This window comes from Aeromonas sp. 19NY04SH05-1 (genome assembly GCF_040581895.1).
Lineage (GTDB): Bacteria > Pseudomonadota > Gammaproteobacteria > Enterobacterales > Aeromonadaceae > Aeromonas > Aeromonas enteropelogenes.
Genome location: NZ_CP095328.1, coordinates 2,409,303 through 2,870,675 on the forward strand (window position 1 = coordinate 2,409,303; position 461,373 = coordinate 2,870,675).

Annotated in this window: 393 protein-coding genes, 18 tRNA genes, 1 other RNA gene, 10 pseudogenes and 1 riboswitch (2 of these 423 running past the window's edge); of the genes and pseudogenes, 217 read left to right on the forward strand and 205 right to left on the reverse strand. The window is 59.3% G+C overall.

Annotated features, from left to right (window positions below; genetic code table 11):
• Together ygfK and MRK42_RS11025 are read right to left on the reverse strand one after the other, a co-directional pair.
• Positions 1-1,215, reverse strand: partial view of a putative selenate reductase subunit YgfK gene (gene ygfK, locus MRK42_RS11020; RefSeq protein ID WP_338609851.1) — the start only. 1,908 nt of this gene lie to the left of the window's left edge; only the first 1,215 of its 3,123 coding nucleotides appear in the window; it begins with the start codon at positions 1,213-1,215; the stop codon falls past the left edge of the window.
• A gap of 411 nt (positions 1,216-1,626) precedes the next feature.
• Positions 1,627-2,166: an NTP transferase domain-containing protein gene (locus MRK42_RS11025; RefSeq protein ID WP_354689051.1), complete on the reverse strand. Its 540-nt coding sequence runs from the start codon at positions 2,164-2,166 to the stop codon at positions 1,627-1,629.
• A gap of 118 nt (positions 2,167-2,284) precedes the next feature.
• Between MRK42_RS11025 and yqeC the strand changes: the two genes are divergently transcribed.
• Both yqeC and yqeB read left to right on the forward strand, forming a co-directional pair.
• Entirely contained in the window at positions 2,285-3,118 is an 834-nt protein-coding gene (gene yqeC, locus MRK42_RS11030; RefSeq protein WP_338609855.1) for a selenium cofactor biosynthesis protein YqeC, read from the forward strand.
• A 42-nt stretch (positions 3,119-3,160) separates the two neighbouring features.
• On the forward strand, positions 3,161-4,753 hold the full coding sequence (yqeB, locus tag MRK42_RS11035) for a selenium-dependent molybdenum cofactor biosynthesis protein YqeB (protein WP_338609857.1): 1,593 nt from the start codon (positions 3,161-3,163) through the stop codon (positions 4,751-4,753).
• A gap of 86 nt (positions 4,754-4,839) precedes the next feature.
• Here the strand turns inward: yqeB and MRK42_RS11040 are convergent, their stop codons facing one another.
• From MRK42_RS11040 to MRK42_RS11075, 8 genes are all read right to left on the reverse strand, one after another.
• Entirely contained in the window at positions 4,840-5,829 is a 990-nt protein-coding gene (locus tag MRK42_RS11040; RefSeq protein WP_338609860.1) for a calcium/sodium antiporter, read from the reverse strand.
• A gap of 200 nt (positions 5,830-6,029) precedes the next feature.
• Positions 6,030-6,953 carry a DMT family transporter gene (locus MRK42_RS11045; protein ID WP_338609863.1) on the reverse strand — a complete coding sequence of 308 codons (924 nt, stop codon included), beginning with the start codon at positions 6,951-6,953 and terminating at the stop codon, positions 6,030-6,032.
• 186 nt (positions 6,954-7,139) lie between these two features.
• Entirely contained in the window at positions 7,140-8,072 is a 933-nt protein-coding gene (gene arcC, locus MRK42_RS11050) for a carbamate kinase (protein WP_201977802.1), read from the reverse strand.
• A 142-nt stretch (positions 8,073-8,214) separates the two neighbouring features.
• On the reverse strand, positions 8,215-9,627 hold the full coding sequence (hydA, locus tag MRK42_RS11055; RefSeq protein WP_338609867.1) for a dihydropyrimidinase: 1,413 nt from the start codon (positions 9,625-9,627) through the stop codon (positions 8,215-8,217).
• Positions 9,628-9,725: 98 nt separating this feature from the next.
• Entirely contained in the window at positions 9,726-10,943 is a 1,218-nt protein-coding gene (locus MRK42_RS11060; RefSeq protein WP_026458439.1) for a YgeY family selenium metabolism-linked hydrolase, read from the reverse strand.
• A gap of 145 nt (positions 10,944-11,088) precedes the next feature.
• Positions 11,089-12,288 carry a diaminopropionate ammonia-lyase gene (dpaL, locus tag MRK42_RS11065; protein ID WP_338609870.1) on the reverse strand — a complete coding sequence of 400 codons (1,200 nt, stop codon included), beginning with the start codon at positions 12,286-12,288 and terminating at the stop codon, positions 11,089-11,091.
• Positions 12,289-12,416: 128 nt separating this feature from the next.
• Entirely contained in the window at positions 12,417-13,604 is a 1,188-nt protein-coding gene (gene ygeW, locus MRK42_RS11070) for a knotted carbamoyltransferase YgeW (protein ID WP_338609872.1), read from the reverse strand.
• Positions 13,605-13,974: 370 nt separating this feature from the next.
• Positions 13,975-14,967 (reverse strand): Wadjet anti-phage system protein JetD domain-containing protein, encoded by a 993-nt coding sequence (locus tag MRK42_RS11075; RefSeq protein WP_338609874.1) that lies wholly within the window; start codon positions 14,965-14,967, stop codon positions 13,975-13,977.
• A 619-nt stretch (positions 14,968-15,586) separates the two neighbouring features.
• Here MRK42_RS11075 and MRK42_RS11080 point away from each other — a divergent pair.
• Positions 15,587-15,790, forward strand: a complete 204-nt coding sequence (locus tag MRK42_RS11080; RefSeq protein ID WP_026457241.1) for a hypothetical protein — start codon at positions 15,587-15,589, stop codon at positions 15,788-15,790.
• Positions 15,791-16,153: 363 nt separating this feature from the next.
• Here the strand turns inward: MRK42_RS11080 and MRK42_RS11085 are convergent, their stop codons facing one another.
• The 6 genes from MRK42_RS11085 to cmoM all read right to left on the reverse strand — a co-directional run bounded on the left by MRK42_RS11085 (position 16,154) and on the right by cmoM (position 24,773).
• Entirely contained in the window at positions 16,154-16,600 is a 447-nt protein-coding gene (locus MRK42_RS11085; RefSeq protein ID WP_338609877.1) for a GNAT family N-acetyltransferase, read from the reverse strand.
• Between the two features lie 199 nt (positions 16,601-16,799).
• Complete coding sequence (locus tag MRK42_RS11090) at positions 16,800-17,189, reverse strand: septal ring lytic transglycosylase RlpA family protein (RefSeq protein ID WP_042069249.1); 390 nt, start codon at positions 17,187-17,189, stop codon at positions 16,800-16,802.
• 156 nt (positions 17,190-17,345) lie between these two features.
• Positions 17,346-21,773 carry a chromosome partition protein MukB gene (mukB, locus tag MRK42_RS11095; protein ID WP_338609880.1) on the reverse strand — a complete coding sequence of 1,476 codons (4,428 nt, stop codon included), beginning with the start codon at positions 21,771-21,773 and terminating at the stop codon, positions 17,346-17,348.
• 3 nt (positions 21,774-21,776) lie between these two features.
• Positions 21,777-22,496, reverse strand: coding sequence for a chromosome partition protein MukE (mukE, locus tag MRK42_RS11100; protein ID WP_026457138.1), 720 nt, complete (start codon positions 22,494-22,496; stop codon positions 21,777-21,779).
• Positions 22,477-23,811: a chromosome partition protein MukF gene (gene mukF / locus MRK42_RS11105; RefSeq protein WP_201939674.1), complete on the reverse strand. Its 1,335-nt coding sequence runs from the start codon at positions 23,809-23,811 to the stop codon at positions 22,477-22,479. Before mukF ends, mukE begins: the two co-directional genes overlap by 20 nt.
• Before the next feature lie 185 nt (positions 23,812-23,996).
• Positions 23,997-24,773, reverse strand: coding sequence for a tRNA uridine 5-oxyacetic acid(34) methyltransferase CmoM (gene cmoM, locus MRK42_RS11110; RefSeq protein WP_338609883.1), 777 nt, complete (start codon positions 24,771-24,773; stop codon positions 23,997-23,999).
• 135 nt (positions 24,774-24,908) lie between these two features.
• Between cmoM and MRK42_RS11115 the strand changes: the two genes are divergently transcribed.
• From MRK42_RS11115 to MRK42_RS11130, 4 genes are all read left to right on the forward strand, one after another.
• Positions 24,909-25,643 carry an ElyC/SanA/YdcF family protein gene (locus tag MRK42_RS11115; RefSeq protein WP_235696155.1) on the forward strand — a complete coding sequence of 245 codons (735 nt, stop codon included), beginning with the start codon at positions 24,909-24,911 and terminating at the stop codon, positions 25,641-25,643.
• Positions 25,644-25,778: 135 nt separating this feature from the next.
• Complete coding sequence (gene tpiA, locus MRK42_RS11120) at positions 25,779-26,534, forward strand: triose-phosphate isomerase (protein ID WP_026457842.1); 756 nt, start codon at positions 25,779-25,781, stop codon at positions 26,532-26,534.
• Positions 26,535-26,681: 147 nt separating this feature from the next.
• On the forward strand, positions 26,682-27,653 hold the full coding sequence (pfkA, locus tag MRK42_RS11125; RefSeq protein ID WP_026457843.1) for a 6-phosphofructokinase: 972 nt from the start codon (positions 26,682-26,684) through the stop codon (positions 27,651-27,653).
• 712 nt (positions 27,654-28,365) lie between these two features.
• Positions 28,366-28,653, forward strand: coding sequence for a hypothetical protein (locus MRK42_RS11130; protein WP_338609890.1), 288 nt, complete (start codon positions 28,366-28,368; stop codon positions 28,651-28,653).
• Between the two features lie 430 nt (positions 28,654-29,083).
• Here MRK42_RS11130 and MRK42_RS11135 read toward each other — a convergent pair whose 3' ends face one another.
• The gene (locus MRK42_RS11135; protein ID WP_338609892.1) at positions 29,084-30,325 is read right to left on the reverse strand and encodes a dicarboxylate/amino acid:cation symporter; all 1,242 of its coding nucleotides are present in this window, start codon (positions 30,323-30,325) and stop codon (positions 29,084-29,086) included.
• A gap of 271 nt (positions 30,326-30,596) precedes the next feature.
• Between MRK42_RS11135 and MRK42_RS11140 the strand changes: the two genes are divergently transcribed.
• The 3 genes from MRK42_RS11140 (at position 30,597) to MRK42_RS11150 (ending at position 34,062) form a co-directional block, all read left to right on the forward strand.
• A complete protein-coding gene (locus MRK42_RS11140; RefSeq protein ID WP_338609894.1) occupies positions 30,597-30,881 on the forward strand; it encodes a pyrimidine/purine nucleoside phosphorylase in 285 nt (94 codons plus the stop codon).
• 150 nt (positions 30,882-31,031) lie between these two features.
• Entirely contained in the window at positions 31,032-32,417 is a 1,386-nt protein-coding gene (locus tag MRK42_RS11145) for an L-serine ammonia-lyase (RefSeq protein ID WP_061477496.1), read from the forward strand.
• Positions 32,418-32,691: 274 nt separating this feature from the next.
• On the forward strand, positions 32,692-34,062 hold the full coding sequence (locus MRK42_RS11150) for an L-serine ammonia-lyase (protein ID WP_042026072.1): 1,371 nt from the start codon (positions 32,692-32,694) through the stop codon (positions 34,060-34,062).
• 612 nt (positions 34,063-34,674) lie between these two features.
• On the opposite strand, the gene MRK42_RS11155 is transcribed toward MRK42_RS11150, so the two are convergent.
• The gene (locus MRK42_RS11155; protein ID WP_338609899.1) at positions 34,675-34,953 is read right to left on the reverse strand and encodes a YcgL domain-containing protein; all 279 of its coding nucleotides are present in this window, start codon (positions 34,951-34,953) and stop codon (positions 34,675-34,677) included.
• Between the two features lie 107 nt (positions 34,954-35,060).
• On the opposite strand from MRK42_RS11155, the gene minC reads away from it, so the two are divergent.
• The 5 genes from minC to mtgA all read left to right on the forward strand — a co-directional run bounded on the left by minC (position 35,061) and on the right by mtgA (position 38,131).
• Positions 35,061-35,750, forward strand: coding sequence for a septum site-determining protein MinC (gene minC / locus MRK42_RS11160; protein WP_338609901.1), 690 nt, complete (start codon positions 35,061-35,063; stop codon positions 35,748-35,750).
• An 18-nt stretch (positions 35,751-35,768) separates the two neighbouring features.
• Positions 35,769-36,581, forward strand: coding sequence for a septum site-determining protein MinD (gene minD / locus MRK42_RS11165; protein WP_042026066.1), 813 nt, complete (start codon positions 35,769-35,771; stop codon positions 36,579-36,581).
• A gap of 2 nt (positions 36,582-36,583) precedes the next feature.
• Positions 36,584-36,850 (forward strand): cell division topological specificity factor MinE, encoded by a 267-nt coding sequence (gene minE / locus MRK42_RS11170; protein WP_042012553.1) that lies wholly within the window; start codon positions 36,584-36,586, stop codon positions 36,848-36,850.
• Between the two features lie 193 nt (positions 36,851-37,043).
• On the forward strand, positions 37,044-37,370 hold the full coding sequence (locus tag MRK42_RS11175; RefSeq protein ID WP_042026064.1) for an HI1450 family dsDNA-mimic protein: 327 nt from the start codon (positions 37,044-37,046) through the stop codon (positions 37,368-37,370).
• Between the two features lie 53 nt (positions 37,371-37,423).
• Positions 37,424-38,131, forward strand: a complete 708-nt coding sequence (mtgA, locus tag MRK42_RS11180) for a monofunctional biosynthetic peptidoglycan transglycosylase (protein WP_338612473.1) — start codon at positions 37,424-37,426, stop codon at positions 38,129-38,131.
• A 3-nt stretch (positions 38,132-38,134) separates the two neighbouring features.
• Here the strand turns inward: mtgA and MRK42_RS11185 are convergent, their stop codons facing one another.
• Positions 38,135-38,263, reverse strand: a complete 129-nt coding sequence (locus MRK42_RS11185; RefSeq protein ID WP_267884078.1) for a hypothetical protein — start codon at positions 38,261-38,263, stop codon at positions 38,135-38,137.
• A 146-nt stretch (positions 38,264-38,409) separates the two neighbouring features.
• On the opposite strand from MRK42_RS11185, the gene MRK42_RS11190 reads away from it, so the two are divergent.
• Complete coding sequence (locus tag MRK42_RS11190; RefSeq protein ID WP_026457797.1) at positions 38,410-38,733, forward strand: HI1450 family dsDNA-mimic protein; 324 nt, start codon at positions 38,410-38,412, stop codon at positions 38,731-38,733.
• Between the two features lie 48 nt (positions 38,734-38,781).
• On the opposite strand, the gene MRK42_RS11195 is transcribed toward MRK42_RS11190, so the two are convergent.
• A complete protein-coding gene (locus MRK42_RS11195) occupies positions 38,782-39,093 on the reverse strand; it encodes a DUF1289 domain-containing protein (protein WP_042026060.1) in 312 nt (103 codons plus the stop codon).
• Positions 39,094-39,948, reverse strand: coding sequence for a S1-like domain-containing RNA-binding protein (locus MRK42_RS11200; RefSeq protein ID WP_338609909.1), 855 nt, complete (start codon positions 39,946-39,948; stop codon positions 39,094-39,096). It lies immediately after the preceding gene.
• 231 nt (positions 39,949-40,179) lie between these two features.
• Here MRK42_RS11200 and MRK42_RS11205 point away from each other — a divergent pair, with 231 nt between their 5' ends.
• The 4 genes from MRK42_RS11205 to MRK42_RS11220 all read left to right on the forward strand — a co-directional run bounded on the left by MRK42_RS11205 (position 40,180) and on the right by MRK42_RS11220 (position 42,563).
• Positions 40,180-41,394 (forward strand): UPF0149 family protein, encoded by a 1,215-nt coding sequence (locus MRK42_RS11205; protein WP_042026058.1) that lies wholly within the window; start codon positions 40,180-40,182, stop codon positions 41,392-41,394.
• Between the two features lie 170 nt (positions 41,395-41,564).
• Positions 41,565-42,029: a MarR family transcriptional regulator gene (locus MRK42_RS11210; RefSeq protein ID WP_026458376.1), complete on the forward strand. Its 465-nt coding sequence runs from the start codon at positions 41,565-41,567 to the stop codon at positions 42,027-42,029.
• A gap of 2 nt (positions 42,030-42,031) precedes the next feature.
• Entirely contained in the window at positions 42,032-42,220 is a 189-nt protein-coding gene (locus MRK42_RS11215; RefSeq protein WP_026458375.1) for a DUF4250 domain-containing protein, read from the forward strand.
• A gap of 169 nt (positions 42,221-42,389) precedes the next feature.
• Positions 42,390-42,563, forward strand: a complete 174-nt coding sequence (locus MRK42_RS11220; protein WP_167335313.1) for a hypothetical protein — start codon at positions 42,390-42,392, stop codon at positions 42,561-42,563.
• A 138-nt stretch (positions 42,564-42,701) separates the two neighbouring features.
• On the opposite strand, the gene MRK42_RS11225 is transcribed toward MRK42_RS11220, so the two are convergent.
• A complete protein-coding gene (locus tag MRK42_RS11225) occupies positions 42,702-43,289 on the reverse strand; it encodes an FMN-dependent NADH-azoreductase (protein WP_216992415.1) in 588 nt (195 codons plus the stop codon).
• 225 nt (positions 43,290-43,514) lie between these two features.
• On the opposite strand from MRK42_RS11225, the gene MRK42_RS11230 reads away from it, so the two are divergent.
• The 4 genes from MRK42_RS11230 to MRK42_RS11245 all read left to right on the forward strand — a co-directional run bounded on the left by MRK42_RS11230 (position 43,515) and on the right by MRK42_RS11245 (position 46,902).
• Positions 43,515-44,402 (forward strand): DMT family transporter, encoded by an 888-nt coding sequence (locus MRK42_RS11230; protein ID WP_223380458.1) that lies wholly within the window; start codon positions 43,515-43,517, stop codon positions 44,400-44,402.
• A gap of 88 nt (positions 44,403-44,490) precedes the next feature.
• On the forward strand, positions 44,491-45,669 hold the full coding sequence (gene purT, locus MRK42_RS11235; RefSeq protein ID WP_338609915.1) for a formate-dependent phosphoribosylglycinamide formyltransferase: 1,179 nt from the start codon (positions 44,491-44,493) through the stop codon (positions 45,667-45,669).
• 128 nt (positions 45,670-45,797) lie between these two features.
• Complete coding sequence (hxpB, locus tag MRK42_RS11240; protein ID WP_338609917.1) at positions 45,798-46,457, forward strand: hexitol phosphatase HxpB; 660 nt, start codon at positions 45,798-45,800, stop codon at positions 46,455-46,457.
• 241 nt (positions 46,458-46,698) lie between these two features.
• Positions 46,699-46,902 carry a CPXCG motif-containing cysteine-rich protein gene (locus MRK42_RS11245; RefSeq protein WP_026457488.1) on the forward strand — a complete coding sequence of 68 codons (204 nt, stop codon included), beginning with the start codon at positions 46,699-46,701 and terminating at the stop codon, positions 46,900-46,902.
• 155 nt (positions 46,903-47,057) lie between these two features.
• On the opposite strand, the gene MRK42_RS11250 is transcribed toward MRK42_RS11245, so the two are convergent.
• Positions 47,058-47,675, reverse strand: coding sequence for a riboflavin synthase subunit alpha (locus MRK42_RS11250; protein WP_338609920.1), 618 nt, complete (start codon positions 47,673-47,675; stop codon positions 47,058-47,060).
• A 132-nt stretch (positions 47,676-47,807) separates the two neighbouring features.
• Between MRK42_RS11250 and MRK42_RS11255 the strand changes: the two genes are divergently transcribed.
• From MRK42_RS11255 to MRK42_RS11285, 7 genes are all read left to right on the forward strand, one after another.
• Complete coding sequence (locus MRK42_RS11255) at positions 47,808-48,014, forward strand: YaeP family protein (protein ID WP_026457486.1); 207 nt, start codon at positions 47,808-47,810, stop codon at positions 48,012-48,014.
• Between the two features lie 154 nt (positions 48,015-48,168).
• The gene (locus tag MRK42_RS11260; RefSeq protein ID WP_124240204.1) at positions 48,169-49,548 is read left to right on the forward strand and encodes an MATE family efflux transporter; all 1,380 of its coding nucleotides are present in this window, start codon (positions 48,169-48,171) and stop codon (positions 49,546-49,548) included.
• 171 nt (positions 49,549-49,719) lie between these two features.
• A tRNA-Val gene (locus MRK42_RS11265) sits at positions 49,720-49,796 on the forward strand.
• Positions 49,797-49,807: 11 nt separating this feature from the next.
• Positions 49,808-49,884: transfer RNA gene (locus MRK42_RS11270), tRNA-Val, on the forward strand.
• Positions 49,885-49,901: 17 nt separating this feature from the next.
• Positions 49,902-49,978 (forward strand) — tRNA-Val (locus tag MRK42_RS11275).
• Between the two features lie 32 nt (positions 49,979-50,010).
• Positions 50,011-50,087, forward strand: a tRNA-Val gene (locus tag MRK42_RS11280).
• A gap of 32 nt (positions 50,088-50,119) precedes the next feature.
• Positions 50,120-50,196: transfer RNA gene (locus tag MRK42_RS11285), tRNA-Val, on the forward strand.
• Positions 50,197-50,326: 130 nt separating this feature from the next.
• Here MRK42_RS11285 and MRK42_RS11290 read toward each other — a convergent pair.
• From MRK42_RS11290 to fadR, 5 genes are all read right to left on the reverse strand, one after another.
• Entirely contained in the window at positions 50,327-52,150 is a 1,824-nt protein-coding gene (locus MRK42_RS11290; RefSeq protein ID WP_338609925.1) for a sigma 54-interacting transcriptional regulator, read from the reverse strand.
• A gap of 179 nt (positions 52,151-52,329) precedes the next feature.
• Positions 52,330-53,214 (reverse strand): AEC family transporter, encoded by an 885-nt coding sequence (locus tag MRK42_RS11295; protein WP_338609927.1) that lies wholly within the window; start codon positions 53,212-53,214, stop codon positions 52,330-52,332.
• Between the two features lie 12 nt (positions 53,215-53,226).
• Positions 53,227-53,784, reverse strand: a complete 558-nt coding sequence (locus MRK42_RS11300; protein ID WP_338609929.1) for a YaeQ family protein — start codon at positions 53,782-53,784, stop codon at positions 53,227-53,229.
• Between the two features lie 179 nt (positions 53,785-53,963).
• On the reverse strand, positions 53,964-54,104 hold the full coding sequence (locus tag MRK42_RS11305) for a TIGR02808 family protein (RefSeq protein ID WP_082037484.1): 141 nt from the start codon (positions 54,102-54,104) through the stop codon (positions 53,964-53,966).
• Between the two features lie 274 nt (positions 54,105-54,378).
• The gene (gene fadR / locus MRK42_RS11310; RefSeq protein ID WP_042026044.1) at positions 54,379-55,092 is read right to left on the reverse strand and encodes a fatty acid metabolism transcriptional regulator FadR; all 714 of its coding nucleotides are present in this window, start codon (positions 55,090-55,092) and stop codon (positions 54,379-54,381) included.
• A gap of 332 nt (positions 55,093-55,424) precedes the next feature.
• Here fadR and nhaB point away from each other — a divergent pair, with 332 nt between their 5' ends.
• The gene (gene nhaB, locus MRK42_RS11315; RefSeq protein ID WP_061477489.1) at positions 55,425-57,005 is read left to right on the forward strand and encodes a sodium/proton antiporter NhaB; all 1,581 of its coding nucleotides are present in this window, start codon (positions 55,425-55,427) and stop codon (positions 57,003-57,005) included.
• 99 nt (positions 57,006-57,104) lie between these two features.
• On the forward strand, positions 57,105-57,626 hold the full coding sequence (gene dsbB, locus MRK42_RS11320; protein WP_042026041.1) for a disulfide bond formation protein DsbB: 522 nt from the start codon (positions 57,105-57,107) through the stop codon (positions 57,624-57,626).
• A gap of 104 nt (positions 57,627-57,730) precedes the next feature.
• Here dsbB and MRK42_RS11325 read toward each other — a convergent pair whose 3' ends face one another.
• The 3 genes from MRK42_RS11325 to uvrB all read right to left on the reverse strand — a co-directional run bounded on the left by MRK42_RS11325 (position 57,731) and on the right by uvrB (position 60,800).
• On the reverse strand, positions 57,731-58,381 hold the full coding sequence (locus tag MRK42_RS11325) for a DedA family protein (protein ID WP_042069224.1): 651 nt from the start codon (positions 58,379-58,381) through the stop codon (positions 57,731-57,733).
• A 152-nt stretch (positions 58,382-58,533) separates the two neighbouring features.
• Positions 58,534-58,791, reverse strand: coding sequence for a DUF1232 domain-containing protein (locus MRK42_RS11330; RefSeq protein ID WP_042069223.1), 258 nt, complete (start codon positions 58,789-58,791; stop codon positions 58,534-58,536).
• Positions 58,788-60,800 carry an excinuclease ABC subunit UvrB gene (uvrB, locus tag MRK42_RS11335; protein WP_338609936.1) on the reverse strand — a complete coding sequence of 671 codons (2,013 nt, stop codon included), beginning with the start codon at positions 60,798-60,800 and terminating at the stop codon, positions 58,788-58,790. Before uvrB ends, MRK42_RS11330 begins: the two co-directional genes overlap by 4 nt.
• 133 nt (positions 60,801-60,933) lie before the next feature.
• Here uvrB and MRK42_RS11340 point away from each other — a divergent pair.
• Positions 60,934-61,009 (forward strand) — tRNA-Asn (locus MRK42_RS11340).
• Positions 61,010-61,063: 54 nt separating this feature from the next.
• Here the strand turns inward: MRK42_RS11340 and MRK42_RS11345 are convergent.
• Positions 61,064-61,246 (reverse strand): hypothetical protein, encoded by a 183-nt coding sequence (locus tag MRK42_RS11345; RefSeq protein ID WP_338609938.1) that lies wholly within the window; start codon positions 61,244-61,246, stop codon positions 61,064-61,066.
• Between the two features lie 536 nt (positions 61,247-61,782).
• On the opposite strand from MRK42_RS11345, the gene MRK42_RS11350 reads away from it, so the two are divergent.
• On the forward strand, positions 61,783-63,468 hold the full coding sequence (locus MRK42_RS11350) for an aspartate:alanine antiporter (RefSeq protein ID WP_042026458.1): 1,686 nt from the start codon (positions 61,783-61,785) through the stop codon (positions 63,466-63,468).
• Between the two features lie 111 nt (positions 63,469-63,579).
• Here MRK42_RS11350 and MRK42_RS11355 read toward each other — a convergent pair whose 3' ends face one another.
• Positions 63,580-63,765, reverse strand: coding sequence for a hypothetical protein (locus MRK42_RS11355; RefSeq protein ID WP_338609941.1), 186 nt, complete (start codon positions 63,763-63,765; stop codon positions 63,580-63,582).
• 53 nt (positions 63,766-63,818) lie between these two features.
• On the reverse strand, positions 63,819-65,030 hold the full coding sequence (gene fabB / locus MRK42_RS11360) for a beta-ketoacyl-ACP synthase I (RefSeq protein WP_224209732.1): 1,212 nt from the start codon (positions 65,028-65,030) through the stop codon (positions 63,819-63,821).
• Between the two features lie 90 nt (positions 65,031-65,120).
• Between fabB and mnmC the strand changes: the two genes are divergently transcribed.
• Positions 65,121-67,139: a bifunctional tRNA (5-methylaminomethyl-2-thiouridine)(34)-methyltransferase MnmD/FAD-dependent 5-carboxymethylaminomethyl-2-thiouridine(34) oxidoreductase MnmC gene (gene mnmC / locus MRK42_RS11365; protein WP_338609944.1), complete on the forward strand. Its 2,019-nt coding sequence runs from the start codon at positions 65,121-65,123 to the stop codon at positions 67,137-67,139.
• A gap of 84 nt (positions 67,140-67,223) precedes the next feature.
• On the opposite strand, the gene MRK42_RS11370 is transcribed toward mnmC, so the two are convergent.
• Positions 67,224-67,823 carry a DUF922 domain-containing protein gene (locus MRK42_RS11370; RefSeq protein WP_026456209.1) on the reverse strand — a complete coding sequence of 200 codons (600 nt, stop codon included), beginning with the start codon at positions 67,821-67,823 and terminating at the stop codon, positions 67,224-67,226.
• A gap of 181 nt (positions 67,824-68,004) precedes the next feature.
• Positions 68,005-68,388 (reverse strand): hypothetical protein, encoded by a 384-nt coding sequence (locus MRK42_RS11375; protein WP_338609947.1) that lies wholly within the window; start codon positions 68,386-68,388, stop codon positions 68,005-68,007.
• 277 nt (positions 68,389-68,665) lie between these two features.
• Between MRK42_RS11375 and dcuC the strand changes: the two genes are divergently transcribed.
• The 5 genes from dcuC to MRK42_RS11400 all read left to right on the forward strand — a co-directional run bounded on the left by dcuC (position 68,666) and on the right by MRK42_RS11400 (position 75,046).
• Positions 68,666-70,018 (forward strand): anaerobic C4-dicarboxylate transporter DcuC, encoded by a 1,353-nt coding sequence (gene dcuC / locus MRK42_RS11380; RefSeq protein ID WP_026456207.1) that lies wholly within the window; start codon positions 68,666-68,668, stop codon positions 70,016-70,018.
• Between the two features lie 87 nt (positions 70,019-70,105).
• The gene (locus MRK42_RS11385) at positions 70,106-71,761 is read left to right on the forward strand and encodes a bifunctional UDP-sugar hydrolase/5'-nucleotidase (RefSeq protein ID WP_338609950.1); all 1,656 of its coding nucleotides are present in this window, start codon (positions 70,106-70,108) and stop codon (positions 71,759-71,761) included.
• Between the two features lie 147 nt (positions 71,762-71,908).
• Entirely contained in the window at positions 71,909-73,552 is a 1,644-nt protein-coding gene (locus tag MRK42_RS11390) for a hypothetical protein (protein WP_338609952.1), read from the forward strand.
• Between the two features lie 131 nt (positions 73,553-73,683).
• A complete protein-coding gene (locus tag MRK42_RS11395; protein ID WP_338609954.1) occupies positions 73,684-74,187 on the forward strand; it encodes a M48 family metallopeptidase in 504 nt (167 codons plus the stop codon).
• 58 nt (positions 74,188-74,245) lie between these two features.
• Positions 74,246-75,046: a DUF2927 domain-containing protein gene (locus MRK42_RS11400; protein WP_338612474.1), complete on the forward strand. Its 801-nt coding sequence runs from the start codon at positions 74,246-74,248 to the stop codon at positions 75,044-75,046.
• A 218-nt stretch (positions 75,047-75,264) separates the two neighbouring features.
• Here MRK42_RS11400 and MRK42_RS11405 read toward each other — a convergent pair whose 3' ends face one another.
• Together MRK42_RS11405 and MRK42_RS11410 are read right to left on the reverse strand one after the other, a co-directional pair.
• Positions 75,265-75,516 carry a DinI family protein gene (locus tag MRK42_RS11405; RefSeq protein WP_026456204.1) on the reverse strand — a complete coding sequence of 84 codons (252 nt, stop codon included), beginning with the start codon at positions 75,514-75,516 and terminating at the stop codon, positions 75,265-75,267.
• Positions 75,517-75,603: 87 nt separating this feature from the next.
• A complete protein-coding gene (locus MRK42_RS11410; protein ID WP_338609956.1) occupies positions 75,604-78,033 on the reverse strand; it encodes a DNA polymerase II in 2,430 nt (809 codons plus the stop codon).
• Positions 78,034-78,230: 197 nt separating this feature from the next.
• Between MRK42_RS11410 and MRK42_RS11415 the strand changes: the two genes are divergently transcribed.
• Positions 78,231-78,722 (forward strand): prolyl-tRNA synthetase associated domain-containing protein, encoded by a 492-nt coding sequence (locus tag MRK42_RS11415; protein ID WP_042069209.1) that lies wholly within the window; start codon positions 78,231-78,233, stop codon positions 78,720-78,722.
• 98 nt (positions 78,723-78,820) lie between these two features.
• Here the strand turns inward: MRK42_RS11415 and MRK42_RS11420 are convergent, their stop codons facing one another.
• The 4 genes from MRK42_RS11420 to MRK42_RS11435 form a co-directional block, all read right to left on the reverse strand.
• Complete coding sequence (locus tag MRK42_RS11420) at positions 78,821-79,681, reverse strand: PA4780 family RIO1-like protein kinase (protein WP_338609959.1); 861 nt, start codon at positions 79,679-79,681, stop codon at positions 78,821-78,823.
• Between the two features lie 161 nt (positions 79,682-79,842).
• The gene (locus tag MRK42_RS11425) at positions 79,843-80,829 is read right to left on the reverse strand and encodes a lauroyl-Kdo(2)-lipid IV(A) myristoyltransferase (RefSeq protein WP_338609961.1); all 987 of its coding nucleotides are present in this window, start codon (positions 80,827-80,829) and stop codon (positions 79,843-79,845) included.
• Positions 80,830-80,982: 153 nt separating this feature from the next.
• Positions 80,983-81,975 (reverse strand): lauroyl-Kdo(2)-lipid IV(A) myristoyltransferase, encoded by a 993-nt coding sequence (lpxM, locus tag MRK42_RS11430; RefSeq protein WP_338609963.1) that lies wholly within the window; start codon positions 81,973-81,975, stop codon positions 80,983-80,985.
• 187 nt (positions 81,976-82,162) lie between these two features.
• Positions 82,163-83,143, reverse strand: a complete 981-nt coding sequence (locus tag MRK42_RS11435) for a TDT family transporter (RefSeq protein ID WP_338609965.1) — start codon at positions 83,141-83,143, stop codon at positions 82,163-82,165.
• 102 nt (positions 83,144-83,245) lie between these two features.
• Between MRK42_RS11435 and MRK42_RS11440 the strand changes: the two genes are divergently transcribed.
• Complete coding sequence (locus MRK42_RS11440) at positions 83,246-84,151, forward strand: LysR substrate-binding domain-containing protein (RefSeq protein WP_338609967.1); 906 nt, start codon at positions 83,246-83,248, stop codon at positions 84,149-84,151.
• 104 nt (positions 84,152-84,255) lie between these two features.
• Here MRK42_RS11440 and nfo read toward each other — a convergent pair whose 3' ends face one another.
• The 5 genes from nfo to MRK42_RS11465 all read right to left on the reverse strand — a co-directional run bounded on the left by nfo (position 84,256) and on the right by MRK42_RS11465 (position 89,680).
• Positions 84,256-85,098, reverse strand: coding sequence for a deoxyribonuclease IV (nfo, locus tag MRK42_RS11445; protein ID WP_338609969.1), 843 nt, complete (start codon positions 85,096-85,098; stop codon positions 84,256-84,258).
• Positions 85,099-85,426: 328 nt separating this feature from the next.
• Positions 85,427-85,756 carry a YbaB/EbfC family nucleoid-associated protein gene (locus MRK42_RS11450; protein ID WP_041210739.1) on the reverse strand — a complete coding sequence of 110 codons (330 nt, stop codon included), beginning with the start codon at positions 85,754-85,756 and terminating at the stop codon, positions 85,427-85,429.
• 114 nt (positions 85,757-85,870) lie between these two features.
• Entirely contained in the window at positions 85,871-88,453 is a 2,583-nt protein-coding gene (gene dnaX / locus MRK42_RS11455; RefSeq protein ID WP_338609972.1) for a DNA polymerase III subunit gamma/tau, read from the reverse strand.
• Positions 88,454-88,626: 173 nt separating this feature from the next.
• Complete coding sequence (gene apt / locus MRK42_RS11460) at positions 88,627-89,172, reverse strand: adenine phosphoribosyltransferase (protein WP_201939787.1); 546 nt, start codon at positions 89,170-89,172, stop codon at positions 88,627-88,629.
• Positions 89,173-89,302: 130 nt separating this feature from the next.
• Positions 89,303-89,680 (reverse strand): YbaN family protein, encoded by a 378-nt coding sequence (locus MRK42_RS11465; protein WP_124240061.1) that lies wholly within the window; start codon positions 89,678-89,680, stop codon positions 89,303-89,305.
• A gap of 176 nt (positions 89,681-89,856) precedes the next feature.
• Between MRK42_RS11465 and dusC the strand changes: the two genes are divergently transcribed.
• Positions 89,857-90,801, forward strand: coding sequence for a tRNA dihydrouridine(16) synthase DusC (dusC, locus tag MRK42_RS11470; protein ID WP_224209745.1), 945 nt, complete (start codon positions 89,857-89,859; stop codon positions 90,799-90,801).
• A gap of 97 nt (positions 90,802-90,898) precedes the next feature.
• The gene (locus MRK42_RS11475; protein WP_026457127.1) at positions 90,899-91,267 is read left to right on the forward strand and encodes a TraR/DksA C4-type zinc finger protein; all 369 of its coding nucleotides are present in this window, start codon (positions 90,899-90,901) and stop codon (positions 91,265-91,267) included.
• Positions 91,268-91,449: 182 nt separating this feature from the next.
• Here the strand turns inward: MRK42_RS11475 and yjjG are convergent, their stop codons facing one another.
• The 10 genes from yjjG to MRK42_RS11525 all read right to left on the reverse strand — a co-directional run bounded on the left by yjjG (position 91,450) and on the right by MRK42_RS11525 (position 95,036).
• Complete coding sequence (yjjG, locus tag MRK42_RS11480) at positions 91,450-92,127, reverse strand: pyrimidine 5'-nucleotidase (protein ID WP_201939791.1); 678 nt, start codon at positions 92,125-92,127, stop codon at positions 91,450-91,452.
• Between the two features lie 14 nt (positions 92,128-92,141).
• Positions 92,142-93,641, reverse strand: a complete 1,500-nt coding sequence (locus MRK42_RS11485) for a leucyl aminopeptidase family protein (RefSeq protein WP_338609979.1) — start codon at positions 93,639-93,641, stop codon at positions 92,142-92,144.
• A 169-nt stretch (positions 93,642-93,810) separates the two neighbouring features.
• Positions 93,811-93,887 (reverse strand) — tRNA-Met (locus MRK42_RS11490).
• An 88-nt stretch (positions 93,888-93,975) separates the two neighbouring features.
• Positions 93,976-94,052: transfer RNA gene (locus MRK42_RS11495), tRNA-Met, on the reverse strand.
• A gap of 86 nt (positions 94,053-94,138) precedes the next feature.
• Positions 94,139-94,215, reverse strand: a tRNA-Met gene (locus MRK42_RS11500).
• Positions 94,216-94,301: 86 nt separating this feature from the next.
• Positions 94,302-94,378 (reverse strand) — tRNA-Met (locus MRK42_RS11505).
• Positions 94,379-94,464: 86 nt separating this feature from the next.
• Positions 94,465-94,541 (reverse strand) — tRNA-Met (locus tag MRK42_RS11510).
• Between the two features lie 88 nt (positions 94,542-94,629).
• Positions 94,630-94,706: transfer RNA gene (locus MRK42_RS11515), tRNA-Met, on the reverse strand.
• Positions 94,707-94,794: 88 nt separating this feature from the next.
• A tRNA-Met gene (locus tag MRK42_RS11520) sits at positions 94,795-94,871 on the reverse strand.
• 88 nt (positions 94,872-94,959) lie between these two features.
• Positions 94,960-95,036, reverse strand: a tRNA-Met gene (locus MRK42_RS11525).
• 195 nt (positions 95,037-95,231) lie between these two features.
• Here MRK42_RS11525 and glgX point away from each other — a divergent pair.
• A complete protein-coding gene (glgX, locus tag MRK42_RS11530) occupies positions 95,232-97,295 on the forward strand; it encodes a glycogen debranching protein GlgX (protein ID WP_338609981.1) in 2,064 nt (687 codons plus the stop codon).
• A gap of 88 nt (positions 97,296-97,383) precedes the next feature.
• Here the strand turns inward: glgX and MRK42_RS11535 are convergent, their stop codons facing one another.
• The 4 genes from MRK42_RS11535 to MRK42_RS11550 form a co-directional block, all read right to left on the reverse strand.
• Positions 97,384-98,103 (reverse strand): hypothetical protein, encoded by a 720-nt coding sequence (locus MRK42_RS11535; protein ID WP_026458204.1) that lies wholly within the window; start codon positions 98,101-98,103, stop codon positions 97,384-97,386.
• Positions 98,104-98,238: 135 nt separating this feature from the next.
• Positions 98,239-99,879 carry an ATP-dependent endonuclease gene (locus tag MRK42_RS11540; protein ID WP_042028839.1) on the reverse strand — a complete coding sequence of 547 codons (1,641 nt, stop codon included), beginning with the start codon at positions 99,877-99,879 and terminating at the stop codon, positions 98,239-98,241.
• Positions 99,880-99,956: 77 nt separating this feature from the next.
• Positions 99,957-100,079 carry a hypothetical protein gene (locus MRK42_RS11545; RefSeq protein ID WP_268746130.1) on the reverse strand — a complete coding sequence of 41 codons (123 nt, stop codon included), beginning with the start codon at positions 100,077-100,079 and terminating at the stop codon, positions 99,957-99,959.
• A gap of 51 nt (positions 100,080-100,130) precedes the next feature.
• Complete coding sequence (locus MRK42_RS11550) at positions 100,131-101,015, reverse strand: AraC family transcriptional regulator (RefSeq protein WP_268854586.1); 885 nt, start codon at positions 101,013-101,015, stop codon at positions 100,131-100,133.
• 171 nt (positions 101,016-101,186) lie between these two features.
• Here MRK42_RS11550 and MRK42_RS11555 point away from each other — a divergent pair, with 171 nt between their 5' ends.
• On the forward strand, positions 101,187-102,098 hold the full coding sequence (locus MRK42_RS11555) for a DMT family transporter (protein ID WP_338609989.1): 912 nt from the start codon (positions 101,187-101,189) through the stop codon (positions 102,096-102,098).
• Positions 102,099-102,155: 57 nt separating this feature from the next.
• Entirely contained in the window at positions 102,156-103,037 is an 882-nt protein-coding gene (locus MRK42_RS11560) for a LysR family transcriptional regulator (RefSeq protein ID WP_338609991.1), read from the forward strand.
• Here the strand turns inward: MRK42_RS11560 and MRK42_RS11565 are convergent.
• The 4 genes from MRK42_RS11565 to MRK42_RS11580 form a co-directional block, all read right to left on the reverse strand.
• Positions 103,031-103,810, reverse strand: coding sequence for a TSUP family transporter (locus MRK42_RS11565; RefSeq protein WP_042028846.1), 780 nt, complete (start codon positions 103,808-103,810; stop codon positions 103,031-103,033). The genes MRK42_RS11560 and MRK42_RS11565 overlap by 7 nt on opposite strands.
• Before the next feature lie 195 nt (positions 103,811-104,005).
• Positions 104,006-104,752 (reverse strand): tRNA-uridine aminocarboxypropyltransferase, encoded by a 747-nt coding sequence (locus MRK42_RS11570; protein ID WP_338609994.1) that lies wholly within the window; start codon positions 104,750-104,752, stop codon positions 104,006-104,008.
• Positions 104,753-104,857: 105 nt separating this feature from the next.
• Positions 104,858-106,057: an ROK family transcriptional regulator gene (locus tag MRK42_RS11575; RefSeq protein ID WP_042071475.1), complete on the reverse strand. Its 1,200-nt coding sequence runs from the start codon at positions 106,055-106,057 to the stop codon at positions 104,858-104,860.
• A 127-nt stretch (positions 106,058-106,184) separates the two neighbouring features.
• A complete protein-coding gene (locus MRK42_RS11580; RefSeq protein WP_061477470.1) occupies positions 106,185-107,852 on the reverse strand; it encodes a methyl-accepting chemotaxis protein in 1,668 nt (555 codons plus the stop codon).
• Positions 107,853-107,995: 143 nt separating this feature from the next.
• Here MRK42_RS11580 and MRK42_RS11585 point away from each other — a divergent pair, with 143 nt between their 5' ends.
• From MRK42_RS11585 to glpC, 4 genes are all read left to right on the forward strand, one after another.
• On the forward strand, positions 107,996-108,451 hold the full coding sequence (locus MRK42_RS11585) for a YchJ family protein (protein WP_082037572.1): 456 nt from the start codon (positions 107,996-107,998) through the stop codon (positions 108,449-108,451).
• A gap of 233 nt (positions 108,452-108,684) precedes the next feature.
• Positions 108,685-110,358, forward strand: a complete 1,674-nt coding sequence (gene glpA, locus MRK42_RS11590; protein ID WP_338610000.1) for an anaerobic glycerol-3-phosphate dehydrogenase subunit A — start codon at positions 108,685-108,687, stop codon at positions 110,356-110,358.
• The gene (gene glpB, locus MRK42_RS11595) at positions 110,348-111,613 is read left to right on the forward strand and encodes a glycerol-3-phosphate dehydrogenase subunit GlpB (RefSeq protein ID WP_338610002.1); all 1,266 of its coding nucleotides are present in this window, start codon (positions 110,348-110,350) and stop codon (positions 111,611-111,613) included. The genes glpA and glpB overlap by 11 nt, the downstream gene beginning before the upstream one ends.
• A gap of 51 nt (positions 111,614-111,664) precedes the next feature.
• A complete protein-coding gene (gene glpC / locus MRK42_RS11600) occupies positions 111,665-112,867 on the forward strand; it encodes an anaerobic glycerol-3-phosphate dehydrogenase subunit GlpC (RefSeq protein ID WP_201939833.1) in 1,203 nt (400 codons plus the stop codon).
• Between the two features lie 111 nt (positions 112,868-112,978).
• Here the strand turns inward: glpC and MRK42_RS11605 are convergent, their stop codons facing one another.
• Positions 112,979-123,649, reverse strand: a complete 10,671-nt coding sequence (locus tag MRK42_RS11605) for a retention module-containing protein (RefSeq protein ID WP_354688264.1) — start codon at positions 123,647-123,649, stop codon at positions 112,979-112,981.
• 748 nt (positions 123,650-124,397) lie between these two features.
• On the opposite strand from MRK42_RS11605, the gene nrfA reads away from it, so the two are divergent.
• The 7 genes from nrfA to nrfF all read left to right on the forward strand — a co-directional run bounded on the left by nrfA (position 124,398) and on the right by nrfF (position 132,007).
• Positions 124,398-125,834, forward strand: coding sequence for an ammonia-forming nitrite reductase cytochrome c552 subunit (nrfA, locus tag MRK42_RS11610; protein ID WP_338610007.1), 1,437 nt, complete (start codon positions 124,398-124,400; stop codon positions 125,832-125,834).
• Between the two features lie 51 nt (positions 125,835-125,885).
• Entirely contained in the window at positions 125,886-126,497 is a 612-nt protein-coding gene (gene nrfB / locus MRK42_RS11615; RefSeq protein ID WP_042071483.1) for a cytochrome c nitrite reductase pentaheme subunit, read from the forward strand.
• Positions 126,494-127,174: a cytochrome c nitrite reductase Fe-S protein gene (gene nrfC, locus MRK42_RS11620; protein WP_201977909.1), complete on the forward strand. Its 681-nt coding sequence runs from the start codon at positions 126,494-126,496 to the stop codon at positions 127,172-127,174. Before nrfB ends, nrfC begins: the two co-directional genes overlap by 4 nt.
• Positions 127,171-128,127 carry a cytochrome c nitrite reductase subunit NrfD gene (nrfD, locus tag MRK42_RS11625; protein WP_026456712.1) on the forward strand — a complete coding sequence of 319 codons (957 nt, stop codon included), beginning with the start codon at positions 127,171-127,173 and terminating at the stop codon, positions 128,125-128,127. The genes nrfC and nrfD overlap by 4 nt, the downstream gene beginning before the upstream one ends.
• 174 nt (positions 128,128-128,301) lie before the next feature.
• Positions 128,302-130,257, forward strand: a complete 1,956-nt coding sequence (gene nrfE / locus MRK42_RS11630) for a heme lyase NrfEFG subunit NrfE (RefSeq protein ID WP_061477467.1) — start codon at positions 128,302-128,304, stop codon at positions 130,255-130,257.
• Positions 130,254-130,832 carry a DsbE family thiol:disulfide interchange protein gene (locus MRK42_RS11635; RefSeq protein WP_026457785.1) on the forward strand — a complete coding sequence of 193 codons (579 nt, stop codon included), beginning with the start codon at positions 130,254-130,256 and terminating at the stop codon, positions 130,830-130,832. Before nrfE ends, MRK42_RS11635 begins: the two co-directional genes overlap by 4 nt.
• A complete protein-coding gene (gene nrfF, locus MRK42_RS11640) occupies positions 130,829-132,007 on the forward strand; it encodes a heme lyase NrfEFG subunit NrfF (RefSeq protein ID WP_061477466.1) in 1,179 nt (392 codons plus the stop codon). Before MRK42_RS11635 ends, nrfF begins: the two co-directional genes overlap by 4 nt.
• Before the next feature lie 141 nt (positions 132,008-132,148).
• Here the strand turns inward: nrfF and phnX are convergent, their stop codons facing one another.
• The 3 genes from phnX to phnW are packed head-to-tail and all read right to left on the reverse strand — an operon-like array spanning position 132,149 to position 135,544.
• Positions 132,149-132,988, reverse strand: coding sequence for a phosphonoacetaldehyde hydrolase (gene phnX, locus MRK42_RS11645; RefSeq protein WP_354688265.1), 840 nt, complete (start codon positions 132,986-132,988; stop codon positions 132,149-132,151).
• Positions 132,981-134,405, reverse strand: coding sequence for an aspartate aminotransferase family protein (locus MRK42_RS11650; RefSeq protein ID WP_338610016.1), 1,425 nt, complete (start codon positions 134,403-134,405; stop codon positions 132,981-132,983). Before MRK42_RS11650 ends, phnX begins: the two co-directional genes overlap by 8 nt.
• Entirely contained in the window at positions 134,402-135,544 is a 1,143-nt protein-coding gene (phnW, locus tag MRK42_RS11655) for a 2-aminoethylphosphonate--pyruvate transaminase (protein ID WP_338610018.1), read from the reverse strand. Before phnW ends, MRK42_RS11650 begins: the two co-directional genes overlap by 4 nt.
• Before the next feature lie 241 nt (positions 135,545-135,785).
• On the opposite strand from phnW, the gene phnR reads away from it, so the two are divergent.
• The 6 genes from phnR (at position 135,786) to MRK42_RS11685 (ending at position 143,415) form a co-directional block, all read left to right on the forward strand.
• Positions 135,786-136,493 (forward strand): phosphonate utilization transcriptional regulator PhnR, encoded by a 708-nt coding sequence (phnR, locus tag MRK42_RS11660; protein ID WP_338610020.1) that lies wholly within the window; start codon positions 135,786-135,788, stop codon positions 136,491-136,493.
• 120 nt (positions 136,494-136,613) lie between these two features.
• Positions 136,614-137,633, forward strand: coding sequence for a putative 2-aminoethylphosphonate ABC transporter substrate-binding protein (locus MRK42_RS11665; RefSeq protein WP_338610022.1), 1,020 nt, complete (start codon positions 136,614-136,616; stop codon positions 137,631-137,633).
• 270 nt (positions 137,634-137,903) lie between these two features.
• Positions 137,904-138,998 carry a putative 2-aminoethylphosphonate ABC transporter ATP-binding protein gene (locus MRK42_RS11670; protein ID WP_338610024.1) on the forward strand — a complete coding sequence of 365 codons (1,095 nt, stop codon included), beginning with the start codon at positions 137,904-137,906 and terminating at the stop codon, positions 138,996-138,998.
• Complete coding sequence (locus MRK42_RS11675) at positions 138,995-140,743, forward strand: putative 2-aminoethylphosphonate ABC transporter permease subunit (RefSeq protein ID WP_338610026.1); 1,749 nt, start codon at positions 138,995-138,997, stop codon at positions 140,741-140,743. Before MRK42_RS11670 ends, MRK42_RS11675 begins: the two co-directional genes overlap by 4 nt.
• 18 nt (positions 140,744-140,761) lie before the next feature.
• A complete protein-coding gene (locus MRK42_RS11680; protein WP_338612475.1) occupies positions 140,762-142,168 on the forward strand; it encodes an FAD-dependent oxidoreductase in 1,407 nt (468 codons plus the stop codon).
• Between the two features lie 722 nt (positions 142,169-142,890).
• Complete coding sequence (locus MRK42_RS11685) at positions 142,891-143,415, forward strand: methyltransferase (RefSeq protein WP_167335327.1); 525 nt, start codon at positions 142,891-142,893, stop codon at positions 143,413-143,415.
• Positions 143,416-143,839: 424 nt separating this feature from the next.
• Here the strand turns inward: MRK42_RS11685 and MRK42_RS11690 are convergent, their stop codons facing one another.
• Positions 143,840-144,805: a transglutaminase domain-containing protein gene (locus MRK42_RS11690; RefSeq protein ID WP_338610029.1), complete on the reverse strand. Its 966-nt coding sequence runs from the start codon at positions 144,803-144,805 to the stop codon at positions 143,840-143,842.
• A 302-nt stretch (positions 144,806-145,107) separates the two neighbouring features.
• Here MRK42_RS11690 and MRK42_RS11695 point away from each other — a divergent pair, with 302 nt between their 5' ends.
• The 5 genes from MRK42_RS11695 to MRK42_RS11715 all read left to right on the forward strand — a co-directional run bounded on the left by MRK42_RS11695 (position 145,108) and on the right by MRK42_RS11715 (position 149,091).
• Positions 145,108-145,266, forward strand: a complete 159-nt coding sequence (locus tag MRK42_RS11695) for a hypothetical protein (protein WP_338610031.1) — start codon at positions 145,108-145,110, stop codon at positions 145,264-145,266.
• A 243-nt stretch (positions 145,267-145,509) separates the two neighbouring features.
• Complete coding sequence (locus MRK42_RS11700) at positions 145,510-146,535, forward strand: isoaspartyl peptidase/L-asparaginase (RefSeq protein WP_042071518.1); 1,026 nt, start codon at positions 145,510-145,512, stop codon at positions 146,533-146,535.
• A 466-nt stretch (positions 146,536-147,001) separates the two neighbouring features.
• A complete protein-coding gene (locus tag MRK42_RS11705) occupies positions 147,002-147,901 on the forward strand; it encodes a DMT family transporter (RefSeq protein ID WP_338610034.1) in 900 nt (299 codons plus the stop codon).
• A 378-nt stretch (positions 147,902-148,279) separates the two neighbouring features.
• The gene (locus MRK42_RS11710; RefSeq protein WP_338610036.1) at positions 148,280-148,819 is read left to right on the forward strand and encodes a hypothetical protein; all 540 of its coding nucleotides are present in this window, start codon (positions 148,280-148,282) and stop codon (positions 148,817-148,819) included.
• A gap of 2 nt (positions 148,820-148,821) precedes the next feature.
• Complete coding sequence (locus MRK42_RS11715; protein WP_338610038.1) at positions 148,822-149,091, forward strand: hypothetical protein; 270 nt, start codon at positions 148,822-148,824, stop codon at positions 149,089-149,091.
• A gap of 234 nt (positions 149,092-149,325) precedes the next feature.
• Here the strand turns inward: MRK42_RS11715 and sucD are convergent, their stop codons facing one another.
• The 8 genes from sucD to sdhC form a co-directional block, all read right to left on the reverse strand.
• Positions 149,326-150,198 carry a succinate--CoA ligase subunit alpha gene (gene sucD / locus MRK42_RS11720; protein WP_042028888.1) on the reverse strand — a complete coding sequence of 291 codons (873 nt, stop codon included), beginning with the start codon at positions 150,196-150,198 and terminating at the stop codon, positions 149,326-149,328.
• Positions 150,198-151,364, reverse strand: coding sequence for an ADP-forming succinate--CoA ligase subunit beta (gene sucC / locus MRK42_RS11725; RefSeq protein ID WP_042071523.1), 1,167 nt, complete (start codon positions 151,362-151,364; stop codon positions 150,198-150,200). Before sucC ends, sucD begins: the two co-directional genes overlap by 1 nt.
• 109 nt (positions 151,365-151,473) lie before the next feature.
• Positions 151,474-152,664, reverse strand: a complete 1,191-nt coding sequence (gene odhB / locus MRK42_RS11730) for a 2-oxoglutarate dehydrogenase complex dihydrolipoyllysine-residue succinyltransferase (RefSeq protein WP_224209771.1) — start codon at positions 152,662-152,664, stop codon at positions 151,474-151,476.
• A gap of 37 nt (positions 152,665-152,701) precedes the next feature.
• On the reverse strand, positions 152,702-155,509 hold the full coding sequence (gene sucA / locus MRK42_RS11735) for a 2-oxoglutarate dehydrogenase E1 component (RefSeq protein WP_338610042.1): 2,808 nt from the start codon (positions 155,507-155,509) through the stop codon (positions 152,702-152,704).
• Between the two features lie 116 nt (positions 155,510-155,625).
• A complete protein-coding gene (locus tag MRK42_RS11740; RefSeq protein ID WP_026456531.1) occupies positions 155,626-156,342 on the reverse strand; it encodes a succinate dehydrogenase iron-sulfur subunit in 717 nt (238 codons plus the stop codon).
• Positions 156,343-156,359: 17 nt separating this feature from the next.
• The gene (gene sdhA, locus MRK42_RS11745) at positions 156,360-158,126 is read right to left on the reverse strand and encodes a succinate dehydrogenase flavoprotein subunit (protein ID WP_224209773.1); all 1,767 of its coding nucleotides are present in this window, start codon (positions 158,124-158,126) and stop codon (positions 156,360-156,362) included.
• A gap of 1 nt (position 158,127) precedes the next feature.
• Positions 158,128-158,472, reverse strand: a complete 345-nt coding sequence (gene sdhD, locus MRK42_RS11750; RefSeq protein ID WP_026456529.1) for a succinate dehydrogenase, hydrophobic membrane anchor protein — start codon at positions 158,470-158,472, stop codon at positions 158,128-158,130.
• On the reverse strand, positions 158,466-158,843 hold the full coding sequence (gene sdhC / locus MRK42_RS11755; protein ID WP_197064530.1) for a succinate dehydrogenase cytochrome b556 subunit: 378 nt from the start codon (positions 158,841-158,843) through the stop codon (positions 158,466-158,468). Before sdhC ends, sdhD begins: the two co-directional genes overlap by 7 nt.
• 64 nt (positions 158,844-158,907) lie before the next feature.
• On the opposite strand from sdhC, the gene MRK42_RS11760 reads away from it, so the two are divergent.
• The 3 genes from MRK42_RS11760 to MRK42_RS11770 all read left to right on the forward strand — a co-directional run bounded on the left by MRK42_RS11760 (position 158,908) and on the right by MRK42_RS11770 (position 160,982).
• Positions 158,908-159,123, forward strand: coding sequence for a hypothetical protein (locus MRK42_RS11760; RefSeq protein ID WP_338610049.1), 216 nt, complete (start codon positions 158,908-158,910; stop codon positions 159,121-159,123).
• 153 nt (positions 159,124-159,276) lie between these two features.
• On the forward strand, positions 159,277-160,563 hold the full coding sequence (locus tag MRK42_RS11765) for a citrate synthase (RefSeq protein WP_026456527.1): 1,287 nt from the start codon (positions 159,277-159,279) through the stop codon (positions 160,561-160,563).
• Between the two features lie 92 nt (positions 160,564-160,655).
• Complete coding sequence (locus MRK42_RS11770) at positions 160,656-160,982, forward strand: DUF4377 domain-containing protein (RefSeq protein WP_338610051.1); 327 nt, start codon at positions 160,656-160,658, stop codon at positions 160,980-160,982.
• A gap of 94 nt (positions 160,983-161,076) precedes the next feature.
• Here the strand turns inward: MRK42_RS11770 and MRK42_RS11775 are convergent, their stop codons facing one another.
• Positions 161,077-161,550, reverse strand: a complete 474-nt coding sequence (locus tag MRK42_RS11775) for a GNAT family N-acetyltransferase (protein ID WP_042028898.1) — start codon at positions 161,548-161,550, stop codon at positions 161,077-161,079.
• A 99-nt stretch (positions 161,551-161,649) separates the two neighbouring features.
• Positions 161,650-162,495, reverse strand: a complete 846-nt coding sequence (locus MRK42_RS11780; RefSeq protein ID WP_338610054.1) for a DUF5718 family protein — start codon at positions 162,493-162,495, stop codon at positions 161,650-161,652.
• A gap of 351 nt (positions 162,496-162,846) precedes the next feature.
• Here MRK42_RS11780 and cyaB point away from each other — a divergent pair, with 351 nt between their 5' ends.
• The 3 genes from cyaB (at position 162,847) to MRK42_RS11795 (ending at position 164,474) form a co-directional block, all read left to right on the forward strand.
• Positions 162,847-163,419 (forward strand): class IV adenylate cyclase, encoded by a 573-nt coding sequence (cyaB, locus tag MRK42_RS11785; RefSeq protein ID WP_338612476.1) that lies wholly within the window; start codon positions 162,847-162,849, stop codon positions 163,417-163,419.
• Complete coding sequence (locus MRK42_RS11790) at positions 163,416-163,808, forward strand: NUDIX domain-containing protein (protein ID WP_061477311.1); 393 nt, start codon at positions 163,416-163,418, stop codon at positions 163,806-163,808. Before cyaB ends, MRK42_RS11790 begins: the two co-directional genes overlap by 4 nt.
• Positions 163,809-163,967: 159 nt before the next feature.
• Positions 163,968-164,474 carry a GNAT family N-acetyltransferase gene (locus MRK42_RS11795; RefSeq protein WP_042028902.1) on the forward strand — a complete coding sequence of 169 codons (507 nt, stop codon included), beginning with the start codon at positions 163,968-163,970 and terminating at the stop codon, positions 164,472-164,474.
• A 45-nt stretch (positions 164,475-164,519) separates the two neighbouring features.
• Here MRK42_RS11795 and pdxY read toward each other — a convergent pair whose 3' ends face one another.
• From pdxY to MRK42_RS11810, 3 genes are all read right to left on the reverse strand, one after another.
• On the reverse strand, positions 164,520-165,383 hold the full coding sequence (gene pdxY / locus MRK42_RS11800; protein ID WP_338610058.1) for a pyridoxal kinase PdxY: 864 nt from the start codon (positions 165,381-165,383) through the stop codon (positions 164,520-164,522).
• A 326-nt stretch (positions 165,384-165,709) separates the two neighbouring features.
• The gene (locus MRK42_RS11805; protein WP_338610060.1) at positions 165,710-166,474 is read right to left on the reverse strand and encodes a DUF429 domain-containing protein; all 765 of its coding nucleotides are present in this window, start codon (positions 166,472-166,474) and stop codon (positions 165,710-165,712) included.
• Between the two features lie 80 nt (positions 166,475-166,554).
• Positions 166,555-167,118 (reverse strand): phaC PHA synthase, encoded by a 564-nt coding sequence (locus MRK42_RS11810; protein WP_338610062.1) that lies wholly within the window; start codon positions 167,116-167,118, stop codon positions 166,555-166,557.
• A gap of 318 nt (positions 167,119-167,436) precedes the next feature.
• Here MRK42_RS11810 and MRK42_RS11815 point away from each other — a divergent pair, with 318 nt between their 5' ends.
• The 5 genes and pseudogenes from MRK42_RS11815 to MRK42_RS11835 all read left to right on the forward strand — a co-directional run.
• Positions 167,437-167,787 carry a phasin family protein gene (locus MRK42_RS11815; protein ID WP_005300428.1) on the forward strand — a complete coding sequence of 117 codons (351 nt, stop codon included), beginning with the start codon at positions 167,437-167,439 and terminating at the stop codon, positions 167,785-167,787.
• Between the two features lie 93 nt (positions 167,788-167,880).
• Positions 167,881-169,665: a class I poly(R)-hydroxyalkanoic acid synthase gene (locus tag MRK42_RS11820; protein ID WP_338610064.1), complete on the forward strand. Its 1,785-nt coding sequence runs from the start codon at positions 167,881-167,883 to the stop codon at positions 169,663-169,665.
• Positions 169,662-170,066 (forward strand): MaoC family dehydratase, encoded by a 405-nt coding sequence (locus tag MRK42_RS11825; protein ID WP_279973045.1) that lies wholly within the window; start codon positions 169,662-169,664, stop codon positions 170,064-170,066. Before MRK42_RS11820 ends, MRK42_RS11825 begins: the two co-directional genes overlap by 4 nt.
• A gap of 188 nt (positions 170,067-170,254) precedes the next feature.
• Positions 170,255-170,488 carry a ribosome-associated protein YbcJ gene (ybcJ, locus tag MRK42_RS11830; protein WP_005300419.1) on the forward strand — a complete coding sequence of 78 codons (234 nt, stop codon included), beginning with the start codon at positions 170,255-170,257 and terminating at the stop codon, positions 170,486-170,488.
• Between the two features lie 36 nt (positions 170,489-170,524).
• Positions 170,525-170,599 (forward strand): annotated as a pseudogene (locus MRK42_RS11835) (ribosome-associated protein); the annotation flags it as partial.
• A 45-nt stretch (positions 170,600-170,644) separates the two neighbouring features.
• Here MRK42_RS11835 and MRK42_RS11840 read toward each other — a convergent pair.
• Positions 170,645-171,118 carry a DUF4442 domain-containing protein gene (locus MRK42_RS11840; protein ID WP_338610070.1) on the reverse strand — a complete coding sequence of 158 codons (474 nt, stop codon included), beginning with the start codon at positions 171,116-171,118 and terminating at the stop codon, positions 170,645-170,647.
• An 81-nt stretch (positions 171,119-171,199) separates the two neighbouring features.
• The gene (locus MRK42_RS11845) at positions 171,200-172,126 is read right to left on the reverse strand and encodes a LysR family transcriptional regulator (RefSeq protein WP_338610072.1); all 927 of its coding nucleotides are present in this window, start codon (positions 172,124-172,126) and stop codon (positions 171,200-171,202) included.
• Positions 172,127-172,289: 163 nt separating this feature from the next.
• On the opposite strand from MRK42_RS11845, the gene MRK42_RS11850 reads away from it, so the two are divergent.
• The 3 genes from MRK42_RS11850 to MRK42_RS11860 are packed head-to-tail and all read left to right on the forward strand — an operon-like array spanning position 172,290 to position 177,938.
• Positions 172,290-173,384: an efflux RND transporter periplasmic adaptor subunit gene (locus MRK42_RS11850; RefSeq protein WP_338610074.1), complete on the forward strand. Its 1,095-nt coding sequence runs from the start codon at positions 172,290-172,292 to the stop codon at positions 173,382-173,384.
• On the forward strand, positions 173,381-176,467 hold the full coding sequence (locus MRK42_RS11855) for an efflux RND transporter permease subunit (protein WP_338610076.1): 3,087 nt from the start codon (positions 173,381-173,383) through the stop codon (positions 176,465-176,467). Before MRK42_RS11850 ends, MRK42_RS11855 begins: the two co-directional genes overlap by 4 nt.
• The gene (locus MRK42_RS11860) at positions 176,460-177,938 is read left to right on the forward strand and encodes a TolC family protein (RefSeq protein ID WP_338610078.1); all 1,479 of its coding nucleotides are present in this window, start codon (positions 176,460-176,462) and stop codon (positions 177,936-177,938) included. Before MRK42_RS11855 ends, MRK42_RS11860 begins: the two co-directional genes overlap by 8 nt.
• Positions 177,939-178,012: 74 nt before the next feature.
• Here the strand turns inward: MRK42_RS11860 and MRK42_RS11865 are convergent, their stop codons facing one another.
• The 3 genes from MRK42_RS11865 to MRK42_RS11875 form a co-directional block, all read right to left on the reverse strand.
• Positions 178,013-179,764, reverse strand: coding sequence for an ABC transporter transmembrane domain-containing protein (locus tag MRK42_RS11865; RefSeq protein ID WP_338610080.1), 1,752 nt, complete (start codon positions 179,762-179,764; stop codon positions 178,013-178,015).
• A gap of 76 nt (positions 179,765-179,840) precedes the next feature.
• The gene (locus MRK42_RS11870; RefSeq protein ID WP_338610082.1) at positions 179,841-181,577 is read right to left on the reverse strand and encodes an ABC transporter transmembrane domain-containing protein; all 1,737 of its coding nucleotides are present in this window, start codon (positions 181,575-181,577) and stop codon (positions 179,841-179,843) included.
• Positions 181,578-181,725: 148 nt separating this feature from the next.
• Positions 181,726-184,539, reverse strand: coding sequence for a response regulator (locus MRK42_RS11875; protein WP_338610084.1), 2,814 nt, complete (start codon positions 184,537-184,539; stop codon positions 181,726-181,728).
• A gap of 149 nt (positions 184,540-184,688) precedes the next feature.
• Between MRK42_RS11875 and trxC the strand changes: the two genes are divergently transcribed.
• Positions 184,689-185,123 carry a thioredoxin TrxC gene (gene trxC / locus MRK42_RS11880; protein ID WP_338610086.1) on the forward strand — a complete coding sequence of 145 codons (435 nt, stop codon included), beginning with the start codon at positions 184,689-184,691 and terminating at the stop codon, positions 185,121-185,123.
• Positions 185,124-185,283: 160 nt separating this feature from the next.
• The gene (locus tag MRK42_RS11885) at positions 185,284-186,669 is read left to right on the forward strand and encodes a DASS family sodium-coupled anion symporter (RefSeq protein ID WP_338610088.1); all 1,386 of its coding nucleotides are present in this window, start codon (positions 185,284-185,286) and stop codon (positions 186,667-186,669) included.
• 254 nt (positions 186,670-186,923) lie between these two features.
• Here the strand turns inward: MRK42_RS11885 and MRK42_RS11890 are convergent, their stop codons facing one another.
• Together MRK42_RS11890 and MRK42_RS11895 are read right to left on the reverse strand one after the other, a co-directional pair.
• A complete protein-coding gene (locus MRK42_RS11890) occupies positions 186,924-189,398 on the reverse strand; it encodes a glycogen/starch/alpha-glucan phosphorylase (protein WP_338610090.1) in 2,475 nt (824 codons plus the stop codon).
• A gap of 372 nt (positions 189,399-189,770) precedes the next feature.
• On the reverse strand, positions 189,771-189,968 hold the full coding sequence (locus tag MRK42_RS11895) for a DUF4250 domain-containing protein (RefSeq protein ID WP_026456128.1): 198 nt from the start codon (positions 189,966-189,968) through the stop codon (positions 189,771-189,773).
• Positions 189,969-190,198: 230 nt separating this feature from the next.
• Between MRK42_RS11895 and MRK42_RS11900 the strand changes: the two genes are divergently transcribed.
• Complete coding sequence (locus tag MRK42_RS11900; protein WP_338610093.1) at positions 190,199-190,684, forward strand: cell division inhibitor; 486 nt, start codon at positions 190,199-190,201, stop codon at positions 190,682-190,684.
• 322 nt (positions 190,685-191,006) lie between these two features.
• A complete protein-coding gene (locus MRK42_RS11905; RefSeq protein WP_042028924.1) occupies positions 191,007-191,441 on the forward strand; it encodes a YcgN family cysteine cluster protein in 435 nt (144 codons plus the stop codon).
• Between the two features lie 467 nt (positions 191,442-191,908).
• Here the strand turns inward: MRK42_RS11905 and pflB are convergent, their stop codons facing one another.
• The 4 genes from pflB to MRK42_RS11925 form a co-directional block, all read right to left on the reverse strand.
• The gene (gene pflB / locus MRK42_RS11910) at positions 191,909-194,191 is read right to left on the reverse strand and encodes a formate C-acetyltransferase (protein ID WP_042028926.1); all 2,283 of its coding nucleotides are present in this window, start codon (positions 194,189-194,191) and stop codon (positions 191,909-191,911) included.
• Positions 194,192-194,237: 46 nt separating this feature from the next.
• A complete protein-coding gene (gene focA / locus MRK42_RS11915) occupies positions 194,238-195,086 on the reverse strand; it encodes a formate transporter FocA (RefSeq protein ID WP_042028928.1) in 849 nt (282 codons plus the stop codon).
• 381 nt (positions 195,087-195,467) lie between these two features.
• Positions 195,468-197,228 (reverse strand): 30S ribosomal protein S12 methylthiotransferase accessory factor YcaO, encoded by a 1,761-nt coding sequence (ycaO, locus tag MRK42_RS11920; RefSeq protein ID WP_338610096.1) that lies wholly within the window; start codon positions 197,226-197,228, stop codon positions 195,468-195,470.
• Between the two features lie 198 nt (positions 197,229-197,426).
• The gene (locus tag MRK42_RS11925) at positions 197,427-198,860 is read right to left on the reverse strand and encodes a glycoside hydrolase family 1 protein (protein WP_338610099.1); all 1,434 of its coding nucleotides are present in this window, start codon (positions 198,858-198,860) and stop codon (positions 197,427-197,429) included.
• Positions 198,861-199,017: 157 nt separating this feature from the next.
• Here MRK42_RS11925 and MRK42_RS11930 point away from each other — a divergent pair, with 157 nt between their 5' ends.
• Positions 199,018-199,935, forward strand: coding sequence for a LysR substrate-binding domain-containing protein (locus MRK42_RS11930; RefSeq protein ID WP_338610101.1), 918 nt, complete (start codon positions 199,018-199,020; stop codon positions 199,933-199,935).
• Positions 199,936-200,057: 122 nt separating this feature from the next.
• Here MRK42_RS11930 and metE read toward each other — a convergent pair whose 3' ends face one another.
• Positions 200,058-202,337, reverse strand: coding sequence for a 5-methyltetrahydropteroyltriglutamate--homocysteine S-methyltransferase (gene metE / locus MRK42_RS11935; protein WP_338610103.1), 2,280 nt, complete (start codon positions 202,335-202,337; stop codon positions 200,058-200,060).
• A 184-nt stretch (positions 202,338-202,521) separates the two neighbouring features.
• Between metE and MRK42_RS11940 the strand changes: the two genes are divergently transcribed.
• Positions 202,522-203,436 (forward strand): LysR substrate-binding domain-containing protein, encoded by a 915-nt coding sequence (locus MRK42_RS11940; protein ID WP_338610105.1) that lies wholly within the window; start codon positions 202,522-202,524, stop codon positions 203,434-203,436.
• Between the two features lie 79 nt (positions 203,437-203,515).
• Here the strand turns inward: MRK42_RS11940 and MRK42_RS11945 are convergent, their stop codons facing one another.
• The 8 genes from MRK42_RS11945 to MRK42_RS11980 form a co-directional block, all read right to left on the reverse strand.
• Positions 203,516-204,307, reverse strand: a complete 792-nt coding sequence (locus MRK42_RS11945; RefSeq protein ID WP_338610107.1) for a siderophore ferric iron reductase — start codon at positions 204,305-204,307, stop codon at positions 203,516-203,518.
• Between the two features lie 104 nt (positions 204,308-204,411).
• A complete protein-coding gene (locus tag MRK42_RS11950) occupies positions 204,412-206,547 on the reverse strand; it encodes a TonB-dependent siderophore receptor (protein ID WP_338610109.1) in 2,136 nt (711 codons plus the stop codon).
• Between the two features lie 272 nt (positions 206,548-206,819).
• The gene (locus MRK42_RS11955) at positions 206,820-207,695 is read right to left on the reverse strand and encodes an AraC family transcriptional regulator (protein ID WP_338610111.1); all 876 of its coding nucleotides are present in this window, start codon (positions 207,693-207,695) and stop codon (positions 206,820-206,822) included.
• A gap of 196 nt (positions 207,696-207,891) precedes the next feature.
• Entirely contained in the window at positions 207,892-208,446 is a 555-nt protein-coding gene (locus MRK42_RS11960; RefSeq protein WP_338610113.1) for a VOC family protein, read from the reverse strand.
• Complete coding sequence (locus tag MRK42_RS11965; RefSeq protein ID WP_042028943.1) at positions 208,440-209,204, reverse strand: hypothetical protein; 765 nt, start codon at positions 209,202-209,204, stop codon at positions 208,440-208,442. The genes MRK42_RS11960 and MRK42_RS11965 overlap by 7 nt, the downstream gene beginning before the upstream one ends.
• A 178-nt stretch (positions 209,205-209,382) precedes the next feature.
• Positions 209,383-210,108, reverse strand: a complete 726-nt coding sequence (gene nfsA / locus MRK42_RS11970) for an oxygen-insensitive NADPH nitroreductase (RefSeq protein ID WP_338610116.1) — start codon at positions 210,106-210,108, stop codon at positions 209,383-209,385.
• Between the two features lie 72 nt (positions 210,109-210,180).
• Positions 210,181-211,746 (reverse strand): AbgT family transporter, encoded by a 1,566-nt coding sequence (locus tag MRK42_RS11975; protein WP_026457802.1) that lies wholly within the window; start codon positions 211,744-211,746, stop codon positions 210,181-210,183.
• Positions 211,747-211,886: 140 nt separating this feature from the next.
• Entirely contained in the window at positions 211,887-213,842 is a 1,956-nt protein-coding gene (locus MRK42_RS11980) for an EAL domain-containing protein (RefSeq protein WP_124239294.1), read from the reverse strand.
• An 840-nt stretch (positions 213,843-214,682) separates the two neighbouring features.
• Between MRK42_RS11980 and MRK42_RS11985 the strand changes: the two genes are divergently transcribed.
• From MRK42_RS11985 to MRK42_RS11995, 3 genes are read left to right on the forward strand one after another with little or no spacing between them, the layout of a single operon-like run.
• A complete protein-coding gene (locus tag MRK42_RS11985) occupies positions 214,683-215,621 on the forward strand; it encodes a LysR family transcriptional regulator (protein ID WP_042028948.1) in 939 nt (312 codons plus the stop codon).
• A 54-nt stretch (positions 215,622-215,675) separates the two neighbouring features.
• Positions 215,676-216,695, forward strand: a complete 1,020-nt coding sequence (locus tag MRK42_RS11990) for a response regulator (RefSeq protein ID WP_061477272.1) — start codon at positions 215,676-215,678, stop codon at positions 216,693-216,695.
• Positions 216,696-216,703: 8 nt separating this feature from the next.
• Entirely contained in the window at positions 216,704-217,135 is a 432-nt protein-coding gene (locus tag MRK42_RS11995; protein ID WP_042071613.1) for a PAS domain-containing protein, read from the forward strand.
• A gap of 66 nt (positions 217,136-217,201) precedes the next feature.
• Here MRK42_RS11995 and ltaE read toward each other — a convergent pair whose 3' ends face one another.
• The 3 genes from ltaE to MRK42_RS12010 form a co-directional block, all read right to left on the reverse strand.
• Positions 217,202-218,218 carry a low-specificity L-threonine aldolase gene (gene ltaE / locus MRK42_RS12000; protein WP_338610122.1) on the reverse strand — a complete coding sequence of 339 codons (1,017 nt, stop codon included), beginning with the start codon at positions 218,216-218,218 and terminating at the stop codon, positions 217,202-217,204.
• A gap of 100 nt (positions 218,219-218,318) precedes the next feature.
• On the reverse strand, positions 218,319-219,020 hold the full coding sequence (locus MRK42_RS12005) for an SDR family oxidoreductase (RefSeq protein WP_026456737.1): 702 nt from the start codon (positions 219,018-219,020) through the stop codon (positions 218,319-218,321).
• Between the two features lie 87 nt (positions 219,021-219,107).
• Positions 219,108-219,515 carry an XRE family transcriptional regulator gene (locus tag MRK42_RS12010; protein ID WP_338610124.1) on the reverse strand — a complete coding sequence of 136 codons (408 nt, stop codon included), beginning with the start codon at positions 219,513-219,515 and terminating at the stop codon, positions 219,108-219,110.
• Positions 219,516-219,641: 126 nt separating this feature from the next.
• Here MRK42_RS12010 and MRK42_RS12015 point away from each other — a divergent pair, with 126 nt between their 5' ends.
• Positions 219,642-220,541 (forward strand): aldo/keto reductase family oxidoreductase, encoded by a 900-nt coding sequence (locus MRK42_RS12015; protein ID WP_338610126.1) that lies wholly within the window; start codon positions 219,642-219,644, stop codon positions 220,539-220,541.
• Positions 220,542-220,620: 79 nt separating this feature from the next.
• On the opposite strand, the gene MRK42_RS12020 is transcribed toward MRK42_RS12015, so the two are convergent.
• Positions 220,621-220,866, reverse strand: a complete 246-nt coding sequence (locus tag MRK42_RS12020; RefSeq protein WP_231555618.1) for an RNA-binding protein — start codon at positions 220,864-220,866, stop codon at positions 220,621-220,623.
• 249 nt (positions 220,867-221,115) lie between these two features.
• Positions 221,116-221,658 (reverse strand): hypothetical protein, encoded by a 543-nt coding sequence (locus MRK42_RS12025; protein ID WP_026456733.1) that lies wholly within the window; start codon positions 221,656-221,658, stop codon positions 221,116-221,118.
• A gap of 97 nt (positions 221,659-221,755) precedes the next feature.
• Between MRK42_RS12025 and MRK42_RS12030 the strand changes: the two genes are divergently transcribed.
• The 15 genes from MRK42_RS12030 to MRK42_RS12100 all read left to right on the forward strand — a co-directional run bounded on the left by MRK42_RS12030 (position 221,756) and on the right by MRK42_RS12100 (position 235,791).
• Positions 221,756-222,535, forward strand: coding sequence for an amino acid ABC transporter ATP-binding protein (locus MRK42_RS12030; RefSeq protein WP_061477270.1), 780 nt, complete (start codon positions 221,756-221,758; stop codon positions 222,533-222,535).
• Positions 222,528-223,325, forward strand: coding sequence for an amino acid ABC transporter permease (locus MRK42_RS12035; RefSeq protein WP_268854225.1), 798 nt, complete (start codon positions 222,528-222,530; stop codon positions 223,323-223,325). Before MRK42_RS12030 ends, MRK42_RS12035 begins: the two co-directional genes overlap by 8 nt.
• Positions 223,326-223,327: 2 nt before the next feature.
• Positions 223,328-224,152: a transporter substrate-binding domain-containing protein gene (locus MRK42_RS12040; RefSeq protein ID WP_338610132.1), complete on the forward strand. Its 825-nt coding sequence runs from the start codon at positions 223,328-223,330 to the stop codon at positions 224,150-224,152.
• Complete coding sequence (locus MRK42_RS12045; RefSeq protein WP_354688266.1) at positions 224,125-225,033, forward strand: amino acid ABC transporter permease; 909 nt, start codon at positions 224,125-224,127, stop codon at positions 225,031-225,033. Before MRK42_RS12040 ends, MRK42_RS12045 begins: the two co-directional genes overlap by 28 nt.
• Positions 225,027-225,767 (forward strand): penicillin-insensitive murein endopeptidase, encoded by a 741-nt coding sequence (gene mepA / locus MRK42_RS12050; protein ID WP_042071635.1) that lies wholly within the window; start codon positions 225,027-225,029, stop codon positions 225,765-225,767. The genes MRK42_RS12045 and mepA overlap by 7 nt, the downstream gene beginning before the upstream one ends.
• Positions 225,768-225,845: 78 nt before the next feature.
• Entirely contained in the window at positions 225,846-226,451 is a 606-nt protein-coding gene (locus MRK42_RS12055) for a LemA family protein (protein WP_338612477.1), read from the forward strand.
• Positions 226,448-227,197, forward strand: coding sequence for a TPM domain-containing protein (locus tag MRK42_RS12060; RefSeq protein WP_338610136.1), 750 nt, complete (start codon positions 226,448-226,450; stop codon positions 227,195-227,197). The genes MRK42_RS12055 and MRK42_RS12060 overlap by 4 nt, the downstream gene beginning before the upstream one ends.
• A 21-nt stretch (positions 227,198-227,218) precedes the next feature.
• Positions 227,219-227,836, forward strand: a complete 618-nt coding sequence (locus tag MRK42_RS12065; protein WP_042071642.1) for a TPM domain-containing protein — start codon at positions 227,219-227,221, stop codon at positions 227,834-227,836.
• A gap of 177 nt (positions 227,837-228,013) precedes the next feature.
• Positions 228,014-228,101: transfer RNA gene (locus MRK42_RS12070), tRNA-Ser, on the forward strand.
• Positions 228,102-228,184: 83 nt separating this feature from the next.
• The gene (locus tag MRK42_RS12075; protein WP_223953347.1) at positions 228,185-229,492 is read left to right on the forward strand and encodes a site-specific integrase; all 1,308 of its coding nucleotides are present in this window, start codon (positions 228,185-228,187) and stop codon (positions 229,490-229,492) included.
• Positions 229,493-230,108: 616 nt separating this feature from the next.
• Positions 230,109-231,245 carry an ISAs1 family transposase gene (locus MRK42_RS12080; RefSeq protein WP_024943479.1) on the forward strand — a complete coding sequence of 379 codons (1,137 nt, stop codon included), beginning with the start codon at positions 230,109-230,111 and terminating at the stop codon, positions 231,243-231,245.
• Between the two features lie 224 nt (positions 231,246-231,469).
• Positions 231,470-232,666: a tyrosine-type recombinase/integrase gene (locus tag MRK42_RS12085; protein ID WP_234568594.1), complete on the forward strand. Its 1,197-nt coding sequence runs from the start codon at positions 231,470-231,472 to the stop codon at positions 232,664-232,666.
• A 137-nt stretch (positions 232,667-232,803) separates the two neighbouring features.
• Positions 232,804-233,766 carry a site-specific integrase gene (locus tag MRK42_RS12090; RefSeq protein WP_052816466.1) on the forward strand — a complete coding sequence of 321 codons (963 nt, stop codon included), beginning with the start codon at positions 232,804-232,806 and terminating at the stop codon, positions 233,764-233,766.
• A 536-nt stretch (positions 233,767-234,302) separates the two neighbouring features.
• Positions 234,303-234,560 (forward strand): hypothetical protein, encoded by a 258-nt coding sequence (locus MRK42_RS12095; protein WP_016351021.1) that lies wholly within the window; start codon positions 234,303-234,305, stop codon positions 234,558-234,560.
• A 220-nt stretch (positions 234,561-234,780) separates the two neighbouring features.
• Positions 234,781-235,791 (forward strand): AAA family ATPase, encoded by a 1,011-nt coding sequence (locus MRK42_RS12100; RefSeq protein WP_265784154.1) that lies wholly within the window; start codon positions 234,781-234,783, stop codon positions 235,789-235,791.
• A gap of 533 nt (positions 235,792-236,324) precedes the next feature.
• Here the strand turns inward: MRK42_RS12100 and istB are convergent.
• The 4 genes and pseudogenes from istB to MRK42_RS12120 all read right to left on the reverse strand — a co-directional run.
• Positions 236,325-236,663 (reverse strand): annotated as a pseudogene (gene istB / locus MRK42_RS12105) (IS21-like element ISAs29 family helper ATPase IstB); the annotation flags it as partial.
• A 235-nt stretch (positions 236,664-236,898) separates the two neighbouring features.
• Positions 236,899-237,585: a substrate-binding domain-containing protein gene (locus tag MRK42_RS12110; protein ID WP_354689052.1), complete on the reverse strand. Its 687-nt coding sequence runs from the start codon at positions 237,583-237,585 to the stop codon at positions 236,899-236,901.
• 24 nt (positions 237,586-237,609) lie between these two features.
• Positions 237,610-238,557: an IS30-like element ISAs2 family transposase gene (locus MRK42_RS12115; RefSeq protein WP_019706001.1), complete on the reverse strand. Its 948-nt coding sequence runs from the start codon at positions 238,555-238,557 to the stop codon at positions 237,610-237,612.
• 43 nt (positions 238,558-238,600) lie between these two features.
• Entirely contained in the window at positions 238,601-238,987 is a 387-nt protein-coding gene (locus MRK42_RS12120; RefSeq protein ID WP_354688267.1) for a hypothetical protein, read from the reverse strand.
• Positions 238,988-239,179: 192 nt separating this feature from the next.
• On the opposite strand from MRK42_RS12120, the gene MRK42_RS12125 reads away from it, so the two are divergent.
• Positions 239,180-239,407, forward strand: a complete 228-nt coding sequence (locus tag MRK42_RS12125; RefSeq protein WP_043133670.1) for a hypothetical protein — start codon at positions 239,180-239,182, stop codon at positions 239,405-239,407.
• Between the two features lie 37 nt (positions 239,408-239,444).
• On the forward strand, positions 239,445-241,409 hold the full coding sequence (locus tag MRK42_RS12130) for a GGDEF domain-containing protein (RefSeq protein ID WP_354688268.1): 1,965 nt from the start codon (positions 239,445-239,447) through the stop codon (positions 241,407-241,409).
• Positions 241,410-241,828: 419 nt separating this feature from the next.
• Here MRK42_RS12130 and MRK42_RS12135 read toward each other — a convergent pair.
• Positions 241,829-242,861: pseudogene (locus tag MRK42_RS12135) on the reverse strand (IS630-like element ISAhy2 family transposase).
• Between the two features lie 287 nt (positions 242,862-243,148).
• Between MRK42_RS12135 and MRK42_RS12140 the strand changes: the two are divergent.
• The 21 genes and pseudogenes from MRK42_RS12140 (at position 243,149) to MRK42_RS12240 (ending at position 267,051) form a co-directional block, all read left to right on the forward strand.
• A pseudogene (locus MRK42_RS12140) lies at positions 243,149-243,251 on the forward strand.
• 215 nt (positions 243,252-243,466) lie between these two features.
• A non-coding RNA gene (locus MRK42_RS12145) (RtT sRNA) lies at positions 243,467-243,595 on the forward strand.
• A gap of 741 nt (positions 243,596-244,336) precedes the next feature.
• Positions 244,337-245,557 carry a DUF1254 domain-containing protein gene (locus MRK42_RS12150; RefSeq protein ID WP_197460141.1) on the forward strand — a complete coding sequence of 407 codons (1,221 nt, stop codon included), beginning with the start codon at positions 244,337-244,339 and terminating at the stop codon, positions 245,555-245,557.
• 237 nt (positions 245,558-245,794) lie between these two features.
• Positions 245,795-246,553, forward strand: a complete 759-nt coding sequence (locus tag MRK42_RS12155) for a flagellar motor protein (protein ID WP_338610140.1) — start codon at positions 245,795-245,797, stop codon at positions 246,551-246,553.
• The gene (locus MRK42_RS12160) at positions 246,528-247,406 is read left to right on the forward strand and encodes a flagellar motor protein MotB (protein WP_338610142.1); all 879 of its coding nucleotides are present in this window, start codon (positions 246,528-246,530) and stop codon (positions 247,404-247,406) included. The genes MRK42_RS12155 and MRK42_RS12160 overlap by 26 nt, the downstream gene beginning before the upstream one ends.
• 318 nt (positions 247,407-247,724) lie before the next feature.
• The gene (locus MRK42_RS12165) at positions 247,725-248,129 is read left to right on the forward strand and encodes an NADH-quinone oxidoreductase subunit A (protein ID WP_338610144.1); all 405 of its coding nucleotides are present in this window, start codon (positions 247,725-247,727) and stop codon (positions 248,127-248,129) included.
• Positions 248,130-248,158: 29 nt separating this feature from the next.
• Complete coding sequence (locus MRK42_RS12170) at positions 248,159-248,833, forward strand: NADH-quinone oxidoreductase subunit B (protein ID WP_026457426.1); 675 nt, start codon at positions 248,159-248,161, stop codon at positions 248,831-248,833.
• A 38-nt stretch (positions 248,834-248,871) separates the two neighbouring features.
• Positions 248,872-250,641 carry an NADH-quinone oxidoreductase subunit C/D gene (gene nuoC, locus MRK42_RS12175; protein WP_338612478.1) on the forward strand — a complete coding sequence of 590 codons (1,770 nt, stop codon included), beginning with the start codon at positions 248,872-248,874 and terminating at the stop codon, positions 250,639-250,641.
• A gap of 75 nt (positions 250,642-250,716) precedes the next feature.
• Positions 250,717-251,259, forward strand: a complete 543-nt coding sequence (nuoE, locus tag MRK42_RS12180; protein ID WP_338610147.1) for an NADH-quinone oxidoreductase subunit NuoE — start codon at positions 250,717-250,719, stop codon at positions 251,257-251,259.
• Complete coding sequence (gene nuoF, locus MRK42_RS12185; RefSeq protein ID WP_338610149.1) at positions 251,256-252,641, forward strand: NADH-quinone oxidoreductase subunit NuoF; 1,386 nt, start codon at positions 251,256-251,258, stop codon at positions 252,639-252,641. The genes nuoE and nuoF overlap by 4 nt, the downstream gene beginning before the upstream one ends.
• A gap of 41 nt (positions 252,642-252,682) precedes the next feature.
• Complete coding sequence (gene nuoG / locus MRK42_RS12190; RefSeq protein WP_338610151.1) at positions 252,683-255,412, forward strand: NADH-quinone oxidoreductase subunit NuoG; 2,730 nt, start codon at positions 252,683-252,685, stop codon at positions 255,410-255,412.
• Positions 255,409-256,377 carry an NADH-quinone oxidoreductase subunit NuoH gene (nuoH, locus tag MRK42_RS12195; RefSeq protein ID WP_338610153.1) on the forward strand — a complete coding sequence of 323 codons (969 nt, stop codon included), beginning with the start codon at positions 255,409-255,411 and terminating at the stop codon, positions 256,375-256,377. Before nuoG ends, nuoH begins: the two co-directional genes overlap by 4 nt.
• Positions 256,378-256,386: 9 nt before the next feature.
• Positions 256,387-256,929: an NADH-quinone oxidoreductase subunit NuoI gene (gene nuoI, locus MRK42_RS12200; RefSeq protein ID WP_026458087.1), complete on the forward strand. Its 543-nt coding sequence runs from the start codon at positions 256,387-256,389 to the stop codon at positions 256,927-256,929.
• A gap of 10 nt (positions 256,930-256,939) precedes the next feature.
• Positions 256,940-257,482, forward strand: coding sequence for an NADH-quinone oxidoreductase subunit J (nuoJ, locus tag MRK42_RS12205; RefSeq protein ID WP_338610156.1), 543 nt, complete (start codon positions 256,940-256,942; stop codon positions 257,480-257,482).
• A complete protein-coding gene (nuoK, locus tag MRK42_RS12210; protein ID WP_026458085.1) occupies positions 257,479-257,787 on the forward strand; it encodes an NADH-quinone oxidoreductase subunit NuoK in 309 nt (102 codons plus the stop codon). The genes nuoJ and nuoK overlap by 4 nt, the downstream gene beginning before the upstream one ends.
• Positions 257,784-259,631: an NADH-quinone oxidoreductase subunit L gene (nuoL, locus tag MRK42_RS12215; protein WP_338610159.1), complete on the forward strand. Its 1,848-nt coding sequence runs from the start codon at positions 257,784-257,786 to the stop codon at positions 259,629-259,631. The genes nuoK and nuoL overlap by 4 nt, the downstream gene beginning before the upstream one ends.
• Before the next feature lie 97 nt (positions 259,632-259,728).
• Positions 259,729-261,267: an NADH-quinone oxidoreductase subunit M gene (nuoM, locus tag MRK42_RS12220; protein ID WP_338610161.1), complete on the forward strand. Its 1,539-nt coding sequence runs from the start codon at positions 259,729-259,731 to the stop codon at positions 261,265-261,267.
• Positions 261,264-262,727, forward strand: coding sequence for an NADH-quinone oxidoreductase subunit NuoN (gene nuoN, locus MRK42_RS12225; protein WP_216992524.1), 1,464 nt, complete (start codon positions 261,264-261,266; stop codon positions 262,725-262,727). The genes nuoM and nuoN overlap by 4 nt, the downstream gene beginning before the upstream one ends.
• A gap of 208 nt (positions 262,728-262,935) precedes the next feature.
• Entirely contained in the window at positions 262,936-264,069 is a 1,134-nt protein-coding gene (locus MRK42_RS12230; protein ID WP_338612479.1) for an FIST C-terminal domain-containing protein, read from the forward strand.
• Positions 264,066-265,508, forward strand: coding sequence for an HD domain-containing phosphohydrolase (locus MRK42_RS12235; protein WP_338610163.1), 1,443 nt, complete (start codon positions 264,066-264,068; stop codon positions 265,506-265,508). The genes MRK42_RS12230 and MRK42_RS12235 overlap by 4 nt, the downstream gene beginning before the upstream one ends.
• Before the next feature lies 1 nt (position 265,509).
• Positions 265,510-267,051, forward strand: a complete 1,542-nt coding sequence (locus MRK42_RS12240; protein WP_338610165.1) for an HD domain-containing phosphohydrolase — start codon at positions 265,510-265,512, stop codon at positions 267,049-267,051.
• 46 nt (positions 267,052-267,097) lie between these two features.
• Here the strand turns inward: MRK42_RS12240 and MRK42_RS12245 are convergent, their stop codons facing one another.
• The 4 genes from MRK42_RS12245 to MRK42_RS12260 form a co-directional block, all read right to left on the reverse strand.
• Entirely contained in the window at positions 267,098-268,990 is a 1,893-nt protein-coding gene (locus MRK42_RS12245; RefSeq protein WP_216992527.1) for a DEAD/DEAH box helicase, read from the reverse strand.
• A 180-nt stretch (positions 268,991-269,170) separates the two neighbouring features.
• Entirely contained in the window at positions 269,171-269,632 is a 462-nt protein-coding gene (locus MRK42_RS12250; RefSeq protein WP_338610168.1) for a hotdog fold thioesterase, read from the reverse strand.
• Between the two features lie 89 nt (positions 269,633-269,721).
• Positions 269,722-270,210, reverse strand: coding sequence for a hypothetical protein (locus tag MRK42_RS12255; protein WP_026457003.1), 489 nt, complete (start codon positions 270,208-270,210; stop codon positions 269,722-269,724).
• Complete coding sequence (locus tag MRK42_RS12260) at positions 270,210-273,281, reverse strand: FAD-binding and (Fe-S)-binding domain-containing protein (protein WP_338610171.1); 3,072 nt, start codon at positions 273,279-273,281, stop codon at positions 270,210-270,212. Before MRK42_RS12260 ends, MRK42_RS12255 begins: the two co-directional genes overlap by 1 nt.
• A 168-nt stretch (positions 273,282-273,449) precedes the next feature.
• Here MRK42_RS12260 and MRK42_RS12265 point away from each other — a divergent pair, with 168 nt between their 5' ends.
• The 3 genes from MRK42_RS12265 to MRK42_RS12275 all read left to right on the forward strand — a co-directional run bounded on the left by MRK42_RS12265 (position 273,450) and on the right by MRK42_RS12275 (position 277,481).
• Positions 273,450-274,376, forward strand: a complete 927-nt coding sequence (locus MRK42_RS12265; RefSeq protein WP_026456425.1) for a cation diffusion facilitator family transporter — start codon at positions 273,450-273,452, stop codon at positions 274,374-274,376.
• A 286-nt stretch (positions 274,377-274,662) separates the two neighbouring features.
• A complete protein-coding gene (locus tag MRK42_RS12270; protein ID WP_338610174.1) occupies positions 274,663-276,198 on the forward strand; it encodes a TerC family protein in 1,536 nt (511 codons plus the stop codon).
• Positions 276,199-276,365: 167 nt separating this feature from the next.
• Positions 276,366-277,481: an alkene reductase gene (locus tag MRK42_RS12275; RefSeq protein WP_338610176.1), complete on the forward strand. Its 1,116-nt coding sequence runs from the start codon at positions 276,366-276,368 to the stop codon at positions 277,479-277,481.
• Positions 277,482-277,592: 111 nt separating this feature from the next.
• On the opposite strand, the gene MRK42_RS12280 is transcribed toward MRK42_RS12275, so the two are convergent.
• On the reverse strand, positions 277,593-278,627 hold the full coding sequence (locus MRK42_RS12280) for an adenosine deaminase (RefSeq protein WP_338610178.1): 1,035 nt from the start codon (positions 278,625-278,627) through the stop codon (positions 277,593-277,595).
• 186 nt (positions 278,628-278,813) lie between these two features.
• Here MRK42_RS12280 and MRK42_RS12285 point away from each other — a divergent pair, with 186 nt between their 5' ends.
• From MRK42_RS12285 to asnB, 4 genes are all read left to right on the forward strand, one after another.
• Complete coding sequence (locus MRK42_RS12285; RefSeq protein ID WP_026456419.1) at positions 278,814-279,563, forward strand: HAD-IIA family hydrolase; 750 nt, start codon at positions 278,814-278,816, stop codon at positions 279,561-279,563.
• 55 nt (positions 279,564-279,618) lie between these two features.
• Positions 279,619-281,223 (forward strand): cation:proton antiporter family protein, encoded by a 1,605-nt coding sequence (locus MRK42_RS12290; protein WP_338610180.1) that lies wholly within the window; start codon positions 279,619-279,621, stop codon positions 281,221-281,223.
• Positions 281,224-281,309: 86 nt separating this feature from the next.
• Positions 281,310-281,675, forward strand: coding sequence for a cupin domain-containing protein (locus MRK42_RS12295; protein ID WP_225632020.1), 366 nt, complete (start codon positions 281,310-281,312; stop codon positions 281,673-281,675).
• A 206-nt stretch (positions 281,676-281,881) separates the two neighbouring features.
• A complete protein-coding gene (gene asnB, locus MRK42_RS12300) occupies positions 281,882-283,546 on the forward strand; it encodes an asparagine synthase B (RefSeq protein ID WP_338610183.1) in 1,665 nt (554 codons plus the stop codon).
• A gap of 204 nt (positions 283,547-283,750) precedes the next feature.
• Here asnB and MRK42_RS12305 read toward each other — a convergent pair.
• A pseudogene (locus tag MRK42_RS12305) lies at positions 283,751-284,153 on the reverse strand (DDE-type integrase/transposase/recombinase); the annotation flags it as partial.
• A gap of 124 nt (positions 284,154-284,277) precedes the next feature.
• Between MRK42_RS12305 and MRK42_RS12310 the strand changes: the two are divergent.
• From MRK42_RS12310 to MRK42_RS12345, 8 genes are all read left to right on the forward strand, one after another.
• Positions 284,278-284,727 carry a hypothetical protein gene (locus MRK42_RS12310; RefSeq protein WP_223377329.1) on the forward strand — a complete coding sequence of 150 codons (450 nt, stop codon included), beginning with the start codon at positions 284,278-284,280 and terminating at the stop codon, positions 284,725-284,727.
• Between the two features lie 4 nt (positions 284,728-284,731).
• The gene (locus MRK42_RS12315; protein ID WP_338610186.1) at positions 284,732-287,731 is read left to right on the forward strand and encodes a hypothetical protein; all 3,000 of its coding nucleotides are present in this window, start codon (positions 284,732-284,734) and stop codon (positions 287,729-287,731) included.
• Positions 287,731-288,576 (forward strand): FTR1 family protein, encoded by an 846-nt coding sequence (locus MRK42_RS12320; RefSeq protein WP_338610188.1) that lies wholly within the window; start codon positions 287,731-287,733, stop codon positions 288,574-288,576. The genes MRK42_RS12315 and MRK42_RS12320 overlap by 1 nt, the downstream gene beginning before the upstream one ends.
• Positions 288,577-288,672: 96 nt before the next feature.
• Positions 288,673-290,097, forward strand: coding sequence for an FAD-dependent oxidoreductase (locus MRK42_RS12325; protein WP_338610190.1), 1,425 nt, complete (start codon positions 288,673-288,675; stop codon positions 290,095-290,097).
• 129 nt (positions 290,098-290,226) lie between these two features.
• Entirely contained in the window at positions 290,227-290,799 is a 573-nt protein-coding gene (locus MRK42_RS12330; RefSeq protein WP_338610192.1) for a hypothetical protein, read from the forward strand.
• A gap of 179 nt (positions 290,800-290,978) precedes the next feature.
• Positions 290,979-292,247: a hypothetical protein gene (locus MRK42_RS12335; RefSeq protein WP_338612480.1), complete on the forward strand. Its 1,269-nt coding sequence runs from the start codon at positions 290,979-290,981 to the stop codon at positions 292,245-292,247.
• 75 nt (positions 292,248-292,322) lie between these two features.
• A complete protein-coding gene (locus MRK42_RS12340) occupies positions 292,323-294,032 on the forward strand; it encodes a 6-pyruvoyl-tetrahydropterin synthase-related protein (protein ID WP_338610194.1) in 1,710 nt (569 codons plus the stop codon).
• Between the two features lie 58 nt (positions 294,033-294,090).
• Positions 294,091-295,305, forward strand: a complete 1,215-nt coding sequence (locus MRK42_RS12345; RefSeq protein ID WP_338610195.1) for a Bcr/CflA family multidrug efflux MFS transporter — start codon at positions 294,091-294,093, stop codon at positions 295,303-295,305.
• Positions 295,306-295,393: 88 nt separating this feature from the next.
• Here MRK42_RS12345 and MRK42_RS12350 read toward each other — a convergent pair whose 3' ends face one another.
• The 3 genes from MRK42_RS12350 to MRK42_RS12360 all read right to left on the reverse strand — a co-directional run bounded on the left by MRK42_RS12350 (position 295,394) and on the right by MRK42_RS12360 (position 298,007).
• Positions 295,394-295,978, reverse strand: a complete 585-nt coding sequence (locus tag MRK42_RS12350; protein WP_338610196.1) for a pyridoxamine 5'-phosphate oxidase family protein — start codon at positions 295,976-295,978, stop codon at positions 295,394-295,396.
• A 27-nt stretch (positions 295,979-296,005) separates the two neighbouring features.
• Positions 296,006-297,430: a sodium:proton antiporter NhaD gene (gene nhaD, locus MRK42_RS12355; protein WP_338610197.1), complete on the reverse strand. Its 1,425-nt coding sequence runs from the start codon at positions 297,428-297,430 to the stop codon at positions 296,006-296,008.
• A 109-nt stretch (positions 297,431-297,539) separates the two neighbouring features.
• A complete protein-coding gene (locus MRK42_RS12360; protein ID WP_026457061.1) occupies positions 297,540-298,007 on the reverse strand; it encodes a DUF4357 domain-containing protein in 468 nt (155 codons plus the stop codon).
• Between the two features lie 152 nt (positions 298,008-298,159).
• Between MRK42_RS12360 and MRK42_RS12365 the strand changes: the two genes are divergently transcribed.
• The 7 genes from MRK42_RS12365 (at position 298,160) to MRK42_RS12395 (ending at position 305,269) form a co-directional block, all read left to right on the forward strand.
• A complete protein-coding gene (locus MRK42_RS12365; protein ID WP_338610200.1) occupies positions 298,160-298,855 on the forward strand; it encodes an ABC transporter ATP-binding protein in 696 nt (231 codons plus the stop codon).
• A 27-nt stretch (positions 298,856-298,882) separates the two neighbouring features.
• Positions 298,883-301,312 (forward strand): FtsX-like permease family protein, encoded by a 2,430-nt coding sequence (locus MRK42_RS12370; protein ID WP_354688269.1) that lies wholly within the window; start codon positions 298,883-298,885, stop codon positions 301,310-301,312.
• Positions 301,309-302,382, forward strand: a complete 1,074-nt coding sequence (locus MRK42_RS12375) for a lipocalin-like domain-containing protein (protein WP_338610204.1) — start codon at positions 301,309-301,311, stop codon at positions 302,380-302,382. Before MRK42_RS12370 ends, MRK42_RS12375 begins: the two co-directional genes overlap by 4 nt.
• A 380-nt stretch (positions 302,383-302,762) precedes the next feature.
• On the forward strand, positions 302,763-303,092 hold the full coding sequence (locus tag MRK42_RS12380; protein ID WP_338610206.1) for a hypothetical protein: 330 nt from the start codon (positions 302,763-302,765) through the stop codon (positions 303,090-303,092).
• Between the two features lie 97 nt (positions 303,093-303,189).
• Positions 303,190-304,107, forward strand: coding sequence for a zinc dependent phospholipase C family protein (locus MRK42_RS12385; RefSeq protein WP_338610208.1), 918 nt, complete (start codon positions 303,190-303,192; stop codon positions 304,105-304,107).
• A 2-nt stretch (positions 304,108-304,109) separates the two neighbouring features.
• Complete coding sequence (locus tag MRK42_RS12390; protein WP_338610210.1) at positions 304,110-304,508, forward strand: hypothetical protein; 399 nt, start codon at positions 304,110-304,112, stop codon at positions 304,506-304,508.
• 47 nt (positions 304,509-304,555) lie between these two features.
• On the forward strand, positions 304,556-305,269 hold the full coding sequence (locus MRK42_RS12395) for a hypothetical protein (protein WP_338610212.1): 714 nt from the start codon (positions 304,556-304,558) through the stop codon (positions 305,267-305,269).
• An 88-nt stretch (positions 305,270-305,357) separates the two neighbouring features.
• Here MRK42_RS12395 and MRK42_RS12400 read toward each other — a convergent pair whose 3' ends face one another.
• Genes MRK42_RS12400 through MRK42_RS12420 form a run of 5 tightly spaced genes read right to left on the reverse strand, consistent with a single transcriptional unit; the run spans position 305,358 to position 312,742 of the window.
• Positions 305,358-308,165, reverse strand: coding sequence for an FAD-binding and (Fe-S)-binding domain-containing protein (locus MRK42_RS12400; protein WP_338610214.1), 2,808 nt, complete (start codon positions 308,163-308,165; stop codon positions 305,358-305,360).
• Positions 308,165-308,809: an LUD domain-containing protein gene (locus MRK42_RS12405; RefSeq protein ID WP_338610216.1), complete on the reverse strand. Its 645-nt coding sequence runs from the start codon at positions 308,807-308,809 to the stop codon at positions 308,165-308,167. Before MRK42_RS12405 ends, MRK42_RS12400 begins: the two co-directional genes overlap by 1 nt.
• Before the next feature lies 1 nt (position 308,810).
• Positions 308,811-310,247, reverse strand: coding sequence for a LutB/LldF family L-lactate oxidation iron-sulfur protein (locus tag MRK42_RS12410; RefSeq protein ID WP_338610218.1), 1,437 nt, complete (start codon positions 310,245-310,247; stop codon positions 308,811-308,813).
• The gene (locus MRK42_RS12415) at positions 310,240-311,031 is read right to left on the reverse strand and encodes a (Fe-S)-binding protein (protein ID WP_338612481.1); all 792 of its coding nucleotides are present in this window, start codon (positions 311,029-311,031) and stop codon (positions 310,240-310,242) included. Before MRK42_RS12415 ends, MRK42_RS12410 begins: the two co-directional genes overlap by 8 nt.
• A gap of 13 nt (positions 311,032-311,044) precedes the next feature.
• Positions 311,045-312,742, reverse strand: a complete 1,698-nt coding sequence (locus MRK42_RS12420; RefSeq protein WP_338612482.1) for an L-lactate permease — start codon at positions 312,740-312,742, stop codon at positions 311,045-311,047.
• 63 nt (positions 312,743-312,805) lie between these two features.
• Between MRK42_RS12420 and MRK42_RS12425 the strand changes: the two genes are divergently transcribed.
• Both MRK42_RS12425 and MRK42_RS12430 read left to right on the forward strand, forming a co-directional pair.
• The gene (locus MRK42_RS12425; RefSeq protein ID WP_338610220.1) at positions 312,806-313,783 is read left to right on the forward strand and encodes a LysR family transcriptional regulator; all 978 of its coding nucleotides are present in this window, start codon (positions 312,806-312,808) and stop codon (positions 313,781-313,783) included.
• A gap of 76 nt (positions 313,784-313,859) precedes the next feature.
• On the forward strand, positions 313,860-314,144 hold the full coding sequence (locus MRK42_RS12430) for a ribbon-helix-helix domain-containing protein (protein ID WP_338610222.1): 285 nt from the start codon (positions 313,860-313,862) through the stop codon (positions 314,142-314,144).
• Positions 314,145-314,199: 55 nt separating this feature from the next.
• On the opposite strand, the gene MRK42_RS12435 is transcribed toward MRK42_RS12430, so the two are convergent.
• Both MRK42_RS12435 and MRK42_RS12440 read right to left on the reverse strand, forming a co-directional pair.
• Positions 314,200-314,595 (reverse strand): glyoxalase superfamily protein, encoded by a 396-nt coding sequence (locus MRK42_RS12435; protein ID WP_338610223.1) that lies wholly within the window; start codon positions 314,593-314,595, stop codon positions 314,200-314,202.
• A 99-nt stretch (positions 314,596-314,694) separates the two neighbouring features.
• Positions 314,695-315,477, reverse strand: coding sequence for an alpha/beta hydrolase (locus MRK42_RS12440; RefSeq protein WP_338610225.1), 783 nt, complete (start codon positions 315,475-315,477; stop codon positions 314,695-314,697).
• Between the two features lie 118 nt (positions 315,478-315,595).
• Between MRK42_RS12440 and MRK42_RS12445 the strand changes: the two genes are divergently transcribed.
• Genes MRK42_RS12445 through MRK42_RS12455 form a run of 3 tightly spaced genes read left to right on the forward strand, consistent with a single transcriptional unit; the run spans position 315,596 to position 316,824 of the window.
• On the forward strand, positions 315,596-315,958 hold the full coding sequence (locus MRK42_RS12445) for an MmcQ/YjbR family DNA-binding protein (protein WP_224209390.1): 363 nt from the start codon (positions 315,596-315,598) through the stop codon (positions 315,956-315,958).
• The gene (locus tag MRK42_RS12450; protein ID WP_338610229.1) at positions 315,955-316,431 is read left to right on the forward strand and encodes a GNAT family N-acetyltransferase; all 477 of its coding nucleotides are present in this window, start codon (positions 315,955-315,957) and stop codon (positions 316,429-316,431) included. The genes MRK42_RS12445 and MRK42_RS12450 overlap by 4 nt, the downstream gene beginning before the upstream one ends.
• Before the next feature lie 57 nt (positions 316,432-316,488).
• Complete coding sequence (locus MRK42_RS12455; RefSeq protein ID WP_201939978.1) at positions 316,489-316,824, forward strand: DUF3802 family protein; 336 nt, start codon at positions 316,489-316,491, stop codon at positions 316,822-316,824.
• A gap of 243 nt (positions 316,825-317,067) precedes the next feature.
• Here the strand turns inward: MRK42_RS12455 and msrA are convergent, their stop codons facing one another.
• Positions 317,068-317,700: a peptide-methionine (S)-S-oxide reductase MsrA gene (msrA, locus tag MRK42_RS12460; protein ID WP_338610233.1), complete on the reverse strand. Its 633-nt coding sequence runs from the start codon at positions 317,698-317,700 to the stop codon at positions 317,068-317,070.
• A 269-nt stretch (positions 317,701-317,969) separates the two neighbouring features.
• Between msrA and argA the strand changes: the two genes are divergently transcribed.
• Positions 317,970-319,298, forward strand: coding sequence for an amino-acid N-acetyltransferase (argA, locus tag MRK42_RS12465; RefSeq protein ID WP_042071699.1), 1,329 nt, complete (start codon positions 317,970-317,972; stop codon positions 319,296-319,298).
• Positions 319,299-319,405: 107 nt separating this feature from the next.
• Positions 319,406-319,629: riboswitch (Lysine riboswitch) on the forward strand.
• Between the two features lie 89 nt (positions 319,630-319,718).
• On the forward strand, positions 319,719-321,071 hold the full coding sequence (gene lysC / locus MRK42_RS12470) for a lysine-sensitive aspartokinase 3 (protein ID WP_338610235.1): 1,353 nt from the start codon (positions 319,719-319,721) through the stop codon (positions 321,069-321,071).
• A 65-nt stretch (positions 321,072-321,136) separates the two neighbouring features.
• Here lysC and MRK42_RS12475 read toward each other — a convergent pair whose 3' ends face one another.
• Positions 321,137-322,222, reverse strand: coding sequence for a hypothetical protein (locus MRK42_RS12475; RefSeq protein ID WP_338610237.1), 1,086 nt, complete (start codon positions 322,220-322,222; stop codon positions 321,137-321,139).
• A gap of 255 nt (positions 322,223-322,477) precedes the next feature.
• Here MRK42_RS12475 and MRK42_RS12480 point away from each other — a divergent pair, with 255 nt between their 5' ends.
• The gene (locus MRK42_RS12480) at positions 322,478-324,739 is read left to right on the forward strand and encodes a sulfatase-like hydrolase/transferase (protein WP_338610239.1); all 2,262 of its coding nucleotides are present in this window, start codon (positions 322,478-322,480) and stop codon (positions 324,737-324,739) included.
• Between the two features lie 94 nt (positions 324,740-324,833).
• On the opposite strand, the gene MRK42_RS12485 is transcribed toward MRK42_RS12480, so the two are convergent.
• From MRK42_RS12485 to MRK42_RS12520, 8 genes are all read right to left on the reverse strand, one after another.
• Positions 324,834-325,151, reverse strand: a complete 318-nt coding sequence (locus tag MRK42_RS12485; RefSeq protein ID WP_042025987.1) for a heavy metal-binding domain-containing protein — start codon at positions 325,149-325,151, stop codon at positions 324,834-324,836.
• Between the two features lie 133 nt (positions 325,152-325,284).
• Complete coding sequence (dedD, locus tag MRK42_RS12490; RefSeq protein WP_338610242.1) at positions 325,285-326,052, reverse strand: cell division protein DedD; 768 nt, start codon at positions 326,050-326,052, stop codon at positions 325,285-325,287.
• Positions 326,053-326,118: 66 nt separating this feature from the next.
• Positions 326,119-327,378 carry a bifunctional tetrahydrofolate synthase/dihydrofolate synthase gene (gene folC / locus MRK42_RS12495; RefSeq protein ID WP_338610244.1) on the reverse strand — a complete coding sequence of 420 codons (1,260 nt, stop codon included), beginning with the start codon at positions 327,376-327,378 and terminating at the stop codon, positions 326,119-326,121.
• A 2-nt stretch (positions 327,379-327,380) separates the two neighbouring features.
• Positions 327,381-328,244 (reverse strand): acetyl-CoA carboxylase, carboxyltransferase subunit beta, encoded by an 864-nt coding sequence (accD, locus tag MRK42_RS12500; RefSeq protein WP_026458562.1) that lies wholly within the window; start codon positions 328,242-328,244, stop codon positions 327,381-327,383.
• 119 nt (positions 328,245-328,363) lie between these two features.
• On the reverse strand, positions 328,364-329,173 hold the full coding sequence (truA, locus tag MRK42_RS12505; RefSeq protein ID WP_042025983.1) for a tRNA pseudouridine(38-40) synthase TruA: 810 nt from the start codon (positions 329,171-329,173) through the stop codon (positions 328,364-328,366).
• Between the two features lie 141 nt (positions 329,174-329,314).
• Entirely contained in the window at positions 329,315-331,519 is a 2,205-nt protein-coding gene (locus MRK42_RS12510; protein ID WP_338610248.1) for a FimV/HubP family polar landmark protein, read from the reverse strand.
• Between the two features lie 287 nt (positions 331,520-331,806).
• A complete protein-coding gene (locus tag MRK42_RS12515; RefSeq protein ID WP_042025981.1) occupies positions 331,807-332,823 on the reverse strand; it encodes an aspartate-semialdehyde dehydrogenase in 1,017 nt (338 codons plus the stop codon).
• Between the two features lie 155 nt (positions 332,824-332,978).
• Positions 332,979-334,100: a 4-phosphoerythronate dehydrogenase gene (locus MRK42_RS12520; protein WP_338610251.1), complete on the reverse strand. Its 1,122-nt coding sequence runs from the start codon at positions 334,098-334,100 to the stop codon at positions 332,979-332,981.
• Positions 334,101-334,351: 251 nt separating this feature from the next.
• Here MRK42_RS12520 and MRK42_RS12525 point away from each other — a divergent pair, with 251 nt between their 5' ends.
• The 3 genes from MRK42_RS12525 to MRK42_RS12535 all read left to right on the forward strand — a co-directional run bounded on the left by MRK42_RS12525 (position 334,352) and on the right by MRK42_RS12535 (position 337,409).
• The gene (locus tag MRK42_RS12525) at positions 334,352-335,080 is read left to right on the forward strand and encodes a phosphatase PAP2 family protein (RefSeq protein WP_338610253.1); all 729 of its coding nucleotides are present in this window, start codon (positions 334,352-334,354) and stop codon (positions 335,078-335,080) included.
• Between the two features lie 81 nt (positions 335,081-335,161).
• Positions 335,162-335,842 carry a ribonuclease T gene (gene rnt / locus MRK42_RS12530; RefSeq protein WP_201978577.1) on the forward strand — a complete coding sequence of 227 codons (681 nt, stop codon included), beginning with the start codon at positions 335,162-335,164 and terminating at the stop codon, positions 335,840-335,842.
• A gap of 244 nt (positions 335,843-336,086) precedes the next feature.
• Positions 336,087-337,409, forward strand: a complete 1,323-nt coding sequence (locus tag MRK42_RS12535) for a Na+/H+ antiporter family protein (protein ID WP_042025976.1) — start codon at positions 336,087-336,089, stop codon at positions 337,407-337,409.
• A gap of 393 nt (positions 337,410-337,802) precedes the next feature.
• Here the strand turns inward: MRK42_RS12535 and purL are convergent, their stop codons facing one another.
• Positions 337,803-341,720, reverse strand: a complete 3,918-nt coding sequence (gene purL, locus MRK42_RS12540; RefSeq protein WP_338610256.1) for a phosphoribosylformylglycinamidine synthase — start codon at positions 341,718-341,720, stop codon at positions 337,803-337,805.
• A 149-nt stretch (positions 341,721-341,869) separates the two neighbouring features.
• Here purL and mltF point away from each other — a divergent pair, with 149 nt between their 5' ends.
• Both mltF and MRK42_RS12550 read left to right on the forward strand, forming a co-directional pair.
• Positions 341,870-343,360: a membrane-bound lytic murein transglycosylase MltF gene (mltF, locus tag MRK42_RS12545; RefSeq protein ID WP_026456140.1), complete on the forward strand. Its 1,491-nt coding sequence runs from the start codon at positions 341,870-341,872 to the stop codon at positions 343,358-343,360.
• 174 nt (positions 343,361-343,534) lie between these two features.
• Entirely contained in the window at positions 343,535-343,681 is a 147-nt protein-coding gene (locus MRK42_RS12550; protein ID WP_167335329.1) for a hypothetical protein, read from the forward strand.
• A gap of 48 nt (positions 343,682-343,729) precedes the next feature.
• Here MRK42_RS12550 and MRK42_RS12555 read toward each other — a convergent pair whose 3' ends face one another.
• From MRK42_RS12555 to trmJ, 20 genes are all read right to left on the reverse strand, one after another.
• Positions 343,730-343,957, reverse strand: coding sequence for a zinc ribbon domain-containing protein (locus tag MRK42_RS12555; protein ID WP_338610257.1), 228 nt, complete (start codon positions 343,955-343,957; stop codon positions 343,730-343,732).
• Between the two features lie 115 nt (positions 343,958-344,072).
• Entirely contained in the window at positions 344,073-345,569 is a 1,497-nt protein-coding gene (gene der, locus MRK42_RS12560) for a ribosome biogenesis GTPase Der (RefSeq protein ID WP_225632770.1), read from the reverse strand.
• A gap of 74 nt (positions 345,570-345,643) precedes the next feature.
• Positions 345,644-346,828, reverse strand: coding sequence for an outer membrane protein assembly factor BamB (bamB, locus tag MRK42_RS12565; RefSeq protein ID WP_042071731.1), 1,185 nt, complete (start codon positions 346,826-346,828; stop codon positions 345,644-345,646).
• Positions 346,821-347,471, reverse strand: a complete 651-nt coding sequence (locus MRK42_RS12570) for a tetratricopeptide repeat protein (protein WP_026456142.1) — start codon at positions 347,469-347,471, stop codon at positions 346,821-346,823. The genes bamB and MRK42_RS12570 overlap by 8 nt, the downstream gene beginning before the upstream one ends.
• 3 nt (positions 347,472-347,474) lie before the next feature.
• Positions 347,475-348,752, reverse strand: coding sequence for a histidine--tRNA ligase (hisS, locus tag MRK42_RS12575; protein ID WP_338610261.1), 1,278 nt, complete (start codon positions 348,750-348,752; stop codon positions 347,475-347,477).
• Positions 348,753-348,890: 138 nt separating this feature from the next.
• Positions 348,891-350,006: a flavodoxin-dependent (E)-4-hydroxy-3-methylbut-2-enyl-diphosphate synthase gene (gene ispG / locus MRK42_RS12580; RefSeq protein WP_042025965.1), complete on the reverse strand. Its 1,116-nt coding sequence runs from the start codon at positions 350,004-350,006 to the stop codon at positions 348,891-348,893.
• Between the two features lie 10 nt (positions 350,007-350,016).
• Positions 350,017-350,970 carry a cytoskeleton protein RodZ gene (gene rodZ / locus MRK42_RS12585; protein ID WP_338610263.1) on the reverse strand — a complete coding sequence of 318 codons (954 nt, stop codon included), beginning with the start codon at positions 350,968-350,970 and terminating at the stop codon, positions 350,017-350,019.
• Positions 350,960-351,751, reverse strand: a complete 792-nt coding sequence (tapF, locus tag MRK42_RS12590) for a PilW family type IVa pilus biogenesis/stability lipoprotein TapF (protein ID WP_338610265.1) — start codon at positions 351,749-351,751, stop codon at positions 350,960-350,962. Before tapF ends, rodZ begins: the two co-directional genes overlap by 11 nt.
• Before the next feature lie 11 nt (positions 351,752-351,762).
• Positions 351,763-352,866 carry a bifunctional tRNA (adenosine(37)-C2)-methyltransferase TrmG/ribosomal RNA large subunit methyltransferase RlmN gene (locus MRK42_RS12595; RefSeq protein WP_042025961.1) on the reverse strand — a complete coding sequence of 368 codons (1,104 nt, stop codon included), beginning with the start codon at positions 352,864-352,866 and terminating at the stop codon, positions 351,763-351,765.
• Between the two features lie 169 nt (positions 352,867-353,035).
• A complete protein-coding gene (ndk, locus tag MRK42_RS12600; RefSeq protein ID WP_026457648.1) occupies positions 353,036-353,464 on the reverse strand; it encodes a nucleoside-diphosphate kinase in 429 nt (142 codons plus the stop codon).
• Positions 353,465-353,729: 265 nt separating this feature from the next.
• Positions 353,730-355,013, reverse strand: coding sequence for an aminopeptidase PepB (gene pepB / locus MRK42_RS12605; protein WP_338610268.1), 1,284 nt, complete (start codon positions 355,011-355,013; stop codon positions 353,730-353,732).
• Positions 355,010-356,314: an aminopeptidase PepB gene (gene pepB / locus MRK42_RS12610; RefSeq protein WP_338610270.1), complete on the reverse strand. Its 1,305-nt coding sequence runs from the start codon at positions 356,312-356,314 to the stop codon at positions 355,010-355,012. The genes pepB (MRK42_RS12605) and pepB (MRK42_RS12610) overlap by 4 nt, the downstream gene beginning before the upstream one ends.
• 159 nt (positions 356,315-356,473) lie before the next feature.
• Positions 356,474-356,812, reverse strand: coding sequence for an ISC system 2Fe-2S type ferredoxin (gene fdx, locus MRK42_RS12615; RefSeq protein ID WP_005333808.1), 339 nt, complete (start codon positions 356,810-356,812; stop codon positions 356,474-356,476).
• A gap of 1 nt (position 356,813) precedes the next feature.
• On the reverse strand, positions 356,814-358,661 hold the full coding sequence (gene hscA / locus MRK42_RS12620) for a Fe-S protein assembly chaperone HscA (protein ID WP_042025956.1): 1,848 nt from the start codon (positions 358,659-358,661) through the stop codon (positions 356,814-356,816).
• 28 nt (positions 358,662-358,689) lie between these two features.
• The gene (hscB, locus tag MRK42_RS12625; protein ID WP_042071746.1) at positions 358,690-359,208 is read right to left on the reverse strand and encodes a co-chaperone HscB; all 519 of its coding nucleotides are present in this window, start codon (positions 359,206-359,208) and stop codon (positions 358,690-358,692) included.
• Positions 359,209-359,217: 9 nt separating this feature from the next.
• The gene (iscA, locus tag MRK42_RS12630; RefSeq protein ID WP_026457929.1) at positions 359,218-359,541 is read right to left on the reverse strand and encodes an iron-sulfur cluster assembly protein IscA; all 324 of its coding nucleotides are present in this window, start codon (positions 359,539-359,541) and stop codon (positions 359,218-359,220) included.
• A gap of 15 nt (positions 359,542-359,556) precedes the next feature.
• Positions 359,557-359,940: a Fe-S cluster assembly scaffold IscU gene (gene iscU, locus MRK42_RS12635; protein ID WP_005299770.1), complete on the reverse strand. Its 384-nt coding sequence runs from the start codon at positions 359,938-359,940 to the stop codon at positions 359,557-359,559.
• 41 nt (positions 359,941-359,981) lie between these two features.
• On the reverse strand, positions 359,982-361,196 hold the full coding sequence (locus MRK42_RS12640; RefSeq protein ID WP_042025954.1) for an IscS subfamily cysteine desulfurase: 1,215 nt from the start codon (positions 361,194-361,196) through the stop codon (positions 359,982-359,984).
• A 53-nt stretch (positions 361,197-361,249) separates the two neighbouring features.
• Complete coding sequence (gene iscR, locus MRK42_RS12645) at positions 361,250-361,753, reverse strand: Fe-S cluster assembly transcriptional regulator IscR (protein WP_026457689.1); 504 nt, start codon at positions 361,751-361,753, stop codon at positions 361,250-361,252.
• A 91-nt stretch (positions 361,754-361,844) separates the two neighbouring features.
• Entirely contained in the window at positions 361,845-362,573 is a 729-nt protein-coding gene (trmJ, locus tag MRK42_RS12650; RefSeq protein ID WP_338610276.1) for a tRNA (cytosine(32)/uridine(32)-2'-O)-methyltransferase TrmJ, read from the reverse strand.
• A 186-nt stretch (positions 362,574-362,759) separates the two neighbouring features.
• Here trmJ and MRK42_RS12655 point away from each other — a divergent pair, with 186 nt between their 5' ends.
• Complete coding sequence (locus MRK42_RS12655) at positions 362,760-363,176, forward strand: hypothetical protein (protein WP_026457687.1); 417 nt, start codon at positions 362,760-362,762, stop codon at positions 363,174-363,176.
• On the opposite strand, the gene MRK42_RS12660 is transcribed toward MRK42_RS12655, so the two are convergent.
• A complete protein-coding gene (locus MRK42_RS12660) occupies positions 363,129-363,662 on the reverse strand; it encodes an SCP2 domain-containing protein (protein ID WP_042025951.1) in 534 nt (177 codons plus the stop codon). The two genes, MRK42_RS12655 and MRK42_RS12660, sit on opposite strands and share 48 nt — an antisense overlap.
• Before the next feature lie 189 nt (positions 363,663-363,851).
• Here MRK42_RS12660 and MRK42_RS12665 point away from each other — a divergent pair, with 189 nt between their 5' ends.
• The 6 genes and pseudogenes from MRK42_RS12665 to MRK42_RS12690 all read left to right on the forward strand — a co-directional run bounded on the left by MRK42_RS12665 (position 363,852) and on the right by MRK42_RS12690 (position 369,822).
• Positions 363,852-364,847, forward strand: a complete 996-nt coding sequence (locus MRK42_RS12665; protein ID WP_042071754.1) for a peptidase U32 family protein — start codon at positions 363,852-363,854, stop codon at positions 364,845-364,847.
• Positions 364,848-364,907: 60 nt separating this feature from the next.
• Positions 364,908-365,780: a U32 family peptidase gene (locus MRK42_RS12670; protein WP_338610280.1), complete on the forward strand. Its 873-nt coding sequence runs from the start codon at positions 364,908-364,910 to the stop codon at positions 365,778-365,780.
• Between the two features lie 910 nt (positions 365,781-366,690).
• Positions 366,691-367,608, forward strand: coding sequence for an IS5 family transposase (locus MRK42_RS12675; protein ID WP_338610283.1), 918 nt, complete (start codon positions 366,691-366,693; stop codon positions 367,606-367,608).
• Between the two features lie 56 nt (positions 367,609-367,664).
• Positions 367,665-367,883, forward strand: a pseudogene (locus MRK42_RS12680) (IS5/IS1182 family transposase); the annotation flags it as partial.
• 314 nt (positions 367,884-368,197) lie between these two features.
• Positions 368,198-369,340 carry a hypothetical protein gene (locus tag MRK42_RS12685; protein WP_354688270.1) on the forward strand — a complete coding sequence of 381 codons (1,143 nt, stop codon included), beginning with the start codon at positions 368,198-368,200 and terminating at the stop codon, positions 369,338-369,340.
• A gap of 14 nt (positions 369,341-369,354) precedes the next feature.
• The gene (locus tag MRK42_RS12690; RefSeq protein ID WP_354688271.1) at positions 369,355-369,822 is read left to right on the forward strand and encodes a hypothetical protein; all 468 of its coding nucleotides are present in this window, start codon (positions 369,355-369,357) and stop codon (positions 369,820-369,822) included.
• 411 nt (positions 369,823-370,233) lie between these two features.
• Here MRK42_RS12690 and MRK42_RS12695 read toward each other — a convergent pair whose 3' ends face one another.
• From MRK42_RS12695 to MRK42_RS12705, 3 genes and pseudogenes are all read right to left on the reverse strand, one after another.
• Complete coding sequence (locus tag MRK42_RS12695) at positions 370,234-371,151, reverse strand: IS5 family transposase (protein ID WP_354688272.1); 918 nt, start codon at positions 371,149-371,151, stop codon at positions 370,234-370,236.
• Between the two features lie 126 nt (positions 371,152-371,277).
• Positions 371,278-371,529, reverse strand: a complete 252-nt coding sequence (locus MRK42_RS12700; protein ID WP_042026513.1) for an ogr/Delta-like zinc finger family protein — start codon at positions 371,527-371,529, stop codon at positions 371,278-371,280.
• A gap of 58 nt (positions 371,530-371,587) precedes the next feature.
• Positions 371,588-372,252: pseudogene (locus MRK42_RS12705) on the reverse strand (phage portal protein); the annotation flags it as partial.
• An 88-nt stretch (positions 372,253-372,340) separates the two neighbouring features.
• On the opposite strand from MRK42_RS12705, the gene MRK42_RS12710 reads away from it, so the two are divergent.
• The 7 genes and pseudogenes from MRK42_RS12710 to MRK42_RS12740 all read left to right on the forward strand — a co-directional run bounded on the left by MRK42_RS12710 (position 372,341) and on the right by MRK42_RS12740 (position 378,267).
• The gene (locus tag MRK42_RS12710) at positions 372,341-373,258 is read left to right on the forward strand and encodes an IS5 family transposase (protein ID WP_354688273.1); all 918 of its coding nucleotides are present in this window, start codon (positions 372,341-372,343) and stop codon (positions 373,256-373,258) included.
• A gap of 253 nt (positions 373,259-373,511) precedes the next feature.
• Positions 373,512-374,066 (forward strand): acyltransferase, encoded by a 555-nt coding sequence (locus tag MRK42_RS12715; protein ID WP_338610295.1) that lies wholly within the window; start codon positions 373,512-373,514, stop codon positions 374,064-374,066.
• Positions 373,991-374,719, forward strand: a complete 729-nt coding sequence (locus MRK42_RS12720; protein WP_338610297.1) for an acyltransferase — start codon at positions 373,991-373,993, stop codon at positions 374,717-374,719. The genes MRK42_RS12715 and MRK42_RS12720 overlap by 76 nt, the downstream gene beginning before the upstream one ends.
• A 313-nt stretch (positions 374,720-375,032) precedes the next feature.
• Positions 375,033-375,224 carry a tail fiber assembly protein gene (locus tag MRK42_RS12725; RefSeq protein WP_224212363.1) on the forward strand — a complete coding sequence of 64 codons (192 nt, stop codon included), beginning with the start codon at positions 375,033-375,035 and terminating at the stop codon, positions 375,222-375,224.
• Positions 375,221-376,102 carry a hypothetical protein gene (locus MRK42_RS12730; RefSeq protein WP_338610300.1) on the forward strand — a complete coding sequence of 294 codons (882 nt, stop codon included), beginning with the start codon at positions 375,221-375,223 and terminating at the stop codon, positions 376,100-376,102. Before MRK42_RS12725 ends, MRK42_RS12730 begins: the two co-directional genes overlap by 4 nt.
• Positions 376,099-376,659: a hypothetical protein gene (locus tag MRK42_RS12735; protein WP_338610302.1), complete on the forward strand. Its 561-nt coding sequence runs from the start codon at positions 376,099-376,101 to the stop codon at positions 376,657-376,659. The genes MRK42_RS12730 and MRK42_RS12735 overlap by 4 nt, the downstream gene beginning before the upstream one ends.
• A pseudogene (locus MRK42_RS12740) lies at positions 376,656-378,267 on the forward strand (hypothetical protein). Before MRK42_RS12735 ends, MRK42_RS12740 begins: the two are co-directional and overlap by 4 nt.
• A gap of 639 nt (positions 378,268-378,906) precedes the next feature.
• Here MRK42_RS12740 and MRK42_RS12745 read toward each other — a convergent pair.
• From MRK42_RS12745 to MRK42_RS12755, 3 genes are all read right to left on the reverse strand, one after another.
• Positions 378,907-380,121 carry an IS256 family transposase gene (locus MRK42_RS12745; protein ID WP_042657696.1) on the reverse strand — a complete coding sequence of 405 codons (1,215 nt, stop codon included), beginning with the start codon at positions 380,119-380,121 and terminating at the stop codon, positions 378,907-378,909.
• A gap of 137 nt (positions 380,122-380,258) precedes the next feature.
• Positions 380,259-380,537, reverse strand: a complete 279-nt coding sequence (nadS, locus tag MRK42_RS12750; RefSeq protein WP_224212360.1) for a NadS family protein — start codon at positions 380,535-380,537, stop codon at positions 380,259-380,261.
• Between the two features lie 7 nt (positions 380,538-380,544).
• Positions 380,545-380,865, reverse strand: a complete 321-nt coding sequence (locus tag MRK42_RS12755) for a type II toxin-antitoxin system RelE/ParE family toxin (RefSeq protein WP_197064529.1) — start codon at positions 380,863-380,865, stop codon at positions 380,545-380,547.
• A 432-nt stretch (positions 380,866-381,297) separates the two neighbouring features.
• On the opposite strand from MRK42_RS12755, the gene MRK42_RS12760 reads away from it, so the two are divergent.
• From MRK42_RS12760 to MRK42_RS12775, 4 genes are all read left to right on the forward strand, one after another.
• Positions 381,298-382,305 carry a Fic family protein gene (locus MRK42_RS12760; RefSeq protein WP_354688274.1) on the forward strand — a complete coding sequence of 336 codons (1,008 nt, stop codon included), beginning with the start codon at positions 381,298-381,300 and terminating at the stop codon, positions 382,303-382,305.
• A 404-nt stretch (positions 382,306-382,709) separates the two neighbouring features.
• On the forward strand, positions 382,710-383,492 hold the full coding sequence (locus MRK42_RS12765) for a nuclease-related domain-containing protein (RefSeq protein WP_239053786.1): 783 nt from the start codon (positions 382,710-382,712) through the stop codon (positions 383,490-383,492).
• A 196-nt stretch (positions 383,493-383,688) separates the two neighbouring features.
• A complete protein-coding gene (locus tag MRK42_RS12770; protein WP_234915707.1) occupies positions 383,689-385,188 on the forward strand; it encodes a hypothetical protein in 1,500 nt (499 codons plus the stop codon).
• Between the two features lie 116 nt (positions 385,189-385,304).
• Entirely contained in the window at positions 385,305-385,880 is a 576-nt protein-coding gene (locus MRK42_RS12775) for a hypothetical protein (RefSeq protein ID WP_025201459.1), read from the forward strand.
• Between the two features lie 195 nt (positions 385,881-386,075).
• On the opposite strand, the gene MRK42_RS12780 is transcribed toward MRK42_RS12775, so the two are convergent.
• From MRK42_RS12780 to MRK42_RS12790, 3 genes are all read right to left on the reverse strand, one after another.
• A complete protein-coding gene (locus tag MRK42_RS12780) occupies positions 386,076-387,809 on the reverse strand; it encodes a hypothetical protein (RefSeq protein WP_354688275.1) in 1,734 nt (577 codons plus the stop codon).
• Positions 387,797-388,546 (reverse strand): hypothetical protein, encoded by a 750-nt coding sequence (locus MRK42_RS12785; protein WP_042014310.1) that lies wholly within the window; start codon positions 388,544-388,546, stop codon positions 387,797-387,799. The genes MRK42_RS12780 and MRK42_RS12785 overlap by 13 nt, the downstream gene beginning before the upstream one ends.
• A gap of 323 nt (positions 388,547-388,869) precedes the next feature.
• Positions 388,870-394,182, reverse strand: a complete 5,313-nt coding sequence (locus MRK42_RS12790) for a DUF4011 domain-containing protein (RefSeq protein WP_101617388.1) — start codon at positions 394,180-394,182, stop codon at positions 388,870-388,872.
• Positions 394,183-394,589: 407 nt separating this feature from the next.
• On the opposite strand from MRK42_RS12790, the gene MRK42_RS12795 reads away from it, so the two are divergent.
• From MRK42_RS12795 to MRK42_RS12815, 5 genes are all read left to right on the forward strand, one after another.
• Positions 394,590-395,483 carry a WYL domain-containing protein gene (locus tag MRK42_RS12795; protein ID WP_182859717.1) on the forward strand — a complete coding sequence of 298 codons (894 nt, stop codon included), beginning with the start codon at positions 394,590-394,592 and terminating at the stop codon, positions 395,481-395,483.
• Between the two features lie 126 nt (positions 395,484-395,609).
• Entirely contained in the window at positions 395,610-396,278 is a 669-nt protein-coding gene (locus MRK42_RS12800) for a TM2 domain-containing protein (RefSeq protein ID WP_270803027.1), read from the forward strand.
• Between the two features lie 12 nt (positions 396,279-396,290).
• Complete coding sequence (locus tag MRK42_RS12805; protein WP_270803029.1) at positions 396,291-396,980, forward strand: hypothetical protein; 690 nt, start codon at positions 396,291-396,293, stop codon at positions 396,978-396,980.
• Positions 396,981-397,141: 161 nt separating this feature from the next.
• On the forward strand, positions 397,142-398,584 hold the full coding sequence (locus MRK42_RS12810; protein ID WP_270803031.1) for a hypothetical protein: 1,443 nt from the start codon (positions 397,142-397,144) through the stop codon (positions 398,582-398,584).
• Between the two features lie 428 nt (positions 398,585-399,012).
• Complete coding sequence (locus MRK42_RS12815) at positions 399,013-399,609, forward strand: hypothetical protein (protein ID WP_270803033.1); 597 nt, start codon at positions 399,013-399,015, stop codon at positions 399,607-399,609.
• Between the two features lie 116 nt (positions 399,610-399,725).
• Here the strand turns inward: MRK42_RS12815 and MRK42_RS12820 are convergent.
• Positions 399,726-399,944, reverse strand: a pseudogene (locus MRK42_RS12820) (DUF6444 domain-containing protein); the annotation flags it as partial.
• Positions 399,945-400,203: 259 nt separating this feature from the next.
• Here MRK42_RS12820 and MRK42_RS12825 point away from each other — a divergent pair.
• The 4 genes from MRK42_RS12825 (at position 400,204) to MRK42_RS12840 (ending at position 406,340) form a co-directional block, all read left to right on the forward strand.
• On the forward strand, positions 400,204-401,331 hold the full coding sequence (locus MRK42_RS12825) for a hypothetical protein (protein ID WP_270800297.1): 1,128 nt from the start codon (positions 400,204-400,206) through the stop codon (positions 401,329-401,331).
• 87 nt (positions 401,332-401,418) lie between these two features.
• Complete coding sequence (locus tag MRK42_RS12830; RefSeq protein ID WP_270800295.1) at positions 401,419-402,582, forward strand: site-specific integrase; 1,164 nt, start codon at positions 401,419-401,421, stop codon at positions 402,580-402,582.
• 353 nt (positions 402,583-402,935) lie between these two features.
• Complete coding sequence (locus tag MRK42_RS12835; protein WP_255912383.1) at positions 402,936-403,391, forward strand: hypothetical protein; 456 nt, start codon at positions 402,936-402,938, stop codon at positions 403,389-403,391.
• 60 nt (positions 403,392-403,451) lie between these two features.
• Positions 403,452-406,340: a hypothetical protein gene (locus MRK42_RS12840; RefSeq protein ID WP_354688276.1), complete on the forward strand. Its 2,889-nt coding sequence runs from the start codon at positions 403,452-403,454 to the stop codon at positions 406,338-406,340.
• Positions 406,341-407,182: 842 nt separating this feature from the next.
• Here the strand turns inward: MRK42_RS12840 and MRK42_RS12845 are convergent.
• The 19 genes from MRK42_RS12845 to MRK42_RS12935 all read right to left on the reverse strand — a co-directional run bounded on the left by MRK42_RS12845 (position 407,183) and on the right by MRK42_RS12935 (position 424,843).
• On the reverse strand, positions 407,183-407,923 hold the full coding sequence (locus tag MRK42_RS12845) for a DUF3427 domain-containing protein (protein WP_354688277.1): 741 nt from the start codon (positions 407,921-407,923) through the stop codon (positions 407,183-407,185).
• Between the two features lie 546 nt (positions 407,924-408,469).
• Positions 408,470-409,204, reverse strand: coding sequence for a hypothetical protein (locus tag MRK42_RS12850; protein WP_354688278.1), 735 nt, complete (start codon positions 409,202-409,204; stop codon positions 408,470-408,472).
• A 95-nt stretch (positions 409,205-409,299) separates the two neighbouring features.
• Complete coding sequence (locus MRK42_RS12855; protein WP_263309398.1) at positions 409,300-410,259, reverse strand: hypothetical protein; 960 nt, start codon at positions 410,257-410,259, stop codon at positions 409,300-409,302.
• Between the two features lie 759 nt (positions 410,260-411,018).
• On the reverse strand, positions 411,019-411,438 hold the full coding sequence (locus MRK42_RS12860; protein ID WP_354688279.1) for a DUF2787 family protein: 420 nt from the start codon (positions 411,436-411,438) through the stop codon (positions 411,019-411,021).
• Between the two features lie 62 nt (positions 411,439-411,500).
• Entirely contained in the window at positions 411,501-412,106 is a 606-nt protein-coding gene (locus MRK42_RS12865) for a hypothetical protein (protein WP_354688280.1), read from the reverse strand.
• A gap of 122 nt (positions 412,107-412,228) precedes the next feature.
• The gene (locus MRK42_RS12870) at positions 412,229-412,531 is read right to left on the reverse strand and encodes a DUF1232 domain-containing protein (RefSeq protein ID WP_025201450.1); all 303 of its coding nucleotides are present in this window, start codon (positions 412,529-412,531) and stop codon (positions 412,229-412,231) included.
• Complete coding sequence (locus MRK42_RS12875; RefSeq protein ID WP_326510615.1) at positions 412,524-412,880, reverse strand: hypothetical protein; 357 nt, start codon at positions 412,878-412,880, stop codon at positions 412,524-412,526. The genes MRK42_RS12870 and MRK42_RS12875 overlap by 8 nt, the downstream gene beginning before the upstream one ends.
• 147 nt (positions 412,881-413,027) lie before the next feature.
• The gene (locus tag MRK42_RS12880) at positions 413,028-414,233 is read right to left on the reverse strand and encodes a site-specific integrase (RefSeq protein ID WP_103260397.1); all 1,206 of its coding nucleotides are present in this window, start codon (positions 414,231-414,233) and stop codon (positions 413,028-413,030) included.
• Between the two features lie 351 nt (positions 414,234-414,584).
• Positions 414,585-414,671: transfer RNA gene (locus MRK42_RS12885), tRNA-Leu, on the reverse strand.
• A gap of 41 nt (positions 414,672-414,712) precedes the next feature.
• A tRNA-Cys gene (locus tag MRK42_RS12890) sits at positions 414,713-414,786 on the reverse strand.
• Between the two features lie 34 nt (positions 414,787-414,820).
• Positions 414,821-414,896: transfer RNA gene (locus MRK42_RS12895), tRNA-Gly, on the reverse strand.
• Between the two features lie 180 nt (positions 414,897-415,076).
• Positions 415,077-415,631 (reverse strand): CDP-diacylglycerol--glycerol-3-phosphate 3-phosphatidyltransferase, encoded by a 555-nt coding sequence (pgsA, locus tag MRK42_RS12900; RefSeq protein WP_224209881.1) that lies wholly within the window; start codon positions 415,629-415,631, stop codon positions 415,077-415,079.
• Positions 415,632-415,853: 222 nt separating this feature from the next.
• Positions 415,854-417,707 carry an excinuclease ABC subunit UvrC gene (gene uvrC, locus MRK42_RS12905; protein ID WP_042069841.1) on the reverse strand — a complete coding sequence of 618 codons (1,854 nt, stop codon included), beginning with the start codon at positions 417,705-417,707 and terminating at the stop codon, positions 415,854-415,856.
• Between the two features lie 129 nt (positions 417,708-417,836).
• Complete coding sequence (gene uvrY, locus MRK42_RS12910; protein WP_026457117.1) at positions 417,837-418,481, reverse strand: UvrY/SirA/GacA family response regulator transcription factor; 645 nt, start codon at positions 418,479-418,481, stop codon at positions 417,837-417,839.
• Between the two features lie 211 nt (positions 418,482-418,692).
• On the reverse strand, positions 418,693-419,454 hold the full coding sequence (kdsB, locus tag MRK42_RS12915) for a 3-deoxy-manno-octulosonate cytidylyltransferase (RefSeq protein WP_338610309.1): 762 nt from the start codon (positions 419,452-419,454) through the stop codon (positions 418,693-418,695).
• Complete coding sequence (locus MRK42_RS12920; protein WP_026457119.1) at positions 419,451-419,639, reverse strand: Trm112 family protein; 189 nt, start codon at positions 419,637-419,639, stop codon at positions 419,451-419,453. The genes kdsB and MRK42_RS12920 overlap by 4 nt, the downstream gene beginning before the upstream one ends.
• A 128-nt stretch (positions 419,640-419,767) precedes the next feature.
• Positions 419,768-420,772, reverse strand: coding sequence for a tetraacyldisaccharide 4'-kinase (lpxK, locus tag MRK42_RS12925; protein WP_338610311.1), 1,005 nt, complete (start codon positions 420,770-420,772; stop codon positions 419,768-419,770).
• Positions 420,769-422,538 (reverse strand): lipid A ABC transporter ATP-binding protein/permease MsbA, encoded by a 1,770-nt coding sequence (gene msbA / locus MRK42_RS12930; RefSeq protein ID WP_042028667.1) that lies wholly within the window; start codon positions 422,536-422,538, stop codon positions 420,769-420,771. Before msbA ends, lpxK begins: the two co-directional genes overlap by 4 nt.
• 103 nt (positions 422,539-422,641) lie before the next feature.
• Complete coding sequence (locus tag MRK42_RS12935) at positions 422,642-424,843, reverse strand: DNA internalization-related competence protein ComEC/Rec2 (protein WP_338610314.1); 2,202 nt, start codon at positions 424,841-424,843, stop codon at positions 422,642-422,644.
• Between the two features lie 27 nt (positions 424,844-424,870).
• On the opposite strand from MRK42_RS12935, the gene MRK42_RS12940 reads away from it, so the two are divergent.
• From MRK42_RS12940 to MRK42_RS12950, 3 genes are all read left to right on the forward strand, one after another.
• A complete protein-coding gene (locus tag MRK42_RS12940) occupies positions 424,871-425,389 on the forward strand; it encodes a DUF2062 domain-containing protein (RefSeq protein ID WP_338610316.1) in 519 nt (172 codons plus the stop codon).
• Positions 425,383-425,877, forward strand: coding sequence for a DUF2062 domain-containing protein (locus tag MRK42_RS12945; RefSeq protein WP_338612483.1), 495 nt, complete (start codon positions 425,383-425,385; stop codon positions 425,875-425,877). The genes MRK42_RS12940 and MRK42_RS12945 overlap by 7 nt, the downstream gene beginning before the upstream one ends.
• Positions 425,878-426,003: 126 nt before the next feature.
• Positions 426,004-427,512: a helicase HerA-like domain-containing protein gene (locus tag MRK42_RS12950; RefSeq protein WP_338610318.1), complete on the forward strand. Its 1,509-nt coding sequence runs from the start codon at positions 426,004-426,006 to the stop codon at positions 427,510-427,512.
• An 86-nt stretch (positions 427,513-427,598) separates the two neighbouring features.
• On the opposite strand, the gene MRK42_RS12955 is transcribed toward MRK42_RS12950, so the two are convergent.
• The 9 genes from MRK42_RS12955 to glpT all read right to left on the reverse strand — a co-directional run bounded on the left by MRK42_RS12955 (position 427,599) and on the right by glpT (position 437,480).
• Entirely contained in the window at positions 427,599-428,789 is a 1,191-nt protein-coding gene (locus MRK42_RS12955) for an amino acid aminotransferase (protein WP_042028660.1), read from the reverse strand.
• A 144-nt stretch (positions 428,790-428,933) separates the two neighbouring features.
• A complete protein-coding gene (locus tag MRK42_RS12960) occupies positions 428,934-429,875 on the reverse strand; it encodes a hypothetical protein (protein ID WP_338610321.1) in 942 nt (313 codons plus the stop codon).
• A 221-nt stretch (positions 429,876-430,096) separates the two neighbouring features.
• A complete protein-coding gene (gene hdfR / locus MRK42_RS12965) occupies positions 430,097-430,969 on the reverse strand; it encodes an HTH-type transcriptional regulator HdfR (protein WP_338610323.1) in 873 nt (290 codons plus the stop codon).
• A complete protein-coding gene (locus MRK42_RS12970) occupies positions 430,969-431,334 on the reverse strand; it encodes a DUF413 domain-containing protein (RefSeq protein ID WP_042028657.1) in 366 nt (121 codons plus the stop codon). The genes hdfR and MRK42_RS12970 overlap by 1 nt, the downstream gene beginning before the upstream one ends.
• Before the next feature lie 297 nt (positions 431,335-431,631).
• Complete coding sequence (gene eco / locus MRK42_RS12975; protein WP_026457944.1) at positions 431,632-432,114, reverse strand: serine protease inhibitor ecotin; 483 nt, start codon at positions 432,112-432,114, stop codon at positions 431,632-431,634.
• 207 nt (positions 432,115-432,321) lie between these two features.
• Entirely contained in the window at positions 432,322-433,410 is a 1,089-nt protein-coding gene (gene glpQ, locus MRK42_RS12980) for a glycerophosphodiester phosphodiesterase (RefSeq protein ID WP_338610327.1), read from the reverse strand.
• 93 nt (positions 433,411-433,503) lie between these two features.
• Positions 433,504-434,991: a glycerol-3-phosphate dehydrogenase gene (glpD, locus tag MRK42_RS12985; RefSeq protein ID WP_338610329.1), complete on the reverse strand. Its 1,488-nt coding sequence runs from the start codon at positions 434,989-434,991 to the stop codon at positions 433,504-433,506.
• 272 nt (positions 434,992-435,263) lie between these two features.
• Positions 435,264-436,022 carry a DeoR/GlpR family transcriptional regulator gene (locus MRK42_RS12990; RefSeq protein ID WP_026456932.1) on the reverse strand — a complete coding sequence of 253 codons (759 nt, stop codon included), beginning with the start codon at positions 436,020-436,022 and terminating at the stop codon, positions 435,264-435,266.
• Positions 436,023-436,124: 102 nt separating this feature from the next.
• Positions 436,125-437,480, reverse strand: coding sequence for a glycerol-3-phosphate transporter (gene glpT, locus MRK42_RS12995; RefSeq protein WP_042028653.1), 1,356 nt, complete (start codon positions 437,478-437,480; stop codon positions 436,125-436,127).
• 510 nt (positions 437,481-437,990) lie between these two features.
• On the opposite strand from glpT, the gene MRK42_RS13000 reads away from it, so the two are divergent.
• A complete protein-coding gene (locus tag MRK42_RS13000; protein ID WP_042069858.1) occupies positions 437,991-438,845 on the forward strand; it encodes an MIP/aquaporin family protein in 855 nt (284 codons plus the stop codon).
• 29 nt (positions 438,846-438,874) lie between these two features.
• A complete protein-coding gene (gene glpK / locus MRK42_RS13005) occupies positions 438,875-440,377 on the forward strand; it encodes a glycerol kinase GlpK (RefSeq protein ID WP_042028651.1) in 1,503 nt (500 codons plus the stop codon).
• Between the two features lie 207 nt (positions 440,378-440,584).
• Here glpK and MRK42_RS13010 read toward each other — a convergent pair whose 3' ends face one another.
• Positions 440,585-441,487, reverse strand: coding sequence for a LysR family transcriptional regulator (locus tag MRK42_RS13010; protein ID WP_338610333.1), 903 nt, complete (start codon positions 441,485-441,487; stop codon positions 440,585-440,587).
• A gap of 195 nt (positions 441,488-441,682) precedes the next feature.
• Between MRK42_RS13010 and MRK42_RS13015 the strand changes: the two genes are divergently transcribed.
• The 6 genes from MRK42_RS13015 (at position 441,683) to dkgB (ending at position 444,733) form a co-directional block, all read left to right on the forward strand.
• A complete protein-coding gene (locus tag MRK42_RS13015; protein ID WP_338610335.1) occupies positions 441,683-442,063 on the forward strand; it encodes a DUF6404 family protein in 381 nt (126 codons plus the stop codon).
• 4 nt (positions 442,064-442,067) lie between these two features.
• On the forward strand, positions 442,068-442,304 hold the full coding sequence (locus MRK42_RS13020) for a hypothetical protein (RefSeq protein WP_338610337.1): 237 nt from the start codon (positions 442,068-442,070) through the stop codon (positions 442,302-442,304).
• An 82-nt stretch (positions 442,305-442,386) separates the two neighbouring features.
• On the forward strand, positions 442,387-442,743 hold the full coding sequence (locus tag MRK42_RS13025) for a VOC family protein (RefSeq protein WP_338610339.1): 357 nt from the start codon (positions 442,387-442,389) through the stop codon (positions 442,741-442,743).
• A gap of 41 nt (positions 442,744-442,784) precedes the next feature.
• Complete coding sequence (locus MRK42_RS13030; RefSeq protein ID WP_354688281.1) at positions 442,785-443,420, forward strand: hypothetical protein; 636 nt, start codon at positions 442,785-442,787, stop codon at positions 443,418-443,420.
• A gap of 120 nt (positions 443,421-443,540) precedes the next feature.
• Positions 443,541-443,837 (forward strand): putative quinol monooxygenase, encoded by a 297-nt coding sequence (locus MRK42_RS13035; RefSeq protein ID WP_338610343.1) that lies wholly within the window; start codon positions 443,541-443,543, stop codon positions 443,835-443,837.
• A gap of 89 nt (positions 443,838-443,926) precedes the next feature.
• Positions 443,927-444,733: a 2,5-didehydrogluconate reductase DkgB gene (gene dkgB / locus MRK42_RS13040; RefSeq protein WP_338610345.1), complete on the forward strand. Its 807-nt coding sequence runs from the start codon at positions 443,927-443,929 to the stop codon at positions 444,731-444,733.
• 120 nt (positions 444,734-444,853) lie between these two features.
• Here the strand turns inward: dkgB and MRK42_RS13045 are convergent, their stop codons facing one another.
• A complete protein-coding gene (locus MRK42_RS13045; RefSeq protein WP_338610347.1) occupies positions 444,854-445,861 on the reverse strand; it encodes an HAD family hydrolase in 1,008 nt (335 codons plus the stop codon).
• 304 nt (positions 445,862-446,165) lie between these two features.
• On the opposite strand from MRK42_RS13045, the gene MRK42_RS13050 reads away from it, so the two are divergent.
• A complete protein-coding gene (locus tag MRK42_RS13050; protein WP_338610349.1) occupies positions 446,166-447,338 on the forward strand; it encodes an MFS transporter in 1,173 nt (390 codons plus the stop codon).
• Between the two features lie 98 nt (positions 447,339-447,436).
• Positions 447,437-447,736: pseudogene (locus MRK42_RS13055) on the forward strand (PLP-dependent aminotransferase family protein); the annotation flags it as partial.
• A 36-nt stretch (positions 447,737-447,772) separates the two neighbouring features.
• Here MRK42_RS13055 and MRK42_RS13060 read toward each other — a convergent pair.
• The gene (locus tag MRK42_RS13060) at positions 447,773-448,423 is read right to left on the reverse strand and encodes a tellurite resistance TerB family protein (RefSeq protein WP_223378220.1); all 651 of its coding nucleotides are present in this window, start codon (positions 448,421-448,423) and stop codon (positions 447,773-447,775) included.
• Positions 448,424-448,485: 62 nt separating this feature from the next.
• On the opposite strand from MRK42_RS13060, the gene MRK42_RS13065 reads away from it, so the two are divergent.
• The 4 genes from MRK42_RS13065 to rsmS all read left to right on the forward strand — a co-directional run bounded on the left by MRK42_RS13065 (position 448,486) and on the right by rsmS (position 450,341).
• Positions 448,486-449,337 carry a DMT family transporter gene (locus MRK42_RS13065; protein ID WP_225631875.1) on the forward strand — a complete coding sequence of 284 codons (852 nt, stop codon included), beginning with the start codon at positions 448,486-448,488 and terminating at the stop codon, positions 449,335-449,337.
• Positions 449,334-449,633 (forward strand): hypothetical protein, encoded by a 300-nt coding sequence (locus MRK42_RS13070; protein ID WP_338610354.1) that lies wholly within the window; start codon positions 449,334-449,336, stop codon positions 449,631-449,633. The genes MRK42_RS13065 and MRK42_RS13070 overlap by 4 nt, the downstream gene beginning before the upstream one ends.
• Positions 449,634-449,653: 20 nt before the next feature.
• Positions 449,654-450,124, forward strand: coding sequence for an acyl-CoA thioesterase (locus MRK42_RS13075; RefSeq protein WP_201981498.1), 471 nt, complete (start codon positions 449,654-449,656; stop codon positions 450,122-450,124).
• 61 nt (positions 450,125-450,185) lie between these two features.
• On the forward strand, positions 450,186-450,341 hold the full coding sequence (gene rsmS / locus MRK42_RS13080) for a pleiotropic regulatory protein RsmS (protein WP_201941101.1): 156 nt from the start codon (positions 450,186-450,188) through the stop codon (positions 450,339-450,341).
• Between the two features lie 87 nt (positions 450,342-450,428).
• Here the strand turns inward: rsmS and rluF are convergent, their stop codons facing one another.
• Complete coding sequence (gene rluF / locus MRK42_RS13085) at positions 450,429-451,475, reverse strand: 23S rRNA pseudouridine(2604) synthase RluF (protein ID WP_338610359.1); 1,047 nt, start codon at positions 451,473-451,475, stop codon at positions 450,429-450,431.
• 566 nt (positions 451,476-452,041) lie between these two features.
• Between rluF and gdhA the strand changes: the two genes are divergently transcribed.
• Positions 452,042-453,388: an NADP-specific glutamate dehydrogenase gene (gdhA, locus tag MRK42_RS13090; RefSeq protein ID WP_338610361.1), complete on the forward strand. Its 1,347-nt coding sequence runs from the start codon at positions 452,042-452,044 to the stop codon at positions 453,386-453,388.
• Between the two features lie 177 nt (positions 453,389-453,565).
• On the forward strand, positions 453,566-453,778 hold the full coding sequence (locus tag MRK42_RS13095) for a DUF3955 domain-containing protein (RefSeq protein WP_338610363.1): 213 nt from the start codon (positions 453,566-453,568) through the stop codon (positions 453,776-453,778).
• A 17-nt stretch (positions 453,779-453,795) separates the two neighbouring features.
• On the opposite strand, the gene MRK42_RS13100 is transcribed toward MRK42_RS13095, so the two are convergent.
• The gene (locus tag MRK42_RS13100) at positions 453,796-454,164 is read right to left on the reverse strand and encodes a VOC family protein (protein ID WP_338610365.1); all 369 of its coding nucleotides are present in this window, start codon (positions 454,162-454,164) and stop codon (positions 453,796-453,798) included.
• A gap of 153 nt (positions 454,165-454,317) precedes the next feature.
• Positions 454,318-454,785: a hypothetical protein gene (locus tag MRK42_RS13105; protein WP_042028614.1), complete on the reverse strand. Its 468-nt coding sequence runs from the start codon at positions 454,783-454,785 to the stop codon at positions 454,318-454,320.
• Positions 454,786-454,940: 155 nt separating this feature from the next.
• On the opposite strand from MRK42_RS13105, the gene MRK42_RS13110 reads away from it, so the two are divergent.
• The 4 genes from MRK42_RS13110 to rsxC form a co-directional block, all read left to right on the forward strand.
• The gene (locus MRK42_RS13110) at positions 454,941-458,084 is read left to right on the forward strand and encodes a DUF3427 domain-containing protein (RefSeq protein ID WP_338612484.1); all 3,144 of its coding nucleotides are present in this window, start codon (positions 454,941-454,943) and stop codon (positions 458,082-458,084) included.
• 167 nt (positions 458,085-458,251) lie between these two features.
• Entirely contained in the window at positions 458,252-458,833 is a 582-nt protein-coding gene (gene rsxA, locus MRK42_RS13115) for an electron transport complex subunit RsxA (RefSeq protein ID WP_042028612.1), read from the forward strand.
• Positions 458,834-458,835: 2 nt separating this feature from the next.
• Positions 458,836-459,402: an electron transport complex subunit RsxB gene (gene rsxB / locus MRK42_RS13120; RefSeq protein ID WP_338610369.1), complete on the forward strand. Its 567-nt coding sequence runs from the start codon at positions 458,836-458,838 to the stop codon at positions 459,400-459,402.
• A gap of 2 nt (positions 459,403-459,404) precedes the next feature.
• Positions 459,405-461,373, forward strand: the 5' portion of a protein-coding gene (rsxC, locus tag MRK42_RS13125) for an electron transport complex subunit RsxC (protein WP_338610371.1). Its footprint extends 734 nt past the window's final position; the window shows 1,969 of its 2,703 coding nt (coding positions 1-1,969); its start codon is at positions 459,405-459,407; its stop codon lies off the right edge, out of view.

Sequence of the window (461,373 nt, forward strand, 5' to 3'; positions counted from 1 at the left end):
CTTGAGACACTCCAGCTGGCGCAGGTAGCCACCCGGTTTGAGCAGATCGGTGGCCATGGTGATGGGGCGGATGCCGGTTTCGAAGATCTCGCAGATATTGAACTTGCTGGCACCGCCCGAGTAGGAGATGGGCAACTTGCCATCGAAGGCGCGGGACAGCACGGCGGCCACATTGATGGAGAGCGGGAACAGCGCGCGGCCGGACATGTACATCTCATCCCCCGGCAGCGCCCCCTTGCGGTTGATGGTGCCGAGGGTGTTGGTGAGTTTCACCCCGAAGGTGAGCCCCTTCTCGGCCCCCAGCGCCATCAGACGGGTCAGCATCCCCTTGGCCTGATCCAGCTTGAGATCGTGATCAAACGACTCTTCGCTCAGACCAATGTAATCAAAGCCGCAGCCATCGAGGATCTCGCGCACCCGCGGGTAGCCCAGCAGGGTCGGGTTGAGTTTGACGAAGGTGTTGAGCCCCTTCTCTTCCAGCATGTAGCGGCAGATGGCCTCGATTTCGTTGGGTGGACAGCCGTGCATGGTGGAGAGGGTCACCCCATGGACCAGGGTGGCCGGAATGCAGTCCGCCAGCTGCTGCAGGCGATCCCGGCGCGCCTCCAGCCCCAGTGCGGCGATAAACTGCTCGTCGGCCACGAACTCGCGCAGCTGCTGCTGATACTCGGCAAATGCCGGGCGTTGGCTTGCATCCATCAGGCCGTGGATAAACTGCTGCATGGGGGGCTGTTTGATGCCATCAAGGTTGTAGCCCACGCTCATGTTGAAGATAAAGGACTTGGCTTCCCCGTCGAGGCGCGGATCGAAGATCTCCTCCAACAGATAGAGGGCGAACCAGGCCTTCAGGTACTCGTCAAATGCCTTGGTCAGGGTGAACTCGGTGGACCACTCGGTGTTGAAGCACTCGTCCTCGGCATCGATGCAGGGCTTTGCCAGTTCGAGACGGTCCAGGATCTGCACCGTCTTGAGCTCAATAAAGCGCCCGCCGGTCAGCCAGGAGGTGACGATGTTCTGGGCCAGTTGGGTATGGGGGCCGGCCGCCGGGCCGATGGGGGTCTCGCAGGTTTCACCGAATACCTTGATCTTGCGCTCGTCCTGCTTGCGATAGAATTGCGCGGCGGGAATGCCGAAGATGGACTGGCTCTCTTTATATTCCGCAAAAATTCGGGTCAGAAGGTTCTTGAAGGGAACGGGTCGCATAATATCGCCCATGATGATCTCCTTGCAGCGGCTCTGCTCATTTACATGGTGAATAACTGGGGTTTTCCTGCGGGATCGCCCCTTGTAAAGGAGAAGAGCAACTATCAGGCCAGCGCGGCTGCAAATGATTTTTTTGCGATAAAAGCGTGAGGCAGCTCCAATTAATGAAAGTGACAGGCAATTGGCCCGCCATATTAAATGAGAGTGGTTATCACTCACCCGAAAATATATTCAGGCATACCGTGATAAAAAATGAGGGCTATCAAATCAGGCAGGTGTCCATATCACTTTGATACGGCCAAAATTATCGCCTTTATCACGATAATGGCGCCCCTGTCGGCCGCCATATATAGATGCACGGATGCTGCCGGAATAAAGGAAAAGCAAGAGATGAGCTGCGGCTACTTTGTCAGGCAGGCTTGCTTAAAGAGTGGATGCGGGCATCTCGGCACCTGCTGTCGGCGCCTGCGCCAGCAGAGCCTGATAACGGTCCGGCGTATCCACATCGAACAGGATGGCGGGGCTGTCGACCGGCACCAGACGGTGGGGATGCTGCTGCAACCAGCGCCGCACCGAACCTTGCGCCGGAGCCGCCGCCAGCGCTCTGGCAAGGGATTTTGGCAACAATACCGGGTGACCTGCCTCCCCCTGCCAGGTCGGAAAAAGCGCATACTCTCCCCGCGCCTGCCAGAGCGTCTGGAACACGGAGGGAGGAATGCAGGGGAGATCCCCGTGGCTGATAAAGAGGTAGTCCGCCTCACTCGCCGCCAGGGCGCAGCGGATGGAACTGCCCAGCCCCTGTTCATAGTCGGGATTATTCACGATCTGAATATCGCGCCGGCTGCCATAACGGGCCACCAGCTCGTCGCCGCGATATCCCACCACCAGAATAGCCCGCTCACAACAAGCCAGGGCATTTTTGAGACTTGCATCAAGTATTGTCCCCGAACCGTAAGGTAGCATCATTTTCCAGCTACCCATTCGGGAGGACAATCCCGCCGCCGTCATTACGCAGTCGCACGATTCTTTTCGATTGGCAGACTGTTTCTCGCTTCCTTCTTTATTTAATTCGGACATCACCATGTCATTACCTGCTCCTGTATCAATCCCCTTTCCGGATATTTCCTCATTATTAGGCCAGCTCATAAAAAATAGTGATAGCCATACCACATTAATTAGTCTGTGCGGGGCAGGCGGTAAAACCAGCACCCTGTTCTGGCTGGCCGACTATTTCCATCAACAGGGCAAGAAGGTGCTGATCACCACCACCACCCGGATGTTTCTGCCCTCCCCATCCCACTATCGGGAGCTAATCATCGAAGCGGATCCGGTCCATCAGCTGACCCGTTGCCAGCAACTGCCCGATGGCCCGGCCCTGGTCGCCCTGTTCAGCCATATCGAGCAGGCCAGCGGCAAGGTAGCAGGCCCCACGCCCCAGCAGCTTGATCTCATCAAGGGGCAGCAGCGCTTCGACATCATCCTGGTCGAGGCGGACGGTGCCCATCACAAGTTATTGAAAGTGCCGGCTTTGCACGAACCTTGCATTCCAGGAAGCAGCGATTGGGTGATAGCCCTGATGGGTGGCGCCATGGTGGGGGCAAAGGCCGACCCGGCGCAGATCCACCGTTGGGCCGAGCTTCAGGCTTTATGCGGGATTGCGCCAGGTGAACCGCTGGATTGGCCGCTGTTCGATAGGCTGCTCTCCCACCCCGACGGGGTGTTCAAGGGCACCCCTGCAAGGGCGCGACGGATCTGGTTTATCAACGGTGATTATCAAAATGAGGCGTCATGGCAGCCGCCATTGATAAACCTGTTGGCCCGTCACCCCGAACTTCACGCCATCTGGCAGGGGGCGGTGCGCGAACCGCAAGCCATCCGCCACGCCATCGCGCTCATACCCGGGGAGCCGGTTTAGCCACCAGGTCCCGATTTGGTTAAGGATAACAAGAGGTACCTTATGAATCTGTTTGCACACGCCGCCCGGCTGGAACAAGCCAACACCCCCTTCGCCATGGCCAGGATCATCGAGAGCCGCGGCTCCACCCCGCGCCATCAGGCCCAGATGCTGATCGAGGGAGATGGCCGGATCCACGGCACCATCGGCGGTGGCATGATAGAGCGACGGGTGATCGAGGAGGCGATCGCCGCCATTGCCGAGCGCAAGCCGCGCATCTTCCACGGTCGGATGGCCCGCAACGGCGAACATGCGGTGGGCTCGGATTGCGGCGGCGCCATGTCGGTCTATATCGATGTCTACGGCCTGCGTCCCCGGCTGGTACTCATCGGCGGCGGTCACGTCAACCGGGCGCTGGCCCATGCCGCGGCCCCCTTGGGCTTTGATATCCATGTCGGCGACTGTTTTGAAGGGAGCCTCAATCCCGAACTCTTCCCCGCCGGCACTCATCTTCAGCAGGCCGACACCATCAGCGCCGTCATCGAGGCGCTGGCCATCGAGCCCGCCAACTTCGTCATCATCGCCACCAACCATCAGGACAAGGAGGCGCTGGATCGGCTCATCACCCGTCCCCTCGCCTACCTGGGCCTGCTCGCCAGCAAGCGCAAGGTGCAAACCTTCACCCAGGCCCTGCGCCAGCAAGGGGTGAGTCAGGAGCAGTTGCAGCAGCTGCACGCCCCCATCGGCTACAACATAGGGGCCGAGACCCCGGAGGAGATCGCCATCAGCATCCTCGCCGAACTGTTGCAGGTGAAAAACGGCAAGGCGGGCGGCCTGATGCAGGACGATGTGCGCCTCAAACAGGATCGGCTGGTGGTGATGCGCGGCTCAGGCGATATCGCCACCGGGGTGGCGCTACGCCTGCACAATGCAGGCTTCAAGGTGGTAATGCTGGATCTCGACAAGCCCACGGTGATCCGCCGCACCGTTGCCTTCGCCCAGGCGATGTTTGACGGCGAGACCTGCGTCGAGGCAGTGCGCGCCAAGCGGGCCGAGAGTGTCGAGCAGGCCTTTGCGCTGCTGGAACAGGGGATCATCCCCCTGCTGGTGGACCCCGATGGCGCCACCCTGCGCGATCTCAAGCCCCGCTACCTGGTGGATGCCATCCTCGCCAAGCAGAACCTCGGCACCCACAGGGAGATGGCCCCCATCACGGTGGCCCTTGGCCCGGGCTTTGAGGCGGGTCGCGACTGCGATGCGGTCATTGAGACCAACCGCGGTCATCATCTGGGCCGGGTCATCTATCAGGGCCCTGCCCAGCCCAATACCGGTATTCCCGGGCTGATCGAGGGGCACTCCGCCCGCCGGGTGGTGCGCGCCCCCGTCGCCGGGGTGATGAAGAGCCTGATCAAGCTCGGCGACCTGGTGCAGGAAGGGGACGTGATCGCCCACGTGGGGGACGCCCCCATAATCGCGCCGCTGTCAGGCATGGTGCGGGGGCTGCTCAGCGATGGCATCGAGGTGACCGTCGGCTTCAAGATCGGTGACATCGACCCCAGGGGCGAGCGGGCCGATCCCACGACCGTCTCTGACAAGGCGCGCGCTATTGGCGGCGCCGTGCTGGAAGCCATGATGCACCTGGCCCAGCGCCGATAACCCTCGGTTACCTGATGCCGATAGTTAGCACAAGGCCCCTGACGGGGCCTTGTTATTGATGCAGTCTAGCAAAGAGCGATGAGTCATCATGCTCCGGCGCGACCCGTCCGCCAGGCGCGAGCAGCCAGCACTGCCAGGGTCACGGCAGTCAGGGGCAGCACAAAACCGGTCATGGCCTCCATAAAGGAGCCCTGCATCGGGCTGGCTGTGGCGTGCAGCACCAGCCAGACGGTGTAGGCGATGTAGTAGGCCAGAAACAGGGCTCCCTCCCAGCGGGCGATGGTGTAACCGGTAAAGAAGATGGGCAGGCAGGCGAGCGCCACGGCGATCATCACGGGGATGTCAAACGTCAGCGCTGCGTCAGAAACCTCAAGCCCGCCGGGGGGCACGATGGAGGTGACCACCTCGGGCAAGGAGGTGCCGGCAGCCACTATGGTCAGGCCGATGATGAGATCGCTGACGCCGAAGTAGTGGGCAATTTCGACCGCACTGCCAACCAGCAAGCGGGATCCGAGAATGAGCAGGCCCAACCCCGCCGCGATAAAGAGCAGGTTGCGCAACCAGCTGCCCGCCGTGCCGGGCTCGCGGGTGCCAAACTCCTGTTCGTATTCCGCCTGCACCGCCTTGCTTTCGCGTCGGCTCTGGATAAAGAGAAACAGGGTGTAGGCGATGATACCGGCAAACAGCAGACCCCCTTCCAGCGCAGAGATGCGGCCATCCCAACCCAGGATCAGCACCAGCACGGAAATGGCGATCATCAGGGGCACATCGAGGCGCACCAGCTGCTGGGAGACCACCAGCGGCACGATCAGCGCAGAGATACCGAGGATAAACAGGACGTTGAAGATATTGCTGCCGACCACATTGCCCACCGCAATACCTGCCTGCCCCTCCAGCCCGGACTGGATGCTCACCGCCAGCTCGGGGGCACTGGTGCCGAAGGCCACTATGGTGAGCCCGACCACCAGAGGAGAGATCCCCATCATGGTGGCAAGGCGTGAGGCTCCCCGCACCAGGGACTCCGCCCCCACCACCAGACACACCAGGCCCACGGCCAGCCATATCAACGTCATCATAGCGATCCATCCTTGTCGGCAAAAAGCGAGATAATCATTATCTATCAGATACCTGCATTACCATGCAGGTGTAGCAGGCCCCATATTGCCACACTTTTCTCCGCCTTTGCTCCTTGTTTTACAGCCCCCTTTGAGCACAGCTTGAAACCGGTAACGGGGCACGCCCAAGGGCCATATTCCCATACAAGTGAGTGCCCGTCTCAGGAGTGCTTGACCCGGGTCTCCCCCGCCACCGACACCACGGAACGTTTGCCCTTGCGGCTGATGACGATGAGCGCCAGCACGATAAGGGCGATGCCGCTCCCCTCCACCGGCCCCGGGTTTTCCCCGAGCAGCCACCAGGAGAGCAGCACGCCGCTCACCGGCACCGCCAGGGTGCTGAGCCCGGCAATCCCCGCCGGCAGTTTTTTCAGCACAAACAGCCAGAGACTCCAAGCCAGCGCCGTGGCAAAAATAGCACTGTAGGCGAGCGCGCCAAACACATAGGGCTGCCAGTCGATGGGTCGCTCCGGCACCAAGGCTGCCACCAGCGCCATCACCAGGGTGGCGTAGATCATCTGCCAGGTGGTGAGGGACATGAGATCCACTGTGGGATGACGGGCATACATCCGTTTGGCGATGATGGCGCTGATCCCCCAGCAGATGCCGGAAGCGATCCCGAGCAGCGCGCTCTTCATGGAGTCGAGGTGCAGCTGCCAGGGCTCGATCACCAGCAGCAGGCCGCAGGCGGCCACCCCGACCGCCACGTAGTGGAGTCGGCGCATCCGCTCCCCCAAAAAGAGCGCCGCGAAGATCACCACCCAGAACGGCATGGTGTAGCTCAGGATCGCCACCTTGCCCGCCCCGCCGCTGATCAGCGCCCACTGGGCCAGCCCCACCATGCCACAGGTCTGGAACAACCCGATGGCCAGGGTGTAGCGAAACGGAGTGGGTTTAAGGTATTTGCGGCCACGCAGGCATTGCACCAGCAGCAACACCAAAGAGCCGCACAGGCAGCGCAGGGCGGTGAACTCGAAGGCCCCCGCGTAGAGCATCACCTGCTTCATCACGATCCAGCTGTAACTCCAGATGGCAGTGAGCAGAACCAATCCCCCCAGCGCCGCCATGTTGATCTTGCTACTCATTGCTTGTCTTGCTGCCTCTTCTATCGCTAATCAGACCTATTTTGGGGGAGCCATCTTACGCCTCTCCCATCACCCTGCCCATCGCGGATCACAACTTGTCGGCTTATTCTTCCCGTCTGCCAATCCCTTGCGCCAGCCAACAGAAAGGGGGCCGATGGCCCCCTGTTTGTGCTGACAAGATCGAGCCTACTGACTTATCAGGGTGCCGGTCTTGCCGGCAATCCCCTCGGCCGCCTTCTCCAACAGGGTGATGAGGGATTTGCGCCCCGGCATGGAGCTCGCAAACGAAAGCGCCGCCTCCACCTTGGGCAGCATGGAGCCCCTGGCAAACTGCCCCTGCTCGATAAAGCCCCGGGCATCCGCCACGCTCAGGGTGTCGAGCCACTGCACGTCGGGCTTGCCGAAGTTGATGGCGACTTTTTCCACCGCGGTGAGGATGATCAGCATGTCAGCATCAATCAGCTCCGCCAGCCTGGCACTGGCCCAATCCTTGTCGATCACCGCGCTGGCGCCGCGCAAGTGGTTCCCCTCGCGCAGTACCGGGATGCCGCCGCCACCGACCGTGATCACCACCTGCCCCGCCGCCAGCATGGCCGAGACCGTCTCCTTCTCGATGATGTCGACGGGTTTGGGGGACGCCACTACCCGGCGATAGCCGCGACCGGCATCCTCTTTGAGGCGCTCGCCTTTGGCCATCAGCGCCTCGGCCTCCTCCTTGCTGAAAAAGCCGCCGATGGGTTTGCTCGGGTCGAGGAAGGCGGGGTCGTTTTTATCCACCTCAACTTGTGTCACCAGGGTGGCAACCGGCTTATGGATACCGCGCTCGAGCAGCGCCTCGCGCAGGGCATTTTGCAGGTCATAACCGATATAACCCTGACTCAGGGCCACGCAGACCGACATGGGCAGATGGGGCGCCTTTTCGTCGTGGCGGGCCGCCACCTCGAACGCCTGCTGGATCATCCCGACTTGCGGGCCGTTTCCGTGGGTCACCACTACTTCATGCCCCTTCGCAATCAGGTCGGCGATGGTCCGCGCCGTGCCCTGCACCGCCTGCATCTGCTCAGGCAGGTTGTTGCCCAGCGCGTTGCCGCCAAGGGCCAGTACGATTCGCTGTTTCATCTTGTGCTCTCCAGTGATGGGAGAAGCCGGCGCGCGGTCGGCTCCCTTTGTGTTCATCTATCTCTTTATGAAAAAACTGTTCTGCCAACATGCGGGGCTCTCGCCCCACGGGCAGGCGCCCCTGGGCGGTGTTCTCAAAATGCTAGTGCGGCGCCGGATACAGGAGCGAATTGAGCTCGGGGGCAAAGGGGGCGCGGGCCAGAAAACGGCCATGGCCGCGCCGCCCCAGAAACTCGCCGTCGCGGGCCACTATCTCGCCGCGACTCAGGGTCAGCCTGATCCGGCCCTGGCAGCGCATCCCCTCGTAGGGGCTGTAGTCGCCGTTGTCATGTAGCTGTTGATGGGAAATCAGGGTTTCACCGCGGGGATCCATCACCACCAAATCGGCGTCGGCCCCCGGTTGCAGATTGCCCTTGCGCGGCCAGAGGCCAAACAGGCGCGCCGGGTTGGCGCTTGTTAAGGCCACGAAGCGGGACGGCGTGATGCGCCCGCCGAGCACCCCATGGGCAAACAGCAGCAGCATGCGGTTCTCGGCCCCGGGCAGGCCGTTGGGGCAGCGGCTGAAATCCCCCCCCGAGAGGGTCATGCGCTGGGCGTGGGAAAAGTTGCAGTGATCGGTGGCCACCGTATCGATATCCCCGGCCGCCAACCCGACCCACAGCTTGTCCTGCTCGCAACGCCCACGCAGCGGCGGGCTTAGCAGGTAGTCGACCCCGTTCTCCAGGTGGTAGCAGGAATCATCGAGCAGCAGATATTGCGGGCAGGTTTCCACCCAGACCGGCTGGCCCTGACGGCGCGCCAGCTTGAGGTACTCCAACCCCAGGCCATTGGAGAGGTGAACAATATAAAGGGGCGCATTGCCCGCCAGCGCCGCCAGATTGATCATCCGGCTGATGGCCTCCGCCTCGCAGGCAAGCGGCCGGCTCTGGGGGTGATACCAGGGCTCGTGGTGACCGGCGGCCAGCAGCGCCTCACGGCGTACCGCGATGGCGGCATCGTTCTCGGGGTGCACGGTGGCGAGCGCCCCCACCTCCTTGAGGCGGGCTAGGGCGCGCAGCACGTCGCTGTCTCCCAGCTTGTAGCGGTAGGTGAGATAGAGCTTGAAGCTGCTGATCCCCTCCTCCTGCACCATGGCGGCCATCTCGTGGAGAATGTCGTCATCCACATGCTGAATGACGCCGTGAAAACCGTAGTCGATCACCGCCTGATCGGCGGCGTAATCGTGATAGCGAGCCAGCTGGTGATGCAGGTTGCACCCCGCCGGGCCAAATCCCATGTGATCGATGATGGTGGTGGTGCCACCACAGGCGGCGGCACGGGTACCGCTGAAGAAGTCGTCGCAACTGCGAGCCATGCCCACATCGATGTTGAAGTGGGTGTGGACGTCGATCCCCCCCGGCATCACGTAGCAGCCGTCGGCCTCGATCACCTCGGTCTCGTCATCGGGCTGGATATGGGCGGCGCGGGCCCGGATCACCCCGTTATCGATCAGCAGATCCTGGCGATATTCCCCCTGCGCATCCACCAAGGTGCCGTTCTTGATGAGCCGTTTCATCCACTCCCCCTCAACTCCTGTTGCCCTTCACGCACCAAGCCCCGCCTGGGCGGGGCATATCGTTGGTAGCAGGGATGCCGGCATCCCTGCACCCTTGCTTACTTGTCCAGCTCCGCCAGATAGAGCATGGGGATCACCGCATACATGGCGGCGCACTTGACCAGATGCTCCTTCCAGGTCTTCTCGTTCGGGGCGTGGGCTTCCGGCTCTTTGCCCGGGCCAAAACCGATGACCGGGATGCCGTGACGACCCATGATGGAGACGCCATTGGTCGAGAAGGTCCACTTGTCGACCACCGGCTCCTTGCGGAACAACTCGCGGTAGGCCTTGGAGAGGGTCTTGACCGTGATGTGATCCTCTTCCACCTTCCAGGTCGGGAAGTAGCACTCGGTGGGATAGACCAGACCCGTATAGGCCGGACGGTCGTACTGGTACATGGAGACTTCGGCACCGGCGGCTTTCACGGCCGGCAATGCGCGGATCTCGTCGAGCGCCCCTTGCCAGGTCTCGCCCCAGGTGAGGCGGCGGTCGATGGAGACGGCGCAGCTGTCCGCCACCGCGCAGCGGCTCGGGGAGGTGAAGAAAATCTCGGAGACGGTCAATGTACCCTTGCCGAGGAAGTCGTCATGGCCAAGGTTGTGACTGAGCTCCTGCAACTCGCCAAGGATGGGGCCCATCTTGAAGATGGCGTTGTCACCGCGCTCGGGCGCCGAGCCGTGGCAGCTCACTCCCTGCACCTCGACGCGGATCTCCATACGCCCGCGCTGGCCGCGATAGATGTTGCAGTCGGTCGGTTCGGTACTGACCACGAATTCAGGGCGGATCTTGCTCTGCTCGATGATGTACTGCCAGCAGAGGCCATCGCAGTCCTCTTCCTGTACGGTACCGGTCACCAGCAGGGTGTATTCATCTTCCAGCCCCAGATCCTTGATGATCTTGCCGGCGTAGACCATGGAGGCCATGCCCCCTTCCTGATCCGAGGCGCCGCGCCCGCCGATGATCTCGTGATCCTCCATCCCCTCATAGGGGTCGAAGGTCCAGTTGGCCATGTTGCCGACGCCCACGGTGTCGATGTGGGCATCCATGGCAATCAGATGCGGGCCATGGCCAATATAGCCCAGCACGTTGCCCATGGGGTCAATCTCGACCTTGTCGAAGCCGACCTTTTCCATCTCCTGCTTGATGCGCAGCACCACCTTCTTCTCGTCGCAGCTTTCACTGGGAATGGCGATCATGTCGCGCAGGAACTGGCTCATCTCGGCCTTGTACTGGTAGGCCTTCTCCAACACCATTTCAAACGGAATTTGCTTGCTCATTGTGATCCTCCATAACAACCTGATGTGCGAGGTTTGGCCTGTTTGCCAGCCCCGCCCTGACCCTTCACCACGCCCCCGTTAACAGGGCGCGATCAGTTCTTCAATTCGTGTCTCTGCTCTTGCAGGAAGTGGCTCGCAGCCGGGGTTACTCGCAGGCGGGATGCTTGCCTTCCCACACCACTTCCCGGTAGTGGGCCACGTCGGTATCCCCTTCGGTGCTGATCAGCAGCACCACTGAATCCTGATTGAGCCCCAGCCGCGCCATCAGGGCATCCCGCTGCGGGTGGTGGCGCACCGCCGCCAGCAACCCGGTGCCGACCGAGCCGGATTCGCCCGAGATGATGCGGGGATCGTCGCCAAGGGGATTGCCGAGCACCCGCATGCCGAGCGCCGACACCTTGTCGTGACAGGAGATGAACTGGGTGGTGCAGTGCTTGAGCAGCGGCCAGCCGAGGGGATTGGGTTCACCGCAGGCGAGCCCGGCCATGATGGTGCGCATGTCGCCCCCCACGTTGACCATCTCGCCGGCCACGCCGGAGCGGTAGAGGCAGTCGGCCTGATCCGGCTCAACCACTATGCTGTGCAGGTTTCTTGCCCCGAAACAGTCCACCAGATAGCCGAGCACGCCGCCCGCCAGGGCCCCGACCCCGGCCTGCAGCAGTACATGGGTGGGCTGCTGGATGCCCATGGCCTGCATCTGCTCGACCGCTTCATCGGCCAGGGTGGAATAACCCTGCATGATCCAGGTCGGGATCCTGGTGTACCCCTCCCAGGCGGTGTCCTGCACTATGTGCCAGCCGCGCTCTTCGGCCATCTTCATGGTGAGGCGCACGGTATCGTCATAGTTCATGTCGGTGACGATGCACTCGGCGCCGAGGTTGAGGATGTGATCCACCCGCTCCCGGGCCGAGCCTTTGGGCATATAGACCACCGCATGCTGACCCACCTGTTTGGCGGCCCAGGCGACGCCACGGCCGTGGTTTCCATCCGTGGTGGTAGCGAAGGTCATCGGCTCCTTGATGGTGCGCTTGATGAGATCGAAGGTGAAATTCTCGATGGCCACTCCGTATTTTTCACAGAGCAGGTTGGCGATGGCATAGACGCCCCCCAGCATCTTGAAGGCGTTGAGACCAAAGCGTTTGGATTCGTCCTTGACCAATATATTTTTCACCCCGACATAATCCGCCAGTGCTTTCAAATCACAGAGCGGCGTCGGTTCATATCCGGCCAGTTTTTTATGAAATGCACGGGCCTTTTGTGCTTCGATACGGGAAAATAACGGGGATGTTTCTCCGGTAAAAAAGCGGTTATCCGCAATATCCATCTTCAGAGAAAATTGGGACATAGTGACCTCACAAAGAGCCATCTCGCCGGAGAGACCTTATTCAAGGGGCTATCCGGGGAGAAGACTCGCGATAATAAATGCGCTGTTGCAGTGGGCAGGGTGAAATAGCCACCCTGCCCGACTTGCCATTATTTGACGCGCTTTTGCGCTTCCTTGATAAGATTTTCCAGGGTTTCGGCAGGCGCCGAGAATTTGCGGGCCATGATCATGGCGGCGATGATATAGGGCTTCCAGCTCGCCTCTTTATAAGTGGCGATGCGATATTTCTCGAATACCCCTTCGGTCACCTCACCCTCCTTGCAGGAGACACCGGAAATATCCGCCGGCAAGCAGTGCATATAAAGTGCCTCGCCCCCCTTGGTGAGCTTCATCATCTCTTCGGTGCAGTGCCAATCCTTGTGCTTGGCGTTTTGCGCGAGGCAATGTTTCTCGAGGTCTTTGAGGCCGGCGTGGTCATTGGCCCGCAGCAACTCGGTGCGCTGTTCCATCACCTGGTAGGGCGCCCAGGACTTCGGATAGACGATGTCCGCATCCTTGAACGCCTCTTCCATGGAAGTGACCTGACGGAAGCTGCCGCCGGAGGCCTTGGCGTTCTCTTTGGCCACCTCGATCACGTCCGGGATCAGGTCATACCCCTCGGGATGGGCCAGGGTCACGTCCATGCCAAAACGGGTCATCAGCCCGATGATGCCTTGCGGCACAGAGAGCGGTTTGCCGTAGCTCGGGGAGTAGGCCCAGGTCATGGCAATCTTCTTGCCCTTGAGGTTGTCGAGGCTCCCGAAATGCTCCTGCAGCCAGGCGAGATCAGCCATGGACTGGGTCGGGTGATCAATGTCGCACTGCAGGTTGACCAGGGCCGGACGCTGGGGCAGCACCCCCTTCTCGAACCCTTCGTCGAGCGCCGCCCCCACTTCGCGCATATAGGCGTTGCCGGCCCCGAGATACATGTCGTCGCGAATGCCGATGGCGTCGGCGCAAAACGAGATCATGTTGGCTGTCTCGCGCACCGTCTCACCGTGAGCTATCTGGGATTTGCCCTCATCCAGATCCTGCTGGGCCAGGCCAAGGAGATTCAGGGCTGACGCGTAAGAGAAGCGGGTCCGGGTGGAGTTATCGCGGAAAACCGAGATACCGAGCCCGCTGTTAAACAGCTTGGTGGAAATATTTTCGGCGCGCAGGGTCTTGAGGGATTCGGCCAGTTTCAATACCAATTCCAATTCCTGCGGGGTTTGCTCCCAGGTCAGCAGAAAATCTTTTTCGTGCAGGTTGGAGTTGAGTGCCTTTATCTCTTTGATTAAATCGTTAACTGCTTTCATCGTTCGCCCCAATCATTGGATGATATATGGATAGCTCCCCTTTCACTCACGATGTCACCAGCGTCACGGTTGTGGGTGAGCTCATCGGTTAGCGTCGACAAGAGATAATCAATAAGCGTGCCAGATTAAAAAAAGGCGGTGGAATAATAAGAAAAGGAAAAAGTATGTGATGCAAGGCACAAAAATAACGATTATTTCAGAGAGTTATCCAATCACGTCGGCGGCTTCTGTCATTTGCCGTGAAGAGTGCATGAATCAAGATTGATAAAAATGCCCCTTGCCAGCCAGGAATTATCATCAGGGCCCCGCAATGGGGAACATAAATGATATGGGCGGGGCCGCCATTATCATTATGAGAATACAAGCCTCATCACTCCCCTCTCACAAGGAGCCAGGCTCGCCAGTGTGACGCCACGATCAATACCTCTTGCTCCAACCACTTATCTTGTTGCCGCAACTCGTTTAACCAACCTGTGCCAACCTTGTCCGCTTCGCTCGCAGCCACGGCGAAATCCGACGAACGCCAGTGAACCTTGTCATCCCCGGTTAACAGACCACATACCGGACGAGCGTAATGTTGCAGGAAAAGTGTTAACTGACAGGGCAACCACAGCATTACCGGGCGATTGAGATCCCGGGCCAACTCCACCGCAATATCAATGCCACGCTGATCCAGATCGCCAAAATGAGCCCACTGAACAGAGTCAGGTAATAAAGGGATACACCGTTTGGCCAGACTCGTATTACGGCCCGGCGCAAACAACAGCAACTGGCCCCTTTGTAACGGGTAATCGACAAAAGCCCCCTTGTTCTCCACCGTGATAACTTGCGTCCCCTGCCAATCAACGGCAGCCAGGGTTGCCAGCGCTCGCTCAGGCAAGGCCAGCTCACCCAATAGCCTCATGGATTCTGTCATGTCGTGGCGCAGGCCAACGAGATCCACAAAGACTATCTGATCCAACGTGCGCAGACGGAGTACCTCATCCTGTGTCAGTACCATGTTGATGGGCAATTGGCTGGCCGAGTTATCACTGCGGGGATATTTGCTATCGCCATGCCAAAGGGCATGGAAACTGGCCTGATTAAGACACGAAGGCAGTGTCACGCCAAGGGTCTGCAAATGCTCACGTTTATCAGGTGCCACAGAGACCACTTGGGCCAGTTGTCTAACGAGATAATCACGTCCTGCCTCTGTCAACACATGACGGGCACTGCGTCCAACCGGCCTGATCCCGTCAACTGCCTGCAGTCGGATCAGCAGTTCACGACCATGCTTGCTATCAAATGAACATCCCTTCTCGTTCTGGCTATCGAGCAACCTGGCACAGAGACCTTGTATATGCTTTTCCGCAAATAACGACATGGTGCAGCCCCCTCACATCAGCTTCATATGAAGAAGTAGATGTGATTTTCCAGGCCGTTACCGTGACTTGCCTCGCAGTGGTGGACCTGTTCCTTCGATGTCCTAAGCTGGTCACAACCGCAGCGCCCCCTGACAACCGGAAAAAGCACAGGTACGCGACAGTCAACATCCCTGACCCAATACCCCCACAACTGCGAAATAGACTACTTTTTCAACAAAAAGAAACGGCTATGGGTGGCCCGGGCAACCAGCTTGTGGCACTCTGGCCAATCTCAGGGAAAGATCCACCACGACACCGAGGTGTCATCACAGCAAAGGAGCGCCACCGATGGCCAAAGTCAGCAAGAAAGAGATCAAGAAGAAGATCGCCGCCCGCCTCGAGAAGATTGCCAAGCACGAGAGCAAGATCAAGAAGCTGAAGAAGGCCCTGAAGTAAGGGCTACGCGATAAGAAAAACCGCCAGCTGGCGGTTTTTTATTGCCGCATATCCTCAAATAACACCAGCCCCCGCGGGTTGCCCATAAATAAAGGGCAAGAGCGCCGAACGGGCGCCGCGCACGGCGTTATCACGAACTAGCCTTGATGATGTGTTTGATATGAGCCTGTTGTGGAGCGCCATATGTACTCTTACACCCTCACCTTCAAGGATGAAGCCGATCGCCTGACCGCCCCGGAGCAAGAGATCAGCCTGCAAAGCCCCGCCCTCGCCGGGGACTTTATCATTCTCTCCGACGGCAGCCGCCATCAGATCATGTTTATCACTCACCGCGCCCACTACAGCAGTCTCTATCTCGATAAAGGAGTCAGGGTGCCACAGGGCTGACGGACATGTGGGTCATATCAAACAGCTTGTCGAGCACACGCGCACACAAACCACGGAAATAGAAAAGCGGCCTGTTGGCCGCTTCAGGGATATGGCGAGAAACGCCGTCATGGCATTGAGATGGCTATTCGCTCTTTAACACCGGCTGGCGCACTATCTCGACACCTTTTTTATAGACCACCAGCATCCCGGGCGGGCTATCAGGCTCTCCTATCACGGTCACCTCACAATCATAGCGATAAGGGCCGCTGGTGAATTGATATCCCCGGCCATCGCCTCATCTCTGCTCCCCTGCTCTGTTTTCCTCCCCATTCACCTTGAGGAGAGGCTGCCCCGTATTTGGTTTTACACGCCTGCGAACGGCTATTTATCGAGCGCCAGGAAATAGTGATACCCATCTTCCTTCCTATACCCCAGGGACTCATACAATCTTTGCGCGGCCGAATTGTCTCTCGCGGTTTCCAGGGCCAGCCCCCTGGCGTTTGTCGCCATGGCAAACTCCTTTGCCGTATCCATCAATTTTTTGGCAACTCCCAAGCGCCTGGCCTGCGCCACGACATACAGGTCGTTCAGAACCCATATCCGTTTGGCGGCGACGGATGAAAATGAGGGGTAGAGCTGGGTAAAACCGATGCCGGCACCCTGCTTATCTCTGGCAAAAAAGATCACTGACTCCTGTTGTGACAGGCGCTCGGCCAGAAAATGACGAGCCAGGGTCATATCCTCTTGTTGGCCGTAAAAGATCCGGTATGCATTAAATAAGGGGCTGATGATATCCAGATCATCCATGCCGGCCCTGATAATTTCCATCAACTCTGCTCCATCCCAGAAACATCATCAAAATAGGTATCGGGTACTCCGTCCTCTTTATCAGTCAGAGAACGAGTCCATCAGGACGATACCCGAGAGCCATCGAAACTGACATAACCGGCGCCTGTAAACTCCACAGAAAAATGAGCAGGTTGGTCAAAGGCAGGGAGCGAAACCATTTTTGGGCTCACGCCACTCGCTACATCACCTCGATCTTTACCTTGATAAGGCCAGCGCGTGTATTGCCGATGGCGCTGAACGCGGCTCGGGAGAGATCGATGATTCGCCCGCGTTTAAAGGCGCCTCTGTCATTGACTTTGACCACCACGCTCCTGCCGTTGGCGAGATTGGTGACCCGCACCATGGAACCAAAAGGCAGCGTCATATGGGCGGCGGTGTTGAGATTGGTTTGATAGCGCTCGCCGCTGGCGGTGCGTTTGTTGTGGTAGCGGTCGGCGTAGTAGGAGGCGAGCCCCGTCTCGGTATAACCTTGCCAGTCGCCGCCACGACCGGCATCAGGCTGGCTGCTGCAGGCTGCCAGCAGCAGACTGAGTGATAACAGCAGCCCTTTTTGCACTCCCCTCTTCATCCTGTTTCCCCGATATTGATGGCGCCACCCGACCCGCAGGCTGGCGCTTCGTTGCCAAAATGCGGCTTTCGCGCACGAGTCGTCCACTTTCGCATATTTTCCATAGAAAACGGGAGGCCAAGCCTCCCGTTTTGTTTATTCACCCGTCAACCTTTGTCAGGCGATAAGCTTGTCATCGCTAAAGCCGAAGCCGCGCAGGCCCACCACATGCACATGCTCGTGCTTGCCCTGCACTTTACGGATGAGCTTGTAGGTGGTGCCCTTCTCGGGGCTGATGTTCTCCGGCGCCGCGATAAGCAGCTGCATGTCCTGCCGCTCGCACAGCTCGAACAGGGTGGCGATGGATTTGCCATCCAGACGGGCCGCTTCGTCGAGGAACAACAGACGACAGGGAGCGATATCCTTGCCGCGCAGACGGCGGGACTCCTCCTCCCAGCTGATCAGCACCATCAAGAGGATGGCCTGACCGGTACCGATCGCCTCGCCGGTAGAGAGCGCGCCGCTCTCGGCCCGCAGCCAGCCATCGGCCCCGCGCTGCACCTCGATCTCCAGCTCCAGGTAGTTGCGATAGTCGAGCAGCACGTCGCCCATCACCTGATAGCTGCGATCCCCCTGCTCCACTTGCGGGTTGAGGCGCTGGAACAGCTTGGCCATCGCCTCGGAGAAGCTGAGCTCCTTGTCGGCAAACAGATCGTTGTGCATGGCGGTCTGATCGGCGAGCGCCGTCAGCAGACGAGTGTGGGCCTCGCGGATATTGACGTTGAGGCGCACCCCGCGCACCAGACCGAAGGCGATGTTCTGCAAGCCCTGGTTGAGCACCCGGATGCGGTTCTGCTCGCGGCGGATGATGTTGGTGATCTTGGCCGCCACTTCGTGGGAGGAGAGCGACAGATGGGTTTCCCGCTGCTTGAGCTCGTCGGCCAGACGGGCCAGCTCGATCTCCATCTCTTCGATCGCCTCGACCGGATCATCGGAGCGGATGATGTCGTTGCGGATGCGATCTTTGAGGTAACGATAGACCTGCACGTAGAAGGCCACCTTCTGCTCGGTGCTGCGGTTGCCCTCGGAGAGACGCAGCGCATCGCGCAGGGCCTCGTCGTGGGCCACCGCCCCCCGCAGGGCGCCGAGGGCCTTGTCCGACATGGAGCGCAGTTCGTCGCTGTCGAGGTACGCCAGCTCGCGCTTGTTCAGGCGCTTCTCGACGTCGGTCTCCCGCGCCAGCCGCACCACCCGCGACCAGCTCGCCTTGTGACCCACCAGGGATTTGCGGGCACCGAAGTAATCCTTGCCTTCCAGCTTGAGACGACCGCCGAGGGATTCAATCTCGCGCTTGGTTACCTGCAACTGGGCCTCGGCGCTGGTGCGACGGGAGCGGGTGCGGATAAGCAGCTCTTCGATCTCCTTCTTGTGGGCACGCGCCTTCTCTTCCATGTCGTCAGAGAGGGTCAGCCCCATGGCCGCCAGCTCCTGCTCGAACTCGGTCAGGGTCTGGCGCTTGGCCTCGACGCTGGAGTTGAGGGCGGTGCGCAGCTGCAGCGCCTCGGTGTGACGCTGGGCAATCTGCTTGTGCTGCTCACCGGCGGTGCGGGCCGCCAGCTCGGCCGCCTTGAGCTTCTCTTTGAGTCGCTCGCTCATCTCGGAGGCTTTGCCCAGCAGGTCTTGTGCATCCTGATAGGCAAAGTGCGGCAGGCGGGCCACCAGCTGATCGAGGGCGTAGCAACGGCGCTTCTGCTCGGCCAGCAATTCGTTGGCTTCGTCAAACGTCGCCTGTAGGGCAGAGAGATCCTGCGGATCCTGGCGCAGCACCTGCACCATGGTTTCCAGTTTTTCCAGCGACTTGCCGTGTTTGGCGATAAAGGCTTCGGCCTGTTTCAACGCTTCCACGTCGGCGTTGGCCGCCTCGAGGCGGGCAGCCAGGTCTGTCTCGGCAAACAGGTGGGCAAAGGGCAACATCCCCTGCACCAGCTGGATATGGCGGGTCAGCTGGGCGGCAGCCGCTTTGGCCTCGGTCAGCTGCTTGTTGCACTCGGCGATGGTCTCTTGCAACTTGCGCTGCTCGGCCTGTTTGGCCTGCACTTCGGCTTCCGGGTCGGGGCGGAAGGCGATGTCCAGATGCTGGCCAATAAAGTCGCGGAAGTGGCCGTAGAGGCGGTGGTACTTCTGCTGCTCGAAGGCGGCCTTGGCGTAGCCCTCGATAAGCTCTTCGCGCTCAAGGTCGAGCTGTTCGATCCGTTTTTCCCGGGCGGCGCGGCCAAACAGCGGCAGCTCGGGGTAGCGGGAGAAGCGCACCTGACGCTTGCTGGTGCGCACCAACACGGCGTCACCCAGCTCGTCCGCTTCCACCAGATCCTCGTCAAAGGAGTCTGGGTTGCCCTGAATGAGGTAGATATCCTCCGGGCAATCTTCCAGCTTTTTCAGCCGCTCGATGGCGCCTTCCAGGTCGAGCACCACCAGGGCGCTGCGAGCCGGGCCGTAGAGGGCGGAGTAGTAAGGGGCATCGTCGATGGAGATGTCGTCATAGACATCGGAGAGCAGCACGCCCCCCACCTGCTCGGCGATGCGGGCAAGACGGGGATCCGCCTCACCGGCCCCCAGCTGCAGGTTGCGAATTTGCAGCTCCAGCGCCTGTTTCTGCGCCGCGATGCGGTTGCTCTCCTGCTCGAATTCGCGCTCCTTGTCGAGCACGCTCTGCATGCCGGAAGAAAGTTCTTCGGCGGTGGCGAGCGGCAGCCCACTCTGCTCGCGCAGCTGCTCGAGCTTCTCGAAGGATTTCAGCCAGCGCGGGGCCAGCTTGGTCAGCTCCGCGATATCGCGGCCGAGCTGGCTGCCCTGATGCTCGAGGCTGGCGCGGCGCTGATTGACTTCAGCCTGTTGCTCGGAGAGCTCCTCCTGACGGGTGCGCTGGGCTTCGAGGAAGATTTCCAGCTCGTCCTGGCTCGCGATCAGCTGGCCGGAGGCCTGCTGCAGCTCGTCACGCAAGCGCAGCAGCGCCTGCTGGCTCTCGCTCTCTTTCTCGAGGCGGGCCAGCGCAGCGCGCAGCCCCTGCCCCTGGGCGATGCGGGCCTTGTCTTCGATATGACGCTTGAGCAGCCCCTGGGCGGTGGGCCAGGCTGCCTCACGGGCGGTCTCGGGGGCAATGTTCAAAAGCAGCGCCAGCGCCGCTTCGTGCTCGGCCACCGCCGCCTTGGCCAGCGCCAGCTGCTGCTCGGCCCCCAGCACCCGGCTGGTGAGGCTCTGCTCGGCGGCGCGGAACTGGTGCAGGGTGTCGCTCGCTTGTTCGGCGGTCAGCCCCGGCAGCTCGCACTGCTCGCGGGCGTTTTCCAGGGCCTGCACCGCCTGACGGTACTGGATGGCACGGGTCTGCTGGATATCGAGCGCCTGCTGATAGTCGGCCAGCTGGGTCTTGAGGCTGTCCACCTCGGCCTGAGCCAGCTCCTTGCGCTCTTCCACCTCCAGCAACTGGCTGTGGATCTCCTCCACCACCGCTTGTTGCTGTTCGAGTTTGTCAGAGAGATCCGCCAGATCGGCGCGATACATCTCGATCTTCTTTTGCAGTGCCACGGCGGCCAGCACCTTGGCCAGGTGCTCGGCGGCGGACTCCAACTCGTCGGTCAGCAGTTTCTCGCGGTTGGTGAGCTGCTCCACCTCGTCGGCCAGATAGATGGCGCGCTGCTTCTCCTCGGCCAGCAGGCGGCGTTTGCCCGCAAGCTCGGCCCGGGCCTTGAGGGCCAGATCGGAGAGGCGGCTCTTCTCGGCGGCATTGCGCACATAATCCGCCGCCACATAGTGAGTGGTCTCGGTGATCAGGTTCTTGAACAGATCCCGCTGGCCCTGAGTCTCTTTAATAGCCTCAAGGGTGCGGCGGTTCTCGTAGATGGCCGCCTCCATGTCCTGGAACGCCTTGCGCACGCCGGAGTTCTCCGGCAGCAGGTATTCACGCAAGGACCGGCTGATGGAAGACGAAATACCGCCGTAGAGGGAGGCTTCGATCAGGCGATAGAACTTGCCGCGATCTTTTTGATCACGAAGCTTCTTCGGGGTGATGCCGAACTCGAACATGAAGTTGTGATAGTCGGTCACCGTATTGAACTTGGCGACTTTCAACGCCCCCAGCTCCGCCGCCGCCCCTTTCAGATCGGCAAACGCGCGCACCCGCCCCTTGCCGTCCTCGAGTTTTTCCAGCAGCAGATCGGTGGGCACCAGATTGTCCGGCACATCCACCAAGGCGAACGGGGTGATATTGACCTTGTTGTCACGGTTGGCCACCTGCTCCAGATGCACGCCGACCCAGATCCGCTGCTCGCGGCTGTTTATCACTTCCAGCACTGAGTAGCAGTGACCGCGCTGCAGCTTGCCGTAGAGCCCCTTGTCACGGGAGGCGCTGCTCGATCCCGCCTCCGTGGTGTTGCGAAAATGGAGCAGAGACTGATCGGGAATGAGGGCCGCGATAAAGGCCGCCATGGTGGTGGACTTGCCCGCGCCGTTGCCGCCGGAGAGGGTAGTGACCAGCTGGTCGAGATCGAAGGTCCGGGCGAAGAAGCCGTTCCAGTTGACCATGGTCAGGGATTTGAACTTGCCTCGCACCTTTTATACCTCCAGATCCAGTTGTTCTTCATCGAGGTCCGCCTCGATATCGTCAAACAGCGAGTCGCTGCTCGGCATTTCGTCGTCGTGGAAGATGGCCTCCCCTTCCTGGATCATCCGCAGTTGGACGGCGCGGGGATCCTCATCGGAACGCACATCGGCGGCGAAGCGGAACACGGACTCGTTGACCCGGAATTTGTCCCCGTTGCCAAGGGCGGTGATCATACCAAGGCGACGCAGCCGGCGCATGGAGGTGCGAATTTTTTCGAGCAGCTTCTTCTTGTCGAGATCGGTGCCGCCGGAGCGGCTGTTGACCATGCGCAGCAGCTGCTTCTCGTCGGCCAGGCTCAGCACCTCCTCCTGCAGCTCGCCCATGGCAAACACCCCTTCCGAGGCGAGGCGATCAGGGCTCAGATAGAGGTAGCAAAGCACCTTGCCCACCAGCATATCGAGCTCGGAGAGCACTGTGGTGCCGATGTCGGCACTGGGGCGCGGGCGCAGGTAGAAAAAGCCTTCCGGCGCCTTGATGAGTTCGACCTGATAGCGGCCGTAGAAGATCTCCAGCTCCTGGTGATACTCCACCAGTGCCGAGTGCTGTTCGAACTCGTCGGCACTGATGTGACGACCGGAGCGCAAGGCGGTATCGATGCGCGGAAACAAGGGGTTGGCAATGGCCTCTGCGAGCCGCAGCGGCAAGGGAAACTCAGTATTGATCAATGACATAGGCCTGAACCTTGGATCCAGCTTGGTTAATGGGTTTCCATGCAGGTTGGCGATGCAGTTCGCGCTCGCCGCTGGCATGGCCCAGGCGCACGGCCTGGTCAATCAGAAGACGCGCCACGTCGAAGTGGGCGTGGGCCGGGTAGTCCAGCAGGTATTCCCGCAGCACGTCGGCCAAATCCAGCTGCTGACCCTGCTCGGGATAGCGGGCCAGGTAGCGCTCGATACGCTCGGCCAGCTCCTGGTTGATGTCCACCATCTCCATGTATTCCATCTCGAGGGGCACCTCGCCGGTCACCTCCTCGTCGTGGATGGCGATGGTTTCGTCGCGCAGCTCCAGCAGACGGGGCTCTTCGGCCACCCGCAGTTGCCAGTTGTGCTGATCGAAGTTGCGGATGGATTCCCGCAGCCGCTGGCTGAAGGCGCGGTTCTTGTCCATGTCGATGGCGTTACGGATGAACTTGTGAACGTGCCTGTCGTAGCGGGCCCACAGCTCGATACACTGCTGGCCCCAGCTGGTGATCACATCGAGCCGTCCTTGCAAGGCGTGAGTCAGCTCCTCGACGTGGAACAGATCCTCGCGCCCCTGGGCAGCTTCCTGAATGTTGAGGAGCCCCGCCTGCAGGCGGTGGCCGGCGGCGTCCAGGGTATCCTGCAACTCGCGCAGGGTCTGGCCGGTCTCGTGCAGCAGTTTTTCGCAGCTGTGGATGGCATCGACCCAGTTCTGGGTCAGCAGGGCCGCGATCTCGTTTTTGACCTGATTTTGCTGCTCATCCATGGCGCGCTGGGTCAGATCGATGCGTCCCAGGGTCTCCTCCAGGGAGAAGGTGAGGCGCGGCAGCACCTCCGCATCCCACTGCTCGCGGGTATTGGTCTCGAGCGCCGCCTTGCGGGCGGTGTCGAGCTCGGCCGCCAGGTGTTCGAGCAAAATGGAGAGCTTGATGGAGTCGACCTGGCGCTGATCCAGGAAGAAATCGACGATGCTCATGCCAAGGCGCGACAGGCGATAGAGGCTCTCTCCCGCCACCATGTCGGTGTTGAAGCGCGACAGCAACTGCTGGCGAATGAGATCGTTGATGGCGTTGTTGGCGCGGCCGGTGAGGGTCTCGTCCATCTGACCAAAAGCACTGCTGACGTAGCCAAAGGCATCGTGCAGCGCCGCCTCCGACAGATCCGACTCATCTTCGGACAGGGTCTTGATTGCAATCAGAAAGGCCAGTCGATCGGTCGGCAGGCTCAGCGCCAACCCCTCCTGCCTGACCCACCCTACTATCTCCGGCAAAGAACGCTCGGGCAGGGTACGGGATGTACTCATCATGACGTTGTCATCTCGTTGTTATCCATTTGGATGGCCTTATCAGGAAAATCCGGCCATCTCGTTGTTATCCATTGGATGGCCTTATCAGAACAATCCGGCCATCTCGTCGTGCTATCAAGTGCAAGCGGTAACCCGTTTGCAGCTGCCTTGGGCAGCATCCCCACTGATAAAAACAGGAGCGTCTATCAGCTGGCGGGCTTTTGCGCCATCACGTGGATATAGCGCCCCAGGGCGACAAACGGTTCCTGGCGGCAATATTGTTGCTCCATGGCCAGCAGATCGTCGAATTTTTCCAGCTGATCCTGCTTGTGGCGCATGTAGTCGTGAATGACCCGCACCCCGGTCTTGCCGATTATCTTGAGCCCACCCCGCCCAATCCAGTCATAGACCTGCTCGGGCAGTTGGGGATTGGTGGGGGTCAGGGCAGTCTGACGCTTCTTGCGAAGACCCAGGCGCACATAGTCAAAGTTGCCCACCACCAGGCTCTGAAACAAAAGGCCATGGCGGTTGTAAAAAAGCAGCGACAGTATGCCCCCGGCATTGACGAAAGGAAACAGACCTAACAGGGTCTGGCGTGGCTCGGCAAGCCACTCCAGCACGGCGTGGCAGAGTACCAGATCAAAAGTACCGGTCACATGTTGCTTCAGATCCTGAATGGGGCAATGAATGAGACGAATATTGTCTTCCAGCCCCTTCTCGGCGATCTGGGTGCGGGCCAGGGCCAGCATCTCCGCCGAGAGATCGCACAGCTCCACCTGATGGCCCATGGCCGCCAGCTTCTGGGCGAAGTAGCCAAAGCCGCCCCCCGCATCCAGGATCCGCAGGGGCCGATTGCCCAGCCGCGCCAGGCAGGCCTCGATGTCGCTCCACACCACGGTCGTGCGGATGCGCCCCTTGGTGGAGTCATAAATATTGCGGGCGAACTTGTCGGCGCGACCGTCAAAACTCTGATCTTGCTTCAAGAGAAACTCAACTCTGGCCATACAAAAAAAGGAAGGTATTCTGTCACATCCCGAATTTGCTGAAAACTCAAGGACGATAGTGCCGTGTTTACGCTCAACTTTTTTGCCATCAAGAAGTGGCTTGGCCAGCTGCTGATGCCGCTCCCCTTTTCTCTCTCCTTGTTGCTGCTGGCCCTGCTGCTGCTCTGGTTCACCCGCTTTCAGAAAACCGGCAAGCTGCTGGCAACCCTCTCCCTGCTTATCGTCGCCCTGATGGGCACGCGCCCGGTAAGCTATGAGCTGGCCCGCCCATTGGAGCAGACCTTCCCCCCCTTCGAGGTGAGCCAGCATCCGGATATCCAGGCCATCGTGGTACTGGGTAACGGTCATGTCAGCGATCCGGCGATCCCCGAGCGCTCCTGGCAGAACAACATTGCCCTGGCCCGCACTCTGGAAGGAGTACGCCTGGCCCAGGCCTATCCCGATGCCGAGCTGATCTTCTCAGGCTATGTGTCGGGGGATCCCCTCTCCAACGCCGAGGTCAATGCCCGCATGGCACAGAGCCTCGGCATACCGCGTACACGGATCACGTTGTTTGAAAACAACAAAGATACTCATGATGAAGCAGTCAGTATCAGCCGCCATCTCAAGGGAAAACGGGTCGCACTGGTGAGTTCAGCCACCCATCTTCCCCGCGCCATGGCCCTCTATCAGGGACAGGGACTCAATGCCGTGCCGGCCCCCACCGATTACACCGCCAAGCAGAGCCAGGAGCCCCAGCCTCTCTATAGTTATCTGCCCAAGGGGCGTTATCTGATGTATTCCGAGGCTGCCATTCACGAATGGATTGGGGTATGGTGGGCACGCTTGCGGGGGCAGGTTAACGAATGAGCGATCAAGCGTTTCATTCCTGATTTGGATCAGGAAAGCGAAAAAAAATTACGTCATTTGCCGCCGGGTCAGCTATCTTGGGCTCGGTTCAATTCATATAATGTCGCGCAATCAAATGCCTAGGAGATATAGAAGATGAGACAGCACCTGGTAATGGGTAACTGGAAACTGAACGGCACCAAGGCTTCCGTCGAAGCACTGATCAAAGGACTGACCCCGGCGGCTGCCGCTCATCCTTCTGTTCAAGTCGCCGTCTGCCCCCCTGTTATCTTTTTGGGTATGGTTGAGCAGCTGACTGCCGGCACCAAGATCGCCTATGGCGCCCAGAACGCCGACGTGCACGAGTCTGGTGCCTTCACCGGCGAAAACGCCCCCTCCATGCTCAAAGCCTTCGGTTGCACCTACTCCCTGGTCGGCCATAGCGAGCGTCGCACCCTGCACGCAGAGACCGACGACGTGGTTGCTGCCAAGTACGAAGCCATCCAGAAAGGCGGTCTGGTACCGGTTCTGTGCATCGGTGAGACCCTGGCCCAGTTCGAGGCCGGCACCACCAACCAGGTGGTTGAGACCCAGCTGAAGGCTGTTATCGACCGCTGCGGTATCGCCTCCTTCGCCAACGCCGTCATCGCTTACGAGCCGGTATGGGCCATCGGCACCGGCAAGACTGCCACCCCGGAAATCGCCCAGGCCGTGCACGCTCACATCCGTCAGTACCTGGCCGGTTTTGACGCGGACGTGGCTGCCAAGGTACAGATCCTGTACGGTGGTTCCGTGACTGGCGCAACCGCTGCCGACCTGTTTGGTCAGCCGGACATCGACGGTGGCCTGGTGGGTGGTGCGTCCCTGAAAGTGGACGACTTCTCCCAGATCATTGCTGGCGCGGCCAAGTAATCGGCTGCCATGGAGGGGGCGCTTGCCCCCTCCTGCGTATCGCTTTTCCTATGGTGGCCCCCGCATCCCATACGAAAGCCGATATAGTAAAAATGGCTTGTCTATTTCCAAACATTCGTATTTGACAACTCAGATCCAGAGGCACTCATGACCAAACAAATCAAACGTATTGGTGTTCTGACCAGTGGTGGCGACGCGCCGGGTATGAACGCAGCCATCCGCGCCGTGGTGCGCGCCGGCCTGCATCATGGCCTGGAAGTGTACGGCATCTATGATGGCTATCTCGGTCTGCACCAGGATCGCATCGTCAAGCTGGAGCGCCACAGCGTTTCCGACGTGGTGAACCGTGGTGGTACTTTCCTGGGTTCTGCCCGTTTCCCTGCCTTCAAAGATCCGGCCGTTCGCGCCGAAGCGATCGAGAACCTGAAAAAGCACGGCATCGACGCCCTGGTGGTGATCGGCGGTGACGGCTCCTACATGGGCGCCAAGAAGCTGACCGAAGAGGGTTTCCCCTGCATCGGCCTGCCGGGCACCATCGACAACGATATCGCCGGCACCGACTTCACCATCGGTTTTGATACTGCCCTGAACGTGGTCGTAGACGCAATCGACCGTCTGCGCGACACCTGCAGCTCCCACCACCGCATCTCCGTGGTCGAGATCATGGGCCGTCACTGTGGCGATCTGGCCATGTCTGCCGCCGTTGCCGGTGGTGCCGAATACGTGATCGTGCCGGAAGTGGCTTTCGACAAAGAGAAGCTGCTGCAACAGATCAAGGAAGGTGAAGTCAAAGGCAAGAAGCACGCCATTATCACCATCTGTGAACACGTTACCGACGTGAATGCACTGGCCAAGGATATCGAAGCCATGACCGGCCGCGAAACCCGAGCCACTATCCTGGGCCACATCCAGCGTGGCGGTGCCCCGACGGCCCGTGACCGCATCATGTCCAGCCGTATGGGGGCCTACGCCGTCGAGCAGTTGCTGGCCGGCCATGGTGGCCGCTGCGTCGGTATCCAGCGCAACGAGCTGGTTCACCACGACATCATCGACTGTATCGAGAACATGAAGCGCCCCTTCGATCAGGAGCTCTACAACCTCTCCACCACCCTGTTCTAAGGCATATCAGTCCAAACAGGCCAGTCTGATAAAAACCCTCCACTCGGAGGGTTTTTTTATTTCGTCCTGATGGCCAACCCCATTGCGCCAGAGCTTATCCAGCACAACATGTGCCTGCCTCTGCTCAGGAGAAACACAAAGCGCCAGGCGCTTGTATCTGTCAGGCTCGCGGCTCAACATTCGCGACTCAACAAAGACGCGATCCCTATCACCACCATGCCTCCCCCTGCTCTCTTGCGTACCGCTGTGTACGACAGCCAAGACGCCCACCTTGCTTATACCGACCTCAAGCCGAGTAATGTAAGGCAAGCGCATTCCAGCCTGGCCTCCCGTGCCAATCCGTCACTACCAGCGACTTGCCCTGACACACTAGACAGGCTAAACGGTCTCACCACTATATTGGTGGCGATAAAATGCACACCTACGCCTCTGCAGCCTCTGTTATGCGGTCAACGCACCTGAAAACGGGCCCTTTTCTGCAAATTCGGATGCAGTTCACTGCGAATAGAAGCCTGATATGACAAGGCCTGACCGTGAAATGACGCATATTGATATCCAGTGGATGAGATATCCATGTCATATCCTGTCAAATCCAGTTCATACGCACTTTTAGTCAACCAAAAACACCCCTTTTCAGCCAGATAAGTGCCATCTAACGAATGGGAATCATATAAAACCCACAAAAAAGAAGGATGAATGAACGCATAACCGCATGAATTTAAAAGAATTAAATATCATCAAACAAGTCAAGTGTTCCCCAGCTATCACCATGCCCATTAAACGAGCTCCATGTTGTAAAAATACAGCCTTCATCGTCACAGGCGACAAAAGACATCATTTTCTCAAATTTAACCCTTGTTTTAAGGCTGGTGTATGGTATCTTGACATCATCAATCAACGACTTGGGGAGAAAAAAATGAAAGAATTTGTTGTGACTGCGGTATTCACCGTCTTTTTCACCCTGGTTGCTGTCTCTCTGCCCTCACTGTCACAGTTCTGAGCCGGATAGGGAGACATCAATCCGGACCGCTTGTGTCAGCCAAGCCTGATAAATCGCCACTAACAGGTATTTTTCAGCCTTGATGCCATCACAAGCCACTTAAATATGATTTCATCATCTTGGCGTCGTTTTTTTCACCGCCAGGGTGACAGGACAGCAGGACGAAGTGTCCAATCATATCCGGGGGAGCATGACTCCCCTTTTTGCTGCCCGTTATTTGCTCACGTCATCTTCAATCCTGAATGACCATGGGCGCTGCCATCCCCCCGCGGCCTGCCCCCCCAATCTGAATTTCCCTCCCCTGGCCTGACCATGCTCGCTCACCTCGTCTGAATGAACTTTTGCCTGCCAGCTGGGATCAAAAAAGCCCCCACCGCGAGGTGGGGGCTTTGTCTTTCAAGCTATGCCGTCAGGCTGGCAGATGGCGTCGTTACGCCTTGTTCCAGCGCTGCGAGTCATATTCCGGGCTGAAGCGGTCGACGATGACCGCACAGGCCGCATCACCCGTGATATTGAGAGCGGTACGGATCATGTCGAACAGACGATCCAGGGCAAACAGCAGCGGCAAGCCTTCGATGGGAATGCCGGCTGCCAGCAGCACGGCCACCACCAGGAAGCTCGGGCCCGGCACGCCGGCCTGGCCGATAGCCCCCAGGGTGGAGGTCACAATGATGGCCGCCCAGGCACCGGCGCTCAGATCGATGTTGTAGATCTGGGCGAAGAAGATGGCGACCAGACCGTAATAGATGGCGTTACCGCTCATATTGATGGTGGCCCCCAGCGGCAGCACGAACGAGGCAGTGGCGTTGCTCACCTTCAACTCCCGCTCGCAGGTTTCCATGTTGACCGGCAGGGTCGCCATGGAAGAGGCGGTGGAGAAGGCCACGATCTGCGGCTTCTTCATGGCGGAGAGATACTTCATCACCGGGGTGTTGGAGAAGATCGCCACCAGCAGCGGATAGACCACGAAACCGAAGATCAGGATGGCGCCGACATAGACCAGGAACAGCTTGAGCACCAAGGTCAGCACATCGAAACCATAGGTACCGATGGCGTCGGCCATCAGGCCGAAGACTCCCAGGGGCGCAATCAGCATCACCTTGTTGATCATCCAGACGAAAGCATCCACCAGGGTGTTGAGGCCATCGACCAGCGGCTTGGCCCGTTCACGGGGCTGCTTGGCCAGCGCGATGCCGAGGAACATGCAGAACACCAGGATCTGCAGTATGTTGGCCTCGTTCAAAGACTGGAACACGTTGGTCGGGATCATCCCGAGCACGGTAGCCACCGCATCGGGCAGTGCGCCCTTGTCGGAGTAGTCACCACTAAACAGGGTGGACATGGCACCGAAGTCGACACCGATGCCGGGCTTGAAGAGTTGTCCCATCACCAGCGCCAAGGAGACGGCCAGTGCAGAAGTCAGCAGGAAGAAGCCCAGGGTGGCGGCACCTATTTTGCCGGCCGCCGGGCTGGTCCCCAGGTTGGCGGCACCGGAGAGAATGGCCACCGCCACCAGAGGGATCACCAGCATCTTGATCAGCTGGATGAAGAGGCTACCGAGTGGAGCGAAGATGGCCGCCTGTTCACCCATGAACACCCCGGCCAGCACACCCAGTACCATGGCAACCATCACTTGGAAGCCGATATTTCTAATGAGTCCTTTAGTTAACACAATCTGTTCCTTTATGTAGCAAAATTCACACTTTTCCCAGTGCAATTAACCAAACAGGGGAATGAGCATCTGCTCATTCCCCTGTTTGGGCGCTTTATCTCATATTTAATTGCTGTTTTAAATCAGCAAATCGTTAACCGAAGCTATTAATAATTTTGCTAAAAAGTAAAGATTCAATACGGTCTTGTCTGTTTTTCCCGCATCTTGCCATGACAACGGGCGAAAGAGTGTGCTAGTTTGACCCTGTCAACGAATAAACAAGGATGTAAAGATGCTGAAAGTTAACGAATATTTCGACGGAAATGTAAAATCCATCGGTTTTGAGCATAATGACGAGAAATCCACGGTTGGCGTCATGAACGTGGGTGATTACCTGTTCAACACTGCCGCCCCCGAGCGCATGACGGTGATCAAGGGCGCCCTGACCATTCAACTGGCCGGTGAAGAGGAGTGGCACACCTACAGCCAGGGCCACTCTTTCGTGGTCGCGGGCCACTCCTCCTTCAAGCTGCAAGTGGCCACCCCCACCGCCTACCTCTGCGAGTTTCTCTCCTGATCCTGCCGGTTGAAGGGGGTTTCCCCTTCAACCCGGTTTGCCTACCGGCTCCCATATCGCTGTCCAAGTCACAGCGCAGCAGATCACCGCTTTTCATCCATGGGAAAAATCCTAGAATAAACAGACATAAACCATCACCGGAGTGATGTCATGATCAGCGTGTTTGATCTTTTTTCCATTGGTATCGGCCCCTCCTCTTCCCACACGGTGGGCCCCATGCGTGCAGCCTATGCCTTCGTTCAACAACTCAAGCTGCAGGGCCATTTACCCCACATCACCCGGGTCGAGGTGGAGTGCTACGGCTCTTTGGGCCAGACCGGCAAGGGGCACGGCACCGGCAAGGCTATCATTCTGGGACTCGCGGGATTCGAACCCGAATCCGTCGACATTGACGCCATCCCGGCCATGCTGGCCCGGGTCGACCAAGAACAAACCCTGCTGCTGGCAGGCGAGCAACCAAGCCGCTTCCCCCGCAGCGGCGCCATCATCTTCAACCGGCGTACCACCCTGCCCGCCCACACCAATGGCATGACCCTGCGCGCCTTTGCCGCCGACGATACCATGGTGTCGAGCCAGACCTACTACTCGGTCGGGGGCGGCTTCATCATAGAGGAGAGCCAGTTTGCCACCGCCAAGGAGGACGCGGCCCGTCTCGATGCCGAGCACCCCATCCCCTATCCCTTTGACAGCGGAGCCCAACTGCTCGCCCACTGCCAGGAGAGCGGCCTCTCCATCTCGGGCCTGCTGCTCGCCAATGAGCGGGTCTTTCGCAGCGACGAACAGATAAAGGCGGGACTTCGCAAGATCTGGCACACCATGCAAAGCTGCATCGAGCGGGGTTGCAAGAGCGAGGGGGTGCTGCCGGGCGGACTCAAGGTGCGTCGCCGCGCCCCCGGGCTGTTTCGCCAGCTCAGCTGCGAGACCAACTTCAACAAGGATCCCCTGATGGTGATGGAGTGGGTGGACCTGTTTGCCCTCGCCGTCAATGAAGAGAACGCGGCGGGCGGCCGGGTCGTCACCGCTCCCACCAACGGCGCCGCCGGCATCATCCCGGCTGTGCTGCACTACTATGATCGCTTCGTTCACAAGGTGGATGACGAGATCCTGGTGCGCTACTTCCTCACCGCCGCCGCCATCGGCATTCTTTATAAGAAGAACGCGTCGCTGTCGGGGGCCGAAGTGGGTTGTCAGGGGGAAGTGGGGGTCGCCTGCTCCATGGCCGCCGGTGCCCTCACCGAACTGCTCGGTGGCAGCCCCGCCATGGTGGAAAACGCCGCCGAGATCGGCATGGAGCACAATTTGGGGCTCACCTGCGATCCCATTGGCGGACTGGTACAGGTCCCCTGCATCGAACGCAACGCCATGGGGGCGGTCAAGGCGATCAACGCGGCGCGCCTGGCGCTGCGCGGTACCGGCGAGCACAAGGTGTCGCTGGACAAGGTGATCAAGACCATGTGGGAAACCGGCAACGACATGAAGACCAAGTACAAGGAGACGGCCCGTGGTGGCCTGGCTGTTAACATTACAGAATGTTAATAAGCCGAAGCGAGCTTCATTCAGCCCTCAACTACCCGGCCTGGCCGGGTATTTTTTTGCTTATCGGCTTAACAAAATGGATAAGTACCAAAATAAATTTTATACTCGCGCCTCAGATTCAACAAAAATAGATCTATTTCAACTTTTTTTAGGCTTTGAACCGTTACACTGCGGTTATCTGGTTCAATGAGCCGCGCAATCTGTGCGCACCATGGATCTCCCCAATTCAAGTGAGTGGGCATGCCGCCCCCTTCTACCCTGAGGTAATAGTGACATGATCAGCGTTTTTGATATCTTCAAAATCGGTGTAGGCCCCTCCTCTTCCCACACTGTTGGCCCGATGAAGGCTGCCAAACAGTTTGTTGACGAGCTTCGCGCAGGCGGCAAGATCCGCGATATCACCCGGATCAAGGTCGACGTCTACGGCTCTCTCTCCTGGACCGGCAAGGGCCACCACACCGACACCGCCATCATCATGGGCCTGGCCGGCAACCTGCCGGAGAACGTTGATATCGACGCTATCCCCGAGTTCATCTCCCGTGTCGAGCAGACCGAGCGTCTGCCCATCGGTCTGCACTGCCATACCGTCAGTTTCCCGCGCGATGCCATGGTGTTCCACGATGAAGCCCTGCCCCTGCACGAAAACGGCATGAAGCTGACCGCCTTCATCGAAGACGACGTCATCTACAGCAAGACTTATTACTCCATCGGCGGCGGCTTTATCGTCGACGAGGAGAACTTCGGCAAGGCCGACAGCGGCGACATGGCCGTGCGTTACCCGTTCAAGAGTGCCGCCGAACTGGTTGCCCACTGCAGCCAGACCGGTCTCTCCATCTCCTCCCTGATGATGGAGAACGAGAAGTGCTTCAACACCCCGGAAGAGATCTACAAGAAGTTCGGCAAGATCTGGAACACCATGCGTGAAGCCATCGATCGCGGCTGCCGCACCGAGGGCGTGCTCTCCGGTCCGCTGCGCGTGCCCCGTCGTGCCGCTCCCCTGTTCCGTCAGCTGAGCACCAACGAGAACCTCTCCAATGATCCCATGGGCATCGTCGACTGGGTCAACATGTTTGCCCTGGCGGTGAGCGAAGAGAACGCGGCCGGTGGTCGTGTGGTGACTGCACCGACCAACGGCGCCGCCGGTATCATCCCCGCCGTGCTGGCCTACTACGACAAGTTCATCCAGCCGGTTGGTCGCGACGACTACACCCGCTTCTTCCTGGCGGCCGGTGCCGTCGGCATCCTGTACAAGATGAACGCCTCTATCTCCGGCGCCGAAGTGGGCTGCCAGGGTGAAGTGGGCGTCTCCTGCTCCATGGCCGCAGCCGGTCTGACCGAGCTGATGGGGGGTAGCCCGGAGCACGTGTGTGAAGCCGCCGAGATCGCCATGGAACACAACCTGGGTCTGACTTGTGACCCGGTGGCCGGCCAGGTGCAGGTACCCTGCATCGAGCGCAACGCCATCGCAGCCATGAAGTCGGTCAACGCCTCCCGCATGGCCCTGCGCCGCACCTCCAAGCCGCGCGTCTCCCTGGACAAGGTCATCGAGACCATGTACATCACCGGCAAGGACATGGACTCCAAGTACCGCGAAACCTCTCGTGGTGGCCTGGCCATCAAGGTGATGCAGGTTGCTTGCGAATAAGCAGTCCAGAATATAAAAAAGGCGGGTTATCCCGCCTTTTTTATTGCCGTTTTTCGCCACGCCAGCGCCAAGCTTTTTGGATTACGCAAGCCAATAGCGCCGGCCAGTACCGCTATGCTCGTGCAGCTAACCCTTTTTAGACTTGCTTTAATACTCTCTTTCACAGCGCCCTTCCTTTTCTCCTGGCACTGCTCCAGACGTCCGTTATCGGCCCTCGCCAGCCACCCGCAGTATCACGGCATGAGGCAGTCCATCTCATTGCCTGCGCGAGTCTGCGTACGAGAGCACTTGCCCAGACAAGAGAAGTTCAGTCGCAACAGGGAGTTGCAAATATGGACAAGGGGCAAAAAGTCCGCGCTGAAATAAGTATCAGGGGTGGCCACTCACGCTATTTTGTGAGCGGTCGCAAAAGTTGATGATATTGTGTCCGGGCCGGATTGACTTTTAATTTGGATGTATTGGGCAATATTTCAACGCACTGATTAATTCGGCGTACCTATTATTGCCGGAATTATCTGCATCCTTGCCATGAGATGACGCGCCCCGAAATGGGGCGCTAAAAATACAAATAGCCGGTTCGCCATCCATTCTCGGCGATTGGGTACTGGATATTTAACCAGACTTTTTCAGCTGCGCCTTGTGCTGTTCCAGCAAATTTTCCGGAGGGGGTGGCACCTGCAGATAGAAGCCCTGGGTCGTCAGCGCCTCCATCACCTTGCTGACATTGGCCAGCCCCAGAGGCTTGGCGGGGTCCAGCTTGGTCATCAGCACCAGCTCGGGACGGCCGAAGGTGGTCATCAGCGCCTCGGGTACGCGGGAAAAATCCTCTCTTCTTTCAACAAAAAGATAGGTCTCGGCTTTTTTGCGACTTTTATAGACTGCACACAACATGGAAATTGATATAATCCGACGAGTTTATTGCCTCTGATGGGGGCAAACTATAACATCAGGAATTGAATAACAATAACGGATTAGCATCTCTGCCTCGGGGAAGATTCATGGTTGAGCGCGATAACGAATTGAAAGGGTCCACCTTCACTATTTCTGTGTTGCATATCAGCGATGGCGAGCCAGAGCGGATCCGTCAGTTGTTGGCCGAAAAGGTGGCCCAGGCCCCCTACTTTTTTAACTGTGCCCCCCTGGTGATCAATGTCTCCCGGCTGGAACATATCCCGGATTTTGAACAGCTCAAGGAGTTGGTGGAATCCGAGGAGTTCGTGCTGGTGGGCGTGACTGGGGCGCGCAATGAAGAGATGAAGACAGCGGCCAAGGCCGCAGGGCTGGCGGTAATGGCCTCCGGCAAGAGCCGCAAGAGTGAACCGGCCCCCGAGCCGGTCGCCCCCGAGCCAGCCCCCCTGATCCCGACCAGGGTACACGTGGGGCCGGTGCGATCCGGCCAGCAGATTTATGCCGCAGGCACCTCCTTGGTGGTGCTGGGCTCAGTCAGTCCGGGGGCCGAAGTGCTCGCCGATGACAGCATTCATATTTATGGCACCCTGCGTGGCAGGGCCATTGCCGGCGCCCGTGGCAACACCCGGGCCCGGATCTATTGTCAACAATTGCAGGCCGAGCTGCTCTCCATCGCGGGTACTTTCCAGTTGAGCGATGCCCTGCCGGCAGGCCTGATCCAGCAAGCGGTACATATCCGGCTGGACAATGAACAACTCCGAATAGACCGTATCAAATAGAGTTACAAGGAAGCGAGAATGGCGCGAATTATTGTCGTTACATCGGGTAAAGGTGGCGTTGGCAAGACCACAACCAGTGCGGCCCTGAGCACAGGTTTAGCCCAGCGTGGTCACAAGACAGTGGTCATCGATTTTGACATCGGTCTGAGAAATCTGGATCTCATCATGGGCTGCGAGCGCCGCGTGGTGTATGACTTCGTCAACGTCATCAATGGGGAAGCCAATCTCAACCAGGCCCTCATCAAAGACAAACGCTGCGAGAACCTGTTCATCCTGCCCGCCTCCCAGACCCGGGACAAGGACGCGCTGACCCGTGAAGGGGTCGAGAAGATCCTGGATCAGCTGGCCGAGATGAAGTTCGACTACATCGTCTGCGATTCCCCTGCCGGGATCGAAGCGGGTGCCCTGATGGCCCTTTACTTTGCCGACGAGGCCATCGTTACCACCAACCCGGAAGTCTCCTCCGTGCGTGACTCGGACCGGATCCTCGGCATCCTGGCCTCCAAGTCCCGCCGTGCCGAGCGCGGAGAAGACCCCATCAAGGAGCACCTGCTGCTGACCCGCTACTGCCCGACCCGCGTCAACCGCGGCGACATGCTGAGCGTGCAGGATGTGCAGGAGATCCTGGCCATCCCCCTGCTTGGGGTGATCCCGGAGTCCCAGGCGGTGCTGCGCGCCTCCAACTCCGGCGAGCCGGTGATTCTGGACAAAGAGTCCGATGCCGGTCAGGCCTATGAAGATGCGGTGTCCCGCCTGCTGGGCGACACCAAGGAATTTCGTTTTTTGGAAGCAGAGAAGAAGGGCTTCTTTAGCCGACTGTTCGGGAGTTAAGCATGTCATTATTGGATTATTTTCGTTCCAACAAGAAACAGAACACCGCACAACTGGCCAAAGAGCGGTTGCAGATCATCGTTGCACACGAGCGTTCATCCAGAGGGGGGCCGGATTACCTGCCCCAGCTCAAGCAGGATATCCTCGATGTGATCCGTAAATACGTCAACATCGATCCGGACAAGATCACCGTCCAGCTGGATCAGAAGAGTGATGAGCTGTCGGTCCTCGAGCTCAACATCACCTTCGCCGATGACAAGAAGGGATGAGCTGACGCCCTATGCGTGACCTTTTTCCCAAATAGAGACCGGATCCTTGGCGGGATCCGGTCTTTTATCATCACTATTTCCCCCTCACGACCCACCCCGTCTCGCCAACCGCTCCCACGATCGCTAGAATAGCCGCGACCATCGGGTTTGCCCCGTCCGGTCACTTGTCCCCCTTTTCTGGAATCGACCGTTTATGTCTTTGAATGCCGAAATGCACAGCGTCGAGGAACTGCTCGACACCGCCCTCGAACTCTTCATGGAGCTGGCGTCCGACAACCTGCCGGAGCAGGAGATCACCCTCTTCAACCAGGAGTTCAACAACCGGGGCCTGCTGGCGGAAACCGATCCGGCCGACGACTGGGAAGCGGACGTGGGATTTGAGGTCAGCGATGCCGACTATGCCGAGATCTGGGTCGGCCTTGGCAACGAGCAAGAAGAGTACGAACACCTGTTTGCCCGTATGCTGCTCTCCCGCCGTGTCGACGAGAAGTTCTGCCACATCGAATGGCTCCCCCAATAATTCCGGCTCCCGATGATCCGGCTCACTACGACTGGGGATCAGAGCCTGATCCCGTGCGGCCGACACTGGTGCAACGCCTGCTGAGGTGGGTGGGCAAGCTGCTGCTGGCCGCCCTGCTGTTGTCGGTCAGCTCGGTGGCACTGCTGCGTTTTATCGATCCGCCCATGTGGAGCTGGCGCATTGAGCGTGCGCTGTTTCCCCCTGCCAAGGTGGCTGAGGTCAAGCATGACTGGGTGCCGCTTGGGCAGATATCCCGCGAGCTGCAGCTGGCGGTGATCGCCGCCGAGGATCAGCATTTTGCCGAGCATCACGGTTTCGATCTCGATGCCATCAGCTCCGCCCTCAAGCACAATCAGCAGAGCAGCCGGGTGCGCGGTGCCAGCACCCTCAGCCAGCAGACGGCCAAGAATCTCTTCATGTGGAGCGATCGCAGCTTCCTGCGCAAGGGATTGGAGGCCTGGTTTACCCTGTTGATGGAGCTGGGCTGGGACAAGTCCCGCATCCTCGAGGTCTATCTCAATATTGTGGAGTTCGGACCGGGGATCTATGGCGCCGAAGCGGCGGCCAGACACTACTTCGGCAAACCGGCTGCAAGGCTGACTCGCTATGAGGCCTCCCTGCTGGCGGCGGCGCTGCCCAACCCCTGGCGCTACAAGGTCAATCCCCCTTCACCCTATGTGCAGCAGCGCTCGGCCTGGATCCGCCGCCAGATGAGTCAGCTCGGCCAGCTCACCCTGACCCGGGTCCAGCAGGCCGATTGATGATTAACCGGCGTCGGGAGGCGCCGGGGGACCGAGATGACCACCCACCGTCTCGCGGTGAAGCGGCAGATAGTGCCACCACCAGGTCTCCCGCCGTCGCTTGATCTGCCGTCGTCGTCCTCGCGGTTTCATCCTCTGACTCCCCTGCATGGCTGCGTGTTAACCATACCCTTACCGGGGCCAATTGGACAGACCCGCCCGTCTGCCGGCGCACTGGTCTGGCCGCCGGTGCCAATCCTTGCTACAGTAGCGAACCCCGACGAATCTGGAGTGATTTCATGGAACAGCGTACCCCGGATCAGCTGGTCGAATGGGCCTATGATCAGTTTCTCGAACAGGCAGCAGACATGCTGGCCCCTGAGCAAATTGTCGATATCACCCTGGAGTTTGAAAAGCGTGGCGCCGTCGAGGCGACGCTGCCCAATGCAGACTGGTCCACAGAGCTGGGCGAGCCGGTCGACATGGAACGCTGGGTAGAGGTGTGGGTCGGCTTGCTGGATCATCAGGATGAATTCGAGGTGATCTTCGCCACCTTCCTGTTGCCCCGGCTGATGCAGGAAAATGAAGTTCATATACGCTGGCATCGCCAGCAACAGGCATAAAAAAGGCGCCCTCGGCGCCTTTCTCGTTTTTACTGTCAACCCTCACATTCAGGGTTGGGCCGCGATGGCCTTGGCCAGACAGCGGCGACACCAGCAGGCGCCGGCCTCGCTCATGGGCAGGGCCGGCAGCTGGCTGCACCAACACTCATCTATGGTGGCGCCAGCGGAGACGGCGCAGTAGGCCGGCTCTCCGCAGCCCGGGCAGAGATGGGTGCTTTTCGAACCATCCAGCTCGGCCATCACCGCCAGCTGGGCCTCGCTCTCCATCGCCGACCAGTGACCTATCTCGGTGAGGGTACGACCACAGCCGAGACAGAGGCCATCTTTCGCCCGGCACGCACCGATGCAGGGGCTCGGCACTTACTCCTGCTCCCCACCCTGGGCGGCGTCAGTCAGGGTAATGCAGTTGTCTTCGATGACGATCTTGCCCTGCTTGTAGAGGCCGCCGATGGCCTTCTTGAAGGTGCCCTTGCTCATGGCAAACAGCTTGTAGATGAGCTCGGGCTCGCTCTTGTCACCCACCGCCAGGCTGCCGCCCTGCTTTTTCATTCGCGCCAGGATGCGCTCACCGGCGTCATCTACCTTGGCCATCCCCGGCTTTTGCAGGGTCAGATCCAGCTTGCCATCCTCGCGCACCTGCTTGACCCAGGCAGTCTGGGGACGCCCCGTCATCACCCGGCCGAAGATCTCGTTGCGAAACAGCATGCCCGGGTACTGGCCGTTGACGATCACCTTGATGCCCAAGGGAGAGTGTTCACCTGGCAGAGCGGTCACCTCATCACCCGCCTTGAAGGGCGGTTTGGCGGTGCTGAGAAAACGCTCCAGACGGCTGGTGCCCACCATGCGCCCCTCGTTATCGAGCATCAGGCGCACCAGATAGGTATGCCCCACCTGCATCGGCTTGTTCTGTTCGCGGCTTGGCACGAACAGATCCTTTTTCATGCCCCAGTCGAGGAAGGCGCCGATCTTGTTGGCGTTGACCACCTTGAGGCCGGCAAATTCGTCCACCATGGCAAACGGCTTGTCGGTGGTGATCACCGGCTCGCAGTCAGCATCCAGATAGAGGAACACCTGCACATCGTCCCCCTCCTTGACCCCTTCCGGCAGCTGGCGCCTGGGCAGCAGCAGTTCACCGTACTCCCCGGCCGCGAGCCAGGCGCCACGGTCTTCGAGTTCAACGACGTTGAGGGTGTTCATCTTGCCAATCTGTATCATGGTGCTCTCTTTTTCTTTACCGGATGGGCCAGCTGGATCAGGGCCCTGATGGCCGCGCATGTTACCTCAAAACCGGCGATCCGGCCTAGTCCCCATCGCAACGCAGGGCCTCGCCTTTGGTGCATTTCGCCACCAGATAGGCGATAAAATCGCCATGCAGGCGGGCTTTTACTGCAAATAACCCCACATTTAGGTAGACTTCGCGGCTGTTCAAATCCAGAGGAGCTGTCGATGAACCCATCCACTCGTACCCGCCATCTTAATCAATGGATCCAGCAACACAGCGCACAGGACATGACCTACCCTGCCCTGCACGGCTTTTTGTGCGCCCGCCTGGTGGGGCCGGAGCAGCCCGACTGGCAGCAGCCGCTGGCCGGTTTGCTGGAGCAGGATGCCGAGCTGGATGAGAAGTGCGCCGAAGCGCTGCACCATCTGATCGCGGAGCTGGAGAGCCTGGCCGATGAAGAGCAGCTGGCCCTGCCCAGCCAGTGTCGCCTGCCCAGTGACGATCCCGAGCAGGTGTTCGACAAACAGCACCCCCTCGGGCAGTGGTGTTACGGGTTCAGTCAGGGGTTTGCCACCTGGCCCAAGCCAAAGGATTTGAACGATCTCACCACCCAGCACAGATTCAGCCTCGCAGCCGAGCTCTGTCTGTTTCGTGACAAACCCATGGCGCAGATGCTCTACAGCGCCGCCGCCAGCGATCTGCCGTTTGCCGAATTCTGCAAGCGCCAGCGCCAGCACATGAAAAGCGCCCTCAACCAGTTGCTCAATCTGGAGCAGTACCAGGCCGCCCCCAGCGCCGAGGTGGCACTGGACAGCGAACAGGCCGAGCAGTGGCAAAAGTGGTTCGCCCTGGCCGATGCCAGCCGGGATCACAAGGTGCGCCTGGGCTGGTTCGACAAGATCATCGCCGACGCCAACCCGCTGTTTGACGATACCTTCTGGCAACAGACCGCCGGCCATGGCTGGAGTTCACACGAAGCCAGGCCGCTGCTGGCGGCCAGAGCCGGCCGCGCCGACTGCTTGCTGCAGTTGGGCCAGTTGGCTGAGGCCAGGGCCGAATACCTGGATCTGCTCACCCTCTGCCAGGCCGACGAGCCGGGTTGTCGCTATCACCTCTCCACTCTCTATGCCCGCCAGGGAGACTGGCAGGCGCTGGCCGGATTGCTGGTACGCTTTGACGAAGCCTCCAGCTGGCTGCTCTACAACAAGGCGCTGATGGTGTTTGCCACAAAAGGCGCCGAGGCAGCCAGGGAGCATTTGCTGGCCGCCATCAATGCCAACCCGCACATTCCAGCCTGCCTGCTCGGTCAGCGCAAGCTGCCAAAGCAGGAGCCCGGCAGCTGGCAGGCGGGCAGCCGTGACGAAGCGGCGCTCTACGCCCTCTATACCCGCGATGCCTGGCTAAAGCACCAGGCCCTGCTCTGGTTGCGCAAAGGCTGAACAAACCCGGATTAAAAACCCGCCTGACTGACCCGGCTTTTGCAGGATGTCGTGCGCCACCGCACATTTCATCGCTGCCGGGTCAGACAAATCCGCGTTAGTTTCGTATCATCAATGTCAAAGTATCAAAAGAAACTGCACCAGATGCAGCTGTCACAGCAGGGTGTAATATGTCAAAAATCATCGCTTTACTCGCCCACTACCCGCCCTATCAGTTGGTTCACGCCGCCGAGATGCTACGGGATACCTTCGAGCAGTTTTACGAACAGCGCTATCAACTGACCGTGCCCCAGTGGCGCCTGATGATGGTGCTCGGCCCCCACTACCCCATCAGCCAGAAAGAGCTGGTAGAGGCGAGTGGCATGGACAAGGTGCGCATCTCTCGCGAGATCCGCCGTCTGGCCGAGAAGGGGATCATCTTTACCGAGAGCAGCGAGCAGGACAAACGCATCAGCCTGGTCTCCCTCACCAATGCGGGCCTCTCCCTCTTCCAGCAGCTCAAGAGCGAGGCGGGAAGCTGGCAGCACACCCTGACCGACTACCTGCCCAGCGAATCTCGCGAAGCGATCCGCCAGCATCTACACACCGTCAGTGCCGCCATCGAGCAGCTGCAATCCCTGGACAAGGAGCAATAACCATGGATTTGAAAAAATTCGCCACCATGGACGTCAACATGCTGCTGAGCCTGATCAATATGCAGCTGCGCGATCGCTATGACGATCTGGATGATCTCTGCAAGGCGCAGGATCTCGATAAAGCGGCCCTCGAGGCCAGGCTCGCCAGCGGCGATTTCCACTACCAGCCTGATCAGAAGCAGTTCAGATAGGGATCAGGATCACAGAGCCGGCCGCGGCGCTGGTTCCATGGCCAAAACCTGATATGGTCGGAAGAGCCCCAACAGAGGGAAGCCCTAACGGTTTGATGGATGGATACATCAGGCTGTCACAAGAGGGCATTAGATTCGTTTCAGGCAAGCAAACCAAGGATGACCCAAGATGATGACCCGACAGAACCTGCTGATCAGCCTCGCCGCCTTGTTGATGATCAGCCTGTTTATTCCCTACTTGCCGCAAGATGGTGAACAGTGGCTGACCACCCTGCTCTGCGCCCTGCTGGTGGCCGTATTCCTGGTGCTGATCCGCGGCTGTCGCCGCTTTATCATGGATTGACGGCCCGACTCTCTTGCCTCTGGCGTTAAAGGGCTTCTCTTCTCTCCCAACCCTTGTGTAACCCGCCTCCTTTAAAAAACAAACGCAGCCAGATGGCTGCGTTTGTCATTATCCGAAAATCGCGACGGGCAGGTCGGCTTAGACGGCGAGGCTCTCCAGCTGCGCCTTGGCCGCTTCCATCCCCTTGCTCTGGGCTTCCGGCCCCATCCCCATCCCCTCGGCGTAGATGAAGTCCACCTCCTTGATGCCGATGAAACCCAGCACGGTACGCATGTAGGGGGTCACCAGATCGGTGGCGCTACCGACGTGCATGCCGCCACGGGGGCTGATCACCAGGGCCCGGGTGTTTTCCACCAGACCGACCGGGCCGGTCTCGGTGTAGCGGAAGGTCACGCCGGCACGAGCCACCAGGTCAATCCAGTTCTTCAGCTGGGTCGGGATGTTGAAGTTGTACATGGGGGCGGCAATCACCACCAGATCGCTTGCTTTCAATTCGGCGATCAGCTCATCGGACTGGGCCAGCACGGCCAGTTGACGCTCGTTCAGGTTCTCGCCACCACGCAGGCCGGAGGCCAGCTCGCCATCCAGCACCGGCAGGTTCAGAGCCGCCAGATCACGCACTGTGACGGTATCATCCTGATGATCGGCGAGGAAGCCGTCGATCAGGGCGTTGGATTGGGAGTATTGACCCAGGATGCTGGATTTGAGTACGAGGATGTTGGCCATGATGACGCTCCGTTTGCTTGTCAGTTGAACAGTGTGGCTGTCGATGGAGGTCACTCTAAACATTGGGCTTCTATACAGATAGCGAAAATAGATGCTCAACTTGTTCAAAATTTTTGATATTGGCCCACTTCCTCGCCAAAGAGCGCACTTCCCGGGCCGCACGCCTTGGCATAACAAACGATTGCCGTTATGATCCGCCGCACTTTTTTCAGTGACCCGGATCCCATGGCACCCTCACGGCACTCTCCCATTGCCGGTGCAGTCTGGATGATGGTGGCTGGCCTCTGTTTCGCCGCCGTCAACAGCCTGAGCCAGTATGTCAGCTTCAAACTCGGCCTTGCCTCCACCCAGGTCGCCTTTCACCAGTATCTGATCGCCCTGATCTGCCTGCTGCCCTGGCTGGTTCGCCACGGCTTGCGCCAGTCCCTGATGACCAACCAGTTCCGGCTGCATCTGTTGCGTGTCGCCCTGGCGGTGATCGGCATCCAGTTCTGGCTGTGGGCGCTGGCGGTCCCCGTCCCCATCTGGCAGGGCATAGCGCTGCTGATGACCTCTCCCCTGTTTGCCACCCTGGGGTCGGCCCTGCTGCTCAAGGAGCAGGTGAGCCGGGCCCGCATTCTGGCGACCCTGGCGGGGTTTGCCGGGGCCATGGTGATCCTGGCCCCCTGGACCGACGATTTCAGCTGGGCCTCCCTGCTGCCGGTGGCCGCCGCCCTGTTCTGGGCCGGTTACTCCCTGCTGGTGCGCTATCAGGCGGCGAGCGAGTCGTCCCATACCATAGTGGTCTACCTGCTTATCTTCAGCACCCCCTTCAATGCCATGCTGGCTCTGCCGGAGTGGCAATGGCCCACGGCCGCTCAATGGCAACTGGTCGCCCTGGCCGGAGTGCTGTCGGCGCTGGCCCAGATGTCCATCGCCCGCGCCTACAGCGTGGCGGAGGCCTCGTTCGTGCAGCCCTTCGACTTTGCCAAGCTGCCCATGAACGTGCTGGCAGGCTGGCTGGTATTTGGCTGGGCCCCTCCGGGCCGACTGTGGCTCGGCGCCGCCATCATCATTGGTGCCGTCACGCTGCTGACTCATCTGGAGCAGCGCGCCAGCAAATCCGTTTCCTGAGGTACGCCATGCGTGCCTCTTTTTTTGTCCGCTATTGGCCGCCAATAGTGACCGCAACAATGTGACCATCGACATCAGGAGAGATCGTATGTTTGGAACCGCAACCCGCCCCGGCGCCACCCGTGCCCTGCTGCTGGGCTCCGGCGAACTGGGCAAGGAAGTCGCCATCGAGTTGCAGCGGTTCGGGATCGAAGTGATCGCCGCCGACCGCTATGCCAATGCCCCCGCCATGCAGGTAGCCCACCATGCCCGCGTGCTGGACATGCTGGATGGCGCCGCCCTGCGCGACCTGGTCGCCGAGGTAAAGCCCGACCTCATCATCCCCGAGATCGAGGCCATCGCCACCGATACCCTGGCTTTGCTGGAGCAGGAAGGGGTCAAGGTGGTACCGAATGCCCGCGCCACCCAGCTCACCATGAACCGGGAGGGGATCCGCCGGCTCGCCGCCGAAGAGTTGGGTCTGCCCACCTCTCCCTACCGCTTTGCCCAGAGCCGGGAAGAGTTTGACGCCGCGGTGCACGCCATCGGTCTGCCCTGCGTGGTCAAGCCCGTGATGAGCTCGTCTGGCAAGGGCCAGAGCGTGCTGCGCGATCTCGCCAGGCTGGAGGAGAGCTGGACCTATGCCCAGGAAGGGGGCCGCGCCGGGCGGGGCAAGGTGATCGTCGAAGGTTTCGTGCCCTTCGAGTACGAGATCACCCTGCTCACGGTACGCGCCGTGGACGGGATTCACTTCTGCGATCCCATCGGCCATCGCCAGGAAGATGGCGACTACCGCGAATCCTGGCAGCCGCAAGCCATGAGCGAACTGGCTCTGGCCCGCTCCAAGGAGGTGGCAGCCAAGGTGGTCGAGGCGCTGGGCGGCTACGGCCTGTTCGGGGTCGAGCTCTTCATCAAGGGTGACGAGGTGTGGTTCAGCGAGGTCTCGCCGCGCCCCCACGACACCGGCATGGTGACCCTCATCTCCCAGGATCTCTCCGAGTTCGCCCTGCACGTGCGCGCCATTCTGGGGCTGCCCATCGGCACCATCACCCAGTACGGGCCGAGCGCCTCCGCCGTGGTGCTGCGCGAAGGTCACAGCCAGGACATCCGCTATCAGGGGATTGGCGAGGCGCTGGCTCTGGTGCCGGGTGCCCAGCTGCGTCTCTTTGGCAAACCGGAGATCGCCGGTCGCCGCCGGCTCGGCGTGGCGCTGGCGCGTGCCGAAGAGTGCGACCAAGCGGTAGAAAAAGCCAAAGCGGTCGCGGCCGGGGTAAAGGTGCTGTTCTAAGCCCACTTTTTGGCACACGAAATCAAACGTTTGCCGACATGATCCAGCGCAAGGGGCATGGCAATGCCCCTTTTTCATTTGCGAGTCCGCCTTATAATCCCCCCCTTCACCTTTGTCTGGAGTACAAGATGTTAGCTGCCGTGATCTTCGATATGGATGGTGTTCTAATCGACTCGGAACCCTTTTGGCAACGGGCCCAGATGGCCGTCTTCTCCGAGCTGGGCCATCCCCACTCGGTCGAGGATTGCGAATCGACCATAGGCGTGCGCATCGATCAGCTGGTGGCCCACTGGTATCGGTTGCGTCCCTGGAGCGGCCCCAGCCAGGAAGAGGTGGTACAGCGCATCCTGGACAGGGTCAACGCCCTGATCCTGAGCGAAGGCCAGGCCAAGGCCGGCGTGCTGGCAGCGCTCGATATTATCGAGGCGCAAGGACTTAAAGTGGGTCTTGCCACCTCCTCGCCCTTTGCCATGGTAGAGGCTGTGCTCGGCAAGCTCGGTATCCGCGATCGCTTCCTGGCGGTCCACTCCGCCGAGGTGGAGCGTTTTGGCAAGCCGCACCCGGATGTCTATATCCACGCCGCCGAGAAATTGGGGGTGGAGCCGGTGCACTGTCTCGCCATCGAAGACAGCTTCACCGGTCTGCTGGCGGCCAAGGCGGCCTCCATGAAGGCGCTGATCGTGCCGGATCCGGCTTTAGTGGGCGATCCGCGTCTGGCCATTGCCGACCATCAGTTGTGCTCTCTCACCGAGCTGGATGCCGACATGCTGGCCCGCTGGGTCAAATAAGTCACAAAGGGGCGCTGGCCAATTAAGTGGCATACGCTCGCAAAGCGCTTTTTCCCGCCCCTTCGCTTCCAAAGAAGGGGCCTTCACTGACCAGACTTCCCCTCTCTTTCGCCTCTGCTGAGCAGACCCCTCACCTGTGTTTGATCCCTGTCGTAAACGTGCGCTTGCTCGCGGTCAACGCCCTCCCGGAGGGCTAGAATCAACTCAAGAAGAGGCGGCCCACGGGCCCGAGGAGGTCATCATGATCGAGTACACCAGCAAGCGCATCGTCTGCCCCCACTGTGGTCATCACACCCGGGTCGAGCTGGATGCCAGCCAGGGGGATCAGGAGTTCTATGAAGATTGCATGGCCTGCTGCAACCCCATCCATCTGCGGCTGCACCGGGATGAGGCGCGCAACTGCCTGCAACTGTTTGTGGATGCCGACGACGAACAGCTGTTCTGATTGGCTGTGACGTCAAGGACGCTGCCGTTGTGTCAACCGACGGCGCGGCGCAGGCTCTGTCCGCCAAGATTTGTCAGAAATGAACACCAACAAGAAGGGCCTGCATCATGCAGGCCCTTCTTCATTGCAGTGCCATTGCTGTGGCAACACCCTCTTCACTGGCCTTCACGGGCCGCCAGCACCCGCTCCACCGTATCGACGATGGCCTGGGTCTGGGGATCGATCTCGATATTGGTGCGCCAGCCAGCCTTGACCCAGCCGAGGTTGGTGCGAGCCAGGGTCTCGGGGATGAGGTGGACGCAGAACTCGTTGCCCCTCACCTCGCCCACGGTCAGACTGATGCCGTCGATGCCGATATAGCCCTTGGTCAACACGTATTTCATAAGCGCGGGATCAAGGCGATACCACACCTGGCGGTTGTTGGGGGTGTCGATCACCGAGGTGACCTCCGCCATGCCCATGATGTGGCCGGACATGGCGTGACCGCCGATCTCGTCGCCGAAGCGGGCCGCCCGCTCCACGTTGACCTTGTCCCCTACCTGCAAGGCGCCAAGATTGGTCAGGCGCAGGGTCTCCTGCATCAGATCGAAGCTGACCAGTTCCCCCTCCACCCGGGTGACGGTCAGGCAGCAGCCGTTGTGGGCCACGGATGCCCCCAGCACCAGCCCTTCCCCCCAAGCCGGGTCCGGCATGCGGATCACATGGGTGCGAAAGTTGGGCTGGGCGTCGATGGCCACCAGTTCGGCGGTCCCCTGCACTATGCCGGTGAACATGTCTCGTCTCCTGCTACAACAAAAATGGCAGGGTAACCTCGCGCTGGTCGCCAGACAAGCGCAACCGCTGACAAGGCGGCCCGGGCTCGCTATAGTGGCGGCCATTCATCCCAGGCTCAACAAGGAAAATTTATGCAGGTATATCAATGCTGTGAGGCTATCCGCATCGCCTACAACCAGATAGGTTCCGGCGAACAGGGTTATGTGCCCAAGGCCATCGCCGCCGCCATCCGGGCCCTTGACGCCGTCGCCTCCGATGAGCGGGTGCCCGCCGAGCTGCGCGAGCAAGCCGCCTACGCCGCCGCCAATCTGTTGATCAGCGATCACGAAGACGCCTGATCTACCCGTCAAGCCGGAGCGCCAAACGTTTCTCCGATGCCCGATTTCAGGCTAGAATGACCCTCTTTCCCTCTGCATGCCGCGTCCTGGTATGCAGAGGCCCTTTCCGATACCCGTTCTTTCCCTTTTATTTCTGATCCACTCGGAGGTGTCAGTGCAACGTTATTGGTCCGAGGCGAAGCAACTCGTTCGTCTAGCCAGCCCCATTCTGGTCGCCCAGGTGGCCCAGATCGCCATGAACTTTGTCGATACCGTCATGGCGGGACAGGTCAGCGCCGTGGATCTCGCGGCCGTCTCGGTTGCCTCCAGCTTCTGGTTGCCGATCATCCTGCTGGTACAGGGGATCATCATGGCGCTCACCCCCATCGTCTCCCAGCTCAACGGGGCCCGCAAACGGGACGAGGTGCGCCCGGCGGTGCATCAGGGCTTCTGGCTGGCCCTGATGGTGACCCCCGTCGCCATGGTGGCGCTCTACTTCAGCCCGCTGGCGCTGCAGTTCATGGACGTGGATCCCGTGATGGCGGCCAAGACCACAGGTTACCTGCACGCCATCCTCTGGGGTCTGCCCGCCTTCGTGATGTTCCAGGTGCTGCGCAACTTCAGCGAGGGGCTCTCCCACACCATGCCGACCATGGTGATCGGCTTCGTCGGGCTGGCGGTCAATATTCCCGCCAACTACGTCTTCATTTACGGTCATCTGGGCATGCCGGCCCTCGGCGGCGTCGGCTGCGGCGTCGCCACCGCCATCGTGCTGTGGGCCATGCTGCTGGCGATGATCCTCTATGTGAAGCTCTCCCGTCACTTCGCCGAAATCCGCCTCTTCTCCCAGTTGTGCGCCCCCAATGGCAGCCGGATCTGGCGCCTGTTCCGGCTCGGGTTCCCCATCGCCATGGCCATCTTCTGCGAAGTGACCCTGTTCACCGTGGTGGCCCTGATGCTGGCACCCTTCGGGGCCGAGATAGTGGCAAGTCACCAGATCGCCCTGAATTTCTCCAGCCTGGTCTTCATGCTGCCGTTGTCGATTGGCGTGGGTGTCACCATCCGGGTCGGTCACAGCATAGGAGAAGGCCTGCCGGAACACGCCCGGGTCGCCGCCCGCACCGGTCTGATGCTGGGCATGAGCGTGGCCGCCGCCACCGCCGCCCTCACAGTGCTGCTGCGCGAACCCATTGCCGGCATCTACACCGAGGATCTGCAGGTGATCACCCTGGCGGCCACCCTGCTGTTCTTCGCCGCCATCTATCAGGTCTCCGATTCGGTACAGGTAGTGGCCGCCGCCGCGCTGCGCGGTTACAAGGACACCAAGGCCATCTTCTACGTCACCATCGTCGCCTACTGGGGACTTGGGCTGCCCACCGGCATGATCCTGGGGCTGACCGACTGGGTGGTGCCCAAGATGGGGCCGCAGGGTTTCTGGATTGGCTTTATCGTCGGCCTCACCAGCGCAGCCCTGATGCTGGGAACAAGGCTGCGTTACATCTACGGGCGCTTTGCCACCCCGGAGGCCTGCACCAGCCTGTCCCGAGCGCAATAAGGGAGGATAAGGCGAAACTCGCCTGCAAAATCAACAGGCTGCGCAAGAACTGGGCAAACAGTCTCCTTTGTGAGTGCGGCCTGTTGACAGCCTTGGGGGGCATGGGTAGTATGCCGACCACGCCAGCAGTGCTGGCGTAGTGAAACGGGTTCCTGACCCGGTTCGCAAAGTGGGTTTATAGCTCAGTTGGTTAGAGCACTACCTTGACATGGTAGGGGTCGTTGGTTCGAATCCAATTAAACCCACCACTTTTCATGATGCGTCCTTAGCTCAGCTGGTTAGAGCACCACCTTGACATGGTGGGGGTCGGTGGTTCGAATCCACTAGGACGCACCATCATGAAACACTGTTATGCGTCCTTAGCTCAGCTGGTTAGAGCATCACCTTGACATGGTGGGGGTCGGTGGTTCGAATCCACTAGGACGCACCATAACAGTTTGAAAAATTTGCAGACTCAGATGTGGGTTTATAGCTCAGTTGGTTAGAGCACTACCTTGACATGGTAGGGGTCGTTGGTTCGAATCCAATTAAACCCACCACTCCCCTGCAAAAAAGTCGCCTTGCGCACCCTGCGTCCTTAGCTCAGCTGGTTAGAGCACCACCTTGACATGGTGGGGGTCGGTGGTTCGAATCCACTAGGACGCACCATTTTCTGAAAAGCCCGCTCATCGAGCGGGCTTTTTGCATTCCCTGCCCTTCCATTGCGTCATTCGTGTACCCAAGAAAAAGCCCGCGCCATCCATATCATGACGCGGGCTCGTTGCACAGTGCCTAACCATCAGGCCTGCACGGTGATCTCGTACTTCTTTATCTTGCGATACAGGGTGGCAATCCCTATCCCCAGGGCCTGGGCGGCCAGCTTCTTGTTGCCAAGACGCATCAGGGTTTCCTCGATCATCTGCTTCTCCATATTTTCAAGACCATTCTCCGCAGGCTGCGGGGCAGCCACTGATGCAGCATCCACGCTCGCCGGCATCAGCAGGCTGGCGGACGGGCTCACCACGGTGACGGGGATATGCCCCTCTTCGGACCCCAGCTGGTTACGGATGATGTTGGGAGGGAGCAGGGTGGCATCGATCACCTCCCCCGGCTGGGTGACGTTGACCAGATACTCCATCAGGTTGCTCAATTCACGCACGTTGCCCGGCCAGCGATAGCCCTTGAGCAGGGCCATCACCTCGGGGGTCAAACCCGGGTAGACGATACCAATCCGGCTGGTGTGCAAGTTGAGAAAATAGTGGGTCAGCAGCTCCACATCCCCTTCCCGCTCCCGCAGTGGCGGCAGATTGAGCGGGATCACGTTGATCCGGTAGTAGAGATCCTCGCGAAATTTGCCTTCGGCGATGTATTGATCGAGATGCTGGTGGGTGGCGGCGATGATGCGGATATCCACCGGCACAGGGCGGCTGGCCCCGATGGGAGTCACCTCCCGTAGCTCCAGCACCCGCAGCAGCTTGGCCTGCATGGTGAGGGGCATGTCCCCTATCTCGTCGAGAAACAGGGTGCCCCGATGCGCGGCCTGGATCAGCCCCTGCTTGCCCCCGCTGGCGGCACCGGTAAAGGACCCCTTTACATAGCCAAACAATTCGCTCTCCAGCAGCTGTTCTGGGATGGCGGCACAGTTGATGGCGATAAAGGGCTTGCCATTGCGCGGACTGAGCCGATGCACGGCACGCGCCACCACCTCCTTGCCGGTCCCGCTCTCACCGCAGATCAGCACGCTGGAGGGACTCTGGGCGATCCGGTGCAGCAGCCGCTTGAGGGTGCGCATCGGCTTGCTCTCGCCGATCAGCTGCTCGATGCAGTGATCGGCATCCGGCTCGCGCACCTGGCCGGAGTGGGACTGGTGAAACGCCATCAGGAACAGCTGCTGCCCCTGCACATGGTGCAACTGACCGATGATCAGCTCCTGGCGATCCTCTAGGGTGATAATGTGCTGCAGATGGCCGTTTCGCCCGTGTTGGGCGAAGGTGAGCGGCCGGATGCCGAGCTCGCGCCCCAGCAACTGTTCCTGCTTGCAGCCAAGCTGCTTGAGCGCCACCTCGTTGGCATAGCGCACCTGACTCTTGTCATCGAGCAGCAGACAGCCCTGATCCATGTTGGCCATCAGATCGAGAAACACCTTGTTGACCCCGTCCGACAGGCCATGGGAGTCGAACAGCTTGGCCACGAAGATGGCGGAGATGTGGCGCACGTAGTCGCACACATCCTGCAGGTTGTTGCTGAGCCGCTCCTGCTGTTCGGGGTTGAAAGCCACCAGGCTGATCACCCCGATGCAGCGCTCCTCCACCATGATGGGGATGCCGAGGAATGCCCGCTCCCGGCAACTCTCCTTGCAACTGCAGCCATCACACACGGGGTCGTCGCTGGTATGGGTGACGATCTTTTCCCGCTGGTTCTCAATCACGTAGCGCAGCAGCCTTGAGTCACCCTCCAGCTGGCGGCCGAAGAATTTGCCATAAGGGCCGGTTCCGGCCACCCGCACCAGATTGTCGTCGACAATCTCGACTTCCAGTTGCAGCACGCTCGCCAGCATCTTGGCAAAGCGCAAAATGGTTGGCTGGATCTGCATCAGCAGACAGGGGGTATTCACGACGCGCATCCATTGCTCCCTTTTTAATTATCTCCCCCTAAAGGGAGTCATGCTGGCCAGATACTAAGGGATTTCAACGGACACAACTTGGGAGGGGATCACGAAAAGTAAAATGGAGGGGCCGAACTTGCGCCTAAAAAACAGCCATAAAATCGACAAAATGGTGAATTATCAGAATTGTATTCTGCTTATGATGGCAAGTGCAGCGCCAGCCAAACCGAGAGCGGAATCACCAGCAAGGAGAGCAGATTGCCCCCCAGCACGATACTGGCCACCTTCTCCGGCTGGCAGCGGTACTGCTCGCACAGCATGTAATTAAGCACCGCTGGGGGCAGGGAAACCGACAGCATCAGCAGCGGGATCCATTCAGCTTTGAGGGGCAACAGCCAGATGGCGAGCAAGAGCGACAGGCCACCGGCCAGCAGATAGAGCAGGTTGCAGCGCAGGGCCAGCCCCAGGTGATCCAGCTCCCCCTCCATCAGGCGGATCCCGAGGGCAAACAACATCAGCGGCACCGAGATCTGGCCGAGCATCGACACCGTCGTCACCAGATATTCAGGCAGCGGGATCTGCAGGTTGGCCACCAGCAAGCCAGCCAGGGCCGCCCAGAGCACGGGGCTGCGCAGCCAGAGCCAGCGGGAGGTATTGGCCGACAGGATAAACATACCGACCGAGAAGTGAAGCAGGTTGGAGAGCACAAAGAGGATGACGATGGCCCCCAACTGCTGTTCGCCAAAGGCCAGCACCATCAGGGGGATACCCAAATTCCCGGTGTTGCGAAACATGGCGGGCAAAATGAGGGCCGCCCGCTCGACGCCGTCCAGCCTGAGCATAGAGAGCAGCAGCCCGGGCAGCAGAATCACCAGGGCCCCTGCCCCGATCAGCGGCAGATTGTCCCCCAGCGCCAGCGGGTACTTGACCAGTGCCGAGAAGACCAGCGCCGGAGTAAACAACTCTATGTTGGCCAGGTTGACATAGCCAAGCGCCCCGCCCGGTCGCAGCCTGCCATAGAGGGCGCCGAGCCCGATCACACCGAACACGGGAATGACGATATTGAGCAGGGCGCTGAACACGGGCGAATTCCGTTACAGTTCGCGGGCCGGCTTGCCCATCAGCAGCAGCGGATCCAGGGTCACTTCCCGGGCGCCATTGCTGATCCAGAGCTGGCTGTCGGAGATGGTACAGGTGAGCTGCATGGTACGCTCGACCATGGCGGTGAGCGCCAGGGTCTGGCTCTCCGCAAGTTCGATGATGCTCAGGTTGTCATGCAGGCTCAGTTTGCCCTGGTTTTGCTTCCACCAGACGCTGGTGCCACGCCCGCCGTAGAGATAGAGCACGACCTGGCGCGAGCGGTTGCAGGCCTTCTTGAGGCGCTTCTCGTCGGGCTGTCCCAGTTCAATCCAGAGCTCAATCTCGTCCGAGTAATTCTTTTCCCAGAGTTCGGGTTCATCGTCGGCGCTCAGACCCTTGGTAAATTCCAGTCGCTCTGCGGCATGCCAGGCAAACGCCGCCAGCCGGATCATCATCCGCTCGTCCGTTTCGGAAGGGTGGCGCGCCAGGGTGAGGGAGAAGTCCTGATACAGATTGCGATCCATGTCAGACAAGCTGATCTGGGCCTTGAATACGGTTGCCTTGAGAGCCATAAAAAACCTTGAAAACCTGGGTAAGAGACACGTGAATGGAGATACGGGCGCCAGTGTAATCAAATTAGCGACAGGGTTCGACCACAGAAATCAAAGATTTGGCCACACCGGCTTCGAAAGAAGCTGAAAAAACAAATGCCAGTCCGAAGACTGGCATTTGGCGGCATTGCAGAAGCGACTCACTTCTCGGCGGACTCGACCCCGAAGGCGTTGAGCAGCACACAGCAGGTGACTGCCACGGCTACAAACCCACTCAGGAAGATAAAGGGCATGACCCCATATCCCAATACGGTCCAGATAGTGTGTTCAAGCAGACTCATAATGTGGTCCTTTCGTCCTGTGAAATGCGTGTTCCTTTTTCGGCGGATAGTATCTCCGCTCTTGATAAGTCTATTTGACCCTAACCCGTTGCTGAGTCCTATGCCACCAAAGTAATAAATGCGGGGTATATTTGCGCTAGATCAATTTTTAGGGTGTATTTCCTTTCAACTCAAGGGATTAGTTGCCATTGACAGCCCTGACAAGAAGACGGAAACCGGAAACGGGCATAAAAAACGCGCCAAAGGCGCGTTCTTGAGAGGATGACGAGGTGACTCAGTTGTCACACAGGTCGATCGGCATGTCCTGACGCAGGCGCGTCCAGAGCTTGCCGGATTCGATGCCGTACTGGCGCACCGTCATGAAGACTGCTTCGTGATCGTGGGTCTCGGCCAGGTTCAGCAAGGTCTTGTAATAGGTGTCCGCAGTTTCGCGCGCCTGCTTGTCGGAGAAGTAGTAACGCCCTACCCGGCTATACAGCCCCTTGAATCCGTTGAGGATCAGGGCATAGATGGGATTGCCGGAGGCAAACGACAGCTGGTGATGGAGACGATAGTCGAACTCGGCATAGGCCTCGGCCGTGTTCTCCACTTCGGCGGCGCCGCGCAGGATCTCGGCGGCTTGCTCCGGATTGTTACGGATGGCACCACGAATGAAGATGGTGCAGATGTTGGTGCGTGCCGACAGCAACTGGGCGACCAGATCCGGCACCTTGTCCTGATCCAGACGGGCCAGGGTCTCCAGAATATTGAGACCGGAGGTTTCCCAGAAGTTGTTTACCTTGGTCGGTTTGCCATGCTGTATGGTCAACCAGCCGTCACGGGCCAGACGCTGCAACACTTCCCGCAGGGTTGTGCGTGTCACCCCGATCAGCTCGGACAATTCACGCTCTGCAGGCAGAATGGATCCGGGAGGAAAGCGATTGTTCCAGATGGACTCGATGATGTATTCCTCGGCAAACCCTGCAGGGCTCTGCGCTTTTATGACCATGAAATGACTCTGTTGTAATACGTAAAAAGGCCCACGAATCATATCAAAGCAAGGAAGGCTGGCAAGCAGAAGGTCAGTCCTCTGCTCACATATGGCAAAGAAAATGTTATTAATTTGTGTTAAAAATCGATAGCGGTGCCAGTCAGCGCTGGTTATGTGGTGATAAAACCATCACTTCCAAGATCTTGGCCCAACCTTTGTATATAATCGTTCCGCTTTTTGATTAAAATCACGTGTAATTATATAGATACGGGCCAACATCCGGACGTACAGGTCAAGTACCCTTGACTGCATAGACGCAGATCCTAACAACAACGCTGAGACCCATCATCATGCCAATAAGCCTAGGGCAGGCATTTGCCAAGAACTTCTTGGGCAATGCGCCACAGTGGTATAAACAAGCCATCCTGCTGTTTCTGATCATCAACCCCATCGCCTTCCATTTCGACCCCTTCATTGCAGGCTGGTTGCTGGTTGTCGAGTTCATCTTCACCCTGGCCATGGCCCTCAAGTGTTATCCCCTGCAACCGGGCGGTCTGCTGGCCATCGAGGCCGTGCTGATCGGCATGACATCAGCTGACCAGGTCAAGCATGAGCTGGTCGCGAACATAGAGGTACTGCTGCTGCTGGTATTCATGGTAGCGGGCATCTACTTCATGAAACAGTTGCTGCTCTACGTGTTTACCAAGCTGCTGATCGGTGTGCGCTCCAAGATACTGCTCTCCCTCTCCTTCTGCCTGGTATCTGCCTTCCTCTCTGCTTTCCTCGACGCCCTGACGGTCATTGCCGTGGTGATCAGCGTGGCCACCGGTTTCTACGCCATCTACCACAAGGTCTCCTCCGGCAAGGAGTTTGGTCATCACCACGACCATACCGATGATCAGGAAGTGGCTGAACTCAACCGCCAGGATCTCGACGATTTTCGCGCCTTCCTGCGCAGCCTGATGATGCATGCCGCCGTCGGTACGGCACTGGGGGGCGTCTGCACCCTGGTGGGTGAGCCGCAGAACCTCATCATCGGCGAACAGGCCGGCTGGCACTTCGGCGAATTTGCCATCCGCATGGCGCCGGTCTCGCTGCCGGTCTTCATCTGTGGTCTGCTCACCTGCGTGCTGGTCGAGCACTTCCGCCTGTTTGGCTACGGCACCCGCCTGCCCGTCAACGTGCGCAAGATCATGGAGGAGTACAACCGTTATGAAGAGGCAAAACGCAGCCAACAGGACAGAGCCAAGCTCATCGCCCAGACGGTGATCGCCGTCTGGCTGATCGTCGGGCTGGCGCTCCACCTGGCGGCCGTGGGCCTTATCGGTCTCACCGTCATAGTTCTGGCCACTTCCCTGACCGGCATCACCGAAGAGCATGCCCTCGGCAAGGCGTTTGAAGAGGCGCTCCCCTTCACCGCCCTGCTCGCCGTCTTCTTCAGCATAGTGGCCGTGATCATCGATCAGGAGCTGTTCAAGCCGGTGATCCAGTGGGTGCTCTCGGCAGATCCGGATCACCAGCTGGCGCTCTTCTATATGGCCAACGGCCTGCTCTCCATGGTCAGTGACAACGTCTTCGTCGGCACCGTCTACATCAACGAAGTGAAAACGGCCCTGCTCAATGGAGCCATCAGCCGCGAACAGTTCGATCTGCTGGCGGTGGCCATCAACACGGGCACCAACCTGCCATCTGTGGCCACCCCGAACGGTCAGGCTGCTTTCCTGTTCATGCTGACTTCGGCGCTGGCCCCCCTGCTTCGCCTCTCCTATGGCCGCATGGTGTGGATGGCATTGCCCTACACCCTGGTGCTGGGTCTGGTCGGTTTCGCCGCAGTGGAAACCGTGTTGACGCCCCTGACCGAGTGGTTTTACCAGCAGGGCTGGCTGATTGTTCCGCAGGGGGCTGCCGTAGTCGCCCCGGCGCTACACTGATCCTGTCGTACTCCAATGACAAGGGCCCGCTAGGGCCCTTTTCTTTTGTCCCCTGCTCTGCTCTAATTCAGCAACTGTTTCTTCTGTGAGATCAATGAGATGATCGCGTTTCTCCGCCGCTTGGCCAGCAACCGCCTGGCCTGGGGACTGCTGGCGGCCTCCGCCCTGTTCCTCGAACTGTGTGCGCTTTTCTTCCAGCACATACTTGGACTGCATCCCTGCGTGATGTGTGTCTACGAACGGCTTGCGACACTGGGTGTCCTTTGCGCCGGCCTGCTCGGCATGATTGCCCCCGAGAAGTGGTACCTGCGCTGGAGCGCCATGCTGCTATGGGGTTACAGCGCCTTTCGCGGTCTCCAGCTGGCGCTGCAACATGTCGACTATCAGGTCAACCCCTCCCCGTTCAACGTCTGCAGCCCTTATGCCGACTTCCCGAGCTGGGCGCCGCTCGATCAATGGATCCCCTGGCTCTTCTTCCCGGATGGGGATTGCGGCGAGATCACCTGGCAGTTCTTGAGCTTCTCCATGCCCCAGTGGCTGGTGGCCATCTTCGCCGCCTACCTGCTGGTGTTTACCGTAGTGGCCATCGGCAATCTGGTGAAGGGTCGCTGCTGTAGTTGAGGCATCCGGCCTGCGCGCCAGAGCAAGTACCACAGAAATAGGGGAGCCTTTATGGCTCCCCTATTTTGTTTGTCTTGCTGGCCCAGGCACTATGATGAGGCGACTCAGCTCACCTGCACCGGACTCATTTTCGCGCGGATAACCCCGACCACCATGGGCAACAGGGAGATGCCTATGATGCCAAAAATCAGCAGGGTAAAGTTGTGACGCACCAGCGGCAGGTTGCCAAAGAGGTGGCCCGCATAGACAAACGACAACACCCACAGCAGTCCGCCCACCAGATTGAATGCCAGGAAGCGTGGATAAGTCATGGCCCCCATGCCTGCCACGAAGGGGGCAAAGGTGCGCACAATCGGCAGGAAACGGGTGATGATAATGGTCTTGCCGCCATGTTTGGCATAGAAGCCCCGGGTCTTCTCCAGATAGTCCCGCCTGAAGATTTTCGAATCCGGCTTGCGAAACAGCTGCTCGCCGAAGAAGTGACCAATGGTGTAGTTGACCACATTGCCGAGCACGGCGGCGAGAGTCAGCACACCGGCCAGGGTATGCACATCCAGCACGCTGTCAACGGTGAGGGCGCCAGCGGCAAACAGCAGGGAATCGCCGGGCAGAAACGGCGTCACTACCAGTCCGGTCTCGCAGAAGATGATCAGGAACAGGATGGCATATACCCAGATGCCATAGTTTTCAAACAGCTCTTTCAGATGAACGTCGACGTGCAGGATAAAGTCGATAGCAAACAGGATCAGATCCATTTTTTGATACTCGTGAAGTGAACGGCGTGGAGTCTACGCCAACCCATGCAGGGTCACAATCACGAGACAGGTCTCATTATTTCCCTTCCGCAAAAAAGCCAGACAAAACCGTTTTCGGCTCCCAAGCCGCGTTGATGCGGGTTACAAGCCCCTCAGGAGCCCTCCTCCAGACCATCACGTACCGAGGCCGGCAAGCAGCGTTCCCAGCCCCACAACAGGAGCAGCAGCAGGGTCGCATCGTCGAGCCAGCCAATCAGCGGTACCAGATCCGGCACCAGATCCACCGGACTCAAGCCATAGAGCAGGATGAGGATCACCAGCCCCCTGGCCCACCAGGGGGTGGCCGGGTGGCGAAAACCGAGGTAGAGGCGGCGCACGCGCCGCCAGATGAGCCAGTGTCGGGTACTCATGATTCTATCAACTCGCCGCGCAGTTGCTGGATCTGATCCCGCAGTGCCGCCGCCTGTTCGAACTCCAGATCCCGGGCATGCTGGAACATCTGCTCTTCCATCCGCTTGATCTCCTTGGCGATCTCGCTGGCGGAGCGGGCATGGTACTCCCCTTGCGGTTCGGCCGCCTTGCGACTTCCCTTGCCGCCCTTGCCAGCGCTGCGGCTGCCTCCCATGTCCATCACATCGCCGATGGCCTTGTTGAGCCCCTTGGGGGTGATGCCGTGCTCGAGGTTGTAGGCGTGCTGCAGGGCGCGGCGCCGCTCGGTCTCTTCGATGGCCACCTTCATGGAGTTGGTGATGGTATCCCCGTAGAGAATGACCTTGCCGTTGAGGTTGCGGGCCGCACGCCCTATGGTCTGGATCAGGGAGCGAGTGGAGCGCAGGAAACCCTCCTTGTCCGCGTCCAGGATGGCCACCAGGGACACCTCCGGCATGTCGAGGCCTTCGCGCAGCAGGTTGATCCCCACCAGCACATCAAAGGTACCCAGGCGCAGATCGCGAATGATCTCCACCCGCTCCACGGTGTCGATGTCCGAGTGTAGGTAACGTACCTTGACGCCGTGATCCGCCAGATATTCGGTCAGATCTTCGGCCATCCGTTTGGTGAGCGTCGTCACCAGCACCCGCTCCTCCACCGCTACCCGCTGGCGGATCTCGGAGAGCAGGTCGTCCACCTGGGTGGTCACCGGGCGTACTTCCACTTCGGGATCGAGCAGACCGGTAGGACGCACCACCTGCTGCACTACATCACCGCCGGATTTCTCCAGCTCGTAGGGACCGGGGGTTGCCGAGACAAACACCGTCTGCGGCATCAGCGCCTCGAATTCATCGAACTTGAGGGGGCGGTTGTCGAGCGCGGAAGGGAGCCGGAAACCGTACTCCACCAGGGTCTCCTTACGGGATCTGTCCCCTTTGAACATGGCGCCGATCTGCGGCACCGTGACGTGGGATTCGTCGATGATGAGCAGACCATCCCCCGGCAGGTAGTCAAACAGGGTGGGCGGTGGCTCCCCCGGCGCACGACCGGAGAGGTAGCGGCTGTAGTTCTCGATGCCGGAGCAGTAGCCCAGCTCCTGCATCATCTCCATGTCGAACTGGGTGCGCTGGCTGATCCGTTGCTCCTCCACCAGCTTGTTGAGCGACAACAGCTGCTCACGACGGCTTTTAAGCTCCTCCTTGATATGTTCAATGGCACCGAGGATGGTTTCGCGCGGAGTGGCGTAGTGGGTCTTGGGGTAGATGGTGTAGCGCACTACCGTCTGCTCGATGGCGCCGGTCAGCGGGTCGAACAGGGAGAGGCGCTCCACCTCCTCGTCAAACAGTTCCACTCGCAGGGCCAGCTTGTCCGATTCGGCGGGATAGATGTCGATCACCTCCCCCCGCACCCGGAAGGTGCCGCGCTGGAAGGCCATGTCGTTACGGGTGTATTGCAGCTCGGCAAGACGGCGCAGGATGTCCCGCTGGTTGATCACATCTCCCACTTTGAGGTGCAGCATCATGCTGAGGTAGGCCTGAGGATCTCCCAGACCATAGATGGCAGACACCGAGGCGACAATCACCACGTCACGCCGCTCCAGCAGGGCCTTGGTGGCCGACAGCCGCATCTGCTCGATGTGATCGTTGATGGAGGCATCCTTCTCGATGAAGGTGTCGGTGGTCGGCACATAGGCCTCGGGCTGGTAGTAGTCGTAGTAGGAGACGAAATACTCCACCGCATTGTCGGGGAAGAACTCCTTCATCTCGCCGTAGAGCTGGGCCGCCAGAGTCTTGTTGGGAGCCAGGATCATGGTCGGGCGGTTGAGAGTCGCGATGACATTGGCCATGGTGAAGGTCTTGCCCGAACCGGTCACCCCGAGCAAGGTCTGATGGGCAAGGCCGGACTCGATACCGTCGAGCAACTGGGCAATGGCCTTGGGTTGATCCCCGGCGGGTTGAAACTGGCTGGCTAATTTGAACAACTTGCTCATGGAGACTCCCGACACGAAACAGCAAGAGAGCAGTGTAACCGAGTGATCCGCACCGGTACACCCGCACCATGATGCCGTCGGTGGCTTGACCGGTGAAGACACCTTCTGTATGATACTCCTCCTTGCCTGATGTTCCCCCGTAGTTCAGTCGGTAGAACGGCGGACTGTTAATCCGTATGTCACTGGTTCGAGTCCAGTCGGGGGAGCCAATTCCTCACCATCTCGGTGCAAGTTATCCACTTTAGTGCTCTCTTCTGCCAATTTTAATGCACAAGATCCTTCTTGTTGCTGACGATCCCTTTTTTCACCGCGCACGGCTCTTCAGAGTTTTCTTCTGTTGCATCTAAGTATTTGATTTTAATGTAAACATTTTTCATGCGGTATTTTTTGTACAGCCCTTGCAGCCCAGTATTGGCGCGGCTTTCGGGCCGATGAACAGGATTCATAAACAGGGTTATCCACAGATTCTGTGGGTAACTGCAGCAAACCCTGTCCCGATGCGGGTTCACCCGTTATCACGGCTTTTCGGGCCATGCTCCGAGGGGCAACCTGATTTTATGCTGTTTTGTACATGCCCCCCTCCCCCCTGCCCAAACGACACTTTTGTTCCTTTTTGCAGATATCTTTTGTCTACCCCAGCAGTGCTGGGCGAGCAGCCAACATGATGGTCGTTTGCTTCCCATATCACCCTGTTTCGCTACCGGTTGAATCTGCTGAAACCGCTCCTTCCAAAGCGGGCCAACAGCAGAATCTAAAGTTATCCTCCTCACTGTCCAGCTCCCCCTTGCGTCAGCATTTTTCACTCATTGACACGGGTCTGAACAGCAAAAATCGCCACCTTTGCACCGATACGCTCCCGATCCCTCTCTGGCAAGCCGTCACAGCCCCTCGTAACTGTTGATTAATCGGTTCCTTGCGCTTCTTTATTGGTGACAGATCCGGCACAATGTCCGCCCCACTTTTTTCCTCGGTTTTTCCGGGCATGACCATAGATTTCGTGACACTGCTACATCAAAGCGACTCCCTGCTCCTGTTCGTGGTGCTGGCCTTCGGCCTGCTGCTGGGCAAGGTGCGCCTCGGCAACTTCCAGATTGGCAACACCATTGGGGTGCTCTTCACCGCCCTGCTGTTTGGCCAGATGGGCTTCCAGTTTTCCACCTCCACAGAGAACGTCGGCTTCATGCTGTTCATCTTCTGTGTAGGCATCGAGGCCGGACCCCACTTCTTCAGCGTCTTCCTGCGCGACGGCATCCACTACATCACCCTGACCCTGGTGATCCTGCTCTCGGCACTGCTGCTGACCGTGGGGCTGGCCAAGTTCTTCAACCTGGGGCCTGGCATGGCGGCAGGCATTCTCGCAGGCTCGCTCACCTCGACCCCGGCGCTGGTCGGTGCCCAGGATGCCCTGCGCAGCGGCCTGCTTAACCTCCCTCACCAGACCGATATGCAATCGGTGCTCGACAACATGGGCATCGGTTACGCCCTGACCTATCTGGTGGGGCTGGTGGGCCTGATGCTGGTGGTGCGCTACCTCCCCTCGCTGGCGCGACTCGATCTCAATACCGAGGCGCAGAAGATTGCCCGTGAACGGGGCCTCTCAGACAGCGATAATCGCAAGACCTATCTGCCCATCATCCGCGCCTATCGGGTCGGCCCCGAGCTCGCCGCCTGGATCGGCGGTCGCACCCTGCGCGAAACCGGCATCTATCCCCATACCGGTTGCTATGTGGAGCGGATCCGCCGCAACGGCATTCTGGCCAGTCCCGATGGTGACGCTGTCATCCAGGAAGGGGACGAGATCGCCCTGGTGGGCTACCCGGAGAGCCACGAGAAGCTCGACGTCAACTATCGCAACGGCAAGGAGGTGTTTGACCGCAACCTGCTTGATCTCCAAATCGTCACTGAAGAGATAGTGGTGAAGAACGACGCCGTGGTGGGTCGCCATCTGGTGGAGCTGAATCTCACCGAGAAGGGGTGCTTCCTCAACCGGGTGGTGCGCTCCCAGATCGAGATGCCGTTCGATCGCAACATCATGCTGCAAAAAGGCGACGTGCTGCAGATCAGCGGCGAGAAGCAGCGGGTCAAGCTCCTGGCCAACAAGATCGGCTTTATCAGCATCCACAGTCAGACCACGGATCTGGTGGCCTTTACCACCTTCTTCGTGCTGGGGCTGCTGATTGGCTCCGTCTCCCTGGTATTCGGCCAGATCGAGTTTGGCCTCGGCAACGCCGTCGGCCTGCTGCTGGCCGGGATCCTGATGGGGTATCTGCGGGCCAACCACCCCACGGTCGGCTATGTACCGCCGGGCGCCCTGCGTCTGGCCAAGGATCTCGGCCTCGCCGTCTTTATGGTGAGCACGGGTCTCAAGGCCGGTGGTGGCATTCTGGACCACCTGAGCGAAGTCGGTGGCGTGGTGCTCTTGTCCGGCATGCTGGTGACCACCCTGCCGGTGCTGGTGGGCTATCTGTTCGGGGTCTGGGTGCTGAAGATGAACCCGGCGCTGCTGCTCGGCGCCATCACGGGGGCCCGTACTTGCGCTCCGGCCATGGATGTGGTCAACGAAGCGGCCAACAGCTCCATTCCGGCGCTCGGCTACGCCGGCACCTATGCGGTGGCCAACGTGATGCTGACCCTGGCGGGCTCCTTTATCATCGGCTTCTGGTTCTAGCCGCCCTTATCTTGTCATTGCAACCAATTAGCGTATGAAGGGGAGCCAGTGGCTCCCCTTCTTGTCATCGTCCCCCCTACACTGGGGTGATGCCGCCCTGAGCAAGACCACTCACCGCATAACCCCCCCGCCCAGACCGGCATATGACAAGCTCTGCTTGCTCTGCTTGCTCTGCTTGCTCTGCTTGCTCTGCTTGCTCTGCTTGCTCTGCTTGCTCTGCTTGCTCTGCTTGCTCTGCTTGCTCTGCTTGCTCTGCTTGCTCTGCTTGCTCTGCTTGCTCTGCAAACAGCCAAACAAATCGCAGCCACAAAAAAAGCGCCCTGAGGCGCTTTTTTATATCAACCCGATGATCAGGCTTTGAACTTGCTGAACACCAGGGAAGCGTTGGTACCGCCAAAGCCGAAGCTGTTGGACATAACGGTGTCGAGGTCAGCCTCTTCGTACTCGCGCACGATGGGCAGCCCTTCGGCCTTCTCGTCCAGGTTCTCGATGTTGATGCTGGGGGCGATAAAGCCATGTTGCAGCATCAGCAGGGAGTAGACGGCCTCGTGCACACCAGCGGCGCCCAGCGCATGGCCGGTCATCGCCTTGGTGGCGGAGAGCTTGGGCGCGTTGCTGCCAAACAGGGTCTGGATGGCTTCCAGCTCCTTGGTGTCACCGACCGGGGTAGAGGTACCGTGGGTGTTGATGTAGTCCACCTTGCCGACACTCTGCATCGCCATCTTCATGCAACGCACGGCGCCTTCGCCGCTCGGGGCCACCATGTCGTAACCATCGGAGGTCGCACCGTAACCGGTGATCTCGGCATAGATGTGGGCACCACGGGCCAGGGCGTGTTCCAGCTCCTCGACCACCAGGATGCCGCCGCCACCGGAGATGACGAAACCGTCGCGATCCGCATCATAGGTACGGGACGCTTTTTCCGGGGAATCGTTGTATTTGGTAGACAGCGCGCCCATGGCGTCAAACTGGATGGTGGAGGACCAGTCCAGCTCCTCGCCGCCACCAGCGAAGACGATATCCTGTTTGCCAAGCTGGATCAGTTCCAGAGCGTGGCCGATGCAGTGGGCAGAGGTCGCGCAGGCGGAGCTGATGGTGTAGTTGACACCCTTGATCTTGAACGGCGTAGCCAGGCAAGCGGAGGTGGTGGAGGACATGGTGCGCGGCACCATGTAGGGACCCACGCGCTTGACCCCTTTCTCACGGGCGATGTCGCAAGACTCGGAGGTGTTCTTGCCGGAGGCGCCGCCGGAGCCGGTCACGATGCCGGTGCGCTCGTTGGAGACCTGATCTTCCGGCAGGCCGGCATCTTCGATGGCCTGCTGCATGGAGAGATAGGCATAGGCCGCAGCGTCACCCATGAAACGCATGACTTTACGGTCGATCAGTTCAGACGGATCGAGTTTGATGTTACCCCAGACACGGCTGCGCAGGTTGTGTTGCTCGAACTGCTCGGAATAGGTGATGCCGGATTTGCCTGCTTTCAGGGAGGCCAGCACTTCTTCCTTGTTGTTGCCGATACTGGAGATGACGCCGATACCGGTGATCACTGCTCTTCTCATTAATTCATCTCGTCTGGAAAAACTGGCGCCAAGTCTACCCGCTTTCGGCTGCCAAACTGGTCTGCTTTCACGTAGAATGCCCGCGATTTTGTGACGCGAGCCGAGGAAAACGTGAGTCAAACATCCTTACATCATGCCCGATTGGACTGGAACGAGGCGGGTACTCCAGTCTCCAGTGACTTCGGGGATGTGTACTTTTCCAATGATAACGGTCTAAGTGAAACCCGCTACGTCTTTTTGCAGCAAAATCAGCTGCCAGCGCGATTTTCGCACCATGATGGTGACACTTTCGTGATCGGTGAAACAGGTTTCGGTACAGGTCTTAACTTTCTGGCGACAATGAAAGCCTTCCTGGAACAGACGTCCCAATCCGGTAACGCCCTGCGTCTTCACTTCATCAGTTTCGAAAAATACCCCCTGACCCGGGACGATCTGCGCAAGGCCCTGGACGCCTGGCCCGAGCTGGCACACTTCAGCCAGGATCTCGTCAAACAATGGCCACTGCCGGTATCCGGTTGCCACCGCCTGCACTTTGCCAGCGGACGCATCCGCCTCGATCTCTGGTTCGGCGATATCAAGGACATGTTGCCGCAGGTGCCCCATCAGGCCGACGGACTGGTGGATGCCTGGTATCTCGATGGCTTCTCGCCGGCTAAAAACCCGGAAATGTGGACTCAGGCTCTGTTCGACGGCCTCGCCCGTCTCGCCCGCCCCAGCGCCACCCTCTCGACCTTTACCTGCGCCGGTTTCGTGCGCCGGGGACTCATCGCCGCCGGCTTTGCCATGAAGAAGGTGAAGGGGCACGGCAGCAAGCGGGAAATGCTGGCCGGCGAGCGGATAGACAAGCAGCCACAGCAGACCATAGCTCCCTGGTATGCCCGCCCGGCCGGGCGGGAGGGGGACGTGCTGATGATAGGCGGCGGCATCGCCTCGGCCATGACGGCGCTCTCCCTGGTGGAGCGGGGCCGCAAGGTGACGATCCTGTGCGAAGATGGCGAGCCGGCCTGCGGCGCCTCCGGCAACCGGCAAGGGGCCTTGTATCCGCTCCTTAACGGCGAGCACGACGCGTTGTCGCGCTTCTATTCGCTCGCCTTTGGCCATGCCAGAAACCGCCTGCTGGCCCTGGCCGAACGTCACCCCATCGCCTTTGATCTGTGCGGCGTGACTCAGCTCGGTTATGACGACAAATCCGCCGCCAAGCTGGCCAAGATGAGCCAGGGCCCCTTCCCGCCCGAGCTGATGCACCCATTATCTGCAACAGAAAGCGAAGCGGCTTGCGGTTTGCCCTCGGGCCATGCCGGGGTCAACTATCCGCTGGGAGGCTGGCTCTGCCCGGCCGATCTCACTCGCGCCGCCATCGAGGAAGCCCAGGCAAGCGGTCTGCTGCAAGTGGAATACGGCGCCCGAGTGGTCAGCATCGGCGAGCAAAGCGATGGCTGGCGAGTGATGAGCCATGACGGTCGCCACTGGCAGGCCCCCAATCTGGTGGTGGCCGCCGGCCACCAGTTGCCCGCCCTGCTCCCCTTTGCCGAACTGCCGCTCTATCCGGTGCGCGGTCAGGTAAGCCATATTCCGACCAGCCCAGCACTCGGTCAGCTCAAGACCGTGCTCTGCTACGACGGCTATCTCACACCGGCCCACAACGCGCATCACTGTATCGGGGCCAGCTATGGTCGCAACCAGACCAGCCTCGAATTTCGCGCCGATGAGCAGGTCCAGAACCGGACCAGATTGCAAGCTTGCTTGCCTGGCCAGCCCTGGCCCGATGAGGTAGACGTAAGTGGTAACGAGGCGCGGGTCGGGGTACGCTGCGCCAGCCGGGATCACCTGCCCGTGGTCGGCCCCGTGGCCAGATTGCAGGGATTGGCGGATCATTACGCCGGGCTGCATGGGGATCGACAAGATGCCGCGCCGCTGCCACTTTACCCGGGTCTCTATGTACTGGGCGCCCTCGGCTCCCGGGGCCTGTGCTCGGCACCGCTATGCGGCGAGTTGCTGGCCAGCGAGATCTGCGGCGATCCCCTCCCCCTGGCAGCCGATCTGCTGGAGGCGCTCCACCCGGCTCGTTACTGGGTGCGCAAGCTGCTCAAGGGCAAGTCGCTGGCCTGAATCCCGCACTGCCAGCCATAAACAACAAGGCCGCCCAATGGGCGGCCTTGTTGTCGTCGGTACCAATCCATTGATATCAATCCATTAATTGGGCCAGCGCACGCCAAAACGCTCGCCATAACCGGTCTGTTCCTGAAACGCATCGATGCGCTCCCGGATCTTCTCCATCTCCTTGCTGCCCGCCGCCCAGGCGGCATAGCGCAAGGCCTGGCAATCGCCGTGGCTCGGCAGGGCCGCGATGGCACCGCCCACCAGGCTGCTACCCCGCTGCACCATCTCCTTGAAGCGGGACTCATACTCGAACATGCTGGAGAGTACCCTGGCCCAGTCGTCGCGGGCAGATCCCGTGCTGTTGCGGCTCTGGCTCCAGCGGGGCAACAGCACGGTCGCCTGGGTCAGGACAGTGACCTGGGTAAGCTGGCAGCGCCCCGGCAGCTGCTCCGTCTCGAGCTGCCAATCCACCTGATAACTTGCCTTGCCCAGTACCACCTTGCCATTCACCCTGGGGGCACTCTGAACGATGGCGCTGGCCAGTTGGTCCGGGCTGGTTGCATTGACGTCATAAAAGCGCACATTGATGCGGGATTCGGGCACCACCTGCGGCCTGACTGTTTGCGCCTGGCTCGCCAGCGGCAGCAACAACAACCCGATCCCTACCACCATGTTATGAAACTTGCTGACCATGCCAGACTACCTTCCTTGATTGCACGGGCGAAACAGCAACCGCGCCGAAACGGGTGCCACATAGATAACGCTATAGCCTATGTGCGACCAGGATGCTGCGCAATACCATGATTGTTCAGAAATCTGAGCCCGCTCACAGGTTCCGTGAGTCACCTGGGCGCCAAGGGTGAAATTGACAATTTTATCGCCTGGATCCGGCTATTCTGCGCCAGCTAAGGTGATAATTTTTCACATTGATGTCATGACCATCTATCTGAATGAAATGATCATTTTCAATGCGGTTGGCAAAAAAGCGGCGATCTGCCCGATCTCTTAACCACAACTCGCAAAGTCCAAGCTTACCTCGCCGGGGATAAAATTGGGGGATGGTCAACAGCACCACCCCATCCACTCGCATGGCCTGCCGGGAGAGACAATCATCACTCGTCATGCCGGTGATCAGGGCCGCGAAACGGGGACCCTCTCCCACGGCGACCATCAGCACGCCGTAGGCGCGGGCTGCCGTCAGGTGTCGCATGGCGATCGCCTGACAAGGACCCGTCTGGTGAAAGCCGTCGTTGTTCATTGCCAGCACTCGATTTGGCATAAACATCAAACAAGCACAAATTAAACAGAGTTTAATTCTGTGAAATTGCAACTTCAAAATACATAAACCCTAAAAACCATACAATGGGAGTCAGATTAGGCAGTCATAACCACCAGGTAAAGTGCTTTTATCCTTTTAAAATGCTGTTTCCACTGGGAAATGTTGATGTGGAGCAAACTACTACCGGCTTGTTGTCGCGGGATTACCCCCATAGGAATAGACTTATGCCACTTTCACCTACCCAATAAGGCTATATATGCTGGAACTCGTTATCGGCACCCTGGTCACCCTGGTGGTGGGCCGTGCCATCTTCAAGGGATACTCCGCCACCGGCGTACTGCTCAGCGGTGGCCTGCTATTGCTGCTGGTCACCGCCCTGATGGGCAAACCCGTCCTGCCAAGCAAGGTCGCCAGCACCGGCTACCTGGCAACCGACATCTTCGAATACGTCCGCTTCCTGCTCAATGACCGTGGGGGTGGACTGGGGATGCTGATCATGGTGCTGTGCGGTTTTGCCGGCTACATGAGCCATATTGGCGCCAACACCATACTGGTCAAGCTGGCCAGCAAACCCCTCGGCTTCATCAAGTCACCCTATATCCTGCTGGTCGCCGCCTATCTGGTCGCCTGCGCCATGTCTCTGGCGGTCAGCTCGGCCACCGGTCTCGGGGTATTGCTGATGGCGACCCTGTTCCCGCTGATGGTCAACATGGGGATCTCCCGTGGTGCCGCGGCGGCCGTCTGCGCCTCCCCGGCCGCCATCATTCTGGCCCCTACCTCCGGTGACGTGGTGATGGCCGCCCAGGCCGCCAACATGCCGCTGCTGGACTTTGCCTTCAAGCTGACCCTGCCCATCTCGCTGGTGGCCATCGCCTGCATGGCGGTGACCCACTTCTTCTGGCAGCGCTACCTCGATCAGAAATCCGGCGAACACAACGAACCTGTGGCACCGGGTGACCTGATCACCTCGGCTCCCGCCTTCTACGCCATCCTCCCCTTCACTCCCATCATCGGGGTGCTGGTGTTTGACGGCAAATGGGGACCGCAGCTGGATATCGTCACCATCATCGTCATGTGCATGGTGCTGGCCAGCCTGCTGGAACTGATCCGCGTGCGCAACGGCAAAGAGCTGCTGGACGGCCTGCAGGTGTGCTGGCGCAACATGGCGGATGCCTTCGCCGGCGTGGTCATGCTGCTGGTGGGTGCCGGCGTCTTTGCCCAAGGCCTGATGACCATCGGCTTCATCGACACCCTGCTGACCCATGCCCAGGATCTGGGCTCGGGCGGCCTGATCATGATGCTCTCCCTGGTGGTGATCACCACCTTGGCGGCCTTCACCACCGGTTCGGGCAATGCCCCCTTCTACGCCTTTGTGGAGCTTATTCCCAACCTGGCCAGCAGCTTGGGCATCAACCCGGCGTATCTGGTGATCCCCATGCTGCAGGCATCCAACCTGGGCCGCACCATCTCACCGGTCTCCGGCGTGGTGGTCGCCTGTGCGGGGATGGGCAAGCTCTCCCCGTTCGAGGTGGTCAAACGCACCAGCATGCCGGTCGCCGTCGGCCTGCTGGTGGTTATCCTCGCCACCCAGATCATGGTCCCCGCCTGATCCCCCACCAGCCCGGCGCCTGCCGGGCTGGTATCTTGCCCCCCTGTTGCAGTAGACTCGGTGCCTCTTTCCCTAAGGAGGACCGAGATGAGTATTACGGTTCAACTTGCCCACTTCAGTGATTGCCACTCCCATTTCGACGGCGCACCGATCAGCTTCTCTCCCGTCGGTTACCCCCAGTGGCGCACCCAGTGCGGCGGTTATGCACGGATCCTGACCCGGCTCACCCAACTGCGTGCCAAGGCCGCCAGCCAAGGCCAGGCCAGCCTCTTCTTGCATGGTGGCGATACTTTTCAGGGCTCGCTCTATTTCAACCGCTTCAAAGGTCGCGCCAACGCCGACCTGCTCGCCATGTTGCAACCCGATGCCATGGTGATCGGCAACCACGAGTTCGATCTGGGCAATGGCCCCCTGGTGGAGTTTTTACGCCAACTCGATTTTCCCGTGCTGGCCGCCAACCTGGACAACAGCCAGGAGCCCGACGACACGCCCCTCGGGCTCTGGGATCTGCCCCACCTTTATGATGCGCACCAGCCCTGGCATCGCCGTGAACTGGGCGGCATGCCGTTTGCCCTGCTCGGCATCACCCTGCCCCAGATGGCTGCCATCGCCAACCCGGATCCCCACACCCGCTTCCATGCCGTGGCCGACACCCTCACCCGGGTGCTGCGCGAGATAAAGGAAGAGGGGATCCACCATATCGTGCTGTTGAGCCATCTCGGGCTGGAGCAGGACAAACTGCTGGCCGAGCGCTTCCCCGAGCTCAGCCTCATCATCGGCGGCCACACCCACAGCCTGCTGGGAGATCTGGCACCGCTGGGACTGCCAAGCGAAGGGGAGTATCCCCTGATGCAAAACGGGGTCGCCATCCTGCATGCGGGGCACAGTGCCCTCTGTCTCGGGGTGTGCGAACTGGCCTTCGACGAGGCGGGCCGCGTGGTGCAAAGCCGGGGGCAACTTGAGTGGCTGCCCTGGCAGCCCTGGCCGTTTGCGGGTGACGTCCCCGCCGGGCTGGTCTTTTGCGAGCCGGATGCCAGGGTGGAACAGCATCTGGCCAGACGCTACCGGCCGGAGATCGAGACCATGACCCAACGCATCGTCACCCACCTCGACACTCCTCTGCTGCATCAGCGCCTGCCGGATGCCCTGCTGCCAAACGGCAGCCAGGTGGCGCCACTGGTCGCCCGGGCCATGCTGGCAGCGGCACGCGAGCAGGTCGGTCAGGTGGATTTTGCCCTGCACAATGCAGGAGGCGTGCGCTGCTCGCTGGAGCAGGGCCCGCTGAGCGAGGCCGATATCGCCGGGCGTCTGCTCCCCTTCGCCATCCCCCTCACTCTCTATCGGGTCCATGGTCACGAACTGGCGGAGGCACTGGAGGGGGCAATTGACAACGCCACCAACAACGGCGTGGCCGGCAATGGCAGCGGCAGCTTCCCCTACACTGCCGGGGTGCGCTTCTGTTACCGGGCCGAGCGGCCCAAGGGGGCGCGCATCACCCGGCTGGAGTGGGAGCACTCCCCCGGCAACTGGCTGCCAGTCGAGGCCGATGAGGTCTATCGCGGAGTATCGAGCGCCTATACCGCCTCCGGCAAGGAGGGCTACACGGCGCTGGCCCGTACCCTGACCCAGCACAATCAGGAGCTGGGCATCACCCTGGCGGACGCCTTCATCCGCTGGGCCCGTCACCTGTCGACCCTCGCCATCCAGCCACCGCTGGTCGAATACCATACCGCTACCCCCTGACAACCGGGGAGCCATGGCCTGATCCGCCGTTGGATCAGGCCATTTACGAGAATATTTTCCCTGCACGGGCCTGCCCCATTGCATCGGACTCGCGGCCTCGGCAAGATAGGCCCGCTTTCAAGACCAGCTGCAGGAGCAGGCGACTTCATGACTCACTCCATTCGTTTCACTCCCCCTCGCGTCAACCCGGGCGTCAAACCCGTCGTGGTGCTCATGACCGCCCTGCTGGCGCTGCTCTTCAGTTTGCGCAACCCCCTGTTTTACGCCATGGCGCCAGGATTTGACGCCTCGCTGTTTGCCGTCATGGGCAAGATGTGGAGCGAGGGGGGCGTGCTCTACCGGGACATGATCGACATCAAGGGGCCGATGATCTTCGCCCTCGATGCACTGGGCTATCGCCTCGGCGGCTTCGTCGGGATCTGGGCGCTGGAGTGGGGGCTCTGCTGGCTTGGGCTATTGGCAAGCTGGCAGGCCTTTGCCCAGCTGGGGTTGTCGTTTCGAGCTCGCCTCGGCTCCATGCTGGCGGTGTTGGCGCTTTACGGCACCCGTTACTACTACGGCAACATGACCGAGGACTGGACCTTTCATCTGGCCCTCATCGCCCAGTGGGCCTTCATCACCCTGTTGCTGGACAAGCGCTTCGAGTGGTGGCCCGCTCTGGTGGCGGCGCTGACCTTCGCCATCGTCGCCTGGATGCGCACCAACAATGGCGCCTTCTGGGGTGGCTGGTATCTGGTGCTGTTCTGCCACTGGTGCCTGCACGAGAAGTGGCGCGACGCCCTCTTGCTGCTGCTCTCCAGCCTGCTGGGGCTGGCGCTCATCGGCGGCCCGCTCTACGCCTACTTCCAGCAGCACGATCTGCTGGCAGCATTCAAATACTACGCCTTCGATATCTTCTTCGAGGGGAGCTACGGTAACGGCGTCTCCCCCGCCGTCGGGGCCGTCGGGCTGTTTCGCACCGGCCTCATCATGTTGCTACCCCCCTTCATCCTGCTGATGCTGGGCCGCCGCCAGGAGTGGTACCTCCCCGTGCTGCTGGTCACCCTGTTTGGCGTGCTGTTCACCCTGATCGCCAACTCGGTCTCCGGCCATGTGTTCGATCACTACGATGTGCTCTACCTGCAGCTGGGTCTGCTGCCGCTGGCGGTGCTGCTGGATCGCAGCGAACAGCAGGCAGATGCCATGGGACTGCTGTGCATCTCGCTGGTGGTGCTCACCGCCAGCTGGCTGCTGGCCCAGCAGCTCGGCTATGGCTGGAGCACCAAGGAGTGGTCCCTTGCGCGGGTAAACGAAGTGCTCGGTAACAGCTTGCTGTGGGCGCTGCCTGTGCTGATCCTGGTGCCCCTGTGGCGTGCCTGGGATGTGCGCAGCACCACCCCCTGGCTCGCCACCCTGGCCATGTTGATGCTGATGATCAACAACGCCTGGGAAGGCACCCAGAAGGGGCGCCCCTTCAATCCACCGGCTCAGGTGCGGGTCGATCGGATCAAAGCCGAAACAACCCCGAGCGACAAGATCTGGGTCGACGGCATCCAGCCGCAATATTATCTCTGGACCGATCGCCAACCGGCGTCAGCCTACCTCTTCTTCTCCAACGTCAACCCGCCCTATGACGTGCGCGAGCGGGTGCTGGCCGATATCCAGCGCCAGCAACCCAAGTTCATCATCGCCAAGCCGGAACGGGTGAGCGAGGAGCTGAAAAAGCCCACTTCCCCCTCCCACCTCGCCTTCTATCAGTACCTGACAAGCCGGTATGAAGAGGTGGATCCGGGGCTCTATCGCAGACGCTGACGGCTCTCAGATACAACAAGGGCGGCCATGATGGCCGCCCTTTTCATTGCATTTTGCAGCCTGCCGGCGGTAGGCAAGCCGGCTCGCGATGACTACAATGGCGCTCTTTTTGGATGTAACGGGTGACACACATGGTGGAACTGACCTATCTGGGGGGCTATCCCGAGCCTCTCAAGGCCCAGGTGCAGCAGCTGATCGCGGCGGGCAAACTCGGGGAAATGTTGGCCAAGCGCTATCCGGACAGTCATCAGATCCAGAGCGACAAGGCGCTGCTGGCCTACACCATGGATCTGAAAAATCGCTACCTCAAGAGCTCGGCACCGCTGGCCAAGGTGGTGTTCGATGGCAAGATCAACGTCATCAAGGATGCCCTCGGCCTGCACACCTATGTCAGCCGGGTCCAGGGCAGCAAGCTCAAGGCCAAAAACGAGATCCGCATCGCCGCCCTGTTCAAGGAGGCGCATCCCGCCTTCCTGAAGATGATAGTGGTGCACGAGCTGGCTCATCTCAAAGAGAAAGATCACAACAAGGGCTTCTACCAGCTCTGCCAGCACATGGAGCCGGAGTATCATCAACTGGAGTTTGATTTGAGGCTCTGGCTCACCTGGCGGTATCTGGAGCGGGCCGGGCACTGATCAGCCAGGCAGAGGGCTGGGGGAGATCATGGCATTGATATGCATTGTAAAACGAGTGATGCCCCTTCCCTACGGAGGGTGGCGCAGGTTCGCCCTGCTGCCTGCCTTACTGCTTTCCTTGTCTTGGCCCCACGTGAGCGCCGCCGAGCGCTGGCAAAGCGACAGTTACCTTATCGAGAGCTTCATGACCATCGCCATGGAGCGGGAGTATGGCGAGGCAAAACAGACCCGCTTCGCCCGCTGGCAACAACCGGTGCGCCTCAAGCTTGTCAACGAATCGGGTGACAAGCCGCTGCAGGCGGAAGTGGTCAAGGTACAAGCCGCCCATCTGGCCCGCATCACGGGCCACCCCATCACCCTGGTCAGCGACAATCCCAACCTGACCCTGATCATGACTGATTACCAGCGGATGAGGAGCTGGGCAAACCGCACCATGGGCGGAGATCCGTCCGTCAACATGGCCCTCAAGGAGGGGCTCTGCCTGGCCAACTTCGCCACCAACAAGCAGCACGAGATCAGCCGTGCCACCATCATCATTCCGGTGGACTACAGCCGGGCCAAGGGCCGCTTTCTCGATTGCGTGGTGGAGGAGTTCACCCAGGTGATGGGGCTGCCCAACGACTCCGACAAGGTATTTCCCTCAATCTTCAACGACCACAGTGTCGACAGCTTCCTGACCGGCCTTGACTATGTGCTGCTCAAGCTTGCCTACCACCCGGCGCTCAAGGCGGGAATGAACCGCGAGGAAGTCAGAGCCGCCCTGCCCGTGGCCATCAAAGCGCTGCGCACCCAGGGGGAGATAAGCGAGGCCAACCGCCGGGTACAGCAGCAAAGCCTGAAAAGCTGGGCCGGACTCTGAGTCACCATCACCCCGTGTCCTGCCCCATCCGCTCAAAACAATAACGCAGCCCATGGCTGCGTTATTTTGTTTCAGGGATGTCGTCTCAGGGGCGCCCTCGAGTGCGAGAAATCCGTATGACAACACCGACCACCCCGCAGGCGTCTCCGTTCGTTGTGCTTTCCTCTGCTTATGCTTTGATCTCAGCTCCGTACAGCCCCAGCATCAGCCTTGCCAGCTCAGGAGGCAAGGCTCTCCTCCGGCATCCAGCTGTCGGCGTTCTCCCACACCTCCTGCACCATGGCTTCGGCCAGCTCTTTCTCTTCCTTGCTGGCGCGGCTGACGGTCAGGGACATGGTGCTGCCCGGGGCAACCCGTACATGCAGATCCGGGAACTTCTCCCCCAGCTGCTTGAGCAGCTCCTGGCGCAGCGCTTCCATGGTGGAGGTCGGGATCTGATGTTTCTTGTCGATGATGATTTCCAGACGCATAGGATACTTCTCCATGATGATTAACTGTATTTTTATACAGTATTTTGGGAAAGTAAAGAGCCTGGTAGAGAAAGGGGCAAATGCCCCTTAGAAAAGGTCCAGCTGCTGGCCGCAGATCCGCTCGAACGACTCGCCGATAAAGGGCAGGATGGCGTCGGCAATGGGCCTGAGCTGCTTGTCGATGTAGTGCTCGTAGTCGATGGCGCTGCGCCGGTATTCGAGCGGCTCGGGGCCGTTGAGGGTCATCAGGTAGGCGATGGTTCCCCTGTGCTGGTAGCGCTGGGACAGACCGCGGCGCAGGTTTTCTTCATCAGCAAGGCGCGCCGCCCGCACATGAGGTGGCACGTTTTTCTGGTATTCCTCGAGTTTTTGCCGCAGTCGCTTGCGATAGACCAGCAGATCGTCGTGCCGGCCAGCCCGGGTCTCGTCCACCATGGTTCGTACATAGCTGCCGGGATCCTCATCGTGAAACACCATCTCATAGAGGCGGGTCTGGAACTGCTTGGCAAGCGCCGTCCAGTCGGTGCGTACCGATTCGAGCCCCTTGAACACCAGACGTTCAGCCTCTTGACCTCCTGGCGCCGCCACCAGGCCGGCGTAGCGCTTCTTGCTGCCCTTCTCCAGCCCGCGAATGGTGGGCATCAGAAAACGGCGGTAGTGGGTCTCGTACTCGATCTCGAGATGGCTAGGCAAATCGAACTCGCGCCTGATCAGCGCCGTCCAGTTGTCGTTGATCATCCGGGCAAGGCTGCGGCCGATCTCGTCCGCCTGCTCGGCGCTGGTCTCGCGCCCCAGATGGACGAAGGTGGAGTCGGTGTCGCCATAGATCACCTCGAACCCCTGCCCCTCTATCCACTCCCGGGTCTGCTGCATGATGCTGTGACCGCGCAAGGTGATGGAAGAGGCAAGGCGCGGATCGTAGAAGCGACAGCCCCCCGACCCCAGTACCCCGTAGAAGGAGTTCATGATGATCTTGATGGCCTGGGAGAGCGCCTTGTTGCTGGCCGCCTTGGCCCGATCCCGCGCCGCCCACAGGGTGGCAATAAGATCCGGCAGGAAGTGCCGCTCGCGGGAGAACAGGGCGCCGCGAAAACCCGGAATGGCGTGGTCGGGATGCTGCAACCCCTCCACCAGTCCCATGGGATCGATGCAGAAAGTGCGGATGATGCTGGGATAGAGGCTCTTGAAATCGAGCACCAGCACGTGACGATAGAGGCCCGGTTTGGAGTCCATGACATAGCCGCCAGGGCTCGCGAGCCCCCCGTCGGCGGGCAGATTGGGGGCCACGTAGCCGCCGCGATGCAGTCGCGGCAGGTAGAGATTGGTAAACGCCGCCACCGAGCCTCCGACCCTGTCCAGCTCCAGGCCGGTGAGGGAGGCGCGCTCGATGGCGAAGGGGATGAGGTGGCAGAAATCGAAGATCTCCCACACCAGCTTGCAATCTTCCAGGTTGTAGCGAGCCAACGCCTCCTTGTCGGAGTGAAACAGCTCGGTGATCTTCTCCCCCCGGTTGGCCACATCCTCGATATCCTTGCCGCGCCCGAGCAGTTCGCTCGCCACCGCATCCAGGCTGTAGCTGGCAAACTGCCAGGTGGCGCTTTTCAGGGTATCGATGCCGTCCAGCACCATGCGCCCCGGGATGATGACGTTACCGGTCTGGGGATCGCTGCGGGAGGAGCGCCAGAAACAGAGCTCGCGCCCGCGCCCAAGCCTCAACCGCCGTTTGTTGAGCTCGGCCCGGCGCAGCAGCAGGCGAAAGTCGAAGTTGACCACGTTCCAGCCGATCACCAGATCCGGATCGTGGCGGCTAAACCACCCCTCCAGGGCGCTGAGCAAAGCATCCTCATCCGCCACCCATTCGATACGGGTCTCCCACTCCTCGGCACCGGCCTCGGGGGCCCCTATCATGATGACCCGTGCATCCTCGGGGCTGTAGAGCCCCACCGAGAACAGCGCCCCGTCCATGGCGCACTCCACATCCAGCGACACCCAGGAGAGGGCGGGCGTCACTGCTTGAGGGGCACAGCGCGCCTCCTGCACCTCCCAGTAACCCTGTTTACCCCCTTTTCTCACCGCCTTGCCGCCAAAGCGCACCCCGGCGGTGATAAAGCGCTCCATGAGAAAACGCTCAGGCAAGCGGATATCCGCCTCGAAGTGTTCCAGACCGCGAATGAGCAGCAGCTCGATGGCACGATGGAAGGCGCTCAGGGTGGCAAAGTAGCAGCCCACCACGGCGCGACCATCGAAGGTGTGCATCGGCAGGCGGCGAAACCGCCCGCTCACTCCGGCCCCCTTGAAGAGCTCGGCGGCCTCCGCCATATGGCTTTGCGGCAGAAAGAAGACCGGCTCCTGCCCCGGCACTACCAGTCGCACCGCCCCCTGCTCGCTCCAGAGCCACATCACGATTTCGGTGCGCTCCCCTTGCGCGCCGCGCCCACGCACATCCCGCCCGTGACGGGTCAGGATAAAACCTTCCTGGGGGGGCATCGCCGGGGGCGTGGGCTGGAACTCGGTCATAGAAGCTAACGGGGTCTGTCCTGGGATGGAAGTATTGTACGTTCATACAGTATCGGCCCGCAATCGCCAAAGCGGCGGCACGCGAAGGGGCGAGCTGGTAAGCTGGTCTTTCGCCTACGACGCCGGCACGGTTGCCTGCGGCGCCCTGCCCGGCTTTGGTACTCAGCTATCGGTACCCTCAACACAAGGAGATCATTGTGGCCCTCTATGCCCTGCTGGATCGGTTGGCCATCCCCTACCAGCGTTTCGACCATGCTCCCGTCTTCACCTGCGAGGAAGCGAGCGACCTGCTGCCCGACCTGCCCGCCGCCAAGACCAAAAATCTCTTCCTGCGCGACCCGAAAAGCGAGCGGCTGTTTCTGGTGGTGGCCCCGGAGGCGATCCGGGTCGATCTGAAGGCGTTGGCCGCCCGCCTCGGGGTCAAACGCCTGAGCTTTGGCTCCCCCGAGCGACTGGAGGCCGCCCTCGGCCTCACCCCGGGCTCGGTGACCCTGCTGGCCGTGGTGCGCGACACGGCACAAGCGGTGGAGCTGGTGGTGGACGAGACCATCTGGCAGGCCGAGCAGGTGCAGTGCCATCCGCTGGTCAACACCGCTACCCTGATCCTCAAGCTCGACGATGTGCGCCGCCTGCTGGCTCACCTGGGGCGTCAGGCGAATGTCATGGCACTGCCCGAGCGGGCTGACTGACACACTTCGCAATGTGATCTTGTCTAGACGTCTATTGCCCATGACACGCCCGACAAAAAGAGCGCCTGATGGCGCTCTTTTAGGTGACAAGGCAGGGGTCAGTAACTCCCCTCCTGCTCGGCTCGCATCCGCGCCTGGCGCGCCAGCGCCTCCTCTTCGGCGCTCTCGATTTCGTACAGCACGGCATCGAGATCGACCGCGGCCGTGCACTCCTCAAACAGGCCGGTCAGCTCGCTATCCGGAGTCAATTTTCCCTCTTCAAACAGTGCCCACATCTCGGCGGCGTACCGGGTCTTGAGAAGCTCGGGGGCATACATGCCGTAGTAGTTGCGCATGTTGTTGACGTCGCGCTCCAGCATGGCCCTGGCCTGGTTGTTGGCGGCAGCATCCACCACCTGGGGCAGATCGATGATGACGGGGCCCTGCTCGTCCACCAGTACGTTGAATTCGGAGAGGTCCCCGTGAATGAGGCCGGCGCAGAGCATGCGCACCACGTAGCGGATCACCTTGCCGTGATCGATGAGTGCCTGCTCGCGTGAGAGGGCCACATCGTTGAGGCGGGGGGCGACATTGCCGTCGGCGTCGGTCACCAGCTCCATCAGCAAGACGCCATCGAGACAGACATAAGGTCTGGGTACCCGCACACCCGCGGCCGCCAACTTGAACAGGGCATCCACCTCGGTGTTCTGCCACACCTCCTCGTGCTGTTTGCGACCGTATTTTGAGCCCTTCTCCATGGCCCGGGCATTGCGGCTGTTGCGCACCCGGCGCCCCTCCTGATAGACCACAGCCTGCTTGAAGCTGCGCTTGGACGCCTCTTTATAGACTTTGGCGCAACGGATCTCGTCGCCGCAACGCACCACATAAACATCGGCCTCTTTGCCGCTCATCAGCCGGCTGACGACCTCGTCCACCAGGCCATCATCCACCAGGGGCTGGATTCGATTCGGAATTTTCATGACCGCCCTTTCACCCTATTTGCGCGCCGAAAGAGATCATCTCGCCTCTTTCCCCGCTCCTTGTTTGTTCGTGGGCCACAGTTATCCCCTGTTTGACCCTTTGCTGTCCACTGCGGCGCACACCTTCGGCCACAAAAATGGCCCGCAACCGGGCCATGGGATCAAGAGTCGGGCGGCAAGCCTTCACGAATGCGCCGGATCCCCGCCTCATAGAGGCCATCGGGCCCCTCCTGGTGTTCCAGGGTTTCGAAGATCTTGAGAAACCACATGTACTGCTCGGGATGGCGCGCCACCTGTTGCTCGACCATCCGGTTCATGGTGTTGACGTCAGCTAGCAGATCGTCGCCGGGATAAGGGTCGAACGGCGGCTCAATTTCGAGCAGGTAGCAACCGGCATCCTCGTCATAGCTGGCAAAGATGGGCACGGCCTTGGCGCCGGCCAGTTTCACCAGCTTGGGCAGAGCCGGCAGGGTCGCCTTGGGGTGACCAAAGAAGGGAACGAACACGCTCGCCTCGCGACCATGATCCTGATCCGGCAGGTAGAAGAAGCTGGCCCCGCTGCGGAGCGCCTTGATGGCGGGCTTGATGCCGACGCTGCGCTCGTACACCTTGCCCCCCTTGGTCCGCTCGCGGTTGATGTACCAGTCAAATACCGCATCCTTGGGGCTCTTCATCATGGTGCACATCTCTATCCCCATCAGGGAAAAGTAGCGGCCAATCATGTCCACCGCCCAGGTATGGGGCACCACCAGGATCATTGGCCGGCCTGCCGCCTGCTCGGCTGCAACATGTTCCCAGCCGCTCACCTTGATGCGACGGGTCAACCTGGCACGGCTGCGCCAGGTCAGCTCGCCAAAGCCCATGAAGGTCTTGAGGCCGACCCGAATAGACTTGAGCAGCAGCGCCTGGCGCCCGGCCACGTCCAGCTCGGGAAAGCAGATCTTGAGGTTGGTATCGGCGATGTAGGCCTGTTTTTTCGAGACCCGCAGCAGGGTCGGTGCGACCAGATCGGCGAAGCGATCCCGCCATCTGGCAGGGATGAAGGCCAGCAGGGAGAGCAGTCCCAGGGCACACCAGCTGCCCCACCATTTGGGGTGCAGCAGGCGGGTTTGGAATGAGGTATCAAATACCGGATCGGATGCGGACATACCTGCCCTCGGTTCATAAAAACAAACGGTTATTGTAGTTATCCTGACATTTTTTTCTACTCCGGGGGCACCTCATCGCCGATGGCAAGGCACTGATCGGACTAGTAATAATTAAAAATGGCCCACATGGGGCCATTTTTGCAACGAAGTAAATCAGGGCTGGGGTGACAACCCCTTTCGGATCCGCTGGATCCCCGCCTCATAGAGGCCGTCCGGCCCTTCCTGGTGTTCGCGGGTATCGAAGATCTTGAGAAACCACATGTACTGGCCGGGATGGCGGGTGAGCTGCTGTTGCACCATGTCGTTCATCCGCCGGGTATCCGCTATCACATCCTCGGTGGGATAGTTGTCAAACGGTGCTTCTATTTCCAGACGGTAACAGTGAGCGGCTTCATCGTAGCCCGCCAGCAGCGGCACGGCCTTGGCACCACTCACCTGCACCAGTCGTGGCAGGGCGGGCAGGGTCGCCTTGGGATAGTTGAAGAAGGGAACGAAGATGCTCTTCTCGCGCCCGTGATCCTGATCCGGCAGGTAGAAGAAGCTATGCCCCCCCTTGATGGTTCTGATCACCGCCTTGATCCCGGCGCTGCGCTCGTAGACCCGGCAGCCATTCTTGGCCCTGGCCCGGTTGAGGTGCCAGTCAAACACCGGATTGCGGGCCCGTTTCATCATGGTGCACATGGGCACGCCACGCTGGGTGAAGCAGTAACCGGCCGCATCCACCGGCCAGGTATGGGGCACCACCAGGATCACCGGACGACCGGCCTGACGCTCAGCCTCGACATGTTCCCAGCCGCTGACCTGGATCCGCTTCATCAGGTACCGGGGGCTGCGCACGGTGAACTCGCCAAATCCCAGCAGACTCTTGAGGCCGACCCGGATGGAGGTCATCGCAATGGCATCCCGCTCGGCCGCACTCTTCTCGGGAAAACAGATAGCCAGGTTGGTTCTGGCGATATAGATCTGTTTTTTGGAAAAGCGGAACACCAGGGGCGTCAAAGCGTCGGCCAGGCGATCCCGCAGACGAACCGGCACAAAGGCCAGCACCATCAAGATCGCCAGCGCCAGCCAGCTCAACCAGTAACGGGGATGCAACAAACGGGGTTTGAAAGAGGCGTGAAATACGGGGTCTTCTTGGACGGTCATCGATTGGAGTCAAGCGAAAAGTGGTGAGGCATTGTAGTTGGCCTGACAGGTAATACCAGTGAATTCTCAGACAAACGAATAAAAGTGCCGTGAATTCATTAATCTGCGACAAAATAATGAAAAATGCCCCGCTTGGCGGGGCATGTTGACGATTGTTTCATCAGGGGCGGCAGAGCATCAAACGGGGTTAGCGATGCGCTATGCCTCCCTCGACTGCGGGCTCCCGCTGCGGCAGGAAGAACATCAGATAACGTAGAGCCACATAACCGACGATCACGGTCGCAATTCCCAGCTCGACGTGGGCAAGCAATCTGATCTGCTCCACATAGTGTGCTGCCTGCGGCCAGCCACTGACCAGGTTGGCCACCTTGAACAAGGCAGTGGCGCCGATCACCATCGGGAAGGTGAAGGCTGCATAGCCGGGGGAAAACGGCAGGCGCAGCAACTTGATGAAGGCCAGATAGATGATGCAGGTCATCAGGATGGCGATCCCCAGCAGCACGGCCACCAGCAGCAGGGAGGGATCCTGGCTGACGGTCAGGTAACCGGCCAGGGAGAGACTGGCAGGGGCCGCCAGAATGGCGATGGTCGGCTTGGCTGCGTCCGGTACTTCATGACTGAAGATGAGGCGATAGAGCATCAGCGGCAGCATCAGGCCGTAGCAGATGATGCCAAACCAGAGCAGAGCGTTGGCCAGCGCGGCAAACTGGCCGCCCGGGAAGGCGACGTCGGCCACGATAATGCCCACCGGCGGCACGAACCAGCTCGGCACCATATGGTGAATTTCGAACTCTTTGGCACGGTGCCAGATAAAGGTGGCCAGGAAGATCAGGTGAATGGCCACGGCAAACAGCCAGAGCGCCTCACCCGCCTGCGGCGCCATCATCCCCAGCGCTTTTGACACTACCATGGTCCCCATGGCGTAGGTAGGCACCACGCTGCCCACCACGGGGTGAGCCAGGTCTTGCCACAAGAGACGGGGATGAAGCAAAAACTTGAAGGTCAGGATCAGCAGCAGCACGGCGGCCACAGCGGCACCCAGCAGCTGCATGCGCCCATCGAACTGACCGGCATTTTCCCAACACCAACCGAGACTGGCGATGCCAAGCGCCAGACCCGCCATGGGGGTCGGTGCTTTGCCTAAGGATTTACGGGTTCTTGCGATCATGACGACACCTTTCTCTATCAGACGATGGCGATAGGATAATGGCCGTATGTCGTTTAGGATATCCAAATGAATTGAATCATATGTTCAGGAAGATCAAACACCATGAAGCTGACCCTGCAACAACTCAAGGTCTTCGCCACCATCGCCCGTTACGGCAACCTGGGACTCGCCGCCAACGAGCTCTGCCTGAGCAAGGGCGCCGTCTCCCAGTCGTTGCAGGAGCTGGAACGCCAGCTGGGTACCCCGCTCTTTGATCGCATCCATCCCGGATTGCAGCTCAACAACGAGGGACGTCTGCTGCAACCCGCCGCCGAAGAGCTGCTGACCCGGATGCAGGATATCGAAAACCTGTTCAGCCCGGATGCCAAACCGAGCGGCCAGTTGCGCCTCGGTGCCAGCCAGACCATTGGCAACTACCTGCTGCCGACCCTGCTGGCGAGCCGCAAGCAGGAGCTGGGGCTGCCGCCCAAGGTGACCATCACCAATACCCACAAACTCTGCCATGCGCTGGCCAACTTCGAGCTGGATCTGGCGCTGATCGAGGGGGAGAACCATCACTCGGATCTCATCGCCGAACCCTGGCTGCAGGACGAAATGCTGGTAGTGGCCCATCCGGATCACCCCCTCGCCAACCAGGGTACCCTCACCCTGCCCCGGCTGGCTGACGAAACCTGGGTGCTGCGGGAGCTGCAATCGGGCAGCCGCGAACAGTTTATCCAGCAGATCCAGCCAGCCCTGCCCCGCTGGCAGGCCGGGCTCGAACTCAACACCCTGGAGGCAGTGATGCTGGCGGTGGAAAAGGGGCTCGGGATCTCCTTCATCTCTCGCCTCGCGGTCTTGGACCGGTTGCAGGCGGGGCGTCTGGTGGTGCTGCCCCTCGAGCAGCGTTTCCCGCGCCAGCTCTCCCTCATCTGGCACAAGCAGAAATACCATTCCGCCTCCCTGCGCCACTTTATCCACTTCTGCCGGACTCAGGTGAACAATGCCGAGGTGATCCGAGCAGAGTAACGCCTGACCAGAGCTCTGGTGGCAAACCAACACGCTAATGGCGGAAACGCAAAAAGCAGAGAGGGCGCCACGGCTCCCTCTCTTTGATTCGCTCTCGCTGACTATCACTTCGCCAGACTGCGCAGCCAGCTGATCTCCTCACCCCAGATGGACTCGTCGATGGTCTCGAGGATCAGTGGAATACGATCGAAACGATCGTCATTCATGATGTGATGGAACACCGCCTCGCCGAGATTACCCTCACGCAGGCTGTGGTGACGATCGACCCGGCTGCCAAAGGTGCACTTGGCGCCATTGATATGCATCCCCTTGAGATACCGAAAGCCGACCGTCCGCTCAAACTCGGCAAAGACTTCGGCACAAGATTCTGGCGTGCGCAGATCGTAACCGGCAGCGAAAGCGTGGCAGGTATCGAAACAGACCCCGACCCGGCACCTGTCCTCCACCCCCTCGATGATGGTGGCAAGGTGCTCGAACGACCAACCGAGGTTGGTACCCTGCCCCGCAGTGTTCTCGATCACCGCCGTCACCCCTTGGCTGCGCTCCAGCGCCCAGTTGATGGATTCGCTCACGAGCCGCAGACTCACGGCCTCGGGGATCTGCTTGAGGTGGCTGCCGGGATGAAAGTTGAGGTAGCAAAGGCCCAACTGCTCGCAACGCTTCATCTCGTCGAGAAACGCATCACGGGACTTGGCCAGCGCATCGGGGTCGGGGTGACCCAGATTGATGAGGTAGCTGTCGTGGGGCAGGATCTGCTCGGGGAGAAAACCGCCCTTCTCGCACGCCGCCTTGAAGGCACGAATGCTCGCCTCGGACAGGGGGGCAGCCTGCCATTGGCGCTGGTTCTTGGTAAACAGGGCGAAGGCGTTGGCGCCGATGGCTTGGGCACGGGCAATGGTGTTCTCCACCCCGCCGCTGGCGCTGACATGGGCTCCGATATATTTCATGGGATCTCCTCTGGGGTGGCTGTCCATCCTCTCTTGCGCCTGCAAACAGGCATGGGGAGGATGGGGCCTCTCTGATAAGGCGCCATTATGCCGATCCCGTCCGCCCTCGCCAAACCGGGATATCCGATAGCCGGCATCGGCAATGCAGGTTGGACGGCGATGGTAGCGGCCAGATACGGTGAGCGGGCATAAAAAAACGCAGCCCTGTCGCTTGCGCGGCGGCGGCTGCGTTTCTCTCTTCTCGGCCATCTCCCCCTATGCTGTCAAGCCAGACAGTCAAACCTCGGCTTGTCACGACGGGGAGCGGGAATGCGTGGCGAGAAGCGCCTTAGAACGGCATCTTGAAGCCTGGCGGCAACTGCATGCCACCGGTCAGTTCGCCCATCTTGGTCTTGTTCTGCTCTTCTACACGACGCACGGCATCGTTGCAGGCAGCGGCGACCAGATCTTCCAGCAGCTCCTTGTCATCTTCCATCAGGGAGGGATCGATCTCGATGCGACGCACGCTGTGGCTGCCGGTCATGGTGACCTTGACCATGCCTGCACCGGCTTCGCCGGTCACTTCCATCTGGGCGAGCTGCTCCTGCATCTTCTGCATGCGCTCTTGCATCTGCTGGGCCTGTTTCATCAGGTTCCCCATTCCACCTTTACCAAACATATGTCGTCTCTCGTCTTGAAATCCGGCATCCAGCGCCGGGCTGTGGGCTTGTCTGTCCTAGATGGGGACAGCCAAGCGGCTTTTCAACCGGGAGCAGGCTCCCGGCCATGGAAGTTAGCGGTTGAGGGGCTCGATGCTCTCTCTGTGGAGCTCGGCACCAAACCGCTGGATCAGAAACTGGATATTGGGATCCTGCTCGAGATCCCGGGTCACCTGTTCGCGTACCCCCAGATAGAGGCGATGCTCGATCTCAAGGGGCGTCTCCTGCTCAGGCACCACGCCCAGGGTCACCTCTACCTGCACGGGCTGGCCGAGGGCGGGGCCGATGATCTCGGCCAGATCGGCGCGCGCCTTGTCACTGACCAGATGGCGCTGCTCGGGTTTCAGGGTCAGCAGCACCCTGTCCCCTTCCCGGGTCATCACCGAGTTGATGGCAAGCTGGCGTAGCCGTCCACCCACCTGGGTGTGGGCAATCAGCTCGGCCCAGGGGTCGCCGCAATTGCCCAGCAGGGAGGAAGGGATAAGGCGGCTCGCCTCCCCCTCTTGCGGAATATCGTCGCTCTCGAGCTCATCCCAGTCGATGGTCTCCATCACTGGCTGGGCCGGTTCGCTGTCGGCCAGCTGTGCCGGCGTGGCTGCCGCAGGCGGCGGCACCTCGGCGGCGGCAGGTGCGGCCTGCACACCCGGCTGATAGCTTGGCTGCCCCTCCAGATCCCAGGGGGGCAGATCGCTCGCCTGGGCCGACTGGCTGACCTGAGCGGCAGCGTTTCCACCGGCAGGTGCCGCGGAAGGCGCCGGCATGGGCGAAGCCATAAAGCTCTGGCTCAGATACTCTTCATAGTCCCCGTTATCGCCCCCCTCGTCATAGCCATCGGCATAGAGATCCACCGGCGGCAGCTCCCCATACTGACCCATGGCGGGCGCCCCCTGAACGGCCGACTGGCGGCTTTGGGGTTGAGGTGAGGGCTGCGACGGTGGGATGGCTGACGCGGCAGGCATCGCGGCGGCTGAGCGAGCCGGGGCCACTGGCACCGCTCGTGGCGCGGGCGTCGTCGCGACCGGATCCTGACCCCGCTGGCGACTGCGCAGCATGTTGCGCTTGCCAAGCAGGCTCTGCATGCTCGAAACCATCGACACGGGGGCCGGTTCGGCCTCAACCTGAGGAGCCGTCGAGGTCACAGGTGCAGCCATGGCTGGCGCCTGTCCGGCAGGGCCGCTTGCCAAAGGATCCATCCCTTCCCCCGGGTTATCCCCGTGAGCCGGAGCCTGAAGTTCGCCCGAAGAAACGGCGTCATCCGCCAGAGTTGCATCCGGCTGATACCCCATTCCGGCCGCTTCGCGCAATAACTCATCCTGCTGGCTGAAGAGCTCGGCGGCCTGCGCCTCCTCCTCGGAGCTCGCGACCTCGCTCGCATCGGTGGCACCAGCAGGCTCGACAACCGGAGCTGCAGCCGGCGGGTTGGGTGCAGCAACGCTCGCCGCTTCGCTGGTGGCTGGCAGCGCCCCATGCTCAGCGGCCGGAAGCTTTCCCGGCAGGGTTCCCATCTCTGCCACTGGTGCAGGCGCCATGGAGGGTGGCAAGGCGCTCAGGCTGGCAGGATGCAGCACCTCGCGCCGGGGCGAGAAGGCGAGCATCCGCAGGCAGGTCATCTCCAGCGCGGTGCGGCCATCGGGGGCCCAGGGCAAGTCCTTGCGCCCCCCCAGCACGATCTGGTAGCAGAGCTGCACCTCTTCCGGGCTCATGGCCTTGGCCAGTTGCAGCAGGGCATCGGCATCCGCTCCCTGCTCCTGCACGCTGGCAGGCAGCAGCTGGGCCATGGCGATGCGGTGCAGCAGCGCTTCCAGCTCGGCGTGGAGCTGATCAAAATCGGGGCCCAGGGTGGCGATTTCGGTGATCTTGGCCATGGTGGCCGGCGCATCCTGGCGCAGGATCGCCTCCAGCAACTGGTGCAGATGACGGTGATCCAGGGTCCCCAGCATGGCCAGTACGCTGTCCAGACGCACGCTGCCGTTGCCGTGGGCCAGCGCCTGATCGGTCAGGCTCAGGGCATCGCGCATGCTGCCGTCCGCCGCCTTGGCCAGGGCCAACAGGGCGCGCGGTTCGAAGGGCTGTCCCTCCTGATCCAGCACCCACTCAAGCTGCTTGGCGATCTGGGTCTGATCCAGACTCTTGAGATGAAACTGCAGGCAGCGCGAGAGGATGGTAATGGGCAGCTTCTGGGGATCCGTGGTCGCCAGCAGAAACTTCACATAGGGGGGCGGCTCTTCCAAAGTCTTCAGCAGGGCGTTGAAGCTGTGGCGCGACAACATGTGCACTTCGTCGATGAGATAGACCTTGAAGCGACCACGGGCCGGACGGTACTGCACGTTGTCCAGCAGTTCGCGGGTATCTTCCACCTTGGTGCGCGAGGCCGCGTCGATCTCCAGCAGGTCAACGAAGTTGCCCTGATCGATCTCGCGGCAGGTGTCGCACACGCCGCACGGGTGGCTGCTGATCCCCTGCTCGCAGTTGAGGCTCTTGGCCAGGATGCGGGCGATGGTAGTCTTGCCGACCCCGCGGGTACCGCTCAGCAGATAGGCGTGATGCAGTCGTCCCTGATCCAGGGCGTTGGTCAAGGCGGTCAGCACATGTTGCTGGCCTACCACTTGTTCAAACGTATGGGGGCGCCATTTACGCGCCAGAACCTGATAGCTCATAAATCCATCATGCTGGGAAGACAGGGCATTGAGGCCGGATGCTAACACAAATGCGGGGCCTGCTGTATCGGCTATCGGCCGAGGCGGGAAGGATCGCTTGATTTTCAAACCGATGCCACCAAGGCACCGGTTTGCAACCGGGCCCGAACCGGCAGGTCGGGCCCGAAGAGAGGTTACTCGCCGTCGAATTCGACCAGAGAGAGCACCTTGACGCCGGCGGCGGTCAGGCGGGCATCGCCACCCAGCGCAGGCAGGGAGATAACGAAGGCAGCATCGGTCACGTCACCGCCGGCGCGGCGGATCAGCTTGACGGCCGCATCGACGGTACCGCCGGTGGCCAGCAGATCGTCCACCACCAGCACCTTGTCACCGGCCACGATGGCATCGGTGTGCATCTGCAGGGTATCGGTGCCGTATTCGAGCTCGTAGGACTCTTCCATCACCTCGCGAGGCAGCTTGCCCGGCTTGCGGACCGGCACGAAACCGACGCCCAGCGCACAGGCAACCGGCGCGCCGAAGATGAAACCGCGCGCTTCGGTACCGACAACCTTGGTGAAACCTTGATCACGGTAGTGCTCGACCAGCAGATCGATGGTGGCCTTGAACGCCTCGGCGTTCTCTACCAGGCTGGTGATGTCGCGAAACATGATGCCCGGCTTCGGATAGTCGGGGATGGTCTTGATGCTCGCTTCGATAAATTTCAGAGTTTCCGGATTCATTTGTTAACCGCTTATTTTTTGACCCAGGAGTGGCCGTTTCTCAATTCCCGTCTGCGGGAAAATAAAAAGGCCCGTCATGCAAAAATGACGGGCCGACTCCAAGCATTATTGCCGCAATAGCTTAGGGACTTCACTTCGCCATTGCAACTGGCTCCAGCACCGGCAGGCGCATTAACCAGGTAAGCAGGACAGCCATGATGACCAGCAGGAGCCCCTTGACCCACAGCAGAGGCACCACGGCGAGGGAGACCGAAAAGGTGAGCAGGATGAACAGCACGGCCCGCCGCCGGGCGTGCCGGCGAATGGCGCGATACTGCTGCCAGTCGACGATAGGCGGGCCGAACCAGGGGTGAGTCAGCAACCAGTGATGAAAGCGCGGCGATGAGCGGGCAAACAGGGCCGCCGCCAGCAACATGAAGGGGGTGGTCGGCAGCAACGGCAAGACGATGCCGACGATACCGGTCACAAATGCCAGCCAGCCCAATGCCATCAGACACCAACGTTTCATGCAAACCCCTCATATCAATTGCCCGGTGCAAGCCTAACAGAGTTTGACTCACGGCTGGCACAATTGCCTGCGCCTCGCGATGCAGGTGCGGGTTTTCTCGCCGGCCAACGGCTGACAGCGCCCCCCATTCCCACTACAATCTGCGCTCTTTTTTATTCTTGCCTTCGGAATTGGTTATGCGCGTTATTTTGGCCCCCATGCAGGGGGTGCTGGATCACCTGATGCGGGAGGTGCTCACCTCCGTCAATGATTACGACCTGTGTGTCAGTGAATTTATCCGGGTCGTGGATCAGCTGCTGCCCGCCAAGGTGTTCTACCGCCTCTGTCCGGAGCTGTTGCAGGATGGCAAGACCCGCGCCGGCACCCCTGTGCGGGTGCAGCTGCTGGGACAGCACCCCGAATGGCTGGCCGAAAATGCGCTGCGCGCCATTGAGCTCGGCTCCCCCGGGGTGGATCTCAACTTCGGCTGCCCCGCCCCCACGGTCAACAAGAGCAAGGGGGGCGCCGTGCTGTTGAAAGAACCCGAGACCATCTATCGCATCGTCAAGGCGGTGCGAGAGGCGGTGCCCGCTCATCTGCCGGTCAGCGCCAAGATCCGCCTCGGTTACGATGACAAGGAACTCTACCTAGACAATGCCCGGGCGGTTCATCAGGCCGGCGCCGACGAGCTCGCGGTCCACGCCCGCACCAAGCGCGAAGGTTACAAGGCCCCCGCCCACTGGGAATATGTGGACGACATTCGCCGCGCCCTGCCCATCCCCGTCACTGCCAACGGCGAGATTTGGAACCATGATGATGCCCTGACCTGCGCCCGGGTCTCCGGCTGTGATGCCCTCATGGTGGGCCGCGGCGCCATCTCATTGCCCAACCTCGCCAACGTGATGAAGACGGGATGCGCCCACATGAGCTGGGGCGAAGTGTTGCAGCTGATGGTGAGCTACACCGAGCAGGATCTGGCCAGCGACAAGGCCGACTACTATCCCAGCCGCATCAAGCAGTGGTTCAGCTACCTCAAGCGAGAATACCCGCAGGCCGATCTGCTGTTTCGTGATATCCGGGTGCTGAAAGAGACCGCTCCCATTCGCGATGCCTTGCTGCAAGCGGCCAAAACCCACGGCTAACCACGTTTAACTTGACGCATGTCATCTTGATAGCTTTATCCGTTCCCTATACTGCCTCGCATCTGTGGTATGTCCTGTGGGGGATAATGTGTGTGAAATGACGCAAGCACAGTTGGCTGTCTGGCGTAATCGCCTGCTGTCCGACTGGGCTCAAGAACGTGAAACGCTGATCGCTCAGCTCAAAGCCTCGCGCCGTGACGACTGGGCAGAACGGGTCGATCACTGCGAACAGGATCAGCTGGTCGAACTCACCAGCCGGCTGGATCTGCCCAAGGTGGAACAGAGCGTGCTGCGCCTCAAGCGGATCGATGCGGCGCTTTGCCAGATGGATCTCGGCCTCTATGGTCTCTGCTCCGACTGCGAAGAACCTCTGGCCATCGAACAGCTGGAGCAGGATCCGACCCTGCAACGCTGTCCCCGCTGTGAAGCCCGCTATCGCAAGGGATTCCACGCCCACGAACTGTGAGGGATGCACCCCGGGTGCACCTTCACGACCGCCATCGCGATCCCATCCCCAATCCATTCCGCTCGCCTCGTCCTGCGTAGGAACACCCCTGCTGCCATCTCGCATGGCTGGCCGGGCTCGCTGACACCCGAAAAAAACGGGGAGACCCTCTGGCCTCCCCGCTTGCTGGTTGTCCGCCCGGGTTACCCCAGCACGATGCGGGAGAGATGGGAGAAATGGTGAATTTCGTGGGTTGCCTCGCACGGATGCGACGCTTTGGCCGGGTTGTACCAGCAGGTCGCCAGCCCCTGCGCCGCCGCTCCTGCAATATCTGTCTTGGGATTGTCGCCCACCATCAAGACCCGCGCCGGATCCGGCTGCCCCATCAGGGACAGGGTGTGCTGGAAGATGGCGGGAGCCGGCTTGGTCACCTGAATTTCATCTGAGATCACCAGCGGCTCGAACCACTGATCCCAGCCAAGTTTGTCCAGGCGACCGCGCTGGGGCACGCTGAAACCATTGGTGATGATCCCCATCCGGACCCGTTCCTTGAGTTGCAGCAGGGTCTCGACCACCCCGTCCAGGGGGTTGCTCAGAGCAATGATCCGGGTCAGGAAGGTGTTGTTCATCGCCATGGGGTCAACCGCCACCTGCCCGGCGAACAGGGAAAAACGGGTTTGCTGCAGGGTCGCGGCATCAATCTCGCCGCTGTTGTACTGCTGCCATAGGGCATGGTTCAGTTCGTGATAACGGGCCATATCGGCCGCATCGGGGGTAACGCCATAGTGCTGGAGAGTCTGCTCCAGCGCCTTGGCCACCGGGAAATCGAGCAGGGTTTCATCCAGATCGAACAGCACCCAGTCATAACTTGGTTGTTTCACGGGGATCCTTGTCATCATTCAGGTTGTGTGGCGGCGCGGGCCTGTGCCCTGCCGAGGGGGCTTGCCAGCAGATCCAGGGTCAGGCGCACGCCAAACCCGGTTACTTCGCTGGCGACCACGCCATTGCCCCCCTTGCTGCGAAAACCGCTCAGATCCAGGTGTACCCAGGGAGTCTGCTCGGGCACGAAATGGGCGAGGAAACGGGCCGCATCAATGTGATCCGGCGAACTGCCGGGGGCACACTGCAGCAGATCCGCCCACTCGCTCTCTATGTTGTCGTCATAGTCCTCATCCAGCGGGAAGGGCCAGACCCGCTCGCCACTGTGCTGTCCCAGGCCGATCAGCGGCGTCAGCCATTCGCTGCGGTTGGTGAAAACGCCGCTGTAACGGCTGCCGAGCGCCCGCTTGCAGGCGCCGGTCAGGGTGGCGTAGTCAATAAGCAGATCCGGGGTATCCTGCACCGCCATGGCCAAGGCATCCGCCAGCACCATGCGCCCCTCGGCATCGGTATCCACCACCTCGATGGTGAGGCCGTTGCTGGCCGTCACCACCTCTCCCGGCCGATAGGCATGAGGGCCGATGTGGTTCTCGGCGATGGCCAGCCAGCAGTGCACCTCGTAGGGCAGGCGGGCCCGGCTGATGGCGTAGAGCGCCCCCAGCGCCACCGCGCTGCCCCCCATGTCCAGATGCATGCCATACATGCTGCCGGAGACCTTGAGGTTGTAGCCGCCGGAGTCGTGGCAAATTCCCTTGCCCACCAGAGCCAGGCGCCGCACCGGTTGGGGCGGGCAATAGCTGAGTTTGACCAGGGCCCCCTGGTTGTCTTCCGAGCCGCGGGTCACGGCCAGAAATGCCCCCGCCCCCAGCTCGGCCAGCTGGGCCTGATCATAGTGATGGCACTGCCACCCCTCCTCCTGGGCCAGCTGGCTGACGAATTCACGATAACTGGCGGCGGTCAGCTCGGAGGCCGGCAGCACCGCCAGATGGCGCGCCAGCCCGTTGCCTCCTGCCTCGCTGTAAAGACGGGCCAGATCGAGCACCACCGCTGGGGATACCCGGATCTGCTGATAGGCCCAGCCCCCCTCGCTGCGGCTCTTGCTGGTGGGCAGCGGGACATTGGCGGCCAGCAGGGCCGAGAGCATCAGCTCGGCCAGCATGCTGCGCTCTGCGGGGGTAAACCCCTCCAGATGCAGGCCGACCCGCTCGACTTTAAGTCCGGACAAGGAGCTCGTCCACTCCCGGATCTGCTTGTACAGGCGATGATCCCGCGCCACATTGCCGGCCACGAAACAGATCTGCAGCAGGCTGCCGCCCTGCATCAGGGTAAAAGGGGCCTTCTTGCCAAGGGCCAGCTGGGTCGCGACACCGGCCAGTTCGGGGCGAGCCAGCAGCGACTCCTTGTGCTCCTCGGCGAGAAGCAGCAGCTGCAGCGGCCGGGGCTGTGCCAGCACTTCGCTCAGGCTGGCATCCAGGGTATCGATAGCGGGAGGAAGATAGGTAAAGGGAGTGATCACGGGAAGGCGCCTCATCCATAAGAGATGCCTGATGATACCGAACAAAGGGCGGCTGCGGCCAGTTTTGTCCTGACCATCGGCCGAAAACGACAATATTCGCCTGCACGACAGCGAGATCGTGGGCGTTGCGTCATCAGAGGGAATTGATAAAAGAAAATAAAGAAGGCGTTGGTTGCGGGGGCCGGATTTGAACCGACGACCTTCGGGTTATGAGCCCGACGAGCTACCGAGCTGCTCCACCCCGCGTCCGAATTGTCACCAGCAGACCGAGCAGATGTCTGTGGCGTTTTGTCTGCATCTCTGCCTAAAACAGGCGACACACCGACGAAAAAGTTGGTTGCGGGGGCCGGATTTGAACCGACGACCTTCGGGTTATGAGCCCGACGAGCTACCGAGCTGCTCCACCCCGCGTCCGAATTGTCACCAGCAGACCGAGCAGATGTCTGTGACGTTTGTCTGCATCTCTGCCTAAACAGGCGACATACCGACGAAAAAGTTGGTTGCGGGGGCCGGATTTGAACCGACGACCTTCGGGTTATGAGCCCGACGAGCTACCGAGCTGCTCCACCCCGCGTCCGAATTGTCACCAGCAGACCGAGCAGATGTCTGTGGCGTTTGTCTGCATCTCTGCCTGAACAGGCGACATACCGACGAAAAAGTTGGTTGCGGGGGCCGGATTTGAACCGACGACCTTCGGGTTATGAGCCCGACGAGCTACCGAGCTGCTCCACCCCGCGTCCGAATTGTCACCAGCAGACCGAGCAGATGTCTGTGGCGTTTGTCTGCATCTCTGCCTAAACAGGCGACACACCGACGAAAAAGTTGGTTGCGGGGGCCGGATTTGAACCGACGACCTTCGGGTTATGAGCCCGACGAGCTACCGAGCTGCTCCACCCCGCGTCCGAATTGTCACCAGCAGACCGAGCAGATGTCTGTGGTGTTTTGTCTGCATCTCTGCCTAAAACAGGCGACACACCGACGAAAAAGTTGGTTGCGGGGGCCGGATTTGAACCGACGACCTTCGGGTTATGAGCCCGACGAGCTACCGAGCTGCTCCACCCCGCGTCCGAATTGTCACCAGCAGACCGAGCAGATGTCTGTGGTGTTTTGTCTGCATCTCTGCCTAAAACAGGCGACACACCGACGAAAAAGTTGGTTGCGGGGGCCGGATTTGAACCGACGACCTTCGGGTTATGAGCCCGACGAGCTACCGAGCTGCTCCACCCCGCGTCCGAATTGTCACCAGCAGACCGAGCAGATGTCTGTGGCGTTTTGTCTGCATCTCTGCCTAAAACAGGCGACACACCGACGAAAAAGTTGGTTGCGGGGGCCGGATTTGAACCGACGACCTTCGGGTTATGAGCCCGACGAGCTACCGAGCTGCTCCACCCCGCGTCCGAGGTGGCCAATAATATGCGCCAACGCACAGATTGCAAGTAAATCTATCAAAAAAAGTTTATTAGGGGATTAATTGGACAAAAGGTGGGGGCTTTCACGGCATCTTGCTGTTTTTTCAGGCAAACGAGTCCGAACCAGAGGCAGGCACTACACTAAGCAGGGATCGGTTTTGCCACCTTGGGTAGGTATCTTATGCGTATTTCCGCCGGCCATTGCCGTCAATTGGGGGCCACCCCTGATCAGCACGGCGTCAATTTCGCCATCTGGGCCCGGCTGGCCAGCCGGGTTGAACTGCTGCTCTTTGCCAGCCCCGAAGACCGCACTCCGGAGGTGATCCCCCTCTCACCCCGACTCAACCGCACCGCCTACTACTGGCACATCCATATAGAGGGCATTGCGATCGGCCAGCGTTACGCCTACCGCATCCAGGGGCCCTGGCGTCCCTACTGCGGCACCCGCTTTGACAGCGAAAAAGTGTTGCTGGACCCTTACGGCCGCAGCATAGAGCTGGGGCCCCATTATGATCGCCGGGCCGCCACCCGCCCCGGCAGCAATCTGGCCTGCTGCGCCAAGAACCGGGTGGTGGATACCCGTGACTACGACTGGGAAGATGACAAGCTGCCGGCACACTCTCTCTCCCGTTCGGTCATCTACGAGTTGCACCTGGGAGGATTCACCAGATCGCCGCACTCCGGCGTCGACCCAGCCCTGCGCGGCACCTATCTGGGCTTGATTGAGAAGATCCCCTATCTGCAATCTCTCGGCGTCACCGCCGTCGAGCTGCTGCCAGTGTTCCAGTTCGATCCTCAGGATGCCCCCGAGGGACTCTCCAACTACTGGGGCTACAGCCCCATGTCGTTTTTTGCCCCCCACGCCCAATACGCCTGCGGCGATGATCCCCTCACCGAGTTTCGCGACATGGTCAAGGCGCTGCACAGGGCCAATATTGAGGTGATCCTGGATGTGGTCTACAACCACACCGCCGAGGGGGGCGAGGATGGCCCGACCTTCTCGTTTCGCGGCATCGACAACGAGGTCTACTACATCCTCGACAACCAGCACAGGGACACCAACTACTCCGGCTGCGGCAACACCTTCAATGGCGCCCACCCGGTGGTGCTCCGGATGATCATGGACAGCCTCCACTTCTGGCGCCAGGAAATGCATGTGGACGGCTTTCGCTTCGATCTGGCGGCCATTTTGTCCCGGGACGAATCTGGCCAGCCCCAGGCCAACGCCCCCACCCTGCGCACCATAGACACGGATCCCAACATCGCCGACATCAAACTCATCGCCGAGGCCTGGGATGCGGGGGGCCTCTATCAGGTAGGCTCTCTGGCAGGCGCCCGCTGGCGTGAGTGGAACGGCCAGTTTCGGGACGATGTACGCAGCTTTCTGCGCGGTGACGAGAACAGCGTCACTGCCTTTGTCGAGCGGCTGTGCGGCAGCCCGGACATCTACCACTACCACCATGCGGATCCCGAGAAGAGCATCAACTTCGTCACCTGCCACGACGGCTTCACCCTGTGGGACTGGACCAGCTACAACGGCAAGCACAACGAGGCCAACGGCGAGCAGAACCGCGACGGTTGTGACCATAACTTCAGCTGGAACCACGGCCACGAAGGGGCCACGGACGATCCCCAGATAAATACCCTGCGCGTGCGCCAGGCCAAGAACATGATGGTGGCGACCCTGCTCTCGGTCGGCTCCCCCATGATCCTGATGGGGGACGAGGTGCTGCGCAGCCAGCAGGGCAACAACAACGGCTACTGCCAGGACAACGACACCTGCTGGATGCCCTGGCAACCCACCACCAGCGGTCAGGAGATGTTCCGCTTCATGAAGGAGCTGATCCAGTATCGCAAACACCTGTTCCAGCGCCCGGAGCAGGAGAGCATGCCGCTCTCGCTCACCGAGATCCTGCGCCACAGCGAGATCTGCTGGCACGGGGTCAACGCCATGCAGCCGGATTTCGGCTCCCACTCCCACGCCATCGCCATGTCGGCCCTCTCAAGCGAAACCCGGCTGGCCCTCTATGTGCTGTTCAACGCCTACTGGGAGCCGCTCACCTTCAACCTGCCAAGCCCCCCCAAGGGGGTCGGTGGCTACTGGCGCCGGATCCTGGATACCGCCCTGCCCTCGCCCCAGGACATCTGCACCTTCGGCATGCCGCTGCAGGGACTGACCCGGGAATATCTGGCCCAGCCCCGCAGCAGTTGCCTCTTTATCTGCGGGGCCGATGACTTCTATTGATTGATGAGGACGGCCAGCAACGAAAAAGCCCCCCGAGCCAGGCTCGGGGGGCTTTTTTGGTCCTTGTCACGCCAGATCAGCGGTCGCGTCAGACCAGTTGATGCAGCACGCTGGTGGCGGCGATCTGGGCGATGATAAGCCCGCACAGTGAGGTCGACACGACGACGGGAGCCGTCTCCTTGCGCTGGTAGATAGGGCTGAACCAGAGCAGCAGGGAGGCCACCAGCAACACCGCCTGGGTCACCACCGCCGGGATGAGATCATCCAGGTTGGCGGCACTGCCCTGCCAGCCCACCAGCACCGCCAGCCAGATCAGGCTGATGAGGGCTCCCGCCAGCCCCGCCAGCGGCAGCAGGGTGTTGAACGCCTGCAGACGATGGCGGGCCCGCAGCAGCATCAGGTGGGCAAAGGCCGCCCCCAGCATGCACATCTGCATCAGGCCGCTGATCCAGCCCTGGATCTGCAGCAGCCCCACGCCATAGAGGGCCAGCGGCAGCGCCGGCAGCCAGAGCAGGGTGGACGGCACGGAGCGCTTGCCCTCCAGCCGTGACTGGGCCAGCGACAGGCAGATCCCCAGCACCAGGCTCGCGCCGCCACACCAGATGAGCCAGCTGGCCGCCTTGGCCTCGACGGCCAGCATCAGGGAGAGGCCGGTGATCACCCAGATGGAGAAGAGTTGCTGGCTGATCCTGGAGCGCTGGCCCGGACAGATATCACCGCGCCACAGCACGATGCCGAGGGCGATCAGCGCCCCCAGCGCCATCAGGCCGGTCAGGGGAAAGAGCCAAAAAGGGAGTTGGACGAACATGACGCCTCCAGCAGAGAGTTGCAACGGGCGCCCTCACGGCGCCAGAGAGGGGGCGAGTATACCCAAACCCGCCCCTATCCCCAATCTCTGTGCATGTTCCGGATCTGCGGCAACCGACTTGGGAGGTGTACGGCCTTAGCCCTGGCCGCGAGCCAGCGCCACCACCCGGGAAAACATCTGGCGCAGCACTGGCGGTATGTGATCGGCACCGAGCCGCTCTGCCTCCTCCACCACCGCCAGCGCCATACCCGGCTTGCTGCGCTTGTGGATCGCCTTGCTGATGATGTGGCTGGCACTCAGCATGGTACGCCCGCCCACCCCCGCTTCGCGACGAAACACCCCCTCAAAGCCGTTGTGATAGAGGTAGTGCTCTATATCCGCCGCCGGCAGCTGGGTCAGGCGATCCCGCTCCCGCTCCCCCTTGAGCAGCGAGCGGGCCGAGGTGGCATACTTGACCCCCGCCTCGTCGCCGTCGGTGAGCAGATGCCACTCGATGCCAAAGTCGCGGGCCACCTTGATGAGCGGTGACTGGCCGCACTGGGCAAACTCGATGATCCGCACTCCTTCCGCCCGCAGGCTGTAGCCACAGATCTGGGCCAGCTCCGAGAGCAGCCAGATCTCGGTCTCCCCCTCCACCAGCAGCCAGCAGCGGGCAAACAGCGACATGGGGCGGTTGATCCGCACGTGGAAGGCAATCTTGCGCAGATCATCGCTACTGTAGCGCTCGCCGCCAATCTGGTGGCAGACGATGTCCTGCTGCCGGCGCACCAGTCGCCGCACCTGGTTGAGCGGCAGAGAGGAGAGCAGATCCCCCGAGTTGGTGGTGAGCAGTTTCTGGCCCGGCAGCTGTTCCAGCAGGCCCCAGGCCAGCGCCAGCATGGTGGGGTGCAGGCGACTCTCGGGATCTTCCAGGATCATGATGGGGCGCGCGCCCTCCTCCAGCTCGCGGTTGCCACGCGCCTGCAGCAGGGTGGCCGCCATGCCCGCCATGGCCAGTTGCAGCGCCCGGTTGTCGGCGTGGCGCAGCAGGGTGTGCAAATTGCCCGGGTTGCGCAAGGTCATGGGGCGATTGATGATGTCCCGCTGACTGCGCGGCTTGTTCTTCTTGATGGGGGCCAGGGCGTTGAAGTAGTGATCCATCAACTGGCGCACCGCCTGCAGCGCCTCTTTGAGCTCGGGCTCGCCAATGCGCTGGGGCTCGTCGATCAACTTGTCGGCCAGATGACTCAGGCGGTTCTCCGACAGGTCCCCCCACTGCAGCGTCTCCACCCCGTGGCGGGCGCTGCGGGCATCACGCAGACGAAATACCGGGTTCATGGTGATGAGCAGGCAGATAAGCTCCCGACTGTTATCGATGGGCAAGCTCTTGCCGATACCATCGAGAAAATCGTGGGTGGTCACCACGGCGCCGTCATCCAGCAGCTCGGCGCTGGCACGATAGTGGATGCGGTTGAACTTGTCCTTGTGCAGCACCCAGGCGGGGCACAACCGTGCCAGGCGGCGCGAATGCAGACACATCTGGGGTCTGTGCTCACTGAAGGTGAGCACCAGTTGCAGATGACGGGCCGGTTCGAGCTCGGGATCTTCCGGCTGGTGAAAATCCTCGGCGGTGAATTGGTAGGGCTCGGCATCCTGCCCCAGCAGGCACCAGAGTGCCCGCAGCAGGCTCGATTTGCCCCAGGTGTTTTCTCCGATCAGTACCGTGGTGTGATCCAGCCCGAGCGAGAGCCGATTTATGCCACGAAACCCTTTGACTTCAATACGTTCCAGAAACATGCAGCCATGTCCACTTCATCCTGATGGGGCAATAGTGGCAAAGTTGCCGCAAAAAACCTATCGGCGAGTCGGGATTTTCAACGGGAACTGTGAGGCACTGCAGGTTCGGGCGGGGTGGGCGCGGCAATACGCCCCTCCGGGGCATTCCAGTGATTGAACCACAGATGACGGGTACGGATCTGGCGTTTGCGATGATTCATGGCGACTCCTGTCAACATGAAGAGGGAACGCCCCTCTCCTGGCCCCGAGTCTCACGCATGTCTGTGACAGGGAGATGACAACTGGGCCCTCCACTGACCGGGGGAGAGGCCAAAGGCCTCCCGAAAGCGGTTGCCAAAGTGGCCCTGGGAGGAGAAACCGCACTGGATGGCGATGCTGGCCAGGGGCTCGTTCCCTGCCAGCAGCTGCTTGGCCCGCTTGAGCCTAAGCTCCAGCAGATAGCGATGGGGAGGACAACCCAGGCTCTGGGCAAACATGCGGGCAAAATGGTATTCGCTGAGCCCCGCCTCTTGCGCCAGCTCAGCCAGGGTCACCGGCTCGGCCAGATGGGCCAGCAGATACTCCTGCACCCGCCGGATCACCGCCGGGGCCAACCCCCCGCGCAGGGGCGGCAGGCCCGGTGCCTCCAGGGTGTGGTGACGGTAGGCGTGCAGCATCAGCATCCAGGCGCCGTGGGAGAGCGCCATCTTGTCGATGCCATGTTGCCACTCCAGCTTCATCAGCTGGGTCTGGACCAGGGCCGCCGCCAGGGGATCGTCGATGAAGGTCTTGTCCACCAGCTGCAGATGGCGGCCCTCCTTGTCACATACCTCTTCGGCAATGCGGGTGAGGTGGGCCGGGGTGAAGTAGAGGTGGAAGAAGCGAAACTCCTCGCGCACCAGCCACTCGGATCTGTGGTGATCCGGCATGATGCACACCTTGCCGGTGCCGCCGTGGCCGCCCGGCCCGTCGAGCCGCTCGGTCTGCTCGCCCCCCTGCAGATAGACACTCACCGTGTGGTGCCCCGGCTTGTGGTAGCGGGTCTGATCGTAGCAGTTGCGCCAGCTGGCGACGCCAAAGCCGGGCTCCAGCCAGCAGGCATCCTCCAGCCGGGCGCCAGTGCTCACCAATGCATCGAATACCCCTGCCCTCTTCATCTCTTCCCGTTACCCTCGTTAGCCCACAGCGCCGGTGCGCATGCCATCCATCTTACCGACAGCGCCCCGGGATGACAGCCAGGGGCGATGAAAAACCGCAAGATGATGCAAGCCAGCCCCCTCGAGCGGCCGTCATGCTGATCTTCACTTCTTCTGACAGCGGGATCCCCCATGAATCTGATGCTCTACCTTGCCACCGTCCTTATCTGGGGCAGCACCTGGATCGCCATCGCCTGGCAGCTCGGCCCCATCCCCATCGAGGTGTCGGTGCTCTATCGCTTCATGCTGGCGGCGCTGGCCCTGTTTGCCCTGCTCACCGCCAGCGGCCGCTTTCCGCGCCTGCCCTGGCACGGCCAGCGTTACGCCGCCCTGCTCGGCGCTCTGCTGTTCTCCACCAACTTTCTCTGCTTCTACCACGCCACTCTCTACATCCCGAGCGGCCTGTCGGCAGTGATCTTCGCCAGCGCCAGCATCTTCAACGGGATCAATCTCTGGCTGTTCGAGGGCAAGCGGCCGGGGCTGCGCTGGCTGCAGGGGTCGCTGCTGGGTCTGCTTGGCACCTTGCTGCTGTTCTGGCCCGTGCTGGCGGATGCGCAACTGGGTACAAACGGTTGGAAGGGATTGCTGCTGGCCTCTGGCGGTACCCTCTGCTTTTCGCTGGGCAACCTGGTGTCGGCCCGAGGCCAGCGCCACGGCTATCACGTATTGCAGCTGGTGCCCTGGGGCATGGTGTACGGGGTGGTACTGCTGCTGGGCTGGGTCACCCTGCTCGGCCAGTCGCTGGTGATCCCGACCGATGGCCACTATCTGGCCGCCATGGTCTATCTCGCCCTGTTTGGCTCAGTCATCGCCTTCACTGCTTATCTCACCCTGGTGGGCAGAATTGGCGCCAGCAAGGCGGCCTACGCCACCGTGCTGTTTCCTCTGGTGGCCCTCACCCTCTCGACCTTCTACGAGGGCTTCGTCTGGCAGACGGTCTCAGTGGTAGGAGTAGTGATCAGCCTGCTAGGCAACCTGGTGATCTTCGCCCCGCCCCTGCGGGAATGGCGCCTGCGCCCAGCCAGGGCGGTGAAGGGTGCTTGATCCCGACCCCGCCTGCCCCTAAGGTAACGCCTTCCAACGGAGATGACGGGAGGCGATATGTTACTGGAAGGGCTGGAGACGCTCTGTCTGCTGGCAAGCGAGGGCACCATGGCCAAGGCGGCCAGCCGGCTCTACATCAGCCAGTCGGCGGTGAGCAAGCGGATCGCCCAGCTCGAGCAACGCCTTGGCAAGAAGCTCATCGAACCGGACGGGCGCCAGACTCGCCTTACCCCGCAGGCGCTGGAACTGCTCGCCCGGGTGGCGCCGAGTCTGGCGGAGATCAAGGGGGTGCTGGCGGACAACCAGCCCCTGACGGATCAAACCCCGCTGCCCATCGCCTGCTCCGAGACCCTGCTGGCGGGCTACCTGACCCGCTTCATGCACGAGTACCTGCGCCGCGATCCCCATCTCGCCCTCTCCACCCACCACACCCCGGTGATCCTGGCGCGGGTGCGCAGCGGCGATGCCCTGCTCGGCATCTGCGCAGGCCGGCTGCCTCCCGGCCACGGGCTGGGGGCCGAGCTGCTGCTGGAGGAGCCCTTCTATCTGGTGGGTGACGATCAGCAAGCGGCATCAACGCCGGATCAGGGGAAAGGGGAAGCGGGAGCCATGCGCAAGATCCTGACCATGGATCTGGAGAATCCCTCCAACAGCTATCTGCGCGAACCGCTGGCTGAACTCGGGCTGGAACCTGTCATGGAGCTCGACTCCTATCTGGCGCTGATCGAACTGGCCAAGGCGGGCATAGGCCCGGTGCTGCTGCCGGCGGGCCTGCTGACCCTGGTAGGCGAACAGGGTCACAAGGCACGTCCCCTGCCGGGGCTGGGACGCCCCCTGCACCTTATCTACCGGCCAAACAGCCTGAAGCGGGCACGGATCGCCCAGCTGGTGAGTGCGCTGCGCGCCCACTTTCAGCCCCTGTCAGGGGCCCGTCAATAGACCCAGGCGAACAGCTCGGGATACTGGCTCCAGACCAGTTTGGCGGACATCAGCAGGGAGACGGTGACCAGCAGGGGCTTGATCAGCTTCACCCCTTTTTGCAGCACCATCTTGGAGCCGAAACGGGCGCCGATGAACTGACCAAGGGCCATGGCAAAGCCGACGCTCCATACCACCTTGCCCCCTAGGGCAAAGAACAGCAGGGAGGCGATGTTGGAGGTGAAGTTGAGCAGCTTGGTGTGCGCCGTGGCCCGCGCCATGCCAAAACCGGCCAGCGCTACGAAGCCGATGGCAAAGAATGACCCGGTGCCGGGTCCGAAGAAGCCGTCATAGAAACCGACCCCGCCCCCCACCAGCAAGGCGAACACCATGGGAGTGAGCCTGCGGGTACTCTCCGCATCGCTCACTCTGGGGGAGAAGAGGAAGTAGCAGGCAAACGCCATCAGCAGGAAGGGCAGCAGCCGCTCCAACACAGCGGCATCTATGGTCTGCACCGCCAATGTGCCCGCCGCCGCCCCGATGAAGGTGCAGATCACCGCAGGCCAGATCATGGACCACTCCAGCAACCCCCGACGGGCGTAAAACCAGGTGGCTGAGAAGGAACCGAAACTGCTCTGCAGCTTGTTGGTGCCAAGCACCAGGGCTGGCGGCATGCCGGTGGCCAGCAGGGCGGGTACCGTCAGCAGACCGCCGCCTCCGGCGATGGCATCGATAAAGCCGGCGACAAGGGCAACGCCAAACAGGGCGACCAGGGTTAACAGTTCCAATTCCATCCTTAGACCTCGTGAGATGATGAGCGAGCGCCACGGCGCCGGATCAGGGGCGTTTGGCGTGGCGAACAGCCAGATACTGGGTACAGGACGCTATCCTAGCGAGGGTGAGTCCATGAATCTAACGAAACAGTGTCAGACAACCCATTCCTGATTTTCATCAATATATTCCCTGCCCCATTGCTGGCTGCGGTGGCCTTATGGCTCCTGCATCCTCTCCCTTATGGCCGACAGGGCCTGCAGCAGGGGGGCTTCATCCTCGCCGGGAGCGCGGCTCACCCGCCCCGCCATGTAACGACTGCTGAACAGGTTGAACCAGAGCTGCAGCGCCTGACCCACCGCGGGCTGGCTCGCCACCTCCAGCACGCAGGCCGCCACCTCGGCGGTGCAGAGGTGCTCGTCGCAATTGGCCACCCGCATGCCATAGGTGGAGAGCGCATCCGGCCTGATGGCAAGCACGGGGAAGCCGTCCAGATAGGGGCTCTTGTTGAACATCTTGCGCGCCTCGGGCCAGGTGCCGTCAAGCAGGATGAAGAGCGGCTTTTTGCCCGGTGCCAAAACCACCTCTCCGGTCACCCGCGCCGGATCTTTCTCGCAATCAGGGAACACCACATAGGGCTGCCAGGCGGGATCCGCCAGCAGGGCCAGCAGCTCTGGATGAGGCTGGGTGCGGGACCAGAGAAAGGCCCAGGTGGAGTCCGGCAGCACATCGGCAATCAGACGCCCCGTGTTGGAAGGCTTCATCGGCTCGCTGTCGTACATCAGCAGGCAGAAGCCGGCCTCGGCTTTGAACTCGGGGCGCCAGGCGCAGGCACACCAGTCATGGCGCAGCTGGCAGGCAGGACAGCGGGGCAAGGTGCCGCCACGGGCGAGAAACGGTCGGGTAGAGATACTCTTGCGCCAGGCCCGCAGGCGATTGACGGCATGATCGGGAACAGGGGTCATCTTGCTTCACTGAATGGAGTCACACACAGAGGGCCGCGCAGGCCCCCCGAAAAGCGCAGGATTGTACCCAGTTGTGCGGTCTCAGAACAGCACTCCCTGCCGTTTTCAGCCCCGCAACAGCTCCAGCAAGAGGCTGCCGTCGCGCAGCGCCTTGTGCACCTGCACCGAAGTGGGCTTGGTGGGGTCTTCGTAGAAGTGGGTGGACTCTATCTGCAGGCGCACCAGATAGTCGGTGGGGAGCTGGCTGGCCAGCGACTGGTGCAGCATGGGGAACAGCAGCCGATCGGCGCGGGTGATCTCCCCGCCCAGCAGCAGCTTGCCCGGATTGAGCAGGCAGATGAGGTTGGAGAGCACCCGGGAGAGGCGGCCCGCCGCCTTGTGCAGTATGTCCTGGCAGAGGCTGTTGCCCGCCAGCGCCAGCTCGCACAGCTCGCGAATGTTGACGCTCTCGGGCAGATCGTACTCCTGCATCCGCTCGCGCAGGTCCCGGTACTGCGCCTCCAGCGCCTGGTTGGTCACCAGGGTGCAGGCACAGCCAAAGCCGCCGCAGTAGCAGCGCTGGCCATAGGGTTCGAGCTGAAGATGGCTGAGATCCCCGAGCAGCGCATTCTCGCTCTCGATAAGCTGGCCGTTGACCACCATACCGACACCGATGTCGTTGTGGACGAACACCAGCACCGCATCGGAGCAGTTCTTGGCCGCCCCCCACTCCCGCTCGGCCTGGATCCAGGTACGCACGTCGCCACTGACCAGCACGGTCACCCCGAACGCCGCCTGCAGGGTGGGCCCCAGCGGCCAGTGGTGCAGATCGTAGTAAGGGAAGTGCTTGACCATGCCGGAGTGGCGTTCCACCTGCCCCGGCAGACAGAGGGCAATGCAGGCCAGGCTCAGGGCCTTTTTGGGCAGAAACGCCTTGATGGCATGCACCAGGCTGCCCAGCAGATCGCCGCGCTCCTCCTCGCTGAAGAGGTGGCGCTGGCGGGCCAGGGAGCGACCGGTGAAGTCGAACAGCGCCATGTCCACGTAGCCACGCCCGAGACGCATGGAGAGAAACTGGAAGCGGCGCTCGTTGATGCGCAGCAGGGTCTGGCGTCGACCCCGCCCCACCGAGCTCTCGCCACAGGGCACCACCAGACCGCCGTCGAGCAGCTCGCGGGTGATCTTGGTGATGCTGGCAGGAGAGAGGCCGGTCAGGCGGGAGAGATCGGTGCGCGACAGCTCCTTGTGCTCTTCCAGACTGGCATACACCAGGCCGTAGTTGAGCTGCCGGATCAAGTCGATACTGCCTTTCACGATCTCATTCATAGGATATGGGTCAAGCACGGAAACAAAGGCCCTGATTTTCACACATTATTGGCCAATTCCCAAATAAACTGCGGCCTGCACGGGAGCAGGCCGCCCTGAACTGACGCCGGTTTGGGGCCAGAGAGAGTCAGTAACGGAACTGGGAGACCAGTTTGCGCAACTTATCACCGGTATCGGCCAGTTCGCGAGTCGTGTTGTTCGACTCCTCCGCCCCGTTGGCCAGTTCGCCGACGATGTGCTGAATGGCCACCAGGTTCTTGTTGATCTCCTCGGAGACCGCATGCTGCTCCTCGGCCGCCGCGGCAATCTGGATATTCATGTCGTTGATGGTGCTGACCGCCGACACCATGCTGTCCAAAGAACTCGCGATATGGCTCGCCTCCTGCACTGTCTCCTGGCTGCGGTCCTCGCTCGCCTGCATCACCTCCACTGCCTGTTTGACGCCACTTTGCAGCCGCTGCAGCATCTCGTTGATCTCCTTGGTGCTCTGCTGGGTGCGGCCGGCAAGCGATCGCACCTCGTCCGCCACCACCGCAAAGCCGCGCCCCTGCTCTCCCGCCCGGGCCGCCTCGATGGCCGCGTTGAGGGCCAGCAGGTTGGTCTGCTCGGCAATGCCGCGGATCACTTCCACCACTGTGCCAATCTTGGCGGTCTCCTGAGCCAGCTGTTCGATGACATCAGAGGCGGTGTGCACCTCGTCGACCAGCCGGTTGATGCTGTTGATGGCCCCCCCCACCACACCACGGGCAGCATCGGATTCACGCGCCGCATCGCTGGTGGCATTGGCAGCATTGGAAGCACTGGACGCCACTTCCTGGGCAGTCGAGCTCATCTCGGTCACGGCGGTGACTACCTGATCCGTCTCCCGGCTGTGGCCCTGCATCTGGTGATCCACCTGCTCGCTCAGATGGTGCAGCTTGTCGACGGCCACGAAGAGATGGTTGCTGGTCTCCCCGACCTGGCTCACCACCGACTGGATCCTGGTCACGAAGCGGTTGAAGGCGGTGGCCAGCTGGCCGATTTCATCCTGACTCTGCACCTTGAGGCGCTGGGTCAGATCCCCCTCCCCGTCGGCGATGTCGTTGAGGGCCGAGACCGCATCCACCAGCGGCCGGGAGACCCGGTTGCCGATCACCACGGTCACCGCCAGGGTCACCCCCAGCACCAACAGGATCAGCAAGACGCTGTTTCGCACCGACTCGTGCATGCTCTCTTCGCGCTGGGTGCGCAGCGCCGCCAGTTCGGTGTCGATATCGTCGATATAGAAACCGGTGCCGATGATCCACTGGTATTTGTCGAGCACCACATTGTAGGAGAGCTTGGGCGCATCCCGTCCGATGGAGGGCTTGGCGGTCCAGTATTCGGAGAAGCCATCTCCCTCACGGGCCGCCTTGACGATCTCCTGGATCAGCAGCTTGCCCTTGGCATCCTTGTCCTGCCAGCGGTTCTTGCCCTCCATCTCGGGACGGGGGGGCAAGAGTAGCGCCGTGCCCTGAAAGTCGTAGACGAAGAAGTAGCCGTCGCTGTTATAACGCAGCGGGCGCAGTATGGACTTGACCTTCTCGCGATTCTCCGGGGTATCGGGCTGGGCGTAGACATCGGCGATGGCGGTTTTCGCCAGCATGATGTAGCTGTCGAGCAGGGCCTTGCGCTCATTCATCGCCCGTTCTCTGGCAACCACCAGGCTGCTCTCCAGATCGCTTTTTGACAGCAGGTAATTGCTCAGGTTGACCACCAGGGCCATCAACAGAACGGGCACGGCCCCTAACAGCAGTATTTTCTGTTTCAGCGTCATCTTTATCATCCTTGCGACATATTGTTGTAGTGATGTGTTCCCACCTTGAGAGTGTAGACAGGCCCCATTGGAAGTGGTTGGCGGGCGCCGGTTTTGGCAAAATGCCCCCATTGATGTGTTACCGGCCCCGGAGCCCCTTTTTCATGAACAATTGTCCTTGCGGTTCAACCCTCTCTCTCGATGTCTGCTGCGGTGCGCTCCACCATGGCGCCCCCGCCGACACCCCGGAGCAGCTGATGCGCTCGCGCTACAGCGCCTTCGTGCTGGGTCTGGGGGAATATCTGGTCCATAGCTGGCACCCTGATTATCTGAACGGGCTGACCGCGACCGAGCTCTCCCAAACCGACACCCGCTGGGATGGCCTCGAGATCCTCGCAAGCCAAGGAGGTCCGGATGATGAAACCGGGATGGTGGAGTTCAAGGCCTGGTTCCTGGAAGGAGATGAGCGCCACTGCCTGCACGAGCGATCCCGCTTCGTGCGCTACCAGGGGCGCTGGGTCTATACCGACGGGGAGCAGGATCCGGCGCAGCCAAGGGTCGGGCGTAACGATCCTTGCCCCTGTGGCAGCGGCAAGAAATTCAAGAAGTGCTGCGGCTGACAACGCAAACAGCATGAGCAAGCAGAACAAGGGGCAACAAGGCCCCTTTTTCATATCTGGCTGGCCGGATGGGATCACCACACGGGATACATTTGCAGCGTGACCATTGTCACATAATGCTCATAAATGGCCATCATCATGAGCGTTTGCGAACATTAACTTGGCCAACATCAAACATTTTCACTCAAAAGTGCGCCACACTGGCCTCATCTGGAAGAGATGAGACGGGCACAATGAAAAGAATAACCACACAAGTCGTCATCATAGGCGGCGGCGCCACCGGCACCGGCATCATGCGCGATTGTGCGCTGCGCGGCATCGACTGCATCCTGCTTGAACGGGATGATATCGCCGCCGGCACCACTGGCCGCAACCACGGTCTGCTCCACTCCGGCGCCCGCTACGCGGTGACCGATCAGGAGTCCGCCCGCGAGTGCATTCAGGAGAACCGCATCCTCAAGCGGATCGCCAGCCACTGCGTGGAAGACACCGGCGGCCTGTTCCTGACCCTGCCGGAAGATGACATCGGCTTTCAAAAGACCTTCATGGACGCCTGCGCCCTGGCCGGCATCGAGACCCGTCAGCTCGATCCCCGCGAGGCGCTGCAGCTCGAACCCAATGCCAACCCGGCCATAATAGGGGCGGTTCAGGTGCCGGACGGCACGGTCGACCCCTTCCGCCTCGCCGCCGCCAACGTGCTCGACGCCAAGGAGCACGGTGCCCGCATCTTCACCCACAGCAAGGTGCTGGGGCTGCTGCGTACCCAAGACAGAGTGCACGGCGTCAAGGCCATCAACACCCGCACCGGCGAGGCGTTCGAGGTGGAGTGTCAGGAAGTGATCAACGCCGCCGGCATCTGGGGCCAGCAGATCTGCGAGTACGCCGATCTCGGCATCCGCATGTTCCCGGCCAAGGGCTCCCTGCTCATCATGGATTACCGCATCAACCAGCTGGTGCTCAACCGCTGCCGCAAGCCGGCGGACGCCGACATCCTGGTGCCGGGCGATACCATCTCTCTCATCGGCACCACCTCAAGCCGCATCGATTACAACAAGATTGATCAGCTCACCGTGGAGCCGGAAGAGGTGGAAGTGCTGCTGCGCGAGGGGATAAAACTTGCCCCCATCATGGCGCGCACCCGCTTGCTGCGTGCCTACGCCGGGGTGCGCCCCCTGGTGGCGGTGGATGGCGACGAGTCGGGCCGCAACATCAGCCGCGGTATCGTGCTGCTCGATCACGCCGAGCGGGATGGTTTGCAGGGCTTCAACACCATCACCGGCGGCAAGCTGATGACCTATCGCTTGATGGCGGAGTGGGCCACCGATCTGCTGGCGAAAAAACTGGGCAACAGCAAACCGTGCCGCACCGCCGAGCTGAGCCTGCCAGGCTCGCGGGATCCGGAGAAGGTCTCCGCCCCCGGCCTCTCGGCACCGGCCGAAGGATCTGCCCAGTATCGCCATGGCGAGCGGGTCATCGCCTTCTTCCGTGACAATCCCAAGGCCAACGCCCTCATCTGCGAATGCGAGATGGTGACCGCCGGCGAAATCGAGTACGCCCTGCGCGAGCTCGACGTGGACAATCTGGTGGATCTGCGCCGTCGCACCCGTCTGGGCATGGGTCCCTGCCAGGGTGAGCTGTGCGCCTATCGCGCCGCCGGCCTGATGCAGGAGTACGGCAAGGCCGATGGCCGCCAGGCCTGCGTCATGCTGCGCCAGTTCCTGGAGGAGCGCTACAAGGGCACCCGTCCCGTGCTGTGGGGAGATGCCCTGCGCGAAGCGGAATTTACCTACTGGATCTATGAAGGCTTGTTTGGCCTGAGTGAATGGACGACGCCCCGTCTGGTGAGCGACGCCGCCCCCCAGAGCCATGCCACAGAGACAAACGAGGAGACGCCCCATGAAATTTGACACCATAGTGATTGGCGGCGGCATGGCGGGCCTCTCGGCGGCCCTGCGTCTGGCCGAGGCTGGCCAGAAGGCGCTGCTGATGGCTTCCGGCCAGAGTGCCCTGCATTTTTCCTCCGGCTCGGTGGATCTGCTGGAGAGCGAGGGGGATCCCCGCGCCGCCCTGCCCGCCTTCATGGCTGCCAACCCTCATCACCCCTATGGCAAGGTGGGGATGACCCATATCGCGGCGAGCCTCGCCGATCTGCAGCGCCACTGCGCAGAAGAGGGGTTGTCGCTGTTTCGCCAGGAGCAGAACCACCAGCGCCTGACCCCCATCGGCACCCTGAAATCCACCTGGCTCTCCCCCGAGACCTGCGCCTGCGTCACCGATGCCCCCGTGCCGGATACCCTGCTGCTGGCCACCCTGGAAGGTTTTCGCGACTTTCACCCGGCGCTGGCGGCGGCGAATCTCGCGACTCACCCCCGTTTCGCCCACTGCCGCATCCTGACCGGTGAAATTCGCATTCCCCAGCTTGCCGAGTTCAGCCGCAATCCCCACGAGTTTCGCTCCGCCGACATCGCCCGCCTGTGCGACAAGCACCATCTGCTGGCGGATCTGGCCCGCGAGATCAGCCGCATGGTGATGGAGTGCGGCGAACCCGGCTGCCGCCATATCGTGCTGCCCGCCTGCCTCTCCCTCGGACTGGTCGGCCCGCGCCTGAGCGATCTGGAAAAGCGCACCGGCTGCACCATCCGGGAGGTCGCCACTATGCCGCCGTCGCTTATCGGCATGCGGATGCAGGAGGCCCTCAAACGCCGCTTCATCGCCCTTGGCGGCACCTTCCTCACCAGCGAACGTGTGCTGGGCGCCCGCTACGAGGGCAACCGTGTTGTCGGCGTGCACACCCAGAACGGCGATGATCAGCTGTTCGAGGCGGACAACTTCGTGCTCGCCTCCGGCAGCTTCTTCAGCCGCGGGCTGGAGTCGCGCCTGCGCGGCATTCGCGAGCCCATCTTCGATGCCGACGTATTGAGCCTCGAAGAGCGCGACGCCTGGGCCGGTCGCCGACTGTTTGACCACCACCCCTTCATGGGCTTCGGGGTCAAAACCGACGAGATGTTGCGGGTGCTGCGCGGCGGCAAGCCGCTTGCCAACCTCTATGGGGCGGGCAGCGTACTGGCGCACTATGACCCCATCAAGGAGGGGTCAGGTTCAGGTGTCGCGGTTGCCACCGGCTGGCAGGCCGCCGGCCACATTTTGAGTTCAGCCCAATGATGATTTCGCCCCATATCCCGTGCCTTCAAACTCGACGGGAGGAGAACTGACATGCTACTGGATCACGCCAACCAAACTTTCGATCAGTGCATCAAATGCACCGTCTGCACCGCCTACTGTCCGGTGGCCAAGGCCAATCCCGCCTACCCGGGCCCCAAGCAGGCGGGCCCGGACGGGGAGCGGCTGCGGATCAAGAGCCCCGAGCTCTTTGACAACGCCCTCAAGTACTGCACCAACTGCAAACGCTGCGAGGTGGCCTGCCCGAGCGGGGTGCGCATCGGCGACATCATCGCCAAGGCCAAGCATCAATACAGCGGCTTCAAACCCGGGATCCGCGAATTCGTGCTCTCCCACACCGATCTGATGGGCAGCATGTCCACCCTGATGGCCCCAGTCGTCAACTTCACTACCGGCCTCAAGCCGATGAAGCTGGTGCTGGACAAGGCGCTCGGGGTCTCCTCCCACCGTTCCTTGCCCAAATACTCCCAGGGCACCTTCCGCGGCTGGTACAAGAAGCAGAAGGAGACCCAGGCCAGCTTTGCGCGCCAGGTCGCCTACTTCCACGGCTGCTACGTGAACTACAACCACCCTCAGCTCGGCAAGGAGCTGGTGCAGGTGCTCAACGCCATGAATATCGGTGTGCAACTGCTCGAGCGAGAGAAGTGCTGCGGCGTACCGCTGATTGCCAACGGCTTCATGGACAAGGCCAAACAGCAGGCGGCCTTCAACATCAAGCAGCTGGAAAACAGCCTGCTTGGCAACGAGATGCCGCTGCTCACCACCTCCTCCACCTGCGGCTTCACCCTGCGGGATGAATACCCCCACCTGCTGGAGCAGGACAACCACAAGGTGCGCGATCGCATCTCCCTGGTGACCCGCTTCCTGTGGAACGAGTTCTACAAGGGCAACAAGCCGGCCATGAAGCCGCTCGGGCTGCACATCGCCTACCACACCCCCTGCCACATGGAGAAAATGGGGGGCGTCATCTACACACTCGAATTGCTGCGTGCCATCCCGGGGGTCAAGGTGACCGTGCTGGAGTCCCAGTGCTGCGGCATCGCCGGCACCTACGGCTTCAAGTCGGAGAACTACGAAACCAGCCAGACCATCGGCGAGGGGCTGTTTGATCAGATAAACCGCCTGAGACCGGATCTGGTCATCACCGATTGCGAAACCTGCAAGTGGCAGATCGAGATGAGCACGGCGTTTCGCTGCGAGCATCCCATCCATCTGCTGGCTCAGGCGCTGGCTTAACTCTCTTCCGGGGGCCGGCCCTGATGCCGGCATTAATTAAAAAGTTCGATTGGTAGAACCAGATAAAAAAGAGCCGGCAATTGCCGGCTCTTTTTATGGCAGCTCCCCCGCTCAGGGGTGCTGGGTGATCAGGCTATGGTTATCCAGCATGTTCTGCAGGATGTCGTGGGACGTTGTCCCCGTCAGGCCCCAGTTACCGAGATCCACATCCTTCAAGGTGATCTGCTGGGTTACCTGGCCATCTCCGGCCGGCGAGACCGAGAGATTCACATCGCTGAGGCCATTGCTGCCGGCCGTCACCGAGGCCGAGAGGTGACCAAGCAGGCCATCGACGCTGTTGCTGCTGACTCCGCTCAGCATGTCCGCCAGATCGATCCTGTCCCCCTCCTCCGGATGGAAGTCGGTGATGGTGTCGATGGCGGGCAGGCTGGCGCTCCCCTCATACCCCTTCTGCCAGACGAAGAGATCACTGCCAGCCCCCCCGGTGAGGATGTCATTGCCCTGTCCACCCAGCAGGCGATCATCGCCGGAGGCACCGAACAACCAGTCCCCCTGAGCCGAGCCCAGCAGCTCATGGCCACTCTGGGTATGGATAGTGATGGTGTCGAGCTGGGTGCCAAGGGTGGAGCCACCCGCAGTGGACTCGGCGCTGACTCCCAGCACCTGATCCCCCGCCGTCAGGCCGCTCAGATAAAGCGGCACCGAGTGATCCCCGGGGATCAGCCAATCCCCCTGACCATCGACATGGCCTACTGTCTGGCCCTGTTCGTCCTGTACCTGGGCGCTGCCCAGGCCGCTGATGCGAATGGCGAGCTCGCCGTCGACCGGGTTCACCACGCTGGCGTTGAGGCCAAGGGGGATCACAGCCCCCTGCAGAGCGATGATCTCGTGAGCTCCCACGGTCAGGGTCGGCATATCCGGCTCGGCCGTCACCGTGATGGGGACCTGATCCGTGTCGCTCATGGCGCCGCCAAGCCCGATGTTGCCCTGATCCGTGGTGGTGATGGTGAGGTTGTCCTGGCCCCAGAAATCCGCCGCAGGTTCATAGTGCAGCTGGCTGTCGAGTAGCTGGTTGATGTCGCTCAAGGACCCCACCAGGAGGATCTCGTTGCTCCCCGCCCCCTGCACCGAGACGGCGCCAGCCGCCCCCAGCAGGGACAGTACACCGTGCTCCACCCGCAGCGTCATGGAGATGGGGGCGCTGCCCGCATCCACATCCTTCACGCTGATGCCGGAGAGGGAGAGAGCGCCATCCTCTTTGACCGACAAACTGGCCGGCACCTGGTTGACCGGGGCATCGTTGACCGCCTGCACCTCGATGGGCAAGACGCCGGTATCGCTCAGAGGCCCGCCACTGCCGGTGTTGCCAAGATCATCGGTGACCATGGTAAGCCGATCCTGGCCATTGAAGTCTTGGACGCCTTGATAGGTCACACCACCGCTGAGCAAGGCGTTGAGACTGGCCAGGGTGCCTGTCAGCACCAGGGCGCCGGTGCCATTGCCGACCACGGTCACCCCGCTGCCTGCCGGCAGGTTAAGGGTGCCGTGTTCGACCGAGAGGCGCACCTCGATGGGGTTGTTGCCCGCATCCACGTCCTTCACCTGCAGCCCCCGGATGACGAAGGGGGTATCTTCCTGCGCTACCTGGGGATCCGTCGGCAGTACATTGACCGGCGCATCGTTGACCGGGCTGATATCCAGATGGATGCTGCCGCCCACCTCGGGGCCGAGGGCACCGTTGTCCAGACTCTGGGCCGTCACCTTGAGATCCACAGCGCCATTGATGTCGTTGGTCACCAGCTCCACCGCATCGAGCTTGCCGCCATCCGTGGTGATCTGCCAGACGCCGCCCCCGAGATCCACCACAGTGCCGGCAACCCCGCTCGGCAGGCGAATTTCTGCACCGCCCGGTACCCCTTCAATGGTCACGCGTACCTGCTCCGGCCCGTTTTCGTGCACATTGCTGGCACTGCCACCGGTGGCCTGGGTATCCCGGGTCTCCAGCCCCAGGTTCAGGGTGATCACGTCCCCTTCCGTACCGCTCGCCTTGTCCTGAATATCGGCAACGATGGGATCCCCCACTGGGTTGACAGTGACGGTGAAGCTGCCACTGGTTTCAAGGGGCAGAATGAGCCCCTTATCCAGGGTAAAGGCGCTCAGGGTGAGATCCACGCTGCCGCTGAAATCCGCCGGCGGGATCAGGGTCAGTTTGGCGAAATCTGTGCCTACCGGCACCTGCCAGACGCCGCCACCATTGTTGACCGCGGGGGCCGAGAGGGTGAAACCATCGGGCACCCCTTTTATCTGCAGCGCCACTATCTGCTCGGAGCCGTCGCTGTCCACCAGGGCGGCATCGAAACCAGCGAGGCTGACGCTGCCATCCTCATCACCTGTCACGTCGTGCACGGTGAGCGCCGCCGGATCATTGACCGGCTTGACCTCGAAATTCACCTGGCCACTCCAGCTGCCGCGATCCGTGCCCGTGGTGGCGGTGTCGAGAATATCCACGGTCACGTCCAGCGGCACCTGGCCGCTGAAGTGCTCCCTGGGCACGAACACCAGATCCTTGAGGCCGTTGGCATCCACCACCAGCGACTGGACTGGGTTGCCGTTGCCATCGAGGAAGTGGCCGTACCCGGCATCGACGGTCACGGTCACCCGCTCCACCGTCTCCAGGCCGCCATCGGCCACCGAGGGGCTGATATCGGCGAGTTTCACCGAGAGATCGAGGTGGATCTCGGTGTCTTCCAGATTGTCCGGCTGGCCGTCGCCATTCACATCCTTCACATCCAGCTGCAGGCTCGGCATGCCATCACGACCACCGTTGACGTCCACCTCGGGGGTGATGGAGAGCGACACGTCTTTCTCCACCACCTTGGTGTCGCCACTCACCGTATCCGTGTTGACCAGCCGCACATTGAAATGCAGGCCATCACCGGCGTAGTCCTCTGGCAGGGTCAGGGTCAGGCTGTCAAGATCGCTCAGGCCATTAGGTAATTTGATCAGATACTCGCCGTTGACAAAGTCAAAGGTGAGCCCCTGCACGTTGACGCCGGCTGGCAAACCGGTAATGACGATGCTGAGCTCGTCATTGCCATTGTCCGTGCTGCCCAGGGTCACCAGTTGCCTGAGCTGGGCGCCAAAATCGACGCTGTGGTCTTCGACACCCGTGATGGGTTTGGTGTTGTCAAAATCGATAGTCGCGGCCACCTGACTGCCGTTGTTCGCGACATGGAACTCGGCGCTGGTGTTGAGCTCCCGGTACACAGGCACACTGATATCCCCCTCGCCGTTGTCGCCAAGATCAATCACCCTGGCGCTGACCTTGAAGGTGACGGTACCGGTAAAGCCATCCGGCGCATGCAGCGCATAGCTGCCAAGAGCACTGTTCGGCACTGTCCAGTTGCCCTTGCCATCGCTGATGCCCCCCACCACCACAAAGCCCGGCGGCAAGTCGCTGATGACCAGATAGTCGATGACCTCACTGCTGCTGGGATCGAGATCCTCGAAGGTGAACACGTCCTTGAGCGGAATATCATGCCCGTCCTGGCTATCCAGCTGGCCGGTTTGTACCAGCTGGCCATCGGGCTCCACCACAGCCCGAATATCCACGTGCAGGGTGCCATCGATCACCTTCTGGGCCGTGGCACTGGAGTCCACATCATGCTGGGTGATGGTGACATGGCTCTGGATGCGGGTGTCCCTGTCGCTGTCTTCGGGGGCTTTGACCAACAGCTGGCCGCCATTGAGCAGGTTCTGCAGGTCGGCGTCGCTCAAGTCCACGGCGCCACCGTTCACGGTTAACTGGGTATCCACTCCCCCGACCCGGATCCAGATTTCATAACCGGGTTCGATGCCGGAAAGGCTGAGGTGAGTGACATGCTCGGCGCTGTCGCTCAGGTCCGGATGCCAGTTCAGCACCACAAACTCATCTTCCAGACCATGGCTGGTCTTGGCATAGTCGCCGGCATCGATCTCGGGCTCCACCTTGATGGTGAGCGGCACATCGAAGCGCTTGTGATCCCCGTCATTCTCGGTCACTACCACATGACCGATAAGGTGTATATCGGCGGTGCTGTTGGGAGGCGGCTGGATCTGCAGATTGCCAAGGGATGACACATTCACCTGATAGAGGGGATTGCCCTGGCCATCGAGCCCGGCAAAGGTCAGGGTCAGCTCCTTGCCGCTGCCGTCAAACACCTTGGCCCCGGCCGGCAAGCCTTCCAGCACCAGGTTGAGGGTCTCCGAGGTGTCCAGCGGCGTGTCGACCTTCTCCCCTGACTCCAGCCGGAAGTCGAGCGGCGCCCGGCCATCTTCCTTGATGGTGATGGTGTAGCCGTCGCCCTCCTGGGTCCAGTCCGTGGTATTGAGATCAAAATGCGGTTTATCCACGACCCCGACCAGATCCACGTGCAGGCTCTGGCTACCGGTCTCCTTCTCGTTCACCACGGTATGGGTCTGGCCGTTGGCATCGGTCAGGGTGGCGGTGTCCTTCACCACCCCCTTGATGGTCAGATCAAAATCGACGTTGCTGTTTTTTGGCGGCAACAGCTTGAGGTCATTGATGCGATCGTAGGGCACCTCGTAGTAACCATTCGCATCCAGGGTCACCACTACCCCGCCCAGCAGCAGGGTGGCACCGGCGGGCAGGCCGCTGATACGCACAAACAGCTGCTCGGAGCCATCGGTTGTGTCCCCCAGATGGCCGAGCACTATCTTGCTACCAAGGTTGAGCTGGGTGTCTTCCTTGCCCTGGATCTCGCGCACGGTCAGCTTGGCGTCATCGGCGAGCGGATTGACGTTGATCACCACCTCCAGCGGATCGCCGAGGGCCGTCTCCTTGCCGGTCACCACCGGGGTCTTCTCCGTGCTCACCGGGGTCACCACCAGCTTGATGTCACCGCTGTAGTCCTTACCGGGCACTACGGTCACCTTGTTGATGTCGCCACCGGCCACCGTATAGAGGCCGTTCGCCCCCGGAGTGAGCACCTTACCGTTCAAGGTCAGAGCCCCCTGGCCGGAGGCCCACTCGATCTGGTAGCTCAGGGTCTCGGAGCCATCGATGTCGGTGAGGTTGGCATGCACGTTGAGGGCAACACCACTGCCATCCTCATTGATGCTGTAGTGCTTGTCGCTACTGCCATCCCATACCGGCTTGTCGGCAATGCCCTGTACCGTGATGTCCAGATTGCCGTTTAGCACCGAAGGCTTGCTCCCCTCAGTGACACCTACCTGCAACTTGACCGGGAAACTCAACGGACTGCCTCCGTTGTTGTAACTCGAATAGTCGTGGTTTGGCACGAAGGTGACACCGGTGAGCTGGAACTTGTCATCAGTGTTGGCCACCGCCACCATGGCCGCGGGCGGCACCTGATACCAGGTCTTGCCACCCAGGGTGATGGTGGTCAGTGCGACGCCGTTGAAATAGAAGGTGCCCTGGGCATTGGCAGGCGCCTGGATAAGCAACTGCTCCACATGCTCACCCCGATCGAAATCCCCCACATCCAGGTTCATGGTGATGGGGATACCCTGGCCCGGATCGCTCGCCCCAGCATCCTCCTGGCCGGTGACCGCGCTCACGGTGAGCTTGCCAGCCTCGTCCTTGATGGTCAGGGTCAATACCCCATCATCGGTGTCCCCATCCCCATCCACCAGATGGAACGCTATCTGCTGCACCAGGGTACTGTTGCTGTGATCGATGCCGGATTTCGCAGTGAAGCTGTAGTTACCCTCAGCCTTGATCACCAGGGTACCGATGATTTGCCCCGTACTGTCGGTAACCGCAATGGTGGTGTTACCGCTGGCGGCGATGGGGTGTTCGGTGCCATTGATGGTCACCGATCTCACCACCGCATCGTCTGCCCCCTCACTGGCGGGGGCCAGAAGATCGCCGGTCACTTTCGCACCTTCATACAGGGTCTTGCTCGCATCCACGGCCACGGGCACATCGTCCTGCACGCTCACATGGCCAATCACTTCGGCACTGAGGTCCCCGTCACTGTCCCGCGCCTGCAATGGCAGCTGGATATCCAGCAGATCCTTGCCCTGGATACTGTGATCCAGATTGCCGGTGAGCTCGAAGGTGTAGCGGCCGGACACATCCAGGGTCAGCTTGAAGATGAGCTTGCCTGCGCTGTCCTTGCCAAGGTAGACACCCGGCTGGCTGTCTGCCCCTATGGTGACCGCCTTGCCCCCCGACGTCAGGGTATTGAGGGTGTTGAAGCGGGCCACATCCAGTTGCAGGGAGGCAACCCTGTCACTCCCGGCGGCGATCGTCACCTGGCCGATGGCAACCTCTCCCGTGCCTGACGGGCTGGTGCCCCCATGCTGGCCACTGCCCCCGTTGAGATCCGACTCCTTGACGGTCACCCCCTCGATGGCGGTGATCACGGGGTCGGCGGCATCAGTGATCACGGCAGTGGTGCTGCCTGTGATCACGCTGCCATCGCTGTCGGTGACCTGTACCGGCAGAGTCAGATTGAGAGTGTCGCTCGTCTTGTGATCCAGGTTGGTATACACAGTCACCTGATACGCCATGGTCGCCTCGGTATGAGCCTCAATGCGCCCCGGCACGCTCGGCAGGGTCACGCTCAGCACCAGGGTGCCGTTGGCGGTCACTGCCTGGAAGCTGTGGCCGTTGCTGCCCGCCACCTCTTGCCAGGTGAGCGTCTGGCCGTTGTGGGTGACGGGATTGCCATCGGTATCCACCACTTGGCCGGAGAGGGTCAGACGCACATCCGTCACGGGATCGGAGTCCGCCTTGATGGTGATCTTGCCGGTATCCTGCTGATCATCCGCGCTCGAGTTGACGCCATCAAAGCGTCCTTCTTCCAGAGTCACACCGGTAAGAGTCAAGGTCGGCTTGTCCCCTTCCGAAATGCTGACATTGAGGGTGCCCGTGGTGCTGTCGTTGTTGCCAGATCCCTTGTCGCTGTCGATGACATTGACCTTGAATGGCAGCTCGGTGGCATTGCCAGCGCTCTGATGGACCCCTTCGAACAGGGTCACCTTGTAGTCAAAACCGTTGCTGGCGGCGTTGTCGAGCTTGCCGACAAGTTCCACCTGCAGCACCTCGATTCGCTGACCAGCCACCTCCACATAACCCTTGAGGAGCTGGCTGCCCGGTATAGCGGGATCCCCATCCACCAGTTCGTATTTCACCGGTTGACCCAGGGCGGTCAACGCCGGTTGTTCGGAAGGATCGGCAAACGACACCTCGCTCACCCGATCCGAACCGGCGCTGATCTGGAACTGGCCCGTGCCGGTGAGAGGATTGTGACCATCAAGGTTGCCCTCATCTAGGCTGACGCCGCTACCCGCAACAAAGGCGGGGGCACCGCCATCCTTGATGACCAGTGGCAACTGGGTAGAGACCCTGTCCCCATCTTTATCCGTGAGCGTCACGGCAAAGGGCAAATCGAGGGATTCATTGCCCTGATGATCCAGCTCGCCGCTCAAGGTGACTTTGCTGGTGACGCTCCAGTTGCCATTGCTCTCCACCAGATCGAGCTCGGCCCGCAGCACCTCGCGGCCATCGCTACTGGTGCCCACCAGATCGCCGTTGGCATCCAGGGTGAAGGTGACTGGACTGCCGTGGCTGCTGTACTTGCCATCCAGGCTGCTCTGGATGGCCGCGATATCGAACTTGAGGCTGCTTGGATCGAGTGCATCTGAGCCATGGCTTACGGTAAAACTCATGGTGCTGACGGCGGCGGCCTCCCCTTGCGCCATCTCTGTGATGGCGGTGCCGGTCACGGCGCTGATCACCGGGTTGTCCCCGTCGCCGATGGCGACGCTCAAGCTGGAGGAGACGGTATCACCGTCGCTATCGGTCAGGGTAAACGCGGCTTTAAGCAGGCTGTCTGCACTGCCCTGATCGAGCGGCTGATAAAGGGTGAAGCCATATTTGCCGTCGTTGCCGAGGGTGAGGGTGAACACCAGCTGACCATCTGGCGTGCGCCCTTCGATAAGGTGATCGGCCACCGTAACGGCCACACTCTGCTTGCCGGAGGTCAACCCCTGTAGCCCGGGCTGGCTGGCATCGAAGGTGATGCTGGCCAAGGGATCGCTGCCCGCGGTGATATTGAGCTCCCCCGAAAGGGTCTGGGCCGCGCTCCAGTCGCTGTCTTCCGTCAAAGTCAGGGAGACCGGATCGACCTGGGGCAAGGCGCCATCCGTAATATGGATATTGAGGGTGCCGAGGTTGCTCCTGTCCCCGTCAAAGTCGCTGCCCTGCACCTGCAATCCCAGGTTGACGCTGTTGGTACCCACCGGCTGATCCAGCACGCCATCGAGCTGGAGATGGTATTTGCCATCGAGATCCAGGGTAACAGTCAATATGCTCTTGCCCCCCGCATCGAAGAGGGTAATAACGTTGCCGCTCACCTGGTAACTGGTCGGCTTGCCGCCACTGGTGAGGCCGTCGAGCCCGGGTTGGCTTGCCTCGAAGTTAAGGGAGACCAGGCGATCGCTGCCCACATTGACCGGCAGCTGACCATCCAGGGTCTGGCCTGCCGACCCCTCTTGCAGCGTCACACCACTGTCGATGCCAAGACTCGGGTCGACACCGTCGTTGACGGTCACTACCAGATCGGCGCGGGTCTCGTCCCCATCTATCTCTTTGGCCGACACGGTGAGCCCCAATGAGAGCACATCGCTCCCCTGATGATCCAGCGGGCCGGTCAGGGAGACGGTCACAGTGCCATCGACATCGCTGCCGGACTGGCTGGCGCTCAGCTCGGCCTTGAGCACCTCGATCCGCTTGCCATTGCCATCCAGGTAGTAGCCGGTCAGCAGGCGATCCCCGGAAAATTCGAAGGTGAGTGCATGGCCGTCGCTGCTCATGCCGCTGCCATTGAGGCGCGTCAGGGTATCGCCCTGATTGGCGAAGATGACGGAGTCCGCCAGCAGGGGATCGGCCTGGTGACCAACCACAAAGTGGCTCTGCCCCACCACGGCCCCGACGTCGGTAAAGGCATCCTCGGTCAGGGTGATGGATGGCAGGGTAAAATCGGGGGGCGTGCTGTCCACCAGATTGACGTCGAGGGTGGCACGAACCAGATCCCCGTCGCTGTCGCGATACTCGAGGTTGAAAGGCAGGCTCAGGTTGTCCTGGCCGTGATCCAGGCTCTGGTTCCAGACGATGCGATAGCTGCCGTCATTGGCCAACGTCAGAGTAAAGACGGTGACCCCGGCGGCACTGGCCGTGAGGGTCTGGCCGCTGGTCTGATAGCTCAGGGGTGAGCCATGGCTGCTGAGGCCCAGTCCCTCAAGAGCGCTCTGATCGACGGCAAACCCGACCTGCAGGTTGCCATCCAGGCCGGCGCCGGTATGCAGGGAGCCGGTGGCGCTGACGGGTCCCTTCGCCAGATCCGCCTCGGAAAGAGTCAGGGTATCGCTCTGCCCGATAAGGGGAGCACCATCTATCACCCGGTTGCCCGCCAGATCGGTCACCTCGGCGCGCACCTCATAGGGTCCGGTAATGCCGGAGAGATCCAGACCCGCAAGTTGCCAGCGCCCGTCACTGCCCACCAGGGCGCTGCCGCTCAAAAGCCTCTCCCCATTCTGGCCGATGAGGGTGATGGTGACGCTTTGACCGGCTTCCACTTCCGTGGTCGTCCCGCTCAGGGTGACACCGCCCTGACCCAGAATAAGCCCCGTGTCGAGATCGTTGATATCGATACCGGCCCGGGTGTCGACGGTCACGGTCAGGGTATCGCTGGCGCGGTTACCGGCGATGTCCACCGCATTGACTTCAAAGGCATGATCGCCATCGGCCAGGGTATTGGGGATCTGGTACTGCCAGTTGCCCGCCGCATCCACCGTCAGCACGGTGAGCACATTGCCGCCAAGGGAGAGGGTCACGGTAGCGCCGGGCTCCCCCTTGCCTTGCAACAGTGGCGTATTGTCGCGGGTCAGATCGTCGGTCTGGCTGGCGCCCGTGTCACTCTCGTCCGCCAGATCCAAGGTAATAGTGGTGATGGTATCAAGCAGGGTCTGGCCGAGATCGCTGGCCCGGTTGCCCGATGCATCCTGAGTGTCCGCCTGTATGGTGAGCGGGCCATCCACCAGCTTGCCGGTCAGATCGCCAAAGTTGGCCTCCCAGACCAACCCGGGCAGTACAACCGTGGTCACCGTCAGCGAGTTGCCCGCCTGATCAGTCAGGGTCACGGTCACCGGCTGGCCGACCTCTACGTCGTCCACCGTACCGCGGATGATGACCCCGGTCGCCTCGGCGCCGTTGATGATGTTGTCGTCGGTCTGGGGTTCTGTGATGGTGATGGCCGCAAAGAAATCACGCGCCTCGGAAAAAAGCAGCTCATCGGTCGCAATACTGGCCCCATGATCCGTATCGAATCCGGCCTCGGCCAGGGTGGCATCATTGGTGCGATCGACGATGACGAAACCACCCTGGCTGGAGCCGGCAACCCCGCCGGCATTGCCAGCCCCTGCGGCGGCGTTGCCCGCGGCCGTCTCCTGAAACTGTTGCGTCGGGTCTATCCCCTGACGAATGGCCTCTTGCAACGAAGCGAGATCCGGATCCAGCGGCTGCTCGTTGCCGTTGACTGCGGCGGCGTCGGCACTGGCCTGTGCCTCAGGCTCTGCTGGCACTTCGGGGTCGGCCATCTCGACCTGCGCCCCTTGCGCCGTTTGCAGGCGATCACCGGGAACCAGCGCCATCCCGGCCTTGGCTGGTGTGACAGAACCATCTGCACTGATGACAAACGCGGGGCCCTCGACTCGAGCGATCACCGTGGATTTTTCAATTTGCAACTCTGCCATACCACCTCCGGCAAGAATGGAATCAAGCACACGGGTGTTAACAAGGTGCTCATCTGGAGAGCGATCATATAGCAATCGCTATCACGCTTCTTTTCACTATTTTCGACATAAACCCCTAAAAAATGGCCGTTACTTACTATGTTGTGCATATGAGGGACCTTGAACTGTCACATGAGCCTCAAATGGCATATTTAGCGCACCATTACTGACTGAACTGTTCATTGCCATGCGTTCAAACTTGTCGTCAGAGAGACCAGATTCCAGGCGTCCAATGCTTGAAGATAGTGCTGTTTCAACCCGTCTCCACCATGGTCAATTTGGGTCTCTCCTACCTAAAAATGAATAAATAAGCCATAAGCGGAGATTGGCGCTCCAACCAAGTATGATTGTCAAAGCCACATTGGAGTCGTGTGACTCAGAAAACGAGTGCCCCTGATCGGCCCTTGGGCCCTCACCACCAGAGCGGGTAACCCCCTGACAAGCCATGGTGTTTCCAGCAAAAATTTAACCGAGATCTCATTTCGACCGATTGCCTCCCGCGACGATTGATCTAGCGCAAACCCACTCCCGATAAATCATCATTGCCTATACCTATTTGGTAATGTATTCGGCGAGCAATCGCATAAAAAATCGGTTTATTCACCGTCAACAAGAGATTGGTCTGCCCACTCCCGCGCCCTGCGGGTGTTGATGTCCACGCAACAAGATGGAACGGGTCAGACCGCACCAAGACATTTATCTGGGAGTGATGATCGTGGGTTCACATAACAAACAAACCAGGCTGGGGCTCGCCGCCCTGCTACTGACCGGTCTGCTTGGCAGCAGCTGGGCTCAGGCCGAAGAGAGCACCAAGGGCAAGATAGAGGCACGCAACGAACTGTTTGCCAAGGATCACGCCGATCAGTTCAGCAGCTGGAAAGCCACCAGCGACAGCAAGGAGCGCAGCGACGCCCTGGCCGAGGATCCCAACATGGTGGTGCTCTGGGCAGGCTACGCCTTTGCCAAGGATTACAACAAGCCCCGCGGTCACTTCTATGCCCTGACCGACGTGCGCGAGACCCTGCGCACCGGCGCACCGAAAACCGCCGAAGATGGCCCCCTGCCCATGGCTTGCTGGAGCTGCAAGAGCCCGGACGTGGCCCGGGTGATCGACGAGCAAGGCGAGGATGGTTACTTCAAGGGAATGTGGGCCAAGGGCGGCCCGGAGATCGTCAACACCATCGGCTGCGCCGACTGCCATGACACCGCCTCGAAAGAGTTCAAGGAGGGTAAACCTGCCCTGCACCTCTCCCGCCCCTATGCCGATCGAGCCATGACCGCCATCGGCAAGCCGTTCAAGGAGCAGGGCCGCTTCGATCAGCAGTCCCAGGTGTGCGGTCAGTGCCACGTGGAGTACTACTTCACCGGCCCCACCAAGGCGGTGAAATTCCCCTGGGATGATGGTACCTCGGTCGAGCAGATGGAGGCCTACTACGACGAGCTGGGCTTCTCCGACTGGACCCACGCCGTATCCAGGACCCCCATGCTCAAGGCCCAGCACCCCGAGTACGAAACCTGGCGCGCCGGTATTCATGGCCAGAACAATGTGGCCTGCGTCGACTGCCACATGCCCAAGGTGCAAAACGAGCAGGGCAAGGTCTACACGGATCACAAGATTGGCAACCCGTTTGATCGCTTCGAACAGACCTGCCGCAACTGCCACACCCAGAGCAAGGAGATGCTGCAAGGCATCGTCAAGCAGCGCAAAGACGCCGTTGTCGAGACCAAGCTCAAGGTCGAGAAGCAGTTGGTGCGCGCCCACTTTGAAGCCAAGGCCGCCTGGGATGCCGGCGCGACCGACGCCGAGATGAAAGATATCCTGCAAGACATCCGTCACGCCCAGTGGCGCTGGGACTATGCCATCGCCTCCCACGGGGTGCAGATGCATGCCCCGGAAGTGGCCCTCAAGGTCCTGGGCAGTGCCCTCGACAAGGCTGCCGACGCCCGCACCAAGCTGGCACGCCTGCTGGCCGCCAAGGGGATCAGCCAGGAGATCGCCATTCCTGACATCTCCACCAAGGAGAAGGCCCAGACCGCCCTTGGCATGGACATGAAGCAGTTCAATAGCGACAAGGCCCAGTTCCTCAAGACCACTGTTCCCGCCTGGGATGCCGAGGCCAAAGCGGCCGGCCGGCTGGCACAGTAACCGATGCCTGCGGGCCCGCCGGTCGGGCCCGCAGCAGGATGGAGGCTTCATATGGGTGATTTGACGATGGATTTCTTACGACTGATGCTGATGGCGGCCATGCTGCTGACCAGCGTACAGGGCCAGGCCGCCGAGCAAACAACCGCTCCCGCTGCCGTGCCCCCCACCCACGAGGTGGAATTCTTGCGCAGCGCCGACAAGGCCTGTACCGACTGCCACAAGGATCAGGACGACGTCATGCACGGCAAGCATGGCAAGGCGACCAATCCCAACAACCTCAAACCGGTGACCTGCACCAACTGTCACGGCCAGCCCTCGCCCAAACACAGGGAAGGGGTCAAGGATGTGATGCGCTTTAGCAACAGCTTTAGCGACAAGAAGAGCACCGAGGCGTATCCCATCGTGGAGCAGAACAGCGTCTGCATGAGCTGCCACGAACCCAAGCCCCTGCGCGAGGCGCTTTGGGCCCACGACGTGCACGCCACCAAGCTCACCTGCACCAGCTGCCACGCTCTGCACCCGGCCAAGGAGCCCATGGTGGGGATCCCGGAAAAATCCCGCATCAAGCTCTGCGTCGACTGCCACAGCAAACAGCATGAGGCGGCCAAGGCCAAGGTCGAGGCAAACCAGGTCAAAGTGGCCCCGGGCAAGGAGGCATCATGAGCTGCTCTCGCCGTCAATTTATGGCGGGGATGAGCGCCGGAGCCCTCATCATGATGACGGGGCCGACCCGCTCGCTCGCCAGCTCTCTCGCCCACACCCAGACCATCGACGGGGTGCGCTACGGCATGCTGCATGACGAGCAGGCCTGCATCGGCTGCACCGCCTGCATGGACGCCTGCCGGGAAGTGAACCAGGTGCCGGAGGGGGTCTCGCGCCTCGAGATCATCCGCTCCGGCCCCGTTGGAGAGTATCCCGACGCCGAGTACCACTTCTTTCGCAAGTCCTGCCAGCACTGCGACAACGCCCCTTGCGTCCACGTCTGCCCGACTGGCGCCTCCCATATCCGTATGGAGGATGGCATCGTCGATGTGAACCCGGATCTGTGCGTCGGCTGCATGTATTGCCTGGCCGCCTGCCCCTATCAGGTGCGTTTCATCAACCCGGTCACCCGGGTCGCCGACAAGTGCGACTTTTGCCGCAAGACCAACCTGGCCCAGGGCAAGGAGCCGGCCTGCGTGGAATCCTGCCCCACCAAGGCGCTGGTGTTTGGCAACCTGGATGATCCCAACAGTCCGCTCTCCCAACGGCTGGTGAAGGAGACCACCTATCGCTACAAGCAGGCGCTCGGCACCTCGCCCAAGATGTACCGCGTGCCCAAAGGGGAGATAAAGTCATGACGATGCAAGAGGCATTTCACTTCCCTTCTCTCGTTTGGAACTGGCCGATCGCCATCTACCTGTTCCTGCTCGGCATCTCCGCCGGGGCCGCCACCCTGGCTGTGCTGCTGCGCCGCAAGGGGGCTGGCAGCGAGAGCGGTATCATCAAGGCGACCGCCATCCTGGCACCCGCGAGCGTGATCCTGGGCTTGTTGATCCTCATCTTCCACCTGGCTCGTCCCTGGACCTTCTGGAAGCTGATGTTCCACTACCAGTTCGACTCAGTGATGTCGATGGGGGTCATGCTGTTCCAGCTCTATATGGCAGTGCTGTTCGCCTGGCTGGCGGTGGTGTTCAGAAGCGAGATCGAGGGGCTGCGCGTCCGGTGGTTTCAGGATAAGTTCGCCTTTGTGGATAATCTCATCGCCTGGCTCGCCCGCATCGAGCGGCTGCTGGCCCCCGTTCTGCTGCTGCTGGCGGTGCTGCTCGGGGCCTATACCGGCTTCCTGCTCTCGGCGCTCAAGACCTATCCGCTCCTGAACAACCCGGTATTGCCAGTGCTGTTCCTGGTCTCGGGCATCAGCTCGGGCATCGCCTCCACCATCTTGCTGGCGGTGACCCTGTTCAAGGAGAACCACCACAGCCAGGGGGTCAGCTTCGTGCACCGCTTCGAGCGTCCCATGCTGGCGGTAGAGATCCTGCTGCTGGTCTGCTTCTTTACCGGCCTCTACTTCGGTGGCGGCCAGAAAGAGGTGGCCATGTGGGCCGCCATCGGCAGCGGTTTCTGGGCCCAGGTGTTCTGGGTAGGGGTGGTGGGTATCGGCATGGTGTTGCCCCAGCTGATCGCCTTCCTGACCCCGGCTCCCCTGCGAGAGAAGAGCGGCCATCTGGTGCTGGTGTGCAGCCTGACCCTGGTGGGGATCCTGCTGCTGCGCTACTTCGTGCTTTATGCCGGCCAGATGACGGTTGTTTAAAGGTATGATCACCAGCGCCAGCCGCCCCTCGGGCGACTGGCGCTGGTTTGTTGTTGGCCCAATGGATTTCTGGTGATGCCACACCCGCTGCCTGCCGAGCCCCCGCCAAACGGGAGACAACGCGGCGTGTGTGCCATGACATGAATGACATCGAAGAGTGAACCTGGAGGTTGTGTGCTGGCGGAGTTCGGCTATCTCTCACTGTTGCTGGCAACCCTGCTCTCCCTGATGCAGGGGTTACTGCCCTGGCTCGGGCTGCGGCTCGCCTCCCCCCCCTTGCTCGGCTGTGCCAGGCCATTGGCACTGCTCAATGCCGCCCTGCTTGGCGCTTCCCTGGTGCTGCTCGGGATCTGCTTTGCCCAGAATGATTTCACCCTGACCTATGTGGCCCAGCACGCCAACAGCGCCCTGCCCCTGGGCTACAAGATAGCGGCGGTGTGGGGCGGCCACGAGGGCTCCATGCTCTTCTTCGTCTTCGCGCTGGCCCTGTGGGGGGCGCTGGTGGCGCTTTGCTCCAGGCGGGTCGACCCGCTGATCCTGGTGCGGGTACTGGCCATTATGGGACTGATTGTGGGGGGCTTTGCCCTCTACACCCTGGTCTTCTCCAGCCCCTTCGATCGAATTTTCCCGGGGCCGCAGGAGGGGCGCGACCTCAACCCCATGCTGCAGGATATCGGCCTGATCCTGCACCCGCCGCTGCTCTATCTGGGTTACGTCGGTTTTGCGGTCAACTTCGCTTTTGCCATGGCGGCGCTGCACTCGGGCCGGCTCGACGGGGCCGTGGCCCACTGGAGCCGCCCCTGGGCGCTCGGCTCCTGGGTGTTTCTCACCGCCGGTATTGTGCTCGGCTCCTGGTGGGCCTACTACGAGCTTGGCTGGGGCGGCTGGTGGTTCTGGGATCCGGTGGAAAACGCCTCCCTGCTCCCCTGGCTGCTCGGCACCGCCCTGCTGCACGCTCTTGTGGTGTGCGAGAAGCGCGGCGCCTACGGCCACGCCGTGCTGCTGCTCTCCATCTTCACCTTCTCCCTGAGCCTGCTCGGCACCTTCGTGGTGCGCTCCGGCGTGCTCACCTCGGTACATGCCTTTGCGGTGGATCCGGATCGCGGCCTCACCCTGTTGCTGCTGCTCGGCCTGCTGCTCACAACAGCGTTGACCCTGTTTGCCCTGCGGGCCGACACCCGCGCCCCCTACGCCCGCTTCGGCTTCTGGTCCAAGGAGGGGCTGCTCGGCGCCGCCATCCTGCTGCTCTGCGTGGCCTGTGCCAGCGTGCTGCTCGGCACCTTCTACCCCATGGTGTTCAAGTCCCTCCATCTGGGATCCCTCTCGGTGGGCGCCCCCTACTTCAACACCATCTTCGTGCCGCTGGCCCTGCTGCTGATGGCCTTGATGACCCAGCTGCCGCGCCTGCGCTGGCAAGGCTTGAGTATTGACTCCCGCCTTACCCGCTGGCTGCCGCCACTCTTTGGCCTGCTGGGCGGGGGGCTCTTGACCCTCGCCTATCGGGAGTTCGGCCCCTTGCGCTGGATGGGACTGGTCGCCAACGTGCTGAGCCTCTGGCTGATTGCCAGCCTGCTGATGAACTTCTCGTTCAGACAGGGGAATCGGAGGGCCAGTCGGCTGGGTAGCCTGCTCGCCCACCTCGGGGTGGCGGTGTGCGCCCTCGGCATCGCTCAGGTGAGCCACTACAGCCAGGAGAGTGGCACCGTGCTTGAAGCAGGCAAGCCCTATCGGCTCGGTGCCTATGAGTTTCGCTATGAGGGGAGCGAGCCGCTGCTCGGCCCCAACTACACCGCCGAGCGCATCACCCTGAGCGTGCACAAGGGGGGCCAGGAGGTGGCCCGCCTGATGCCGGAGCGGCGCCACTACAGCGTGCGCACCATGAACATGAACGAGCCCGGCATCGCGTGGGGGCTGTTTGGCGATCTCTACGTGGTGCTTGGCGAGAAGATGGGGCCACACGCCTACGCCATGCGCCTGCACTACAAGCCGCTGGTGCGCTGGATCTGGCTGGGGGGCATGCTGATGATGGCGGGTGGCGCCCTGCGCCTGCTTGCCCGCCGTCCCTTGCTGGCCTCCCGCCCGGCGGCGGCCACCTCGCCTCGCCCCCGTCTCGAACAGGAGTCCCTATGAGATCCCGCCTGCGCCTCTTTCTGCCCCTGATCCTGACCCTGGGCCTCGGCGCCCTGCTCCTGCTCGGCCTTGGCAACAACCCCTACAGCCAGGATGAGGCTACCCTGGGCCGCACCCTGCCGGCCTGGCAGAGTGAGAACTTGCTGGGAGGAGCGGCCATTGACACCGCCAGCCTGAAAGGGGAACCCTTTGTGCTCAATGTCTGGGCCAGCTGGTGCCCCAACTGCCGCGCCGAGCATCCGTTGCTGGGCGAGCTGGCAAGCACAGTGCCACTCTACGGCCTCAACTATCGGGACAAGGGGGATGCGGCCCGCGCCTGGCTGATGGAGGCGGGCAACCCCTATCGCGCCGTGCTGGCCGACCCGGACGGCAAGCTGGCCCTGGAGCTCGGCGTCTATGGCACGCCGGAGACCTATCTGTTCGATGCAAATGGCACCCTGCTCACCCGCCACACGGGTCTGCTCACCCGGAAGATCTGGCAGCGCCAGTTTGTGCCCCTGCTCGACAAGGCTCGCGCCAACGCGCAAATAGAGGCTGCCAGTACAGTGCCATCGACTCGGGAGAGACAGTCATGACGCGCCGTCCTCTTGCCGCTGCCTTGCTGCTCCTCGGTATGTTCCTGAGTGCGAGCTCGTTTGCCAGCGGGGTCGATACCTATGAGTTTCGCCACCCCGAGCGGCAGGCCCGCGCCCAGGAGCTCGCCCGCGCCCTGCGCTGCCCCCAGTGCCAGAACCAGAACCTGGTGGAGTCCAACTCCCCCATCGCGCGGGATCTGCGCCTCGAGGTCTACCGCTGGGTCGACGAGGGGCAGAGCGATGAAGAGGTGATCGCCCGCATGACCAGTCGATTTGGCGACTTCGTGCGCTACGCTCCCCCCTTCAAGGCCAGCACCCTGCTGCTGTGGGGCGGTCCTGCCCTGCTGCTGGGGCTGGCGCTGCTGACGCTCGGCCGCCGCCTGAGGATCAAGGGGGCTCAAGCCATTGCCATTGAGGGCGACACAGGCCGCGCCGGTGTCGATCATCGCAGCGCGCTGAACCGCCGGATCATGGCCGAGCAGCAAGCCGGGCTCTCCCCCGACCTTCCCCTCTATCGGGAACTGACCGCAGCCAATCTGGCCAATGCCACCCCGGTCCCCGAGCAGGCGCTCAGGGCCCGGCTGGCCCTGGCCCCCAGAGCCCACCATGCCCGCTACGTCTGGCTGCTTGGCGCTCTGCTGCTGGCAGGGATCGCGAGCTTTTACGCCAGCACAGGCCGCTATCAGGCGTGGCAGGCGCATCTGTCTCGCCCCGATCCCCTGGCGGGCCTGAGCCCCCGGGATCTGCAGGACAAGGAGCTGGGGGCCCTGCATCAGAAGCTGCAGACCAATCCCGCCGATCTCGACAGCTGGGCGGCGCTCGGCCAGCTCTATCTCTATCGGGATGAATATGACAATGCCTGGCTTGCCTACCAGCGTTTGGCACTGCTCGAAGGAGGGGCCAGCGCCGCCACCCTGGCCGCCCAGGCCACGGTGCGTTACTACCAGGCGGGCCAGCAGCTCACGCCCGAGGCCCGTCGCCTGCTCGATGCTGCGCTTGAGCTCGACAAGGGGGAAGTGAGTGCCCTGATGCTGCTCGCCTCCGATCACTTCCTGCACGCCCGCTACCGCGAAGCCATCGCCCTGTGGCAACAGTTGCTGGATGAGGAGCGCCCTCGCATCAACCGCGCCGCCCTTATTCAGGCCATTCAGACCGCGAGGATGATGGGGGGATAACCGCCAGGTTGGGGAGCGACAAGAGGCAAACCGCCATCCTGTGGCCACCTATCGTCCCCTCCCCTTTACGCTGAACACACACACGCCCCCATACGGGGGCGTGTTGCTTTTCAATGCCAAGTTTTTTTTGCCAAGGCCCGCTTATGGCCGCTCGCCGGCCGCCAGACGGCGGTTGATATCGGCAAGCACAGGGGCGATGTCGGCTAGGGTATCAATCACATAGTGAGCCCCCGCCGCCCGCAGTTTGGCCTCCGTCGGTGCGCGCCGGGCGGCGATCTCCCCTTCGCTCATAGCAGCGAACTCTTCCCAGGTGGCGCCGAACTCGTTGCCGGAGACCGACAATCCCACGGTCCACATGCCGGCGTTCACCCCTTCGCTGATACCCGGCACGGCGTCATCCACCTTGATGCAGCGATGCACGGCGCTTATTCCCAGCTCAATCACGTTGGCCAGCGCCATCCATGGGCCGGGGCGACCGCCTGCCTTGAGATCGTCGGTGGCGACCCAGTGATCCGGGCGATAACCGTGATCGGCCGCCGCCGGCACCAGCGCTTCCATTACCGGACGGGGGTAACCCGAGCAGGATCCGATCCGCAACCCTTGAGCTCGCAGAGCCTCCAGCACCGGCAGCACACCCGGGATCGGGGCGGCGAAGCGGGTCACCGCGGCAATCTGCAGCGGCATAAAGGTGTGATAGAGGTGGTCCACCTCGGCGTGGCTCATGGGGTGGCCGAAGCGGGCCTGCCAGCGCGCATCCACCGAGGGCAGACGGCCGAGCGCCGCGATATGATCCCATTTGCCAAGGCCCATGGGCTGGCGCGCCTCATCCAGGGTCACAGCAAAGTCATAGGCGCGAGCAAAGGCCTCGACGAAGATGGAGGTGGGGGCAAAGGAGCCGAAATCGACGACGGTACCGGCCCAGTCGAGGATCAGCGCCTCTACATCTGTGGTCGGGTGGATGACAGTCTGCAAGTCAGTCATGGTGATCTTCCTGTTCCGGTGAAGAAGCGATCTCGCCGAGGGCGCGATCGAGAATGGTGATGGCGCGTACCAGATCGGCGCGGGCAATGTTGAGCGGGGGCGAGAGCTGGATGACGTTGCCCTGGGAGACCTTGAAGCTGAGCCCAAGCTCCAGACAGCGGTAGAGCAGCCGCTCGGCGGCCTGACTATTGCGGGTGCGACTCTGGTGATCGACCACCAGATCGAGCGCCCACAGAAGGCCGATACCGCGCACCTGGCCGATCAGCGGGTAACGCTCGGCAAGCGCCGCGAGCTCGCGCGCCATAAAGCGACCATCCTCTCGCGATTTTTCCAGCAACCTCTCTTCTCGGATGGTGGCGATGGTGGCAAGAGCCGCCGCGCAGCCGATGGGGCTCTTCTCGTGGGTATAGTGACCGAGCGAGATGGCCGCCGCCTGATTGAAACGATCCCGGGTGATGAGCGCGGCAAACGGCACCACCCCGCCCCCCAGCCCCTTGCCAAGGCAGATGATATCGGGCTCGATGCCGAACTCTTCGAAGCTGAACCAGTGGCCGGTGCGGCCCAGGGCGTTGGGGATCTCGTCGACGATCAGCAGCACCTTGTGGCGATCGCAGATCTCCCGCACCCGCTGCCAGTAGGCATTTGAGGGCACCTGCACATCCGTGTTACGGATCGGCTCGGCGATAAAGGCGCCAATTCCCCCCTCCTTCTCGATGACGTACTCCAGATAATCGGCGTAGTGCAGGTCATCCCCCTCCCCGCGATACCAGGCGCCGCGATAGCGGGTGGGGGGCGGGATGCGCTCCACTCCGGCCATCAGCGGGCCCATGCCGGCGCGAAAACAGGCCTCGCCACCGACCGAGATGGCATCGAGGGAGGCGCCGTGAAAGGCATCCCACAGGGACACCACCTTGCTGTTGCCGGTGATAAAGCGGGCGAGCTTCAGGGCAATTCCCACCACCTCGCTGCCACCGGGCGCAAACAGCACCCGGTTGAGATCGCTGGGAGCCAGTTCGGCCAGAGTGCGGGCGCAGTCGATGGCAACCCGATGGGTGTAGCGGCGCGGCGCAAACGGCAGATCGGCGAGTTGCTGCTGCACCGCGGCCACCACCTTGGGGTGACCGTGGCCCAGCTGATGAACGCTGTTGCCGTGAAAATCGAGATAGCGTTTGCCCGATACGCTGGTCAGCCAGCTCCCCTGCGCGCTCTCAAGCAGATCGAGACAGGGGGTGGAGAGCGCCTGATGGAGAAAGTAGCGGCTATCTTCCGCCAATCCGGCCTGTACATCTTCGCTCTGACCTGCCCACCAGCGCGCCCGACCCTCGCCAAGGTTGATATCCCCTTCGCTGTCGGCGCGGCCGCTGCCGTGCAGCTTATCGCCACGCAGATCGCGACCGTGAAGCGCTTGGCTCGTCATCGTGTTTCCCTCTGCCAGTAGCAGGCGCTGGCCATGGCGGCGAGCAGATCGCGCACCCGCTCTGGCGTCACGTCGCCGATATTGCCGATCCGGAAGCAATCGGCCTGGGAGACCTTGCCCGGATAGATGACAAAGCCCTGCCCCTTGAGCCGCTGGTAGAAGTCGGCGAAGCGGTAATCCGGGTGGGCCGGAGAGTAGAAGGCGGTGATGATGGGGGATTGCCATTTTTCTGGCAGCAGCGGCGCAAAGCCGAGGACGACCATCCCCGCTACCAGGGTGCGCTGGTTTTCGCGGTAGCGCCGATGGCGGGCGGCGATGCCCCCCTCTTCTTCCAGCTCGCGCAGGGCCTGGGCAAAGGCCAGCACGGTATGGGTGGGCGAGGTAAAGCGCCACTTGCCCCCCTGCTGCTCCATGGTCTGCCACTGGGCGTGCAGGTCGAGGGAGACCGAGCGGGCGCGACCTGCGCAGGCCATCAGCGCGGCGCGGCGGGCGATGACGAAGCCAAAACCCGGCACCCCCTGGATGCACTTGTTGGCGGAGCTGATGAGAAACTCGATGCCAAGGCGGCCCATGTCGATGGGGATACCGCCAAAGCTGCTCATGGCATCGACGATCAGACGAATGCCGCGGCGCTGGCAGAGCGCTGCCACCTCCTCAAGGGGGTTGAGCATGCCGGTGGTGGTCTCGCAGTGCACCATGGCCAGATGGGTGATCTCGGGGTGGCGCGCCAGCATCGCCTCGATGGCGGCGGGTTCCGGGCGGCTTGTCTCGCCGCAGTCGAGCTCATGGTGGCGCAGGCCAAGACAGCGGGCCATCTCCCCCATGCGGGCGCCGTAGGCACCGTTATTGATGATCAGCAGACACTCGTCGGCGCCTATCGCCGAGCCCAGCACGCTCTCCACCACATAGCTGCCACTCCCCTGCAGCAGCACGGCGCTGTAGTCGCTCTCATATTCAGGGCCGGTGGCGAGGCGCACCAGCTCGCGGCGGATGGGCTCGACCACACCGAGGTTGTAGTCCGCATCCCAGGTACAGCTGTCTTGCAGCATGGCGGTGCGCACCGTCGCGGTGGTCGAGAGGGGGCCCGGGGTCAGCAGCAGGTAATCGACGGCGGCAGGGGCCGCAGGAATGTGGGTCATGACTTCGCTCCTTTTGGTATATACCAGAATGAGCGCATTGTGGGTAACTGCCCCGCCAAGGTCAAAGGGGTGGCGCTACGTGCAACAAAAAATTCATTTTCAGCGCCGGGATCGCGATAATCTAGGAAGCCTGAACAACAGGGGCAACACTGGTCTTTACCAATGCACGTTGATGCCTACGCTTAGCGACCGGGCCGATAACCAGCCTTGTGCCCAACTCATTACACAACCAGGGATTTTCATGAGCAAACCCCAATACCTGCAGATCAAGGATGCCCTCACCAACCAGATCCTGGCGGGGGGCCTAGTCCCCAACGACAAGCTCCCCTCCGAGCGGCTGCTGGGGGAGCTCTACGGCACCACAAGGGTCACCATCCGCGAGGCGCTGGTGCAGCTGGAGGCGAACGGCCTTATCTATCGGGAGGATCGCCGCGGCTGGTTCGTCACCCCGCCGCGTTTCAGCCTCAACCCCAGACGCACCTCCAACTTTCACCAGATAGTGCTGGAGCAAGGGGGCGAGCCGCGCACCGAATTGCTGGAGAAGAGCCGCCAGGCGGTGCCCCCGGCGCTGATGGCGCGGCTGCAGCTCAAGCCGTTCGACAGCCTGTTTCTGCTCAAGCGGCTGCGCTACGCCAACGGGCGCGCCATCTGCTACTGCGAGAACCACTGCCTGCCAGCGCGGGTGCCCGGCCTGCTGGAGCTGGATCTCAACGGCAGTCTGACCGAGATCTACCAGGCCCATTACGATCTTCACTACGCCCGCATGCAGGTGCGCTTCTTCCCCACCGCCCTGCCGGACGAGGTGGCCAAGGTGCTGGGGGCCACCGCCGGTCTGCCCGCCCTGCGCCTCGAGCGACTCAACTTCGATCAGCACGGCCGGGTGCTCGACTTCGATCTGGAGTACTGGCGCCACGACAGTCTGGAGATCGAGGTGGATACCCAGGATTAGTCACGGACAAATCAGGAACGGCAAAACGTCACGGGGCCGTCACGATCACGTCATAAAGATCCCCTAGCCTCTCTCTCGACCAATCTGGTTTATACCAAGCCAACTTATATGGAGAAGAGGATGAAACAGGGAACCCATCTGCTGGCCGCCGCCGTGCTGGCTGCCACGACAGCGCCGGCACTGGCCGCCACCGATCTCACCGTCTACACCGCCTTCGAACCGGAGCAGCTCGGCGAGCTGAAAGCCGCGTTCGAGCGCCAGCATCCGGATATCAACATCAAGTGGGTGCGTGACTCCACCGGCGTGGTCACCGCCCGCTTGCTGGCGGAAAAAGCCCAGCCCAAAGCGGACGTGGTATGGGGACTGGCAGCTACCAGCCTGATGCAGCTCGATCAGCAGCAGATGCTCAATGCCTATGCGCCGAAAGGGCTGGATAAGCTCGACAGCCGCTTTCGCGACAGCAAGGCTGAGCCGCACTGGATCGGTCTGGACGCCTTCTTCAGCGCCATCTGCTTCAACAAGGTAGAGGCCGAAAAACAGGGGATCCCGGCCCCCACCAGCTGGGCCGATCTCACCAAGCCCGTCTACAAGGGCAAGGTGATCATGCCCAACCCCAGCTCCTCCGGCACCGGTTACCTGAGCGTCGCTGGCTGGCTGCAGACCATGGGCGAGCAGCAGGGCTGGCAATTTATGAACGGCCTGCACCAGAACATCGACCGTTACACCCACTCGGGCTCCGCCCCCTGCAAGCTGGCCGCCAGCGGCGAGACGGTGATCGGTATCTCCTTTGACTTCCCGGCTACCAGCCTCAAGGCCAAGGGGGCCCCCATCGAGGTGGTGTTCCCGAAAGAGGGTTCGGGCTGGGATATGGAAGCCGCCGCCATCATCAAGGGCACCCCCAAGCTGGATGCCGCCAAGCAGCTGCTCGACTTTGCCGCCACCGAACAGGCCAACGCCCTCTACAACAAGTCGTTCGCAGTGGTCGCCATCCCGGATGTAGCCAAGCCCAGAGCCGGTTATCCTGCCAACATCAAGGGCCAGATGATCGACAACGACTTTGGCTGGGCTGCCCGCGAGCGCAACGCCATCCTGGCCCAGTGGAGCGCCAGCTTCGACGGCAAGACCGAAGCCAAGCAGTAATCCTGCTGGGGACAGGTTTGTGCGATGGCAGCAAATCGCCGCCGACAGATCCATTGCCGAAGGCCAACCCAGGTTGGTCTTCGCTTTTTGGTTTTATACCCATGTTTGTGTCGCGCTCGATGGGCGGCACACCGCCCTTCCGCACGCAACCAAGCCACCCGCTGGCGACCCGTCGTTATCTGACTGTCATCAAGCCGTCATCCCGCTATCACCCAACCGTCATATTTCGCCCGCAAACTGGTATATACCAAATCAGTAGCGAGTCGCACCATGACCCAGCCCTATCTGGACATTCAACATCTCAACAAGCAGTTCGGTGCTTTTCAGGCCCTCAAGGGGATCTCTCTGACCATTGAGCCGGGGGAGTTTATCTGTTTTCTCGGTCCCTCCGGCTGCGGCAAGACCACCTTGCTCAGAGCCATCGCCGGGCTGGATCTACCGGACAGCGGCGAGATCTGGCAAGGGGGGCGCAATATTTCCCGCCTACCGCCTCAAGAGCGCGACTTTGGCATCGTATTCCAGTCCTACGCCCTCTTCCCCAACCTGACGGTGGCCCAGAACATCGCCTTCGGCCTTGAGAATCAGGGGCTGGCGCGGGATCTCATCAAGGAGCGGGTCGATCACTGGCTGGGGCTGGTGGATCTCACTACCCAGTCCCACAAATACCCGAGCCAGATCTCCGGCGGCCAGCAGCAGCGGGTGGCGCTGGCCCGGGCCTTGGCACTCTCCCCCGGCCTGCTGCTGCTGGACGAACCGCTCAGCGCCCTGGATGCGCTGGTGCGCACCCACCTTCGCAGCGAGATCCGCGCCCTGCAGCAGCGCCTTGGCATCACCACCATCATGGTGACCCACGATCAGGAAGAGGCGCTGACCATGGCCGATCGCATCGTGGTGATGGAGGGCGGCCGCATCGTGCAGGTGGGCACCCCGCAGGAGATCTACCACCAGCCTGCCAGCCGCTTCGTGGCAAGCTTTGTCGGCACCATGAACTTCCTCGACACCCTGGTGCTAAGCCCCAGCCAGGTACGCCTTAACGAGCAGCCGCTGACACTGGCCAACCGAGCCGCGGCCGGTAGCAAATTGCAGGTGGCGATCCGCCCCGAGGCGATCACCCTGGGTGCGCCGAGCGAGCCCTGTCTTGGGCAGCATGGCGTTGAAGCGCAGATTGATCAGGTGGAGTTTCTCGGCGCCGCCCAGCGCCTTATCTGCACCGCCGACACCTATCTGGGCCCGCAGCAAATTCTGGTGGAGCGCCCGACCCACGAGCTGCCCCGCTACGAGCAGGGGGGCTGGCGCAGCGGCATGCGCTGCTCGCTGCACTGGCCCGCCGGAGCGATGCAACTGTTTGAAGGAGAGCGCCCATGACAGCCCCCCTTGCGACCTCCTCCCTGCTGCCGCCAGCGACAGCCAGGCAAGACGCCCGCTGGCAGCGGCTCTGTCGCGGCTGGAGCCGGGATCAGCTGCTGCAACTGATTCTGCTGGTGCTCGGCATCGCCCTGCTCACCGGCGGTCTGCTGCTGCCGCTGCTCACCATGCTGCAAAAGAGCCTGCAGGATGAGAACGGCCTCTGGGTCGGCCTTGCCAACTTCAGCGCCTACTTCGACTCCCCTCATCTGGGGCGCACCATCGGCAACACCCTCTGGCTCGGGGTTTTAATCACCGCGCTGGTGGTGACCATAGCCTTTGGCTACGCCTATGCCCTCACCCGCACCTGCATGCCGGGCAAGCCCCTGTTTCGCCTCATCGGTTTGATCCCGCTCTTGATGCCCTCCCTGCTGCCCGCCATCAGTCTGGTCTACTGGTTTGGCAATCAGGGGATCGCCAAGGGGCTGCTCGGCGGCGAGAGCATTTACGGCCCCATCGGCATCGTCATTGGTCTGGGCTTCTGGTGTTTTCCCCACGCCCTGATGATCCTCATCACGGCGCTCGGTCAGAGCGATGCCCACCTCTATGAAGCTTCCCGGGTGCTGGGCAGCAGCGGCTGGCGCACCTTTGTCACCGTCACCCTGCCCACCGCCCGCTATGGTCTGCTCAGCGCTGCCATCGCCGTCTTCACCCTCACCATCTGCGACTTCGGGGTGGCCAAGGTGATTGGCGGCCAGTACAGCGTGCTGGCCACCGATATCTACCGCCAGGTGATCGGGATGCAGAACTTCTCGCTGGGCGCCGTTGCCAGCGTCACCCTGCTGCTGCCGGCACTCTTGAGCTTTGCGCTGGAGCACAGAGTACGCAGCAAGATGCAGGAGCAGAGCAGCACCAAGGCGGTGCCCTATCGCCCAAAACCCCATCGGCTGCGGGATCTGCTGGCCCTCGGCTGGTGCACGCTCTGGGCCCTGCTGTTTCTGGCGCTGGTGGGCATGGCAGTTTACGGCTCTCTGGTCCAGTTCTGGCCCTACAACCTCGGGCTGACGCTGGATCACTACGCCTTTGACAGCAACAGCGTCTATGGCTGGCAGCCCTTTACCAATACCTTGCAGCTGGGCCTCTTTACCGCCCTTGTGGGCACCGTGCTGGTCATGGTGCTGGCTTGGGCGCAGGAGAAGGGGCGCCACTTTGCATGGCTTCGCCAGTTGCTGCACCTCTTGGCCATGCTGTCGCTGGCGGTGCCCGGCATGGTACTGGGGCTGGGTTACATCTTCTTTTTCAACAGCAATCCGCTCTTTGGCGGCCTTTACGGCACTCTCTATGGCACTCTGCCGCTGATGGTGCTCTCCTGCGTCATCCACTACTACACGGTGGGTCATATGACGGCGCTGACCAGCCTCAAGCAATTGCCCAAGGAGCTGGAGCTGGTGGCCATCTCATTGCGAATCCCGCTCTGGAAGGCGTTCTGGCGCGTCACCCTGCCCGCCTCCCTGCCGGCACTGCTGGAGATCTTCATCTATCTGTTCGTCAACGCCATGACCACAACCTCGGCGGTGATCTTCCTCTATTCGAGCGACAGCGTGCTCGCCTCTATCGCCGTGCTCAATATGGAGGATTCCGGCGATACCGCCACGGCTGCCGCCATGGCCACCCTGATCCTGCTGGCTGCCGCCACCGTCAAGCTGCTCCAGCTCTTTTTGAGCCGCACCCTGCTGGATCGCACCCAGCGCTGGCGCCACCCATAACCTTATCGAGGAGTCATGATGTCCACTCTCCCCTTCTGGCTGGCCGAGGCGCTGGCCGCCGAACAGCCCGCGCCGCCCACGCCCCTAGTCGGCCACCACGAGGTCGATATCTGTGTCGTCGGTGGCGGCTTTACCGGGCTGTGGAGCGCCATCGCCCTTAAAACAGCCGAGCCACACTTGCGCATCACGGTGCTGGAGAAAGATCGCTGCGGCAGCGGCGCGTCGGGTCGCAACGGCGGCTGCCTGCTCACCTGGTCGGCCAAGTACCTGACCTTAAAGCGCCTGTTTGGTGAACAGCTGGCCGCCTGGCTGGTGCAACGCTCCGAGCAGGCGGTACACGAGATCGCCCGCTTCTGCGAAGCGCACCAGATAGAGGAGGAGCTGAGGGTCGAGGGTACCTGCTACACCGCCACCAGCGAGGCGCAGCGCGGCCTGATGGATCCGGTATTGCAGGCGCTGAAGCAGGCCGGTCTTAACCAGTGGCAGGCGATTGCGGAGGGTGAACTGGCGAGCCAAAGCGGCTCCCACGTTCATCTGGAGGGGCTCTACAGCCCTCACGCCGGCTCGGTGCAACCGGCCCTGCTGGTGCGCGGCCTGCTGCGGGCAGCGCGAGAACTGGGGGTCGAGGTCTATGAAGGCTCCCCCATGCAGCGCCTCGAAGGGGGCCAGCCTGCACGGGTACAAACACCACGGGGTGAGGTGCGTGCCCGCAAGGTGGTGCTGGCCCTCAACAGCGCCATGGTGCAGCACTTTCGCGAGTTTCGACGCAGTATCGTGCTGGTCTCCTCCGATATGGTGATCACCGACCCTGCGCCACAGGCGCTTGCCGCCCAGCAGCTTGAGCACGGCCGCTCCGTGGTGGATGGCCGCACTTTTGTCCACTACTACCGCTCCACTCCGCAAGGGCGGCTGATGCTGGGCAAGGGGGGCAACACCTTTGCCTTTGCCAACCGCCATCTGGCCGAGTTCGATGCGCCGAGCCGTTATCTTGCCCCCCTCACCCGCACCCTGCGCCGCTTCTTTCCGGCCCTTGCAGAGGTGCCCATTGCCGCCAGCTGGTGCGGCGCCTCCGACCGCTCGGTGGATGGCCTCCCCTTCTTCGGCCACTGGCGAGGGCAGCCCAACGTGGTCTATGGCCTCGGCTATTCCGGCAACGGGGTGGCCCAGAGCTGGATCGGCGGCCAGATCCTGGCGGCCCTGGTGAGAGATGAAGTACGGGAGGAGGACAAACCGTGGCGTGACTGCGCCCTGGTAAGCGGCCCGCGCGGCTATTTCCCACCGGAGCCGTTTCGCTGGCTGGGGGCCATGGCGGTGCGCAATGCCATCCGGCGCAAGGAGCGGGCGGAAGATGAAAACCGCCCGGTGGCCTGGTATGACAAACAACTGGCCAAACTTGCCGATGCGGCGGGCAAGGCGGATAAATAGGTCCCTCAATTCCCATTGCTCCAGTGGCCCATTTGTCACGCAGCCAATACGGCTCCTGGTGCAAATGGCAAAGCCCGTTCGAATGCGTCCCAGCCAAGAGAATCGTCAGCCACCCACCATGCCGACCCCAGGGTCGGCATATTGCGTTGAGGCCAATAGGCTGGCAAGGCGAGCCCACCACCAACGCCTCCTGAAACTGTCGTAGCCAGTACTGGATGACCGCCATCTCTCCTCGCCCCTGACAACTCTCCCTTGACATTGGATATAGCTCCAACGTTTAGCTTCTCTCACGCGCCCTAAGCCATACAGGGCCATATCCCACCCTATTCGAGATCTGGAGGAGCAATGAACAATGTGTGGAAAATAACCTTGGTCACGCTATGGAGTGGGCTCATTTGGGGGATTTACTGGCTGCTACAAGTTCTGCCTCAATGGGTGTCTGCCGCGCTGGACAAGGTGGCAAGTCTCGAGTCAGGGGAGCTGGCAAGTACTACGGCGACGTTTTGGCCTGAGGGAGGGTTACCTATCCCAACTCAGTGGGTCAGCTGGGCGATGGAGATTTACCCGATGCTGCTGCCATTTGCTTCTGCCCTGCTGTGGGTGGTTTGGGGGATAGGCGTGTTGTGCTTGTGGGGAGTGTTGCCACGCCTCGTATCCTGGAGGAAGGGGCCATGAGATCCATGAAGAAATACGTGAGGCACGCGCGCTCATCGCTGTCCTTTATGAAGCAGTTCGTTCGCTCACCCCGGGACGTAGGGGCTGTCTGGCCATCCTCCCAGTGGCTCTGCGACGGCATGATGGCAGGCATTGATCTGCAACGGGCCAGGTATGTGGCGGAGCTGGGTGCGGGGACCGGGGTGCTCACCCGTACGCTGTTACAGGCGCTGCCTGACAATGCCAGGCTCGATGCCTACGAGATCCACCCAGGCTTTATCTCTGTGCTGGAAACCATCCCGGATCCCAGGCTGGAGGTCTGCATGCAACCCGCCCAACAGCTGAACAAATCCTATGAGGTGATCTTCTCCGGCTTGCCCCTGCTGGCATTTACGCCCGCCCAGCGGCAGGCTGTGCTGGCCCGGGTCAAGGCATCCCTGCATCCAGGGGGGTACTTTATCCAGTTCCAGTACACCTCGCAGATAGAGCGCGAACTGTCCCATCACTTTGACTGGCAACGCCGCCGTGTCTGGCTCAATATGCCGCCAGCCTGGGTCTATCAATGCAGCTTCGGCTCCCCTGAAGGGAAATAGCCGGCTTGCAATCACACCTTGGACTTGATGCTGGTTCTGCCACTGCGAACGGCTCAGGTTGCTTATGCCAGTAGGCGACCGTGGCAACACCGGCATCAAGTCCAACCTGCGACATAAAGGGTTGCGGCTGCCAATATGCCACGTCCCTCCCGATAGAGGCCAAGCCTGACTAATATCCGCACTGATGCTTGATTGTCAGACGCTATCTCAGCTTCGATGTGGCCAAGGCCAAAGGTGGAATTTTTCCGTATTTCATAAATTCAGTGTCTGAAAATCTCTCGAACAAATTGAATATAACACCTCGCTAAGCCATGGGGGATTCATCATTCACCTGTCATATCTTCACGCGTGAACGAGTCAATTATTCTATGCAACAAGTACTGAGACTACGAAAAATATATGCGGCGCTAGATGAGCTTACCCCCTACTCTGTTTCAGTGATCTTGAATTTACTGTCAAGAGAGCCCAACCCGGATGACCAGTACCAATAGCCATATCGCTGGAATAAACCCATATTAAACCGCCCTTTATTCCCGACTACCAAAGAAAAATTGACATCTTTATTTAAAGCTATTCCGTTTGATTCTTTATCCATTTTGCCAAAATAATCCTTGTTAGGGTATATCTGTTTGAATGTGACATCTACAGGTATCCAGCCAATATTCTCAAGATAAAATTCAGACCACGCATGGAATGTATTGTCAGCCCGAATAGCCACAACATGTCTGGCGGGAATTTGCATTATCCTGAGTAACGTAATATATATACTCGACAAGTTTCCACAATCACCACCACCAGAATCCATAACTTCATTTAAGGGATGTAATCCCGTATTAGCATTTATATAGCTAAAATTAAGCGGAACATACTCGTACGCCATTCGAGCATAAGTCAAGATATCTGCCTGACTCTTTTCCCATAGTTTATTTGATATGGCTTGCAGTTTCTTATTTGACAGATTGATATATGGTAAATTATCCCTTGTGTAATTAATAAAATCAGCCCCCTTTTTATTGTATGGTTCTATCTTTTTTATCTTTAGTAGATCATAAAATTGATCATAGGTTGTCACCTGATAAGATACCGCAGACAATATATTCTCTCCGTTTTTCGGCGAGCTTTTTTCATCATAGACAAAGGATGCGTAACGCAACTCGCCATCATTAATTACTACCCCATTGTTTGTTTGGATATACTTGACATCCTGAACTCTATTTTGCAGTGGTAGCGGTATATTGACTATTAAATCCGATAAGGCAAGACCATTGTTTTTTGTATTTACACTCACTGTTACCGTGTAAGTTCTTGGATTGCTTTTGCTTAAATATGGTTCTTGCGCAAAAACAAAGCTGGAAAATATAAAAATACTAATGAATGTCATTTTTTTCATTCTTCCCTCTCCCCCAAAATATCGTCCTGCGCCTTGCCAAGAGGCTGACAACGCGCCCCCGTCAATTCAATCGCAACCACCTCTCTCCAAAGATGTCGCTATCACATACAAGGTAAAAAAGCAATCGGTATCCACTTGTCACAAGGGCTGGCGTCCCGCTGCCTACCCTGCTGCCACTCCCCTATTGGTTGCGCAGTCAATGTTGCTGTCATCCATCATCGATCTTGTTTTGGGCATGACAGACTGGGTGGTATGTGTTGCACACGATCCGAACTTCCAGAAATTGTCGCACAGAGCGTTGCATGACCGTCGTCAATTTCCGGGCGGGCCCCATTCGTTCTGTGCCGTATTTTGCCCGCCTGTTTGCTTTTATTTCGGCCTCCCAGCCATACAGGGTCATGTTCTTTCTCTTGGCGATCTTAAGTGGCGATACAGGATGGATTGGAGACATGGTTGATTAAACCAGGATATGGGTTCATAAGGGGTTGGCCCCTTCAAAATATGAGACTGCCTGATCATTATATTGGTCGTTGTATATCGATAGTGGCTGGCCAGAGTGGCCGTTTTTAGTTTTTATGGGTGAATAGAAGTATACGAGCCACATCTATGGGGAAATAAGGCATACGAGTTACATCATATATCTCGGGTGCACTGCTTTAATTCCATGTTTTCTTTCCAACCAATAAAACATACAAGGATGCGCAATGAAACTTTCGTTACTCACGTCTGCCTTGCTGGCAACCTCCTTATTTTCTGCAGCAACACTGGCTTCCGAGCCACCCATTCGCCTGGTGATCCACGGCGGCGCCGGCACGATTGCCAAAGCGACCATTACGCCGCAACAGGAGGCCGAATACAAAGCCAAATTGGATGAAGCATTGCAGGCGGGTTACAAAGTGCTGGAAAGCGGCGGTGCCAGTCTGGAGGCGGTGCAGCGGGCCATCAACGTGATGGAAGACTCGCCGCTGTTTAATGCCGGTAAAGGCGCTGTCTTTACCCATGATGGTCGTAACGAGCTGGATGCATCCATCATGGATGGTAAAACCTTGGCGGCAGGCGCGGTGGCTGGCGTGACCACCATTAAAAATCCGATCAATGCCGCTTATACCGTCATGACGCGCAGCCCCCATGTGTTGATGGTGTCCAAAGGCGCAGAGGTATTCCTGAAGCAAGAAGGGTTGGAGACGGTTGAACCCGCCTATTTCCGCACTGACTATCGCTGGCAGCAATTGCAAGAGGCCATTAAAAAAGAGCAGGTGGTGCTGGATCACGATGGCAAATCGGCTTACACCTACGATCCGCTGATGTATGACTACAAATTTGGAACCGTGGGGGCCGTCGCTCTGGATAAAGAGGGCAATCTGGCGGCGGGTACATCGACCGGCGGCATGACCAACAAGCGTTATGGCCGGGTTGGCGATTCTCCGCTGATTGGGGCAGGCACCTACGCGGACAACAATACGGTGGCCGTATCAGCCACAGGGAGTGGCGAGAAGTTTATCCGCACCGCAACGGCGTACAATATCGCCTCACAGGTGAAATACAACAAAGCCCCTCTGGCAACAGCGGCAGCCAATGCGCTCAATGAAGTGAAAGCCATTGATGGCAGTGGCGGAGTCATTGTGCTGGATGCCAAAGGCAACTACACCATGCTCTTTAATACGGTCGGCATGTATCGTGGTGCGATTGGCAACGATGGCAAAAAAGAGATTGCGCTGTTTGGGGAGTGATTTGGTTATCACACCTTGAGAGTGACTTGCGGACACAATGCAACCTCAAGCCAGGTGCCGCAGGTCATTCACCGTCAAAAAGTGAGAACCTCACGGTTTTCGATGCATGCTGACGATACAGGCTGATCCAAGACCCCCTGCCCCGCTATGCCGATAGACAGGCGTTTATCACAACCATAAAGCGTGCCGACCTGATGGTCGGCATTTGTCGCTCTGGTCTCATTATCAGGGATAATAATAAGTCAATGAACTCGTTTCGCATCACGTCACTATTGGTCGCCATCGACTATTTAATTATCTGCCATCTCTTCGTGCCCGGAAAATAGCGATGCCGGTTTCCGATCATTGTCACAGCTAACCACAGACTATCACAACTTGTCACAATATTGAGATTGACCTTGGAGTATAGCCAAAGGTTTAGCCTTCTCTCTGCATTTTAAAAATTCCTATAGAGGGCAGGCATTATATGAAGAAAACGTTATTTATTTCTGTCTGTTTGATCTGGGGCACCACCTGGCTTGCGATGGCCATTGCGGGACAATCTATCCCCTCGTTAACGGCTACCGCACTGCGTTTTATGGTGATGTCTCCCTTGTTGATACTTATCGCGTGCAAGGATAATGTGCCACTGCTGTTTCCTAGGGGGAAGCGGCATTATATGCCGATCGTTGCCCTCTTCTATTTTGCCATTCCGTTCTGGTTTATGCTGGAGGGAGAAAAATATATTTCATCGGGTCTTGCTGCCATTATTTTCAGCTATATGCCGATCGCCATCATGCTGCTCTCGTACTTCATCACAAAGCAGCATTTCAGCCTGCGCCAGATCCTGGCCCTGCTGGTAACCTTGTTGAGCCTCGTCAGTATTATCTCGATAGAGTCGGATATCTCGGGTAGCAACTATCTCATTGGCATTGTGCTGCTCACAAGCGCCGTGCTGCTGCATGCAATCATCTATATATTGAAGCAACACCGGCTTGGCCATATTCATGTGCTCACCTTTAGCGCCATCCCCAGCGGAATTGCCTCCCTCTTGTTGCTGATGGCCGGTTTGGTGACAGAACCCTTGGTATTCGCCGATATGCAGCTCTCCTCCCTGCTCGCCGTCCTTTATCTTGGCAGCATCGCTGGGGTCGGGGGGATAGTCGCGTATTTCAGGCTCAATGCCCTGGTCTCCCCGTTCAAGGCCTCGCTCTGCTTTCTGATTTTTCCGGTGATTGCCGTGGCGCTGGAAGCGGTGGTCACCGGGCGCAGCCTCTCCCCCTATTCCCTGCTTTTTATCCTGCCGCTGGCTGGCGGCATCTACCAGCTGATCAAACCCAAACGTGAAAACCCCAAGACCATTAGCGTAAAGCAAGGAGCAAACTGACTATCAGGCGGGGTATGATATTACTCACCTCGAGCGTCCGAATACGCTGCGCTATTCGAACCCCACGGCCCTTGGTCCACCATCAACAGTGCCGACCCGCGGGCCGGCATTTTGTGGCCTGAAACTATTTATTGATCGTTGACCCATTTTTGCTCACCTCCGGTTGTACGCCCCTTCCCCTGTTGGTTAACATCCCCCTACTAAAAATAAATGTATTAGTAGAAAAAATCGTGTTGGATTGCGACTTTCCTCACGAAAGTGAATTGGCTTGATAGGTCATTTTCAAAAATTATGAATATTCGATTATGCTTCGCTAATCGAACCTACTAACTATTTCTAATGAATATATCACTTCATACTTAACAGCAAGGGTAAAATATGGACGCAGAAAAAATACAATCTGACATTGATGCTTTGTTAACCTATATGAATGATGATATGGAGAGTTTGGGAGAGACTATAAAGACTGTCGAATTTGGATTCAACGAGAATGAAACCGATCGTATTGCTGTTGACAAACTCTTACATTGGTCAGGGGAGCACCTTTTCAAGATCATAAACATCTGCAACTCTCGTGGTCTTATGAGAAAGACTATGGGTAATTTCTCACATATTAGATTAACAGAGGAAGGTCAAAGTAGAGCTATATCTGTTAAACATGGTAAAGATCGCTCATATGAGTTAGGTGCGAACATGCAAATATCGACATTAAATGTTAATGCACCCTCTCAAATTGGAAATGGAAACACTCAAAATATAAACCAAGTCTTCAACCAATTAATTCAAGACATTGAGAATTCTCAAGCTTCAACTGAAGAAAAGAACGAAGCGAAAAAGCGGCTTGCTAAATTTCTCGAACACCCCCTTGTTAGCTCCATAGTTGGAGGGGTTGCTGGCTCACTAACTGGATTTATTTAATTATGGATGATCTACAAAAAACAATTAAGTTACGCTGTACTTTCTGTCACTCTGAACAGTTTGCCATACCTTATTCTAATTACACACCCCCCTGCCATAGTTTTGTTGTATGTGCTAATTGTGGTAGAGAAAATGATGTTACCTCCTTATTGATTACAGCAAAATCAAAAGGATTTTTGATGGCTCAAGATTATGCAGAAGAGTTAATAGATAAAATGAAAGCGGACATAGCCAAATCATTTAAGAACAGTAAGTTTATAAAAATAAAGTAATTTAACGTTCATTAAACACTGACAATACATGTAATGAAATGTAGATTATAATTGCGAAGCGTATTCGGACGTACGCAGCCATCTCATATGTTGGGCTTCACAAGCTCAGCACCAACCTACAACGCGGGAAATAATGTAGGTTGGCGCTAAACGAAGTGAAGCCCAACGTTTAAACGCCATAAAAAAAGCCGCCCTAAGGCGGCATTTTTATTAGAGATAACGGGCGATAAGGAATTACCAGCCGGTTACTTCACGCAGGGCTTTGCCGATATCGGCCAGGGAGCGCACGGTTTTGACACCAGCATCTTCCAGAGCGGCAAACTTCTCGGCGGCGGTACCCTTGCCACCGGAGATGATGGCGCCGGCGTGGCCCATGCGCTTGCCGGGAGGCGCGGTGACACCCGCGATATAGGAGACCACCGGCTTGGTGACGTGGGCCTTGATATAGGCGGCCGCGTCTTCCTCGGCGTTACCGCCGATCTCGCCGATCATCACGATAGCTTCGGTCTGCGGGTCATTCTGGAACATCTCCAGGATGTCGATAAAGTTGGAGCCCGGGATGGGGTCGCCACCGATACCGACGCAGGTGGACTGGCCAAAACCTTCGTCAGTGGTCTGCTTGACCGCTTCGTAGGTCAGGGTGCCGGAGCGCGACACGATGCCCACCTTGCCCGGCTTGTGGATGTGGCCAGGCATGATGCCGATCTTGCACTCGCCCGGGGTGATGACGCCGGGGCAGTTCGGGCCGATCATCCGCACGCCGGTTTCCTGCAGCTTCACTTTCACGTCCAGCATATCCAGGGTCGGGATGCCTTCGGTGATGGTGACGATCAGCTTGATGCCGGCGTCTATGGCTTCCAGGATGGCGTCCTTGCAGAACGGCGCCGGGACATAGATGACGGAGGCGGTGGCGCCGGTGGCTTCCACGGCGTCACGAACGGTGTTGAACACCGGCAGGCCCAGGTGGGTGGTGCCACCCTTGCCCGGGGAGACGCCGCCAACCATCTGGGTGCCGTAAGCGATGGCCTGTTCGGAGTGGAAGGTACCCTGACCGCCGGTAAAGCCCTGGCAGATCACCTTGGTATCTTTATTGATCAGAACGCTCATCAGTTGGCCTCCGCTGCTTTGACGACTTGCTGCGCGGCATCGGTCAGACTCTTGGCCGCAATGATGTTGAGGCCGCTCTCGGCCAGCTTGATACCACCCAGCTCGGCGTTGTTACCCTCCAGGCGCACTACCACGGGGACCTTGACCCCCACTTCCTTCACGGCGCCGATGATGCCTTCGGCGATCATGTCACAGCGCACGATGCCACCGAAGATGTTGACCAGTACGGCTTTGACGTTGCTGTCGGAGAGGATGATCTTGAACGCTTCGGTCACCCGCTCCTTGGTGGCGCCACCGCCCACGTCCAGGAAGTTGGCGGGAGAGCCGCCGTGCAGGTTGACGATGTCCATGGTACCCATGGCCAGACCCGCGCCATTGACCATGCAGCCGATGTTGCCATCGAGGGCCACATAGTTCAGCTCCCACTGGGCGGCGTGCGCTTCGCGGGGGTCATCCTGAGACGGATCGTGCATCTCGCGCAGCTTGGGCTGGCGATAGAGGGCGTTGGCGTCGATGTTGATCTTGCCGTCCAGGCAATGCAGGTTGCCCTTGTCGGTGATGACCAGGGGGTTGATTTCCAGCAATGCGAAGTCGCAATCCAGGAACATCTGGCCCAGGCCCATGAAAATTTTGGTGAACTGCTTGATCTGATCACCGACCAGACCGAGTTTGAAGGCCAGTTCGCGAGCCTGGTAGGGCTGCGGGCCCACCAGCGGATCCAGGGTGGCCTTGTGAATGAGTTCCGGGGTTTCGTGGGCGACTTTTTCAATCTCCACGCCACCTTCGGTAGAGGCCATGAAGACCACGCGGCGGCTACCACGATCGACCACGGCGCCGAGATACAGCTCCTTGGCGATGTCGGTGCAGGACTCCACCAGGATCTTGGTGACCGGCTGGCCGTTGGCATCGGTCTGGTAGGTCACCAGGTTCTTGCCAAGCCACTGCTGGGCGAAGGCACGGATCTCGTCCTTGCTCTTGGCGAGCTTGACGCCGCCCGCTTTGCCGCGACCACCGGCGTGGACCTGGCACTTGACGACCCAGGTGTTACCGCCAATCTTGTCGGCCGCTTCGGCCGCTTCCTGCGGGGTAGCACAGGCATAACCTTCGGAGACCGGCAGGCCATACTCGGCAAACAGCTGTTTTGCCTGATATTCATGCAGATTCATAGATGCTCTATCCGTGTTGTAGGTATTTCCGTCCGGGGCAGAGGTTTCTCAATCCCCTGTATGGGGGGCCTCAAGGGCCCCTTGTTATCTTTCTTACGCTCGGGTTGACTCAGACGTCCAGCAGCAGACGGGTCGGGTCTTCCAGCAGCTCCTTGACGGAGACCAGGAAGCCGACTGACTCGCGGCCGTCGATGAGACGGTGATCGTAGGAGAGCGCCAGGTACATCATCGGCAGGATCTCGACCTTGCCGTCGACGGCCATGGGACGGTCCTGGATCTTGTGCATGCCCAGAATGGCGCTCTGGGGCGGGTTGATGATCGGGGTGGACATCAGGGAGCCAAACACACCACCGTTGGTGATGGTGAAGTTGCCGCCAGTCAGCTCATCCACGGTCAGCTTGCCGTCGCGGCCCTTGCCGGCCAGATCCTTGATGGCCTTCTCGATGTCCGCCAGGCTCATGCTGTCGCAGTCGCGCAGCACCGGGGTCACCAGACCACGGGGGGTGGAGACGGCGATGCTCACATCGAAGTAGTTGTGGTAGACGATGTCGTCACCATCCAGCCCGGCGTTCACTTCCGGATAGCGCTTGAGGGACTCCACGACCGCCTTGACGTAGAAGGACATGAAGCCGAGCTTGATGCCGTGCTTCTTCTCGAAGATCTCGCCGTACTGCTTGCGCAGCTTCATGATGGGCGCCATGTTGATCTCGTTGAAGGTAGTCAGCATGGCGGTGGTGTTCTTGGCCTCCAGCAGACGCTCGGCGATGCGCTTGCGCAGACGGGTCATGGGCACGCGCTTCTCGCTGCGACCGGCCAGCGGGGCCACCGGCGCGGCCGGCGCCGCAGTGGCGACCGGGGCAGCGGCAGCCGCCTTGCTCAGCCCTTTGATGTAGGCTTCCACGTCTTCCTTGGTGATGCGACCACCCTTGCCGGTGCCGGACAGCTTGGCGACATCGATGTCGTGCTCGCCGATCAGGCGGCGCACGGAGGGGCTCAAGCCCTCTACGGCGTCATCGGCCACCACTTCCACCGGCTTCTCGGCAGTCTCTTCACCGGCCACGGGAGCCGGCTTGAGCATGGCGATCAGCTGGCGGGAGAGTACGGTCGCCCCTTCCGCTTCCAGAATATCCCCCAGCACACCGGCTTGCGGTGCCGGCACTTCCAGCACCACCTTGTCGGTTTCGATGTCAACCAGCACTTCATCACGGGCAACCAGATCACCGGGCTTCTTGTGCCAGGTGGCGATGGTGGCATCTGCCACTGATTCCGGCAGGTCCGGTACCTTGATCTCGATAGTCATCTAATCAGTTCCTTTTTACTTCTATGCCAGAGGCTTATTACAGGGTAAGGGCATCTTCCACCAAGGCTTTCTGCTGCTTGGCGTGGACGGACATGTAACCGACGGCGGGTGAGGCCGAGGCCGGACGACCGGCATAACGCAGACGGGCATGGCTTGGCAGCACGCTGTCGTAGTGATGACGGGTGCAGTACCAGGCACCCTGGTTCTGCGGCTCTTCCTGACACCAGACAAAATCGGTGACATGGCTGTAGTCGGCCAGGATGGCGCGCACTTCCTCTTCCGGGAAGGGGTAGAGCTGCTCAATGCGCACCAGGGCCACGTCCTGCTGCTCCGCCTTGCGACGGGCATCGAGCAGGTCGTAGTAAACCTTGCCGGAGCAGAACACCACGCGCTTGACCCCTTTCGGATCCAGCGCATCGATCTCGCCGATGGCGTTCCGGAAGGTGCCTTCGGCCAGCTCTTCGAGCTTGCTCACCGCCAGCGGGTGGCGCAGCAGGGATTTGGGCGTCATCACGATGAGCGGACGGCGCATCGGGCGCACCACCTGGCGGCGCAGCATGTGGAACACCTGAGCCGGGGTAGACGGCACGCACACCTGCATGTTGTGCTGGGCACACATCTGCAGATAGCGCTCGAGACGGGCGGAGGAGTGCTCCGGGCCCTGGCCCTCGTAACCGTGGGGCAGCAGCATGGTCAGACCGCACATCCGCCCCCACTTCTGCTCGCCGGAGGAGAGGAACTGGTCGACCACGACCTGGGCACAGTTGGCAAAATCGCCGAACTGGGCTTCCCAGATGGTGAGACCAGCCGGCTCGGCGCTGGCGTAGCCATATTCAAAGGCCAGCACCGCGTTTTCGGTCAGTACGGAGTCGTAAATCTCGAACGGCCCCTGCTCGTCGTGCAGGTTGCACAGCGGAGTGTAGGTGCTGGCATCGGTCTGGTTGTGCAGCACGGCGTGACGGTGGAAGAAGGTGCCACGGCCGGAGTCTTCACCGGTGAAGCGGATGCGGGAGCCCTTGTCCACCAGGGTGGCGTAAGCCAGGGTTTCGGCAAAGCCCCAGTCCAGCAGTTTCTCGCCGGCGGCCATCAGTCGACGGTCTTCGTAAATCTTCTCGACCTGGCGCTGCAGCACATGGGTCGCCGGATACTGGCTCACCCGCTCGCCGAGGGCCTTCAAGTGATCCATCGGCACTGTGCTGTCATAGGGCATATTCCAGTCGTGACCGAGGTAGGGCGTCCAGTCGACGGAGTGCAACTCCATCGGGCGCCACTCCTTGCTCACCCGCTCGCCCCGATCCAGAGTGTCGCGGTAGTCGTTGACCAGGGTAGTGGCCAGCTCCTGGGTGATGCTCCCTTCCGCCACCAGCTGATCGGCGTAGATCTTGCGCGGGGTCGGGTGCTGCTTGATCTTCTGGTACATCAAGGGCTGGGTCGCGCTCGGCTCGTCTGCCTCGTTGTGGCCGTGACGACGGTAGCAGACCAGCTCGATCACCACGTCGCGCTTGAAGGTGTTGCGATAATCCAGGGCAATCTGGGTCACCAGCACCACGGCTTCCGGATCATCCCCGTTGACGTGCAGTACGGGTGCCTGAACGGCCTTGGCGATGTCGGTGCAATATTCGGTGGAGCGCAGATCGCGGTGATAGGAGGTGGTGAAGCCTACCTGGTTGTTGATGACGATGCGCACTGTCCCGCCCACGCCATAGGCACGGGTCTGGGACATGTTGAAGGTCTCGGCCACCACGCCCTGACCGGCCATGGCGGAGTCACCGTGGATGGTGATGGGCAGCACGGTCGAGCCATCCTTGTCACCACGGCGATCCATACGAGCACGCACGGAGCCGATGACCACGGGGTTGACGATCTCGAGGTGAGACGGGTTGAAGGCGAGCGCCAGGTGGACGTTACCACCCGGAGTGGCGAAGTCGGACGAGAAGCCCATGTGGTACTTCACATCGCCGGTGCCCCAGGATTCACCGTGCTTGCCGGCAAACTCGTCGAACAGTTCCTGGGCACGTTTGCCCAGCACGTTGATGAGTACGTTCAGGCGACCACGGTGGGCCATGCCGATGACGGCCTCTTTGCAGCCCTGCTCACCGGCGCGGCGGATCAATTCTTTGAGCATGGGCACCATGGCATCGCCCCCCTCTAGGGAGAAACGCTTGGCACCGGGGAACTTGGCCCCCAGGTATTTTTCCAGCCCTTCGGCGGCGGTCAGGCTCTCGAGGAAGCGGGTCTTCTCTTCGAGGGTGTAGCTCCCCGTCCCTTCGATGGATTCGAGACGCTGTTGCAGCCAGCGTTTCTCTTCAGTCGAGGTGAGGTGCATGTAGTCGGCACCGATGGAGCCGCAGTAAGTCTTCTTCAGCGAGGCGTAGAGATCGGAGAGCACCATGGTCTCGGGACCGATGGCGTAGGAGCCCACGTTGAAGGTGGCCTCCATGTCTGCGCCCTGCAGGTTGTGGAAGGCCGGATCCAGTTCGGCAACGGGCTCGCGCTGCCACAGACCCAGGGGGTCGAGGTTGGCGTTCTGGTGACCGCGGAAACGGAAGGCGTTGATCAGTTGCAGCACCCGCACCTGCTTTGCATCCACCTGGGGATCGGAGACGGGGGCACTGAAACGGGAAGCGTCCTTGGCCAGACGACGGAAATAATCGCGGACCTGGGAGTGGGGTTGTTCAACCGCATGGCCATTGACTTGCGGCAGGTCCTGGAACAGGCTGCGCCACTCATCGGATACGGATTCGGGGTTTTCCAGGAAGGATTCGTACAAATCCTCAATATAGCTTGCATTCGCACCAGCCAGGTGAGATGACTCCAACCAGGCCTTCATCACGCCGTTATGCATTTCTATCCCTTGTACTTCTTGTTACTGCGCAGCAGCTTGTAGGGTTTAAATAGCCATCCCTTACACGGTCAGGATGGCTATCCAGAAGTCGGGCCAGTGCTTGGCTGGCCCGGATACTAAACAGCCCGATTGAGCAACATCGACTTGATCTGACCGATGGCCTTGGTCGGATTCAAGCCTTTGGGACAGACGTTCACGCAGTTCATGATGCCGTGGCAGCGGAACACGCTGAAGGCGTCGTCCAGATTACCCAGTCGCTCGGTGGTCGCGGTGTCGCGGCTGTCTGCCAGCCAGCGATAGGCGGCGAGCAACCCGGCCGGACCGATGAACTTGTCGGGATTCCACCAGAAGGAGGGGCAAGAGGTGGAGCAGCAGGCACAGAGTATGCACTCGTACAGGCCGTCCAGCTTGGCGCGCTCTTCGGGGGATTGCAGGTGCTCACGCACGGGCGGCAACTTGTCATCGTTGATGAGGAAGGGTTTGACCTTCTCCCACTGGGTGTAGAACTGGGTCATGTCGATCACCAGATCACGGATCACCGGCAGGCCGGGCAAGGGGCGGATGACCACCGTATTGCCCTTCTTCAGCAGATCGGAGAGCGGGGTGATGCAGGCAAGACCGTTCTTGCCATTCATGTTGATGCCATCAGATCCACAGACCCCTTCGCGGCAGGAGCGGCGGAAGGCGAGCGTGGGATCCAGCTCCTTGAGCTGGATCAGTGCATCGAGCACCATCATGTCGGAACCTTCAGGAATATCAAGACGATATTCCTTCATATGGGGGACGTTATCAACATCCGGATTGTATCTGTAGACAGAGAAAGTGACGTTCATCTTGTTTGGCTCCGCAATCAGTAAGTCCGCACCTTGGGTGGGAATGCCTCACGGGTTTTCGGAGACATGTTGACAGCGCGACGGGTCATGGACTCGGTGTCCGGATGATAGAGGCTGTGGCACAGCCAGTTCTCATCGTCGCGATCCGGGAAGTCGAAGCGGCAGTGGGCGCCACGGCTCTCGGTACGGAAGTTGGCCGCCACCGCAGTGGCAAACGCCGTCTCCATCAGGTTGTCCAGCTCCAGGCACTCGATGCGCTGGGTGTTGAACTCCCTGGAGGTGTCGTCCAGACGGGCTGACTTGAGGCGCTCGCGGATCACTTTCAGCTCGGCAAGGCCTTCGGCCATCGCCTCCCCTTCGCGGAACACGGAGAAGTTGTTCTGCATGCAGCGCTGCAGGTCTTTGCGGATCTGCACCGGATCTTCGCCGCTGCGGGTATTTTCCCAGCGGTTGAAGCGAGCCAGGGCGGCGTCAAGGTCAGACTCGGACGCCTCGCGACCGTGCTCCATCTCGCCCAGGGTGTTGACCAGGTGCATGCCGGCGGCGCGACCAAACACCACCAGATCCAGCAGGGAGTTGCCACCCAGACGGTTGGCGCCGTGTACGGAGACGCAGGCAATTTCGCCTACCGCAAACAGACCGACTACCGGCACATCGTTGCCGTTCTTGTCCTGAGTCAGGCACTGGCCGTTCACGTTGGTCGGCACGCCGCCCATCATGTAGTGGCAGGTCGGGATGATGGGGATCGGCTCCTTGACCGGATCCACGTGGGCGAAGGTGCGGGAGAGTTCGCAGATGCCCGGCAGACGGGATTCGAGTACGTCCTTGCCCAGGTGATCCAGCTTGAGCTTGATGTGCGGGCCCCAGGGACCGTCACAGCCACGGCCTTCACGGATCTCGATCATGATGGAACGGGCAACCACGTCGCGACCGGCCAGATCCTTGGCATTCGGCGCATAACGCTCCATGAAGCGCTCGCCGTCCTTGTTCAGCAGATAGCCGCCTTCACCACGGCACCCTTCGGTCACCAGTACCCCTGCCCCGGCGATGCCGGTGGGGTGGAACTGCCACATCTCCATGTCCTGCACGCCGACGCCGGCACGCAGGGCCATGCCGACGCCGTCACCGGTATTGATGTGGGCGTTGGTGGTGGACTGGTAGATGCGACCGGCGCCGCCGGTGGCCAGCACGGTGGCCTTGGCCTTGAAGTAGACGACCTCGCCGCTCTCCATATCGATGGCGGTACAACCCACCACGTGGCCGTCCTGGTTCTTCACCAGATCCAGCGCATACCACTCGGAGAAGACGGTAGTCTTGTTCTTGACGTTTTGCTGGTACAGGGTGTGCAGCAGGGCGTGGCCGGTACGGTCGGCAGCCGCCGCGGTACGGGCGGCCTGCTCGCCACCGAAATTCTTGGACTGACCACCAAACGGACGCTGGTAAACCCGGCCGTTGTCGAAGCGGGAGAAGGGCAGGCCCATGTTCTCCAGCTCATAGATGGCTTCCGGGCCGGTCTTGCACATGTATTCGATCGCTTCCTGGTCACCGATATAATCGGAACCCTTGACGGTGTCATACATGTGCCACTGCCAGTTGTCGTCATGGGCATTGCCCAAGGCAACCGTGATCCCGCCCTGGGCGGAAACGGTGTGGGAACGGGTCGGGAAAACCTTGGATAACAGAGCGCAGCTCTTGCCGGATTGGGCAATCGAGAGCGCGGCGCGCATGCCGGCACCACCGGCACCAATCACGACCGCATCAAATTCACGAGTTGGAATAGTCACCTTACACACCCCACAGCACGACGAAACCCGTCATCAGATAGACAAACAGCACCACCACCAGCACGAATTGCAGCGCACCGCGCAGCCCCACTGGCTTGATATAGTCAGTCAGCACCTGCCACAGACCGATCCAGGCATGGATCAGCACACACAGCAGGGTCAACAGGGTGAAAACCTTGGTGAAGGTGTTGGCGAAAAAGCCGGTCCACACCTCGTAGGTAATGTCATTGAAGGCGACAAAGCCCACCAGGTAGAGGACATAACAGGTCATGATGAGGGCGGTGGCGCGGATCAGGATGTAATCGTGAACGCCGCTGCGCCCGAAGGTTGCAGAATTGGTTACCATACCAGTACTCCCGCCAATAGTGCCAAAACCGCGGTGATCACGAAGGCCACACGGGCGCTCTGATTGCCGGATTCCAGCTCTTCCCAATAGCCCATATCCATGACCAAGTGACGCAGGCCGCCCACTATGTGGTATGCCAGCGCAGTCAGGATCCCCCACAGCACGAGCTTGACCAGGAAGTTGTCCGTAATGGCAACCACTGTTTCAAACCCTTCGGGAGAGGCGAGTGAAGTACCAAGCATCCACAGCAAGATGCCCAGTGCAACAAAGGTGATAACCCCTGATACACGGTGCAGGATGGATGCAATGGCAGTGACAGGAAAGCTGATCGTCTGTAGGTCGAGGTTGACCGGTCTCTGTTTATTTTTCACGCTTGCCCACTCAGCTCCATTGAGCACGTTAGTTATTGTTTTAAATCACTCCTGAGGGCACGGGATGGTGATTGTTGGTTATTTGTTACCAAAACACTCTGAAAAAGCCAAAAATCGTGTTTTCGGTTTCACATCAGGCTTTGCCAAAGCGTTTCAAACACCAGCAGCCATGACCCACGTGGCGCAGTATATCGATGGGCTTAACCGAAGACAATCAATTAGCTACAAAGAAAACCAAAAGCGCAAACCGGATCGCATATTTAATTTAACAATTCCGTAATGGCCATTCAGCTAAATTGACATTGATAGGGAACTCTGTTTCAAATAAGGCGCTCCAGCCGGCCTTGGTACGGGTGACAACCTTTGCCAGCGTCATGAAAGTCGTAATAGAGTAGGACTGGAACCAAATTATAAAGAGCAAAGGAGACGTGCTATGGCTGATAAGATAGCCACCCTACACCTGCCCGGAAAAGATCCGGTCGAATTGCCGATCCTCTCCGGCACAGTCGGTCCGGATGTGATTGATGTCAGAAAATTGGGTGCTCAAGGGTATTTCACCTTTGACCCCGGCTTTATGGCTACCGGTTCTTGCAAATCTGCCATAACCTACATTGACGGGGATCAGGGTGTCTTGCTGCACCGTGGTTTCCCCATTGCCCAGTTGGCCAAAGAGTCCAACTACCTCGAAGTCTGCTACATACTGCTGTACGGCGAAGCGCCCACCAAGGCCCAGTTCGCCGACTTCCAGCGTACCGTGACCCGCCATACCATGGTGCACGAGCAGATCGCCTTCTTCTTCCGCGGCTTCCGTCGTGACTCCCACCCCATGGCCATCATGTGCGGTGTGGTCGGTGCCCTCTCCTCCTTCTATCACGATGCCCTCGACATCAACAACGAGCAGCACCGCGAGATCTGTGCCTTCCGTCTGCTCTCCAAGATGCCGACTCTGGCCGCCATGTGCTACAAGTACTCCATCGGCCAGCCGTTCATGCAGCCGCGCAATGCCCTCTCCTACGCCGGCAACTTCCTGCACATGATGTTTGGTGTGCCGACCGAGGAGTACAAGGTCAACCCCGTGGTCGAGCGCGCCATGGATCGCATCTTCACCCTGCACGCTGATCACGAGCAGAACGCCTCTACCTCCACCGTCCGTCTGGCTGGCTCCTCCGGTGCCAACCCGTTTGCCTGTATCGCGGCCGGTATCGCCTCCCTGTGGGGTCCGGCCCACGGTGGCGCCAACGAGGCCTGCCTGCGCATGCTGGAAGAGATCGGAACTGTGGATCGCATCCCCGAGTTCATCGGCCGCGCCAAAGACAAGAACGATCCGTTCCGCCTGATGGGCTTCGGTCACCGGGTCTACAAGAACCACGACCCCCGTGCCACCGTGATGCGCGAAACCTGCCACGAGGTACTGACCGAGCTGCAGATCAAGGATCCGCTGCTGGACGTGGCCATGGAGCTGGAGCGCATCGCGCTGTCCGACCCCTACTTCATCGAGAAGAAGCTCTACCCGAACGTGGACTTCTACTCCGGCATCATCATGAAGGCGATCGGCATCCCGATGAGCATGTTCACCGTGATCTTCGCCATCTCCCGTACCATCGGCTGGATTGCCCACTGGAACGAGATGCACTCGGATGATGATCAGAAGATCGGTCGCCCGCGTCAGCTCTATACCGGTCATCCGCAGCGGGAATTCGTCCCCATCGACCAGCGTTAAGGCGCCCGTCGACACGGCTTGTTACAAAGGCGGTCATTGACCGCCTTTTTGTTTGCCGTTCTAATGCCCCTTTCGATTTGAAGGAGTCCGTCATGAAACCCCTGTTCCTTGGTGTCACTGCCGCCCTGTTGCTCTCTGCCTGCCAGAGCGCCCCTGCTCCCTCCCAGGGCGAGACACTCTACGTCAACAGCCAGCTGGTGCACTGTGTCGGGGTCGGCCCGATGAAGTGCATGCAGGTGCGCAGCGACGAGCAACAACCCTGGACCCTCTTCTATCAGCAAATTGAAGGCTTCCAGTTCGAGCCGGGCTATCGCTACCAGCTCACCGTCAGCAAGGAGCGGCTCACCAATGTGCCGGCCGATGCCCCATCCCTGCGCTATCAGCTGATCAAGGTGGTCAGCAAGGTAGCCAGCAAATAAGGATTGCCGGCAACGCTGGCGACCATCCGAGTAAAAAACGGGGAGGATATCGCTACCCTCCCCGTTTTTGTCCCCAAAAACCTGTCAGCAAGCCTCACCCGGGCAATGCGCCTTGTTTCTCCACATCCGCCTGTTTGATGACAAATCCCCGCTCGATCCCGGCCTTGAAGCCGAGCTTCTCATAGAGCCGGTGAGCGCCTTCTCGCCCCTCCCCCGACAGCAGCATCACCTTGTAGCAATCCTGCTCCCAGGCGATGGCCAGCGCCTGTTCCAGTACCCTCTGGCTCAGGCCACGGCGGCGAAAGCGGGCCGCCGTGATCACATGCTCTATGATGCCAAACGGTCTGGCCCCATTGGTCAGCGTCGGAACCATCCCCAGCTGGCAAGTGGCGGCCAGCTCCCCGTCCACCTCGGCCACGATGAGCCGCACCCGGGGATCTGCCAACAGCGCCTCCAGGGCCGTGCGCGCCCCTTCGCCACTCAGGGGAGGATCGTGGGGACGCAGCTCCCGATAGAGATCCAGCAAGCCTGCCAGATCGTCCGTGGTACAGCCTCTGATGTTCACCATGCTCCAGCTCCTTTCCGGTAAGCGACAGGTCATGTCAGACAGCGCCCGTCATGCCCGCGCAAGCGTAACAGGGGAGATCGCCTACAAGGCGCGCCCGGATCAGCGGCTCCTGACTGCCTGCAACAATACCGACATGTCGGGAGCAAACTGACGGGAGCGGATCGCGTCACGAATATCGGCCTCACCGTAACGGCTGCCCGGATAGACCAGTACGCAGGCGGTGTCGCCGGGCTGAAGGAAGTGGGTCTCGCCAAACGGCGTATAGCGGGTGGCCCCTATGCTGATGAGCGCATGGGACGGGCGGCCCGCCTGGGCCAGTAGCCCCAGGATATGCTCGGCCGGCCCCTCATCCTGCTGATGATTGAACTTGTCGATGGCCCACTCCAGCAACTGGCCGTGGAAATAGCTGTAATCCACCGCCGCGCTGTCGACGCCATAAGCGTGCAGCTCGCCGTCCCGCTCCAGATAGCAGGCGATGCGGTAGTCATCGAGCTCGCAGCCGGCCGCAAAACCGGAAAGGGGCAGCAGCCTGGCCGCCAGCCCCTTGCTTTCTGCTCCCCAGTTCTTCTTCTCGCTGATCTTTTTGGCGTTGGGGCGACGAATGGAGCAGTCGTTGTAGGCCCCAAAGGCACGGGGATGGATCGCCACCACCTGATCTCCGGCGTACTCCAGCTCGCACCAGAGCGCCACTTCGGGCTCGATCTGCACCTTCTCGTCACCGGTGATCGCCGCCTGTGGCAGAAAGATGGCATCGCCGCTCAAGGGGAAGACCCCCAGCTGACCCGGATGACCCGGCACATAGAAGGGAAACAGCGCCTTGGGTGCGCTGGTATCGCGCACCACCACGGCCACGAAATCCGAGGCCTCACCAGCCTGCTCCAGGTGACCGGCGAAGTTACCCGCCACCCCCAATCCGATAAAGTTGTTCTGTGTTGTTATCTGCATTCTTTCACCTGCATATGTCAACGCAACGTCGCCGTCACACTCGGGTCGGCTACCGCCAAAGTGGCAGGGATTAAACCACAGGGCTCCGCCTGCGCCCAGCCCGCAGGCCCCATCCTGTGCGCCAGCACGACTTTTTACGCCCGCATCAACTCCTTTGCCAAGAGACGCGCCTGCAGTGACTCTCCAGCGCGCCACCCCCTTTCATTCACAAAACTCCGGATACTCTCATCGAAACAGGCTCCGTCACCGGAAACAGAGTGTTTCTGCATTCCGTTCGCCAACCCCTTGGGCCGGTCGGCCAACTTTGCTAGGCTGCCTGTCATTCATGTTCAGATCGACAGGAACCCCTTGATTTCACAAGCACATTTTCAGGGCCGCTTCGAAGTCGAGTTCAAATACCGGCTGGCAGACAGCGACGCCTTTCGCGCGGCGCTGGCGGCCCTCACCCCGCTGGTGATGGTGGAAGATAACCGGGAGCGGGACCGCTATTTCGATACGCCAGAGCACACCCTGGCCGCACAGGGCAAGAGCCTGGTGATCCGTACCATGCAGCCCTCCGGCATCCGCCTCTGGATAGTGAAAGGGCCCGAGCCGGATCGCTGCGAGGCGGTCAACATCCCCGACACCGACAAGGCCGTCAGCATGTTGCATACCCTGGGTTACCGGCAGGTGTTGAACATTGAAAAACGGCGCAGCATCTATTTTGTCGGCCCCTTCCACGTCACCCTGGATCATCTGGAAGGGCTCGGCGACTTCGCCGAGCTGGCCATCATGACCGATGACGAGACCGCACTGCCCGAATATCGCCAGCAGCTGCAGGCGCTGGCGACACAACTCGGCCTCTCCCCTGCCCAGCTGGAGCACAGCTCCTATCGCACATTGTGCGAGCAAGTCACCACTCAACCGGAGAACACATTGCCATGATCGACAAACTCGCCTGGTTGACCTTCAAGGAGGGTCAGCTGCTTTGCGCCCGCTCCCACGGCAAATCCATCTACTACATCCCGGGCGGCAAGCGCGAACCGGGAGAGAGCGATGAAGCGGCGCTTGTTCGCGAAATTGAAGAGGAGCTGGCCGTCACCCTGCAGCCGGACACATTGCGCTTTGCCTGCGAGTTCAGTGCCCAGGCCGACGGCAAGCCGGCCGGGGTCGAAGTCAGGCTACGCTGCTACACGGGCGAGGCCAGGGGCACCCCCACGGCGTCGGCCGAAATCGCCGAGCTGCGCTGGCTCGACAGCCGCCACCTCGATGAGATCTCCCCCGTCTCCCGCCTGCTGTTTGCCTGGCTGGCCGAGCAACATTTGATCCGCTGACAGCGTTTTGCCGCGCCCCAACACCCGAGAATGGGCGACGCGACACAGACCCGGAAAATAGCACCAAGGCATGGCGCCGATGGCTGATACCAAACGGCGCCTGTCATGGATATGACCCGACGCGAGCCTGCAGGCTTCCCCTTTTGACAAGGACGTCACATGAATATCGTTGAACTGGACAGCACGACAGGATCTGCCCCAGCCCTCATCACTTTGCTGCAAGATTGCGTGGCCAGCGGCGCCTCGGTGGGATTCCTGCCTCCCCTGAGCGAGGCACAGGGAGACGCCTATTGGCAAGGGGTTGAGGAGGAGCTGGCGGCAGGCAAGCGCAAGTTGTGGGTTGCCCTCGAGGAAGGCCAGCCGGTCGGCGCCATCCAGCTGGCACTTTGCGGCAAGGCGAACGGCCGGCACAGGGCCGAGGTGGAAAAGCTGATGGTGCACACCCATGCCCGTGGCAAGGGCATCGGCCGCGCCCTGATGCACGCCATGGAACAAGGCGCTCGCGAGGCCAAGCGCAGTCTGCTGGTGCTCGATACCCGGGTCGGGGATGTGGCATCCCGCCTCTATCGCCAGCTGGGCTACCAGGAGGCGGGCCAGATCCCGGACTTTGCCCTCAGTGCCGACGGCAGCCTGGCGGCTACCCTCTTTTTCTACAAGTCGCTCTGACGACGCATTATCAGGTGCTGCCAACCCAATGGTTCCCCCCGCTCATCATGACAGACGTTCGGCACGGGCTTGGATAACCGGCTCGGCAAAGGCGCCTTGCGCCGCAATGAGTTGCAACTCATAGGCATCGGCCCGCCAGGTCTCCTGCAGCACTCGATCCACCGCCGCATTGGTACGTTCAAAGGCACTCACCGCATCAAACCCTGCCTGCAGATTGGCCAGCATCAGGGCACTGATAAGATCCCCGACCCCCACCGGCTGGCGGGCAAACTCATAGAGCGGACGGGCAATGAGGTAATCCCCCTCGGAAGTGGCCAGCAGCATCTCGAAGCGGCCGGGGTCTTGGGCTGCCCGTCCAAGATGCTTGACCAGCACCATGTTCACGCCCTGGGCCAGCAACCGATGGGCGGTGGCACGGGTCTGGGCCAGATCCGTCAGATGGGTGTCGCACAAGGTCTCCAGCTCCAGCAGATTGGGGGCCATGATGTCGGCGACCGGCAATGCCTGTTCGGTGAGAAAACGGGTAACACCGGGGGCGACAATACATCCCTTCTCCGGATGGCCCATCACGGGATCGCAGAAATAGATGGCATTTGGATTGGCGGCTTTGACGGCCCGAACCACAGTCAGGATCTCATCCCCCTGCTCGGCCGATCCCAGATAGCCGCTCAGCACGGCGTCGCAGCGGCTTAGCACCTCGATATTGCCAAGCCCCTCGATCAGGGCGCTGATATGGCCGGCAGGCATCGCCATCCCCTGCCACCCCTGGGCATATTGGGTGTGGTTGGAAAATTGCACCGTGTTGATGGGCCACACCTCCATGCCAAGACGACGCATGGGAAACACGGCGGCGCTGTTGCCGGCACAGCCGAACACCACATGGGACTGGATTGAGAGAATGCGTTTCATCGACACCACCACACAGAAGAGTCAGGAGAAAAAGCAATATATCGGATGAAGAGAGTGACGCACCACCACTCTCTGGCACGAACAACAAGAAAAATCGTCAACTGCAGACGAATTGACCAACTTGGCACTTGCCAAGCGACATTCTGTAACGCTGCCTCGTGTTAACAGGTATTGATATGAGGAATGTCATCTCTTGTTTGATGGCATATACGAGCAAAATATCGCCACTGAATTTCAACGGTCCGGTCAACGTTGTCTGCCAGCATGATGCCAGCTGGTGCGCACTTGCCCTCCCCACCAAAACGGGGCGGATCAGAGCCTGCCCGCTATGAGGCGCAGGATGTGTTGAAGTGATAGACCCAGCCTTCGTCGCGGGCCATCCCGGCGGGTGGCATCACCAGAGGTGGCAATTGGCTCACCCTGCCAGCGGCGGCATATTGCAGCGCCATCAGGGCGCACAGGGCGGCGTCGTAACGATCTGTGCCTGCTACCACCCCCTCTGGCAGCAAGGCGGCCAGTTCGGGGCGCGCTGCCGAGGCCTTTCCTCCCTGTTTGGCCAGAGCCGGATAGACCTCCAGCACGGCGCGCTCGGCCCGCTCCTGCACCTTGGGAACCAGTTGCAGATCCGCGAGGAGGGGGAGCATGGAGAGGGCCAGGGTCGCGTTGTTGCCCAGGCGGTCGAAGGTGGCCGAGAGGGGCTTCTTGCCATACTGCTGGTGCAGCCAGCGCTCGCAGTCGCGATAGGCGTAAGGGTTGTCTATTTCACGCTCCGGCACGGCGCAGGAGAGCGGCTTGCCGGCAAGCAGATCTCCCAGCGCACGCGGGAAGGCGAGCGGCGCATCGATGCCAAGGGCTAGGTGCGAACAGGCCTCCACCTGCATCAGGGTCAGCTCGTTTTGCAGGGCCGGACGCAGCAAGGAAGCAAGATCCGGCGCCCCCCGCGAGCTCAAACGAAACAGCGGCGAGACACCCAGCCAGTGCAGGGTGTCGCTTTGCGCCTGCCATCCCACCACGGCGACCGCCTGGGCACTGCCCTGCCAGCCGCGCACATCCCAGCCAATTCCGATTGCGTTCATCTGCCCTGCCGTCATCTGTTACCTCTTCACCTGTCGCGGGTTCAAGGGGCACAGGGTAATCAGCGCAGGCCCTTAACGCAAAACGGATTGTGCCGTCAGAAGGATTTCTGGAAATTCACCAGCGGCAGAATGGGGAATACGCCGTTCTCGGCATAGTTGGCTAACCCGATCTGCAACCCGTCCAGATGCTTGGTCGCATTGACAAAGCCAATCTGGAAGGTGGTACGTTCGGCATAGTTGATGAAGCCGACGTTGGCCAGCGCATTGCCCCGGGCTATGTTGACGCCCCCCCAGTTGAGCCCCTTCACATTGTTGGTCAGGTTGACGAACCCCAGGTTGACGCCGGTATCCTGCCCGTCATGCCAGTTGACCGCGTTGATGGCCACCCCGCCAAACTGGTGGCGTACCCGCCCGGCCCCGAGAAAGACCCCGAGCTGCAAACCGGTAAACTGATCCACGTCGGAGAGGGCGAAGATCGGCAGGTCGATCCCCTTCACCTGCCCGGTTCGGCCATAGAGAAAAGAGGCTCTCCCCCCTTCCACCTGATGGGACGCTGGCAGATTGACGCCAGGCAGGGAGAGCTGGACTGGGGTACTGGCATGGGCAAGGCCGCCAAGAGCAACAGATCCCAGAGCAAGCAGCAGGCAGGCAGGTTTCATCGGTACATTCCTCGAGGTTCAGAGAGTACATCAGCCTAACAACCCTGCGGCTCGGGGACGAGGCCGACGCGATATGGCTGCGACACCCCTCGTCTGAATCCGGCTGAATGGCCTCTTTAGTCCAAGGCCAACATTTCGCCAAAAATTAACATTCATATTATTTACATCAAGCCTCGTTTGATAACACAATGCCTAAACGTACGTTTGAACAGAGCAAACGATACGCAACGACTCAAGGATGTAGTCGTACAGTTGTCACCCAACAACCCGGGCCACAGGCCCATTTGTAATACCTTCTGCCAACCACGGAGACGCACGATGAATATGGATGTGATCAAGACCTTTACCGAGCAGATGCAAGGCTTTGCCGCCCCCCTCACCCGTTATAACCAGCTGCTGGCCAGCAACATCGAACAGTTGACCCGGCTGCAGCTGGCCTCCGCCAACGCCTATGCCGAGCTGGGGCTGAACCAGCTGCAGGCTGCCGGCAAGGTGCAGGATGCCCAGAGCCTGGCAGCCCTCGGCACCGTCCAGCTGGAGACCGCCAGCCAGCTCTCCCGCCAGATGCTGGACGACATCCAGAAGCTCAACGCCCTCGGCCAGCAGTTCAAGGACGATCTGGACGCCCTGACTGCCGACGGCATCAAAAAGAGCACGGGCAAGGCCTGATATCCCCCTGGCTGCCCGTTGCGGGCAGCCACATCTCCCCATGCTCCGTCACGACAGGCTCGCCCTGCGCCGGGGATGGGTGAAGGAGAGAACATGAGCCAATCATCTTACGGCCCGCTGTTCGAGGCCCTGGCCCACTACAACGACAAGCTGCTGGACATAGCCAAGGCGCAGACCGAGCGTACCGCCCAGGCCCTGCTGCAGACCAATCTCGATGATCTCGGCCAGGTGCTGGAACAGGGCAGCCAGCAGCCCTGGCAACTGATCAATGCCCAGATGAACTGGTGGCAGGATCAGCTCAAGCTGATGCAACACACCCTGCTCAAGAGTGCAGGCCAGCAGAGCGAGCCGGTCATTGCCCCGGAGCGCAGCGATCGCCGCTTCAAGGCCGACGCCTGGAGCGAGCAGCCCATTTATGACTACCTCAAGCAATCCTATCTGCTGACCGCCAGACACCTGCTGGACTCGGTGGATGCCCTCGAGGGGGTGCCCCAGAAGAGCCGGGAGCGGCTGCGTTTCTTTACCCGCCAGTACATCAACGCCATGGCCCCCAGCAACTTTCTGGCTACCAATCCGGAGCTGCTCAAGCTCACCCTGGAGTCAGACGGCCAGAATCTGGTGCGCGGGCTGACCCTGCTGGCCGAAGATCTCGAACGCAGCGCCGATCACCTCAACATCCGCCTGACCGACGAATCCGCCTTCGAGCTGGGCCGAGATCTCGCGCTGACCCCGGGCCGGGTGGTGCAACGCACCGAGCTCTATGAGCTCATCCAGTACAGCCCGACCACGGAGACGGTGGCCAGAACGCCGGTGCTGATCGTGCCGCCCTTCATCAACAAGTACTACATCATGGACATGCGGCCCCAGAACTCCCTGGTGGCCTGGCTGGTTGCCCAGGGCCAGACGGTGTTCATGATCTCCTGGCGCAACCCGGGTCCGGCCCAGGCCGACATCGATCTCGACGACTACGTGGTGGACGGCGTCATCGCCGCACTGGATGGCGTGGAGGCGGCCACCGGCGAACGGGAAGTGCACGGCATCGGCTACTGTATCGGCGGCACCGCATTGTCACTCGCCATGGGCTGGCTGGCCGCCCGGCGCCAGAAGCAGCGGGTTCGCTCCGCCACCCTGTTCACCACCCTGCTCGACTTCTCCCAGCCGGGGGAGCTTGGCATCTTCATCCACGAGCCCATCATTGCGGCGCTGGAGGCCCAGAACGAGGCCAAAGGCATCATGGACGGGCGCCAGCTGGCGGTCTCCTTCAGCCTGCTGCGGGAGAACAGCCTCTACTGGAATTACTACATCGACAGCTATCTCAAGGGGCAGAGCCCGGTGGCGTTCGATCTGCTGCACTGGAACAGCGACAGCACCAACGTGGCGGGCAAGACCCACAACAGCCTGCTGCGCCGGCTCTATCTGGAAAACCAGCTGGTGAAGGGGGAGCTCAAGATCCGCCACACCCGCATCGATCTCGCCAAGGTGAAGACCCCGGTGCTGCTGGTGTCGGCCATGGACGATCACATCGCCCTCTGGCAGGGCACCTGGCAGGGCATGAAGCTGTTCGGTGGCGAGCAGCGCTTCATCCTGGCCGAATCGGGCCACATCGCCGGCATCATCAATCCGCCGGATGCCAACAAGTACGGCTTCTGGCAGAACGACGCCGAAGCCGCCAGCCCCGAGGCGTGGCTCACCGGCGCGACCCACACCCCAGGTTCCTGGTGGCCGCAGATGGCAGCCTTCATCCAGAGCCGGGAAGAGGATCCCGCCCCCATCCCCGCCCGCATCCCGAGCGAAGGTCTGGAGGCGGCGCCCGGTGGCTACGTCAAGGTACGGCTCAACCCGGTCTTTGCGCCGACACCCGAGGAGGAGCCCGCATGAGCACGCTCCCCTTCGAGGTGGGCCAGCAGGCCAGTCTGACCAAGCGGTTCGGGGCGGCAGAGGTCGCGGCCTTTGCCGGGCTGTCGGAGGATTTCAATCCGCTGCATCTGGATCCCGCCTTCGCCGCCACCACGCCGTTCGAGCGCCCCATCGTGCACGGCATGCTGCTGGCCAGCCTCTTCTCGGGGCTGCTGGGTCAGCAACTGCCGGGCAAGGGCACCGTCTATCTCGGTCAGAGCCTCGCCTTCAAGCAGCCGGTGTTTGTGGGGGATGAGGTGACGGCAGAGGTGGAGATCATCGCCCTGCGCAGCGACAAGCCCATCATCACCCTGGCCACCCGTATCCTGACATCAACCGGCGCCATCGCCGTCAGCGGGGAAGCCGTGGTGAAGTTTGGCTAAAAGCGGTTTGCCCCATGATCTCAGTCAGCCCGGCCAGTGCCGGGCTGACTGCTATGGCGCGTTCCCCAAAAATGGTCTTGCAAGCCACTATTGCCCGCAGACAGCGCCCTTGCCCTTTCCTTGACGGCCCGAACTGCCTAGAATAATCGCCCTGCTGTTTCAGCCATTTATCCACGAGAGGATTTTCCATGGAGACGTTTCTGCTCGAAGGGCACCCCTTTATTGCCCTGTGTGACCTTATCAAACATCAGGGGTGGGCTGATTGTGGCGGCGCAGCCAAGGCGCTGATCGCCGACGGTCTGGTCGAGGTAAACGGTCAGGTGGAGACCCGCAAGCGCTGCAAAATAGTGGCCGGCCAGGTAGTCAACTTCAACGGCATGAAGGTGGTCGTGAAAGAGGGCGTCAGCCCCGAGATCCTCTGAGCCCAACGCTCTGCCACCCAAGCGCTACCTAGCACAGTGGCCGAGCCAGTGGTCAACTTCAACGGCATGAAGATGGTCGTGAAAGAAGGCGTCAGCCCCGAGATCCTCTGACCTCGCTTGAATCTTGAATAAGGGCGCCGACGCGCCCTTTGGCATTCAGCTGGCCTTGATCGACAGGGTCAGCACAAAGCGCGCCATCGCCTCATCTCCGTTCAGTGACGGACAGGTGGCCACCACCTGGATGGGGCGGTTGATGCGTTGACCGCTGGCCAGCGACTCGTCGATCATGGCGTCGATCTCCTCCCCGGCCGCACAGTCAAACTGCACATCCCCCTCGGGCCGCTTCAGAAATTCCCCCTGCACATCCTTGAAGGCGAAGTGCACCTTCTTGCGCCGCTGCCGTCCCTTCTCCATCACCAGCAGACCGCCCACCAGATCGGCGCCGGTGGCCAGCGCACCGAAATACATGCTGCCCAGGTGGTTGCGGGTGCGCCAGCCGAGCGGAATGCGGATGCGCAGCGCCTTGGCACTCATCTCTTCGATGACGGGGGCACAAAAACCGATAACGGGAATGTAGCGCCAGGCAAACAACCGCAGCGACAGGTTGGCTTTCAAACGTTGCAAGTCCATATGCAAACTGATCCGATGAGTTGATGTAAACAACATGTTGCCAGCATGGCTCGCCGGATTCAAGGCAGCAGCGGCCACCTGCTATTCGCGGGGCATTCTCACCGCTGCCTGCCGCGGCTTCTGCTCGGGCAGCAGGCTCGCCATCTCGGCCAGGATGTAGTCGATGAAGAGGCGCGCCGCGTAGGAGAGCCCCTTCTTGCTGGGGTAGACCAGCCAGATGTTGTCGAGGGTGGTTTCATATTCCGGCAGCAGATCGATAAGCTCGCCGCTCTCGACGAACGACTTGACGATAATCTCCGGCAAGATACCGATACCATCCCCCTGAAAGACCGCATGACGGATGTAATAGGAACTGTTCGAAATCACCCTGCTGTGGATCACCACCTCGCCCCGATTGAAGATCAGCCGGTTGTCCAGCTGGCCATCCGGCAGACGCAGGGTCAGCACATTGTGCTGGTGCAGATCCTCGAGGGACTTAGGTCTGCCGTGCCGCTCTATATAGTGGGGGGTTGCATAGAGCTTGCGGGTGAAGGGCATGATGGGCCTGGCGACGAAGCTGCCATCGTTCACCACACCGATATGAATGCTGGCATCCAGGCCGTAATTGAAGATATCCCGGTAGCCGACACTGCTCAGGTGCAGCTCGATGTTGATCTTGGGGTATTTCTCCAAAAAGCGCTTGAGCAGATCGTGGATGAAGATGTCGGATTCATTGAGCAGGCCAATCTTGATGTTGCCGGTAGGCTCGTGACTCTGGGTCCGGATCTGCTCATGAGTGTGATCCAGCATGGGAATGATGTTTTGCAGGCTGTTGTAATACTCCAGCCCCACCGAGGTCATGGTCAGCCGGCGGGTTGTTCGGGTCAGCAGCTTCACATTCAGCTCGTCCTCGAGATCCTTTATCCGCCGGCTCACGTTGGAGCGCGGAATATTCAGCGCATCGGCGGCACTGGTAAAGCCCCCCAGCTCCACCACTGACAAAAACAGTTTGAGATCGTCGATCTTCATCTCGGTCCCCGCCTCTTCATCCAACCCCGCAACACGTCGGCTGCACCCTTTCCCCCATCATTGTCACGAAAATTGAGACAGTGATGACAATTTCGCCCTGATTATCTCACCAATTGGATTCGATAACATATATCCATCACACCTGAATAACTGGATTTTCCCCATGCAATACCCCCTGTTTTCCCCTCCTTGCCTCTCGGTACTCATACTGGGAGGCCTGCTCGCCGGCTGCGGCAGCGACACAGCCACCGAAGTGGTCAAACCGCCGCGGCCGGTGAATGCCATGCAGCTCTCCGACAGCAAGAGCCTCTACAGCCTGAAGTTCAGCGGCGAGATCAAGTCGCACCAGAGTGCCAGCCTCGCGTTTCGTGTGCCGGGCACCCTGGAGCAGATCCTGGTCAAGGAGGGGGACAGGGTCAGCGAAGGACAGGTAATCGCACGCCTCGACCCCCATGATTTCCGGGTTCAGCGAGATGCCATTAAGGCCCAGCTTGGCGAGGCGAAAGCCGCCTACAAGCTGGCGGTCGTCGAACTGAGCCGCACCCGCCAGGCCGTGCAGGACAGGGCCATGGCCAGCATCAACCTGGAGCGCGCCACCAGCGCCCAGAATCAGGCCAATGCCCGGGTCCAGATGCTGCAGCAATCCCTCAAGCAAGCCGAAGACGCTCTCGCCTACAGCGAGTTGAAGGCGCCGTTTGACGGGATCATCGGCCAGCGCTTTATCGAGGAACACGAGCAAACCTCGCCGGGCCAGCCTGTCTTCTCCCTGCACCAGCCGACCGAGCTCGATGCCATGGTCGACGTGCCGGAACAGCAGATTGGCCAGATGAGAAGCGGGATGCAGGCCAATGTAACCTGGTATCGCCAGGAGGCCAGCGTCAAGGCAGTCAGCACCGAGATCGCCAGCCTGCCGGATCCCCTCAAGCGCACCTACAAGGTGACTTTCAAACTGCTGGATAACTCGCCCGAGCTGGTGCCCGGCAAATCCATCAACGTCGAGCTTGCCCTGCCCACGGGCGAGCGTATCTACTGCCTGCCCGCCACGGCCATCAAGAGCCTGGGTGGGCAACCCCAGGTGGTGGCCATCAAGGCCGCAGCAGCGAGCCACGTGCCCGTCACCATCGTCAGCCAGCGCCACGACACCCTTTGTGTGGAGGGTGAACTCAACGCAGGCGATCAGATCGTCACCGCCGGCAGCGCCCTGCTCAAAGAGGGTCAGGCCATCGCCGTCATCAACCAGGTGGATGGGCAGTCATGAATCTCTCATTGTTTGCCATCCGGCAAAAGACCTTCGTCATCTTCTTTGCCACCCTGTGCGCCATTGCGGGGGTCTACTCCTATTTCGATCTGGGCAAGCTGGAAGACCCCTCCTTCACGGTGAAGAGCGCCGTCGTCGTCACCCTCTATCCGGGCGCCACCGCCCAGGAGGTCGAACAGCTGGTCACCGACAAGATAGAGACCAAGATCCAGGAGATGGGGTCGCTGTGGAAACTCAGATCCCTCTCCCGTCCCGGCAGTTCGATGATCTTCGTCGATCTGCAGGAGAAATACGGCACCGACGAGCTGCCCCAGCAGTGGGACTTGCTGCGCCGCAAGATCCAGGACGTCAAGCTGGAGCTGCCCGTCCAGGCCCAGGTCAGCATAGTGCAGGACGAGTTCTCCGAGGTGTATGGCATGCTGTTCGCCGTCTATGGCGATGACATTCCCATGCATCAGCTGAAAGATCAGGCCCGCGAACTGCAGCGCAGGATCAAGGCAGTGCCCGGGGTCAAGAAGGTGCAACTGCACGGGGTCAACGAGCAGGTGGTCAACATCGATGTCTCCGATGAGCGCCTAGCCGAAAGCCACATCTCCCTCGCTGAGCTGGTCACCCAGCTCAACAGCCAGAACGTCCCGGTGCAGACCGGCGACTATCACCTCGGCATCGAGAACCTGCGCGTCGCCCAGAGCGGCCAGTACCGGAACGTGGAGGATATCCGCAACCTGATGCTCACCACGGGGCAGCCCGGGGCTGGCACAGGCACCTTGCGCCTGGGGGACGTGGCCGATGTCTATCTCTCCTACCAGAGCCCGGCCCTGACCGAGAGTCGCTACAACGGCCAGCAGGCCATCACCCTCGCCGTCAGCCCCCAGGACGGGATCAACGTGGTCAGCATCGGTGACGAACTGACCCGGGTATTGCAGCAATTCGAGGCCGAGCAGCCCCTTGGCACCGGGGTTGGCGTTATCGCCTACCAGCCCACCGAGGTGATGAAGTCCATCAACAACTTCGTGCTCAACCTGATCGAGAGTATCGTCATCGTGGTGGTGGTGCTGCTGGTCTTCATGGGCTGGCGCAGCGCCACCATCGTCGGGGCCAGCCTGCTGCTGACCATATTGTTCACCCTGGTCTACATGAACCTCACCGGGGTCGATCTGCAGCGCGTCTCTCTCGGCTCCTTCATCCTGGCGCTCGGCATGCTGGTCGACAATGCCATCGTCATCGTGGATCTGTTTGCCGCCAAGCTGCGCAAGGGAATAGAACGCACCACCGCCGTCAAGGAGTCGGTACAGGAGATGGCGTTGCCGCTCCTGGGGGCGACCGTGATCGCCTCCCTCGGCACCGCCCCCGTGCTGCTCTCCCAGACTGACTCGGCGGAGTTCTCCCTCTCCATCGTCCAGGTGTTGTGCAGCTCCCTGCTGCTCTCCTGGGTGGTCGCCATGGTGGTCACCCCGTTGATGTGCTGGGCCTTCATCAAGGCATCTGACCAGGATGAGAGCAGCGCGCCCAAGAGCAAGGCGGCCCGCCTGTATCACCAGGCTGTCAACTGGACGGTGGAGAACCCCAAGAGCGCCCTTGCCCTGGTGTTGCCCCTGTTGCTGCTCACCGTGCTGAGCGCGCCCCTGCTCAAGGTCAACTTCATGCCGAGCTCGGATCGCAGCATCGTCTTTCTCGACTACTGGCTGCCGAGCGGCGGTCGCATCGACAACGTCTCCCAGGACATGAAGGTGATCGAACAGTGGCTGTTGCAGCAACCCGAGGTGGCGAGCATCTCCAGCTACATGGGCGAGAGCGCCCCCCGTTTCTCGGTGACCATCGAGCCGGAGCCGCTGGATCAGAGCTACGGCCAGATCCTGATCAACACCAAACAGTTTGACGACATAGCACCGCTGGTCGCCCGGGGCGATGCCTGGCTCGCGAGCCGCTTCCCCTATGCCGAACCCAGATTCCGCCCGCTCAAGCTGGCCACCAAGGACAAGTTCAGCATCGAGACCCGCTTTGAAGGGCCGGATCCCAAGGTGCTCAAACAACTCTCGGCACAGGCGCAAGCCATCATGCAGGCCCATCCCGACACCAAGTACATCCGTGATGACTGGCGTCAGGAGAGCAAGGTGATGACCCCCATCATCAACCAGGCAGCCGCTCGCCAGGCGGGTGTTACCCGAACCGATATCGCCCTGGCTATCAGCCGCGCCACCGAAGGAGTACAGATAGGCACCCTGCGCCATCAGGACGACATGATCCCCATCAAACTGCGAAGCGCCAACGGTTCCCTGGAAAACCTGGAGAGCCTGCCGGTGCGATCCGTCCTCGGCCAGCACAGCGTACCGCTTGGCCAGGTCATCGACGGCATCGAGATCACCGGGGAAGAGAGCATGATCTGGCGCCGCAACCGGCTCCCGGCCATCACGGTGCAGGTCGACGTGAAGGGGGGAACCACAGCCTCCGAGGTGCGCAAGGAACTGGCCCCCCAGCTGGAGGCCATCAAACTGCCCGCTGGTTATGAGATGCACTGGGGCGGCGAGTACTACGACGAGAAGCGCTCCATCGACGATCTGATGGAGCAGAACCCCAAGGCGGCGGTGATGATGCTCATCATACTGGTGGCCCTGTTCAACGCCTATCGTCAGCCCATCATCATCTTTACCACGCTGCCGCTGGCATCGATTGGCATCATCTGGGCCTTGTTGCTCACTGACAAGCCATTCGGCTTCATGGCCATCGTCGGCATGATCTGCCTCTCGGGCATGATCATCAAAAACGGCATAGTGCTGCTCGATCAGATTGAGCTGGAACGGCGTAGTGGCCGCACCATCGCCGAGGCGGTCAAGGAGGCGACCCTCAACCGCACCATGGCGATCTCCATGGCGGCACTGACCACGGTACTCGGCATGGTGCCGCTGCTGACCGACAGCCTGTTCGATCAGATGGCGGCCACCATCATCGGCGGTCTGGTCGCGGCCTCCGCGCTCTCGCTGTTCATCATGCCTGCGCTCTACATGCTCTTCTTCCGGGCGGAGCAACAAGCTGAAGCCACAGCCCATAAACAGATTACCGAAGAGGAAAACCGCCATGAATAAGCGCAGCATAGGCGCGATTGCGACCCTGATCATGCTGGGGGGCTGCGCCATGGCCCCTGATTACCAGCCCCCCGAGAGCCGCCTCAACAGCGTCTATCTCAATCAGGGAGCCCAGGGCACCACGACTCGGGGTGAACCCGGCCACACCTGGTGGGCCCAGTTCCACGACCCCCAACTCAACGATCTGGTGGCGAGGGCGCAGCGCCAGAACATCACATTGAAGATCGCAAGCCAGCGCATTCAGGCGGCCCAGGCCTACCAGAGCGCCGTGGCGTCGTTCAAGGTTCCGACCCTGACCCTGGGAGCTGGCTATGCCGACATCCGCCTGAGCGAAAACGAAGCGCTGATGGGACAGGCGGTGAGTGGCATCGCTCTGCCCCCGGCGCTCGGGGGAGGCACGGCCAAGCTGGTCGACCGCGATCCCACCGAGACGTTTGTCGGCGTCAATGCCGCTTGGGAGCTGGATCTGTTCGGTCGCATCGACAGCCTGAGCCAGGCCGCCGCCATTCGCGCCGAGCAGGCCGAGATCATGCGCCAGGGGCTCAACACCGCCATGACGGCCGATGTGATCAGCAACTACCTGCAATATCGCGGCGCCGAGGAGCGCATCGCCATCGCCACCAAGAACATGCGCGAGCAAGAGGAGACGCTGGCCATGGTCGAGTCATTGCAGCGCACCGGTTACGGCTCGGAACTCGATGTGGCCAATGCCCGCGCTGGCCTTGCCGCCGCCAAGGCCAGCATTCCCATGCTGGAGACGGCCAGGAGCGTCCACCTGAGCCGGCTCGCCGTACTGCTGGGGGAGCCCGTCAGCCAGACCCGGGCCCGCTTCTCGCCCGCCCCCCTGCCGAGCATGAAAGCGCTGGTGCCGACCGGTTTGCCTGCGTCGCTCTTGACCCGTCGACCCGACATCGCCCTCGCCGAGCGGGCCATCGCCGCCAAGAATCAGGAAGTGGGCGCGGCCATCGCCGACCGCTATCCCAAGGTGTTCCTGACCGGAGCCCCCGGTCTGGTCTCCGGCGAGACAGGCTCCCTGTTCGAATCGGGCTCGACCACCTGGGCCCTTGGCGCCGGTGTGTCGTGGAACCTGTTCGACGGCGGCCGCGGCGAGGCCATGGTCAAAATTCAGGAGGCGGGTCTGAAAGAGGCGGCGCTGGCCTACCAGAACCAGGTCAACAGCGCCTTCAACGAGGTGGAAACCACCCTGGTCGCCTACGGCAACAGCTTGCAATACAGTCAGCATCTGGGCGAAGCGAACCAACAGGCGCAAACCGCCCTTACCAAGGCCAAGGCCCTCTACCGGGCCGGTCTGGTCAACCACCTTTCAGTGCTGGACGCCGAGCGCCAGCAAAACAGCGTGCAGGATGCCGAAATCGTGGCGCGGCTTAACAGCGCCACCAACGTGGTACTGTTGCACAAGGCCCTGGGAGGAGACTGGGAAGTTCCCCAACCTGCCCCGAGTCAAGGATAAAAGCACCTCACAAAAACGACATCACCGGCCCATGGCCGGTGATGTCGTTTTCACTCCTTGCAATTGCCCCGCACTCAGGCCCGCTTCTCCTCGAGCCAGGCCCCCTGACTCTGCATCTCGAACAGCTGGGCATAGTGCCCCCCAAGCGCCATCAGCTCGCCATGGGTGCCCCGTTCGCTCACCTGACCGCGAGAGAGCAGCAGGATCTCGTCCGCATCGACGATGGTGGAGAGGCGGTGGGCGATGGCGATGGTGGTGCGGCCACGGCGCGCCGCCGAGAGCGCCTGGGAAAGCGCCAGCTCGGTCTGGGAGTCCACGCTCGCGGTCGCCTCGTCCAGGATGAGGATGCGCGGATCCCCCACCAGAGCACGGGCAAACGAAAGCAGCTGGCGCTGACCGGCGGAGAGGTTCTTGCCCCCCTCTTCCATCAGGGTCTCGAGCCCTGCTGGCAGACGCTTAACAAAATCGGCGAGCTGTACCTCGCACAGCGCCTGCCAAAGCCGGGCATCATCGATGCCGTCGCGCCCGAGGCGCAGGTTTTCTGCCAGAGTCCCGACGAAGATAAAGGGATCCTGCTGCACCAGCCCTATGCTGCGGCGCACCGCCGAGAGCGACAGGCTCTCCATGGGGTGATCATCGAAGCGAATGGTGCCCTGATCCAGCGGATAGAAGCCCATCAGCAGGCTGATGATGGTGGACTTGCCGCTGCCGGTGTGACCCACCAGCGCCAGCATCTGGCCGGGATGAGCGGCAAAGCTCACCTCATGCAGCACCTGCTGCTCACCGTCGTAGGAGAAGCTCACTCGTTCGAAACTGACCCGTCCCTGCAGGGATGCGGCCTTGCCCTGGATGCTCTCACGGGTTTCGTCGAGCAGGGCAAAGACCCGCTCCCCGGCCACCATGGCCTGTTGCAATTGGTTGAGCTGGTTGGTCATCTCGATAAGGGGTTCGATCATCCGCCCCAGATAGCTGATAAAGGCGTAGAGCACCCCCACCTGGATGGCGCCCCCTGCACTCAGCCCCTCATGAGCAAACAGCGCCAACAGGCCGATCAGCACCATCATGTAGAAGAGATCGATGAGCGGGCGCAACAGGATGCCGTTGATCTTCAGGCTCTTGAGCCTGGCGGCCCAGTGCTCTTGGTTGACCCCGGCAAAGACATTGGCGAAGTGGCGCTCCTGCACCATGGCCTGAATGACCGGCATCCCTTGCAAGGATTCGTTGAGGCGGCTGTTGATATCGGAGAGCAGGCTGCGAGTCGCCCGCACCACGGGCACGCTCAAGCGTTGATAAAGCCACATCACCCCGGCCACCGCCGGCAGCAACATGGCGCACACCAGCATCAGGCGCAGATCCAGCAGCGCCATCGAGATGAGGATGCCGCACAGGAGCACCACCTTCTGCACCAAGAGACCAATCACCTGTACATAGAGGTTCATGATCGCCTCGGTGTCGTTGGTGATGCGGGAGATAAGCGAGCCGGAGCGATGCTTGTCAAAGTAGCTGGCAGGCAGACGGATGGCGGTGGCGAATACCTGCTCGCGCAGGCGCTGCACCACCGCCTGGGCGATGCGGTTGAAGCGCAGGGATTGCAGATAAAAACCAGCAGCCGACACCACCTGCAGGCCGAGATAACCCGCCGCAATGGCGGCGATCATGCCCCACTCCAGCCGGCGCGGCGCCAGATAGTCGTCGATGAAGAGCTTGATAAGCAGAGGGCCTGCCACCTCGGCACCGGTGGCCAGCAGCAGACAAATACCGGCCTGAGTCAGCCAGGCTGGATAACGGGCGCAATAAGCCAGCAGGCGTTTAATCGTTGGATTCACAAACACTCCCCACTGCGTGTTTCAGGGGCGCAAGACGGGCGCAACAAGTCATTCAGTCGCCGTTCAATAGCCGGGTTCACAGGCTCTCCTCCACGTCTTGTTCGAGGCGCTGGTAACGAACCATATCCGCATACCAGCCATTGTGAGCCATCAGGGCACCGTGGCGGCCCCGCTCGCTGACACGTCCCTGCTCCAGCACCAGGATTTCGTCGGCCTGCTCCACCGCCGTCATGCGATGGCTGACCAGGATCAGGGTGCGGCGATGAGCCTTTAGGGCGTGCAGGATCTGCTGTTCGGTATGGGCATCCACCGCAGACAAGGCATCATCCAGCACCAGAATGGGCGCCTCCAGCAAGAGGGCCCGGGCAATGGCGAGCCGCTGCTTCTGTCCGCCGGAGAGGGTCACCCCCTTCTCCCCCACCTCGGTTTCGTATCCCTTGGGGAAGCGGACGATGTCATCGTGAACGCAGGCGATACGGGCCACCCGCTCTATCTCCTCCTGGCTGGCATCCGGCCTGCCGAGGGCAATGTTGGCGGCGATGGTGGTGGAAAACAGGAATGGCTCCTGCGGCACGTAGGCAAACTGGTGGCGCAACTCGCCAAGGGCCAGCCGCTCGACGGGTACGCCACCCATGGTAAGTTCTCCCGCACTGGGGTTGGCCAGGCGCATCAAGAGCTTGAGTAGCGAGCTCTTGCCCGCGCCGGTGCGCCCCACCACGCCGAGCATACCGCCCCGCTGCAAGGTAAAATCGATATCTTGCAACAGGCCGCGCTGCTCCAGCCGGTAGCCCACTCCGCTTGCACAGAGCGGAAATGCACTGGTGAGCGCCTGCGGCTGCGCGGGATCCTCAATGTCGCTGCGCTCGGCAAGCAGACTCTCGATACGCGAATAGGCGGCGCTGCCCCGCTCTATGATGTTGAACAGCCAGGCGATGGCAAACATGGGCCAGATCAGCTGGCCAAGATACATGGTGAAGCTGGTGAGCTCCCCCAGGGTCAGTTCACCCTGCAGCACCAGGGCGCTGCCCCCCGCCACCGCGAGGAAGTAGGAGCAGCCGATACACAGATAGATGACGGGATCGAATTTGGCGTCGATGCGTGCCACCGCCATGTTACGCTCCCCCGCCTGACGGGTCAGCTCGGCAAACCCCTGATCCTCCAGGGATTCCACCGCATAGGATTTGAGCACCCGGACACCCGAGAGGGCCTCCTGGGTCTTGTTGTTGAGTCGGGAGAAGGCCCCCTGCGCCGCCTTGAACTCCTTGTAGATCTGCTTGCCAAAGCGGTTCATGAAAAACGCCATCACAGGCAATGGAAGCAGGGAGAGCAGGGTCAACTGCCAGGAGTACTGGCTGCACATGATAGAGAGCACCAGGATGCCGACGATCATGGAGTCCACCAGGGTCAGCACCCCCTCTCCGGCGGTCATCTCCACCGCCTGGATGTCGTTGGTGGCATGAGCCATCAGATCACCGGTACGGTGACGCTGGTAAAAATCGGGGCTCATGCGGGTGAAGTGGCCAAACAGGCGATTGCGCAGCACATAGGCCAGCCGGTAGGAGGCACCAAACAACATCACCCGCCACACGTAACGAAGCAGATAGATAAGCAGGCCAAGGCCAAACAGTCCGGCCAGGTAACGCAACAGGGTGTCATTGTCGAGATCCCCCTTGGCAATACCATCCACGACCCAACCCACCACCTTGGGGGGGATCACCGTCAGTATGGCGACCATCATCAGCAGGGTGATGGCGATCAGATACCGCCGCCACTGCTCCTTGAAAAACCAGCCCAATCGTAGAAATACGCTCACACCACCGACCTTTGGCGTCCACCAGCCCGCCGTCTGGGCAGCGATGGAGATGCCTTGAAATAGGAAGAAAGGAAACAGTCGCCTCCGGCTGGAGGCGACTCGAATGAAGGCTAATCATATCCCGAACCGGAAGGGTTGAGAATAATTACTATTTGATCCCCTGAGACATGCGATCATCTGCCAGGGTATAGGCACCATACGAATTTTCATGCTGTTCGCCCGTGAGCAGAAAGTGGGATACCTCTTCCCGCGTCTGGCTGAAAACAGCCTGCAACTGCTCCAGATCCACATCCTCCAGCACTTCGTTTTGCCGCAGCCGCCACTCCAGCTCTCCTGCCACCATCTGCAAGCGAGAGGCCGAAATATTGGCAGAGACCCCCTTGAGAGTGTGCAGCAACTTGCTGGCGATCTCGGGCTGCTGGCGACGCAGGGCGGAGCGGATCTCCCACAGGTCGTCCTTGTGTTCCGACATGAACAGCTTGAACAGGATCTGCAACGCCTCCTTGTCCTGATCCAGACGCTTGAGCGCGTCCTGCAGATCGAGGATCCCCATCATGTCCGGCGGTTTGACCTCGAGCAGGCCACTCTGCTCGCTCCCCTGGCGTTTCACCCATTGCAGCAGGTTGTTGTAAAGATCCAGCTTGCTCACCGGCTTGGTCACATAACCATTCATCCCGACCCCGAGACAACGCTCCTTGTCACCGGGCATGGCACTGGCGGTCAGGGCTATGATAGGGACGTCATGTTTGTCGACCATCTTGCGGATTTGGCGGGTCGCATCCAGCCCGTCCAGCACCGGCATCTGCAAGTCCATCAGGATGACGTCAAAGGGTTGCTCGGAGACCCGTTCCACCGCTTCCCGACCATTGTTGACCACGGTCACCACGGCCTCGACCCGGCGCAGATATTCGATGATGAGTTGCTGGTTGACCCTGTTGTCCTCGGCCAGCAAGACACGGGTCCCCTGCAGCAGGGATTTGAAGTACTGCTGTTCCCCCTGCGCCTCGGCCTGACGGATATGGTGGTCGTAGGCACTGCCGTTGAGCAGCTCATCCACCTTGGCCAGCAAGGCATTTTCAGTCATCGGCTTGGCCAGGAAGTGGGTCAGCCCCAGCCCTTCCATTCGGGCATGCAGTCCCTCCCTGGCCCAGGCACTGATCATCAGGATGGGGACCTGACGCCACTGGGGATGCTGGGACATCTCAAGCGCCAGATCCAGACCATCCTCCTGCCCCATGCGCCAGTCGAGGATGGCGAGTCGCAGACTCGGCCCCTCTTCGCGCAGCACCTGGCGGGCACGGGAAAGGGTGTTGACCGCCAGCACACGCATGCCGGCGCGGCTCAGAATATCCCTGGCCAGTTCCAGCACCAGCTCGTTGTCATCCATCACCATCACCAGCGGCTGGTTCTCGAAGAAGACTCTGTGGCCAGCGACACCGTACATGGCCTGGGCCATGGGGATCTCGAACTGGAACAGGGAACCCACGCCCGGTTTGCTCTGCACCGTGATCCGCCCCCCCATCAGCTCGACCAGTCGCTGGGAGATATTCAGACCCAGCCCCGAGCCACCATATTTGCGGGTATTGCCCGCCTCTAGCTGGGTAAAGGCCTGGAACAACTGGCTCTGTTTCTCTTCGGCGATGCCGATCCCGGTATCCCGTACACTGAAACGGATCCGCATCGGATGCAGGTTGGCCAGTTCGATGGAGACTTCAACTTCACCACGCTCGGTAAACTTGATGGCGTTGTTGACCAGATTGACCAGCACCTGGCCCAGACGCAGGGGATCGCCACGCAAGAAGAGCGGGACCTCGGGGGATTTGCGAATGATCACCTCGATATGCTTGCGTTCGGCCAGATCGGCAAACATGCCCGCCAGCGAGTCGAGCTGCTCGCTCAGGTCGAAATCGATCTCCTCCAGCGTCAGCTTGCCGGACTCTACCTTGGTCAGATCGAGGATGTCGTTGATAAGGAGCAACAGGGTATCGGAGGAGGATTTTATCTTGCCGAGGTAATCCCGCTGCTGCTGATCCAGCTCGGTCTGCAATGCCAGCGAACTGAAGCCGATGATGGCGTTCATGGGGGTGCGGATCTCATGGCTCATGTTGGCCAGAAAATCGCTCTTGGCCTGCGCCAGCAACCCGGTCTGGCGTGATAGCTCGCTCAGCTTCTGGTTGCGGCGCCACAAGGTTGCGGCCACCAGTCCGAAGCAGATGAGCGCCCCCAACAGCACCATCAAATAAAAGTGGCTCATCAGCGCAGAGGCCCTCTCCAGCTTGCCCTGCTTCCAGCGCACCAGGCTGTCGCTCACATGCATGTCGATCAACTGGTAACGCAGAGAGTGATAGCCCACCACCTGACGGGCCATCTCTTCACTGAGTTCGAGCAGGCTCATGACTTCGGGGCGGTTGTGATAGCGAGAGGCGAGCTGCTGCTGCAAAGCGAGCAGTTGTTGCTGCTCGTTCTGATCCCAGCTGTGTTGCAGATAACCGTTCAATTGCGCAAGCTCATGCACATCCCGCTGCAATAGGCTGTCGGTCGCACCGAGCTCACGCACTTTTTGCAACTGGCGTTCAAACGGCTGCGCCATGTACCTGATGGACATCTCCATGGCATGCAATCGGGCCAGTTGCATCAGATAGGAGTCCATATCCTGCAACAGCGCCTTGGCGAGGTGGGCGTGGGTCTTGTCCGGATCGCTGCGCACCTTGCGCGCGAACCCATCGAGGGTGAAAGAGAGCTGGCCAAGCCGCTGTTGGACACTTTCATCGTTGGCCTTTTCCCGCCCCAGCAGATAGACGGTATCCGAATTGATGCGGTTGAGTACCACCTCGGCCGCCGTATTCAGCTCCTGTGCCTGCTGCTGCCAGCTGAGCAACTGCCAGCAGTAGCCGGAAAAGGCGAGCAACAAGGCAACGATCAGCCCCAGCACAACACGGTTCTTCCGTGATCCTTTATTCATCCCGTCTCTCATTTCAAGGTCGCAGATACGGCCGTTGTCACTTTTATCCCGAAGTGAATGATCCACACCGGCCAGTCACCATGTTACCGTTATATGTCCCTGAACTGGTGACAATATTTCGCGCAGCATCGAGCACACCGGAGCTTATTATGTCATTTATCACTACCTATTGTAGTCACTGCTTTAAACGAAACCGCCTGCCCCAAGACCGGCTAAGCCTGTCTGCCAACTGTGGTCACTGCAAGTCTCCCCTGTTCAGCCAGACCCCCTGCATCGGACAAGAGGCGCAGTTTGATACCCTGATCCAGTCCGATATCCCGGTGGTTGTCGATTTTTGGGCTAGCTGGTGCGGCCCCTGCCAACAATTTGCCCCCGTCTTCCACGATGTGGCGCACGAATTTGAACCAGGTTTGCGGTTCGTCAAGGTGGATACCGAACAACAGGCTGCCCTGGCCGCACACTACGCCATTCGCAGCATTCCCACCCTGATGGTATTCAGGCAAGGAAAGGTCCTGGCCCAGATCAATGGCTCATTGCCAAAAAGCATGTTCAAACAGTGGCTGGAACAGTTTCAAGATGTTTAATTGATGTTGCGATATGGTTTTTTATTTGTTTTGAACTTTGTTTTCATGTCCGTAATTTGTGAATAGAGGCAGATTTCCAGCACACCCCACTGTTTCAAACAGGTGAATGAATGTAACCTCGGCAACACAACAACAACCATAAATTAACCGAGAGAATGCTATGCACACATCTGCTGTACCCTCAGTACCATCACGCTGGCTGGACATCAAATCAGGGATCGTGATCCTGGATGTCCTGCTACTTTGTGCCATGCTGGCCTGGCTCCCGTTTGACCCCATGGTCAACAAGGGCCTCGCCATCCTGATCTTCATCGCCATCCTCTGGCTGACCGAAGCGGTGAATATCACCATCACGGCCTTGTCCATTCCTGTACTCGCCACCCTGCTCGGGGTGTTTGACATGAGCAAGTCCCTGACGGACTTCGCCAACCCCGTCCTGTTCCTCTTCTTCGGGGGCTTTGCCCTGGCAGCCGCCCTCTCCAAACAGGGGCTGGACACCCAGATCGCCGCCAAGGTGATGCAGCTCGCCAAGGGGCATCTGGGCTGGGCATCCATGGTGCTCTTCACCATCACGGCGGCCCTCTCCATGTGGATTAGTAACACTGCCACCGCCGCCATGATGATGCCGCTGGCCCTCGGTATGCTAAAAGGCCTCGACATTCACAAGGATCGCCGCACCCTGGTCTTCGTCCTGCTGGGCGTCGCCTACAGCGCCAGTATCGGCGGGATCGGCACCCTGGTCGGCAGCCCCCCCAATGCCATCGCTGCAGCCCAGATGGGTCTTGGCTTCACCGACTGGATGAGATTCGGCATCCCGGTGGTCATCATCTTCATGCCGGTGGGCATCGGCCTGCTCTATCTGGTGACGCGCCCCAATCTCTCCCACCAAGTCAGCACCGAACGGGTGACCATCCAGTGGACCGGCCAGCGCAAGGTGACCCTGTGCATCTTCCTGACCACAGTCCTGCTGTGGATTGGCTCACAACCCATCGCCAAGGCGTTGGGAGGCATTCCCCAGTTCGACACCCTGATCGCCATGGGCGCCATCCTGGCTATTGCCATCAGCCGGGTGGCCAGCTGGGATGACATCAACCAGAACACCGACTGGGGTGTGCTGATGCTGTTCGGTGGTGGCCTGACCCTGAGCGCCATCCTGAAGCAGACCGGCGCCAACGCCTTCCTGGCGGAGCACCTCTCCAACGGTCTCGCCGCCATGCCAATCTTCGTCATCCTGTTGTGCCTGACCGCCTTCGTGGTGTTCCTGACCGAGCTGGTGTCCAACACTGCCACCGCCGCCCTGCTGGTGCCCCTGTTTGCCGGCGTTGCGGAAGCCTTGGGGGTGTCGCCTATCGTCGTCTCCGTGCTGATCGCTGTCGGTGCCTCTTGTGCCTTCATGCTGCCTGTCGCCACGCCGCCCAACGCCATCGTGTTTGCCAGCGGCCACATTCAGCAGCGTGAAATGATGCGCGCAGGCCTGGTGCTGAACCTGGTCTTCACTGTCATCCTGACTATGCTTGCCTACTTCATGGGCGACATACTCCATTGAGTTAACCCATGTATGCCAAGGCCCCTGACGGGGCCTTTTTTATTGCCTATCTTGCCTGCCGACGCTCCCGGAGTGCACACCTTTTTCTCCCGTTCTCAGCCCCGTTATCCGACGTCACTCGCACTCAAATACCAGAACCGCACGCTGGAGGTGACAGTTGGGCAGTTGGCCTTTCTCCCGCATTCGCACCAACCAAAGTCACCCACGCCCAATAAAAAACCCCCGCATGGCGGGGGTTTGGGTTTGCTTTCTTGTCAGCCGATGCTGCAGCTTGTCAGCTTCCAGATCCGGTCCACGTAGTCCTGGATGGAGCGATCGGAGTTGAACTTGCCCATGGTGGCCGAGTTGATGATGGCCTTCTTCGCCCACAGTGCCGGATCCCGATACCAGGTATCGATCAGCTTGTGCGCTTCCGAGTAGGAGGCAAAATCGGCCAGCGTCAGGTAGGGATCACCCCCTTCTAGCAAGGAGCGCTTGATGGAGGAGAGCTCACCCGGACGACCCGGCGTGAAGTAGTCGGTATCAAACCAGTCCAGTACGGCTTTGAGCTCGGAGTTGGCGTAGTAGAAGTCATAAGGGTTGTAACCACGCCCCTTCAGTGCCTTCACCTCGTCCACGTTCAGACCGAAGATGGCGCAGTTCTCGGCCCCCGCCTCTTCGGCGATCTCGATGTTGGCGCCGTCCAGGGTACCTATGGTGATGGCACCGTTCAGGGCCATCTTCATGTTGCCGGTACCGGAGGCTTCATAACCGGCAGTGGAGATCTGCTCGGAGACGTCGGCCGCCGGGATCAGCTTCTCGGCCAGGCTCACCCGGTAGTTCGGCATGAACACCACTTTCAGCTTGCCCTGAATGCGGGTGTCATTGTTGACCCGCTCCGCCAGCTTGTTGATGGCGTAGATGATGTCCTTGGCCAGCTTGTAACCGGGCGCCGCCTTGGAGCCAAAGATGAACACCCGCGGATGCATGTCATAGTCGGGGTTGGCCAGCAGACGACGATAGAGCGCCATGATGTGGATGAGGTTCAGTTGCTGGCGCTTGTACTCGTGCAGACGCTTTATCTGGACGTCGAAGATCGCCTCGGCACTGACCTCGATACCGGTTTCCGCCTTGATGACCTTGACAAGCTTCTCCTTGTTGTGGCGCTTGATGGTCATGAACTGCTTCTGGAAGGCCTTGTCGTCGGCAAACTTGGTGACGCTGCGCAGCTTGTCCAGTTGCAGCGGCCACTCCTTGCCCACCACTTCGTTGTAGAGCTCGGCCAGTTCCGGGTTGCAGGCCAGCAGCCAGCGACGCGGAGTCACGCCGTTGGTGACGTTGCACATTTTCTCTGGCCACAGCTCGGCATACTCGGGGAAGAGATCTTCCTTCACCAGCTTGGAGTGGATCTCGGCCACGCCGTTCACCTTGGAGGAGCCGATGACACACAGGTTGCCCATGCGCACCTTGCGCACAGCCCCCTCTTCAATGATGGAAAGCTTGGCTTTGATGGCATCGTTGCCCGGCCACTTTGGCTCAACCAGATCATTCAGGAAGCGGGCGTTGATTTCATAGATGATCTCCAGATGGCGCGGCAGCACCTTCTCAAACAGGCTGACAGACCACTTCTCCAGCGCCTCCGGCAGCAAAGTGTGGTTGGTGTAGGAGAACACCTGGTAGCTGATGGCCCAGGCCGCTTCCCAGGTCAGCCCCTCTTCATCCACCAGCACCCGCATCAGCTCGGGGATGGCCACGGTCGGGTGGGTATCGTTGAGCTGGATGGCGATCTGTGCCGCAAAGTTGCTGAAATCGGCACCGTGTACCCGCTTGTAGCGGCGCATGATGTCCTTGATGGAACAGGCGCAGAAGAAGTACTGCTGGATCAGACGCAGCTCCTTGCCTGCATCCGTATCATCGTTTGGATAGAGCACCTTGGAGATGGTCTCGGCCTGGGCTTTCTCGGCCTGAGAGTCGATGTAACCACCGGCGTTGAACACGTCCCAATCGAAGAACTCGGAAGCACGGGACTCCCACAAACGCAGGATGTTGACGGTGTGGCCGCCGAAGCCAACCACCGGGATATCCCAGGGCACCCCTTTGATCTTGCGACCGGCGTGCCACACCTTCTTCAGGCCGCCCTTGTCACCAAACACGGTTTCCACGTAGCCGTAGAGCGGGATCTCCTGCACCGATTCCGGGCGGCAGATCTCCCAGGGGTTGCCATATTCACGCCAGGAGTCCGGACGCTCAATCTGGCGACCATCCTGAATTTCCTGACGGAACAGGCCGTGCTCGTAGTGAATGCCGTAGCCAACGGCCGGATAGTTGAGGGTCGCCAGCGAATCGATGAAGCAGGCCGCCAGTCGACCCAGGCCGCCGTTGCCAAGGGCCATATCCGGCTCTTGCTCGCAGAGATCGGTCAGTTCAAGACCCAGCTCGCCAAGCGCTTCTTCGCAGATCTTGTACAGGGAGAGGTTATGCAGGTTGTTGGAGGTCAAACGCCCCATCAGGAATTCAGCAGAGAGATAGTGAATCGCACGAGTGTCTTTCTTGAAGTGAGTCTGCTGAGTGCGGGTCAGGCGCTCGTACACCTGTTCGTTGACGGCCGCAGCGGTGGCTTTCCACCACGCTTCGGGAGAGGCTTTCTGTTCGCCTGTACCCAAGGTAGAACGCAGGTGACGCACGATACTCGCCTTGAGCTGATCTTTATCCAGTTGGAGATCCTGGTCTGTCTTCTTCTTGGTAGCCATAAACCATATTCCTTCGTTACAAATAAAATTGTTATCCCGGTTAACGGGTCCGGCGCTGTTGTTATCTCAAATATTTACCGGCGTGAGAATACTAACGAAAGCAGCTGAATTAAAAGTTAACGCAAGTCACACTTTACCCCACGGGAAACGCAAGAAAAGTATGAAAACCCTTTCCTTAAAATTCTTTTAAAAACCAATCAAAACCATAAAAATCAATAAGTTAATGCAATCGTAAAAATAATGAAATATGAATAGGTTTTCAGAGGTTGCCAAGTCTTGAAAATCCTTGAAAATAAGCCATGAAATGGCGCATTGAAAGCGATTTCAATGCGCCAAAATGTAATATGAAGCCAACACGATATCCCCCGTTGTTCAGGGATGAGCCTTGAACTGGTTGGTCAAGGGATCATAGTGATACCCAATCTGGCCCAGCCTGTTCGCCAGCTGCTCCTCACTCATGTCGTAATAAGCCAGCAGCTCTTCCAGCCCGTCACACTCCAGTCTCAGCTTTTCATTGATGATGCCCAACAAGATGTTGGCATCCAGACGCTGCAAAGTACTGATATCCATGACGTCACCTCCCCTGCATTAACCTTGTATAACCATGGGCGGTTCCATTCCATTTGTCCATCGAATAAAAAACGACCACTGTTTTTAAAAAATATTTTCCTGATAAATCAGTATCTTTTTCTCCCCTCCTGCCAAGGGCATCACATTTTTTGGCAAAAATGCCTTGTCAGCGTCACAGGACAGAACTACTGTATAGGCATACAGCTTGAGTTTTTATACAGGATACGTAGATGAACCAGCCCCAGCACTCACCTCTCTATGGAATAACCCGTACCATGAGCAATCCCTGGCCAACCAGAACGGCTTGCAAAGCGGGACCGACTCACGCTCGCGCGTCTTTCTTGTCTGATGAACCGCTGCACAAAGAACTGGGTACGCAGTCAATTCCTACCAAGGGATGGATCCTGCTGATCGCCCCCCCAGGCCGCCCTGCTGCTCTCCATCTGCAGGAACAGGGACTTGATCCAGCCAGGGTCTTGATTGTGCACAGCACCAAGATCAAGAACTGGCAGCAGACACTGGAGCGCAGCCTCGGCCTGGGCCATTGTGCTGCCGTGTTCACCTGGTTACCCGAAACGATCGAACTTGATCACGCCAAATTGCAACGGCTGGAACAGCAATCTGGCGTATTCATCCGTTATTTGGGCGACGTGACGCCAAGAGCAGCCAAGCCACAGGTCGCCTATGCAGAACAGGATATCTACCTCAATCACTGACAAAAACCGGCTATGGCGAGACTCGGCCAAAGAGCACTAGGCAGTGAGCCAGCGGCATATTGCTGTAATCCGGGACAAAATGCAGTGAATCAACGCTGCTGGCTTCTCGCCAAGAGATAGGTCATCGCCATAAATGATGGAAGCGGTAAAGATGGAGATGGAGCCTGGCGATAACAACTTGCGGATCAGAGCAAGGCTCTTTTGAGCCAAGCCATTGCCCTTGGAAAGCACATGCCACTGGCAATGGGCCGTCATCCTTGAAATATGAGGTAACAAGGGGTATAACCACGCATTTTATCAGGTGTATTAAGTGAGCAGTATGATGCAAGCCCCTTTTTGGCAGACCAAGAGTCTGCAACAGATGACCGAGTCTGAATGGGAATCCCTCTGTGACGGCTGTGGCAAGTGCTGCCTCAACAAGCTTATCGATGAAGACACCGAAGAGCTGGTATTCACCAATGTCGCTTGCAACCTACTGAACACCAAGACCTGCCAGTGCTCTGACTACCTGAATCGATTCAAAAAAGAGCCTGACTGCCTGCAGATCACGCACGACAAAATCGCCGAGTATGACTGGCTGCCTTCGACCTGCGCCTATCGTCTGCTGGCAGAAGGCAATCCCCTGCCGGCCTGGCATCCCCTTATTACCGGCAGCCGCTCTGCCATGCACCAGGCCGGACAATCGGTACGGGGCAAAGTCATCCATGAGGTCGATGCCGGTGAGTGGGCCGACCATATCATCACCTGGGCAAGCTGAGCCCAAGCCATAGCGCCATACATCAAGCTAGACCAAGGGCTGCCCACGCAGCCCTTTTTGATCTCTCCCGCTTTTCGTCAACCATCCCCTCTGAATCGCCCCTTCTTTCCTGCCACTCTCACCCATCCCTTTATCAGCGCTTGAGATAGCGGTAAGAGGCAGAGACAGAGGCAGAGGCAGAGGCAGAGGCAGAGGCAGAGGCAGAGGCAGAGGCAGAGGCAGAGGCAGAGGCAGAGGCAGAGGCAGAGGCAGAGGCAGAGGCAGAGGCAGAGGCAGAGGCAGAGGCAGAGGCAGAGGCAGAGGCAGAGGCAGAGGCAGAGGCAGAGGCAGAGGCAGAGGCAGAGGCAGAGGCAGAGGCAGAGGCAGAGGCAGAGGCAGAGGCAGAGGCAGAAAATCACCCCGTCCTCTGAATGACAAGCATAAAAAAACCGGCGCCTTGGCGCCGGTTTTTAATCACGAGTTCTCGATTACAGAGAAGCGGTGAAGGTACGGGTGATGACGTCTTGCTGTTGCTCTTTAGTCAAAGAGTTGAAGCGAACGGCATAACCGGAAACACGGATGGTCAACTGCGGATATTTCTCCGGGTTTTCCATGGCGTCCAGCAGCATTTCACGGTTCATCACGTTCACGTTCAGGTGCTGACCACCTTCTACGTTGGCTTCGTGGTGGAAGTAACCGTCCATCAGACCAGCCAGGTTGGCCTTCTGGGCTTCCATGTCTTTACCCAGTGCGTTCGGCACGATGGAGAAGGTATAGGAGATACCATCTTTGGCGTAAGCGAACGGCAGCTTGGCAACGGAAGTCAGAGAGGCAACCGCACCCTTCTGGTCACGACCGTGCATCGGGTTGGCACCCGGGCCGAACGGCGCACCGGCGCGACGACCATCCGGGGTGTTACCGGTCTTCTTGCCGTACACCACGTTAGAGGTGATGGTCAGCACGGACTGGGTAGCCACGGCGCCACGGTAGGTGTTCAGCTTCTGAATCTTCTTCATGAAGCGCTCAACCAGGTCGCAGGCGATGTCATCGACGCGAGCGTCGTTGTTACCGAACTGCGGGTACTCGCCTTCGATTTCGAAGTCGATGGCCACGCCGTCTTCATCACGCACCGGCTTGACCTTGGCGTACTTGATGGCAGACAGGGAGTCGGCAGCAACGGACAGACCGGCGATACCGCAAGCCATGGTGCGATACACGTCACGATCGTGCAGCGCCATCAGAGAGGCTTCGTAGCTGTACTTGTCGTGCATGTAGTGGATGATGTTCAGGGCCGCTACGTACTGCTTGGCCAGCCAGTCCATGAAGTGATCCAGACGATCCATCACTTCGTCGTAGTTCAGGTACTCGGAGGTGATCATCTCGGTCTTCGGACCGACCTGCAGCTTCATCTTCTCGTCCATACCGCCATTGATGGCGTACAGCATAGTCTTGGCCAGGTTGGCACGAGCACCGAAGAACTGCATTTGCTTGCCCACGATCATCGGGGACACACAGCAAGCGATGGCGTAGTCATCGTTGTTGAAGTCCGGACGCATCAGATCGTCGTTCTCGTACTGAACGGAAGAGGTCTCGATGGATACCTTGGCACAGTACTTCTTGAAACCGACCGGCAGCTTCTCGGACCACAGGATGGTCAGGTTCGGCTCAGGGGACGGGCCCATGGTGTACAGGGTGTTCAGCATACGGAAGCTGTTCTTGGTGACCAGGGTACGGCCATCAACGCCCATACCGGCCAGAGTCTCGGTGGCCCACATCGGGTCGCCGGAGAACAGTGAGTCGTATTCCGGAGTACGCAGGAAGCGAACCATACGCAGCTTCATGACCATGTGGTCCATCAGCTCCTGGGCTTCCTGTTCGGTGATCAGACCCTTCTGCAGGTCACGTTCGATATAGATGTCCAGGAAGCTGGAGGTACGACCGAAGGACATGGCTGCACCGTTCTGGGACTTGACTGCCGCCAGGTAGGCGAAGTAGGTCCACTGTACGGCTTCTTTGGCGTTCTTGGCCGGTACGGAGATGTCGCAACCATACTTGGCAGCCATGACTTTCATCTGGGCCAGAGCACGGTGCTGCTCGGAGATCTCTTCGCGCAGACGGATGGTGGCTTCCAGGTTGACGCCGTTTTCCAGATCTTCCTGCAGGGACTTGAACTGGGCCAGTTTGTCGGCCATCAGGAAGTCGATACCGTACAGGGCAACACGACGGTAGTCACCGATGATACGGCCACGGCCGTAGGCATCCGGCAGACCGGTGATAACGCCGGACTTGCGGCAGTTCAGGATGTCTTTGGTGTAAACGTCAAACACGCCCTGGTTGTGAGTCTTGCGGTACTCGGTGAAGATCTTCTCGACCATGGGGTCCAGCTGACGACCGTACACTTCGCAAGAAGTCTTGACCATCTTGATACCGCCGTTGGCGATGATGGCGCGCTTCAGCGGCTTGTCAGTCTGCAGGCCAACGATCTGCTCCAGGCTCTGATCGATGTAACCGGCATCGTGTGCGGTAATGGTGGAGGGCAGGTCGGTATCAAAATCAACCGGCGCGTGAGTGCGGTTCTCGATCTTGATGCCTTCCATGACCTTGTCCCACAGCTTGGTGGTCGCTTCGGTCGCGCCAGCCAGGAAGGACTCGTCACCTTCATACGGGGTGTAGTTCTTCTGGATGAAGTCACGGGTGTTGACAGAAGTCTGCCATTCACCGGCCGCGAAGCCTTCCCATGCTTTTTGGAACTGTTCGTTAAGTTCTGCCATTTTTCATTACCTCACACGGTATTGATGTAGTATCCCGCAATCATCCTTAATGATGACGACGGAAGATAAACCAGTAAGTCAAACCAACCATGACGCCACCACCGATGATATTGCCAATGGTGACAGGGATGAGGTTGTGTAGGACAAAGTTGGATACGGTCAGATCGGCGAAGCTTGCCGGATCCTGTCCGATAGCCTGCCAGAATTCCGGGCTGGCCACGCTGTGAATCGCGATACCAACCGGAATCATAAACATGTTTGCGATGCTGTGCTCGAAGCCGGAGGCAACGAACATGGCAACCGGCAGCAACATCACCACGACCTTGTCAGTGGCACTGCGGGCACCAAATGCCATCCAGGCGGCAAGGCAGACCATCAGGTTGCACAGGATGCCAAGGGCAACCGCTTCAAAGAAAGTATGGTGGATCTTGTGCTGGGCCACTTTCAGGGCGTTGAGGCCCCACTGGCCATCTGCCGCAGTGTATTCCGCCGACATGATGATAAGCCCCACCATGAGCAGGCCACCAATCAGGTTGCCAAAGTAGACCAGGCCCCAGTTTTTGAACAGCTGTGCCCAGCTGATGCGGTTGGCTGCCTTGGCCACCAGGGTCAGGGTGGTGGAAGTGAACAGCTCGGCACCGAGCAGCACACAAAGAATAAGACCAAGGGAGAAGCAGAGACCGCCGACCAACTTCGCCATGCCCCATGACATGGAAGAGGAGCCTGTAGTCACCGTAATGTAGAAGATAAACGCGATGGCGATGAAAGCGCCTGCGGTAATGGCCAGTGGAATGACCTTGTATGCCGGCTTGGTGGCCTTGGCATAAGTGATGTCTTCAGCCAGTGCTGCGATGGCTTCGGGTTTGAGACAATCGAATGGAGATTCAGTTTTCAATTATTTTGTACCTGAACGTTTTGCCTGCCGAAATCATAACAAAGGGGCAAATGGCCAAAATTGACATTGATCAAATTTATCAGTGTGCGAATGTAATTTTACTACAAAGATTTTAAGGCTGCGGAGCCATAAGTTTACACCAGGTTTCAGCTGAAACAGAAGCGCATTTTTTTTAATGCAATGATTTAAAAGAATTTATTTATATCCACCTCAAAGTATTATCGGCAAGATATCTTTGCGGGACGACCCTGTACCCCCCTCCTCTTCGTCAACCCCCTTAGGGGTATTTTTTGTTTTTTATTTCATCTTTGAATAACGCATCACACTCTGTCTTTTGCATAAAAAAGGGGCCAAACGGCCCCTTTATAACACGTTATGGCCTTACGCCCACTGGTGGGTGCGTTTGGCTTTCTGCAACTTTTCGTAAGCCGCCAGCAGTTTCTGGTGCAACGGGAACTGCTCAAGCGACAGATCGGCCGCCTCCAGACCGTGGAAGCGCGCCTCGCCGCTGGCGTGGGCCCAAGCCTCGGCCAGGGTATCTTCGCCGAACATGCGGGCGAACACGGCGCGGTACTGCTCGGGGTCTCGCTCCTCGTCGAGGAAGAGCTCGACACAGGCGCGCAGGGCGCGGTAGTAGTTGGCCCGCTCGGCCGGGAACACCGATTGGTTGAATTCCATGGTCCAGTCGATGAGATCGAGCGCCGTTTCCAGCTCGCCTGCGGCCAGCGCCAGCATGGCCTTGAGCTCACCAACCCTCAGGGTATGCAGAGCGGTGCCCTTGGCGGCGGCGATGCCGAGCAGCTCTCGCACCCGGGTGCGTTCGTCGTGCCCCTCTTCATCCAGCTGGTCAAACAGCGCCATGTATTGCTCTGCATCCCACTCCAGCGCCGGCAGCGCCAGAATAGTTTCCCGCAGGTGAGCCCCCATGGTGTTGTTGGCCAGCAACAGATCCTCGGCCGGATAGATGTCGGACATGCCGGGCACCAGGATGCGGCAGGCATAGACGCCCAGGTGCTCGTAGTCGGCGATATAGACCGGCTGCTCCAGCTCGTGGAAGATGCCGATCAGGTGATCGAACTCCTCCTGCGACGTGCCGCGAAAATCCCAGTCGGCAAACTCGAAGTCCGCATCCTGCTTGAACAGATCCCAGCTGATGAGACCGGAGGAGTCGATGAAGTGGGTCTCCAGGTTGTGGTGATCCGCTACCTGCTCGTTGTCGAACGAGGGCGGAACGAACACATCCAGATCCTTGAGGCCACGCCCCTGCAGCAGCTCGGTGACGGTACGCTCGAAGGCCACTTCGAAGCGCGGGTGGGCACCGAAGGAGGCAAAGCAGGTACCGTTGTTGGGGTTGAGCAGCACCACGCAGATGACCGGATAACGGCCACCCAGGGAGGCATCGAAGCTGTAGATGGGGAAACCTTCGGCCTCAAGGGCGGCGATGGAGGCCTGGATCCCTGGGTAACGGGCTATCACCTCAGCCGGGATCTCCGGCAGGCTGATGGCCTCGGCGATGATCTTGTTCTTCACGTGACGCTCGAACACCTCGGAGAGCGCCTGGGTGCGGGCCTCGGTCTTGGTGTTGCCGGCACTCATGCCGTTGGAGACATAGAGGTTGCCGATGATGTTCATCGGGATGTAGACGGTCTGATGGTCGGACTGGCGCTCGAACGGCAGGGCGACGATACCGCGCTCCTCGTTGCCAGACTGCAGATCCACCAGCATGTCGGCGGTCACTTCCCCATCCGGGTTGTAGAACTTGCGGGTGAAAGAGTCGAGCAGACCGGCAGGCAGCTGATCCCCCTCGATGGGGAACCACTTCTCGTTCGGGTAGTGGACGAAATCACCGTTCGCTACCTGCTCGCCCAGATAAAAGTCGGCGAAGAAGTAGTTGGTGGAGAGACGCTCGAAGTACTCGCCGAGGGCCGAGGCCAGTGCGGCCTTCTTGCTGGCGCCCTTGCCGTTGGTAAAGCAGAGGGAGCACTCCTTGTCACGGATGTGCACGGACCAGACATTGGGCACGGGGTTGAGCCAGGAGGCCTCTTCGATATCAAACCCCAGGGCTTGCAGCTTGGTCTGGAAGCGTTCGATGGAGTCTTCCAGCGCCGCGTCCTTGCCGGGAATAAAAGTGTGGTCGGTCATCACAATGTCCTGATTTTATTGGCTCATGTTTGGCCGCAGATAATAGCAGGGGTCAACGGCTTTGGCAGGACAAAAATCAGCGCCGGACGCAAACAGAAGGGAGAAAGAGGAGAGAGGCGATGAGGGCGCCACATTGATCAGTAAACGGGACCGGGCTGCCGCCCGATCCCGCGCAAACAGGATCACCGCGATGGTGGGTTAGAGCTGCTTGCCCTGGCTCGCGATGACCGACTGATACCAGAAGAAGCTGTCCTTCTTGAGGCGGCGCAGGGAGCCCCCCTGCTCGTCCCGCTCCACATAAACGAAGCCGTAGCGCTTCTGGTAACCGTTGAGCCAGCTCAGGATGTCGGTGAACGACCAGGCGCAGTAACCCAAGAGCTCCACCCCGTCCTGCAGCGCCTCCTGGCACGCCTTGACGTGGCTGCGCAGATAGTCGATGCGGTAGTCGTCGTGCACCTTGTCTCCTGCCGCCAGCTTGTCGAACTCGCCGAGGCCGTTCTCGGTGATCATCAGCGGCAGACCATAGCGGGAGGAGAGCCGGCGCAGGGCGATGCGCATCCCGGTCGGATCGATGGCCCAGTCCCAGTTGCTGGTCTCCAGGTGCGGGTTGGGGGCCGTCTTGTAGAGGCCGGGAATGCCGCTCGGCGGCGTAGTGCCCTTCTTGCCCGTGGTGTTGATGCGCTGCATCGTCTGGCCGCCGAGGGGGTTGTCGGTATAGGTCAGGGTGTAGTAGTAGTTGACGCCGATGTAGTCGGGGGTCCCTTCACGCAGCAGCTCGAGATCGCCCGGCAGGATCTGGGGCGCCTCGCCGGTCTCCCGCAGGTAGGCGAGCGCCGCCTGGGGGTAGCGGCCGAAGCAGTAGGCATCCAGCCACCAGAGGTTGGTGAACTCCTCGGCATTCTCGTAAGCCAGCATGTCTTTGGGATCGCACGAGGCCGGATAGGCGGGAGAATAGGCAAAGCTTGGGCCGATCAGCCCCCCCGGCACGTGCTGGCGAAACGCCTTGATGACCCTGGCGTTGGCCAGAAACGCGATGTGGTTGGCGGCAAAGAAGCGCTTGCGGTCCTGCACTGCGGGCGGATGGGTGCCGAGCTGATAGGCGTTGGTCAGGTTGTAGTTCTGTTCGTTGAGCGACACCCAGTACTTCACCTTGCCGGCAAAGCGCTGATAGAGGGTCACGCAGTAGCGCTCGAAATCGGCGATGATCCGTCTGTCTTCCCAGCCGCCGTATTCGTCCTGCAGCGCCTGGGGCAGGTCCCAGTGATAGAGGGTGAGCACTGGCTCAATTTGGTGGGCCAACAGGGTATCGATGAGTTTTTCATAGAAGGCGAGCCCCGCCTCGTTCACCTCGCCACGGCCGGTCAGGTAGATGCGCGGCCAGCTCACCGAGAAGCGATAGGCCTTGAGCCCCATCTCGGCCATCAGCGCCACGTCCTCCTCCATGCGGTGATAGTGATCCACCGCCACGTCGCCGTTGCTCCCCTCAAAGGTCTTGCCCGGCAGCTTGGTGAACAGATCCCACACCGAGGGCCCCTTGCCATCGGCGTCCCAGCCCCCTTCCACCTGGTAGGCGGCGGAGGCGGCGCCCCACAGAAAATCGGTGGGGAAGTCGTTGAACTTGTGGTGATGCATCTGGGGTTGCTCCTTCTGCGGCGGTGGCGCTGGCCACCTTGATCGCACCGACTGGCGGTGCCCAATGGAATTGGCATTAGCATCGAACAGTTCTAAAATTCCGTCCAATGACAAATTTAACCATTCAACATTCCAAACAGGAATCACAGGAGCCGACATGGAGTTGCGGGATCTGAAGGCCTTCGTCACCCTGGGGGAGGTATTGCACTTCGGTCAGGCGGCGGTGCGCCAGCACGTCACCCAGTCGGCGCTGAGCAAGCAGATCCGCCGGCTGGAAGAGGAGCTGGGCGGCGAGCTGTTCGAGCGCAATGCAAGCAGCACCCGTCTCACCGTGCTGGGGCGCGCCCTTTATGAGGATGCCCGCGCCCTGGTGGCCGCCAGCGAGCAGCTAGCACGCAGCGCCCGCGACGTGCTGGCCGGCAACAGCGGCACCCTGCGCATCGGCTTCGGCGTTGCCACCAAGCTGCTGGTGCCCGCCGCCATCGCGCAATTTCGGGCCGAACGCCCCCAGGTGACCATAGAGCTCAACGATCTCTCCACCCACCATCAGTTGCTGGCCCTGAGCGAAGGCAAGCTGGATCTCGGCTTCTGCCGCCTGCCCGCCCCCAAGGGGTGGCCGTGCCTGCCGGTAGTGCGGGCCCATTTTGTCGCCGTGCTGCCGGCCAGCTACGCCGGCGTGAGCAAGTTGGCTGATCTGGTGGACAAGCCGTTGGCCATCCTGCGCCGGGACAAGGCCCCCTCGTTTTACGATCACCTGATGCACTACCTGGCCCAGAGCGGGCTGCGTTTTCGCGATATCCAGTACGTCAACGACTTCGCCGCCGGGGTCGCCACCGCCGCCGCCGACATCGCCTGGACCCTGGTGCCCTCCTCCACCACCATAGAGCACCCGGACGTGCTGACCCTGCCGCTGACCGAGGGGGAAGCCTGCTGGACCATAGGCCTTATTCGCCCACCCCACAGCAAGGGGCCCCTCATAGAGGCCTTCTGGCAGACGGTCAGCACCCTCACCACAGGAATCGGCGCCGCACAGTCAGCGTTGCCGGGGTCAGATCAGGGCTTGTCAGAATCCTGACTGCCCACAACAACCAAAATAGAGGGAAGGCCGTGGCCTTCCCTCTCTCTTGCGTCGCTATCAGTGCTGTCGATTCAGACCGATGGCCTGCGTGTGTTGTTTGGCCGGAAAAGTCCTGTAGCTCAGGCCAGCTCGGCCCGCAGCGCCCGGGTCGCCTCCACCATCACGCTGAGGGCGGCGGTGGTCTCTTCCCAACCGCGGGTCTTGAGGCCGCAGTCCGGGTTGACCCAGAGCCGCTCGGCCGGGATCTGCTTGGCGGCCTTGCGGATCAGATCCTCAATCCAGCCCTGGCTCGGCACGTTGGGCGAGTGGATGTCATAGACCCCCGGGCCAATTTCGTTGGGGTAGTTGAAGCGCTCGAACGCCCCCAACAGCTGCATCTGGCTGCGGCTGGTCTCGATGGTGATGACGTCTGCGTCCAGCGCCGCCACCGCCTCTATGATGAGGTTGAAGTCGCTGTAACACATGTGGGTATGGATCTGGGTGCTGTCCACCACCGGGCTCGCGCTCAGGCGGAAGGCACGCACCGCCCAGTCGAGGTAGGCCTGGTGATCCTGCTTGCGCAGGGGCAGACCCTCGCGGATGGCCGGCTCGTCGATCTGGATGATCTTGATGCCGGCGGCCTCCAGATCCGCCACCTCGTCGCGAATGGCCAGACCGATCTGCAGGGCGGACTGCTCGCGGCTCACGTCTTCCCGCGGGAAGGACCAGCAGAGGATGGTCACGGGACCGGTCAGCATCCCCTTCACCGGCTTGTCGGTCAGGCTCTGGGCAAACTTGGTCCACGCCAGGGTCATGGGGGTCGGCCGATCGATGTCACGGGTGATCACCGGCGGCTTGACGCAGCGGGAGCCATAGCTCTGCACCCAGCCGAAGCGGGTGATGGCAAAGCCGTCCAGCAGCTCCCCGAAATACTCCACCATGTCGTTGCGCTCGGCCTCACCGTGCACCAGCACGTCCAGCCCGATGGCCTCCTGGCGCAGGATGGCATCCTTGATCTGGGCCTGAATGCCCGCCTCGTAGGCGCCATCGTCGATGCGACCGGCCCGCCAATCCTGACGCAGCACGCGGATCTCCGGGGTCTGCGGGAAGGAGCCGATGGTGGTGGTGGGCAACAGCGGCAGCTTGAGCTCGGCGCGCTGAACCTCTGCCCGTACCGGATAGGGGTTGTGGCGATCAAAATCGCTGTTGGTGAGGCTGGCCAGGCGCGACTGCACCGCCTTCTTGTGCACCCGGCTGTCGGACTCCCGAGCGATGATGGGCTGGCTGTAGGCCGTGATCTTGTCCAGATCCCCGCCATCCGGCTCTTTGTTATCTAAATAAGCAGCCAGCAGGCCCAGCTCGTAGCACTTTTGCAGGGCGAAGGCGAACCAGCTGCGGGTCTGGGGATCCAGCTCCTGCTCCGAGGTGAGATCCACCGGGCTGTGCAAGAGGGAGCAGGATGATGCCACCCAGAGCTGCTCGCCATATTTCTCCTTGAGGGCCTTGAGGGTCGGGGCCAGCTTGAGCAGGTTGGCGCGCCAGACGTTGCGGCCATTGATGACGCCAGCCGAAATGACCCACTGGGCCGGCAGATAGGGCAGCAGAGTCTGCAGTTGCTCGGGGGCGGCCACCAGATCCAGGTGCAGGCCGTCGACCTTGAGGCTGGTGATGATGTCGCGCTGATGGGCCACAGAACCGAAGTAGGTAGTGAGCAATAGCTTGCAGGGGCCGGCGAGGCGCTCATACGCCTTGAGATAGGCCAGTCGCCACTCATCCGGCAGATCCAGCGCCAGCGCCGGCTCGTCGATCTGTACCCACTCCACGCCCTGGGACGCCAGCTTCGCCAGAATTTCCTGGTAGACGATGAGCAAGCGATCCAGCAACTCGAGGCGGGAGAAACCGCTCTCCTTCTCCTTGCCAAGCCACAGGTAGGAGACGGGGCCCAGCAGCACCGCCTTGACCGGCAACCCCAGGGCCTTGGCCTCCTCAACCTCGTCAAACAGCTGACTCCAGCCCAGCTTGAAGCGCTGGTCGCGGCTGAACTCGGGCACCAAATAGTGGTAGTTGGTGTTGAACCACTTGGTCATCTCGGCGGCAGCGGCGGCAGGGCCGGTCGGCGCACGGCCACGGGCGACCCGGAACAGGGTATCGAGATCGGTGTCGCCGTGACGGTGACGGGCCGGTACCGCATCCACCAGCAGGCTGGTGCCGAGCACCTGGTCGTACCAAGCAAAATCCCCGACCGGCAGCAGGTTGACCCCGGCGCTGCGCTGGGCCTGCCAGTGACGCTCACGCAGGCTCTTGCCCACGGCGATAAGCTCGGCCTGGCTGGTTTCGCCACGCCAGTAGGATTCGAGGGCAAATTTCAGCTCGCGCTTGGCGCCGATGCGGGGGAAACCCAGGGTATGTGCTCGGGTCATAGTTCCAATTCCTTATGCTCGTTCATCTGATGGGAAACTGGATGATTTGGCCATCCAGATGTTTACACATCCAAAATGACAAGATAAGGTGGCGTTGGCTATTGAATCCTTTTCAACTGCTTCTCAAGAAATCTTCAACTGACACGCAAGCGCATCGTCAGCCGATGCCACAAGGAGCCATGTCATGGCGGTGCCAAGTAATTCAAGCATCGAGATCAAACACTTGAAGACGGTGACGGCACTGGCCGAGCAAGGGTCGCTGGCAGGGGCGGCGCTCACCCTCAACCTCACCCAGTCGGCCCTCTCCCACCAGTTGAAGGAGTTGGAGACTCGCCTCAATCTGGAGCTGTTTTTGCGAAAGAGCCGACCCCTGGTGCTGACGGCGGCGGGCAACCAGCTGCTGACCCTGGCCCGTCAGGTGCTGCCCGCCCTGGCCCAGACAGAGAAGCAGCTACAGGCCCTGCACAACGGTGACGCCGGCCGCCTGCATCTGGCGCTCGATTGCCACAGCTGCATCCAGTGGCTGCTGCCGCTGTTGCCTGATTTTCGCCGCCAGTGGCCAGGGGTGGATCTGGAGGTGGAGTCGGTGCCGGGCTTCGATGCCCTGGCTGCCCTGCTCGGCGGCCAACTCGATCTGCTGCTCACCTCGGACGTGCAGGCCCGCGGCGATCTTCATTTCGAACCGCTGTTTGCCTTCGATCTCACCCTGGTGATGGCACCGGATCACCCGCTCTGTCGGCAAGCGCGCATCGCACCAGAAGATCTTCGCCAGGAGGTATTGCTGGTCTACCCGGTGGAGCGCACCCGGATGGATGTGTTCAGCCGCTTCCTGCAACCGGCCGGAGTGGAGCCCGCTCGCTGCAAGCCGGTGGACAACACCTCGGTCATGTTGCAGATGGCTGCCGCCGGGCTGGGTGTCGCCGCCCTGCCGCGCTGGGCCAGCGACGAGTTTATCCGCCAGGGGCTGCTCGAAACACGGCCACTCGGGGATGGCGTGCGCCGCCATATGTATGGCGCGGTGCGCGCCGCCGATCGGGATCAGGCCTGCCTGCAGAGCCTGTTTGCCCGCATTCGCAGCAAGATGGGCGATCAGAAATAGACATAACAAGGCCGCCATAATGGCGGCCTATATCGGAAACAGGTGTTTGCCAGAGGCAAGGCGAGCCAAGCATCGATGGCTATGGCTCGGCCGGCTCCCCTGTCTTCTTGCTCTCCTGGCGCCGCGGGCAGTTGCCGCAGAGCGCGCCATCGCGGCGCTTGTAATGCAGGCAGCAACGCTGACGCACATAGCCGGGGGACGCATCATTCTGCGGTAACGAGGCCGGACGCCACCCCGCCAGATGGCTATCCGGCAGGGCGCAGGCGGCGAGCCAGAGCGGTGCGTGGGCCGCCACCGTCTCGCGGCTCACCTCGGCAAAAAAGTCCGGCACCCGCACCAGTGCCGCCAGCAGATCATCGGCCAGGAGCGGGCGCACGAAACCGGGCCGCAACCGTTGAACCCCGCCAAGCAGCGCAAGCAGTGCCTGCCAGTGCACCTGCAACCGCGTGCCCGCAGCCTCGATCAGGGTCTCTGTCTCCCCCTTGATCATGGGCGCCACCGGCAGGGTCATGCCACTGACCAGTCCCTCCCGATAGCCCAGTTCCAGCTTATCCAGCGCAGGCACGGCCCCCTGGCGATAGACGGCCACCATGGCCAGATAGATGGACTGCCAGCTGAGCATGCTCCAGCTGCGGGTCAGCCAGTAGGCCGGACCCGCCTCCGGATGTGCCTGCTGCCAATAGGCATAAAGCCCGGCCGCGACCTGGGCAGGCGACATCGGCGAGGATGACGTCAGCAGAGCGCTCCCCTCCGCCTCCCGAATGCGTCCCGTCAGCGACGGGATAAGCTTGGCGGCGACCGCAAACAGAGCCCGATGCTCCGCCGCTATCTCATCCCGAGGCGCTCTCCGCAGTGCTTCCAGAGTAGGCATGGCGAGTACAGTGCGCCCCCCATCAGCCCCGGTCGGATGACGCGGGGCTGATGGAGCATAAGAGGGTGCGCTGGCAAGCCCCGGACGATCTCCGGGGCGCAGGGTCAGAATGCGTATTTGAGTCGCGCCTCCAGGTTGCGCTCGGCCCCGAACCAGCAGTTGTTCCGGTCGTAGCAGGAGTAGTAGGTCTTGTCGAACAGATTGCTGGCGACGAGAGAGGCTTCCACCCCCTTGAAACGCTGGCTGAGATGCGCCAGATCGTAAGAAGCACTCATGTCCATCAGCAGGTAATCGGGCACTGTGCCGCTGTTGTCGGCATCGAGCTGGGCCTTGCCCACATAACGCAAGCCGGCCCCCAGCCACAGACCCCGCTCGAAGCGATAGTTGCTCCACAAGGAGGCGGTCTGCTCGGGCACCCAGACCGGCGTTTTGCCCTGCAGGCTCGTGGTATCGCGGGTGATCTCCATATCGAGTCGGGTGTAATTGAGCACCAGATCAAGCTGGCTGGTTAGCTCGACCCTCCCCTCCAGCTCGACGCCGCGGGAGACCATCTCCCCGGTCTGCAGCATGGGGCCGTAGAGGTTGTCCGGATCCGTCACCAGCGCGTGCTGCTTGGTGATGTGGAACATCGAGACGGTCGCCGTCTTGCTCATGTCATCGGAGAGGTACTTGACGCCCCCCTCCCACTGCTGGCCGGTGGCCGGCTCAAACGCCTTGCCATGCTTGTCTGCCCCCGATACCGGCTCGAAACTCTCGGCATAGCTCGCATAGGGGGAGAAACCGCCGTCCAGCTCGTACAGGGTGCCGAGGCGCAAAGAGAGATTGTTCTGATCCACGGTGGCCAGGGTATGGCTCGCCGCCCCCTGATAGAGGGAGTGGCTGTCGGTGTCCATCCGGTAGCTGTCGTAGCGCGCACCGCCAATCACCACCAGTCGATCGAGGCGCAGTTGATCCTGCAGATAGAGACCGCTCTGGTGCTGGCGGATCACCTTCTTGTCCTGGTAGTTGAACGTTGGCTGCACCGAGGCCAGCTGGTTGTGGTTCGGGGCGAAGATGTCAATGGCGGGCGCCGAATAGTCCAGGGTATCCTGGTAAAGCACATGGGCATCCAGATACTGATAGTCGACCCCGAGCAGCAGGTTGTGCTGGGCGGCGCCGGTTTGTACCCTGCCCGCCAGCTGGTTGTCGATGACAAAGCCACGGGAGTCTTCATCCGTCAGATAGGCGTTGCGGGTCAGGGTACGGTGATCCACCTCCAGCGCCCCGTTGTAGGTGTTGCGCTGATCGGCCGAGGCATCCATATAGCGGGCATTTTGCAGCAGTTGCCAGCGATCGTTGAAGTCGTGGCTCAGCTTGTAGCCCAGCAGGGTCACCTCCCGACTGTAGTGGTTCCACTGCTCGTCCCCCAGGAAGGTGTCACTGCCAAGCTGGCCCAGGGGATTGGCCTCCACCGAGCCGCTGGCCGGTACCGTCGTGTAGATGCCCGCCGCCGGGTCCCGCTGGTAGTAGAGATTCAGGTTGAGCAGGGTGCGCTCGCCCAGCTGCCAGTCCAGCGATGGCGCAAAGACGTAGCGCTCCTCCTGTGAGGTAACCGCCTGCCCCTCTTTCTGGCGGGCCAGCCCTACCATGCGGTAGGCGAGGGTCTCGCTGATGGCCCCCGTGCTGTCGAGGCTCATCTCCTTGAGATTGCCCGTGCCTGTGGCGACGTTCACACTGTGGCTTGCCTCACGCTGGGGGCGCTTGGCGATAAGGTTGACCATGCCGCCGGGGGGCATACTGCCATAAAGCACCGAGGTTGGCCCCTTGAACACCTCCAGCTGCTCGATGGCCACCGGATCTATCTGGGGTTGCAGGTTCCACTCGTTGTACTGCAGCAGCAGGCCATCGTAAAAATTCTGGTAGTTGTCAAAACCGCGGATGTTGAATAGATCCAGCCGGTTGACGGCACCCCCGCGCAGCTCGGTGTTGACGCCGGGCACATAGCGCAGCGCCTCGCTCACCGAACTGACACCTCGCTGTTCCAGTGTCTCGCCGTCCACCACCGAGATGGCCTGGGGTGTCTCGATAGGGTCGAGCCGGGTCTTGGTCGCTGTGTTGCGATAAGTCTGACCGAGCACGGTCAGGGTCTCATCGGCCTGCGCCTCCTGCGAACGCTGGGCAGGGGCGGCCAGCACGGAACCGGTCAACAGGGTGGAAATGGTCGCGGCGACCACGGTCAATGTAGGGCGAACAAATTGCATCTGATCCTCGACTGCCTAATGCGCGTTAATAGTAACAAATCTCATTTGCATTTTATTGCGCTAATTGGTCCCGAAATTAACAATTTGGGGCATGTTGGCAGGCAAGGCGGTGAAAAACAGACAAAAAAGCCTCAACCGAAAACCCTTCGTGTCGAGTGAAAATGGCTTTGAATTCAAATGACTATCTAGTCAGGTAAGAGGCAATGGGTAGATGATCAGTGCCCACCAGGACGGCGGCTCGTTCCCAGACAGCCCCCTCGAGCACTTTGGGATCAGCGCGGTGAGATGGGCAACCAGTACTCCATGCTGGCATCCGGCTGCTGGCCGTCGAACCCGACGCCATAGCGCTCCAGCTCGAATCCGTCCAACCCGCGATAACTGGAAGATGGCAGCCAGTGCAGAATGAACCAGTTGAGACTCTCTCCCAGCTGGCTGATGGGGCCCACGTGGGTGAGTACCGCATAGGTCTGGGCTGGGATGGTCAAGGACGCAAGTCCCGGTGATGCCTCGTCACCTTCCTCTGCCACACAGGCCCAGTAGGGCAAAATGGCGCCCGCCGCCGAGACATCCACGACACCGATCAGCTCCCTTGCCCTCTCCAGCGCACCGGTATCACGCAAGGCCCGCCAGATGGCGGGCACCGTCTGCTGAAAATCGGGCGCCTCGGCAAACAGACCGCTGATCTGCCCCCTGACCCCATGCAGGGTGAAACCAGGCTTGCTCTCTATTCGCACCTGCACCAGCTTGGGGGGACTTGCAACCGCCATCGCTGCCCTCACCAGCGGAGTACGCAACCCCTGTCTCAGTCCCCGCTTTCGATAGGCCAGCGGTGAGCAGCCAAACTGCTGCTTGAAGGCACGGCTAAAACTCACCTCTGAGCCAAAACCGTAGCAGAGCGCCAGATCCAGCACTCGTTGCCGTCCCGACAGCAGCGCCTCCGCCGCCAGGCTCAACTTGAGCTCGCGCACATAGCTGGCCACCGTCAGCCCGGTTTCGTGCAAAAACATCCGCTGCAGTTGCCAGCGCGACCAGCAGCTCTGTTCCGCCAGCTGCTCCAGCGACAAGGGTTCATCCAGATGGGAGTGGATGTAGTCGAGCACCCGTTCAATTCGGGTGAAGTGGTACGGGACGGGGTGTGACGAGGACATGATGCTGGAAACTCACTCCGTGATGGCAGCATGAGGGTCATTTACGGGGGACTCCCGGCAGGGCGCCAGTGTGGCACAAGGTATGCCACAAGGCACCCACCCCATCGGGATAGATGGTATTCGCTTGCCAGCCGTAAAAAGCGCAGCGCTCTGCCCGGCTGGCAATCTTACTCACGATTCCACGGGGTAAGGCTAATTACGCCCGGGAGAAATAATCGGCGGGAACGAGCACCACGGCGCCGGTGGCCACCTCTTCGGCGATCACTTCGGCCAGGGAGCGCAGGTGGAATTTGATCTGCCCCGACGGCAGCATCAGGCCTATGTCCGGGTTGCGCTCATCCATCATATTGTCAGTCTTGAACGGCAACGTCGGGTACAGCTCCACCAGGGTGGCCAGCGAAGGCACCACCAGCTCGATATGTTCAAGCCCAGCCTGGTGGCTGCGCCCCGGTTTGGGGGCTGCCAGCTCGATGCAGGGGACTTCGACATCCCCTACCCTGACAGGCTGATTCAAGCGATAGGTCGCGATGGGGCGCCCACCAATCATCCCCTCCACCAGCAACTCCCCCGCCCCCGTCAGTACCTCGCACAGAGACTGGTATTCGGACAAATTGGCGGCACGGTAGCAGAGGTGATCGATATGGGGAGCTGTCATGTTGACGCCAAGGGCGGCCAGTTCGGTCAACAGCTGAGAAACAAATGGGGCCATTGGCCCCAGTGTGGAATCGAGTGGGTGAGACATGGTTACCATTTCTTCTTGGGTTGGAACAGGACATCGAGCTCGTCGGTCTCCCTGTCCTTGATGTTTTGCAGATCCTGGGCACTGTTTTGCTGCTGCAGCTCATCCAGAGCCATGAGCCCCTGACGCATATCCTCTTCCCGCGCCAGCAGATAAGGATCCTTGTCGCTCACCCCCGCCATCACGGACAGTCCCTTGGTATAGAGCTGGCGACAGGTACCGTACTGGCCCTGGATCTGGGCATCCATCGCCCGCTTGACCAGGTTGGAGATATTGATCTTGAGCTGCATCAGCTCAAGGCGGCGATCTTCCTGGGCAAATCCTTGCGGATCTATCTTGCCCTTGTTGTGTTCGACCCGCAGCAGGGCGCGCATCTTCTTGACCAGTTGCAGCATCTGGATCGCCTGGCGATCCGACTCCGGTGTCTTGAAGTGGCCTTCATCCTGACTGCTGTAATTCTCCTGCACGTTCTTGATCTGGGTCTGCACATCGGCAATCCGCTGCTTGACCTGGGTATTGGGCATCAACAGGGCAATGGCGCGGTAGGCGTCGAGAATGCGGTGTTGCAACAGCAGCACCATGTTTTTGGAGAAAGGCACCAGATTGACGTTGAGCAGGACCTCTTCGGTCTCGTCGGCCACCGTCTTGTGTCTGGCAACAGCGTGGCGCTTGTCGGCCTCCGCCTTCTGCTTATATTGCTGCACCACGTTATAGGCGATGACCAAAAACAGGAGCGCGCCAATAGACAGCAATACCAAAGTGATAATCATAGGATGTCCAAACCCCTGTCCCAATCCAATTGCGTGATCCTACAACAGCTTACCTACTTAAGGTAGCCTGCAGAGCCCCTGTGTCCACGATTTGTCATCAAGCTGTGTCCCCGGTCTCAGGGCAGGATCTGGGGGCTGGCCGAAATGGCCACCCCCTTAGTATCGCCCAGCGGGATGATTACTTGAGATTAAAGCCCCGGGATTGCAGGAACCCCAGCATGAAGGGACGGGACTCCTTGCCCAGAATGGCGCGGATCTGGCTGCTCCAGGTCTGCTGCTTGTTATTGCTGCTGCGCGCCTGGTAATAGGCCAGGATCTGCTCGTCGTATTGTGCCAGCAAATCGCGATCCAGCGTCTGTTGGTTGCGATCCTGATGCACCACCAGCGCCTTTGGCAAACGGGGCTTCTGCTCCGGCTGCTGGGCAGGATGGCCCAGACAGAGACCAAACAACGGGATCACCTGATGAGGTAACCCCAGGAGTTCGCTCACCTCGACCGGATGGTTGCGAATACCGCCGATATAGACACCGCCCAAGCCCAGGGACTGGGCAGCCAGCAGGGCATTTTGCGCCATCAGGGCACCGTCGATGGCACCGATGAGCAACTGCTCCGCGTAGCCGGTTCTGGCATCGGGCACGATCTGGGTATGGCGATAGTAGTCGGCGCAGAACACCAGAAACTCGGCGGCTTGGGCCACATAAGGCTGGTTGCCGGCAAGCTCAACCAACCGGGCACGCGCCTGCGGCTCTGTCACCCGGATGATGCTGGTCACCTGCAGAAAACTCGAGCTGGCGGCTGATTGCGCGGCGGCGAGGATGGCATCCAGCTGCTCGGGCACTATCGGCTCGGCGCTGAACTGGCGAATGGAACGATGGGACAGGATGAGATCGATGGTCGGATTCATGGCACCTCCAAAATGAGGTAACACCATAACCAAAAAAACGAGGGAGCCCAAGGCTCCCTCGCACTCACCCCATCAAGGGGCCGGATAGACATAGGGGGCCTGCAACCCGAGAGGGAAGCCCAGCGCCCAGTAGACCAGCAGGAAGATGGTCCAGCTCACCAGGAAGGCCAGGGAGTATGGCAGCATCATGGAGACCAGGGTCCCGATACCTGTGCTCTTCACATAGCGCTGGCAATAGACCACCACCAGCGGGAAGAAGACCATCAGGGGTGTGATGATGTTGGAGGCTGAATCCCCTACCCGGTACGCCGCCTGAGTCAGCTCGGGGGAGATCCCGACAGCCATCAGCATGGGCACCAGGATCGGGCTGATCAGCGCCCATTTGGCGGAAGCCGAGCCCACCACCAGGTTGACGGTGGCAGTAAGCAGGATCATCCCGACGATGGTCACTTCACCCGGCAGCGCCAGGGCGTGCAGCACTTCGGCACCGGAGAGGGCCAGCAGGGTGCCCAGGTTGGAATCACCAAACGCCTTGATGAAGAGCGCACAGAAGAAGGCCATCACCATGTAGGAGCCCATCTTGTTCATGGTGGCCGACATGGCATCGATCACATCCTTGCCGCTCTTGAAGGTACCGGCCACGAAGCCGTAAACGATACCGGGCAGGATGAAGAGCAGGAAGATGAGCGGCACGATGGACTTCATCACGGGGGCAGCGAAGGTGGTCAGCGAGCCGTCTGCGGCACGCAGGGGGGAATCCGCCGGCGAGAGCGCCAGGGCCAGCAGCGCGATGGCCGCCAGCATGGCAAATCCGGCCCAGTTGAAGGCGCGACTCTCTTGCGCGCTGTAGCGCCCCATCTCGTCGGCACTCTCCAGATCGTCGTTGAGGGGCACATGCTTGAGGCGCGGCTCCACGATCTTCTCGGTGACAAACCAGCCGACACAGATGATCAGCAGGGAGGAGGCCCCGGTAAAGATGATGTTGCACAGGGTGTTGACCATGTACTCGGGGTCAAGCAGCTGGGCGGCTGACTGGGTGAAGCCCTGCAGCAGGGCGTCACCACCGGAGGGCAGGAAGTTGGCGGCAAAGCCACCGGACACGCCGGCAAACGCCGCCGCAATCCCCGCCAGCGGATGACGACCCGCGGCGTGGAAAATGATGCCGCCGATGGGGATCACCAGCACATAACCCGCATCAGCAGCGGTATGGCTGACGATGGCCACCAGGATCAGCATGGGGGTCAGGAAACGGGCCGGCGTCACTTTCAGCAGTTTTTTCAGGCCGGTATTGATGAAGCCGGATTGCTCGGCAACCCCGACCCCCAGCATGGCGACCAGCACGATGCCAAGGGGGGCAAACCCGGTGAAGGTGGTGACCATGCTGGAGAGGAACTCGGCAAGGCCGGCACCGGTCAGCAGGTTGTTGACGACCACGGCTTCGCCGGTGCGGGGATTGACCAGATCAAACTGGAATTGCGACAGCACCCAGGAGCCGACCCAGACGATCAGCAGGGCATACAGAAACAGCATGGCGGGGTCGGGTAATTTGTTCCCGGCTTTCTCGACACCATTCAGGAAGCGGTTCAACCAGCCGTTGGATTGGTTGCCCGGACTGGCATGGACTTCGGCTTGACTCATTATTGCGGTACTCCTTTCCCATGAAATGAGGCCGCATGCTAGCAATCTCTGCTAAAAAGTCCTATGACGCACAGCAAAAAAGTGCACTAAATTGCGAAAAACTTAACATTATAAACTGCAAAAACACGATTCACAGCACATTAATTAATCAGCGAGGCAATTCCCACCAGTGGATAGCTTCCCATTTGACACTCAACCGTGAAGTCGCTCGCTTCCACTTCGGCCACCGTCTGGGGCTTGCTGAACAGATAGCCCTGGAAGGCATGACACCCCTGTGCCTTCAAGGCTGCCAGTTCGTGCGGCTCTTCCACCCCTTCGGCCATGATCCCCAGTCCCAGGCTGGTAGCCATGGCGGTGGTGGCCCGGATCACCGGCAAATTGAGGCCCACCACAAAGGAGCGATCCAGCTTGATGGTGTCGATGGGAAGCCGGTTCAGGTAGGCAAGGGACGAGTAGCCTGTGCCAAAGTCATCGATGGCGATCTTGATCCCCTGCTCGCTCAAGGCATCCAGGATGTCGAGGCACCCTTTCATGTCGAGCATCAGTACCGTCTCCGTCAGCTCCAGCGTCAATAGCGAAGGCTCGACCCCGTGCAGTGCGAGCTGTTGGGCCACCTGTTCCGGCAAGGCGGCGGAGAGCTGGAAACCCGAAAGATTGACCGAGACAGGCACCCGCTTGTGGAACTGTCGTTGCCAAGACGCCATCTGGGCCAGCGCCGTGGTGAGCACCCAGCTGCCAATCTCGCGGATCAGCCCCATCTCCTCGGCCAGGGGGATGAACTCAATGGGAGAGACATGGCCCAGTACCGGGCTGTGCCAGCGCAGCAGCGCCTCATAACCGGTCAGACGACCTTTCGCCACATCGACCTGGGGCTGGTAACTGAGGCTCAGCTCCTGGCGGCCAATGGCCTTGGCCAGAAACTGCTTGAGATTGAGCTTGCGTTGCAGGGTCTGCTGCATGCTGGGAGTAAAGCGCTGCCAGCGCAGCCGCCCCATCTGCTTGGCCTGATACATGGCCATGTCGGCCCGGGTGATGAGATTGTCGCCATCGTCGGCATCATCCGGATAGATGGCGATGCCGATGCTCCCCCCGATGGTCACCTCGGGCAAACCGTTGAGCTGCAGGGGCCTTGTCATCTGGGAGAGCATCAGATCGGCCACCTCCTGGGCCCGATCGGCCTGACCGCCCAGAGGCACCAGCGCGGTAAACTCGTCCCCGCCGAGACGGGCCAGCTCCACATCCCGCGGACAGATCTGCCTGAGCCTGCCCGCCACCCGTTCAAGCAGGCGATCGCCGGCCTTGTGGCCATAGTTGTCGTTGACCAGCTTGAAGTTGTCCAGATCCATGAACACCAGCGCGAAACGCTCTCCCAGCCCGCAGTAGGCCTCCAGGGACTTCATCAGACCATAGCGATTGAGCAGACCGGTCAGGGAGTCATGCCAGGCCAGGTGGCGATGTTCCAGCTCCTCAAGCTTGCGGTCGGTAATATCCCGCATGGTGAGCAGGATCCGCGCTCCCTGCTGGATATAGCGGAATTGAAACTGGAACCAGCGCATCCCCTTGAGGGTGCGGCACTCCCCTTCCGTGACCACTTCATCAAGGCGGGAGAGCTTCTGGTAAAAGCTGTCATCGTTGCCGGGAAAGATCTGGGCAAGCTGTTCGATGCTGCGGCCAAAGCACATCTCGAAGTGATAGTTGCCGCTCTCGAAGCTGCCCTGGCTGTCAAACAGGCAGGCCAGCGTATCCCCGGTCGCGAGGGAAGATTCCTGATAGAGGGAGTCGGAGTCCAGTACCGCCTCGGTCATCATCATCAGACGACCCGCCAGCCGGATACCGGAAAGACGCAGATAGATCTGCTTTTTGACCCCCTTGGGAGAGAGGGTCCACCACTCGTTGTAGCTGCGCCCCTGCTTGAAATCCCCCAGGTAGCGCTGCAACAGGAGATCGATGGCGGTAGCCATGTCGGCAGAAAAATCGCGAGCGCGAAGCTCATCGAGGGAAGTTGCTTCCCAGACCGGCAGCGCGGCGTTGTTGGCCCAGAAAATATGGTGATGCTCGATGTCATAGACCCAGATGGGGGTATGCAGAACATCCATCGTTTTCAGTAACCGTTCGTCAAGGGTATTCATCTGGTCAAGGTCATTCATACTGGATGATCACTGGTTAACCGAACAACAGACAACGCACACTGCCATCTGTCGAATGCCGGGTGCACATAATTTGTGCCCACATTTGATCAAGATGGCCTCGAGCAGAAAATACCATTTCAGATATCGGCAACGGATGGCGATATGCTGAAACGACAATAGGACTCAGCCAAGAACCTGGTTATTACAGGTTAATTGCAATATCAATTTTTATCTTTTTTTATCAGCAAAAACAACCACTAAGAGTGAGCCAGCTGACACTGTTTGAAACAATTTGGTACTTTTTTCAGGATATTTTCAATTGACAAAGTGTTGAATTCAAAAATTTCCTGTCAATTTATGCCGCCAACTTTCCATTAATTAACCAATTGGCTGGACAAAGCGGCAAAAAAAACGGCAATACGGTTAATATCCGTTCCTTAAGCAGTTTCTGATATACCACTCTGCTACTTTGCGACCAGTTACCAGCCAAACTTGAAATATATGATCACCATCACATATAGGGCGTTCATAAATCCATCACCTTAGAACAGATGCTCACGGTGTTGAGTGCCATCAAGATCCCGTGCAGGTGCGAATACCAGCGACGTTGAAACCAGACACCTCCTCGCTGTCCCGGTTAAACGAGTGGATAAAATTGTCTCGAACAAGTCCGCATGCGGGTGCAGCACTGTTATAAAAGAGGTTTCAGCAGAAATAGAACCCAGATCAATTAAACGCTGAATTGCGCTTGCCAAGGGCAAAGGCTCTTTCTATGGTGACCCCCTTGTTACACCCAGAACAGCGTTTATGAAACACATCGAAGAGTTCTACCTGTTCGTCAAGGTGGTGCAAGAAGGGGGATTTTCCCACGCGGCAGCCGCACTGGACATGCCAACAGGCACCATCAGTCGACGCATCTCCCAACTGGAAGAGCACCTTGGTTACCCCCTGCTCCATCGCTCTACCCGCAAGCTTCGCCTCACTGACGAAGGGCTCAGGTACTATGAACGCCTGTGCACTCCCCTCGCCCAGATCGAGCAGGCCACCAGCGAGATCCAGGGCAAGGAGGAGGAGATCACCGGCCAGATCCGGGTGGCGGCCCCCGTGGCCATCTCCAATACCATACTGGTCGACATGCTGGCCGAATTCGGGCTGCGTTACCCCGAGGTGCAGTTCGAGATCACCCAGACCAATGATCACCAGCACCTGTTCGACAACGATCGGGATCTGGTGTTCTTCAACGGCGAACTGCCCCAATCCTTGCCCAACGCCCTCTGCCTCGGTCATATCGAGTACGGCCTGTTTGCCTCCCCCCTCTATCTGGCCAAGAAGGGCACCCCCGCCCATCCCAACCAGCTGGAAGAGCACGATCTCATCTACTGCTGGCCCCACCAGCATTGGCAGTTGACCGACAAGGATGGCCAGCACGTTTGCATCAAGCGTCCGGCCAGGTTGACGGTCAACCAGACCCAGGCAGCCGTCAGGGCGGCCAGACGGCATCTTGGGATCGTCAATGCCCCGCTACACTACGTTGCCAGTTTTCTCCACGATGAGCAGTTGGTGCCGGTACTGCCCGACTGGCAAACCGGCAACCGGCCCCTCTACATGCTGCACTGCCAACATCAGTTCGCCCCGCTGCGTGTTAACATGTTTGCAGAATTTGTTGAAAAATACTCGGCACGCTATCGCAACCGGCAGTGGGACAATCAATTTTCACAGGCAAATGCCCTCCCCCATTGCATCTGAGCGTTAGCGGGCAACACTAATAGCAATACTTGCCAACAGAGCCTGCCACGCACCATGAATGTATTGATATGTGATGACTCGGGGTTTGCCCGCAAACAGCTGGCGCGGGCACTCCCCGCCGACTGGAACGTCAACCTGCACTACGCCGCTAACGGTCTTGAAGGGATAGAGCAGGTATTGATGGGACATGGAGATCTCATCTTCCTCGATCTCACCATGCCGGAGATGGATGGCTATGGCGTGCTGGAGACCCTTCAACGGGAGGGGCTTCGCAGCAAGGTGATCGTGGTCTCCGGTGATATCCAGCCCGAAGCCTACCAGAAGGTCATGGGTCTGGGTGCCCTCGATTTCATCAAAAAGCCCGCATCACCGGACACCCTGTGCGCCCTGCTCAAGCAACATGGCTTCTGGCATAGCGCCCCCAGCGGTCAGCCCGTCGCAACAACACAGCCCGAGAGCGAGCTGGCCGATGCCGGCGTCAAGATCACCCCGGAGATCCGCGACGTCTATCAGGAGCTCGCCAACGTCTCCATGGGCCAGGCCGCCGATCTGCTGGCCCGGCTGCTCAACGCCTTCGTGGTGCTGCCCATTCCCAACGTCAACGTGCTGGAAGTCTCCGAGCTGCACATGGCCCTGTCGGCCGCGGCCGATTCGGATACTCTCTCCGCCGTCTGCCAGGGCTTTATCGGGGCCGGGATCGCCGGTGAAGCCCTGCTCCTGTTCCACGACTCCAGCTTCAAGGATTTGGCGCGTCTGATGAATCACCAGGGTGCGCTGGATCGCACCGCCGAGCTGGAGCTGCTGATGGACACTGCCAACGTGCTGATCGGCGCCTTTTTACGCGGTTACGCCAGCCAGCTCGATACCCCCTTCAGCCAGGGCCACCCCGTGGTACTCGGCCAGCACAGGCCCATCAACGAGCTCATCAACACCAACAAGAGCCGCTGGCGCCGCACCCTGGCCATCGAGATCAACTACCGGATCCAGGACTACGCGGTGCAGTGTGATCTGCTGCTGCTGTTTACCGAAGATTCCATCGCCACCATGAACAACAAAATCATGCACATGCTCTAGGAGTGACTATGGAGATCCGTGAATTTCATTGGCTGATGAACATAGTCCAGAACCTGGACGTCGGCCTGGTAGTGCTCGACAAGGAGTACAAGGTACAGGTGTGGAACGGCTTTATGGAGAGCCACAGCGGCCGGTTGGCGGGCGAAGTGCGCGATGGCGTGTTGTTCGACCTCTTCCCCGATGTGGACAGAGCCTGGTTCGAGCGCAAGGCCAACATGGTGTTCAAGCTCAACAACCGGGCCTTCAGCACCTGGGAGCAGAAGCCCTATCTGCTGCGCTTCTCCAACTACCGCCCCATCACGGGCTCGGCCCCCCACATGTTCCAGAACCTGACCCTGGTACCGCTGGCGGATTTTGGCGGCCAGGTGACCCATATCGCCGTGATGATCTACGACGCCACCGACGAAGCCATGTTGATGACAGGGCAGCGCCAGGGCTGATGCCACCTCAATCGACATACAAAACAATCAGGGCGCCGCGGCGCCCTGATTGTTTATCCATGTTTCTCACGCCCCCAGATATTCGGTAAAGGCGTCGATCACCTCTTCGATATCGTCATCATTGATCTGCAGATGGGTCACCAACCGCAGCTCGCCATAGCCGGAGAAGAGGATCCCCCGCTCCTTCATAAAGGCAAGGAGCGTCTGGGACTCCCCGTTTTTGAGGCGCAGGAACACCATGTTGCTCTGCACCTGGGCAAGATCCAGTTCGATACCGGGCAAGACGGCCAGCCCTTCGGCCAGACGACGGGCACGGCGGTGATCGTCAGCCAGCCGGTGCACATGCTGCTCCAGGACGAACAGGCCGGCCTGAGCCAGGATCCCCGCCTGGCGCATGCCGCCCCCCAGCATCTTGCGCAGCCGTCTGGCGCGGGCGATAAACGCCTGCTCTCCGACCAGCAAGGAGCCCACCGGCGCCCCCAGCCCCTTGGAGAGGCAGATCGAAATGCTGTCAAACGGCGCGGCCAGCGTGTCGACCTGGGTTTCGCTGGCGATGGCGGCATTGAACAGGCGGGCTCCGTCCAGATGGAGCTTCAATCCCCGCTCGGCGCCGAAGGCGCCCACCTGCTGCAAATAGGAAAGCGGCAAGACCTTGCCATTGTGGGTATTTTCGAGACAGATGAGCCGGGTCTGGACAAAATGGGCATCGTCGGGTGCCAGCGCCCCCTCGATATCCGCCAGCGCCAGGGTACCATCCGGCTGCATAGGCAGAGGTTGCAACGCGACCGACCCCAGCACGGCGCTCCCCTGAGCCTCGTAACGATAGATATGGGCTGCGCTCCCCAAGATGGCCCCTTCGCCGCGCTGGCAGTGGCTCATCACCGCCAGCAGGTTGGACATGGTGCCAGAGGGCACAAACAGCGCCGCCTGCTTGCCCAGCAAACGGGCACCATAGGCCTCCAGTGCATTGACGCTCGGATCCTCACCATAGACATCATCGCCAACGTCGGCATGAAGCATGACCTGGCGCATGGCGTCGGTGGGCTGGGTAACCGTATCACTTCGTAAATCGATATAGCGCATGAGATCCCTCCTAGGCAGAGGGATGACGGTAGCCATGCCACCCCTCCTTGGCAAGGGTGACATGATCATATTGTGAAGCGCATGGAGGTCTGCCGCACCGCTACCAAGGCAGCGGCTGCCCATCGAGATCGATCAGCTGGCCGGACTGGCTCAACGCAAGTTTATCGATAAGATCCAGCAACTTGCCCGCCACCTCGGCAGGGGCTTGCAGCGATGTGTCTGGCAGCTCGTCCAGGAAGGGGTTGTTCATCGGGGAGTCCATCAGGCCGGGGGCCACGGCGATCACCCCGGCCTGCGGGAAGCGTCTTGCCCACTCCAGTGCCAGGTTCTTCACCCCCATGTCGAGGGCCGCCTTGCTCATCCGGTAGCTGTAGCGCGCCCCCTGTTCGTTGGCACCGATGGAGCCTGCGATATCGGAGATGGCGCAGAGCCACAATGGATGTTGCGGGTTCATGATACGGCTGAAATGGGCCGCCAGGGCCAGGGTCGGCCAGGCATTGGCCAGCAGGCTGTCACACAGCCATTTGGGATGAACCTGCTCCACCCGCTGCTCCGGCATGAAATCGAGACCATGCAGCAAGCCAATGGTGTTGATGACCACCCGGGGGAGCGGCTCGGTGTCATAGAGGGTAAAGAGGGCGTTGAACGAAAGCTCGTCCACTTCCAGCATGGGGAAGCAGGCCCCGGGGTCGATCCCGGCCGGGCAGCTGCGACCCGCCAGCAGAAAGGATTCCCCCCTGTTCATCAGCTCTCTTGCCAGCGCAGAGCCCAGCGCACCACTCCCGAGGATCAAGTAACTCATTGCCCGTTCCCTGGACCGTTCACTTGCTTAGAGCGTATCAGAATAATCAGACCGTGGTGACCCGACTAAATGGTAATACGCGCGCCGTCAGGCCTCCCCCAGATGGCGGCCAAACTCCCGCGCCAGCGCCAGATCGAGAAAACCGTCCGCCTTTTTATGGGTACGTAAAAACTGGTAGTAGGCGAGCAGGGTCACCAGCGCCTCCTCGTCGGGCAAGATGAGCCCGCTGCGCTGCTCCTGGAGCAGCAGCTGCGCCGCCCCCAAGGCTTCCCTGTCCACCACCTCCGCCTGACGGTAGAGGTATCCGCACCCGGTGGCCAGCCACTCCAGCGAACAGTTGGCCCCCATCGCTATCTGGTTGGCCCGCGCCAGCCCGGGTTCGGCCCCTTTCAGGTATTTGCGGATCAGCGCCTCGCTCAACCCTACCTTGCGGGCAAAGGCGCTCACGCTCATCTCCCCAATCAGACTCTGCAACCGTTCGGCAAACCCTTCCACCTGAGCTATCCCCCTGTCAGAACCAAAGTTCGAATCTTGCCCGGCGCCATTATTGCTTTGTCCCTCTCATCAGGCCAAGATGCCGGCAGCCCCTTTTTTACTTCCTGTTTTGCCAAGGAGTCATGCATGTCTGTATCCCGCGTTGCCCTGCATCCGCAAGGCCCCACTTTCTCACGCCTCATCATGGGTTACTGGCGCCTGATGGAGTGGCAGCTCTCCCCCACCGCCCTGCTCGATCTGATGAAATACCATCTGGATCTGGGGGTGAGCACCATAGATCACGCCGACATCTACGGCGGCTACCAGTGCGAGGCGGCCTTCGGCGAGGCCCTGCGCCTTGAGCCTTCCTTGCGCGATCGGATGGAAATCGTCAGCAAGTGCGGCATCGCCCTCACTGCCAACCCTGAGCACGCTCTCAATCATTACAACACCGGCAAGGGGCACATCATCGCCAGCGCCGAGGCCTCGCTGCAAAAGCTCGGCACCGACCATCTGGATCTGCTGCTGATCCACCGCCCTGATCCCCTGATGAACGCAGACGAAGTGGCGGATGCCTTTATCACCCTCAAACAGGCGGGCAAGATCAAGCATGCCGGGGTCTCCAACTTCACCGCCCGCCAGTTCGAACTGCTGCAATCCCGTCTGCCCTTCCCGCTGGTCACCAACCAGCTGGAGATCTCGCCGCTCCATCAGGAGGGAACGCTGGATGGCTCTCTGGATCAGTGCCAGCAGCTCGGGATCAAGCCGATGGCCTGGTCCTGCCTCGGTGGCGGCCGACTGTTCAGTGATCCGGCCTGCGAGGGTCTGCGGGGCGAGCTCGAGCAGATCCGCCAGGAGGTGGGCGCCCAGACCATCGAGCAGGTGGTCTACGCCTGGGTGATGATGCTGCCAAGCCAGCCGTTGCCGCTGATAGGCTCCGGCAAGCGGGAACGGATTGCCGCCGCCGTGGCCTCGGAGTCCATCACCCTCAACCGCCAGCAGTGGTTCCGCATTCGCAAGGCGGCGCTGGGCTACGACGTGCCCTGAGTGGGCAGACCGCCGCCAACTAGCGCAGAAACAAAAACGGCATGGGAGATCTCATGCCGTTTTGCGTTATTGAAACACCTTAGCGATGGCGTTGCTGCGGCCGACGAGGGGCATCTGTCTTCGGCTTGGCCTGGTTGACTGTGATGGTACGGCCAGCGACTTCGGTGCCGTGCAGGTCGGCGATGGCCTTCTCGGCCTCTCCGTTGACCGGCATTTCAATAAAGCCAAACCCCTTTGACTGGCCGGTATCGCGGTCGATGATGATATCAACCTTGTCGACCTGCCCAAACTGGCTGAACAGGGTCTTCAGTTCGTCGGCCGTCATCCGGTACGACAGATTACCTACGTAAATCTTCATGCCATCCACTCTCGATTCAAGGTGCCTTCTCTATGCAATTCCCGGCATAACGGTAAGGGCACAACCCCTATGCCGGACCTGCCAGGGCTTCATGCCATGGCCTTCCCCGCACAGTGGCCCAAGTGATTGATCTCTTGGGCGAACATGCAGACAAGATCAATTCGAGTCACTGGCAGTATCCGAGCTTTGTCCGGGATTGTCGAGAAAATAGTCGATTCAGCCCGGCTGCAGCGTCGCCAGTTGTCGGGCCAAAGCGCGCCGGCCGTGCCATGCGCGTTTGAACCCGAAACGGTAGACACCTGGGCTCACCAGATGGAGCGACTCCTGCCTGAGATCCAGCAGCGCCATGGCCTCGGCCAGCTCCTGCTCGCTCAACTGCAGATCCAGACTGAAGTCGAGCCACTGGCCATCATGGCCGACCCGCCGCTCCCGCTCGAAGGCCACCAGCCGATCGCGAGGCAGCGCCAGCGCCTTGTCCTTCGGGCCGTTGAGCAGATAGAGATGAGCGTCGTCCCAGCCCAGTTCCGCCATGCGCCAGGGCTGCCAGCTGCGGGGCAGCGACACCATGAGGCCCGTGATGCCGCCAAAGATCAGTCCCACCCAGTGGATCAGGGCCATGGCCTCCCGGCCATACCACACAGAGGCTGCCACCACGCCCCAGCTCACCAGCCACAGCAACAGGATAACGAGGCGATAACGGGCCACCGGCGGCATCAAGAGGTGTAGACCCGGCGAGGCCAGCAAGGATGTAATACGCATGAGAGACTCCTGCCATCGAAAAATGGCGCCATTGTGAACAGCCATCAGGGTGCTGACAAGGGGGTTTTCTTTGTCATGTCCCCACAAAATCAATACCATGGCATCAACGACTCTCAATGGAACCGATTCATTGACCAGCACGCCCCCTTGCGTCCGTTTTTGTGGCGTCAACAAACGCTATGGCGATTTTCAGGCCCTCCACCAGATCGATCTCACCATAGAACGGGGTGAGAAGTGGGTGATCTGCGGCCCGTCTGGCTCTGGAAAATCCACCCTGATCCGCACCATCAACGGCCTGGAGGGGATCGACGGCGGCCAGCTGTTCCTGTTTGGCGAGCCCGTTACCCCCGCCTATTTGCGCCGGCTGCAAGGACGGGTCGGCATGGTGTTCCAGCAGTTCAACCTCTTTCCCCACATGACGGTGCTGGAAAACCTGATGGTGGCGCCGGTGCACACCCTGGGGCTACGCCCGGCGGAGGCCAAGGCGCGGGCCCTGACGCTGCTGGAGCGGGTGCGCATCCAGGCCCAGGCCGACAAGTATCCCCAGCAGCTCTCGGGCGGCCAGCAGCAGCGGGTAGCCATTGCCCGCTCCCTCTGCATGCAGCCCGAGCTGATGCTGTTTGACGAACCCACTTCGGCCCTCGACCCCGAGATGATCCGCGAGGTGCTGGACGTGATCCGCGAGCTGGCGGACGAGGGGATGACGCTGGTTTGCGTCACCCACGAGATGGGCTTTGCCCGCCAGGTGGCGGATCGGGTGCTCTTCATGGACGAGGGCCGGATCATCGAATCCGCCCCGCCGGCGCAGCTCTTTGGCGCCCCCTCCCACCCGCGCACCCGGGCCTTTCTCGAACAGGTGCTGAGCTACCATGGCTAGCGCACGCCGCCTCTCCCCGCTCGGCTGGCTGCTCGGCACCCTGGCCCTGCTCCTGCTGCTTGGCTGGGCCCTCTACAGCGGTGCCCGCCAGATGGGGTATGAGTGGCAATGGCCGCGGGTGTTGCCATTTCTCGGGGAGTGGGATGAGGGAGAATTCTATGCCGGCCCGCTGCTAAATGGTCTGCTGGTCACCCTGCAGGTAGCCCTGCTCAGCCTGGTGGGTACCCTGGTCGTCGGTCTCTGCGTGGCGAGCCTGCGCCTGCTCCCCTCGCGCTTGGGCCCCTGGCTCGCCCTCGCCTATCTCGCGCTGGTGCGCACCACGCCGCAATTGGTGCAACTCTATATTCTCTACTTCCTGCTGGGCCCCATGCTGGGGCTGGCGCCACTGGCCTGCGCCGTGCTGAGCCTCTCTCTCTATCAGGGCGCCTTTACCGCCGAAGTGTTGCGAGCGGGCGTGCTGGCCATACCCAGGGGGCAATGGGAGGCCGCGCACGCCCTCGGCCTACCCAGAGCCGTGACCCTGCGCAAAGTGATCCTACCACAGCTCATGACCATCATATTGCCGCCGCTCACCAACGAGCTGGTGTCGCTCATCAAGCACTCGGCCCTGGTGAGCGTCATCGCCATCTTCGACCTTACCAACGAGGGACGCACCCTGGTGGCCGACACCTTTCTCACCTTCGAGGTGTGGTTTACTGTGGCCGCCCTCTACCTGCTGTTGACGCTGACCCTGTCAGCCTGTTCGCGGGCTCTGGCCCGCCATCTTGCTCCGGACCAACAAGGACGTTAACCATGACACCATTCATCAAAACCGCCCTGTCAGGCGCAGCCCTGCTGCTGACCACCACTCTGTTTGCCCCCGCCCTGGCCGACACCCAGCCCTCCGCCACCCAGGCCCAGATCGAGCAAAGCGGCACCCTGCGAGTCGGCATGTCCACCTTCGCCCCCTGGGCGATGCGGGACAAACAGGGAGCCCTGATCGGTTTCGAGATTGACGTGGCCCGTCGCCTCGCCACCGACCACGGCTGGCAGGTGGAGTTCGTCCCCACCGCCTGGGATGGCATCATCCCCTCCCTGCTGGCGAAAAAATATGACGTCATCATCGGCGGCCTCACCATCACCCCGGAGCGGGAGAAGAGCGTGCGCTTCACCCACCCTTACGCCCACTCCGGCGTTCAGCTGGCCGCCTCAACATCCATGGCAAGCGAAAAGAAAACCCTGGCCGACTTCAACCAGCGCGGGGTGATCCTGGCGGTGCGCCGTGGCGCCTCGCCAGTACAGGTGGCCAAGGTCAACTTTCCCAAGGCAACCCTGCGCCAGTTCGATGACGAGTCCCAGGTGTTTCAGGAGGTGCTGAACGGCCGCGCCCACGGCGCACTCTCCTCCTCCCCCAAACCGGAGCAGGAGGCACTGCGCCACCCCGATGCCCTCTTCATGCCCTTCGCCACCCCGCTGGCGCAGGGGAGCGAAGGCTTTGCCCTGCGTAAAGAGGACGAGGCCCTGGCCGAGCAGTTCAACGAGTGGATCGACGCCCGCCAGGCCGATGGCTGGCTCAACGCGCGCCACAACTACTGGTTCAAGTCGCTGGCATGGGAAGCGCAGGTCGCCAACCCCTGATGCTGACGAAGATAAGAGGGGCCATTCGCCACGTCGGCTGGCTGGATGGGGCGATTGTCGTGCTCTTGCTGCTGACGGCGGCCTGGCTCGCCAGCCGCGTCCATATCGGGGTAGCCTACCAGTGGCACTGGTATCAGGCCTTCGAGCTGCTGTTCACCCGCGGCCCGCACGGTGAGCTGCCCTATTTTTTCAGCGGCCTGCTCACCACCTTGCGCATCGCCCTGTTTGGCATGCTGCTGGCGCTGCTGCTCGGCACCGCTCTCGGCCTTGCCACCTTCAGCCGCCGCCCCTGGCTGGTGCTGCCGGCCACCCTGTTTGTCCAGCTTGTCCGCAACCTGCCGCCGCTGGTGTTTATCTTCATCTTCTACTTTTTCATCGCCAACCAGCTATTGCCGGCAAGCGGCCTCTCACGCTGGCCCGGCAGCGCGGCCATCGCACCCTGGCAGGAGGCGCTATTCGGCCCGCCGGCACGCTGGGAGAATCTCATCTCCGGTACCCTGTGCGTCGGGATGATCAGCGCCGCCTTCGTCGCCGAGATAGTACGGGCCGGCCTCGCTGCCGTGCCAACGGGGCAATGGGAGGCTGCCCAGAGCCTTGGCCTCTCCCCCTGGGTGCGGCTGCGCCGGGTGATCCTGCCCCAGGCCCTGCTGCTGATGCTGCCGCCCCTCACCGGCCAGCTCATCGCCCTGGTGAAGGATACCGCCATCGTCTCCCTCATCTCGGTGCAGGAACTCACCTTTGTCGGCACCGAGATGGCCAACTCGAGCGGACTGGTTTACGAGATCTGGCTGCTGGTAGCGGCGGCCTATTTATTGATATGTTTGAGTCTGTTCGCACTCCTCAGCCGACTCGAAGCAAGACAAGGAGCACACAGATGCTGACGTCCCTGTTACTGGCTACTGCCCTGCACGCCGAGGCAATCGGTGGTTATGCCGCTGGCTGCCTGAAAAACGGCATGGCCCTGCCGCTGGAGGGGCCTGGTTATCAGGTGATCCGTACCAAGCGACTGCGCTACTACGGCCACCCCGACCTTATCCATTACCTGCAGACGCTGGCCAACCAGAGCCGCATGGCCGGCCTGCCGGATCTCTATATCGCCGATCTGGCGATGGCCCATGGCGGCCCCTTCACCTCGGGCCATCGCAGCCACCAGACCGGCCTCGATGCCGATATCTGGTTTCGCATGGCCAACCGCCCCATCAGCAAGTGGGAGCAAGATGCCCCCAAGGAGTGGGCGCTCATCGACGAACCCAGCTACAAGATGCTGCCGGGTCGCTTTGGCCCGCAGCAGCTGACCCTGCTGCGCCTGGCCGCCAGCAAACCCGAGGTGGCGCGCATCTTCGTCAACCCGGTGATCAAGTCGGCCGTCTGCCAGCAGGCGGGCCATGAGCCCTGGGTGGCCAAACTGCGCCCCTGGGTGGGCCATTTCAGCCACTTCCATGTGCGCCTGCGCTGCCCTGCCGCCAGCCCGGATTGCCAGCCCCAGCCCCCTATTCCCCCCGGCAATGGCTGCGGGGAGGAGCTCGCCTCCTGGCTCAAGGACAAGCCGCAACTGCCCAGGGTATCCGGCATCAACAAGATGCCGGTCTTGCCCGCCCGCTGCAGTCGCGGATAGTCACCCCAGCGTGTCGTCGCGGATTGTCGCCACTGACCCCGAGCTGTTATGGTGAACCGATATTTGCCAGCCATTTCAATGGAGAACAACAAGATGAGCCTATCTCTCTGGCGCAGGGCCACCCGGTCCCTGCTGACCCTGACCCTGCTGCTGGGTCTGACCGGTTGCGGCATGAATACCATTCCGACTCTGGATGAGCAGGTCAAGGCGAGCTGGGGACAGGTGGAGAACCAGTACCAGCGCCGCGCCGATCTGGTCCCCAACCTGGTGGCTACCGTCAAGGGGTATGCCACCCACGAGCAGGAGACCCTCAAGGCGGTCACCGACGCCCGTGCCCGGGTTGGCAGCCTGCAGGTGAGCGATCCGGCCCAGCTCAAGGAGTTCGAGGCGGCACAAAACCAGCTCTCCAGCGCCCTCTCCCGCCTGATGGTGGTGGTCGAGCGTTATCCTGATCTCAAGGCGGATCAGCAGTTCCTCACCCTGCAGGCCCAACTGGAAGGCACCGAAAACCGCATCTCGGTGGCCCGCCGCGACTACATAGAGGCGGTGCGCCAGTTCAACACCGAGATCCGCACCTTCCCCGGGGTGATCTGGCACAAGCTGCTCTACTCGGATCTGGCAGCCAAACCCAGCTTCAGCGCCAAGCCCGGTGCCGATGAGGCGCCCAAGGTGAGCTTCCAATGACCATGATGCTGCGCATCCTGCTGCCCTGCCTGCTGCTCTGGACCACAGCGCTACAGGCGGCTCCCGACTTTCCGCCCCTGAGCGGGCGGGTGGTGGACGAGGCGAGCCTGATGTCCCGCAAGCAGGCCCACCAGCTGACCCAGCAACTGGCCGCGTTTGAAAAACGCAGCGGCGTACAGCTGGTGGTGGTCTCCATCGACAGTTTGCAAGGGGAGACCATCGAGGAGTACGGCTACCAGCTGGGACGCCACTGGGGCATCGGCCAGAAAGGCAAAGACAACGGTGTCCTGCTGCTTATCGCCCAGGATGAGCGCAAGGTGCGGATCGAGGTGGGTTACGGCCTGGAAGGGGCCCTGCCCGATGCCATCGCCGCCAACATCATCCAGACCCGGATCCTGCCCGCCTTCAAGCGGGGCGACATGGTAGCCGGCATCATGGCGGGCAGCCAGGGCATCATGCTGGCGCTGGCCGGTGACTATCAGCCAGTAGAGACCCAACAGCAAGATAGCGGCAAGGGGCCCGGGCTGTTCATTCTGATGGTGATTGCGATGATCGTGATCCATAACCTGCGCGGTGGGGGCGGCGGAGGTGGCTCGGGCCGCCGTCGCCGCTCGGCCTACCTAGCCGGGGGACTGGGGGCCGGCTCCTTTGGCGGTCGCTCCGGCGGAGGCTTTAGCGGCGGAGGCGGTGGCTTCAGCGGTGGCGGTGGTAGTTTTGGTGGCGGTGGCGCCTCCGGTGGTTGGTAACAGGGATTAAGAGACGACAAGATGATTTCCAAACAGTTTTATCACACGCTTCAGGCCAGGGTCAGACAGGCAGAGCAGGACACGGACGCCGAACTGGTGACCGTGCTGGCCCCGGCCAGCGATGGATATCGCTATATTCCCACCCTCTGGGCGGCCCTGCTGGCCATGCTCACCCCGCTGCTGGTGTTCCAGCTCGGCTTCTGGCTCGGCTGGTACGAGATCCTGCTGGTCCAGTGGTCGGTCTGGCTGCTGCTGAGCCTCCTGTTTCACTGGACCCCCATCAAGATGCGGCTGATCCCCAAACGAGTACGCCTGCACCGGGCCGCCCTGATGGCACGACTGCAGTTTGTCGAACAGGGACTGCATCGCACCCGCGACCGGCTTGGCGTGCTGATCTTCGTCTCGGCCGCCGAGCACTACGTGGAGATCCTGGTGGATGACGGCATCGCCCAGCACATCGACAACGCCCAGTGGCAGGAGATCATCGATGACTTCGTAACACGGGTGCGCAACAAGGAGATCGAGCAGGGCTTTCTGGAGTGCATCGAGCGCACCAGCGCCATCCTGAGCGATGCCTTCCCCGCCACCCGGGATCAGAACGAGCTACCTGACAGCCTGATCATCCTGGACAAGCCCTGAGCCGGTGTAAAAAAACGGCATTCTGCTCAATGGTTAGGCGCTCGATAAAGATTATGAAAAATAAGGGGAAAAGTGGTTGACCGAGACAGCCCTTTCCCCTACATTACGCCCCGTTCCAGCGTAACAGCGCAGCGAACACCGTGTTGGCTGAACACGTTAAACCACAGACCAAAATTTGGTGAGGTGTCCGAGTGGCTGAAGGAGCACGCCTGGAAAGTGTGTATACGGCAACGTATCGAGGGTTCGAATCCCTCCCTCACCGCCAAATATAACCCGTTGAATTTCAACGGGTTTTTTCATTTCTAGACTTACGTGATTTTTTTCCTGGATCAACTGGGTGGAACAATCATGTATCTGAGTAAAAATGCCTCCGGCACCTACTACACTCGTCTCCCGCTGCCTAAGTCATTACGTGACCGTGGCTTGCCCTTCGCTATCCGTACTTCCCTTTGCACCAAAGATCGTCAGCTCGCCGTAGACCGAAACCTGGCTGTGGCAGCTCGCACTCGCGCACTGATCGCGGCTACCCCTGCGGATACTGCTCCCCGCAGCTTCTATCGCTGGATCCGCGCCGATCTAGACGCGTTCAAAGCAGCGGGGTTCATCCCTCCTCAAACACCTTCCACACCTCGTGAACCTTCTGTTGATGCCCCAGCTTGCCCCAGCAGTGGGATCATGCTCACCCACGCATTGGCGAGATTCATCGAGACTAAAACCAGTGAGGGGATCCAGCATAGGTCGGTGGGCCAGCTCCAACTTCGGATCAACGCCTTCGTCACCTGGGCCAAAGGGGTTAAAGTCGATGAGGTGACGCCCGCTCTGGCGCAGGAGTACCGCAACAGCTTGCTGCGCAAGACCAACCTCAGTTTCAAAACCAAAGGAGATTACCTCGCCGCCCTGAAACAGTTCTTCCGTTGGTGCGTGGCGCTGGACTATTGCAGCCGTAACCCTTTTGATGGGTTGACGGCAGGCAAGAAGCCGCACAAACGGGCGGATGAGGAGCGAGTGCGCTGGCATCGCCCTCAACTGGCTCAGCTGTTTGCCAGCCTGCGCAGCAAACAATCCCAGAAAGGCAAAAAATTGAGAGTTCAAGACTGGTGGGTGCCCCTGCTGTGCCTGTATGCCGGGCTGCGACCCTCTGAGGCCTGTCAGCTCAAAACTCTGAACGTCAAACAGGTCGAGGGGATTTGGTGTCTGATGGTTGATGCGGGAGAGGTGGATCAGCAGCTCAAGAGTGCCAATGCGTACCGTACCGTGCCGCTACATAGTGCGTTGATCGGACATCAATTCCTGGACTATGTGGAGAGTCGTCGCGGTCAGGGGCAGGTATTTTTGTTCGACGACAAACCATCAGGCAAAGACGACGACTGGGCGCATAACATCACCTGTCGCTTCCAACGCCACCTCAATGAGGCTGGCATCGTAGGTCAGGGCCGTCCCACGCTTTACGGGCTGCGGCATACCTTCATCGATGAGTTACAGCAGGCGGATGTCGCTGAGCATGTTGTAGCCGAACTTGCGGGACACAGTAAAAACGGCCTGACGTTTGGCCGCTATGGCAAACGTGTGAACATTAGGCTGCTGAATGAGAAAATCCAATCCCTTCCTACCGACCTGATACCCCACCACCTGCTGTCAGGGGGAAAATCACCGTAAAGATGACGCATATTTTTTGGGTAACAGGGCTGTCTCCCCCCCATGAAAAAACCAATATGAGGCATTTCTCGGCGGTTTAATGGGGCGGGCATGGCCCTATCTTCATGATTTATAATGATTTTAAGCACATTGGAAAATATTTAAAAAACCTAATAAAAATATGTTGACATTTCTTTTTCTTTGTGGGTTATTTTCATTGACGAGTGGTCCTCAATCGTTGTAGTATGCTGATAAAGCTGCTAACAAGGACATAACAACGACAGTAAACACGAAGGATCGAAACGAAATGAATATGGCGTAGAACACACCGACACGTTTATCTCGTTCAAACAAGGGTTATCACCCCTTCAGATTTAAAAAATACCACCAATATCACAGCTATCTTCGATACGCTGAACGGGTTTTTATTACCCAAATTCGGGTGAAGTGAATAACACATGGTATTTGCTTGATGCAATGTTGAGTAAAAATCTGACGGGAACATTTGATTATATCGATTAAATGACATCAGCTATCGCTAACAGGGCAAGATCGCGAACGTTTTTTAAGCAGGGCACGAGGATTTGACCGACCGAACAGGGTGTGATCTTATACTCTCTTTTACGGGAGTTTCGTCATGAACCATCAAGCGGCATTTACCCAATTCTTCTCCGAACTTGAAGACCCTCGTCAGACAACCAAAATCGCGTACCCCTTCTTCGATGTGGTTTTTCTCACCGTCTGTGCTGCTATTGGTGGAGCTCAAGGTTGGGAAGATATCGAGCTTTTCGGCGAGGCACATCTGGAATGGTTTCAGCGTAATGGATTGTTTCATAACGGATTACCTGTTCACGACACCATAGCCAGGATCATCTCCCGTATTCAACCGGAGCAATTCCAGAACGCCTTCGTCCGCTGGATGCAAGCAACATCAGAACGTACCGATGGTGAGCTGATTGCCATTGACGGCAAGACCTTACGCAGCTCTTACGACCGAGACAGTCGTCAGTCTACCATTCATATGGTCAGTGCCTTTGCCGCTGAGAATCGTCTGGTGCTCGGGCAAGTCAAAACAGATGAGAAATCTAACGAAATCACCGCCATTCCTGAATTACTGGCACTCCTCGATATAAAAGGCTGCCTGGTATCCATCGATGCCATGGGCTGCCAGACTGGAATAGCCTCAACCATAGTCAAGGGCGGTGGCGACTACTTGCTGGCGGTAAAAGGTAACCAGCCCACACTGCATAATGCAGTACGCGCAGCTCTGGCCGAGTCGACCAAGAAGCCGCTGAGTGAAGAAACGCTCAGTGTCGAGAAAGAGCACGGTCGCATCGATGGCCGCGAGTACCATGTGTTACCAGCCGGAGCACTATCAGAGCAATTTCCAGAGTGGAAATCGCTGAAGACTGTCGGTGTCGCAATATCCTATCGAATTGAAAATATGGAAAAATTTTCGATGGAGTATCGCTACTACATCAGCTCGGCTGAACTGACACCAGAGCAGTTTGCTTCAGCGGTACGAGGGCACTGGGCAATTGAAAATAGCCTGCACTGGGTTCTGGATGTCGTGATGAATGAGGATGCCTGCCAGATATATCGAGGTGATGCCCCTCAAATATTGGCCTGTGCACGACACATGGCGCAAAACATGCTGCGAGCCGAAACCAGCCGTAAGGCAAGCTTGCGGAAGAAGCAGCAATTTGCGGGCATGAGCAGCCCATATCTGGAAAAGGTATTGGATTCAGGGCTGGCTGAATTGAAGTCAATTTAACAATATGTTCACGCTCTCGCCCTGCTATCGCTAATGTATACTTGGCATTTGACAAATTAACAGGATTTTGAGGTGAAACTTATCTGTTTATAGCGTCACAGAGTAATTTATATCGCTGTTTTTAGGTGCACTATTACCCTCTCGGTATCGATGCGTGAGCATCACGTTTTGCTATTGCTGTTTTTGTAATTGAAGGAGTATTTATAACTGTAATGAGGGTAATTATGAACAAACAAACCAATAAAAGGACCGTTCAAAAACAAAAAACTAAACACAACACTGTGCGTTCAGTCATTGTTGATGAGCATTCACTGGCGGCAGCCATTCGTCAGCACCTGGAAATCAAAAAATACCAGTATGCGCAGACAACCTATGACATTTCGAAGCGTAAAGCAGAACAGTTGATAAAATGGATTGGTGATAAACCGCTGACGTCATATCGTGCGAGTGACATTGAACTACTCGTAGTGAAATTTTGCAACAAAAAATATAAAGGAAATACCATTAACCAATATTTGGATATATTGAGACAAGTCTTTGCACGAGCTGTCAGCGATGGTGTTATTCATACCAGTCCAATGGATGGCATTAAAAAATGTAAATTTGAGGTGGACGAACCTGATCCATTTTATCAATACGAAATTAAGGCATTTCTCGCCCTGAAAAGCACCCATTTGCTGGAGGTGTCACTCATCCAACTCGGTATCTCTACGGGTCTGCGCATCAGTGAGTTAATGGCGGTCAGTGCGGAGGCGGTCAATCTCGACAAGCAGACCTTATTGGTTGACCTTGCGTTGGTTGATGGGCAGTACAAAACGCCCAAAACCAGGGGATCTATTCGCACGATAGAGCTGTCAGAACAGGCTGTTGGATCTCTCAAAACCTTGATGAGGCTAGCGGAGCATCGTAAGGCTAAGAAGATTACGGTCACGAGGTCGGACAATCGCACTCAGATGAGTGAACAACGCACCCTGCTGGCTTACTACAACGCCAAAAGGCGCAGTTATGCCTCGGTTGATGAGTTCCGTGAGCGGTTTTTCAGGCCGTTCTGTCAGGCTGCTGGGGTGCGTTATCGGGGGCCATCTCAATTTCGGCACACCTATGCAAGCCAACTGCTCTCGGCGGGGATCAGCATCGAGTGGATAGCCCGTCAGATGGGGCACACCGGTACAGAAATGGTGGTACGCCATTATGGCAAGTGGTTGATGGAGGACGCCCCTGATTATAGGGGTAGGGCTGACACGGTATTTAATGCCTGTATGGCTGGTCAGCAGGCTCAAGTTACTGTGCCGAGCTGTAATCAAAAAACTGAAGATAAAAACACAGAAAGCGAATTCGATGTCGACGCATTACTGGCAACTCCTGCTGTCATGCAGAGATTGATGAGTGTTTTAATGCAGCGAATTTCTGTGGCGCAGTAAATCACTGTCTACATCACGCATTCAGCATTAATTTAAAACTAAATCGCACCTTTAATAAAGGGATCCACGTCGTGGGTGGGGAAATCCTGCCCACTATCTAAAGAAGGCGTTATTCAAGCGCTCTGGGAGATGACCGAATGGCTACACAGGCAACGGAAAAGGAATATGAAAGACTGGCAAAAAATCATTATGAAATCCTAAAGGAAAAGGGCCTTAATATCACAGCAAAAAACATTGCGGATGAATTGTTGGCTCGCGCTTCAAAATGCAGTCCTGGCTATTGGCGAAAACTGCGCTGTGCACTGGTATATCATCAACAATTGTTGAATTTTCCCGACGCGGCCGAGCGAATTCAGGCCCTGAGTAGGCCAGATATACCGGTTAAGGCAAAACAAAAAAGAGTTAAAAAGGTCGATAATGATGATCTCGTTGCACTGATTCAGTATTTTAAGGCGCGTAATGACAGCGCTATGTTGGCGGCCATATTGTTGTTTATGCGCGCGGGGATAAGACCTGCTGAACTAGCCACCATAACTGCGCAGGGTAATCGGCTCACCGTTATCGGAGCCAAAAAAAGTCATGATGGCAAACGTGGTGCAGATAGGGTCTTACAGTTTGACACGATTTCGCCAGAGAAATTGCAACTCATGGTGACCGAGGCAAAGAAAGCAAAAATTGGCTCATTGCAGGACAAGCTGCGTGCGGCGGGCAAAAACCTCTGGCCGGCGCGAAAATCGCTGCCGACCTTTTACAGCTGGCGCCATCAGATGGGCTCTGAGCTCAAAGCGTCTGGGCTCGACCGGCAGCGCATTGCCTACATCATGGGTCATCAGGCAACGTCTTCTGTGGACAAATACGGCAATCGTAAATCCGCTAATGGTAACGTGTTACCCACTTGCCCAGCGGATGCTGACCTGAGCCATATCAGGACAACGCACGCCGAGCTTTCTGTGGATAACAAAACTCATCGCCAGGTAGCTACACCCACAACAGTGGCTGAGCCTTCGCCGAGCGCAGATTCAACTGCCCCAACAACGCCGAGAGGCATGGCGGCATTCATCAATCGGCATCGCGATGCCGATGACGACTTATCCCGATAAGGGAGCGGCTACAGGGGGACAGCCTTGCTGCTATCACTGCATGGCAAATCCCCCTGGGGCGCAACCGTAAGAACGCCTTCGTCGCAACCGTAAGAACGCAGAGCCAACACAGCGTAAGAACGCGGGGTAAAACATTCTTACGAACGTAAGAATGTGGGTGTGTCGAGGTTACGAGACCGGAACCCCCGTAGGTTGCGCAGCGACCGGAGTGGGGTGGAGAACCCATTTTTATGGAGGGTATGAAGCGATTAATATGGCATGACAAAGGAGCCGAATATAGGGGTCAAGGTGGAGTCTGACGAGGCACGAGGAGGAACTACCTTGATGCCTATATATCGGTGACGGTCATCCATATTGATGGCGAAATACCAGACATAAAAAATGTTTAGATGATTATTTGTTATTACACAAAACGCAGCCATAACATCGCTTGGTGCTGATCAATCGAGGGCGTTTACATCACAACCAGTATCTAACCAGCAGAATTTATGACAGCCGAAAAGGCACCATATTGTTTAACAACATAGAGGAAATAGATGAAAATTCTAAACGAAATTTTGGCAATCATTTCAGAACACCCGCGCACCGGATCTAGCAGGGTGCTGGCTGCTGCGTTGGCATCGGCATGTAACACTCAATACACAGTGTCATTGCTCGATGTGTCTGTGAGGCTCGATGAAAGTGGCAGGCGGCTGGTTGAGCGCCTTGCTCGGATCACTCTGGAAGCCGATTATTCGAACGATGCACAGGATCGGGCGCTCCAACGCCTTCGGGCGCTCGGGCTCATTTGCTGATCGAGGACAGACGACCAATGCCACCATTGTTGGTGGCATTTTTATACCTGATTATCCATGCCCTTCATACTGATAGCGCAATATCAGACATAAAAACACTGTATCTGCAACAACACGGGGTAGTTAATTATACATATACGCATGATTAGCTTATGCATATATGTAAACGATGAGACATATCAACATAGTACTAAGTCACCACAATAATATAGGTATGTTTATGAATAATGAAAAACATTATAATTTCAGTCCTGCTGCTGGATTAATTTCCAGCCAGCAACGCCCTAATTGGGTGGTGGATAATCTGATTGAAAAAGGCGAACAGTGGATTATTAATGGCTCGCCCAAAACGGGTAAATCGATGCTTGCAACGCAGTTGGGCTTGGCTGTAGCCAGCGGTAGTGTATTTTTAAATTGGGAAATTAAAAGGCCAGCGCTCGTATTGTATATGGATTTTGAGGTCAATGACAGATTGTTTTGGCAGCGGTACTACACCATGTCGGCACAGACCAACTTGGGAGATGCAAAAAACATTAAAACATTCTTGCGGTGCGGCGATTATAAATCGACTGATGTATTAGATCCTATGGCATCACAGGCAATAATAGATATTGTCAACGACATTCAACCGGATTTGATCATCTGGGATGTCCTCGCTCGGATGCATAATGCAGAGGAAAACAACAATGGCGAAATGGGTCAGGTGATGCGAGCCATTCGAAAAATCAGCGGCTCAGCTGCACACATCATCGTTCATCACGCCAGAAAGGCTTCGCCTAATGCAGGTGGGGTTAACGCTGGCGTAATGAGCATGCGGGGAGCTTCTTCGATTCATGGTGAGGCCGATGGTGTCATCTCACTGGGGACGCGAGAGGGTCAGGGCGCTCGCTACAACCTGACGTTCAGTGCGAGGGCGGTTGAAACACCTGACGAAATACTCCTTAATCGTATTGGGCTGACATTAGTCAGTGCCATCGGGGAGGAGCGCGACAGGCTGATGGATGGGCTGCTGGAGGCACTGGAAGGCCAGGAGGCGATTTCTGCCACCACATTGACCGAGAGGTTTTGCCAGTATTTCTCTGTAAAAGAACGGCAGGCAAAAAATTACATAAAAAAATGTGTCGATAATGGTTGGGTGACAAGGGTGGCGACATCTGAACGGACTGAATATGTATTAACAGATGGCATTGCTATCACACATTTAGCAGATTCATCCACATCCGCCAATTAATTGGATGCAATGGTGCAATGAACTACATATATATAAGTATTGCATGTGATATATTGCACCCCCTTAACAATCCCCCGGCTCGATGAGGATAAATCTACTCTTATCCTCATCGGTTGACATCTCGAAAATAAGTAGGTATGAAAGCATCAAGTATTAATTTTAAAAAAATCTAACCCCCCCGTTTGTTTTCAAATAAAAAAGGAATTTTTTCATGAAAACAAAAAAACGGTTTTATTATTTTACTGGCTGGGATTGAACTTCACGCTGCCTCTTTTTCAGTGCACTCTCCTCCTTATCGCCATTTGTAAAAATGCGTCTCATCGGAAGCCGTCTTTACTTTCATAAATTCCACATAGAACTGCGTTCTATGTGAATATATGATCCAGAGTTTAGCAATGCAGGCCGGTCAATAAGAACTCATCTCAGTGTATTAACGGTCAACTCTGAGTTCGTTGCGTATTCCGGCGAAGTTGAACAGCCATTCCGGCCAACGTGAACACCCTGATCCTTAACGCGCTCACGTCATCTCGTTTCTAACTCGACTGTTCAGATTGGGTCAACTCACTTCTCCTCTTCCTCATCGATTCTCCCTTCAGTGACAGCCGGTGAGCGTTGTGCATCAGCCGGTCCAGGATCGCATCTGCCAGGGTGTTGTCACCCAAGCTCGCGTACCACTCTTCAGTTGGCAGCTGACTGACCACTATCGTCGAGTATTTCCCATACCGATCATCCATGATCTCCAGCAGTGCGTTGCGCTGTTCGGCATTCACCGCCTCCAGTCCCCAGTCATCCAGGATCAGCAGCTCTATCCTTGCCAGTTGACCCAACAGTCTGGCGTAACTGCCATCTACCTTGGCCTGGCTCAGCTCAAGGGAAAGTGCGAACAAGTATCCCAAGAACAAAAAATGAAAATTTTAGTCATTTAATATCAATGGGTTACCAGTAAATGCTCTCGTGCCATATGACTTATTCGCACCTTCCCTAAATCGCTTTATTATCGAGTTCGGTGATCGCCTGAACGGTCACCTGTAATGGAGTGGGCAGTTACACAGAATCATTTACAGGCTCAAGATTAAACCTACAATCTACATAATGTAGATTGTAGGTTTAATCATCCCTCCCTGTTCTAATTATCAGAGTTGGGTAATTCAACTTTAACTCATCTGTTATAGACTTTGTTTTAATGTTGTATGTAGTTACCAATATATGCCCGGTATCCAAAAACTTCACATCACCTTTCTCAATGATGTTATTTATCGCTGTTGTTACACCTACATATCCTATTCTGTAGGGACGTTGTACTACTAGTGCAGTGAATATGTTTTTATTTAGTCCATCGATCAATCTTTGACTGACATCAAAACCTATATTAACCATACTCTTGTTCGGGGTTAGTTGCTCTAATGCCAATAGGAGGCTTGACGATGTAGTCTCATTGGGTGTGAATATCCCATCTATTTCACCGGAATATTTAGATAGTATGTCTTTAGTATTTTTTCGGCCTTCTGCAACATTATCTCCAATATAGGGGGCATCGATTATGGTAAGACCTAAGTTTGTTGCTGCATCAATAAATCCTTTTTCTCTAAAATCCGTCGAGGAGACACCTTTTCTTACTCTTAGAACTACTATACGGCCACTCCAGCCCAGCCTCTCTGCCATGAATAAACCAGCCTCATAACCAGCATTATAGTTATTAGTGGCTACTAAGCTTGTAAGTTTAGTATTACCTACACTGCGATCAATGAATACTACTGGGATGCCAAGTTTATGTAGACGAGCTACATCGCGAATTCAACTTCGAAGTGCGACACTCGCCTATGCCGCCTGACGGTACTCTTCGAATACCTTGACAGGCTGCCTGAATCCGAGACATTTCCGAGGTCGTAGGTTGAGCCACTGCTCCGCTCTCCTGACATCCTCGTCCGTGACCTCTCTCAGGTCTGTTCCCTTTGGGATAAACTGCCTCAACAGCCCATTGCTGTTCTCGTTCAGACCGCGCTCCCACGAAGAGTAAGGGTGCGCAAAGTAAGTCTCGGCACCCAGCGCTTCCTCTATCGCCTTGTGTTCGGCAAACTCGCCGCCGTTGTCAAAGGTGATGGTATGCACCTGCTCGATGTAGGGCGTTAACATCTCGATTATCGCATCCCGCACCACCCCAGCCTGTTTGCTCGCGACCCGCTTGACCAGATAGAGCCGGCTCTTGCGCTCCACCAGGGTGACCAGTGCACCTGTGCCTTGCTTGCCCAGCACCGTGTCCGCCTCCCAATCACCGAGCCGCTCCCGGCTATCGACGATAGCCGGCCGTTCATCAATAGAGCGGGCTTCCTTGATGGGAGAACGCAGGCTGCTCGCCCCCTTGCGGTAGCGCTTGTGGCCCTGGCGCAGATGGCGGTACAACTGGCCACCCCGGGCTTTGTCGGCGGCCACATGGCGGTATATCCACTCGTGACTCACCATGAGGCCTATCTGCTTGCCCACCGCGCTTATCTGCTCCGGGCTCCACCACCAGGCGAGTGTCAGCTCGACAAACTGGATGACATCGGCAGATAGCCGAGATTTGGCCGCACTGGCCCGTCGGTGGGTGGCGTGCTGATGCGCATTGTCTGGCTGGTAGCCCTGCGGCCCGGCGTTACGACGCAGCTCCCGGTAGAGGGTGGAGCGATGAACGCCAATGGCGCGTGCGGTGGCAAGGATGGACATCCCCTGTGCGCGAAGCACCGATAACTGGTATCGTTGCCCCTCGGTCAACTGCTGATAGCTCATGGTGATACTGCTTTTACTTTGGCGAGCAGAAGGGTACCACCAATCAGCAGTTGGCCACCTCTCGCCATTCATCCATGAGTGTCGCACTTATTATCTGAATTCCCGCATCTTTATCATAATTAGCACTTGGTGCTAATACGAGAGCTTTACATCCAATTTCATCTGTCATGTTGACTATTCGCTGTTGCTCTTTTCCATCACTTGATGTTTTTGCACCTCGAAAGTAAATTGAATAACCATAATCACGACCAGCATCCTCTGCTCCGCGTTTAACCTGCACCCAAAACAGTTCTACTGCTCCACCGGGCACAACCTGAACACATGGTTTTCCTATTAATGGTACCGATATGTTGGTTAGACCAAGAAGCATGACAAAAAATAAAGGCATAAGCTTCACCATGATAGTTAAATTATTTTTATTGCTTTGCATTAAAAATAAAAATTAAAATCCATTGTTCCTAATGAAGTATATCTGTAGTTCTCTGTCAGCCAAGAATTTCGTACAGATTATGTTGAAATATGAGTGGTATATCTCAAATTAATACACTTCCCCAGAGGAGTAGCGATCAAGCCCCAAATGTAAGATCGCGATCCCCACTTTGCACCACGAATGAGGTGCTGAATGAGTCACCAGCTCACCTTCGCGGATTACGAATTCAATGGTAAACGCCGCAAAACCCGCGAAGTGATTCTTGACTCGCATAGAGGCAGTGCTCCCATGCTGGGGGTCAGCTACGAAGGAATGAGCACGCCCGAGCGTGAAGCCAAGATCCAAGCTCGCAAGGAAGAAGAAGAAATCAGGAAAGAGTTTCGGAGAGTTGCTGTTGTTGCTGTTTATGGTAGCGTTTAATTTTAAGCTTTGGAAAATCAACAAGAAGGCATAGCGAATGATCCCCTCTGGCAAACCAAGCCGACTGTCGCCGAGGCTAATCCCTCTTGTGGTTTTTTTGATCGGCCTGTGCTCCACCGTAGTGCTTTACCAACTCATCGTCGAGTCCGTCGATCAACGACAACATCTCTACTTCGACTTCCGCGCCCGGGAGGCTGCTGAGCGCATCGAGAACCGCATGGCCACCTACCAGCAGGTCCTGCGGGGCACGGCCGGGTTCTTTGATGTGCATGATGATGTCGGACGTGAAGATTTCCGAAGGTATTTCGATCGCCAGGCTCTGGACCAGTACCTGCCTGGCATCCAAGGCGTGGGCTTCGCCAGGGCCATCCGGCCTGCCGATCTGCAAACCCACATCGATCAGGTCCGCGCCGAAGGCTTTCCCTCTTACACGGTGCAACCAGCAGGCCAACGAGACCTGTATTCCTCGATCGTGTATCTGGAGCCGTTTTCGGGACGCAACCTGCGTGCCTTCGGCTTCGACATGTATTCAGAACCCGTGCGGCGCGAGGCCATGCAGCGCTCGGTAGATACGGGTGCCATCGCGCTTTCGGGGCGTGTGCGTCTCCAGCAGGAAACGGGGGTTCAGGATCAGTCGGGGTTCCTGATCTACCAGGCGATCTACGCTACTGACCAGCCAGCGGCAACCGTAGCAGAGCGCCGGGAACAACTGCGCGGCTGGGTCTATGCACCGTTTCGCATGACAGACTTCCTGCAGGGTTTCCTCGGAGAGCAGGAGCGTGACCTGATCATCGACATCTTCGACGGCGAAGAGATGGTTGAAGCGACACAAACTCACTTTGGCAGTTCAGGGCGTACCGATATCCGTCCAGGGTTTGAATCGGTGCATCGGCTGCGCATGATGGGACAAACCTGGACCGTTCGCGTGCATGGCAGCACGAGCCTTCTGCAACGGGTGGACAGAGGGCTACCGATCGTGATCGCGGTAACCGGTGTCTTGCTCAGTGCCATGCTGGCTGGGCTGATGTTTTTGCTGGTGTCGGGTCGGTCCCGGGCAGAAGCGGCGGCCCGCGCGATGACAGAAGACCTGTCTCTGGAGAGGTCTCGATTGAGCGCCATTCTTGAAGGCTCCCGGGTCGGCACCTGGGAGTGGAATGTCCAGAGCGGTGAAACCGTCTTCAATGAGGAATGGGCGAGGATCGTTGGATACAAGCTCCAAGAGCTTGAGCCGATCTCCATCGTCACCTGGGTAAAGCTCACGCATCCGGAAGATCTGCAAAAGTCAGAACAGCTGCTCAAGCAGCACTTTGCGGGGGAGTTACCGTTCTACGAGTGTGAGGCCAGAATGCGCCACAAGGATGGGCACTGGATCTGGGTGCTGGACCGCGGGAAGGTGGGGAAATGGGATCGGGATGGCAAGCCTCTCATCATGTACGGTACCCATCAGGACATCAGCCGGTCCAGACAGGAGCTGGATACCTATCACCATCGAGCGCATCATGACGTATTGACCGATCTACCCAACCGGGTCTTACTCGGTGACCGCATACAGCAGGCGCTTGCATTGGCAGAGCGCGAGAACACGCATCTGGCTGTGCTGTTCATGGATCTGGATGGGTTCAAGTCGGTCAACGACACCCATGGCCACGAAGCGGGGGATGTAGTGCTAAAGACCGTGGCCCGCCGTCTCCTGTGTTGCATCCGTGCCTCCGACACGCTCGCCAGGGTGGGAGGCGATGAGTACGTGGCCTTGCTGCAACACGTCAGCGACGAACAGGAGGCGCTCAAAAAGGCCAGCCTGTTCATCTCGGAGGTCCGCCGACCAATCCCCTTGCCTGCGGGTGGCGAAGCACGAATTTCCATTAGTGTCGGTATCGCGCTCTACCCTCAGCATGGAACGACCATCGAGGTGCTCAGCGAGCATGCCGATCAGGCGATGTATCAGGTCAAGAAAGGCTCCAAGAATGGAGCCTTGGTGCATCAGGATAGCGGCTCGGTGTAGCTCTGCGTTCCCGTAGCGTTTAAACGCACCCTGTTCGACAACTCCAGATCTTGTGTTGCCGGCGACAGCGTCCACGCATGAAGTTGGTCCATCACGACCGATCAGGCATTGACCGCCGATTGCTTCGAGCAACTGGCCCCACAGATGACCGCCAAGGGCTGGAAAGGGAAGCCGCAGAATTCGGGAAGAATCGTACGCTAAGCCGACTTGGCTTAAGTGCGTTTCCTGTTCCACTGCTCCCTATTCGGGATTTGGGGAGCAATGGAACCAAAACCCAACGTAGGCCCGCCGCGAACGTCCAGTTGAAGTACGCCCTAACTAGGCGTCAGGCCGGAACCTTGGGCCGCGTCAGGATAGGGCCGATTCCAGCATTTTCTGACGCCTCGCCGGCAACCTCTAAATAACTGATCCCAATAGTGCTACACCTTCGCTGTGCCATAGCCATTCCCCGGGAAAGGAGACACGGTATCCATGAAGTGTTTCACTCGGGCCAGCAGGTTTGCCATCCCTCTGCATTGATGATTGCGCGTGATGGTTTCATGTAACTTGTGCCATAGCCGTTCTATGTGATTAACCCAAGGGCTGTAAACTGGCTGGAACACCAGGCAGAACTTGGGATTCTTCTTCAACCATCGCTCGGTCTGTTTGCTTTTGTGAATGATGTAGTTATCGAGGATCAACGTGATGGTTTTGGCTCGTCGGTAGTGGTGGCGCAGCTTTTCCAGCATGGCAATAAACAGCGATGAGTTTTTCTTGATCCCGCTGACGTAAAGTACCCTTCCGTTGCCTGCGTGGAGAACGCCTGCCAGATAATGCTTGGCATTCTGCCCCGGTGTGACAACCCGCTTTTGCTGCGCTCTGAACATCCAGTCGGCTCCTAATTTGGGATTGAGGTCTATATCGACTTCATCCTCATAAAACACCGGATTATCGGCATCACAGCGGGCCAGCGCGGCGTCGATATTCGCCATTTTTTCCTGATAGGCTGGGTCTTTTATCCGCAAGGTCGGCACGGTGCGTGCGCCAGACAATGCCCATACGAGGTAACCATCGGCGGAGCGTGGAGGCTGCCACATTGAGCCCTGTTAATCGATTGATTTTTATAGCCAATAGTTCAGTACACCAACGGCTGCGCTGATAACCAAAATCTTGCGGAGAAAACTGCATGAGCAGCACCAGTAAGGTGACAATCTTGGCGATAGGTAAGACTGGGGCACGGCCAGCCGGTAAGGCTTCTAGCGCATCTATGCCTTCATCTCGATACCACCGAAGCCAACGACCGATGGTCGAGCGCGCAGCGCCGGTAAGGTGATGAACATCGGTGATCGTGCGTCCTTCATGTAACAGCAAGATGGCCATCAAGCGACGAGCATGTCCTTTATCACGGGTGGCATGGATGATTTTGTGAATGCGGCGCCGTTGTGGTCGTGGCAGAGGTGGTAGGATAGGCATCAACTCAGTCCTTTGGGTGTGGCTTGTTTTGTTTAGCGACTAATCAGATCGCACAAACTGGACTGAGTTCCCTTCCTCCGGTGATCTACTATTCGGAACAGCTATTTAGAGCTTATCTGACCCCATACAAGACAGATTTTTGTGTTAAGCAGTTTCTCCAAGTGCCTTTGCATCGGTCAGATAGGAGCTACAACGCAGTCAATTGCCACAACCTATGTGGTTGACATTTAATTAATTTCCTATATAAAAGTACGATAAGTCTCATAGCAATTACCTGAGACAATTATGTAGCTTTTATTTCGGTAAAAAATGCGTAAGCTATTGAAATTGAAGGTTATATTTGTGCTGTGATGTACGAGAATGAGGGTTCGAATCCCTCCCTCACCGCCAAATAAAGCAAAAGGCCCCGTCGCAAGACGGGGCCTTTTGCTTTATCCGATGATGGGCGGCTTGGTTCGAACCCTGTTCGACAGGCGGGCAGGATAGCCCGCCTGGACGGTCAGAGGCCGCCCGCAGGGCGTGCGCCAGGGATGGCGTGAGTCAATCCCGACCCAGTGCCAAATTTGAAAGGGTCTACCTACGGGGGGCCCTTTTTCGTATCTCCCCCTAACTTTCGAGAGGGAAGGTGAGAACCCTCGTCGGGTTCGAGCAGAGCAGCGAGTTGCGATGAACGGCCGCAGGCCGCCCCGAAGGGGTGAGCCACGCAGTGGCGAATCATCACTCCCTCACCCCGGCAGCCATACTCCAGCCACAGCCTTGCCGTCCAAGGCTCCGGTGTCACACAACTCCGATGATCGCAAAACCCACCGATATATAAGTGTTATTGGCTCAAAAGAGGTTGATGATAATTAAACTGGGCGCAGAAATGTTGCAAACCATAAAATGGCCACAACAAGGCTATAAAAACAGGCTTTATTCAGGGTGTCGACTCGAATTTAAATAAAATAAACCGTCTTACTCCATAGCCTGACAACATTAATAAGCTCTATTAGATCGTCAGGAAATGCTTGGGTTTTATTGCCACCCAGAAAATAATTATCACCCTCCTCCCCATTTGATTGTATCTACATCCCACGCAGCAGTTGATCAGCCAGTCTGGTAAAGCATGCCTATGCCGGTGTTCCAGCGCGGCTGACTCCTCCAACCAGCAACTATGAGCATTTCAGGTGTTTGATTGTGTGCCCCGGCATGATAACGCCGAGCACCTTCTCGGGCGGCCTCCCCTGATGACAGGAACAGATGATGACTAATTTATCATTTGCCTGTGATGGTTGAATTTCACGCATGGACGCCCAAGCATAATCATGCAATGCTGTTTGCGTGAGATGGTTTGCTTCATGTCACATGGGATAAATCAGCATTCTTGATGGCTGAGTTTTTACAACACGGAGAGCATCATGATTAGAAAAACAGTTTTGGCTGTTTCGTTGTGTGCGATGACTGCATTGCCGGCCTACGCAAAAATAAGTGACGAGATGGCGAAGGATGCCTTTATTTATGCCTACTCAATGGACGAGGCATACAAGTTTTTTTATGAAACCGCAGTAAAAACCGATACTCCCCTCAATCGATTCCAGAATATTCGTCACATCGCAGACGACACCTATACCTCTCACCCGACTATCAACAACGACACCCTGCATCTGCAAGGGTGGCTGGATGTCAGTGCCGAGCCGGTGATCGTCAGCGTGCCCGACATGGACAAGGGCCGTTACTGGATCCTGCACACCATGGACATGGGCCACTACACCACTTCCATGATCGGCTCCCGTCTGCGCGGAGAGAAAGGCGGTCGCTTCATGTTTGCCTCCAACACTTGGCAGGGGGAAGTGCCCGCCAGCGTGACCGAGGTCATTCGCGTCAACTCCAACCTGATCAAACTGATGGGTCGCATCATGGCGACCGGCAAGGAAGACGAGAAGGTAGCGCTCGGCTACATGGATCAGTGGAACATCCGCACCCTCTCCCAATACCTGGGCGTGCCGGGCCCCAAACCCAAGGTGCATCAATGGCCTGATCCGGCCAAGACCGACTGGCTGCAGCGGGTCAACTTCGTCCTGTGCGAAGGGGACATGGGCATGGCCGACAAACAGTGGCTGGATCAGTACAAGGCCATAGGACTGGCTCCTTGCAAACAGGATTTCACCAAGGAGCAGACGGCGGCGGCCAAGACGGGTGAGCAACTCGGCATGGCTTACCTGGCCGAGCTGGCGCCCAAGATGACCAACGCCGGCGAGCTGCTGGGCACTCGCGCCGAGTTGCAAAATGGCAAGCGTGACCTGTTTGCCGAAGGCACCTATCTCGGCCAGTGGGGGCTGCCGCCGGAAGAGTCCGTCTACCTGCAATCGGTAAAAGGGTCGGACGGCCAGAACATCAATGGCGCCAACGGCAAAAAATACCGCATGCGTTTCAAGGCGCCGGACGTGAGCCAGTTCTGGTCCTTCACCGTCTACGCCACCGACAACAAGCTGATGGCGCACAATGCCATCAACCGTCACAGCCGTGGCGACCGGACCCTCAAACCCGATGCCGATGGCATGTACACCATAGAGTTGAGCGCCAAGGGGGATGCCAACAATCCCAACTGGCTGCCCATCCCGGAGAAAGACGCCTACATCATCATGAGGATGTACGGCCCGAGCAAGGACGTGCGTGAAGGGAAATACCCCTTCCCCGCACTGGAAGTGGTCAAGTAACCGGTGATCAGGATGGCCGCACAAGGGGCGCTCGCGCCTTGTGCGGCTTCTTTGTTTCTCCCCTTTTTCTCTCCTTGGCGTTGCGCCCCTTGTATCACATCCGGGCTCGTTTTTTTCCTCCCTTCATTGCCCCCGCCATCGTCGCCCATTTATTGTTCATCGATTGGATATCATTTTGAAAAACTGACACTTAAGTAGCTACACTAGCCACTATCACCATTCATGGACGGGTAACAGATGAGTTTGATCGGCTTGGTACTGGCATTGATCGCCATCCTTGGCGGCAACATGATCGAAGGAGGTCACCCCAGTGCGCTGCTCGACCTGCCAGCGTTTCTCATCGTCATCGGCGGTACCATTGGCGCCGCATTGACGCAATTCCCCTTCTCGGTCATTGGCAGCACGATGAAACGCTTCAAATGGCTGCTCTCTCCTCTCAAGCTCGATCTGCATGAGCAGGCCCAGTTGCTGGAGAACCTAGCCGGCAATGCCAGACGCAGCGGCATGCTGGCCCTCGAGGGGATGCTCGACGAGATCAAGGATCCCTTCCTGAAAAAAGGGGTACAGATGATGGTGGACGGTTATGAGAAGACCAAGATCCATGAGGTGCTGGAAAACGAGATCGAGTTCGAACAGGAAGATCTCGAACAGACCGTCAAATTTTATGAAGCCATGGGCGGCTATTGTCCGACCATGGGGATCGTCGGCGCGGTATTTGGCCTTATTCACGCCATGGGCCTGTTGGACGCCCCGGATAAGTTGGGAGGCGCCATCGCGGTGGCCTTTATCGCCACCATCTACGGGGTATCCGCCGCCAACCTGATTTTCCTGCCCTTCGGCAACCGCTACAAGGCGTTCGCCCATCAGATCCGCCACTACAAGGAGATGACCCTGACCGGCATCCTCTGCATCGTGGACGGCGAATCGCAAGCGCGTCTGCAAGTAACCCTCGAACCCTATCTGGGAGCACATGGTGGCGAAAAAGAAAAAGGCTGAAGCACCGGAGAACCACGAACGCTGGCTGGTCTCCTATGCCGACTTCATGACCCTGCTGTTTGCCCTGTTCGTGGTGCTCTACTCCTTCGCCATGGCCAAGCAGTCGGAAACCCGGGTGCTGATCCAGGGCTTTATCGAGTCATTGGGCAAGATAGGTCTCATCTCGCCGCCGGCCGGCTCCCCCGTGATGCAGGGAGGAACCGGGATCCTGGAGCCCGACGCGAAGACGGCCCCCGGCGAACCGCAAAAAGAGACGATCCTGGATAAAGAGACCCCTGCGGCAGCCGCCAACCCTATCAATGAGACCATTGGTGCCTCGGAACAACCGAGCCCTACCAACGACTGGCCCCACAAAGCCAGGGAGCAGGAGTGGGTTAAGGCAACCAAACAGAAACTGGAGCAGCAGCTCAAGTCACAGATCGAATCCAAGGATCTGGAAATTGAGCAGCTCGGCAGCCAGCTGGTGATCCGCATCGGCGAGAAGGCGCTGTTTCCCTCAGATTCTGCCTTCCTGCAGCCCCAGTTTATTCCTTTGGTCCACAAGATTGGCACCATCCTTACCGGTATCCCGGGGCGGGTGGTAGTAACGGGGCACACCGACAACTCCCAAGCGCCGGTGGAGCTCTATCGCAACAACTGGGAACTGTCGGTGCTGCGGGCAGCCGCCATCGTCCAGACCCTGATCGGCAACCCTAAACTGGACGCCAGACGCATCGTCGCCCAAGGAGTGGCGGACACCCAGCCACGCTATCCCAATGACACCCCTGCCCACCGCCAGGCGAACCGCAGGGTCGAGATCACCCTCTCCCAAGGTAAGGCAGCAGAAGAGTCCCTTCCTCTGCTAAAACCCTGATAAATACACAGGCATCAACCGCGTCACTTTCCTGAATGCCGCTCGAGCCTTCCAGTCCTCCATATCGCCCCTTGTTAACTTCAACAACAACTCCCTCACAATTTAAAACACTCATCGATGCTGGGTGGCGCACGCCCTGTCTCGCCATTTTCATTTGCTACCTTTTCATCAAAAAATTGAAGTTCGTAACAAATTTTAACATCCAACCAGTCGATTAATAATTAAGCGGCAAAAATGACATGTAAATCAGTATGGAAATGTCATACTACGTAACACCAATGTTAAGTAGCATGAATAGTTTGGTTAGGGAAAACCTCTATGTTTGCCGATATTGCTGTCCAACACTGGGCTTTTGCCATTTATGTCGTTGCTGCCATCTGCCTCTGTCTGGGAATGATCGGCCTTGCCGCCGTACTGGGGGGGCGCGCCTACGGCCGCACCAAGAACAAACCCTTCGAATCCGGTGTCGACTCGGTCGGCAGTGCCCGCCTGCGTTTTTCCGCCAAGTTCTATCTGGTCGCCATGTTCTTCGTCATCTTCGATGTCGAGGCGCTCTATCTGTTTGCCTGGTCGGTGTCGGTGCGCGAAACCGGCTGGGTCGGCTTCATCGAGGCCACCATTTTCATCGTTTTGCTGCTCATCGGCCTGGTCTACCTCTGGCGCATCGGTGCGCTGGACTGGTCGCCGCGCAAGGCGGCACTAAACGACAAGAAAACTGACTGAATCACAGATCCTTTCCTTGAGGTTGCACCATGAAGTACACCCTGACCCGGATAGATCCGGATGCGCCCATCGAGCGCTATCCCCAGGAGCAGCGCCAGACCGTCGATGACCCGCTGGCACAAGAGGCGACGCGCGGCATCATGATGGGGCGTCTCGAGGAGGTGCTGCAAGACACGGTCAACTGGGGCCGCAAGAACTCCCTGTGGCCCTACAACTTCGGCATCTCCTGCTGCTACGTGGAGATGTGTACTGCCTTCACCTCCCCCCACGACGTCGCCCGCTTCGGCGCCGAAGTGATCCGGGCCTCTCCCCGTCAGGCCGATTTCATGGTGATAGCCGGCACCCCCTTCATCAAGATGGCGCCGGTCATTCAGCGTCTCTACGAGCAGCTGCTCGAGCCCAAGTGGGTCATCTCCATGGGGGCCTGTGCCAACTCGGGTGGCATGTACGACATCTACTCCGTGGTGCAGGGGGTCGACAAATTCCTGCCGGTCGACGTCTACATTCCGGGCTGCCCACCCCGCCCCGAGGCCTTCCTGCAGGCCCTGATGCTGCTGCAGGAGTCCATCGGCAAGGAGCGCCGGCCGCTCTCCTGGGTAGTGGGCGATCAGGGGATCTACCGCCCCCAGATGCAGGCCGAAAAAGAGCGCAAGCGTGGCGAGCGGATCAATGTGACCAACCTGCGCACGCCGGATGAGATCTGACCATGAAATTGACCCGAGAGTTTCCAAGCAACTACACCATGGCCCAGTGGCAGCCAAGCGATCATCAGGATGCCAGGGTGATAAGCGAACTGTTCGCCCACTTTGGCGCTGACCATTTCACGCTGCAAACCACCCGCACCGGCGTGCCCGTGGTCTGGCTCGCCCGTGAGCTCTTGCTCGACGTGATGGGCTTCTTGCGCGCCCTTCCCTCCCCGTTCGTGATGCTGTTTGACTTGAGCGCTACCGACGAGCGGATGCGCAGCCACCGGGAAGGGCTGCCCCAGAGCGACTTCACCGTCTTCTATCACCTCATCTCCATCGAGCGAAACAGCGATCTGATGCTGAAGGTGGCGCTGCTGGAGAGCGATCTGACCCTGCCCACCATCACCGGCCAGTTCCCCAACGCCAACTGGTACGAGCGGGAGGTGTGGGATCTGCTGGGGATCACCTTCGACGGTCACCCCCACCTGACCCGGATCATGATGCCCAAGAGCTGGCAGGGACACCCCCTGCGCAAGGACTACCCGGCGCGGGCCACTGAATTTGATCCCTTCATGCTCGATGCCGCCAAGCAGGACATGGAGCAGGAAAACCTGCTGTTCAAGCCCGAGGAGTGGGGCCTGGCCCGTGGCAACGAGAACGAGGACTACATGTTCTTGAACCTCGGCCCGAACCACCCCTCCGCCCACGGCGCGTTTCGCCTGGTGTTGCAGCTCGATGGCGAGGAGATCCGCAACTGCGTGCCCGACATCGGCTATCACCACCGCGGCGCCGAGAAGATGGGGGAGCGCCAGTCCTGGCACAGCTACATCCCCTACACCGACCGGGTTGAGTACCTGGGGGGCGTGATGAACAACCTCCCCTACGTGCTGGCGGTCGAGAAGCTCGCCGGCATCAAGGTGCCGCAACGGGTCGACATGATCCGGGTGATGATGGCGGAGCTGTTTCGCATCCAGAGCCACCTGCTGTTCCTTGGCACCTATATCCAGGACGTGGGGGCCATGACCCCGGTCTTCTTCACCTTCACCGACCGCCAGCGCATCTACACCATCATCGAGGCCATCACGGGCGCGCGCATGCACCCGGCCTGGTTTCGCATCGGCGGCGTGGCTCACGATCTGCCCCAAGGGTGGCAGCGTCTCATTCAGGACAACCTGCTGAGCTGGCTGCCCAAGCGACTGATGGAGTATGAGAAGGCGGCGATGCGCAACAGCATACTGCGCGGGCGCACCATAGGGGTCGCCGCCTACACCACCGAACAGGCGCTCGCCTGGGGTACCACGGGAGCTGGCCTGCGGGCCACCGGCCTCAACTTTGACGTGCGCAAATGGCGCCCCTATTCCGGCTACGATCAGTTCGATTTCGAGGTGCCGGTGGGCAGCAATGGCGATGCCTACGACCGCGCCACCGTGCGCATCGAGGAGATCCGCCAGAGCATGTCGATCATCGAGCAGTGCATGAAGAACATGCCGGAAGGGCCCTTCAAGGCGGATCACCCGCTCACCACGCCGCCCCCCAAGGAACGCACCCTGCAGCACATCGAGACCCTGATCACCCACTTCCTGCAAGTGTCGTGGGGCCCTGTCATGCCGGCGGCCGAGTCGCTGCAGATGATCGAGGCGACCAAGGGGATCAACAGCTACTACCTGACCAGCGATGGCTCCACCATGAGCTACCGGACCCGGATCCGCACCCCGAGCTTTGCCCACCTGCAACAGATCCCCTCGGTGATCAAGGGCAGCATGGTATCGGATCTCATCGTCTACCTGGGCAGCATCGATTTCGTTATGTCGGATGTGGACCGTTGAGTCATGTCGCCCCCTTCGCGAAGGGGGCGGCAGACGAGACGCGCAGTAAAGGGACAAGCCACCAAAGGTCAAGTCATGAGCCAGCAATGTCAGTGTCATCATAATCAGACCCCACAGGGGCAAGGGGCATGCAACAGCAACCGGGACGATTTCGTCCTGAGCCAGGCTGAACGCGATGCCATCGAACACGAGAAGCACCACTACGAAGATCCCCGCGCCGCCAGCATAGAGGCACTCAAGATAGTGCAGCAGGCCCGCGGCTGGGTCCCCGACGGCGCCATTCACGCCATCGCCGCCGAGCTTGGCATTCCCGCCAGCGACGTGGAGGGGGTCGCCACCTTCTATAGCCAGATCTTCCGGCAGCCGGTGGGACGCCACATCATCCGGGTCTGCGACAGCATGGTCTGCTACATCAACGGGCACGAACAGTTGCTGGCCGGCCTCAAGGAGGTGATGAACCTCTCCCCCGGCCAGACCAGCGCCGATGGCCGCTTCACCCTGCTGCCGGTCTGCTGCCTTGGCAACTGCGACAAGGGGCCGGCGCTGATGATCGATGACGACACCTATGGCGGGCTCGATCCCGTCAGCCTGCTCAAGACCCTGGAGGCTTACCCATGAGCCTTGATCAGCGCAAGACCCTCGCCTCCTTCGGCACTGCCAACCGCACCCCTCGCGCTCCCGAGACCCACCCGCTCACCTGGCGCCTGCGCGACGATGGCCAGCCGGTGTGGCTGGACGAATACCAGGCCAAACAGGGCTATGAGGCCGCCCGCAAGGCTCTCGGCCAGATGAGCCCTGATGAAATCGTCAGCACCGTCAAGGAGGCCGGCCTCAAGGGGCGCGGCGGCGCAGGCTTTCCCACCGGGGTGAAGTGGGGCCTGATGCCCAAGGACGAGAGCATGAACATCCGTTACCTGCTCTGCAACGCCGACGAGATGGAACCCAACACCTGGAAAGACAGGCTGCTGATGGAGCAGCTGCCCCATCTGCTCATCGAGGGGATGATCATCTCGGCCCGGGCGCTCAAGGCCTACCGCGGCTACATCTTCCTGCGCGGCGAGTATGTGGATGCCGCCATCCATCTGCGCCGCGCCGTCGAGGAAGCCAGGGCCGCGGGGCTACTTGGCAAGAACATCTTGGGCTCGGGCTTTGATTTCGAGCTGTTTGTCCACACCGGCGCCGGCCGCTACATCTGCGGCGAGGAGACGGCCCTTATCAACTCCCTGGAAGGGCGGCGCGCCAACCCGCGCGCCAAACCCCCCTTCCCCGCCGTCTCCGGCGTCTGGGGCAAGCCCACCTGCGTCAACAACGTCGAGACCCTGTGCAACGTGCCGGCCATCATAGGCAACGGCGTGCCCTGGTATCAGGGGCTGGCCCTGCCGGGTTCGGAAGATCACGGCACCAAGCTGATGGGCTTCTCCGGCAAGGTGAACAACCCGGGGGTCTGGGAGCTGCCCTTCGGCATCACCGCCCGCGAGCTGTTCGAGGAGTACGCAGGCGGCATGCAGAGCGGCTATCGCCTCAAGGCCTGGCAGCCGGGCGGCGCCGGCACCGGCTTTCTGCTGCCCGAGCACCTGGATGCCCAGATGTACACCGCCGGCATCGGCAAGGTGGGTACCCGGATGGGCACCGGGCTCGCCATGGCGGTGGATGACAGCATCAACATGGTGAGTTTGCTGCGCAACATGGAGGAGTTTTTCGCCCGCGAATCCTGCGGCTGGTGCACTCCCTGCCGCGACGGCCTGCCCTGGAGCGTCAAGCTGTTGCGGGCACTGGAGCGCGGCGAAGGGCAATCCGGCGATCTGGCGACCCTGGAGCAGCTGTGCAACTTCCTCGGCCCCGGCAAGACCTTCTGTGCCCACGCCCCCGGCGCCGTCGAGCCGCTGGCCAGCGCCATCAAGTATTTCCGCCCCGAATTCGAGGCCGGGATCAAGGGCCACGGCGACAATCGCAAGCCGCTCAAAGGGATCCAGCCCAACCTCCTGGGCGAGCGCTGGTAAGCGCACCACAGATTTCACCAAACAGGTTTCAGGGAAGAGGTATGGCAACCATTCATGTTGACGGAAAAGAGTACGAGGTAGACGGGGCGGACAACCTGCTGCAAGCCTGCCTGTCGCTGGGTCTCGACGTCCCCTATTTTTGCTGGCACCCGGCGCTTGGCAGCGTCGGCGCCTGTCGCCAGTGTGCGGTCAAGCAGTACCAGAATAGCGATGACAAGCGCGGCCGCCTGGTCATGTCCTGCATGACCCCGGCGAGCGATGGCAGCTACATCGCCATTGAAGATGAAGAGGCAAAAGAGTTTCGCAAGAGCGTGGTGGAGTGGCTGATGACCAACCACCCCCACGACTGCCCGGTGTGCGAAGAGGGGGGCGCCTGTCACCTGCAGGACATGACGGTGATGACGGGCCACAACAGCCGGCGTTACCGCTTCACCAAGCGCACCCACCAGAACCAGGATCTGGGCCCCTTCGTGGCCCACGAGATGAACCGCTGCATCGCCTGCTACCGCTGCGTGCGCTACTACAAGGACTACGCCGGCGGCGAGGATCTCGGCGTCTACGGCGCCCACGACAACGTCTACTTCGGGCGGGTTGAGGATGGCACCCTGGAGAGCGAGTTTTCCGGCAACCTGGTGGAGGTGTGCCCCACCGGGGTGTTCACCGACAAGACCCACTCCGAGCGCTACAACCGCAAGTGGGACATGCAGTTTGCCCCGAGCGTCTGCCAGCAGTGTGCGGTCGGCTGCAACATCAGCCCGGGGGAGCGCTACGGCGAGCTGCGTCGCATCGAAAACCGTTTCCACGGCGCCCTCAACCACTACTTTCTCTGCGACCGTGGCCGCTTCGGCTATGGCTACGTCAATCTGAGCGATCGGCCGCGCCAACCCTTGCTGCAAGAGGGGAGCGACAAGCTCGCCATCACGGTGGATGGCGCCCTCAACCGCGCCGCCGATGCCCTGCGCACCGCAAGCGGCGTCATCGGCATCGGCTCCCCTCGCGCGTCGCTGGAGAGCAACTTCGCTCTGCGCGAACTAGTGGGGGCCGAGAATTTCTACAGTGGCGTCGAACAGGCGGAGTGGGCCTGCCAGCTGAAGATGCTGCACATATTGCAGCACGGCGGTATTCGCACCCCGAGCCTGCGTGACATGGAAGAGGCCGACGCCATCCTGGTGCTCGGCGAGGATGTCACCCAGACTGCCGCCCGCATCGCTCTGGCCCTGCGCCAAGCGGTCAAGGGCAAGGCCCGCGAACTGGCTCGCAAGATGAAAGTCGATCTGTGGCAGGTGGCCGCGGTGCAGACCCTGGGCCAGAACGAGCGCTATCCGCTGCTCATCACCAGTCTCGACACCACCCGTCTCGACGACGTGGCCGCAGAGACCTGGCACGGGGCGCCGGCCGATCAGGCGCGCCTCGGCTTTGCCATCGCCAACCTGCTTGACGGCTCGGCCCCCGCCCCCGCCGATCTCGCCCCCGAGCAACAGGTGCACGCGGCTCGCTGGGCCGAGCTGCTGGGCAGCGCCAAACGGCCGCTTGTTATCGCAGGCTCCGGCGCCCGCTCGCAAGCCTTGATTGAGGCGGCCAGCAATATCGCCCGCGCCCTCAAGGGTCGCGGTCAGGCGGTGGAGCTTGCCCTGGTGGCGCAGGAGGCCAACTCCCTCGGGCTCGCCATGATGGCCGATGCCGGCAAGCCGCTGGAAGCCGCCCTTGAGCGTATCGAGCGCGAAGATCAGCTGGCGCTGGTGACCCTGGAGAACGATCTCTATCGCCGTGCCCCCCGCAGCCGGGTCGACGGGGCGCTCAAGCGCCTCCAGCACTTGCTGGTGGTGGATCACCAGCTCACCCCGACTGCTCAGCAGGCGGATCTGGTGCTGCCCGCCGCCAGCTTTGCCGAGGCCGATGGCACTTTGGTGAACATGGAGGGGCGCGCCCAGCGCTTCTTCCAGGTCTATGCCCCCGCCTTCTACGACGCCGATATCCAGGTGCGCGAAGGGTGGCGCTGGCTGGCGGCCCTGCAAGGGGCGATCAAACGCCAGCCGCTGCGCTGGCAGACCCATGAGCAGATAAGCCAGGCCTGCGCCGCCGCCAATCCACTGCTGACCACCATGCTGGAAGCGGCCCCCAACGCCGGCCTGCGCATTCGCGGCATGCGTCTGGCCCGCGAGCCTCACCGCTACAGCGGTCGCACCTCCATGCTGGCGGATCAGAACGTGAGCGAGCCGCGGGTGGCGCAGGATCCCGACTCCCCCTTCAACTTCTCCATGGAAGGGTACGCAGGTGCGCGTCAACCCCTGCCCCAGGTGCCCTTCGCCTGGGCGCCGGGCTGGAACTCGCCGTCCGCCTGGAACAAGTTTCAGGACGAGGTGGGCGGCCATCTGCGCGCCGGGGATCCCGGCCGTCGCCTGCTCGAACCGGATGAAGAAACCCTGGGCTGGTTCGAGGCCATCCCGGCCCCGTTCGCGGCACAATCTGCCCTGCAGGTGGTCAACTATGCCCAGCTGTTTGGCGGCGAGGAGCTTTCGGCCAGAAGTCCGGTCATCCAGGCCCGCATGGGCGAGCCCGAGCTGGTGCTCAATCCGGCCGATGCGACGCGCCTGGCCCTGCGCGCGGGCAGTCAGGTGGCCCTCTCCTGGGGCGGCAGCCACTGGCAATTGCGCCTTCGCCTGAGCGATCGGCTTGCTGCCGGCCTGGTGGGCTTGCCCCTTGGGGTGAACGGCCTGCCGACTGCCCTCGCCCAGGCCAGGCTCGATAATCTGCAGGAGGTGATCGCATGAGTGATTCCCTGATGGATCTGCTGCTGGAGGTAGGCAAGGCGCTGATCGTGCTGGTGGGGATCGTGGGGGCCGGCGCCTTCATGAGCTTCATCGAGCGCCGCCTGCTCGCCCTGTGGCAGGACAGATACGGTCCCAACCGGGTTGGCCCCTTCGGCCTGCTGCAGCTGGTGGCGGACATGGTGAAGATGTTCTTCAAGGAGGACTGGATCCCGCCCTTCGCCGATCGGCGGATCTTCATCCTGGCCCCCATCATCGCTTTCACCTCCTTCATCCTGGCGTTTGCGGTAGTGCCTATTACCCCCACCTGGGGCGTGGCGGATCTCAACGTGGGTCTGCTCTATATCCTCGCCATCGCGGGGCTGGCGGTCTATGCGGTGCTGTTCGCCGGCTGGTCGAGCAACAACAAATACTCCTTGCTCGGCAGCCTGCGTGCCTCGGCCCAGACCCTCTCCTACGAGGTGTTCCTCGGCCTCTCCTTGATGGGGATAGTGATCCAGAGCGGCAGCTTCAACCTGCGGGAGATCGTCGAAGCCCAGGCGGGCCTGTGGAACGTGGTGCCCCAGTTCCTGGGCTTTGTCACCTTCCTGTTCGCCGGGGTCGCCGTCACCCACCGCCATCCGTTCGATCAGCCGGAAGCGGAGCAGGAGCTCGCCGACGGCTATCACATCGAGTACGCGGGCATGAAGTGGGGGCTGTTCTTCGTGGGTGAGTACATCGGCATAGTGCTGGTCTCCGCCCTCATCGTGACCCTCTTCTTCGGTGGCTGGCATGGACCCTGGTTGCCCCCCTTCATCTGGTTTGCCCTGAAGACCGCCTGCTTCATGGTGCTCTTCATCCTGCTGCGGGCCTCCCTGCCCCGCCCGCGCTTTGACCAGGTGATGGCTTTTGGCTGGAAGGTGTGCCTGCCGCTGACCCTGATCAACATGCTGGTCACCGCAGCCGTGGTGCTGATGAATGTGCAGTGAGACACAAGTATGAAAATCGTGAGCATTATCCAGGGTGTCGGCACCCAGTTACGCAGTCTGGCCATGGTCTTCTCCCATGCCTGGCGGCCCCGTGAAACCCTGAACTACCCGGAGCAGGCGGTCTACGCCCCACCCCGCTATCGCGGCCGCATCGTGCTGACCCGCGATCCGGACGGCGACGAGCGCTGCGTGGCGTGCAACCTGTGCGCCGTGGCCTGCCCGGTCGGCTGCATCTCGCTGCAAAAATCCGAGCGGGAAGATGGCCGCTGGTATCCGGAGTTCTTTCGCATCAACTTCTCCCGCTGCATCTTCTGCGGCCTGTGCGAGGAGGCCTGCCCCACCACCGCCATTCAGCTGACGCCGGATTTCGAGATGGGGGAGTATCGCCGCCAGGATCTGGTGTACGAGAAGGAAGATCTGCTGATCAGCGGCCCCGGCAAATACCCGGACTACAACTTCTATCGCATGAGCGGGATGGCTATCGACGGCAAGCCGAAAGGGGATGCCGAGAACGAGGCCAAACCCATCGACGTCAAGAGCCTGCTGCCCTGAGGAGTCAATCATGGAACTGGCATTCTATGCCTCGGCCCTGGTGGCCATTTACAGCACGCTGCGGGTGATCAGCACCAGCAATCCCATGCACGCGCTGCTCAATCTCATCATTTCCCTCATCGCCGTGGCCATGATCTTCTTCTGTCTGGGCGCCGCCTTCGCCGGTGCCCTGCAGGTGATCGTCTACGCCGGCGCCATCATGGTGCTGTTCGTGTTCGTAGTGATGATGCTGAACCTGGGGTCGGCCCAGGCCCAGGAGAAGAAGTGGCTCACCCCCATGACTTGGGGCGGCCCGGCGCTGCTCTCCCTCATCCTGCTCGGCTTTCTGGCCTACGGCATCCTCGGGGTGACCGGCGGCCAGCTGGGCATCGGCGAGGTCACCGCGAAAGAGGTGGGTGTAGCCCTGTTCGGCCCTTATGTCCTGGCGGTGGAGCTCGCCTCCATCCTGCTGCTGGCGGGTCTGGTAACCGCCTATCACCTTGGGCGCGAGGACAAGAGCAGTGAAGTGCTCTCGGTGCCCCGCACCCAATCCCAGGAAGGAGGTCAGCAATGAACACCATCCCCATGGAGCATGGCTTGCTGCTGGCGGCAGTGCTCTTTTGCATCGGCCTGTGCGGCCTGCTGATCCGCCGCAACCTGCTCTACATCCTGATGAGCATCGAGATCATGATGAATGCCTCGGCGCTGGCGTTCGTGGTAGCCGGTAGCCGCTGGGTCCAGGCCGATGGCCAGATCATGTACATACTGGTGATTTCTCTGGCGGCAGCGGAGGCCAGTATCGGCCTCGCCCTGTTACTGCTGCTCTATCGTCGTTACCACACCCTCAACGTGGACACTGTGAGCGAGATGCGCGGATGAGCCTCTTATACCTGACCTTTCTGTTTCCGCTGCTGGGGTGGCTGGTGCTGGCCTTCTCCCTCGGTCGTTTTGGCGAGCGCACCTCGGCCCTGATCGGGGTAGGTTCCATTGGCCTGTCGGCCCTCACCACCCTCTGGGTGGCCATGGATTTTCTGGCCAATCCGCCCGCGGGGGGCGTCTACCTCCAGACGCTATGGCAGTGGATGGCGGTGGGCAACTTCACGCCGACATTCCGCCTGGCCCTCGATGGCCTGTCGCTCACCATGCTGGGGGTGGTGACCGGGGTGGGCTTTTTCATCCACCTGTTCGCCTCCTGGTACATGCGCGGGGAAGAGGGGTATTCGCGCTTCTTCACCTACACCAACCTCTTTATCGCCAGCATGCTGTTCCTGGTGCTGGCCGATGATCTGCTGTTTGTCTATCTGGGCTGGGAAGGGGTGGGGCTGTGCAGCTATCTGCTGATCGGCTTCTACTACCAGGATCGCAACAACGGGGCCGCCGCTCTCAAGGCGTTCGTGGTGACCCGGGTCGGTGACGTCTTCCTCGCCATCGGCCTCTTCCTCCTCTATCGGGAGATGGGCACCCTCAACATCCACGAGCTGCTGGTGCGCGCCCCCCTGATGTTTGCCGAAGGCTCCCCTGCTCTGTCACTGGCCTGCCTGATGCTGCTCGGTGGCGCCGTCGGCAAATCCGCCCAGCTGCCGCTGCAAACCTGGCTGGCGGACGCCATGGCGGGCCCGACTCCGGTCTCGGCGCTGATCCACGCGGCCACCATGGTGACCGCCGGTGTCTACCTCATCGCCCGCACCCACGGCCTGTTTCTGCTGGCCCCGGAGATCCTCCACCTGGTGGGCGTGGTCGGCGCCATTACCCTGGTGCTGGCCGGGTTCGCCGCGCTGGTGCAGACCGACATCAAGCGGATCCTGGCCTACTCCACCATGAGCCAGATTGGCTACATGTTCCTCGCCCTCGGGGTCGGTGCCTGGGAGGGGGCCATCTTCCACCTGATGACCCACGCCTTCTTCAAGGCGCTGTTGTTCCTCTCCGCCGGGGCCGTCATCGTGGCGTGCCATCACCAGCAGAACATCTTCAAGATGGGGGGGCTGAGAAAGAGCCTGCCGCTGGTCTATGCCTGCTTCCTGGTGGGGGGCTCGGCGCTCGCCGCGCTGCCGCTGGTCACCGCCGGTTTCTACAGCAAAGACGCCATCCTGTGGCAGGTGCAGGCATCCGGCCAGAACGCCCTGCTGTGGGCCGGTCTCGCGGGGGCCTTCCTTACCTCTCTTTATACTTTCCGCCTCATCTTTATCGCCTTTCACGGCAAGGCGAAGACCGAGGCCCATCCCGGCCATGGTCTGGCCCACCATCTGCCGCTGCTGGTGCTGCTGGTGCTCTCCACCGGCATCGGGGCGCTGATCACCCCGCCGCTGGCCGGAGTGCTGCCGGCCGGGCCCGGCGATGGCATCGAAGAGGGGCGCCATGCCCTAGAGATCCTCTCCGCCATCATCGCCGTCGCGGGAATTGCACTGGCGGCCTTCCTGTTCCTCGGCGAGCGCCGCCTGGCCAGCAGCATAGCCAACAGCGCACCGGGCCGCCTGCTCAGCACGCTCTGGTTCAACGCCTGGGGCTTTGACTGGCTTTACGACCAGCTGTGGGTCAAACCCTACCTGCTGGCGACCTGGCTACTGGCCCGCGATCCTCTGGATCGCCTGATGAACCTGCCGGCCTGGCTGGCCCTGCGTGGCAACCGGCTGCTCGCCTGGAGCGTCAACGGCAAGCTGCGCTGGTATGCGGCCTCCATGGTGATCGGCGCCGCCCTGGTGCTGGCCCTGTTGCTGCTGGGGTGAATCATGACCAAACCGATGCCCGTACAGCCAGCCTGCTTGCCTTCCCCGATGAAACGGGGGACGCAACCTCATATGAACTTGAACGAGAGCTGATACCGTGACCTTACTCTGGATCTTGTTAATTCCCTTTATCGGCGGCGTGATCTGCTGGCAGATGGAGCGCCTCGGCGAGCAGTTCGTCCGCTGGGTGGCCTTGCTCTCCATGGGTGCCAGCCTGCTGCTCGCCTGCGCCATCTGGCTCGGAGGGGATTTCTCCCTCGCCACCACGGCGCTCGACAGCGGCACCACTCTCGCCCCCGCCTGGGCCGCCGAGTGGCGCCTGCCCTGGATCCCCCGCTTCGGCATCTCGCTGCACCTGGCGGTGGACGGCCTGTCGCTGCTGATGGTGATGCTCACCTGTTTTATCGGGGTGCTGGCCATCCTCTGCTCCTGGAAGGAGATAGTGCAGCGGGTCGGCTTCTTTCACCTCAACCTGCTCTGGATCCTGGGGGGGGTGCTCGGGGTCTTCATGGCGCTGGATCTGTTCCTCTTCTTCTTCTTCTGGGAGATGATGCTGGTCCCCATGTACTTCCTGATCGCGCTCTGGGGTCACTCGGTCACCGACGGCAAGTCGCGGATCAACGCCGCCACCAAGTTCTTCATCTACACCCAGGCGAGCGGCCTCATCATGCTGGTGGCCATCATAGGTCTGGTACTGACCCACCAGCACGCCACCGGCGTCTTCACCTTCAACTATCTGGAGTTGCTCAATACCCCGATGAGCAACAGCGTCCAGTGGCTGCTGATGCTGGGCTTTTTCATCGCCTTCGCGGTCAAGATGCCGCTGGTGCCGCTGCACGGCTGGTTGCCGGATGCCCACAGCCAGGCGCCGACCGCGGGTTCCGTGGATCTCGCGGGGATCCTGCTGAAAACTGCCGCCTACGGCCTGCTGCGCTTCGCCCTGCCCCTGTTCCCCGAGGCCTCGGTCGAGTTTGCCCCCTACGCCATGGTGCTGGGCCTTGTCGGCATCATTTACGGCGCCGTGGTGGCATTCGCCCAGACCGACATCAAGCGACTGGTGGCCTACACCAGCATCTCCCACATGGGCTTCGTGATGATCGCCATCTATTCAGGCAGCGAGTTGGCTCTGCAGGGAGCCGTGGTACAGATGATCGCCCACGGCCTCTCCGCCGCCGGCCTCTTCATTCTGTGCGGTCAGCTCTACGAGCGGCTGCACACTAGGGATCTGCGCCAGATGGGCGGTCTGTGGGGACGGCTGCGCTACCTGCCCGGCGTCATGCTGTTCTTCTCGGTGGCCTCGCTCGGCATGCCGGGCACCGGCAACTTCGTCGGCGAGTTCCTCATTCTTATCGGCAGCTTCCAGGTCGCCCCCGTCATCACTGCCGTGGCCACCTTCGGCCTGGTGCTGGCTTCGGTCTACTCCCTCATCATGCTGCAGCGCGCCTGCTTCGGCCCGGCCAGGAACGAGGGCGTGCTCAAGGGACTCGATAGCCGCGAGCTGACCATGATGCTCACCATCGCAGGCCTCCTGGTACTGCTTGGCCTCTATCCCCAACCCGTGCTCGATACCGCCAGCAGCAGCCTTATCAACGTGCTGCACTGGTATCTGCTGCCGACCGCAGGAGCCCTGCAATGACGTTCACCGCTTCCCAACTGCTGGCCCTGCTGCCCCTGCTGCTGACAACCGGGGCCATGGCGGCCCTGATGCTGGCCATCGCCTGGCGCCGCTGCATCACCACCGCTTATACGGTCACCATCGTCGGCCTCAACCTGGCGCTTTTTTCGCTACCCATCGTGATGGCGCAGGGCGATCAGGGGGTCACCCCGCTACTGCAGGTAGACAGCTACGCCGTCTTCTACATGGGGCTGGTGCTGGTCGGTGCCCTGGCCACCTGCACCTTCGGCCAATCCTGGCTGAAAGCCTATCCGGACAACCGGGAGGAGTTCTTCCTGCTGTTGCTCATCGCCACCGCCGGTGGCCTGGTGCTGGCCTGCTCCCGCCATCTGGCATCGCTCTTCATCGGGATCGAGATGCTGACCCTGCCAATGTTCGGGCTGGTGGGCTACGCCTATCGCGAGCGCCATTCGCTCGAGGCCAGCATCAAGTACATGGTGCTCTCCGCCGCCGCCACCGCCTTCCTGCTGTTTGGCATGGCGCTGCTCTACGCCCAGGCGGGTAGCCTGAGCTTTAGCGATCTCGGCCTGACCCTGGCCCAGAGCCCGGCGCACCATCCCCTGCTGATGGGCGGCCTTGGCCTGATGCTGGTGGGCTTTGCGTTCAAGCTCTCCCTGGCCCCCTTCCACCTCTGGACCCCGGATGTCTATGAAGGGGCACCGGCCCCGGTCGCCACCTTCCTGGCTACCGTGAGCAAGGTAGCGGTGTTTGCCGTACTGCTGCGTTTCTATCTGGCGGTGCCGGCAGCGGCCGACCCCATGATCCACTGGCTGCTGGCGGCCATGGCGGTCATCTCCATCCTCATCGGCAACCTGCTGGCGTTGGTGCAGACCAACCTGAAGCGGATGCTGGGTTACTCCTCCATCTCCCACTTCGGCTATCTGCTGGCGGTGATCGTCGCGAGCCGTTTCGGCCAGATGCCAGTGGAGGCCGCCGGCGTCTATCTGCTGATGTATCTGTTCACCAGCCTGGGGGCCTTCGGGGTGGTGAGCATGATGTCCAGTCCCTATCGCGGCAAGGATGCGGACTCCCTGCACAGCTATCGTGGCCTGTTCTGGCATCGCCCCTACCTGACCGCGGTGCTGACCGTGATGATGCTCTCTCTGGCAGGCATCCCCATGACCCTCGGCTTCATCGGCAAGTTCTACCTCATCGGCGTCACGGTGGAGGCCCGGCTCTGGTGGCTCTCCGGCGCCATAGTGCTCGGCAGCGCCCTGGGGCTTTTTTACTACCTCAAGGTGATGGTGACCCTCTATCTGCGCGAACCCGGTATGCAGCAACGCGATGCCAGCGCCGACTGGGCACTCTCCTCCGGCGGCGTGGTGGTCTTGCTCTCCGCCGTTCTGGTACTGCTGCTGGGGCTCTATCCCCAGCCGGTCATCAGCCTGGTGCAGGGCTTTCAGCAGGTGGTGTTGCAGTAATCCTTCCCCCTCAAACCGGCAGCCCGAGCTGCCGGTTTTCTCTTCCCGCAACGTGTTCCGCTTCGCACGACCTTGCCTGTTTATGCCAGGCAACTGCCCTGCCGCTTTCTTATTCCTGTCATTTTTTCTACTGATATTAATGAGATAGATATCACCTGCCGGTTCTGCTATTGATATGGTTATAAGTGTCTGGAATGGAGTTCAGATGATGAAGCAACAGTATGTTGATCAATTCAGCCCGACAGCACTGACCGCGCTACTGGCCTCCTATCAGGGCACGACGCTCACCCTCTTGCTGGCCGAACAGGATCGGGAGCAGGTCCCTCTCCTGCAGGCGCTATGCAATCGCTTCAGCATTACCCTGGATGGCGCCATCTTTCCCCAGCTGCTCGGCCGGCAGGGCTTGCTCTCCCGGGGCGCCTGGCTGCTGCCCCGTCCACAGCCTTATCACTGCGCTCTGGTTCCCCTTGCCCCCCGGGCCGATGCCGAACAGATAGCCCAAGGGATAACAGAAGCGGTGGAAGCCATGCTGGCCACCTGGTCCGCCGCCACGCCGCCAACCCTGTTTCTCACCTTCGATTGCATGATCCCCAACATCGCCTCGGCCCTGGAGGCGCTCTACCTGCGTCTCGCCAACCGGGTCAACTATGCGGGGGTCAATGCCGGCAGTGGCCAGTTTCAATCCATCCCCTGCCTGTTTGACAACCACAACCAGATCGCAGGCGGGGTCACCTGCGCCCTGCTGCCCTGTGACAGCTTTCCCTTTCTCGAGCATGGTTACCAGCTTTCGGCCCAGCCCATGCTGGCCACCAGCAGCGAAAACAACAAGGTGGCCTTCATCGACTGGCAACCTGCCTTTGGCAAGTACCAGAGCCTCATCGAACAGCATTTTCAGCACACCCTGCAGCCTGAAGAGCTCTATCAGTTTGCCGTGCACATGCCCCTTGGCCTGCTCAGGGCCAATGACGATGTGATCGTCAGGATCCCGGTGGGGGTAACGCAGGAGGGGGCACTGCTCTGCACCGGCGAGGTACCGGATCACAGCATACTGACCCTGCTAAGAGCGCCAGAGAGCACGAGCGAACATGCCACCGCACTGGCCACTCGCCTCGCCCGTCAGCAAAATCTGACACCGGTGCACCTGCTGGAGGTCTACTACTGCGCGGGAAGGCAGCTTCACTTCGGGGAGCAGAGCGCCGCTGAGCTGGCGACCCTGCTAAGCGCCTCGGGGGCTGGCGAGCTGGCCGGAGCCCTCTCCCTTGGCGAGATTGGCAACGTGCGCCGCGGGGATTATCCCCAGTTCCATAACGGCGCCATTCTGTGCAACGGGGTGCGGCTATGAACAAGGATCATGCCATGGCCATCGTCTGCGATCTGGCGCTCTGCATCGGTCGCGAAGTGACGCTGGATGCCCTGCTCACCAAGGTGCTGCAGCGCTTCATGTACCACTGTGGTACCCCGGTCGGCATGGTGCTGGAGCATGATGAGGCGGGTTACCGGCTGCTCAAGGTGATCGGCGATGATGCCCTTAACCGGCAGTGCGGCAGTTCCTTGCCGCTGCCCTCATGGCTAGACGAGGGAGACGAATGCATCCTGCCGCATCCGCTCCCGCTGCCTGGCCGGCGCGTTTACCATCATGTTTATCGCCTCAAGGTGGAGGGGGGATATCTCATCCTGCTGCTCTCGTTGCAGCAAGAACCCGCCCACGCCATGTGCCAGCTGTTCAACCCCGTGCTCGGCAACCTAGCGCGCGCCATCCGGCTGTGCAAGGACAGCGAACAGCTCGCCCTGCGCCAGCAGGCCGAGCTGCAGGATCTTCAGCACTTCAATCAATCCCTGCTCAAGGCGATCCCCATCCCGGTCTTCTATCAGGATGTCGAAGGGCACTTTCTTGGCTGCAACCCGGCCTTCAGCCAGCTGAGCGGCATCAGCAAGAGCGACCTGCTGGGTCAGCGGGCCGAGGATCTGCTGCCCAAAAACCTGACCAGAGCCTACCTCGCCAAGGATGCCGAGCTGCTGCGAAACCGCCAGCCCCAGCGCATCGAGCTGAAGTTGCCCAATGTTCACGGCCGCTACTATGAAATGATCTGCTTCAAGGATCTCTTCTATGACCATCAGGGGACGATCGCTGGCATGATAGGGGCCCTGGTGGACATAACCCTTCTCAAGGAGAGCGAACAGCACCAGCGCGACCTGCTGTTTCAGACCATTTCCGCCCTCTCCAGCGCCATCACCCACAAGGAGCGCAACAGTGCGGGGCACGAGCTCAGGGTGCACGACCTGGCGCTGGCCATCGGCCAGGCAATGCAGCTTTCACAGGACAGGCTCGACGGACTGGGACTCGCGGCCATGGTGCACAACATCGGCCTGCTGCAGATACCAAGCGAGCTTATCACCCGTCCCCGTGAACTCAGACCCGTGGAGTTCGCCCTCATCAAGCAGCATCCCCAGGCCGGGTACGAGATCCTCAAGCAAATCGACTTTCCCTGGCCGATCGCCACCATAGTGTTGCAGCATCACGAGAATCTGGACGGCAGCGGCTACCCCAACGGGCTCACGGAGAGCGCCATCTGCCTCGAGGCCAGGATCATCCGGGTAGCCGACTCCCTGATGGCCATGACAGCCCATCGCCCGTTTCGGCGCGCCATGCCACTGAGTGATGCCTTTGCCGAGCTCACCCGTTATGCCGGTATCCATTACGACGAGAGCGTGGTCAATGTCTGCCTCTCGCTCTGGCAATCCGGCTATGGCTTCACCCCACAGATGGACAAGGCAGGATAGTATGAGCGACATCCTGATCCCAACGCCGGCCCTGGCCGCACTGCAGGCCCCGGGTTCCGTCAAGCTGCTGATCCAGTTGATGGATCAGCTGCCATACCGGATCCTGCTCAAGGATATCCATTTCACCTATCTGGTCTGCAACCGCCTGCTGGCCAGTGATCTCGGCCTGCCGGTCGAGCAGATCACCGGCAAGCACGACGAGGACTTCTTCCCGCCGGAGCTGGTGCAGCGCTATCGGGAGAATGACATCCGGGTCATGACCCAGCAGGTCAATCATCACGCCGAAGAGCCCTACCTCAAGGGCGGCGAGTCCCGCTGGCTCAGTACCACCAAGTTTCCCCTCTATGATGACGAGGGAACCGTGGTCGGCGTCGGGGTTTTCTTTGAAGACATTACCGAGCAAAAAGAGCAGCAACTGAAGCTGCAGCAGCTCAGCTGGACCCAGCAGGCCATCAGCCGTGCCCACCACGCCCTGCTCAAGCCGGGAGATACGCATCTGTTGCTGCAGGATCTCTGCGACGCCATCACCTTCGATGGCCGCTTCCCGCTGGTGGCCGTGTTGCAAGCCGCGCCGACCCAGGGTCAGCCCCCTCTCGTGCTGGCCCGTGCCGGTTATGCCGAGACACTGGAACAATCGCTCTGGCTGCAGGATAAGCCTCTGGAGCTGGCAATCCGTGAGCAGCGGCACCTCAACCAGCGCCTGCCCGACAACGAGCCCGCCCTCCTGCGTGCTCGCCTGCTGGTACCGCTGCTCTTGCAGCAGGATTTGGCCGGCGCCCTGGTCATCCACAGTGATCAGGCCAGGCTTTTTAGCCGGGAAGAAGAGGAGCTCTTCATCCAGCTGACCGACTATCTCGCCTATGGTCTGCAGGCCCGCCATACCCAGCAGGCCTACCAGAGCTCCCAGCAGGAAAAGATATTGCACGCCCGCCAGCTGGAGCTGGCACTGGAAGATGCCCTGGGCGCCATCGCCGCCGTGCTGGAGCAGCGGGATCCCTACACCGCCGGCCACCAGAAACATGTGGCCAAGCTGGCCCACGCCATCGGCCGGGAGCTGAAGCTGGAAGAGAAGCAGCTGCGCGGCATCTATCTGGGGGCCATGGTGCACGACATCGGCAAGATCCAGGTCCCCGCCGAGATCCTCACCAAACCGGGCCGCCTCACCCAGCTTGAGTTCGAGCTGGTCAAGGAACACCCGGCGATCGGCTATCAGGTGCTCAAGGACATCGCCTTTCCCTGGCCCATCGCCCGGATGATCCACCAGCACCACGAGTACCTCGACGGTTCCGGCTACCCGCAGGGGCTCAAGGGCAACGAGATCCTGCTGGAGGCACGCATCCTCACGGTCGCCGACATAGTGGAGTCCATGTCCTCGGATCGCCCCTATCGTGCCTCTCTCGGCATCCCCCAGGCCAGAGAACAGATCATCCAGATGCGCGGCACCCAGCTCGATGCCGAGGTGGTCGATGCCTGTTTGCGGATCCTGGATCGCGGCGACTTCGTCCCCTTGCAACTGGGCAACCCCGCCATTGCAAACGGATAAAAAAAGGCCGCTCGATGAGCGGCCTTTTTGATGGTCAATTCAGGGATCAGCTGTCGCGGCGTTTGCCACCGAACTTGCGCTTGTCAAAGCCGCCTTCGCGACGGTCTTTGTTGAACGGGCGGTCACCCTGCGGGCGGCGATCCTTGTTGAAAGGACGGTCGCCACGGAACGGACGATCACCGCGCGGCGGACGGCCACCGGTGTTGCCGCCGGCAGGCACTTCGGTGTAGCGGGTAATCTGCAGCGGACGCTGGCAGACACGGGCCTTCTTGATCACTTCCAGCACCTCGGCGCTCATGCCCTTGGGCAGATCGACGGTGGAGAAGTCATCGGCGATATCGATGTTGCCGATGAAGCGGCTCTCGATGTTCGCTTCGTTGGCGATGGCACCAACGATCTGGCCCGGCTTGACGCCGTGGTGGGCACCCACGTCAACGCGATAGCGCTCCATCTCCACGTCCGGGTTGTCTTTGAGCGGACGCGGCTCGAGAGACGGCATACGACGGGCAGGACGATCACCACGGTCGTGGAAATCGCGGCCACCGAAGTCACGGCCACCGTCACGACGGTCGAAACCACCGCGATCGTTGTTGCTGAACAGCGGATCCGGCACGGATTCATCCAGCAGCAGCGGCTGATCACCCTGTACCAGCTTGGCCAGGGCCGCAGCCAGCTCCAGCGGATCGGCAGAATCTTCTTCGATCAGCTCGTTCACCAGGTTGTGGTAGATCTCGAGCTCTTCACCCATCATGGTTTCGCGGATGCGCTCCTTGAACTTGGCCAGACGGTGCTGGTTGATGTCCTCGGTGCTCGGCATCTTCATCGGCTCGATGGCCTGACGGGTAGCGTGCTCGATGGCGCGCAGCATGCGGCGCTCGCGCGGAGCCACGAACAGGATGGCTTCGCCTTTACGACCGGCACGACCGGTACGACCGATACGGTGTACGTAGGATTCGGTGTCGTACGGAATGTCGTAGTTCACCACGTGGGTGATGCGCTCGACGTCCAGACCGCGGGCGACCACGTCGGTGGCGATCAGGATGTCCAGCTGGCCCTGGCGCAGCTTGTCGACGGTACGCTCACGCAGCTTCTGCGGGATGTCGCCGTGCAGGGCTTCACAGGCGTGACCGCGGGCGGCCAGCTTGCTCGCCAGCTCTTCAGCGGCATTCTTGGTACGCACGAACACCAGCAGGGCTTCGTAGGATTCGACTTCCAGCAGACGGGTCATGGCGTCCAGCTTGTGCAGACCGGTCACCTGCCAGTAGCGCTGGCGAATGGTGGTCGCGGTGGCAGTCTTGGACGCGATCTTGATCTCTTTGGGCTGCTTCAGGTGCTTCTGAGCCACACGACGGATCTGCTCCGGCATGGTGGCGGAGAAGAGGGCAACCTGACGACCGGCCGGGCACTGATCCATGATCCAGTCCACGTCGTCGATAAAGCCCATGCGCAGCATTTCATCGGCTTCGTCCAGCACCAGAGCTTTCAGGCCGGAGAGATCCAGGTTCTTGCGACGGATCAGATCCATTACGCGGCCCGGGGTACCCACGACAACCTGGGCACCGCGACGCAGGGCGCGGGTCTGGGTTTCGTAAGAGGAACCACCGTAGATGGGCAGCACATGGAAGTCCGGCATGTGGTGAGCGTAGCGTTGGCACGCTTCGGCTACCTGCAGGGCCAGTTCACGAGTCGGCGCCAGCACCAGGATCTGGGTGTTGCGGTTACCGGCTTCCAGACGTGACAACAGAGGCAAGGCAAAAGCAGCGGTCTTCCCTGTACCGGTTTGTGCCTGCCCCAGCAGATCGTGCCCAGCCATCAGGTGGGGAATTGCTGCGGCCTGGATGGGAGACGGGCGCTCGTAGCCCACGTCCTGGAGCGCTTTCAATACAGGCGCGGCCAGTCCAAGCTCACTAAAAAGGGGCAGTTGTTCGGTATCAGACATAGATTCTTCCAGATTAAGGCAGGCGGCTAACACCGCGGAATAGCAAAAAGGCGGCGATTATAGCGCCACTTTGTTCTGCTGTCTTGAAAAATGTGATAAGCCTCTCAAGACGTTGGCAATTATAGAGGGATCTGACGAGTATGGCTTGCTTATTTTGCACTCATGGTGCGTTATTGCAGATCACGCTTCGCCGGAGTCCTTGCTCCGCTTGTGCTTGAGCACCGCCATGGTGAGCCGGCTGGTGCACAGCAAACGTCCCCGTTCATCCCGAATTTCAATCTGCCACACCTGGGTCGTCGCCCCCAGATGCAGCGGCGAGCAGCGCCCTGTCACCACCCCTTCCCGCTTGGCGCGCAGATGATTGGCGTTCACCTCCAGTCCCACGCAACAGCTGTCTGGCCCCACCGCCATATTGGCAGCCAGGGATCCCAGCGTCTCCGCCAACACCACGGAGGCGCCGCCGTGCAGCATGCCAAGGGGCTGATGGGTGCGGTGATCCACCGGCATGGTGGCCTCCAGCCAGTCGGGGCCAAAGTCCGTGTAGACGATATCGAGGTGGGCCATCAGGGTATTGCGGGAGGTGGCATTGAGCCCCTCAAGGCTCATGGATTTACGCCAGATGGGGGTCGTCTCTTGACTCATGAGAACAGGACTCCTTGTGATTCATTGCAGCGAAGAAAAACGCCCCGAACCAAATGATCCGGGGCAACAAAACAGAAAAAACGCCTCGCTCACCAGGGATAGGTGACGCCGGGCCACTCGGACCAGGGTATCTCCCGCCCCGGCAGGCGGGGATGCTGCCAGCGCCACACCTGCGCCAACCAGTCGCGTAGCTCGGCCTCCAGTTCGGCATCGCTCAGGGGCGCCTCGGCCACTTTCCAGAAAAAGAGCTCCACCTCCACCTCCGGCAGCACCGAGGGATAGAGGTAGACCCCGCCCCAGAACTCGGGCTCCCGGTCCGGGCTCCAGAGGCCATAGGCAAAGGAGCGCTTGGCCAGAAACTCCGACTGTTGCCACTCCAGGTCACCTTCGTGCTGGCTCAGGCTGAAGTTGGCCGAGGGCCAGGCATCATTTGGCCGAAACAGCTGATGGAGCTGCTCCCGCTCGCGCAAGATGGCGACGAACTCCACCGCCGCCTGACCCAGGGTCGCGGGCAGCAGCAGGAACCGGGGCGTCCGGTAGGCTTTGGGGACCCGAAACCGTTTGGGAAAACGCAGCATCAGAGCAGTTCCAGCAAAGCCTGCAGCGGATGCCTGAGCTTCTCGCCCTCCATCCGCTTGACCTGGCTGCGGCACGAATAACCGGTGGCAAGGCAGCGCCCTTGCGGCAGGCGAGCAAGCGGCTCGGCCCAGCTCAAGGCGTAGATGCCTTTCGAGTTCTCCACCTGTCTGGCGTCGTGGCCATAGGTGCCTGCCATGCCGCAACAGCCCACCGAGACCGGCTGCAGGGTAGCGCCAAAGCGCTTGAACAGGGTACTCCAGTCACCGTGGGTGGAGGGCTTGGCAGTCTTCTCGGTACAGTGGGCGAACAGATACCAGGGCTCGGCGTCACTCCCCTCACCCGCATTCCCCCCGCCAGCAGGCAGCTTGTCTGCCGGCAACGAGAGTAGCCACTCCTGGGGCAGCATCACCTGAAACTCGCCGCGTGCCGGCCCCAGGGCCTTGGCATACTCGTCGCGATAGCAGAGCACCATGGCCGGATCCACCCCCACCATGGGAATGCCGAGGGCCGCCACCTTGTTGAGGAACTGGGCGCTGCTGGCCGCGGTACGGGCAAAGCCGCGCAGGAACCCCTTGACGTGCTGGGGCTTGCCGTTGGGCTTGAAGGGCAGCAGATAGGGCTGGTAGCCGAGCTTGCCGGAGAGCTTGACCAGATCCCGCACCAGGGGGGCTTCGTAATAGCTGGTGAAGGGATCCTGCACGATCAGCACCACCTTCTGGCGCTGCTCGGCGCTCATGGCTTCTAGGCCGGGCAAGTCGAAATAACGGGCACGGTTGTCCCGCAGTTCGTCGGCCAAGGTCGGCACGCTCACCAGCGGCACATCCACCATGCCGATGCTCTTCTCGGTCGCCTTCTGGACCCACTCCTTTTCCAAGAAGAAGTTGACCAGCTTGGGCGCCCTGGCAAGCCAGGGGGTGTAGCTCTCGACCGTACCGATGACATAGTCCTTGGGACTGCGCAAATATCGTCCATGGTAAAGCTGCATAAAGCGCGAGCGGAAGGTGGGCACATCCACCTTGATGGGGCACTGGCTGGTGCACGCCTTGCACGCAAGGCACCCCTCCATCGCCTCCATCACCTCGTGGGAAAAGTCGTACTCCCCCCTGTGTTTGCCCCAGCTGTTGCGCACCTTGTCCACCAGCTGCTTGAAGCGCACGCCGCCCGATTGCAGTGCCACTTCTTCGGCCAGCGGATCGAACCCCTGCTCCGCCAGCTGGCGCAACCATTCGCGCATCAGGCCGGCACGCCCCTTGGGGGAGTGGCGCCGGTCGCGGCTGATCTTGACCGAGGGGCACATGGGGGAATCGGTCTCGAAGGTGAAGCAGAGGCCATTGCCGTTGCAATCGAGGGCCCGGGTGTAACTTTCCCGCACCGCCACCGGGATCTGGCGGTCGAACTTGCCACGCTTGGGCCCGTCCACCGACACCAGCTCGGCGCCGCTGCCATAAGGCATGCAGATCTTGCCCGGGTTGATGCGGTTCTGGGGATCGAAGGCCCCCTTGACCCGCTGCAGCTCCTTCCACAGCTCGCCAAAGAAGGCGGGGCTGTATTCGGAACGAAAACCCTTGCCATGCTCCCCCCACATCAGGCCGCCATATTTGGCGGTGAGCGCCACCACCTGATCTGAGATACGCCGCAGCAATACCTCCTGCTCCGGGTCGCACAAGTCCAGCGCCGGACGCACGTGCAAGACACCGGCATCCACGTGGCCGAACATGCCGTAGTCGAGGCCGTGGGCATCGAGCAGGGCGCGAAATTCCATGATGAAATCGGCCAGGGATTCCGGCGGCACGGCAGTGTCTTCGGTGAAGGCCACCGGCTTCTTGCGCCCCTCGGCGTTACCGAGCAGTCCCACCGATTTTTTGCGCATGGCATAGATGGTCTCGATGCTCGGCAGGTGATCGCACACCTGATAGCCGATGATCCCCGCCTCCCCTTGAGCCAGCAGGTCGTCGATGCGGCGACACAGCTCGGTCACCTTGGCCTGGTGCTCGGTCTCGTCGGTATCGGCGAACTCGACGATGTTGAGCCCCTGCAGATCCTTGCCGGGCACATCCTGAATCAGTTCCTTCACCGAATGCCAGATGATGTCGGCCCGGGCCAGCCCCAGCACCCGGGAGTCCACCGTCTCCACCGACAGGGCCTGCGCCTGCACCATAAAGGGGGCATTTCTGAGCGCAGAGGGGAAACTGTCGTACTTGACGTTGACGAGCGTCCGATAGCGCGGAATGGGGGTAATGTTGAGTTTGGCCTCGGTAATAAAGCCAAGAGAACCTTCAGAGCCGCACAGCACCCGGCTCACGTCCAGGGTGTCGCTCTCCGGCTGATAGAGGTGCTTGATATCGTAACCGGTCAAAAAGCGGTTGAGCTTGGGGAAGGTGGCCTCGATGTCGGCGCGCCGTTCGCGGCCGATACGATAGAGGGTGCGATAAATATCCCCCTCGCGATTCTCAAGGGCCAACTTGGCTTCAAGACGCGAGCCGCTCAGCGGCTCGGTGGCCATGATGTCGCCGTTTTCCAGCACGGCCTTGAGGCCCAACACGTGATCCGAAGTCTTGCCGTAGACGAGCGATCCCTGCCCCGAGGCATCGGTGTTGACCATGCCGCCCAGGGTGGCGCGGTTGGAGGTGGAGAGATCCGGCGAGAAGAAGTAGCCGTGGGGTTTCAGATAGGCGTTGAGCTGATCCTTTACCACCCCGGCCTGGGCCCGAACCCAACCCTCTTCCAGATTAATTTCCATGATCTGGTTCATATGGCGCGAGAGATCGACGATAATGCCGCCGCCCAATGACTGGCCATTGGTGCCGGTGCCGCCGCCGCGAGGGAAGAAACTCAGGGTGGCAAACTCCGGTGCACCGGCCAGCTTGAGCATCGCCGCTATGTCATCCGCACTGCGCGGATAGAGAACCGCTTGAGGTACGACCTGATAGACGCTGTTGTCCGTCGCCATCGCCAGCCGGCTTGCATAAGACTTTTCGATATCGCCACGGAATGCGCTGCGCCCCAATGAGTCAAGGAACTGCAGGGTTGTGGCTGACAAACTGTCCTGGTAATCGAGTCTCGGGATCATGAATCCTTGTTCCCTTTATTTGCTTGATGCCGGAACTCCGGCGACAACGACTGGCCCACTGCCTCTCTGGGCACTCCGGACCAGCCCGCTCACATGTGAGCGGGCAGTATATCAGCTCAAAAATCCCTTGCGCGGGCAAAATATTCACCATTTGAAAGGAGGATTGTTATGGCTCACCACAGCCATGTTATCAGTACGCTGGTCACTACAGAGAAACAGGCCCTGACCCTGTCGCTGTTCGGCTGCATCTCGTTTGCGCTGTTCGGCATCGGTTACGGCCTCTTCGTCGGCTCCAACGCCATCATGCTCGATGGCATCTTCACCCTGTTCAGTATGGGGATGACGGGCCTGGGACTCGTCACTGCCTATCTCGTTACCCGCCCCTCCGATGAGCGCTTCCAGTACGGCTATGCCCACTTCGAGCCCATCACCAACGTCATCAACGGCGTCATCATTCTGCTGCTTTGTCTCGGGGCCCTCTACAGCGGCATCACCACCCTGCTTGAGGGAGGACGGGAGATCGATCTCGGCCACGCCCTCATCTATGCCGCCGTCTCCACCTTCTTCTGCGCCATCATCTACCTCATCGAGGCCGACGTGGCCGAGCGGGTCGACTCCGAGCTGGTGCGGGTGGACTCCAAGGAGTGGCTGGTGGATACCCTGCTCAGCGCCACCCTGCTCATCGGCTTCGTGGTGGCCATCGGCCTCGATGCCATCGGCTACGGCCACTACAACCGCTACATAGACCCGGTACTGGTCTCTCTCTTGGCCCTGTGCGCCACCCTCATCCCCATCAAGGTGCTCGGTCGCAACCTGCGGGAAGTATTGAAAATCGCCCCAAGGGGGGATGTCTCGCAGCGCGTCGCCCGGGAGGTGGACGCTCTGCGCCAGCGCTATGGCGTCGAGTGCTACAGCCACCTGGCGAAAAGCGGTCGTCGTTTCGATCTCGAACTCAACATTCTGGTGGCGCCGGATCAGGAGTGGCCCGTCGAACGTCAGGATGCCCTGCGCCAGGAGCTCTGGTCCCGCCTCGGCGATACCCTGGGGGACGCCTGGCTGTCGGTCTGTTTCACCCGCGAGAAGCGCTGGTTGTAATCGCCGCTGGGGGGAGGCGGCCCGTCGCCTCCCCCGTGTCATCACATCTTCATGCACTCCCTCTTGCCAAAACGGCGCTAGCCGTTATCATCAGGGCTCACTTTTAACCCGAGGTTTTATTGCCCATCATGGACAATCCCCGAAGTCGTCCTTCGTTTACTCCCGTCAAACTCTCTCTTTACCTGCTTCATCCGCGCCTCTGAATAACGTCATTGCCTTGCTGTCACCACGGCCCCACTTGCCGTGTCCACCGTTCGTGCTGTCTGTTTTTTATTGAGGTCATAACATGGAATTTCTGCTGGATCCCCACATCTGGATCGGTCTCTTTACCCTGATCGTTCTGGAAATCGTGCTGGGGATCGACAACCTGGTCTTCATCGCCATCCTGGTGAAAAAACTGCCTCCCGCCCAGCGGGACAAGGCCCGCGTCATCGGTCTGTCGCTGGCGCTGATGATGCGTCTGGGACTCTTGAGCGTCATGTCCTGGCTGGTCACCCTGACCACTCCCATCCTGCATATCTGGGATCACCCCTTCTCCGGTCGGGATCTCATCCTGATGGGGGGCGGCCTGTTCTTGCTGTTCAAGGCTACCTCCGAGCTCCATGAACGGCTGGAGGCCAAGCCCCAGGAGGATGGCCCGGTCGGCGCCTACGCCAGCTTCGGCGTGGTGATCGCCCAGATCCTGGTACTGGATGCGGTCTTCTCCCTGGACTCCATCATCACCGCCGTCGGCATGGTGGATGAGCTGTGGGTGATGATGGCCGCCGTGACCATCGCCATGGTGGTGATGGTGCTCGCTTCCAAACCGCTGACCCGCTTCGTCAACGCTCACCCGACCGTGGTGGTGCTCTGCCTGAGCTTCCTCTTGATGATCGGCTTCAGCCTGGTGGCAGAAGGGTTCGGATTCCACATTCCGAAGGGCTACCTCTATGCAGCCATCGGCTTCTCTGTGCTGATCGAGTTCTTCAACCAGCTGGCCCAGCGCAGCGCCCGTCGCCACGAGGCCAAACTGCCCCTGCGCGAGCGCACTACCGCCGCCATCTTCAAGCTGATGGGCAGCAAGGCCTATCAGGAGACGCCGGATGACGACGAGGATGCCGCCCCCGCAGCGCCGGTGAGCTTTGGCGAGGAGGAGCGCTATATGGTGACCGGTGTGCTGTCGCTGGCCGAGCGCTCCATCCGCACCATCATGACCCCGCGCTCTGACGTGGCCTGGATCGACATCAACGACTCGGCGGACGATATCCGTGCCCAGCTGCAACAAGAGCCCCACAGCCTGTTCCCCCTCTGTGACGGGGATCTGGACGAGATGATCGGGGTGGTGAAGGCGCGCGACCTGCTGTTTGCCCTCAACGAAGGGCAGCCCCTGAGCGAGCTGGCCAAGCAGAACGACCCCATTATCGTGCCCCAGACCATCAACGTGATCCGGCTGCTGGCGGAGCTGCGCCAGGCGCGCGGCAGCCTCATCCTGGTGGCCGACGAGTTTGGCATCATCCAGGGGCTGGTCACTACCCACGATCTGCTGGAGGCCATCGTTGGCGAACTGCCGGACGAAGACGAAACCCCGGACATGGTGCGCGATGGCGAGGGCTGGCTCATCAACGGCAGCACCAACATCCACCATGTGGAGCAGGTGCTGGAACACGAGGGATTGGTGAGCGAGAGCGACGAATACGTGACCCTTGCGGGCATGTTGCTCTCCCACTTCGGCACCCTGCCGGCCCCGGGCCAGCAGATGCAGCTGCAGCAGCTCTGCTTCGAGGTGCTCGAGGTGAGCGAGCGTCGCATCGAGCGGGTACGGGTGACGCCTGCCGCGATCTGATCTTCACACTGTCAACAAGAGGGCCTGCGGGCCCTCTTTTTTTATGTCCGGGCGACAGAAAGCCCCGAATTGCTGCTCTGAGCGCAATTCAATGGTGCAATCCCCCCTCTTTTTCACAACAAACCGGCGCAGTAGAGTGGCCCCACTTCCACCATGAGGAACTCAAGATGAGCCAGGATCACCTGTTCTGCCCGCTGCGCCTCGGCCAGCTGTACCTTAACAACCGCATCGTCATGCCCCCCATGACCCGCTCGCGCGCCAGCCAGCCCGGCGACGTGGCCAACGCCATGATGGCCACCTACTATGCCCAGCGCGCCAGTGCCGGCCTCATCATCAGCGAGGGCACGCAAGTCGATCCCATGGGCAAGGGTTATGCCTGGACACCGGGGATCCACAGTGCCGAGCAGGTCGCCGGCTGGCGGCTGGTGACCGATGCCGTGCACGCCAAGGGGGGCACCATGTTCGCCCAGCTCTGGCACGTGGGCCGGGTTACTCATCCGGACAACATAGGCGGCGCCCAGCCCCTCTCTTCATCGGCCATCAAGGCTGAAGGGGTCAAGGTGTTCGTCGATAACGGCAGCGATGCCCCCGGTTTCGTCGAGACGGTCACCCCACGCGCCATGACTCGGGAAGACATAGCGACGGTGATCGAGCAGTTCCGCCAGGCGGCCCGCAACGCCATGCTGGCGGGCTTTGACGGCATAGAACTGCACGCCGCCAACGGCTACCTCATCAACCAGTTCCTCGACTCCGAGTCCAATGCCCGCACCGACCAGTACGGCGGCTCGCTGGAAAACCGGCTGCGTTTCCTCAAGGAGGTGACCGAGGCGGTCGGCCGCGAGATCGGCATGGCGCGGGTCGGGGTGCGCCTTGCGCCCCTCACCACCCTCAACGGCACTGTGGATGCCAACCCGCAGGAGACCTATCTGGCCGCAGCCCGGATGCTGGGTGAGCTCGGTATCGTCTACTTGCACATCGCCGAGGCGGACTGGGACGATGCCCCCTTGATGGCGGAGAGCTTCAAGCAGGGGTTGCGGAACACCTTCCCCAACACCCTCATCTACGCCGGCAAATACGATGGCGCGCGGGCGCGGGCCGCCCTTGAGGCGGGTTGGGCCGACATGATTGGCTTTGGTCGCCCCTTCGTGGCCAACCCCGACCTGCCCGAGCGGCTGCGCCGCGGCTATCCCCTTGCCCCCCACGATCCCGCCACCCTGTTTGGCGGCGGCGAACAGGGGCTGACCGACTATCCCGTCTATGGCAAGGAGGACGTCCCAGCCTGATCCCCAACAATGGTTCAGCCGCACTCCCCGCCAATAAACCGTTCACCCATAAAAAGACCCGCCAGCGATGGCGGGTCTTTGTCTTTCTCTTTAGGCACAACGTGGATGAGCTCAGCTCAGGCTCACCCCGTGACTGGCAGCATAAGTGCGAATATCCCGGGTCAGGCGCGCCTTGTCGGCCAGGCTCAGCCAGCTCGCCTCCACGGCATTTAGCGACAAGCGGCCAAGCTGGCTCGCCGTGGCCCCCAGCTCGTCTGCCAGCGCCTGGAAGTTGGCGTTCATGTAGCCGCCAAAATAGGCGGGATCGTCCGAGTTGATGGTGACGCAGAGCCCCTGCTCCAAAAGCCGCAGCACATTGTGGTGGGCCATCTGGTCAAACACCTTGAGCCGGGTGTTGGAGAGGGGGCAGACGGTCAGCGGCAACCGGGTATCGGCCAGATAGCGCAGCAGCTCGGGAGCGTCCGCCGCGCGTACCCCGTGATCGATGCGACACACCTCAAGCTCCCTGATGGCCTGCCAGATGTACTCCGCAGGCCCCTCTTCGCCTGCGTGGGCCACTACCGGCAGCCCCAGCTCGCGGCAGCGCGCATACACCCGGGCAAACTTGCCTGGCGGGTTGCCCTTCTCCCCCGAATCGAGCCCGATGCCGTGAATGCGTGAAAGGAAGGGCTCGGCCTCGCGCAAGGTGGCGAAGGCCTCCTCTTCGCTCAGGTGGCGCAAGAAGCTCATGATGAGCCGCCAGCTGATGCCAAACTCCTTCTCCCCTGCCTGCATCGCCCGCTCAATCCCCCCCTGCACGGTGGCAAAGGGGATGCCGCGAGCGGTGTGGGTTTGCGGGTCGAAGAAGATCTCCACGTGCCTCACCTTGTCGGTGGCACAGTGCTCGAGATAGGCCCAGGTGAGATCGAAGAAATCCTGCTCGGTCACCAGTACGCTGGCCCCCAGGTAGTAGAGGTCGAGGAAGGATTGCAGGCAGTCAAAATCATAGGCGGCACGCAGGCTCGCCACGTCTGGCCAGGGCAGTGGCACCCCGTTGCGCCCGGCCAGTTCAAACATCAGCTCGGGTTCGAGGGTGCCCTCGATGTGGAGGTGCAGCTCCAGTTTGGGCAGATCGGCAATAAAGTTGCTGGCAGCAAGGTTATCCATGTCGGTCACTCCATCAGCACGTTGAGTCCGGAGTCTGCCTCTCCACCAAGCTGACCCCCTGGTTGTTTTATTGTGCACCCAAGTTGCGCGACGGGGGAGACATGTCATCAAACAGACTTATAATGGCGTCACAAAAATCATAATTGATTGAACATATTAGGTTCTGCGCCCCGACAAGGAGTTTTCATGAAGAAGAACGTCATCTGTGACATCGACGGTGTCATCCTGCACAACAACGACCTCATCCCCGGCGCCGATCGCTTCGTTCATCGCCTGCTGGAGCAGGGCAGCAAGCTTCTGTTCCTCACCAACTACCCGGCCCAGACCCAGAAAGATCTGCAAAATCGCTTCCGCTCCGCCGGGATCGAGGTGCCGGAAGAGTGCTTCTACACCTCCGCCATGGGGACCGCCGACTTTCTCAAGCGCCAGGATGGCAAGAAGGCCTATGTGATCGGCGAAGGGGCCCTGACTCACGAACTCTACAAGGCCGGTTTCACCATCACCGACATCGACCCCGACTTCGTGGTGGTGGGCGAGACCCGCAACTACAACTGGACCATGATGCAGCAGGGTGCCAAGTTCGTGGATCAGGGAGCCCGCTTCATCGCCACCAACCCGGATACCCACGGTCCCCTGATGCACCCGGCCTGTGGCGCCCTGTGCGCCCCCATCGAGCGGATGACCGGCAAGAAGCCGTTTTACGTGGGCAAGCCGAGCGCCTGGATCATCCGGGCGGCGCTCAACCGGATGGAGGCCCACTCCGACAACACCCTCATCATCGGCGACAACCTGCGCACCGATATTCTGGCGGGCTTCCAGGCCGGCCTCGAGACCGTGCTGGTACTCTCCGGGGTGAGCAAGGTGGCGGATATCGACCGCATGCCGTTTCGGCCGAACCACATCTTCGACTCCGTGGTCGACATCGATATCGTCTAACCCCCAACCAAGGATATGAAGAGGGCAGGCCGGCCCTGCCCTCGCTGGAACTGACATGGAACCAATTCTTATCGCCGTGGCTTTTGGTTGCGGCATGCTGGTCAACCTCATCGGGTTGCCTCCCCTGCTCGGCTTTCTCGCCGCCGGCTTTATCCTCAACGGCATGGGCTATCAAAATACCCCGGCCCTCAGCGAAGTGGCCGATCTCGGGGTGACCCTGCTGCTCTTCACCATCGGCCTCAAGCTCAACGTCAAGACCCTGATGCGGCGCGACGTCTGGGGCACCACCAGCGTACACCTGCTGTTCTCCACCCTGCTCTTTACTGTGGTGCTGCTGGTCTGCAAGGGGCTGGGGCTGGAACTCGCCCTGTCGCTCAACTGGCAACTCGCGATCCTGCTCGGCTTCGCCCTCTCGTTTTCCAGCACCGTGTTTGCGGTCAAGGTGCTGGAGGAGCGCAGCGACATGAACGCCCTCTATGCCCGCCTCGCCATCGGGGTGCTGGTCATGCAGGATGTGTTCGCGGTGGCATTTCTGGCGTTTTCCAGCGGCAAGTGGCCCAGCATCTGGGCCCTCTGGGTGCTGGGGTTACCGCTGCTGCGCCCCCTGCTGTTCAAGCTGCTGGAGCGGGCCGGTCACGGCGAGCTGCAAGTCTTGTTCGGCGTCTTCCTGGCGCTGGTGGTAGGGGCCGCCGGCTTTGAGGTGGTGGGGCTCAAGCCTGACCTTGGGGCCCTCATCATCGGCATGATGCTGGCCTCCCACCCGGCGGCGGCGGGGCTGGCCAAGGCGCTGTTCAACCTCAAAGACCTCTTTCTCATCTGCTTCTTCCTGACCATCGGCCTCAACGGCCTGCCGACCCACGACACCATGCTGCTGGCCCTGGTGCTGGTGCTGGCCTTGCCCCTCAAGAGCGCCCTCTACTATCTGGTCTACAGCGGAGCCCACCTGAGGGTGCGCACCGTACTGCTCTCCACCCTGGCGCTTAGCAACTTCTCGGAGTTCGGTCTCATCGTCGCGGCCATCGCCGCCAAGGCGGGCTGGCTCTCCCACGAGTGGCTGGTGGCCGTCTCCCTGGCACTCGCCGCCAGCTTCATGATCTCCGCCCCTCTCAACAGCCAGAGCGAGCGGATCTATCACAAACTCGGCGGCTGGCTGAAGGGATTGCAGGCTAGCAACCTGCACCCCGAGGACAGACCCATCGAGCTGGGCGATGCCGAGGTGATCATCCTCGGCATGGGACGCATTGGTCAGGGGGCCTACTTCGAGCTGGAGAACAAGTATGGCAACGTCATCCTGGGGGTGGAGAACGACAGCGAGAAGCTGCCGACCCTGCGTGCCCAGGGGATGAACGTCATCGAGGGGGATGCCACCGATACCGACTTCTGGGACAAGGTGCTGCTCTCCAACCAGGTCAACCTGGTGCTGCTGGCCATGCCCCACCACTCGGGCAACCTCTACGCCATCGAGAAGCTGCGCAGCCACGGCTTTACCGGCAAGATTGCCGCCATCGTGCGCTTTGAAGATGACATCGCCTCCCTCACGGAACAGGGGGTGGATGCGGTATTCAACGTCTACAACGAAGCGGGCAGCGGCTTTGCCCGCCACGTGATCCATCGCCTGCAACCCCTGTCAGATCTTGGCAAGGATGCACGCTTCGTTTAACGTAAGCGCAACCCCGTTTAATAAAACAAACAACCGCGGGGCTTGGATGGCCCCGTTTTCAATTCCCCCACAGACAAGGATGCCCCATGAAGACCCTCAACGACTGGGTACTGCTCGATCGCAACGACCCCGCCCCCACCCCGCTGATGCCCGCCCCCGAGCGCATTAGCGCCGGCAACCCCAGCCAGACGGTGTGGAACCACTACTCCGATGCCAGCCAGCAGTTTCACGTGGGATTCTGGGCCTGTGAGCCCGGGCGCTGGGCCGTGCACTACACAGAACACGAGTATTGCCAGCTGCTGGAGGGCGAGGTGGTGATCCACGACAGTGAGGGGGGCCAGCTTGCCCTCAAGCCCGGCGATCAATTCGTCATCCCCGCCGGCTTTGTCGGGCAGTGGGAGACCCTCACCCCCTGTCGCAAGGTCTATGTGATCTTCGAACCCGCCGCCTGACGTTCACGTCAACCTCATCTCCTTTTCCCGGCGACCGGACGGGTCGCAACTCTCCCCCACCGGCTTGACGCTTACGGCATGATTTTCTGCGGTTTTCCCGCTTGCAAAAGGGTTTTCCGCTAGGCATTGTGATTGGCGAGGAATGTAAATGGAATTTCGAGCCCAAACGTGGGGGGCTCATATAAAAATCAAGAGGATTACCGCCAATGTGTTCTATTTTCGGCATTCTGGACATCAAATCCGATGCAGCAGCCCTGCGCAAATCGGCGCTGGAGATGTCCAAGCGACTTCGTCACCGCGGGCCTGACTGGTCCGGCGTCTACAGCTCCGACAAGGCCATTCTGGTGCATGAGCGCCTGGCCATCGTCGATCCGGGCAATGGCGCCCAGCCGCTCTACAACCCCGAACGCACCCATGTGCTGGCGGTCAACGGCGAGATCTACAACCACAAGGAGCTGGAGAAGAACCTCAAGGTCGACTTCCAGTTCCAGACCTACTCCGACTGCGAGGTACTGCTCGCCCTCTACAAGGAGAAGGGCCCGGCATTTTTGGACGATCTCAACGGCATCTTCGCCTTTATCCTCTATGACGTGGAGCAAGACGCGTATCTCATCGGCCGCGACCACATGGGGATCATCCCCCTCTACACCGGCCGTGACGAGCACGGCAACTTCTATGTCGCCTCCGAGATGAAGGCGCTGGTGCCGGTGTGCAAGAGCGTCGAAACCTTCCCGCCGGGACACTACCTGTGGAGCAAGGATGGCGAGCTTAAACAGTGGTACAAGCGCGACTGGATGGAGTACGGCGCGGTCGAGCACAACCAGAGCGACAAGGCGGAGCTCAAAGCCGCGCTGGAAGCGGCGGTCAAGCGCCAGCTGATGTGCGACGTGCCCTACGGCGTACTGCTTTCAGGCGGTCTGGACTCCTCCGTCATATCAGCCATCACCAAGCTCTACGCCGCCCGCCGGGTGGAAGACGATGGCAAGAGCGAGGCCTGGTGGCCCCAGCTGCACTCCTTCGCCGTCGGCCTGGAAGGCTCGCCGGATCTCGCCGCCGCCCGCAAGGTGGCCGATCACCTGGGCACCATCCACCACCAGATCCACTTCACCGTGCAGGAAGGCCTGGATGCCCTGCGCGACGTCATCTATCACCTCGAGACCTATGACGTCACCACCATCCGCGCCTCCACCCCCATGTACCTGATGGCGCGCTACATCAAGGCGATGGGCATCAAGATGGTGCTCTCCGGCGAAGGCTCCGACGAGCTGTTCGGCGGCTACCTCTACTTCCACAAGGCACCGAACGCCCGGGAGTTTCACGAGGAGACGGTGCGCAAACTCTCCGCTCTGCATCTGTATGACTGCCTGCGGGCCAACAAATCCATGGCCGCCTGGGGCGTGGAGGGCCGTGTGCCCTTCCTCGACAAGGAGTTCATGGATGTGGCGATGCGCCTCAACCCCGCGGACAAGATGTGCGGCAAGGGCAAGATCGAGAAGCACATCCTGCGCGAAGCCTTCGAGGATCTGCTGCCCCATGAAGTGGCATGGCGCCAGAAGGAGCAGTTCTCCGACGGCGTGGGTTATTCGTGGATCGACAGCCTCAAGGCCATGGTCGAGCAGGAAGTGACGGATCAGATGTTCGAGGCGGCGGCGTTCCGCTTCCCCATCAACACCCCGCTCACCAAGGAGGCGTACTACTACCGCGCCATCTTCGACGAGCACTTCCCGCTCGAATCTGCCGCCCGTACCGTGCCCTACGGCAAGTCGGTCGCCTGCTCCACGCCAACGGCCCTTGAGTGGGATGCCAAGTTCAAGGAGATGGCAGACCCGTCAGGTCGCGCCGTGATGGACGTCCACCAGCAGGGTTACTAACCCACTGACCAATGCAACCAAACAAGCGACCGGATAACGCCAAATAGCAAGAGCCCTTCACCATGGTGAAGGGCTCTTTATATAGGCTATGGAAGTATTGCATGGGATACCCCAGCTCCTCATGCAAGCAGACTTTGACATTCACCTCCTTCCCGTAGTGTGTAGTGGTCAACTAAATCTAGACTCTTGGTTAGTTGCTGGGCAGTGTTCCGTTACTGGGAGCCACTCTGACTTCAGGCTCCTGAACTCCCGCTCCATCGGGGCGTTATTCCAGGAGTTGCCACGCCGACTCATGTTTTGGGTCATGCGATAGCGCCACAGCCGTTGTCGAGATGCCCGGCGGCCATATTGATTGGCTGCCATGGTCGAAGTGAAACAACATACCTGAGGGACCACCCCGCTGCTAATACGCCATCTCTAGTGCTTTGATAGCCAGCTCAGCATCAGGCTTGTCAGACATCGTCAAACCCACCACTCGGCGGGTATAGAGGTCAAGCACGGCAGCCAGGTAATACCAACGACCACAGGTCCAAACGTAGGTGATATCGCCACACCTAATTGGGTTGCTGGACATCAAATTCAGCAGATTGGGAATATCAGGTCGTTCAAACTCTTGGACAGCCCACCCATTCAGCCTTTATTCATCATCAATAGAATTGATAACTCTTTTCATTGCCTTTTCTGCGTTATAGACTGCTTCACCCAAACCGACCATCGGTGCCGGAGCATTCATGACAAGCCTTTCCCTCTCAGCACGCCCCTTCTGGCAATGGTTGGCCTATCACCATCAGGCCGCCGAGGGCACCCTCTACCTGATGTTCTTCTCAGGTCTGCTGCTGTGGGAGCCTCTGACTCCGCTCTGGTCGCTGGCCCGCTGGAACCTGTTTCTCCATGTGGTGCTCTCCTTGACCCTGTTTCCGTTGCTGTTCGGCGCTTTCTGGCTCTCCCATCGCAGCTTGCTGAACAGAAGCCGCAAGCCCTTCTTGCGCACCACAGGGCGCATCATCGAGGGCTTACTGCTGGTGTGTCTGGCCAGCGGGCTGCTGCTGGTATTGCACGGCACCCCGGGCGATACCACTGGCAACCTCGCCAGCTGGGCCCACTGGCTGAGCGCTCTAGCATTGACTCCCCTGGTGCTGCGCCACGCCTGGCGCTGGACCATTCTCAGATGGCGTTCCTGATCCCATGTTGAAGTTGCTTCTCTCTTCGCTCTTTTCGGCCCTGCTCGCCACCATACTGTTGTCGGGGAACGCCTCGGCCCAGGAGATGGGGGCTGCCATGATTGCCTATAACGAGGAGAAAGCCCCTCGTCTGCTGGTAGCCAACCAGGGCGCAGGCTCCGTCACCCTGCTGGAACGAGAAAGTGGTAAGCATCTCAAGGAGGCCCGCTTTGGCGGCGATCTGCGCCAGCTGGCCCGCGCAGAGGGCGGCAATCTGCTGGTGACCGACTACAGCGGCGATCGCCTGCTGCTCCTGGACGAGGATCTCGACCTCGAGAAGGCGATCCCCACCGGCCATAAACCCTACGGCGTCATCTACGATCCCAAGCGCCGCTGGTTCTGGGTCACCCTGTTCGAGGCGGGCCGTCTGCAGGCCTATGACACAAATGGCAAGCTGCAGCTGGATATGGCCACCGCCGAAACCCCGCGCGGACTTGCCCTGACCGACGATGATCGCCTGTTGCTCACCCACGCCATGACCGGCCAGCTCGCCATCTATGATATCGCCAAGCTGGGGAGCGGGATCACGGGGGCCACCCTGCCCAAGCCGCGCCTGATCACCCTGGCCGAGACCCAGAGCGCCACCCCAAGCGACTCTCAAGGATTGCCGCGCCTGCTGGACGGCATCGCCCTCTCCCCCGATGGCAGCGAAGCCTGGCTGCCCCACGTGCTGTGGAGCTTCGATCACCCCTTCCAGTTTCAAAGCACCGTCTTCCCGGCGGTTTCCATCATTGACCTCGAGGAAGAGAAAGAAAGGGTCGATGAGCGCAAACAGCTCTTCTTGCAGATCAACTTGCCCAATGTCGGCAACCGCAGCCAGATCGTCTCCAATCCCTTCTCGGCGCGCTTCGCCGCCGACGGCAAGCGGGTCTACCTGACCCTGGCGGGCTCCGAAGATCTGCTGGTGTTCGACCTCTCGCGCAGCGGCAAGTCCAACAGCAATCGCCACAGACGCAAGAAGTTTCAGGGCGGCGCCAAGGCAACCCAGCTACTGCGCCACCTGCCGGGCCAGAATCCGCGCGATCTTTTGATCGACGGCGACCACATTCTGGTACACAACGTCATGGGGCAGGATCTTACCCGCCTCAACACCGGCGGCAGCGGCCCCTTCGCCCGGGTCACCGTCGATGTGCCCCACTTCGCCAAACTGGTGGAATCCGATCCCCGCCCCGAGCCCCTCAAACGTGGCGAGCGGCTGTTCAATCTCGGCAACACCGCGGCAAATAGCCGCTTCCCCATGGCGGGGGACAACTGGATGAGCTGCAACTCCTGCCATCTGGACGGGTTCAACTTCACCAACCGCTATCTGATGGCGGCCCATCGCCAGAAAAGCCGCGACAACGCCATCAACGGCCACGCCAACCTCGCCAACATGGTGGCGGGGGACTTTATCGGCGAATACCTGCGCATGACCCAGCAGACCCAGGGGGGCATGGGCCATGACGGTCGCGATGGGGCCGAGACAGTCGATCCCGCCAAACCCCAGCCCGAGGTGAAGGCGATGATGGAGGATCTGCACGCCTTCGTGACCGCCGATGGCAACCTCCCCTATCTCGCCAACTGGCTGCGGCTCGATGCCCCGACCACGGATCCCGCCAAAGCGCCGACCACCCACCCGAAAGAGTGGCTCAACTCCGCCTCCTGCCAGAACTGCCACCAACAGGCGTTCAAAGATTGGAGCGAGAGCAATCACCGACTGATGGGCAACTCCCACCCCTACTACAAGGTGGTACAGACGCTGGCACGGGAGACCGAAGGGGAAGCGTTCGGCCAGTGGTGCCAGGGCTGCCACATGCCCCAGCAGGTGCTGACTGGCCAGACGGAACTGCCCAAGGGTTCGAATATGTTAGAGCAGGGGGGCGCCTCGCTGATTGCCGCCCACCAGAAAGGCGAGCCAGTGGTGGAAGAAGGCACCGGCTGCGTGCTCTGCCATCGCATCACCAAGGTGGAAGATGCCGGTGGCAACAGCGCCTTCACCGTGAATTTGAAAGACCGTGAGAGCTATGTGTTCGAGGATGCCCCGGGGGGGAGCCTCCAGCACTGGCTGGCCGAGCGGCAGATCAATGCCCGCCCCGCCATGCACAAAGCCTCCTACCAGAAGGATTTCTATCGGGATGCGGCCCTGTGCAAGTCGTGCCACAACGAGTTCGCCCCGGGCACCGGCGCCAATATCGTCAACACCTGGGACGAGTGGCAGAACTCCAGCTTCGCCAAAGCAGAGGATCCCGCCAAGCGGCGCACCTGTATCGACTGCCATATGAACCCGGAGCCGGGCAACGGCGGCGCGCCGGTGGCCGGCCAGTCCACCGAAAACGGCACTCTGAAAGAACGCCTCTATCGCCACAACTTCACCGGTGCCCAGCACCAGCTGGTGGGGCTGCGCAATCCCGCACTCGAGCAGGAGAGCCTGGCGCTTTTGCGCTCCAGCGCCACCCTCTCTGCCCGTATCGAACAGGTGGCCGATTGCCGCCAACTGGTGGTACGGGTCGCCAATACCGGTGCGGGCCATGCCCTGCCCACCGGCGTGGCTGATTTTCGCGAGCTCTGGCTGGAACTGACCGTCACCGATGCTAGAGGCCTAATCGTGCTGCAAAGTGGCCAGCCGGTGGACGGCGCCGTGCCCGACGATGCGCGGCTATTCAGAAAAGTATTTGGCGATGCCGAAGGCAAGCCGGTGGGGCTCAAGTTCTGGCGCTACGCCAAGCTCCTCGAAGACACCCGCATCCCGGCCGATGGCTGGCGCGATGAAGCCTGGCCACTGCCGGCAGATGCCAAAGCCCCCTTCAAGGCCGATATCAGACTCAATTTCCGCACCTACCCCAAGTGGGTCAATGATGCGGTGCGCGCCGCCGAGCCGAGCTTGCCGGAGCCACCCATAGTGCTGCTCACTCGGCTACAACTCAATAGGCTGCAACTCACCTTGCAGCCCACCCCCAACATGTCCGTTACGGAGCCTCAAACCTGATGTTTGCAAGTTTTCTCATTACCCTGCGCGAGGGGCTGGAAGCCTTTCTGCTGGTGGGCATCTGCCTCTCCTACCTCGCCAAGCTGGGGGCGAGCCGCTACAACAAGTTCATCTATCTGGGGGTCGGGCTTGGGCTCGTCACCTCGCTGGTGGTGGCCTTTCTGTTCCAGGTGGTGGTGAGCCAGTTCGAGAGCGAGCGCTACAACCACCTCTTGATGGCGGGGATCCTGATCTTCGCCACCTTGGTGCTCACCTATATGGCGATCTGGATGCAAAAACAGGCCAAATCCCAGGTGGGGGCCATGACGGCGCGCATCGATGCAGCCATCGATGGCGGCAACCTGTTTGGTCTGGTGCTGCTCGCCTTTCTGGCGGTGATGCGCGAAGGGTTTGAAACCGTGCTGTTCTTCTCCGCCCTGCTCTACTCCGGCCAAGGGGTGGATCTGCAATCTGGCCTGATGGGCGCGCTGGCGGGGCTGCTGGTCTCCATCGCGCTGGTGTGGGGGCTGCTGCGCTCCACCCGCAAGGTGGCGCTGGCCCCTTTCTTCCGCTGGACCGGCCTGCTTATCATCATCATCGCCGCCGGATTGCTCTCATCCGCCGTCAACATGTTGCAAGCGGCAGACATCATCACCTTCTGGACCACGCCGGTGTTCGATATCAGCCACATTCTCGACGATCAGGGGATCTTCGGCACCTTTCTGCGCGCCCTGTTTGGCTACAATGCCTCGCCGGCCGGCCTACAGCTGCTGACCTGGGCCGTTTATCTGGTGGTCTTCGTTACTCTCTGGCAACGCAGCTACCGCCCCCAGCCACAGCCAGCGGGATCCGGCGCCAAGCCCTGATATGCTGAGGGCCCGATATGGCAAGGCGGCTCACCGGGGTGAGCCGCTTGTTCACCCGCCCCTTTTCTCTTTTGCCAGCCGTTTTGGAACACCGTCATGAGCGACAACAACAAACAACACATTGCGGTACTGGGCGCCGGCCCCGCCGGTCTGATGGCCGCTTGGCGCCTCTGCCAGGCCGGTTTTGCGGTCACCCTGTTCGAGCAGGAGAGCGTGGTGGGCGGCATGTGCGCCACCCAGACCTTCAAGGGGCGCGACGGTGAGTATCGCTTCGACTACGGCGGCCACCGCTTCATCACCAAGAACCCCGAGCTGCTCGCCTTTATCGACGAGCTGATGGGGGACGATCTGCTCCACGCGATGCGCAAGAGCGTGATCCGCTTCGGCGGGCGCACCTATGACTACCCCTTGAACCTGCCGAACCTGCTCAAGACGGCGCCGCTCGCCCTGATGGCCGGGGCGGTGAAGGATCTGCTGCTGTTGCCCTTTGCCAAGAAACCCACCGATTTTTCCAGGGCGAGCTTTGCCGAGTGGATCCAGAGCCACTTTGGCCGCACCCTCTATCGCCAGTTTTTCGAGGGCTACACCGCCAAGCTGTGGGGCATCAACCCGGACAAGCTCTCCGCCGACTGGGCCGGCCAGCGCATCAGCCTCATCGACCTTAAAGATGTGGCGCGCCGCCTGCTGCCAAGGCGTAACGGCAGCATTTCTGTGCGCACTTACGCCCGCAAGTACCGCTACCCCAAATATGGCTTCGGCCAGATCTTCACCACCCTGGGCGAGCGACTGGTGGCAGAGGGGGTCGAGCTCAAGACCGGCGCCACCATCACCCGCCTCGAGCAGGTCGATGGCCGCATTGAGCGGGTCTACTGGCGTCAGAATGGCGTTGAGCAAAGCGAACACTTTGATCAGGTGATCTCCACCCTGCCGCTGCCGCTCACCTGCCAGCATCTGGGCTTGCCGTGCGATCTGCACTACCGTTCGCTGCGCTTCGTCAATATGCCGCTCAAACAGGAGAACCTGTCGGACAACACCTGGCAGTACCTCTCCGACCCCCATATCCTGGCCACCCGTTTGCAGGAGCCGCGCCGGCGCAGCCCCTTTATGGCACCCCAGGGCCAGACCTCGGTGATGCTGGAGATCCCCTGCAATCCGGGGGATGCCACCTGGCAGGCACCGCTGGCCGATCTGCGCGGCCGGGTCACCGCTGATCTGGCCAGCCTCGGCGTCGATACCCAGAAGCTTGGCGATGAGACCTTCGAGGCCCGCAGCGAGTACGCCTATCCCCTGATGGATCTGGGTTATCAGACCCGCCGCAATGCCGCCATCCAGGCGCTGATGCCGATAACCAACCTCATCATGACCGGCCGTCAGGGGACGTTTCGCTACATCTTCACCGACACCGCCATGGAGATGGGGCTGATGGCCGCCGACATGGTCATCGACGGGGTGGACAGACGCCACGCCATCTTCAATCATCGCAACGAAAATACCGTGATTGAGACCCAGAGCGTGGCGTGATGACAATTGCAGCTATTTGACAAGGCGGACAGACGCCGCACCGCCTTCAATCATCACAACGAAAATACCGTGATCGAGACCCAGTGCGTTGCGTAACGTCCGCGCTATAAGCAAACCAAGGAGAACAGGATGACCATACGCCACGGTTTTATTGCCCTCGCCCTGTTGGCAGGCCCAGTGTTGACTGGCATGGGACAGGCGCAGGCTTACTCCTACGCCGCCGCCGGCAAGGAGCCGCTGATCGATGCCCGTGAGGCACTGCTCGGCGCCGCCACTGACGGTAAGGATGCCAGCACCACCTTGAGCGAGATCGCCGAGGAGCTGACCTATCTGGAGGAGCACCACAAGGTCGAGCTGCAGGCACCGCTGGCAGCAGCCATCAAGAGCAAGGATGCCGCCGCTACCGCCGCCCTGCTCAATCGCGCCTACCAGGCAGAGATCGAGCGTCGCCTCGATGGAGCAAAGCAAAACCTTGGCGACTACCAGACCGCCAAGGTGCTGGTGGTCAAGAGCAAGCGCTTTCTGGATGTGATCCTCCCCTCCCTGAGTGAAGGGGATCGCCAGGCCGCGGATCAGGCGCTGGCCAAGGTGCTCGACGCCATCGGCAACCCGGGGGTGTTCGGGGTGGGCGCCAAGCCCGCCGATGCCACCGCCTTCGCCGAGGCGGAAAAAGCGCTGATGGCCGTGCTGGCGCCGCTCTGATGACCTCCAGCCAATCATTGCGCCATCTCGCTGTGACAAACGGTGGGTTTCGCTTCGCTCTACCCACCCTACGCACGGCATACCGATAGATGCACCCGGACGCCGGTTTGCCCCCTTCTTCTCTTGTGGGAGAAGGGAGGGGTCACCACGGCCGATTACGCTTTGCTAATCGACCCTACCTGCTGATCCTGCTGCAGTTGGCCTGGCTTGGCTGGCTGCTGGCTTTCCCGGTAGTGCTCGATTCCGACGATGCCCTGAACTTTGCCCACGGGGTGACGCGCTTTAGCGTGCTGGAGTTTGCCCCCCACTTTCCGGGTTATCCCGCCTTTATCTGGCTGGCCCGCCTTGTCAATCTGGTGGTGGATAGTCCCGCCGCCGCGGTGCAGTATGCCAGCCTGCTGGGTACCGGCCTGCTGGCGCCGCTCGCAGCCTTGCTTGCAGTCAGGCTGTGGCAGCGCCCCAGCCTCCTGGTGCCCGTCTGGCTGCTGGTGCTGGCTCTGCCGCTCACCCCGACGCTCGCCCTCTCCGGCCTCTCGGACGGACCGGCGCTCGCCGCCTGGCTCGGAGCTCTCCTGGTTTTGCAACAGCGCAAAATCGCGCTGGCGGGTCTGCTGCTCGGCCTCATGCTGGCGCTGCGCCCCTCCTACTTCGTGCTGGCCCTGCTGCCCCTTTGGCTGGGGATGGCGCAAAAAGGCCAGCGACTTAACTTTCTGCTCCCCATCACGCTGGTGGGGCTAGCCTGCCTGCTGTTTGTCTGGCAGGCCGATGGCTGGGCCTATTTCAGCGAAGGGCGCCGCTTTACCGACGGCCACTTTACTTTGTGGGGCAACACGGCTGCGGCCCACGGGGATCGGCTGCTGAGCTGGGCCAAGACCCTGAATGCCCAACTCACGCCACTCTGGCCCCTGGCATTCGGGCTGCTGCTGATGCCGCTCTGGCGAAAAGAGAGAGGGGGCAGGCTTGTCTGGACGCTGGGTTGGCTCGCCCTGCTGCTCTGGACCCTGTTTGGCCAGAACCCGGACAATCCCCGTCATCTGGCGCCGCTTACCCTGCTAGGTCTGGTGCTGCTGGCAGGCAAGCTGCCGCGCCGGAGGGAGACGCTCGCCGTGCTGGCGGCGCTCCTGCTGCTTGGCTCCACCCTCACTTCACCCCGACCACCTGCCATGGTTCAGGCGGCCACCCTGGCAGAGCAGCGCTGTACTGCGCTGGTCACCCAATGGGGCGTCAGGCTGCTGCGCGAGACAACGCGGCTTCCGATCACCGATGGCTGGTATGGGGGGGATGCGCGTCTGGTCCTGACGCAAGGCGCCTGTCGTCTCAGTCGGCGCCCTATCGACGCGAGCAGCCTGCCCGCGCCCTACCGGCAGTGGTGGTTTGCTCCGCGCTTTCGCGCCGAGCCCGGCCTCTGGCTTGCCATTCCCGACAGGCAAGCGGATGCTGGGCCCTGACGGCAGGATCAGGACGCAGAGGGAGCCGGCAACTCGACCAGACTCTCCTTGCGGCCATAACCAGCGAGTCCCGACATGGTTGGATTGCGGACGCGCTACAGCATTCCTCTGGTATTGCTGATAGCCACAGCGATTATGTTGTTGCCCTTCTGGCTGCGCGGCGGCAGTCAGGGGCATGATCTTTTTCACCATCTACTCTCCAGCCACTTTTTTGCGGTGCAACTGTGGCAGGGGGAACTCTATCCCCGCTGGCTGATGGCTATGAATGGCTCCTTCGGCAGCCCGGTCTTTTTCTTCTATCCACCGCTCCCCTACTATGTCAACGCCCTCTTCGCCGGCCCCACGCCCCTCGCTCACGAGGCCATGACGCCCCTGCTCTGGAGCAACAGTCTGGCGCTCTGGCTCTCGGGTCTGTTTGCCTATCTCTGGCTGCATACCTTTGCCTCTCCCCGCCGGGCCCTGGGGGCCAGCCTGCTCTATATGGCGCTCCCCTATCATCTGGCTATCGACATCTATGCCCGCTTCGCCCAGGCAGAAAGCTGGGCCTTCGTCTGGGCACCACTGGCGCTGCTGGGGCAGGACAGGCTCAGCAGACAGGCCCCCTTCGGCCTGCTCCTGCTCGCGTTTGCCGTGGCTATGCTGGCCCTCTCCAACCTGCCGAGTCTGCTGCTCATCCTGGCATTGCTGACGGTACGCAGCCTGGTGCTGGCCTGGCGCAACCAGACAAGCGACGCCATCTGGCCCACCCTGCTGGCACAGGGATGGGGGTTGGCCATGGCGAGCCTGCTGCTGTTGCCCGCCCTGCTGGATCAGGGAGGGATCTCCATGGAGCAGATGCGCACCGGCATCTTCGAATTCCAGCGCAATTTTCTCGATCGCCTGCCCCAGAGCCTGGATGACTGGCGTTTTCGTGGTCACCTCACCTGGCTGACCATACTGACCCTCGCCCTGCTGCTGGTGGCCTGGGCCGCCACCCGCGAGCCCCATCATCCCGAACTGCGGCGCTGGGGGGTGATCGGTACCCTCTGTTTTCTCATGACCCTCTCCGTGAGCGAGCCGCTCTGGCAACTCCTCACGCCGCTGCAACTGGTGCAATTTCCCTGGCGCTTCAACCTGATCCTGGTCATCGCCACCGTGGCCGTGGTGGCCCTGGCGCCTCCCGTCCATCGGTTATGGCAGTGGCTCTGGTGGGGGCTGCTCGCCCTTATCATGGCCTCGCAGGCGCTCTATGTGCGTGAATCCCCCCTCACCCAGAGCCCTGACAAGGCAGCGATCGATACACTCTTTGACAGCAAGCGCAGCGCCCGGGAATACCGGCCAAGGCAGGTGCCCCGCGGCAACTTCTCGCCCACCCTGCTGGCCTGGAAGGATGAGTTCCAGCCCGAGATCACCACACAGCGGCCGGGCATCCAGTGGCAGATCCAGGGCTGGCGTCCCCGCAACATTGTGCTGACCGTGAACGCCAAGACCCCGGCCACCCTGGTGATGCACCAGTATTACTATCCGGGCTGGCAGGCCTGGCGCGACGATGGCACCGAGTTGCCCGTCAGCAGTACCCAGAACGGACTGCTGCAGGTTCAGGTGCCCGCCGGCGACTACCGACTGACCGTGACCCTGAGTGCCCGCTGGCCTGAGCGCCTCGGCTATGGCCTGTCGCTGGTGACCTGGCTTGCCTGGTGGCTGGCCCTGGCAGGCACCTTCATCAAGACCCGTTACCAATCGCCCGACACGGCCCGTCACCATGACAAACCGCTGGCACAGGAACGCCATGCCCGGCGTGGTTAAAGCTGGTAGACTCGTTATTTCCTCTTATTCGCAACCAAGGTCGACAACCGGACACCCTATGCCCCACGCCCCAGCTCCCCAAGCCGCCGCTCTCTCTCCCCGTTTTCTCTTTATCCTGCTCGGTGCCCTGGCGGGCCTGACGCCGCTCGCGGTGGACATGTACCTGCCCGCCATTCCGGCCATCGCCCGGGATCTGGCCACCAGCATCGACGGAGCCCAGCTCACCATCAGCGCCTTTCTCGGCGGCTTTGCCATCGGCCAGCTGTTCTACGGGCCGCTCGCCGACAGTTTTGGCCGCAAACCGGTGATCCTGGCGGGATTGATGATGTTCGCCATCGCCTCGGTGGGCTGCGCCATGGCGGATTCGCTGCCCGAGCTGCTGGCCTGGCGGATGCTGCAGGCCGCCGGCGGCGCGGCGGGCTCGGTGGTAGTCAACGCCTTGCTGCGGGATCTTTTCGAGAAGGATGCGTTTTCCCGCGCCATGTCCTTCGTCATCCTGGTGATGACGCTCGCTCCTCTGGTGGCCCCCGTGGTGGGTGGCTACATCAGCGCCCATAGCGACTGGCGAGTGATCTTCTGGCTGCTGGTGGTCATCAGCCTGCTTATCTGCGTGGTGATGCAGTGGAAAATTCAGGAGACCCTCAAGCCCGAGCACAAGCAGCCCCTGAAGATAGGCCAGGTGCTGCGCAACTACTGGGGGGTGCTCACCCATCGCGGCGCCATGGGCTATGTGCTGTGCGGGGCGCTCTCGAGCTCCGGCATGTTCGCCTTCTTAAGCGGCTCCCCTTACGTCTATATCGAGTATTTCAAGGTACCGGCCGAGCACTACGGCTGGCTGTTTGGCCTCAACATCCTGCTGATGATGGTGGTCACCTTCGTCAACAGCCGGCTGGTGAAGGGAGTGGGCGCCGAGCGGATGCTGCAATACGGCCTGCTGGTGCTGCCCTGCGCCGGGGCCCTGCTCATCTACAACGCCTGGAGCCAGACCGGGGGTCTGTGGGGCATCGTCATCCCCGTGGTGCTGTTCGTCGGCCATATCAGTCTGGTGGGGGCCAACGCCATGACTGGCCTGATGGGCCACTTCCCGCAATCTGCAGGCACCGCCTCGGCGCTGGCTGGCACCCTGCGTTTTGGCATCGGCGCCCTGGTGGGCATACTGGTGAACCTCAACCCGCCAGCATCACCGCTGCCCATGGCCATCGCCATCGCCAGCTGCGGGGCGGGATCGGCCCTGAGCTACTGGCTGCTGGCGGGCAAACGCAGCGCCTCCTGACGCCCCTGTCGCCATCACGCATGAGACATATGAAAAAGCCCTGCTTGTATCAGCAGGGCTTTTGGCATCTTGGGGCATAGTTCCCGCTTTAGGAGTCGCGCCTTCTCCAAGGTGTGGCCTCCAGCCCGCTGCGAGCCAGGATCTCGCTCTCCAGACCATCCAGGCTCAGCTGATTCTTCTTGCGCCAGTAGGCCTCGAGCCCTTCCCTGCCCTGACGCTCGGACCAGTTGGCAAGATCCTCCCTGTCTCCCCGATAGTCGAACAGGGGCACCGACATGCCGCAGGAGGCCTGCACCCGCTCGATATCCAGCAAGAAGATCTGGCGGGCCGCGATACTTGCAGGAAAACGCGCCAGCGCGGCCTCCCACCCCGTGTCGCCACGGTGCAGCACCCGTGCCTGGCCATAGACCCGCAGGATCAGCGGCGCCCCCTCGAAGGCACAGAACATCACCGTCATGCGCGGATTATGCAACACATGGGCCGCCGACTCGTTGCCGCTGCCGGTCAGATTGAGCCAGGCCAGGGTATGGGCATCGATGACCCTCAACGAATCGCCCCCCTTGGGGGAGAGGTTGACCGTCCCCTGATCCGCCGCCGTGGCGACGAAGTAGATCTTCTGTGCCTCGATAAAGGCCATATGTTGCGGCGAGAGCGCCTCGAACAGTTGTCCCATCTTTCCTTCCCTGGATGTTCATCGCCCTCAGAACTGGGCGCTATTGAGCCACAGATGTGCCCCTATGCTCACCAGATAGCCAAGCAAGATAGCGGGCAGCCACTTGAGGTGGCCGAAGAAGGTGTACATGCCGTGGGCCTGACCCATCAGCGCTACCCCGGCCGCCGACCCGATGGAGAGCAGACTGCCCCCTACCCCGGCCGTCAAAGTTACCAGTAGCCACTGACCGAGCGCCATGTCCGGATTCATCGAGAGCACCGCAAACATCACCGGGATGTTGTCGACGATGGCGGAGAGCAGGCCGATGGCGATGTTGGCCTGGGTGGCATTGCCCCCTTCATAGAGCCAGCCGGAGACCAGTTCCAGATAACCCATAAAGCCCAGCCCACCGACGCACATCACCACCCCGTAGAAGAACAGCAGGGTATCCCACTCCGCTTTCGCCACCTTGTTGAACACATCAAAGGGCACCACGGAGCCAAGTTGTCTGAGACGTGCCTGATCGCCGTTGCGCTCGTAGATGGCGCGCTTGCGGGCAAGTGATGTGGGCAGGGTCTTGCGCAGGTAGAAACCGAAAAACTGCAGATAGCCAAGCCCCATCATCATGCCGAGCACAGGGGGCAGATGGAGGAAGTTGTGACAGGCGACCGCCGTCAATATGGTCAGGATAAAGAGCACGACTATGCCAAAGGCGCCGCGTTTGAGATCCACCACCTCGTTGACCGCCTTGGGGGCATGCTTGGGCACCATGAAACTCATTAGCAGGGCCGGTACCAGAAAATTGAGCACAGAGGGGATAAAGAGTGCGAAAAACTGGCCAAACGCCACCTTGCCCGCCTGCCACACCATCAGGGTGGTGATGTCGCCAAAGGGGCTGAAGGCGCCGCCGGCGTTGGCCGCCACCACGATATTGATGCAGGCGAGGTTGACGAAACGCCGATCGCCGTTGGCCACCTTCAGCACCACGGCGCACATCAAAAGCGCCGTAGTGAGGTTGTCCGCCACCGGCGAGATGAAGAACGCCAGCACGCCGGTCAGCCAGAACAGGGTGCGCAGCTGAAAGCCGGAGCGAATGAGCCAGGCCCGCAGCGCATCGAACAGCATCCTGTCCTCCATGGCGTTGATGTAAGTCATCGCTACCAGCAGAAACAGCATCAGCTCGGCGTATTCGAGCAGGTTGTGGCGAAATGCCTGCTCTGCGGCCGAACTCATGCCACCCTGGGCATAGACGATGCCGATCAGGATCCAGATCACCCCGGCGGCCACCAGCACGGGTTTGGACTTGCGCAGTTGCAGATACTCCTCAGCCATCACCAAGGCATAGGCCAGGGTGAACAGGGCGACACAAAACAGGCCGACCGTGGAGAAGGTCATTGGGATGGGGCCACTGCTGGCCTCGGCGGGAAACACACAGAACAAAAACAGAGGGACAAAGCGGGATAACGTAGACATGGAGCCTCTTCCTTTGGGAACCGTCTGGCTTTCATGCTAGCACCTGGATGAAAAAATAATTTCATCCAGGTCAATCAATTATCAATTGATCGGCAACGAGAACTCACCGTTATTTCTTGCCAAACCCCGACTGCTTGAGGGTGTAACCGGCACTGTTCTGCCAGGCATCCAAACCGCTGCGGTTGTTGCCCGCCACCAGGCTGGCGGCCAGGCTCGGGCTGTTGAACAGCTGATCGGCCACAAACACGAAGCCCCCTTCGCTGCGGGGGGAGAGGATCCCCTTGCCAAGCAGCTCCTGGCGCAGTTCGATCACCGCCTCGCGCAGGGAGGCCGCATCCTCGCCGTTGGCGGTGGAGCCCGCCAGCACCATGAAGCCGGGGTTCTGTCGCTTGCCCACCGGATAACCGTGGGCTTCGGCTCCCTTGCCGTTGAAGTGGTAGAGCTCGCGCTCCCCCGGCTTGTTGTCGGAGAGCGCCTTTTGCAGGGTCATCAGCTCGTTGTAGATATCGATGGGGACCACGGCAGCCTGCTTGTTGCCCTTGCTGTCGACGATAAAACTGACTTGCTTGTGTAACATCCTTGCGCATCCTGTGACCCATGGAAGCCTCTATTCTAACCACCTCTTGCGAGCAGGATCCAGCCAGGATCCGCTTCGCTTTTGCAGCCGTGATCACTAACTGGCATAGTAGCGGGCATACTGAAAGCCATTGACCATCAACCGGTTATCCCATGCTGACCCTGCGCAACCTCTGCAAGAGCTTCGATAACGGCAGCGAACGGCTGCCGCTGTTCCAGCGCCTGGATCTTTCCCTGCCCCCCGGCGAAATCACCCTGCTGCTGGGGCAAAGCGGCTGCGGCAAATCGACCCTGCTGAGCCTCATCGCCGGCCTGCTTCCCCCCGATGAGGGGGAGATCTGGCTGGGGGAGACCCGTCTCGACACATTGCCGGCGGACGAGCGGGCCCGATTGCGCGGCCGCCATTTCGGCATCGTCTATCAGGACTTCAACCTGCTGCCGACCCTGACGGTGGAGGAGAACCTCTGCCTGCCGCTCGCCATCAACCAGCTCCCGCGCCAGCAGTCAGAGGTTGACACCCTGCTGGCACGGCTCGATCTCGTCCACAAGCGCCACGCCTGGCCGGAGCAGCTTTCCGGCGGCCAGCGCCAGCGGGTCGCCCTGGCCCGCGCCCTCATTCACAAGCCCCGGTGGCTGCTCGCCGACGAGCCCACCGGGAGTCTCGATGAACACAATGCCGAGCAGGTGATGGCCCTGATGATGGCGGCGGTGCGCGATACCGGCGCAGGCCTCTTGCTGGTGAGCCACAACCCCGCCTATGGCGCCCTGGCAGACAGGGTGCTGCGCCTCGAAGGGGGCCAGCTGGTCGAGCTAAAGCGTGCACCCAGCACCGGAGCTCCCCATGGGTGACGTCCGCCCCGTGAGCGAGGACTTGCCATGCTGCCGCTAAAGGCGCTGCTGCGCCTCTATCGCACTCACCCCTGGCTGCTGTTGATGAGCCTGACCGGGCTGGTGTTGGGGGTCTCCCTGGTGGTGGCCATCGAGCTTCTTAACCACAGCGCCCGCACCAACTTCGTCGCCGCCCGCAGCCAGCTGGCGGGGGAAGCGAACTACCGGCTGGCGCCGGACGGCGGGCTGGATGAGCAGCTCTACGTCAAGCTGGTGCGAAGCCAGCCGGACCTTGACGCCATGCCAGAGCTGCACGCCTGGCTCAAGGATGAGCAGGGACGCAGCTTCCAGCTGCTGGGGATGGATCTGTTTAACCCCGGCCCCTTGCGCCGCCTGTTTGGCGCAGAGCCGGACAAAGAGCCCACCTTCTCCCTCACCCGCGCCGACAGCGTCTGGCTGGCTGCCCCCGAGGCCAAGCGCCTTGGCTGGCAAACAGGCCTGAGCCGCAGCTTCGTGCTGGGTGGCGGTGAAGGGGCGCAACCCCGCCCACTGACCCTCACCCTGGCCGGCACCTTCGAGCCCGGCGCCGTGCCCATGGAGCGGCTGCTGGTGACCGACATCGGCCTCGCCCAGCCGCTGCTGGGCAAGGAAGGGCGGCTCGATCGCATCGTCTTCAAGTTAAACGAGACGCAAGCTCGTACCCTGCAAACCGCCCTGCAAGCCAATGCCCCTCAGCAGCCCCTCTGGCTCGAACCCATCAGCCCGGCCCTCGATGCCAGTCAGCTCGGCGATGCCCTGGCCCTCAACCTCACGGCCCTCTCCTTGCTCGCCATGGCGGTGGGGCTCTTTTTGGTGTTCAACGCCCAGCGCTTCGTGCAGAGCGTGCGCCGCCCCCAACTGGCCCAGCTCATTATCCTCGGGATGCCGCCGCGCCGGGTGCTTGGCTGGCTCATCCTGGAGCTCTTGCTCCTCGCCACCCTCGGCACCCTGCTCGGGCTGCTGCTGGGAAGCCTCTTGGCCCTGGCCCTGATGGGGCAGCTCACCCAGGCGCTGGCGGATCTTTATGGCCCCAACCCCATCGATCTGCTGCGTCTCTCCCCCACGAGCCTTGGCAAGGCGCTGGTCATCGGCCTTCTGGGGACGCTCGCCGCCAACCTGCCCGGCTGGTGGCAACTGCTGCGCCAATCCCCCCTTGAGCTGCGGGACGGCAACAGCCGCCCGCCAACCCACCCCTGGCGCCGGCGCCTCTTGGCCATCGCCATCCTGCTGCTGTGCGTGCTTTGTCTATGGCGGCCAGAAACCGGCCTCACCGGCGCCCTCTTCGTGGCCGGCGGCTGGCTGCTGGCCATGGCCCTCATGCTGCCCGATCTCCTTCGCGCTGTGCTGGGATGGCTGCGCTCGCGCCCCAGCGGTTCCCTCAACACACGGCTGGCGGTGGCCGAGACCCGCTACCATCTGGATCGCACCGCCATTGCAGTGATGGCGCTGCAACTGGCCATCGCCGCGGCCATCGGCATCGGAGTCATGGTGTCGAGTTTTCGTTCGAGCGTGGAGATCTGGCTCGGCCAGCGCCTGGCCGCCGATCTCTACGTCACCGCCCCCAAGGGGGTGGCCGGCAACAAGGGCGCCCTGAGCCAGGCAACCTTCAACACCATCCTCACCGCACCGGAAGTGAGCGCCGCTTCCCGCCGATCTGTACACCCCGCCCGCTGGCAGGGGCAACCCATCGAGTGGGCGCAGATGGACTTTATCACCGAGCTTAAAGCCGCCTACCCGCTGCTGGCCGGGCGTTGGCCCGCCACCCCTGACGAGGTGCTGGCGAGCGAACCCCTGACGGTGCGCCTCGGGGTCAGGGTGGGCCAGACACTCGAGGTGACGGGCGAGCAGGGGCCAAGGCAGCTTACCGTTACCGGCATCTATCAGGATTACGGCAGCGACAAGGGGCAGATACTGCACGCCTTCGAGGGGGGCAAGGTGCAATCCCTGGCCCTCTTCAGTCAGCACGTTGATCGCCTCGCCGATCGCCTGCGGGCGCAGTTTGGCGAGGGGGTGAACCTGTTGCCCGCCCCCGCCATCCACGCCGCAGCCCTTAAGGTATTCGACCAGACCTTTGTGGTGACCGAGCTATTGAAGTTGCTGATCCTGGGGATCGCCTTCGTCGGCATCGGCTCGGCCTTTATGGTGCTGGGGCTGGCCCGGCGCGGCGAGTTGCAGACCCTGCAGAGCCTTGGCTTGAGCCCTCGCCACTGCCGCCGGTTGCTGGTGTGGCAAGGGGCGGGCCTCGGGCTGCTCACCGCGCTCTTGGCCCTGCCGGTGGGTTATGGTCTTGCCTGGGTGCTGATTGAGGTGGTCAACCCCCGCGCCTTCGGTTGGCGGCTGGCCTTCGAGGCCGCCCCCCTGCACGCCGTCACGGCGCTCTTGCTCGCCCCCGTATGCGGCGCGCTCGCCTCCTTGTACGCCGCAAGGAGAGTGGTATGAAAAAAATCAACGCGTGGCCGCTGGCGCTGGGTGTGCTCTGCGCGCTGTATGGCGGGGCTGTCGGTGCCAGCGAGCTGGGGGCCATCCTTGGCGGTGGCAGCGATCACTTCAAAAAGGCTCTGCCGGGTCAGTCCATCCAGCTGCCCACTGATCACGGCGCCCACCCCGACTACCGCTCCGAGTGGTGGTATCTCACCGGCAACCTGAAAGACGAACAGGGGCGCGGCTACGGCATGCAGTGGACCCTGTTCAGGCAAGGTATCGAGCAGGAGATCAAGTCGGACAACCCCTGGCTTGCCCCCCAGCTCTGGCTGGCCCAGTTCGCCATCACGGATTTGAGCAAAGGCAGCCACCAGCAGGACGAGCGCACCAGCCGCCAGGGGCCTGGGCTGGCCGGTGCCAGCGGCGGTCAATATTGGCTGAAAGAGTGGGTGCTGGCCTCTCAAGGGAAATCGCTCTTTCCCGCCACCCTCAAGGTGCAGAGCAAGGCGGGGGATCTTGATTTGCAGGTGAGCGCCGCCAAGCCGGCGGTGCTGCAGGGCAAACAGGGTTACAGCGAGAAGAGCCTGGGCAACGCCTCCTTCTACTACTCCTACCCGCGCCTGACCATCAGCGGCACCCTGACCCTGGATGGCGAGACCCGCAACGTCAGCGGTGAGGGCTGGTTCGATCACGAGTGGAGCAGCTCGGTATTGGCGCAGTGGCAATCGGGCTGGGACTGGTTTTCGCTGCAATTTGAAGATGGCCGCGAGCTGATGCTGTTTCGCCTGCGCACCAAGGCAGGACGCACTGAGCCGGAGAACCGCTACGGCATCCTGATTGAGCGGGACGGCAGCAGCCGGGTTCTCGCCCCAGACAGTCTCCGCCTCACCCCCGGCAAGACCTGGCACGGCCCCAAGGGACAAGCCTACCCCGTCGAGTGGCAACTGGAAGCCGGCGATATGAGGCTCACCATTGAGGCGCGCCAGCCCGATCAGGCCATGACGGGACGCTTTGACTACTGGGAGGGTGCGGTTTCCGTCTCGGGAGATGCCAAAGGCGTCGGCTATCTGGAGATGACCGGCTACTAAGGTGGCCGGATTTCCACCTACTATTTTTTAGCACTTGTAACTCGATTTCTAGAGTTTCTCTTACCTTTTCCCCCGACACTTCTCGCCTGTATTCCTGATCCACGTCACTAATTGGAACAAAATCAGCACGATAAATTACTTTTCACTCAACACGATTGGTCAATGTTTGATACTTTACCCAAGTGAGCCTCATTGCAATAAAAACCACCGAGGTATGCCAATGATTCACTCCTTATTCAATTCGGTGACAAAGCAGCACACTGGGAGCTGAAACCCCGTGCGGTAGCCATCCAACTTGCTAGTCAACAAAGACTATTGGTAGCCCATGTAAAAAATTTTTTACTTCTAGCTTAACGACTTATCTGATAGCAGGATTATTTATGGACGATAAAATTCTTTTAGAAAAGGCAAAGGAGTTAATTGAATTAAAGTATGAGTTAGATACTTTAATGTCAAAAATGAACGACCTAAAACAAGATATTATACAAGACATCAAAAAATATGGTGCCATTAAACTTGATTCTGGTAAGGTTTATTATGGTGAGTCAAAAGGCGCTGAATCATTCAGTAGAAAAAACGTTCTCCAATATTTAAGAGATACTTACGGGGACTCTTTAGCTGATCAAGTTGATGAAGATTGTACAAAACATGGAAAACCAAGAGCTATTGTTTATGTAAAAATAAATAAAATCTTACCTGAGCAACTTTAATAAATTCGGATAACTATAATAATAAAACGATGTTACCATAATATTTGTTAACATCTCATTCGCACCCCCTCATCAAATAATTTAAATAAGGACTTTTATGCCTGGAGCATTTGCACATATCACTGCAGTGAACTTTGCCATGGCCAATTCAAAGCTAGCTGGCTTGGATATGCCCAAAAGAGCTAAATTCATACTCACTAAAAATCAGAAATTCGTAGAGCTTGGTTGTGTGAGCCCTGATTATCCCTACTTAAAAATAGGTGATTCTAATCAGAACTCATGGGCCGACAAAATGCATTACGAAAAAGTAGGCATTTTTATCAAAAAAGCTATGATACTCATCAGACAACTCTCCCCCCAAGATCAGGAAAAAGCATTTTCGTGGCTTTGTGGATTCGTTGCTCATGTGATCGCCGATATCACCATACACCCAGTAGTAGAGTTAAAAGTAGGGCCTTACAATGAAAATAAGAGCCAACATCGTATATGTGAAATGAATCAAGATGCTTATATATGGCAAAAGTTAAATCTTGGCGATATTGGTTACGCTGATAGAATCAGATTGAATATAGGATCCTGCGTTGAATCCAATTCCCACGACTCACTTGACAAAGTCATACACAACTTATGGGAAGCCTGTCTAAAGGAAACCCATCCTGACCACGCAGATTTAATCTCCCCAGAGATAGATAAATGGCACCAAGGTTTCTTACAAATTGTTGATCATGTGGAAGAAGGTCATAAGCTTTTTCCTTTTGCCAGACATGTAGCCGCAGAACTTGGACTCACTTATCCAGATATAAAGCATATCGATATCTCATATATTGATAGCTTAACAACTCCCTGTGGAATAGAGCATTATGACTCTATCTTTGAGAGAGCAGTTAGTAACATTCAAAAATATTGGTGCTACTTGGCTAAAGCCATTTATGAACATGGCGAAACAGATATGTTTTTAAACTGGAACTTAGATACTGGTCATTGTGAATCAAATGTATTAACAGCCTGGGTATAAATATGAAGAAATATATCTCTTTTTTATTATCACTGACTTTAATAGGGTGTTCATCGACAAATAGGTATGATGATGAACATATGTATGATCTGGCATCCCAATTCAAAGATTTGGCTCAATCAGTAGATGGCATGGTCAAGTTTGGCGATCTAACAACCAAAAATGGCGATCAAATATTGACACAGGTGTTTCAAGAATCACCAGAAAAAGCAAAACCATTCGAAATGTATACGATTAAGGTCGAACTACAGGGAGATAATGCGATTTTATTACTCTGTAATAAAGATGTGGCACTCATAGAGGATGCGGGGTGCAATGCAGAATTGGATAAAGTACATTGGAAGACCCCAACCCATCAAAGCTGCAGCTTTACGATAGACAGCATTCCTTTATGTAAATAAAATTAATAGGCTAGCGTCTGCAATAAGCTGACAAAGTCAAAGTAGTGGTGGAAAAATATAAACTGACCACTGTGATGGGGGAATTACAGATAAATGAAAAACATCCTAATAATAAAATCCAATTTTTACATGAGACCATTTACATGAATTTTATTAAAACTGATCAACTATTCGCAAGATTGCGCGACGTTGTAGATCACCCTGTACACGATGTTGATGCAAGAAAAAATCTTGCCTTAACATTAGCCATTAGCTCGATGCAATTTTCCGATGCTGTTAGATTATTATGCTCACAAGGCTTGATTCTGGGAATTGGCACAACACTACGATCTCAATACGAAGCACTAGTAAGGAGTGTTTGGGTTCTGTATTGTGCCACTGATCTACAAGTCGAAAAGCTAGATGCGGTTTTAAATACAGAGTCTCAACAAGCAAGCAAAAGCATTCCCACTGTCAATGCGATGCTTGGTGAACTGGATAAAATCCCTCAAATTAAAAACCTATTGATTTCATTTCATGAATTCAAAGACAGCTCTTGGCTCCCCTTAAACTCTTTCGTTCATTCTGGTATTCATGCTGTTTTTTGGACGAAACACAAGGCACCACCAGAGCTCATCGCACAGTTGTTTCGCATAAGCAATGGATTAAATGTTATCGCCTTTCAGGGAATGGGGATACTTACTGGTCGACCGACCATTCAACAGGAAATATTTTCAGTGATAGCGCATTATTCAGATTGTTTGCCTAAGGCTCGATTGTAAAACTAAAAAAATATGTACGCATGAAAACATCCCCACTTATCTACCCATCCTATAAACCCCGGCAGAATTTATTCTGCCGGGGTTTTATTTATTTCGCCGCCTGATCCACCAGATAGAGGATGCTGTGATAGGGAATGCCGGCGTGCTGGCTAAGCCCTATTTCGCAGGTGCGGCTATTGCTGAACCCCTGACGGCAATTGGCGGGTACCTGAGCGGGCAGGCTGGCGAGGGCGGCGGCGTTGAGCTCCGGGGTCATCAGCCCCTTGTCGCCGGCAAAGCCACAGCACTGGATATGCTCAGGCACGATCACCTCGCGGGCACAGGCGCGGGCCACCGCCAGTATCTTCTCCCCGAGCCCCATGCGCCGGCTGCTGCAGGTGATATGGAGCATGACTGTCTCATCAATGGGGGTCAGCTCAAGGTGGGGCAGCAGGTGTTCCAGCACAAAGGCGGAGGGCTCGAACACGCGAGGGCCCTTACCGAGCGCCCCCGAGAGCAACCGCTGCACGCAAGGGCTGGTGTCGAGCAGCACGGGCCAGCGCCCCTGCTCGCTTGCCTGCCACAGGGCCTCGGCCAGCTCAAGACGCTTGGCCTCCGCTACCTCGACCATCCCCTTGCTGTCATAGGGCATGCCGCAGCAGAGCCCCTCAATCCCTTGCGGCACGATGACCCGACAGCCCGCCTTCTTGAGCAGGGATAGCACCACGTCCGGCAGTGACGGGGCATCCTCCTGCTGGCCGAATACCCGGCTCGCGCACGACGGCAGATAGACCACGGTGAGATCCCCTCCAGTGTCCTCGCCTGATCCGCCATGGCTAGCCTCCCCTTGCGGCCACCGGTAGCGGCTCGGCCCCGGCAGGGTCGGCAGCCAGGCGGGGGTACGCTGGCCGCTGATGTTGCGTACTCCGTTCACCAGCCCTGCCAGCGCTTTCTCCCCCAACAGCTTGCCCGCAATGGCTTTGAGGCCGAGGGTCCCGCGGGCCGTGCGGGTGACCCCGGCGAAGTGATCGGCGCTCCAGCGGGCGATGGGCACGAAGCGCTGGTACTTGTCAGTGCGCAGCTTCTTGATGAGCGATCCGGTGTTGATGCCGACTGGGCAGCGATCGGCGCAGAGCCCGGTGGCTGCGCAGGTGTCGATGCCCTGATAGTCAAACAGCCGGGTCAGCTGGTTGGAGGGCTCATCGGCACGATTGCGGCGGGCCAGTTCGCGGTAGAGCACGATGCGCTGGCGCGGCGACAGCGACAGGGTGCGTGAGGGGCAGACCGCCTCGCAAAAGCCGCACTCGATGCACGCATCCACGATGGCATCGCTCGCCGGCATGGGCTTGAGATGGGCCAGGTGGGCGTTGGGGTCATCGTTGATGATGACGCCGGGATTGAGCAGGTTATCGGGGTCCAGCAGCGCCTTGATGCGCCGCATCAGCGCCATCCCCTCCGGCCCCCATTCCAGTTCCACATAGGGGGCCATGTTGCGGCCGGTGCCGTGCTCGGCCTTGAGCGACCCGCCAAAGCGCACCGCGACGAGTTCGGCCACCGCATCCATAAAGGCGCCGTAGCGGGCCACCTGCGCCGGATCGTCAAAGCCCTGGGTAAAGACGAAGTGCAGGTTCCCCTCCAGCGCGTGGCCGAAGATGATGGCCTCACCGTATTCGAAGCGATCGAACAGGGCTTGCAGCCCCGCCACCCCCTCCGCCAGACGCTCGATGGGAAAGGCGACATCCTCGATGATGACGGTGGTGCCTGTGGTGCGCACCGCCCCCACCGCCGGGAAGAGCCCCTTGCGAATGGCCCAGAGGCCGGCGCTGTCGCCGGTAAAAGGCACAGAGGCGACCTGGGCAAACTCGGCCGCCATGGCCGTCACCTGCTCGCTGCGATCCACCAGCTCCTCTTTCGATTCCCCATGCACCTCGACAAGCAAGGCACAGGCAGCCAGGTCCAGCGCCTTGATAAAATCCGGCAGGCCGGGCTTGCCCGCGACCGAGCGAAGGGAGCGTCCGTCCATCAGCTCCACCGCCGCCACCGGGGCACTTTTTAGGCGCGAGGTGGCCAGACACGCCTGCTCGGCGTCCCGAAACACCAGCAGGGCCGAGGCCTTGTGGGGGTATTCTGGCACGGTGTCGAGCACCACCTCGGCGATAAAGCCGAGAGTCCCCTCGGAGCCAATCATCAGGTGGGTGAGGATATCGACGGGGTCTGCATGATCGAGCAGGGCATTGATGGCGTAGCCCGTGGTGTTCTTGAGCCGGTACTTGTGGCGAATTTTGGCGGCAAGCTCGGCGTTCGCCAGCACCTCGGCGCGCAGGGCGGCGAGCCCCGAGAGCAGTTCCGGGCGTTTGGCCGCAAAGGCGGCGCGACTGTGGGGATCGCCACTCTCCAACACGGAGCCATCAGCCAGCAGCAGGGTCATGGCATGCAATGTGTGATAGCTGTTGTGGGCGGTGCCGCAGCACATGCCGCTCGCGTTGTTGGCGGCGATGCCGCCGAGCTTGCAGGCGTTGATGGAGGCCGGATCCGGCCCAATCTTGCGCCCCAGAGGCGCCAGATAGCGGTTGGCATCGGCGCCGATCACCCCGGGTTGGAGGGCGATGCGCGCCCCCTCGTCCAGAATGCGGTGGCCGCGCCAGCTGTCGGTCAGAGTAATGAGCACCGAATCGCTCAGGGCCTGGCCCGAGAGGCTGGTGCCGGCGGCGCGAAAGGTGCAAGGGAGGTGCAATTCGCGGCACACCCCGAGCACGAAGCGTACCTCATCGAGAGAGTCGAGGCGCACGATGCGCTCGGGCACCAGCCGGTAGAAGCTGGCGTCCGTGCCGTGGGCCAGCCGCAGATCCGGGTCGCTCACCAGGCGCTCCGGCGGAATGCGCGAAAGCACGGCGGCATCAAACTGGTTCCAAAGCATCAGCAATCCTCCACCAGCACCACCAGCAGGCGGCTCGGGCCGTGGGCTCCGTAGGCCAGGGTCTGCTGGATATCGGCAGTCTTGGAGGGGCCGGAGACCAGCAGCAGGTTGGTGGGCATGGCCTGCTGCCAGCGCCCGGCCTCTACCAGCCCCACCAGGTTGTCAGCGATGGTGGAGGCCGCCAGCAGGGCGATATGGCAGGGGGGCACCAGGGATAAGGTGCGCGGCTCGCCGCCATCGGGCAGCAACACCAGGGTGCCGGTATCGGCGATGGCGCCCGCGCAGTGGGTGATGCCCGCCTGACAGACGTCAAACAGATCGTCCTTCCAGCCGGCGAACTCCCCCGCCGGGGTCAGCACAGAGCGCCCGGCGCAGGCGGTCGCGACGTCGGCTTGCCAGCGGCCCCCCTGGCCACAGGCCAGATGCGTTATTGCTTCCCCATCCAGCCAGGCGCTCAGATCCCGGGCCAGTGTTTCCTCCTTGACGGTCAGGATCTCGGCGTGGCTGGCGGTGATCATGCCAAGGAAGCGCTCGCGCCGCGCGTTGTCATCTACTCCGCGCCAGGGCTGCCAGCCATGGGGGGCGTGGGCGATGGGGGTGGCGGCGCCGCGCAGGCGGCTTAATATGGCCTCTTTGCTCGACATCTCAGGACTCCTTCTTCTTCTGGCGCAGCAGGGCGTGCAGGCTCTGGGGGGCGGGTTTGGGGGCCTCGCGGCACTGGGTCCAGGGGCCCAAGTGTTTGGGCATCAGCCCCCGCAGCCGACCGGCCACACCGGTCGCGGCGTGGTAGAGGCGCGGGTGGGTGGCGGCAAAGGCAAAGCCCTGCATGGCGAGGGTCTCGAGCCGGCTCCTGGCCGCCCCCTGCCCCGCCAGCGGTTCGTGGCCGGGCTGTGCGTCGTGCTTGGCCTCCCGGCGCAAGCGCTGCAACAGGTCGGGAATGGGGATGCGCACCGGGCACACTTCGCCGCAGGCGCCGCACAGGCTCGAGGCGGTCACCAGATCGCTCGTGCTTTCCAGCCCCAGCAGGTGGGGGGAGATGATTTTGCCGATGGGACCCGGGTAGATGGTGCCGTAGGCGTGGCCGCCGATGCGGGTGTAGACCGGGCAGTGGTTCATGCAGGCGCCGCAGCGGATGCACTGCAGGGTCTTGCGCAGCTCTTCGTCCCGATAGGCCTGACTGCGGCCGTTGTCGAGCAGCACCAGGTGCACCTCGTCCGGACCATCCAGCTCCCCTGCCCGGCGCGGGCCGCTGATGACGTTGAAATAGGTGGTGATGGCCTGGCCGGTGGCCGAGCGGGTCAGGGCGCTGTAAAGGGGCGGCACGTCGGAGAGGAACTCCACCACCTTCTCGATGCCGGTGATGGCCACGTGCACTTTCGGCACAGTCGTGCACATGCGCCCGTTGCCCTCGTTCTCGACGAGACAGAGGCTGCCGGTCTCCGCCACCGCGAAGTTGACGCCGGAGAGCCCCATGCCGGCGCGGCGAAACTCTTCGCGCAGGGCCCGCCGCCCGGTCTGGATCAGTTCGTCCACGTCGGTGGTGGGGGTGAAATCCGCCAGATTGCCGGCGAAGGTGTCGCTCACCTCCTGCTTGTTCTTGTGGATGGCGGGCATGATGATGTGGGACGGGGTGTCGCCGTCGAGCTGGACGATAAACTCCCCCATGTCGCTCTCAAGGCAGCGGATGCCGTGGCGCGCCATCTCGTGGTTGAAACCCACCTCTTCACTCACCATGGACTTGCCCTTGACGATGCTGCTCACCCCGTGCTTTTGGGCGATGCCTAGAATGATGGCGTTGGCCTCGGCCGGCGTCTGGGCCCAGTGCACCCGGATGCCGTTACGCTCACAGTTGGCTTCGAGCTGCACTAGGAGTTCCGGCAGGCGCGAGAGGCAGCGCTGGCGAATTTGCTCCGCCGCATCGCGCACCGCAGCTTCTTCGGCGGGGTCAGCGAAAGCATCCCGCCGCTTGCCGCGCAGGTAATCCATGGCGCCGCGAAAATTCTGGCGCAGCACGGGGTCGGCCAGGGCCGCCTCGGCCTGGGGATGAAAGCGGCGCGGCGAATACTTGGCGTGATCACTCATGATGGGCCTCCTGTTTTTGCGCTTGTAAGCCCTGATCCACCGGCTCGCTATGGGCGAGCAGGAAGCTAGCCAGATGGGTGGCAGGGAGCGTCTTGCCCTGATAGGCCAGGGATCCCTTGATGTTCAAGAGGCACCCCCAGTCGGCGCTCACCAGGGTGTCGGCGCCGGTGGCAAGCAGATGGCGGGTCTTGTCTTCGACCATGGCCTGGCTGATGTGGGGATGGCGCACCGAGAAGGTGCCGCCAAAGCCGCAGCACTCGCTCTCGTAGGCCTGCTCGCTCAGGGTGACCCCTTCGAGTTGCCCCAACAGGCTGCGGGCCGTGGTGTGCACCTGCATCTCGCGCCGGGCCGAGCAGGAGGTGTGCATGACGATGCTTGCCCTCCCCACCCCCTGCCAGCGCACCCGGCAGATCCGGACCAGAAACTCGGTGAGCTCGAACACCCGCTCGCAAAACGCCGCCACCTCGCGGTTCTCGGGAAAGAGGCGGCGGTAGTGATGGTGCATCATGCCGCCGCAGGAGCCCGACAGCACCACCACAGGCCAGGGCTCGGGGAAGAGCGCCATCTGGCTTTGCGCCACCTTGCGCGCCTCCTCCTCGTGACCCGAGGTGTAGGCCGGCTGCCCGCAGCAGGTCTGTTTCTCGACAAAGTGCACCCTTATCCCCTCCCGCTCGATCAGGGCGATGGCATCGAGCCCCGCCACCGGGTCGAACAGGTCCACCAGACAGGTGGCGTAGAGATAGACATCGGCCGGCTTGGCCGGATAGACCCGCATTACCTTCATCACTTGCTCTCCTTTACTTCAACTGCAGCAGTGCGTCCGAGACATGGAAGCTGTACATGAGCGCCAACCCGATAAGGCCGGTGGCCAGCAGGTAGTAGAGGGTCGGCAGCGCCGTCTTGCGCAGCGTCGCCCCCTCACGACCGAGCAGCCCCACGGTGGCCGAGGCCGCCACCACGTTGTGGATGGCAATCATGTTGCCAGCCGCCGCGCCCACTGCCTGTAGCGCCAGCATGGCGGCGGTGGAGACGCCGAGGGTCTGGGCCACCTCGAACTGGAACTGGCTGAACATCATGTTCGACACCGTGTTGGAGCCGGCGATAAAGGCCCCCAGCGCGCCTATGGTGGCGCTGAGCGCCGGGAAGAACTCCCCCACCAGCCCTGCGGCAAAGTTCGCGGTGGTCACCGGCATGCTGGCGAGATCCGCCCCGTTGACGCCGGAGTTGATGAAGATACGCACCATGGGCACGGTGAAAATCAGCACGAAGCCGGCGCCGATCAGGGTGCGGCTCGACTCGCTCACGGCGCGGCCGAGGGGCGCCAGGGCGCGGGCCTGAATGAGGGTGGCGAGCAGGGCGCAGAGCACCAGCAGGCCCCCCGGCAGGTAGAGCGGCTCAATGGAGGCGCTGACCCCCTTCTCTCCCAGCAGATCGGTGAAGGCGAGGCTCACCGACAACAGGCTCGCCTTGAACTCCGGGCTCACCCGGCTCGCCACCAGCAGGAGCGCCAGCGCCACATAGGGGAGCCAGGCCAGCAGCAGGGACATGGGGCGGCCGGCGGCCTCTTTGAGATCGAGCTTGAGGGATCCCAGCCACTCGGCGGGCCACTCTTTTTCGGGAGCGAAATTCCAGGTGTTCTTGGGCACCAGAAAACCGTGGCGCGCCGCCGTCACCACTAGGGCCAGCCCCACCAGGCCGCCGATGAGGGACGGAAACTCGGGGCCAAGCAGCATGCCGGTGAGGGCATAGGGCACGGTGAAGGCGAGCCCCGCGAAAATCGCGAACGGCAGGATGGAGAGCCCTTCGGTCCAGCTGCGGTTGCGGCCGAAGAAGCGGGTCAGCATCATCACCATCAGCACCGGCATCAGGGTGCCGACGGTGGCGTGGATGAGGGCCACGTTGGTGGTCACCTGCTGCAGGTAGATGTCCCAGCTGCTGCCACCGGCGCTCAGGGTGTGGCCGATGGCCTGGTTATCCAGCCCCTTGTTGATGCCCACCAGGATGGGGGTGCCCACCGCACCGAACGACACCGGGGTGGACTGGATCATCATGCCAAGCAGCACGGCGGCGAGCGCCGGAAAGCCGATGGCCACCAGCAGGGGGGCGGCGATGGCGGCCGGGGTGCCAAAGCCCGAGGCCCCTTCGATAAAGGCGCCGAAGCACCAGGCGATGATGATGGCCTGGATGCGCCGGTCCGGCGAGATGTTGGTAAAGCCGCCGCGAATGGCACTGATGGCGCCGGTATGTTTCAGGGTGTTGAGCATCAGGATGGCGCCGAACACTATCCAGAGCACGGTCACCGTGATGATGAGCCCCTGCAGGCTGGAGGCGAGCACCCGGGTCGGGCTCATCTGCCAGCCCCAGAGGGCGATGAATACGGTCAGGATAAAGGCGATGGGCATGGCGCGCTTGGCGGGCCAGTTGAGGCCGACCAGCAGCACGGCGGCCACCACGATCGGCGAGAAGGCCACCAGGGCCAACAGGGTGTCTGTCATCATTGCATCCTTGTCCAGAGGTCGTGCGACGGGCGCACCTTGTTGTTGTTTTGTTAAGCGAACGTGACCTTACCCTGTTCCTTTTTCGCAATATATGGAAATAATGAACAACATTCATTCCAAAAATTGACAAATATGGCCAGTACCGACGACCTCATTCTCTTCGCCCAGGTGGTGGAGGCCGGCTCCTTCAGCAAGGTGGCCGAACAAAATTCCCTGACAAATTCAGTGGTTAGCAAGCGGATTGGGCGCCTGGAAGAGGAGCTCGGGGTGCAGCTGCTCTATCGCACCACGCGCCGGCTCACCCTGAGCGAGGCGGGCAAGGAGCTCTATCTGGGTGCCAAAAATGTGAAGGCCGCCGCACTAGACGCCTTCGATGCAGTGGCGGGATTTGGTGAAAAGGTGAGCGGTCATGTGCGCATGTCGGTGCCCACCATCTCGGGGGAGCTGCTGCTCGCCGACGCCGTGGCCGATTTTTGCCAGCAGCACCCCGGGCTCACGGTGGAGATGTCGCTCGACAACCGCTTCGTCAATCTGGTGGAAGAGGGGTTCGACCTGGTCATTCGCACCGGCTATCTGGATGACTCGAGCCTGATTGCCCGCCACATCCTCGACTCCCAGTGGGTGATCTGCGCCGCCCCCGCCTACGTGCGCCGCTTCGGGGCGCCGCGCGAGCCGTCAGACTTGCTCACCCACAACTGCCTGCGCTACGCCTACCAGAGCACGGGGGCCTCGGAGTGGGCCTTCAAGGGGGAACAGGGGGACTATCTGTTGTCGGTGTCGGGGAGCTTCTCCACCGACAACGCCAGCGCTTTGCGCAAGGCGGCGCTGGGGGGACGCGGCATCGTCTATGTGCCTCGCTGCCTGGTCTATCACGACCTGATGAACGGGGATCTGGTGGATCTCTTCCCCGACCGGGTGGGCAAGAAGCTCGGCATCTACGCCGTCTACCCCTTCACCCGCCAGCCGCCGAGAAAGATAAGGTTGCTCATCGAGCATATCCGCCAGCGCTACCTCGACATCGCCCACTACTTCGTGTGAGCGAACAGGTTGGCGACTTTGACCTGACGAGAGGCCTTGCTTACCATGGCCTCCCCGTTTACCCAGGAGGCGCCCCATGTGCACCGTTTTCTCCGGCCAGGATCCCTACAACTACACCAGCACCACCCGCTCGGTGCGGATCTGTGGCCATAGCACCAGCATTCGGCTGGAAAACAAGTTCTGGGATATTCTCGAGCAGCTCTGCCACGCCCAGGGGCGCTCCATGGGGCAGTTTCTCTCCGATCTCTATCAGGAGGCGCAGGGCAACGGCATGGAGATGGGCAACTTTGCCTCCCTGCTGCGCTGCTCCTGCCTCATCTATCTCGAATCCAACCCCGCAACCGCTCGGGACGCCGCCTGAAAAAACGGCCAGAGGATCTCCCTCTGGCCGTCAAGTACATGCTGCCAGTTCAGCGTCAGGCGAAGCGCCCGCTGCGCTCGATAAATTCAATCTTGTAGCCATCGGGATCGGTCACGAAGAAGAACCGGGCCAGCAGGTTGCCCTCGTGCTCCATCGCCTTGACCGGTGCCGGCGTGAGCCCAAGCGCCGTCAACCGTTGATGCGCCGCCTCGATATCCTCCACCGTCACCGCCAGATGACCGTAGCCGCTGCCGTGGTTGTAGGGCTCGGTCTGCCCGTGATTGTGGGTGAGCTCAAGCTCGAAGCCGCTCTTTGCATTGGCAAGATAGGTGAGGGAGAAGCCGTCGAACGGGAAGTGATCCCGCACCTCCAGCTCGAGGGCATCGCGGTAGAAACGGGTGGAGGCATCCAGATCGCGAACCCGGATCATGGTGTGGATGAGTTTGGTCATGTTGGCTCCTTATCAATGGGAGCCACAGGGTAGCGAAGCGCACGGCGGGCCGGGTAGTAGCGGAGTACCACAGCGGCCGGCAACCGCAAGGCGCCCGATTCAGGGGCGCTGGGCGGTGAGAAAAGCCAGAGTGGTGCGGTTGAACTGCTCGGGCTGCTCCACGTTGCAGACGTGACCGCACTGCTCGATCACCATCAGGGAGGCGCTGGCATCGCGGGCCACCTGTTCGCGCACCGGCGCCAGGAACATGTGATCCTCCTCCCCCATCACATAGAGGGTGGGAATGGGCAGGGCGCGCTCGCGGAAATAGCGCATCAGGGGATTGACCTCGGTAGCGAGGCGAAACCAGCGTTTGAACTCCTTCTGGCAGAGCTTGCGCGCCTCGCGCACGAAGAGATTGCGCGACTCCTGATGATGCTGGCGCGGCATGATGATGAAGGCGAACAAGCGGTAGAGCCACATGTAGGGCAGGATATGCTGGCCGAGGCGACCGAGCTGCACCAGCACCCGGGAGCGGATGTCGAGGCGCAGGATGGCGCCGCCCAGCACCATGCTCTTGACCCGCTCGGGGCAGAGCTCCGCCAGATGGCGAATAAGGATGGTACCGAGAGAGATGCCGACGAAGTGGGCGCGGCGGATATTCAGATGATCGAGCAGACGAACGATGTCCTCGGTCACGGCGCGAAAGCTGTAGTGGCCCAGGATCACCTGCTGCAGCTTGTGGGACTGACCGTGGCCGCGCAGATCCAGCAGCAGCACGTTGAAATGCTCGCGATAGGCGCGCAGCTGTCTGAACCAGATGGAAGAGCTGCCGCCCGCCCCGTGCACGAACACCACCCAATCCCGTTCGGGACCCAGCTCGAAGGTCTTGTGGTACAACATCCAATGGGCTCCTTCTGTGATGGGGGGTATACTCGGCAGCGCGCATAGTACCAGAAGCAAGCCCCTGATAGATATGCGCAAACCATGACCAGGATCACCCCTTACGCGAGAACCCACCATGGACCTGACTCACTTGCGCCAGTTTCTGCTCACCCTGCCGGGCGCCACCGAAGACACACCCTTTGGTCCGGAGATCCTGGTCTACCGTATCGCCGGCAAGATGTTTGCGCTGGTGGACTGGCAGGCGGAACCCCTCACCATCAACCTCAAGTGCGAGCCCGAGCTGGCTCTGCTGCTGCGAGAACTCCACCCCGAGGTCAAACCGGGTTGGCACATGAACAAACAGCACTGGAACACGGTCACCCTGAGCAACACCCTGGCCGAGGATCTCTGGCAGGGTTGGGTGCACCACTCCTATGAAAGGGTCGTCGCCGGCTTGCCCAAGGCAAAACGCCCGCAGGCTCCTCAGGCCAAGTCATGACGTCGCAACTTCATATCGTCCCGCTGGGTGAGCAACATATCCCCGCCCTCATTACCCTGTTCGAACAGACGGTGCGCCGCGCCGGCCCCGAGCACTACAGCCCGGAGCAGGTGGAGCAGTGGGCTTTGGGAGCCCATCATCCCGGCTTTGCCAATCAGCTTCGCGAGCACCACGGCTGGGTCGCCTGCTGGGGCTACACGCCCCTGGGTTTCGTCACCTTGAGCCAGGACGGACAGCTGAGCCTTCTTTATGTGAGCGCCGAGCATCAGCGCCAGGGACTTGGCAACCTGCTGCTGACCACGGCGTTGGCAAACGCCCCTCTGCTCGGGCTCAAAGCGGTGACCACCGAAGCCAGCGCCTTCAGTTATGGGCTATTTTTACGACATGGTTTTACCCTGACCGGGATGGAGTGTGTGGAGCGTGGCGGGGTCAGTTTTACCCGATATCGCCTGTTCTGCCGCTTGCCAAGCTAGGTCAAGCCACTAAAATACGCCTGATTTTCGTATTGTTACTGTATTGAGGCTGCACCCATGGTGGTAGAAAGTGATGGCTATATCTCGCTGATCGAGTATCTGGTAGAGCGTTTGGGACTGTTCGAGACCCAACAACAGAGTGAAGGGGGCGAGACCATCGAGGATCTGGTCAGCGGCCGTGTGGCCAGCAACCTGATGGCCATCTGCGAGCAGCATCCCGAGCTCGATCCCAAGGTGCGTTTCGTCATCATGCAGGAAGCGGATGCCGTGGTAGCGGATCTGGAAGAGGTACTCTCGGCCGTCTGGCTGCGCGCCCCGACCCCGGAACAGCAAGCCTTCCTCGAAGAGTTCATCGATCTCATCAAGAACCTGTTTGACAGCGCGATCGCCTGATCCGCGCCTGTTTCACTCTCCTTCGCCAGAAAATGAAAAGGGCCGCCTTGTCAGGCAGCCCTGCTTGCTATCATTTTCAACCCACCCGACCGTTCACTTATCGAGTGGTTCTCAAGGCATGAAATGTGTCTGGACTTTGCATCCGATCCCTGGACGCTAATCAGTTAGTCAGCGGTCGTCGCAGTAAGTTCCAGACTTTGATCTTATATTTTTACTTTTTTTAAAAACCAGCTACCGCTTGCCTCAACGGTTGAGCGACGGCGGCAGGCACACACCAATTCCCCCCAGACCACAGTAGCCATCCGGGTTCTTCTCCAGATACTGCTGGTGATAATCCTCGGCGTAATAGAAGGGAGCATAGGGCTGGATACGGGTAGTAATGGTGCGACTGTCGCCGCTGGCCACCATGGCCTGCTGGAACGCCGCCAGGCTCTGCTGGGCAATGGCCTGCTGGCTCTCGTCACCATGGAAGATAACCGACCGGTACTGGGTACCGATATCGCCCCCCTGGCGCATCCCCTGGGCCGGATCATGTTGCTCCCAAAAGAGCTTGAGCAGGTCGCCGTAGCTAATCACCTTGGGATCAAACACCACCTGCACCGTTTCGGCGTGGCCGGTCAGGCCGCTGCACACCTCTTTATAGGTGGGATTGGGGGTCAACCCGCCCTGATAGCCGGCGGCAGTAGAATAGACTCCCGGCTGCTGCCAGAACAGACGTTCGACACCCCAGAAGCACCCCATGCCAAACCAGGCGATCTCCATCCCTTCAGGCCAGGGGCCCTGAGTCGGGTGACCGTTCACCGCATGTTGCTGGCCAATCACCATCGCCTCGCGGCGGCCCGGCAGCGCATCTGCCGGCGAAATAATCTGTTCCATGAACCCTGTCCTTGTATAAAACCCTGTGTCATCGCACAGCTGACGAAAAGGAATATCGAAGATAACAGTTTATCGCCCCGGATCAACCAGAGCTCCCCCTGCATAATCCAGCGATGGCTCACCCCCTCCTCTTCACCAGCCGCCAAGGCAGCTGAACAAGGGAAACAACGGCGGGACCAGAAACCCCACAAATCAATATTTAATCTTGATTTGTGAATTTATTTTCATATATTGAGCGAATCGCTGTTTTTTTATGGAAGATCCCTCAAGTGCGTGAACGCGAACCCAGTCTGGTCAATGCTTTCCGGCAATCCACCCCCTATGTCAACGTGCATCGGGGTGCCACCTTTGTCTTGATGATCGGGGGCGAGGCCATCGCCCACCCCAACTTTGCCAATATCGTCAGCGATATCGCCCTGCTGCAGACCTTAGGGATACGCCTGGTGCTGGTGTTCGGTTCACGTCCGCAAAATGACGAGGCGCTGGCCCGCGCCGGCATCGACGCCCAGTACCACAAGCGCACCCGGGTTACCGATGACGAGAGCTTCGCCCTCATCAAACAGGTGTGCGGCGGCCTGCAATATGACATCACGGCCCAGCTCTCCATGGGGCTGGCCAACACCCCCATGCAGGGGGCACGCATCAGCGTGGTGAGCGGCAACTTCGTCACCGCCCAGCCGCTCGGGGTGGATGACGGCATCGATTTTTGCCACAGCGGCCGGGTACGCCGCATCGACGTGGAGGGGATCTCCCGCCAGCTGGATCAGAAAAGCCTGGTGCTTATCTCCCCCATCGGCTGCTCGGTCACCGGCGAGAGCTTTAACCTCAGCTCCGAGGAGGTGGCGCGCCGGGTGGCAGTGGATTTGAAAGCGGACAAGCTCATCTGTTTTAGCAGCACCCAGGGGGTGATGGACAGACACGGTGAGGCCATCTCGGAGCTCTTCCCCGAGCAGGCCGAAGAGCTATTGGTGGAGCTGGAACAGGCGGGGGCCGAGATGTCGGGTACCGCCCGTTATCTGCGCGCGGCGATTGCCTCCTGCCGTGGCGGCGTGCCCCGCTCCCACCTGGTGAGCTACAAGGAGGACGGCGCCATGTTGCAGGAGCTGTTCAGCCGCGACGGTCTCGGTACCCAGATAGTGCGCGAAAGCGCCGAGCAGGCCCGCGCCGCCACCATAGAGGATATCGGCGGCATTCTCGACCTCATCCGCCCGCTGGAGGAGGAAGGGATCCTGGTGCGCCGCTCCCGCGAGCAGCTGGAGATGGAGATCGACAAGTTCACCATCATAGATCGCGATGGTCTCATCATCGGCTGCGCCGCCCTCTACTGCTTCCACGAGGAGGCGATGGCCGAGATGGCCTGCGTCGCCATCCACCCCGACTACCGCAACTCCAATCGCGGGGATCAGCTGGTGGCCAAGGTGGCCGAGCGGGCCAAGCGGCTCGGGATCCGCAGCCTGTTCGTGCTCACCACCCGCTCCATCCACTGGTTCCGGGAACGGGGTTTCGAACCGCTGGAGGTGGAAGAGCTGCCGGTGGCGCGCCAGCGCCTCTACAACTGGCAGCGCCGCTCCAAGGTTTTGTCAAAGAGCATTGCGTAACTTGTTGATTCTGCGTTTGGTTGAAGACTAATTTGAACTTTTTCACAAACTCGATTGACAGTGTAATCCAACGCAGGTTATTTCTAATTGTACTCCACCGCCACGGTGGAGCCAGAAGAGGAGCGCTGCCCAGGCAGCCCGAGGGAGGACGCCAGAGTCCGGTGAACTTGGGTCAGGGGGAGCAGCGCCGAGATGGACGAGGTAACTGGATGCCTCGCTGTCGGCTGCGGGGGCTGAATCCCCCGGGTTGTCATCGGTAGTGGTCATCCCCCACCGCGCTCTCACAGGGCGGGTACGGGATGGGCTCTGCGGATGGAGTGCTTCTGGCCGGGATAGCTTCGATCATTCCTGCCATTTTCAGCCTCCTCCTCTCTTTTTGCCCGATGGAACCGGATTTTTATATTAAGACAGGAGTACGCAATGAGCCCGATCAATGTCGCCAAGTTTGGCGGAACCAGTGTCGCCAACGCCGCGGCCATGAACAACTGCGCCAATATCGTGCTGGCCAACCCCGCCACCCGGGTGGTGGTGCTGAGCGCCAGCGCCGGCGTCACCAATCTTTTGGTAGCGCTGGCCCAGGGCGAGCTGGATGAGACGGGCCAGGAGGCGCAACTGGGCAAGCTGGCGGAGATCCAGCACGCCATTTTGGCCGATCTGGGCCACCCGAACGACGTGAGCGAGTTCATCCGGGCCCAGCTTGGCGAGATCCGCACCATGGCGCGCCAGGCCAGCCAGCAGACCGACGCCGAGCTGGCCGATCGCCTCATCGCCTGTGGTGAGCTCATCTCCACCCGCCTCTTTACCGAGCTGTTGCACCAGCGCGGCGTCAAGGCCCACTGGCAGGATGTGCGCCAGCTGATGCGCACCGACAGTCGCTTTGGCAAGGCCACCGTGGATATCGCTGCCACCCGCACCCTCTGCCAGCAAGCCCTGGCCCCCATGCTCGGGGATACCCTCATCATCACCCAGGGCTTCATCGGCGCCGATGGCGACGGTCGCACCACCACCCTGGGCCGGGGCGGCTCCGATTACAGCGCAGCCCTGCTCGCCGAGGCGCTGGACGCTGGCAGCATAGAGATCTGGACCGACGTGCCCGGCATCTACACCACGGATCCGCGCCTCGTCACCCGCGCTCGTCCCATCCCGGAGATCAGCTTCGTCGAGGCGGCCGAGATGGCCACCTTCGGTGCCAAGGTGCTGCATCCAGCGACCCTGCAACCTGCGGTACGCCAGAACATTCCGGTGTTTGTCGGCTCCAGCAAGGATCCGGCGGCGGGGGGAACCTGGATCCGCTCCAGTACGGATTCGAGCCCGCTGTTTCGCGCCGTGGCCCTGCGCCGCAACCAGGTGCTGGTCACCCTGCACAGCCTCAACATGTTCCACGCCTATGGCTTTCTGGCCGAGGTGTTCGGCATCCTGGCCCGCCACCGCATCTCGGTGGATCTCATCACCACCTCGGAGGTGAGCGTGTCGCTCACCCTGGATCACACCGGCAGCCAGAGCAACGGCGAGCCCGTCTTGAGTGACAAGGTGCTGGCGGAGCTGGGGCAGCTGTGCAAGGTAGAAGTGGAGACGGGGCTTGCGCTGGTGGCCCTCATCGGCAACCGCATGAGCGAGGTGAACGGGGTCGGCAGCCAGGTCTTCTCGACCCTGCGGGATCACAACATCCGGATGATCTGTTACGGTGCCAGTGCCCACAACCTCTGCTTCCTGGTACAGGAGTCGGACGCCGGCAACATAGTCAACTGCCTCCATCAGGAGCTGCTGGATTAAGCAGCTTCCATAGCAGAGGGCACCCCGGGGTGCCCTCTTTTTTTGCCTTCACGGTTGACCCTGTTTCAGGCCGGCGTCGCCACCGGCAGCTGGCAGGCCATGGCCTCGCGACGCTGTCGCTGCAAGCGCACCAGCATGTCATCCTGGCTGGTGCTCTCCTCCTGCCCAGGCAGGTTATCCACCAGCAAGGGATAGTGATCGGTGACCGCCTGCTCCAGCCAGTCGAGACGGCGCAGGGTGAGCGGGCCGCAGCTCTGGCCGCTCAGATCGTCCGCTACATCGAGCTTGTGGCTGCGATACATGTCGCGCCACCAGTTGGCAGCAAGCGCCTCGTCACTGGCCAGCGCCGCGCTCCACTCCCCCTGCAGGGCATGCAGCCGCGCCAGCACGGGGGCGCTCGCCCCCTGGCGACCGAGATGGAGGATCTCCTGCTTCACCCAGGCAAGGCAGAGCTCGCGCCAGTAGCGAAACTGCGGCAAGGGATCGGGCTCATCGAGCCAGAGCCCTGAGAGGGTGCGAGTCTCCAGCCGCTCCGGCACATGAAACTGGGGGTCGACCAGCCCGTTGGAGTTGTATTCAAAGCGGGGATCGAAGGTCCACATGTAGCCAAAATCGAAGACGCTGATCTGCTCGCCGTCATCGAGCAGGTTGCCGGGGCTCGGATCCCAGTCAAACCAGCCCCAGCGGGCCAGCTCCCCCTCCACTTCCAGCATCTGGGCCAGATTGCGCTCGTTGAGGCTATGCACCGGCACGCCACGCAGCCAGGGAGAGACCAGGATGCCGGCCCGGGCCGAGCCATAGCTGGTGCAGACCACGTGGGAGAGGATGGTGGGATGGAGCTCGCGCAGCGCTTCTATTTCCCGGCGGCGCTCCAGCTCGGTCAGAAAGGCGGTCTTGCCATCGAGATTGGCGACCAGTGAATCCTGGCGGCGCCGCTTCAGGCACCAGTGATGGCCATCGACCTTGAGGTGGAACACCTCGGCCGTCAGGCCATGGCGATAGACCTTGAGCACGGCGGGATGCGTCTCCTTGAGATTGACCAGTTGCCCCACGGGCAGCGGGCAATCGCGCTCGCGCCCGATCCGTACCTCCTCCTTGCTCTCCAGCATGCGCAGCAATCTGGCCTGACGCGCCATCACTTTAGGATTCATATATGTACCTCCCGGCTCTATTGAGAGACTAAACAGCCCACTCTCCCCAAACCAGCGGCAAAACATCATGATGACGCTTTCATCACAGAATCCGTGCAGCCTCTCGATCAGGATCACAATTTGCAGGGATGTATCGTCACCCAATATTCATCAAGCCGTCATTAAATTGACAAGCAGGAACAAGGTCAGCACCATCGGGTCAAACAGTATGCGGATACACGCTTTCTTTCTCACTCGCTCAAAGGACGAGCTCATATGAACGTCTCCTCCTCAGGTCGCCCGACGGGCCGCATCCTGAGTCTGCCCACCCTGTTGCTCGCCCTGCTGTGCGCACTGCTGCTGTTTACCCTGGTGTTGCCCCTCATCAATCCGGGCAGCTGGCTCGGCCGTGCCCAACCGCTGGTGCTGGGGCCCGCCGATCAGCCCCTGGCCACCCTCACCCGCCACTCGCTGCTCTATAAAAGCGACAGCCGTGGCCTCTATCTGGTGGTGCGCAGCCAGTGGCAACTGCTCAAACCGCTGCAACCCGAGGACAGGGTGCGCGTCGAACTGCTCAATGACAAGGGGGAGCGGATCGACCAGCTGAGCCAGCGGGTCGACAAGCGTCAGCGTTGCCGACAGGCCCGCTGCACCCTTGACCTCAACAGTACCTTGCGGGCACCGGACGATGCCCTCGCCAGCCGCTATCAGCTGCGCATCGGCCTGCTGCTGGCAGACCGTCCCGAGAGCGCCGAGTTCAGCCAGATCCTGCAAACCCTGCCGGAACGGGGATTCAATCTCACCTATCTGTTCACCAGCCTGGTGCTGGTGCTGGCCTTAAGCGCCGTCATGCTCAGGGTACTGATGCCCAGACTCAGGCGCAACATGCGCTGGCGGATGCTCGGCAGCCTGCTGCTTGGCAACCTCACCTTCGTGCTGCTGCACGGCTTCGTGGTGTTCAAGCTGGGGGAATTTCTGCTCTGGTCGGGTTTTCGGCCGGAACACTACTATCTGGCCTGGGCCAGCATGGTGCTGGGTTGGGGCCTGTGCGCCCTGGCGGGGTTCAACCTCTATATGGGGCTGGTCTTCACCACCCTCTCCGGCATCGGCCTCTTGGCCAACTTCATGAAGATTGCCATCTATGGGGTACCCCTTGGCGGTGATGACCTTGGCAACCTGCTGGCCCTGGTGCGGATCCTGCTCGATCAGCACCCGGTGTTGCCGATATTGGCCACTTTGCTGGCGCTGTTTCTGTGCTGGCGCTTCGCCCTGTCGCGCTGGGTGCTGCGTACCGCCGCCGCCACCGCCGCATTTTTTGCCCTGTGCGTATTCGCCACCCAGACCGGCAACAAGCTGCTGGGAGCCAACATTCGCTACGTGGACAGGGCGGTCAACTATCACAGGGACATCATCCGCTCCGGCCCCGGCCTCTATCTGTTCAACCTGGTGGACGAGATGCTGCAAAGCGGCAGCGTGTTTCGCTATCCGCTGCAGATCAACGAGCTGACGCCGCAGTTGAGCCATCCTCCCCGGGGAATCGCGCCACGCTGGGATCTGGTGATCGTGCTGCAATATGAATCACTGATGCTCGACTGGCAGGGGCGGATCTGCGCCCCTGCCCCCACCTTGAGCCTGCCCGCTAGCGTGCAGCAGTGGCGCAAGACCATCCACTCCCCCACCACGGGGGGCATGACGGTGCTGGCGGAGTTCGAGATGAATACCGGGCTGCCGGTGGGCCTGCTCAAACAGGGGGTGGTGCCCTACTACTACCTCTCGGAGCAGGTGCCCGGGCTGGCTCAAAGCGCCAGGCAAAGCGGTTACAAGACCCTGTTCGCCCACCCCTATGTGGAGAAGTTCTGGGGCCGCGCCAAGGCCATTCCGGCCCTTGGCTACGAGGAGCGCTGGTTCGATACCCGCTTCACCACTCTGGAGCACAAGGGACTCTATATCTCGGATGATGCGCTGATCGACCATCTGCTCAAACGCAGTGAGCAGGACAGCCAACCCCTGTTTGCCTATGCGGTCACCATGCAGGGGCACGGCCCCTTCGATGGCCCCCGCTATCAGGGACAGGAACTCAATGGCGCCTGCCCGACCCAGAGCGAGTCGGACAAACAGCTGCTCAACACCTACTACACCGGGGTGGTGGATGCCATGGCATCCCTGGAGCGGCTGATCAAGACGCTGGATCAATCGGGCAAGCGCTACCTGGTGGTGGCCTTTGGCGATCACCAGCCCTTCCTGATGTCAGCGGGCAAGGGCATTCACGGCGACAAGCCGCCGCGCGATGCCAGCTACCAGATCCCCATGATGGCCTTTGCCCGGGCCGACGACCCCCTGTCGCTGGCCCAGCAGTTTGCTCCGGTGCGCCAGCTTTACCAGATGGGCCAGGCCACCCGCCAGCTGCTGGCAGGGGACACCACCCCCATCGCCGACCGGCCCCTGCTCCACCCGGTACTGGGAGAAGAGAAGGGGTTCGAGGTCTCCCCCCTAGTGCCCCAGATCCGTGCCAGCTTCCGGCCCGATGCCCTACCCTGAGTCTCCTTCAGCTGAATACACAAGAGGCCGCAGTTGCGGCCTCTTTCATAAAACGGTGGTCTATTGCTCCGGCATTGGCTGGAGCATCACTAGCTTACACCACCACAGCGGTACCGCTGATGCTCACCATCAGCATGCTGCCACTCTGGCCCACCACTTCGTAGTCGATATCGATCCCGACCACGGCGTTGGCGCCGAGTGCCGCGGCGCGCTCCTTGAGCTCATCGAAGGCGATCTCCCTGGCCCGGGCCAGCTCCTTTTCATAGGCACCGGAGCGGCCGCCGATGATGTCGCGGATCCCGGCGAACAGATCCTTGAAGACGTTGGCCCCGAGAATGGCTTCGCCAACCACGATGCCGCGGTATTCACGTATGCTCTTGCCTTCCAGGGTGGGGGTGGTGGAGAGGATCATCTTGTACTCCTGCAGGTAACGGAGGAGCCAGCCTACCCCAAGTGGCCGCAAATCCCAACCCGCACGCCAGCCGCACACTGGCGGATAAAAACACACCGCGCACGGGGCGCGGTGTGTTTGTCGTTGGCTGGCGTTACGGATTGTAGGAGACGACCGAGCCACTGAGGCCCGTCATCTGGGCGATCCGTCCCTGCATCCCCTGCAGCTTGGCCTTGGAGACATCCGGACCGATAAAGACCCGGTTGAGCTGGCCCTGCACCGGCGTGCGCGGCGAGGTGTGGGCCGAGTAGCCCGCCGCCCGCAGCTTGCTCACCAGCGCATTGACGCTGTCGACATTCTTGAAAGCCCCGAGCTGGAGGATCCAGCTGCCCTGTGCCGGCGCGGGGGCTGGCTGGGTCGGCGTGTTCATCTTGCTCTCGATCAGATCGTCGAGGGATTTGATCTGGCCAGCCTGTGGCTTGGGCGGCGTCTTGACCACTTCGGCCGGCTTGGCAGGCTCGGGCTTGACCACCGGCTTGGGTGGCTCGACCGGTTTCTTGGCGACCACCTCGGGCTTGGGTTGCGGTTTGGGTTGTTCGACTGGTGCAGGTGCCGTTGGCTGAGCGGCGCTGCTCTGCCCCTGGTTGGCCAGGGTCATGGGATCGGCGATCTCTTCCACCTGCCACTGCTGGGCCGCCGATGCCTGCTGCTGGCTGGCCTGATGCTCGGCAGGCAGAGTGCTGGCCGCAGAAACCTGCAGCTCGGGACGAGCGGGCTCCAGTTCAGGGCGCAGCGGGATCTTGGCGAATGCCTCCTCCTTTTGCGCCAGCTTCTGCCCATCCAGCAGATCCGGCAGGAAAATGACGACCAGGGCCACCAGGATGACGGTACCCACCAGACGGTTTTGAAACTTCGAGGCCAAGTTGACTCCTAGCTTTACTTAACTCGATACGCGGCAGGCCCCCGCAAGCGGGGGCAGGAGGCTGCCCTAGCGGGGGACCTGCGCTAAAATGTCGGCGACAGTGTAAAACGAACCAAACACAATGACCATATCATCCGGACTCGATGCAGCCAGGGCAGCCCGATAGGCGTCAACCACGGCATCGTGAGTCTGTGCCGGGCCCCTATCCTCCCCCAGCGCATCGCGCAGCTGGGTGGCGCTGGCCGCACGCGGCCCGGTGAGACTGGCCAGATGCCACTCGTCAATAAGGCCATCGAGTTCGGCGAGCGATCCCGCCATGTCCTTGTCTTTCAGCATGCCGACCACGGCCCGGCGCACGCCTTTGCAAGGGATCTGGCGCAGCTGGCTGGCCAGATAGGCCGCCGAATGGGGATTGTGGGCCACATCGACGATGACCAACGGCGCTGTTTGCAGCTGTTGCATCCGCCCAGCCAGGCGGGCATTCGCCAACCCTTCGCGGATGGCAGACTCCGGCAGCGGCAGACCCAGGGATTCCAGCGCAGCCAGCACAGTCACCGCGTTCATCAGCGGCAGGGCCGGTTTGGGCAGATCGCACCAGTGGTTGAGACCGTGATAATCCCAACCGCTGTCGTGCTCATCACCACGAAAGTCGATGCCGACCTGATGCAAATTGGCACCGATGCGCTGTGCTTCGCTGGCAATGGTGGCTGGCGGATTAGGCTCACCGCTGATGGCGGGTTTGCCGGCGCGATAGACGCCCGCTTTTTCCACGGCCACCGCCTCCCGGGTATCCCCCAGCCAGTCGCAGTGATCGAGCGCAATGGAGGTGATCAGGGCCACATCAGATTCCACCACATTGGTGGCATCGAGCCGGCCGCCCAGCCCCACTTCCAGCAGCAGTACGTCCGGCGCGGCACGGCGAAACAGCCAGAGCCCAGCCAGGGTGGCAAACTCGAAGAAGGTGAGGGCCGTCTCGCCACGGGCCGCTTCCACTTCGGCAAACGCGGCGCAGTGATCGTTATCGGCCAGCTCTTCACCGTTGATCCGCACCCGCTCGGTGAAACGCAGCAGATGAGGGGAAGAATAGACGCCGACCTTATAGCCCGCCGCCATCAGGATGCTGGCCGCCATGGCGCAGCTGGAGCCCTTGCCGTTGGTGCCCGCCACCGTGATCACCTTGAACGGCAGCTCGGTGAGCTCCATACGGCGGGCGACGAGACCGACCCGATCCAGCCCCATGTCGATATTGACCGGGTGGATCTGCTCCAAATAAGAAAGCCAGTCGACCAGCGACCGGCTTTGGGATTGTTGCATGTTTGAGCTCATCTTTACTCTTCGATGACGTGCGTATTCATCAGTTTGGCAAGCAGGCTGGCCAGACGATTGCGCATCTCGCGACGGTCGATGATGAGGTCGATGGCACCCTTCTCCAGCAGGAACTCGGAGCGCTGGAAGCCTTCCGGCAATTTCTCGCGCACTGTCTGCTCGATGACTCGCGGACCGGCAAAGCCGATCAACGCCTTGGGTTCGCCCACGTTGACGTCACCCAGCATGGCGAGACTGGCGGAAACGCCACCCATGGTGGGGTCGGTCAATACAGAGATATAGGGCAGGCCCGCCTTGGAGAGGCGATCCAGCGCCGCGCTGGTCTTGGCCATCTGCATCAGGGAGAACAGGGCCTCCTGCATGCGGGCACCGCCAGAGGCAGAGAAGCAGACCAGGCCGCGACCATCCTTCAGGCACTCCTCGACGGCGCGCACGAAACGGGCACCGACCACGGAGGACATGGAGCCGCCGATGAAGGAGAATTCGAATGAACAGGCAACGACCGGCACCCCTTTGAGGGTCCCTTTCATTACCACCAGCGCATCTTTCTCTCCCGTCTCTTTCTGAGCGGCAGACAAACGATCCTTGTAGCGCTTGGAATCCTTGAATTTCAGTACGTCATGGGGCTCCAGCTCGGCACCGACTTCGGTCCGATCCTGCTCGTCGAGGAAGCTCTCGAGACGGGCACGGGCGCTGATGCGCATATGATGATCACACTTGGGGCACACTTCGAGGTTGCGCTCCAGTTCTGCCCGGTAGAGCACCTGTTCACAAGCACTGCACTTGGTCCACACCCCTTCCGGAATGTTGTGACGACGAGGGGCAGTGATCTTGCTCTTGGGAAGAATCTTCTCAAGCCAGCTCATGGAATTCCTTAATGCTTTTGTGCCTGACAACACGCATCGAGCCTTGGTTGTTCAATGACTTAATAGCTCGATGGCAACAAATGACGGGTCATTAAACCACAATTTTTCGGGCGCAGTTACTAAAAACTGGTCGTACCCGGTGCCGAGTCCGGCAGCCACAGCGGACCGAGCGGCACCCGCGGCAGGGCAAGCTCTGCCGGGTAATCCACGTCCACCAGATAGAGACCACCGGCCTTGGCTGTCGGCCCTGCCAGGTTGCGATCTTTAGCTGCCAACACCTCGGCGATCCACTCCACAGGTTTGAGCCCCTGCCCCACCAGCAGCAGTGAACCTGTGATGTTGCGCACCATGTGGTGCAAGAAGGCGTTGGCGCGGATATCGAGCACCACATAGGGCCCCTGACGGCTGACGCACAGGTGGGTCACATTGCGCCACGGGGTCTTGGACTGGCAACCGATGGCCCGAAACGAGCTGAAATCCTGCTCACCAAGCAGATACTGACCGGCCTGGTGCATCAGCTCGGCATCGATGGTCTCGTGGTAGTGGCTGACGCCGCTACCGAGGATCGCCGGGCGATAGTTGTGGTTGTAGATGACATAACGGTAGCGGCGGGCGGTGGCGCTGAAGCGGGCGTGGAACTCCTCGTCCACCTCCTTGACCCAACGCACGGCGATATCCGGAGGCAGGTTGGAGTTGAGCCCCAGGGTCCAGGCGGACTCGCTGCGGATCGCGTGGGTATCGAAGTGGATCACCTGACCGGTAGCATGGACTCCGGCATCGGTTCGGCCCGCACACTGGATGGAGACCGGATGATTGGCGATGCGGCTGAGGGCTTTTTCCAGCTCTTCCTGCACGCTGATCACTTCGCGCTGACGCTGCCAGCCAAAATAACGGCTGCCGTCATATTCAATACCTAGGGCAATTCGCATGGATAAACTTGTCTTGTTGTAAAAGGACGGTGAAAGAAAACTGGCGGATTATACGCGCCTCGTCTCAAAAATCCCAAAAAGCCGAAAGAAAAGGGGCCGCCTGCCGGCTGCCCCTGTCGTCATTGTCTTGCAGGCGCTGGTCTAGCCAAGGCGCTTGAGCAGCTTCTCGGCTTCGGCGCGCTGGTGATCGCTCCCCTGCTCCACCGCCTCTTGCAGCAGCTCGCGGGCGCTATCCTTGTCGTCGATCTCGAGGTAGGCGCGGGCCAGATCCAGCTTGGCCCCCACGCCGCCATCGTCGGCGTCCACGTCAAACCCGGTGGACTCCGGCAACACTTCGGGGAAACCGTCCAGCCCCACGTCCAGGGAGAAGTTCTGGTAAGGCTCCTGCTCGGGCACACCGGCATCGGCTTCGGCCAGCAGCTTGTCAATCTCGACGTAGCCGTTCTCCTCAGCCTGCTCGCGCGGCTGCACATCGCTCGGATGAGACTCCACCTCGGTGAAGGCATCTTCGAAATCGGCCAGCGCCAGTTCGTTGGGATCCCACTCCAGTTCCGGTTTGGCATCCTGGGTACCGGTAGGCTCCAGACCAAGCTCGGCCAGCATCTCGTCGGCACTGCTGTCTGCGCTCAGTTCGATCGCCTCATCACCCTTCGCCTCTTCACTCTTCACCTCATCGGTGGGCGCGTCGAAGGCACTCTCGAAATCGCTGAGATCGAAGCTTGCCAGCTCATCATCCGCCTCTTTATCAGTGGCGTGCTGGTTCAGTTCGGGTTCGATATCCGCAGCAAGATCGGCATCCAGCTCGGCAAACAGGGCCGCTTGCAGCTCCTCTTCGCTCATGATCTCGTCGGCGGCATCCGGCTTAGGATTGAACTCGCCGGCCAGATCCATGGCGGGTTCACTGTCCAGCGCCACCGGTTCGTCATGCTCCAGATCGAGGTCGGGCACCAGATCCGGATCGCGGCTCGCACTCTGGGCCGGCATCCGCTCGGGCTCGAAGCCTTGCAGCTCCATCTCGCCCTCATCGCTGAACACCAGATCCACATCCGCTTTTTCCGGCTCGTCCGGTGCAAAGCCGTCCGGGGTGTTGAGATCCGGCACCACGGGGCGCACCGGTTCGTTGTCGGTCACATCGACGCTGAGCAGGTCGTCAAACTCGTTGCGATCCTGATCCATCATCATGGCGGTGGATTCGGAGAGGCTCTTCTCCTGCTCTTCCAGCTCGCGGCGGGCACGGGCACGCAACCACAGGGTCACCATCGCCAATACCAGCAACACCGGCAGCAGGATGATCATGGCGAGGTTGAGCGGCGAAGAGAGCAAGTCCATCAGCCAGTTCTGCTTGGGTTCTGGCTCGGCCGCCACCGGTGGTACCGGTTTGGCCTTGAGTTCGGCAATCTCTTTTTGCAGCGCGGTCTGATCCTGCAACTGGGCCTTGAGGGTTTCCACCTCCTCGGTCAGGGATTGCAGACGCAGCTTGAGCCTGTGGTTCATCTCGGTCATCTGGCCGAGCTGGGCATTGGCATCTTCCAGCGCCAGCGCCATCTCGGTCGCCGGTTGGCCCACCGGCTTGTCGAGATCGGACGGCAGCGGGGTCGGCGCCGTTTCGGCTGCCGCACTCGGGGCCGGGACCACCGCCTCTTTCGGGGCGGATTCGCTTACCTTGGCCACTTCCTGCGGTTGTGCCTTGGGTTCGACGACAGGTGCAGGAATGGGCGCCGGCTTGACGACCGGAGCGGGAGCCACAGGCGCTTTCACGGGTTCGGGTTTGACCGGCTCAGGCTTGGCAGGGGCCGCCTTGGCCACCACGGGCTTGGCGGTATGAGCCTGCTTGTCAGCCAGATATTTGGGGCTCAGCCCCTTCCAGCTGGCGTTGTCACTGCGGAACTTGGCGCGGGCCTCGGCATCCGTGATGACGCTCGCTTCTGCCGCCGTGGGCAGCAAGATGCGGGACCCCACCAAGATATGGTTGATGTTGCCATCGGCGAAGCTGCGGGGGTTTTTCTCGTAGATGGCGACCATGGTCTGGTAGACGCTGACCCGGCTGGAGGGGCGGTACTTGTTCGCCAGGCTCCACAGGGTATCGGTCGGACGGATCGGGCCATAGTTGCCCGCATTGGCGGTGGCGACCTGACGAACCACGGGCTGGGCGGTGGCACGCACCGGTTGTGCCACGGGTCTTGCTGCCGGCTCGGCCTGCTGCTGAGTATTGACGGCAGGTGCTTCAGGCTGATCAGGGCCTTTCAGCTCGACAAAAAAAGGCGCGCGCGCAGGATCTTCGGCCTGGGCCGGGCCCAGCAGGCCCAGTGCGAGTAGCGTTGCCAACGTTATGCGGGAATGTCCCATATTCGTTCCTTCGTATGACGGCCCTATCACATTGAAAAATCTGGATAGTTACCCCAAAACAATCGGTTCAATATAAATCAGGCTTGCATCGCAAGCCAGCAGTCCGACACATTTAGCACCCAACTTGTTCCTGAGTGTAGGAAAAAACTTAATCAGTTGATATCACAACAGAATCTGGATGCAACGTAGTGCGGCCCCGGTCACACCCGGATCAGGTGCACCAGTGCCGGTATCGGGTGCCCGGGTACGCGGCGCTCCCTGCCGCGTCCCCATACTGCCTTCAGCCCTTACAGATAGTCGCGCACCAGCAATTCGGCAATCTGTACGCTGTTGGTGGCGGCGCCCTTACGAACGTTATCGGCCACGATCCACATATTTACACCACAAGGGTGAGAAATATCCTGGCGAACTCGGCCCACCAGCACCTCATCCTTGCCTGTTGCGTCGCGCACCGGGGTCGGATAATCCTCTTCCTCGTCAAACAGGGTCACGCCGGGAGCATGGCGCAGCAGATCCTTGACCTGCTCGGCATCCAGCGGCTGGTGCAGCTCGACGTGGACCGCCTCGGCATGGCCGTAGAACACCGGCACCCGCACGCAGGTAGGGTTCACGGCGATGCTGGCATCCCCCAGGATCTTCTGGGTCTCCCATACCATCTTCATCTCTTCACGGGTGTAGCCATTGTCGGTGAAGCTGTCGATCTGCGGAATGAGGTTGAAGGCGATCTGCTGCGGATAGAGACTCGGTTCCACCGGACGGCCGTTGAGCAGCTGCGCGGTCTGGCCGGCCAGCTCGCTCACCCCCTCCTTGCCGGAACCGGAGACGGACTGGTAGGTCGCCACGTTGATGCGGGCGATGCCCACCTCGTCGTGCAGGGGCTTGAGCGCCACCAGCATCTGGATGGTGGAGCAGTTCGGGTTGGCGATGATGTTGCGGTTGCGAAAATCCGCCAGGGCGTCCGGGTTCACTTCCGGGATCACCAGCGGAATATCTTCGTCGTAACGGAAGCAGGAGGTATTGTCGATGACGATGCAGCCGTGCTCGGCGGCAACCGGCGCCCACTTGGCGGATGCCTCGGCACCGGCGGAGAAAAGGGCGATCTGCACCTGGCTCCAGTCAAACTCCTCGACATCCTGGATCTCGAGGTTCTTGCCATCAAAGCGCACGGTTTCCCCGGCGCTGCGGCTGGAGGCCAGCGGATAGAGGGTCGCCACCGGGAACTCGCGCTCCTCCAGGATCTCGATCATCGCCTGACCCACGGCGCCGCTTGCGCCCAATACCGCTACGTTAAACTGCTGGCTCATTCTGTTCTCCTCTGAAAATGGTGCGATGGCGCCGACAGGCGCCATGGTCGGCAGACTGATGTCTGCCTGAAACGTCCGAACCGGTGCAAGGAACTCGGCACCGGTTCGGTAATAACTTGGCAATCACGCGCGAATGGCCGCTTTGGGCCACCCGATCAGGGCCGGGAGATATCGAATCCCAAGGCCCCCAACGCCGCGCTGGCATGCTCCCCCCCGATCTGCAGGGAGGATAGTTCACGGCGCTCCGGGTAGTGCTTGCGCTGGGCATCGAAACTGCCGGGCAGCCCCAGCCGGTTACGAAAACGGGCATCATCGCGGCGCACGTCATAAATAAGGTGCACCAGCTGCTTGATCAACGCCTGATCCGGCGCCCGGCCAGGCTCGACCAGCCGCACATCGGGCGGCGGCAGGAGGCGGCGCAGATCCTGGCGCGGCTCGCGCCCCAGCTGGCGGCAGAGCGCCTCATAGAGCATCCAGGTGCCACGGGCCTTGCCCTCCAGGCTATAGCCCGCAATATGGGGCGTGGCGATCTCGGTATGAGGCACCAGCGCCTGCAACGGATCGGGCTCCCCTTCCCACACATCCATTACCAGCCGCAGTGGTTCAGGCCCCTGTTGGCGGGCAAGCAGCGCCCGGTTGTCCCACACCTCGCCGCGGGAGGCGTTGATAAGGATCTGGCCTGCGGGCCGCCTGGCAATCTCCTGCTCCCCCAGCAAATGGAAGGTGGCATCCGACCCCTCGCGGGTGATGGGCACGTGGAAGCTGATGATATCGGCGCCAAGGGCGCTCTGGTAATCCACATACTCCCCCGCCGCGCCACTGCGGGCCTTGGGCGGATCACAGCGCAGCACCTTCATGCCGAGCGCCTCGGCCTTGCCGGCCACGCACTCACCCGTGTTGCCGGCACCGATCACCGCCAGGGTCAGGTTGGCGAGCACCAGCTCGTAGCGCTCGGCCAGCACCAGCAAGGAGCTCAGCACATAGTCACCGACCGAATACTTGTTGCAGCCGGGGGCACTGAAAAAGGGGATGTGGCGACTCGCCAGGAGCGCCTTGTCCACATGATCCGTCCCTATGGTGGCGGTACCGACGAAGCGCAATTTGGGACAATCCGCCAGCAGGGCCGCATCGACCCGGGTGACGGAGCGCACCAGGAGGACATCGGCATCCTGCAGATCCTGCGCCTGCATCTGCCGCCCTGGCAGGGGGACGACCTCACCGAATTCGGCAAACAGCTCCACGGCGTGGGGCATATTCTCATCAACGACTATTTTCATCGGGCTCTCTTTGGTCAATACCGCCAGCGCGCGCCATTCTAGCCCAAAGCCAGTCAGGATTTCAGCCCGTTAGGCAATAACAGTGCCCGCGCGTCCCGATTTCAGTGCGGCGGTACACACAACAACCAGACGGAGGGCGCTATGTGGCCGATTGTGTAAGCAGAGGTAACAAGGAGGCGGCAGACTTTGCCCTCCCGGTTACCCGCTGGCACAATGACCCTCTTTTGCCATCGCCCTTGTCTCTTTTCTTTATGTCGCCACAGCTTCACGCCACCGCCCTCACTCGCCGTCAGGTAGCCGGTTTCAGCGCCCTGCTGATCCTTCCCCTGCTGCTGCTCGTCTGCCTGCCCTGGCAACCTTTTATTCCCGCGCTGCTGCATGAGGACTGGCTATGGTGGCTCTACGCCCTTACCCGTACGGTCGATCTCCCCGGTATCGCGGTAACAGGCGCTGTGTTGCTGCTGCTGACCCGCCACAAGCTCAAGTTGGATCACGCCGCCTTCGTGGCCCTCGCCGGCGCCCTGTTTGCCCTGCTGGCCTGTGACTGGCTCCTCAAGAGCCTCATCAAGCAGCTGACCGAGGAGCCCAGGCCCTATCTGCTCTGGCTCGAGAGCCAATCCCTCATCCCGGCGCTCAAGACCTTCTACACCAGCGCCACCGAGCTGCGCAGCGAACAGGTCCATGCCGCCAGTCAGTTGCTGGCCCTGCCCGACTGGCTGGGTCATCACTGGCAGGCAGAGGTGAACTACGCCTTCCCCTCCGGCCACAGCATCGCCGCCATCGCGCTGGCCCAGTTTTTCGGCCTGATCTGGCTGGCCCGTGCCCCCGGGGGAGTCTGGCTGCTCCCCCTGTGGGCACTGGGAATTGGTCTGTCGCGGATGCTGCTCGGCATGCACTGGCCCATTGACGTGCTGGCCAGCGCCCTGCTTGGCGCCTTCACCGCCCTCATTGCGGCGCGCTGGTGGCTGCGCCGCTACTAGGTCGCCCCCTTGGCCAGACGGGGGGACAAGCACCGGCTTTTTTGCCATAATGCCGCCCTGTTTTACGCCGACCGAGATCCCATGACCGACGCAGTTCATACCCTCAAGGGCCGTTTTCGTGGTTTTTACCCCGTCGTCATCGATGTTGAGACCGCAGGTTTCAATGCCAAAACCGATGCCCTGCTCGAAATCGCCGCTTATACCCTGAAAATGGATGAGCAGGGCTGGCTCGTGCCCGACCAAATCTTCCACTTTCATGTCGAGCCGTTCGAAGGGGCCAATCTGGAGAAGGCCGCGCTGGAGTTCACCGGCATCGACCCCTACAACCCGCTGCGCGGAGCCGTCTCAGAGAAAGAGGCGCTGACCGAGATCTTCAAGGGCATTCGCAAGGGGATGAAGGAGCAAGATTGCGGCCGCGCCATCATAGTGGCCCACAACGCCACCTTCGATCATGGCTTCGTCATGGCCGCCGCCGAGCGGGCCGGGCTCAAGCGCAATCCGTTCCACCCGTTTGCCACTTTCGATACCGCCGCCCTGTCCGGGCTGGCCCTCGGTCAGACAGTGCTGGCCAAGGCGTGTCAGGCGGCCCGCATCCCGTTTGACAACAAAGAGGCCCACTCCGCCCTCTATGACACGGAGCGCACCACGGATCTGTTCTGCCATATTGTCAACCGCTGGAAGAGCATGGGGGGCTGGCCTCCCGCCCAGGTGGACGAAGAGACCACCGATGCCCCTGCCAACGACGATGCGCAGGAGGCATAAACCAAAGGCTGCCATGGGCAGCCTTTTTGCTTTTTGGCCATGAGGCCGGGGCATCTTCCTGGCCCCATTCTGACCAGCACAGAGACGAACCGCGGAGATAAATCCCGAACAGGATCAACTTTGTGCCAGATGCCGCTACCGGATGGCCCTCTCTCCTGATTTTTTTCTCGACATTTGTCACATTTTTCGCAAACTAGCTCTCTTTCATATGACAGACAGCAATCACAAACCATAAGGAAATCAAATGAATCCTGTTGTTGTCGCAGTGGGGCTGATGCTGGTGCTCAGCCTGCTGCGGATCAATGTGGTGGTCTCCCTCGCCCTGGGCGCCATCGCCGGCGGCCTGGTCGGCGGGCTCTCGCTGACCGACACCCTCAGCACCTTCAGCGGTGGCCTGGGTGGCGGTGCCGAAATCGCCCTCTCCTACGCCATGCTGGGCGCCTTCGCCGTCGCCATCTCCCGCTCCGGGATCACCGACCTGCTGGCCCGCAAGGTGATCAGCCAACTGGGCAAGGATGCCAGCAGCTCCCGTATCCTCTGGGTCAAGGCTCTGCTGCTTTGCTCCATCCTGGCCGTCGCCATCTCTTCCCAGAACCTGATCCCGGTTCATATCGCCTTCATTCCGATCCTGATCCCGCCCCTGTTGCACGTCATGGCACAGATGCGGATCGACCGTCGCCAGGTGGCTTGCGTCATCACCTTCGGCCTGACCGCGACCTATATGCTGTTGCCGGTCGGCTTTGGCGGCATCTTCCTGAACAACATTCTGGCCAAGAACCTGATCGACAACGGCGTCGCCATCACCACCAGCCAGATCCCGATGGCCATGGCCATCCCGGTCGGCGGCATGGTGCTGGGTCTGCTGGTGGCCGTCTTTATTAGCTACCGCAAGCCCCGTCAGTATGATCTGGCCAAGATCCTGGATGCCGAGCCGGAAGCCGTCGAGCTCAACCTCACCCACATCTGGGTTGCCTTGCTTGCCATCGCCGTGGCCCTCGGCCTGCAGCTGATGACCAACAGCATCGTCCTGGGTGCCCTGGCCGGTTTCGTCATCTTCACCTGTGGTGGCGTCATCAAGTTCCGCGAGAGCCAGGATGCCTTCACCCAGGGGGTGCGCATGATGTCGCTGATTGGCTTCATCATGATCTCCGCCGCCGGTTTTGCCGCCGTGATGAAGGCCACCCACGGGGTCGAAAGCCTGGTGCAGGTCGTTGCCTCCAGCATTGGCCAGCACAAAGGGATTGCCGCCTTCCTGATGCTGCTGGTGGGTCTGCTTATCACCATGGGGATTGGCTCCTCCTTCTCCACCGTGCCCATCATCGCCACCATTTATGTGCCCCTCTGCCTGCAACTGGGCTTCTCCCCCATGGCGATCATCGCCCTGGTCGGCACCGCCGGCGCGCTGGGTGATGCTGGCTCCCCCGCCTCGGACTCCACCCTGGGCCCGACCTCGGGTCTCAATGCCGATGGCCAGCACGATCATATTTGGGACAGCGTGGTACCCACCTTTATCCACTACAATATCCCGCTCATCATCTTCGGCTGGATTGCCGCCATGGTGCTCTAAGCGCGAGATATCCGGCTGGATAAACAGATGCAAAAGGCGACCTCGGGGTCGCCTTTTTACTGCCTGCCGCCGACTACTAATGGAAGAGTGCATGCATACTCAGGCTTTGCCTCATGTCAGGGGACCAGACAAGCTGGCCCTCCGCATCTCTTTATGTTCCTCTTCTCTTGTTTCTCTTGTTTCTCTTGTTTCTCTTGTCACTCGCTCGTTGAGGTCACAAGCGCCCCTTCTCCTTATTCCCTTTCTTGCCATTGCCAGAGCGGCAACAACCACAGGGTAAATCCGTTGCCAACAAGGCACCCTCGATCCCGCACTACCAGCCTTACAGCAGGCTCACCCAACAAGATAAAAAAGGCCGCTCATTGAGCGGCCTTTTGATGGGCAGTGTCGGGATTAACCCAGACGAACCCGGGCATTGCGGAACATCCGCATCCAGGCACCATCCTCGCCCCAGTTGTCCGGGTGCCAGGAATTGGCCACGGTGCGGAACACCCGCTCCGGGTGCGGCATCATGATGGTTGCGCGACCATCCGTGGTGGTCACGGCGGTGATGCCGTTCGGCGAGCCATTCGGGTTGGCCGGGTACTGCTCGGTCACGTTACCGCGGTTATCCACAAAACGCAGCCCCACCAGACCGCTGGCTTGCAGCGCAGCCAGGTGAGCGGCATCGCGCACCTCCACGCGCCCTTCCCCGTGGGAGACGGCGATCGGCATCATGGAACCAGCCATGCCGGCGAAGAAGGCGGACGGGGAGTCCTGTACTTCCACCAGGCTGAAGCGGGCCTCGAAGCGCTCGGAACGGTTGCGCACGAAGCGCGGCCACAGATCGGCGCCGGGGATGAGCTCGCGCAGGTTTGACATCATCTGGCAGCCGTTGCAGACACCGAGCGACAGGGTATCGCCGCGCTCGAAGAAGCGCTGGAACTGCTCGCGGGCGCCATCGTTGAACAGGATGGACTTGGCCCAGCCTTCACCTGCCCCCAGCACGTCGCCATAGGAGAAGCCGCCACAGGCCACCAGGGTCTGGAACTGCTCCAGCTTGATACGACCGGAGAGGATATCGCTCATATGCACGTCGACCGCGGTGAAGCCGGCGCGGTCAAACGCCGCCGCCATCTCCACGTGGGAGTTGACCCCCTGCTCGCGCAGCACCGCCAGACGGGGAGATGCTCCCTTGGCGATATAGGGCGCCGCCACATCGTCGGCCGGGTTGTAGCTGAGCTTGGCCTGCAGACCCGGATCGGCTGCGTCCTGACGGGCGGCATGCTCCTGATCTGCGCACTCGGGGTTGTCGCGCAGTCGCTGCATCTGCCAGCTGGTCTCGCCCCAGATGGTGCGAAGGGCAGTGCGGCTGGCGCGATAGACCTCCTGACCGGCCCGCTGCAGGGTGATGAGATCCCCCTCGCGCACCGTGCCGAGCACGTGGGAGCAGGCGGCCAGACCGTGACCGGCCAGCAGGGTCATCACCGCTTCCTTGTCTTCACGGCGCACCTGGATGACGGCACCCAGCTCCTCGTTGAACAGGGCCGGCAGCAGGTCGCCACCGATGCGATCCAGTTGCAGGTCGAGGCCGCAGTGACCGGCGAAGGCCATCTCCACCAGAGTGACGAACAGGCCACCATCGGAGCGATCGTGGTAGGCGATCAGCTTGCGATCGGCCACCAGCGCCTGCATGGCGTTGAAGAAGCCTTTGAGCTGAACCGGGTTGTCCAGATCCGGCGCCTTGTCACCCAGCTGGCGATAGACCTGGGCCAGGGCGGAGGCGCCGAGGCGCTGCTTGCCGTTGCCAAGGTCGATGAGGATAAGGTCGGTCTCACCAAGATCGCTGCGCAGTTGCGGGGTGACGGTATTGCGCACGTCCTCGACCCGGGCAAAGGCGGAAATGAGCAAGGAGAGCGGCGAGGTGACGCTTTGCTCCTTGCCATCCTGCTGCCAGCGGGTCTTCATGGACATGGAGTCCTTGCCCACCGGAATGGTGATGCCAAGGGCCGGGCAGAGCTCCTCGCCCACCGCCTTGACCGCCTCGTAGAGGCCGGCATCTTCCCCCGGGTGACCGGCGGCGGCCATCCAGTTGGCGGAGAGCTTGACCCGCTTCAGCGATCCTATATGGGCCGGAGCCAGGTTGGTGAGCGCCTCGGCCACCGCCATACGGGCGGAAGCCGCATGAGACAGCAGCGCCACCGGGGTGCGCTCGCCCATGGACATGGCTTCGCCGTGGTAGCTGTCGTAGGTGGCAGCGGTGACGGCGCAATCGGCCACCGGGATCTGCCAGGGGCCGACCATCTGGTCGCGGTTGACCAGACCCGTCACGGTGCGATCGCCGATGGTGATGAGGAAGGATTTTTCCGCCACGGTCGGCAAACGCAATACCCGCTCGGCGGCCTCGCTCAGGGTAATGCCATCCAGCTGCAGCGGCTTGCCCTGGGCGGGCAGACTCTCTACCTCGCGGTGCATCTTGGGGGTCTTGCCGAGCAGCACATCGAGCGGCAGATCGATGGGGTGGTTGTCAAAGTGCTGATCGGAGAGAGTCAGGTGCTTCTCTTCAGTGGCGCTGCCGATGACGGCATAGGGAGCGCGCTCGCGCTCGCACAGGGCCTTGAACAGCGGCAGCTTGTCCTGGGCGACGGCCAGTACGTAACGCTCCTGGGATTCGTTGCACCAGATCTCGAGCGGGCTCATGCCCGGCTCGTCGTTCGGGATGGCACGCAAATCGAAGCGACCACCGCGATCGCCGTCGCTCACCAGCTCCGGCATGGCGTTGGAGAGGCCACCGGCGCCCACGTCGTGAATAAAGACGATGGGGTTGTCATCACCCAGTTGCCAGCAGCGGTCGATCACCTCCTGGCAACGGCGCTCCATCTCGGGGTTGTCGCGCTGCACCGAGGCAAAGTCCAGATCCTCGGCGGACTGGCCGGAGGCCATGCTTGATGCCGCGCCGCCGCCCAGGCCGATGTTCATGGCAGGCCCCCCCAGCACGATAAGGGCAGCCCCTACCGGGATCTCCCCTTTCTGGACGTGCTCGGTACGGATGTTGCCGATGCCGCCCGCCAGCATGATGGGTTTGTGGTAACCACGTACCTCGACGCCGTTGTGGCTCGGCACCTCCTCTTCGAAGGTACGGAAGTAGCCGAGAATGGCCGGACGACCGAACTCGTTGTTAAACGCCGCCCCGCCGAGCGGGCCCTCCTGCATGATGTCAAAGGCGCTGACGATGCGGCTCGGCTTGCCGAAGTCCTGCTCCCAGGGCTGCTCGAAGCCGGGGATACGCAGGTTGGAGACGGAGAAGCCGACCAGACCCGCCTTGGGCTTGGCGCCGCGGCCGGTGGCGCCCTCGTCGCGAATTTCGCCGCCTGAACCGGTGGCAGCGCCCGGGAACGGAGAGATGGCGGTCGGGTGGTTGTGGGTCTCCACCTTCATCAGGATGTCGACCTGCTCCTGGTGGTACTGGTACTCACCGTTGGCGGGGCTTGGGAAGAAGCGGCCGGCCTGGCTCCCTTCCATCACGGCGGCGTTGTCTTTATAGGCAGACAGGACATGATCCGGCGTCTGCTCAAAGGTGTTCTTGATCATCTTGAACAGCGACTTGGGCTGCTGCTCACCGTCTATGGTCCAGTCGGCGTTGAAGATCTTGTGGCGACAGTGCTCGGAGTTCGCCTGGGCAAACATGTAGAGCTCGATGTCGTTGGGGTTGCGACCCAGCCGGGTGAAGTTCTCCACCAGATAGTCGATTTCGTCATCGGCCAGCGCCAGACCCAGGGCCACATTGGCCTCCACCAGGGCGGCGCGGCCACCGGCCAGCACATCAACCTGGGTAAAGGGACGCGGCTCGTGATGGGCAAACAGGGCTGCAGCCTGCTCCATCTCGCCAAACACCACTTCCATCATGCGATCGTGCAGCACGGCCGCCACGTCGGCACGCTGGGCGGCGCTCAGTTCACCCTTGGCCTGCACGTAATAGGCGATGCCGCGCTCGAGTCGCTTGACCTGGGTCAGGCCGCAGTTGTGGGCGATGTCGGTTGCTTTGGAAGACCAGGGGGAGATAGTGCCGGGGCGGGGGGTAACGAGAAACAGCTGACCGCTGGGGGTGTGTTCGGGAATGGTCGGGCCGTAGCGCAGCAGCTGGCCCAAGGTCGCTCGCTCGGGGGGCGACAGCGGGCTGGTCAGCTCGGCAAAGTGCACATATTCGGCATAGATCCCTTCTATCTCTACTCCTCTCTCCGGTTCACTCTCTGCCGCTATCTGCGCGAAGCGTTGCAGCAGTTTTTGGACTCGAAACTCAGACAGTGCAGGGGCACCACGCAAGATATCCATATGACCTTTCTCACCAAGTTTTAAAGTGGGGGGGAATTGAGACGCGCGTATTATAGGGATCTGGCTCACAGCGGACAAACGTTTTTCTAATTTGATGCAGTGTGACTCGACGCACACTCTCTGGTATAAAGGTGCCTCTTTTTTGACAAATGCCGATTTTTTCAACAAAGGTACTCACCTACTTGCGCTGCATTTTTCGACTGTTTATCGGGTTGATGTTGACGCTGGCCCTGGGTGGCTGTGACTTCTATACCCCCTCCAGCCAGCTGGAGCAGATCCGCCAACGGGGCGAGATCCGGGTTGGCACCCTCTACGGCCCCACCTCCTATTACCAGCGGGACGACATCGCCCAGGGCTTCGATTACGAACTGGCCAAAAACTATGCCGACTGGCTGGGGGTCAAGCTCACCATAGTGCCGGTCAACACCGCCGACGAGCTGGTAGCCCTGCTGCAAAAAGACAAGCTGGATCTCGCCGCCGCCGCCATCATGGTCACCCCGGAGCGGCGCGCACTGCTGCGCTTTGGTCCCGGCTTTTATCAGGTCTCCCCCAAGCTGGTTTATCGCAACGGCAAGCCCAAGCCTGCTTCCCTGAACGACATCAAGGGCAAACTGGTGGTGGCCGCAGGCTCCAGCGGCGAAGATCTGCTCAAAGAGCTCAGCAAGGACTATCCCAACCTCAACTGGAGCACCCGCACCGATGCCGACGTGGAAGATCTGCTCAAACAGGTCGTAAAAGAAGAGATCGACTACACGATAGTGCAGGATACCGTGCTGGCTCGCACCCAGCGCTACTACCCCGAACTCACGGATGGCCTGACCCTGGCCCAGCAGCAAACCGTGGCCTGGGCCATGACCAAGCTGCCCGATGACAGCCTCTATGCCAGCGTCATCGACTTCTTCGGCCAGCGCTTCATGGATGGCGCCATCGCCAAACTGGACGAGAAATACTTCGGCCACGTGCAGAACTTCGACTTCGTCGATACCCGCACCTTCCTGAAGCGCGCCAAGAGCCTGTTGCCGAAATACCAGCCTCTGTTCCAGGCCTATGCTAAGAACATCGACTGGCGTCTGCTGGCCGCCATCAGCTACCAGGAATCCCACTGGGATCCCCAGGCCCGCTCCTATACCGGGGTGCGCGGCATGATGATGCTGACCGAACCCACCGCCAAGGCGATGGGGGTCAACGACCGGACCCATCCGGAGGAGAGCATCAAGGGGGGAGCCCTCTATCTGCAACACATGATGGAGAAGGTGCCCGACTCTGTGCCCGAGGATGAGAAGGTGTGGTTTGCCCTCACTGCCTACAACATCGGCTACGGCCACATGATGGATGCCCGTCGCCTGACCAAGGAACTCGGCAAGAACCCGGATGCCTGGGGCGACGTAAAAGAGGTGTTGCCGCTGCTGCAGCAGGCGCGCTGGCATCGCAAAGTGCGCTATGGCTATGCCCGTGGTGGCGAGGCGCGTAACTACGTCAACAACGTGCGCCAGTATTACCAGAGCCTGCTCTGGCTCGACAACGAACAGCAGAAGGATCAGCAGCGGGAAAGTCTCGATCGGGATGACGACAGTCCGTCAGAGCCTGTAGAGCGGCCGACCATTATCGCCGAGGTAGTGAGCCGGATCACCCAGAGTTAACCTGCTGATCCCGCTGTTTTCGGCCAAATTTCTCTGCTACCATCTGATCACATCGGAGCCTATCTGAAATCGCATTGTTTTTCATAGCGTTGAGATATGCACTAACAGCAATTTCCGATGGGCTCCGCCAATGACCCAAGGCCGGGATGGCCACCCAATTGGGAGGAGACCAAGATGCAAAAACGTAGAAAAATCAGTCTGGTCAGAAAAGCAAAGAGCAGCTGGAGCCCCAGACGCAAACTCAAGCTTAATGACATGAAGCGCAAGATATGGCGCAGAAACCGCTCATTTACCCTGCTCATCGCTGAGCACACAGCATAAACCCGGCATTTGCCGGGTTTTTTTATCGCTTCTTTCGCTGACCAACCATCATGGCAACAGGGTCGCCTGGAACTGCACCGAGCGTTTCGAGACCAGACTGTTGCAGTGGTTGCAGAAGTAATCCACCGCGCCGCACGCCTTCAGCCGCTCCAGCTCCTGCTGGCAGGCGGGGCATAGCGCCGTGATGCGCACGTTGGCCTGACACTGGCCGCAGGTCTGTTCCTTACTGCGGGTATCCAGTTCGCCCTGGCAGGATGGACAAAGCGGGGTTTCCATTTTCGACTCCTCGTAAAGTGAACCAGCCATGGGGTGGCCCATGGCTGGTTCCCCTTCCCTTCTGGATCCGGGAGAGCATAACAAAGCGGCTGCCGGTGAGGGCAGCCGCCAGGGCTTATTTCTTCTTCATCTTCAGCAGGCGTTTGCGCTGACGCTCCTGACTCAGGGTCAGGGTATTCTTCTTGCCCTCGAACGGGTTGACCGATTCCTGGAACTCGACCCGGATCGGGGTACCCATGATCTTGAGGGACTTGCGGAAGTAGTTGATGAGGTAGCGCTTGTACGAATCCGGCAAGTCGTTGAGCTGGTTGCCGTGGATCACGATTCGCGGCGGGTTGTAACCACCGGCGTGGGCGTACTTCAGCTTGACCCGGCGACCGTTCACCATGGGCGGCTGGTGATCTTCCTGGGCCATCTGCATGATGCGGGTCAGCATGGCGGTACTGGTACGACGGGTCGCCGACTGGTACGCCTCCTGAATGGATTCGAACAGGTGGCCGACACCGCTGCCGTGCAGGGCTGAGATGAAGTGCACGCGGGCGAAGTCGATGAAGCCCAGACGACGGTCGAGCTCGTTCTTGACGTCCTCTTTCACCTTCTGATCCAGACCGTCCCACTTGTTCACCACCAGTACCACGGAGCGGCCGGTGTTGAGCACGAAGCCAAGGATGCTGAGATCCTGATCGGTGATGGTCTCCTGGGCGTCGATCACCAGCAGGCAGACGTTGGCATCTTCAATGGCCTTCAGAGTCTTGATGACGGAGAACTTCTCCACCGTCTCGTGCACCTTGCCACGACGACGCACACCGGCGGTGTCGATGATGACGTACTTCTGATCGTCGCGCTCCATCGGGATATAGACGGAGTCGCGTGTGGTGCCCGGCATGTCATAGACGATGACGCGGTCTTCACCCAGCATGCGGTTGGTCAGAGTGGATTTGCCGACGTTGGGGCGACCGACGATGGCAAACTTGATGGGCAGGTCGGCAAACGGGGTCTCCTTGGTGTCTTCCTTGGTATCCAGATCACCGGCGGCCACCATGCGCAGCAGGGCTTCTTCGTCGAAGTCCTCCTCCTCTTCATCCTGCGCTTCTTCCTCGATTACCGCACCGACCAGCTCCTCCAAGTGGGGCGCCAGGGCCAGCTCCAGCAGGCTCAATACACCACGGCCGTGGGCCGCCGCCATCTGGTACACCTCGCCCAGTGCCAGACCGTAGAACTCGGACACTGCGGAATCACCGTCGATGCCGTCGGTCTTGTTGGCCACCAGAAACACCTTCTTGTGGGACTTGCGTAGGTGCTCGGCGATGGCCTGATCCGCGGCGGTCAGACCGGCGCGGGCATCCACCATGAACAGCACCACGTCCGCTTCATCGATGGCCAGCAGGGACTGCTCGGCCATCTTCAGCTCGATCCCCTCTTCGGTGCCATCGATACCGCCGGTATCGACCACGATAAATTCCAGCTCGCCCAACTTCGCCTGACCGTATTTGCGGTCCCGGGTCAGACCGGGGAAGTCGGCAACCAGGGCATCCCGAGTACGGGTCAAGCGGTTAAACAGGGTGGATTTCCCCACATTGGGGCGGCCCACCAGGGCTACTACAGGAGTCATAAAAGCCTCATTCTCAAGACGACAAAGGCTCCGGGTCCGAAGACCAGGAGCCGGATATTCACATTTTCGGACGATCAGGGACGCTTGATGGCGTACAACTTGCCGTCACGGCTCTGTACATACAGGGTGTCACCATCCACCAGGGGGGCGGAGTAGAGACCACTGCTGTCGAGCTGCTGCATCGCCTGGATGGTACCGTCGGTACGATCCAGCCAGTACAGGTATCCTTCCACATCACCCACCACCACATAGTCACCCAGGATGACAGGTGCGGTGACAGTACGATTCTCCAGCTGGGTATTGGACCACAGCTCCAGACCATTGCGACGGTCGATGGCAAACAGATGGCTGCGGCTGTCGGTCAGCACGATGGCATTGCCGGTCAGCGCCAGATCGCGGTAGCCGGAATACTTGCGCTTCCACACTTCGTCGCCGCTCATCAGCTTGCGGGCCATCAGCTGGCCGTTGTAGGCGATGGCATAAAGCTCGTCACCGGCGATGAGCGGGCTGGCGTCCACGTCCACCATGCGATCCAGCTCGGTGGCGCCGCGCGGGTCGGCCACCTTGGACTGGCGCACCGGCTGGCCGTTGCTCAGCAGCGCAATGCCCACCTTGCCATCGGCACGACCGTAAATGACGGCGCCGTTGGTGATGATGGGAGCGCCGGTGCTGCGCAGGGTCAGCGGCGGCTGCTCTTCGGAGAGCGACCACTGCAGCTTGCCTTCATCGGTATCAAGCGCCACCAGGCGACCGGAGGTGGTCAGCACCACCACACGGCCATCTTCCACCGCCGGGCTTGCCACCACTTCACCGGGCACCGAGGTCTGCCACAGCACCTCGCCGTTCTCCTCGTTCAGGGCGTAGACCACCCCGTTTTCGGAGCCGAGGAACAGTTTGCCGTAACGGGCAACCAGACCGCCGGAGAGACGGGCGCTGCGCTTGTCGGCATTGATCGGCAGATCAGCCAGATCGACGCTCCACAGCTCCTTGCCGCTGGCGCGATCGAAAGCAGTGACGTCACCGTCACGGGCGGCGGCATAGATACGGTCCTCTTCCACCACCGGCTTGAGCTGGGAGTAGAAGTTGCCGATCCCGTCACCCACGGTGGAGGACCAGACGGTATCCGCCGTGAAGGAAGAGGTCACCTGCGGCAGGGGCGCCATCGGGGTGAGATCCTCTTCCGAACTGAACAGGGAGCACCCCTGCAAAGCGAAGGAGACTGCCGCCCCCAACGCCATCATCTTGAATAGATTACGCATCCGCTGCCTCACCTGTGGTCGTGGCCGGCAAGGCCAGATCGTCCATCTTCAATTTGAGTTCCTGGCTGCCCTGCAGGCCGCCGGCATCCGCCGCTGCCTGATAGGCATCCCGCGCCTCTTCCAGCTTGCCCTGCCCCAGCAGGATATCGCCACGCACTTCCGCCACCTGGGCCTTGAAGGCGTCGTTGTTGATCTTGCCAAGCTGGGCCAGCGCCTCGTCGGCCTTGCCCTGACCGTTCAGCACCCGGGCCAGACGCAGGGAAGCAAACGGACGGATGCTCTCGTCACCTGAGGAGGCCACCAGCGCAAGCTGCTCGGCGGCCAGGTCCAGCTTGCCCGCCTTGACGGCGGCTGAGGCCAGTTGCAGTGCAGCCATATCGCCGTAGGCATCGCCCTTGTTGGCGGTGACAAACTGCTGCGCCTGCTCCAGGTCGGCGGCTTCGCCCTTGGCCAGCTGCTCCAGCACCTGGTTGTAAGAGCTGGAAGCAGCCTCCATGGTCTCTTGTTGATGCTGGTTGTAATAGCGCCAGCCGAACAGACCAACCAGACCGATCACGGTCCCGGCGATCACCGAGGTTCCGTTCTCTTTCCACCACTCCTTGATAACCTCAACCTGTTGTTCTTCGGTGGTATAGACTTCCACAGCTTACTCTCCTTTGGCTGCCAGCAGGGCAATGGCGGCATCGACCGTGATGGTCTGTTGCTCGGCCTGACCACGCAGATATTTGATGGTGATCTCCCCGTTTTGCACCTCGGTCTCACCGAGGATCAGGGCGATCGCCGCGCCGCTCTTGTCGGCACGCTTGAGTTGTTTCTTGAAGTTGCCACCACCGCAGTGGCTCATCAGGCGAAGATCCGGCAGCGCATCGCGCAGACGCTCGGCCAGCTGGAAGCCAGCCTGCTCGGTCCCCTCGCCCACCATGCAAAGGTAGACATCCACCGCCGGGCGGATATCGGCGTTGAGCTCGAGGGTTTCCAGCATCAACACCAGACGCTCCATGCCCATGGCGAAACCCACGGCCGGGGTCGGCTGGCCGCCCAGCTGCTCTACCAGACCGTCGTAACGGCCACCGGCACAGACGGTGCCCTGGGCCCCCAGACTGTTGGTCACCCACTCGAATACGGTGAGGTTGTAGTAGTCGAGACCACGTACCAGGCGCTCGTTCACTTCATACTGGATACCGGCAGACTCGAGCAGGCGCTTGAGCCCCTCGAAGTGAGCCAGGCTCTCCTCGCCCAGGTGATCGAACAGACGCGGGGCATTGACCAGGATGGCCTGGACTTTTTCATCCTTGGAGTCGAGCACCCGCAGCGGGTTGCTGTACATGCGACGCTGGCTGTCTTCGTCCAGCTGATCCTTGTACTGCTCCAGGTAGGCCACCAGGGCATCACGGTAAGCCGCACGCTCACTGCTCTGGCCCAGGGTATTGAGCTGCAGGGTGACGTGATCCTGGATGCCGAACAGACGCCACAGGCGGTGAGTCAACATGATGAGCTCGGCGTCGATATCCGGCCCGTTGATGCCAAACAGCTCGACACCAAACTGGTGGAACTGACGGTAACGGCCCTTCTGGGGGCGCTCGTGGCGGAACATGGGGCCCATGTACCACATGCGGCGTTCCTGGTTGTAGAGCAGGCCGTGTTCGATACCGGCACGCACACAGCTGGCGGTCCCTTCCGGACGCAGGCTCAAGCTGTCGCCGTTGCGATCTTCAAAGGTGTACATCTCTTTTTCGACCACGTCGGTCACTTCACCGATGGCGCGCTTGAACAAATGCGTCTGCTCGACGATGGGCATGCGCACTTCGCTGTAACCATAACTGGCAACGACCTGGCGCAGGATCTGTTCAACTTTCTGCCATACCGGGCTCTGCTCCGGCAGGCAATCATTCATACCGCGAATAGCTTGGATCTGTTTTGCCACGTTGATACTCGAGAAAAAGAGGTAAAATTTGGCCGCATTATAGGGATTTTCACCCCCGAGGTAAAATCAGGGAATCCGGATGCGGGATGTAAAATCAGTCACCTGGACACGGGGCCACCGAATGTGGCCCCGTTTCGCTCAATCCTTGTCCAGCAGGATCTGGTTGGCAGGATCCAGCATGGCCGCCCGGGCGCGAATGCGACGCTCCAGAGTCGGGATCAGATCCTTGTTGTCGAGCCGATCGACCCGTTGGCCCCCCTCGTAGAAGGCGCTCTTGTTGGCCGCCCCGGCCAGCCCCAGATCGGAAACCAGCGCCTCCCCCGGACCATTCACCACGCAGCCGATGATGGAGACATCCATCGGTGTGATGATGTCCTCGAGACGCTGCTCGAGCTCGTTGACCGTGCCAATGACGTCGAACTCCTGACGGGAGCAGGAGGGACAGGCGATAAAGTTGATGCCACGGGAGCGGATACGCAGGGACTTGAGGATATCGAAGCCCACCTTGATCTCTTCCACCGGATCGGCGGCCAGCGAGATGCGCAGGGTATCGCCAATGCCCTCGCTCAGCAGCATGCCAAGGCCGATGGCGGATTTGACCGCACCGGCACGGAAACCGCCCGCCTCAGTGATACCAAGGTGCAGCGGCTGCTCGATCTGCTTGGCCAGCAGACGATAGGCGCCGACCGCGAGGAACACATCGGAGGCCTTGACGCTCACCTTGAAGTTCTGGAAGTCGAGTCGGGTCAGATAATCCACATGACGCATGGCGGATTCCACCAGCGCCTCCGGGGTCGGTTCGCCGTACTTCTCCTGGATATCCTTCTCCAGCGACCCGCCATTGACCCCGATGCGGATCGGGATGTTGAGGTCGCGGGCGCAGTCGACCACGGCACGCACCCGCTGCTCGTTGCCGATGTTGCCCGGGTTGATGCGCAGGCAGTCGGCACCGTACTCGGCCACTTTCAGGGCGATGCGGTAGTCGAAGTGGATATCGGCGACGATGGGAATGCGGGTCTGCTGCTTGATGAGTTTGAAGGCTTCCGCCGCCTCCATGGTGGGCACGGAGACCCGGACGATGTCGGCACCGACCCGTTCGATCCGCTGGATCTGCTCGACGGTGGCGGCCACGTCCGTGGTTTTGGTGTTGGTCATGGTCTGCACCGTGATGGGGGCATCGCCCCCAACCGGCACATTGCCGACCATGATCTGCCGGGATTGACGACGAATAATGGGAGATTCGTGAGCGGACATGACTGAGAGATTACTCCTGCGGCAGTGAGAAGCGGGCAGTACGGCCGTTGTTGTAACGACTCATATCAAACGACTGGCCCTTGTATTCGAGCTTGACGGCCATGGGCGCGCCAACGATCAATTTCAGCGGCTCGGCGCCTTCCAGCACCAGTTCGTCGTTTGCCTTCTTCAGACCGCTATACAGGGTCTTGCCATTGGCATCCTTGACATCCAGCCAGCAATCGGCGGTAAAACTCATCTTGAGCTGGGGCGCGCTGGCCGGCTCGCTCGCAGCGCTCTCGTCGGTCGCGGCCACATCAGATGTGCTGCTCTCAGCCTGGGTGCTGACGGCGGCGCTGGGATTTTCCTCAGGCAGGACCGCCGCCTCCGGCGCCAGGGTACCGGTCGCATCGGAGACGGCAGCGGGCGCTGCAGCGTCGATGGCAGGCTCAGTTGCATCGGTCACCGGCGCCAGGCTCTCGGTTCCCGGCACAGTGTCTGTGGCAGCGACGGAGGTTGAGGCGCTCATCTCGGTGGCAGCGAGGGCTTCGTCACCTGCGGAGCGACGGGCCGTGCTCTGCCACCACCAGGCGACGGAGAGGCCGATCAGCACCAGGATCACCAGCCAGGTCACCACCTTGAGCCGACTGTCGTTGGCTTGCTGGCGGGAACGGCGGGAGAAGCTCTGCATGTCGATGTTGTCGGGAGGCGTCAGACCCAGCTTGTCGTAAGCGGCCAATATGGTCTCTTCGGGGATCCCGACCAGCTTGGCATAGGTACGCAGATAGCCACGGATAAAGGTATGGGACGTGTGCTTGTCGTAAGTATCCGATTCAATGGCGGCAATCAGGGTCAGACGAAGATGAATGCGGGACGCAACCTGCTCTCGTGTCCATCCGAGCTGTTCACGGGCGTTGCGCAGCAGCTGGCCTGGGCCCACTGCCTGGGAGTCGTCTTGGAAATCGTGTTGCTGTTCAATAGTCATTGGCTAAGTAACGCTTGGCTTGTTGCGAAGTGGGATATTGCCTTACCAGCTCAGTCCCGAATTGGTGAAGTAATGCCGGTTTGTCCATGGCCTGCGCCAGCCGCAATCTCAACCAGAGACTCGCTTCGTTTTCGTCCGATACATCGGCAAAACGGGCGAGGTAGGACTGCACGTCAGGTAGCTTGCCATCTTTCATGGAAAGTTCGGCCAAGTCCAGCAATAACCTTGGATCGCGGGGATTATACCCCAAGGCCAGAAGATAGTACTCGCCGGCTTTATCATTTCTGCGATTTTGCAGGGCACAAAGCGCCGCATTCTCGTACGTATCGGCTATTTTCACGTACCCGGGCTGGGTGACCGCCTGGTTGAACGCCTTGTCCGCCTCATCATAGCGCCCCCGGTTGCACAGGAAGGCGCCATAGTTGTTCATTGCGTCAGCATTGGACGGATCCATGGCCAGGGCATTCTTGTAACTGGTTTCAGCCGCCTTGAAATCCCCCACCTTCTGGTAGAAGTAGGCAAAGCCGATCTGAACCTGGGGATTGGAGGGGTCATACTGGAGGGCGCGGTCAAGGTTGAACTTGGCCTGTTCGGCATTGCCTTGACGCAGATATTGAATACCCAAATCCAGGCGAGTCTGGGCAGCCGCCTTGAGGTCGGGGCCCACTTCACGCTGGGTCGAATTCTGGCCAGCGTAAGTGGTCTCGGTCACACAGCCTGGCAGCGCACAGAGCGCTGCCACTACGATCAATGTACGTGTATCCATTCCCTGTCTATACAATGGCTTAGCAATTAAACCATTTTGACGGAAATCCCATCCTGTTGCATCCGATTTTTGATGGTGCGCTTGGTGCGGTCGATCACATCCCCCACCAGCTGACCACAGGCGGCATCGATGTCATCACCACGGGTCTTGCGGACGATCACGGTGAAACCGTACTCCATCAGCACCTTGGAGAAGCGATCGATACGGCTGTTGCTCGGCTTGCCGTAAGGGTTGCCCGGGAAGGGGTTGAACGGGATCAGGTTGATCTTGCTCGGGGTGTCTTTCAGCACCTTGGCCAGCTCGTGGGCGTGCTGCATATCGTCATTGATATGATCGAGCAGCACATACTCCACGGTCACCCGACCGCCGTTGGCGTTGGATTTGGCCAGATAACGGCGCACCCCGGCGAGGAAGTCTTCGATGTTGTACTTATCGTTGATCGGCATGATCTCGGAACGCAGCTTGTCATTGGGCGCATGCAGGGAGATGGCCAGGGCCACGTCGATCTGATCCCCCAGCATGTCCAGCGCCGGCACCACCCCGGAGGTGGAGATGGTCACCCGGCGCTTGGAGATGCCAAAGCCGTAGTCGTCCATCATCAGACGCATGGCGGGCACCACGTTGGCCAGGTTGAGCAGCGGCTCGCCCATCCCCATCATTACCACGTTGGTGATGGGGCGTTTGCCACCGACAACCCGGGCGGCACGCCACACCTGGCCGATGATCTCGGAGACTTTCAGGTTGCGGTTGAAGCCTTGCTGGGCGGTGGAGCAGAACTTGCATTCCAGCGCACAGCCGACCTGGGAGGAGACGCACAGGGTGGCGCGATCGTCTTCGGGAATGTAGACGGTCTCCACTTCCTGGTCCCCTACCTGCAGCGCCCACTTGATGGTGCCGTCAGAGGAGCGTTGCTCACGGCTGATCTCGGGGGCCTTGATCTCGGCGATGGCCTTGAGGCGCTCCTTGAGCACCTTGTTGACGTTGGTCATCTGATCGAAATCATCACAACCAAAGTGATAGATCCACTTCATGACCTGATCTGCCCGGAATGGCTTCTCGCCCAGTTCGACGAAAAAAGCGCGCATGGCATCCCGATCAAGATCCAGCAGGTTGATTTTTGTTTCGCTCATCAATGGCCTCGGTTCAAACACTTCATCAATTATTGGCTGACGATGTCAGGGGGCGGCATTGTACAAATTATGGGTCTGGCTTTCTACCTGGAGAATAGAGGGATATTGCGCCGGAGGCGAAAACAACAAAGGGAGCCGAGGCTCCCTTTGTCATATCACCCGGACCTTATCAGCCGCGCGGGCAGATCTCGTCATCGGAAAAGAAGTAGGCAATTTCACGGGCGGCAGAGGCCGGGGCATCGGAGCCGTGAACGGCGTTGCGATCGATGCTTTCGGCATAGCAGGCACGCAGGGTACCGGCCAGGGCCTCTTTCGGGTTGGTCGCGCCCATGATTTCACGGTGACGGCGGATGGCATCTTCGCCTTCCAGCACCTGCACCATGACAGGACCCGAGGTCATGAAGCTGACCAGGCCGTCATAGAAGGGCTTGCCCTGGTGCTCGGCATAAAAACCGGCGGCCTGTTCGCTGCTCATGTGCAGCATCTTGGCGGCAACCACTTTCAGGCCTGCGCTTTCGAAGCGGTTGTAGATGGCACCGATCAAGTTCTTGCTGACAGCATCCGGCTTGACGATAGAGAAAGTACGTTCGATGGCCATTGAGATCTTTCCTTAACTACAGAGGTTTATTGTTAGAATCCATGTTCGCTGGCGATTATACGTAAACAAAAACCCAAAAAACACACAGTTTGGCAACTTTTCATTAAAAATACCGTTCTTGCAGTCAACATCAGGGCCATATTGGCCGAGCCAGGCCAGAAAATATGTGCGCTTGTGCACGATAATCCTATGAAGCGCTTAAAAAGCCATCTTTTGCTCATTATTCCAGCACCATGAAAAAGGGCGCCCAAGGCGCCCTTTTCGTTTAGCAAGCCTCTGCCAGCAAGGTGTGCGCTATGGTGCGCATCCCCAGGGTATTGGCCCCCGGCGCCCAGAGGGCGTCGCCGTTGTCGCTGAAGCAGGCGGCCAGATCGATATGAAGCCAGCCAGTCCCCTCGTTGGCCACAAAACGGGAGAGGAAGCCCGCCGCGTTGGAGGCGCCACCCGGCCCGCCCCCCTTGACCGGACGACTGTTGGCCGTATCAGCGTAATGAGACGGACACTGCTGGCGATGCCAGGGCTCGAGCGGCAGCGGCCAGGCCGGTTCCTGTTCTGCCTCTGCATAGGCCATGGCCCGGCTCACCAGCGGCTTGTCCAGACCAAACAGGGCGTTATAACGCCCACCCAGCGCCATCACGGCGGCGCCGGTCAGGGTGGCCGCATCGATGATGAGCGGGGCTCCAGACTCGCTCGCGAGCTGCAGGCCGTCGGCCAGCACCAGCCGCCCTTCGGCATCGGTATTGACGATTTCCACCGTGGTACCGTTCTTGTAGGTGAGGATATCCCCCAGCTTGTAGGCATGCCCCGACACCAGGTTTTCGGCGCAGCAGAGGATAAGCTTCACCCGCTTGTCGAGCCCGCGCAGCATGGCCAGCGCCAGGGCACCGGTGACGATGGCCGCCCCGCCCATGTCGCACTTCATGGTGAGCATCCCCTCGGAGCTCTTCATGGAGTAGCCACCGGAGTCGAAGGTGATCCCCTTGCCCACCAGGGCCGCCGCCACCGGCGCCTTGGGATCCCGACCCGGGTTGAAGTCGAGTTCGAGCAACACGGGTTCGCGCTCGCTGCCACGCCCCACCTGATAGAGGCCGACCCAGCCCGCCTGCTGCAAGGCAGCCCCCTTGAGGATCCGGTGGCTCACCTTGTCTGGCGCCAGCTCGGTGATGAAGGCTGCTGCCTCCACCGCCAGTTCCAGTGGTCCCAGCTGCTCGGGGGTAGCATTGGTCATCTCGCGCACCCAGCGACCACACAACCAGCGTGCCTCCAGTTCCTCCCTGTCCTCTTCCGACGACATGGCCCACTGCAGTTGCACCTCGGCCTTGGGGGTCTGCAAGCCCTGGGCAAAGGCCCACTGCTGTTCACGTTCCCAGTGACCGGCCAGGGTCACTTTCTGGATCCCCTGCTGGCAGAGGCGGCGCGCCGCCTGCTGGATATCGATCTGGGGGCTTGTGCTCACCAAGTGGATCACCATGCCATCGGCGCGGTGGGAGAGCAGTGCCCCCTCCCCCCATTCGGCCGGGGCAAAGTCACGGCATAACCAGACGTTCATACACTCACCTCCTGCAACCAGCGGGCGATGGTGCGCAGACCATGCCCCTTGGCACCGGTTGCCCAGAGATCGTTGCCCGCTTTTTGATAGGAGGCGGCCAGATCCAGGTGCACCCAGCCCTTGCCTTCGTCACGCACGAAACGCGACAAAAACGCCGCCGCCGTGGTGGCGCCGGCCGTTCCTTCCGCCGAGGCGACATTGCCCAGATCGGCAAACGCCGAGGTAAGTTGGCCTGCATGCCAGGACTCCAGCGGCAATGGCCAGGCCTTCTCGTTTTCAGCTTTGGCGGCGGCCAGCGCACGCAGCTGCTCGGCCTCGTTCAGGGCAAACACGGCATTGTAATCGCGACCCAGCGCCATCTTGGCAGCGCCGGTCAGGGTTGCGGCATCGAGAATGTGAGCGGCGCCGCTCTCGCTGGCGACCAGCAGCCCGTCGGCAAGCACCAGGCGGCCTTCCGCATCTGTGTTCTGGATCTCGACCGAGACACCGTTGCGGTAAGTGAGGATGTCGCCGAGCTTGAAGGCGTAGCCGGAAACCAGGTTCTCGGCGCAGCAGAGGATGAGCTTGACCCGCTGGTTAAGGCCGCGGCTGATGGCCAGTGCCAACGCCCCTGTGACCATGGCGGCGCCGCCCATGTCGGATTTCATCGGCAACATGTTGTCGGAGGACTTCATGGAGTAGCCGCCGGAGTCAAAAGTGATCCCCTTGCCCACCAGGGCCGCCGCCACTGGGGCATCGTCACGGCCGGTCGGATTGTAGTCGAGCTCGAGCAACACGGGTTCCCGCTCGCTGCCACGGCCCACCGACCAGATCCCGATATGGCCCGACTCTTTCAATGCCTCGCCAGCGGTGAGACGCGCGGTCACCTTGTCTCCCGCCAGGCCGCGAATGAGCAGCAGCGCCGACTCCGCCAGACTCATGGGATAGATCTCCTCCGGGCAGCCATTGGTGACGTCACGCACCCAGCGGGTTGCCTTCTGCATGGCCTCCAGCTCGCGGGCTTCTTCTGCTGGTTGCTCACCAAAGTCGAGTTCCCGCTCCCCCTTGGCGGCGTAGAAACCCTGAGCAAACGCGTAACGACGCTCCAGATCCCAGCCACCGCCGGCCAGTGTGATGCGCTTGATCCCTGTCGATTCAAGGCGACGGGCGGCACGTTGAATGGCACGCAGCACCTCGTTTTCCTGGCACACAGGATCGAGATGGATCAACGCACCGTCACCGTTGAAACTGAGCAGGGCACCCTCGCCCCAGTGAGCGGCCGCAGCCTGGGTGGACAACCCTACCTTCATCATGTCAGCCATCTTTTCTTGCTTCCTTCTTCACTGGCACTGTTTATTGGCGCTTGTCATGGCCAAAGGGAAATCACGAATACAAAAAAGGCCGTGCCCTCACGGGTCACGGCCTTCACCATATCACTGATGCACCACAGGTTGCTGCATGTGCAATTCACTCATGTCCGATTAATGACGCTCGGAGGCGAGGTTCAGGGTGTACTTGGGCAGCTCCACCACCAGATCCTCGTCCGCCAGCTTGGCCTGGCAACTGAGACGGGATTCCGGCTCCAGTCCCCACGCCTTGTCCAGCATGTCGTCTTCCAGCTCGTCACTCGGCTCGAGGGAGTCAAAACCTTCCCGCACCACGCAGTGGCAAGTGGTGCAGGCACAGGATTTCTCGCAGGCGTGCTCGATCTCGATGCCGTTGCGCAGCGCCACATCCAGGATGGTCTCGCCGCTTTGCCCCTCAAGGGCAGCGCCATCCGGACAGAGCACGGGGTGAGGAAGAATGATCAGTTTTGGCATATTACACCTTGTTGACGTTTTGTCCGGTCAGCACCTTGCGGATGGAGGCATCCATCCGGCGGGCTGCAAATTCGCCACTGGCAGCATCTGCCGCCTCAATGGCCTCTTTGATTTGATTGGTGGAGCCCGACTGGCGCATGGCCAGCAGATGGGCGATTGCCCCGTCGATCTCGGCACGCTCGTCCGCGTTCAGCAACGCCTCACCATCGGCAGCCAGGGCAGCATTGAGGCTCTCGACCACACGATCTGCCTCAACCTGCTGCTCGGCCAGCATGCGGGCCTCCATGTCCTGCTGGGCGTTCTCGATGGAGGCGCTCAGCATGGAGAGAATGTCCTCTTCCGCCAGCCCGTAGGAGGGTTTGACCTGGATCTCGGCCTGCACACCGGAGGATTTCTCCATGGCGCTGACCGAAAGCAGGCCATCCGCATCCACCTGGAAGGTGACGCGAATGTGGGCGGCCCCCGCCGCCATCGGCGGAATGCCGGTCAGGGTGAAACGGGCCAGGGAACGGCAATCAGCAACCAGCTCGCGCTCCCCTTGCACCACGTGAATTGCCATCGCGGTCTGGCCATCCTTGAAAGTAGTGAACTCCTGGGCGCGGGCCACCGGAATGGTGGTATTGCGCGGGATCACCTTCTCGGCAAGGCCGCCCATGGTCTCAAGACCGAGAGAGAGCGGGATGACGTCCAGCAGCAGCATCTCGGCATCCGGCTTGTTGCCCACCAGAATATCGGCCTGGATGGCGGCACCGATGGCCACCACCTTGTCAGGATCGATGCTGGTCAGCGGGGTACGCTCGAAGAACTCGCCCACCAGTTCGCGCACCAGCGGAACCCGGGTGGAGCCCCCCACCATCACCACCTCCAACACTTCCACCTGCTCAAGCCCCGCATCGCGCAGCGCGCGGCGGCAGGCCAGCAGGGTCCGTTTGACCAGCGGGGTAATGAGCTCGTCAAACTGGCTGCGCGTCACCTCCCCCTGCCAGCCGGCAAAGGCGCAAGGCACGGCATCAGCATCGGTCAGACCGTGCTTGACGGCAGCGGCCACATCCAACAGCTCCCGCTGCAGACGGGCATCCAGCTCGCCGGACAAACCAGCCTGCCCCTTGATCCAGTCAGCCAGCAGGTGGTCGAAGTCATCGCCGCCGAGGGCGGAGTCACCACCGGTGGCCATCACTTCAAACACGCCGCGGTGCAAGCGCAGGATGGATATATCGAAAGTACCGCCCCCGAGATCGTACACGGCGATCACCCCTTCCTGACCGGAGTCGAGGCCATAGGCAATAGCAGCCGCAGTCGGTTCGTTGAGCAGGCGCAACACGTGCAGACCGGCCAGTCTGGCCGCATCCTTGGTGCCCTGGCGCTGGGCATCGTCGAAATAGGCGGGCACTGTGATCACCACACCATCCAGATCGCCGCCCAGGGTCTGGGCGCCGCGCTCGGCCAGTTTTTTCAGGATCTCGGCCGACACCTGCACCGGATTGACCAACCCCTGACGGGTCTGCAACTGGGGCATGCCGTTGTCGGCAGCCACAAATTCATAAGGCTGCTGGCGGGTGTCGATGTCGGCCAGCGCCTTACCCATCATCCGCTTGACCGAGACGATGGTGTTGTGGGGATCGAGGGCCGCTTCGCGCTTGGCGTCGAAGCCAACCCGGATCCCGTCGGCCTGATAGTGCACGACGGACGGGAGAAGATCGCGACCTTGCTCGTCACTGAGGGTATCGGCGTGGCCGCTGCGCACGGCGGCGACCAGCGAGTTGGTGGTTCCAAGGTCGATGCCGACGGCACGCTTGTGCTGATGAGGAACGGCGCTCTGGCCGGGCTCGGCGATTTGCAGTAATGCCATGGGTAATCAAACTTCCAGCGTTAAGGGATCAAGACTCGAGCAGCGAGTCTTCGAATCGTTCCAGCTCCTCAAGGAGCTTGTCGACAAACTTGAGTTTGCGAACGCAATCTGCGGCCCCGAGATCCTCGCCATCGGCGAGCATGCGGGTCAGCTGCTGCATCAGCAGCTGGTGATCATGCCTGATCTCGTGGCGAAAATCCTTGATGGCGCGCTCAGGGTCGGCCTCGCCTTTCAGATCGGCCAAGCGTTCGCGCCACTCCAGCTGTTGCATCAGGAAGGCCGTGTCTTGCAGGGTTTGCTGTTCGCCGCGAATATCGGTGCCACGCAGGGAGAGCAGATATTCTGCACGGCGCAGAGGCGCCTTGAGGGTCGTGAAGGCATCGTTGATCTGGGCGGCACGCTGCACCGCAGCCAGCTGCTCCCGCTCGGGAGCAGTGGCAAAACGATCGGGGTGAAACTGGGTTTGCAGCTGGCGATAGGTGTCGGCCAGCTGGCGGGTATCGAGCTCGAAGCCTTCAACCAGCCCAAACAGCTCGAAATGGTTCATGCCAACCTCTTAGACACTGAAGCTTTCGCCACAACCACACTCGCCCTTGACGTTGGGGTTGTTGAACTTGAAGCCTTCGTTGAGGCCTTCCTTGACGAAATCCAGCTCGGTGCCATCCAGATGGATCAAGCTCTTGGCATCGACAATAATCTTGACGCCATGCTGCTCGAATACCTGATCTTCATCAGCCAGTTCATCGACGAACTCGAGCACGTAGGCAAGGCCGGAGCAGCCGGTGGTCTTGACGCCGAGGCGCAGGCCAATTCCCTTGCCCCGGTTTGCCAAGAAAGAAGAAACCCGTGCCGCTGCGGCATCTGTCATGGTAATAGCCATACTGCTCTCCGGCGCTTAAAGACCTTTCTTCTGCTTGTAATCGGCGATGGCCGCCTTGATGGCATCCTCGGCCAGGATGGAGCAGTGGATCTTCACCGGCGGCAGGGCCAGCTCTTCCGCGATGTCGGTATTCTTGATGCCGGCCGCTTCGTCCAGAGTCTTGCCCTTGACCCATTCGGTCACCAGGGAGCTGGAAGCGATGGCGGAGCCACAACCGTAGGTCTTGAACTTGGCATCTTCGATGATGCCATCGTCACTGATCTTCAACTGCAGTTTCATCACGTCACCACAGGCCGGCGCACCGACCATGCCGGTAGCGATGCTGGGATCGTTCTTGTCGAAGCCACCTACGTTGCGGGGATTTTCGTAGTGGTCGATTACTTTTTCACTGTAAGCCATATCTCACTCCTGCTAATTCTGTTGTTCACCGATCATCGAGATCAGTGATGAGCCCATTCGACCGTGTTCAGATCGACGCCGTCCTTGTACATCTCCCACAGGGGAGACATCTCACGCAGGCGACCGATGGAGTCACGAATAAGCTTGACCGCGTAGTCGATCTCTTCTTCTGTGGTGAAGCGACCGATGCTGAAGCGGATAGAGCTGTGAGCCAGCTCGTCATTCAGACCCAGGGCACGCAGCACATAGGAGGGCTCCAGGCTGGCGGAAGTACAGGCAGAACCGGAAGAGACCGCCAGATCTTTCAACGCCATGATGAGGGATTCCCCTTCCACATAGGCAAAGCTGACGTTGAGGTTGCCGGAAACACGCTGCTCGAGGTCACCATTCAGGTAGACGGCTTCGATGTCCTTGAGGCCATCCCACAGGCGCTGACGCAGAGCCATCACACGCTGACCTTCGCTGGCCATCTCTTCCTTGGCGATACGGAAGGCTTCACCCATGCCGACGATCTGGTGAGTTGCCAGGGTGCCGGAACGCATGCCGCGCTCGTGACCACCACCGTGCATCTGGGCTTCGATACGCACACGCGGCTTGCGGCGCACGTACAGAGCACCGATCCCTTTCGGGCCATAGATCTTGTGAGCGGAGAGAGAAAGCAGATCGATCTTCATCGCTTCGACGTCGATCTCGACCTTGCCCACGCTCTGGGCGGCATCTACATGCAGCAGGATCTTGCGTGAACGGCACAGCTCACCCAGTCCCTTGATGTCCTGGATGACACCAATCTCGTTATTCACGTGCATCATGCTGACCAGAATGGTGTCGTCGCGCATGGCATTTTCGATCATCTCGAGGGTGAACAGACCGTTCGGCATCGGCTCGAGGTAGGTCACTTCGAACCCTTCGCGCTCCAGTTGGCGGCAGGTGTCCAGCACAGCCTTGTGTTCGGTCTTGGAGGTGATGATGTGCTTGCCCTTGCTGGCATAGAAGTGGGCGACGCCCTTGATGGCCAGGTTGTCAGACTCGGTCGCACCGGAAGTGAAGACGATTTCGCGCGGGTCGGCGCCGATCAGCTCTGCCACTTGATTACGGGCCAGATCCACCGCCTCTTCGGCCTGCCAGCCAAAACGGTGAGAACGGGAAGCCGGATTGCCAAACAGGCCATCCATGGTCAGACACTGCATCATTTTTTCTGCGACACGCGGGTCCACCGGACAGGTTGCCGAATAATCAAGGTAAATAGGCAATTTCATGTTTTTCTCCGTCACAGTTCGGGTCATACATCGCCCCGCTGTGGAAAGCACGTTTATAGTTGGACTTTCAAGCTCACATCGCCGCGTTCCGCCCGTTCAACCAGGGACAACGCAGTTTTCATCTGTTCATCTTGCTTGCCGGCAATCCGGCGCACATCGGCCTGGCAAACCAGTTCGGCCAGGGTGATATCCCCAAGGAAACTGGAGATCCGCTCGCTCAAGTCCCGCCACAGGGAGTGAGTCAGGCACTGGGTACCACCGTGGCAGCCACCCTTGCCCAGGCATTTGGTCGCGTCGACCGACTCGTCAACTGCGGTGATCACCTGGCCAACCGAGATCTCGTCTGGCGCCAGACCGAGGCGATAACCGCCACCCGGGCCACGCACGCTGCTCACCAGGCCATGCTTGCGCAGGCGGGCAAACAGTTGCTCGAGATAGGACAAGGAGATGCCCTGGCGCTCGGAAATATCGGCAAGGGGAACGGGCCCCTGCTCAGCATGCAGCGCCACGTCGAGCATGGCGGTTACAGCGTAACGTCCTTTTGAAGTCAGTCTCATGTGCCTTACCGTCTTGCGAAGCAATTAATGGGCACATGGTCACATACCCGACAAAATCAGTCAAGTATATGGTTGAGTAAATTAGTCGGGATTAATCGATGACGCCCGATTTCTGGACCGAGGTCAAAATTCCCCGCAGGATATTGAGTTCCACCGCTTCCGGTCGGGCCCGATTGAAGAGACGACGCAACTTGCTCATCACGTGCCCCGGGTGATCTTCAGTGATAAAACCGGTCTTGAGCAGGGTCTGCTCCAGATGCTGGTAAAAACCTTCGAGCTGGGCCGCACTCGGGTAATCTTGCACACCGTCAGTTTCAGCGGCTTGTTCCTGCGACTGCAGCCAGTGCATACGCACCTCATAGCAGAGGGTCTGCACCGCCATGGCCAGGTTGAGGGAGCTGTACTCAGGGTTGGCCGGGATCGCCACATGGTAGTGACACTTTTGCAACTCATCGTTGGTCAGGCCGGTGCGTTCACGGCCAAATACCAGCGCCACCGGATGCCTAACCCCTTCCGCCACGGTTTTTTCACCTGCCTCGCGAGGATCCAGCATGGGCCAACTCAGGGTGCGAGAACGGGCACTGGTACCGATGACCAGACCACAATCGGCGATGGCTTCATCCAGGGTAGAGACGACTCGGGCATTGGCGAGTATATCGCTGGCACCGGCCGCCAATGCATTGGCATTGCCATCCGGCAAGGCTTGCGGATCAACCAGCACCATCTGGGTCAAACCCATGGTCTTCATGGCGCGTGCCGCAGAGCCCATGTTGCCGGTATGAGAGGTGTTTACCAAAACAATACGAATCTGATCCAACATGCCCAGTCAATCTTCGGTGAAAAATGGCGCGCAATTATAACATAAGAGAGCGCTATTTTGGCACCGTTAAAGGAACGCCATTTCAGCACTAACGCGACAGTTTGTATAACAAACCAGCATGAGGCAAACGTGAGAGATGACTAAACTTGAAGGATAAGCGATTAACAGCGCAGGAGTGCCACAGCCATGCTTCCCCCGTATATCTATGAGAGACTGCCCAGCCTCTATTTGCTGATGGCCATTGTCATGATCACCTTGAGCGAGCAGCCTCTGCTGTGGTTTGCAGGTTGTCTGCTGTTTATCGTCGGGGCGATCACCTGGATGATGCGCTCCAGTTATCGCCGTACCGACCTCATCATCTTTCCAGACAAACGCTGGTTGCAACCGGAGTGGCTCTACGAGGCACAACCCTTTATCTGGCTTGCCTTGGGGCTGCTGATATCGCAGCAACCCGCCCCCTTTGCCTCGCTTGCATTGCTCCCCTGTCTGTGGGCATGCCGTTGTCTTTGGGCCCGGCACCGCTACCGTCATCACGTCTGCGGGGCGACAGCCCACTTAAGACGGGATCCCGCCCGGCGTCGCCTGCATCGCAGTCTGAACTGACCCGTTGCGGGCACGCTCGATAAAGGTCGCCAAGTCCATCAAGGGATACTTCATCAGGCTCGGCAGACCATCGAGATCCAGACTATCCATCAGGTTTTTCACTTCCAGACCCAATTCCGTATCACCTTCAATTTTCAGCTTGCGCTGGAAGAAGAGCGAATCCGGGTCTTCCTTGCGTCCGGCGATCAGGATGAGGTCATTGGTAGTGCCGCTGAAGCAGACATCCACTTTTTCGCAGTCGCGCGCCACAACCAGTTGACCCTTCTGCTCGCTGATGAACCAGCACAGCTCGAGATCGGATACTTCCACCTTAAGCCACTTGCCAGCCAGAAATTCGAAGTCGCCATCCTCAATGGCCTCCTTGAATACCCGTGCTAGCAGGCTCTCCATTACCTGCTTTTGCAGATTGAAGGGCACCAGTTTGAGGGGATGACGCAAGAAACGGGGGGCCTGCTCTACCAGACCAAGATGCAATTTTTGAAACACGATGGACTCCCTTTTTTGCGCATTCAACCATATGCCTCCCCATCAGATCCTGTGGGAAATCAAACTTCTGCCGAGTTACCTCTAGAAGGGTAAAGCCACCGAAAACTGCCTCAGGTCAAAAAGCAGCGCCATGCCGATGAATACAATCAGGGCCTATTTGCCCTTCATATGCACCCTCGGAGCGTACTAATGGAATTACTCTGTCCGGCAGGCAGCTTGCCGGCACTGAAAACCGCCGTAGATAACGGGGCTGATGCCGTTTATATCGGCTTCAAGGACGACACCAATGCCCGCCACTTTGCCGGTCTGAACTTCACCGACAGCAAACTTGAGAAGGCGGTTGATTATGTGCACCAGCATGGTCGGAAACTGCATATCGCCATCAATACCTTCGCCCACCCGGGGGCCGATGCCAGGTGGAAGCAGGCGGTGGATCGCGGCGTGGCGCTTGGCGCCGATGCCCTGATCATCGCCGATCTGGCTGTGCTTGATTATGCCAGCCGTCGCTACCCGGAGATGGAACTGCATGTCTCGGTACAGGCCAGCGCCACCAATGCCGCTGCCATCCGCTTCTATCAGCAACAGTTCAATGCCAAACGGGTCGTTCTGCCCCGGGTGCTCTCCATGCATCAGGTCAAGCAACTGGCCCGCGAGACCGATGTCGGCCTCGAAGTCTTTGCCTTCGGCAGTCTCTGCATCATGGCCGAAGGGCGTTGTTACCTCTCTTCCTACATGACGGGCGAGAGTCCCAACACGGTCGGCGCCTGCTCACCGGCCAAGTTTGTGCGTTGGGAAGAAACACCAAACGGCCTCGAATCGCGCCTCAACGAGGTGTTGATAGACCGCTACGGCCCGGGTGAAAACGCCGGCTATCCGACCCTGTGCAAGGGGCGCTTCGAGGTGGACGGCCAGACTTACCACGCCCTGGAGGAGCCGACCAGCCTCAACACCCTCGGCCTCTTGCCCGAGCTCTTCAAGACCGGGATCCAGTCGGTCAAGATTGAGGGACGCCAGCGCAGCCCTGCCTATGTAGAGCAGGTGACCCGGGTCTGGCGCGCCGCCATTGATGCCTACCAGGCCAATCCAGATGCCTACCAGGTCAAGAGCGAATGGGATACCCAGCTCGCCCGCGTCTCCGAGGGAAGCCAGACCACGCTCGGTGCCTATCACCGCCAGTGGCAATAAGGAGTCCCCTATGTCCTTCTCTTTCCTGCTTTTCTCTTGCGGCAACAAGGAGCTCAACTAATGCAATTCTCTTTAGGGCCCCTGCTCTTTTACTGGCCCAAGGCCGACACCGAAGCTTTTTATCAGGCTGCGGCCAGGAGCGACGCCGATATCATCTATCTGGGAGAAACCGTCTGCAGCAAGCGTCGCGAACTCAAGGTGGATGACTGGATCGCGCTTGCCCATCAGGTGGCTGATTCTGGCAAGCAGGTGGTGCTCTCTACCCTGGCGCTCATTTCGGCCCCTTCCGAGCTCAAAGAGGTCAAGCGGCTGGTCGACAATGGCGGCCTGATGGTCGAGGCCAACGATCTCGGCACTGTCCAGCTTGCCCGGGAAGCGGGTCTGCCGTTTGTATGCGGTCCGGCCATCAACGCCTACAACGCAGATGTGCTCGGCATGCTGCTCAAACAGGGGATGAAACGCTGGGTGATGCCGGTGGAGCTGTCGCGCGACTGGCTGGTGCAACTCAACCAGGATCTGGGCGCCATGCGCCAGCAGTTTGAGGTAGAGGTGTTTGCCTACGGCCATCTGCCACTGGCCTACTCGGCTCGCTGCTTCACCGCCCGCTCCCTCGACAAACCCAAGGACAACTGCGAGCTCGCCTGCATTCACTACCCTACCGGTCGTCTGGCCAACAGTCGCGAGGGGCAGCGGGTGTTCAACCTCAACGGGATCCAGACCCAGTCCGGCTACTGCTACAACCTGGGCAACGATCTGGCGAGCATGGCGGATCTGGTGGATGTGGTCAGGCTCTCTCCCCAGGGCATGGATACTCTGGACATGCTGGCCCGCTTCAAGGCCAATCAGCAGGGAGAGGCCCCCCTGCCCCTGCAGCAGGATCGTGACTGCAATGGGTACTGGCGCCAGATCCCCGGCATGAGTCTGGTGGTATAACGCCGGCTCTCGCCCAGCAAAAAGGCCTCATCACGAGGCCTTTTTTACAGCTGTGTGTCCCGTCCTGAATATGGTTTATACCTTTACCCCGAATATACGGAAACCCTGATGGGACAAGGAGTGAAACGAACACCATACGATTGCTTGCTGACGTTTAAACTGACCCTAGCCGAGCGGCGAGATGGCATACAAACAGGCACCAGTGCACTATGGCATTCAGGGCAAGGCGACCGATCTTAGCGCCAACTTCTACCAGCTGCGCCAGACCAGCTATCACCAGCTAACCGTCGGCAGCACGTTGATGCCAGCGCCACAGTCCCACCCCAGCCTGCGCCAAACGCTTCAAGGGCATTCAGATCGACCACATCGACCAGCAGAACGAAAGCGCTCCCGACTTCCTCACTCGGCTGGCAGGTCAATGTGGCGCCCTGATCACCATCAAGTTGGGCCGCCTGCTCTTTATCGGGCGGGGCAAGGAGCTCTCCCCTCCGTCACCATCCCACGCTAGAACGGCGACCAGCACCGCTTCGCCGTCGCTGACTGTGAGGCTTACACCAGCGTCGTGGCCAACTAGCACCACGACCAGAAGAAGACCACTACCGAGGGCTCTACCGTCAAGCGCAAACGCAAGAAGAAGCCAAAGTCGGAACAGGAATTGCCGAGTGGTACCACAGTCAGGGGATTCAAACCGCAGATCAACGAGGCCGCCAGGGTTGTGTACAACATCAACAACAGCGGCTACACCAACAACAATTAACCTCGAAGTGGCGCTCGAAGATCTGCCGGAAGTAAGCTAGAAAAACTCCGTGTGGACCAAATATGGGCGTTGTTGCCCAAATCGATGCAGCTTGAATGGAACTAACTGAGGACTTGGTGATCTGATCACCACCATCCTCTTCAAATCTGCATCATGGGCACGTCGCTTCACCCCATCACCAACTGGCCTAAATACAACAAGTCTTTGATTAATCGTGGTTCACTCACCTTCTGGGTTGATGCCGATGCCATGAGCAACTGGTTTCACCACGACCATCATGGACGGCGGGGCCGTAGCCAGCTCTACACCGACCAAACCATCGCCACTTTCCTGATGCTCAAGGGGATTTTCAACCTCACTTTGCGAGCAACCCAGGGACTACTCGACTCCCTGTTCGAGTTGATGAACGTACCGCTTTGTGCCCCCGATTACAGTTGTGTCTGCAAGCGTGCCCGCACGGTGATAGTGGCCTATCGGCAGCCCTCAAAGGGACGCATTACCGACTTGGTTATCGACTCAACCGGGCTGAAGGTGTTTGGTGAAGGCGAGTGGAAGGTCAGAAAACACGGCGCTGAGAAACGGCGAGTCTGGCGCAAGTTGCATCTGGCGGTGGACCCGGTGACCCACGATATCGTGGCGGCGGAAGTCTCGCTGGAAAATGTCCATGATGCCGAGGTGTTGCCCACCTTGCTCAACCCTCTGCGGCGTAAGCTGGGACATGTTTATGCGGATGGAGCTTATGACAGCAAAGCCAGCCATCAGCTTATCTCGCGCAAAGGGGCGACAGCCTGTATCCCGCCTCGCAAGAGCGCGGGGTTATGGAAAAAGGGACACCCAAGAAATGACGCTGTGCTGGTGATGCGCAAGGAAGGGCTGGCACACTGGAAGAAGATATCGGGGTATCACCGTCGCTCGCTGGCAGAGACGGCGATGTATCGCTTCAAGCAGTTGCTGGCGGGGAAAATCAGTCTGCGTAACTACAACAGCCAAGTGGGAGAAGTCATGGCGTATGTAAGCGCCATAAACAAACTCAATACCCTGGGTCTGCCTGTCAGAAAGTCCCGAGTGTAGCGGTTACCCAGGGCTGGGGAAGTCATGACTTGCTGGCTGATTTGGGCAACAACGCCCTGGTGATGCGCAAGGAAGGGCTGGCGCACTGGAAGAAGATATCGGGGTATCACCGTCGCTCGCTGGCAGAGACGGCGATGTATCGCTTCAAACAGTTGCTGGCGGGGAAAATCAGTCTGCGTAACTACAATGGCCAGGTGGGAGAAGTCATGGCGTATGTCAGCGCCATAAACAAACTGAATACCCTGGAACTACCTGTCAAACAGCCCCGAGTGTAGCGGTCACCTGGGGCTGGCGAAGTCATGACTTGCTGGCTGATTTGGGAAACAACGCCGGGCCATGCCGAACGCTGGTACACTGCCGGAAACAGAAATTTAGCGCTGTGACTGGTCCTGCTACCACGATTAACAAAAAGGTGGGTGTCCAGTTTTTCGTTTCCCGACCTAGCTAACCTAGGCACAGCCAAACGGCTCAATAAGCTCTATCAACCGACCAAATACCTGATATCAGCAGACCATCGAATGAATTTTCCGTGGCCTGCCTTCATCCATAATGTTAAAGTAACGCATTAAATGTCACTGAAGGTTTATTTATGTTCGGCCCTATATCACCAACAATATATAATGTGCTTGTATATATCGCAATTAGCATTAGTGCATCAGTTTTCATATCTCATATAATCTACCATTACAACAATGTTAGAGACAATATAGAAACTCCTTCTATAAATCACAAACAAGCCATTCATAAATACATATTGTTTTATATTGTGATGGCATGCTTAGTAGTTTGTTGGTCATGGATTGCATTTTCGCCAATTAGCATCGGGCATCTTGATGAAATATCATATTTAAATGAACCTATTAATCCACAGATATGGAATGGACGATTTTTCCCTCTCGGCCACTTAGAGTTCAATTACTTATATCCATCAATGTTTGGGGGAGAGCTATGGCCATTGTACATTCTTCCATTTTGTCAGTTGGTGGTTTTTATTTGGTGCGTGGATTATATAATAAAGCCAGCCAACATATATGTAAGAATGTTTGCCATCTGTTTAACCTATTGGCTTTCAGCTAGCATTCCAATGGTAAACTTGGTTATCCCTGAACGAAATGCTATATTTTTTCTGTTGATTGCTCTCTGTTTCTTAAAGAAATACTCAGCTCACGCCAATATAATAGCATTGTATGGCTCCGTGATTGCATTCGGGTTATCCTTATACTATAAGGAGCCTATGTTTTCCTTTGCTATTGCGTTTGCCGTTACACATTGGTTCTACAATGTCTTACGACACGAAAAATGTATTAATCTTAAATTAGGACACAATGTAGCTGCTGAGGCTGGAATTTTTCTATCAGGATTGTTTTTTTTACTAGGATATTACCTTTTCGTATTGGCAGGCCCAGCACAAAGTTCAACATATATGAATATATCGGTTAAACCGAACGTAGCCGAATATATTTCAAGAGTTTGGTTCTTCACATGGAAACGACCATTTTTATCCATCCTTGTAATAAATGCAATTATATCACATACCTACATCAATAAATCGTCCCAAGATAGAGCATTATCAATGGGTTTGATAGCAGGAGGCACTGCTTATCTTGCTGCTTTAGCCACTTTAAACATGCCAGTAAATGGCTATTATTATGCTATTCCACTCCTATCAATCTCTCTATCATTTTTTATTTGCGTAAAACATCTTTTAAAAAAAAATCATTCGCGGTTTTAGCTTTATCGTCTATTGTGTTTATTACCGTTGTTGTTTTACAGTCAAAAAACTTAAAAGAAGACATTTTTTTAAGAAAAAACACTCAAAACGAGTTTTTGTTTATAAGCAAAGCTATAGATGACAACCGCAATGTAAAAAACATTTACTTTGCAATAGATGATAAATCTGATCCATATCCAGACTACAGCACGACAATCCTTGAACTCTATCTGTATAAGTTTAAAGGCATGGGGGCATTTAACATCACAAGTAAAAGTGGCTGCTATCCATGGAATGAGTATAAAAACGACAATAAAATACACTGTATCAAAAAAGATTTTTCGATGACGGATAAATATGACCTTATCATCATTGAAAATGATGTCATTTCAGTGGAAAAAGAAAGCTCCATATACAGTGTATTTACGTCACCATTTTCTCTTAAAGAAAATGGGCATAAAAACAAACTGCATTTAATGTTAAACAAGACAGCAAAAAAATAACTGCTACGAACATGAAAAATTAAAAATGGGTATGCTTAGTTACTAGGCATGCCCATTATCATTTGTTCATGCCCAATATATAAATCTTTTCAATGATTACATACCTTAGTGCGAGAGTTTAAGTTCCGCAGAACTCGATTAAAACCAATCAATGTTACAGATGCCAACACTGTGGAACTAGCGAAACAGCGATGGCTACTCGAAGTGACCACGCCTATGTGTCTGCTCCCCTAAGGCCTGAAAGACTCTGACGGAAAATGAAAGTTCACAAAAAGGATCCAGACCCAGCTCGCGCCCAGTGCTGGCGCGGGGAGCAGATATCCTCCCTCAGTAGTTCACCGGCATGATTTTCAACGGCGTTGTTGCCCAAATCAGCCAGCAAGTCATGACTTCCCCAGCCCTGGGTAACCGCTACACTCGAGGCTTTCTGACAAGTAGGCCCAGGGTATTCAGCTTGTTTATGGCGCTTACATACGCCATGACTTCTCCCACTTGGCCGTTGTAGTTACGCAGACTGATTTTCCCCGCCAGCAACTGCTTGAACCGATACATCGCCGTCTCTGCCAGCGAGCGACGGTGATACCCCGATATCTTCTTCCAGTGCGCCAGCCCTTCCTTGCGCATCACCAGCACAGCGTCATTTCTTGGGTGTCCCTTTTTCCATAACCCCGCGCTCTTGCGAGGCGGGATACAAGCTGTCGCCCCTTTGCGCGAGATAAGCTGATGGCTGGCTTTGCTGTCATAGGCGCCATCTGCATAAACTCGTCCCAGCTTACGCCGCAGTGGATTGAGCAAGGTCGGCAACACCTCGGCATCATGGACATTTTCCAATGACACCTCCGCCGCCACGATATCGTGGGTTACCGGGTTTACTGCCAGATGCAACTTGCGCCAGACTCGTCGCTTCTCAGCGCCGTGTTTTCTGACCTTCCACTCGCCTTCACCAAACACCTTCAGCCCGGTTGAGTCGATAACCAAGTCGGTAATGCGTCCCCTTGGGGGCTGTCGATAGGCCACTGTCACCGTACGTGCTCGCTTGCTGACACAGCTATAGTCCGGTGCGCACAACGGCACATTCATCAACTCGAACAGGGAGTCGAGTAGTCCCTGAGTGGCCCGCAGAGTGAGGTTGAAAATCCCCTTGAGCATCAGGACGGTACAGATGGTCTGGTCAGTGTAAAGCTGGCAGCGGCCCCGCCGCCCATGATGGTCGTGGTGAAACCAGTTGCTCATGGCCTCGGCATCAACCCAGAAGGTGAGTGAACCACGGTTAATCAAAGACTTGTTGTATTTAGGCCAGTTGGTGATGGGGTGAAGCGACGTGCCCATGATGCAGACTTGAAGAGGATGGTGGTGATCAGATCACCAAGTCCTTAGTTAGTTCCATTCAGGCTGAATCGATTTGGGCAACAACGCCATTTTCAACACATAAAGCGCTCAGGCGAGGCGGGGGCGCTACTGTGCCGCCAGTCCTTTCAATACCAACTGCCGCCCCTCTGGCGTGAGCGAGCCCATCAGACTAAGCACCAGCTGGTTGGTGGTCTTGGCCGAGAGGCTCTGGGTATGCACGAACGACAAGGTGGCCACCCAGCTGTGGCCACATTCGGCATCGGTGCACTGGCAGTAGAGATCCGAGACATCATCGCTCAGTCGGTTGGTCTTGGTCATGCGGCCCCGCTGGCCACACACTTTGCAATAAACCCGCATTACGCCCCCTTTTCTATCCAAATCAACAGCCTATCTTGCCATATGGAATACTGTTTGTTTATACAGCTGGACCGATATTCTCCCGAAAATCGACCCAGAGGGAGCGAGGGAGTCCCGCGCTGTTGATGGCATCCTGGATAAGCTCGCACAGCGGCAACACCTCGTTGCGGGCATAGGTCGCATCGTACTTCTCGGGATCCCCGAGCCCTCCCCCGCCATTGGTCGGGATGATGCCAGCCAGCGCCGCCGGAAAACGGTGGCTGGTCAATACATCCTGGGCGGTGATCCCCTTGATGGCCGCGAACTCGTCTTTGGTGGCGATATCCCCCACCGGGATCAGCTTGATGCCATCGGGTTTGCCGTCCGGGATGTTCACGAACATGGGGCGAAAGTTCCCTACCCCCTTGCTGCTCGCAATCATCTCCTTCATCTCCTCTTCCGTGTCATCGTCCATGTTCGGATCGGTGGCGTAGAAGATGAAGCCCATGTGGGCGCCGTTGAGGAAGTATTTGCGCCGAAACAGAGTGGCATCCTGGTTGAGCAGTGCCGACTGCAGGCCGCCCAGGTAGTCAGGCATACCGTAGATCTGCTGCTCGGGGTCGTGCTGGGCCAGCCAGATGACATCCTCCGGCCGGTAAATCAGGTTCGGCTGCCCTGCTGCAGGTAGACAAAGCAGCCATCTTCGCGCCGGCGCAGCTAGACGCTGGAGAGCGGGTACAGCCCGGCGTTGTTGCCCAAATCGATTCAGCCTGAATGGAACTAACTAAGGACTTGGTGATCTGATCACCACCATCCTCTCCAAGTCTGCATTATGGGCACGTCGCTTCACCCCATCACCAACTGGCCTAAATACAACAAGTCGTTGATTAATCGTGGTTCACTCACCTTCTGGGTTGATGCCGAGGCCATGAGCAACTGGTTTCACCACGACCATCATGGGCGGCGGGGCCGCTGCCAGCTTTACACTGACCAGACCATCTGTACCGTCCTGATGCTCAAGGGGATTTTCAACCTCACTCTGCGGGCCACTCAGGGACTACTCGACTCCCTGTTCGAGTTGATGAATGTGCCGTTGTGCGCACCGGACTATAGCTGTGTCAGCAAGCGAGCACGTACGGTGACAGTGGCCTATCGACAGCCCCCAAAGGGACACATTACTGACTTAGTTATCGACTCAACCGGGCTGAAGGTGTTTGGTGAAGGCGAGTGGAAGGTCAGAAAACACGGCGCTGAGAAACGGCGAGTCTGGCGCAAGTTGCATCTGGCGGTAGACCCGGTGACCCACGATATCGTGGCGGCGGAAGTCTCGCTGGAAAATGTCCATGATGCCGAGGTGTTGCCCACCTTGCTCAACCCTCTGCGGCGTAAGCTGGGACATGTTTATGCGGATGGAGCTTATGACAGCAAAGCCAGCCATCAGCTTATCTCGCGCAAAGGGGCGACAGCCTGTATCCCGCCTCGCAAGAGCGCGGGGTTATGGAAAAAGGGACACCCAAGAAATGACGCTGTGCTGGTGATGCGCAAGGAAGGGCTGGCGCACTGGAAGAAGATATCGGGGTATCACCGTCGCTCGCTGGCAGAGACGGCGATGTATCGCTTCAAGCAGTTGCTGGCGGGGAAAATCAGTCTGCGCAACTACAACGGCCAAGTGGGAGAAGTCATGGCGTATGTCAGCGCCATAAACAAGCTGAATACCCTGGGCCTACCTGTCAGAAAGCCCCGAGTGTAGCGGTTACCCAGGGCTGGGGAAGTCATGACTTGCTGGCTGATTTGGGAAACAACGCCGTGCAACCCCACCACTTGGTTAAACCCGTTGCGCAGCTTGAGCAGCCTCGCAATCCCATGTTTTGCTCGTGGTTGTGTTCTTCTATCTGCTCGCTTTTTAGGTTAATGTACTCTCGCTCTGTTGCTAACTCGACAATGTTGTTTCTTTGCATGTGAATATAATACATACTTAAATAAAAGAACTATAGGATACATTATTGATAAATCTTAATATTAAAAACTGGATGTGTAATTTCCGCCATAATAATACATTAGTTCAAGACAGTTTTAATATAGGGGTATTAGCATTGAATAATAAAGAAGATGAAATTCTTTCTTTGACTGGGTTGCGATTTGTTGCAGCGCTATATGTTTTTATATTTCATATCCACATTCGTTGGCCGGTAACAACGAACAGTTTTGTTAGCAACATTATTGGACAAGGTGCAGTGGGAATGAGTCTGTTTTTTATTCTCTCGGGTTTTGTTCTTGCTTATCGGTATGCAGGGCAGACGTTCAGAGTAAGTGAATACTTAAAAAATAGATTTGCTAGAATATATCCTATCTACGTCGTTGCAGCATTACTAACACTACCGTGGCTTGGGTTTGACATTATTGGCACGTCGATGGTTGACACATTTAAAGCAATTTGCAAAGTTTTTTTAATTGTCACGTCGAATATATTTCTTGTTCAAGCATGGCTTCCTCAATTTTTTATTATTGGAATGATGGTGGTAGTTGGTCAATTTCTGTGGAGGCATTCTGTTATTTAATGCTACCTTTAATCCTTCCATATCTCTTGAGGGCATCAACGGAGAAACTGTTTTTAACGATAGCTATATTTTGGGTGTGGGCCACATTACCAGGAATTTCCGCCACTCTTTTTGATGCTCCGACTACCCCTGTTTTTTATTCTATGCCCGTTTTCCGTTTGCCAGAGTTTCTCGTCGGAGTGTGTTCTTTTTTGCTAATTCGTCGAGGCTTTATTTATCAGCATGGTGTATTGGCTCAGATTGTTGTTACCCTTTTCTTTTTATTTTACCTTGGTTTTGTTGGGTCAAGAATGTCTCATTATGTTGGTCATAATTGGATTGTAATTCCTGTAGTTGCCTTTATGATCTTCTCATTATCAAACAACAAAGGAATTATATCTTTAATTTTGTCTTCGCGTGTTTTTGTTTGGTTAGGAAAAATCAGCTACTGTTTTTATTCTTTCCAAGCATTTATTATCTTATTGATGATTACCTATCACGCCAAGTTGGTGGAGATAATCCCAGTCCTTTCCAATAACATTGTTTTAATGGTGGTATCGTTTTTTGTGTTAGTGGCGATATCTGCTGCAGCATATTATTTAATTGAAGAGCCAGCTCGCAAATTCATTAGACTGAAGGGTGGGCGTGTTGGAATGCCAATATCTCAGTCTTGACTGATATTACTAGATGAGTTCAGGTCGTTCATTTGACTGTTAATCTAAGTAAAGTAAAAGCCCAAACGGGCTTTTACTTTTTTGACTCACATGTTAGCAGTTATAATAGCCGACATGGGGAAACCGGGATAAAACCGCCATCTCTCTGATTGTGTGATTTGCTCACCTACCTGATTGCGAAGTGCCATTTTCGGCAACGCCAGATGACTCTGCAGAGCATGGTCGGGAACTTTATACCCGAGCCCTTTTTGGCGAATTTGGTCCCGTGGGCGAATTTACTGAATCCCCACCCACCGAAGATGAACAGCTTGCGGTGTTAGACAGCAAACTGAAGCACGCCGCGACAACCATGGCACCGCTGGAGGATGCCGACAAACTGGGCGTCATCAGCGAGCGCGAGAAGGTCCAGCTCACCGCCTGGCAACACTACCGGGTCGCCCTCTATCGCTTGCCACAAAGCGAAGGATGGCCCACCGATGTCACCTGGCCGGATGCCCCGCAATGAGTTGGACGCAAGGCACGCTGCGCTGGCCGGCCAGCGCCGAGGCGATACACTCGCGTGCCAGCGGGGTACTTGACCAACTGCCGGCAAGCCAATCTGGCGCCGTGGCCCGCTTGCAAGAGCTGGCGCCAAGGGCGCAATACCGCCCCATGCCGATCAGTCAGGCCGCCGACGGGTTGGCTGGACTGCGCGCCGAACTCGACCAATTGCTGGTCACCGGTCGCTGCCTGACGGTCACCCCCTATCAGCATGGCGTGGGCCAGCACCAGGGCAACCAATACAGCCTCGCCGCCCCCAATGCGGTGGCTACCCTTGCGGCCAAGCTGCAGGATGGTGCCGATCCCCTGCTGCCGGCTGGCCAGCTGCATGCCATCGCCTGGCTGGTCACCGGCAACAGCGAAACCGCGCTGGCCGACGCCTTGACCCCGCTTTGCGCCATGCTGCCACTGCCGGAGTGGTGCGCGGCCCTGCGCCGCCTCACCGCTCAGAACGATGCCATGAACCAACCGACCGCCGCCAAGGTACCGCGCTGGAAAGCCGATGAGCCGCTGACATGGGCCCCGCTGCGCCCTGCTCGTTCGCTGCTCGGGGCGGAGATCGCCCAGCTGGAGAGCCTGGCACAAGGCTCCGCCACTCCGATTGCAAAGCTGGCCAGCCTGGCCGAACGCCGCGCGGCCAGATTATCCGGGCTGGAGCAGGCGTTCGCGCAACTGGCCGCCGTCAGTGGCCAGCTCTGGCACTGGCAAGCCCAGGGAGACGCAGCCAGCCTCGCCGCCCAATTGGGCCAGAGCAGCCCGCCGGACCACAGCCACTGCATGACGGTCGGCGCCCTGCTGCTCTCCCCCTCCCCGCTCACCTTCTGGCAGGAGTTAACCCGATGAGCAAAACAGCCATGCTCACCCTGGACGGTGAGCCGATTGTGATGAAGTCGATGCGGATCACCGTATCGATGCAGTTTCAGGACAAGGACAGCAGCGGCCAGACCAGCTCGACCAGCAGCTCGGAGCAGGGCGCCAAGGCCAAGGAGCTCGATATCTCGGGCCTGGTCCCCTTCAATGATGAGCAGGCTCTGAGCCGTCTGTTTGAGCTGGCCGATGCCAAGGGGGATGGCGGCAAGCGCCATATCTACCGGGTAGGGTCGCTGTTGGCCAAGTCGGTGAAGGTACGCCAGGCCAAGTTCGCTGGGCGCATCACTGCCAGCGAACAGGAAGGGCTGCTGGCCTGGCAGGTGCAGTTCACCCTGCGCGAGCACAACTCGGTGCCCGAGAAGCGGGAACAGCGGATGCCCAAAACACCGGCCAAGGTGGGCCAGGGTACCGCCAACACCAAACCGGCCAAGCCATCAGAGGGGGCGCCCGCTTCCGAGCAGGAGCAGCTGAGCTCGTGGGAACAGGCCATCAAGGGGCTTGATAACAAACTGGGAGACCTGATGGCGTGAAACTCTCGACCAACCTGACCCTGGGCGGGCAACCGGCCAACCTCATCGACCACGATATCGTGCTGGATCTCTGCGCCGGCGGCCGCGCAGCACTCACTATCGAAGGGCGTGCCGAGAAGGGGCAAACCCTGACCGTGGATCTGGGATACAACGGCGAACTGCGGCGCTGGTTTACCGGATACGTGTATGACGTACAGCCCGCCAGCAATGGCGCCAGCAAGGTGCTGTGCCGTGAGCTGGCCGGGATCCTGGGGAGTTCGTTTCCTGTCAGCATTCAACACCCCACCCTGCGCAGCCTGCTGGCCTGGCTGAGCAACCAGACCAAACTCACCTTCCTGCTGCCGGATGGGGCCGACTATACCGATCGGCCAATCCCCAACTTCACCAGCGCCGGCACCGGCTATCAACTGCTTAACAACGCGGGCCGCGCCTTTGCGGTGCCGGATTTCATCTGGCATCAACAGCCGGATGGCGCCATCTTCGTGGGCAGTCACGCCCATAGTCGCTGGGCCGATCGGGCGGTGGAGCTGGATCCGGCCTTCTCCGGCCGACAGGCGGGCAACACCCTCACCACGGCACCGATCCCGGCCATGCGCCCGGGCGCCATCGTCAACGGCAAGCGAGTGGAGCGGGTCCGCCTCAAGGGCGACGAGATGACCCTGACCACGGCGACCCCAGGCAAACCGGTGAAGTCGCCGGAACGGCGCAAGATGGAGGGGGGAGTTCCCCGAGCTGGCTGACAAGATGCACCTGCCCAAGTTCGGGCGGGTCGAGGCCATCAGCGACAGCGCCACAGCTGGCCAGCTCAATGATCCGTTTCGCCCTCGCTATGCGGTGGATGTGCAGTTGTTGGGTGAAGATGGCCAGCCGGACAAGGCTGCCCCGCTCTATCGCGCCGTGCCGCTGCCGGTGATGTTCGGTGGACCCGAGCAGGGGCTGCTGCAGTTTCCCATCGAGGGGACGATAGTCGAGCTGGGGTTTGCCTTCGGTCGCGCCGACCGGCCGTTTATCCGCACCGTGCTGGGCTCGGGCTGGCCGCTGCCGGACATCACCCCGGGCGAGCAGCTCCAGCAGCAACGGGGCGAGGTGTTCAGCCGCACCGATACCGTGGGCAACCAGCGCCGCCACACCGACCGCACCCAGCATGACAAGGCACTGATGATGCACCGCGAGGCGGACGACTACCTGGGCGAGTTTGGCCTGCACCGACTCACCACCCTGCAGCACAGCGTAGAGCAGATCGGGGCGATGAAGCGCATTGAGGCACTCGGAGCCATCGAGTTGCTGGCCGGTGATGACTTGGTGACGGGGTGCCTGGGCAACATGAGCCAGACTACTGCCAGTGATCTGGTGGAGGTGATCGGGCAGCTGCGGCGTAGTGTGGCCGGCGAGCTCCAGCACTTCGAGGCGCCCCGGTCGTGGATGGGCAGCGAGAAGGTGAACATCTTTCGCCTGCTGCTACAACTGATGAACCTGGTGGAGCAGCTGGCCGCCGCCACCGCCAGTCATACCCACGGTGGCCCACAGCCAACCAATGCCGGAACATTCACCGGCCAAAGCCAGCAGGCTGGCCAACTGGCCGCCACCCTCTCCCCCATCATCGAGTAACCCACCAAGCAAAGGAGGCCCCACATCGTGGGGCCTCCTTCTATCCGCCTGACAGCACCAAAGCATGGCCAGGGAAAGGCGCCGCATGTAGGGCACCATCAGGCAGGCACACATCATACGCGACGCACAGAGCCAAACACAGCAGCCAGAGCGCCACAGAAAAGCCCACGGTGGCGTCTGCGCCACGGAATCCGCGCTCTTCCGCTCCCGCCTGCGGGCTTCACCAGGAAAATTTTTTGCAAAAGTGAATTACCGCAAAACCATATGCCCAGACCGCGCCAGATAAAGGATCCACAAGGCGTTGAGGATCTGAAATGAAGGATCTTTTTTGCAAGGATTTACAGTTTGAAGAGGGTCGGTATAACTATGGTAAAAATGTAAGTTGTTGAATGTATTGGGTAGGCCGTACATTCCGTGGGAATTTGAATGAACGGTGAGGATCTGCGTCGTTGCGTTGGATTGGCTGAAAAGCTTTTATTTCAGCTAGTTAGATATGAGGATGATGATCTGATAACTGAAATTTTGAAAAAGTATGAACCGTGTGTTTAACCGCGACCGTCATCGAAAACAGGCTTTTATGCCGTCATTCCCGCCATCAAAAAAGAGCCTGTAAATAATTCTGTGTAACTGCCCACTCCATTACAGGTGACCGTTCAGACGATCACCGAACTCGATAATAAAGCGATTCAGGGCAAGCTTCCAATTCTGGATTGGCATGGTCCATTTCTTTGAAGCCTGCTGTATCGCGAGGTACGCCACTTTTAGCGCCGAGTCGTCGGTCGGGAAGAGCTTCCTTTGCTTGGTCGCCTTGCGCAGCACGCTGTTCAGCGACTCGATAGCATTGGTGGTGTAGATCACCTTCCGGATGGCGGGGGGATACTCGAACAGTGTGATCAGATTATCCCAGTTGCCCTGCCAGGAGCGCGTTATCTGCGGGTACTGGCTATCCCAGCGCTCGCCGAAGGCCGCCAGCGCCTGCTGAGCCTCACGTTCCGTCGCAGACTGGTAGATCTGCTTCAGATCCGCCGTCACCGCCTTGTAGTCCTTCCAGGAGACATAGCGCAGCGAGTTGCGCACCATGTGGACGATACACAGTTGCACCTTGGTCTGGGGATACTCCACAGCAATCGCATCAGGGAAGCCCTTGAGACCGTCCACACACGCAATCAGGATGTCTTCCAAGCCGCGATTCTTCAGCTCGGTCAGGACCGACAGCCAGAACTTTGCCCCTTCGGTCTCGGCCAGCCACAGGCCCAGCAGCTCCTTGTGCCCCTCCATATTGATGCCCAGTGCCAGATAGAGCGACTTGTTGATCACCCTCTGGTTCGCGCGGATCTTCAGCACAATGCAGTCCAGATAAACGATGGGATAGAGCGGATCCAGCGGCCGGTTTTGCCATTCGTGGACCTGCTCGATGACACGTTCGGTCACCTTCGATACCAGCCCCGCCGAGATGTCGGCGTCATACATCTCTTTGAATGCGTCAACGATATCCCGCGTGCTCAAGCCCTTGGCGTAGAGGGCGAGGATCTGGTCGTCCATCTGGGTCAGGCGGGACTGGCCCTTGCGGACGAACTGAGGTTCGAAGGACGAGTTACGGTCACGAGGCGCCTGGATAGTGACCTCTCCGTGCTGCCCTTTTAGGCGTTTGGCGGAATAGCCATTGCGATTGTTGCCGGTCCCGCGGCCTTGTGGGGCGTGTTTCTCGTAGCCCAGATGTTCGTCCATCTCGGCATTGAGCGCGGTCTCGACGGTGAGCTTGATCAGCTGTTGGGTGAGGGTGCCGAGATCTTTTTCAGACTTGATGTCTTTGGCCAGCTCAGCGGCCAGTGCTTTGAGTTTGTCTTGGTCCATTTGCTTACCCACGAAGGTATCCTTTTGAAAAAGTTACTTATTCGTGGGCGGTTACACAATTGGATTTACAGGCTCTCAAAAAACAGAAGAGGCTCGCACCATGGAGCCTCTTCTCGATCTTTTTCGTCATTCCACCTTTAGTGTGCGGCCAGCTCACTGTAGAGATCGGGCTTTTCTTGCATAAGCGTCAATACCTTCGCGGCCAATCCAGTCGGATTGCGACGCCGGGTTTCCCAGCTTTTGACTGTATCAACGCTAGTTCCCAGCGCCTGGGCAAACTCCTGCTGCGATACCTTGAGGGCCAGACGAATAGCCTTGACGTCAGCCACCTCGTATTTTGTCCGTGCGGCAGGCTCTACGCGACCCTGCTTGATCTCGACAGCCTCTTCAAGAGAGGCTTTCAGTTCGTCAAACATGCTCATATCAAACCTCGCCTTTCAGTAACGTGGTCAATTTCTTCAACTCTGCTTTTTCTGCGGTGGTGAGGCTCTCTTTCTCACTCTTCGCATAAGCCAGAACCAGGTATATCGTCTCAACGGTCGCCAAAAAGTAGATCACCCTGGCACTGCCGCTTTTCCCTTGCTGGCCTGTTGCCATGCGAACCTTTCTCAGGCCGCCAGTACCTTGGATTAAATCGCCTTTTTCTGGCTGGGCAATCAGCTCTGCCTGTAATGCTCTGAGCTCATCGTCTGTCGCCAGGGCCTTTATCTGCCTAGTGAAGATCGACGTCTCTATAAATTCAATCGCGTGACTCACGCATCACTCACTCTGAACACCCTACATCATGGTGTACATAGTACACGGCGCAAAATCAAGAAACAACACAGCTTTTTTGCTGTCGCCACTTTGTCGCCATTTTGCCAAAAACAAAAAGGCCACTATCGCTAGTGGCCTTCGTAAGTCTTTGATTTTAATGGTGCCCGAGGCCGGAATCGAACCGGCACGACGCGAACGTCGAGGGATTTTAAATCAAAGGGCCTCGTTTGCATCTTATTGCATAAAATAGCAAGTAGATGGAGCGAGTGACACTGCTAATTCGCAACGAATGGCACCATGTCATAGGTCATCGCATACCGCTTATCACAGAATTCGCAAAGATACGCCGCCGTGTTGGTCTTGCCCCCTATCTGATAATCTGAGCCTTCGCATTTGCAATCGTTTCAGTCGGAGTCCCCCATGGCAGCCTATTCCCCTCCCTTCACCCTGACCCACGCCATGTTGAGCCGGGTGGCGGAGATCGCCGAATTGGTGGGGCAATGGCGCTCGACGCAGAGCTCGCAAGTGCCCATGCTGCGCCGGGAAAACCGGATCCGCACCATCCAGGCCTCCCTGGCCATCGAGCACAACACCCTGAGCCTGGAGCAGGTCACGGCGGTGATCGACGGCAAACCTGTGTTGGGATTGCCCCGTGAGATCCAGGAGGTGCGCAATGCGTTTGCCGCTTATGAAGCAATGTCGGCTTGGGCCCCTACCTCTTCTGCGGATTTGCTCAGGGCCCATGGACGTTTGATGCACGGGTTATGCGATGACGCAGGGCAATGGCGTAGCAGTGGGGTCGGCATCTATCGGGGTGAGCAATTAGTGCATATGGCTCCCCCCGCGACTCAGGTTCCGCGTCTGATGGAACAACTGGTGCAATGGTTGGCAGAAACAGAGGCCCATCCCTTGATCGCCTCTTGTGCCTTGCACTACGAGTTGGAGTTTATCCACCCCTTTTCCGATGGAAATGGTCGTATGGGACGCTTGTGGCAAACGGTGATCTTGAGCCGTTGGCAACCAGTGATGGCCTTCCTGCCGGTGGAAGCGATCATCAAAGAGCGCCAAGAGCACTACTACCACCAATTAAGTCAGGCCGACAGGCTGAGTGACTGCACCGATTTTATTCTGTTTCTGCTAGAGGCGCTGCGAGATGCGTTGGCCGAAGCGATTGCCGCACAGCCGACATCTCAGCCCACCCCGCCAGAAAAAGTGAGGGTAGAAACGCCGGTAGAAATGCGGGTAAAAACGCCGGATGCGGTGTTGGCTATCTTGGTGGCTGAGCCGACCTTGACCCTTAAACAAGTAGCCGAGCGGATAGGCAGATCGACCAGCACGGTGGAGCGAGCGGCGGCGGCGTTGGTTAAGGCGGGACGATTACGCTTTGTTGGTCCACGCAAGGGTGGGCATTGGGAAGTGTTGTCATAGGACTGCTTGCTAAGGCCACCGAGTGAGTTGCTACAGCCGCCCAGCTTCCGGGTCGCATCAGTAAACATACAACCAGCCAAGTAAACCCAAGCGCAACGAACCCCATTTGCGCACAAAGGGGGGCGCAGTAACTCTCTGTTTTATCTCACTAACACCACAAGGTGTAAGATCTCCATTGGGGATAATCAGATACTGTGATACTTGCCCCACATCCCAATGGATAGACTCCTATAGGTCAGCTAACCTGACCTCACCACATCCCACAAAAGACGCACGAAATGGAATTCTCGTCGCTCGCGGTATCTGTTCTGGCAACTACTGGCTTGTTCTTGTGCCCAATATTCTTATCTGTCGGAATCATCTTGTTAATAAGAAAAAGGCTTCGCTCACATAGGGTCAGCCCGTTGACCGCCGACCTGCTCAGGCCAGCGGGTCACACCCTGCAACAGCAAATCCAGGACCTGCAAATAGATCTCTTTTCCCAAATGCTATTCACGCCATTGACCATGATGATGATCGGGTTCTACCTCTTGTTACAGAGCTACATCGATAAGAGGGCTATGAGCACGACAGTGATGCTGATTTCCGGGGTCGTTATGCTGGGCCTCTTTATCTATGGCACAACCAAAACTTACAAAATGGCCAACAAGGTTCAGCACCTCAAGCTGGGTTACTCCTGTGAACTGGCAGTGGGTCAGGAGTTGGACCAAATAGTTAGGCCCCAACAGCACCCCTATCGGGTTTACCACGATATCCCGTTTGATGGCTTCAATATCGACCATTTGATCATTTGCCCTAACGGGGTCTTTGTCATCGAAACTAAAGGCCGCTCCAAACCCATCAACAATGGAGAAAAACAGTTCAAGGTGCGGGTTGAAAACGATGCGCTTCACTTCCCAAATCATGTTGAAAAAGCACCGCTCGAACAGGTCCGCCGTAACGTCACCACGGTGCGTAACTGGCTCAACAGTGCAACTGGGACCGAAGTCCCGGTAGGTGGCGTTCTGGTTCTGCCTGGCTGGTTTGTGGATTTACGCCAGAAGATCACCTTCCCCTACATCGTCAGTGCCGCTGCACTCCCCAAGCAACTCCCCCAATTTAAGGCTGGCTCACTTGAACTGGCCCAGATCCAGGCCATCGCGCACCAGGTAGAGCAAAAAGTACGGGACGTTGCCAAGGCTGGCTAAGAGATCTTTATTGCCAACTGATACTCCATCAGTCAGCAAGTCTATCCGCCATCCTTGAATGCCCCTCAGTTTGAGGCTCTTGGGTATAGAGGAAACAGGGAGGAGTTCGCAGCGATGAAATTGAAGTAACCCATTGCGGGAAAAAAGCCAGCGGCGCTATTGTACTAATTCTTTTTTTGCACAAGGAGTGTGCTCGATGTCTATCTCGCCTATGGATCTCGCAACTTATTACGGTGTCGATGACATTCCTGCTGCCCTATCGATAGGCGATAACCTCCATAGTTTGCTCGTAGCCATATTCAGAAATGAGCCTCTGACTTCGCCCCGCTATGACATTCTAGCCAGCTACGATCTCAACGCCTTGAGGGGTTTTATCAACGGCGATATGACTCTCCCTGAGTTCAGACGCCAATCTGCGGTAGAACAAGAGCTGCGCCGTTCTAAATCTCTTTACTATAAGGGCCGAAAGATTGTGCATCGCTACCAACCTTCAATCACGAAGCCCTTGGCTGCTCAGCAAGACGACAAACCTAATATAGAGAAGACTAGTCAAAATCCCACTTGGGATTACCTGCAGAAATTCCGGATCAAAAATGGTCTGGCCGATGGCCAGAATTCTGTGTCCCTCCCCCCGCATGAACTGGCCAAACAATTCTGGGTGGATGATATCACCAGTGCGATCACGGGCGGTGCCAGGTTGCACAGCCTCCTTGTCGCTGCCGGACAAGGCGCGACGATATCAGCAGCAAACAGACAATTTCTCTTGAACAGGGGGTTGAATGCCTTGCTGCGCTTCTTGACCGGTGAGCTATCCCAAGAGCAGTTCGACAAAAACGGGAAAGCGGAACAGGAGCAACGAAACAAGCTTGCACAACAGAAACAACGCGAGATCGCCGTTCAGAAGGCTGTAGATGAAGAACGTTATAAAGCCGAGCAGAAAGCCCGAAGTGTGCGACTTGAGGCTGAGCGGATTCAGCGTGAGAGTGACCCCAAGTACATCGCACGGATGAAGAACCAAGCACTCAGGGAGAAGTATGGTGTAACTGGATATGTCGAATCACATCACCTCAAACAGCTCATGGCAATCCTTCTCAAGCTGGATGCAGGTACACGGCTACTGGAGACTGAAACCATCTGGCTCAAGAGCAATGGCCGTGAGTTCGAGACAAAAGAGATTCTGCATACCTACAACCGACTCGAAGCGGATCACTGGCTAGCGGAGTACCGCAACAGCAAGAACCCATGGAGTGCAGTCAATGCCAGCGGACACTTGCGTAAATGCGCAGCATCGAATGAGGCGATTGCGCTGCTGAGTGCCATCCCAGCCAAGAGGCAGGGTCAGCCAAAGCTGAAATCTGCCATTCTCACCACGCATGGTGGTGCGATGCGTGACCGTGGCGAACATACTGCAGCATTGAACATGGGCGCTGAAGCTCACCGCCTTCAACCCAACAACTTTCGCCCCTGCACACTACTTGGTGCAGTCTGTATCGAGCTTGGCAACATTAGTGAGGGACATGAGTGGTATTGCAAGGCGGAAGCCAGAGGCGCTGGCCGTGACAGCATTATGTCGGATGTCAGGTCGCTTCTTACCCGGATGACAGCCGATAAGCGTGAAGCAGTTATCGCAGAACTGTTGCGCATTCATCCCGAACAGTATCGATGGCTAACTAAGTGGCGTCAGGCCAAGGCGTAACTGACATTATTGCTAGCAAACCGAGAGTGAATCGCAACCCGTTACAGCTGGGAAGTGTCTACATCACTGGTGGCGATTCACCCCACATCAACCAACTCTCTACATGAGGAGTCACCATGCCACATAAAACCCCGCTGCTCTCTGCTTTGACCTGTGCCGTCAGTCTCATTGCCTCACCCGCCATTGCCGCAAATACGGGCTTTAAAACCCTGACTGTCGGCCTACCCATCACCACGCTCCAAGCGGTCAACGATGGTCTGATACGCTACGACTGGCGCAGTGACATTGATGAAGAATTTCGCGGCAAACCCAAGGCAGGCGAGGGATTCTTAGGACGACCAACTACGGGTGAGTATTACTATGCAGTCTACCAACATAAAGTGTTCTCCTTCGGCGGTACCCAGGCATCGTACCAAGACGACTCCGTTGCTTCTGTCAGACAGGCTAAGGCAGACTTTGAGGAATTAGTCAGTCAGGCGACCAATACCTTGAAAGTCAAGCCAGTGATCATCCGCACAGTGAAGGATAAATCGGTACCGTTTTTTGAATGTGTAACCGACAGCATGTGTGGTAATTACAGCGCAACCTACACCATTGGTGCCAACGAGGTCTCGATCAAATTGATGCAAGACCGTGATGCAGAGAACGGTGGCCGCCAGCTCAACGCGGGAATGCGCGAGATCCTTAAGTAAAATGCTGCTTCTGAATCGCCCCGGCTTCGCTAGACACTTTTGAGCCGTTCGGAATATTGCTTCTCACACTCTTCTGGCGGATCCACACCAACACAATGATGGGATACCGCCAGCAGAAGCCGAAAAGCGGCTTAACTATGTGTCCGGATTTAGTTGACCACTACAAAATGACTTTGAAAGTTATCATTGCGATACCTAGGCTGCATTTCGTTTTCGTTGAGATTCATTGCTTAACGCCGCCTGTAATTGTTTCTGAAGCGCGGCCACGTTGACCTGAACCTCTCGCATTGTGCGCTTTGGCTCGGCGCAATGATACAGACATAACAGCGCCAGGGAGCCAACCAGGGGGATAATCACATAACAATGCTGGAGCAGAACGGCGTTAACCGGGTAGACGAACTCCTGTAACCGGATGATGAACTCCAACCCCAGCGAAAATGCTCTGCCGCTATTGAGGGTAGTTGCCGCGGAGAAGGTCTGATATGCCTTGGCTTCGACCAGGGGATTAGCTGCATAATACAGAGCCGACACCCCCGTTGAGACCAGGGCTATAGCTGCGGTCATGGCTTTCAAGGTGCGAGCCTTGCTCTGCTCATCGAGCAAACTGCGGGAGATCAAGGTGGTGAGCTTCATCATGTGGCCAACCCCCCCGAGCAGCGACAACAGCAGGGCCAGCGGAACAACTACCAGGGTCTTGACCGCGGAATCGGCCTTCTCAGCCAGCGGTCCCGGCCCCACGAATCGAGCGGTGGACGAATCCACCTGCGCTTGTAGCCTGGCGATGATGCTGTTTGCTATTGGGCGGTACACCTGGCGCTCGATGTCAGCAAACTCCGTCACAAGCGGGATCCGCCTAATTCCGTCTACTCCCAGCTGCTCGCGCACCGCGGCCTGTACCGGTTTGAGCAGCATGAACGATTCGATTGTCACGTAGCGACTGGGATTGCTGATCCCCATCGAGTCGCCCAGAGCCTTCCAGGTGTCACGATAGGCTTTCTGCCGCACCACAGCCTCGAAAGTCTTGCGATCGGTAGGGCGCCAGTTATTCGGCACTGGCACCCCAGCCTCGCGCACCTTTTGACGTACCTGGGCAAATTTAGAGGACGGGACCTGGTAAGGGCGGGCGTGTTTGGTGAACAGGTTAGTAAACCCCGCACGTTTTAGCTGGAACAGATAGTCATCCCAAGCGTCTGTGGCTGCTTGCTTCAATGCCTCCGGGCTAGTCCTTACAACGGCCTTGTTATAGGCGCGGGTATATTCCATATAGCGTTCTTCCACCCCCCGAACGATCTGGGGCCAAGTGTCATTGTTGAACTGGGCTGGAGACCCCAGGCATTTGGTCCGATCATCGAGGGCGTCGCAGGGCTTGGTCACGCTGATGGAGATCGCCTTTTTCAGCAGCAGGGTCATCTCGTCCTGGACATTGGGGTAGTTGAACGCCAATGCCGGGAAGATGGCAACGAATGCCATTACGGATGACTTGTGCTCCAGCACCTCCGGGGTATGGATGCTGCGTAAGTTCAGGGTGCCATTCGAGAGGCTACGGCCCGCCAGGGTCAGCAAAAAGGCGCCTTTTCTCGCTTCAGCGGTACCAAACTCGGTCTGAATCCGATGGTCGATGAACGCGTCCTGCGCTTTATGGTTCAGACCCGTGAACAAGAGTACCAGCCCGAACGACCAAAGGATCCGACGGGAGGGTCGTATGTGCTGTTTGTCGATGAACATCCCGATGAACAGCAGCGAGATGGCCACCCCCGTCAGCAGCCGCCCGACGTTTTCGAGCTGGTTGATCTCATCCAGGGTTGCCTCCCGGCTGCATAGCTCCAGCAGGCTTGCACTGAACGCCAATTCGCACAACAGATAGAGCAGGGTGAGCCAAAACAGTTTTGTGCCAAGCAGCGCCTTAAAGCGCGATGTTATTGCTCCCATGTCACCACTTCCTGGGTGGTCTGGCTGGAGACCTTCTTAATCTCAATGGTGCCAGGCTGATAGGTTGCCTGGCGAATGACCGCAGGGGTGCTGGTGGCCGGTCTGGTCTTGGCTGCCGGGGTGCGTTTGCGTGATGCCGTTGCCGTCTGCTTGGGACGCGCTGGCGAGCTCTGGCGAGCTGTCTTTGTTTCGGTAGGGGTTGCCACTGGCCGCTGGTATCGGTATTCAGCAAATTTGGCCTGGCGCACGTCGAATGCGTAAAGCGAGTCGCTTTTCCCTGCAGGGTCTTCAAACATGATGTATTGCCCATTACGGGTTACGGTGTTCTTGGTGTACGGCTGGCATCCTGGGAACGGGTGGATTACGGTTTGGCGGTCGTCGTACCACACAGCCCATTGCGCTGTGGGGCAGTTGGCGCTGGTCCCGCGCACGACGACAAGCCCCGTCCGTGCAGATGTGTCGATAAAGTTTTCGAGCGAGCTGAATCCGGTCATCCCCCGGATGAGATCGCCGATGGTCATGTACGCCGTGGTGATGTCATAGGTGCCATCTAATCTGTTGCGACGAACCTTCCCGAGGTAGGGGCGATCCCCACTGAGAGCGAACGACCCTACGGACTCATAACTCGCGAAACTGGCCAGCGGCCCAACGATAGGTATTACGGCGTTGCCTTGTGTCGAGCACCCGGTCATTAAGAGACCGGTGACGACGATGGCGGGTAACGTTGCTTTCTTCACTACTCACTCCCTTCAGTGCTGCTCCAGGAGCAACAACAACCTATCCAAGCCCACCAAGAAAAAATGGCTGAATCACCCCAAGTTCACTAAACACTTTTCAGCCTTACCATGAAGCGATGACTGGAGGGTTATGGCCCTGATTCACTCCTGAGTGAACTTCAATTACCCAAGGCGAGAAATGCACTATCCGACGCAAACCATGAGCAATGTGCATTTCTTATGGTGCGTAACCATTTGATTTATATGCAAATCATCGATAGGTGTAACAACGCTATTGGGGATATACACATAACCCTGTATATACCCCCACCAGAGAATTTCATTTAACCCGGTTGTACTTCAAGACGCGCCTGCTCTTCCAATACGTCTAGCCGTGCTAGAAGCGCTTTCAGGGGGATCTCTCGGTTAAACCACCAGTCAGTCGACCAAATACGGTGAATATTCCAGCCTAAACCTTCAAGCACCATTTGGCGCAAGCGATCTCGATCACGAGCACTCGGTGCGGAATGATAAGTAGCGCCATCGCACTCTACTCCCAGCAAAAATTTTCCTGGAGCATGAGGATTGACTACAGCCAGATCGATTCGATAACCGGATACACCAACTTGTGGCACAACACGCCACCCACGGTTACGCAAAGCGTCAATGACCTGATATTCAAAAGGACTGTCAGGTTCCCGCCCAGTTGGTATGGCTTGTTCAGTCAAAACACGGGCGCCATGCAAAGCGAAGTCCAGATAGGCTTTTAGATCTGCCACCCCCCTGGCATTAGTGCGCGATAGATCAATGTCCTCTGGCCGTAGGCTTGAGAATATCTTGACTTTGTGTCGAGCACGGGTAACAGCCACGTTAAGGCGGCGATGGCCCCCTTCCTTGTTCATTGGACCGAAATTCATACTCAACTTTCCACTTGCATCCTTAGCAAAGGTAATTGAGAACAAGATGATGTCACGCTCATCACCCTGAACATTCTCCAAATTCTTGATGAAGAGTTCTTCTGAGCCAGCCTGTGCAATAGCCTCATCCAGTTGCCGATTCGCAAGGCGCCGCTGATCCATTAGTTTCTCTATCAGAGCCTGTTGAGTAGAGTTAAAGGTAATGACTCCAATGGAGAACTTCTTACCAGCACCTGAGAGATAGTGCTGCTCGATCTCATCAACGATCTTGGCAGCTTCAATTTTGTTTGTGCGCGACTTGCCGGGCTCATATATCCCTTTCGAATCAACAAACTCCACAGAGTTATCCGTTTCCACGGGACTTGGGAAAGTAACTAAATCCGACCCGTAATACTGGTGGTTACTGAATGTAATCAACCCTTCGTTACGTGAACGATAGTGCCAAGCCAACCGAGACAACGGCATGCCACAGGACAAACATTCATCCAGAATAGATTCCATCTCGATGAGACTTTCATCATCAAAGTTTCCAGAGGCATCCGAAGCACTAAAGAAGTTGGTCGGAGGTAGCTGTTTAGGATCACCAACACAAATCAATTGCTTACCGCGTGATATTGCACCAACAGCGTCCCACGTCGGTATCTGCGAGGCTTCATCAAATATAACTACATCGAACATCTGAGTGCTCGTGTCTAGATACTGTGCAACGGACTGAGGTGACATCAGTAAACAGGGTTTTAAGCGTGGCAGCACTGCGGAGGATTTTTTAAGTACCTCTCTTATCGGACGATGCATCTTCTGCTTCTGCGCTTCATGGCGCAAAAACCCTATTTCCCCTTTCAAGTCACCCGTCAATTCTGACCCAGTTGGAATCTTGCCGCGCAACTTGGCCTGTACATACTGGACGGTGAGTTTCTGGAAACGCTCATCAGCCTTTTGGAACTCTGCAATTTTATGGGCTTGTGATGCACCAGAAAAGTTCGCGAGCAACGGCTCTCTATCCAAAATGCACTTTAGCCACCAGCTAGCATAAGACACCACAAAATGTTCTTTAAGATCAGCAAGATCTACTGCACCTTGCTCGACCTGCTCAATCAAGCCCTGCAATCCAAGTAACAAAGCCTTCGCACGGGAGTCATTCCAGACACACCATGGTTGGATTTCCTGTTTATGTGACTGCCACTGAGCATTCATTGAACGTATGCAACCCAGTAAGCCCACTTTGGCCGAGCCCCCCAAAAATTCGCTATTACCAGTGAGCTCCCTAAGGCTGGTAAACAGCGCTATGAACTCCGAATATGAATTCCTGTAAGCCTGGGCCACGTTATAGAGCCGCCCACCTGGTCTAAAGGACTCATTTTGATCAGAAAGCAGCACTCGAAGCGAACTTCGAGCGGCGTCTAACTGCTCTATCTGTGCGTCAAAGGCTTTTTGCACAGATAAAGCCAGATCATCCATCCAGCGAAGGTAGGCTGCCGCCTCACTCCAGTCGGTATTCTCGGCCTTAAAAACGGCTCCTAAGCAACTTAACCCGATTGCAGCATTTTCGTGAAGGTACTGATCCTCTACATTTAATTTGGCCAGATTATCAAGGAACGCGTCCATCTCCTCATCAGCAACGCGCGACTTATCAAGGCTAAAAAGTCTAATCTGATTAGAAACCTTCCGCTTAGTAAACCATTTCTTGGGCCACCAATCTTGGGATGCCGCTCTCCATTGAAGTTTTAACGGCGCGGCTTTTAGAGTTTTTAGTTCCGCGTCGTAATTCTTGAAAAATGACCATAGGGCGGTACGCTGCTCGCCATGCCGGATAAGTTCGCCCAATTTCTTACGTTCTTGCGTGCTGAACGCTTGACTAGCTGACTCCATTGGCACCTGTGAAACATTAAGTAAAGCAGCGGCAAGTTCATCAATGGACTGCAACTGATCCAAGCTCGCTTGATTAGCCTCGATTTTTACGAGCGCGGAGAAATCCTGCAAGCTGGCCTCGATATCGCTCACTTGCTCAACGGATTGCTTAGCCGTTTGCAATAGGCTGTCCTGCCAAGTAGGAGTCCAAGTTGTCTTCTTTACTTCATTGAGCGGGTGAGTCGATATTTTGGAAAGGCGTGTAGCCAACGCTGCCAAATCACCCACAAAATCTTCCAGACTGCATTTTTCCTTGTAGTCATGTGTCTCTGGGTCAGTCCAATCAAAGCGAGCTGGTTCTTTGCCGCTCACTAACGTCCAGCCCATAGCTTCGTACACTGTCAAACCGTTTCTATGTGTCTGATGTAACACCCTAACCAAGGCATTCAGTTCGTTTCTCAGCGCAGCCAACCGCTCTGCCTCGTACTCCCAATCAGCAACGAGTTTGTTGTCCGCGCATTCGAGCACCTGCACAAACTGCTTGGAAATCTCTGATTTCTTCGCTTTAGTCGAATGCAGCTCTAGGCAGAACTCAGCCAACCCAATGTCTGTTAATCGGTTGTGTACTACCTCCAACGCAGCCATTTTCTCAGCTACAAAGAGCACAGTCTTACCATTGGCCAGGAAATGAGATATAAGGTTGGTAATAGTCTGAGACTTGCCCGTTCCTGGCGGTCCCTCAACGACCATGTTTCGACCCTTTTCGGCTGTGCAGATGACAGCCAATTGAGACGAGTCAGCCAACAATGGTGTGTACAAAGATTGAGGTGAGAAGTCGCGATCCAAATCCTCAGGCCTGATCGCTTTTGTGTCATCCTGAAAATTTTCACCGTGATGGTTAACCAAATGGTCTACCACCTTATTTTTGAGTAAATCCTGAGAGTTTTTGGATAAATCTCTCCACATGAGGTACTTAGCAAAAGAATACAATCCAAGATAAGAGTCCTCGATGACTTCAAAACCTTTCAGGTCCTCAACTTTCTTCCTTAATGTCGCAAAAATCTTGTCTACGTCTACACCGGAATCATCATTGGGAAGTTGCCCGTCGAGATACGGTAAAGAGATGTCAAATGTTATTGCCAGCTTTTGTAAGAGTGTGGGGTTAAAAATTGTTTCCTCATCCAAACGTTCTAATCGGATGCCGGAGCCTACCGCACCGCGCTTCAATTTCACTGGAACTAGGAGAATTGGCGCCTTCAATACAGTCTCGGCTTCTGGGGTTTCTTTCCAGCATAAAGTACCCAACGCAATATATAGGCTGTTGGACCCGGTCTCATCTAAGGAATTTTTAGCCTCACGGAATATAACAGTGGCGTAGTCCTGCAGTTTTTCTTTTTCTACATCAAAACAGATTTCTTTTTTTGGTAGGGCCGATTTAGCATATTGCTCAGCCGAGGTCATGCCGTATTCGGCTTTAAATTCTTCCTCACTTCGGGGGTCGCCCATGTCAGCCATTGAACGTTTGGCTACGAGCTTGAATTCACCACCTGCTGCCAATGCGTCTTCAAGATCCCCCGCATCATGAGTCACTACTTTTAGGAATTTTTTGCTGGGTTTGAAATTCAGTAGACGATTTCGTAAAGTCAGATCTAGTAGTTTGGACTTCCAGTTTGCCATACGACCTTCCGGAGTGTTGTCAGTCACTACGTTTTCGGTGGTTATGACTCCTGGATCTAATGGCGGCAATTCTGGGACATCTTCAATAATTGGTCCCGCTGGTGAAAAATTCTCACCATAGTCGACAGTGCCTTTGCCTAGCGCAGCAATAGCACGCATCGGGCGAATGTGATTCTGGCGAGCCCGCTTGATGTCAATCGCGTATTCAAAAGTGTGCTCCTGGGCTTCTTCCAGATAATTTGCTGCATCGGCAATAGCCTTTTTCATAGAAGCAGCCTGAGGAATCACAGTGGTCTCAAGCGTGAGAAATTCTCCGGAAGCAATTCTCTTTCTCACATCTTGAGCACAGTCTTCTACCGGGTTGGAAAAATACGAATCAACTAACCAGACCCCAACCCAAGCATGGCCTTCCTTGACCAAAATTACCGGGTTCAAACCCGCTTGTTCCAGACAAGCCGCCAAAAGTACGCTGGAATCCAGACAGGTCATCATTTTACCATCGAGGATCTGGGCAGTAGTCCGAATTTTCTGTCCTGTTCGTTCGAAAGAGGCAGGTGGCGGTGCGTAATGGAACCCCATGTTTGCTAGAGTTTGGTAAATTGCATTTACCTGTTTCCAGACATGCTCACGGTTTTTACTCTGATATCCATTCATGCTCAAGCCTGTGGATGACTTAAGCAAAGAAGATGCGGCTGACAGTATGCGATCAACTTCTATAGGCGTGGGTTGAACATGTGCAGCCAATAGCTCTGGTAAACCCAGTGTTGCTCCCCACTCGTTACGAGCTAATACACGGATCGGTTCGTTGTGAACCAAAGCTTCTTCGCCTTCTTTAGACACGGTAATTATGATATTACCGGACTCAGCCTCATCCAAATCGAATAGATAGTCGTGGTTTAGCGAGAGTTTTAGTTGAACTGAGTTGAAGGTTCGAGACTCTTCAGCACCGAAGATATCAAAGGTGAAACGCTTGGGTTCAAAAAATGCCGGATTGACACTTATCTGAAAATCCACCTGTCTGAACGACTGTTCGCTTTTGTTGCGGATAATTAAACGCTGAATTAGTGGGATATTATTTTGAGCTGCGGCGTAATTTACTATCTTTGCCGCTTCAATTGAAATCTCAAATGAATTACTAAATAAAGTGTCTGAGGACTGCACCTCCGTATTAACCACAACACCTTCATTTGGTAGATTCTCGGATGTATCACTCATTCACTATTTCCTTATATCGCAATCAGAGACAAACCATATCACTCGAAACCGTGTTACCAAACAAACACAAAAACCCTCCATAAAGAAAGGGAATGGTTGTGGGGTCTACCATAACGGACAACCCGTTGTATAGACAATCTAAATTAACACATCTTTCTTATTGTGCGCTGTGGCTCACCGGGTGGTTAAAAAACATACATAGTGGATTTAGTTCCTCCTGAACACAAACGACCATCGTTGCCCGCTCAACCGCTTCTCGCCGGTTGATAACAAAACCCCTCACCTGATGACAAAAGCCCATCGCCGATGATGGGTTTTGCGAAAAACTGCCTGCCAGCCAATTCGTCACGCCGTGTCGCGGTCTGTTTGGATAATCCGCGACACGGTTATTCCCCTTGCTTGATGGTATGCACGAACACGACAAGATTGCTCAACGCCTCGGTATGCTCCTCACCCGCCTGTACAGCGGTGAGAAGCTGCACCTGAGTGATCTGGCCACCGAGTACAACGTCACCGTGCGCACCCTGCAGCGGGATTTCAATCAACGCCTCAGTTATCTACCGATAGAACACCGCAGCCAGCAATACTGGCTGGATCCTGGATTCCTCAATCACAAGAATGACAGAAAACTGCGAAAGCTGGCCGAGCAGTTGGGTATCACCGACTTGTTCCCCCGCGCCAGTGAACATCGTCTGGGTCAGCTACTGGAGAGAGGCACCCCAAGCCTCTTCGCCATCAAGGGGTTCGATGGTCAATCAGCCGACTCACTCATTCACCAGATACCGGTATTAGAAAGGGCACTGACCCAGCATCTGCAATGCTGGCTCATCACCAAAGACCAGCGCAAGCAACTGTTTAGCCCCTATCAGCTCGTCAACTACAAGGGCACCTGGTACTTGGCCGGCGTCAGCGAGGGAAGGTTGCAAGCCTATCCGTTGAGCTCCATCGCGCTGGTTGAGCTATCACAACAGACTTTTACCCGTGATGCGCTCATTCAACGACAGATCGATACCGACCCGACGCTCTGGCGCTCCGGCATGATTGAGGTGCTGCTCAAGGCCAATGCCTCCATCGCCATCAACTTTCAGCATCGCCCGTTGCTGCCCGAGCAGGAGATTGTCAAAACCCTGGATGACGGTGCGCTGTTATTGAGCAGTCGCGTGCTCGATGCCAATCAAATTCTGCCCGTCATCAAGTCCTGGATGCCGGGGCTCACTGTGATCTCGCCCGGATTTATCCATGAGCAGATCGTCCGTGATTTACGCCATTTATTGACCCTGATGAGTCAGGCTCCGCCCTGACCCATTTGTGACAAAGATCCCAGTTTATACATCTGGCGACAGCGCCTGACATGCCGCGACACCACCTGTCGCCGCTGTTTCACATTGTCGTCAACCATCCCGCAGTCGATATCCAAGGAGTAATGCATGAACGCCATTAGTCTGCAAAAAGTGTCCGACAACACTCTTTGCACCAACAGTCCCTATGAGCAACTCTTCGATCATGTCGCCGCCCATTTGCAAGCCCAGGGCGGCACGTTAAAAACCATCGAGCGCACCCAAGGCAGGCTCGAAGCCGCATGGAAATATGGCTTTAACCCATTCGGTATGCGTATCACCGTGAATTTCGCTTCCCAAGGCGATGAGACCATCCAGCTCACCCTCAATGGCTCATTTGTCGATGCCATCGATACCTTCGGTGCCGCAAAGAAGAAAGCCAGGGCAATCACGGATGAAATGCTGAAGCCTATCGATATCGCGGCATGGCCGATTAAAGAGGGGGAGGCATCGTCTCAGCAACCCTCTGCCGCGACCACTCCCCCGCAGGCACCGCTAAACGGCGCAAACGCCGTTGCGCACCGTGGCAAGCGCAAGGGGCTCACCGCTGTGTTCGCATTCTTGGGCGGCGGCATTGGTCTGCATAAGTTCTACACCGGGAACTGGGGCTGGGGGCTTATCTACCTAGCGCTCTGCACCACCGGCCTTCCCCTGATCTTGTCCGTGATCGAGTTCATCCGTGTTTTGTGCCTGACACAGGAGGAGTTTGATCGTCGCTATAACTACCGCCCCATATCCGCGTTTTCATGGGTGTGGTGAGGAGCGCCTTGTATGAACATAAAAACTGCAGTCGGTTTACTGATGCTCTGCTCGACGGGTGCTCAGGCCGGTTTGCTCAGCCTGCTGGATGTGGCAACCCTCAAGGAAAGCGAGCTGGAGATGTGCCCGAACATCTCCGTCGAGAAGATGGTCAACAGCTTCTTCGAAGATCCCGAGTGGACCGGCGGGAAAGCTGCTGATGGTCGGAAGTTGGTGAATGTCAGCGGCACCATCACCTATGCCAGTCAGCCCGCACGGGCCATGGTGCAGGTCTGGATGCAAGACGATGGTTTTTCTGTGGAGGCGCTGGAGATTAACGGGCGACCACAGCCGGAGGGAATGCTGGTTCTGCTGCTAGAGAAAATGTGCCAGAGCGCCAGAGGCTCTGACCATACCGGGGATCCACAGCAGCAAGCAGCAGACCTACCGTTCACGGGAACCCGCTATTTCAACTTCGGGGGTGAAAATGGGACTCAACAATCCATCACTATCGCCCCCAACGGGCGCGTCACATTGAGATCCCATGGTGCGACCTCTGTCTCTGTCGATTATCAGGGCATGTATGAAAACCCACTGCTGACACCGGCGGGTAACTACCGCGTTCATGCCGACAAGATATATATCACCGATGAAGGCGGAGACTTCCCCGATCCATCAGAGTGCGAAGTCATCGTGTGCGAGACAGAACTGTCTGCACCTTGATGCACTGAAGCCAAAATAAAACGAAAAGTTCGGTGAATAGAAACTCATAAATCAGAGGCTAATCAACATTTTATAGCCGTACACCGAGATAAAATTATCACGATGATAACGGACCATGCTCTGGGCGTTATCGCATACCAATAATAAACGGGAAACTAACAATGAAGAAAACCCCCTTGGCCATGATGTTGATGGCTACTTTGTCAGGCTGTGGCGGTGGTGGTAGCGACGGTGGAAACACGGATAGTCCAACCCCACCGAGTGCCTCCTTGGCGATGTCAGGAAAGGCGATTGATGGATACATTCAAGGCGCGACCGTCTATCTCGATCTCAATTTCAACCGTCAGTGGGATGATGGTGAACCCAAGACAACCACCAATGATGCCGGTGATTATCGGTTAGAGCTGCCGGTAGACCTGCAAACCTGCGCTCAATACGCCCCCTTGGTGGTCGATGTACCGGTGGATGCCGTGGACCTGGATCTTGGCCCGGTGACAGAAGCCTATCAAATGGTCCTTCCCCCCACCTTTGCCCCTATCACCAAAGATGATGCCTACCATGTGACACCGTTGACCACGGTGCTCTGGAGCAGTGTGGAAAGTGAGCTGGCAGCCCAATCGCAGACAACTTGCCAGACCGTCATGGCGAACCGGCAAAAGCAGGAACAGTTGATCGCCTCGATGAAACAGGCCGTCAGCCGTGTTGTCAGTCACTACAACATCTCTGAGCAGACGCTGTATGCGGACTTCATCGCCAGCGGTGATAGCGAGACAGCCACGCTGGCCCAGGAGATCGTGCGCGGCTTGCAGCAGTCTTTTACCGAGACAGAAACCTTGAAACGGGAGAACCCGGACGCCAAGTTTGTCTATGTCGATTACCACAAGGGGGATAGTCGCGATCACAACAATGCCTATCCGGACGCTTGGTATCGTGAAATCCAGTTGCAAGGGGCAGCCCAGAGCAGCACCGAGCTGGTGAAGGTGAGCGATGATTTCGCGCAAATTATCAAGACCATCATCTACGGTGAAGAGCGCCAAGTGACAGGCAATAACTACACCTACACAACCCGCTACGACTTTGAGTCGCGCCATGGGGACAACACCCCCTATAGCTGTGACATCAAGGAAACCCTCTCGGCCCGCTCAAACGCCAAGACGTACACACTGGTGAATCTGGCCGAAGCATCGGCAGAGAGCTTCAACGACTGTGCTCCTGACGATATGGCGGCAGCGATCACCCACCGTTACGCCACTATCAGCTATGACGCCAATGATCTGAGTTACGTCACCCAGTTCATCTATAACCGGCAGGCGGGCGCATTCAGCTTCCTGAACGACTGGGTAGGTCTGGAAGGGCAGCTATCCACCCTGAGTATGGGTGAGCTCTCTGCTGCTCTTGAAGCCCTCCCCTATCCGTATGACGAACCATCCCAAGATCCTGATGCGGCTAGCTGGGTCAAAAGCATGACGGCCAGTGAAAATGGCAATACCATCAGAACCAGTTACGACAGCGACGGCCTCTACAAGAAGCAGACAACCTATGCGGACGGCACTCATAGCCTGGAATGTGGCACGGATGGCATAACCTGGGGAGCCTGTCAGTAATCCGGCACCATAGAGCAGAAAACACAGAGGTCAGGGCCGGTCGGCTCTGGCCTCTTTTTCGCACCGCTTAGCTAAAACGGAACGATCCTGACTAATGGCCGAGCCGCATCTCCTGATCCAGCTTCAATCGCCCATATGAAAATCCATAATCCTGCGCAACACGCGTGAAATGCGTATTGCCAATTGTACGTAACCATCTGATTTATTGACGAAGAAGTAATAGGTGTAACAGCGCCATTGGGGATACATAGTGTACTGATCCAGGGCACTGAGGGATGATTTAGGAAACAACGTCATGGCAACCCACCGCAGTTGCTTGCTCTTCAATGCAGCCCATTCCACACGATGACATACCAAACACTTGTTCTCTTTATGGTTTTTACTACATAGTATGGTGAGTGTGGGCTTTTGATAGAGATGGAAAAGCTATGGTCGAAATACCGCTCGTGATGATATTTGTTGATATGGCAGAAAATGCCCTCAGCAAAATAGCGGATAATCCTGAGTATCGAGAGGAGTTGTTAACAGCCACTCAGTCTATCGATGACTGGGTTCAAGAGAAGCTAGGGAAAACCAGCAAACGAACCTTGCAAGAAAGCATCCAATTAGCGATGGATACCTCTATCGTGCGGGACAAGGAGACCATTTGCGCAATTATTGCCGTTGTCTCTACGCTGTACGCGACATCAAGCAGCCTGCGCGGAGCTGTTGTCGGCGGAACACTGCTGGCGCGTTTTGGTGAAGGTGTTTTTCCTCATATTAACAAACAAGAAATTCGGTTTGCTAAGCCAGTTAACGAAAAGCTTTATTCATATTTTTTCAAGCATAACAATGCATCGTATAAAACAGCGTTAAAAGATTTTGATTTTAAAAAACATGCTGATTTTTCGAATATAGGTGTTGGTCAGAGTTCTTGGGGTGCTATCTCGTTGTTCAACGCGCGAGGAGTTATGGAAATATTACTTAATTATGGGCCGACGATTTTAAAAGCAATAAAACGTTTCCTAATCTTCAATCCCACGTAAACTCGATTTGCTATCCCTCTGGTTGGAGAGACCAACGAAGAAGCCCACCGTACTGGTGGGCCTAGATAATCAAGCGCTTGAAGATTCGGTCCATCGTGGAATTTGAGTCAAAAGAGGCCGGGTTGGGCTCCGCGCTTCTTGCCGGAAGCAGGCCGCTTGCGAACAGGCGGAACAACCTCAGGACCATCGCTTGAAGGCGGCTTGGAAGAGTTGCCACTGTTCTGTTTGAGGCGATCCTCCAGTTCGGCAACACTATCGAGGAGCTTGCCAATCAGTTCGTTGGCCTGCTCCTGGGTGGATGGTACGCCTGATGGAGGTATGGTGATTTTGCTCATAGATGCAGCGTGCCTGACGGACGGGATCAAGCAAGCAGGTAAGTGGGATCAAGAGACGATCGTCCCACTTTTTGTTGTGTCAACGCGGTCTCGGTGAACGCTTACGAACTAGGTGGATGTCCTGAGGGATGATTTAGGAAGCAACGTCATGGTAGCTGCTTACCCTTCAATGCTATACCAGCTCTTGCAGCGATTTGAGGATCATGGATAATCAGGAAAAATACTATTAGAAGCTGTTATTCTCACCTTAGGATTTTTTATGCAGCACAAATATCTAATTGATGATAACGACCCAGATATCGCATATGTTCTTGAAAATCACCCTGATTATTCACCTGATCTCGTATTTGACGTCACTGGCGATAACGTTACGTTAAAAAAGCAGTCCATATATATTTACTCTAAAAGTAAAACTTCTCGTCTAGAACAATACTACAACTTAGAGCTACTTAGTAAATACCTGCACTACCTTCATGCCGAAAGTGTTAAAAAGACTAATGTGCAGGCAAAAACTCTCGAAAATTTAATTTCTTTTTGCTTAAGCCTTTTTGGAAAAACTGACGTAAGAGAAAGTTTAACTGGAGAAACTAAACGCTTGTACGTTGCACTATTAGATGAGTTTGAAAAGTGCGACCAAGTTTATAAATCAACAACGGATGCCTATTATTATCCTGAGCATAATGAACTCACCGAATACGCAACAAACCTTTCCACCCTGCTGATATCACTCTTAGATAGAGTAGACATTCCCTCATATATTAAAATTAAAAGTGATCAAACAAAGAGAATGAAAATAAAAGCGCACTTTGCTCGAGGACTGTTTATTGAGCATGCGATTCGTGTGCTAGCTAAGATAGATGTAAACACTTCCACTGCCTACGCAATTGATAAAGCCGGGTTTATAGGAACGGTTTTTAGCATCGCAGCTTTCCAGGTTCTGACAAAAATCGCCGATGTTGGGAAACTTCAAGACCACAGGTCGCGGATTAAATCCCCTGATGCATATGCAATTTCAAACATGAGGAACGAGCGATTCCATGGAACAAAAATACCCAACAGTGCCGTTCGAACCATCACAAGAAACCTATACATCAAGTTAGTCATATATTATTTGGAAAGAAATTGGGATCACGTCTCCGCACTATACAGTACGCCGGGGAAGCCCTTTACATACACTATAAACAACCTATTACTTGTTTTGATAAGCATTTGTGATGATGTTTTTACTTGTCATGGTGCCCCACTAATCGACCCATCTACTAGACCGAAACTAGAAAGCCTTGCAACCAAGCATGAAAAAAGAGTGATGCTACGCACCCTTAATAAGATTATCGGAAAAGATGGACCGCTCCTGTCTGAGCCGACAAATAATGAGAATGCTACTTAACAAAAATAGCATTTCCTGAATGCATGTGATGTCAATGATGTAACCACCCCAATGACCTAGCATCCTCCTTTTTCTGAAGGAGGACCTATGTCCATTACTAATCTGAAACTGACAAAACGAGCACTTGAGACCCTACCACCGCCAGCCAATGGCAAGCAGCAGGTATATCGTGATGCTGACGTAAGGCAGCTATACGTGTACCGGTACGCTCTATCTACGTCTTTCGTCTTCGACACAACCCATCGTTACAAACGGGTCTTCGAGACCATTGGCCCCTATCCGCAGATCTCCATACAAGAGGCCAGGGATGAGGTACATGCGAGGCTCCATAAACTTGCCCGCAATACGTATCCCCTGGGGCAAAACAAAACCCTCCAAGAGATCTTTGAAACCGCCTACCTCGACGATCTGCAGCTGCATAAGCGCAATACGCAGTCAGAGCTGTCCAAGGTCAGAAAACACATTCTGCCAGAGTTTGGAAGCCGTCGTCTAAAAACACTGGATCGCCAAACCATTGTGGCCTTCCAAAGGCGACTTGCTGAACACCTCAAGCCTGCCACTGTGAACAAGATCTTGTCTGCCCTGTCGAGGATGCTGACCTTGGCCGTGGAGCACGGATACCTCTCTGTCTCACCGATGAATGGGTTACGGCAACTCAAGGAAAATAATGAACGCAAGCGGATCCTGAGCCTTGATGAACGGTCACGTTTTATCGATGCATGTTATGCCCAAAACTCGGAAGCAAGTCGGTCGCTATTACTGTCTCTCTACACAGGGATGCGAATTGGGGAGGTGTGCTCCATAGAACAAGCCCACTTGCACCTCGATGAGGCTTACCTGATCCTGCCTACGACCAAGAATGGATTACCTCACCAAGTGGCCCTGACGTCTCATGCCATCAGGCTCATCGAAACACAGCAATTACTGGTCAACAAACAGAGGTTTCTTTTCCCCTCCTCCCAATCCTCTTCAGGGTACATGAGCTACCCACGGCATGCCTTTCAGCGGATTTGTGCTACAGCAGGGATCAGTGACCTTTGCATTCATGATCTCCGCCGAACCTTTGCCACGGAACTGATGCTACAGACGGGTGACATTGCCATGGTTGCACAGGCCCTGAACCACTCATCACTACAGATGGCGATGCGATATCAGCAACGCACCACGACCCACTTACTCCCTCATATCAATGCCACTCAACAGCAATGGCTCTCTGAAGACATACCACTGCCCACAGCGTGTTGCAGTTGAGTTGCGCGGAACATCATTAAGACCCATTAGAAACCAAAACACACAAAATTCCGCAATGCATGTGTTGTCAATGCTTTGGGGGGTCAACTTCTGAATACTGCAATCCAGTCGCACGAACAGGCAAACGAGAGGTAGTGATGGACGGTGTACATATGTTGACACGAAGCGAGTTAGCGCTGCGGTGGCGCATCTCAAAAAGCTGGCTGGACAAGCAAATGATCATCGCACCCGAGACACTACCCGCATTTGTCACCATCGGGCGGCAAACCCGGTTCCCACTCAGTGAAGTGGAGAAGTGGGAACGTAAACAACTGCAAAACCAAAATTAACAACCCTAACTACAGGAGGCTCTCATGAGCACAAATAACACTCAACACACCGCTGCCTATCAAATCGTAGGTGCATTCATCAAAGTGAACGATGGTTTGACGAACCTCGGCACGATCAGTCGCGTTGCACACATGCAGCTCAATGATCCCGACCAGCCACATGCGCTGATGGCATGGTCCGACAGCAACTCATACCCGGCCATTATGTACAGGAGCAGTGACCGTCAAGAAATCGAGGAGCGCTTCAAAGAGGTCTCTAGTCTCGTGCTCAAGCAAAAGAAGCGCAAGTTCATCCGAACCAAGAAGTTACTGGTCGCAACAGACCTGATTGCCGGTTGCACCCCGATCGTAAAAGACGCCAATGTCTGGATAAGTATTTCCCTTCTGTTGCCAGACACCAAGCCCCTGTGGGTTGCATGCGACTCTAAAGAAGAACTTGATGCGGACATGGAGGCTATCGAACGCCAGCTAAGCGCCTAACCGTATTCCTTTTCAATAAAGGGTCTCCAAGGAGGCCCTTTTTTTTACGAGCCAACACGCATGAAAAGACAAGAACAACCTACACATAATGCTGGAGACACGGCGGTGAACTTTTCCTACGCAGATACCGACCTGCTGCCGGAGCTTAATAACAGCCCCCTTCCCGATGACTACGGCATGCTCAACGACGAGCAACACCAGAGTGCATTGGCGCTCGCGATTGAAAGCGCACTCGACCCCTGCCAGTACATGAATGCTCCCTCACGCCTTCCTGACTGGATGATAGATGGCCTGAGTTCTGATGTGATTGCGGGAGACCCCGACATACCTGATTACCTGCTACCCGTGCAGGAGAATTCTACCAACAAGGCACTGCGGTTACGCACTCAGCATTATCTCAAACCGGGAGAGACAGTAACCCCGGCCAAAGGGGCTAGGCTCCATATCGGCATAGACAGCGAGTACGTTTACAATCCCGCGACAAAGCGTAACGACATTCTCTCCTACCAGTTCTTTGCTATGACAGAGAAAGGAGAACATTCAGACATCATTTACCCCGCATCCAATCGGATATCTGATCGCCTGAGTTTCGATAAATTCCTCGGCCACATCGTAGTGGTATGTAAGGAAAAAGGGTTACTCACGGAGTGGCCGAAACATGTCTTTGTGTATGCCCATTTCCTGCGGGCAGACCTTGCCTCGTTTGGCGACTTCTGGCAGTTCAAAACTCAGGTTAATGGCATTCGCCGAACAGTGGCGTCAGTAAACAATGCCTATGGCATCGATCTTGAGAACGTCTTGCACCGTCAAGCCAAACCTGCCCCGCTGATTTTGCGAGACAAGCAGCGTAAAGCACAAAGAACCTTGATCACCTTTGTCGATACTATGTTACACACCCCTGGTGGTGCGGGCCTTGCAGCCGTTGGTGAACTCATTGGCTTACCCAAATTGTCTCTCCCTGCGGGTCACTCTATTGATCGCATGGATGAACTACTTGCCAGCAACAAGGCAGCCTTTGAAGCTTATGCCCTGCGCGATGCCGAAATTGCAGTCAAATATGGCCTACAACTCCATGCATTCGCTAAGACACTGGGGCTTTCATCCCTGCCAAAGACGATTGGAGGCTGCGCCACATCGGTGTTCCTGAAACATCTGCGCGAAACGGGCCAAGACCGGGATCAGCTATTTGGAACTCATGAGGTGGTGCAAACTGGATGGAACAAGAATGCATCCAGACCTGTGACCAAGAAGGCCCGGGAAATGGCCCCTGAAGCAAAGCTATTCGAGAGTCTTGCCATCGATTGCTACCACGGTGGACGGAATGAATGCTTTTGGGGTGGCCCGACCCCACTATCGCTCTTCAACGATTTTGACCTCAGCGGAGCCTATACCACAGGGCTCGTTGACCTTTTACCCCTTGATTATGAGCGAGGGCGAATGACCACGAACACAGCCGACTTCTGTGGTCATGTCTTTGGTCTTGCTCGCGTTAAATTAAGATTTCCAGACGGGACTCGTTATCCCAGTCTACCGGTGCGTACTGAAATTGGCCTGCTGTTTCCCCTCACTGGTGAATCTTTCTGTACCGCACCAGAGATCGAGGTCGCACTCCGCATGGGTTGCCAAATTGAGATACATCAAGGTTTTATCATCCCTTGGGCAGATACGACACAGCGCCTGTTTGAGCCCTTTGTCTCGCAGGTTCGGGAAAAACGTCAATCGTATGCGAAGAAGTCATTCGAAGAGCTGCTTTGGAAAGAAATCGGTAACTCTCTCTATGGCAAGCTGGCGCAAGGTCTGAGGGGCAAGTCAGCCTTCGATACATCTAGTGGGTTGAGCAAGCCCATTGAGCGCTCCGTCATCACCAACGCATTCTTTGCCGCGCATACAACCGGTCTGATCCGTGCCGTACTCGGGGAAGTCTTGGCCTCCATCCCCGCTCACCGAACCGTGGTGAGCGTCACGACGGATGGCTTCCTCACCGATGCAACCTATGACGAACTTGTGCTGACGGGCCCGATATGCCGCCGCTTTCAGGAACTGGGCGAGCGACTGGATGGCCCTGGTTTTCGGATGCTGGAGCAAAAACATCAGGTTAAACAGGTCATCGCGATGAAGACTCGTGGTCAACTTACCCCCGAAGGCGTTGAGGGTCAGCCCCAGATCCTGGCCAAGGCTGGGGTTAAGCCCCCCTGCTCTAAGGAGCTGCATCAGGCGTACATGCTTGACCTGTATCTGAATCGAACCCCCGGCCAAAAAGTCGAGAGCGATCATTTAATCTCTACTGCTGAAATGTGGATCAATGAACACGATCTCGTCTCAGTGAGCAGGTCAAAGACCCTGAATCTTGAGTTCGACTTCAAGCGGCAACCCATGCTGCCATCAATGCAGAGCGTGCTAGGCACCGAACACATCTGCTTTGATACACGCCCCTGGCCGACGGTAGCAGCCGCTATGGAGCAACGGGTGGTATTCGATAACTGGCGGCGAACGAACTGCCTGAAGACCCTCAATGACTGGGAGAGCTGGGAGGATTACTTCGTCTGCAAGACGTCGATAAAAGGATTGCCAATGCGTGTGACGGATGAAGGTTCGCTTGGCATCCTAAAGCGGGTTTTCCTGCGTGCTTATACCCAGTCCGCTTTCGGTATGACGAAAACAATGGGCTACAGCGAGCTGGCCGAATGGCTGACCATCAATGGCTGCCCAACCAGCGTGGATGACTGCAAGTCCGCCAAACGCGCCAAACTGGTCGGGCAGTGTGTGCCGGTGACGACGCGCACCGTCCGCCTGGTGCGGGTGATCCTGCAAGAGTGTCCAGGGATAGATCTGGGGGCGCTGTTCAAGCCCGAGGACATGCAACAGCTCCAAGGCCGGTTGAACAACCCCAAGACCGAGATGGCGCAAATAACACAGGATGCGCCGAGTCATGAAGTGATAACCGACTGATTGCTATAGCAATATCTGGTTGGTGTAATAAGGCGATTGGGGAAGCAACATAATAGTTGCTTCCCCTTCTCTTTTTACAGGCTCTGTGGTGATGACATACGCTCCTGAATAGTCACCTCCAGAGCCGTTTTAGACGCCCAATAGCCTGTCAGTGTGACCCATGGGCATGAATGGCAGCAACACAGGGTAAAACGCTTGGATGGATGTTTAAAATCGCTTCTCGTGGCTATAGCCTAACGTCTGAGAACAGCGGCACACCCCTGTTTGCCACGGCGTTAGCATGAATCGGATTGAATGAATTCACTAGCTCCGGGTGTGTCGACTATCTTGAATCTCATATGAGCCAGCAAAGTGGGATTTCATGCATAGCAAATGGAGATGGCCAGCCCTGAAGGTTGCCAGATGGGGGGTGCAGCATGGTGAGTTCTTCGATCTTTACGATGTTGCCTATCAGCTTGGGATACCGATACACGAGGCGGGTAAAGTTATGATCTATCTGAGGTCGTTACGCCATGTGGAAAAGCAGGCCGAAACACGGTGTTGCAAGCCTGAAGCAGGGCGAATGGCCGCTCGACGGATCTTTATCAAGGTACTGGCCATTCATTCAGAACCGGTAAAAGTAGAGTCTCTGGTTCAGGAGCCCCTGACCTAACTCAGTGTCATGCCAGCGGGCGCGATAGTCGAGCAGTTCCCGGCCTGGAAAGGCTTGTCCACATTGGGGGGGTAGCCAACGGCTATCGGTGTGACGGTAAGGGGCAAGAATCGCTCGGATCGTTTGACGCGGCGACCGTTTTTGCGGCAGCCAAAATGGGCGACGGGTCAAACGTCCTTGCGGTGATTTGTTAGGCTAATTTTCGCAGATCATCAATGGTCAACGGCGGATTGCGACGATGGAGCATGGCGTGGCAGTTTGGGCAAACTGGGATGAGATCCTTGATTGGATCGACCACATATTCTTCTCCGATCTCGCTTAGTGGCACCATATGGTGGACGTGGATGAAGCCCTTCCCGAGCTCACCGTATTTTTCGCCAAAGTCGATTGCGCAAACTGCGCAGGCAGTGCCGTGATGCCTGATACATTCATCGCGAGCATGACGATCCCGTTCGTACCGGTTTACAAGAACCTCCGTTCTCTGGCCTTCAGTGTATTTGGCTCCAGGCACATACTCATCGGTGTAAATTGGAGTCTCTTCGATCTCCTCAGAGCCAAATGCCCAATCAATTCTTGCGGGACGTTCGATCGCGCTGTGGGGTATCGGATGTCCGACACCGGCGAATGAGAAAGAAGCTCGGTCTTCGCTCCGATAGAACACGAAAACTCGATAGCTACCGGATATGAGGTTTTTAATTGTCTGCTGCCCAAAGTGGGATTTAGTTTTCCCATACCAGATTAGCTTCTCGCCTTCCCAATGATTATCGTAGTCATGGCCGGTACGACCGGGAACTCCGACATTGCAGAAGATATAGTAATCCTCCCCATGCCGGTGATACCCGTTCAGCCAGTCACCGCCACGCTCATCCTCAGGGAGGCTGAGAATCTCGTAGATATCGTTCCGTGTGTACGTTGAACCTATCGTAAACATTGCACAATTCGCCTCACGCCGGAATTAAGCCGCGCCGCGAAGCGGCGTCGGCTTGAATGAATTGTTAGGCATCATCACTGGTGGATGTCAGCCAAGCGATAGCGCCAGAGACTACCAAGACTGGGCCTGCAACATACGTAACATAGACGCCAACATAAGAGACTGTTAGCCATATGAGTACGTATATAACAAGCGTGATCCAGAAAATCACGGATGCCTTTTTATGAATCCACTGTCTCATGTTTCGGTAAATCCATTCCCGTCTGGGGATCTCTTGAAGGACTTCCCAGGGTTGCTCTTTGCCCAGTTTGAAGCTTCCTGAAAGGTGCTGAATATTTTCTTTCGGGATGCGCGGGCTTCTCGCTCCCCACGCCTCTGCTCCGCGAAGTAGTCCCTGTTGATGCTGTCAATGACAGACTCTGCGCTGACATCACAACCGAACATTCGATCCCAGTCACCCATCATTACTCTCCTTGCCTAACGATTAAGCTAAGGGGCTGGCTTTAGCCAGTCCCAGCGAACTAAGTGAGCGATTTGAGCGCCTTGTTAAGCGACAATAGTGCGCAGTTTCTTTGCAAGCTCCGTTTCTAGTGCCTGCAAGCCTTCCCCATTTTTTAAGTAGATCAATGCTCTGTGGTGAACCATGTCTGAGGGAATGTCCTGCACTACTTGAGCTAATGGCACCACTACTTTTCCTAAGGTGTGAGCAATTCCAGTTTCATACATAACATTTGGGTTCTTGCCTGAGAAATCCACTATGATAATTTTTGCTCGATATATTAAGCTGAAAATATCTTGAATTATTGAAGAATTGTCCCAGATGTCATCTGCGCGCAAACATCTAAGCCCTGAATTGTTACAGGCATTTTTAATTGATTGATAAACTCCATCAAAACCTGCAAATGGCATCATTACGGCTACCAAATCATCTTCTACACCGCCATCTGGGATGGAGAAAACGCTTGGTGAAAATGTAATTTTTCTTTCTGCTGGTTTTGCCGAAATATAGGTAATATTCTGGTCTGGATACCATCGGTCTAGGAATTCTTTTACAACTGCCAATGCATCTGGATTGAAGTCAGACATTGCGCGCAAGACGTTAATTATGTTGCCACCGTAGTCTTCATCACCAAAGCTTAGGCTTCTAAGAAGTCTAGGATGGCCAGATATGATATGAGAACAGTCGGTAATAAGCCCAACTTCCTCCCAGTTACTAGATGTAAAGTCTTCTTCAATTCTTCTTTTTAATTCAAGAATCAACTGGGAGTTGTAGTTCATCATATTTCCTCGACTTATGGTTTTGGCGCTTAACGCCGTGCTTTGCGGCTGGTTTGGAACGCAGCGGAAAACCAGTCCGACAACAGCGCTTTGTTAGCTCATTCTGCCATGATTTTTTCCCATTTATACTGGCAGTAACTGCATTTTCCTTCATTGTATTGATCTTCTAGACCTAATGGTTCTTCGCACATTTCACAGTTGGTGTATTCCATCTCATAGTCACATGCCACACAACAACCCTCTTCATGAATGAAAGTGCTTTTCCCGCACTCATGGCAGGTATCATAAGGAGAATCACCGCCATCCATTGCATTTCTAATTGCTTCTCCAGCCAACGAATCATCTATACATTGCTCAAGAACATCATCAAAACAGAAATCGTTTCCACATGACTTGCAATGTAGATTAATCGTCGGATAGTTGTCATCAGAATACGGTGCTTGTATCAATGAAGAATGGCATTGGTTGCATCGAAGATTCTTTAGCGCCACTTCAACTGAATGATATTTCCAGTCGATTGCATCAATCGTCGCTTTACAGGCTATCTCTTCTGCCGAATAAACATCACTCACTTCAAGTAAAGTTGACCAGCAATCTTGACCCAAAGCTTCTTGAGGATCTTGATCTAAGTGCTCTGATAGAAAATCCCTAATTAATAGAAACGACTTGGCTACGATTTCACGCACAGCATCAGGAGATTCAGATGTATAGTAGTGCTCCAAATCGTTTCTTAATTTGTTAATTTCATCGAATCGATTCCAGTCTACTGCGACTTTCAAGCTACTGAACCTTTCCTTTATAGATTGAACATCAACCGTCTTGTGGCCTTTGCCCTCAAAAACTATTTCGCCTTCTTCATTTTTTACAGGTCTAATGTTTTGCTTAATTAGCAATTCTTTATTGTCATCTGGGGACAATTGGCAGAGTTTTTCTTTGTAAAGCAATAAAATACCAGCTGCTATGTTTCTTACAGCAGAAACGCTGCGCCTATCATCATCACTTTCAAAATCTTCAACCCCAATTTGGATTGAATCGATCGCATTTTGAATAATGCTCATTTCCTCTCCTGAGAGTTAACAATTTATTATACGGAATGTTTCCGCATAGAAACATGTGGCTGTTCCACATACCCTGACTATTTCCTTGTATCACATCAATATTATTATCATTTTTCAATACGTTACCGCAAAGTTTCCCGCATTGACTGTAGGATAAATGGTAGCGTTTCCTCTATATCTAACCGGGCGAACACAGCGCCTTTCCGACCTATCCAGCACGAGCTCTACTCGGGACAGAGACGCTACCGCCCCTGGCTGTCGCTACCAGATTGCTCAAACCCGATGCTCGTGGTCAGTCGCTTGATGATGCATAAGAGCCCTACCATACCAGCGGATTGAAACATTTAACATTTGCCATCATCACAAAATGAGCGATTACTCGACGGCGGCAGTTCTGTGCTGCGCAAATTGAGCCTGTTGCGTACAAGCGCGTATCAAAAAACCCAGAGCGCCAGCCGGTTTCAGGCTTGGTGGAATAACGCCATTGGGGATACACAAATATCTGTCTTTCTCCCTCCTCGCTGATAACAAAAAACAAGCCTCCCAGCCACAGACCGGGGGATACTTGTTTTGTTGTTCTGGTGAGGTAGATGAACCCCCGTAACAACCGAAGGATGGACTAACCTACTGAGCCGCTGACCGGTTTCGTGTTGGGTTAGTCCATGGCTCTTTGCCCCGCATGGAAAGGTAAACACAGCAGCACCGCTGCCAGAACCAAACCGCCGCTGATTCCTGTTCCTCTCCTGTCCGGTGCGACGGTTACGCAGCCACTGAGACGGTAAACACGCCCATCTGGTAGTAACTGACGAAGTTCGACTCCCACATCGTATAGAGCTCCCTGGCCGACGCGGGTCCCATCTGGCCGTAACGGAGCAGGTAGTATTCTTCGCTCAAAAAGTTGAAGTCGATCTCTTTGACCAGCTCCGCCATATCCTCCGGCCCCTGATAGCTAAAGTCCGTCACGTAATCGAACTGCCACTGGTCTTTACGCTTTAGCAGCCGTATTTCTACCGGATGAAACCCGCCACGAACCGGGCCGTAATCCGGGTCTCGGAAGTTGAAGACCAGGCTGGATTTTCCCTTCAGCACTATTCCAGATCTAACCAGTTCCTGATCCAGAATACTCATCAATGCCTGACTGACAGGCAGGGCAAAATCGCCCGCAAATGGGATCGTCATAATCACCTCAGATTGGTTGTTTGGGGGGGCTCACCCTTGGGCAGGTGAGCACTATGCAGGGGTTATTCGATGGTAGAAGTTACGGTACAGAGCTCATTGGTTAGCGAACCCAAGCGCTCAAGGTAATCAGGCACCAGTTCATGCAGCATCGGATTGCCGTCAGCCTTCTGGATCAACTTCAGTCCGTCCGAGCGCAGAATGGCTGATAAGAATCCGGCATTGTTGGCACTGCCACCTTTAAACAGTCGCTTCATGACGCTGGATTTAAAGGGCTTGTCTGCGGGCAAGGAGCGCAACACCTCGTCAATGGCCGACAGCGCAATCCACTCCTTGCTATGCAGACCCCCACCCTGATTGCCGGTGATTTTCAGGAACAACTCGCCACTCTCTTCATGACGCCCGATGGCATAGAAAATCAAGCCTTCTGATCGAGCACTGAGTTTCTCGGCGGTATGGTTGAGCAAGGTGAGTATGGGGGCTGGGCCGCCGGGCACGGAGTCTGCGGTATCGCCGGGTCCAGGCCTGGCCTTGTCGGCGTCAGCCGCAAGGGCTGGCGAGAGGGGGTCGGCGCAGCCGCTTGCTCCAGATGTGAGAGGGCTCTCGTCGGCTGGCGTGGTGCTGGCGGGTTTAGGGGTCTCTTCAACGCGGTGTTTACGGGGTCTTGCCATGATAGTTTCCTTACAACGTCGTTAGATAACCGGAGATTGCGATCTCCAGTTCATCGGTAGATGGGTCATAGATAAAGGGTCATAGAAAACGCGATAGCGTGGCAGGACCGACTCCATCACTGTCACAGTGATCTCATTCGGTCCTTGGCGGATTGACGGTGGTGCGACTTAACCGGCAGTGCAGCTAATGCCGAGGTGATGACCGATAAGTCATCCAGATAACCGGCAAATGGAATGGGATCTGGTACCACGTCGAACGGGTTTACCAGATAAGCCAGCGCACCGATGATGAGCGCATAGCACCAGACCGGCAGATCGCCATCCGTGAGCAGGACATACAAGAGCACAGCCTTCTCCAACAGCTCCTTAATCCCCTTGATCTCTTTTAACTTGCGCATGATGTCGCTATGGCTGGGGTTACTCATGGTGCATCGCCTCCAGGGTGGGAAGCAGCGGTGCATCTGAGTGGATCAGCAGGTATATCCCCGCCCCCTCATCGTTGAGGATGGCCAACAACAGACGCCAATCTTCGGATATGGCGAGCTCTTGCTCCGGGTAACGCAAACCGAACATCACCTGATTCTGGGTATGCTGTGGCATGGCCTGGAACTCACTCACCGAGTCCGTCATCTCGATAATGACCAGACTACAACCGGTCGCGTCCCAGAATGCCCTCGCCTCCTCTACTGATGAAAAGGGCTCGATAATTTGCTCCATGACCGAGACATGGAGTGCCGGGTAGGCCGCGAGCAATGTATCCTCCGGCCATTCCATACAAGTTTTCATCGTTTTTCTCTCCAACAAAAAGGCCCTTAAGCTCAGATGAACTTAAGGGCCTGGGAACTGTGAAATGTGGACCAACAGCCGATGTGACAGCGCTGTCTGGTTATTAATATCTGTTTATAAACAATACCTTTTCGGTCACTCCGCCTGGATCATAGACGAGAGACCTTCGCTGATATTGCGACTACGCTCAGAGGTCAGCTTGGCATACCGCTGGGAGGATTGAATGCTGGCGTGGGCCAGCTGTGCCTTGACGTCATACAGGCTGTATTGACCGGAAGAGACCAAGGCACTGGCGACAGAATGGCGAGCCGTATGGAAGCAGACCTCATCAAGGTTTTCGATACCCGCTTTCTGCAACACCCTCTCATAGGCGCACCTTGGTTCACCGATGGGCTTGCCCTGACAGCGAATGTGCTGACTCGCGAACACATAGGGATTACCGGCTATTCTGGGGAGCTTCTCCAGAATATCGATAGCCAATGTGCTCAGGTAAATGATCCGGCTCTTGCCATTCTTGGTCAGGGGTACGAACAGCGTCTTATCCTCCCAGTTCACATGCTCCCATTTAGCGAGTAACACCTCTGATTTTCTTGCCCCCGTCAGATAGAGCATCGCGATGAAACTGCCTGCGGCTTGATTGCGGTCCTGCAATGCCACCTCAATGACCCGTTTCATCTCTTCAATTGATAGGAAACGCGTCCTGGCATTGTCCTCCTTCAACAGCTTGATCTTGGCCGCCTCATTAGTGTCCAGAATGCCCCAGCGCACCGCATAGCTGCCCATGGTCTTTAACTGGGCCAACACCCGGTTGGCGGTACTCGGTGCGTAGGCGGTCTGCTGAGGATTGTTGGGGTGAACCATCTCCGATTGCAACTGCAGGACATCCATCGCCTTGAGTTGCCGGTAACGCATGGCCCCAAAGCGTGGTTCTATGTTGTGTTTAAACCGCTGAATGTCGCTGTTGATCGAGCGTTTACCGATGGTCTTGAGGTGTGGCAAAAAGGTCTGCCAGAAGAACTCCGAAAGGGTGGGCTCAGTTTTGTAGCTATCCCGCTCTGCTACCGGGTCGATGCCTTCTGCCAGCATCGCCTTGTACTTGCGGGCAATGGTCCTGGCCTGGCTCACGTCGATATCGCCGAATCGTCCCAAAGCAATGCTGCGCTTCTTACCTTGGAGGGTATAGCGCAGTAGGAAACGCTTACTGCCTTGGCTTTTTCCTGACAAGAGCTTTAAGCCGATGACCTCTGTATCGGAGAACTCCAGTTCAGTAGCGCCAGCCTCTCGTTGTTGTGCGGGCAAAGCCTTGATGGCTGCATTGGTAAAGCGAAATTTGGTCTGCATAGATACCTCCGATGATGGGTTAGATCATGGGATTAATATCTGTTTCAAAAGGGATTCAATGCGGGTTTAGGAGGGGGGGAAGAGGAAGGGGTAACGGTGAGCGGCACTTGCTTCAGCACCAGAAACAGACCCCGGAAAAGTCCGGAGCAGTAGCCTACCAAACGTCCTTGGCTATGTTGGAAGACTGAGCAGGTTGTTCGCAACGAATTGCAGGAAGTAGTAAGTCGCTTAGACAAGAAATGGACAAGAAAGGAAAAATTGGAGAGAAATCTTGGAGAGGGGTAAAAACAAAAACGACGCAATGAAGCGTCGTATCTGTTTAATCTGAAAGGCTTTTTTCTTTAATCTTAATGGTGCCCGAGGCCGGAATCGAACCGGCACGACGCGAACGTCGAGGGATTTTAAATCCCTTGTGTCTACCGATTTCACCACTCGGGCACCGCAATCGGTATCAAGTCCGCGTCGCGGGCTTGTCAATATGGAGGCACGTTCCGGAGTCGAACCGGACTAAACGGATTTGCAATCCGCTGCATAACCGCTTTGCTAACGCGCCATGCAAAAGAGAGAAACTCTCTATCGTCTTAATTTGGAGCGGGAAACGAGACTCGAACTCGCGACCCCGACCTTGGCAAGGTCGTGCTCTACCAACTGAGCTATTCCCGCAATGGTCTGGCTGACTGCCTGACTACGAAGACGCATTCTAGCGATGTTCCTCGCTCAGTCAACCAGAAATATTTAATTAACTGATCGTTCGGGCATTTTTTGCCCTTTTTGAGCAGTTTTAGCGCCTTTGCCAATTTCTTCCATCAAATTGCCAGAAAGCGCACATTCCATCTCACCGACTCAAAATTTGGAGTGATGGGTCAGATCACCCCAGGCGGCCTTCATGTACTGGAACATGGACCAGAAGGTAAGCACGGTGGCGACATATAGCAGCACATAGGCGAGCCACACCATCCAGACGTTGTACTGCCAGATAAGACCGGTGAGCGACACCATCTGGATCATGGTCTTCCACTTGCCAATCCAGCTGACCGCGACGGCAGAACGTTTGCCCAGCTCCGCCATCCATTCACGCAGGGCGGAGATGATGATCTCCCGACCAATCATGGTCATGGCGGGGATGGTCACCCAGATAGTGTTGTAATGCTCGACAATCACCACCAGAGCAGCGGCAACCATGATCTTGTCGGCGACCGGATCAAGAAAAGCACCAAAGGCAGTGGACTGATTGAGCTTGCGGGCGAGGTAACCATCAAACCAGTCGGTGGCGGCCGCCAGGATGAAGACGATGGCCGCAGCCAGATAGGACCACTGGTAGGGAAGATAGAACATGATGACGAAGACGGGGATGAGCAAAATCCGGAAAAACGTCAACAGGTTAGGTATGTTTGTCATTATTTTCAGCCACTTCTTGTACGTCGCTACATAGTGCGCCAAAGCCGATTTGCGATGCAACCGCGGCGGCGCCCGTCCTGGTCTTGTTAACCCAGCAATCTTCACGAAATGCGGGGTCATTATGGCATTTACGCCCCCTCTTCGTCACGGCTCTTGTGCATCAAGGAGTTAGCGATTTTCCCCGGCTGTCGGCCCCGTCGAATAAGCGGCTTCATTCAAGGCTCAGGCTGAGTGCAAGCCATCATGAATGGTCTGGGCCAGCTCCTGGCTGATGCCGGGCACCTTGGCCAGCTCATCAACGCTCGCCCGTTTCACCTCCTGCAATCCCCCCAGGTATTTGAGCAGCGCCTGACGGCGCTTGGGCCCGACGCCGGGAATATCCTCCAGGCTGCTGCTGGTGCGGGCCTTGGCGCGGCGAGCGCGGTGCCCGGTGATGGCAAAACGGTGGGATTCATCGCGAATATGCTGGATGAGATGCAGAGCAGGCATATCCGCCGGCAGGTGCAGCTCTTCGTGGCTCTCCCCCATGATCAGGGTCTCCAGCCCTGCCTTGCGGGTCACCCCCTTGGCGATACCCACCAGCAAGGGGTATTTGCCACCGAGAAACTCCAGCTGGCGAGCCAGGATCTCCTCGGCGCGGCGCAACTGGCCGAGGCCGCCGTCGATAAAGAGGATGTCGGGCACCTTGTCCGGCTCCTGAGGCTTGCCAAAGCGGCGCTCCAGCGCCTGCTCCATGGCGGCATAGTCATCCCCACCCGTGATGCCGTCGATATTGAAGCGGCGATATTCAGAAGAGAGGGGCCCCTCCCGGTTGAATACCACACAAGAAGCGACGGTGCGCTCCCCCATGGTGTGAGAGATATCGAAGCACTCCATGCGGGCTATGGGGGCCTCCAGCTCCAGCAGTTCCTCCAGCTGGCTGAAGCGGGCAGTGATGGTGCTCTTGTGGGCCAGGCGCGAGCGCAGGGCCGTCTCGGCATTAATGGCGGCCAGCTTGATGAAGCGGGCCCGCTCGGCGCGGGTACGGCTCACCACCCGCACCTTGTAGCCAGCAGTCTGGCTTAAGGTCTCGGCGATCAGCGCCTCGTCCTCAAGGGCCACATCCAGCAATACCTCGCTCGGGATCTGCCGTCCCCCCTGCCCCGACAGATAAAACTGCAGCAAGAAGGCCTGCACCACTTCCTCTTGCGGCGTATCCCCCGGCACCTTGGGGAAATAACTGCGCGAGCCCAGCACCTTGCCCTGACGGATGAAGAGCACGTGGATACAGGCCGACCCCTGCTCGAAGGCGACCCCCACCACATCGAGCTCGTCCAGCACGTTGCCGCTCACAGATTGCTGCTCGGTGACCCGGCGCAGCGCCTGGATCTGATCCCGGTAGCGGGCGGCCTCCTCGAAGCGCAGATCGCCGCTGGCGGACTCCATCTTGCCTACCAGCTCGCCTATCACCTGCTGGTTCTTGCCCGCCAAAAACAACTTGGCCAGCTCCACCTGTTGGGCATATTCGGCCTCACTCACCAGTCCGGGCACACAGGGTCCGGCGCAGCGTTTGAGCTGGTAGAGCAGGCAGGGACGGGTGCGGTTGGCATAGACGGCATCTTCGCACTGGCGTACCGGGAAGATCTTCTGCATCAGGTGCAGGCTCTCGCGCACCGCCCCGCCGGAGGGGTAAGGACCGAAATAGTCCCCCTTCACCTTGCGAGCACCACGATGAACCCCGATGCGCGGGTGCTGATGGGCAGTGATGATGATCCAGGGATAGGATTTGTCATCGCGCAGCAGCACGTTGTAGCGCGGCTGGTACTGCTTGATGAGGTTGTGCTCGAGGATCAGTGCCTCGGTCTCGGTGTGGGTCACCGTCACCTGAATATCGGCGATCTGGCGCACCAGGGTGCGGGTCTTGATGCTGTCGACGTTGGCCCGAAAGTAGGAGGCAAGCCGCTTTTTCAGATCCTTGGCCTTGCCCACATAGATGACGGTGCCACCGCTGTCATACATGCGATAGACGCCGCTCTGGTGGGTCACTGCGCGCAAGAAGGCCTTGCTGTCAAAGAGGGGCTCGGAAGATAGGGACATCGGCGACTCGACTCAATACAAAGGGGCGAAAACAGGTGCAGTGAACATCAACGGGGAGAGCATACTGCGCCAGGGCGGCAAAAAGCAAAAAGGCGGCACACGCCGCCTTTGTGACCACACATGACCCGGTTACAGGGTATCGGCATCCAGCATACCGTAGCGAATGGCCAGATGGGTCAGCTCCACATCGCCATTGATGCCCAGCTTGCTGAACAGTCGGTAGCGGTAGCTGTTGACCGTCTTCGGGCTCAGATTCAGCTGTTCTGAGATATCGGTCACCTTCTGCCCCTTGGTGATCATCATCATGATCTGCAGCTCCCGCTCGGAGAGGGACTTGAAGGGGTTCTCGTCCGCCGAGGCAAACTGGCTGAGGGCCATCTGCTGGGCGATCTCCGGGGAGATGTAGCGCTGGCCCGAGTGCACCAGCCGGATCGCTTGGATCATCTCGTCAGGTGCGGCCCCCTTGGTCAGATAACCGGCGGCCCCCGCCTGCATCACCTTGGTGGGGAACGGATTTTCTGAATGAATGGTCAGCACTATGATGCGCACATCGGGGCGGATCCGCAGGATCTTGCGGGTCGCCTCCAGGCCGCCAATACCCGGCATGTTCATGTCCATCAGGATCACATCCGGATGGTGCTGACGACAAAATGCCACCGCGGTTTCCCCGCTCTGTGCCTCGCCCACCACCTTGATCCCGCGTACATCTTCCAGAATGCGTCTTATCCCTGTACGCACCAGCTCATGATCATCGACCAGGAATACATTTATCACCCAAACACCCCGTTCTTATCTCGTTATTGCCGCCCGGTTAGGGTTAACAGGGCGTCTTGCATCATAACCAAACTCGTCGCTTTGGCAAACTACGCAGACCAAAAGTTTGAGAATGTGCATTAATGACGTTTTAAATCAAATAATTATATAAATAATCAAAACAAAAAACGGTGTCTCGCGACACCGTTTTTCCATTTTGCTGGCAATGCATTCAGCTGGCCAGGAAAGCACGCACCTTCTCCAGATCCGCCGGGGTATCCACCCCGACCGGCGGCGCCTCGAGGGCCTGGGCGACGTGGATCTTCTCGCCGTACCAGAGCACCCGCAGCTGCTCCAGCGCTTCTACCTGCTCCAGTGCACTCGGCACCCAGTCCACATAACGCTGGATGAAACCGGCACGATAGGCGTAGATGCCGATGTGGCGCTGATAGTGCGGGCCAATCTGCTCGTGGCTTTGGGCAAAACGGTCCCGATCCCAGGGAATGCTGGCCCGGCTGAAGTAGAGGGCGTAGCCATCCTTGTCGGTGACCACCTTGACCGCATTGGGGTTGAATGCCTCCTCCGCATCCTTGATGGGCACAGAGAGAGTCGCCATCGGCGCCGTCGCGGCGGCCAGGTTATCAGCCACCTGACGGATGATGGCGGGCGGGATGAGGGGCTCATCCCCCTGTACGTTGACGATGATGGTATCGGCAGCAAAACCGTAGTGGCGGCACACCTCGGCGAGACGCTCGGTACCGGACTGATGATCCGGTGAGGTCATGCACACTTCGGCGCCCATGCCTGCCGCGACAGGTGCCAGCGCCTGTGCCACCCGCTCGTCATCGGTGGCGACGATCACCCGCTCGGCGCCGGATTGCAGCGCCTTCTCCACCACATGTTGCACCATGGGCTTGCCATGGATATCCGCCAGCGGCTTGCCCGGCAAGCGGGTCGAGGCGTAGCGGGCAGGGATCACGACCACGAAGCTCATGATGGCAGCTCGTCGCTGTTGAGGGGACGGGCGCGGTTTTCCAGCAGCACGGGGATCCCCTCCTCCAGCGGATAAGCCAGCTTGTCAAAGCGACAGACCAGCTCATGGACAGCCTTGTTGTATTGCAGTTTCCCCTTGCAGACAGGGCAAGCGATGATGTCGAGCAATTTGATATCCAATGCCAAAACGATACTCCTTCAACAATGTCGAGCAGATAGGCCCGGCAAACAATGTGTCGAGCAAGCGCCTTGCCCGGCAAGGGAAGATGCCGGACAAGGTGATAATCCCTTCAGGGGCAGAGCAAGCCTGCCGTTTATTCTCTGGCGCCGGCAGCAGCGACAGTGGCCGACTTGGCCTGAGCCAGCTTTTGCAACAAGGTGTCCAGCAAGGAGGCGGGCAGTTGGGCGCTCACCGGCAGATACCACCAGTTGTCCCGGGCAAACGGGCGGCACTTGACCGCATCTTTTTCCGTCATCAACAGGGGGCGTTGGCCAAAACGGGCGACAAGTTCATCGCGATCAAACGGATGGTGATCCGCATAGCCGACGCTCTGCGCCAACTCATAGCCAAGCTCGGTCAGGGTCGCAAAGAAGCGGGGGGGATGGCCGATACCCGCCAGGGCATCCACGGTGCGCGGCAGGGGCTCGGCAAGCGGGGCATCGTCGCGCACCCGCCTCGGCCCATCGGCGATCAGGCTCATGGGATACTCCCCTTTGGCCGGCTCGCCACCATTGCAGATGATGGCATCCACACGCTTCAAGCGAGTCACCGGTTCGCGCAGCGGCCCCATCGGCAGCAGACAGCGATTACCAAATCGGCGCGCGCCATCCACTACCACCAGCTCGATGTCACGGGCCAGCGCATAGTGCTGCAGGCCATCGTCGGTGATGATGATGTCCACCTCGCCGCTTTGCTCGAGCAGCCTGACCGCATCGGCCCGCTTGGGGGCCACCACCACGGGGCAGCCACAGCGCCGGGCAATCAGGACAGGCTCATCGCCAGCCTGCGCCGTGGTGCTGGCAGCATCAAGCCGGTAGGGGTAATGGGGCGCCTTGCCGCCATAACCGCGACTCACCACCCCTGGCTTGTAACCGCGCGCCTGCAACTGTTCCACCAGCCAGATCACCACCGGGGTCTTGCCGTTGCCCCCCACCGAGATATTGCCCACCACGATGACGGGAATGCCGGCCCGATAGGCCTTGCGCCAGCCCCGTCGGTAGGCGTAGCGGCGGGCACCGCTGATGATGGCAAACAGCAGGGCAAAAGGAGCCAGCCACCAGCGCCAACCGCTTTTGCCATACCAGAGTTGCTCCATCACTCCTTGTGACCCGCAGCTTGGTTGCCAAACTGGATGGCGCGCAGCTGGGCATAGGTGCCTTGCTGGGCCATCAGGGCATCGTGGTTGCCGCGCTCGACGATATGACCCTCGTCGATCACCAGGATCTCGTCCGCCTTCTCGATGGTGGAGAGGCGGTGGGCGATCACCAGGGAAGTGCGCGCCTTGCACAGCTCGTCGATGGCGGCCTGGATGTGGCGCTCGGATTCGGTGTCCAGCGCCGAGGTCGCTTCGTCCAGCAGCAATACCGGAGCATCGCGCAACAGGGCGCGGGCGATGGCGATACGCTGGCGCTGGCCGCCGGAGAGGGACGCGCCGTTCTCACCGACCACAGTGTCATACCCTTGCGGCATCTTGCTGACAAACTCGTCGGCGTGGGCAATGCGGGCCGCCTGGCGGATCTCGTCGCTGCTGTAGCGGTCCTCCGCCGCGTAGGCGATGTTGTTGGCCACCGAGTCGTTGAACAGGTGCACATGCTGGGAGACCAGGGCGTACTGCTTGCGCAGCTCGCTCAGTTGGTACTCGCGGATGTTGATGCCGTCCAGCAGGATCTCCCCCTGCTCGATGTCATAGAAGCGGGTCAGCAGGCTGGCAATGGTGCTCTTGCCGGAGCCGGAGCGCCCCACCAGGGCCACGGATTTACCCGCCTCCACCTTGAAGCTGACGTTGTGCAGCGCCGGAGTGTCCTTGGTCGGATAGGTAAAGGTGACGTTGCGAAACTCGATTTCGCCGCGGGCACGCTCCAGAGTACGGGTGCCGGTATCCTGCTCCGGCTCGGTATCGAGCAGGCCAAACAGGCTGTGGCAGGCGGTGATGGCGCGCTGGAACTGGTTGTTGACGTCGGTCAGGCTTTTCAGCGGCTTGAGCAGCATCATCATGGAGGTGATCATGACGGTAAAGGTACCGGCAGTCAGCTCGCTGCGCACGCTGTCGATGGTGGCCACATAGAGGAAGGCGGCCAGGGCGATGGAAGCAACCATCTGGACGATGGGGCTGCCGATGGCATCCGCCGCCACCATCTTCATGGTCTGCTGGCGCATGTTGTTGCTGACCTGGAAGAAGCGTTTCTCCTCCACCTTCTGGCCACCGAACATCAGCACCTCTTTATGCCCCTTGAGCATCTGCTCGGTGGAGGTGGTGATGTCTCCGACCGCCTGCTGGATGTGGCGGCTGATCTTGCGAAAACGACGGCTGATGAGGCCGATGATGATGCCCACCAGCGGCCCCACTACCAGGAAGATCACCGACAGCTGCCAGGAGTGATAGAACATCAGGCCGAGCAGACCGATGACGGTCGCCCCTTCCCGCACCAACGTCACCAGCGTGGTGCTAGCCGCAGATGAGACCTGGCTCGCATCATAGGTCACCTTGGAGAGCAGGTGACCGGTGTTCTGCCGGTCGAAGAAGCTCATCGGCATCGCCACCATGTGGTTGAATACCTGCTGCTGCAGGCGCATCACCACGTGGTTGCCGACCCAGGCCATGCAGTAGTTGGAGAGAAAGTTGGCGAGACCGCGCAGGGCGACGATGCCGAGCACGAAGAAGGGCATCCATTTCAGCACGGTGGCATCGTTGCCATTGATCCCCTGATCGATAAGCGGCTTGATGGAGTAGACGAAGGTGGTATCGACTGCGGCATAACCCAGCATGCCGATGATGCCGCCAATGAGGCCCAGCTTGCGATCTCGAACATAGCCGAGCAGGCGTTTGAATACAGGCCAGCTCTCTTGTGAGGTTTCTTGTTGCATGAATAGCCGTTAGTAATGGAAATGACGGGCTATTCTAGCCAAAGCTTGGGCTTCCACCAAGCATCCCCATCTCGATAAAGGGCCTGGCACGATAAAAAGCGGATCAGGGCGCAGGCCAGAGCCCGGGTCGCCACCAGGCGCCATCACGCCGATACCAAGGGCCCCGGCTGCGCTCGGCACTGACCATCAAGCCTCCTCCCTCCGGCTGGATCAGGATGGCCCCATGCAGCCCCGTGACCCACTGGCGGGCGGCCCGATAGCGCGCCACCACCTCGGGGCGGGGAAACCCCCACTGGTTCATGAAACCTGCGCTGTGCACGACGTAGCGAGGGGCGACCACCGCGACAAAGGGCGGCGTGGAAGAGGTGCGGCTGCCATGGTGCGGACTCACCAGCAGGGTGCTGGCAAGCCCCTCCCCTTCCAGCGCTACCAGCCGCTGCTCCGCCTGGCGTTCGATGTCCGCGCTCAGCAGCACGCTGGATTGGCCGTCGCTGATACGCACCACGCAGCCATCATTGTTGCGCCCGCCCCCGGGATGTTCTGGCCAGAGCACAGAGAAATCGAGCCCCTGCCAGCGCCACTGCTGACCCCGCTGGCAAAGCGACGTTCGTTCGTCGAACCGATGGGAAGAGAGCTCGCCGCGCACTATCAGGGTGGTGAGCAATCGTTGGCGGTTACCGGCATGATCCCTGTCCTTGTGGCTGAGGATGAGGCGATCGATGACCCGGATCCCGAGCCGGCTCAGCTGGGGCAGGATCACCGCATCCGCCATGTTGTAACCGCCCGGGTAGCGATCGCCCGTGTCATAGAGGATGGCCCGCTCCCCCTTGCTGATCAGCACCGCCAGCCCCTGTCCCACGTCCAGCACCCGCAGCTGCCAGCGCGCCTCGGTGGGCCAGAGCGCGAGCACCATGGCCAGTACACCGGGCAACCAGAGCCAGCGGGCCGGCAGCCATCGCCAACCCGCCCAGAGCAAGAGCAGCAGAGAGCACAGGGGCAACCACCAGTGGGGCAGCGGCCACCATAGCTGCAACCGGGCCGCCAGCCAGGCCAGCAGACTCAGCACCCACTCGAGCCCAAGATCCGCCAGCCAGAACAGCCCGTAAGCCAATGGGGCAGCAGGCGGCGCAAGCAACACCCCGATCAGGGCCAGCGGTATGATGGCGATGCAAAAGAGCGGCACCGCCAGCAGGTTGATCACCATGGCGAGCGGCGCTATGCCTTCGAACAGTGCCAACTGCAGGGGCAGCAGACCGAGCAGCAACCAAAGCTGGATCTGCCAAAGGCCGGGGCGGGCATGGCAATAGCCCACCAGCAGCAAGATGGCCACCGCCAGAAACGAGAGCCAGAACCCCGCCGAGTAGAGGGCAAAGGGATCCCACAACACCAGCACCACGAAGGCCCACAACCAGATGCGATAGGCGGGCCACTCCCGCCGACACCAGCGCAGCAGGCTCCACACCAGCACCATGATGAGTGCCCGCTCGGTCGCCACCGCAAAGCCCGCCAGCCAGCTGTAAATCGCCGCAAACAGCAATGACGTGAGGATGGCACCGCGCAGCCCGAACAGGCGGCCAAGCCACCAGCCCAGCACGGCCACCAGGGCGATGTGCTGACCCGAGATGGCGATGATGTGGGTGATGCCGCTGCCGCGAAACAGGGTCCACTGCTCATCCGTAATCCCGCCTTGCTCGCCAAAGGTGAGCGCCGCCAGCAGGGGGCCATGGGTGAGCGGGCGCCAACTTGCCTCGGCCGCCGCCAGCCAGCGTTCGCGCCAACCCGGTGGCATCGGCTGAATGTCGATGATCCGTCGCAAGTTGCCGGTGGCGGTGATCCCCTTGCCCAGCAGCAGGCGACGACCGTCCATCCCCGCCTCGTTGGCAAGCCCATGTGCCGGTTTGAGGGAGCTGACCAGGGTCAGCCGGCTGCCTGTTGTCAACGCAGGCAGCGCCTGGTAGGCATTGACTCTCACCAGAGGCGCGGGCCAGAGCGGTTGGCCGTCGAGTTGTTCCACCTGCAGCTGCAGGCGCACAAATTTATCGCCCTCGGGCTCTGCACTTTTCAGCTGTGCGGTTATGATGTGGCTCGCCTGATCTCCCAGCAGGTTCAGCCAGGCCAGTCGATACGACAGATTGGCCTGCATCCAGAGGATGCCGAACAGGAGAAACAGCAGCCGCCAGGCTCGATAATATGCAAGGGGAAGCAGCAGGGACAGCAAGAGTCCCCCCCATGCGAGTGAAGGTAACCATGGCCAGAGCAGTGAGGAGCTTGCCCCCAGGGCAAACGACAACAGACGCAGATCCATGGAGCAAGTATTTAGCAAGGTTACGATATGCCCAAACGACTCATACAGCGCTGGATGCCCGATCAGCAAAGCCTGAAAGAACACAAGCACTTGCGCCTGTTTGGCAAGCTGCTGCTCGATGCCAACCTCTGGCATCTCAATCGGCGCTCCGCCGCGGGGGCCTTTGCGGTGGGCCTCTTCATGGCCTGGGTGCCCCTCCCCTGCCAGATGCTGCTGGCCGCCGGGGGCGCCATCCTGTTTCGGGTCAACCTGCCCCTCTCGGTGGCGCTGGTCTGGCTCTCCAATCCCATTACCATGCCGCCACTGTTTTATGGCGCCTACCTGACGGGCTGCCAACTGCTGGGCCAGCACGCCCAACCCATCGACATCGAATTCACCTGGGCCTGGCTGGTCTCGGTCTTTGAAACCGTGGCCCCGCCGCTGCTGCTGGGCTCCCTGGTGCTGGCACTGCTGAGCTCCCTGATTGGTTACGCCCTCATTCGCACCTTCTGGCGGATCAGCACGGTGCGCCAGTGGCAAAAACGCAAGATGGCGCGGGCATGCTGAACGGCTGGTTTGAGCGCTTCAAGATAAACCCGGACACCCTGCGCCAGCAGAAGTGGTTTGCCCTGTTTGGTGAGCGCCTGCTCAACCCGGCGCTCTGGCAGACCCAGCCCCGGGCCCTAGCCGGCGCCGTGGCCGCAGGCATCTTTGCCTGCTGGTTTCCCATCCCCATGCATTCGCTGATCGCCGTCGCGCTGGCACTGGCCTTTCGCCTCAATCTGCCGCTGGCCTTGCTGGCAGTCTGGTTCAACAATCCGTTGACCCTGCCCTTCATGTATCTTTACGCCTATCGCACCGGCTGTCTGGTGCTAAGCCAGCCGCCGGAGCCCTTCCACCTCACCTGGACGCTCCACTGGCTGGAGCAGGAGGCGGCCACTCTGGTCCCTCCCTTCCTGCTCGGCAGCCTGCTACTGGCCATCATCACCGCCCTGCTCGGGGGCCTGCTGACCCTGCTGGCACTGCAACTGAAACAAAAGTTGGCTCAGCGCTAGCACCAGCCGCCGTCATTCCGTGCCGAAGACGGGCCGCCATGGCCCGTCTTGCCTTCATCTGACTCTCCCGCCACACTCCTTGTAAGCCGTTGTTTCCTGCACACAATCCGAAACAAGGAGGCCACCATGGCCGACCCGCTGATCCTGGCCTATGCCGATGGCAAGCCCCTTACCCTGCTGCCCGCCATGGCCAATCGCCACGGCCTCATCACGGGGGCGACCGGCACCGGCAAGACGGTCACCCTGCAAGTGCTGGCGGAGGGCTTCTCCCGCCTCGGGGTACCGGTGTTTCTCGCCGATGTGAAGGGGGATTTGAGTGGCCTTGGTGCCGCCGGTGCTGGCTCGGCCAAGCTGGATGCCAGGCTGGCACAGCTCGGCATTCCAGCCCCCAACTTTGCCGCGAGCCCGACCCTGTTCTGGGATCTCTTTGCCCTGCAGGGGCACCCGGTGCGGGCCACCGTCTCCGACATGGGGCCTTTGCTGCTCTCCCGCCTGCTCGGTCTCAACGATACCCAGAGCGGGGTGCTGGAGCTGGTGTTCAAGGTGGCGGACGACGAGGGGCTGTTGCTGCTGGATCTCAAGGACTTGCGAGCCATGGTTCAGTTTGCCGGGGATAATGCCAAATCCCTCACTACTCGTTACGGCAACGTCTCCACCGCCTCCGTCGGGGCCATTTTGCGCAACTTGCTGACCCTGGAGAGCGCCGGTGGCGATCACTTCTTCGGCGAACCCATGCTGGACATTCAGGATCTGCTGCAGACCGACGAGGCGGGTCACGGTCATATCAATGTGTTGGCGGCGGGCAAGCTGACCCACTCCAGCCGCCTCTATGCTTGCTTCCTGCTCTGGCTGCTCTCGGAGCTGTTCGAGCAGTTGCCGGAAGTGGGCGATCCGGACAAGCCAGTGCTGGTCTTTTTCTTCGATGAGGCTCACCTCTTGTTCAACGATGCCCCCAAGGCGCTGCTGGAGAAGATCGAGTTGGTGGTGCGGCTCATCCGCTCCAAAGGGGTGGGCGTCTACTTCGTCACCCAGAGTCCGGCCGACATTCCCGACAGCGTGCTGGGGCAACTTGGCAACCGGGTGCAGCACGCCCTGCGCGCCTTTACCCCGAGCGATCAGAAGGCGGTGCGGATCGCCGCCAATACCCTGCGCGCCAACTCGGCCTTCGATGCGGCCGGTGTCATCACCGAACTCGGGGTCGGCGAGGCACTCATCTCCCTGCTCGACGAGAAGGGCCGCCCCGGCGTGGTGGAGCGTGCCTTTATTGCCCCGCCGGCCAGCCGGATCGGGCCCCTGAGCGAGGCAGAGCGACAGAACCTGATCCAGGGCTCATTGCTGCATGGCCGCTACGAGACGCCGGAGGATCGCGAATCCGCCTTCGAGCGTCTCAACGGGGACAAGGTGACAACCACAAGCGAACAAGGTAGCGAGCCGTCATCCAGCGGGGAAGGCGGGCTGCTCGATGCCCTGAACGAGATGTTGTTTGGCCGCACCGGTCCCCGTGGTGGCCAGCATGACGGCGTGGTACAGACCGCCGCCAAGAGCGTGGCCCGCACCATAGGCAACGAAGTGGGACGCCAGCTGGTACGCGGGGTGCTCGGCTCTCTCTTGGGGGGCAGCAAACGGCGACGCTGACGCCACCAAAAGCGACGGATACAAAAAAGCCCGCCGGGTCTCCCCGGCGGGCTTTTGTCTGGCCTGGCGCCATCACGACTAATTTGTCACAGCACCTTGGCGATGGCATCGCACAGGGGATCGATGTTGGCACGGGTGATCCCGGCCACGCTGATCCGGCCGGAGCCAACGATGTAGATGGCGAACTCGCTCTTGAGGCGCTCAACCTGATCCTTGCTGAGGCCGGAGAAGGAGAACATGCCATTCTGCTCACGAATGAAACCGAAATCCTGGTTTACGCCACGGGCAGCCAGTTTTTCCACCAGCAGCTCGCGCATCTCGCGAATGCGCACCCGCATGGCGGCCACTTCTTCCACCCACTCGGCATAGAGGGCCGGATCGCTCACCACGGCGGTGACCACGGCCGCACCGTGTGACGGCGGGTTGGAGTAGTTGGCACGAATGACAGTCTTGACCTGGGTGAAGGCCACCTCGGCGATCTCCTTGGTCGCGCTGACCAGGGTGAAAGCGCCAACCCGCTCGTTGTAGAGGCCGAAGTTCTTGGAGAAGGAGCTCGCCACCAGCAGCTCGTCGTGGCACTCGGCGAAGATGCGCAGACCTTCGGCATCCTCTTCGATACCGCGGGCAAAGCCCTGATAGGCAAAGTCAAACAGCGGCAGCCAGCCGGCAGCGGCACTCTGTTTGGCCAGGGCGCGCCACTGATCTGCGGTCGGGTCGATACCGGTCGGGTTGTGGCAACAGCCGTGCAGCAACACCAGATCGCCGGCTTGCGCCTCGGCCAGCGACGCCTGCATGGCGGCAAAATCCAGTCCCTTGGTCGCTGCATCGTAGTACTTGTACCACTTGACGGTCAGGCCGGCGGCCTGGAACACGCTGACGTGGTTGGCCCAGGTGGGATCGGAGATCCAGACGGTCTTGGCGAGATTGTTGCGCACCACAAACTCGGCGGCGATGCGCAGGGCACCGGTACCACCCGGCGCTTGGGCAGTCTTGGCGCGGCCACTGTTGACCAGTGGGGAGTCCTGCCCGAACAGCAGTTGCTGCACGATGCGACCGTACTCGATATTGCCTTCAATACCGAGGTAATTCTTGGTCTTCTCGTCGGTCAAGAGCTTCTGTTCGGCTCGCTTGACGCAATGAAGGATAGGGGTGGCACCGGTCTCATCCTTGTAGATCCCTACGCCCAGATTGATCTTGTGGCTGCGAGTGTCAGCGCGGAAGGCTTCGGTCAGGCCCAGGATCGGATCCGCTGGGGCGGCAACAACCTTTTCAAACATGGTATTCCCTGTATTCCGTTGATGGCTTGGATGGCAAAGCATGGTGGCAAACAAAAGCGCCCATCCTGCGAGCGCTTCGTCAGCTCTTTATATCACTGCGTTCAAGGAGGGAAAACCGCTTTTTAGCCCATCCGTGCGGCGATTTCAGCCGACGGCATGCCAGCTGGAGGCCAGCGCGCACACTTCGGCAGACAAACCACCATTGGATTCAACCAAAGCGCTACAAACTGCCAACAAAGATTTGGGCAGACGGCTCGTCTCCCAGGGCCGGCTCTCCGTCAGCGGCTGGCCATAGGCGGCCATGATGGGAGAGAGGGAAACGGGCAACCACCAGCTGGCCGGACGCCCGAGACGCTGGGCCAGCGCCTGGACCCGATCCACCCCGGCGGGGTCGAGGGCGGTGAGATGGCTCCACTGCACATTGGGCGGCAGGGCCGCCACGATTTGTTGCAGGGCCGAATGTGCCATGGCCGGCGCCCACACCAGCAGAGTGCCATCTGCGAGGGGAAGTTCGGCAAAAGCGCCGATGCAATCCGTGCTGATCACCCGCAAGAGCTCCCCCTCCCCCCACAGGATCTTGCCAAGCCCGGCCAGGGTGCGTTCCGGCAAGGCCACCTCCCCCAGGGTCTGCAACCAGGGCGCCGCATCGAGCAGGGTACCGCCACTGAAAAACAGGCTGAAGGGGGCAGAGGCGCGCAGGCGAAGCAGCTGATCGCTGCAGAGCCGGATCCCCTTGTCCTCGAAGTCGATCTGCTCGACCGGACTGAACCCCGTCCCAGACTTGCGATATAGCGCTGCCAGCACCTGCTCGTTGACCAGCTCCCCCAGCTGCCACCCCTGGGCGTGCAACCACTCCTCGGGGGCCGGTGGCGCCGTGGCGATCTCCGCCAGCATCAGCTCACGGGTCAGATAGCGTCGTCCCGCCGGCGTCAGCTCATAGTGGTGATTGCCGAGGGCCAGCAACAGCTGGTTGTCCCTGAGCAGGCCCACCAACGGCTGCCATTGTCGGCCCCGGATCGCCAAGGGCGAGTGTTCCAGCAGTTGCCGGGCCAGCTCCCGCCATTCGGGGTGACGAAAATCGATCACTTGCACTCCATCCCTGTGTCGCAACGAGAGCCGGAAATTAACTGATCTTGTGAGCCCCGGCCAAGCCCGGTCGGGGCAATCCGTGACTCAGCGCATGAACAAAGGAAGGCTGGCAGCAAGAATGGGCCCGGCGTCACCCTCCCCATCCTTGTGCAAGCAACCCCTGATCTAAACAAAAACCCCGCCTGCAGGCGGGGTTTTTTATGAGTTCGACGGGCTTATTAAGGTTCGTTCAGTCGCAGATCGGCTTCATGCCAGCCAAACGGCAGCGCCAGCAGCTGATCGATCAGTTCCCGCCGCTCGGATTTTTCCAGATAGGCGAGATAGAGGGGGCGACTCAGGGGCTGCGCCTCTTCCACCAGATGCAGGGCCCCCTTCTCCAGATAGGGGCTCACCATCCGCCGCGGCAGATAGGCAGCACCGCCATTGGCCAGCACGAACTGCAGCGCCATGCTGGCGGAGCTCGAATGCAACACAGGCGTCTTTTGCAGACTCTGCAGCCGGCTCGGCTGCGGCTCGAAACTGGTGCCCCAATCCAGATGAATATGGGGCATCTGGATCAGGTTGTCGGCATTGGCCGCCGGCTCCCGGCTCACCAGCTCGAACACCAGCTCGCCGATGGGATGCAGGGCGATCTCGTCGATCTTGGTGGGCTCGGAGAGCAGCGCCAGATCGAGGGAGCGCTCCAGCAGCTGCCGGCAGAGGTGCTCGCGCGAAGCCGTTTCCAGACGCACTGCGAGCCCGGGGGCCAGAGCATAGATGTGGTTGAGCCAGTCGTTGAAGTCGAGCTCCCAGAACACCGCCGGCGCCCCTATAGCCAGCTGCTGGCTGAATCCGGGGGAGAGGGCCACATCCTGCTTGGCACGACCCAGGGTATGCAAGATGGCGTCTGCATAAGGCAGCAGACGCTCACCGGAAGCGGTCAGACGAATATTGTTGCGATGGCGGGCAAACAGGCTGACACCCAGTTGCTGTTCGAGTTGGCGGATCCTGAAACTCACCGCCGACTGGGTCAGGTAAAGATTTTCGGCAGCCCGGCCAAAGTGCCGGGTCTTGCTTACCTCAATGAAGGTCCGAAGCAGCTCGGTATCCATTAATCGATGGACTCGTCACTGCCACCGCCGCCGCCCACGTCAAAGCTGCCACCACCGCTGCTCTCTTCGCTGGCACCACCCACAACAGTGCAGAGACGATGAACACGCTTGGGACCGATCACCTTGAGGTACTTGAACCACACCTTGGCATGGGGGTTGGCACCGGCAGCGCCGGATTTGACCTGCTCGATGAAGGCAGACTCAACCTCGTCACGAGGGGCCAGGTTGCCCTGATAGAGTGCCAGCATGGCGGTACCGTACTTTTCCAGACTGTCCGCTTCGGCCACAGTGAATTCACCACTGCGACGCAGGCCACGGGGAAAATGTTTGAAGTCGTTGAAACGCTTGTCTGATTCGAAGCTCATAGTGCTCTTTTTTCTGGTTAGTTTGACCTTTGCGGGCAAGTATCATCAGGCCATCGCCGAGTGCAAAATCAATTTTTTCACTATGTTAATAAAAAACTTTTATTGATGTCGATTTATCCCGACCCTATTGATGATTTCGTCTCAAAACAAGAAAAAATCATTGATAAATAACGGGCTTATGCCAAAACGATGTCATCCTGACAGGCCGATTTGTCACCGCGACAGATAAAAACAAAGCGCCATATGGCGCTTTGTTTTTATCGCGAGTCAACTCGTGTCGCAGGGCTGCAGAGCGAGTTACTCGATCATGGCCGGTTGAGCCAGGTTGTCGGCACGCCACAGACGATAGCGCACTTCATATTCCTGGGGCACATAGATGACGAATGGCAGCTTGGAGTTGTAGTTCACAAAGAAGCCCTGGCCATATACCTGAACGAAAGACTCCTTCTTCTGTCCATCCGGGCAGGCCATCAGGGTGCTGATGGGGTCGGATACCTTGCCCAGCACCAAGTAGTTGTAACCCCAGCCCTTGACGCTGTGCTGTTCCAGATTGCCGGCAAAACGTGGCACGTTGCAATCCACCATCATCTTCTTGCCAACCTGCAGCTCGACCATCATGTCGGCTTCTTTTTCGACTTCGGGCAGGCGGATCACCACACGTTCCTGATTCACGTCAGCGGCTGGGAACATGCTGATATCAAATTTTTTCGGCTCGGCAGCGACGGCATGGCCGCCCAGCAACAAGGCGCCCAGCAGGCTAAAACGCAGTACGGTTTTCATCTGTACCTCTTGGGGTTGGTTCAACGCCGCTAGACTAACCGCTCTGCCGATTTCATGCCAGCGCTCTGCGCCGCAAATCTCGCAGGAACCGGCACACAATGACGCTATCTGGTTATTTTCTGACATGGTGCACACGCCCGTTGCGGGAATGTCATGAAAAAGGCGAGGCCAACTGACCTCGCCATGCACCAACTTACTCTTTTTTCACTATTTTTTAGCCGTCTCATGGGCCTGGATGACGGCCACCGCCTTGTCCGGGAAGTCGCTGAACACCCCGTCCACATCCGCCTGATAAAGGAAGATGTTCAGGAGATCGGTGAAGTCCTTGGCATAGGCGGGGATCTGTCCCTCATCCTGACGGAAGGTATAAGGATGCACCTTGAGACCGGCGGCATGGGCCTCTTTCACCATGTTGGTGAAGTCCGGCTTGCCAGGAGTACCCGGCTCGGTCACCACCATCGGCTTCCAGGGACCAATCCCTTCGGCATAGGAGGCGATGGTCTTCATGGCGCCCGGTTTGAACATCCAGTCGTAGTCATAGGGGGTAGCCTTGCCCTTGGCGTCATAGACCATGGTCTCGTTCCAGTCGGTCTCGGCCATCAGCTGCACCAGCTTGAGATCCATCCCCATGGCAGGCATCAGCTCGCTGTTGATGCGCTTGAGCTCGTTGGCATCGAAGCATTGCAGATAGACCTTGTCATCCTTGGTGGTGTAGCCGTACTCCTTGAGCACCTTCAGCACTGCCTTGGAGATGTCCTTGCCTTCGTGGCGAAACAGCCAGGGGGCCTTGATCTCCGGATAGATGCCGACGTTCTTGCCGGTGCTCTTGTTCATGCCCTGGATCATCTCGATCTCTTCCTGGAAGGTGTGGATCTTGAAGTTGGACTTCCAGAGCGGGAAGCGGGCGGGATAAACGGGGACCTGCTTGCCATCCACCAGCTGGAACGGCTCGGTCATGCGCAGGGAGCGCACCTCGTCCAGGGTGAAGTCCACTACATAGTAGCGGCCATCCGGGCGGGCCCGGCCGGGGAAGCGCTCGGCCACGTCAGTAATGCCGTCGAGGAAGTGATCGTGCATCACCACCAGCTGGTCATCCTTGGTCATCACCAGGTCTTGCTCGAGGTAGTCCACTCCCATGGCGTAGGCCATGGCCTTGGACTCCAGGGTGTGTTCGGGCAGGTAACCGGAGGCGCCGCGGTGAGCGATCACCACCTTGCCTTCATCGACGGCCAGCGCAGGCAATGACAGGGAGGCCCCAAGGCCCAACGCAATGAGGGAAATAGCGAATTTTTTCATATGTGATGCTCTTTATTATTGTGTAGGTAGTTGTTCTATCAGAGGTTTATTGCAGTTTTAGGGCGGGCTGCCTGGCAGCAGCCCGCTTTTTCATCAGCTTGCCTTGGGCAAGGCGTGATGATGTTGCGCCAACCAGGCTTGCAGTTGCTGCTGTTCGGCGTCGGAGAGGCGCAGCCCCAGCTTGCTGCGGCGCCACAGGATATCTTCCAGGGTAAAGGCCCACTCGCGCTCGATGAGATAGCGCACCTCGGATTCATACAATCCGGCACCGAAGTGCTGGCCACGCTCCTCTTTCAGCCAGAGGCGGGCATGGCTGCCATAGGCTTCAGCGATGCGCAGGGCACTGCGATCATCGAGCCAGTCGAATTCGAGCGCATAGGCGCGCGCCAGTTCGCGTACCGTGCAATCGAACTCGCCGCCGGGCAGGCGGCTGCTGGCGGTCCAGTCGTCGCCCATCTGGCTGAACCAGGGCTTGAGCTTGTTGCAGGCAGCCTGGGCCAGCTTGCGATAGGTGGTGAGCTTGCCACCAAACACCGAGAGCAGCGGCGCGCCGTCGGACTCGCCGGAGAGTTCCAGCGTGTAGTCGCGGGTCACCGCCTGGGGCGAGTCGGATTCGTCATCGCACAGCGGGCGCACCCCGGCATAGGTCCAGATCACATCTTTCGGGGCGATCTGGCGGGTGAAGTGGGCGTTGACCACCTTGCACAGGTAGTTGACTTCGGCGTCGCTGATCCTGGCCTCGCGCGGGCTGCCGTGGTGCTCCACGTCCGTGGTGCCGATCAGGGAGTAATCCTGCTGGTAGGGAATGACGAAGACGATGCGGTTGTCCTCGTTTTGCAGGATGTAGGCCTCTTCGCGCTCATGGATGCGCGGCACCACGATATGGCTGCCTTTGATGAGGCGAATACCGCGCGGGGATGCCTCGTGCAGGCTCTCGTCATAGAAGGTTTTGACCCAGGGGCCGGCCGCATTGACCAGACCGCGGCAGGAGACGGTGAACTGCTCGCCCCCTTCCCGCTCCAGGGTCAGGATCCAGTGTTTGGATCCGCGCACCGCCTTGACGCAGCGGGTACGGGTCTGCACGTCGGCGCCCTTGTCCCGGGCCATCATGGCGTTGAGCACCACCAGGCGGGCGTCATCGACCCAGGCGTCGGAATATTCAAACCCCTTGCTGATGCCGGCGGTCAAACCATCTTGCGGCAGGAAGCGCACGCCGCTGCTGCCCTTGAGCTTGTCGCGCTTGGCCAGATTGTCATAGAGGAAGAGGCCGGCACGGATCATCCAGGCCGGGCGCAGGTGCGGACGATGGGGCAAGCGAAAACGCATGGGGCGCGCGATATGGGGCGCCATGCCGAGCAGCACCTCCCGCTCCGCCAGCGCCTCTTTCACCAGCCGGAATTCATAATGTTCGAGATAGCGCAGGCCGCCGTGGATCAGCTTGCTGGAGTTGGACGAGGTGGCCGAGGCGAGATCCTGCGCTTCAAACAGCGCCACCTTCAGCCCACGCCCCGCCGCATCGGCCGCAATGCCGACGCCGTTGATGCCGCCGCCGACGACGACCAGATCATAATGTTCGCTCATGTTCACCTACTTTCATTTTTATGATTGCTATGGCAGCAATGTTTGATTTCGCTCATTTTAGAACATAAAAAACCAACAAACGAACATTTTATGGCGAAAGTGTGATCGCACCATCCCACGGTAAGCGGCAAATATGGCATGGCACGCTCACCAGCGATGCGCTGCCGGACAGGGGGTAGCGCAGCTCAGGTGAAAACTAACCATTAAGGGATATAAAAATAGAAAAGCCGCCCGGATGAGCGGCTAATGATGAGGATATCAGCCTGCGACGATCAGCAGATATGGCAGGCGATCTGGTGCTGCGCCATCAGCCGCACCAGCTTCTCCGGCGGCTCCTGATCGGTGAAGAGGGCGTGGACCTGGCTGAGGTTGCCGAGGTTGACCATGGCATTGCGACCGAACTTGGTGTGGTCGGCGGCCAGGAACACCTGACGGGAGTGGGCGATGATGGCCTGGGCAATCTTCACCTCGTGATAGTCGAAATCGAGCAGGGAGCCGTCGCTGTCGATGCCCGAGATGCCGATGACGCCATAATCCATGCGAAACTGGCCGATGAAGTCGCGGGTCGCCTCCCCCACTATGCCGCCATCCCGGTTGCGGATCTCGCCCCCGGCGATGATGACGGTGAAGTCATCCTTGGCGGTCAGTATGCTGGCCACGTTGAGGTTGTTGGTGACGATGCGCAGCTCACGGTGATCGAGCAGAGCGCGGGCGATGGCCTCGGTGGTCGTGCCGATGTCGATAAAGAGGGAGGAACCGTCGGGAATATTGGCCGCCACTTCCCGGGCGATACGCTCTTTCTCCTTGAGCTGCATCACCTTGCGGGCGCTGTAGGCAGTATTGACCGTGCTCGAATGCAAAGAGGCACCACCGTGATGGCGCCGGATCTTGTTCTGTTCGGCGAGATCGTTCAGATCCCGGCGAATGGTCTGGGGACTGACGTCAAAATGGCTCACCAGATCGTCGGTCGAGACAAATCCCTGCCGCGTCAGGACCTCCAGGATCTCCAGATGTCGTTGGGTTTGTTTCACGCTTTCACTCCGATGATGAAACGAAAAAAGGCCCCGGCAGATGCGGGGCCTTCTGGCAGTTTACCTGATCCCCTTTGGGATCAATAAGCTGGGGATCACGTTTTATGCCTTATTGGCCGCCGCCTTGGCTGCAACGGCGATGTTCTCGTGCTTGAGGGTCATCGCCAGCAGGATGATGGAGAGCACGCAGGATGCGGTCAGCACCACGAAGCCGCCATCCCAGCCAAAGTGGTCAACGGTGTAGCCCAGCATGGCGTTGGCCGCAACCGCACCACCCAGGTAACCGAACAGACCGGTGAAGCCTGCCGCGGTACCGGCCGCTTTCTTCGGTGCCAGCTCCAGGGCATAGAGACCGATCAGCATGACGGGGCCGTAGATGAGGAAGCCGATGGCCACCAGCGCCAGCATGTCGACGGTGGGGTTGCCCGCCGGGTTGAGCCAGTAGACCAGCACGAACAGGGTCACCAGCACCATGAACAGGATGCCGGCCGGGGCGCGGCGGCCCTGGAACATCTTGTCGGAGATCCAGCCACACAGCAGGGTGCCCGGGATACCCGCCCACTCATAGAGGAAGTAAGCCCAGGAGGATTTGTCGACGGAGAAGTCCTTGGCCTCTTTCAGATAGGTCGGGGCCCAGTCCAGCACGCCGTAACGAATGAGGTAAACGAAGGCGTTGGCGATGGCGATGTACCACAAGAGCTTGTTGTGCAGCACGTACTTGACGAAGATCTCCTTGGCGGAAAACTCCTGCTCGTGGCTCTCGTTGTAATCCTTCGGATAGTCGTTCTTGTACTCCTCGATGGGGGGCAGACCAACCGATTGCGGGGTATCACGCATCACGAAGAAGGCGATGACCGCGATGGCAGCGGCGGCCGCAGCCGGCACATAGAAGGCACTGCGCCAGTCATTGAACCAGCCCATCCCCAGAATGAACAGCGGACCTATCATGCCACCACCCACGTTGTGAGCCACGTTCCAGACCGAAACGATCTCGCCCCGCTCCTTCTGTGACCACCAGTGCACCATGGTGCGACCGCAGGGGGGCCAGCCCATGCCCTGCACCCAGCCGTTCAGGAACAGGAGCACGAACATGATGGCGATGCTGGAGGTGGCCCAGTGCATTGTCCCCATCATGAACATGATGCCGGCCGACAGCAGCAGACCGGCAGAGAGGAAGTAACGGGCGTTGGAGCGATCCGACACGTTGCCCATCAAAAACTTGGAAAGGCCATAGGCGATGGAGACCCCGGACAGGGCAAAGCCGAGATCCCCGCGGGAGAAGCCCTGCTCCACCAGATAGGGCATGGCCAGACTGAAGTTTTTCCGAACCAGGTAGTAACCTGCGTAACCGAAAAAGATCCCGATGAAGACTTGCCAACGCATGCGTTTATAGAAGGGGTCGACCTTGTCAGCCGGAAGCCTGTCGATGTGCGGTGCAGGCCTGAAGAGACTAAGCATGTTCTGCTTCCTTATTGTTGTTATGGGCGGTTGAGGATGCCCTGACCAAGCTGACGAATCGAGTGAGTCCTCAAATTCGAAAGCGAGCCAATTGTGCGCATAAACGCTCACAAGTTCTGTGACACATGCTCAAATATTGCAGATTTATTACAAACAAAAAGCCTCAAATGAGAAATCAATCATCAAGCGCAACCCCTTGTACGGCAAGGGATAGAGACTACCACCTTGGGGGTAATTGGCCGTTATCAGGTTGCTTTACGTCACATTTTCTTAGCAATGAGTGGGATCTTGCCCACATTTCCCATGGCGGGGGGATGGTGAATTCGGCGGGACGGGTTATTTTCTCACACGTCCGATAACGAACAAAAACGAGCATAACGTTTGCGTAAGGTGAGAAAAAACAGGGAAACGTTTCCGGACGCAACAGATAGATAGAAAAACGATAAAACGGAACATCGACAATAACAGAACATCAAACCTCTACTACGGGTGGATACGAGGAATACAGATATGAGCATACAAAGACCCAATACCCTGCTTGGTGAGTGCATCGCCGAGTTTATCGGCACCGGCCTGCTGATCTTCTTCGGCGTAGGATGTGTGGCCGCCCTGGTGCTGGCAGGCGCCAATTTTGGTCAGTGGGAAATTTCCATTACCTGGGGCCTTGGCGTGGCCATTGCCATCTATGTGACCGGCGGTATTTCAGGTGCCCACCTGAACCCGGCCGTCACTCTGGCGCTGATGACCTTCGCCGGCTTTGACAAACGCAAGGTGGTGCCCTTCATCATCGCCCAGATGGCAGGCGCCTTCTGCTTCGCCGCCCTTGTCTACTTCCTGTATGGTAACCTTTTCACCCAGTGGGAGGTGACCCATAACGTGGCACGCGGCAGCATCGAGAGCCTCGGCACTGCCGGCATCTTCTCTACCTACCCCAATGCCCTGATCTCCAACCTGCAGGCCTTCGCGGTCGAGCTGGTGATCACCGCCGTGCTGATGCTGGGCATTCTGGCACTGTGCGACAACAATAACGGTGCCCCCAAAGGTTTCGCCGCCGCCCTGCTGATCGGTATCCTGATCGCGGTGATCGGCGCCTCCCTTGGCCCGTTAACCGGTTTTGCCATGAACCCGGCCCGTGACTTCGGTCCCAAGCTGTTTGCCTTCTTCGCTGGCTGGGGTGATGTGGCCCTGACCGGTGGTCGTGACAACCCCTACTTCTGGGTCCCCATCCTCGGCCCCATCGTCGGTGCCCAGATTGGTGCCGCCCTCTATGTGAAAGTATTGGCCCCCTGTGTGCCGGGCAACCGTGTTGCCACCACCGAGCAAGCCACCCAAACCGCCAAAGCCAAAGAAGAGGCCGCCGCGTAAGAGCGGCCCCATAAAACGTGGAGAACATCATGTCTGCTGAAAAGAAATATGTCGTCGCTCTGGACCAGGGTACCACCTCCTCCCGCGCCATCGTCTTCGATCAGGATGCCAACATCGTCGGCACCTCCCAGCGCGAATTCACCCAGCACTACCCGAAAGCGGGCTGGGTAGAGCACGACCCGATGGAGATCTGGGCGACCCAATCCTCCGTCTTTACCGAAGTACTGGCCAAGACTGGCCTGCGCAGCGAAGAGATCGCCGCCATCGGCATCACCAACCAGCGTGAAACCACAGTGGTATGGGAAAAGGCCACCGGCAAACCCATCTACAACGCCATCGTCTGGCAATGCCGCCGCACCGCCGCCATCTGTGAAGAGCTCAAAGCCCGGGGCCTCGAAGAGTACGTGCGCGAAAACACCGGCCTGGTGCTGGACGCCTACTTCTCCGGCACCAAGGTGAAGTGGATCCTCGACAACGTCGAAGGGGCCCGCGAGAAGGCGATGAACGGCGAGCTCTTGTTCGGCACCATCGACACCTGGCTGGTGTGGAAGATGACCAACGGTGAAGTGCATGTCACCGACCCGACCAACGCCTCGCGCACCATGCTCTACAACATCCGTGATCTGAAGTGGGATCAGCGCATGCTGGACGAGCTGGGCATCCCCATGTCCATGCTGCCGGAAGTGAAACCCTCCTCCGAGGTCTATGGCTACACCACCCGTGGCGGCGGCTCCCGCATCCCCATCGCCGGTATCGCCGGTGACCAGCAGTCCGCCCTGTTCGGCCAGCTCTGCTTCGAAAAAGGGATGGCCAAGAACACCTACGGCACCGGCTGCTTCATGCTGATGAACACAGGCACCGAGCCGGTTCGCTCCAATAACGGCCTGCTGACCACGGTCGCCATCGGCCCGAAAGGGGAAGTGAACTACGCGCTGGAAGGGGCCGTGTTCATGGGCGGTGCCACCATTCAGTGGCTGCGTGACGAGCTCAAAATCATCCACGATGCCCGCGACACCGACTACTTCGCGAGCAAGGTGGGCGACACCAACGGCGTCTACCTGGTGCCGGCCTTCGTCGGTCTGGGTGCCCCCTACTGGGATCCGTATGCTCGCGGCACCATGGTCGGCCTGACCCGCGGCGCCAACCGCAACCACATCATCCGTGCGGCGCTCGAATCCATCGCCTACCAGAGCCGCGACGTGCTGGATGCGATGCAGCAGGACTCCGGCATCAAGCTGGCAGCCCTGAAGGTGGACGGTGGCGCAGTCGCCAACGACTTCCTGATGCAGTTCCAGTCCGACATGATGCACACCCCGGTAGTTCGTCCGACCCGCATCGAGACCACCGCCATGGGCGCTGCCTTCCTGGCAGGCCTCGCCGTCGGCTTCTGGAAGAGCTCGGACGAGCTGGAAGACAAGTTCAGCGTGGACAGAGAGTTTATCCCGCAGATGGACCGTGACGAGCGCGCCAAGCGCTACAACGGCTGGAAGAAAGCCGTCGAGCGTTCCCGCCGTTGGGCCGAAGAGGATTGATCGGCTAGCCGACTCCTTTTTGGACGCAAACATGCCAAGAGGCCGACAGCGATGTCGGCCTCTTTTTTATCTCGCGCTCTGTGCGTGTTCTGCCTTGATGACCACCTGCGTCATTAAACCATCAAGCCAGCCATCCATGCTCACCTCTACCCGGCCAGAGGCAGGGAATGGGTTGGCACCTGTATCCCGTCCAGCTCTGTTCAGCCCTTACAGGGTGTGGCTGCCTAATTGCTCCTTCAAAAAATCGAGCCAGACCCGCAGCCGGATATCCCGCTGGGCATCAGAGTAGAAGACCGCATTGATGGGGCGCGAAGCGCCGCTGTTGCTGCGAGCCAGCACCTCCACCAGGGCGCCACTCGCCCGATCCGGCCCGGTCATAAAGTCCGACAAACAGACGATCCCCTGCCCCGCCAGCGCCAGCTGGCGCAAGGTCTCGCCACTGCTGGCACGCAGGGTCGGGTGAATGGGAAAGCGATCCCCCTGCTCTTCACTCAGTAGCGGCCAGTGATTGAGGTGATCGGGATGCAAAAAGCCGAGCAGCTCGTGGCCCGTCAGCAGATCCGCCGGCTGGCGCGGGGTGCCGCGCGCCTTCAGATAGTCGGGAGAGGCCAGCAGCCGCAATCTGGATCGTCCGAGCGGCAGGGCGCGCAGGGAGGAGTCGCTCAGCTCGCCGATACGAATGGCCATGTCCACCCGCCGCTCCATCAGGTTGATAAAGCCTTCGGAGCTGTGCAGTTGCAGCTCTATCCCCGGATAACGGCGGCGAAACTCGCCGATGATGGGCACCAGTCGATGCAGGATAAAGGGGGTGGCGGCATCGACCCGCAAGATCCCCTCCGGCTGTTCGCGGCGCATCAACAGCAGCCCCTCCGCCTCGCTCATCTCGGTCAGGATCTTCACCGCCCGCTGATAGAACCAGCTCCCCTCCTCGGTCAGGCTGACCCGCCTCGTGGTGCGATTGAGCAGCACGGTGGCGAGCTTCTCTTCGAGCCGCTTGATGCCGCGGCTCACCACCGAGTTGTCCATACCGAGGTTCTCTGCCGCCTGGCGAAAACTGCCCGCCTCCACCACGGCCACAAACAGGGTCAGTTCATCAGAATGGGTCTTCATTGCTGTTATTCCGGCAAGAGTAATGGGCCTTTATAGGCGCATTGGCCATGCACTGGCAAGGCCAGCGGGACGCCACCAGCCGCAAAATCCTCGCCAATAACGTGATGGCCAACCCATCTATCCATCGGGCTTATGGGTAGAATGCCCGCCATCAGGCATCGTATGGCGCCACACATACTCACCAAGAGAGACCCCATGACATTCAAAGAGCGACTGGCCGCCGCCCATCAGGAGCTTGCCTGCAAGGGCGTATGGCAATCCCATTACGCTCCTCTCCTGTTCAGACTGCTGCGCAGGCTCGGTTATCCGGTCAAGCCACCCCACTACCAGAGCTGGCTTGCCAACCTGCTGGGATTTGGCATCAGCGCCGGGCTGATCTGGGGTCTGTTAATGTGGCTGTTCAGCTGGCATGGCACTGAAATAGAACCCGTTGACGCCCTGCGCCAGACAGCCCTGTTTGCTGCCCTCTTCGGTCTGCTGATGGCAAGCAGCATAGGAATAAGGCGCAAACAGCTGAAATTGACCCCGTGGGAACAGCTGACCCCCACGACAACGACCCCCACCATTCATGAGTGACCCCATGTTCAACCAATTTTGTCCCCACTGCGGGATTGAGACCGATCACCGCGAGCGGATCCTGCCCAAGGTTCAGCACCACGAAGAGTCTCCCCGCGGGGTCCTCAAGGCCTTTCTCAGCGGCCTTTTTTCCGGCTCAAGCATGAGCGGTATCGCCGCCATGGATCAGGTCGACCGCTATCTGGTCTGCACCAGATGCGGGCTCGATACCCTGGCCAATCAGGGCGAGGAGTTTCAATAGGCAAGGTTTATTCTGCCATCATCAACTCATCGACACCGCGCGGATAAGCCGGCGAACCATCGACCAGCAGGGAGCAACCCAGATGAAAGCCCATGAAAAACTGAACTATGTGGAGTTTGCCGCCAGGGATCTCGCCGCCACCAAGGCCTTCTTTCAGGCCGCCTTTGGCTGGCAGTTTGCCGATTACGGCCCTGACTACTGTGCCTTTGCCGGGGAAGGGCTCGACGGCGGTTTCTATCGCGCCGATCTCTGCAGCCAGAGTGCGCAAGGCGGCGCCCTGCTGGTGTTCTACAGCGCCGATATTGTCGCAACCCAGACCAAGGTGACCAACGCAGGGGGCACCATAGTCAGGCCCCTGTTCGACTTTCCCGGTGGCCGCCGCTTTCACTTTACCGAGCCCAGCGGTAATGAATTTGCGGTCTGGGCTGAAAAACACTGATAGTAGATAAATTTATTTAAAGAAACTAAATGGACGTAATTATGTTTGGATTAGAAGCAGACCGAAGTAAATTTAAAAGTGACCCTTTAAGCTATAGTGCTCAAGGATTTCTTCAATGGCGTATGATTGAGTCTATGGTTACAAACTCGGACTTCGATCCATATGTACCACCCACTAACGAAATATTGAAAAACCCAATTTTATGGATATCACAAGCAGAAGCATTGACTCAAGCCGCAGTTACCATAATAAAATCAGAGCCTAAGTTTGAGAACATGCCTATCCATTTTAGAGGAATATGTGATAGCCAATTTTGTGCCATAGGCCTAATGCTAATCGGGTATAGCTTAGAGGTAACACTTAAAGCCATGATGGTTATCAACCATGGAATTGATGGTTATAAAGCGATTGAAAAGAAAAATAGACATCATCGCTTACATGTCTTGGCTGACGTTGTACCAGGCTTAACGGATAAAGATAAGGCTATCTTACAAGGAATAACTCACTTCGTGTATTGGGCTGGCCGCTACCCTGATCCTGGTTCAGGTAGAGAAGATGATGCTTCAGAAATATTCTCAATTGCCGAAGAAAACGAAATTACAGCTAAAGATGTTTTTTATGTGGCTTCAAAAATAATGGCTTACACCATCAATGTCGTTGATGAAAAGCACTTTTAAAAAAATGACTCTGTTCATATATCATTGCTGCTCGCCTCTCAATTCACTATTGCAATAGTGTCCCTTTTTCCCTGCCAGCCTCATATTCATACTGAACCTTCATTTTGCAAGGAGGTTCAGATGTCATCGCCCGTGATAGTGATTGCCCAGCTTGAGGCCAAACCCGAATTTGCCACCCGGTTTCGCGCCGCCTTGGGCCCCTTGATCGCGGCCACCTTGCAGGAGTCGGGCTGCCTGCGCTATCAACTGCATCAGGATCTGGACCATCCCCACAGCTGGATGCTCTACGAGGTGTGGGAGAGTGAAGCCGCCCTCACCACTCACCAGAGCCAACCCCACTTTATCGAGTTTCTCGCCAAAACCGGGCCCTGGTTTGCCGGCAGCACCATTCGTCGTTATCAGCCGCTGGGTACCTGAATGGCTTGTATCCCTGACGACGACACAAAGCACCAGCACCACCCTGCCCTTTGATCTGTAAAGAGGGGCCAACCAATTTGAGGAATAGCATGATGAAGATGCCCAACCTGGGTATTGGAACCTTCCGCCTGTCCGGGCAACCCCTGCGTGACTCCCTGCTGCAGGGGCTTGAGCTTGGCTATCGCCATATCGACACCGCCCAGATCTACGCCAACGAGGCCGAAGTGGGCCAACTGATGGCCGAGAGCGGCGTGCCCCGCCAGGATATCTACCTGACCACCAAGGTGTGGACCAGCGAGTTTGGCCAGGGCAAGGTGATCCCGAGCCTGGAGATGAGCCTGGAAAAACTGGGCTCCGACTATCTGGATCTGGCGCTCATTCACTGGCCCTCCCCCAGGGATGAAGTGCCGATGGCGGTCTATCTGACACAGCTGGCCGAGGCCAAAGCCCGGGGCCTGACCCGCGAGATCGGGGTCTCCAACTTCACCGTGGCCCAGCTTAAAGAGGCCATCGACATTCTGGGGCCAGGCTCCATCGCCCACCAGCAGGTGGAGGTTCACCCCCTGCTGCAAAACCGCAAGGTGGTGGAGTTCTGCCAGGCACAGGGCATCGCCGTCACCGCCTATATGCCGCTCGCCTATGGCAAGGTGCTGAGCGAGCCGCTGCTGATGGAGATCGGCCAGCACCACGGCGTCTCTGCGGCCCAAGTGTCGCTCGCCTGGCTGCTGGCGCAGGGCATGGCGGTGATCCCGAGCTCCACAAGGCGGGAGAACCTGATCGCCAATCTGGCCGCCCTCAAGGTGACGCTCAGTAGCGATGAGATGGCTGTCATCGCCACCCTGGATCGAGGCGAGCGCTGCGCCAACCCGGACTTTGCCCCCGCCTGGGATAACTAAGCCGGGATGTAACGCCCCTGGCAGCCAAAAACAAGCCGGGCGAAGGCGCTCCCGCCTTCGCCCGGATTTGCGGGATAGATCCCGCTTGCTGCTTTATCACGCCCCGTCAATCGCCTCCCCTTAGGGTGCATTTGGGCAGAGCGCAGGATCAAACACTTGGTTCCAGTCCGACTTCATGTCGACCACCACCCAGCCCCGCGCCTTCGCCTGAGCCAACCCATCGACCAGCTTGCCGCTGGCCGGAGGGTGACTGTCATAGGCATATTCCCGCTTGGCGTCCGTGTGGTGGACCAGCAGACCAAAGGTACGGTAGTCGGGGTTGGTCGAGGTGTACTGCAGCATGGGCACATCGCCATCGCTGTTGCCAAAGGCCGCCACCGGGCGCTGTCCCATAAAGAGGTGGATGGCCGCCGGTTTGGCCTTGCCATCGTCATAGTAGGCCCCCGTCATGGTCTTGCGGATCGCTGACCCATCCTCCGTCAGGGTAAACTCCCCTTGCGCAAACGACCCCACCACCTGCTGCGGCGGTATGCCATACATAGGCTCCGCCAGCTCCCGGATAAAGTCGGCGCCACCACCGGAGACAATCCAGGTCTTGAAGCCGTTTTCCCGCAGATAGGTGAGCAGCTGCTTCATCGGCAGATAGCCAAGCTGGTTGTAGTGGCAGCCATAGCGGGGATCTTTTTTGCTGCTCACCCAGTTGTTCACCCGCTTGGCAAATTCCGTGGTGGTCATGCCGCTGTGCGTCAGGACCACCAGTTGCACAAGCCCCTTCTCCCCCATCCTGGTCAGAGCCTTGAGATCATCGTTTAGCACAGCGGCGGCGACGGGCTCTTTTTTCCACTCAGGGTGGTCTGGCGCCATACGCTTGATCTCGTCTATCGCAAACTGCAGCTGAAACGTCAGGGGCGCCTCAGGCCACAGGGTGCCGTCATTATCAAACACTACAAAGCGCTTCTCTTCCGGGATAAAGGTGGCTTTTTGCTGATCCGTGGCATCGGCCACCCATTTGATGATCGCCTGCTTGGCGGTTGTGTCATTCCAGGCGAAGAGGGGATCTTGCGGGGCGGCCTGGGCGGCAAAGGCACCGCACAGCAAAAGAAGGGAGGATAGTCTGGTCAGTTTCATCTTGTGTCCTGTTTTGCAAGGGAAAAGCCATGACTGGCAGCCCTGAGCGACATCCCCCGTTATCTATCCGGGCCACCCCTGTACCAGCGCCTAAACCATCTACCGGAGCTTACCCCAACGCCCAACGAGTGCAATATGACACCACTGCCAATAGCCACAACAAGCCAGGGGGAGAAGGCGATTAACGGCCAGATTGATGCGAATTGATCAAAAGTCATTTGAATATGCCGTCATTTTTGCCAACAAACTGCCTCGGCATACTGGCGCCATTCTCCCGTCGGGAGTCCCTATCCAAGGAGTTGTTATGCCACTGGCGTTATTTGCCCTTACCTTAAGTGCCTTTGCGATCGGCACCACCGAATTCGTGATCGTGGGGCTTATCCCCACCATCGCCGAGCAACTCAATGTCTCGCTCCCCTCGGCGGGCCTGCTGGTCAGCCTCTATGCCCTTGGGGTGGCCATCGGCGCCCCCGTGCTCACGGCACTCACCGGCAAGGTGCCGCGCAAGTGGCTGCTGGTGGGGCTAATGGCGCTCTTCACTGCCGGCAACCTGCTGGCCTGGCAGGCGCCCGGTTACGAGAGCCTGATTGTGGCCCGCATCCTCACAGGGCTGGCCCACGGGGTCTTCTTCTCTGTGGGCAGCACCATCGCCACAGGCCTCGTGGTCAAAGAGAAAGCAGCGAGTGCCATCGCCATCATGTTCAGCGGCCTCACCATAGCGCTGGTGACCGGCGTACCGCTCGGCACCTGGATTGGTCAGGTGTTCAGCTGGCGCGAAACCTTTCTGGTGGTAAGCCTGCTGGGGTTGGTGGCCATGGTGGGCAGCCTGCTGCTGATCCCCAATAACCTGCCCAAGGGAGCCGCCTCGACTATCCGCGATCAGCTCTCCGTGCTCACCAAAAAGCCCTTGCTGCTGGTCTATGCCAAGACGGCGCTGGGCTATGGCGGCGCCTTCACGGCGTTCACCTTCCTCGCCCCCATACTGCAGCAGGTGAGCGGTTTTAGCGCCGGAGCGGTGAGCCTCATTCTGCTGGTATACGGGGTCTCGGTCGCCGTCGGCAATATCTGGGGCGGCAAGCTGGCCGACAAGATGGGCCCCCTGCCCGCCCTCAAGCTGCTGTTTGCGGGTCTGGCGCTGGTGCTGCTGGTGCTCACCTTCACCGCCCCCCACCCGGTACTGGCAGTGCTGACCGTGCTGGTGTGGGGCGCCTTTGCCTTTGGCAACGTGCCCGGGCTGCAGGTGCTGGTGGTGAAGCAGGCCGAGCAGCACACTCCAAGGGCGGTGGATGTGGCCTCCGGCCTCAATATCGCCGCCTTCAATGTCGGCATTGCGCTGGGCTCCGTGGTCGGCGGCCTGGTGGTGGAGCACCTCGGCCTGATGCACACCCCCTGGATTGGCGCCCTCATCGTGCTCTTGGCCTATGGTCTCACCCATATCAGCGAGAAGCGTGAAGCCAGACTGGCGCTGGCAATCTAGTCCGCCACGCAACAGAACGAGAAGGCCGACATCCTGTGTCGGCCTTTTTCATTGGCAAGATGGCAATGACTCAAGACTCCTTGGAATCCTCATCGGTGGCCCTGCTGCGCCTGCTGCCGGGGGAAGTAAGCATCTCCTCCCCCGATGGCGGCTATTTTCTCTGGCTCGAGTTTGACCCGCGCCTCGACAGCCGCGCCCTGCACGCCCGGGCGCTGGCCAGCGGTTTCTCACTGGCGCCAGGCGCCCTCTTCTCCAGCAAGGGGCTGCACAACCACTGCCTGCGGCTCAACAGCTCCCATCCCTGGAGCGAGCAGTTGGAAGCGGCCCTCACCCGGCTGGCCAAGCTTATCCACCAGCAGCTGGACGCCATTCCCCCAAAAAACAACAAGGCCCCATAACGGGGCCTTATCGACAATCCATGTACTAATCGGGGATCAGGCGGGGGCATCCAGCTGGGCCACCTGGCGCTCTATGCTGCTTTTGAGGTTGTCATCGAGCTTGAGCGCGCGCGCCAGCTCGTCGAGATAACCGCGCTCCATAAAGTGATCCACGTCGATGGCAAGCAGGGAGGCAAGATAGACCTCGGTGGCCAGCTCCATGTCGGTCACTTCCCGCGCCAGGGCATGGGGATCGAGCGGGCGGGCCAGTTCATCATCAATCCAGCGGGCCGCATCGCTCTGGCCCTGTTCGGTCAGATACTGCTGGATCTTCTGGCGCTCGTCGTTATCGATATGGCCATCGGCCCGGGCCGCCGCCACCATGGCCCGCACCAGGAGAGCGGCTCTGGCATCCAGCGCGTTGCCCTGCAAGGTGCCAATGGGCTGGGTCGGCTGCGCCGGGCTGCCCTGCTGTGCCTGCCAATCCTGATAGAGCTTGTAGGCCAGACCGCCGAGGGCCGCCGCCCCACCGACCGCCGCCACCTTGCCACCATATTTGCGCATCTTCTTGTTGCCAAGCAGCAGGGCCATGGCACCGGCCGCCAGGCCACCCTGAGCCATCCCCTTCATCTGCGCCTTGCGGCTATCGCCGCCTTCGTTGAGCCAGCCCTTGCCAGCTCCCATCAATTGCTCCAGCATTTGTTTCATGGGACCTCCTCGTTGGATGGTGAACCATGCTGAACCTCCCCCACTGAACTCAAGGTGAATGGATGCCACTGCCCCGCCTGCTGTTACTGACCCTGCTGACCCTGATGGCGTTCGCCGCCAACTCGGTGCTCTGTCGGCTGGCTCTGTTTGAAGAGCGGATGGATCCCGCCCTCTTCACCTTGCTGCGCCTGACCAGCGGCGCCCTGGTACTGGTGCTGCTGTGCGGCGCGCGCAAAAAATCGCCCCGCCAGGGGGATTGGGGCGGTGCCCTGGCTCTTGTCATTTATGGCGCGGCGTTTTCATTTTCCTACCTCACCCTGACCACGGGCACCGGCGCCCTGCTGCTATTTGCCGCCGTGCAGATCAGCATGCTGGCACCGCCCCTGCTGCGCGGGGAGTCTCTGCCCCGGCGCCAGTGGCTCGGCCTGCTGCTCGCCATGGCGGGTCTGGTGGTCTTGTTGCTGCCCGGCCTCAGCGCGCCGGATCCGCTGGGAGCAGCCCTGATGATAGTGGCCGGCATCGCCTGGGCCGGTTATACCCTGCGGGCCTCGCGCTTTGCCGATCCCATCGCCGCCAATGCCGGCCACTTTCTGCGCGCAAGTCTGCCGGCCGCCCTGCTTTATCTGTTGCTCGGGCAGTTGCAGACCAGCCCCGCCGCCATCGGCTATGCCCTGGCCTCGGGGGCGCTGGCCTCCGGCCTTGGTTATGCACTCTGGTATCTGGTGCTGCCCCATCTTGGCCGCACCCTGGCCGCCAGCGTCCAGCTGCTGGTGCCTCTGCTCGCCGCCCTGGCCGGGCTCATCTGGTTGGATGAGTCCTGGTCGCTGCGCTTGGTATTGTCGACTCTGGGCATCTTGGGGGGGATTGCCCTGGTGATTGCCGGACGCCCCCCGTCAGGAGAAAAATCATCATGAAGATGCTCGTATTGCTGCTCGGTTGCGCCCTCTCGAGCCCCCTGCTGGCCGCAGTGGAGGACAGAGATGCCAAACAGGCCAAACTGGACGCCGCCTGCCAGCAAGCCCAGCAGCAATTGATTGAACAGGGCAAGCAGCAGCGGATCGACGCCTGCATCAAGGAAGGCGGCAAGGCCGCCAAGTGCCGGCAGGAGTTCGCCAGCTTCGGCCAGCGGGAGGGCAACAAGCGCCCCGCCCTTGGCGACCTGCCCCCCTGCCAGCAGGCAGAAACCTACCGCAAGAGTTACCGGCAATGAACCCGGATCAAGGAGAGCACATGACCCCACCCCGCGAGTTGACCCTGCAATTTCTGGCCGAACCTGCCGACGTGAATTTCGGCGGCAAGGTGCATGGCGGCATGGTGATGAAGTGGATCGATCAGGCGGGTTACGCTTGCGCCGCCGGCTGGTGCAGCGGCTATGCGGTCACCGTCTATGTGGGGGGGATCCGCTTTTTGCGCCCCATCCAGATAGGCCAGCTGGTAGAGGTACACGCCCAGGTGATCCACACCGGCACCACCAGCATGCATCTGGCGGTAGATGTCTACAGCCGCCACCCCACTGAGGCCCAGCGTCACAAGACCACCCACTGCATCATCATCTTCGTTGCCATGGACGAGCAAGGCAAACCGACCCAGGTACCCCAGTGGCAGCCGGTCTCGGCCGCTGATCTGCAGTTGCAGCTCTATGCCAAAAAATTGATGGCCCTGCGCGAGGAGATAGACAAGGAGATGCGCCAGCACCTCTAACCCCAGTCAGTCGGGACGGCGCCCCGTGTATAATGGCGCTTTCCCCTTACCGGAGCCCCCCATGTCACTGGAAAATGCCCCCCCCGAGATCCAGCTCGCGGTGGATCTTATCGAACTGCTGGAGACCAACCGGATCGATCCGGCCCTGGCCCTCGCGGCGCTAGCCATCGTCCAGCAGGATTACCAGCGCAAGCTGGAAGAGGGACGGGATCACTGACCCCAGCCTCTTTCCCAAAGCAATACACCGGCCTGATGGCCGGTGTATATGCGAGTCGATGACAACAGCGCGAGCAGACAAGGCGCCCTAGCGCCCCTTCTTCTGCCGCCCACCCTGACCGGCGCGCGGCTTGCCCGCGGCGGGTTTGCCCCCCTTGTTCGGGGCTCCTTTGCCAGCACCGCCTTTTCCTGCGCCGCCTTTGCCTGCACCTTTACCGGCACCGCCCTTGACGACCGGGGTTTTCTTCTCGAATGCTTCCGGGCCCGGCACATTGGGGCGTCCACCAATTTCGTGCTCATCATCCCGGCGCGGTTTTTTGCCCTGTCCAGGTTTGCCCCCTTGCCCCAGGTTGCCAGCCCCCTTGTTGCCCTGCGGGGCCGAGCCCTGCTTGCCCTTGGCCGGTTTCACCTCGGAGGAGGAGTCCTCAATCAGCTTGAACAGCTCAATGAGCTCGTCACCGTCAAGATCGCGCCACTCGCCCACCGGCAACCCCTTGAGGCTGACGTTCATGATGCGAATGCGCTCAAGCTTGGTTACCTCGAAGCCAAAGTGCTCGCACATGCGGCGGATCTGGCGGTTCAGCCCCTGCACCAGGGTGATGCGAAACACGAACGGCGCCTCTTTCTTCACCTTGCACTTCTTGGTGACGGTGCCGAGGATCGGCACTCCGGCCGCCATCCCCTTGATAAAGTCGTCGGTCACCGGCTTGTCGACGGTCACCAGATACTCTTTCTCGTGATCGTTGCCAGCCCGCAGGATCTTGTTGACCAGATCGCCATGATTGGTGAGGAAGATAAGGCCCTGGGAGTCCTTGTCGAGCCGGCCGATGGGAAAGATGCGGGTGCTGTGGTTGACGAAGTCGACGATGTTGTCCTTCTCACCCGCCTCCGTGGTGCTGACAATGCCCACCGGCTTGTTCAGCGCGATAAACACCAGGCTGTCAGCCTCGCGCGGTTCGATCACCTGACCGTTGACCTTGACCAGATCCCCGGCAAACACCTGATCCCCCACCCCGGCCCGCTTGCCGTTGATAAAGACGTGGCCCTGCTCGATAAAGCGGTCGGCCTCGCGGCGTGAACAGATGCCGCTCTCACTGATGTACTTGTTCAGGCGCATGGATTCATCGGCCAGCATGGGTCACCTGCCTGCGGGCAGAAGCCTCGCCTCGTTGAACTCTGGTATTGTTTGCCAGCGCAGGCTCGGCCAGCGGCATCAACCGCGTCACCGCATCAAGTTTTTGCATAGTTTTCCATCTTAAAAAGGACAAAGGCCAGCTTATCCGTCAAAAATGGCGACACAGTAGCATATTGCCAGCTTTAACACGCCGGATACTTGCTCGCGGCTCCTCTCTGCCGGCCAAAATGCGCCAGGGGTCACGCCTCTCCCTCCCGTTACACCTGTTCATCGTTATTTGTTTGTTATGCACAGGCGCCGTCTCTGCGCCATACGGAGCTAATAATTTCTTGCTATTTATTAATCAAAAATGCATAAAAAGATTTTCCTCAACACGAATTATCTTGTGCCCGTCGCCACGACTCTCGGTAGTTTTCGACGATTGGCACAATAATCGGCGGCAAGCCCGTCATTAAGTCGGATCTTTGTCTGCGTCCAGGCGACTTATAACCTCAAAAATTTGGATGCAGGGCATGTGCTTTTCTCTGGCAAGAGGCCAATTTCACCCTTCACTACAGGAGTTACAGATGAGTCATTCCCTATCCCGGGCGGACTTCCTGGCGCAAGTCGCCAGCCGCAATCCCCACCAGCCGGAGTTTATTCAGGCGGTCAGCGAGGTGCTTGCCTCCATCTGGCCCTATGTCGAGCGCCATCCCCGCTATCTGCAACATGGCCTGCTGGAGCGACTGGTAGAGCCGGAGCGGCTGATCCAGTTTCGCATCAGCTGGGTGGACGATCAGGGCCAGGTGCAGGTGAACCGCGGCTACCGCGTCCAGCACAGCTCCGCCATTGGCCCCTTCAAGGGGGGGATGCGTTTTCACCCCTCGGTGGATCTCTCTGTGCTCAAGTTCCTCGCCTTCGAACAGACCTTCAAGAATGCCCTCACCACATTGCCCATGGGCGGTGGCAAGGGAGGCAGCGATTTCGATCCCAAGGGCAAGAGCGAGGGAGAGGTGATGCGCTTCTGCCAGGCGCTGATGCTGGAGCTCCATCGCCATCTGGGGGCCAACACCGACGTGCCGGCCGGTGATATCGGCGTCGGTGGGCGCGAGGTGAGCTACATGACCGGCATGATGAAGAAGCTCACCAACAGCGCCGAGTGCGTCTTTACCGGCAAGGGGCTCTCCTTTGGCGGCAGCCTCATTCGCCCTGAAGCCACCGGCTATGGCCTGCTCTATTTCGCCCAGGCCATGCTGGCCCATCGCGGCCAGTCGCTGGCGGGCATGACGGTGTCGGTGTCTGGCTCGGGCAACGTGGCCCAGTACGCCATCGAGAAAGCGATGGAGTTGGGGGCCCGCGTCATCACCGCCTCCGACTCCGGTGGTACCGTGTACGATCCCGGCGGCTTCACCCCCGAGAAGCTGGCCCGGTTGATGGAACTCAAGAACGAGCAGCGCAAGCGCATCGCCGATTACGCCTATGAACTGGGGCTCGAGTATTACAGCGGCCGCACTCCCTGGCATATCGCCACCCAGGTCGCCCTGCCCTGCGCCACCCAGAACGAACTGCTGGAGGAGGATGCCCGCGAGCTTATCGCCCATGGGGTGCAACTGGTCGCCGAGGGCGCCAATATGCCGAGCAGCGCCGAGGCTATCGCGCTGTTTCACGAGGCCAAAGTGCTGTTTGCCCCGGGCAAGGCGGCCAATGCCGGCGGGGTGGCCACCTCGGGCCTTGAGATGAGCCAGAATGCCCAACGCCTTAGCTGGAGCCGGGAAGAGGTGGATGCCCGCCTCAAGGGGATCATGACCAGCATCCACGCCACCTGCGTACGTTACGGCCAGGATGAGGAGAGTCATGTGAACTACGAAAGCGGCGCCAATATCGCCGGTTTCGTCAAGGTGGCCGATGCCATGCTGGCGCAGGGGGTCTGCTAACTCCGCTCGTCCCATCTCGAGGGGGTGGCCTGAACGAGCGCCCTCTCCCGCCAATAACAACGGCAGCCCATGGCTGCCATTGTTGTCTCTTTGCTCCACTTCACCGTTACTTCACCCAAGCATGGCAGGCTGCGCACTCCCCCTTTCTCACCGCATGTCGCGAACAAGGAGCACCCCATGACAAGACTCGGCATTCTGCTCATTCTGGCAGGGCTCGGCTGTTTTCTGGCCTTTCATCAGATAGGCGCCACTCTGGATACTCAAGGAGTCCTCCATGAGCCGTTCGCCCTGATCCCTCTGGGCTATCTATTGCTCTTCGCAGGCGCGGTGTTAGCCCTGCTTGTTCCGCTGCACTCGGTACTGCGCAGACGCGCCGCCAAGGGAAAATGAGGCAAGGCGCCAAGAGGTCAGCGATAACGGCTTATTTCGATGAGGTTCCGATCCGGGTCGAGGAGATAAACCGACTCGATGGGCCCGCAGGCACCGCTCTTTATCACTGGCCCCTCCACTATCTCGACCCCCTGGCTCGCCAGCTGGGCCAGCACCTGATCCAGAGGCCAGCGGGTAATGAGGCAGAGATCCCCCGAGCCTACCTGCGCCCGGTTGCGCGGCTCCTGCCCAAGCAGCTGCAAATTGATCTTCTGGTTACCAAAGCGCAGGGCGCGGCGCCCCTCGCCAAAGGTAACGGCCTCCATATTGAGCACTGTGCTGTAAAACCCCACCGAGCGTTCGATATCGCTGACTGTCAGTACCAGATGGTCGATATGGCTGATCATGCATCCTCCCTGTGATTATCGCTGTCATGGCTATCAAGATGATGGCGGCTCCCGCTGTATACTGACCCTACTCACCTGGCGTGAACAGCGAGTAAGCAAAACGGCTCAAACGTGTGGCAAACAGCCTCTTTTTGAGAATATCGGTAACCAGCCTCACTGCACCTTGGCACACGCCTTGTCACGCTGGGCCTGCAGGGCTTCATCCTCGCTATCCATGGCCGCCAGAATGGCCTGATTGCAGGCCCGTTCTGCCAATTGGGCCGGGTTCTGTCTGGCCTCCCCTATCTCGGCGATCATGGGGCGGTAGCTGACCGCCGCCTGGCAATACATGGCGCGAAACCTGGGCTGCTGCAAACTGCTGTCGTCTTGGCGATTCAGATCGTCGCAGAGCCGGTGAAACAGCGCCGATGCCTTGACCGTACACTGGCTAAAGCGCCGAACATCCTGCTCGTAAGGTCGGCAAACACTCTGTGGCTGGATCCGCCACAGCTGAAACGAGTAGGGCACCTGCTCCCCCTCATACTGCACCACCAGCGTCTTAAGCTCGGTGCCATAGATATCCGATACCTGCTGCTGCACCAGGTTGAGATAGGCCGAGAAAAGATAGGAAACCGGATCCATCACCACCTCCTTGTGGTTGCTATTGCCGAGCTGTATTACGGAAAACCGTGAGCGATTTTCAAACGAGTAACAGACGACAGCAGCTTACTGATTTGGTTGGAAAAAATGATACTATTCTTGCCACCCTCATGTACAACGTTCAAGGCCAGTATGCGATGCAACAATGCGGTATTTATGAACAGCTCATTACTCAACTGCTGACATCTAGACTCGACCGCGAGCGCTTTTACGTAGGGGAACGCCAACTTGAGCCTGCTGAAGCGGCTGTCTGGTTATCGCGATTTCTGAGCCGGGTTTTGGAATATGCGGTGGGCTCGGTCACTGGAGAGGATCAGTTGCAACGGCAGATTGAGCTGGCTAACCAGTTATTGCTTTGGCTAAAGGATCGCACGCAAGACCCAGACTTTATTGGCGAGAACCTCATCGATAGTCAGGGAAAAATCCTGACAGCTCTGTACCAGTTGGATAACCCCATCTCCGCCAATCTGAAACAATATGCAGAGGATATTTTCCCCCTGACTGGTCTCACTCAAAGTGAACTGTTTTGTGGCAGCAATGCAGGTTTGTCGATGGAGTCGGAGATTAAACGGGAAATATTATCGGCAGATAGCATCTGCTGGCTGGTATCATTTATCAAATGGGCAGGTATCCGTATTTTCCGTCATGAGTTAGAGGAGTTCACCCGCAGCGGCCGCCAATTAAAAGTGATTACAACCTCTTATATGGGGGCAACCGATGCCAAAGCGGTCGAATTTTTAGCCAGCCTGCCCAACACAGAAGTCAAACTCAGCTACAACACCCAGCGTGAGCGGTTGCATGCCAAGAGTTATCTCTTTTGCCGAAATACCGGCTTTCATACCGGCTATATAGGTTCATCGAACCTCTCTCATTCGGCCCTCACCAGTGGCTTGGAGTGGAACCTAAAAATCACCTCGCAAGAGATCCCTCATATTATCGAGAAATCCCTGAGTACCTTTGAAACCTATTGGGAATCCGATGACTTTGAGCTGTTCGATGGCAAGCTCGAAAGCCATACAAAATTGCAGCATGCGCTGCAAGAGGCCCGTGGATATGGTGACAGAAATAGCCCCAACTATTTCTTTGATATCACGCCATTTCCCCATCAACAGGAGATCCTTGAGCAATTGGCGATGGAGCGTGCTTTACACCAGCGCTTCCGTAACTTGGTGGTGGCAGCCACCGGTACAGGGAAAACCCTGATCTCCGCCTTTGATTTTGCGCGTTTTCTGAAAACCAAACCTGACGCCAAGTTCCTGTTTGTCGCCCACAAAGAGGAGATCTTGCGCCAAGCATTGGCCTCGTACCGCGGAGTGCTCAAGCAATCCAATTTTGGCGAACTCTTGGTCGGTGGTGCCGTGCCTACCCACTACCGTCAGCTATTTGCCTCGGTGCAATCTTTGAATAACCAGCGGGCTAATTTGCGTCTTAGCCCAAATTATTTCGATTACATCGTCATCGATGAGGTTCACCATATTGCAGCGGCCAGTTATCGTAGTTTGCTCGCCGCCTTTGAACCTCACATTTTGCTGGGATTAACCGCAACGCCAGAGCGCCATGATGGCGGTGATATTCTCGCTGACTTTTGTGGTGTGATCGCGGCAGAGATCCGCTTGCCAGAGGCCATCAATCGTCGCCATCTCTGTCCGTTCCAATATTTTGGTATCGATGATGATACTGACTTGCGCCAAGTTGCTTGGAAAAATGGCCGTTATGACATTAGTGAGCTCACCAATCTCTATACTCACAATCAGCAGCGGGTACAGAAGATAGTCCAAAGCCTCAATGAGATCGTCACCGATATTACCAAGATCAAAGCGCTGGCATTTTGTGTGAGCCGTGAACATGCCGATTTTATGTGCAAGGCATTTTTATTGAAGGGCATCAAGGCTGACATCCTCACTAGCGATAATCGAGACGAGCGCCATAGCAAACAACAGGGGTTGCGTACTGGGGTTATCAATATTCTTTGCGTAGTAGACATCTTCAACGAAGGTGTCGATATCCCGGAAGTCGATACGTTGCTGTTTTTACGACCAACGGAAAGCCTCACCATCTTCTTGCAGCAATTAGGGCGGGGCCTGCGGCTGGCGAGCGATAAAGAGTGCTGTACCGTGTTGGATTTTGTTGGCAATGCTCGCGCGGAGTATGACTTTGCCCAGAAATTCCGGGCTCTGGTGGGTAAAACCAATAAGGCGATCAGCCACGAAATCAAACAGGGCTTCCCTCACGCCCCATTGGGTTGCCGCATAGAGCTCTCAAAACAGACTCAAGAGTTAATTCTTAGCAATATCAAGAAGGCGACCCTCAATACCTCGCGCCTCATGGGCTTGATCCGCCGTTTCTCACAGGATTGTGATTTACCGCTGACACTGGCGAACTTTTTGAAGTTTTACCCTCATATCAGCCTTGAGGAGATCTACAAGCGCGGCAATTGGAGCACCTTGGTCAAACAGGCCCGCAACCATACCATTTCTGAAATGAGCGATGAGAAGCTATCCACCCTCTACACCCGGGCTATCAGAACCCGGCTATTGGGCTGCGATGCGCTTAATTACTTGAACTTCTTACAAACCTTGGTGGAAAGCGCCTTTACCTTAACGGCCGAGCATGATGAACGGATGGCCTTGATGTGCCACTACGACTTCTGGCAACAGAGTGGCCCCAACGCAGGCTTTAGCTCCTTGGCGCACAGCCTGAAACAACTCAATCAACCAGAGTTAAGAGCCGAGCTGGCAGATCTGCTGCCCATGCTGATCAACCGGGTGCAACATGAGCAACGGGCCATGCCTCACCTTCCCGGCAATCCACTGCAACTGCATGCCCGTTATGCCAGAGAGCAGGTGCTGGTTGGCTTTGGCGCAACCACCTTCGGGCAACAACCCACGGCTCGAGAAGGGGTCTATGTCATCGCGGAGCAAAATATCGAGTTGCTGTTTGTGACTCTGAATAAAACTGAGCAGCACTTCTCCCCCACCACCCGTTATCACGACTACGCCATCAACGAGTCGCTGTTTCATTGGCAGAGCCAAAACAGCGCTCGCCCTGAGCGGGGTAAGGGTCTGAGTTACATACACCACAGAGCAGAAGGTAAGCGCTTGTTTCTGTTCGTCCGCGAGCAGAGCAAAGATGAATTTGGCCGCACCCTTGGCTTCGTGAACTTTGGCGAGGTGGAGTACGTATCTCATAGCGGCAGCCAACCGATGAACATCAAATGGCGCCTAATGACCCCAATGCCGCCATTTATGTGGAAAGAAGCCGCCAAACTGGCGGTTGGTTAGTGAACATCTTCGTCCTGAAGGAATATGGAGCAAAACCTGCCGCCATCTTGAGCAAAACCGCGGGCAAATTATCCGGTTGCATAATAACCCTGCCCCCTTGCGGTTGTTTAACGTGCCCTAAAATCAGATAATACCGCCCGCCTTCAAACCGGATAACCCGACATTCGATGACTGAGTACCTGCTTTTATTGATCGGCACCGTGCTGGTTAACAACTTCGTGCTGGTGAAATTCCTCGGCCTGTGCCCCTTCATGGGGGTCTCCGGCAAGCTGGAAACCGCCATCGGCATGGGGCTCGCCACCACCTTCGTGATGACCCTCGCCAGTGCCAGCTCCTATCTGGTGGAGCACTATATCCTGCTGCCGCTGGATATCGTCTACCTGCGCACCCTCGCCTTTATCCTGGTGATCGCCGTAGTGGTGCAATTTACCGAGATGGTGGTGCGCAAGAGCAGCCCTACCCTCTATCGTCTGCTGGGGATCTTCCTACCCCTCATCACCACCAACTGCGCCGTACTCGGGGTGGCGCTGCTGAGCATCAATGAGCGTCACAATTTTATCCAGAGCGTGATTTACGGCTTTGGCGCGGCGCTTGGCTTCTCGCTGGTGCTGATCCTGTTTGCCGCCATGCGCGAGCGACTGGTGGCCGCCGATGTGCCCGCCCCCTTTCGCGGGGTCTCGATTGCCATGATCACTGCCGGCCTGATGTCGCTGGCCTTTATGGGCTTTACCGGCCTAATCAAGATATAACCATGATCCATATTCTCTTTGCCATTCTGGTGCTCACCCTGCTGGCGCTGGCGTTCGGGATTATCCTGGGCTTTGCCGCCGTCAAGTTTCATGTGGAGGAGGATCCCGTCGTCGATCAGCTCGACGCCCTGCTTCCCCAGACCCAGTGCGGCCAGTGCGGCTACCCGGGCTGCAAGCCCTACGCCGAGGCAGTTGCAGGTGGCGACGCCATCAACAAGTGCGTGCCCGGTGGCGACGCTACCATGCACAAGATTGCCGATCTAATGGGGGTCGAACCCCAGCCGCTCGGCGGGGGTGACGAGGCCGCCGTGCCGGTCAAGAAGGTCGCCTTCATCCACGAAGATCAGTGCATCGGTTGCACCAAGTGCATCCAGGCCTGCCCGGTAGACGCCATCGTCGGTGCCACCAAGGCGATGCACACGGTGATCGCCAGCGAATGTACCGGCTGCGATCTCTGTGTCGACCCCTGCCCCACCGATTGCATCGAGATGATCCCGGTGCCGACCACGGTCGATAACTGGAAGTGGGATCTCAACAACGTCATCATCCCGGTCAAGGTAGTGGAGTAACCATGCAGTCCTTACTCGAACGTATCAAAGCCGGCACCTTGTGGGATTTTCACGGCGGCATTCATCCGGCCGACAACAAACGTCAATCGAGCCAGACCCCGGTAGTAGACGCAGGTCTGCCGCCGCAACTCATCATTCCGGTGCGCCAGCACGCAGGCCTGGCAGGCGATCTGCTGGTGCAGGTGGGTGATCGGGTCAAGAAGGGCCAGCCCCTGACCCGTTACGCCAAGGGGCGGATCGTGCCGGTCCATGCCCCCACCTCGGGCACCATCACCGAGATTGGCAACCACACGGTTGCCCATCCCTCCGGTCTCGACGATCTTTGCATCACCCTCACCCCGGATGGCGAGGATGCCTGGGGCGAGCGCAATGGCAAACCCGACTACTGGAATCTGGAACGGGGCGAGCTGCTCGAGCGCATCCAGCAGGCGGGCATCGCAGGCCTCGGGGGCGCCGTCTTCCCCACCCACAGCAAGCTTGACGGTCGCGGCCAGCTCACCGAGATCCTGATCGTCAACGGGCTGGAGTGCGAGCCCTACATCACCACCGACGATCGGCTGATGCAGCAATATGCCGACGAAATCATGGATGGTATCCGGGTACTCAAGCACCTGCTCAAACCCAAGCTCACCCTGATCGGGGTGGAAGACAACAAGCCGGAGGCCATCGACCAGCTGATTCGCCACGCCACCGATGAGGACGTGCTGGTCAAGACGGTGCCCACCAAGTACCCCTCGGGCGGTGCCAAGCAGACCATTGAACTGCTCACCGGTCGTCAGGTGCCCAAGGGGGGCCGGGCGGTCGATATCGGCATCATGGTGCTCAACGTCGCCACCGTGTTTGCCATCAAGCGCGCCATCATCGACGGCGAGCCTCTGATCGAGCGGATCGTCACCCTCACCGGCGACAGCTTCAAACAGCCCGGCAATGCCTGGGTGCGCCTGGGCACGCCGGTGCGCTGGCTGCTGCAACGCTTCGAGCTGCAACCCGAGGCGGATCAGCGGGTCATCATGGGGGGCCCCATGATGGGCTTTACCCTACCCCACGCCATGGTGCCCGTGGTCAAGGCGACCAACTGCCTGCTGGCACCCACCCGTGCCGAACTGCCCTTCCCCGGTCCAGAGCAGGCCTGCATCCGTTGCAGTGCCTGCGCCGATGCCTGTCCGGCCACCCTGCTGCCCCAGGAGCTCTACTGGTACAGCCGGGCCAGGGAATACGACAAGGCCGAGCAGCTCAACCTGTTCGACTGCATCGAGTGCGGCGCCTGCGCCTGGGTTTGCCCGAGCGAAATCCCGCTGGTGCAGTACTACAAGATTGCCAAGGACGATATTCGCGAGGCGCGTGCCGAGGCTGAAAAAGCCGAGCGTGCCAAGCAGCGCTTCGAGGCCAAGCAGGCCCGTTTCGAGCGGGAAAAAGCGGCCCGCGAGGCTCGCCACGCCGAAGCCGCCGCCCAGCGCCGTCAGGCCATGACGGCCGCCGGGGGTGAAGACCCGGTGGCTGCGGCCCTTGCCCGCATCAAGGCCAAGCAGGAGGCCCCTGTCACAGCCGTTGCCGCCACCGCACAAGGCTTGCCCGACAACAGCGCGGTGATCGCCGCCCGCGAGGCTCGCAAACGGGAGGCAGAAGCGCGCCGAGCCGCCAAGGCGGCCGAAGCGTCGATTGCCGCAGCGAGTGACACCACAGCCACGGCCGAGGCGGATCCGAAAAAAGCGGCCATCGCCGCTGCACTGGCGCGGGCCAAGGCCAGGAAAGCCGCCCAGAGTGGTGATGCCGAGGCAGCACAGGCCGCTACATCAGATGCGGCTGTGAACGCCGAGGTCGATAGCGATCCGAAAAAAGCCGCCATCACGGCAGCCATTGCCCGTGCCAAGGCCAAGAAAGCCCAGGCTGGCGATGAGGCTGATGCCACCGAGCCAACCGCTGACAACAAAGTGGCTCAGGCTGAACCGGCAAGCTCCGAGGTCGATCCCA

Bases quoted from the DNA above. Each gene is read 5' to 3' on its own strand.
- MRK42_RS11025 (WP_354689051.1), bottom strand. From the start codon at position 2,166: ATGCTACCTTACGGTTCGGGGACAATACTTGATGCAAGTCTCAAAAAT.
- yqeC (WP_338609855.1), top strand. From the start codon at position 2,285: ATGTCATTACCTGCTCCTGTATCAATCCCCTTTCCGGATATTTCCTCA.
- yqeB (WP_338609857.1), top strand. From the start codon at position 3,161: ATGAATCTGTTTGCACACGCCGCCCGGCTGGAACAAGCCAACACCCCC.
- MRK42_RS11040 (WP_338609860.1), bottom strand. From the start codon at position 5,829: ATGATGACGTTGATATGGCTGGCCGTGGGCCTGGTGTGTCTGGTGGTG.
- MRK42_RS11045 (WP_338609863.1), bottom strand. From the start codon at position 6,953: ATGAGTAGCAAGATCAACATGGCGGCGCTGGGGGGATTGGTTCTGCTC.
- arcC (WP_201977802.1), bottom strand. From the start codon at position 8,072: ATGAAACAGCGAATCGTACTGGCCCTTGGCGGCAACGCGCTGGGCAAC.
- hydA (WP_338609867.1), bottom strand. From the start codon at position 9,627: ATGAAACGGCTCATCAAGAACGGCACCTTGGTGGATGCGCAGGGGGAA.
- MRK42_RS11060 (WP_026458439.1), bottom strand. From the start codon at position 10,943: ATGAGCAAGCAAATTCCGTTTGAAATGGTGTTGGAGAAGGCCTACCAG.
- dpaL (WP_338609870.1), bottom strand. From the start codon at position 12,288: ATGTCCCAATTTTCTCTGAAGATGGATATTGCGGATAACCGCTTTTTT.
- ygeW (WP_338609872.1), bottom strand. From the start codon at position 13,604: ATGAAAGCAGTTAACGATTTAATCAAAGAGATAAAGGCACTCAACTCC.
- MRK42_RS11075 (WP_338609874.1), bottom strand. From the start codon at position 14,967: ATGTCGTTATTTGCGGAAAAGCATATACAAGGTCTCTGTGCCAGGTTG.
- MRK42_RS11080 (WP_026457241.1), top strand. From the start codon at position 15,587: ATGTACTCTTACACCCTCACCTTCAAGGATGAAGCCGATCGCCTGACC.
- MRK42_RS11085 (WP_338609877.1), bottom strand. From the start codon at position 16,600: ATGGAAATTATCAGGGCCGGCATGGATGATCTGGATATCATCAGCCCC.
- MRK42_RS11090 (WP_042069249.1), bottom strand. From the start codon at position 17,189: ATGAAGAGGGGAGTGCAAAAAGGGCTGCTGTTATCACTCAGTCTGCTG.
- mukE (WP_026457138.1), bottom strand. From the start codon at position 22,496: ATGTCATTGATCAATACTGAGTTTCCCTTGCCGCTGCGGCTCGCAGAG.
- mukF (WP_201939674.1), bottom strand. From the start codon at position 23,811: ATGATGAGTACATCCCGTACCCTGCCCGAGCGTTCTTTGCCGGAGATA.
- MRK42_RS11115 (WP_235696155.1), top strand. From the start codon at position 24,909: ATGCCGCTCCCCTTTTCTCTCTCCTTGTTGCTGCTGGCCCTGCTGCTG.
- tpiA (WP_026457842.1), top strand. From the start codon at position 25,779: ATGAGACAGCACCTGGTAATGGGTAACTGGAAACTGAACGGCACCAAG.
- pfkA (WP_026457843.1), top strand. From the start codon at position 26,682: ATGACCAAACAAATCAAACGTATTGGTGTTCTGACCAGTGGTGGCGAC.
- MRK42_RS11130 (WP_338609890.1), top strand. From the start codon at position 28,366: ATGAATTTAAAAGAATTAAATATCATCAAACAAGTCAAGTGTTCCCCA.
- MRK42_RS11140 (WP_338609894.1), top strand. From the start codon at position 30,597: ATGCTGAAAGTTAACGAATATTTCGACGGAAATGTAAAATCCATCGGT.
- MRK42_RS11145 (WP_061477496.1), top strand. From the start codon at position 31,032: ATGATCAGCGTGTTTGATCTTTTTTCCATTGGTATCGGCCCCTCCTCT.
- MRK42_RS11150 (WP_042026072.1), top strand. From the start codon at position 32,692: ATGATCAGCGTTTTTGATATCTTCAAAATCGGTGTAGGCCCCTCCTCT.
- MRK42_RS11155 (WP_338609899.1), bottom strand. From the start codon at position 34,953: ATGTTGTGTGCAGTCTATAAAAGTCGCAAAAAAGCCGAGACCTATCTT.
- minC (WP_338609901.1), top strand. From the start codon at position 35,061: ATGGTTGAGCGCGATAACGAATTGAAAGGGTCCACCTTCACTATTTCT.
- minD (WP_042026066.1), top strand. From the start codon at position 35,769: ATGGCGCGAATTATTGTCGTTACATCGGGTAAAGGTGGCGTTGGCAAG.
- minE (WP_042012553.1), top strand. From the start codon at position 36,584: ATGTCATTATTGGATTATTTTCGTTCCAACAAGAAACAGAACACCGCA.
- MRK42_RS11175 (WP_042026064.1), top strand. From the start codon at position 37,044: ATGTCTTTGAATGCCGAAATGCACAGCGTCGAGGAACTGCTCGACACC.
- MRK42_RS11185 (WP_267884078.1), bottom strand. From the start codon at position 38,263: ATGAAACCGCGAGGACGACGACGGCAGATCAAGCGACGGCGGGAGACC.
- MRK42_RS11190 (WP_026457797.1), top strand. From the start codon at position 38,410: ATGGAACAGCGTACCCCGGATCAGCTGGTCGAATGGGCCTATGATCAG.
- MRK42_RS11200 (WP_338609909.1), bottom strand. From the start codon at position 39,948: ATGATACAGATTGGCAAGATGAACACCCTCAACGTCGTTGAACTCGAA.
- MRK42_RS11205 (WP_042026058.1), top strand. From the start codon at position 40,180: ATGAACCCATCCACTCGTACCCGCCATCTTAATCAATGGATCCAGCAA.
- MRK42_RS11210 (WP_026458376.1), top strand. From the start codon at position 41,565: ATGTCAAAAATCATCGCTTTACTCGCCCACTACCCGCCCTATCAGTTG.
- MRK42_RS11215 (WP_026458375.1), top strand. From the start codon at position 42,032: ATGGATTTGAAAAAATTCGCCACCATGGACGTCAACATGCTGCTGAGC.
- MRK42_RS11220 (WP_167335313.1), top strand. From the start codon at position 42,390: ATGATGACCCGACAGAACCTGCTGATCAGCCTCGCCGCCTTGTTGATG.
- MRK42_RS11225 (WP_216992415.1), bottom strand. From the start codon at position 43,289: ATGGCCAACATCCTCGTACTCAAATCCAGCATCCTGGGTCAATACTCC.
- MRK42_RS11230 (WP_223380458.1), top strand. From the start codon at position 43,515: ATGGCACCCTCACGGCACTCTCCCATTGCCGGTGCAGTCTGGATGATG.
- purT (WP_338609915.1), top strand. From the start codon at position 44,491: ATGTTTGGAACCGCAACCCGCCCCGGCGCCACCCGTGCCCTGCTGCTG.
- hxpB (WP_338609917.1), top strand. From the start codon at position 45,798: ATGTTAGCTGCCGTGATCTTCGATATGGATGGTGTTCTAATCGACTCG.
- MRK42_RS11245 (WP_026457488.1), top strand. From the start codon at position 46,699: ATGATCGAGTACACCAGCAAGCGCATCGTCTGCCCCCACTGTGGTCAT.
- MRK42_RS11250 (WP_338609920.1), bottom strand. From the start codon at position 47,675: ATGTTCACCGGCATAGTGCAGGGGACCGCCGAACTGGTGGCCATCGAC.
- MRK42_RS11255 (WP_026457486.1), top strand. From the start codon at position 47,808: ATGCAGGTATATCAATGCTGTGAGGCTATCCGCATCGCCTACAACCAG.
- MRK42_RS11290 (WP_338609925.1), bottom strand. From the start codon at position 52,150: ATGCGCGTCGTGAATACCCCCTGTCTGCTGATGCAGATCCAGCCAACC.
- MRK42_RS11300 (WP_338609929.1), bottom strand. From the start codon at position 53,784: ATGGCTCTCAAGGCAACCGTATTCAAGGCCCAGATCAGCTTGTCTGAC.
- MRK42_RS11305 (WP_082037484.1), bottom strand. From the start codon at position 54,104: ATGAGTCTGCTTGAACACACTATCTGGACCGTATTGGGATATGGGGTC.
- fadR (WP_042026044.1), bottom strand. From the start codon at position 55,092: ATGGTCATAAAAGCGCAGAGCCCTGCAGGGTTTGCCGAGGAATACATC.
- nhaB (WP_061477489.1), top strand. From the start codon at position 55,425: ATGCCAATAAGCCTAGGGCAGGCATTTGCCAAGAACTTCTTGGGCAAT.
- dsbB (WP_042026041.1), top strand. From the start codon at position 57,105: ATGATCGCGTTTCTCCGCCGCTTGGCCAGCAACCGCCTGGCCTGGGGA.
- MRK42_RS11325 (WP_042069224.1), bottom strand. From the start codon at position 58,381: ATGGATCTGATCCTGTTTGCTATCGACTTTATCCTGCACGTCGACGTT.
- MRK42_RS11330 (WP_042069223.1), bottom strand. From the start codon at position 58,791: ATGAGTACCCGACACTGGCTCATCTGGCGGCGCGTGCGCCGCCTCTAC.
- uvrB (WP_338609936.1), bottom strand. From the start codon at position 60,800: ATGAGCAAGTTGTTCAAATTAGCCAGCCAGTTTCAACCCGCCGGGGAT.
- MRK42_RS11345 (WP_338609938.1), bottom strand. From the start codon at position 61,246: ATGAATCCTGTTCATCGGCCCGAAAGCCGCGCCAATACTGGGCTGCAA.
- MRK42_RS11350 (WP_042026458.1), top strand. From the start codon at position 61,783: ATGACCATAGATTTCGTGACACTGCTACATCAAAGCGACTCCCTGCTC.
- fabB (WP_224209732.1), bottom strand. From the start codon at position 65,030: ATGAGAAGAGCAGTGATCACCGGTATCGGCGTCATCTCCAGTATCGGC.
- MRK42_RS11370 (WP_026456209.1), bottom strand. From the start codon at position 67,823: ATGGTCAGCAAGTTTCATAACATGGTGGTAGGGATCGGGTTGTTGTTG.
- MRK42_RS11375 (WP_338609947.1), bottom strand. From the start codon at position 68,388: ATGAACAACGACGGCTTTCACCAGACGGGTCCTTGTCAGGCGATCGCC.
- dcuC (WP_026456207.1), top strand. From the start codon at position 68,666: ATGCTGGAACTCGTTATCGGCACCCTGGTCACCCTGGTGGTGGGCCGT.
- MRK42_RS11385 (WP_338609950.1), top strand. From the start codon at position 70,106: ATGAGTATTACGGTTCAACTTGCCCACTTCAGTGATTGCCACTCCCAT.
- MRK42_RS11390 (WP_338609952.1), top strand. From the start codon at position 71,909: ATGACTCACTCCATTCGTTTCACTCCCCCTCGCGTCAACCCGGGCGTC.
- MRK42_RS11395 (WP_338609954.1), top strand. From the start codon at position 73,684: ATGGTGGAACTGACCTATCTGGGGGGCTATCCCGAGCCTCTCAAGGCC.
- MRK42_RS11400 (WP_338612474.1), top strand. From the start codon at position 74,246: ATGCCCCTTCCCTACGGAGGGTGGCGCAGGTTCGCCCTGCTGCCTGCC.
- MRK42_RS11405 (WP_026456204.1), bottom strand. From the start codon at position 75,516: ATGCGTCTGGAAATCATCATCGACAAGAAACATCAGATCCCGACCTCC.
- MRK42_RS11410 (WP_338609956.1), bottom strand. From the start codon at position 78,033: ATGACCGAGTTCCAGCCCACGCCCCCGGCGATGCCCCCCCAGGAAGGT.
- MRK42_RS11420 (WP_338609959.1), bottom strand. From the start codon at position 79,681: ATGAAAATTCCGAATCGAATCCAGCCCCTGGTGGATGATGGCCTGGTG.
- MRK42_RS11425 (WP_338609961.1), bottom strand. From the start codon at position 80,829: ATGTCCGCATCCGATCCGGTATTTGATACCTCATTCCAAACCCGCCTG.
- lpxM (WP_338609963.1), bottom strand. From the start codon at position 81,975: ATGACCGTCCAAGAAGACCCCGTATTTCACGCCTCTTTCAAACCCCGT.
- MRK42_RS11435 (WP_338609965.1), bottom strand. From the start codon at position 83,143: ATGATCGCAAGAACCCGTAAATCCTTAGGCAAAGCACCGACCCCCATG.
- MRK42_RS11440 (WP_338609967.1), top strand. From the start codon at position 83,246: ATGAAGCTGACCCTGCAACAACTCAAGGTCTTCGCCACCATCGCCCGT.
- nfo (WP_338609969.1), bottom strand. From the start codon at position 85,098: ATGAAATATATCGGAGCCCATGTCAGCGCCAGCGGCGGGGTGGAGAAC.
- MRK42_RS11450 (WP_041210739.1), bottom strand. From the start codon at position 85,756: ATGTTTGGTAAAGGTGGAATGGGGAACCTGATGAAACAGGCCCAGCAG.
- dnaX (WP_338609972.1), bottom strand. From the start codon at position 88,453: ATGAGCTATCAGGTTCTGGCGCGTAAATGGCGCCCCCATACGTTTGAA.
- apt (WP_201939787.1), bottom strand. From the start codon at position 89,172: ATGAATCCGGAAACTCTGAAATTTATCGAAGCGAGCATCAAGACCATC.
- MRK42_RS11465 (WP_124240061.1), bottom strand. From the start codon at position 89,680: ATGAAACGTTGGTGTCTGATGGCATTGGGCTGGCTGGCATTTGTGACC.
- dusC (WP_224209745.1), top strand. From the start codon at position 89,857: ATGCGCGTTATTTTGGCCCCCATGCAGGGGGTGCTGGATCACCTGATG.
- MRK42_RS11475 (WP_026457127.1), top strand. From the start codon at position 90,899: ATGACGCAAGCACAGTTGGCTGTCTGGCGTAATCGCCTGCTGTCCGAC.
- glgX (WP_338609981.1), top strand. From the start codon at position 95,232: ATGCGTATTTCCGCCGGCCATTGCCGTCAATTGGGGGCCACCCCTGAT.
- MRK42_RS11535 (WP_026458204.1), bottom strand. From the start codon at position 98,103: ATGTTCGTCCAACTCCCTTTTTGGCTCTTTCCCCTGACCGGCCTGATG.
- MRK42_RS11540 (WP_042028839.1), bottom strand. From the start codon at position 99,879: ATGTTTCTGGAACGTATTGAAGTCAAAGGGTTTCGTGGCATAAATCGG.
- MRK42_RS11545 (WP_268746130.1), bottom strand. From the start codon at position 100,079: ATGAATCATCGCAAACGCCAGATCCGTACCCGTCATCTGTGGTTCAAT.
- MRK42_RS11550 (WP_268854586.1), bottom strand. From the start codon at position 101,015: ATGAAGAGGGCAGGGGTATTCGATGCATTGGTGAGCACTGGCGCCCGG.
- MRK42_RS11555 (WP_338609989.1), top strand. From the start codon at position 101,187: ATGAATCTGATGCTCTACCTTGCCACCGTCCTTATCTGGGGCAGCACC.
- MRK42_RS11560 (WP_338609991.1), top strand. From the start codon at position 102,156: ATGTTACTGGAAGGGCTGGAGACGCTCTGTCTGCTGGCAAGCGAGGGC.
- MRK42_RS11565 (WP_042028846.1), bottom strand. From the start codon at position 103,810: ATGGAATTGGAACTGTTAACCCTGGTCGCCCTGTTTGGCGTTGCCCTT.
- MRK42_RS11570 (WP_338609994.1), bottom strand. From the start codon at position 104,752: ATGACCCCTGTTCCCGATCATGCCGTCAATCGCCTGCGGGCCTGGCGC.
- MRK42_RS11575 (WP_042071475.1), bottom strand. From the start codon at position 106,057: ATGAATGAGATCGTGAAAGGCAGTATCGACTTGATCCGGCAGCTCAAC.
- MRK42_RS11580 (WP_061477470.1), bottom strand. From the start codon at position 107,852: ATGACGCTGAAACAGAAAATACTGCTGTTAGGGGCCGTGCCCGTTCTG.
- MRK42_RS11585 (WP_082037572.1), top strand. From the start codon at position 107,996: ATGAACAATTGTCCTTGCGGTTCAACCCTCTCTCTCGATGTCTGCTGC.
- glpA (WP_338610000.1), top strand. From the start codon at position 108,685: ATGAAAAGAATAACCACACAAGTCGTCATCATAGGCGGCGGCGCCACC.
- glpB (WP_338610002.1), top strand. From the start codon at position 110,348: ATGAAATTTGACACCATAGTGATTGGCGGCGGCATGGCGGGCCTCTCG.
- glpC (WP_201939833.1), top strand. From the start codon at position 111,665: ATGCTACTGGATCACGCCAACCAAACTTTCGATCAGTGCATCAAATGC.
- MRK42_RS11605 (WP_354688264.1), bottom strand. From the start codon at position 123,649: ATGGCAGAGTTGCAAATTGAAAAATCCACGGTGATCGCTCGAGTCGAG.
- nrfA (WP_338610007.1), top strand. From the start codon at position 124,398: ATGATCGTGGGTTCACATAACAAACAAACCAGGCTGGGGCTCGCCGCC.
- nrfB (WP_042071483.1), top strand. From the start codon at position 125,886: ATGGGTGATTTGACGATGGATTTCTTACGACTGATGCTGATGGCGGCC.
- nrfC (WP_201977909.1), top strand. From the start codon at position 126,494: ATGAGCTGCTCTCGCCGTCAATTTATGGCGGGGATGAGCGCCGGAGCC.
- nrfD (WP_026456712.1), top strand. From the start codon at position 127,171: ATGACGATGCAAGAGGCATTTCACTTCCCTTCTCTCGTTTGGAACTGG.
- MRK42_RS11635 (WP_026457785.1), top strand. From the start codon at position 130,254: ATGAGATCCCGCCTGCGCCTCTTTCTGCCCCTGATCCTGACCCTGGGC.
- nrfF (WP_061477466.1), top strand. From the start codon at position 130,829: ATGACGCGCCGTCCTCTTGCCGCTGCCTTGCTGCTCCTCGGTATGTTC.
- phnX (WP_354688265.1), bottom strand. From the start codon at position 132,988: ATGACTGACTTGCAGACTGTCATCCACCCGACCACAGATGTAGAGGCG.
- MRK42_RS11650 (WP_338610016.1), bottom strand. From the start codon at position 134,405: ATGACGAGCCAAGCGCTTCACGGTCGCGATCTGCGTGGCGATAAGCTG.
- phnW (WP_338610018.1), bottom strand. From the start codon at position 135,544: ATGACCCACATTCCTGCGGCCCCTGCCGCCGTCGATTACCTGCTGCTG.
- phnR (WP_338610020.1), top strand. From the start codon at position 135,786: ATGAGCAAACCCCAATACCTGCAGATCAAGGATGCCCTCACCAACCAG.
- MRK42_RS11665 (WP_338610022.1), top strand. From the start codon at position 136,614: ATGAAACAGGGAACCCATCTGCTGGCCGCCGCCGTGCTGGCTGCCACG.
- MRK42_RS11670 (WP_338610024.1), top strand. From the start codon at position 137,904: ATGACCCAGCCCTATCTGGACATTCAACATCTCAACAAGCAGTTCGGT.
- MRK42_RS11675 (WP_338610026.1), top strand. From the start codon at position 138,995: ATGACAGCCCCCCTTGCGACCTCCTCCCTGCTGCCGCCAGCGACAGCC.
- MRK42_RS11680 (WP_338612475.1), top strand. From the start codon at position 140,762: ATGTCCACTCTCCCCTTCTGGCTGGCCGAGGCGCTGGCCGCCGAACAG.
- MRK42_RS11685 (WP_167335327.1), top strand. From the start codon at position 142,891: ATGAAGCAGTTCGTTCGCTCACCCCGGGACGTAGGGGCTGTCTGGCCA.
- MRK42_RS11690 (WP_338610029.1), bottom strand. From the start codon at position 144,805: ATGAAAAAAATGACATTCATTAGTATTTTTATATTTTCCAGCTTTGTT.
- MRK42_RS11695 (WP_338610031.1), top strand. From the start codon at position 145,108: ATGACCGTCGTCAATTTCCGGGCGGGCCCCATTCGTTCTGTGCCGTAT.
- MRK42_RS11700 (WP_042071518.1), top strand. From the start codon at position 145,510: ATGAAACTTTCGTTACTCACGTCTGCCTTGCTGGCAACCTCCTTATTT.
- MRK42_RS11705 (WP_338610034.1), top strand. From the start codon at position 147,002: ATGAAGAAAACGTTATTTATTTCTGTCTGTTTGATCTGGGGCACCACC.
- MRK42_RS11710 (WP_338610036.1), top strand. From the start codon at position 148,280: ATGGACGCAGAAAAAATACAATCTGACATTGATGCTTTGTTAACCTAT.
- MRK42_RS11715 (WP_338610038.1), top strand. From the start codon at position 148,822: ATGGATGATCTACAAAAAACAATTAAGTTACGCTGTACTTTCTGTCAC.
- sucD (WP_042028888.1), bottom strand. From the start codon at position 150,198: ATGAGCGTTCTGATCAATAAAGATACCAAGGTGATCTGCCAGGGCTTT.
- sucC (WP_042071523.1), bottom strand. From the start codon at position 151,364: ATGAATCTGCATGAATATCAGGCAAAACAGCTGTTTGCCGAGTATGGC.
- odhB (WP_224209771.1), bottom strand. From the start codon at position 152,664: ATGACTATCGAGATCAAGGTACCGGACCTGCCGGAATCAGTGGCAGAT.
- sucA (WP_338610042.1), bottom strand. From the start codon at position 155,509: ATGCATAACGGCGTGATGAAGGCCTGGTTGGAGTCATCTCACCTGGCT.
- MRK42_RS11740 (WP_026456531.1), bottom strand. From the start codon at position 156,342: ATGAACGTCACTTTCTCTGTCTACAGATACAATCCGGATGTTGATAAC.
- sdhD (WP_026456529.1), bottom strand. From the start codon at position 158,472: ATGGTAACCAATTCTGCAACCTTCGGGCGCAGCGGCGTTCACGATTAC.
- MRK42_RS11760 (WP_338610049.1), top strand. From the start codon at position 158,908: ATGGTGATTGTTGGTTATTTGTTACCAAAACACTCTGAAAAAGCCAAA.
- MRK42_RS11765 (WP_026456527.1), top strand. From the start codon at position 159,277: ATGGCTGATAAGATAGCCACCCTACACCTGCCCGGAAAAGATCCGGTC.
- MRK42_RS11770 (WP_338610051.1), top strand. From the start codon at position 160,656: ATGAAACCCCTGTTCCTTGGTGTCACTGCCGCCCTGTTGCTCTCTGCC.
- MRK42_RS11775 (WP_042028898.1), bottom strand. From the start codon at position 161,550: ATGGTGAACATCAGAGGCTGTACCACGGACGATCTGGCAGGCTTGCTG.
- MRK42_RS11780 (WP_338610054.1), bottom strand. From the start codon at position 162,495: ATGCAGATAACAACACAGAACAACTTTATCGGATTGGGGGTGGCGGGT.
- MRK42_RS11790 (WP_061477311.1), top strand. From the start codon at position 163,416: ATGATCGACAAACTCGCCTGGTTGACCTTCAAGGAGGGTCAGCTGCTT.
- MRK42_RS11795 (WP_042028902.1), top strand. From the start codon at position 163,968: ATGAATATCGTTGAACTGGACAGCACGACAGGATCTGCCCCAGCCCTC.
- pdxY (WP_338610058.1), bottom strand. From the start codon at position 165,383: ATGAAACGCATTCTCTCAATCCAGTCCCATGTGGTGTTCGGCTGTGCC.
- MRK42_RS11805 (WP_338610060.1), bottom strand. From the start codon at position 166,474: ATGACGGCAGGGCAGATGAACGCAATCGGAATTGGCTGGGATGTGCGC.
- MRK42_RS11810 (WP_338610062.1), bottom strand. From the start codon at position 167,118: ATGAAACCTGCCTGCCTGCTGCTTGCTCTGGGATCTGTTGCTCTTGGC.
- MRK42_RS11815 (WP_005300428.1), top strand. From the start codon at position 167,437: ATGAATATGGATGTGATCAAGACCTTTACCGAGCAGATGCAAGGCTTT.
- MRK42_RS11820 (WP_338610064.1), top strand. From the start codon at position 167,881: ATGAGCCAATCATCTTACGGCCCGCTGTTCGAGGCCCTGGCCCACTAC.
- MRK42_RS11825 (WP_279973045.1), top strand. From the start codon at position 169,662: ATGAGCACGCTCCCCTTCGAGGTGGGCCAGCAGGCCAGTCTGACCAAG.
- ybcJ (WP_005300419.1), top strand. From the start codon at position 170,255: ATGGAGACGTTTCTGCTCGAAGGGCACCCCTTTATTGCCCTGTGTGAC.
- MRK42_RS11840 (WP_338610070.1), bottom strand. From the start codon at position 171,118: ATGGACTTGCAACGTTTGAAAGCCAACCTGTCGCTGCGGTTGTTTGCC.
- MRK42_RS11845 (WP_338610072.1), bottom strand. From the start codon at position 172,126: ATGAAGATCGACGATCTCAAACTGTTTTTGTCAGTGGTGGAGCTGGGG.
- MRK42_RS11850 (WP_338610074.1), top strand. From the start codon at position 172,290: ATGCAATACCCCCTGTTTTCCCCTCCTTGCCTCTCGGTACTCATACTG.
- MRK42_RS11855 (WP_338610076.1), top strand. From the start codon at position 173,381: ATGAATCTCTCATTGTTTGCCATCCGGCAAAAGACCTTCGTCATCTTC.
- MRK42_RS11860 (WP_338610078.1), top strand. From the start codon at position 176,460: ATGAATAAGCGCAGCATAGGCGCGATTGCGACCCTGATCATGCTGGGG.
- MRK42_RS11875 (WP_338610084.1), bottom strand. From the start codon at position 184,539: ATGAATAAAGGATCACGGAAGAACCGTGTTGTGCTGGGGCTGATCGTT.
- trxC (WP_338610086.1), top strand. From the start codon at position 184,689: ATGTCATTTATCACTACCTATTGTAGTCACTGCTTTAAACGAAACCGC.
- MRK42_RS11885 (WP_338610088.1), top strand. From the start codon at position 185,284: ATGCACACATCTGCTGTACCCTCAGTACCATCACGCTGGCTGGACATC.
- MRK42_RS11890 (WP_338610090.1), bottom strand. From the start codon at position 189,398: ATGGCTACCAAGAAGAAGACAGACCAGGATCTCCAACTGGATAAAGAT.
- MRK42_RS11895 (WP_026456128.1), bottom strand. From the start codon at position 189,968: ATGGATATCAGTACTTTGCAGCGTCTGGATGCCAACATCTTGTTGGGC.
- MRK42_RS11900 (WP_338610093.1), top strand. From the start codon at position 190,199: ATGAACCAGCCCCAGCACTCACCTCTCTATGGAATAACCCGTACCATG.
- MRK42_RS11905 (WP_042028924.1), top strand. From the start codon at position 191,007: ATGCAAGCCCCTTTTTGGCAGACCAAGAGTCTGCAACAGATGACCGAG.
- pflB (WP_042028926.1), bottom strand. From the start codon at position 194,191: ATGGCAGAACTTAACGAACAGTTCCAAAAAGCATGGGAAGGCTTCGCG.
- ycaO (WP_338610096.1), bottom strand. From the start codon at position 197,228: ATGACCGACCACACTTTTATTCCCGGCAAGGACGCGGCGCTGGAAGAC.
- MRK42_RS11925 (WP_338610099.1), bottom strand. From the start codon at position 198,860: ATGCATCACCACAAGTTCAACGACTTCCCCACCGATTTTCTGTGGGGC.
- MRK42_RS11930 (WP_338610101.1), top strand. From the start codon at position 199,018: ATGGAGTTGCGGGATCTGAAGGCCTTCGTCACCCTGGGGGAGGTATTG.
- metE (WP_338610103.1), bottom strand. From the start codon at position 202,337: ATGACCCGAGCACATACCCTGGGTTTCCCCCGCATCGGCGCCAAGCGC.
- MRK42_RS11940 (WP_338610105.1), top strand. From the start codon at position 202,522: ATGGCGGTGCCAAGTAATTCAAGCATCGAGATCAAACACTTGAAGACG.
- MRK42_RS11945 (WP_338610107.1), bottom strand. From the start codon at position 204,307: ATGCCTACTCTGGAAGCACTGCGGAGAGCGCCTCGGGATGAGATAGCG.
- MRK42_RS11950 (WP_338610109.1), bottom strand. From the start codon at position 206,547: ATGCAATTTGTTCGCCCTACATTGACCGTGGTCGCCGCGACCATTTCC.
- MRK42_RS11955 (WP_338610111.1), bottom strand. From the start codon at position 207,695: ATGTCCTCGTCACACCCCGTCCCGTACCACTTCACCCGAATTGAACGG.
- MRK42_RS11960 (WP_338610113.1), bottom strand. From the start codon at position 208,446: ATGGTAACCATGTCTCACCCACTCGATTCCACACTGGGGCCAATGGCC.
- MRK42_RS11965 (WP_042028943.1), bottom strand. From the start codon at position 209,204: ATGATTATCACTTTGGTATTGCTGTCTATTGGCGCGCTCCTGTTTTTG.
- nfsA (WP_338610116.1), bottom strand. From the start codon at position 210,108: ATGAATCCGACCATCGATCTCATCCTGTCCCATCGTTCCATTCGCCAG.
- MRK42_RS11975 (WP_026457802.1), bottom strand. From the start codon at position 211,746: ATGAGTCAAGCCGAAGTCCATGCCAGTCCGGGCAACCAATCCAACGGC.
- MRK42_RS11980 (WP_124239294.1), bottom strand. From the start codon at position 213,842: ATGGATGTTCTGCATACCCCCATCTGGGTCTATGACATCGAGCATCAC.
- MRK42_RS11985 (WP_042028948.1), top strand. From the start codon at position 214,683: ATGAAACACATCGAAGAGTTCTACCTGTTCGTCAAGGTGGTGCAAGAA.
- MRK42_RS11990 (WP_061477272.1), top strand. From the start codon at position 215,676: ATGAATGTATTGATATGTGATGACTCGGGGTTTGCCCGCAAACAGCTG.
- MRK42_RS11995 (WP_042071613.1), top strand. From the start codon at position 216,704: ATGGAGATCCGTGAATTTCATTGGCTGATGAACATAGTCCAGAACCTG.
- ltaE (WP_338610122.1), bottom strand. From the start codon at position 218,218: ATGCGCTATATCGATTTACGAAGTGATACGGTTACCCAGCCCACCGAC.
- MRK42_RS12005 (WP_026456737.1), bottom strand. From the start codon at position 219,020: ATGAGTTACTTGATCCTCGGGAGTGGTGCGCTGGGCTCTGCGCTGGCA.
- MRK42_RS12015 (WP_338610126.1), top strand. From the start codon at position 219,642: ATGTCTGTATCCCGCGTTGCCCTGCATCCGCAAGGCCCCACTTTCTCA.
- MRK42_RS12020 (WP_231555618.1), bottom strand. From the start codon at position 220,866: ATGACGGCCGACGAACTGAAGACCCTGTTCAGCCAGTTTGGGCAGGTC.
- MRK42_RS12025 (WP_026456733.1), bottom strand. From the start codon at position 221,658: ATGCGTATTACATCCTTGCTGGCCTCGCCGGGTCTACACCTCTTGATG.
- MRK42_RS12030 (WP_061477270.1), top strand. From the start codon at position 221,756: ATGGCATCAACGACTCTCAATGGAACCGATTCATTGACCAGCACGCCC.
- MRK42_RS12035 (WP_268854225.1), top strand. From the start codon at position 222,528: ATGGCTAGCGCACGCCGCCTCTCCCCGCTCGGCTGGCTGCTCGGCACC.
- MRK42_RS12040 (WP_338610132.1), top strand. From the start codon at position 223,328: ATGACACCATTCATCAAAACCGCCCTGTCAGGCGCAGCCCTGCTGCTG.
- MRK42_RS12045 (WP_354688266.1), top strand. From the start codon at position 224,125: ATGGGAAGCGCAGGTCGCCAACCCCTGATGCTGACGAAGATAAGAGGG.
- mepA (WP_042071635.1), top strand. From the start codon at position 225,027: ATGCTGACGTCCCTGTTACTGGCTACTGCCCTGCACGCCGAGGCAATC.
- MRK42_RS12055 (WP_338612477.1), top strand. From the start codon at position 225,846: ATGGAGAACAACAAGATGAGCCTATCTCTCTGGCGCAGGGCCACCCGG.
- MRK42_RS12060 (WP_338610136.1), top strand. From the start codon at position 226,448: ATGACCATGATGCTGCGCATCCTGCTGCCCTGCCTGCTGCTCTGGACC.
- MRK42_RS12065 (WP_042071642.1), top strand. From the start codon at position 227,219: ATGATTTCCAAACAGTTTTATCACACGCTTCAGGCCAGGGTCAGACAG.
- MRK42_RS12075 (WP_223953347.1), top strand. From the start codon at position 228,185: ATGTATCTGAGTAAAAATGCCTCCGGCACCTACTACACTCGTCTCCCG.
- MRK42_RS12080 (WP_024943479.1), top strand. From the start codon at position 230,109: ATGAACCATCAAGCGGCATTTACCCAATTCTTCTCCGAACTTGAAGAC.
- MRK42_RS12085 (WP_234568594.1), top strand. From the start codon at position 231,470: ATGAACAAACAAACCAATAAAAGGACCGTTCAAAAACAAAAAACTAAA.
- MRK42_RS12090 (WP_052816466.1), top strand. From the start codon at position 232,804: ATGGCTACACAGGCAACGGAAAAGGAATATGAAAGACTGGCAAAAAAT.
- MRK42_RS12095 (WP_016351021.1), top strand. From the start codon at position 234,303: ATGAAAATTCTAAACGAAATTTTGGCAATCATTTCAGAACACCCGCGC.
- MRK42_RS12100 (WP_265784154.1), top strand. From the start codon at position 234,781: ATGAATAATGAAAAACATTATAATTTCAGTCCTGCTGCTGGATTAATT.
- MRK42_RS12115 (WP_019706001.1), bottom strand. From the start codon at position 238,557: ATGAGCTATCAGCAGTTGACCGAGGGGCAACGATACCAGTTATCGGTG.
- MRK42_RS12120 (WP_354688267.1), bottom strand. From the start codon at position 238,987: ATGCAAAGCAATAAAAATAATTTAACTATCATGGTGAAGCTTATGCCT.
- MRK42_RS12125 (WP_043133670.1), top strand. From the start codon at position 239,180: ATGAGTCACCAGCTCACCTTCGCGGATTACGAATTCAATGGTAAACGC.
- MRK42_RS12130 (WP_354688268.1), top strand. From the start codon at position 239,445: ATGATCCCCTCTGGCAAACCAAGCCGACTGTCGCCGAGGCTAATCCCT.
- MRK42_RS12150 (WP_197460141.1), top strand. From the start codon at position 244,337: ATGGCGAAGGATGCCTTTATTTATGCCTACTCAATGGACGAGGCATAC.
- MRK42_RS12155 (WP_338610140.1), top strand. From the start codon at position 245,795: ATGAGTTTGATCGGCTTGGTACTGGCATTGATCGCCATCCTTGGCGGC.
- MRK42_RS12160 (WP_338610142.1), top strand. From the start codon at position 246,528: ATGGTGGCGAAAAAGAAAAAGGCTGAAGCACCGGAGAACCACGAACGC.
- MRK42_RS12165 (WP_338610144.1), top strand. From the start codon at position 247,725: ATGTTTGCCGATATTGCTGTCCAACACTGGGCTTTTGCCATTTATGTC.
- MRK42_RS12170 (WP_026457426.1), top strand. From the start codon at position 248,159: ATGAAGTACACCCTGACCCGGATAGATCCGGATGCGCCCATCGAGCGC.
- nuoC (WP_338612478.1), top strand. From the start codon at position 248,872: ATGGCCCAGTGGCAGCCAAGCGATCATCAGGATGCCAGGGTGATAAGC.
- nuoE (WP_338610147.1), top strand. From the start codon at position 250,717: ATGAGCCAGCAATGTCAGTGTCATCATAATCAGACCCCACAGGGGCAA.
- nuoF (WP_338610149.1), top strand. From the start codon at position 251,256: ATGAGCCTTGATCAGCGCAAGACCCTCGCCTCCTTCGGCACTGCCAAC.
- nuoG (WP_338610151.1), top strand. From the start codon at position 252,683: ATGGCAACCATTCATGTTGACGGAAAAGAGTACGAGGTAGACGGGGCG.
- nuoH (WP_338610153.1), top strand. From the start codon at position 255,409: ATGAGTGATTCCCTGATGGATCTGCTGCTGGAGGTAGGCAAGGCGCTG.
- nuoI (WP_026458087.1), top strand. From the start codon at position 256,387: ATGAAAATCGTGAGCATTATCCAGGGTGTCGGCACCCAGTTACGCAGT.
- nuoJ (WP_338610156.1), top strand. From the start codon at position 256,940: ATGGAACTGGCATTCTATGCCTCGGCCCTGGTGGCCATTTACAGCACG.
- nuoK (WP_026458085.1), top strand. From the start codon at position 257,479: ATGAACACCATCCCCATGGAGCATGGCTTGCTGCTGGCGGCAGTGCTC.
- nuoL (WP_338610159.1), top strand. From the start codon at position 257,784: ATGAGCCTCTTATACCTGACCTTTCTGTTTCCGCTGCTGGGGTGGCTG.
- nuoN (WP_216992524.1), top strand. From the start codon at position 261,264: ATGACGTTCACCGCTTCCCAACTGCTGGCCCTGCTGCCCCTGCTGCTG.
- MRK42_RS12230 (WP_338612479.1), top strand. From the start codon at position 262,936: ATGAAGCAACAGTATGTTGATCAATTCAGCCCGACAGCACTGACCGCG.
- MRK42_RS12235 (WP_338610163.1), top strand. From the start codon at position 264,066: ATGAACAAGGATCATGCCATGGCCATCGTCTGCGATCTGGCGCTCTGC.
- MRK42_RS12240 (WP_338610165.1), top strand. From the start codon at position 265,510: ATGAGCGACATCCTGATCCCAACGCCGGCCCTGGCCGCACTGCAGGCC.
- MRK42_RS12245 (WP_216992527.1), bottom strand. From the start codon at position 268,990: ATGTCTGATACCGAACAACTGCCCCTTTTTAGTGAGCTTGGACTGGCC.
- MRK42_RS12250 (WP_338610168.1), bottom strand. From the start codon at position 269,632: ATGAGTCAAGAGACGACCCCCATCTGGCGTAAATCCATGAGCCTTGAG.
- MRK42_RS12255 (WP_026457003.1), bottom strand. From the start codon at position 270,210: ATGCTGCGTTTTCCCAAACGGTTTCGGGTCCCCAAAGCCTACCGGACG.
- MRK42_RS12260 (WP_338610171.1), bottom strand. From the start codon at position 273,281: ATGATCCCGAGACTCGATTACCAGGACAGTTTGTCAGCCACAACCCTG.
- MRK42_RS12265 (WP_026456425.1), top strand. From the start codon at position 273,450: ATGGCTCACCACAGCCATGTTATCAGTACGCTGGTCACTACAGAGAAA.
- MRK42_RS12270 (WP_338610174.1), top strand. From the start codon at position 274,663: ATGGAATTTCTGCTGGATCCCCACATCTGGATCGGTCTCTTTACCCTG.
- MRK42_RS12275 (WP_338610176.1), top strand. From the start codon at position 276,366: ATGAGCCAGGATCACCTGTTCTGCCCGCTGCGCCTCGGCCAGCTGTAC.
- MRK42_RS12280 (WP_338610178.1), bottom strand. From the start codon at position 278,627: ATGGATAACCTTGCTGCCAGCAACTTTATTGCCGATCTGCCCAAACTG.
- MRK42_RS12285 (WP_026456419.1), top strand. From the start codon at position 278,814: ATGAAGAAGAACGTCATCTGTGACATCGACGGTGTCATCCTGCACAAC.
- MRK42_RS12290 (WP_338610180.1), top strand. From the start codon at position 279,619: ATGGAACCAATTCTTATCGCCGTGGCTTTTGGTTGCGGCATGCTGGTC.
- MRK42_RS12295 (WP_225632020.1), top strand. From the start codon at position 281,310: ATGAAGACCCTCAACGACTGGGTACTGCTCGATCGCAACGACCCCGCC.
- asnB (WP_338610183.1), top strand. From the start codon at position 281,882: ATGTGTTCTATTTTCGGCATTCTGGACATCAAATCCGATGCAGCAGCC.
- MRK42_RS12310 (WP_223377329.1), top strand. From the start codon at position 284,278: ATGACAAGCCTTTCCCTCTCAGCACGCCCCTTCTGGCAATGGTTGGCC.
- MRK42_RS12315 (WP_338610186.1), top strand. From the start codon at position 284,732: ATGTTGAAGTTGCTTCTCTCTTCGCTCTTTTCGGCCCTGCTCGCCACC.
- MRK42_RS12320 (WP_338610188.1), top strand. From the start codon at position 287,731: ATGTTTGCAAGTTTTCTCATTACCCTGCGCGAGGGGCTGGAAGCCTTT.
- MRK42_RS12325 (WP_338610190.1), top strand. From the start codon at position 288,673: ATGAGCGACAACAACAAACAACACATTGCGGTACTGGGCGCCGGCCCC.
- MRK42_RS12330 (WP_338610192.1), top strand. From the start codon at position 290,227: ATGACCATACGCCACGGTTTTATTGCCCTCGCCCTGTTGGCAGGCCCA.
- MRK42_RS12340 (WP_338610194.1), top strand. From the start codon at position 292,323: ATGGTTGGATTGCGGACGCGCTACAGCATTCCTCTGGTATTGCTGATA.
- MRK42_RS12345 (WP_338610195.1), top strand. From the start codon at position 294,091: ATGCCCCACGCCCCAGCTCCCCAAGCCGCCGCTCTCTCTCCCCGTTTT.
- MRK42_RS12350 (WP_338610196.1), bottom strand. From the start codon at position 295,978: ATGGGACAACTGTTCGAGGCGCTCTCGCCGCAACATATGGCCTTTATC.
- nhaD (WP_338610197.1), bottom strand. From the start codon at position 297,430: ATGTCTACGTTATCCCGCTTTGTCCCTCTGTTTTTGTTCTGTGTGTTT.
- MRK42_RS12360 (WP_026457061.1), bottom strand. From the start codon at position 298,007: ATGTTACACAAGCAAGTCAGTTTTATCGTCGACAGCAAGGGCAACAAG.
- MRK42_RS12365 (WP_338610200.1), top strand. From the start codon at position 298,160: ATGCTGACCCTGCGCAACCTCTGCAAGAGCTTCGATAACGGCAGCGAA.
- MRK42_RS12370 (WP_354688269.1), top strand. From the start codon at position 298,883: ATGCTGCCGCTAAAGGCGCTGCTGCGCCTCTATCGCACTCACCCCTGG.
- MRK42_RS12375 (WP_338610204.1), top strand. From the start codon at position 301,309: ATGAAAAAAATCAACGCGTGGCCGCTGGCGCTGGGTGTGCTCTGCGCG.
- MRK42_RS12380 (WP_338610206.1), top strand. From the start codon at position 302,763: ATGGACGATAAAATTCTTTTAGAAAAGGCAAAGGAGTTAATTGAATTA.
- MRK42_RS12385 (WP_338610208.1), top strand. From the start codon at position 303,190: ATGCCTGGAGCATTTGCACATATCACTGCAGTGAACTTTGCCATGGCC.
- MRK42_RS12390 (WP_338610210.1), top strand. From the start codon at position 304,110: ATGAAGAAATATATCTCTTTTTTATTATCACTGACTTTAATAGGGTGT.
- MRK42_RS12400 (WP_338610214.1), bottom strand. From the start codon at position 308,165: ATGCTTTGGAACCAGTTTGATGCCGCCGTGCTTTCGCGCATTCCGCCG.
- MRK42_RS12405 (WP_338610216.1), bottom strand. From the start codon at position 308,809: ATGTCGAGCAAAGAGGCCATATTAAGCCGCCTGCGCGGCGCCGCCACC.
- MRK42_RS12410 (WP_338610218.1), bottom strand. From the start codon at position 310,247: ATGAGTGATCACGCCAAGTATTCGCCGCGCCGCTTTCATCCCCAGGCC.
- MRK42_RS12415 (WP_338612481.1), bottom strand. From the start codon at position 311,031: ATGAAGGTAATGCGGGTCTATCCGGCCAAGCCGGCCGATGTCTATCTC.
- MRK42_RS12420 (WP_338612482.1), bottom strand. From the start codon at position 312,742: ATGACAGACACCCTGTTGGCCCTGGTGGCCTTCTCGCCGATCGTGGTG.
- MRK42_RS12430 (WP_338610222.1), top strand. From the start codon at position 313,860: ATGTGCACCGTTTTCTCCGGCCAGGATCCCTACAACTACACCAGCACC.
- MRK42_RS12435 (WP_338610223.1), bottom strand. From the start codon at position 314,595: ATGACCAAACTCATCCACACCATGATCCGGGTTCGCGATCTGGATGCC.
- MRK42_RS12440 (WP_338610225.1), bottom strand. From the start codon at position 315,477: ATGTTGTACCACAAGACCTTCGAGCTGGGTCCCGAACGGGATTGGGTG.
- MRK42_RS12445 (WP_224209390.1), top strand. From the start codon at position 315,596: ATGGACCTGACTCACTTGCGCCAGTTTCTGCTCACCCTGCCGGGCGCC.
- MRK42_RS12450 (WP_338610229.1), top strand. From the start codon at position 315,955: ATGACGTCGCAACTTCATATCGTCCCGCTGGGTGAGCAACATATCCCC.
- MRK42_RS12455 (WP_201939978.1), top strand. From the start codon at position 316,489: ATGGTGGTAGAAAGTGATGGCTATATCTCGCTGATCGAGTATCTGGTA.
- msrA (WP_338610233.1), bottom strand. From the start codon at position 317,700: ATGGAACAGATTATTTCGCCGGCAGATGCGCTGCCGGGCCGCCGCGAG.
- lysC (WP_338610235.1), top strand. From the start codon at position 319,719: ATGAGCCCGATCAATGTCGCCAAGTTTGGCGGAACCAGTGTCGCCAAC.
- MRK42_RS12475 (WP_338610237.1), bottom strand. From the start codon at position 322,222: ATGAATCCTAAAGTGATGGCGCGTCAGGCCAGATTGCTGCGCATGCTG.
- MRK42_RS12480 (WP_338610239.1), top strand. From the start codon at position 322,478: ATGAACGTCTCCTCCTCAGGTCGCCCGACGGGCCGCATCCTGAGTCTG.
- MRK42_RS12485 (WP_042025987.1), bottom strand. From the start codon at position 325,151: ATGATCCTCTCCACCACCCCCACCCTGGAAGGCAAGAGCATACGTGAA.
- folC (WP_338610244.1), bottom strand. From the start codon at position 327,378: ATGAGCTCAAACATGCAACAATCCCAAAGCCGGTCGCTGGTCGACTGG.
- accD (WP_026458562.1), bottom strand. From the start codon at position 328,244: ATGAGCTGGCTTGAGAAGATTCTTCCCAAGAGCAAGATCACTGCCCCT.
- truA (WP_042025983.1), bottom strand. From the start codon at position 329,173: ATGCGAATTGCCCTAGGTATTGAATATGACGGCAGCCGTTATTTTGGC.
- MRK42_RS12510 (WP_338610248.1), bottom strand. From the start codon at position 331,519: ATGGGACATTCCCGCATAACGTTGGCAACGCTACTCGCACTGGGCCTG.
- MRK42_RS12515 (WP_042025981.1), bottom strand. From the start codon at position 332,823: ATGAGCCAGCAGTTTAACGTAGCGGTATTGGGCGCAAGCGGCGCCGTG.
- MRK42_RS12520 (WP_338610251.1), bottom strand. From the start codon at position 334,100: ATGAAAATAGTCGTTGATGAGAATATGCCCCACGCCGTGGAGCTGTTT.
- MRK42_RS12525 (WP_338610253.1), top strand. From the start codon at position 334,352: ATGTCGCCACAGCTTCACGCCACCGCCCTCACTCGCCGTCAGGTAGCC.
- rnt (WP_201978577.1), top strand. From the start codon at position 335,162: ATGACCGACGCAGTTCATACCCTCAAGGGCCGTTTTCGTGGTTTTTAC.
- MRK42_RS12535 (WP_042025976.1), top strand. From the start codon at position 336,087: ATGAATCCTGTTGTTGTCGCAGTGGGGCTGATGCTGGTGCTCAGCCTG.
- purL (WP_338610256.1), bottom strand. From the start codon at position 341,720: ATGGATATCTTGCGTGGTGCCCCTGCACTGTCTGAGTTTCGAGTCCAA.
- mltF (WP_026456140.1), top strand. From the start codon at position 341,870: ATGCCGATTTTTTCAACAAAGGTACTCACCTACTTGCGCTGCATTTTT.
- MRK42_RS12550 (WP_167335329.1), top strand. From the start codon at position 343,535: ATGCAAAAACGTAGAAAAATCAGTCTGGTCAGAAAAGCAAAGAGCAGC.
- MRK42_RS12555 (WP_338610257.1), bottom strand. From the start codon at position 343,957: ATGGAAACCCCGCTTTGTCCATCCTGCCAGGGCGAACTGGATACCCGC.
- der (WP_225632770.1), bottom strand. From the start codon at position 345,569: ATGACTCCTGTAGTAGCCCTGGTGGGCCGCCCCAATGTGGGGAAATCC.
- bamB (WP_042071731.1), bottom strand. From the start codon at position 346,828: ATGCGTAATCTATTCAAGATGATGGCGTTGGGGGCGGCAGTCTCCTTC.
- ispG (WP_042025965.1), bottom strand. From the start codon at position 350,006: ATGTCCGCTCACGAATCTCCCATTATTCGTCGTCAATCCCGGCAGATC.
- rodZ (WP_338610263.1), bottom strand. From the start codon at position 350,970: ATGACTATTGAACAGCAACACGATTTCCAAGACGACTCCCAGGCAGTG.
- MRK42_RS12595 (WP_042025961.1), bottom strand. From the start codon at position 352,866: ATGAGCGAAACAAAAATCAACCTGCTGGATCTTGATCGGGATGCCATG.
- ndk (WP_026457648.1), bottom strand. From the start codon at position 353,464: ATGGCCATCGAACGTACTTTCTCTATCGTCAAGCCGGATGCTGTCAGC.
- pepB (WP_338610268.1), bottom strand. From the start codon at position 355,013: ATGAACGTCTGGTTATGCCGTGACTTTGCCCCGGCCGAATGGGGGGAG.
- pepB (WP_338610270.1), bottom strand. From the start codon at position 356,314: ATGGCTGACATGATGAAGGTAGGGTTGTCCACCCAGGCTGCGGCCGCT.
- fdx (WP_005333808.1), bottom strand. From the start codon at position 356,812: ATGCCAAAACTGATCATTCTTCCTCACCCCGTGCTCTGTCCGGATGGC.
- hscA (WP_042025956.1), bottom strand. From the start codon at position 358,661: ATGGCATTACTGCAAATCGCCGAGCCCGGCCAGAGCGCCGTTCCTCAT.
- hscB (WP_042071746.1), bottom strand. From the start codon at position 359,208: ATGAACCATTTCGAGCTGTTTGGGCTGGTTGAAGGCTTCGAGCTCGAT.
- iscA (WP_026457929.1), bottom strand. From the start codon at position 359,541: ATGGCTATTACCATGACAGATGCCGCAGCGGCACGGGTTTCTTCTTTC.
- iscU (WP_005299770.1), bottom strand. From the start codon at position 359,940: ATGGCTTACAGTGAAAAAGTAATCGACCACTACGAAAATCCCCGCAAC.
- MRK42_RS12640 (WP_042025954.1), bottom strand. From the start codon at position 361,196: ATGAAATTGCCTATTTACCTTGATTATTCGGCAACCTGTCCGGTGGAC.
- iscR (WP_026457689.1), bottom strand. From the start codon at position 361,753: ATGAGACTGACTTCAAAAGGACGTTACGCTGTAACCGCCATGCTCGAC.
- trmJ (WP_338610276.1), bottom strand. From the start codon at position 362,573: ATGTTGGATCAGATTCGTATTGTTTTGGTAAACACCTCTCATACCGGC.
- MRK42_RS12655 (WP_026457687.1), top strand. From the start codon at position 362,760: ATGCTTCCCCCGTATATCTATGAGAGACTGCCCAGCCTCTATTTGCTG.
- MRK42_RS12665 (WP_042071754.1), top strand. From the start codon at position 363,852: ATGGAATTACTCTGTCCGGCAGGCAGCTTGCCGGCACTGAAAACCGCC.
- MRK42_RS12670 (WP_338610280.1), top strand. From the start codon at position 364,908: ATGCAATTCTCTTTAGGGCCCCTGCTCTTTTACTGGCCCAAGGCCGAC.
- MRK42_RS12675 (WP_338610283.1), top strand. From the start codon at position 366,691: ATGGGCACGTCGCTTCACCCCATCACCAACTGGCCTAAATACAACAAG.
- MRK42_RS12685 (WP_354688270.1), top strand. From the start codon at position 368,198: ATGTTCGGCCCTATATCACCAACAATATATAATGTGCTTGTATATATC.
- MRK42_RS12695 (WP_354688272.1), bottom strand. From the start codon at position 371,151: ATGGGCACGTCGCTTCACCCCATCACCAACTGGCCTAAATACAACAAG.
- MRK42_RS12700 (WP_042026513.1), bottom strand. From the start codon at position 371,529: ATGCGGGTTTATTGCAAAGTGTGTGGCCAGCGGGGCCGCATGACCAAG.
- MRK42_RS12710 (WP_354688273.1), top strand. From the start codon at position 372,341: ATGGGCACGTCGCTTCACCCCATCACCAACTGGCCTAAATACAACAAG.
- MRK42_RS12720 (WP_338610297.1), top strand. From the start codon at position 373,991: ATGGCTTCCTCAATTTTTTATTATTGGAATGATGGTGGTAGTTGGTCA.
- MRK42_RS12730 (WP_338610300.1), top strand. From the start codon at position 375,221: ATGAGTTGGACGCAAGGCACGCTGCGCTGGCCGGCCAGCGCCGAGGCG.
- MRK42_RS12735 (WP_338610302.1), top strand. From the start codon at position 376,099: ATGAGCAAAACAGCCATGCTCACCCTGGACGGTGAGCCGATTGTGATG.
- MRK42_RS12745 (WP_042657696.1), bottom strand. From the start codon at position 380,121: ATGGACCAAGACAAACTCAAAGCACTGGCCGCTGAGCTGGCCAAAGAC.
- nadS (WP_224212360.1), bottom strand. From the start codon at position 380,537: ATGTTTGACGAACTGAAAGCCTCTCTTGAAGAGGCTGTCGAGATCAAG.
- MRK42_RS12760 (WP_354688274.1), top strand. From the start codon at position 381,298: ATGGCAGCCTATTCCCCTCCCTTCACCCTGACCCACGCCATGTTGAGC.
- MRK42_RS12770 (WP_234915707.1), top strand. From the start codon at position 383,689: ATGTCTATCTCGCCTATGGATCTCGCAACTTATTACGGTGTCGATGAC.
- MRK42_RS12775 (WP_025201459.1), top strand. From the start codon at position 385,305: ATGCCACATAAAACCCCGCTGCTCTCTGCTTTGACCTGTGCCGTCAGT.
- MRK42_RS12780 (WP_354688275.1), bottom strand. From the start codon at position 387,809: ATGGGAGCAATAACATCGCGCTTTAAGGCGCTGCTTGGCACAAAACTG.
- MRK42_RS12790 (WP_101617388.1), bottom strand. From the start codon at position 394,182: ATGAGTGATACATCCGAGAATCTACCAAATGAAGGTGTTGTGGTTAAT.
- MRK42_RS12795 (WP_182859717.1), top strand. From the start codon at position 394,590: ATGCACGAACACGACAAGATTGCTCAACGCCTCGGTATGCTCCTCACC.
- MRK42_RS12800 (WP_270803027.1), top strand. From the start codon at position 395,610: ATGAACGCCATTAGTCTGCAAAAAGTGTCCGACAACACTCTTTGCACC.
- MRK42_RS12805 (WP_270803029.1), top strand. From the start codon at position 396,291: ATGAACATAAAAACTGCAGTCGGTTTACTGATGCTCTGCTCGACGGGT.
- MRK42_RS12810 (WP_270803031.1), top strand. From the start codon at position 397,142: ATGAAGAAAACCCCCTTGGCCATGATGTTGATGGCTACTTTGTCAGGC.
- MRK42_RS12815 (WP_270803033.1), top strand. From the start codon at position 399,013: ATGGTCGAAATACCGCTCGTGATGATATTTGTTGATATGGCAGAAAAT.
- MRK42_RS12825 (WP_270800297.1), top strand. From the start codon at position 400,204: ATGCAGCACAAATATCTAATTGATGATAACGACCCAGATATCGCATAT.
- MRK42_RS12830 (WP_270800295.1), top strand. From the start codon at position 401,419: ATGTCCATTACTAATCTGAAACTGACAAAACGAGCACTTGAGACCCTA.
- MRK42_RS12835 (WP_255912383.1), top strand. From the start codon at position 402,936: ATGAGCACAAATAACACTCAACACACCGCTGCCTATCAAATCGTAGGT.
- MRK42_RS12840 (WP_354688276.1), top strand. From the start codon at position 403,452: ATGAAAAGACAAGAACAACCTACACATAATGCTGGAGACACGGCGGTG.
- MRK42_RS12845 (WP_354688277.1), bottom strand. From the start codon at position 407,923: ATGTTTACGATAGGTTCAACGTACACACGGAACGATATCTACGAGATT.
- MRK42_RS12850 (WP_354688278.1), bottom strand. From the start codon at position 409,204: ATGATGAACTACAACTCCCAGTTGATTCTTGAATTAAAAAGAAGAATT.
- MRK42_RS12855 (WP_263309398.1), bottom strand. From the start codon at position 410,259: ATGAGCATTATTCAAAATGCGATCGATTCAATCCAAATTGGGGTTGAA.
- MRK42_RS12860 (WP_354688279.1), bottom strand. From the start codon at position 411,438: ATGACGATCCCATTTGCGGGCGATTTTGCCCTGCCTGTCAGTCAGGCA.
- MRK42_RS12865 (WP_354688280.1), bottom strand. From the start codon at position 412,106: ATGGCAAGACCCCGTAAACACCGCGTTGAAGAGACCCCTAAACCCGCC.
- MRK42_RS12870 (WP_025201450.1), bottom strand. From the start codon at position 412,531: ATGAGTAACCCCAGCCATAGCGACATCATGCGCAAGTTAAAAGAGATC.
- MRK42_RS12875 (WP_326510615.1), bottom strand. From the start codon at position 412,880: ATGGAATGGCCGGAGGATACATTGCTCGCGGCCTACCCGGCACTCCAT.
- MRK42_RS12880 (WP_103260397.1), bottom strand. From the start codon at position 414,233: ATGCAGACCAAATTTCGCTTTACCAATGCAGCCATCAAGGCTTTGCCC.
- pgsA (WP_224209881.1), bottom strand. From the start codon at position 415,631: ATGACAAACATACCTAACCTGTTGACGTTTTTCCGGATTTTGCTCATC.
- uvrC (WP_042069841.1), bottom strand. From the start codon at position 417,707: ATGTCCCTATCTTCCGAGCCCCTCTTTGACAGCAAGGCCTTCTTGCGC.
- kdsB (WP_338610309.1), bottom strand. From the start codon at position 419,454: ATGAGCTTCGTGGTCGTGATCCCTGCCCGCTACGCCTCGACCCGCTTG.
- msbA (WP_042028667.1), bottom strand. From the start codon at position 422,538: ATGCAACAAGAAACCTCACAAGAGAGCTGGCCTGTATTCAAACGCCTG.
- MRK42_RS12935 (WP_338610314.1), bottom strand. From the start codon at position 424,843: ATGGATCTGCGTCTGTTGTCGTTTGCCCTGGGGGCAAGCTCCTCACTG.
- MRK42_RS12940 (WP_338610316.1), top strand. From the start codon at position 424,871: ATGCCCAAACGACTCATACAGCGCTGGATGCCCGATCAGCAAAGCCTG.
- MRK42_RS12945 (WP_338612483.1), top strand. From the start codon at position 425,383: ATGCTGAACGGCTGGTTTGAGCGCTTCAAGATAAACCCGGACACCCTG.
- MRK42_RS12950 (WP_338610318.1), top strand. From the start codon at position 426,004: ATGGCCGACCCGCTGATCCTGGCCTATGCCGATGGCAAGCCCCTTACC.
- MRK42_RS12955 (WP_042028660.1), bottom strand. From the start codon at position 428,789: ATGTTTGAAAAGGTTGTTGCCGCCCCAGCGGATCCGATCCTGGGCCTG.
- hdfR (WP_338610323.1), bottom strand. From the start codon at position 430,969: ATGGATACCGAGCTGCTTCGGACCTTCATTGAGGTAAGCAAGACCCGG.
- MRK42_RS12970 (WP_042028657.1), bottom strand. From the start codon at position 431,334: ATGAGCTTCGAATCAGACAAGCGTTTCAACGACTTCAAACATTTTCCC.
- eco (WP_026457944.1), bottom strand. From the start codon at position 432,114: ATGAAAACCGTACTGCGTTTTAGCCTGCTGGGCGCCTTGTTGCTGGGC.
- glpQ (WP_338610327.1), bottom strand. From the start codon at position 433,410: ATGAAAAAATTCGCTATTTCCCTCATTGCGTTGGGCCTTGGGGCCTCC.
- glpD (WP_338610329.1), bottom strand. From the start codon at position 434,991: ATGAGCGAACATTATGATCTGGTCGTCGTCGGCGGCGGCATCAACGGC.
- glpT (WP_042028653.1), bottom strand. From the start codon at position 437,480: ATGCTTAGTCTCTTCAGGCCTGCACCGCACATCGACAGGCTTCCGGCT.
- MRK42_RS13000 (WP_042069858.1), top strand. From the start codon at position 437,991: ATGAGCATACAAAGACCCAATACCCTGCTTGGTGAGTGCATCGCCGAG.
- glpK (WP_042028651.1), top strand. From the start codon at position 438,875: ATGTCTGCTGAAAAGAAATATGTCGTCGCTCTGGACCAGGGTACCACC.
- MRK42_RS13010 (WP_338610333.1), bottom strand. From the start codon at position 441,487: ATGAAGACCCATTCTGATGAACTGACCCTGTTTGTGGCCGTGGTGGAG.
- MRK42_RS13015 (WP_338610335.1), top strand. From the start codon at position 441,683: ATGACATTCAAAGAGCGACTGGCCGCCGCCCATCAGGAGCTTGCCTGC.
- MRK42_RS13020 (WP_338610337.1), top strand. From the start codon at position 442,068: ATGTTCAACCAATTTTGTCCCCACTGCGGGATTGAGACCGATCACCGC.
- MRK42_RS13025 (WP_338610339.1), top strand. From the start codon at position 442,387: ATGAAAGCCCATGAAAAACTGAACTATGTGGAGTTTGCCGCCAGGGAT.
- MRK42_RS13030 (WP_354688281.1), top strand. From the start codon at position 442,785: ATGTTTGGATTAGAAGCAGACCGAAGTAAATTTAAAAGTGACCCTTTA.
- MRK42_RS13035 (WP_338610343.1), top strand. From the start codon at position 443,541: ATGTCATCGCCCGTGATAGTGATTGCCCAGCTTGAGGCCAAACCCGAA.
- dkgB (WP_338610345.1), top strand. From the start codon at position 443,927: ATGATGAAGATGCCCAACCTGGGTATTGGAACCTTCCGCCTGTCCGGG.
- MRK42_RS13045 (WP_338610347.1), bottom strand. From the start codon at position 445,861: ATGAAACTGACCAGACTATCCTCCCTTCTTTTGCTGTGCGGTGCCTTT.
- MRK42_RS13050 (WP_338610349.1), top strand. From the start codon at position 446,166: ATGCCACTGGCGTTATTTGCCCTTACCTTAAGTGCCTTTGCGATCGGC.
- MRK42_RS13060 (WP_223378220.1), bottom strand. From the start codon at position 448,423: ATGAAACAAATGCTGGAGCAATTGATGGGAGCTGGCAAGGGCTGGCTC.
- MRK42_RS13065 (WP_225631875.1), top strand. From the start codon at position 448,486: ATGCCACTGCCCCGCCTGCTGTTACTGACCCTGCTGACCCTGATGGCG.
- MRK42_RS13070 (WP_338610354.1), top strand. From the start codon at position 449,334: ATGAAGATGCTCGTATTGCTGCTCGGTTGCGCCCTCTCGAGCCCCCTG.
- MRK42_RS13075 (WP_201981498.1), top strand. From the start codon at position 449,654: ATGACCCCACCCCGCGAGTTGACCCTGCAATTTCTGGCCGAACCTGCC.
- rsmS (WP_201941101.1), top strand. From the start codon at position 450,186: ATGTCACTGGAAAATGCCCCCCCCGAGATCCAGCTCGCGGTGGATCTT.
- rluF (WP_338610359.1), bottom strand. From the start codon at position 451,475: ATGCTGGCCGATGAATCCATGCGCCTGAACAAGTACATCAGTGAGAGC.
- gdhA (WP_338610361.1), top strand. From the start codon at position 452,042: ATGAGTCATTCCCTATCCCGGGCGGACTTCCTGGCGCAAGTCGCCAGC.
- MRK42_RS13095 (WP_338610363.1), top strand. From the start codon at position 453,566: ATGACAAGACTCGGCATTCTGCTCATTCTGGCAGGGCTCGGCTGTTTT.
- MRK42_RS13100 (WP_338610365.1), bottom strand. From the start codon at position 454,164: ATGATCAGCCATATCGACCATCTGGTACTGACAGTCAGCGATATCGAA.
- MRK42_RS13105 (WP_042028614.1), bottom strand. From the start codon at position 454,785: ATGGATCCGGTTTCCTATCTTTTCTCGGCCTATCTCAACCTGGTGCAG.
- MRK42_RS13110 (WP_338612484.1), top strand. From the start codon at position 454,941: ATGCAACAATGCGGTATTTATGAACAGCTCATTACTCAACTGCTGACA.
- rsxA (WP_042028612.1), top strand. From the start codon at position 458,252: ATGACTGAGTACCTGCTTTTATTGATCGGCACCGTGCTGGTTAACAAC.
- rsxB (WP_338610369.1), top strand. From the start codon at position 458,836: ATGATCCATATTCTCTTTGCCATTCTGGTGCTCACCCTGCTGGCGCTG.